Genomic DNA, 461,373 nt, shown 5'->3' on the forward strand with positions numbered 1-461,373 from the left:
GGTGTGATCCAATCCGCGACTTCAGCACCGTTTTTTGGTGGTATCGCCGTGCTTAGCGTCGGTGACTTTTCCGTGTGGGTGCAATACATCGGAATGTTCTTTTATGCGTGCCTTGCTCTGAGTCTGCCAGTGCTGACGGCGCTTGGGGTCGGATTTGTTCGGGCATTCCCGGAAAGCCCTGCCGGGCGTGGTTTTGAGTGGATGCGCAATCATGGAGATGCCGTCAACAATGGTGCCGGATATGTCGTTTCCGTCATCTTGATCGTCTTGGGCTTGGCGCACCTTTAGCCGGGATGCATGCTTTCCTACGCCTGCGTGACTGCTGCGTGGAAACGTCAAGGCCACCGGCAAGTCTGAAACCTATGCGGCGTCGGAAAGCGCACTCAGCGCTGACAGTGCCCTATTGCTGGGTGCATAGACCTTGGTTGTGCAAGATGGTGAGGTAGTCCTGCTCTAGAGCCTTGCCCTTGCCCATGTTGTGAGCCACCTGATTGCTGAAAGAATCCACGCGATTATTGGCATCGCGCAGATCGTAATACTCTTGGACGGTTTCGTCATAGGCGGCCAGAGCCTTTAGGCTCTCCTCGGACTCGAGATCGGGGTACCGGTTGGTGCCAATGGTCAACTCCCGGGGCAGGCGTGGCTTGTATTGCGGATGTTGATCGGGGTACCCGACAAGCAGGCCGACCGCGGGGAAGGTGTACTTCGGAAGCTGGAGGGCGGCGATGACTCTTTCAATATCGTTGGAAATTGAGCCCAGGTATGTGGTGCCCAAGCCTAAGGATTCCGCCGCAGTCACCATGTTCTGTGCGGCGATCATCGTGTCTTGATAGCCCTGGAGGAATACCCCCATGCGCCCCATGGGTTCAAGGTCGGCTCCCGCGCGGCGACGGATTTCTGCGTTGCGATGCAGGTCGACGACAAACACAAAAAGATCGCCCTTTGTCCCGCCGACATAAGGCTGGCCTGAGCTGAGGAAGACCTGCTCGCGTACGTTTGCATCAGTGACGTGAATAATGGTGAACTGCTGCATAAAGGTAGAGGTCGCGCCGTGGCAGGCGACATCGAAAAGCGTGGTGAGGACCTCATTTGGTAGTGGCTTTTCTTGGTATCGACGGATGGTGCGGTGTGCCAACAGCGTATCGATGGCGGGGGTGGAAACTGCGGTAGTTGGGGCCTGGTTAAGGGCTTCGCTGGGGGCATGAGTGGCAGAAGTCAAAATAAGTTCTCCTTGGGTAATTGTCCTTGAAACATAGGTTAGCTTGCGTGGGCACTGTTGAAGGGCTGGGGATGAATTGTATCCGCGTGAAATTTGTTGAGAAATCTCCAGTAGGGTGGCGCGAGTCACAATGAGACGGTACGATAGGGCGCTAAATCGTACATGTTTGTTTTTCTGGAGGATAAGATGAAATCAGCCGAAGACGTAGTGATCGTTGGGGTGGCGCGTACCGCCTTTGGTAGGTTGTTAGGCTCGCTTTCTAGCCTGAGTGCACCGCAGCTTGGCGGGTATGCCATCAAGGCGGCGTGCGAGCGGGCAGGTGTATCGAGCGATGACATTGATGCGGTGATCTTCGGCCAGGTGCTACAGGCCGGGGTGGGGCAAAATCCCACCAAGCAGGCAGCGTTGGCCGCGGGTATTCGACAAGAAGCGCATACGCTGACCGTGAACAAAGTTTGCCTCTCGGGGCTGACTGCTGTTATCGACGCGGCACGGCTTCTGCGTACAGGGGAGGCCTCCATCGTAATCGCGGGTGGGATGGAATCGATGTCGAACGCACCGCATGTGGCCGGAATTCGCGCGGGAGTAAAATTCGGAAGCTCCACTCTTGCAGACCACATGGAACTGGATGGCTTAAGCTGCGCCTACGATGGGATTTCCATGGGGACGCTCACTGAGAATTTTGCGCAAGACTATCCGGTGAGCCGAGAAGAGCAAGATCGCCTTTCTGTGGCTTCGCATCAACGGGCTGCGGGTGCTACCAAAGGTGGAGTATTTGATTCGGAGATAGTGCCGGTGACCATTACCACTCGCAAGGGGGAAGTGGTGGTAGATACCGATGAAGGAGTGCGCCCTGATGTCACCGTCGAGTCCCTCTCCGCGCTGCGTCCGGCTTTTGCCAAGGACGGCACCATCACGGCCGGCAATTCCTCCCAGATTTCCGATGGTGCGGCGGCGTTGGTATTAACCAATCGTGCCTTGGCGGAGGAACGTGGATTACCCATCCTCGCGGTCGTGCGCGCACCTGGTCAGATTGCTGGGCCGAATCAATCACTCCAGGAAAAGCCCGCACAGGCACTCAAGGTTGCTTTGGATCGTCAGGGGTGGAGTGCAAGTGAGCTCGACCATGTGGAGATCAATGAGGCTTTTGCCGCGGTGGCGGTGCATTCCGCGCGTGTCCTTGGGCTCGCTGAAGAAATTGTGAATCCCAACGGGGGTGCCGTAGCACTCGGGCATCCCATCGGCGCTTCGGGCGCGCGGCTGGCGGCCCATGCGGCCCTGCGTCTAAGCCGAGGTGAGGCCACTCGAGCGGGAATCGCCTTGTGCGGTGGTGGTGGCCAGGGAGAGGCCTTATTGCTTGAGGCGGACCGAGACTAAAACCACGTGCAAAAGAGAACACGACGCGAAAACGCGCGGGATAACGCAAAGGAATGGAAATAATGACCCAGCAGAGCACGTCTCCAACAAATGAAACTATTCAAGACCGTGACGTTGTGGTTGAGCGCATCGGCAAGGCTGGCATCATCACGTTGAACCGGCCCAAGGCGCTGAATGCGTTGAATTACTCCATGTGTCTAGCGGTGAAAGAGGCATTGGAGGATTTTCGCGATGATGAAGCCGTGGAACTTGTCGTCTTGAAAGGCGCAGGTGAGCGTGCGCTGTGTGCCGGAGGTGATATCGCTGAGCTTTATCACGATGCGAAAAGCGGTGGCCGGGCAGGCGCGGCATTCTGGCGTGATGAATATCAGCTCAATCACGACATTGCCACCTACCCCAAGCCGTACGTGGCCATCATGCATGGTATCGTGCTCGGAGGGGGTATCGGGCTCTCGGCGCACGGTTCACATCGCGTGGTCACTGACTCCACGAGGGTTGGCATGCCGGACACGGGAATCGGTTTCAACCCTGATGTGGGTGGTTCTTATCTGTTGTCTCATGCGGCGCATAATCTCGGACTTCATCTTGGTCTAACGGGCATACACGTCGGCGCCGCCGAGGCCATTGCCGCGGGGCTTGCTGATATCTATGTGCCGGAATCGCATCTAGAGCGCTTGGTGGAGGCCTTGTCGGAGGAGGGGATCGCGGCCTGGGATCGTTTCGGCGAGCCGGCCGGGGAGGCCTTCGGTGGTGAAATTGCAGAAATTGAACAGGCCTACGCGGCGCCCACTGTTGAGGGGATTTTGCGCAACCTCGACAATTCCACTGCTGCCTTCGCGGCCGATGCAGCCAAGCGGATCCGGCGCAACTCGCCTGTTGCTGTGAAAGTGACGTTCGAGTACATCCGGAATGCGAAGGATTTGAGCTTGAAACAGGCGCTGGAAGAGGAATACATCGTCTCCAACAACATGCACGGCTACCCCGATTTTGTTGAGGGGGTTCGGGCTCAAATCATTGACAAAGACCGCAATCCTTCGTGGACGCCTCCCACCTTGGCTAACGTCGATAAGCAATTAGTCGATGAGCTGCTGGGCGCGCTACGAGCGGACGACATTGAGCCGCTGACTATTCGCACCTGAAAACGACGGGAGCTGCAGGGATGTGTCACAAGGCCGTGGGACATCCCAGAACCTGGGCAAGAAAACAGGGTAAAAACTTACCCAAGTAAAAACAAGCTACATCTTTGTTGGGTACAAAACCCAGCGCCGAATTTCAAATCTAAGGAGTGACCATGACGTACGAGAACATCCTCGTAGCAACCGAAGGCCGTGTTGCCACCATCACGCTTAATCGTCCGAAAGCGCTCAACGCGCTGAACGACGCCACCATGCGCGAAGTGGTTGCTGCTGGCCGTGAACTCGATGCCGATCCAGGCATTGGGTGCATTATCGTTACTGGCTCCGAAAAGGCTTTTGCAGCAGGTGCCGACATCAAGGAAATGGCCGAGAAGTCCGGCACTGAGATGTTCATGAGCAACTGGTTTGCAGGTTGGGAGGAATTCACCCGGCTGCGGACCCCTGTCATCGCGGCGGTCAATGGCTACGCGCTCGGCGGTGGCTGCGAGCTGGCGATGATGTGTGACTTTATCATCGCTGGTGAAAAGGCCAAGTTTGGTCAGCCGGAAATCAATCTCGGCGTGATCCCAGGAATGGGAGGATCGCAGCGGCTGACTAGGGCGATTGGGAAGGCGAAGGCGATGGAAATGTGCTTGACCGGGCGCATGATGGATGCCGCCGAAGCCGAACGATCCGGTTTGGTTGCGCGCGTTGTGCCGGTCGAACAGCTGCTGGATGAGGCAAAGAAGACGGCTTCGCTGATCGCATCGAAGTCGCTGGTGGCATCCCAGATGGCCAAGGAGGCCGTCAACGCGGCTTATGAAACTACTCTCGCCCAGGGAATTGTTTTCGAGCGCCGCCTTTTCCACTCGGCATTTTCTTCCCATGACCAGGCTGAAGGTATGGCGGCCTTCGTAGAAAAGAGGGAGCCGAACTTTACCCACGACTAAACCACGTTCGGGTTTCGCCACAGGTGCTGCGGCAAGCTTTTGCTCGCAAGCGGATTGCGAGGCTGGCACAGCCCCATGATCCCTGGCCGCCGACGCACCTTGGCCAGGCAACGTACGAATGCGCGCCGTGCAATCCCGCCGTGGCGCCCTTTACTGAGGCGCCACGGTGGGTTCGCGGCGCTTTCACCTTTTCGGGGTCAAGCGTTGAGGGTGCCGACGGTGTGTCGGTAACCTATGTCTCATGTACTTAGCGTGGCGTGAGATATGGTTTGCGCGGACGAGATTCCTTATGGTCGGAGGGGTGTTGGCGCTTATGTCCATCCTTATCGTGATCATCTCCGGATTGTCTGCAGGATTGGTCAACGACGGTGTTTCCTCCCTTAAGAAGATGGACGCGGACATCGTCGCGTTTGAAGAGGGCACGAAGTCTGATTCGGCGTTTACTCGCTCCGTCGTTGACCAAAGCTTGGTTCAGCGGTGGCGGGAATTGGATGGTATCGAGGACGCAGCGCCGCTGGGACTATCCATCGTGAATGCGAAAAACAGCGACGGCAGCCCGGTTGATCTGAGCCTGTTTGGAATTGTCCCTGGTTCCTTCATCGACCCCGTTCCTGCGGAAGGAAAGGCCATTCCGCAGCTTCAAGGTAACGCAAATCCAACGGCAACAAAGCACGAAATCGTTGTTTCTTCGACCCTGAAAGATGAAGGCGTGGAGCTTGGGGACGAACTGACCCTCGATCGCCTCGGCACGAAGCTAAAAGTCGTGGGTTTTGCCGAGGGGCAACGCACGTTTGGTCACGTGGACGTGGCCTTCCTGCCCATCGATGTATGGCAGGAAATTCATGCCGGCGCCCGCGCGGGCGAGGTGGTTCGCGACAACGCCTACCAAGAAGCGAGCGTCATCGTGGCGCGAGGCAACGTTGATCTAGACGCCGTCTCGCAGGAGTTGGGTATGGATGCGCGCACAATGCAAACAGCATTCGAATCCTCGCCGGGATATCTGGCTGAGTCCATGACCATGTCGTTGATTCAGTGGTTCCTTTACGCCATCGCGGCTTTGGTGACCGGAGCCTTCTTCCTTGTCTGGACTATTCAGCGCAGCGGCGACATTGCGGTCATGCGCGCGATGGGAGCCACGAAGGGCTTTTTGTTGCGTGATAGCCTCGGGCAAGCCGTGATCATCTTGGTATCCTCGCTGCTTATTGGTGTTGTGATCGCGCTTGCCATGGCCTCAGGCTTGGAGAAAACCGCAATGCCATTTGCGATAGAGACCGGCCCCGTTTCACTTGGTACGCTGCTGCTATTTCTTTTCGGCATGGCCGGCGCAGCGGTTGCAGTTTTCCAAGTCACCCGCACAGATCCATTAACCGCATTGGGGGAGAACCGATGAGCAATAATGACGTCGCAGCTGCCATTGTGCGCGATGTTTCCAAGTCCTATGGCGACGGTGAGTCGACAGTGAAAGCGCTTGACCGGGTAAATCTTCACGTCCGCAGGGGTGAGTTTATTGCTATCGTTGGGCCTTCGGGCAGCGGAAAGTCCTCATTGCTGGCCATCGCTGGTGCTTTGACTGTGCCGGATGAAGGCGAAGTCGTCATAGGTGGCGAAACCCTTGCCGGAAAACGCGAAAAGGAACTCACCGCGCTTCGCAGGCAGCACATCGGATTTGTGTTCCAGTCCGGCAACTTGCCTCCGGCTCTTACTGCTCGCGAGCAGCTCGAATTGGCGGCAAAGATTATTGGCCGCACAGGTAGCAAATCTCCACAGCAGCTCCTGGAGGCGGTGGGCATGGCGCACAAAGCCGGCAATCGCCCTGGCACTCTTTCCGGTGGCGAAAGGCAGCGCGTGGGTATCGCCCGTGCGCTCGTTGGTGATCCTGACCTGCTTCTTGTCGACGAGCCCACGGCGGCGCTCGATCAGCAACGTTCGTTAGAGATTGTGAAGTTGCTGGCTAGTCAGGCGCATGATCATGGCGTCGGTGCGGTGATGGTTACCCATGATCATGACATTTTGGGTCATTGTGACCATGTGTATGAAATGGTGGATGGGCGCTTGGGCGCGGTGCGCTAAAATCCCAGCCATGCCAAAGATCAGCGCCAGCACCGTTGCCGAACATCATGAAATTCAGCATCAGCAGGTCCTTGACGCTGCCCTGGCGTTGATCGAATCCTCCCGCGGTGCAGTGCCGGCGGTGGGGGAGGTGGCCAAGAAGGTGGGATTAGCTCGCAGTAGCGTGTATCAGTACATTTCCTCCAAGCAGGACTTGGTGGCGCAGCTGCTCACGCGCTTTCTTAAACAGTGGGCGGAAGAAGTTGCGGCTGCAATGGATGCTGCCGGTTCGGATCCGCGGGCACGACTTGATGCCTATATTGAATCAAACTTGGAGCTTTTCACGCAGTGGCAAGGTGATGCGCTGATGCTTGCGGCAGCCCAGACACCTGGAATTTTTCAGGTTGAGCAGGTTCACCAAGCCCACCTTGCTTTGAATCCTTCTCTTGTTCAGTCATTAACGGATGCCGGGATGGAAAAACAAGAAGCAACTGTTTATGCGAGCATATTGGATTCGGCAATTCACTCCGGAGCCAAGCTGATCCTCGAAGGTCGCGATCGGGCGGTGGTTCGCCACGCCCTGTCTAGGATGCTTGATTTCTAATATTTTTTAGCACAGGCCTGGGAACCAATGATTGCCACTGGATGGGGTTCCCGACCGGAGGATCCGTGTGGAAAAACGGCGTTGTCAGCGAGCTTTGAAAGGGCTTGGCAGTAGAACCACCTTTGCCTAAGAAAAGTTGGAGTTGTCTTAGAATATTATTTCTATCGATCAATAGTTATTGACGGTTCATGATCCCCACGTTAGTCTCACCTGCATGAAGCAATGACCGCTTCATCCATCACATAAGCCTGAGAGCTCACTTTCTTGGAGGGGGTAGACCATCATGGCGATCATTCAGCGGGTGCCTGGCCACCTGCAATCAGCACCACCACTTATTGCGCCGGGTGCGAGCACCCACAAGCCCGAAGACCTGCGGGCAGCGGTGAAGGCGGCCTTCATCGGTACCTTCATCGAGTGGTTCGATTATGCTTCTTACCTCTACATGTCAGCAATCGTGGCGTTGGTGTTCTTCCCAGAACTCGAAGGGCGAACCGCCTTGATTTACACCTTCGGCCTGTTTGCACTGTCTTTCCTCGTGCGACCAGTCGGCGCTGTGATTTGGGGACACATTGGGGATAGGTTGGGGCGCATCCACACGCTTTCGGCATCCATCCTGCTCATGAGCGGTGCCACCTTTGTTATCGGCGTCTTGCCCGGATATGCCTCGATCGGTGCCGCGGCACCGCTATTGTTATTGGTTTGCCGGTTTGTGCAAGCCTTTTCTGCCGCCGGTGAATACGCGGGTGCCTCCACTCACCTTGCGGAAGTCGCACCCGAAGGCAAGCGGGGCCTGTATTCCGCGATCGTGCCGGCTGCGACTGCAACTGGCCTACTCTTGGGGTCGTTGATCGCTACTTTCCTGACTGGATTCCTCGATGGCGGCGCCCTGCAGTCGTGGGGTTGGCGTATTCCATTTCTCCTTGCAGCCCCCTTGGGCATTTATGGCCTTATTGTTCGCCTCATACCAATGAGTCGGAGCGCTTTACTGAGGCCACCAGCGAACTTCCTGATGCTCAAGCTCCTCGTGGCCCGGTTCGAGAAGTGCTGCACTATCCGCGAGCGTTGCTCATCGGATTTGCCGGTTCCGTGCTCGGTGCCATCGGCTTCTACGTGATCCTGACCTACCTGCCAACGTATCTGTCCAAGGAACTTGGCATGTCGGCGACCATGGCGTTTATTTCTTCATCCATAGCCTCGGCCTGTTATGCGGCATTGACCCTGGTGACCGGCTATCTCTCCGACCGAATCGGAAGGCGTAGGGCGATGCTGGTTGCCACAGGCTCGATGCTTCTCGGTGCCGTTCCCGCTTTCGTGCTGCTGGAAACCGAAGTGTTCCTCATCGTGGTCGCAGTCCAGATCTTCCTCGGTGCCTTGTTGGCTCTCAACAACGGTGTGCTGCCAGCATTCTTGTCGGAGCAATTCCCTACGCGTACCCGCCTTACGGGCTTTGCCTTGACTTTCAATTTTGCCAACGCGATTTTCGGAGGCACCGCGCCGATGGTGGTCACCTGGCTGATCGGTTCCACGGGGTCGCTGCTGTCCCCAGCCTTCTACCTTGCTTTTGCCGCAGTGGTCACGGGTATCGCGGTGGTCTTTGCCGGAAAGCACAATAAGCTTGCCGACGAAACCGTGGTAACTGCCTCCTAGAAGAAAATTCGGAGACCTCCACAGCAGTCGCGGGATGATCAATGAATCCGTGTGAAGCCACATTCGAAAAGTAACCCACCCTTCCTGCTTGTGCCACCATGCAGGTTGGGTGTGTCCATTGGTCGTCCTTCTGCAGCCAAGTGCCGAAGGAGCCGGGAGGGATGCTCCTAGGGTTATTGCTTCTTGGCTTCCTCGACGACGTCACCGTGGCTTTGTCGTACTTTGTTGAGTAATGAGACAAGCTGCGACAGCTCTCCAGGTTCCAAACCGAGTTGACAAAAGTAGCGATTGAGCACGGGTGTTGCCGCACCTACCAATGCGATTCCTTGATCGGTGATTGATACCAAGGTGCCGCGCCCGTCATTGGGATCTGGTTGGCGCCTGACGAGGCCAGCTTTTTCTAACTGGGAGACCTGGTGGGTGACGGATGCTGCGGGAAGATGAAGTCGAACGCTGGCTTTAGTCATAGGCAATGCGCCCGTTCGCGAGAACATCAGCATCGCTAGAAGCTCATAACGAGGGAAGCTAATAGCGAAAGGCTTGAGAACCTCATCTGCTCGTTGACGCATGAGCTGTGCGCTTCGCATTACAGCCGTGAGCGCTTCCATACCTGGCGCCGCCTCGTTCCAACCATGAGCCTCCCAATTGCGTCGCGCGAGAGCGATCGAGTCTATCTGTGGGCGTGCGGCGGGCATGTGGTGTAGCTTTCTGTTTCGGGGATCGGCCGGTGGAAAACCCAAAGACCCACCTTATTCGACGCTTTGGGTGGGCCTTGGAGAGATACGAGCCTATATTAGGGCATCCGGAAAACTTTCAAGAATCCGATAAGTTGATTTGTCTTTATGCCTCACATTAGCCCTTCAGGGATGGGAAATCGGAATCGGTGAACTCCGAGCTCACCGAGGTTGCTCCATCGTCGTCTGCGTGAATCTCCTTTTCGCGCTTTCTCAGGTCCACGCGACGAATCTTGCCAGAGATCGTCTTCGGCAATTCGAAAAACTCCAGTCGGCGAATGCGCTTGTACGGAGCCAGCCCGTCACGACAGTGTTTGAGGATGGACTCGGCTACGTCGGCAGTGGGCTCGAAGCCTGGTGCAAGCATGATGTAGGCCTTGGGAACCGCCAAGCGAATGGGATCTGGGGAGGGAACCACGGCGACGTCGGCTACGGCCGGGTGTTCGATGACAACCGATTCCAACTCGAAGGGGGATAAACGATAATCGGAGGCCTTGAACACGTCATCGGCACGGCCAACGTAGAAAATGTAGCCGTCCTCATCCCGCTCAGCGGTGTCACCGGTGTGGTAAAAGCCATCCCGGAACACGTTTGCATTCTTATCTGGGTCACCGTAATAGCCTGGGGTAAGCCCCACTGGGCGTGGATCGATCCGTAGGCAAATCTCACCACTGTCACCGATTTCATTGGTGACTGGGTCGATCAGTACCACATCCATACCTGGCAGTGGGCGTCCCATCGAACCGGGCTTTACCTTCTGTCCCGGGGTGTTTGCTACCTGCAAGGTGGACTCGGTCTGGCCGAAGCCATCGCGGACGGAGGTATGCCAAGCGTTTTCAATCGTGGAGATAAGCTCTGGGTTCAATGGCTCACCAGCCGCGACCAGTTTCTTGGGAGGGTTTTTCATACGTCCCAAGTCGGCCTGCACAAGCATGCGCCACACAGTTGGCGGGGCGCAAAAGCTGGTGACGCCTTCCTCATCCATCTTGTCCATGAGCGCTGCTGCATCAAAGCGCGCATAGTTGTAGAGAAACACCGTAGCCCCGGCGATCCAAGGAGCAAAGAAGTTAGACCACGCGTGCTTTGCCCAACCTGGGGCTGCGACATTGAGGTGAACATCTCCTGGCTGCAACCCAATCCAGTACATCGTGGTCAAATGACCTACCGGATACGACGTGTGGGTGTGCTCCACAAGCTTGGCTTTAGAGGTGGTGCCAGAGGTGAAATACAGCAGCAAGGTCTCGTCCGCCAGAGTGTCCTGGGTGGGGGTGAACTCAACGGGCGCGGAATAGGAGTCGGAATAACGCAGGGTCGGGTGAGAGTCTTGTGCATCCGCCTCTTCGCCCACCTGGATCATGGTGAATTCCCCGGTGACGTTGTTGAATTTCTCGGCGTCTTCGGCGTTGGCAACCACCCAAGAGATGTCAGCGCGCTCGGTGCGATCCTGGAGATCCGCCGTGCCGAGCATCGCGGTGGCAGGGTTGAGGACGAAGCCGGCCTTGATGCAGGCGAGCATACACTCCCACAGTTCCACCTGGTTGTTGAGCATGAGCATGACTCGATCGCCGCGTTGGACACCTTGCTCGATGAGCCAGTTGGCCAGTTGGCTCGAACGTGCCGACAACTCTGCGAAGGTACGGCGGGTGCTGGGCCCATCCACCTCGCAGATCACCAGAGCCTCGCGATCGGCAGAGGTGGGATCAGCGGCCAGCTTGTCGAACCAATCGAGCGCGAAATTGAACTTTTCGAAACGTGGCCACTCGAATCCAGCTCGGGCGGCCTCGTAGTCGGTCTGATGGCTAACGAGGAAATCGCGGGCCTTAGCAAACTGTTCGGTGACAGTCAGAGTAGTGGTCATGGTTCCTCCAAAAAGGTCGAAAGGTGTGGGGTGGATCAATGTTTCACGATTGATGTGACCTATGTCCCACCTAGAATACTTGCAAGTTGAAGTAAATGCGACTTTTTTGAAGAAAAACTGTGACCCACGTCATTGACTAGCGGTTTTGTTCCTAAAACTGATGGCTGATCCCACCGAGAATGAGTCGTCCAAGTTCTCGGTAAGCCACATGGGCGCTAGCGATTGGCTCGTAGTCTCCACGCTGAATGTGTTCTAGGCTATGGCCGATAAATGCCGCGACGAGGCGCGAATCGAGCGACCGAAATTCCCCTTCGGAGATGCCCCTTTCGATGAGTGTCTTGATGGTCTCGGCTGCGGCCTGGGTGTTTGTTTCGAAAACCTGCCTACCAATAGGGGTTGTTGCAAGGTCGTTCATAAATGCGGGTGAGGCGGGTTCTAGGGTGGTTGTAATGGCCTCGAAATAGTCCTTGATGCATGCCTGGGGAGACTTAGAATCCGAGATTGTTAATGCAGTTCTGCGGGAAACCTCCTTAAAGAAGCTGATCAGAATTCTCCTGAGGATTGCATCCTTGCTCTCGCCGAGGGCGTAAAGGGTGGACTTGGAGCAGTGATAGTCGCGGGTGGCCTTATCGATGGTGAAATCTGCAAAGCCGTGGGCGAGGAAGTCGGACAGGATCTGGTTAAAAAGGATGCGCTGGCGGGGGCTTAGTGAGCTTGTGGTCATGGTGGCCTTAAGAGTTGGTGGCGCTGTGTGGTTAATGAGTCTGGAAGGTTCGAATGGGGAAGTTGTTGGGGGAAATTTCCCAAAATTAGTGACGGTGGTCATAGCGTACTGTACGATAGCTATTTAATTCGTACAGTTTCGATGCTGTACTGAGGATGACCGAACCAGATACAAGCCTCTGAGGAGTAACAAATCATGCCACCGATTCTAGAGTCCAGCCGCGAACTGCTTTCGACTGTCCCCTTCCCGCACGCAGATATTTTGGGTGTAGCGGATCGTTTACCCCACCAGGAACAAGCCAAATTGCAAGAGGTCCACACCTTCCTTCAGGAGGAAGTACGCCCGTTCGCAGGCCAGTACTGGGACCGGGAAGAGTTTCCCTTCGAGCTCCTCCCGAAGTTGGCGGCCCACGGCCTCGGTGAACTTGAGTTCTCCGGGTTCTCGCGCCTGTATCGTGGTCTTGTCTATGCCGAGGTTACCCGCGCAGACGTATCGCTTTCCGCGCTCGTGGGTATCCACAACGAGCTCGTGCTACAGCTCATCAATGACCTTGGATCCGAGCAGCAGCGTGAGCAGTGGCTAGATGGCCTGCGCAACTTCACCAAGGTTGGGTGCTTCGCGCTCACAGAGCCTGACCATGGCTCGGACATTGCGGGAGGACTCGCCACCACGGCCACCAAGACTGACGATGGATGGATCATCAATGGAACCAAGCGCTGGATCGGCGCCGGAACCTTTGCGGACTTCGCCATCGTCTTTGCCCGTGATGTGGCAGACAATGAGGTGAAGGGATTTATCGTGGAACTCGATCGCGAGGGAGTAACCCGCTCAAAGATCGATCGCAAAATGGGGCTTCGCATCATGCAAAATGCGGATCTCGGCTTTGACAATGTCCTCATCCCCGAAGCCAATCTCATTCCGGGTGCTGCCAGCTTCAAGGCCACCAACATCTACCTGAAGAACTCCCGCGCGTGGGTGGGATGGCAAGGCGCGGGCATTCAGCTTGGCATCTTTGATAAGGCTCGCGAGTACGCGATTACCCGCGAGCAGTTCGGCAAGCCGATCGCAAAGTTTCAGCTCATCCAGGAGTCTCTTTCTCGAATCTTGGGCAACGCATCGGCCTCACTGGCGATGATGGCTCAGGTTGCATGGATCCAGGAACAAGGCAAACTCGAGATGCCCTTTGCAGCGCTGGCCAAGGCTACCACGACCCGACTCGCCCGTGAATCCGCTGCCGCCGGCCGCAACATCGCCGGTGGAAACGGCATCCTCACACAGCACGACCTGTCCAAGCTTATGAATGATACCGAAATCATTTACACCTATGAGGGCACCTACGAGATTAACTCGCTCATCGTCGGGCGCGCGATCACCGGGCAGTCCGCATTCGCTTAAGAGTCCTAATCGTCGGCAAGCAAAAAACTAGCAAGAGGCAAAGGAAAACCATGAAACTAGATTCCAGCATTTCTGCCATCGTCACCGGCGGTGCCTCCGGACTAGGTGCTGCCACCTGCGCGCACCTGGCGGAATTAGGGGTCAACGTCTTTGCATGTGATCTCGCAGAACCGGTAGAGGTAATCCCTGGGGTAACCTATCTCAACGTCGATGTCACCGACTATTCCCAGGTTGAGGCCGCGGTGGCGCAGGCCAACGCCACCGCGGCGCTGCGTCTCGTGGTCAACTGTGCAGGTATTTGCCCCTCCCAACGCATTGTGGGGCGTAAGGGCCCGCACGACCCAGCGCTTTTCGCCAAGACCATCAATATCAATCTCAACGGTACTTTTAACGTTCTCACCGCGGGGGCGGCCGCCATCGCCACCCACGATCCAGTCGACGAGGATGGCCAGCGCGGAGTCATCATTAACACTGCTTCCGTTGCCGCTTTCGAAGGGCAAATCGGTCAGGCTGCCTACGCGGCCTCCAAGGGCGGGGTGTACGCGCTGGCTATCACTGCCGCGCGCGATCTCGCAGGTCTTGGGATCCGGGTCAACGCGATTGCCCCGGGTATCGTAGAGACCCCGATGATGGCCTCCATCTCGGATGAGTATCGCTCGGAATTGGAAAGCCTCGTGCAGTTCCCGAATCGCATGGCTAAACCTCAAGAATATGCGCAGTTGGTCGAGGCCATCGCAACCAACAACTACCTCAACGGCGAAACCATCCGTATCGACGGTGCGCTGCGCATGCCACCGCGCTAGCGAAGCAGGAAGCGATTGAAACAAAAAAGTCCGGGTAACCCCGGCCTTTTCGCATCGTGGGGCAAAACAGCCGAAGCGTGCAGACCCCGGATGTGACGCCCGCGTTATTACCGCAGCTCAAATCTGTGATCAACACCCCCGGAGAACACCGCTCGCCGCTAAGGCGGCCACTGCAAACTTAAGGTTTTGAAGCTGCCTAACTAAAAGGCCTCAGCCCCCAGTATGGAAAGATCGCCCGCGAGGTCGCAATCATGGGGGCACAGGCGCGCACCTCGACGAGGCGCTCAGGATGGAAGTCAAGCTCACCTACTCCATCACCTAATGTCCGTGCGCCCGCCATGCGTACCCGCTCATCCCAACGATCGGGCATGGGCAAGTGGTGATCCAGGGTTACATCGGCTACGGTGGCTGCCAATTGGGTCCATGCGCGCGCGACCGAGTCGCGGTTGTAGCCGCCGCCGCCGATGGCCACCCATTTTCCGTTGGCGTACTTATCGGCCCAACTTCCCACCGTGCGGTAGGCCTCGGTCATGGCCTCAATGCTTAAGTTGAGATCGGCCAGTGGGTCGCCGCGGTGGGGGTCGGCGCCGTGTTGGGACACAATGATTTCTGGCTTGAACTTTCGCAAAAGTGGCGCAACGATGGCATGCAAGGCCTGGAGCCACGCGCCGTCCTCGCAATAGCGATCCACAGCGATGTTGACGGCGGTTCCCAAGGCGTTGGGGCCGCCGATGTCTTTAGCAAAGCCGGTATAAGGGAAAAGGTAGAGCCCAGACTCGTGAATGGAGATGGTCAATACACGTGGATCGTCCCAGAATTGCGCCTCCACGCCGTCGCCGTGGTGGGCATCCAAGTCAAGATAGACGACCCTGCTTGCCCCCTGCTCCAGCAGCCAGTCGATGGCGATTGCTGCATCGTTGAAGGTGCAAAAGCCGCTTTGGCGGTGCGAGAGTGCATGGTGGAGTCCGCCCGCCAGGTTCAGCGCCCGGTTGGCTTGACCGGTCCACACCGCCTGCACTGCGGCGGTGGTCGTCGTTGCGATTCGGGCGGCCACCTTTGCCGCGGAAGGTGCCAGCGGATGGTCGTTGTCGCCGATGCCGAAGTCGAGATCGGGCTCGTTGCGCGTGAGTGCCTCAATATAGGAATCCCCGTGAACGCGCCGAATGAGATCCATATCGCTAGGCGGGGGCTCAACGATGTCGAAGGCGTCCAAGACACCAAAGTGATCTGATAGCTCCAGGGCCAACCGCACGCGATCCGGCCCCATGGGGTGATCCTCCCCAAAGCTGTATTCAAGCAGCTCGGCGGTGTGAAATAGCAGTGGTCGTGCTGGGTTTGCACCGCCAGTACCCACACCATGTGCACTGGTTGCGGTCACAGGGGCTCCAGCCGAGGAAGAAACTGTCATTACAGTCTCCTCGCCAGGCGATCCCTCGAGGAATCGAGCGGGGCGATGGTGATTCTCGCGCCAACTACCGCGGTGGAATGAGCGCCGGCGATGACCGGGGTGAGCTCGACCTCGGAGAGCTGGGGAAACTCATCTTTGAGGCGTCCTAACCGCATGAGCACTTCCTCGAGACTGGCAGTATGAGCGGGAGCCGTTCCTTTGTACCCGTGGAGAATCGGGGCGGCGCCGAGTGACTCGAGCATGGAACGAGCATCGATGCGGCGAAGTGGGGGAGTGCGCCAGGAGGCGTCGTGAAGCAAATCGGTGGCGACGCCGCTGACACCGCAAGAAACGATGGGGCCCAAAACGGCGTCTTCGATACCCCGAACCACAAGTGTCGCGCCGGGGTCGACGGTTCGTTGCACCACCGGCAGCAATGCCAGCATCGGATCGCTAGATTCGGGATTCCCATCGCCGCGGCTTGCTTCCTGATCCGCGTTGTCCTCAGCGGAACCGGCGTCTACCTGCAAGATCTCAGCCAAGCGGCGAAGTGCTTCCCAGGCTTGCTGCATCATTGAGGCGTCGGCGATATGCCTGATGACGGCGTTGAGTTCGGGCCGGCCACGCACCACGGGATGGGTGAATTTCAGCACCACGTTCCACCCGAATTCCTCCGCGGCGGCGACTGCCTGTTCAAAAGAGCGCACAGGCTTCCATGGCACCAGGTTGATTCCGCAGGTTGCCAGCAGTGCGGCGGTTTCCTCATCGGTGGCAGTGCGTCCCTGTGGCGCTTGAGCCAAGATACCCTCGATCAGTGTTCTTGCTTTTACGATGTCTACAGCAGCGACTTCATCATCGGGGTGTGGGCGCACGCGCTTCCTGCGCACCTCATTGCTCAAGATGAGCGAGTATGCCTCGAGTGCATCGGCGTAGGTGTCAAAGACCGGTAGGGAAGACGTGGTCAGCGATGCCGAACCCGCGGCACCGGCAAGAGGCGAATCCTCAAAGATACTGACCAGCGTGGCTAACATCGGGGTGGCTGAACCGGCCCCTGATTCCGAGCCTTCGGTTCGCGCAGCTAGTTCATCCAAAGCCGAAATTACCGTGCGCCCGATGGGGTCATTGATCTCCACGACGCCGGAGAATACGAGATCAAAGTCGGAGCTTTGTCTCGCCTGAGTGGTCTTTTCGATAATCCCGCTGACTGGGTCACCTTCGACACCAATGATGGTTGGCTCAAACCCAAAGCGGACGGCAGACTGCGCCATCTGGCCAGATAATCCGGCCGAATTAGAGATAATGGCTACCCGCTTCCCCCGGGGCACTGGCTGCATCGAAAGCAGCGTGGCGATGTCATACATGGTGTCGCGGCGATTGACCACTATTGCGCCGGCTTGGCGGATGACCTCATCGATTGCCGAAGAAGGCGCGGTGGGCAAGGACTCCAGCTCGTAGTGTCGCGCCGAGCGTAGCGCGCGAGAGGGTAGAAAGACCACAACGTGCTTTTCCAAGGCCAGTCGGCGCAGAACGCGGAAGAATTTGCGTGGATTGCCGATGGTGTCCAAGGAAAGCAAGCACACCTGCGTGGACTCATCTTGTGCCCAAAACTGGATGACATCGTTGCCGGTGACATCGGCATACGAGCCCGAGGCGATGAAGTTCGAGATGCCGCAGCCACGCCTGAGCGCGTGTGACAACACAAGTGTTGCGATGCCTGCAGTTTGGGTATACACCCCCACAGTGCCTGGTTTGGGCATTTTAGCTGGTGAGGCGTTGAGCCTCACTTTGGGGTTGGTGTTGATAAGCCCGAGCGCGGCCGGCCCTAAGACGCGCATGCCCATGGAACGAGCATGTTCAAGGAAGCGTTGCGCATCCTCTGGTGGAAGGAATGGATTGTTTCCTTGCGCGAGGACTAGGATACCGCTTGCTTTCTTATCGGCGGCGATGTGCACGAGGTCGTCGAAAGTATCCGGATCATGATCGACGACCACCAAGTCCACAGTGCCTGGGACCTCGGCGAGCAGCTCAGGCGCGCGGGCGCTGCCATCGTGAGTAAGTGCATGCAGCTGCCCCTCGAATCCACCGGTGACGATGGAGGAGATAATCCGCGATACGGAATCAACCTCGCCGATGACGGCGACGGTGCGCGGACTCAAAAGGCGCCGAATGGAGGAGGCTTCGGCCTGAAGCTCGCGACGCTCCATGACCTCGCGGGATTCATGGGTGGGGTCGAGAGAGAAGTCGACGACGATGAAGCCGTCCTCTAACTCGGGCTTGATCTCATATCCTGCGCGGACGAAAACCTGCACCATGGGTCGGTTTTCGGTCAAGATCTCGGCGAAGAAGCGCTCGATGCCGCACTCGCGACCGATCTGGGCGAGATGCTCCAATAAGATATTGCCCACGCCTCGGCCGTGGTGCGAATCCTGAACGAGGAAGGAGACGTCTGCCACCCGCGCAGGCGCCCATTGCTGCGCCACAGCAAAGCGCGCGGTGGCGACGATGTCATCGCGCTCGACGAGTACGAGGGTGACGGTGTCCTTTTCGTCGGAGTAAGTCCAGTTGTCGAGTTCTTCCTCGCTTAAATCTGGGTGCGCGTTGAAAAACCTCAAATACTTGGACTTTGGTGAGACGCGGTCGTAAAAATCGACCATTGCCTCGCGGTCTTCCGCGCGCACCTGGCGTAGTGTGGCGATCCCACCGTCGTTAAGCACGACGTCGGCTTCCCACTTTGTTAGCTGGTGCATCAGGTCCCCTATCTGTGGAATGGAATGCTCCCCATCCTAATTGAGACCTCGATCACGCGAGAAGGTTTTCCGTCACGAGCAACCCGCTACCCCCGTACAAGATCGGTGATGTGGGCGATGCTGGCGCCTGGCCGCCTTCGCGGGCGTGACGGCATGCTAGTCCGCGACCATGGGGAAGAGCTCGAATTCGGGGTGTTCTTTCTCAATGAAAGCAAGCTTCCACTTATCCCCGAAGAGGGCAACGAGTTCGCCGTCGGTGCGGGTGAAGATCTCCACGCCACGCTGCTTGGCCAACTCGGGTGCGGTGTCGGGCGTGGTACGGCGTGCCACCGAGTAGGGGATCGGATCGGCAGTGGTTTCCACGTTGTATTCGTTTTCCATGCGAGCCATCATGACCTCGAACTGCATGGGGCCAACGGCCGCCATGACCGGGGCGGCATCGCCGCGCGCGTCGTTGCGCAGGATTTGCACCACGCCTTCGGCCGCCAGTTGGTCGAGTGCCTTGCGGAACTGCTTGTACTTACCCAGACTCTTTGCGCGCAGGGTGCGGAAGTGTTCCGGGGCGAACTGGGGCATTGGTGGATACTGCACCTTGCGACCGGCGTAGATGGTGTCGCCCGGCGCGAGGGACCCGGCGTTGACGAGACCTACGATGTCGCCGGGGAAGGCGGTTTCCACGGTGGAACGGGTGCGGCCGAACACCGTGAGTGCGTATTTGGTGGAGAAGCTACGGCCCGACTGGGCATGAGTGACCTGCATGCCGCGATCGAATTCACCAGAGACGATGCGCATGAAGGCCAGGGAGTCGCGGTGGTTTTTGTCCATTCCCGCCTGTACCTTGAAAACCACGCCGGAGAAGTCATCGCCGACTTCGCGGACTTCGTCCATCGCGCTTGTCGACGTAGCCAGTGCCTTCTTATCCGAGCGTCTGCTTGCCGGTGCGGGAGCCAGCGCGCACAGGGTATCAAGGATTTGGTGTACGCCGAAGTTGAGCATTGCGGAGGCAAAGATCAGTGGGGAGGTGGTGCACTCGAGGAACAATTCCTGATCGTGCAGCGCACCATCGGCCGCCAGCAGCTCGACCTCTTCCGCCGCGGTCTCCCAGGCCGCACCTTCCTTGGCCCCAGCTGCCTCGGGATCGTAGTGTTCCTCCGGGGCGATGGTGGAGCCGCCGGCGGTGCGCAGGAAGTGGATGTACTCCTCGGCCTCGCCGTCATTGTTGATACGGGCCAGCCCACGGAAGTCGCCCGCATCGCCGACAGGCCAAAACAGGGGCGTCGGCTGCAATCCGATTTCGTTGACGATTTCGTCGACCAATTCCAACGGGGTGCGGCCTGGGCGGTCCCACTTGTTGATCACCGTAATGATCGGTAGGCCGCGGGCTTTGCATACCCGAAATAGCTTGAGGGTCTGTGGCTCGAGGCCCTTGGCGGCGTCGATAAGCATGACGGCAGCGTCGACTGCTGTCAGCACACGGTAGGTGTCCTCCGAGAAGTCGGCGTGGCCTGGGGTGTCAACGAGGTTGATCATGAACGGCTCGCCGGTGTGTCCCTCCGGTGCGTATTCAAACTGCAGCGCCGAGGAAGCAATCGAAATGCCACGGTCTTTTTCCATTTCCATCCAGTCGGACACGGTAGCCTTGCGGCCGGCCTTGCCGTGAACCGCGCCAGCCTCAGAAATGACGTGCGCATGCAGTGCCAACGCCTCGGTCAAGGTGGACTTACCGGCATCCGGGTGGGCGATGACGGCAAAGGTGCGACGACGGGCGGCTTCGGCGATGGTGGCTGCAGAACTCATAGGGTTCAACCTTAGTGGCTGCGCAGCTTAAGGGCATAATTTGTGATTACCACTCGAGCCCAAGCACCTTATTGGTTTCCTCCCAATGGCGGACCTGCTTTCCGCGGGCCTGTGGATTGATGAAACCGAGGCGGCGCTTGTCGTTATAATAACGGCCCCGCTCCCAGGCGATGCCTGGGGTGCCATCGATGAAGTAGGCCAAGTTGGCACCTCCGGCATCGGCCTTAATCCCGAATACCGAACCGGCCAGAGGCGAGGAATAGAACCGGTGCATGAGCCCGCCGGCTTCGGCCGAGAAGTTGGTGGCGACCACGCCGGGATGGTAGGCAACAGGGGAAAGCTGGGGATAGCGGGCGGCGAGCTCTTGGATAAACAAGATGTTGGCGAGCTTGGCGGTGCCGTAGGCGCGGTTGCGTTCGAAGTCCTTGGACTGGCCAAAATTCTCGAAGTCCAGCCGTCCGTAGAGCCAGTTGGCTATGGATGAGGTTGCAACGACTTTTGCTTGAGAGGCCGTGAGGACGTCGATAAGCGCGTGCGTGAGCACGGTTGGGGCGAGGTGATTGACCTGGAAGGTTTTTTCATGACCGTCCACGGTGGTGACGGGGCCGTCGAAGATGCCTCCTGCGTTGTTGGCCAGGACGTCGATGCGATCGGTTGTGGAGCGGATCCACTCTGCCAAGGCGCGAACCTGATCCAAGTGGGCGAAGTCCGCGAGGAAGTAGTCTGCGCCAACCTCGCGCGCGACCCGCCTTGTCTTTTCTTCATTGCGACCATGGATGAGGATGCGCCACGAGGGATGCGCCGAGCGCACAATATGTGCCGCTGCGGCGCCGATGCCGTCTGAGGCACCCGTGATAACGATGGTGTACGGCGAAGAGGTGCTCATGGCATCCGATTGTAATCGCAGAGTTCACAGGGTCGTACTTCCTACAACAACGCAATCGAGGTGGGCGCTCGGAGAATTAGCGGGAATGGATGGTATTTTGCGCCTTGGTAAGGCCATCGGTGACTATCAGCAGCGCTGCCTTAGCGGCCAAGGCGATCATGGCGGTGAGGTCTTCTTCCGGTTGACCCAGGACGTAATCGGGGACCGCGGTGCCCTTGGGCGGTCGCCCGATTCCCATTCGCACGCGCACATAGTCTCGCGTGCCGAGGTGTTCGCTGATGGATTTCAAGCCATTGTGTCCGTTTTCGTTGCCACCCTTCTTGAGCCGTACCGTGCCTGCAGGTAGATCGAGCTCGTCGTGCAAGACGATGATCCGCTCGGCGGGAACATTCCACTTGCTCGCCACCGCGCCCACTGCCTCACCGGAAAGATTCATGAAGGTGGTCGAGCGCAGCACCATGATGGCCCCCTTCAAAGACGGGTCATTTCCGCCGTGGCCTTCCGCGCTTACCGGCAGGTCCATCCTTGCGCCCAGCGCGGGCATGCCGGATAGCTTTTCTAGGGTTTTTCCTGCCAGAAGCCTATCGACGCCTCGGTAGCCGACGTTGTGCCGCGTGAGGGCATACCTGCCTCCGGGGTTGCCTAATCCCACAATGAGCCATTCCACTGGCTGGTTTTTGACAAGGTCGGGGGCGAAGAGCTTTTTCACGGCGTCGAACACACTCATGGCTTCCATCCTAAGATGGCGGACATGATCATTGCAGCACCCATGGCCGGCGGCCCCAGCACGCCCGCTCTTGTCCGCGCTATTGCGCTTGAGGGGGCACACAAGGGATGCTTCGGCTTCTTGGCATCCGGAAACATCACCGCGGCCCAGTTGGCTTGCGACATTGCCGAAGTTGGCGATGTCGTTTTCGGGATCAACTTCTTTATGCCCCAGCACTTTGTGCCTAGCGCTGCGCAATTGGCGCAGGCTGCGGAGGCTGTCTTGCCCATAGTGAGTCAGTGCGCGCCTGCAGGCCAGCAGGTGGCTGTGTCTTCCGACTTTGCATTTCAACCAGCGGATTTAAGCAACCAATTTGAGGAAAAGTTCGCCGTGGCTGTGGACTCGCAGGCCACGGTGCTTTCGGCCAGCTTCGGGTGCTTCGACAAAGAACACCTCGATCGCATTCATGAGCATGGCAAGCAAGCATGGGTCAATGTGACCTGTGTGTCCGAGGCTCTTGCCGCAATGAGGCACAGCGAGGGAAGCATCGACGCCCTCATCGTCCAAGGTCATGAGGCCGGAGGGCATCGGCTTTCGTGGGAGGTCGAGCAGTGCCCCAACAATACGCCAACTGCTCAGCTACTGGTAGAGGTTGCGGAGGCGTTGGCCGATGCCGGATTCGCTGGAACGAAGCTGGTCGCAGCAGGCGGGGTGCGCAACGGGCGCGGAATCCGCGCGCTCATTGATGCTGGTGCCAGTGCGGTGATGTGCGGCAGCGCGTTTTTGCTTGCCGACGAAGCCGGGACGAATCCGGCCAATCGCCAGCTGCTGCGCGAGCACCGCAGTGCCGGGCTGTCCTCCGTATCTAGCCGCGGCTTTTCCGGGCGTGTTGCCAGAGGGCTTGCCACACCCGTCACCGAGCTGGCCAACCATGGGATGGACCATGTGAGCAAGGATGAGGACGACTTTGCGCCCGTGTATCCGTATTTGTCCCAGCTTACGAAGCTCATCCCCGGCGGCTATTGCCTCAGTGGCGATCCCGAAGGCATCTCGGCTGGCCCCGCTGGCTCCATCGTTGCCTCATTGATCGATGAAAGTGGTATTTGAGATCGCGCCGAGGCCATCGATTGCACAGGTCACAGTTTCCCCGTTGCGGATATAGCGGGCGGGAGTGCGGGCGTGGCCTACCCCCTCTGGGGTGCCGGTAGCGATCACATCACCGGGTGAGAGGGGATAGATTTGCGAAATGAAGCTGATCAAGGTCTCGCAGTCGAAGATGAGATCGTCGGTTGTCCCGTCTTGGAATATTTCCTCTCCCCACCTAGCGGTGATACGGGGTCCTGGCTGCCACTGCTCAGCGGTGGTGATCCAAGGACCAAAGCCTGCGGTCTGGTAGTAGCTTTTGCCCTGGTGAAACTGCAGGGTGCGGGTCTGCCAGTCGCGTAGCGTGTAGTCGTTGATGACGCTGTATCCAAAGATGTGCTCGGCGGCCTGGTCGCGGCTGATGCGATGGGCGCGTTTGCCCACGATCACCGCCAATTCTGATTCTGCATCCAGGGCGCCCGCAGCCTCAAGCGGAATGTGGACATCGTCGTATGGCCCGGTAAGGGCCTCCGGATATTTGATGAACAGTGTAGGGACCTCGGGTAGCTTGCGCCCCATCTCCAGGATGTGGCGGGCATAATTGAGACCTACGCAGATGATCTTTCCTGGTCGCGGGATGACTGGGCCAAGATCGGACAGGCGAAAGCTCACCTCCTTACCCAGCTGAAGACTGTCGTGGCCGCCGACGCTGGCACAGAAGGAAATGACCTCGCCTGCATCCGAGTGTTCAAGTAATCGGCCTCGCAGCTCTAATTCGGCCAGGTTGCCTCCTTTCCGCGAAAGGGCAGCGAGTTCCTCTGCGCGAGGGTCGGTGACTGCGAGGGCGCGAAGGCCTTCGGGGGTGCGTAGGGTGGCGATCTGCATTAGGGTCTCCTCATTTTAGGTTAGCGTGTGCTAAGTTTACTACCCGTGGGTAAAAAGCATCGTCGCATTGATTCGTGGGCATACGCCCGGGGTGAAATCACCTGGGAGCAGTTGTGTGCTCAGTGTCTTGATAACGAGTGCGAGGAGCCCATTGGGGCGCCTACCCCGACACCTGCCAACTGGGGCCACAAGTCCCGGTCCGCTTCCGGCGACAAGAAGCTGAATAAAGTTCGCCGGGCGATTGAATGCGGTCCGAAGAAGGGAAAGTGTTGCCAGGATCGACCGCGCTGCACAACTTGTCCCACCGTGGTGCACCGGCTCAAGAAGCAAGATGCGCTCGCACTCGATGATCAAGCCTTAAGGGTGGCTTTGGTCAACGCTCGAAAGTGGTAACGAAACGTTCCACCTCGTCGGCCATGTCGGCGCAGATGATAGGCAATTCCTGGGCCTCTGACTTGCTAAACGGCTTCAAGACGAAGCTGGAAACGTCCATCCGTCCCGGTGGCCTGCCGATACCAATGCTTGCCCGGACGTAGTCTTTGGCTCCCAACGACTTCGTAATGGAGCGCAACCCATTGTGACCGTGATCGCCGCCCGTGGTGGCGATTTTTATCTTTCCAAAGTCCAACTCGAGGTCGTCGAAAAGCACAATGACCTTAGTGGGTGGGATCTTGAAGAAATCTGCCAGCTGGCGCACCGGGGCGCCGGAAAGGTTCATATAACAACGAAGCTGGGCCATGACTACCTTGGCATCGCCCAGTCGGGTCTCGGCGATCAGGGTATTGGACTTTTTGTGCGCGCTGAGGCTTGCGGGCATCGGTCGGGCATGAGAAAGCAGTTCGTGCAGCGCCATGACTCCCGCATTGTGGCGGGTTCGTTCGTAATTGGGGCCCGGGTTTCCGAGACCGACGATAAGGAAAGGTTCTTGGCTCACGTCGAACATTGTAGTTGGAGGTGAGAACCGACCACTTGTCCAGCGGTAGCGCGCAGGTGCTGACGGTGGAAACGAGAAAACCTCGGGCACACAACGGGTGCCCGAGGTTTAATTCAAGACGAGTGTCTTCCTAGCGCAGGTTGCGCGCTAAGGAGAGGTTGTTACTCGGCAGCGCCCTCGGCGTCGCTGGCCTCCTCGGAAGCCTCTTCTTCCTCGGCCTCGATACGCTCGATGGAGGCGATGACGGTCTCGCCATCGGTGACCAGGGTAACGCCCTCTGGCAGGACCAGCTCAGAAGCGTACACGCGAGCCTCTTCCTCCAGACCCTCAACGGAGTGGGTGATGCGCTCAGGGATGTTGAGGACGTCAGCCTCAACCAGGACGTGGTCGATGTCCTGAACCAGCATGCCGGAAACCGGGGCGCCCTCGAGAGTGACCGGAACCTCGACCTCAACCTTCTCGCCACGCTTGATGGCGAGCAGGTCGACGTGGTCGGCGTTGAGGGTGAGCACATTCTGGTCGACGTGCTTGACCATGGTCAGGTGCTTGTCGCCCTCAATGTCGAGCTCGAGAACAGCGTTGGAACCGTGAGCGCGCAGCAGCGCGTGCAGCTCGAGGATGGAAACGGTGAAGTGGATCGGCGCCTCAACGTCCAGGCCATAGATGACACCCGGAACCTGGCCGGCGCGACGTGCGCGGCGGGCAGCGCCCTTACCGAACTCGGTACGTGGGGAAGCGGCGATAGTTGGGTAGGAAGCCATAAGCTTGGTACTCCTTGTTGTAGAAATTGTTGTTTTCGGCCGCAGAAAACAACAAAGCCTGCGACCGACTCGAGTGTCTTGGTCGAGTCTTCGCAGGCATGAAAGCTTGAGAGATCACATCGCGTCGATAACGGCTCTAGAAAACCAAGTTTCCTATTGCCCTCGCCGAGACCCAACCACGATAGCACGGGCCGGGCGAGCGAACAAAACTCTGAAAAGCGCATGAATGGGCCCTGCGCACTATGGCTTTAAGACGAGGCGATGGCGCTGATGATGACGAACCCAGCATAGGAGGAAATTGTGCCGTCGGGGTTAGTGTTTTCCTCCAAATGCTGGCGCAGCGCATCCTTGAGGGCTTGTCTGCGCACCGCATCCGAACGATTGAAGGAAAAAGTATGAATCGGGGAACCGTGGAGGTAGAAGTTCATTCCTGCCGCGACTGATTCGAACTCCCATGGAATCTCGTGTTCGGTGATTTCAATATTGCGAAACCTCGATCCTAGGCGCGCCTGCGCTACGCCGGGTTGTGCCCAGCGCATGTGTGGCGGAAGTATGGGAACGTCCCGAAAGCACGCCTCCATGCGCAGGGTCATTTCCGCAAAGAATCCGCGGTGGTCCCACGCGGTCATCACTAGGGGAGCCCCCGGGCGTAGCAGCCGTGCCCATTCGTCGCCGACCGCGTCATTGGTGCAGATAAAGGAGCCAAAGTTGCTGGCGATGGCATCGAAGCTCTCGTCGGCCAAGCCGGTGTCTTCCGCAAAAGCTCTCATCCACGTAGCCTTCGGGCAGAATCTTTGTCCGACGTCAATCATCGCTTGGACGGGCTCCAGTGCGGTGACATCGTAGCCGTTGGCGATCAACTGGCGTGTTAGGTGCCCATGTCCGGCGCCGATGTCGAGGACTGTGGCACCCACTCGTCCCTTCAGGCTCTCCTGCAGCGAAGTGATCAGTGGTGCAATGGCGGGAGAGACCCGTTCGGCTAGGGGTGCGTAGTCACTGCTAGCCCAGATTTGTTCTGTGATCGTGGTGACCATGGTCTCATTCTAAAGTGAAATGCTTTGTCGCTTCGCGGATTGACAGATGTGATAATTCATCGCGGTGTAACAGTATGAAACGGCGTACCCAATCCTCATTGCTGCGTGCGTAATCTCGCAACGCCCAGCCGATGGCTTTGTTGAGGAAAAACTCACTGGTGCCTGTGGCCGACAGAATCAGTTCCGCCAAGAGTGCTTCGTCAGTCTTGTCCTTGAAGCCGAGCTGGTGGATGATGCTGACGCGACGCAACCATAGGTTGTCGGTGGCTGCCCAGGCGCGCATATCGTTGGCCTTGGCCCGGGCGCCCACGGGCCTAGCCAGGCTGTCGACGCTATCCCACCACGAGTGGGTGGTCACCAGTTGAGCCAGCCACATCAGATCCAGGTCGCCTTTGAATGCGCGCAGCAGATCGCAGGCAACGTAGTGAAACTCCCGCTCCTGTTGCTCCCACAGCTCATCGACTATCTCATAAATCGTCGAGCTGGGTTGGGTCTTCCATGCCATGATGAGCTCTTTGGTGGCCGCGCGGCGTTCGGAAGTTTTGACTCCAAGAAAGGAAAACTGCTCCCTCATATAGGCCCGCATCCCTATTGCATTGTCTTGGTTTGCATAAGGGGCCAAGACCTCCCGCACACGTTGCGCATACATGATGTGATGCTAACACCGCGAAAAGATCTGCAGTTTTCCTTAATTTGTGTGCCACTGTGTGGCTGTGAGACCGTAATTGTGTAGTCGTTCACCGTCTAGCCAACGAGCAGAGCCTACGCGTTAGTGGAGCTTGCTCGTCCCGTGGCACAGCGTCTTGTGCCCATGGTCCCCAATCGAAGGGATGCGGCCATGGTTGATGGAGGGAAGGCGGCAGCTGGTAGTGCCTAGAAATGAGTAAGGGCAGGACCCAAGGTGATGAGGGTTTCCGGCGCACCAACATTCAACCCTGTGCCGCCGGTGGGGCTGTCAAAAGAACACGGAACGGGTGTGCGCACCGCTGCGGTTGCCCACACCCGATCGAGTGCTTGACGCTTAGTGCTGGATGGCCTTGGCCACACCCACACCGGTCAGGGAACGGACCTCCATCTCTGCGGCAAGACCATCCAGGTTGTCTGGCTTGCCGAGTTTGCTACCGATAATTCCTAGCAGGAACCCGGCAGGGACGGAGATTAACGCGGGGTTGGTCAATGGGAACCATGCGAAATCGACACCTGGCAGCATAGAGGTGGGGCTACCGGAGACTGCCGGGGAGAAGATGATCAAGACGATGGCGCTGATGAGGCCGCCGTACATGGAAAACAGTGCACCGGTGGTGTTGAATCCACGCCAATAAAGCGAATAGATGATGGTAGGGAGGTTAGCCGAGGCGGCAATGGCCAGCGCCAAAGTCACCAGGAAGGCAATGTTTTGTCCCATCGCGCCAATGCCCAAGAAGATCGAGGCGATGCCGATGACGACAACGGTGATGCGAGAGACGCGAACCTGCTCCTCCTCAGTAGCTTTGCCGTGCTTGATGACCGAATTGTACAAATCGTGCGCAACCGACGCAGAAGCGGAGATTGTCAGGCCGGAAACCACTGCCAAGATGGTGGCGAATCCGATGGCGGAGATGATGGCCATGAAGAAGGACCCACCAACCTTCGCGGCGAGAAGGAGCACCGCGGAGTTGCTGCCACCTGGGGCGGCGGCGATGGTGTCAACGCCCACGAGGGCTGCGGCGCCGTAGCCCATGACAACGGTGAGGAGGAAGAATACGGCGACGATGGCAATCGTCCACGTCATGGAGCGGCGTGCCACGCGAGCGGAGGGCACTGTGTAGAAACGCATCAGTACGTGAGGAAGGCCAGCCGTACCCATCACACAGGCGATAGCAAGCGACATGAAGTCGAGCTTGGTTAAGATGCTTGCACCAATTTTCAGACCCGGCCCTAAGATCTCGTGGCCCTGCGGGTGCTGCGCGGTGGCTGCTTCCAGTACTGCATGGAAGCCACCCTTGAGCGCGATGAAGGTGAGCACGGTGATGACGATCGAACCACCGACGAGCAGCACGGCCTTGATCATTTGGACGTAGGTGGTGCCCTTCATGCCGCCGATGAGCACGTAGGCGATCATCAACACGCCGACGATGGCAACCACGATGGACTGCGCGGTCTTGCCTTCGAGACCCAAAAGCAATGCGACGAGTCCACCGGCACCGGCCATCTGGGCTATGAGGTAGAAAATCGACACAGCCAAGGTAGTTACCGCCGCGGCGGTGCGAACGGGGCGCTGCTTGGGTCGGAAAGAAAGGACATCGGCCATGGTGAAACGGCCTGTGTTACGAAGCGGTTCGGCCACGAGCACGAGTGCCACAAGCAAGGCGATGAGGAATCCGATTGAGTAGATAAAGCCGTCGTAGCCGTACATCGCAATTGCCCCGGTGACCCCGAGGAATGCTGCCGCGGAAAGGTAGTCGCCAGCAATTGCTAGACCGTTTTGCCAGCCGGTGAATTCGCCACCGCCTGTGTAGAAATCGGAACCCTTTTGGGAGGTCTTTCTCGTGGAGCGGATGACGACCGTGAGGGTCACCACGATGAAGATGATGAAGATGGAGATGTTGAGGACCGGGTTTCCGGTGTCGACTGAATTGCTCATGTGGAGCCTTCCATGCGGTTGCGGATTACTTCGGTGGCTGGGTCGATCTTGGTGTCGGCAAAGCGGACATATGCCCACGTCACCAAACCAGCGGTGGCAAACTGTGCCAGTCCAAGGATCATGCCAAGATTGATGACCCCGTAGACCGGGATTTCGACGAAGTCCTGAGCAAAGGTTGCGGTCACGATGTAGAAGAAATACCAGGCTAGGAACGCAATCGTGGTAGGGAAGGCGAAGCCGCGGAAAGATTTTCGCAGGGCTTGAAATTCGTGGCTTCCTCGCTCGGCAAGGAAGGTTTCGGTCTTGAGCATCAGCTCGAACTCCTTTCAAGTGGTTGGAATCACTTTCTAGGAATTCAACATGCTGGATCACAAAAGTGGGGGGGTTCACAAAGTTATTTTTGGCTAAAAAACTTCAAGATCAAAGTATCGTCACTTTATAGGCGAAACCATGAATAGAAATTAGGTTGTCCACACAAGAAAAATGCCCCCAAGTGGGGGCATTTTGGTGTTGAGGGTAGTCGTTTAGGCCTGACCCTCGAAGAGATCGGTAACCGAACCGTTTTCGAAGATCTCATGGATCGTCTTGGCAAGCAGCGGTGCGATTGGCAAGACCGTGAGGTTTTCCCAGCCCTCGGTGGACTGCGGCAGGGTATCGGTGGTGATGACCTCCTTGGCACCACACTGGGACAGGCGCTCGCGAGCGGGATCGGAGAATACGCCGTGGGTGCAGCCGATAATGACATCCTCGGCGCCCGCGTCACGTAGCACGCCGACGGCGCCGGCGATGGTGCCACCGGTATCGATCATGTCATCGAGCAAGATGGCGGTCTTGCCGCGGACATCACCAACCACGCGGTTGGCAACAACCTGGTTGGCAACGTCGACCGAACGAGTCTTGTGAACGAAAGCCATCGGCGCGTCGCCGAGAACGTTGGCCCACTTCTCAGCCACCTTCACGCGGCCAGCGTCCGGGGAAACGACCACGATGTTGTCGAGGGAGTAGTTCTGCTTGATGTAGTCAGTCAGGATCGGCATGGCGTGCATGTGATCGACCGGGCCGTCGAAGAAGCCCTGAATCTGGTCAGTGTGCAAGTCCACGGACACAATGCGGTCCGCGCCGGCAGCCTTGAGCAGGTCGGCTACAAGACGGGCAGAAATCGGCTCACGGCCGCGGTGCTTCTTGTCCTGGCGGGCATACGGGTAGAACGGCAAAATTGCGGTGATGCGCTTAGCGGAACCACGCTTGAGGGCATCGATCATGATCAGCTGCTCCATCAACCACTTGTTCAAGGGCTGGGTATGGGACTGAATCACGAAAGCATCGGAGCCGCGCACGGACTCCTCGAAGCGGACGAAGATTTCACCATTGGCGAAGTCACGCGCGGTCATTGGGGTCAGTTCGACCCCAAGTTCACGTGCAACGGCTTCACCGAGCTCTGGGTGAGCACGACCCGAGAACAGCATGAGGTTCTTGTGGCTCTCGGTCAGGTGTCTGGAGGTCATAGGTGGGGCATACCTTCCTGGGGTGAGTCTTTAAAGTTAACTCGGCATGAATGGAAAACAAACCAGCCTCCAGCTTAATAGCCGGGGGCAACCAGGGGAAAAACCGGGCAGGTTAAGCCCGATCTTGCCCATTTTTAGTCTTGAGACTCGCGCAGACGCGCCTCCTTGGCGGCCTCGGCGGCTGGGGTTCCGGGGCGCTTGGCCTCTGTCCAGCCCTCGATGATGCGTTGTTTACCAGCGGAAACGGTCAAAGCACCCGCGGGGACATCCTCGCGAATGACGGTACCCGCGCCGGAGTAGGCGCCGTCGCCCACCGACACCGGTGCGATAAACATCGTGTCCGAACCGGTGCGCACGTGGGAACCGATGGTGGTGCGGTGTTTGTTCACGCCGTCGTAGTTGACAAACACCGAGCTTGCGCCAATGTTGGATTCCTCGCCAACGGTGGCATCGCCGATGTAGGTCAGGTGCGGCACCTTCGAGCCACGACCAATCTGCGCGTTCTTCGCCTCTACGAAGCCGCCGAGCTTGCCCTTTTCACCAAGGACGGTGCCCGGGCGGATGTAGGTGAACGGGCCAACCGTTGCACGAGCACCGATGCTGGAATCGAAGCCGTGGGTGCGCACCACGCTCGCTGCTTCGCCGACGGTCATGTTGGTCAGCGTCGTATCGGGACCAATCTCAGCCCCGTCGGCGATAGAGGTGGTGCCTAAAAGTTGGGTACCGGGGTAGATGGTGACATCCGAGCCAATGGAAACGGTGACGTCAATCCAGGTGGTTGCGGGGTCGATGATGGTGGCGCCGCCCCGCATGGCGGCTTCGACCGTGCGTCGGTTGAGCTCGCGCCCAGCCTCCGCCAGCTGCACTCGGTCATTGACCCCTGCGAGCTCGCGGGGATCCTCGGCGCGGTAGGCGCGCACGGGGTGACCCTCAGCGCGGGCGATGCCAAGAACGTCGGTGAGATACAGCTCGCCCTGGGCGTTGTCGGCACGCAATTGGCCAAGCGCGCTGCGCAGGATGGCCGCGTCGAAGGCGAAGACGCCGGAGTTGACCTCTGTGATGGAAAGCGTTTCCTCGTCAGCATCTTTTTGCTCGACGATGGCGGTGACCTCGCCATCCTCGGTGCGCACGATGCGCCCGTAGCCAGTGGGGTCAGCAAGGCTCATGGTCAACACGGTCACCGCGGTAGGCATCTCCGTGTGCGCGGCCACCAGCTCGCTGAGGGTCTCCGGGCGCAGCAGGGGAACGTCACCGTTGGTGACCACGATGGTGCCATCGAAACCCTCGAGCTGGTCCATGGCGCACTGCACCGCGTGCCCGGTTCCGTTTTGCTCCTCCTGGATGGCGATGCGGGTGGTGGTAGGAAGCTCAGCCGCGATGGCTTCCACCGCAGGGCCAACTTGGTCGCGGCGATGACCGATGACAGCAACGATGAATTCTGGGTTGACACCGGCTGCCGCGTGCAGGGAATGGGACAAAAGGCTGCGTCCGCCGATGGCGTGCAGGGTCTTTTGTTTGGCGGACTTCATGCGGGTGCCGGCACCGGCTGCAAGGACAACGACGGCGCAGGGAGAAGGGCTAGACACGAGTTTGAACGCTCCTGGGAATTAGGCTCACAGTTTCTTTTCACAGTCTAGCGGGGTGCTGAAACCTCTTCGAGCCGCAGCGCACCGAGGAAGCCGAAAATCCCTAACGCAGCCAGAAATCCCAAGGCCATTTGAGTCCCACAGGCCGCCATCGCGCCGGATATCGCGCCAACGACAAGCAAGACAACGCCCATGATCGTATTGGCCGCGCCGACTATGAACGTCCGTTCATCGCCTTCTGACATGTCGACCACGTAGGTTTTTCTGGCCACGCGAATGCCTGCGTGCACGAGGCTCACAATAAAGAACGCGAGGGGTGACAGCGCGGGAAAAGCGATGGCGAGGGCGATGGTGATCGAGGCGATGAGGCTCCCCCAAGCCATTACTAGTCGTGAGGAAAGGTCGGACAGTTTGCCCGAAATGTGTCCGCCGACGATGGCGGCAAGTCCTGCGGCCAGCACAAAGACCCCTACGCCGAGTTCGTGAGAACCCACCACGAGAAACGACGTTGACAACGCGGTCACCAGCAGCAGGCAACGAACACCCACGAACCGTCGGAAAGCAGCATTATCACGAAGCAAACCCCACGCGCTCGGTGGTTTCTTCGTGGCAGTGGCAACCGGCCGCACAGAAGCAGACTGCCCCTCCGCCGGTACCTGTGAAGCGGCGCCAGTACCGTCCGGAACGCCTTTGTGCTTGCCGACGTCGGCAGCGCCCGAAGTGGTTTCAGGCTTCTTTCCCGTTTCTGCCGCATTTTGCGAATCGGGCCTAGTCGTAGCCTCCGCTGTCGTTGGTGCAAACGTGGTCGACGCCTCGGCTGCTGGCTGTGGTTCACGGATTTGTGAGAAAACCGCAGCCGCCAGAAACCAGCAGCCGCCTGAGGCGATGATGAGCCAGGTGAGTATGGTCGCGGAGTCAATCACCAATAGGATCGCGCCAACGAACAGGGCAGCGATTCCGCCCAAGCGGGCCGCGCGACCGGTGATAACACCCCGCTGCCCCTTGGGGATGATGCGCCCTTGGACATCCTTGGAGGTAATTGAGCAGAGGCTGCGCCCCAAGGACAAGATGCTCAACCAGGCGAGTACAGCAATGCCTAACACCCATCCGTGAAGCGTAAAAAAGCTTGCCCCGATTGCTGTAGCGCTGAATCCTTGAACGATGGAACCTGCGACCCAGATCTTCTTACGCGAGGGGTGCTGGACCACCCATGGAGAGAGAAACTGTTGCGGCAGCATGGATCCAGATTCGCGAATGGGAACGAGCATGGCGGTGACAAATGCGGGCGCGCCGCCTGCGGCCAGCAGCCAGGGGAGCACCGTCTTGGCTGCGGTAATGGAATCGCCCACATTTTGCAGGCCGTTGGCGATAACGAATCGGCGTGCAGCGTCATCGACCTCCGCCTTCGCTGGCGCGGCTTGCTTCTTTGGCAATCCGGGAGCTGTCGACATGCGTGGTTCGCGGGAGCGATCGGGTTGCTTGGAAGATGTGGTCGTTTTCGACCAACGCGGTGACGAAGTACTCACAAAATCACACCAAGATCGGTTGCAGCTTCCCACAAAAAGGCGGGGTGCTGCCGGTTGTTGTTCGGGGCGCAGCCATTGTGGCTATGCAAGGAAAAATCGGCAAAGCTTAGGCTTGAACCCTTGGGCCTTGGCTTCGTCGTCAAGCACGAAGGCAGCAAGCTTTACTACCTTCAAGCCTACTGCCACGCTAAGAAACTCGCTGCAGAAAAAACGAAAGCCTCACGGCGAAGATCGTCAACCTTTGAAGAAACGACCACCGATGCGGGAAGCTGGAGGACAGAGTCTGCCTCGAGACGCCGGCCGTCGGGTACGCAAGCACAAGCCGCGTTTGAGTGTGAAGGTAGAGCCACGTTTAAATGTGAAGGTAAAGCCACGTAGGGGCATGGATTTCAAGCCAAATTCGTGGTGAAGGCGCAAGCCTACCGAAGGACTTGGATGGAAAGGGAAAGCGGTAGGGGACAGGGAAATAGGTAAAACCGGGGGGATTGTTGTAGTATCTTTTTCGTCGCTTTTCCCTGTGGTGTAATTGGCAACACTACGGTTTTTGGTACCGTCATTCAAGGTTCGAGTCCTTGCAGGGAAGCCACGTTTAACCAGCGGAAACACTCCATACAGTGGCTTGTTTCCTCATCCTATGCATGTGTGGCGACATTCTCATGCGAATAGGAACCCGTGATTGTCCGTGATTGTCAAGGCCACGAACAACTTCATGAGGAAAAATACAACGTACGGTGCGATGCCGGAATCCGCACGGCGCCGTAAGTCAACTGCGCCCAGCCCAAAGCACTTTTGGGGCTGGGCTTTTTGCATTGGGTAGGTTGGAAATCATGGTTCGAACCAGAATGACAGGCAAGCAGCGCCGGGAGCAATTGGTCAGCATCGGCCGCGAGGTCTTTGCCGAGCGCGGTTTCGAAGGCACCAGCATCGAAGAAATCGCCGCGCGAGCAGGCGTTTCCAAGCCGGTGGTCTACGAACACTTTGGTGGCAAAGAAGGGCTTTATGCGGTAGTCGTCGACCGTGAAATGCTGCGCCTGGAAAAAGTGGTCACCGAATCGCTGGCGACGGGACGCTCCCGCGCCCGAATCGAGCAGGCCGTGCTGGCACTGTTGACCTACGTCGAAGATGACACCGATGGCTTTCAAATCCTCGTCCGTGACATGCAACCCGGACAGGATCGCACCTACTCAACGCTGCTGAACGACGCAGTGGCGCAGGTTTCCCACATCCTTGCCAAGGCGTTCGTTCGCTCGGGGCTCAACCCCGACAATGCCGTCCTCTACGGGCAGGCCTTGGTCGGAATGGTATCCATGACCGCCCAGTGGTGGCTCGACGAACGCTTGGAAAATGATGGCCCGAGCAAAGAACAGGTGGCCGCGCACATCGTGAATCTGTGTTGGAACGGACTCGCGGGAATGGAGGCCGACCCACAGTTAAGAACTGACCTCAACAATGAACCCGCCCACCTTGGGAGTGAAGGGGAGAGCGAATAATGATGCTGGCAGGACTGGCAAAAGTTGCCGCCCAAGATCCTAAGATCAAGGGCGTCCTTGAGCATGTCGGCGAAGACAAACTTCACATCACGGCCATCGACCAGGCCCGACCATGGGTGCTCGCAGCCCTCGCGCAGCGCACCAAGGTTCTCGTGGTGACCGCCACCGGACGCGAGGCAGAAGACCTCACCGCCGAACTCAAGGCAGTTTTAGGGCAGAAGGTGGCATGGTTCCCGGCGTGGGAAACCCTTCCCCACGAACGGCTCAGCCCAGCGGCCGATATCGTCGGACACCGCAAGATGGTGCTCGACCATCTCGAATCGACCACCGTGGTGGTCACTGCGGCCCGTGGCATCGCCCAGCCCATTATCGATATCCCGGCACCTGCGCTCGTGCTGGAGCAAGGGGTGGAATGGGACTTTAAGGAGCTTTCTGCCCACCTCGTGCATCTGGCCTACCAGCACGTCGATCTCGTGGCCAAGCGCGGTGAATTCGCCACCCGCGGCGGCATCATCGATATCTTTCCCACCACCGCGGATTACCCAGTACGCGTGGAATTCTGGGGCGACGAGGTCACCGAATTGCGAGCCTTTTCCGTCGCCGACCAGCGCGCGATCAACGACCTCGAGATCACAAGGCTAGAGGTCTACCCGGCGCGCGAGCTGCTGATCACCGATGAGGTTGCCGCCCGCGCCGCAGAATTGGCGGTACAGCACGCAAGCCACCCCACACTGCAGGAGCTGCTGGGTAAGATCGCCGAGAAGATCCCCACCGATGGAATGGAAGCGCTCATCCCAGCGCTGGTTGACGCCCCCTATAAGACCCTGCCGGAAATCATGGGCGAAGGTACCCACGTTGTGGCCGTTGGCCCAGAAAAGATCCGCACCCGCATCGCCGACCTGCAAGCAACCGACGAAGAGTTCCTGCTTGCTGGATGGGAGGCGGCGGCGATGGGCGCCCAGGGTCCGGTGGCGAGCAAAGACCTCGATCTGTCCGCCTCCAGCTACCGCTCCTACGAATCCCTGGAGATCGGGACGATCAAGGTCGGTGCGCGGTGGTGGACGTTTGCCCCGCCCGGCATGTTCGAAGGCGACGAGGCAGACACCCTTCCCCTGGAATTCGACACGGCACCTGCCCCGCGGGGTGATCTGAAAAAGATCGACGAGCTCATGGCACTTTTGCTGGCGCACACCACCTCCGGCGGAAAAGCGGCGTTTATCGCCCCCGCCCAGGGAGCCATCAAACGCATGGTTGCCCGCTTTAAAGAGAAAGGTATCCCGGCCAAAGTGGCCACCCCGGCCTGGGAGCCCAGCCCCGGTGAGGTCACCCTCTACCAGGCCTTCAGTCACGCTGGCCTGATTTTCAAGACCACGAATGCCCCGCTGGTGGTCATCACCGAAACTGACCTGACCGGCAACCGGGTGGGCGATATCGCGGGGGCGAAACGGCGTCCGGCCAAACGGCGCAACCGCGTTGATCCACTCGCGTTGAAGACCGGCGATTTCGTGGTTCACGAAACGCACGGCATCGGCCGATTCCTCAAAATGACAGAGCGCACGATCACCACCGGCGACGAGACCTCGCGCCGGGAATACATCGTGCTCGAATACGCACCGAGCAAGCGCGGCCAGCCGGCCGACCAATTGTATGTTCCGATGGACTCCCTCGACATGCTTTCGCGCTATGTTGGCGGCGAGAAGCCCACCTTGTCCAAGATGGGCGGCTCCGATTGGAAGAACACCAAGAAGAAAGCGCGCGCCGCCGTCCGGGAGATCGCCGGTGAGCTGGTGGAACTCTACGCCAAGCGGCAGGCAGCCCCAGGGCACGCCTTCGCCCCGGATAGCCCGTGGCAAAAGGAGATGGAAGACAACTTCCCTTACGTTGAAACCGAAGATCAGATGCTTGCCATCGAGGCGGTCAAGGCTGACATGGAAAAGCCCGCCCCGATGGATCGTGTGGTCGTAGGCGATGTCGGCTACGGCAAGACCGAGGTGGCCGTGCGCGCTGCTTTCAAGGCCGTCCAGGATGGCAAACAGGTGGCCGTCTTGGTGCCAACCACACTGCTCGCGCAGCAACACCTCGCCACCTTTGAGGAACGCATGGCAGGTTTCCCGGTCACCATCAAGGGGCTGTCGCGCTTTACCTCGCCGGCAGAGTCCAAAGAAATTCTCAAAGGTCTGGCCGACGGCACCGTTGACATCGTCATCGGCACGCACCGCCTGTTGCAGACCGGCGTCCAATGGAAAAACCTCGGCCTCGTGGTGGTCGATGAGGAGCAGCGCTTTGGCGTGGAGCACAAAGAGCACATCAAGGCCATGCGTACCCATGTCGACGTCCTTACCATGTCCGCGACGCCGATTCCGCGCACCCTGGAGATGTCCATGGCGGGTATCCGCGAAATGTCGACCATCCTTACCCCACCCCAGGATCGCCACCCGATCCTTACCTATGTGGGACCACAGGAAGAAAAGCAGATCGCGGCGGCGATTCGCCGTGAGTTGCTCCGCGACGGCCAGGTCTTCTACGTCCACAACAAGGTCTCCGACATTGAGAAGAAGGCTCGGGAACTGCGCGAATTGGTGCCCGAGGCTCGAATCGTGGTCGCGCACGGTCAGATGAGCGAGGAGGTTCTTGAGCGCACGGTGCAAGGATTCTGGGATCGCGAATTCGACGTCCTTGTGTGCACCACCATCGTGGAAACTGGCCTCGATATCGCCAATGCGAACACCCTCATCGTCGAAAATGCCCATCACATGGGACTTAGCCAGCTGCACCAGCTGCGAGGGCGCGTCGGACGCTCCCGCGAGCGAGGCTACGCCTACTTCCTCTATCCCAAGGGGCAAACGCTCACGGAAGCGTCCTACGACAGGCTGGCCACCATTGCCCAGAACAACGATCTCGGCGCAGGCATGGCCGTGGCGATGAAGGACTTGGAGATGCGTGGCGCGGGTAACGTGCTCGGTGCCCAGCAATCCGGCCACATCGCAGGAGTCGGTTTTGACCTCTATGTCCGGCTGGTGGGGGAGGCCGTGGAAGCCTACCGCGCGCTCGCCGACGGCAAGCTCGTGGATGTCTCGGATAAGGGACCGAAGGAAATTAGAATCGACCTCCCCGTCGACGCACACATCCCAGAGTCCTACATCGCCGCCGAGCGATTGCGCTTGGAGGTCTACCGCAAGCTGGCCGCAGCCACGAATGAGACGGATCTCAGGCTTGCGGTGGAGGAGATGGAAGACCGCTACGGCCCAGTGCCCGTCGAGGTCTCCCGCCTGCTTTCCGTCGCCCGGCTGCGCCTCCAGGCCCGCCGCGCAGGGGTAGAAGACATCGGCGTTCAAGGCACCCGCATTAAGGTCCACCCAGTGGAACTGCCCGACTCGAAGCAGGTGCGTCTCAGGCGCATGTTCCCCGGGGCGAACTACCGCGCCGCTGCCAAGGCGGTGCAGCTTCCGTTTCCCAAAGCCGGACGAAATATTACGGATCCAAAGCTGCGCGACGTGGAGCTTATTCAGTGGGCGGCCGACTTCCTTTCCACCATGTTTGACCTCGAGAGCGTCGATGTCACGGGTGGGGATAGCCGCGATGCTGGGAAACCCCGAAAGGTTATTTCCGCGCGGGAGGCTTAGGCAACTTGGGAGCAAAACATTATTATTGTCGGCATGATTGTTCTGCTCCTTGATCCTCGGTGGCCCACCATGATTCCGTTCACGTTGCTTTCCCAGCTTCGTGGGCGGGTGGACTTCACGGATGAGGTTCCGGTTCAAGTGCGGTGGAACTTAGGCGATGTTATCGGCTCGGCTGGCAACCATGCCCAGCCGCTTCTCGTGAGCACCAACCGCTTCGATCCCAAAGTTGTGGCAGCCCTCGATGCGGGAGCAGAGCTGTTGGAGGTGCCCAGCCGCAGCGAGGGGATTGCCCAAGCGCAGGCGGTGATGCATCGGGCATTAAAGGTGGGCGAGTGGGAGCAATCCCAAACCCATGCCTCGCTTCTGGAGTACCTGCATGAAGAGGTGGCAGAGTTCGAGGAGGCGGTATCATCCGGTAACCCCGCAGAGATGAAAGATGAGCTGGGGGATCTGCTGTTGCAAGTGCTTTTCCACGCGGAGCTTGCCGCGCGCCGGGGTGAGTTTGACTTCAACGATGTGGCGGCCAGCTTCGTGGCGAAGCTGGCCAAGCGTGCCCCCTATCTGTTCGATGGCACCAACGACATCGTGCCGCTCGAGGAACAGGAGCGTCTGTGGGAGTTGGGCAAGAAGTAGCCCCACTCCTTTCGCGGGATGGCACGAGGCTCACCACGTTCGGCACTGCCGTTTGATTTTGAGTACGTGAGGTATGCCGCTTTTGCATTTAGTAGCAGGTCTTTGGGCCGTTTATTGAGGGGTTCTTGCAGTCTTTATGACCAATCGTTTTGTGGGTAGCATCGTCGGCATTGTTGCGGCGTTTGTCGTAGTCGTCGCGCTCGTCGGCTGGGCTTTGTCCTTCATGGAAGGCCCCATTCGCTCTTTGCAGCCGGTGCCTACCGACGTTCCCCCGGCCCGCGGGACAGCCGTGCTGCCCATCGATATTCACGCTGCGGGCAGGACCGCAGATCAGCTCACCGAATGGGCCGCCCCAATTGCCGAGGAGACGGGGATTCCGGCGGCTGCGCTGCGTGCCTATGCCAACGCTGAACTCATCGCTGCCGAGAGCTGGCCGGAGTGCCACATTTATTGGAACACCTTGGCCGGGATTGGCTATGTGGAGACTCACCACGGCACCTATTCGGGTGAGCTGTTTTCTACTCGTTCGATCGATGCGGACGGGTATGTGCTTCCGGCGATTATCGGTCCGCAGCTCAACGGCACCGGTGGTTTTGCGGAGATTAGGGATACCGACGGTGGACGTCTCGACGGGGATACCGAGTTCGACCGGGCGGTAGGTCCGATGCAGTTTATCCCGGAGTCGTGGGCTCGCTTTGGCCGCGACGCGAACGGCGATAGTGTTGCCGATCCCAATCAGATTGATGATGCAGCAATTTCCGCCGCCAACTTGCTGTGCTCGGGCGGACGCGATTTAGCCACCCCCGAGGGATGGGCGAGCGCGATTCGCTCCTACAACATGTCCGATAAGTACCTCACCGACGTTCGCGACACCGCCGCAAGCTATGCTCTGAGCCAACCGACGACTCAATAGGATTTCCCCGTTGTCGCTTTCCGACGTTGGCAAGGTGGCCGTCGGCAAGCGTTGCTTTCGCTATCGCCTGTTTTTGCCTGCTATCCCGCCGGCTAGCGCCTTCTATCACCGTTGTGCCTATGTTGACGGCAATCTGACCGCGAATCCCCCGTTTTTATCGCAAGGCATGCGATTTCTTGCCCGATGCGCCAGAATTGTTGTGAGTGGCTTGGCGAGCCCAAAACTGCACCGTGTGCCCCAGTTTAGCGTGTCGAGACAAGGAGCTGGGTGCCCATTGTGCAATAGAACACGTCCGTCCGGGAAGAAAATTTTTGAATTTGTTGGCATAATTGGGTTTTGAACGCGAAATTCGGACAGTCCTTTTTGTTTTTGGCGGACGTTCAGAAAAGCGTACGAGTTTCAAACTTTCCGAGTTCATTCACAGTAGGCTTGAGACTTGGAATATTCCTTCGGATCCACATAGGAGACCAACAGTGGCTGACATTCTGCACGTATTTGCACGCGAAATCATGGATTCCCGCGGTAACCCCACCGTCGAGGCTGAGGTTTTCCTCGATGATGGAGCTCACGGTGTTGCTGGCGTGCCTTCCGGCGCCTCCACCGGTGTCCACGAGGCTCACGAGCTGCGTGACGGCGGAGATCGCTACCTGGGCAAGGGCGTTTTGAACGCGGTTGCCAATGTCAACGAAGAGATCGCCGACGCCATCGCTGGCTTCGAGGCTGACGATCAGCGCCTGATCGACAACGCCATGATCGCTCTCGACGGCACCGAGAACAAGTCCCGTCTCGGCGCTAACGCCATCCTCGGCGTTTCCATCGCTGCAGCAAAGGCTGCCGCTGAGTCCGCTGGCCTGCCGCTGTACCGCTACGTTGGTGGCCCGAACGCCCACATCCTGCCTGTTCCGATGATGAACATCGTCAACGGTGGCGCACACGCTGACTCCGGCGTTGACGTCCAGGAGTTCATGATCGCTCCTATCGGTGCCGAGTCTTTCTCCGAGGCACTGCGCATGGGCGCTGAGGTTTACCACTCCCTGAAGTCCGTCATTAAGTCCAAGGGCCTGTCCACCGGCCTGGGTGACGAGGGTGGCTTCGCTCCTTCCGTTGAGTCCACCAAGGCAGCTCTCGATCTCATCGTCGAGGCCATCGAGAAGGCTGGCCTGAAGCCTGGCCAGGACGTTGCCCTTGCTCTCGACGTTGCTTCCTCCGAGTTCTACAAGGATGGCAAGTACCACTTCGAGGGTGGCGAGCACACCGCTGAGGAAATGGCTAAGGTCTACGAGCAGCTCATCGTTGAGTACCCGATCGTCTCCATCGAGGATCCGCTGCAGGAAGATGACTGGGAGGGCTACACCGCTCTGACCGCCGCCATCGGCGACAAGGTTCAGATCGTCGGCGACGACTTCTTCGTCACCAACCCGGCTCGTCTGAAGGAAGGTATCGCTAAGAAGGCTGCTAACGCCCTGCTCGTTAAGGTCAACCAGATTGGTACCCTGACCGAGACCTTCGACGCCGTGGATCTGGCTCACCGCAACGGCTACCGCACCATGATGTCCCACCGTTCCGGTGAGACCGAGGACACCACCATCGCTGACCTCGCAGTTGCCCTCGGTTGCGGCCAGATCAAGACCGGCGCGCCTGCACGTTCCGAGCGTGTTGCCAAGTACAACCAGCTGCTGCGCATCGAGCAGGAGCTCGGCGAAGCTGCAGTCTACGCAGGTCGTTCCGCATTCCCACGTTTCCAGGCTTAATGCGCATGCTTGGTTGCAGCCTCGGCGTTGTAGCCAGATGAGCTAATCAATTGGAAAAGAAAGGCTTCCCACCCTCGTCAATGAGGGTGGGAAGCCTTTTTCTGGGTGTAGAGTAAGAAGCCTATGGCAAAGAAATCCGTACCTGTTGCTAACCGCACGCTTGCGCAGTCAAGCATGCGTGTTGCCGTTCCTCGCGTGCGCATGGACGCCCGCGAGCTGTTAGTGGTGGTCGTCGTTTTGGCCGTGGTCATTGCCATCGTGGGTACCCCTTTGCGTAACTATCTTCAGCAGCGATCCGAAATCGAACGCCTGAGCGCCTCCATTGCCGCAAAGCAAGAGGAGAAGCAAAGGCTCCAAACTGAGATCGAGAAGTACTCGTCTGAAGATTACATTCGGGAGCAGGCGCGTCAGCGTCTCGGCGTCATCGCCCAGGGCGAGGTTGCCTACCGTGTCATGGGGGAGGGGATTGATCCCGCGGGCGCGGACGATCAGGCTGGCGCCGATTCCTCCTCGCGCCCCTGGTATGAGTTGCTCTGGGACTCAGTATCTGTAGAACCAAAACAAGAAGTAGAAATGCCGGGTGCGGACTCGGGGGAGAACCTGCCCATTGTGCCCACCGAAGCGGCGGAGCAGCCCGCTCAGTAATCGCCTCAGTTTTAGAAGCGAACCAGGCGTGACGAATTCTCGTGGGTCATCTCCAACCCGGCCAGCCAATCTGAGCTGCTCTCGATCGTGATCTGCTGGGTAGACAACCGGGGGAAAGCAACCCGATTGGCCTTTCGTGAGACAATGGTCAGCATGAGTGTTTCGCAAGCAGACTTGGATGCCGTAGCGGCACAGTTGGGGCGAATGCCCCGGGGTGTCTTAGAAATTTCCTATCGCTGCCCAGATGGGGCCCCAGGTGCGGTCATGACCGCCCCCAAACTGGAGGACGGGACCCCATTCCCTACGCTGTACTACCTGACGGATCCTCGTCTGACGGCGGAGGCCTCCCGGCTTGAGGTGGCCCACGTCATGAAGTGGATGACCGCCCGCCTAGAAGAAGATCAAGAGCTTGCCGCCGATTATCGCAAGGCCCACGAGTACTACCTAGCCAAGCGAAACGCCATTTTTGATCTGGGTACCGAGTTCTCTGGTGGCGGTATGCCGGATCGTGTCAAGTGTTTGCACGTTCTTATTGGATATGCGCTGTCGGAGGGGCCGCAGCATTTCCGTCTTGGTACCGAGGCGGTGGCGATGGCCGCGGAACACGCCGGCCTACGGGGGACTGCCATCCCTCAAGACTGGCCCACGTGTGCTGAACTAGGGATCGACTTGAATGAGTTTGACTTCAGCCACGCCGAGGTGCCGGGAGGGGCCAAGTGACGAGGCTGGCGGCTGTCGATTGCGGCACCAATTCCATCCGACTGCTCATCGTGGAAGTCAGTGGACAAGAAATCCGTGAGATCGTGCGCACCATGAAGATCATTCGCCTAGGGCAGGGCGTGGATGCCACCGGACAGCTTGACCCGGCGGCTATTGAGCGCGCCCGCGTCGCGCTGCGCGAGTACGTGGACAAGATGAAGCGCGAGTACGTTCAGGCCGTGCGGATGGTGGCAACCTCTGCCACTCGCGACGCCGAGAACAAGGATGACTTCTTTAATATGACCGCGGAGCTATTGGGGGAGATCACCCCTGGCGCTCGGGCGGAGGTCATCTCCGGCGAGGAGGAGGCCGCACTTTCTTTCCAAGGAGCAGTCGCGGATCTGCCTGCGGCTGCCGGGCCATTTTGCGTCATCGATCTTGGCGGCGGCTCCACAGAGTTTGTTGTTGGCGAGTCTGATGGCACCCTCTTGGGGGCGCATTCGGCGCAGATGGGGTGCGTTCGCCTGACGGAGAGAATCATGCGCTCTGATCCGCCGACGCAGTCGGAGATTGAGATCGCCCAGGACTATGTCCGGGAGCGAATCGGGGAAGTCGTCAAGATTGTTCCGGTGGAAAAGACACACACCTTTGTCGGCTGTGCTGGAACCTTTACCACCCTGGCGGCACTCGCCTTGGGCCTTGAGGCCTATGATGCACGCGCGATTCATGACTCCCGTTTGCGTTTTGAGGCCCTGAAGGTGCTGACCAATCAGCTCATTTCGGAGACCTCGACCCAGCGCGCGGCGCACCCAGTGATGCACCCTGGACGTGCCGATGTGATCGCCGGGGGCTCCGTCGTGGTCAATGGCATTATTGAGATGATTCAGCGGCACACGGATGCCACCGATATCGTCATTTCCGAGAAGGACATTTTGGACGGAATTATCGCCGGTTTGGCCAAAGAGCTGGCCGCTTAGGTTTTCCAGGCGCCCATATACTAAAATGGTGCGTCGGGCCCCTATAGCCCAATTGGCAGAGGCAGCGGACTTAAAATCCGCCAAGTGTGGGTTCGAGTCCCACTGGGGGCACCAAAAGGCCAGGTAGGAGAGGTTTCAAACCTCGCTGCCTGGCCTATTTTTGGCCCAGGTGTCCAAAAAGTGTCCACTTATGACGGAAGCGGGCTAAGTAGCACGATCTAAATTATTGGGGCTATTGGACCACATGTGCGCTTTGGTTGACCGTCCGACTGGACATAGAAATGGGTTCCTAGCTCAGTCGATTGTCGATTCGTCTCATCCTTGGAAAGGCGCGCAAACTACAGCGTCCTCGCCTGGGTTCTCCTTTCTTCAATCCTCATTCTCAGGTTGGGGCGGGGAAACATTGGGCATGCCCCCGTGGCGGGCGGCGATGCGATACCGGCAAGGCCGTGCACACTGGGGAAACCGCACGGGGCGGGAGCCTTGGGCGTCGGTAAGCAAAACCAGTGCAAGTTCACAGGCTATTTCCAGCAAAGGGCGATGTAGCTTGCAGCGTGCGCTTTTAGTATCGGTTCCTAGAAACCTGTTCCATGAGAATCACTTTCTAGCAGACCTAGAAGATCTAGAAGAAGGGAAATGCGCATGATCACAACCTCAAAACGCACCACCGACAACGTGTACGAACTCCTTCCGCTTGACCCATATAGCGCAGCAACTTACACCTATGCCCGTCAGCCCTCCGATGGTGTGCTTCCGGCGGGCGTTACCAACCTCAAGCCCTTCGGGGATCCTGTCCCGATCCATATCGGTACTAGGGGGCACAAGAGGTCTTTTTAACTAATGGGTACGAAGCGCAGATGTGTGGCGGCGATAGGAGTAGTCGTAATTGCCGCCGCTTCGGCATGCGTGGGCTGGGCTTTCAATCAGCCCTCGGCTGACTCCAGTGTCGAGGACCTCCTGCAGGACCGGATTACCTACTTTGACGTCGACGATATTGACGGAATCTGGTCGGTCGGGAGCGGGTCTTTTGCAGGTTATGCGGTTGATGAAACGCTGCGCGGGCTCAACGCCACCGTGCGTGGGCGTACCGATTCGGTCAGTGGCCAGATCGACATCACCGATGCGCACCTCGTAAGTGCGACGATCGAGTGCAATCTTGCCGACGTCCATTCCAACCTGAAGGTTCGAGATGACTACTTTAGCCACGACGTCATCGACACTGAGGCATATCCCACCGCGACATTCCGGACGAATGAACCCGTCGATCTCGGTGAATTGCTCGAAGACACGTCTGCTGAAATGGATCAAAATGCCTTGGAAGTGGTCATCCCCGGCGAAGTTGAGCTCAATGGCAAGGTCGTAGCGGCAGAGGCGAATGCGGAAACAGTGGTGACCCCTCACGGTATTCAGGTCAACGGCAGTGTTCCTTTGGTGTGGAGTGACTTCGGCGTGACCCCTCCAGAAACCGACATCGTATCCGTTGCCGATAGCGGCACATTGGAGTTCCTGCTTCTTTTGAACCGCTAGGTTTTGCTATATTAGGCAACATTAGTGTTGTTTAAATAGATTGAGCTGTGTGAAGCCGGAGGAATTTCCATGACCGCAACCCTGCTGTGGTGCTACGAATCAACAGCCACCATCAATGCCCCGGATCGCGTCATCAGCGTCTTGGAAGGTGATCTCGTCATCGCCCCCAACGGCGCTTTTTGCATGGGGGAGGGCACGGTCTGTGTCATGGAATATCCGAGCTTTCCGAAAACGGTGGGAGCTGCCACCCGCCGTATCCACCTAGGGTCCGAATGGAACGAGCGAATGCTCGAGGAGTTTTCCCGAAACCGGTTAGGTGCTACCACCCCCAGCGAGGAAATTCTTGCTGTCATCGACGCCCCTGTCACCGCGCCGGTGATGCCGCGTTCCGCCGCGGCGCATGCGGTTGCCCAACAGCTGGTCGCACACCCGGCTAACCCCACGGAGCTCAAAGAACTCGCGCTCATGCAAGGGGTGAGTTCGCGCACCATTCAGCGCCAGTTCCAGTCCGAGACCGGGTTGGTGTTTAGCGAGTGGCGCGCCGGCCACCGCGTATTCGTGGCCAACGGGCTGCTCGCAGGCGGGATGACTATTGCCGAGGCCGCTGAGTTGGTGGGCTTCGGCGCGGCAAGTTCGCTGACGCGCGCCTTCAAGCGCCATACCGGTACCACGCCACGAGGCCGCGTGCAGCTTCATGGTGTGCCACAGTTGGCAGGGCTTACCACCTTCGCCCGCACCGATACCGACCTCGTCCTGTGGATGGCGAAGGGCACCGCAACGGTGACCACGTCCGGCTTCTGTCGCTTCGTTGGCGCTGGGGAAACAATTACCTTGCCCGCTCAAACCACCATGCGCGTGGATGTGGCCGCGGATTCGCTCGCACTTCCCATTCCACTGGCGGAGGCAACGAATATTACTAGCGTTTCTGACGCTGTTCGCAAAGCGGCGGGAACTAATGCCACCATGACTGCGTTGGTAGGGGTGTAATACGCAGTGATACTAAAGGTGCGAAAGGAAAGTTCACCTTCATGCGCAGTAGCAATCCAGTTCTCAGCTCGCTGACGGATGCCCGTCGGACCCGGGGTATGGCGTCCGACCCATACGCTGGTTACTACAATCAGGCACCGGCTCAAACCTATGAGCGTCCGATGACCGTGGATGATGTGGTGACCAAGACCGGCATCACCTTGGGCGTCATCATCGCCTTCGCCGTCGCCAACTTTGGCATCTCCCTTGTCAGCCCTGGTCTTGCCATGATGCTGACCATGGTCGGCGCCATCGGTGGCCTCATTACCGTTTTGATCTCTTCCTTTGGTAAGAAATTCGGTTCCAAGGCGGTCACCTTGGCTTATGCCGCATTTGAGGGACTGTTCGTCGGCGGCATTTCCCTCGTGCTCTCGGGCGCTATCGTCGGCAATGTCAACGCCGGTGCGCTGATCGGCCAGGCGGTGCTTGGTACGGTGGGTGTGTTCATCGGCATGCTGTACGTGTACAAGACGGGCGCCGTGAAGGTGACCCCGAAATTCAACCGCATCATGACCGCCTCCATGGTGGGTGTGCTGGTCTTGGTTCTGGGCAACTTGTTGCTCTCACTGTTCGGTGTGAACACCGGCCTTTACGGTGGCGGACCCATAGCCATCATCTTCTCGCTGGTCTGCATCGGCCTGGCAGCGATGAGCTTCCTGCAAGACTTTGACGTCGCAGACCGCCTCATCCGCCAGGGTGCGCCGGCAAACATGGCATGGGGCGTGGCCTTGGGGCTTGCCGTTACCCTGGTTTGGCTCTACACCGAGATCCTGCGCCTGCTGAGCTACTTCCAGCAGCGCTAACTCCCACCTCATTCCCGGACTGCACCTCCACCGGGAAAAGGGTAGAACAAACGCCGAGCACGTGGTCTTCTTGGAAAACCAAGGATCACGTGCCCGGCGTTTTTGGTGTCCGCAGGAAAATACTAGAGGGGCTTGAGACCCCTATCTTTCGACCTATGTCCGTACCGGAACCCCGTCGAGGAGCAGGTCGCTAAATACCATGCCACCAGCGGCGAATTGAACAGGGTCGGTCAGCGTGACCTTGACCTGCTTACCGTCCTTCTCACCAATACCTTCGGCCTTGTCACTATCCCAAGACTCCCACTCAATAGATGTCACTTTGTCGGACAGCTTGATGCAATCGGTGGTGATAGAACGAGGCTTGATCGTCGCCTCGTCCGCCGCGCAGTCCACCCACCCCGTCTGTTCCTGTTTGCCAGCCGTCGTGGTTGCCGAGGCTGCTTCTGAAGCCTGAGGCGCTGCGGTGGGCTCGAGGCTGGTAGCGGTGACAGAGGATGTAGCAGCAAGCGCTGAAGCCTCGCTCGCTTGCGTCGAGCTCGTCGGAGAAACGATTGAGGAAGCTCCCGAGGAGGCCAACGCACTCGAAGAGGCCGTAGCCGTGGCGGCGGCGGCCGAGGAGGACGTTTCCGTCGTTGTGGCGGTGCTTGTGGCGGGTGCGCTTTCTGCATCCCCGCAGGCACTGGTGGCAGAGGCGATAACGAATGCGATCGCCACGATGATGCCAAGGCCTCGGCCTCGGCGCGTGGGTAGTGCACGCATGGCTGTTCTCATTTCGTGATTGCAGGGCAAAAGCCAGCGCCCCGATGAAAGGCACTGGCTTTGAGAATATTCGAAGGGGTATTTAACCCTGACGCATGGTGGCAGCCTTGAGGGAGTCATAAGGCTCGGCGCTCACAACCGTCACGGAGATAACGTTGCCGTTCGGTGCGGTGTACTCGCGAGTCTCACCCTCTTGGGCGCCGACGATCGCGGCACCGAGCGGAGACTGCTCCGAGTAGGTCTCCAGATCCTTGTTGTCGGAAGCCGCAGCGCGGGTACCGATGAGGAAGGTTTCCTTGTTGTCCTTGTCGCCGTTGTAGTAGACGTGAACCACGGAACCCACGTGAGCCACGCCCTCGACGATGCCGGCGCGCTCGGTGGTGGAGTTGGCCAGAATCTCGGAGATTTGCTTGATGCGGGCTTCTTCCTGATCCTGCATCTCGCGAGCTGCGTCGTAGCCAGCGTTTTCCTTCAGGTCGCCTTCCTCGCGGCGCTCGTTAATCTCGGCGGCAACGACAGGACGGTGGGCGATCAGGGCATTGAGCTCTTCTTCGAGCTTGGCCTTGGTTTCCGGCGTGATGTACTGCTTCTGATTGTCAGCCATAGTCTTTCCTGTCCTTGGGAGTGGGCATGATCTCGCTCCTTCTTCCACGGGTACGAACCAACTTGTAGACCTTGGTGCACCGTGAGTACACGACACCGTGGCTCATAGTTGGCCATCAAGGCGGTTGTACAAGTTGTCGTAGCGGTTGAATACGAGATTAATACGTTGGAACAAAAACCTCGCCCCGCACTTTCTAGGTCGCGGGGCGTGAGAGATTAATGCCGTACATGTTAGCACAACCTGCGCGGATGCTTGTCCAAGGCGCGGATTTCATGGGGCGCGGTTTTTCGGGGTAGCGGCGCCCATGTGGAATGTCCAGCCAGCACGGTGACACGCGAACCAGTTCTCATGGGTTACCTTGGGTCAGAACATAGCCCTCAAGTGTGACATGGCGGCGCTGAATTACTAATTAAACCATCCCCGCTGTTCGGGGCGTATTGCTTGCCGACGCTGATAGGTTGCCGGTGCTTGAGGCAGCCTTTCGAGTATTCGGCCTAGCTTGGGACCTTGAGATAAAACGGCAGATCCTCGGAGCAGCCGTAGACATCTGCGGAGGCGGCCGCGCTCGTGGTGGTGATGTCGACCTCGATGCGCTGTACCTTTTCGCCGCCGGCGGGGATGACTACCTCACGACGTCCAACCTCACCGCGGTCATAATCGACGGCCGTGACGATGCAGTAGGACGGATTATCCGTAGACTTGCGGGTCACATCGAACCACAGGCGCATCGTAGAGTCATTGACCTGCTCCACCGTCGCAGTCTTGCCGGAGATGGTGTTGTTTTTTTGAGAGTTATAAAGCTTGATCCCGGCGTAGCCAATGCCTAAGAGAATAACGATGACAACGACAACGATCAGTTTGCCGGACAAGGTTCCTCGAGTAGTTTCTGATTCCTGTTCATAGCGCTGCCGTGGCGTCGAAGCCGTCATAAGTTGGAAGTCCCTACCTCAATCAATGTGCGACGCCGTCACGAGGCGCCCAGGCGCAGCCAAGTAAAGCTGCAATGTCAACGACACATTCTAGCCTATGAGGGCCGCGGGTTAAGATGGAAGAAATCCACGGTTCGGTGATGAGTGCGTGGTAAAAGACGCGGTGAAAAGGACTGCCTTCCACCGATCTTCGGCCTCGACTTTGAATAGGTGTGTTCAAAGACACCTGTTCTCATGGATCCTCCGTCTCATGGGGGAGGGTACCCACAGGCACCAACCTAGTGAAGTGGCCCGCACCAGGGCTGGAAAACATTGCGAAAGGCTAAGGAAAAACAATGGCGGGACTGCGGTTGCTGGCTATCCATGCGCACCCTGACGATGAATCGAGCAAAGCTGCGGCAACGATGGCGCGCTATGTCGACGAGGGAAACCGAGTGAAGGTCCTGACGTGTACGGGCGGGGAGCGCGGGGATGTCCTTAATCCGGCCATGGATCGTCCGGTTGTGAAAGAAAACATAGGTGCGATCCGTCGCGAAGAGATGGCCAATGCGATCAAGGCGCTTGGTGTGGAACACGAGTGGCTCGGCTACGTCGACTCAGGCCTGCCCGAAGGCGATCCGCTGCCGCCATTACCAGAGGGGTCATTCGCGCTTGCAGACACCGAGGAAGTGGTGCAAAAGGTGGTCAAGGTCATTCGGGAATTTCGCCCGCACGTGATCATCACCTACGACGAAAACGGTGGCTATCCGCACCCCGATCACCTCAAGGTGCATGAGGTTTCGATGATCGCCTGGGAAAAGTCCGGGGAGCAGGATTACCACCCCGAACTGGGGCAGGCGTGGACCCCATTGAAGCTGTACTACACCCATGGATTCATCCGCCAGCGCATGCAAATGTTCCATGATCTGCTCGTCGAGCAGGGCAAGGAAAGCCCCTACGCAGAAATCCTGGATCGATGGAAGGCCAACCAGGCTGACACCATGGCTCGCGTGACCACCCAGGTCAATGTGGAGCGTTGGTTCGACCGGCGCGATGCGGCTCTGAAGGCGCACGCAACCCAGATCGACCCGGCGGGAACTTTCTTCGCCACTCCGGTCGAGGTGCAGCGTCGATTGTGGCCCACGGAGGAGTTCGAACTGGCCAAGACTCGCGTTTCTACCTCCTTGCCGGAGGATGACCTTTTTGCAGGGATTGAAAAAGCGTTAGACTAATCCGGACAACTTACACATTTGGAGGACGCAATGCAGGTTTCCACCTTGGCTTACGACACGGTGATGTTCCTAGCCCAGCAAGATGTCGGGCCTGAAGGCTCGGAGTTCGGCAAGGCATCGCCGATCGGCTGGCTGGTCATCGTGGCTCTGCTCGCAGTGGTATTAGTCCTAGGTTGGGCGTTTCACCGCCGCTATAGCCGTATGAATCGACGCACGATGTTTGCCGAGGCGCATGGCATCGATCCTTTCGATGAGAAGACACTGGATGCGGCGATGGAGGAAGCCGGAGTCTCGGATAAGCGCAAAAAGCTGTGGATCTAGGTTTGGATCTGCCAAGGGGAATGGATCGAAAAATGGTTGGCGAGACTGGACGCAGGGCGAAAAACCTGGTCAAGGGGCTCATCAAGGAGGCGCTGTATCCCTTTTATGAGCGCCGACTGCTCAAGGAAATCGCCCACGTGCGTCAGCCAAAGCACGTGGCCGTCATGTGTGACGGCAACCGTCGTTGGGCTCGTGAGGCCGGGTTTGCCGATGTCACGCATGGGCATCGCGTTGGCGCCCAAAAGATTGGGGAGCTAGTTCGCTGGAGCGAGCCCACAGATGTTGAGCTGATCACCGTCTACCTTTTGTCCACCGAAAACCTCGGTCGCTCCGATGACGAGCTTCAACTCCTGTTCGACATCATCGCCGACGTAGTCGACGAGCTTTCCACAGCCGAGGTCAACTGCAGGCTCCGGCTCGTGGGCCACCTCGATTTGCTTCCCGACGATTTCCGCAGGCGCCTCGAACAGGCCGCCGCCCACACCAATGGGCACACCGGCAAATCGGTCAACATTGCCGTCGGTTATGGCGGGCGCCAAGAAATCGTGGACGCGGTGCGCGAGCTGGTTTCCCAAGAGGCGAAAAAGGGGACCTCCATGGACGAGCTGGGGACGAAGATCACCGTCGACTCGATCAGCAGCCACCTGTACACCTCGGGTCAGCCGGATCCCGATTTGGTCATCCGCACCTCTGGTGAGCAGCGCCTGTCCGGTTTCCTACTCTGGCAGTCCGCCTACTCGGAGATCTGGTTTACTGATACTTATTGGCCCGCCTTCCGCCGCTTGGACTTCCTGCGCGCCATGCGCGATTATTCCAAGCGAAATCGGCGCTTTGGCAAATAGCGCGCACCCAGCCAGTGACGCCTTTTCACCCACGAGGCGAGCGCCTAGCGCTTGCACCAAGAAGGTAAGAATGCACATTCGTTTCCGCTCCGAGTATGGCTCCACCGAGCGATATGCACAAGAACTGGCCCGGATGCTTGGTACCTCGGCCCACGACCTTGATGTTCCCGTGCCTGACGACGGTCGCCCGGTCATCTATTTGTCCTATGTGCACGGCCCCGTCATTCCGGCCGCCAAGAAGGCGTCGGAAAGCCTGCACAATCAGGGCGAGCAGAACGCACCGCACCGAGCAGTGGCAGTGGTAACGGTGGGCATGACCCCGATTGATGCCGCTATTTCGGCCAATCGCACTCAATCGCAAGTCCCTGATGGTGTTACCTGCTTTTATTTAAGTGGGCACCTCGATTATGCGCGTCTAAGCCACGCGCACCGAGCCACGATGACGACAATCGTATCCGCGCTCAAGCTCAAACCAGTGAAATCTGCGGTAGACCGCAATCTGATCGACACCTTCGGCCTTGATACCGACCGTGTGGATTTTGCCGAGCTTGGCCCGATCGTCGACTGGGCCACAGCCCGCGTTCGCGCCTAGATCTTGCGCATGCGCACGCGGTTGACCGAATGATCCGACCCCTTGACCAGCACTAATGATGCCCGCACGCGCGTTGGAAGGATGTTTTCCATCAGGTTAGGCAGGTTGATGGTTTGCCAGATCTTGCGGGCTTCATCGACCGCGTCATCGTCGGGAAGCTCAGCATAGTGGGAAAAGTGCGCGTTCGGGGCGCGGAACGCTGACGTGCGCAATTCTAGGAAGCGCTCGATATACCAACGCTCGATGTCAGCGGTTTTGGCGTCGACGTAGACGGAGAAATCGAAGAGATCGGAGATGACGAGGGTTGGTCCGGTCTGCAGGACGTTGAGCCCTTCGACAATGAGAATGTCTGGCCGATTGACCGTGATGACCTGATCCGGCACGCGGTCATACAGCGTATGCGAATACACCGGCGCCGTCACATTGGCTTTGCCGGATTTCACGTCGGTGACGAAGCGTAAAAGTGCGCGCTGGTCATAGCTTTCCGGATACCCCTTCCGGCTCATGATCCCCTTGGCGTTTAATTCGGCGGCGGGTAGCAGGAAGCCGTCGGTGGTCACCAGATCAACGCGCGGATGGGAGTCCCAGCGCTGCAGTAGAACTTGCAAAAGGCGAGCGGTGGTGGATTTTCCTACCGCAACCGAGCCAGCTACACCGATGACAAACGGGATGTGCTGGAATTGGTCGCCGAGAAAGATTTCGGTGGCGGCAGTTAATTCCTGGCGAGCCTGAACCTGCAAATGAATCAGACGAGACAGGGGCAGGTACACCTCGGCGACTTCCTCAAGGTCAATGTTTTCACCTATGCCTCGCAGCTCCACGACCTCTTCTTCGGTAAGAACCTGAGGCATGGACTGTCGGAGTTGACGCCAGCTTTTTCTATCGAAATCGAGATAAGGGCTGGAATCTTTGGGGCGAGCCATACCATCTATTGTGCATGGCGTGTGATGAGGAAACCAAACTACCCCGTTAGTAGGTAGGCTCGGAAGGCGCGTCCGCTAAGCTAAGTGCGAGACCTCACCGTGGGCGATGTCTTTGAGTAATACCTTGTGTTAACCCCTGCGTAGAACCCAAGCACGACGACCGTGAGTGACGATCATAAATGTGACCGCGAGGAATGACTAGGAAAGGTGCATTTGCTCCGCCATGACAGATGATATTCGCAACCAGCCCCTGGCAGAAGTAGACCCAGAGGTGGCAGCAGCGATCGCAGGCGAGCTGAATCGTCAGCGTTCGACCCTGGAAATGATTGCTTCCGAAAACTTCGTCCCGCGCGCTGTGCTGCAGGCTCAGGGCTCGGTCTTTACCAACAAGTACGCTGAGGGTTACCCTGGCCGCCGCTACTACGGTGGTTGCGAGAATGCCGATATTGTTGAGGATCTCGCCCGCAACCGCGCCAAGGAGCTCTTCGGTGCCGAGTTCGCCAACGTGCAGCCGCACGCAGGCGCGCAGGCCAATGCCGCCGTGCTGATGGCACTGGCTAACCCTGGTGAGAAGATCATGGGTCTGTCTCTGGCTCACGGTGGCCACCTGACCCACGGCATGCACCTGAACTTCTCCGGCAAGCTCTATGAAGTTGCCGCCTATGAGGTGGATCCGCAGACCTTCCGCGTGGATATGGACAAGCTGCGTGAGCAGGCCTTGGCCGAGCGCCCGCAGGTGCTCATCGCCGGTTGGTCCGCCTACCCGCGCCAGCAGGACTTCGAGGCTTTCCGTTCCATCGCCGATGAGGTCGGTGCCAAGCTGTGGGTGGATATGGCTCACTTTGCAGGACTGGTTGCCGCTGGCCTGCACCCAACGCCTGTGCCGCACGCTGACGTGGTCTCCACCACCGTTCACAAGACCCTGGGTGGTCCTCGTTCCGGCATGATCCTGGCTAAGCAGGAGTGGGCAAAGAAGCTCAACTCCGCAGTGTTCCCGGGACAGCAGGGCGGCCCGCTCATGCACGCTATCGCTGGCAAGGCCGTTGCGCTGAAGATTGCCGGTACTCCCGAGTTCAAGGAGCGTCAGGAGCGCACCTTGGAGGGCGCGAAGATCATCGCTGAACGACTGACCGCCGTCGATGCGAAGGCCGCCGGCGTCGATGTGCTCACCGGTGGCACCGACGTCCACTTGGTGCTGGCCGACCTGCGCAACTCCGACATGGATGGTCAGCAGGCCGAGGATCTGTTGCACGAGGTTGGCATCACCGTCAACCGCAACGCTGTGCCTTTCGATCCGCGCCCGCCGATGGTGACCTCCGGCCTGCGTATCGGTACCCCGGCCCTGGCTACCCGCGGCTTCGATGCCCCAGCCTTCACTGAGGTCGCCGACATCATCGCTACCGCGCTGATCAACGGCCAAAACACAGACGTCGAGGCTCTGCGCGCCCGCGTCACCAAGCTTGCTGAGCAGTACCCGCTCTACGAAGGCTTGGAGGAGTGGAAGCTGGCCTAAGGTCAGTGCGCCCCAAACACTTAAGCCTGAAGCATCGTCCAACCGATGATGCTTCAGGCTTTTTCATAGGCTTTTTCGAGGAAGGCGGAATCGAACGGTGTCGCCTGGGGCTAGCTGGGCGATGCGATCGCAGCTGCGTTGCGTCAATACCGCAATGACGGGATAGCCGCCAGTTGTCGGGTGATCCGGGCCAAAGACGACTGGGTGCCCGCTGGGCGGAACCTGAATTCCACCGCGCACCATGCCTTCGCTTTGCAGCTCACCCGTTTTGCTTCGCTCGAGCGGAATTGCACCTTCCAGCCGAATACCCACCCGATTGGACTGAGCTGTCAATTGATAGGGCTGGTGTAGGAAGGCGGACAAGGCCTTGCTGCTAAACCAGTCAGTGCGAGGACCTAGGATCACGGTGAGTTGTTCTGGCGAGCTCGGCTTCCACAACGAAGGCAGCCTTCTGATTGTCGGCCACCATGACGGATCCGTGAGGAAAGCACCAGTTTCTAGTTCATCCCCAACCTGCACCGGGTGAGGCCCGATTCCAGATAGCACGTCAAAGCTTGCAGAACCCAACACCGGTTCGCACACCAATCCGCCCCGTACCGCGAGGTAGGCCCGCAGACCTAGGTCGGCTGGCGCAAGACGCACCCGATCGCCGGGGCATACGTCTAGCACACAGTTGGTCTGATGAAGGTTGATCTTTCCATCAGGGGAGGTGATCGTCACTTCGGCCTGCGTGCCGGTAAAAATCATCATCGACGGCCGAAGCACCTCCACTTCGAATCCTCCGACGAGGATCTCTAAGACTGGTGCATCGGCGAGGTTTCCCACTGCATGATTGGCTCGCGCTGCGCTGTGCCTGTCGAAGGCGCCGGAGGTTGCCACGCCTTGGCTTGCGAGGCCGAAACGACCGCGGTCTTGAAATAGCACCTGCGGACCTGTCGATATGACCTTAAAGGTTGGCTCCATTAAGCCCTCACCTGCCTAAAACGGACGCGGTCGCCGGGGGTGATCAAGGAAGGTTGCGTGCGGGTGAGATCCCACATCCTAGCGGTGGTGGTTCCCAGAAGTTGCCAACCGCCGGGGGAGGACTTGGGATAGACTGCGGAAAATGTGCCCGCCAGCGCCACCGATCCCGCAGGGATCTCCGTACGCGGGGAGCTTCGGCGGGCGATATCGATGGCATCTTCGGCATTGACGGGGGAAAGATACATAAAGCCTGGGGCAAAACCGCCGAATGACGCCCGCCATTGCGTTGACGTGTGCCATTCGATCAGCTCCGCGACTCGGACATTGTTGCTGGCCGCCAACTCCTCAAGGTCCGCACCATCATAGTGCACCGGAATTTCGACCGTGCGTCCAGCCGAAGCTGACTCGGCAGCATCGACATCCAGCTCCTCGATCATGGCGTAGGCCGCCTCGATGCTTAATGTGTGGGTATCTAAGGTCACTAACACCGTGCTCGCGGCAGGAACCACGTCAACAAAGCCGGGATGATGCAACTTCTCAAGCGCCGTGGAAACAGCGGCGACCTGAGCGCCGGAGTCTAGTTCAATGAGGAGGGCTTGTTCGCCGCAGGAGAGGATGTGCATGTTCGTCCTTGTGAATTGCTTTGTTCTCGAAGTGTAGTGGTGAGCTACGCTGTCACGTCGATTCCTTGCTCCTGCAGGGTTGCGCGGATGCGGGTGGCCAGAGCTACTGCGTGCGGGTTGTCGCCGTGGACGCACAAGGAGTCCGCCTCGATGGTGATCGATGATCCATCGATGGTGGGGATGGGGTCTCCGGTGGCAATGGCCACAGCCTGTGCAGTGGCGATGCTTGGGTCTAGATGTACCGCGCCGGGGAGCGAACGCGCTGCAAGCTGGCCATTTTCCGTGTACGCGCGGTCGGCGAATGCCTCCCGGATGACCGCGAGACCGCCGTCAACTGCCCAGTCCACGATCGGGGCGCCTGCCAGACACATCAGTTTGAGGGCAGGGTTGATATCGCGAACGGCACTGATGACCGCCTCGGCAAGGGGCTTGTCCGTTGCGATGGTGTTGTACATCGCGCCATGCGGCTTGACATAACTGATCTCGGTCCCGTTGGCCGCGGCTGCTGCTGTGATGGCGCCGATCTGGTAGATGACCTCGGCGTAGAGGTCGTCCGGATTATAGGCGATGTTTCTTCGCCCAAAGCCTGCTAGATCCCGGTAGCCAGGATGGGCCCCCACGCGAATGCCGCGCTGCGCAGCCTTGGCGACTGTGTCAAAGAGCACCTTGGGATCGCCCGCGTGAAAACCACAGGCTATGTTGGCGCTGGTGACGATGCCAAGCATGTGCTCGTCGGCGCCCAGGCTATACGCCCCATAGGATTCACCGAGGTCGGCGTTGAGATCAATGCTCAGGGAAGGTCTTGGTCGGGACATGTACGTATTGATTCCTTTCCAGATTGAAGCACCACAAAGGTGACAAAAGGCGAGTTTGACTCAGACAACATGTTCTTCATATGACGGCTAGCAACGTGCCACCACGACTACTTGACCCCGAGCAAGTCAAAGACTCCGCCGAAGCTGCGCCAGGCGAGGTACCAAGCGATGACAACCGCGACGATGCCGATGGCGATGAGCCACTTGGGGTAGGCGTAGCCGCCGAGTAAATCCTTCGAGCGTGCGATAGCTACGTAGATAATGAGGCTAAAACCGATGGGCAAGACGAGGCCATTGAAGGCCCCAGCGAAAACGAGCAGGGCGGCCGGCGCCGTGCCCAGTACGAGGAACAAGGTGCAAGAAAGGACGATGAAGCCGATGGTGACCCAGTTTTGTAGCTGTTTCTTGTCAGGCGAGTTGGGGACCAGGAATGAAGCGGAAGTATAGCTTGCCCCGATAACGGAGCTGAGCGCCGCTGCCCAAAGCACCGCGCCGAAGAAGCGCAGGCCGACCTCGCCGGCGGCGGCCTCGAAGGCCTGCGCGGCAGGGTTTGCCTTGGTATCGAGGACAACGCCTGAGGTCACAACACCTAAGACCGCGAGGAAGAGAGCGACGCGCATAATGCCGGTTAAGAGGATGCCTGTGACTGAGGAGCGCGAAACCTCGCGGACATGGCTTGCGCCAGCGAGCCCGGAATCAAGCATGCGGTGGGCACCGGCGTAGGTGATATATCCGCCGACGGTACCTCCGACCAAGGTGGTGATGATCAGCCAATCCACCTTTTCGGGCAGTACGGTATTGCGAAGTGCCGAGCCAATCGGTGGGTCGGACACGATAGCAACGTACATTGTGAGAACCATCATGATGATGCCCAAGACCACGAGGATCTTGTCTAGCGCGGCGCCGAGGTGCTTGAACAAGAAGATGGCGACGGCGATGACTGCAGTAATCAAGCCACCGACCTTGGTATCGAGTCCCAGCATGGCGTTAAGGCCAAGGCCTCCGCCGGCGATGTTGCCGATGTTGAACACCACGCCGCCGATGGCGATTAACGCCGCAAGAACCCAACCGAGGCCGGGGACCACGCGATTGCCGAGCTCTTGGGCGCGCAGACCTGAAATTCCGATAACGCGCCACACATTGAGCTGGACGGCGATGTCAATGAGGATCGAAATCAGGATGGCGAAAGCAAACGCCGCGCCGAGTGAGCTGGTGAAGGTTGCTGTCTGGGTAAGGAAACCGGGGCCGATCGCCGAGGTTGCCATAAGGAAGATGGCGCCCATCAATGTGGTGCGAGTCGATGCGGCTGCGGCTGCCTGCTTGAGTGACGGTGATGCAGTGGCTGCCGGTTCGGGGGAGGCGTTCGCGGACATTGTCCCTCCTAACGTCTGACTATAGAGGCTGAGGTAAGGCCAGTTGTTCAACAAATTTGTTCAACAACTTGACCTGAATTCTATGGCTTTCGTGGTCTGCGGCACAATACCTATCAATCGATAAATTTGAGGCTTACCCCCGCAACGGGAATTCAGGAAGGGAAAATCGGGAAGAAAGAGGTGGTGAAATAGACTGAGTGGAATGAAAGTAACAGTGGACACTGTGGTTGAGCGCCTCACTCGCAAAATTCTCGCTGGCCAGCTTCGACCTGGCCAACAATTGCAGGAACTGACGATGGCTTCGGCGCTTGGGGTGAGCCGTAACACGCTTCGGGAAGCATTTAGGATTCTCGCCTACGAGGGGCTTTTGGAGTATTACCCCCATCGGGGCGTTTTCGTGAAGACGATGCGGGTGGCCGACGTGGGCGATCTTTACCGCTTTCGACTGCTTGTTCAGGGTGCCGTCTTAGAATCCATGGCCCTAGGGGAGGTGGACCAAGACGCACTCGATGAGGCACTCTTTTCGATGCGCCACTCGGTCGATGCTGCCAATCAGGCTCTTTCCGCCAATGATTGGCAAACGGTGGGCAATGCCAACTATGCATTCCATCAGGCACTCGTCGATGCGGCGGGTTCGCCCCGCCTGAGCGCCTCAACGCGGGCCATCTTGGCACAGACCCGCCTCGCTTTTCTCAGCGCACGGTCGTTGGAGAATCTGCACAAGCCCTACGTCGAGGAAAATGCGCACTTGTTGCGCCTGATTGAAGATCGCAATTACGAACAGGCCACGGTGCTATTGCGCGAGTACCTCGCCTCCGCGAAGCAGCGACTCATCGACGAGCTTGCGTGATCTTGCTCCTCACGTCGCGCGTTCTTTGGCAACAGTGACTACCGATGGGGTCAAACGCCCGGCCAATCGGAGGGGTGAGATTGTCGCATAACCCCCACAACGATGATCATCGCCACGGAGGCAAGGGCGCCGGTAGGCGTCGGAAAGCAAAAATACCCCAGCCGTGAGCATCACCGGTGGGGTGGGTAAAATGCGGTGCTTATCGTGCTTCAAGAAACAGATTCGCAAGATGCGTTGTTGGATGGCTGGCCACAGCGTGACCTAGCATGACCTAGCAAGTGTCAAGATGGCACCGAACAACTATCAGGCAATCGCCGCAAGGGCCTCCCATAGGAGACGACCCGCAAAATGCGGGCCTCAGGCGCCTTAATGATGAGGGCTTTTCCAAAAAAGAATCCAAGCCACGACCTGGTCATTGAACCACGTCACATGCGCTTGGATTCTGTTTCGTTGTTTGAGATTGCTGTCGAAGGTGACCTGCGTCGGGCTAGAACTCGCCCTGAGATACGATCGTGGTCTTGCGCTCACGCGGGGCATTGTCTGCGCCAGCTGGATGTGCGCTTTCTTCGGCAATCCCGTGGGAGCTCACGGTGCTGGAATCGGTAGCAGGGTCCGTGGCGGTGCTCCGTGAGGCGGCTTCGCCACCTTCTGCCTCACCCTCAGTCTGCTTGTGCAACTCCATCTCAAGAGAGGTTTCGCGCAGCTTCTCGTGCTTGATGGCGGACACCAAGATGAGGGCAACGATCACGGCCGGAACCAGAATGATGAAGACCGGGGTGAGGGCGTCGTTGTAGGATACGGCGATGGCATCGCGCAACGCTTGTGGCAACTGATGAACCAGTGCCGGGGTCAAATCGTTGGAGTCCATCGTCGCGGCTGCCTGAGCCTGCTCCGGGGAAAGTTGGGACATGGCCGCCGGAAGGTTGGCCGCCATCTCGTCCTTGAGGTTGCCCACAAAGATGCCGCCGACGAGCGCAGAGCCTAAGGAGGAACCGATCTGGCGGAAGAAGTTATTGACTGCGGTTGCAGATCCAACAACCTCCATTGGCATGGTGTTTTGGACCACGAGGACGAGCACCTGCATGGCAAGGCCCAAGCCCATGCCCAGGATGAATAGCATCGCGCCGATTTGCCACAGCGGCATGTCCACGCTGAGCTGGTGGAACAAGAACAGCGAGATGAGGGTGATGATCATGCCCACGATCGGGTAGGAACGGTAGGTGCCAACCTTGGAGATACGCGCACCGGACCAGATGGAAAAGCCCATCATGCCCACCATCATTGGAATCATCATGTAGCCAGCCTCGGTGGCCGAGATGCCCTTGACCATCTGCATGTAGGTGGGCAGGTAACCCAGGATGCCGAACATGGTAATGCCGAGGACGAGGCCTGCTGCGGTCGTTACCGCGAAGTTGCGGTTTTTGAAGAAGCTCATCGGGATGAGCGGGTTCGACACCTTCAGCTCGACGATGACCAAAACGATGGCTGCGACGATGGTGGTGATGATCAAACCGATGATGATCGGGTCGGACCATTCGTACTGCGAACCGCCCCAGGTGGTGAACAGGATAAGCGAGACGGTGGCGACGATCATGAAGAAGGTGCCGAGGTAGTCCCACTTAAACGGCGGGTACTCGCGCTTCGGGATCTGCAGGACGATGGCGGCAATCGCGATCGCGATGAGGCCAAGTGGGATGTTCATCCAGAAGGCCCAACGCCAGTCGGCATGCTCGGTGAAGAAGCCGCCAAGCAGCGGGCCGAGCACGGCGGACAGGCCGAAGATGCCACCCATCATTCCCATGTAACGGCCACGCTCGCGCGCGGGAATGATGTCCGCGATGATCGCCTGGGACAAAATCATAAGGCCGCCTGCGCCGATGCCCTGGATTGCGCGGGAGGCGATGAGCACGGTCATGGACTGCGCCAGACCGCCGACGACGGAGCCTGCCAAAAAGACCGTCAGCGCACCGATGAACAAGGACTTGCGTCCCATGAGGTCGCCTGCCTTGCCGTAGATCGGGAGCATAACGGTCTCGCCGACCATGTAGGCGGTGATAACCCACATCATGTGGTCCACGCCACCGAGCTCGCCGACGATGGTGGGAAGCGCGGTACTAAAGATCATCTGGTCGAGTGATGCCAACAGCATCGAGACCATCAGTGCGGCTAAGACCCACCAGGCGCGCTTTTGCTGCTCTGGCGTCATCGACGATTGCCGCTTTTCCTTCTTGGGTTTTGCTTTCTTGTGCGACTCAGTGCGTGTAGTCATGGAATGGAGCCATTTCCTTGTGTGATTTAGATGTAAAAGTATTTTTCAATTCTTATTGGGTTGTGGCGCCAGCTGCCAGCACCCTTCGCATTTCTTCGCGAACCTCAAAGCCAAACTCGATGAGGGAATCGGCGCTGCCGTCGCCTTCTGCCTCCCAGCGCCGACCGGCGTTGGCAAGGCACATGATGGCGATTCCGGTGACGAGTCCAGCTTCTTCCTCGGCGGTGTGGTGTCCTACTACTTGTTGCGGGAATGCGGTGTAGTACTGGATGAGCAGCTGCTCCACTTGGTGGCGGGCCACGTGGAAGTTAGCGAACTGGTGCGCGCCGAGTTCCGGCTCGCGCTGCTTAATTTCGTGGCGGCGCTTGAGCGTGTCCCAGTCGAAGATATGCGAGTCATGGAAGATCAACGAGTGGAAAAACCGCATTGTCGACCCGAGGATGTCGTCGTGGGGCTTAGCAATAAACGCTTGTACCTCGTCATCGGTGGGGATCCTCGGGCCTGCGCCGATGATGGCTTCTTCTTTGGAGGAGAAGTAGTTGAAGAACGTGCGTTTGGAAATTCCAACCGGCTCGCAAATGTCCTCGATGGTCACGTTTGCGGAGCCGCGGGCGAGTACCTGCTTGGTTGCCTCTGATTCGAGGGCGGCGCGGGTACGGCGCTTTTTGGCTTCGCGGTGAGATAGGGGTGAATCGGACACGAATGGAACAATACTCCGGAAAATTCACGCCGTGCAAAATTTCCTTTGGTGAGATGCTTCATGCACTTTTGCGCCTGTGGTGTACATCTCAACAATGCTTGGTCGGGAATAAACCGGCAGTGTCTTTGAGAATGAGTTTGCCTAGGTCAACCCCTGATTGTCCGTGCTCGGGCGGCCGTTAGACCTTCTAGGTGGAAAGATCCTTTCATCATCGGCATGCGTGCTTTCCGACGGCCACAGGCCGCAACCCTCGGCGTGGCAGGTGTGTGCAAAAAACAAACGCCCTGCCTTAGGGCAGGGCGTTTGACCGCGCACGAAACGGCGCTGGAATTGGTTGTGCTGTGGCGGAGTCGGGTTATGCGCCGCGGCCTTCGGCTAAGGCGGTGCGTGCGGCGCGAAGCCACTCCGGCTGGTCACCCAAAAGCGCCTTGATCTCCTCGGTGGTCATGGGGCGATCCATGTCATTGCGCTTCAAGGCTGCGATGGTGATACCGAGCTTCTGAGCGACGACGGGGCGCGGGTGCGGGCCAACACGACGAAGAGTGGACAGCCACTCCGGCGGATTCTTTTGCAGCTCGACGAACTGTTGGTGGGTGAGCGCGGTGGCCTGGAACTCCTCTGGCGTGGCGGGGAGATAGATTCCCAGCTTCTTTGCCGCCGTCTGTGGCTTCATGGCGGTGCCCGACGGCTGGATTACAGATTCTTCATTCACGCCATTAACGGTAGCATTAAATAAATGTTGAGCTTAAGTTTTGTCACCGGCACCGAACCTGGCAAGTGGTTCGACCGTTACCGGGACCGCACCAATCACGGAGGCTTGCACGAAGATCCATCCGACGATCCATTCACCCAGCCGACGCAACTCAAGCTCATGCGGCTTCCTGATGCAAGGGTCGATCCGGAGCGTTTTCACATTGTTCGACTCTATGAGGAGGCAAGTGGCATCGCGGTACCAGTCGATCACACGCTCACGCTTGTGGATGAGATCTCCGAGGACGACGTCGCGGAGGAAAAGATCCTCTACCGCTATGAGGGCGGGGAAGTAGATATTCAGGCGGTGCGCGATAACTTGCAGGTAGTTGCGGCGAACGTGGGCGTGGTCATCGCCCCACGTCCACTGCTGAAGGTGCTTGCCGGCAAGAAGATCGAGACCCGCAACTTTCGCAGCACCACCACCGGGGTGCCGGCGACCACCATCGCCCTAGTGTGGGAAAAAGACGCCGATTCCGAAGCGATCCAGGATTTCGTCGGCATTGCCAAAGGCCGAACGCTCAACTCTTCTCGCCAAGCCGGTGGGGAAACTGCGAAGTCTTCCAAAAAACCCACTGCACAATCCAAGCCCTCAGCCAAGGCAAGGGGTAGCGCGACCAGGAAGCACGGCGCACAGGCTAACCAGCGCGCACACGGTCGAGGTAGCTCGAAGCAGGGGCGCGGTGGCCGTAGGCGTCGTTAAGCGAATACCCGAAGCCACAGCCGACGTTCTTTTGGGGCAACGGCCTTGTAGGAAAGCCAACGCTTCGTAGAGATACGTGATCGACCTCGCGGGGATCGGCGGACGCCGCCCAGGGCACGCCAATCTGGGCTTCATGGAGACTGCGGTCTTTTAAGGACGCGTGTCAAGTTCGATTGCATGGCATAGATAATTCCGGAACAATCGGGAGGTATGTCTTCTAAAGATTTTCTCATCCGGCCGCTTCGCCGCCAGGACTTCGGCCAAGTTCAGGGCATCTACCTGCAGGGCCTATCCACAGGGCACGCCACCTATGAAGGGGAGGCACCGAGCTGGGAGAAGTTCAGCAGCGTGAAACTAGAAGGAACCATGTTCGTGGCCGTCGAGGCCGATGACGACTCCACGGTGCTCGGATGGGTTGCGGCGGCACCAGCCTCCTCGCGCAGCGTCTTTCACGGCGTCGTGGAAGATTCCATCTACATTCACCGGGACGCGCAAGGACGTGGGGTAGCGGGCGCGTTGCTCGACAAGCTCATCGAGACCTGCCAGTCTATGGGTAAGTGGGCCATCCACTCGTGGATCTTCCCGGAAAATGAAGGCAGCGCAAAGCTGCACGAATCCCGCGGCTTTGAAAAGGTGGGAACCTTCAGCCACCTGGCAAAAATGACCTACGGGGAGATGGCCGGGCAGTGGCGCGACACGGACGTGTGGGAAAAGCTTCTTCCCAAACCCGAAATCGACGACACCACGGCGTTGGGATTTGAGAAATAGCTTCCTCAGCCGACCAAAAAGAGATTCTGTAATCCTCAAGACCCCGGGATCTTTTGAGAAGAAAGCCACTGATAAGGCGCAATGTGCAAACCCCCGTCACACCCTTGATCTTTGTGAGGTAACAAGGTGTGACGGGGTTTAGTGTGATTTGATTGTGCAGCGGCGCGGCCTAGCGCGTGGTGCGCAGGGCGTGCTCCTTGATGAAGAACAAGATAATCATCGCGATGGCGGCCAGCGGCGCGAGGTATAAGAACACCGGAGTAAGGGCGTCGTTATAGGCCACCCCGATCGCATCGCGAACCGGTTCCGGAAGGCTGGATACCAGTGCAGGGGTCAGGCTAGAGGTTCCCGAGGCCTGCTGTAGGGCGCTGACGTCGGTGCCCTGGGCTGCTGCCTGAGCGATGGCGGCCGGCATCGCGTCAGCCAGATTGGACTTCAAGCCGGACAGGAAGATAGAACCCACCAGTGCAGAGCCCAACGCGCCACCAACCTGGCGGAAGAAGTTATTCGAGCCCGTCGCCGCACCCACCTGCTCCAAGGGGAAGGAGTTTTGCACGATCAGCACCAGCACCTGCATCGTGCAGCCCAAACCGACACCGAAGACGGCAAGGTAGACGCCAACTAAAACCAGCGAATCATGCGCTTCGAGGGTGGACAGCAATACCATCGCGACGGTGATAATGGCCTGGCCGACGATGGGGTAACGCTTGTATTTACCAAAGCGGGTAATCAGATTGCCCGTCATGATCGAGGTAATGATCATGCCGCCCATCATCGGAATCATCATCAGGCCTGCCTTGGTGGGGGTGAGGTGATGGACCATCTGCAGGTAGGTAGGCAGGTAGCCAAGGGAGCCGAACATGAGCACACCAACGGCAAGGCCAGCAAGGGTGGCCAGCACGAAGTTCGAATTGCGGAAAAGCGCCAGGGAAATCAGTGGCTCTTTGGCCTTGGATTCGATCACAACAAACAGTGCCGCAAACACGATCGAGGTGACAATCAGACCAATGATCGTCGTGCTGCCCCACTCGTAGTCACGGCCGCCCCAGGTGACAAAGAGAATCAGCGCTGCGGTGGCGATGGTCATCGTCACAGTTCCCAGCCAGTCAATCCGGAAGCTGTTGTGTTTAGGAGGCAGGTGAAGCAAGGCCACGATGGCGATAATGGCCACTACGCCGAGCGGGACATTCAGCCACATGCCCCAACGCCAGCCGGGCCCATCGGTGAACCACCCGCCGACCAGCGGGCCCAAGACGGAGGCGACGCCGAACACGGAACCCATGATGCCCATGTACTTTCCTCGCTCACGCGGAGTTGTCACCTCGGCGGTAATGGCCTGCGACAAGATCATCATCGCGCCACCGGCAAAGCCCTGGATAGCACGGCCGGCGATGAGAACGCCCATCGACGAAGCTGTAGCGCCGACGATGGAGCCAACGAGGAACAGTGCGTTGGCACCGATAAAGAGTGGCTTACGGCCGAGCTGATCACCGAGCTTGCCAAACAGCGGCATCGCCACCGTCTGGCCAAGGAGAAAAGCGGTAATCACCCAGGACATGTGCTCCACGCCACCGAGATCGCCGACGATGGTGGGCAGTGCGGTGGTAAAGATCATTTGGCCCAGCGAACTCATGAGCATGCTCAGCATGAGCGCGCCGATAATGAGCCCAGTACGTTGATGCTTGGGCGAAGTAGCTTCTGCGGTCATAAACGTTATGTGTTTCCTTGATGTGGATAAATCAGTCAAAGCACCCCCGTGTTAAGGGGGTGAGAAAAATGCTCGTGTGTGAGCGTGTGCCAGGTAAAAAGGAAGAAAGTGCCAACGTGCTGTACACAGGCACAGCGACGGGCACGTGTGGGACTTTCTTTCCTATCAGGTGTCTTCGGGCGGGGTGGCTAAGGTGCGCAGCATGGCCAAGGACTCGCGGCAGCGAGGGGCAAGCTGGTCGTAGCTTTCACCTTGAGTGTCCACCCAGCGCGAAAACCCCAGACGGATTGCCCCAGTCACCAGCAGCGCTAAATGTGCTGCCTCCATTTCGGGTGCGACGTTGGCGATGCGGCGGTTATGGGGGTAGGTGTCAAAATACTCCACGATTTCTGCCAGCAGGTAGTGGAAAACCACTATCATACGGTTGGAATTGACGTGGTCAAGGGCGGGATCCGTACGGCGGATGTGCTTGCGTCGGCGAAGCAAAATCGCGCGCTGTTCCGGGGTGGACGTCTGTCCGGAAATGACATTTTCCAAAGACATTTCCAACAGCGTGGCCACGAGGTCATCGTGCTGGGAACATAGCAGCCGACGGCGCTGATCCGCGGTGAATTCGCGAGGTGGTCCTCCGAGAACGGCGGTCTCTTTGGAATCGACGTAATTAAAAAATGTCCGCTTGGAAATCCTGGCCTCGTGGCAAATATTATCAACCGTGACATTGGCGAATCCACGCTCGGCAACGAGCCGCGACGCGGCATCTTCGATGTCCGCCAGTGTCTGTCGGCGCTTGCGCTCACGCAGGGAAATCTCGGGAGTAGTGGACACGAAAAGTAAACCTAGTGCAAAAATAAACCAGGTGCAAGATTATGAAAGAATCCGTTTTCAGTAATGCCCGCTACATGGAAGAGTGTTCCAGTCAAGCTTTGCACTGCGAAGGGAGTACAGGAAAGCGAATAAGCGCATTTGGTATCTACCGTTTTCTAGCGTGGTGAGTTTGATAACTGACATGGTCATGCGAGGTGTTGTAACCGGGCGACAATATCATCGAGGCGGAGTTCGCTCACCATTTCTTCGTATCGCGCAACATGCTGCGCAAGGCCTTCTGCGTCCTGATTCGAGGTGGGCTCGTTTGCTTCATCAACCGTGACGCTGAAGTAAAAACCTTTCATAGCGCCGAGGTGGAAGATCTATATGAATTTCGCCGCTATGCCGAGATTGGTTGCTTGTATGCCTTCGAATCAAACGAACGGTGCGCAAACCTTGCCCAGGAGCTCTTAGCTTTCACAATTGAATCCGGTGGGGTGGAAGCGTGTGAGGATTGGGAAAAGGCTGCACTGCTTAACATGAAGTTTCATCAAGGTATTTTCGAAACTCCCAATAACTCCCATATTGCTAACCTGTGTAAACACATTAACGTGCCAATGCGCATGATCATGCTGGCGAATGGCGACAGCCCAGAGGTCTATAAGTCCACCGTGATCCGAAACGCGGCAATCGCCAATGCACCCCTCGAAGGGAATTAGATCCAGGCCAGTGAGCTGCTGGATAAATATCTCACTGATTCCTATGAGGCCATCGAGCGGCTGGATTCCACAGGGGAATAGCGCCCGCAAGTGAAATTCATCTGTGCTCCTTGCAAGTTGGCGATTGTTCAATCACAAAAAGTGGCCACCATCCCTGCAAAAAGGGAAGGTGGCCACTGTACAAGTAGCGGCTGATTCAAACCAAGCCGAATTCAGGCGCCTTACTTGTCGCGGTCGGTGTTGGCCATAGCCAAGACGTCGAGGCGCTTATCCAGCTCTTCCTCGGTCAGCTTCTCACCATCGACAAAGCCCATGTCGATCACGGTCTGGCGGATGGTCTTGCCTTCCTTTAGGGCGGTCTTGGCAACCTTGGCGGCGTTCTCGTAGCCGATAGCGGAGTTCAGCGGGGTCACGATGGACGGGGAGGACTCGGCCAGCGTGCGCATGCGCTCCTCGTTGGGCTCGATGCCGTCTACCAAGCGCTCCGCGAAGACGCGGGCGGTGTTGGCCAGCAGGCGAGCGGACTCGAGCACGTTGCGAGCCATAACCGGGATGAACACGTTGAGCTCGAAAGCTCCCTGGGAGCCTGCGAAGCCAACAGCTGCGTCATTGCCGATGACCTGCGCGGCAACCTGGGTTGCAGTTTCGCACAGAACCGGGTTGACCTTGCCCGGCATGATGGAAGAACCAGGCTGCAGGTCTGGCAGGTGAATCTCTCCGAGGCCGGTCAGTGGGCCGGAGCCCATCCAGCGGATGTCGTTGGCGATCTTGGTCAGGGAAACAGCGACGGTGCGCATCGCGCCGGAGAACTCAACCAAGCCGTCACGGTTAGCCTGAGCCTCGAAGTGGTTAACGCACTCGCGCAGCTCGGAAACGCCGGTGAGCTTGACCAGCTCAGCGGTGACCTTCTCGCCGAAGTCGGCAGGGGTGTTCAGGCCAGTGCCTACTGCGGTGCCGCCGATGGGCAGCTCGCCCAGACGAGGCAGGGTAGCCTCGATGCGCTCGATGCCGGCCTCGATCTGGCGAGCGTAGCCGGAGAACTCCTGACCCAGGGTGACCGGGACGGCGTCCATCAGGTGGGTACGGCCGGACTTAACCACGGTCTCCCATTCCTTAGCCTTTGCAGCAAGGGAAGCCTGGAGAACCTTCAGGCCTGGGATGAGCTCCTTCACAGCAGCCTCGGTGGCTGCCACGTGGGTTGCGGTTGGGAAGGTGTCGTTGGAGGACTGACCCATGTTGACGTGGTCATTCGGGTGAACCTCGACGCCGGCCTTCTGGGCCAGGGAGGCGATGACCTCGTTGGTGTTCATGTTGGAAGAGGTACCAGAACCGGTCTGGAACACGTCGATCGGGAACTCAGCGTCGTGCTTGCCCTCAGCAATTTCCTTCGCTGCGGCGATGATCGCATCAGCCTGCTCAGCGGAAAGCAGGCCACGGTCCTTGTTGACCTGTGCGCAGGCGGCCTTGAGCAGGCCCATTGCACGGATCTGTGCAGACTCGAGTCCACGACCCGAAATGGGGAAGTTCTCAACAGCGCGCTGGGTCTGTGCACGCCACAGGGCGTCAACGGGAACCTTTACTTCGCCCATGGTGTCGTGTTCGATGCGGTACTCAGTCATGTGATGGAATCCACCTTCGTGTTTGAAGTGTCAATGTTTATCTGATGACGCCAATGGTTTCGAGCACCTCCACCGAGTTGTGCTGCGCGTAGTCACTCGAGAGGGCGATTTTCCCGGCTGGAAGCATCAAAAACGTCAACGTCACAAGTATGAACCAATTGTGCCAGATTTGTGGGTGTGATTGTGAGAAAGGGGGACAAGTGACGCTAATCACTATCCTGACCTTTAGTTTTGTAAAGCGGTTCGAGGCTGCTTCCCCCTCATAGGGAACCCAATCACATACAACAGTCCCGCGCCGCGCACCTTCTTTTAAAGGACTGCGGGAACGGGACTGCTGAAAGGGGAGCTCTCATTCTCGTCGAACTTCGCCGAGCGTGGCTTTGGCCGGGTAGGCTACTAGTCTTGGCGGGTGTAGTCGACTACCGAGTATTCCTGCAGCTTGGACAGCTTGTGGACGGACTCGATGAAACGCACCGTGCCGGACTTGGAACGCATGACCAGCGAGCGGGTGGTGGCGCCGTTCTTGCGGTAGGACACGCCACGCAGCATGTCGCCGTTGGTCACACCAGTTGCCACGAAGAAGCAGTTGTCGGAGGTAACCAGGTCGTTGGTGGTGAGCACGCGGGACAGGTCATGGCCGGCGGCACGTGCCTTGTCGGCCTCGGCCTCGTCCTTCGGCGCGAGCATGCCTTGGATCGCGCCACCCATGCACTTCATCGCGCAGGCGGTAATGATACCCTCGGGGGTGCCGCCGGTGCCCATCATGAGGTCAACGGAGTTCGTGTCTTGGGCGGCTGCTACTGCACCTGCGACGTCACCATCGCGGATGAGGCGCACCTTGGCGCCGGCCTCTCGGATCTCCTTGATGAGCTCGACGTGGCGCGGGCGGTCGAGGACGACGACGGTGACATCGGACTTGGAAATGCCCTTGGCCTTTGCTACTGCCTCGATGTTGTAGGCGGTCGGTGCGGTGATGTCGATGACGTCTGCAGCCTCGGGACCGGTGGCGATCTTGCGCATGTAGAACACTGCGGACGGGTCGTACATGGAGCCGCGCTCGGAAGCAGCAAGAACGGAAATGGCATTCGGGCGGCCTTCGGCCATCAAGGTGGTGCCGTCGATCGGGTCAACGGCGATGTCTACCTCCGCGCCGGTGCCGGTGCCGACATGCTCGCCGTTGAACAGCATCGGAGCCTCGTCCTTTTCGCCTTCGCCGATGACGACAACGCCATTCATTTCGACGGAGTTGATCAGCTTACGCATGGCGTCCACTGCGGCACCATCGCCTTCATTCTTCATGCCACGGCCTACCCAACGGCCCGATGCCAACGCTGCGGCCTCAGTGACTCGCACGAGCTCGAGTGCCAGGTTACGGTCCGGAATCTCTGGGTGAAGTGCGTTCATAGAACAATGCCTCCTGTGGCATAAAAGTAATCACGACATTTATCAGGTGCTCGCGCGGAAACGTTTGCGCGGCCTGATATTCATTGTTCCACTTATGCAGGCGATAGTGGGGACTTTTATCACCCGAAAGAGGGCAACAAAACCCAGATTGTGTTCTGTTAGCTACATTCGTGGGGACGTGGGGGAGGCCACGTGTCATCACCCGTGCCTGCTCGAATGCGACATCAATCGATTGCGCAGCGGGGTAAACAAGTACCTACATTCGGATTTTCCTGGGGTGGAACCGGACATTTCCCATACCTCTGCCATTTTCCCGCCTAGACAAGGCATGACTGTGGCATTCTGAAGCCACGCCATTTTGCCCTTCCCTGGTTACCCTTATTAGATGCGTCGGTCACGTGCGCCGGCGACAAATACTTGGTTAGCTGCATATCTAGGCGCAGGAAAGGGTTCGGTGGCGGCGAGGCTGGCAAGTCGTGGAATACTGTTGTGCGTGGCTGAAGAAAAACCGAAGATCTTTGAAGACGGTCGCGACATGTTCTACTCGGTCGCGGTGATTGTTCTGGTGATGGTCGCCGTGGTGGCATTCACCGGTCTATGCAGTTTCGACCGGGGCGAGCCGGATAATATGCCGGTCAATCAGGTCGATGAAAAGGCTTTCCTTGACATTGAATCTCGTGCGGAGGCTTTCCCGGTTCGTAGTCCGCAGGTGCCCGAGGGGTGGACCGCTAATTCGGCCCGTCGTTCCAGCGTTGCCGGTGAAACGGCGCCGACCGTGGGCTGGGTCATCGGTTCCGACGGATACCTGCAGTTGACCCAGACCGGTGTCGAGGAAGCAGCCGCCGTGGAAGGCTTCGATGAGCACGTGCGTACCGAGGAATCGAGTTATCAGCTTGGTTCGAATGAGGTCACCATTTACGGTTCTGATGAGAAAGATGTCCGGGACCTGAGGGTTATGGATCTGGGAGATGTGCGTTTGCTGGTCACCGGTGCCGCCACGGACGAGGATTTCAATGCCTTGTTCGAAGCAACCGTCGCCGCCGAGCCTTAGCCGAAGGGCTAGTAAAGCCAGCTGGTCAAAGTGTGTGAAATGCGAAGGGCGCTCCCGCAAAAGGGGGGTGCCCTTCGTCGCGTGTGAAGCCTTGCCGGCGCTGCGCGCTTGAAGCGAGCTCGCTTTCGTTTTGCCAGGCCGCGTTATTCCCAAAGGCATTGCTTTCCGACGTTAACAGGTCCGCATCGTGGGACCTTTCCAGCTAGGTCACCGTCGGTTGTGTGGTCGCTAATGCGTGTCCCAAGGCCTTCGTCGCTCCAGCGAGAAGAGGCCTTCTTTTTTCTCTCGGTGCCTACTTTTCCCGACCGGGTTCCGTGATTGGGCGACGTGACAGAAGCCTGTGTAATCCAGGACCGAGGGTAATGAGGAGATGGCTCAGAAGGGGGCGTCGTCGCCACTGCCCACGGCCTTGTCGATGCGTTCCCGGGCGCCGGCGAGATGCTGCTCGCAGCGCTTTGCGAGTGCCTCGCCACGCTCCCAATACTTCAGGGACTCATCGAGCGGCATCTGCCCAAGCTCCAGGATGCGCACGATCTCGGTGAGCTCATCGCGTGCTTGTTCGTAGCTGAGTGTTTCGACCGGCTCGAAGGCGTACGCGCCGTTTCCGGAGCCGATGACATCTGGATTGGATGGGTTCATGGTGTAGTCCTTTGTGGATGGAAAAGGTGATGGGAAATGCGGAAAGAGGTGTAAATTTCGCAACGCTGTGGACGTGCCGGGGTCCGCACTGCCTGCCCTTCAGGTTAAGGCGCCCAATGCTTCCTCCTGGCACGCACATTGTTGCGATAGGCGACTGGGGTACTCGCTGACGTTGTCGCGGCATTCCTTGTGTCCTGAACTAGTCGGCAGGATGTGTCTGCATCGCTGCGGCCACGATAGATCCATCGGCCACACGAATGCGCAGTTGGCTGCCGGGCGGGGACTGCTCGATGCTCATCACCACTTCGGGCGGGGTTCCATCGCGGGGTACGACCTGGACGACCGAGTATCCTCGCGCCAGGGTCGCGGAAGGACCCAGGGCCGAGACCTGTGCACGCAGGGCGCCCACTGCCGCAGTTTCGGCATCGACGAGGCGAGTGATGGCGCGGCGCATAGAAGCACTGTCGCGTTCGAGGTCTTGTTCGTATCGTTCCACGGTCGTAAAAGGATTGGCCAGCACCGGGCGCGAACGCAATGCCGCGATGGTGTTGACCTCCCTGTTCAGCCAGGTACGCAGCGCTGCTGTGGTGCGATCCCTTAATTCTTTGATGCGGGTGCGTTCCAAGGCTACGTCGGGAACAACGCGTTTGGCAGCGTCGGTCGGGGTGGCTGCGCGCAGGTCAGCGGTGTTATCGAGGATTGGGGTATCCGGCTCATGGCCGATGGCGCTGACCACCGGTGTGTGAGCGGCTGCGACCGCGCGCTGCAGGGCCTCCTCGGAGAAGGGGAGGAGATCTTCGACCGAGCCACCGCCGCGGGCGATGATGATGACATCAACTTCCGGCATTGCGTCCAATTCCTGGAGGGCATTGATGATCTCAGGAACTGCGCGGGCTCCTTGCACGGCGGTGTTGCGAATCTCGAAACTGACCTCCGGCCACCGCGATTGGGAAACTGATAGCACATCGCGTTCGGCGGCGGAACCGCGTCCCGTGATCAATCCAATGCGATTTGGTAGGAACGGGATCGGCTTCTTGCGCTCTGGGGCGAATAAGCCCTCGGCGGCCAGCTGGTGGCGCAGTTTTTCGATCCTTGCCAGCAACTCGCCCACGCCCACCGGGCGAATTTCATGAACCGCAAGCGAAAAGGAGCCACGGTTGGTGTAGAAGTCCGGCTTAGCAAAAACGACGATGCGGTCGCCATCACCTAAGGGAAAGTCAAGCCCTCGGATGAGGTTTGTCGGGCAGGTCAGTTGTACGGAGGCTTCGACCTCCGGATCGCGCAGGGTGATATAGCTGTTCTTCCAGCTCGGTTTGACGTTGAGCTGGGTAATCTGGCCCTCAACCCAAATAAACCCGAGGCGGTCGATCCAGCTTTTGACCTTGGAATTGACCTCCCGTACCGGCCAGGGTTGTTCCGCGGAATTAACCAAAGAAACTCTCACCCCTTAACTCGTCAACTATCAACTCAGTACCTCTCAAATCAGCGTGAACGACCTAGTCGTTCACGCAGCTACAGCCATGAAAAATAGCACGGCCACAGCGTCAAACACGTCCTCGGGAACATGGTGGTAAACGCGTCCCCGAACACGGCCATCAGCACCGCCACAATGGTCACCCCACAACGATCACAGCCACCTCGTCTGGCGCTTTGCGAGCACAGCGAAAAGCTGCCGCCATAGACGGCGACGAGACCATGTGGACAACGTACTCATACGAGCTTATCTGGCTTGCTCACATCCAGTCGCCAACCGGATATGCTTTGCCTCGTTGTGCTTCAAAGCGCCGCAGGATCGACCATGGCTTGTAGCCGCAATGGTTTAGTACAAACGTCTCCGGGTTTAGCTCGTGGGTAGCAATCGACCCCTCGCTAAGAAGGCGGGCGATAAACGTGCGTAGCTGTTGACGTCGTAAAGCAACCAGACACACGCGAATCACATGGATGTACAAACGGCGCACCCGCGAAGCGAACGAGAACGCGCGACACGATCCGCACGCGAGGAGAAACGGGTAGCGATGCACATGGACACTCAGGATGCGCGGAATTCGAGCAGCAAACAAAGGAAGACAGGAATTCTGAAAACAGGAGGACTAATGAAGTCTAAGGAGAAGAAACTTACGGCGCAAAAGGAAAAACGCAAAAAGGAATAGGGACGCCAAGAACACTAGGAAGATAGGAGCGAGAGGAAGAAACCCGGCGCAGATCCGCCTAGCCTTCGCTTCGCCATCAGGGGCCAGTAATTGGAAAGGGTTTCGGGTTTACGCAGCATTTTGGCAAGTAGTTTAAGCTGGTGTGCATGAGCGCTGACGTTGAGACAGTTGAAAAAACCAAGAAAGTTCTGCTTGCGGCCCCACGCGGCTACTGCGCCGGCGTCGATCGCGCCGTGGAGACCGTCGAGAAGGCACTAGAAAAGCACGGCACCCCGGTGTACGTACGCAAAGAGATCGTCCACAACCGCTACGTGGTCGACACCCTGGCCAAGCGTGGCGCCATCTTCGTTAACGAAACCGACGAGGTGCCGGCGGGCTCCCACCTGGTGTTTTCCGCACACGGCGTAAGCCCGGCGGTTCATGAGGAGGCACGCAGCCTCGAGCTGAAGACCCTCGATGCCACCTGCCCGCTGGTGACCAAGGTGCACAATGAGGTCAAGCGTTTTGCCCGCGATGGCTACCACATTCTGCTCGTTGGCCACGAAGGCCACGAGGAGGTGGAGGGTACCGCCGGCGAGGCCCCTGAGGTCACCCATCTCGTTGATGGCGTAGAGTCCGTGGCCACGCTTCCGGAGTGGCTGCACAACGAGAAGCTCGTCTGGCTGTCCCAGACCACGTTGTCGGTGGACGAGACCATGGTTATCGTCAAGGAGCTGCATGCCCGATTCGATAACCTTCAAGACCCTCCAAGCGATGACATCTGCTATGCGACGCAGAACCGCCAGGTTGCGGTCAAGGCTATCGCCGAAAAGTCCCAGCTTGTTATCGTTGTCGGCTCGCAAAACTCCTCAAACTCCAAGCGGCTGGTCGAGGTTGCCCTCCAGGCGGGTGCGAATGCCTCCTACCTGGTCGATTATGCCCACCAAATCGACCCCGCATGGTTAGAAGGTGTGACGACAGTCGGCGTGACCTCCGGCGCATCCGTACCGGAAATCCTCGTCCGCGAGGTCATCGAGTTCCTCAACGATCATGGCTTTGGTGAGGTAGAAGAAGTCCTCACCGCCGCGGAGAAGATCACCTTCTCCCTGCCGCGCGATCTGCGCCCATCGAGGACCTAGAACCAGCAGAACGTGTATAGGGACTCTATGCCCACGCATACTTAACGGTGCATGCCGGTAAGAGGTTTTCCTAAAAGCAACATTGCTACGCACCTGAGGTGTTTTAGCTGCAGTGCCGATTTAGCGAGCAATAAACGCCCGGTGGCCCTCACACGAACGAAGGCCGCCGGGTATATTCTTTGCCTACCTCGGCCGGTGCTGAACGAGCTTGGGCAAAAATTTGTGGCATGCGTGTCTGCGATATGCCGCGCAGCCACGTAGCGAGCTATTTCATCCCAGAGAAACAAGGCACGTCGGGGGATTGATAACAAAAGACCCGCAGGATGCGGGTCAAGAATAAGGCGTTGCCTTATTTGTAGAGATCGTCGTTGAAAGACTTCCGCGGCCGCGCCGGCTGCTCAGGGCGGGCTTGTTGTGCCGGTCGGGCCGGTTGCGCAGCCTGAGTTGCGCCACGGCGCCCCGATTCAGTGGCGGACCTGACTGCCGAATCTGCCCCGGGAAGTCTTTGCTCGCCCGCACTGCGGCTGGGCCGCTGTGCCTTGGCCGCGGCGCGTTCCTGCCGGCGACGCATGAGCTCCTCGACGGTGACCTGCGTGCCAGGTTGCGACGAGGAGTGCGACCTGCGCGCCCGCTGTGACTGACTGCGGGCCTTGCGGGCGGCGGTGGTGTTACGCAGCTGCGCCTCCGATTGCTGCCGGCGCCGCTGCTGCGCGGTGGCCGTGCTAATGCGATCGCTGCGGCGCAGCAACGCGAGGCGGAGATAAGCCACGATGCCGGCTGCGACCGTCGTTAAGGCAAGCACCGGAAAGTGCTGGATGAAAGGGTACAGCGACGTCACGATTTGGGTCTTGGAAACAGGCGTGCCCGCAGGTGCGGCACCCTTGACAAGCAAGTAGCTGGTCAATACCGCAAACAACATGAACGCCATGGGCATGCTTGCGACGATAAGAAATAGCCCGCGCGGTTCAGTGAGAACCGCGACGACAAGTGCTGCCACCACGAAAATCGTGAGGAAGGGAATACCAAGCTGGCCTGCGCTCAAGGTGACTATCGTGCCCACCGCCAATGCGGCGCACAGGATCAGCAAGGAAACCCACAACGGGAAGCCGTAGGACCGACGGGATCTCGGTCGTGCTTGCGTAGCCTTGCGCCTTGAGTCTTGATGGATAGTCACAAACCGTTATGTTACCGAGACATGCAGCTGGAACGGACATTCACCCGTTGTTGACTGCTCGTGTCGGAGCGAATCTGCCAGGCAAGCGCCCGGGAAGTGATGCCAGCCACCTATAGGTAGCACGCGCGGCAGCACTAGCGGCGGCGGCGAAACAGGGTTGGTAACCGGGTCAAGGCCTTTGTGAGGCGTGAACCCCACAGGCGCGCGATACGCAACGTGCGTGGGGGAGCATCCTGAAGGTTAGCCTCCTGCGACCCTCCAGGAGTGGTGATGTCCGATGCCTTGGATGACTCGGATGAATCAGAAGACGATGCCGCGCCTGGAGATTGGGCGACGGCGTTGTCCGCACCCTGTTCCGGCCGAGCATGGCCCGACTCCAGCGACGGTTCGGCCTGGGGACCGTGGTGCTCGCCCGGGCGCAGGAATTGCAGATTGATGCGCTCACGCAGCTTGCGGCCAACCTCTTCGCCATACTGCCCTGACAAGGAACCCGCGACGGTGACGAAGTGGATCTCGCTGGCGGTCTTTTCGCCAGCGCGCAGGGCGGTCATGTCATCCAAGTAGCGAAGCAACACGGCGACCATCGCCGCGAAAGGCACAGCCAAGAAGGCGCCGACGATACCGAACAGGCTCGAGCCTAAGGTCACCGCCATCAAAACGATCACCGGGTGCAGGTTCATCGCCCGCGACTGCAGCAGCGGCGACAAGATGTTGCCCTCGAGCTGTTGGACGGCCAGCACGATCAGCAAGACGATGATCGCCTTCGTCATTCCCAGTGACACTAAGGCGACCACCACGGCTAAGGTACCAGCAACGAAGGCGCCGACGATCGGGATGAAACCGCCGAGAAAGGTTAACACCGCCAAGGCCAAGGCCATTGGCACCTTCAAGATGATCAGTCCCAAGCCGATGAAGACCGCGTCAACCAAGGACACGAAAGCTTGGGCGCGGATGAAGCCACTCAAGGTCACCCAGGAACGGGTGAGCAGCTCCGTCAAATGCCAACCGGCCCGCTGGCCAACGATGCTACGAACCCAGGGGAGGAATCGCTCGCCGTCTTTGAGGAAGAAGAAGGTCAATACCAAGACAACGCCCAAGGTGACGAGGACGGAGGTGGCGACGCCGATGCCGGAGAAGATTTCGCCGGCGATGTTTCCGGACTCGCGCTGAAGCCACTGCACGGCGCTGTTGATACGGTCGTTCATCGTGTCGTCGTCAAGGCTCAGCGGCGGGCCTTGAAGCCACAATTGGAAACGCTGCACGGCTTCGATGGACTGGTAAAACAGTGCCTGCGATTGGCGCCCGACGCTGGGGGCGATGAGCCAAAACACTGAGCCTATGAGCCCGATCGAGGCGACAATGACCAAAAAGACCGCCCCCGCCATGGGTATGCCGCGCGAGCGCAGGTAGCGCACCGGCGGCCACAATACGGTGCATACGATCAGCGCCAGAGCGACGGGGAGCACGCCGCGCCAGAGTTGTTTGAGGATGAACCAGCCCACATAGGCCGCGGCGCTGATGATTAAGAGGCGCAGGCACCATTCGGCCAGCGACTTGATTCCCTGGCCGATGATGACGGAGCGGTCGATGCTGTCGCGGGCTGCCTTCGGTTCAAGATCCTTGAATACCGGCAAGGCCCCACCGCGCCGGAGGCGACCGCGGCGGGAGTTGTGGGGCGAGTTGTCGGAGTTCACCTTTCCAATTGTGCCCCATCACGGTCGTCGAAGGGTTACTGCCTTGCGCTTTGGGGCATAAAAAATCCCCAACTCTTGCTCAGTGAAGTAAGCGAGTCGGGGATCGATGAGATTGCTTAGGCGCGTGGGGCGTGGTGCTCCTGGGCGATCAGCACGTCATCGGTAGCGTGCTTGGAATCGCCCAATAGGCCGGAGGTCTCATCCGGGTGGCGCTGCAGGTGGATCACCGTGAGGGCGAGTCCGCCCCAGATGACGACGATGAACAGCAGCATCATCACGATGGCGGTGCCGGACATGTTTGGCTCCTTATCAGTTTATGTGGGCTCAACGCCGAGGCTGTGTGGTCTGGGCAGGTGCCTTGAAGCCGGTTCGGGCGCGTGCCCGCTTATCTGGCTTCCGCATCTGCCCACTCAACCTCGTGTTTGTGGTCTTCTAGTTGTACTGTTCGGCGGCAAAACCCGGGATGCGGGGCTTGTTCGGATCGTACTTGCTGGGCTTGAGAACCGGGCGAGCATGGTGCGGATCTACACCGAAGTCGGAGCCTGGAGGGCCATCGACGGGCAGCCCGGCAGGCCACGGCATCGCGGAGAGGACGAAGGCCAGAACCAGGATGATGGCAAGAACTGCCCAGCCGAACAGGCCGATCTGGAGCTGGGAGTAGCCGCCGTACGGTTCGGTGATCAGCGAGATGAGCTCCTGAATAAGGGTAAAGCCCAGGACCAGGGTGGTCACGTTGACCACGCAGATGCGCCAGATGGTGCCCACACGGAAGGAGGAAACCTGGTTGATGTGTGCCTGGATCTCGTCGATGCGGCGGGAGATCCAATCGACGCACACGATGATGATCAAGGCGATGGCCACGATACCGATGTTGTTGGTGAACTTGTCCATGATGTCCAGCGTTGCCAGGCCGGAGGTGGTGGAGAACAAGATGATAGACAGCAAGGCCATAAAGGTTCCAACGGCGATGGCGGTCTGCTTGCGTGGCAGGTTGAACTTGTCAATGAAGGCGGAGATCACCGGCTCGAGCAAGGAGAACAGGGAGGTAAAACCTGCGATGGTCAGGGAGCCGAAGAACAGGACGCCGAAGGCGCCACCGAGTGGCATCTCATTGATGATGGTCGGGAAGGCCACGAACGCCAAGCCAATACCGGAGGTTGCCACGTCTTCGACACCAACGCCCTGGTTGAGCGCCATGAAGCCCAAGGTTGCGAACACGCCGATGCCGGCGAGAACCTCGAAGGAGGAGTTGGCGAAAGCGGTGACCAGGCCCGTGCCGGTGAGGTTGGAGCGCGGCTTGAGGTAGGAGGCGTAGGTCATCATGATGCCGAAGGAGACCGACAGTGAGAAGAAGATCTGGCCATAGGCGGCCACCCACACCGTCGGGTCCTTCAGCGCCTCCCAGTTTGGGGTGAAGAAGGCGTTGAGGCCTTCGGAAGCACCGGGCAAGAACAGGGCGCGGATAACCACGATGATAAACAGCACCGTCAGGATCGGCATGAAGATCTTGGCGGTGCGTCCGATACCCTCGTCCACGCCCATCACCATGACGATGACCGCGGCAATCCACACGACAGCCATGCCGAGTAGGATCTGCGGCACGAAGTCGAAAGAGACCTTGGCGGTCTCATCAAACTGCAGGAAGTCTGCGAAGAAGTAGGTGTTCGGATCATCGCCCCAGGCGCGGTTGAAGGACTTGACGGTATAGAGCAATGCCCAACCGATAATTGCCGCGTAGTAGATGGTGATGAAGAAACAGATGCCCACCTGGATCCAGCCGACCGGCTCGGTCCATTTGGCAAAGCGACGGAAGATGAGTGGATCGGATCCGCGGTAGCGGTGTCCCATCGCGTAGTCCAAGAACAAAAGCGGAATACCTGCGGTTAGCAGTGCGATGAGGTAGGGGATGAGGAATGCGCCGCCGCCGTTTTCGTAGGCGACATAGGGGAAACGCCAAATATTACCCAGGCCCACTGCGGAGCCGATGGCCGCGAGGAGGAACACCCAGCGACTGGAGAATGTTTCGCGGCGCTGACCCTGCTCAACTGGTGCAGACATGAAGAGTCAACCTTTCATTGCGGGCTCAGTGTGACTGTGCGCTCGCCGAGAAATAGACGAAAACTCCATGGGGGAGCTCGGAGGGGGCGCAAGACAATCTTCGACTTAAGCCAAGACAAGGAATGAGCCATAGATGAAAAAGCGCGTTTCCCGATGGTGGTGGGACCAGCGTTTGTCCAAGGCCGCGTTGCGCGTGGTGGCGTACGTGACCACGAAGGCTCAAGTGATAGTTCAGTTATAGGTTGAGCTATCTTAAACTTTCGGGCTATAGAAATAGCTCTACGCGGATTTTAAACGCCTGTTCGCTCTCAGCGAAACCGCAGGGGGAATATTCTTTCAAAGTTCCCTGCCCCTCGCGCTCGCTTGAGCGCGCCGCGTGAGCCTTAGCCGAGGGCTTCTTTTTGCTTGACGACGGCCACAGGTGGGCAAACTTTACGCAGAATGAGCCTTTGCCGTTGGTGCCGGCAAGTGGTGGGAGGCTTGGTCTATTACGTGCTCGCAGGACCGGTGCCACGGGTAGTCACGATGTCTCATTTTCGGTGCTAATTGCTACTATGAGGGATCGTGAGCCTTACTCTTGGAATCGTCGGACTGCCCAACGTTGGCAAGTCCACCCTTTTTAATGCCCTGACCCGTAACGATGTGCTGGCCGCGAACTACCCGTTCGCCACCATCGAGCCTAATGTCGGCTTGGTGGAGCTGCCGGATCGCCGCCTCAACCGTCTGGCGGAGATCTTTAGCTCCGAGCGCATCCTGCCCGCCACCGTCTCCTTCGTGGACATCGCCGGCATCGTCAAGGGCGCTTCCGAGGGCGAAGGCATGGGCAATGCCTTCCTCGCGAACATCCGTGAGGCGGATGCGATCTGCCAGGTGGTGCGCGCCTTCGCCGACGATAACGTCATCCACGTCGACGGCAAGGTGGACCCCATTCACGACATCTCCGTGATTAACACCGAGCTGATCCTCGCGGATTTGCAGACCATTGAGAAGGCCCTTCCGCGCCTGGAGAAGGAGGCTCGCAAGAACAAGGAGCTCGCCGACACCGTCGCCGCCACCAAGAAGGCGCAGGAAATCCTCGAGGATGACCGCACATTGTTCTCCGCTTCGAAAAATGGCGAGATCGACCTAGCCCTCGTGCGCGACCTGCACCTGATGACGGCCAAGCCATTTTTGTACGTGTTCAACTCCGACGAGGCCGTGCTTACCGACGACGCCCGCAAGGCAGAGCTCGCCGCCCTCGTCGCCCCTGCCGACTGCGTCTTCCTCGACGCGAAGACAGAGACCGAGCTGCTAGAACTCGACGAGGACGAGGCCCTGGAGCTGCTGGAGTCCGTGGGGCAGACCGAGCCTGGCCTGGCGACCCTAGCCCGTGCTGGTTTCCACACCCTCGGCCTGCAGACCTACCTGACCGCAGGGCCGAAGGAATCGCGTGCCTGGACGATCAAGCAGGGCTGGCACGCCCCGCAGGCCGCGGGCGTGATCCACACCGACTTTGAGAAGAAGTTCATTAAGGCCGAGATCATCTCCTTCGACGACCTCGACGCCGCAGGCTCTGTGGCCGAGGCCCGCGCGCAGGGCAAGATGCGCATGGAGGGCAAGGACTACGTTATGCAAGACGGCGACGTCTGCGACTTCAAGATCGGCGGATAATTCCTCGCGGTCAACAATCAAGCCCTTCAGCACAGGCACACTTTCGTGAAAGATCTGTGGTGGAGGGCTTTTCCTCACTCATGGCGCCTGGTCGATGCAGTTGCATCAACCTAACCGAATCGGTCCGAAACTATCGGGCGCCTCAGTCATGGCTGAACGTACCATCTTCGTATGCAAGGAAGCGGCATGAACATGATGCAGACATTGAATGGACTCGTCCACGCCATTGAGGACGTCATCGCTCAAGGGTGGGGTGAAGAACTCGACATTGATGCTTTCGCTGCTTCCCACGCCACGACGGGGTACCACCTGCGGCGGATGTTTTCCTCGCTGGCGGGGATTTCCATCTCTGAATATGTGCGGCGTCGCCGGATGACGCTCGCAGCCACCGATCTCCTAGGTCCTGAGGATTTGCTGAGCATCGCTACCCGTTACGGGTACGGATCGGTGGAGGCATTCGGACGCGCATTTCGGCTCGTGCACGGTGTCAGCCATGGCGAGGTGCGCCGTCAAAGCGGTAGCTTGCGTAACCAACCAATTGTGAAGTTTCGCCTCACTGTAGAAGGAGCAATGTCCATGGACACCCGCATCATCGAAAGGCCAGCGTTTGCGCTGATTGGACACGCCGCGCGTGTGCCACTTATCCATCGCGGAATCAATGAGCATATTCAGCGCCACATCGCCTCGATCCCGCAGCAAGAGCATCAACGGCTCAAGATGCTCGGCAATACCACGCCGACTGGGATCCTGCAGGTAAGCGTGGATGTCGATCCCGATTACGAGGAAGGCAGTGAGCTGACCTATCTGCACGCAGTCGCCGTCGAAGAGGCAACGCAGGTGCCGAATGACCTCGATCGGGTCACTGTCCAGGCTGGGTGGTGGGTCGTATTTCGTACGTCCGGTGCCTATCCCTCGGTGGTGCACGATGCCTATGCTGCCTCGGCCACCGAGTGGTTTCCGTCGAATCCGTGGCGGCTTCGCAACGGGCCATCGATGGTCTCGATTGTGGAGCGCGCCGAGGACTTCAGCACTGCGACCTGTGAGCTCTGGCTGCCGATTGAACGAGGATAGTGTCCCGGGAAGTCCGTACCTCCTTTCGCTTTGGCGAACCGTTGGGGGCTGCATCCTGAGTAAACGGAATGACTCGTGTGGGTCGTAGGCTGCGTTGACCAGCTCTGATATACCTCCGGTACTGTGCATGAGGATAATTGGAGCTGCTGGCCTATTGCGAAGAGAGTCTGATCGATTACATGCGACCGGCGTTGGACGCGAAGCGGTCTTCGCCCGACGAGTGCGTTGGCTTGGAAGGGAAACTATCACCCACAGAAGTAGTTGACCGGTGCGACATTCTCACAACGGTTGGCTGTGTGACGACCTCACCGCGGGTACCGACGATCGTGGCCTATTGTTAGGGTCTATCTCTGGTGTTGTTGGGCCTCTGCCTGGGTCCGGAATCTAGACGATGCTCGATTGGCAATCGATCCGGACAATCGCTGGGTTGGCAATCATTGCTCGCTCGACTATATGCCCTTGGCCTGCGGACATACGTGGACCCTGTAGCTGATTGGACGATCTTGCAGGGCTCCCGCGTCCCGCAGGACGCCGGGGACCGCGCCGACTTTGACAATGAGTGCATCGGTGTGGGGTTTGGTTTATTGGTGCTCTCAATGCCGCAGGCTCCCAATCGGGGTCCGTGCGCAGGGCAGGAAATGTAAGCATGGCAAGGGCGACGGCATGCGTTACGGCGAATCCTGGGACTTTCGTGTGGAAGGCTGTAAGCCATGGCCCTGGGGGTTCTAAGACCTACGAATCTCGTACTGTCAGCCACCTGAGGCTACGCAGTGAGGTGCGTGCCGAAGATTGTGTGGGCAACGGCTAATCCGCTTGCCTTTTCTGTCTTCCATGCCGGGCGTTTCAAAGGGCTTCAAAACTTATGCCCGCATCATCACCTCCCAAAGCGGGTGGTGGATGACGGGGATTGTGAATTCCTTTTCCGAAACCCTTGTGAGTTTATACCCCTAGGGGTATAAAGGTGGGTAGTGGCAGGTTTTCGGAAGGAGCGCGGAATTGTCAGACATTGTCATTCTCGGTGCGGGCGTCGCCGGACACACAGCAGCATTGCACTTGAGCAGACTATTGCCACCCGGGCACACGGTTACGGTGGTTTCACCAAACTCGGAGTGGAATTGGATCCCCAGCAATATCTGGGTGGGCGTGGGCAGGATGGAAAAGAAGAAGGTCATCTTCCCACTGAAGCCGGTGTACGACAAGATTGGCGTGGTATTCAAGCAGGCAAAGGCAACAGTGCTTTGGCCGGAAGGCGATTCCCAATCGGATCGGGGCGCGGTTGATATCGAATACACCGGGATGGGGCGTGCGGGCGAGACTGAGCGCCTGCGCTATGACTTCCTCATCAACGCTACTGGCCCACAGTTACGCTTCGATATGACTGCGGGTTTAGGCCCAGAGGGACATTCTTTATCGGTCTGTACGGCTGACCATGCAGACGAAACCGCCCGAGAATTGAAAGAGATAATCGAACAGCTGCGAAAGGGCGAACACAAGACCCTCGTTGTGGGCATGGGGCACGGCACCTGCACCTGCGAAGGGGCAGCCTTCGAGTACGTTTTCAATGTTGAGCACGAGCTACGCCAAGCGGGAGTGCGCGATCGAGCCCGCGTCATGTACCTGACCAACGAGGCGGAACTCGGCGATTTCGGCGTGGGAGGGATGACCTTCCGACAAGAAGGCTACGAGACTACGTCCAAGATCTGGACGGAGTCGCTATTTAGGGAGCGCGGTGTGGAGCCGATCCTCGGTGCTCACGTGGAGAAGGTCGAGGAAGGCACCGTCTACTTCGAACAGCTAGACGGTAGCCACCACAAGCTCGACTTCGACTTTGCCATGTTGTTGCCACCTTTCGGTGGGGTTGCGCTGAAGGCGTTCGACCGTGCGGGTAAGGACATCACCTCCGAGGTATTCGCGCCCAATGGTTTCATGCTTGTGGATGCCGATTACTCAGGCAAGCCCTACGAGGAGTGGAAGGCCAGCGACTGGCCTCGCACCTGCCAATCGGCGAAGTTTGACAACATGTGGGCGGCAGGAATTGCGTTCGCCCCACCGCACCAGATTTCCCGGCCACGCACATCCCCGAATGGCACCGTGATTACTCCCTCGCCACCTCGAACTGGCCAGCCTTCTGGTGAGATGGGCAAGGCTGCCGCGCTGTCGATTGTTGACCGAATCAAGCACGGCCCGTCTGCCAAGGCGCACGAGGCATCGATGGCAGAACTTACCGCAGCATGCGTGGCCTCGGCCGGTACGGGGCTTCGCAAGGGGTCGGCAGCCTCAATGGTGATGTCGCCGATTGTGCCGGATAGGGAGAAGTTCCGGACCGGCCGGGACTTGCGATTTACTACCGGCGAGATCGGTCTGGGTGGGCACTGGACCAAGCTTGTGCTGCACTACATGTTTATCTACAAAGCAAAGGCCCTTCCGGGCTGGCACCTGATTCCGGAATAAGGAGGAATTGGTCATGTCTAAGACACAGGGGTCGGAGAGTTTCATCGCTCAGCTCGACCATGCACCACTGCCCACCGAGGCAACACTTCGTCGGCGCACTAGCGTGTGCTTCCAGTTTTTCCGGTTCGTGCTCAACAACCTCAAGCTTGGCTACCTCACGCTTTTCGCGAAGCACTAACCAGCACAAACGGCGGGCCACAACCGGTATTTTTCCGATTGGTGCCCGCCGTTTATCACCCTTTGGTGAAGTGACAAGGTACTGGAAAGCCGATGAAGGGAGCTTGCCCGCCTAGATCACGCAGTCGATGACGGCGAGTGAGCCCGGGAAAGGGCAAAGCATTGCCGAAGTCACCAGCGCGGACACGGGTGCCCTGATGGGCGCCAGCCACTTTCCTCGCACAGACTCATTGCCAGGGTGGCCGAGGATGGATGGTCCATGGTCAGCATCCCCCGGCAGCGGCTCACTCATTGCCGCTCCTGCATTCGTCATTCAACCTCGGTGAACTTGCGATCCCAGGCGGAACGGACCGGATTGGCGTCGGCAAGCAACAAATCAAAGCGGTCGCCCGCGATCTCCACGATCTCAGTGAGCGCGACGCGGTGCTCCTGCTCCGGGGAGTTGGCCAGGCGGCGCCGTCCGGCGTCGATGACGCGATCTACGGTGTCGTTGGTGTCGAGGAAGGCCACGAACGGCATGCCGAAACGCTCCTGGTAGGCGGCCGAAAGTTCAGTGATCTTCTCGGCCTGGACATCGTCGAGCTCGCTTAAGCCAACGGAGCCGCGCACTGCACTGATCGCGCTGGACTCCTCATCGCTTGCCAGAAGCAGGCGGTCCATCGCCGGGTAGTCGTGGATGAGCGCCTCCCGCCGAACCTCCGGGGCGGTGAGCACGGCGACCTGAATCGCCTCGCGCAGCTCGTTGACGTCGGCGAACGGGCGGGCTTCCCAAGCGGTCGCTAGCGGCCAGGTCTCGTTGTTAAACAGCGGGCGCAGCGTGGCCACGAACTGCTCTTGGTTCATGGCGTTGAGCTCGTCGAGGGAGACACCCTCGCCCTGATTGCGGGCGACATCGCCGCCGGACTGCTTACCGAGGTGGAAGAACACCAGGTTCAACACGATGGCGGTGATCGCGCCGATGCTCATGCCCGAGGACACAAAGGAGCGCACCCACTCCGGGAAGGCTTGGGCGATATCCGGCTTGAAGGTCACCAGCATGGCAAGTCCCAGCGCGGAGGTGACGATCACGGCGTTGCGGCCGTCGTTGAGGTCGGTCTTGGCGATGGTCTGCAGTCCCACCCAGGCGACGTTGGCGAAAAGTGCCAGCGAGGCGCCGCCGAGGACGGGCGCGGGGATGGAGGCGACGATGGCTCCGGCCTTGGGCAACAGGCCTAAGATGATCATGAAGCCCGCGGCAGACGCCGCCACCCAGCGCGACTTCACGCCGGTTAGCCGCACGAGGCCAACATTTTGCGCGAAGCAGGTGTAGGGGAAGGAATTCATGATGCCGCCGATGAGCGTGGACAGTCCGTCGGCGCGGATGGCTCGCTCGACATCCTCGCGGCGGATACGCTTCTTGACGATCTCGCCCGTGGCGAAGACGTCACCGGTGGTCTCCACCATCGTGATGATCATGACGATGATCATGGAGAAGATCGCGATCACATCAAAGCTCGGGACCCCGAAATAAAACGGGGTAGTGATGCCAAACGCGCTGGCTTGGCCCACCTCATCGAAGGAGGTATCGCCCAAGATCAAGGCGATGGTGGTGCCTAGGACCAGGCCGATGAGGATCGACAAGGTGCCGAGGAAGCCATGGAAGAAGCGCTGCACCAAGATGATGACCGCCAGAGTGCCGAAGGCGTAGAGCAGGTCGCGGCTCGCTGGGGTGCTCTCGGCGTAGTTGGTGAAGTCGTTGGCCGACACCGCCAGCAGGGAGGTGCCCATCACCAAAAGCACGGAGCCGGTCACCACCGGCGGGAAGAACTTCAGGAAGCGCCCGAATAGTGGCGCGACGAAGAAGGTAAACAGACCCGCGACGATGATGGAGCCGTAGATGGTGGGCAGGGAACCGAGTCCGCCCGCCCCGTCGGTGGCACCGAGGCCGATCGCGATGATGGGGGCTACTGAGGTGGTGGTCACGCCCTGGATGATAGGAAGGCGCACGCCGACGTGGCGGCCGATGCCCACCGACTGGATGAGCGTGGCGATGCCGCAAGTCAACAGGTCGGCGTTGATGAGGTGGATGGTGGTCGCCGTATCAAGATTGAGCGAGCCTGCGATGAGCAGGGGCACGATCACGGCGCCGGCGTAGAACGCCAACACATGTTGTAGACCAAGGACCGCTAGTTTTGGTGCGGCGGGGACCTGGTCCACAGGGTGCTTGGGCTGGGTAAGCGTGGAAACAGCCACGAAGTCCTCCTGGTGGGGCGGCGAAGCCAAAAAATTCGAGTGGTGAGTTGATTGTTGAGAATCATCTGACAACTAGAAACTGTAGGCGCGGACTGTCGCAACTGTGAACTCGAAAAAAGAGGATATTTCTCCTCCAGTTCCATTAAGCTTCCCCGGGAGACCTTCTTGAGAATTAATCAATCGTGAAAATTCAGAGGAGGACGTGTTCAAAGCACTAGTTTCGCTCATCGGAGCAGTCGCAGTAGGGGCAGTGGCGTACTCGGTCGTGAATGATGAATCCATCACTGTGACCAGGATCATTGATGGCGACACGATTGAGGTCAGCGCTGACGGAGGTGAAAAGCGCGTGCGGTTATTGAATATCAATACTCCCGAACTAGCCCATGACGGTAACCAGGCTGACTGCCTTGCCACCGAAGCGAAACAATTCCTTGAAGGGCGCCTTCCCAAAGGTACAAAGGTCGATTTGGAATACGACATTGAAACGACTGACAAATACGGAAGGGACCTTGCTGGAGTGTTTGTCGACGGTACGTTTATTAATGAAGAAATTGTCGCTGCAGGCTTTGCAGTTGCGATAAAGGTTGAGCCAAATACGAAGTTTTATTCGCAGCTAAAGTCTGCCGAGCAACGTTCGCGAGAAAGCCGGATTGGCGTTTTCGGCGTTGGTGAACAATGCATGGTCACCGATGATGCGACGGCGCAATTCGAGGATACGGTGGCCGAGGACATCGCTCAGCTTTCCCTTAGCGCCGTAGATTCGAATGAAGATGCCGACGTCAAACGAGCCGAAATCAAGCGTCTGCGTGGGCAGGTGAATGCGTTTAGAAGTGCTTCCTCACAAAGGAGCGAATTCGAAACCCAAGCCTATGATGATCCACGCGAAGCAATAGCGAGACGGGCGGATACTCGTTTGAATTTCGCGGAGGCCACACTGGAAAAGGCAGTTCAACAATTCGAGATGCAACGCCTGGAAGCACAACGCCTTGAGGCTCAACGTGTGGAAGCGCAACGCCTCCTTGCCGAACGGCAATCCCAACAGCAAGAAACCGTCCAACCGGCTCCTGCTGCGGGAGCCGGGTCACTCGCCGACAATTACACCGGTTGCCGTGCCTATGGCGGGAACTACGCCTTGACCTCGATTGATAAGCAAGGTCGCCGTTACGCCAAAATCGACTGCAGGACAAAGGCTCAAATCGGATAGGGCGGTTGGCAGGATGCCATCGTCACGGCACGCGCTTGGTCCACGCCTCCTGGGAGTACTTGGAATCCACCAGCTCCTTAGCCGCCGCCAGATCGGTCTCGCTCAAGGCGGTCTCGGTGGCGTGGTAGCGAGTGGTGAATTCGTCGATAAGCGTGCCGATGATCTCCTCGCGGGTAGCACCCGTCTGGCGGCGCAGCGGATCGACGCGCTTCTTCGCGCTGGCGATGCCCTTCGAGGCGATCTTGACCTTTCCGATGCGTAAGACCTCCATCATCTTGTCCGCGTCGATGTCATAGCTCATGGTCACGTGGTGCAAGATCGCGCCCCCGCGGCGCTTCTGCGAGGCGCCGCCGATCTTGCCACCGTCAGAGGTGATGTCGTTGATTGGAACGTACCAGGCGTTAACCCCCTGACGGGCCAGCGCTGCGAGCACCCACTGGTCGAGATAGGCGTAGGCCTCTTCGTAGGAGTATCCCGCAACCAGCGACTCCGGGGCATAGAGCGAGTAGGTGATGCAGTTGCCGCCTTCCATAAACATCGCCCCGCCGCCGGACATGCGGCGCACCACGGTAATGCCGTGCTTATCCACGCCCTCCTGGTCAATCTCGTTGACATAAGACTGGAAAGAGCCCATGACCACGGCCTTGTCCTCCCAGTCCCAGATGCGCATGAGCGGGCCGCGCTTGCCCGTGGCCACCTGGTCGAGCAGCAACTCATCGAGGGCGACGTTCATTGGGGTGGATAGCACACCAGGCCGCAGCACCTCCCAGGGATGGTCGGTGAAGTCGGTGGCGCCGGTAATGGCGCGACGTACAGCTACCGCGATGTCATGGGTGCTAAAGCCATGGATGGCAACGCCGTCGACCTTCGACAGCGTCTGGTCGAGGCGATGGGTGAGCTCCTTGGCATCCTCGTTGATAGAAGCGCCTTGAAGGGCCGGACCCAGCGCCATGAAGGCCTCGTCTGGCTCGATGAAGAAATCCCCGGAAACGGAGACCTCATTGATGACCCCGCCTTCCTCCGGGGTGGAAAAGTCGACGTCCACGGCGACGAGCTTGCCGCCGGGGACCTTGATCTCAAAGTGGTTGTTCATACCCACCCAGCATAGTCAGAAATTAAGCCCAGCCTAACTACGCCTGGGGCTTGGCCCACTCCCCGCAGAATTCGGAAAAGCGTACACGGGACTCTGCCTTAAACGAATGGCCGCGAATACGCCTTGCCGTCGGGACTGTCCGGTGGTGGAAATAACAAATCGCCCCGCGGATCAAAGGAATAGTCCTTGGACAACCGCGAGGCGAAGAGGGATTGTGCCACGCACACGCGCGTGCGGCCCTTAGTGCTTCTTCTTGCCGATGGGAAGGAAGTGAACGATCGTGGCCACGATGGCGCCGATGACTAGGCCGAACACCAGCGAGCACAAGGTCTCCACGGTCCAGGTGGCGGCACCGCCATAGGATTCAACGTGGTGAGAGAGATTGTGGACAAGCTCGTACGGCAGGTGGAAGCCCAGCTCGTCAAGGCCGACCAATAGGATGTGGCCACCGACCCAGAGCATGGCGAACATACCGATGAAGGAGATGGTGTTGAGCACCTTCGGCATTCCGGCAACGAGGCCGCGGCCAAGTTTCTGGCTTGCGCCCTTCTCCCGCTTGATGAATGCCAGACCCACGTCATCCATCTTGACCAGCAGCGCAACCGCACCGTAGACCAAGGCCGTGATGCCAAGCGCCACCATGATGAGCACGCCCGCCTCGATCCAGATGGTCTCGTGGGCAACCTCATTGAGCGAGATCACCATGATCTCTGCCGAGAGGATGAGATCCGTGGTGATCGCACCGCGCACGAGGGCGTTCTCATCCTTCGCTCCCGCTTCCTCCTCACTTTCCTTTTGGTGGCCGGAGATCATCTCCCACACCTTTTCGGCTCCCTCGAAGGAAAGGTAGGTGCCGCCCACCATGAGGATCGGTGTCAGTGCCCACGGCGCGATGGCGTTGAGTAGCAAGGCGATCGGCAGAATAATGATCAGCTTGTTGACAAGCGAACCCTTGGTGATGCGCCAGATGATGGGCAGCTCACGCGCCGGGGTTACACCTTCAACGAAACGGGGGGTTACCGCGGCATCGTCGACGACGACGCCTGCAGCCTTTGCGCTGGTCTTTGCCGCCTGTGCTGCAACATCGTCGATGTTGGCGGCGGCGTTTCGAGCGATGAGTGCTACGTCATCGAGGAGCGCTGCTAGGCCTCCGGCCATGTGTTTTACCTTGAACTTTCCATTTTTGGGGTACTGCAAACGATAGGGATTGCACCTACCGAGACTTATTCCTTGTATTATTCCCGAACAGTGGCTGTTGTGCATTCCTTGCCCTGCGCTAGTCCTCAAAAATTGCGAGGAATCCCATGAATGCGCGCCCAGTTTTGGCCACGCCACGAGGTGAAAAGCAACAGGAAAGGGGGAGTATCGATGAGTGCCTTTCTGGTTGCGTTTGGCCTGACATTGCTTGCAGGCTTGTCGACGGGCATAGGCGGTGCCATCGCGGTAGCCAAGGCCCGTCCCGGTGAGCGCTTCCTCGCCGGATCCCTGGGGTTTTCCGCGGGCGTGATGATTTATGTGTCCTTCGTGGAGCTTCTGCCCGAGGGGCAGCAACAGCTTGCCGAATCCTACGGGGATGGGAAGGCGCAGTGGCTGGGCGTGCTGGCCTTTTTCGCCGGCATCGCCGTGATCGCCATCATTGACCGGCTTGTGCCCGATACCGTCAATCCACATGAGCCGGGTTCGACGGATTCCTCGAAACGCCGCAAAATGATGATGCAGATGGGTGTGGTCACCAGCATTGCCATCGCGGTTCACAACTTCCCGGAAGGCTTTGCCACGTTCATCGCAGCTCTCGCCGACCCCACCGTTGCCGTGCCCGTGGCGATAGCCATAGCCATCCACAACATTCCGGAAGGAATCGCGGTTGCCGTACCTCTGCGTGAAGCAACCGGTTCCCGCGCCAAGGCCTTTGGTTGGTCGCTGGTTTCAGGACTAGCCGAACCTGCCGGCGCGCTCATCGGCTATCTCCTGCTTTTGCCGTGGATTGGGCCCGCGACGATGGGTATCTCTTTCGCCATGATCGCAGGTGTCATGGTTTTCATCAGCCTCGACGAGCTTCTGCCCACCGCCGTCAAAACCGGCCGTCACCACACCGCCATCTATGGTCTGGTTGCGGGCATGGCGGTGATGGCCATCAGCCTGCTGATCCTCTAGTCACCGGCGGATACGTCATCATTGCCCCCCGTAGCCGCAGGCGGAGAACTGACAGCGATGCATAGTAGCGGGCTGTAGACGGCCGGATCAACGAGGACAGCGTGCGGCACCTGGCGCCGCTAGGCCTGCTTATCGAGGAATTCCAGCCACGAGTCCCACTCCCGCTGGGTCTGTGCCATTCCTAGCTGATAGGCGTTTTCTAACTTCGCGGTGCTCAGTTCGCGGGAATGAATGGGCATAGTCTCTGGGAAAAACAGCTTCGCCTTACCCTGTTTCTCCAGTTCGAGAAGCTTGCGCTTGGTGTCGTTATAGTGGGCCGGGCGGTTAATGATGGCCTCGGCCACCTTCGGGAAACGTCGGAAAGCACGACGCAGCACAGCCGGACGCGATACCGGCTTTTTCCAATAGTCCCGCGGGCGGGTGAGCAAGACGAGGAAATTATCAAAGCCATCGGCTTGGGCGGCGTCAAGAGCCACACCACCTGAGGTGCCCAAGGCTCCATCGACAAAAGGCCGTCCGTCAATATAGGTGATAGGCATGAACACCGGCATGGTGGAGCTCGCACGCACCTGCTTCATCAGCGTTACCAGATCGGTGTTGTCCTCGCGGCCGAAATAGACCGTCTCGCCGGTATCCGCCCGGGTGGCACCGATACGATACGGCGTCTCGTTGGCCACGAAGCTGCCGTAGTCGAACGGATGCTCCGTGCCCGGCATCGGGGCGTCTTCATAGATGTAACGCGAATCAAAATATCCGCGTCCACGCAGAAACGACCCCCAGCCGCCAAGGCGGGGATCCTGACTCATCCCCACAAACGCCTCCTTCGTGCGGTAAGGGTCGTGGGATAAAAAGTTCACGGTGTGCGAGCTACCAGCGGAAATACCGCCCACCCAGCCGAAGTTGAGGTCTTCGACCAACAGCTTGGACACGGCTGCAGCGGTGTAGGCATTGCGCATACCGCCACCTTCAAGAATGAGTGCGGTAGTAGGAAAAAGCATGTCCAACATCGTAGACCTTTGCGGCGCCAAGTGTGAGCTAAGCCTCTTTGGTGCCAAGGGTGGCCTATGCTTTAGCTCATGCATATCGTCATCATTGGCGCCGGGGCCGTGGGTGGCTACTTCGGCGCGCTGCTGCAGGAAACCGGAACCCGCGTCACCTTTGTCGCCCGCGGGGCAACACTCGAGGCGCTTCGCACGCGCGGTCTTTACGTGCATTCGCCGCAGGGTAGTTCCACCGTGGCAGTCAACGTGGTCGAAAGCATCGAAGAGGTAGCCGAGGCGGATGCCGTGTTCCTCGCCACCAAGACCATTGACGGACATAACCTCCCCGAACGCCTGCCACACGGCGCGGTGCTGGTCACTACCCAAAATTCCGTGGAAATGCCCGCGATCGCCATCGAAAAATACGGCCCTTCCAAGGTAGTGCCTGGTGTCGTGCGCAGTTTCCTCGTCCACGATGGTCCAGGCGAGGTCCGCTTTTCCGGCGGAGTCCTCAGCTTCACCTTCGGAAGCGTTGATCCGGGAACGAAAGATATCGTCGCCGCACTCAGCCACGCGCTCGGGGCGGCAGGCATCAAGCCTTATGTGCTGGATGACATTTTGGTTGATGTGTGGGCCAAAGCCATGTTCGTCACCACCTTCGGCGCGCTCGGTGCGCTGGTGAATAAGCCGATGCAGGATGTACGCACCACCTACAGGCGGGATCTCGAGGCGCTCATGCGCGAAGTAGAGTTAGCCGGGCGGGCCAACGGCATCGCATTGCCAGCTGATGTGGTCGAAGAAAGCCTCACCTTTGCCGACCAACAGCCGGCTCAGGCGACGAGTTCCATGCAGCGCGACATTCTTGCAGGCCTTCCCAATGAGCTCGATGCCCAAGTGGGCGCCGTCATGCGCATGGCGGCGCGCGCCGGGGTTGCGGTGCCCTTGCACACGCTCATCTATGACACCCTGGCTCACCGCGGGGATTAAGGCGGGCTACTATTTGTTAAGAGCGTCGGGGTAACAACCCTCACGCCGGCCGGCGGTTGAAGCTGGCAGCACAAGTAAAAACCGTTTACACGGGTGCCTTTTACGGCTGAGATGCGCAAAGCGTTTGCGCAAACCGTCGAACCTGATCCGGGTAATACCGGCGATAGGAAGGAATTAAGGTCATGAGCAGTCATGCCTCTGTCACACCACTGACCCCGACCACGGCCACGAACAGGTCCTGGCGGGTCATCGATATCGTCATCGCCTCCGTCTTGGGTGTGGCCTGCGGCCTCATCTTTTGGGTGTGGAACTCCGTGGGTTATGCCTGGTACGAGGCAGCAGATGCCCTCACACCTGGACTTGGCGGAGTTGCCGTCGGCATCTGGCTGCTCGGTGGCGTCATCGGGGGGCTTGTGATCCGCAAGCCGGGCGCGGCCTTGTACGTGGAAGTGCTTGCCGCGTTGGTCTCGGCCGGAATCGGTAACCAGTGGGGTATTACCACCTTGTACTCCGGGATCGCGCAAGGTCTTGGCGCGGAGCTGATTTTCGCCCTGTTTTTGTACAAACGCTTCAACCTCTCGGTGGCCATGATCGCCGGTGCCGGTGCTGGCTTAGGCGCCATCATCAATGAGCTGTTTACCAGCGGTAACCTGGCGAAGTCGTTGGCCTTTAACCTGACGTATCTGGGAACCACCGTGGTCTCCGGTGCCATCCTGGCAGGAGTGGTCGGCTCCCTGCTTGTCAAGGCCCTAGCCGCGACTGGTGCGCTGGATCGCTTCGCCGTGGGGCGTGAGGCCCGCTCGCTGGTATAGCTAGCGGATGCGCCTTGTCATGGCGTAAACCCCGAGCCCCACCGCGAGGGTGGGAAGGATTAACTCAATAGGTGCGTGGATGAGCTCGAGGCCGAAGGCAATGGCAAAAAACGGGGCCCGTTGCGTGATCGCAAGCACGCCGACGGCTCCTATGGCCGCCGCCGCGGGGAAGGTCATCGCCGCCACACCGATCAAAAGATGGGGCTGCAGGGCCTGTGCTCCGAGCGCAAGCAGTGCGCCAATGAGCCCGCCGATGGCAAGCGAGGGGGTGAGCACCCCGCCAGTCGCGCCGGAGGATAACGCAAGCCAGGTCATCGCCATCTTGGCAGCAAGCAAGGCCACCAACACCTGCCACGTGGCGGGTTCATGGAATAGGCCCTCCAAAATTGCCTGGCCGTTGCCGGAGATATCGCCCAGCCACAGATCCACCAGTACTGTTGCCACGAGGACAGCGGGAATGCTCACCGTGAGGGCGCGGTTGGGGATGTGCGGGCGGTGTAAGAGCAAGCGCCGGAAGCCCACGCCAACTACCGCGCAGACGAGCCCTAATGCCAGAAGAAACACCAGCAGGCCTGCCACCTGGGCAAGCCCCTGCCTTGTCGCAAGCGTGGAAAGGGTGCCCCGGCTCATGGCACCGGCTAGTCCGTGGCCGAGGGCAAGGGTTAGTTTTTCGGGTGGGACAAGGTAGAAGGCTTCTGCTCCGGTGATGGGGCGGGCGATGAAGGTAGCGATGAAACTCATAACGGTAGCGATGGCGATGAAGGACTTATCGCGCTTGAGCGGCAGGGTCTCCAGCGCGAATATTGCGCCGGCGCAGGGAGTGTTATACACCGCCGCCAAGCCCGCGCCCGCGGCCCCGGCGACGATGCGGGCGCGCATGTCTGGGTGCAGGCGTGCTGCGATTTTGTCGCCGACGGCGGCCGCCACCTGGCGCGGGGCCTGCTCGCGGCCGAGGGAGGCTCCGGCGCCGACGAAAAGAATCTGGGCGAGTGCGTCGAGGACTGTGCGTCCCAGCGGCAGCGGGGTACCCAAACTCAGGGCGGTGTTGACGGCTGGAAGTGGGCGTAGCCACCACCAGGCGAGGGCGCATGCCACGCCGGCCCCGGCGGCGATCCACAGCCTGGCGGCAGGGTCTAGGTCGGCGATTTCCGCAAGCGCCTCAATGATGAGGTTCAATCCCGCGCCGACCAGCCCCGTTGCCACCGCGGCGAGGAAGATTGCGGCGCCAACTAGCGCCGCGTCACCGAGCTTCGTGGCCATCGATGCGCGAGGTTGCTTGGCGTCCTGTTTGGTCAGGCTGGGGTCTTGCGGGCTGGATGACACGCGAATAATGATAGCGAGTTCGCCTTGGCGCGCACCCCTTTGCAAAGATGAGGCAGGAGAGGGAGGTAACGCACCGGCCCTGCCCAGTGGGATCTTTCAGGCGCTGACAGGCACCGACAGGCACCGGCAGGCACCGGCAACTCCGACAGCACCGACAGCACCGACAGTCACCCTCAGACACCGAAAGGTGCCATAAGCACCGACAGGCACCGAAAAAACTAAAAGATCAACAAGCACCGATGAGAACTAACGAGGGCGCATGAGTCCCGACAAGCAGCGATGCACACTGTCGAGGTCCAACGAGCAACAGCCAAGTACAGACACCCCTAGCTCCCCCTGGTCATTAACCCTGTACAACGCGATGTGATCGGCTGAGGCTGCAAACGTTGGTCCAGGAAACCGGGACGGCGAAGCCCCGCCTATGAGCCCACTGACTGAATACACCCATTTTCCTCACAACGAGTTCTTGCGACATCGTTGTCGAACCAAGGAGGTTCCGCCTGGCATGGATGCCATCACCGCCGTCGACTTTGGCTTTCGGCACGCCTCGCGTCGCTTGCCGGCCCTTGCAGGGGTCAACTTTGCCATACCCGCCGGGCAGCGCGTCATGTTGCTGGGGGAGTCGGGGGCCGGCAAGTCCACCCTGCTTATGGCCATTGCCGGTTTGCTTGCCGACGACCAAGGCGCCAACGTAGGCAGCCTGCAGATAAACGGCACGGTGGGCATGGTGCTGCAGGACCCCGACTCGCAGGTCATCGCTTCCCGCGTGGGCGATGATGTGGCTTTTGGGTGCGAAAACCTCAACGTCGAGCGCGAGGAGATCTGGCGGCGGGTGCCTTGGGCCTTGGAGATGGTGGGTTTGGATGTGCCGCGTGAGCATCCCACCGTGGCGTTGTCCGGTGGCCAAAAGCAGCGCCTGGCGCTGGCGGGTGTCATCGCCATGGGCGCCGACATCATCTTGCTCGATGAGCCGACCGCCAACTTGGATCCGGCAGGTGTCCGCGAGGTGGTGGAGGCCGTCACGGCTGTCGCCGATCGCACCGGTGCCACCGTCATCGTGGTCGAGCACCGAGTAGGTGTCTGGTCGGACTTCGCACAGCGTGCCATCGTGCTTGGGCACAACGGGGTCCTTGCCGACGGCGATTGTGATACCGTCATCGCCACGAAGGGCGCCACCTTGGCGGCCGAGGGGGTGTGGGTGCCCGGCATCGAGCCGGTTTTCGCACCCCGTGCGACGGTTGGGCGTCGGAAAGCAATAGCCGAGGCAGGTGGGGGCGCAAGAGGGGAAGAAGCCGCCATCGAATACCACGACCTCGTGTGCGGTTGGGAGGACGGTAGGGCTGTTGCCCCCGCCGCCAGCGGGCGCATTCTTCGCGGTGCTTCCACCGTTGTCACCGGGCGCAACGGCGCCGGAAAATCCACCTTCATGCTCACCCTGGCGGGTCTGTTGGAACCCCTGTCCGGCGAAATTTCCTACGCCAGTTCCATCGCAGCCGGCCTCGATCCGCATCCTTTCCGCTGGGGCTCGAAGCAGCTTGCCAGCCGCATCGGCTACGTCTTCCAAGACCCGGAGCACCAATTCGTATCTACCACGGTTGCCAAGGAATTAGAGGTGGGGCCCAGGCACGCGGGTGCGCGAGCAAACCGAAAACACAGGCGCCGCGAGGCGCCCCTGGCCGCAGAGGATCAGGCGCGCATCGATGACCTGGTGGCACGTCTTGGGCTGCAAGGGCTTGAGGAAGCAAACCCCTTTGAACTCTCCGGTGGGCAAAAACGACGCCTGTCGGTGGCAACGGTGTTGGTCACCGCCCCGAAGGTGGTGTTCTTGGACGAGCCGACCTTCGGGCAAGACCGCCGCACTTTCATCGAATTGGTCAACCTCGTGCGTGAACTCAACGATTCCGGAGTAACCGTCATTTCGGTCACCCACGACGAAACCTACGTCAAGGCGCTAGGCGATGAGGTGATTACGCTATGATCCGTTCGCTTAACCCGGTGACCCGGGTGCTTGCCCTGCTGGTGCTGGGAACCCCATTGCTGCTGAGCATCGATGTGGTCTCCGCCGGGGTGTCGCTGGCTTTCACCGTGGCGCTCGCCCCCGCATGCGGGGTGGGCCTTGCTCAACTTGCGCGACGAAGCTGGCCGATCCTGCTGGCGACCCCAATCGCGGGCATGTCCATGGCGCTGTATGGCAGGCCCGAGGGGCACGAGTACTTTTCCTTCTTCTTTGCCCACGTCACCGACAATTCACTGCAGCTCGCCCTGGCAATCATGGTGCGTGTGCTCGCGCTCGGCCTGCCTGCGGTCATCTTGTTGGCCGGGATCGATCCCACCGATCTGGGCGACGGACTTTCGCAGATCCTGAAGCTGCCACCTCGCTTCGTCATCGGGGCCGTGGCGGCAAGCAGGCTGGTTTCGTTGATGCACAGCGATTGGCGCTCGCTGCATCGCTCGCGGCGGGTGCGCGGGCTCGACGGGAAAAACAAGCTGGCCACAGCGGCGACGATGACCTTTGGGCTGCTGGTGCTCGCCCTGCGACGGGGCACGAAGCTGGCGACGGCGATGGAGGCCCGTGGCTTCGGTCGCTACACCACCCGCACGTTTGCGCGTCCGTCGCAGATGTTCGCCCGCGACTGGTGGTTTTTGTTCTCCTGCGCGCTGATCGCCGCCGTGGCCGTGGGGATTGCGGTTTTCACCGGCGAGTTTAGGTTTCTGGGCGCATGATCGTCATCATTGATGGCCGTTCCGGCGCGGGAAAAACAACGTTCGCGGCCGCGCTGGCGCGCGCGCTTTCGGCACAGGTTATTCACCTCGATGATTTCTACCCCGGTTGGTCTGGGCTTGCCGCGGCATCGGCCATGGTAGCCGCCGACGTGTTCCATCCCGTGCGCCCCGGATATTGGCGTTGGGATTGGGACAACGACCGCCGCGGTCACTGGCATTCGGTCGACTTCTCGGGCGGCGATCACCTCATCGTCGAAGGATGCGGTGCGCTCTCTAATGAAAGCCTTGCCGGGGCACGGCTGTGGGCACGAAGGCTGTGCCCACAATCGACCGGCCAGGCGGTGGTGAGCCTGTACGTGGACGCCGATCCTGAGTTTCGAAAGACCCGCGCGCTTGCCAGGGATCCGTTTTTCGAACCCTACTGGCAGATGTGGGCCCGTCAGGAAGAAGAGCACGCGCGGCACATGCCGCCCGCTGACTTCGTCGTGGACGGGGCACTGCTTGACGACGTCACCACCGCCGCGCTCACAAGGCGCATCATCCGTTACGGTGGCCGCGAACGAGGGGTATGCCCCGGCGAATACCAACCAGAAATGAAAGCCGTGGCCGGCAAGGAAACCGGAATGGACGCCGGCCTGTAGGCGTCGGCAAGCAAGAAAAACAACCGGGAGAAAACCGATCAGGGACGGGAAACGAGGGCGTCAAGCGCCGATTATCAAAAGGCGCTGTGGTGGCCCAGGCGCCAATTATCAAAAGGCGCTGTGGTGGCATACGGCGCGGTGTAGGAGGCCTGAGAGTGTGAAAATCTCATCACGAGCTGGAAGGGCGAGGTTGATACGAGGTATCCCTGGGCGCGGCTTGGCGAACGAAGCCACAGGCGGCAGCGACCTACAATGGGCCGCGAATAGAAGACAATATGACTAGATCACCATGGCCCCATGGCTTTTTTGAGGGGAGCGGGTCGAAACACGGGCGCCGGTGTTGCACGAGCAAGGCTGAACAGCGCTGATCACCACCGTACGACCTCGTTAGCTAGTGGCATGCTCAAACCGTGGGGGTTTAAAGAAGGAGACGACAGCGCGGTGCGCAAGAATCAACAACCAATGCAGGCAGGAGGAGACCAAAAGGCTTCCGGGCGATCGTCTGGGCTTTGTTGTGGACCCTCCGTTGGGACATCGCTATACGGCCCTGAGAAACGCGATGATGATCCGGGATTGGATGAGGATGGCAAGACAATCCGCATCGCGGCTGTCATCATCCGCAATCGGGACGGATACATTTTGAGTGTGCGGAAGAAGGCAACCAGTGCCTTTATGCTTCCGGGAGGAAAACTCGAGGCGGGGGAGCGTGGCATTGAGGCGGCGCGTCGGGAAATCGCCGAAGAACTGCACATGGAACTGGAGGCCTCGGATCTCTTGCCCCTGGGAACCATGCGGGCACCGGCAGCCAATGAGCCCGGATTTACGGTGGTGTGCGATGTCTTCGAGTGGAACCAGTCGCTCGATGATGCAGGAGATGCCGCGGACACAGCCGCACGTGGCGCGGTGAAGGTCGGGGACGATCGCTTGGCAGAAGACGGTGTTCCGGCCGCCGTCCGGGTGTTTGAAGAGATTGTCGAGGCACGCTGGTTTGCCCCACATTCGACGTCAGATGTCCTCGCGCCTCTATCGCGCGACGTGGTGTTTCCCGCCCTGCGGAATCGGGGGTAACTTATGTGTGCCCCCAAAGGGTAACAAAATGGCAACAGGCAAAATAGATTCTTTAGAGAAAGCATCTAAAGGTTTGCAGGTAGTGCGCTACTTATTCGCAAAAATAACTATTACACAACCGATATTGTGACTTACCGGCCGTGGAACGCTTCATTCATGACTTAGGCCACAGGTTAAGATGTTGGCACAAGCAATGGTTCGTACCGTTCCCCCAGCGGCGAATCATTGGATGTCCACTTAAACAATGGAGGTCTTTACATGAAATTCAAAAAGACTCTTGCTGTGACCACGGCGGCCGTCTTGGCCGTGAGCGTTGCGGCCTGCTCTTCGGATTCATCCTCATCTTCCTCGTCTGACGGTGGTTCTTCCTCCGGCGGCGACCTGATCACCGCTGGTGGTGGCCTCACTGAGCCGCAGAACCCACTGATCCCGGCCAACACCAACGAGGTTGGTGGCGGCACGATCGTCGACAACATCTTCTCCGGCCTCGTCTACTACGACGGCGAGGGCAAGATCCACAACGAAATGGCCGAGTCCATCGAGCTGGAAAACGAGACCACCTACAAGGTCACCCTCAAGGACGGCATTCAGTTCTCTGACGGTTCCCCGGTAAAGGCGGAGAACTTCGTCAAGGCGTGGAACCTTGCAGTCGAGCAGGCCATGCTCAACGCGTACTTCTTCGAGCCCATCAAGGGCTACGCAGAAGAGGGAGTTTCCGAGATGGAAGGCCTCAAGGTCATCGATGATAAGACCTTCACCATCGAGCTCAACCAGCCGGAGTCTGACTTCCCGACCCGCCTCGGCTACTCCGCGTTCTTCCCGCTGCATGACTCCGCCTTCGAGGACCTGGCCGCCTATGGTGAAAACCCCATCGGCAACGGCCCCTACAACCTGGAGGAGTGGGCACATAACGAGTCCGCAACCCTGGTTCCAAATGAGAACTACAGCGGCGAGCACCCAGCGAAGAACGACGGCCTGAAGTTCGTCTTCTACGCATCCCAGGATGCCGCCTACGCTGACCTTTTGGCAGGCAACCTTGACGTCCTCGACGCTGTTCCGGACTCCGCTTTCGGCACTTACGAGTCCGAGCTCGGCGACCGCGCTGTCAACCAGCCAGCAGCCATCTTCCAGTCCTTCACCATCCCGCAAAAGCTTGAGCACTTCTCCGGCGAAGAGGGCAAGCTGCGTCGCCAGGCAATCTCCATGGCCATCAACCGTGAAGAGGTCACCGAGACGATCTTCCAGGGCACCCGTACCCCGGCTACCGACTTCACCTCCCCGGTCATCGATGGACACAGCGACACCCTCGCTGGCGAAGAGGTCTTGGAGTTCAACCCTGACAAGGCCAAGGAGCTATGGGCGCAGGCAGACGCCATCTCCCCATTCACTGGCCAGTTCACCATCGCCTACAACTCCGACGGCGGACACCAGGCATGGGTTGACGCTGTGGCCAACCAGATCAAGAACAACCTGGGCATCGACGCGCTGGGCAAGCCCTACCCGGACTTCAAGTCCCTGCGCGATGAGGTCACCAACCGCACCATCGCGGGTGCCTTCCGCACCGGCTGGCAGGCAGACTACCCGTCGCTGGCGAACTTCCTCGGCCCGATCTACGGCACCGGCGCAGGCTCCAACGACGGTGACTACTCCTCGGCCGAGTTCGATGATCTGCTCAAGCAGGGTGCAGCCGCTACCTCTATCGAAGAAGGCAACAAGTTCTACAACCAGGCTCAGGAGCTGCTGCTGACCGACCTGCCGGCCATCCCACTGTGGTACTCCAACGTTGTTGGTGGCTACGGTGAGAACGTGGACAACGTGGTCTTCTCTTGGAAGTCCGTCCCGGTCTACTACGACATCACCCGCAAGTAACTTTCTTCCCGGGTAACTTCCATGAGAATCGGTCATTCCTTTCTGCAGCGAGTGTTTCAACGACTCGCGCGCAGGGCAGTGGCTGAGTTCTAATACCTTCACACCCCGCGAGCGCCCAGCCCGCGGGGTGTGAAGTCTGAAATGACAAGGAACAATCCAATGCTGCGTTATATCGGACGCCGCTTGCTCCAGATGATTCCGGTCTTCTTCGGCGCAACGTTGCTGCTGTACGCGCTCGTCTTCCTCATGCCTGGCGATCCCGTCGAAGCCTTAGGTGGCGACCGTGGACTCACGGAGGCCGCGCGAGCTCGCATCATGGCTGAATACAATCTGGACAAGCCCTTCCTGGTGCAATACCTGCTGTACCTGAAGGGAATCTTCACCCTGGACTTCGGAACCACCTTCTCCGGACGCCCAGTCACAGAGGCGATGGCTTCTGCTTTCCCCGTGACCATCAAGCTCGCGTTCATGGCGCTGATCTTTGAGGCCGTCTTCGGCATCATCTTCGGCGTCATCGCAGGCATGCGCCGCGGCGGCATCTTCGACTCCACCGTTTTGGTGGCGTCCTTGATCGTGATCGCCGTGCCTTCTTTCGTCGTGGGCTTCGTTTTCCAATACTTCATCGGTGTGAAGTGGGGCCTGCTGCCGGTGACGGTGGGCGCGAACGAATCATTTGAGTCTTTGCTCATGCCGGCCATCGTGTTGGGTGCGCTGTCATTTGCCTATGTGGTGCGCCTTACAAGGCAGTCAGTGAGCGAAAACATGCGGGCGGACTACGTTCGCACAGCTCGGGCCAAGGGCCTCAACGAGACTGAGGTGACTATGCGCCACGTGTTGCGCAATTCGCTCATCCCAGTGGTGACCTTCTTGGGCTCTGACCTCGGCGCGTTGATGGGTGGCGCGATTATCACCGAGGGTATCTTCGGCATCAACGGTGTCGGTGGCGCAATCTACCACGCGATCCTCAAGGGCGAGCCGACGACCGTGGTGTCATTTACCACGGTGCTCGTGATCGTCTACATCATCGCCAACCTGCTCGTCGACTTGCTCTATGCAGTCCTGGACCCGAGGATTCGCTATGCCTAATAACGATATTTATAGGCCAATGCCTGGCCAAGAGCACTTCGTGTCACCGGTCGACGAGACCGGACTCGGCGCGGTCGATGCGGTGGCCGATGAGTCCGCCCCCACCAGCGTGTGGGGCGAGGCCTGGCGCTATTTGCGGCGCCGACCAATGTTTTGGGTCTCCGGCCTGCTCATCCTGGCGGCGATCGCGCTCGCGCTCGTGCCATCGGTGTTTACTTCGACCGACCCCCGTTTTTGTGAGCTGTCGAACTCGCTTGCACAACCAACCAGCGGCCACCCCTTCGGCTTTGACCGCCAGGGCTGTGACATCTACGCCCGCACGATTTACGGCGCGCGCGCCTCTGTGCTGGTGGGCCTTTTGACCACCATCGCCGTGGTGCTGCTGGGCACGATCGTGGGCGCATTGGCAGGCTACTTCGGGGGCTTCCTCGATTCGCTGCTGTCGCGAATCACCGACATCTTCTACGCCGTGCCCTTGGTCCTGGCCGCGATCGTGGTCATGCAGGTGTTCAAGGATCATCGAACGATTCTCACCGTGGTCACCGTGCTTGCGGTCTTCGGCTGGACCAACATCGCCCGCATCACCCGTGGCGCCGTGTTGAGCGTGAAGAACGAGGAGTTCGTCACCGCCGCCCGCGCGGTAGGCGCGTCGCAGTGGAAGATTTTGACCGGTCACATCCTGCCGAACGCGGCAGCGCCGATTATCGTCTACGCCACCGTTGCGCTCGGCACGTTCATCGTCGCGGAGGCAACCTTGTCCTTCCTGGGTATCGGCCTGCCGCCGACCACGGTTTCCTGGGGTGCGGACATCGCCAAGGCGCAGGCTTCGCTGCGTACCCAGCCGATGGTCTTGTTCTACCCGGCATTGTTCCTGGGCTTGACGGTGCTGAGCTTCATCATGATGGGTGACGTCGTGCGCGATGCGCTCGATCCAAAGGCTCGAAAGAAGTAAAGGAGAAAACTCATGACTGAGCAAGAAAAGTCTCCGCTTCTGGAGCTGAAGGACGTCCACATCTCTTTTACCTCCTCTACCGGCGTGGTTGAGGCGGTTCGTGGCGTTAACCTGACCATCTACCCTGGACAGTCCGTGGCCATCGTGGGCGAGTCCGGTTCGGGTAAGTCGACCACCGCGATGGCGATCATCGGCCTGCTTCCTGGCACCGGCAAAGTGACCGGGGGACAGGTGATCTTCGACGGAACCGACATCACCAACTTCACCGAGAAGCAAATGGTGGCCTACCGTGGTTCCATGATCGGGCTGGTGCCGCAGGATCCGATGAGCAACCTCAACCCGGTGTGGCGGATCGGGACCCAGATCAAGGAATCCCTGCGCGCCAACCACGTGGTGCCGAAGCCACAGATGGACACCCGTGTCGTCGAATTGCTCGAGGAGGCAGGTCTTCCCGATGCCGAACGCCGCGCCAAGCAGTACCCGCACGAGTTCTCCGGTGGCATGCGCCAACGCGCTCTTATCGCCATGGGATTAGCCGCGCGCCCACAGCTTCTCATCGCCGATGAGCCCACCTCGGCGCTCGACGTGACGGTGCAAAAGCGCATCCTCGACCACTTGGGCGGGCTCACCGAGGAATTGGGCACTGCCGTGTTGTTCATCACGCATGACCTGGGTCTTGCCGCCGAGCGCGCGGAACACCTGGTGGTGATGCACCGTGGCCGCATCGTGGAGCAAGGCCCGTCCCTAGAGATCCTGCGCAACCCGCAGCATCCCTACACCCAGCGGCTGGTCAAGGCGGCGCCTTCTTTGGCCTCGGCTCGAATCCAGGCCGCTAAGGAAAAGGGCGTGGAGTCCGCCGAGCGCCTCGTGGGTGAAAACCGCAGCACCGGCGAAGAGGTCATTCGGGTGGAAAACCTCACCAAGGTCTTCAACGTGCGCGGGCAGCGCGGGGAAAAGTCGCAGTTGCGCGCCGTCGATGATGTGTCCTTTGCCTTAAAGCAGGGAACCACGCTGGCGATCGTGGGTGAGTCCGGATCGGGTAAGTCCACCGTAGCCAACATGATCCTGAACCTGCTGGATCCAACCAGCGGCAAGGTCTATTACAAGGGCACTGACCTTTCGACGCTGAACAAGAAGCAGCTTTTCGACATGCGCCGCAAGCTGCAGGTGGTGTTCCAGAACCCTTACGGCTCATTGGATCCGATGTATTCGATCTATCGATGCATTGAGGAACCACTCTTGGTGCACAAGGTGGGCTCGCGAAAGGAACGCGAGCAGCGCGTGGCCGAGCTTTTGGACATGGTGGCCATGCCGCGATCTGCTATGCGGCGTTTCCCCAACGAGCTCTCCGGTGGCCAGCGCCAGCGCATCGCCGTGGCCCGCGCGCTCGCGCTCAAGCCGGAGGTGATTGTCCTCGATGAGGCCGTGTCCGCCCTCGACGTGCTCGTGCAAAATCAGATCCTGCAGCTCCTTGCGGACCTGCAGACCGAGCTCAACTTGAGCTATCTGTTTATCACCCATGACCTAGCGGTGGTCCGCCAAACCGCCGACGAGGTCGTGGTGATGGAAAAGGGGAAGCTGGTTGAGCATGGCTTAACGGATGAGCTATTCCTTAATCCACAGAAGGAATACACACGCAACCTCATCAATTCGGTGCCGGGCCTCGGCATTGAGTTGGGTGCCGGAATCGGCGAGTAGGCTGAAGCGAGAAGGGAGAACACCGTGAGGTGTTCTCCCTTTTTTTAATTTCTTTGCGCTTGCCGACGGTCGGTTGCGACCGTAGCCACGATTCCCAAGCAGATAAGCAGGACGGTAGGCCCTGCCGCCATCCACCCGGCGCGCTCGAGGTAGCGCACGGATTCGTTGAGGATCACGCCCCACTCCGGCGAACCGACGGTGGAGCCAACCCCAAGGTAGCCGAGAGAGGCGAGTGCGATCGCATTGTGGGCCACCCGGCCGACGGCGTGGCGAATGATGGCCGGGACGGTCGCCGGCAGCAGGTGATAGCGCAACAAGTGCCACCGGGTGGCGCCGAGGGTGGCTGCGTATTTATAGTGAGCCGATGCCGCAGCTTCCTGCGCCACCGCCGCCCCGTGGGAGGCGAGTGGAATCCAGCCCACCAACAACACCGCGATGAAAGCGGTGAGAGTGGAGCCGCCGAAGACGCCAGCCAAGATGAGGCCGATGAGCACCGCCGGGAGGGCGTTGAGGGCATCGCCCACCCGTAGCACCCAATCACCGGCATGAGCTGCGGTGATGCCGATGATGGTGCAGGCTGCGGTCACGAGAATTGCCAGGCCAATGGAGTAGAGGGCGCCGTCGGCAAGCCTTGCCCAGATGTCGCGGCCGAGATTGTCGGTACCCAATGGGTGGGCGGCGGACATGGGCATGAGGCGTTGCGTCGGCGAAAGGCCGCCGTCGCGTGGCAGTCCGGCAACTACTCCGAGAAGCGGGATCCCGAAGATGACCAGCCACCAGCGTGACGGTGCAGGGGCCGTGGCGGAGGAATCCGCTACCGCCAATCCGGAGGAGACCCCGGCTGACAAGGGGGCGAGCAAGGTGGCGCGCAGCCAGTGCGCCACAACACCTGCCATCACCCCGAAAACCAAGATTATGAGCACCGCTGCTTGAATGACCGGGATGTCTTGGCTGCGCGCGGCATCGACGACCGTTCGCCCAAAGCCGTGAATGTCGAAGGTGACCTCCACCGCCGACGTGGCCGTCATCGTGCCGACAGCATACAGACTCAATACCGGCAGGGTGGGGACGAACGCCCGCCACAGGGCCATGCGCATGATCTTCGTGGCGGGGATGCCGCCTACCCTTAATACCTCGATCCATTCTTCTTGGCAGGCTTTGTCGGCAGATACCAGAAGCAACCTGCCGTACGTTCCTGCGGTGGAGATCGCCAGAGCGGCGACTGGGAGAACCATGTGCGCGGGAGACTTCCAGCCCGAGACCGGGAGAATCTGTAGGTGCACCGCGAAAACAGACAGGAACACCACGGCCAGGACGAAGTCTGGGGTAGCAGCCCACAGCGCAAGCAGCGTGGCAGTCCAGCCACCGGGTGTGCGACCTTGCACCCTTACGCGCACTCGCGGGATGACAATGGCGAAGGAAAGCCCGAGCGCGAGCACGAGAGAACACAAGGTCAAGGCGGCGGTGACTCCAAGGCCCGCTGTTGCGACTTCAAGCGCCGAGGCATCGGGGCTGATCCACGAGGAGCCGAAATCGCCACGCAAGGTGCGGCTAGCCCACAGCTGGATGGACTCCCAGGGGCTTGCAGGAAGGCGGAACTCCTGCCTGATGGACTCCAGGAGGTCGGCGTCTGGTTCGCGTTCTGGCTCGCGGGCGCGCAGGACGGAAAGCGCAGGTTCGCGCCCTGTGAACCAGGGAAGCAGCGTGGTCACAAGCGAACCCACAAGGATCATGACTACCGGGAGCCCCACCACATTCATGACGCGGAACCGGGAAGGTTGGCGAGGTTTGCTCATGGAGGGCTACTTCGCCTCGAGGTGAGACCCGAGGAGGAAGATCTCCCGAGGGTCGAGGGTAAGTCCGTTGTACCCGCGGGTGGCTAGATGGGCCTGGTCCACGATGATGGGGACGACGACGGCGTCGTCGACAAGCTTGGCGGAAGCCTGCGCTGCTGCTTGGTTGCGCTCGGCGGTATCACCCAGACCGAGGACGAGTGCGACCGTTTCGTCGAAGCCTGGGTCGCAGTAGTGGGCCAGGTTATAGGATCCCTCGCAGCTAAAGTCGGAGGACAGAATCGTCGCTGGGTCGGCGGCACCGAGCATGAAGTTGCGGGATCCGAGAACGAGGTCGAAGGCGCCGGCCTGAAGCTCGGGTTCGAGGGAAGCGTAATCGGAGACTTTCAAGGTGACCTCGAAACCCACCTTGCGGAGCTGATCGGCGAGGATCTCTGCGGATTCCGGTAACTCGGCTCGGTCGTTCCATGTGGCGAGGGTGAGCTTTTTGCCCTTCCCAACATCGGGTGTGGGGTCTCCAAAATCTGGGTGCGGAGTGTTTTTCGCCCAGTCGAGTTCGCGACCAAACAAGGAGCCATCCGGGTATGCGGCGTAACCCTCGTAGACCGAGTCGACGATGACGGAGGGGTCTATGGCGGCGGCGGTGGCTTTTCGCAGTTCGGGGTCGCTAAACAGTGAAGAAGTGGTGTTGAAGTACAGGAGCGAGACCCTGGGGAGGGCGACCGTTTCTACGTCCACGTAAGAGTCCTTCTCGAGCTCGCCGATCGAGGCGATGGGGACCCCTTTGATGATGTCAATGTCGCCGGAGCGGAAGGCGTTGATGCGTGCGGTGGAGTCAGAAATGAAGGTCACGTTTAGCTCCGCAACCTGTGGCGCGATACCCCAGTAATCATCGAAGGCTTTCAGCGTCACGGATTGTTCCTGTACGTCGCTGGCGCTATAGGAGCCGGTGCCAAAGCCGACCGGGTTGGGGTCGGTTCCGCTAAATGCCCCAGGTGCCAAGATGACGGTTCCCGGATCGGTAAAACGCTGCAGGAGGATCGGATCGGGTTCGCTCGTGGTTACTGCGACGGTGTGCTCGCCAATGGCTTCAACCCGCATGTCTTTCTTTCCTAGGCCCTTGGGGCGGGTGGCGGCGTCGAGCGCGTGTTGCAGGGAATTGACCACTGATTGCGCGTCTAGCTCAGTGCCGTCATGGAAGTGCACCCCCTCGCGCAGATGAAATTCCACCTTGGTGTTGTCGTCGCTCTCGGTCCACGATGTGGCCAAAAGTGGCGCGGGGATTCCGTTCTCGTCCGTCCTAATCAGGGTCTCGGCGATGTTGAGGCGGGTGTTGATGGTCGCGTCCTCGGAATAGGGGGAAAGCCCAGCTACCGGCTGAAACTCCATGCCTACGGTGACAATTCCTGCGTCTGAATCAGCAGGGGCGTCGTTGAAACAACCTGTCAGGGTCACGCTGGCTGCGGTCAGCGTGGCAACCAATGCGAAGGAAAAACGGCGGGGAAGGGCGGACAAACTCAAAACTCCTTGTTATTAGCTCGTGGAATGGGGGTTATTAGCTCGTGGTGTTAGCTAGTGGGTAGGGGGTTATTAGCTCGTGGGCATGGGGGAAGACACATCGGCGGTTTGCTTTCGTGCCGAGATGCTGCGGGCCTGTGCGGATAGCCCCCAAGCGGAAATGGCCAAGATGATGGTCATGAAAAGCCAGGGCCAGATTGCGGTGAGGCCGGGCTGCTCCGCCCCGCCGAGCAGTGTGCCGACGACCAAGGACGCGATGAGCACCATGAGGCCGCCGAAACTATTAAGGAATCCAAAATAGGAACCCAGATGGCGGTTTCCGGCGATGTGCCCCACGAGATCCCGTGCGATCGGGACCGCGATCATGATGCCCAGATGCAAGAGCAGGGTGAAGATCACCGCCGGGATATAGCGCGCCCATCCGTTGAAGCTGAAGGGGGCGCAGGCGGCGACGGCACCAAACGAGGCGGCCATGAGCCCAAAGCCCACCCTCAACGCCCGTGTTGAGCTCCACGCGCTGGTCATGCGGTGGACCCACCCTTGGCACAGCACGACATAAAAACCTGCGATGGCAAAGAACGTGCCCAGCGCCTGATCGGAGCCGGTGGCTCGGCGCAGCTCAACGGGCAAGGCCAAATACTGTTGGTTGTAGGCCGCAAGGTAGGTCGAATACAGCAGTGCGAAGCCGAGGAAGGTGCGGTTGTGCAACACGATAGACCAGGTTGCCACCAAGCCCGCAGAATCAGCAGGCTGATCTTCTTGCACACTGGAACTGTCGGGGCGGGTGGAAGGCGCTATCACCGCGTGTGCTACCCACACGGCGGCAAAAATCGCCGCGCCGACGCTGCACACCAGCGGGAAACCTACGGGGATGAGCACGGCACCTAGGACCGGGCCGCTGAGTGATCCGATGCGCGACCAGGCTGCGTCGAGGGCAAAAATGCGCGTGCGCGTGACAACGCCGGCGGCCTCGAGCCGGGCTCCCTCTGCTGCGAGGGTGGCCTCCACGGCCGGGGAGAACAGGGCCGCGGCGAAACCGATAAGGATGACACCTATGGTAAGCACCGCCACCGAGGTTGCGAAACCTGCGATGAGGAATCCCAACACGCGGATGGCTACCCCAGTAAGCAACACGGGTTTGGCTCCGAAGCGATCGGTCAGCCCGCCGCCGAGGAAGAACATTCCCTGTTGGCTGAATGTGCGGATGCCTAGTACAAGGCCGACGATGGTGCTTGTTGCCCCCAGCTCGTGAGTGAGCTGGACGGCCAAGAAAGGCACCACCAAGTAGAAGCCGACGTTGAACAGCATCTGGGTGATCAGCAGCGCCTGAATGTTGCGGGGCAGACCCTTGATGCTCATAGCGTCAACTCCTTGGCTGCGTGCAGAAATGTGGAAAGTTCAGCGGAGGTCGTGTTATCGAGCTCGTCAACCGAGCAGGCGGCCACCACATGGCCGTCGGAAAGCATGATGACCTCGGTGCATAGGCGGGTGATGGTGGGAATATCGTGCGAAACGAATACCACCATTGCACCGCTGCCGATTATCGCCTGCTCCATGAGGAGCCGGGTCGCGCCATCGAGGGCAGAAAATGCCTCGTCGGCGATGATGAGATCGGGCTTGGTGATGAGCGCGCGTGCAATGGCCACCCGCTGGCGCTGACCGCCCGACAATTGGGATGGACGTCGCCCCATAAGACTGAGGGACAAGCCAGCCGTTTCACAAAGAGCGGGCAGGTCCTTTTTGGCCTGGTTAATGTCCCTGCCCATGATCCGAAGTGGTTCGAGTACCGATTCAGATACCGGAAGGTGAGGCAGGAGGGAGGCCCCCGGATCCTGTGGAATGAAGGAAACGGAATCAAAAGTCGAGCAGACCTCGCCCGAGGTTGGATGTACCATTCCGGTCATCAGCGAAACAAGCGTGGTTTTCCCGCTACCCGAGCGGCCAATAATGCCGATGCGCGTGGGTGCGCCGGTATCGGAGGTCGCGTCTAGGCGTAGATCGATGGGGCCAAGGCGTCCTGCTACCTGGACATGGTTGAAAGCAATGAACTTCTCTTTCACACCAGTGCCCTTAACTCGGTGGCAGCGATCTCTTCGACCCGTCCGTTCGAAATGTGCAGGTGGCGCTCGCAGAGCCGGGCGGCTAGACCGAGCTCGTGGGTACTCACCACCAACGCAGTTGATGGTGGGGCAAGGGAAAGGGAACGGGCGACCTCGGCGATGGCTAGGGGGTCAAGCGCCGAGGTGGGCTCGTCGGCAAGCAATAATTCAGGTCCTGCGGCAATCGCTGCGGCGATGGCTACGCGCTGGCGCTGGCCGCCGGAGAGTTGTTGCGGAAAGCGCGCGTGGAGTGGTTCTGCTAGCCCGCAGGAGCGAAGATAGTCTGCTGCTTTGTCACGTTCGCAAAATAAAGACACGGTCTGAATGCTGGTGAGCAAAGGATTCAGCGCGCCGAGGCAGTCCTGCATGACGATGCTCGTATGGTTCGGGAGCGAAAGGCGATTGCCGGCAACCCGCAGTGGGGAACTTTTTTCGGTGATAAGCCCTGCGAGCACCCGGAGCAGTGTGGACTTTCCGGAGCCGGAAAAGCCGGTGATCGATACCTTCTCGCCGGGGTATATGGCAAGCTCCGGGATCTCGAGCACTCGCGTGGAATTCTTGCCGTGAACAGCGATGACGGAAAGCTCTGAAAGCTCAACGATGGGAGCTGCCATTGTTTATTCCCTCCTTATCTACGAGCAAAGACTTTAATGTATCGACCATTCTTTAACAAAAAGGGTTTTCATGGAGGGGGTGTTTTTTATAATTGCGAAAATGCTCAACCGCGAATCAAGCGTGGATATCGCATGCCGCACAGGCTCAAGGGCTGCCCAAGGGCGGGGGGAGCGGCTGTCGAGGGGTTGAACCGAGCTGAAGCGATGCGGCAATAATCGTGGTGCTGCTTGACAATGCAAGAGCAGTGGGGTGGAAGCCGAAGGCATCCGCACCGCCCACCCACGTGGAGGCAGGCTGACGACCCTGGTGTGCAGGGGGTGAAACACACTCAAAGGAACGAGCCGGCCGGGGTGAGGAGGCAAAGCACTGCAAGCGACCACATGAATCCTTCTTGCAGCCGGATCGCGGCCATGCATGAGACAACGCGATGAGACAACGCGATGAGTCAACGCGATGAGTCAACTCACCAAGCTCAACACCTGCCGGCGAAGAATGCTGTCAACCCAGCACCACTTACCTCGCACCGGTTCCCCCGACGATCATTGCCGAACGAGGAGCCCGCTCGAAAATAGGAGACAACTCTTCCTTCGTCACGGGGCTGGGCTTGCCTGTAACGTGACGTTTCCATGAAAAAAGGGCAGGCTTGCCGACGCCTAGGAAAGCATGTCCTTCTTGTACCTCTAGGAGCTGGAATTAGCCGAGCTCAACGAACTGAGTGATCCAAGGCCGTTATTAAAAATTCCTTCGATCTCGGAGATGCCGAGGGCGGGGGCAGTGGGGTTGGGATACTGCGTGGGATACTCGGTGGCGTCAATAAGTGGCAAGGCGGTGCCGATCGCGGAGGGAACCGGGATGCCTGCGGTGGTGGCGATCCACTGCAGGTTCTCGGCCACGGGAATGAAAAAGGCTCCCGTGCCGGTGTCGGTCGTCATAGACAGCACGCCGGCGAGCTGACCGCCGACCATGAGCGGACCGCCGGAATCACCTTGGTGCCCGCGTCCGTGTGACACGAGAGCTTCCAGCATGACCGCGCCGCGGTCGGGGCTGGGAACGTTGACCACGCGGCGGTTGACCCGCACTGCGGCGTTGAGTGCGTAGTCGGTGGTAAGGATCTGCGTGCCCGCTGCACCATAGCCACTCATCTCGCCCACGGTGGACTCGCCGAGGTTGGTGGGATTGAGCGCTATCGGGGCGACGGAGGCAGGACGGTCGAGGTGCAAGACGGCGAGGTCGACGTCGGGGTGGGCGTTGGCGCGGGTCACGGCGAAGGTTTGCCCGCCGACGCCAACGGCAATGGTGCCTTGATATGCCAGACAGTGCTTGGCGGTGAGCACCGCCTGCGATGCGATAAGCGTCCCAGTGCACAGGGTGTTTCCTACCACCACGATTGCGACGCTGGGCTCCTTGTTGGGCGAACCGCCAATGACGGCATCGGCCGCCGGGGCCAAGATGACGCTACCGAATGCGACAGCAAGTGCCACCGCCGGGGCGGCGAGGGCGCGCATGAGCTTGGTACGAAGCATTAGAGGATCTCCTCCACAGCGTCGGTTGGGCGGGCAATGCGCGCACCCTTGTCGGTGACAACGATGGGACGTTCGATCAGCCGCGGATGGGCGACCATGGCTTCGATGAGCTCCTCATCGGAGGAATACTTGGAAAGCCCCAGTTCTCTAAAATCTGGTTCCTTGGTGCGCACTGCCTCAATAACAGGGATCCCCATGGCCGCGATGAGTTCCTTCAGCTGATCGGCAGTCGGTGGGGTATCGAGATAACGAATGACCTCGACCTTTCGATCGGGTGCGACTTCTTCCAAATACGCCAGCACGCCGCGCGATTTCGAGCACCGGGGGTTGTGGTAGACCACCACCTCGTGGTCGAGCTCAGGTAGGAAGGAAACCGGGAAACCACTCATAAACGATGCTCCAAACGAAAAGGGGGCAAAAACGAGAAATGCAAGATAGAAAGCAAGAACGATGAAGTCGCAAGCTAAAAGGTTGTTGACGAATTCGCGTTAGCAGAAATAATAGACGGCCTTTCTGTGAAGAAAGGCCGCAGAAGTCGAGATGGGGCAGCGACGCTGTACGAAATCCCGGCGGAATGCCGGAAGATGCGTGGTGGGGGGACTATTGAGCTGGAACCATGCTTACGTGGGTGGCCCAATCGAGGCTGATTCCCTTGGACTTGAGCCACTCCATGGGGCTGTCACCAAAACGGGTGATGCCTTCTACCGCAACCAAGGTGGCATCGATGGCGCGTTCTGCTTCCTCGGCGGAGATGAGGCCTGCGGAGGTTGCGGCGGCAAGCTCGTCGATGTCGACGACCTCCACTGCTTCGCCATCGTTCCACAGGAGGTCCACATACAGATCGCGGGTGGTCCAGACGCCATCCTCGTCGACGTTGATGTCGGCAACATCGAAGTAGATGTCTTCGCGGTTTTCCACACCGTCACGGTAGTGGAAGACATTGGCGCGCAGCCCGAGCTCAGGAAGCAGCCAGGATTCTAGATATCCGAAATTGGGGTGGTTAGCACCGCGAGCCATGTACAAGCCGAAGTCGGTCTCGCGGAAGGAGTCAACCTCGCGCAAAAAGCCCTTGGGGTCGATGTTGATTAGGGACTTTGGATTAAAAGTCTCTTGCTTCACCGGGTGGAGCTCAGTCATTATTTCACCTCGACAATTGCGGCGGTGGGGAAGAAGGCACAACGCGCGTCGGTGGTGGACACCTGTCCACTCACTACGGCGATGACGCGGCCGGTGCCGGTTGCTGCGGTGCCGGACAGCGTCGCAGGGCCTTCGGGATTGATGCCATGGTCGCCCAAGGCGGTCGTTCCCCACTGCAAAGAATCAATGTTGAACCACTGCACGTTCATGGACTGCTCACCGGCCAAGGCGGTGGTGCCCAGTGCAGTAAAGACGAATGCGGTTTCCCCAGCGCCTGCGCCCGGGGCAGGAATCGTAGTCGGACCCGGGACAGCTACTGCTGAACCCACTGCGTTGGAGGAGCCACCGATGCACGCACCGGCGACGGTCGGCCACAAAAACTGTGTGATCGCCGGAGCGTTGTCCGGGACCTGAACGTCACTGTCACCCGAGCCCTCGAAGTAGGCAACGGCTGCCAGCACTGCTGCCTGCAGCTGCGGTGGCAGGGTAGCTGCCAGGGCCTTTGCCTGCTCAAGGACGGTAGCGTTAGGACGTCCCAGTGCATCGATAGGAAGATTTGCTGTCTGGGACAGGCCGTGAGCCGATGAAAGAGCCTGATCGAAGGGCTCGCTCAGCGTGGATGCCTGACCGGTCGCTGGCAGGAGACCACTGATGGTCATTGCGGCGACAAATGCGAGAGCAGTCTTGCGATGCACGAACGGTTTCTTCCTTAATGCTTTGAGGGCGAAGTGCCGGTTGCGTCCTTGGGGTAGCGGCGACAACCGTGTGATCGATACGGGGTAAAAGCAACGGAACGTGAAAAAATCACAGTTTCTTTGCGGCGTGTCGCTCACCATTAGCCACATTGATTAACTTAAGTAACAGTAGTTACCTACATCATTCAATCGACTCAACGGCCTCAAGTCAATAAAATTGGCCCCATTTTCCAGATGTTGGACTGGGGTTCATCTACGGTTAAGGGTCAGTTCTTGACTGCTCCGAAACTGAAGATGAAGAGAATCCCCTGTTGTGGGCACTCTCACAGGCTAGGTCGCGAGTTGAGACCTTTTCGTTACATGTTTGTTAGCAACTTTCTTTAAAGGTGGGGCGGCTCACAATCTCGGAGGTGCGACAACCACTTTTATGAGGTGGCAGTCACCGTCTGAACTATGTTTCAGTTTTGTCGGCAGGCCTCGCCGGAGGTGGGGTGATTAAGGTGCACGCTTCAAGCATCTCTTTCGTCACGGGCTTCCGCTGTGCTGAAAGCGTGAAGCCTGACCGTTTGTGCGCTTCTAGCTTTGGGAATGGAAGGCGGCATAGTTACTGATCTGGGCACTGTCTAGTGCACATGGTTGGACAAAGATCGCATGATGAGGGGGATGCGATGGTCGCTCCTGCAAGTCGCACGGGTAGGCCGTGCGGGAGGGGTGTGTCGGGAATGTTTGAACCTGGATTGTTGTGGTTTTGGTCTAGTTTTTGCAGATTTCTTTCGGCTTTGGCAGCGAGAAGGTGCAATAGCCGCCGACGTGGAGTAACGTAAAAGCGCTGTACTGAGCTGATCATTGCCGATTAGTGTCGATCGTGGCACATTGAGGTCGACTTAAGCCGTCGAAGGCGGCTGGAGGCTTATGCCAAGGCCCGGCCCGCTGGCGCAAGCACACCGTTCGGAACCATCCGGGAACCGCCGGTAAGCCGTTGGATGGGGTGCTTGGCTTAGTGTTTTCGTCCATGTTGACCACCGTGCAAGCAACCGTTATCACCGAGCTTGAGAGATGCGGGTGTCCCGGGGGTTTCGCGCCGCGGTGTGGACATGGTCATGCTTTTCGCTATTTATCCAGGAGATTCCTTTGACTCATCCAGAGTTTCGTAATGTCGCCATCGTCGCACACGTCGACCATGGCAAGACCACCCTCGTCAACGCCATGCTTGAGCAGTCCGGCGCCTTCGGCGACCACGGCGAAGTCACCGATCGTGTGATGGACTCGGGTGACCTGGAAAAGGAGAAGGGTATTACCATCCTGGCCAAGAACACCTCCATCCGCCGCAAGGGCGCGGGCAAGGACGGTGCGGACCTGGTCATCAACGTCATCGACACCCCCGGTCACGCCGACTTCGGTGGCGAGGTTGAGCGCGGTCTGTCCATGGTCGACGGCGTGGTCTTGCTCATCGACGCCTCCGAGGGCCCGCTGCCGCAGACCCGCTTCGTGCTTGGCAAGGCGCTGGCCGCCAAGATGCCGGTGATCATCGTGGTCAATAAGACCGACCGCCCGGACGCCCGCATCGACGAGGTCGTCGAGGAGGCGCAGGATCTCCTCCTCGAGCTTGCCTCCTCCTTGGAGGATCCCGAGGCCGCCGAGGCCGCGGAGCGCCTGCTCGACCTACCGGTGCTTTACGCCTCCGGCCGCGAGGGCAAGGCGTCCACCGAGAACCCAGGCGATGGCAACGTGCCGGATGCGAAGGATCTGCAGGCTTTGTTCGACGTCATCTACGATGTCCTGCCGGAGCCATCGGCGACCATCGATGCGCCGCTGCAGGCACACGTCACCAACCTGGACGCTTCCTCCTTCCTGGGGCGAATCGCCCTGGTCCGCATCTTCGCTGGTCATCTGAAGAAGGGGCAGCAGGTCGCTTGGATTCACTATGACGAAGAGGGAAACCAACACGTCAAGAACGTCAAGATCGCCGAGCTCCTGCGCACCGTCGGCGTCAAGCGCGAGTCCACCGACGAGGAAATAGTCGCAGGCGACATCGCGGCAATCTCCGGCATCGACAACATTATGATCGGCGACACCATCGCCGACATCGAGCATCCGGTTGCGCTGCCGCGCATCACGGTTGACGAGCCGGCCATCTCCATGACCATCGGCGTGAACACCTCCCCGCTGGCTGGCCGTGGCGGCGGCGACAAGCTCACCGCGCGTGTGGTCAAGGCCCGCCTGGATCAGGAGCTGATCGGTAACGTCTCCATCCGCGTCCTGCCCACCGAGCGCCCGGACGCCTGGGAGGTCCAGGGTCGAGGCGAGATGGCCCTGTCCGTGCTGGTGGAGACCATGCGCCGCGAGGGCTTCGAGCTGACCGTCGGCAAGCCGCAGGTGGTTACCCACCTGGTCGACGGTAAGGTATTCGAGCCTTATGAGCACATGGTCATTGACACCCCGTCCGAATACCAGGGCGCTGTGACCCAGTTGCTGGCCAACCGCAAGGGCATCATGACCGCGATGGCCAACCTCTCCGGCGACTGGGTGCGCATGGAGTTCGACGTCCCGGCACGTGGCCTGATCGGCTTCCGCACCACCTTCCTCACGGAGACCCGCGGTGCCGGTATCGCGAACTCCTATTCCATCGACGCCCGCGAGTGGGCCGGTGAGATCAAGGATCGCGCCTCCGGCTCGTTGGTGGCAGACCGTTCCGGTCAGATCACCGCCTATGCCCTGACCCAGCTGGCAGACCGCGGCAACTTCTTCGTCGAGCCCGGCATGGAGGCCTACGAGGGCATGGTTGTTGGCGCGAACAACCGCGAAGAGGACATGGACGTCAACATCACCAAGGAAAAGAAGCTGACCAACATGCGTTCGGCCACCGCCGACGCCACGGTCACCCTTGCCAAGGCGCACGTCCTCTCCCTCGACGAGGCCATGGAGTTCTGTGGCCAGGACGAGTGCGTGGAGGTCACCCCGAACGCGCTTCGCGTGCGCAAGGTGATCCTGGACGCCACCGAGCGTGGCCGTGCCCGCGCCCGTGAGAAGGCCCGCAATAAGTAAGACCCTGCGCAGCTCGGCATCACGCGAGCGCATGAGCGCCCCGTACGACAGGTTGTTTCCTGTGCACGGGGCGTTTTTTCGTCTAGTTTGTGCTTAACGACGCCTACCGGCGGGCCCGCTTGATCGAACGCTCACCCACATGACGGGGTCGTCCATGCCCGATGTGGGTGCCGAGGACAAGACGTGGTTGCGACTAAGCTTGGTGGACATGCGTGTGCGTTCTCAGTCCGTCCTCATGGCAGCTACCACTGTCTTTGTGGTGGCGCTAGTGGGCTGTTCGGCAAACCCTGGTCCAGCCCCAGTAGAGGAAGCGGATCCTTCCGCCGAACCGACGACTTCTGCGGCTTCCGAGCCCAAGCAGGAGGAGAAGCTGTCGGAGATCAACATCGGCATCGATCCTTTGGGGCCAGGGCTGAACCCCCACCTCATCAGCGATGATTCCGCATTCACCCGCACCATCGCTGACTTGGTTTTTCCCAGCGCCTTTCAGGCTGGTGCGGTCAACACGGACCTTGTGACTTCCGCTTTGGTAGTGGCGACGAATGGGCAAACGAGCGCCTCCAGCCCGGCATCCGCGGAAGACTCACCAGGGCCAACGATCACAACTGCTCCAGCCGAGGCTACGCCAAGCACCACCACCGAAGCCGGCGGGGATGCTGCAACGGGGGCGGGGGCACCTGCGATGACCATCCGCTACACGATCCGGCCGGAGGCGCAGTGGAGCGATGGCACACCGATCACCGTCTCCGACTTTGAATATCTTGCACAACAGATCGTGGCCACCCCCGGGGCCCTCGATGTAGCCCTGTACCGAGAGATCTCGGACATCCGTTCCGCCGACGGCGGCAAGACTGTGGAAGTCGATCTCGCAACCCCCGTTGCCAATTGGCACGACCTATTTCGTCACCTTCTGCCCGCGCACCTATTGCGGGGAAACAGTTTTTCTTCGACGATGGCCTCGAGCGTGCCGGCGTCGGCGGGGCGTTATTCCGTCGCCCGCATCGACCGCCAGCGGGGCGTGGTCGAGCTCAACCGCAACGACCGATTCTGGGGCGAGGATCCCGCAAGCGTGGAGGTCATCAACTTCCACGAGGTGCGGTCGGTGTCTCAGGGCGTGGAGATGCTGTCCTCAGGCCAGGTGGGATTCGTCGATCTCACCCCAACCCAAACCTCCCACGTAGCCTTCGATTTGCTGCCGGGGGTGCAATCGCGCCTGCAGTCACACAGCCGCGAGCTTGCGGTAACCGCCAATGCCAGGCTCTCGCTGGAGCAGCGGCGCGCGCTCTTGCAGGCCATCGACATTCCCCTGCTCGCGAAGCTCGCCACCGAGCGCGAGGCTGAGCTGGAGGTGGGGGAGGGGTTGCCCGCAACCGAACAGCCGGGGTTGAGCGAGCTATTCCCCCAGGGCGTGCGCATCGGCGTTGACCCGAGCGATCCTGCGGCCGCGCGGGCGGCGACGAGCCTGAAAAACCTCTATGAGCGCGCCGGGGTGGCGGTGACTGAGGTGGAAACAGACACGGAGAGTCTGCTGCGCGACTACGTGTCCACGGGGAAAGTAGACCTCGTCATCGCGTGGGAGCGCAGCTTTGACCTCTCGAGATATCAGTGCGGGATAGGCGAAGCCGACACAGCAGTTCAGCCGACTGCATCGAACTCGCAGGCCGCCACACCAACGAGTGCAGGCCCCGACAGGGTCCCATCAACCGATGCTGCGACGGCAACCGCAGTTGTGGGAACCAACTTCTCAGGGTGGTGTCGCCCGGACACAGACGCCTTCATTGCGCAGGCCATCAGCGACCAGCACTCCGCCGACGAGGCCACAGCGTGGGCGCAGGCGCTGGATCGCGATGAAGCGATTCGAGTATGGATAACCAGGGATACTCGGCTGGAGGTACTAGGCACGAGTATCGTAGGACCGTCCCCGGAACTACAGACGTGGCCCGAGGGCATGAGCTCAGTGTTGACATGGAGGAAGAATGGCTGATTTCACCGCCGAGGAAACGAACGCGCCAAGCACCAAGGATCGCCGTCGCCGCGATCTTGTGGGAGCTTCCGTGCTTGCCGTCCACGCCCATCCCGATGACGAGGCCATCTGGACCGGGGGTTTGCTCGCCCAGCTGGCCAGGCGTGGCGCGGACGTCACCGTTGTCACCTGCACTCTCGGCGAGCAGGGCGAGACCTTCGGCACCAAATATCAGGGATTGGTGGCAGACGCGGCCGACCAGCTCGGTGGGTTCCGCCACGCGGAGCTGCAGGGATCTCTCGCGGTGCTGGGTGCACGTGGCATCTACCTCGGCGGTGCCGGTCGTTTCCGGGACTCCGGCATGGTCGGCGATTCCGCCAACCAGCACCCGCGGGCCTTCATCCACTCTGGGCAAGCGGCGGTGGATGCGCTGGTCGAGATCTACCGCGACATCCAGCCGGACCTCGTGATCACCTACGGTCCAGACGGTGGCTACGGGCACCCGGACCATATCCGAGCCCACGAGATCGCGCATGCGGCGGCGGAGATCGTCCCGGTCAAGCGCATCGTCTGGGCGGTAAATTATAGGCCGGAGGTCGATCGGGGACTGTCCGTGATCACCGCCCCTGCGGGATGGCGCAAGCCTCACCCGGGTGAGAACGCGACCGTGGAGGTCGCTGACTTCGAGGTTGAACTCAGCGATGTGGACGTTGCCTCAAAGATTGAAGCCATGGCGTGCCATGCCACCCAGCTTCAGCTTGCCGACGGCCGCGTCAGCGACGTCTACCCCGTTCCCGCTCGCGCCGTGGTCACCGACCCCGAGGCCACCATGGGAGTGTTCGCACTGACCAATCTCATCGCCTTGCCTATCACCCGCAGGGAGCACTATCAGCTCGGCGCGGGAGTGCTTGCCGACGCCCACCGCATTGCAGGCACCGACATGGCCACCTGCGTCATGGCCGGCATTTTCTAAAACCAGGAGTTGACGAGCATGGCTACAGCGCGCAAGCGAAAGCAAGCATCACAACGAAAGAAAACCGCGGAAAAGTCGGCGCGGACAACGTCGGAAAGCACGCCAGAAGATGCGGCGGAAGGCGCATCGATTCGGGTACAGCACTCCCGACAAGAGTTCGCGCCATCGCCTGCGAGCCCGCACGTAACCGAAAGGCACACCTATACCGGTTTCAGCCGTACTGAGCAGGTCACCGGCCTATTCTGGCTCAGCCTTGGTGCGCTGGTATCGGTCCTCTTGGAGGTCGTGTACCTGGGCACCTGGATCGGTGGGGTGCCCATTCCTTATACCATCGTGATCGCCTTTTTATTCAACATGGTGCTCACCAAGACCGGTTTGTTGTGGTCGAAGAATAAAGCCGTGGCGCTCATCCCGGCGTACGTGTGGACTGCGGGTTATCTCATCCTCATGATGGCCGAGGGCATCACGGGGGATCAGTTGCTGGGCAATAGCTTGCGTTCCATAGCACTGCTTATCGCCGGAATCATAGGTGCAAGTTGGCCACTCATGCACCGGAGGTGACATAATAGTTAAGCCCGCCACCGCCCATTGAATGGACGTGGCTGTCGAAAAGACCGAATCGTTGATTGCGATCAACATCCATTGGAACTGGAGAACTGACCACCGATGACGTACACAATCGCACAGCCCTGCGTTGATGTCATGGATAAGGCCTGCGTCGAAGAATGCCCCGTCGACTGCATCTACGAAGGCAAGCGCTCCCTCTACATCCACCCCGATGAGTGCGTGGACTGCGGCGCCTGCGAGCCCGCCTGCCCGGTTGAGGCTATCTTCTACGAAGACGATGTCCCAGACGAGTGGCTCGATTACAACGACGCGAACGCGGCTTTCTTTGATGACCTTGGTTCCCCAGGTGGCGCCGCAAAGCTAGGCCCGCAGGACTTCGACGCCCCGCTCGTGGCAGCCTTGCCGCCGCAGGCCTAAAGGCTCACCACCGTCGTTTTTCATTGTGCATCGCTAGGTTTTCGCCGCTAACAAAAAGCCCTGAGGCTTAAGGCGAAAGACCTAGCTGATGTGTTTCTACCACCGCTTCTTCGTTTAAGGACTCTCACGATGGCTCGCATCGGACTTGGATCGACACTGCCGGACTTCCCCTGGAACCAGCTCGAGCCGGCGAAGGCTCGCGCCTGCGCCCACCCGGAGGGAATTATCAACCTCTCCGTCGGCTCGCCCGTGGATGAGGTCGCACCCGGCATCCAGCTCGCCTTGGCCGAGTCCGGTGCCGCCCCCGGCTATCCGCAGACGATCGGCACCCCGGCCCTGCGCGCGGCGATCGTGGATAGCTTGAGCCGGCGCTATCACTGCACCGATGTCGAAGGGGTGCTGCCGGTGGTGGGCACCAAGGAAGCAATCGCCTTGCTGCCCATGCTGCTGGGTATCAAGGGGACTGTCCTGATTCCAGAGGTGGCCTACCCGACCTACGAGGTAGCGGCCCTCTTGGCAGGGGCAAAGCCGGTGCGCTGCGATGATCCTCGGACGCTGAGCGCCGAGGAGGCGGCTGAGGTCGACCTTATCTTCATCAACTACCCGTCGAACCCCACCGGTGCAGTCGCGGACATCGACACCCTGGTGGCCATCATCGACTGGGCGCGCGCCAATGATGTGATTGTCGCCTCCGACGAGTGCTACCTCGGGCTTGCCTGGGAAGCCGAGGCCTTCTCCGTGCTGGACAAACGCGTCAGTGCGGGTGATCACAGCAACCTGCTGGCCATTCACTCCCTGTCCAAGACCTCCAACCTCGCCTCCTACCGCTGCGGCTTCTTCGCCGGCGATAAGGAGCTCATCGCCGAGCTGACCGAGGTGCGCAAGCATGCGGGATTGATGATGCCGGGCCCGATCCAACAAGCGATGGTGGCTGCGCTGGAGGACGATGAGCAAGAGCTCATACAGAAGCTGCGCTACCAGAAGCGCCGCGAGCTGCTCAAGCAGGCGCTTTCCGAGGCCGGTTTTAGGATCGTCCACTCCGAGGCGGGCCTGTATCTGTGGATTACCCGCGACGAGGACTGCTGGGAGACCGTCGATTGGTTCGCCGAGCGCGGCGTGCTGGTGGCACCGGGCGCCTTCTACGGCCCAAGCTCTGAGAAGTATGTGCGCGTGGCCATGACTACCACCGACGAGCTGGCAGCCGCCGTCGCCGGACGCCTGGCCTAAGCTTTCGCCGTGGCTGGGTTCGTTCCTCCTCCTCGGGAGGGAATTAGCTGGCGCAAATGCGTGCTTGATCGAGAGGTCCCGGAAGGGGAGTACCTGGCTGCGCAGGCAGGCGATAGCCCCTTTTTTCCAGGTGAGGTTCTTTACCCCGGCACGCGCTTGCACAAGCCCGTGCCAGCGTGGCGGTGGACCGCCCCGGCCGAGGAAAAGCCGATCCCCTTTGACTATCGGGTTCTTGCACGCACCCCGCAGCTGCTGGTGGTGGACAAGCCCCATTTTCTGCCGGTGAGCTCCAACGGCAGGCTCGTGACCGAGACCGTCCAGACCCGCGCCCGGGTTCGGGAGAATAATCCTTTCATCACCCCGCTGCACCGCCTCGACAGGCTCACCGCAGGAGTGGTGTTGCTGTCGACCAATCCAGCAACCCGGGCGGCGTATCACGGGCTGTTTTCTGGCCACGCGATCCGCAAGACCTATCAGGCAGAAGTAATAGGCACACCGGCCTGGGCTGGCCCCATCGGCGGGCAGTGGCGCGAATTGAGCCTATTCATGCTCAAGCGGTCGCGCACCGTGGCCGTCGTCAAGCAAGAAACCCCTGGGGCGAAAAAGACCGTCACGCGCGTGCGGCGGGTAGGAGACAGCGGCGTCGAATTGCAGCCGATGACTGGACACACGCACCAATTGCGAGTGCTGTGCGCCCACTTTGGCACCCCGATTCAAGGCGACGACCTTTATCCTCATGCCCGGCCTTTAGATCTTTATGACTTTTCCACCCCGCTGCGACTATATGCCAACCGCCTAGAATTTGAGGATCCGGTCACGAAAATGCCCGTGGCTTATCAGCGCGAGGAAATCGGCGCGTAGAATTTACTAAGTTTTCTATTTTCGTCGAAGGGACATACGTGGCCGAATCGAAGCGGGCTCGGGCAGGGCGCAATCTACGCCAATTCATCCAGTTCGGAATCGTGGGTGGGTCCGGGACCATCGTTAACATCATCGCCGCAGCTATCGCGATGAAACTAGGCGCCGCTCTGTTTGACGTCTTGCCCAACGATCCTTTTGTCAACCTCTTCGGCTCCCAATTTCACATCCGCTGGTTCAACATCTTTTCCACCATTGCCTTCCTCGTGGCCAACACGTGGAATTACCAGATGAACCGCATGTGGACCTTCAAATCCGCCAAGATGGTGTCGTGGTGGCGGGGCTTTTTCCCCTTCCTGCTCACCGGACTATCCGCGCTCGTGGTGTCTTTGATCGTACAAAACCTCCTGATGAACCCGACCTCGCCGATTCACCTCTCGCCCGAGATTTTCGACAACTCCTCTGGATTGCGCACGCAGTACTACTGGGCAAACGCTATCTCCATCATCGTGGCCATGCCGATTAACTTCGTGGTCAACAAGCTGTGGACCTTCCGCAAGCGCAAGCCGGAGCAGGTTGTGATCGTCGCTGAACAAGAGCCGATGATCAGCAAGGCAAGCTAGTTGTTTCCAACGCCACGGTGTCGCCGTGGCGTTTTTGCTTGCCGATGCCCACCGCGCCGCAATAAATAAGGTTTGCCTTGGATGTGTATCCAACTTTCGTATGGCACGATGTGAGAGAAAGTTTGATTTTCTCGCTAACGCATCCCGCAACGGAGGGTTCACATGGCCGAGGCTGTCACCCAGCACGTCCCACAGGCACAACATCTTCATCTCGAGCGTCATAGGGAACACCCCGACGTGCGCAAGGTGCGCCATGATCTTGGTGAGAAGCCCTTCCTGGCGATCTGGGAGGTCACTCGCGCCTGTCAGCTGGTGTGTAAGCACTGCCGCGCCGACTCCCAGCACCATGCGGCGCCGGGGCAGCTGACCACCGAGGAGGGAAAGCGCCTGCTCGACCAGCTCGCTAGCTACGACCTGCCGCGGCCAATCGTGGTCTTTTCTGGTGGCGATCCCTTCGAGCGCACCGACCTTGAGGAGCTCACGGAATATGGCACTTCGCTGGGCCTGCACATCGGGCTTTCCCCCTCAGCCACGCCCAAGGTCACCCTCGAACGGCTGCAACGCCTGCATGAACTCGGGGCGACGGCGCTAAGTCTCTCTCTCGACGGCGCGGTGGCCGAAACCCACGATGCCTTCCGCGGCTTCCCGGGCACATTTGACGCGACTTTGGAAAAGGCCAGATTTGCCACCGACACGGGCTTTAGGCTGCAGGTCAATTCCACTCTCTGTGCCGAAAACATCCGCGAGGCGCCGGCGTTGCTCAAGCGGGTAATGGGAATGAACGCGCACCTGTGGAGTGTTTTCTTCCTCGTTCCCACCGGCCGAGGTACCGCGCTGACCCCGCTCACCGCCGTTCAACGCGAGGATGTCTACCACTGGATGGACGACATCTCCTCCTACATTGCGGTCAAGACCACCGAGGCGCCCGCCTATCGCCGCGTGGTCATTCAGGCCCACCGGGACCGCGATCAGGGAAAGCCACCCTACAAGGGCGGGGAGCTGTATAGGTTCCTTACCGAGGAGACTGCGCGCGTATTAGGTGACGGCCCCAAGCCGCAGCGTCGGCCGCGCCCGCCGCTGGCTATCAACTCCGGGCGTGGATTCGTGTTCATCGATCACATCGGCGATGTCTATCCTTCGGGCTTTTTCCCCATGCATCTGGGAAACGTGAAGGACACCCCACTGCCGGTGATCTACTCCGAGTCCGAGGTGTTTAAGAGTCTGCGGGAGCCTGCCAAGTGGAAGGGCAAGTGCTCGGTATGTGAGTTCAACGATGTCTGCGGCGGATCCCGCTCCACGGCCTATGCTATGACCGGGGACCCGTTTGCCTCGGACCCCACCTGTGGTTACGTTCCTGCATCGTTGCGAGACTAAGTGGTTTGCTAGCTCCCCGCACAAGGATCTGTGCGGGGGGTTGTGCTATCTGGTGGTAAAGCGGCGTTAGCTAGAACACTATTGAGGTGAACTCTTGGTTAACTTCATATGGTTTTTGGCTAAAATGCTGCACTTTTAGCTTGGTTAATGAAGGAACGAGGCAAAGAGCACCCTTAAAACCGCTGTTTATTCGGTATTTGCGGGGATTTTCTTGAGTCGGTGTGGAAGGGTCTACGATTAGCAGTGTTAACTGGGCAAGTATGCAACGGGTGTAGATATAGGATCGATTTCTACCCCTAGCGCCCGCCCTGGCCACCTGATTATGGCTTCCGAAAGGTCATTTTTTTCATGACAGCAACATTGCTCATCCTGGCAATTGTGGTGATCACTGCACTAGCCTTCGACTTTACGAATGGCTTCCATGACACGGCGAATGCGATGGCAACCTCCATTGCCACCGGGGCTTTAATGAGGCGGCCTGAAGTGATCGGAGACTAGGTTTTACCCTAGGAGGACGATCAGCATCATGGCACGACCCAGTCAGTACGACGCAGCTACGCAGGACCGCGCGGTGCGCATGTACTTCGAGCGCCTCGAGGAAGGCGACATCTCCAAGGCCGGCGCCCGCCGGGAGATCGGCGAGTTGCTCGGCGTGAAGGAATCGACGCTGCGCAACTGGATCCGCAGGCACGAGCAGCAGTCGCAGGCCCCGGAGCCCGGTTCCCTGTCCTACGAGCAACTCCAGGCCGCTTACGACGAGCAGGCCAAGGAAGTGGCCAAGCTGCGTCGGGCCAATGAGATCTTGAAGACGGCGTCGGCTTTTTTCGCCCAGGCGGAGCTCGACCGCAAACTTCGGTAATCGTGGACTTCATCCGCACCTACCGCCACCGCTTCGGAGTCGAGCCAATCTGCGAAACACTCACCGCCCATGGCATCGCGATTGCCCCAAGCACCTTTTACGCCCACCAGGCCCGCGGGTTCGGCCCTTCGGACGCCGAGTTGGATCAGGCCTATGCCGCTCACCGCATCTACCGGCTATGGGAGGCCAACCGCAAGGTCTACGGCCGCCGTAAACTCTGGAAGGCCGCTGTCCGCGACGGCATGAGCATCGGTCGTGACCAGGTCGAACGGCTGATGAAGATCACCGGCATCCGCGGTGTCTCACGCGGGATGCACCGTAAGAAAACGACGGTGGCCAACCCCGCTCACCGCCGGCACCCGGACCGGATCAACCGCAGATGGACGTACCCGTCGCACCCGGATCAGTGGTGGATCGCGGACTTCACCTACGTGTGGACCCGCCAGGGCTTTTGTTACGTCGCCTTCATCGTCGACGCCTATTCGCGGATGATCCTCGGCTGGGTGGTCACCACGGTCATGGACACCCGGATGGTGCTCATGGCCCTGGAACACGCCCTGTTTTCCCGCCGGCGCACCCGCATGGACTTCACCTCCACCGGCATCGTCCACCACTCGGACGCGGGAGCCCAGTACACCTCGCTGGCGTTCACGGACGCGCTGACAGAGGCCGGGTTGCAGGGCTCGATCGGCTCGGCCGGTGACGCCTTGGATAACGCGATGATGGAGTCGACGATCGGGCTCTACAAGACTGAGCTCATCGACTTCGACCCTGCACGGACATGGAGGGATGCCCAGGAGGTCGAAACGGAAACGGCCTCGTGGGTCTACTGGTATAATCACCAGCGTCTGCATTCGTCGATCGGTGACGTTCCCCCGATCGAATACGAGCAGGACTACGAGGAATTCAACATCATCAGAAGAGCCCAGTAAGGCTTTTACCCGTAGTCTCCGAAAAACTCAGGCCGATTCATTAAAGCCCAAGGTGGCCGTGGCGATCTCCGCCATCCTCAACCTGGTCGGTGCCTTCATTTCCGTCAACGTCGCCGCGACGGTGGCAAAGGGCATTGTGAACCTGGATTCCTATGACCTCAGCGCCAACGGCGGGGTGCCTACCGATGGCCACGCGCTGCTGGTCGTGGTGTTTACCGGTCTGATCGGCGGCATCATTTGGAACCTGTTTACCTGGTTGCTTGGGATGCCTTCGAGTTCCTCTCATGCTCTGTTCGGCGGCCTCATCGGCGCCGCGCTGGCCGCGATGGGAACCAGCGGTGTTGCCTGGTCGTCCATCGTGGGCAAGATTATCGTCCCCGCGATCGCCTCCCCAATCATTGCGGCCTTGGTCTCTGCCTGTGGCACCTTCCTCGTCTATTGGGTTACCAACACCATTCCGGCGAAGGTGAAAAACGAGCACTTCCGCCACGGTCAGATCGTCACCGCCTGCCTGGTTTCCTTGGCTCACGGCTCCGGCGATGCTCAAAAGACCATGGGGGTCATCTTCCTGGCGCTGGTTGCCGCCGGCGAGGCGGACGCCTCCCAGCACCTGCCCGGCTGGGTTGTGATCTCCTGCGCCCTCGCGATCGCGCTGGGTACGTTGTCCGGCGGCTGGCGCGTTATCCGTACGCTGGGCAAGGGCCTGGTTGAGATCGAATCCCCGCAGGGCATGGCCGCTGAGGCGACTTCTGCGGCCATCATCCTTACCTCCTCTGTCGGCGGCATGGCGCTGTCGACCACCCACGTGTCCACCGGCTCGATCTTGGGCACTGGCCTTGGCCGTAAGGGCGCCACGGTGCGCTGGGGTGTGGCCATGCGCATGGTCGCCGCTTGGCTGATTACGCTGCCGTGTGCTGCCGCTGTGGGCTTTGCCTCTTGGTGGGTCGCTACCGGCGTTGGCAACTTCTCCAACGAGAGCGTGGGTGTGATCGTGGACTTCATCCTACTCATCGCCATGGCCTTGCTGATCGTCATCCGCTCCAAGATGAACCCAGTGGACGCCAACAATGTCAACGACGACTGGGATGCGGATGCCGAGTCTGTCGATTCGTCCATGAAGCGCGAGGCTGCTGCACCGCGCCCGGCCGTTGCTGAAGGAAAGTAGGACCCATCATGACTGCTTCTGCCATCGTCATCGCTATCTCGCGGGTGGCCGCACTGGCGCTCGCGTTCGGCGCCGGAATCCCATTCCTGTTCGCACTGGGCATGCGGTGCATGACCGGCGATCCCATCCGCAACGCCGAGGGGGTGATCATCGGCGATACCGAAGCTTCCCCGCAGATGAAGGTTCTGGGTTGGACGGTGTACGCGGTATTGGCCGCGATCATCGTGCTGGCTATCACCTGGATTGCCAAGGATTCGCTCAATCACTACCTGGGATGGAACCTCTTCCCGGGCCTGTCGAGCAAGCACTAGGGAAGTGACCTCAGTTACCCAATAGGTTAATTTGAGGTTAACTAATCATTAAGCAATGGTTGCCTTTCAGGGCGGCCGGTGTTATTGTGGTCAAATCCACTTCACCGGCCGCCCTTTCTTGCGGTCCGGGAAGGGTCCTACAGATCGAGAAACGGACACTACTGGAAAGGAGAGCATCCATGACAGTCATCAATGACTTCTTTGGCAAGGTTTCTGCCACGTTCGCGGGCTCCACCACCATGACCGGGCTCGACGTCCTCGAATGCGCCTCACAGCCTGCCCGCGTCGCCGAGCAGCTTCTTGCTTGCGACCTCGTACCGGCCACCCCGGCGGAGATCACCGCAACCTATTGCGATCTCTACGGCGCCGAACCCAGCCAGGAACAGTACCTAGAGCTAGAACAGTTCCTCATTACCTTCGATTGGCTCGCCTAGCCTCGTTAAAGTAACAAGCTCCCGCATGGATCCCGTGATGGAATCGATGGGGAGCTTGCGGCATTTCTACTCGAAGATCGGCCCTGATGCCAGCCGTACCTGGGAATCGCCCAACCACTCAAGCTCGGCGGTGGCCCGGCGGAAAGGCGCCGCCGCTGAGGAATCAGCAGGTGCTTCAATCCCGAAGTCGATGTGCAAGAGCCCATCACGTATCTCGAGTTTTTCTAGCGAGTCGCCACTTAGCTCGCCCTCGGTGTGCAAGGTCGCGGGAAGAACCCGGGCATCAACATAGCCCAGGAGATTGGCCGCCTGATCGTAGATGGCGATATCCTGCCACACGCGGGAACCGCCGGGGTAGACGATAATGGGCACAGCGGCCTCCGATAAGCCATCGCCATTGAGGTCCCCGACCGCAGGTGCAACCCCCACGGGGCCACGGAAGTTGTCTGGTTCATCCTTGCTGTAGGCGCCGTAGACTTTCCTAAAGGACCGCCCCACTGTTCCCAACGCCGCCTGCAGCTGCTGGCCGTCCGTCATGAATGTGGGCGCAAATTCCTCGGTGCCGGCAAGTTCAGCGTTCATGAGATTTCGTGCAAAAGCCGCGACGTCGAAGCCCCCGTTGGGCTCAAGCGAAGGCGCCGGCGTCAAGCTCAGCGGATCGGCGACATGGGAAGGCTGCGTGCTCGTGGTGGCATCCATTGGTAAATGAGGCTCGTAAGAACCTGCGCCGGTATGTGCCGGGCTCGTAGCAATCGCAGCGCTGTGCTCCAGCTGGGTATGGGCCGAAAGGGGCGGAGGCGTGGCGATGGCGGTGGCAGCGGGCTGGATGGGGTGCTGCGTTGACGCGCTCGGTTGAGGGCCTTCCTGACAGGCGCTCAGCGGGGCAATCGCCAGCGCTGCCAGCGTGGCCAACGCAAGAAATCTCCTGCGTGCAGCGTCCATAAAGGTGTCCTTTCATCCTTGGGGTAGCGGAATGCAGGCACGGGAAATATCGGTGGTGGGGATTAAACGCTTATCTCTCGCGAGTATAGGCCGCACCACCCCATAAGGGGAAGTGTTTTCAGGAGATTAACAACAAAAGATCCCCGGGGCACACAGGCCCCGGGGATCGCTGACAGGTGGGTCTCCTAGTTCGCGTGCAGCGCCTCGTTGAGGGCAACTGCCTCGGACTTCCAGGCGGTGGCCTCGATGGCACCGCTTAGCGAGTTGCGGCGGAAGAGCACGTTGTTGGCGCCGGCCAGCTGAAGCGCCTTGACGGAGTCGCCGTCGGCAAGCCCCAAGGCCTCGGCCACAGCGGCGCGCACGATGACCTTGGAACCGGCGGTGACGTACAGGCCAGCCTCGATCACGCAGTCATCGCCAAGTGGGATGCCACAGCCGGCGTTGGCGCCCAACAGGCAGCGCTTGCCCAGGGAGATGACCTGCTTGCCGCCACCGGACAGGGTGCCCATGATGGAGGCGCCGCCACCGACGTCGGAACCATCATCGACGACCACACCTGCGGAGATGCGGCCCTCGACCATGGAGTTGCCCAGGGTGCCCGCGTTGAAATTGACGAAGCCCTCGTGCATGACGGTGGTTCCCTCAGCCAGGTGGGCGCCCAGGCGCACGCGGTCGGCGTCGCCGATGCGCACGCCGGTGGGAAGGACGTAGTCCACCATGCGTGGGAACTTGTCCACCGAGTAGACCACGACCGGGCCGCGTGCCTGCAGCTTTGCGCGGGTGAGCTCGAAGCCCGCTGGCAGGCACGGGCCAAAGTTGGTCCACACCACGTTGGTCAGCAGGCCGAAGATGCCGTCGAGGTTCTGGCCGTGCGGCTTGACCAAGCGGTGGGAGAGCAGGTGCAGGCGCAGGTAGGCGTCGTAGGCATCGATGGGGGCCTCGGCCAAGTCGCCGATCCGCGTACGGATGGCGATGCGGGAGACGCCACGGTCGGCGTCCTCGCCGACGAGTGCGGCTAGTTCCGCAGGAACCTCGGATCCCTCGAGGACGGTGGTGCCGGTGACGGAGGATTCCTCGGAAAGCTCGGGTGCCGGGAACCACGCGTCGAGCACGATGCCGTCGGGGGAAACAGTAGCTAAACCAGTTGCGTATGCAGAAGTCATGCCGACTACTTTACAAGTCTCCGAGGAAGTGGGGGCAATCCTAGGCGGGTGTCGTGTCCGCGGCGGCGATGTGCTTCGCCCGGGAGCGCGTGGTCAGCGACAAGGCGACAATGACGCCATAGATGATGGCCACGCTCCAGACCTGCGGCCGCGAGGAAGCGTCGGAAAGCATCAGGACAACCAATCCGGCGATCAGAACCAGGGATGCTATGGGCAACCACGGGTGACACCACATGCGAAGGTTGGTTAGCTCGCCGGCGCGCTCCATCTCACCGTGCAACTTGAGGTAGCTGAGCGCAATCATGGCCCACACCACGATCAGGCACCCGCCCACGGCGTTGAGCAGGAATGCCAGCAGCCCCGGCGGGTTCCAATACTGCAGGCCGACGGAGACGAAGGCGAAGAACATACTCAGCAAGACTGCGTTGGTGGGCACGAGGTGGCGAGAGACCTTCGCAAAGACCTTCGGGGCGTCCCCGCGAACCGCGAGTGAATGCACCAGGCGGGAGGTGCCATAGATCTGGGCGTTAAAGGCCGACAACAAGGCGAGGACGATCACGGCCTCCATGAAGCCGACCACGCCCGGGATATTGGCCATGGCCAAGATGATGGTAAACGGCGATTCCGCCGCGCTATTGGCACCCTGAATGGTGTCGTAGGGCATCAGGAAGGTGATGATCACGACGCTGCCGAGGTAGAACAGCGAAATGCGCCAGATGACGCTGCGCACCGCCACCCCGATGGCGTGGCGCGGATTTTCCGACTCGGCGGCGGCGATGGTGATGATTTCGATGCCGCCGAAGGCAAACGCCACGGCGAGCAGGCCGGTGGCCACGCCGGACAGGCCATTGGGCATGAAGCCGTGGCCGAGGAAGTTGCTGGTGCCCACGGCCTCATGGCCAGGAAGGAGTCCGAAGATAAGCAACACACCGATGATCAGGAAGGCAATAATCACGCCCACCTTGACGAAGGCGAACCAAAACTCGAACTCGCCGAAGCCGCGCACCTGCGCCAGGTTGACCACGGCGAAGAAGACCACGCAGACCAGCGCCGGGATCCAGGGGTCCACGCCGAACCAGTTGCCCATCATTGCCGCGGCGCCGGTCATCTCCGCGCCCATGACCATGGTGAGCATGAACCAGTACAGCCAGCCCAGGGAGAATCCGGCCCAGTGGCCGAAGGCCTGCTCGGCGTAGACGGAAAAAGAGCCGGAGGCGGGCCGTGCCGCGGCCATTTCGCCGAGCATTTGCATGACCAGTACGACGATGCCGCCGGCGATCATGTAGGCGATGAGTACTGCGGGGCCGGCGGCGTGGATGCCTACGCCGGTGCCAAGAAACAGGCCAGCGCCGATGGCCGAGCCCAGCCCCATCATGGTCAGGTGTCGGGTTTTTAGACCGTGACCGAGCACGGTCGTGCCCGGGTCGTCAGATTCGAGGGTGGTGGTGCGAGCGGCATGAGCCCGCTCGCCGTGGTTCGGGGAACTCATGCCATTCAACACTACTGCCACGACTTTTAGGATCAAGCAGCGGGTTGCACATTCGCTTGCCGACGCCCACAGGGCCGACCGTGGGCGCGGCGACGTTCCTGTGACCGTTTCTAGGTTCCCACAACCGGTTCGATTTTGCGCGCGACCGGCTCCGGGTGTCCAGCCTCCATCCGGATCGACCAGTTGGACTGGCCCTCAATACGGGTGGCCGGTGCGGTCTCATCGGTGTCGGCGAAGTAGAGGTAGGTGTCTGGGTCGATGACCACGTTATTACCGATATGCACATTATCGCCCAGGTTGATAAACAGCACGGCGGAGCTGACCCCTAAGGTGCAATTATCGCCCGCGCGTAACGTGCGCCCACGCTTCGGGGACACTAGCGAGGAGGAAATTCCCATGTCCATGTTCGCTCCCACGACGGTGCCCGAGCTCAGGCGGCCCTCGATGCGGCCGGGGCCTAGGGTTCCGGCGTTGAAGGAGACAAAGCCCTCGCGCAGCACCCAGGTGCCTGGCGCGAGGTAGGCGCCCAGGCGCACGCGCTCGGCCTCGGTGATGTGGACCCCGGTGGGCACGACGTAGTCCACCATGCGCGGCAGCCGGTCGATGCCGTAGACGTGGATGAGGCCGCGAGAACGCAGCAAGGTGCGCACGTTTTCGAAGTTTTCGGGCAGGCAGGGGCCCTTGTTGGTCCACACGACGGTGGCGAGCTTGGACAGGGCATCATCCATGTTGAGCTCGTGCGGCTTGACCAAGCGGTGGGACAGGAGGTGCAGGCGCAGGTACACGTCGTGCGCGTCGATGGGAGGGGATTGTAGATCGGTGATGGTGGTGCGAACAGCGATCTGTTCGACCATGCGATCTTCATCGATGCGTACGAGGCTCAACAACTTCGGTGGAAGGTCATGAGCGCCGAGGCGGGAGGTACCGGCCGGGTGCGTGATATGGGTGGTCAGCTCCGGTGTCGGGTACCACGTGTCGAGGACGGTTCCGTCCATGGCGATGTTCGCGATTCCTAATGCGTGTGCGCCAAGCAAAGTCATATACAAAAGATAACCCGAAATGCCAAGATTTCCCTAAGTGCAGTCTTAGGTAAGCGTGGAGGAATGATCCGGGGGAGTAAAGACGGGTAGAGTATTCAGTCATGCTTGATCTCACCACCTGCCCGATTGATCTGACAGCGGCGCTTGTCGACATCGAAAGCCCATCCCATTTCGAGAACGCCATCGCAGATGAGGTGGAGCAGGCGTTGAGCACCCTGCGCGATCGGCTTGCCGGTACCTGTCCGATCACCGTCGACCGCCACGGCAATACCATCGTCGCGCGCACCCACCGCGGCATTGGCTCCCGCGTCATCTTGGCCGGGCACATCGATACCGTTCCCATCGCGGACAACGTACCTTCCTCTCGCGGGCTCGACTCCCAAGGCCGGGACACTCTTTTCGGCTGCGGCACCGTGGACATGAAGTCCGGCATGGCCGTGTATCTGCACGCCTTTGCCACCCTGGTCGCGGACCCAGCACTCGCCCACGATCTCACCGTCGTCGCCTATGAGGGAGAGGAGGTCGCCTCGGTCTACAACGGCCTGCGCATGGTTGCCGAGGCCCACCCCGACTGGCTCGAGGGCGATGTCGCGCTTCTCGGCGAGCCATCCGGGGCCATGATCGAGGCCGGCTGCCAGGGCACCATCCGCCTGAAGGTCACCGCCCATGGGCTGCGCGCACATTCGGCGCGCAGCTGGCTTGGGGACAACGCCGCCCACAAGCTGGCGCCCGTGATGATGCGGATCGCCGGTTACCAGGCTCAGGAAATCGAGGTCGATGGCTGCCTTTATCACGAAGGCCTCAACATTGTGCATCTCGAGGCTGGGGTCGCCACCAACACCATCCCCGACGAGGCCTGGATGTTTGTCAACTACCGTTTCGCCCCGCACCGCAGCGTCGACGAGGCACTTGCCCACATGCTTGAGGTCATGGACCTGCCCGACGGTGTGGACTATGTCATCGACGACGCCTGCCCCGGCGCGCGTCCGGGCCTTGACCGCCCGGTGGTCGCCACCCTCATCGAGGCAACAGGCGGGCAGTTCCGTGCCAAGTACGGCTGGACGGACGTGGCCCGTTTTTCCGAGCTGGGCATCCCCGCCGTCAACTTCGGCCCTGGTGATCCGGCCTTTTGTCACAAGAAGGACGAGCAGTGCCCAGTGGAGATGATCACGGAGGTTTCCCACGTTCTGCGCGCCTATCTGTGCGCCGGGGCTTAAGGAACGCGAGACGTCGGCAAGCGAAAACCGCCGCGCCGTAGAAGACTAGAAGCGTAAGAGATCACACGAAGCAAAAGGAACCATCGACGTGGCCCCACGCATAACCCCCAACGAACACGCTAAGCGCATGCTGCGCGGACCGGTACTGATCCGCAAGAGCGAGCAGCAGCAAGAATCCACCTATGACCAGCGCCTGCTCGAGCTCACCGCCGATCATGACTGGATGCATGCCGACCCCTGGCGCGTACTGCGGATCCAAAGCGAGTTCGTCACCGGCTTCGACGCGCTGGCGGGAATCCCACCCGCGGTCACCGTCTTCGGCTCCGCGCGTATCGCGGAAGGTCAGCCCTACTACGAGCTGGGCTGCGAGGTAGGACGCAAGCTTGCCGACGCCGACTACGCCGTTATCACCGGCGGCGGGCCAGGGCTCATGGAGGCCGCCAACCGCGGCGCCTTCGAGGCCGGGGGCCTGTCGATCGGCCTCGGCATCGAACTGCCGCACGAGCAAGGCCTCAACGACTACGTCGACCTAGGCCTGAACTTCCGCTATTTCTTTGCCCGCAAAACCATGTTCTTGAAGTACTCGCAGGCCTTTGTGTGTCTGCCAGGCGGGATGGGCACCCTCGACGAGCTATTTGAGATTTTGTGCATGGTGCAAACCGGCAAGGTCACCAACTTCCCGATCGTGCTCATGGGCACCGAGTTTTGGGCGGGCATGGCCGAATGGCTGCGTGAACGGCTGGTGGCCGAGGGCATGGTCGACGCGAAGGACATGGGGCTTTTCTTGTGCACGGATTCCGTCGACGAGGCGGTGGCACACATCAAGGAAGCACACCGGGAAATCACCAAGACCCTCCAAGAAAAGCAAGCGGTGGCGCACCTGCGTCCGAGCCGCTGGGCAAAGAAGTAGCAAATGGTTCATTCCCAATTCCTTGGCCCCGACGGGCTGGCCGTGGTCATGGCCATTATCAACACCACCCCGGACTCCTTCTACGACCAAGGAGCCACCAGGAACTTCGATGACGCCTTGGCACGCGCAGAGTCGGTGATCGCCCAAGGGGCGCGGATCGTGGACATCGGCGGGGTCAAGGCCGGGCCGGGCGAATACGTCTCGCCCCAAGCGGAGCGCGACCGGGTGGTACCGCTGATCGCCGCGGTCCACCAGCGTTTTCCAGACATAACGATCTCGGTGGACACCTGGCGCAGCTCGGTAGCAGATGAAGCGATCGCCGCGGGTGCCACGCTCGTCAACGACACCTGGGCCGGGCACGATCCGGAGCTGTCGGCGGTGGCCGGCCAGCACGGCGTGGGGTACGTGTGCTCGCACACCGGCGGGGTGATCCCGCGCACCAGGCCGTATCGGGTGCATTTTGACGACGTGGTCGCGGACGTGATTAGGGAAACCACCGAGCAAGCCGAGCGTGCGGTCAGCCGCGGGGTACCTGAGGACATGATCTTCATCGATCCCACCCATGACTTCGGGAAAAATACCTTCCACGGATTGGAGCTGCTGCGCCGCATCGACGAGATCGTGGCCACCGGCTGGCCGGTGCTCATGGCGCTGTCGAACAAGGATTTCGTGGGCGAGACCCTCAACCGGGAAGTCAAGCAGCGCGTGGCCGGAACCCTCGCCGCCACCGCCTGGTCTGCCCAGCACGGGGTGGCTGCCTTCCGGGCGCATGAGGTGGCCGAGACCGTCGACGTCATCCGCATGACCGCTGCGATCAAGGGTGAGGTGGCTCCGCTGGTGACCACGAGGGGACTGGCATGACCCCGACGGTGTCAGTGATCATCCCGGCACTTAATGAGCAGGACACGGTGGCCTCCGTCGTCGACAGCGTGCTGGCGGGTCCGCGGCCGGTAGAGGAGATCCTCGTCATCGATGCTGACTCCCGCGACGACACCGCCGCGCGCGCGAGATCTGCTGGCGCGCGAGTGCTGAACTGGCGTGAGATCCTTCCCGCGCTGGGCCCAATCCCCGGCAAGGGGGAGTCACTGTGGCGGGGTGTGGCGGCCGCTCGAGGCGAGCTCGTGGTTTTCATGGACGCCGATCTCGTCGACCCGGACCCGAGCATCGTGTCCCGCTTGGTCGCCCCCTTTGAGGAGGGGCCGGGCACCAAGCTGGTGAAGGCCAGCTACCGCCGCGGCTTCCACGGGGCTGCGACCGGCGGGGGTCGAGTCACGGAGTTGGCGGCCAAGCCTTTGCTGCGTGCCTTCTTCCCCGAGCTGGGCTTCGTGGATCAACCCCTGGCAGGCGAGTATGCCATCCGCCGCGAGCAGGCCGTGCGCGTGCCCTTCGTCGCCGGCTACGGCGTTGAAATGGGATTGCTTATCGACGTCTATAGCGAGCACGGCGCCCAGGCGATCACGCAGGTGCCACTGCCGGATCGAGTACACCGTAACCGACCGCTGAGCGAGTTGGGGCCCATGGCCGAGGTAGTGGCGGCCACCGTCTTCGATCGCGCCGGGGTGACAACCGAACTTAGTATCACCCAGCGTCCGTCGCTGCGCAGCCTCGGCTATGGTTAATAAGGACAAGTTGAGAAAGGTTGAAGTGGGGTTATGGCTTCGTGGATTTTGCTGATCGTGGTCTTGGTAGTGCTGATCGTGCTTCTGACGGCTGTGTTCTCCACCGCCTTCGGCCGTGGAGAAGCAACCGAGCCGCTTCCACCCACCGCACAGCTAAACGAGGAAAACCTAGCAGCAATTGAGGAAGGTAACCTCTGGGACGTCTCCTTTGACGTGGTGCCTCGCGGCTACAACCAAGCCCAGGTTGATGCTGTCGTCGAGTACCTCTACGACCAGCTGCAGCTGGCTCGACGGGCGCTCGAGGAAACCGGCGCCCCGGCTCAAGAACGCACGCTCCATGAGTGACCAACTTGGCGAAGTTCGCCGGCTACCTCGGGGGTGAGATGAGGGTACACTGGGGTTAATTGGTTGCGTTTTATGCGATCAAGCTGGTTTTCGCCAGCGTTTACTTCTCACTTTTTAGGAACATGGTGATCTCGCATGGCAGCAATGAAGCCCCGCACAGGAAATGGTCCAATGGAGGCGGTCATCGAGTCCCGCAAGATCGTTATGAGGATCCCTACCGACGGTGGCGGACGCCTCGTGATCGAGCTCAATAAGGAAGAGGCCGCTGAGCTTGGGGCCTTGTTGACCGAGGTTTCCCAATAGGGGATTGCCCACCCATGCTGCGCCCGCTCGTGCGGGCGTTTTGCGCTTTTAGGCACTAGTATTTTATTCGTTCATCACCATGCACTGTAAAGGAATACGCCCACGCATGTTGTCTCACGTCGTTGATCTTCTCGCCGACCCCATCGATCTCAGCCCGCTGCACGGGGAAGATGATTTCACCCGTTTAGTTTCTGAGTCCGGTCACAGCTATGATGTGGCCCGCCAAGGCTACGTCACCCTCGCAGGTGGCGCGGGGCTTCGTTATGGTGGCGATGATTCGGACATGATCAATGATCGCGAGACCTTCCTGAGCCGGGGGCACTACGCGCCTTTTGTTGAGGCCGTCACCCATGCCGTATCCCAGGTCATGGACGAGGGTGGGGTGCCCGATGACGCCGAACCTGCGATCTGCGAGGTCGGCGCCGGTACCGGCTACTACCTGTCCCACATGCTCGACTCCATCGATGGCTCCCGCGGCATCGGGCTGGATGTGTCCATCCCGGCTGCAAAGAAGCTGGCTCGCTGCCACCCGCGTGTGGGTGCCGTGGTTGCCGATGCGTGGGCTAAACTGCCCATCCGCGATGCGTCATTGGACGCCATCGCCGTGGTCTTTGCACCGCGAAACGCCAGCGAGTTTGCCCGGGTATTGGCACCGGGTGGTCAGGTTGTCGTCCTTACCGCAGACACTGGCCACCTGGACGAGCTGCGCGAGCCGCTTGGCATCATCGGGGTAGAAAAGGGCAAGGTGACGCGCATGATCGAGCAGGCGCGCGATCATCTCGTGCCCGTGGGGCCCTCGGAGCCGGTGCAGTTTACAATGCAGCTGGACCAGGACTCGATTGCCACGCAGATCGGCATGAGCCCTTCGGCGCGACACATCCATCCCGATGTGCTCGCCGAGCGCATCGCCACCCTGCCTTCGACCATGGAGGTCACCGCGCGGGCGATGATCACCCGCTTTCAGAAGGCCTAGCGCACCCGCGGCTCGGGCTCCCCGAAGCGGGCGGCATCGGGGAAGAGGCTGTCCTCGCGGATGAGGGTAGTTCCGGCCGATGCAGTGACGGCGAATTGCTCGCACTGCCCTTGGAAGTAGACGCGACTGGCCATGGCCACCTGGCCGCCATCGGCAAACACCTCCACTGTGGAGCCGTCGACAATGATGGTTACGGCATCGGTATCGGCCTCATTCAAGGGGGCAGTGGCAACCTTGTCACCTGCGTGATGGAGGTTCATCGAGCGGTCCAGCTCCAGCTGATCCCCACGGTGGGTGATGGTTGCTGCGACCTGGCCGGTGGAATCAACAAGCTCGATTTGCAGGGACTCGCCCGTGGGCACTTCACCCATGCCCACCCACATGCAGGCGGCATCCGAATGCGCGATGGCCGTGGGGATGCCTGCGACCGGGGTCTGATACAGCAGGCCACCCTCCAAAGTCACACGCCGCGGCAGTGAGAGGCAGTTGGCCCAATCTTCTGCACGGAAGGACTCGTGGTTGGTTTCCTCATCCAAGCGTCCAATACCATTGAGCAGGCCAAATATGGTGGCCGCATCGTAGCGGTGGGTTGGATCGATGGCGTGGTCGGGGCGGTTAGTGTTGCGCGGGCGGGTGAAGTCGTGGCCGTAGTCGACTCGCGTAAACGGGGTGCGCACCTGAAACTCAGTGCCCACCAACGACCCGACCAGATATCCAGTGACGTCAATATCCTCGCGCTCAAGGGTGATGAACAAGATGTCGTAGATCTCGCCATCGACCTGGTCGCGCAGGCGGATGATGCGCGGTGCCACCAGGCGGCGATCCTCAATCCCGGTTTCCCCGCTGATGACTAGCTCGCCGAGAACCGACCACTGGCGCCCGTCGTGGGACTGTGCGATGACAAGCTGTGGGGAGGCCGAATCGCCGGTGACCGCGAGCATGATCCAGCCCTCGTGCCCATCGTCGCGGGCCTCGTCGATCTTCCAATCCGGCACCACACACGGCGAGCGGAAACGCCGGAAAGCTGTGCCGTTAGGGTCTACCGCACCGTCGGCGAGCAAAGCGCCTAGCCGGTGGACGTGCGGGTCGAGGCTGGCTCCTTCGTCGTTGACCTCCTCCGTGGTGGCATCGAGATCGTCGATGATGGCCATGTGGATTTCGGCGGTGTCCGGCTTCACCGAGGTGAAGTACAAAGTGACGTCGTTGCCAACCGCGGTGACTGCACCCGCCCGCAACTTAGTCTCATCGCCTTCCGGTGCAAGGACGTCATCGCAGACCTCCCAATGAAACGGAGTGCCGTGTGAGACCTGGTGAGCCCAGCGCGCGCCCGCATGGGGTGTGGGGCGAAATTGGTGGAAGATATGCCAGCTATAACCGTCATACAGGGCTCCTGCAGGGGCATCGAGGATGCCTTTTTCGGGGGTGACGTGGAGTTCCGGGCGCAAAGTCATGGAATGTTCTACCTCAAGTTTTCAACCGTGTGCGGGGCGTTAGCTTTTCACTTCGGTGGCATGGATCTGCCGGTCAAGATCCTCGGGGGCGAGCTGAGCGCGGGAGAAATCATGGCTCAACGGCAGCCGCAGCGCGAGGTCGGTGCCAGGACAGACCTCGACCGTACCCTCGGTGAGCACGAAATCGAGCACATGCCCGCCGCTGGTGCGCGAGTCGTCGATGAAATGAACGTGGCAGCCGGGCACCCCGATGCCCTTTTCGTACACCGGGGTACGAAAACCGGCGATGACGCCTGTGACTTCGTGGAAATGTAACTCCGCGTCGTCACCGGTGGCTTCCATCATGGGACGGTAGGGGCGCTGCTGCTTGGTGACGGTGCGTACCGTGATCTCCTCGAAGGAACCCGTGATACGCACCGCGTACATGTAGTTTTCACTCGGCAGCAGGCTGGAAATGAACTCCGACAGCTCCGAGCGACGCAGGTTATGCGGAGCGGCGGCTACTATGCGGGGTACGAAATTGGTGGCCACGGCAAAAGGGGAGCGCTGATCCAGCTGGGCGACACTCGCGGTCCCGTCGCCGCGGACTTGGTAGGCCACGCCGTCGATGATGATCATCTCACCATCAAGTGCATCGAAGGTGCCGATGCCGAAATTGCCGTGTCCTAGAATCTCGCCGACGGAGATCTCCCCGTCATAAATGCCGTCCAGCAAGGCGGTCATGAGAGAGCTTTGAAAAATGGTGTGTCTTTCGATTGCTAAAACATGATCCTCGTTCATGTTCGCCCAGAATAGTCGCGGATGAACTTTCCTGCTTGAAGACCCCGCCTTAGGTGGGAAATCCCAACCCCGCCTTAATCGTCTGCGGGATTGGGAGGTTTTCATTAAGTCGTGGGACTAGCCCTCGATGAGCGAGCGGTAGATGTCGACCGTCTGCTGGGCGATGGTGGCCCAGGAGAAGTCGTTGACGGCGCGCTCGCGTCCGGCCAAGCCGAACTTCTTGGCACGCTCGCGGTCAGCGACCATGGCGTTGACGGCGGCAGCAATGTCGCGTTCGAAGGATTGCGCATCGGCCTCGTCGTAATGCACCAGCGTGCCGGTGGTGCCGTCAACGACGACCTCCGGGATGCCACCGACGTCGGAGGCGACAACCGCGGTGCCGCAGGCCATGGCCTCCAAGTTGACGATGCCAAGCGGCTCGTAAATCGACGGGCACACAAAGGTGTCTGCGGCGGTGAGGATCTCTTGAATCTTGGGCTTATCCAGCATCTCCTGAACCCACACGATGCCATCTCGCTCGGCCTGGAGCTCGTTGACCAGAGCCTCGGTGCGTGCGGCGATCTCCGGGGTGTCCGGGGCGCCTGCGCACAGCACCAGCTGCACGCCCTCGTCGAAGTGGCGCGCGGCCTTGACGAGGTGCTCCACGCCCTTCTGGCGGGTAATGCGTCCAACGAAGGCGACGATGGGGCGATCCGGGTCAATACCCAGCTTCTTGAGCACCGAGTCCTCGGCCTCGTCGAAGGTGGGGCGTGGCTGCCAAAGCTGAGTGTCGATGCCGTTGAGGACAACGTGGACGCGGTCGGCGTCGATGCGCGGGTAGGCCTCCAGCACTGCGTCCTTCATCTTCGAGGACACGGCGATCACGGCGTCGGCATACTCCATGGCGTTTCGCTCCGACCACGAGGAGATGTCGTAGCCACCGCCGAGCTGCTCGCGCTTCCACGGGCGATCCGGTTCGAGAGAGTGCGCGGTGGCAACGTGCGGAATGCCGTGCAGGCGTGCGGCGAGGTGCCCGCCCAGACCCGCGTACCAGGTGTGGGAATGCACCACGTCTACCCCCGTTGCAGCCTCGGCCATGCGAAGCCCTGTGGACAAGGTCTTGATCGCAGGATTCGCGTTAGCCAATTCCGGGTCGACCCCGTGAACATATACGTTGGCCTCATTACGCGGTGCGCCCATGCAGTGAACATCCACGGGGATGATTTCGCGCATGTAGCGGGTCAATTCGGTCACATGAACACCGGCGCCACCGTAGATCTCCGGCGGGTATTCCTTCGTCATCATCGCAACTCTCATAGATCAAACCTTAACGCGAATACGTCCAGCATGTGCGGGTGTTGTACGTCGCAATCATCACCAATACTCGCCAATGCCAAGCGAAGGTTGCCGGAACGATATAAATTGGGCGGGGTGAGGAGTCAAAGTAATGTTTTAGCAATCGTGCTCGCCGGTGGTGAAGGAAAGCGGCTGTTCCCGCTGACCGAGGACCGCGCGAAGCCGGCCGTCCCGTTCGGGGGTACCTACCGCCTGATCGACTTTGTGCTGTCGAATCTCGTCAACGCCGGATACATGAAGATCTGTGTGCTGACCCAGTACAAGTCCCACTCCCTGGACCGACACATCTCCCAGGCGTGGAATTTCAGCGGACCCACCAGCCAATACATCGCATCGGTACCCGCCCAGCAGCGCTTGGGCAAGCGTTGGTACATGGGCTCCGCCGACGCCATCTTACAGTCGCTGAATCTGATCTATGACGAAAACCCGGACTACGTTATCGTCTTTGGCGCCGACCACGTCTACCGCATGGATCCCTACCAGATGGTGGAGGAGCACATCCGCTCCGGTGCCGCGGTCTCCGTGGCTGGTATTCGCGTCCCGCGCTCGGAGGCCAGCGCGTTTGGTTGCATCCATTCCGACGAGGACGGCAACATTACTGAATTCCTGGAAAAGCCGGCCGACCCACCGGGGACCCCGGATGATCCGGAGATGACCTACGCCTCGATGGGCAACTACGTCTTTACCACGAAGGACCTGATCCAGGCCCTCAAGGAGGACGAGGTCAACGAGAATTCCACCCACGACATGGGCGGGGACATTATCCCCTACTTTGTCGCGAAGGGGCAGGCTCACGTCTATGACTTCAACGACAACCAGGTTCCGGGTTCCACCGACCGCGACCGTGGCTACTGGCGTGACGTAGGTACCATCGACGCCTTCTACGAGGCTCACATGGATCTCATCTCGGTGCACCCAATCTTCAACCTCTACAACCAGCAGTGGCCGATTCGTTCCACCGATTTGGCTGAGCTGCCCCCGGCGAAGTTCGTCCAGGGTGGTATTGCGCAGTCGTCGATGGTTGCCCAGGGGTCGATCATCTCGGCAGCTACCGTGCGCAACTCAGTGCTCTCCACTGATGTTGTTGTGGAGGAGGGCGCGACCGTTGAAGGATCGGTGCTTATGCCGGGCGTGCGCATCGGCAAGGGTGCGGTCGTCCGCCACGCGATCTTGGATAAGAACGTCGTGATCTCCGACGGCACGCTCATCGGCGTCGATCGTGAGCGCGACGCCAAGCGCTTCGCCATCAGCGCGGGCGGCGTCGTGGTCGTGGGCAAGAACACCGTGGTGTAGCGAGCTAGCGATGAGCCTTCAATGGGGTCGCTTCGGCGGCCCCTTTGCCATGTGCGGGGAAAGATGCGAGGCCTACGACCGGAAGGCGACCTTAGGGTGCGTCAGTGTAGGCTGCATGAGACCTTATTGACGCTAGAGCTGTCGTGGACCCGCGGGCTTATCGTCTGCCGCAACGAAGTAGGCAAGTTGGGCAGGGCGCGCAAGCAACAGGGGTGGCTTAGCGCTTCAACGTGATAATGGTCATGCCAGCGCCGAGAGGAAGCCTCGTGACGTGCACGCCCTCGAGGGAACGGAAGTATTCGTCGGCCTCGCGGGCGGCGACGGTGTCGCGGTCTTTGCGCGAGGAATCGGCGATGGTGCCATCTAGAAGCGCGTCCGCGAGGATCAGGACCCCTCCTGGGGCAAGAAGTCGCAGGGCGGCGTCGACGAAAGACTTGAGGATCAGCGGGGCAACCTCGCCGTATACGAGCTGATAGGAGCCGTCGGCAAGCCTTGACATGACATCCAGCGGCCGTGACGGAAGGAAACGGATGCGGGAGGGGGAGTAGCCCGCCTCGCGGAACGTGATCTTGGCGCGGCGTTGGTGCTCCGGCTCGGGGTCGATGCAGGACAAAATGGCAGACTCCGGCAGGCCCTCAAGCAAGTAGAGCCCGACAGCGCCGGCGGCGGGGGTGACGGCGATAGCGTTGTGCGCCCCGGTGGTAGCCGCGAGCGTGCTCAACAACTGGCCGGTCATCGCATCGGGGATGGGAAGGCCGAACTCGGCGGCATCCTCGATAGCTGTGGCTAAAGCGGGGGACACAGGGGAGGTCCCTTCCACGTAGGAACGGAGGGCATCAATAACAGAATCGGTCACAAGTGGCAATGATAGGCGACGAACCTTCCACAGCAACCGTGGCCCCGCCGTGTCGCGCAAGCTAGTGACTGAAGTGATGAATGAGTTTGCCGGATCGGAAAGATCCCCTTTTCGTGGGAAAACTCGAACCGCCTACCATGGGGAGATTGATTTCTTGCACCGCGAAGTAACAGCGCCTCGCCACCAAAATTCGCTTTGAGTGCAAGGAAGACATGTTCCGTCCGAGCCGGGTCCGATCTCACTCAAAGTCGACGCGTACAGCCACATGTGGCCTCTTTTGTCAGTGAGGGCCATCATTGTCCGGCCATGCGTCAGCAGCTTGCTGGCAAGTAAGGCGTGAGCTCAACACATTCCTCTCTATGCAGTGCTAGTTCTGAGCGCCCAGCAAAGCAATGGATGGAATCATGGGGGTGGAAAAATTCGATAGGAGGATCAATCGTGGCCTCTAAAGGAACGCTTGCGTCGAACTGACCTGTGGCATACCTGGCATGCGTCAAGGTCCGCGAAGGGGAATCGGGTCGGTCTAGGTGTAGATGGCGCCACCGGCCACGGAGTAGAACCAGGTGATGTGTTCACGTACGGCATTGGCAGCGGCATCGGGCTGGCGATCGATGACCGCAGCGAGAATGCGCTTGTGTTGCTCCTGGAGGTGGACCACGATGTCACGCCAGTCGTCGCGGTTGGCCACGGCCTCACGCACATAGCTCATCGTGGCCTCGCGCAGCGACTCCATGATGGTGTCGACCACGATATTTCCTGCCAGGGACGTGATCACCAGGTGGAATTCGGTGTCGATCCGGTGGTATTCATCCTTGGGAAGTCCAGGATCGTCCATGACCTCGATAAGCTCCTGGGCACGTGCCAAGGCGGCGTCGCGCTCGGGGGAGTTCTGGCTCAAGGCCGCGTCCGCGGCAGCCTGAGACTCGATCATGACGCGCGTTCCGACGATATCGGCCACAGGCAAGGCCTTGGTGTAGACGTGCATGCGCAGCGCCCACTTCAATGCGGCCGAAGGCTCGGCGATGACGATCGCACCAGCGTTGGGGCCGGAGCCGGTGGCGGAGCGGACAAGCCCCATCGCATCGGCGACCTTTATGGCCTCGCGGACAGAGGAGCGTGATATCTCGAATTGCTCGGCGAGGGCACGTTCGCCGGGGAGTTTGTCTCCCACTCCGATCGTCCCCTGCCGAAGCTGGTCCTCGAGCCAATCGAGAACCATGGTGTATGTCCGGGCTGCGGTGGCGGGCATGGGGACGTGCTCCTTAAATGAATCGGTACGTCATCGATCAGGTGACCATGCCTGTGATGGGATTGGTCAAATAATCATATGACTATTGTGGCGATAGATGGAGAGAATATCGTCCTTATTATTTCATGGGAACAAAGATCCTGTTAATGAAGGAATTGAGGGGTACACACGTGCTATCCAAGTGCGATTCCACCTGGGATAATTGTTAAAAACCCGGAGAATGACAAACGGAATGATTGACAGGATTCTTTCAGGAAGCTCGCTGGCAATCCCAACCAATATCGGGCACAATGGGGCGCATGACACGTTCAGCCGACGACCACACCCAGTCCAGCCCGCAGGAGGCTACGCATCTCACTGGCACTGCAGCATTTGACGCAGGAACCGGTGAGATGCCTTCATGGGCGCAGTTGGTTGAGGAGCACGCAGATAGCGTCTATCGCCTGGCCTACCGCCTGTCCGGTAACCAGCATGACGCGGAGGACCTTACTCAGGAAACCTTCATGCGCGTGTTCCGTTCACTGAAGAACTACCAGCCCGGCACCTTTGAGGGATGGCTACACCGCATTACCACCAACCTCTTTTTGGATATGGTTCGCCACCGCAGCAAGATCCGAATGGAGGCGCTGCCGGAGGATTATGAGCGGGTTCCTGGAACGGATATGACCCCGGAGCAGGCCTATACCGTGGCCAACTTGGACCCGGCACTTCAGGACGCGCTCGATGGCCTTAGCCCCGATTTCCGCGTGGCGGTGGTTTTGTGTGACGTGGTGGGCATGAGCTATGACGAAATCGCAGACACCCTGGGGGTGAAGATGGGTACGGTGCGTTCCCGCATCCACCGCGGGCGTTCCCAGCTGCGCGCGGCGTTGGAACTGGCTGCCGAAACCGATGAAGGCGCCTCCCTGCTGATCCCGAATCAGAGCTAGCGGAACCTGCTCTCACAGACCCTCACCGCGCGTGGCTAGGTCCCGCACCGGCGAGGGTTCGTGTGATTGCGGAGCTTTTCAAAGCACTCACCTTCGTGTTGAGGGAACTTGGCTGTCGTATCAAGCGTTAGGCTAATGACAGTGGTTACAACGGTGTGTGCTGTAGTTTTGCCCCCAGGTTCCCAAGTCATACCGCGAAACTCCGTCAACGTTAATTTCCGTGTTCATTTCCACCACACTCGTTCGAGGAAGGAGGCCAGATATGCAAAGCCCCAAGGCCTTCCACTCTGATGATGGGTCTCACCATGCCCGCTTTGATCGCGAATACCTGCGCGCGGAGGCAGTTCGGATCAAGCACCTCACCATCAAGCGCCGCGTCACGATCCATGAGTTTGCCTCTGTCGAGCATCTCAATCCCGAGGCCGTGGCCGCGTATGTGGACAATGAGCTCAGCCAGGCCGCGGTGCACCGCGCCAGGGTGCACCTGGTGCATTGCGAGGAGTGCCGCCAGGAGGTCCATCGCCAACGCTCCGCCGCCGAGCGCCTGCGTCAAGCAACGAGCGATTCGGTGCATGCATCGTCGGATTTGGTGGCCAAGCTGACCCAAATCGCACAATCGTGCCCGGCCGGCCCTACCGCCGAGGAGCTGGAGGCCAAGAGCAAGTCGTTTCTGGCCAAGCTGGATGCGATGACTCGGCAAAAGCGCAACAAGAAATAGTAGCTGGCGTTGGTGGCGCCTGCGTGCGTCGGCAAGCGCGGTGATGAGGGTAAAGTAGACACCTGTGTTTGACTCGATAGGTTGGCCAGAGATCCTTACCGTGGTGGTAATCGGCATTATCATCGTTGGCCCGGAGAAGCTTCCTCGCGTGATCGAGGATGTCCGCGCGGCCATCTATGCTGCCCGCAAGGCAATCAATAACGCCAAGGCGGAGCTCAACGGCGAGTTCGGCGAAGACCTCGAGGAGTTTCAGAAGCCCTTGTCGCAGATCGCCTCGATTCAGCGCATGGGGCCGCGCGGTGTGATCACCAAGGCCTTGTTCGATGACGATGAAGAATTCATGGAATCCTTCAACCCGAAGAAGCTCATCGAGGAGGACCCACGACCGTCGACACGGCCTTCGCCTCGCAAGCAACGGCGTCAAGCCAAGCAAGAGGCAGCGCGCTCAGACTCGCACGCAGCGCCTTCGGCACAGCCGACCCAGCCCGCGCGTCCGACGTTTAACTACGCGGAGATCTACGCAAAAAAGAACCAGCAGCAGGCAACACCCACCCCGCAGAATCCGCAGCCGAAACCGCAGCAGGGCACCGAGGGGCCAAGCAGCGTCTACGGTGATGTGATTTAGCCACCCATGAAACCCCGTATCCCGGATTGGCTATTTTTTGTTGTGGAGGTCACGGGTTGAGATCGCGGTGACGAGGTGGGTTTTCTCGGTGGTTAGTGGGGTATCTGCGTGATTGGTTTTTGTGCTTTGTGGTCAGTCTGAGGCTGCGGTTTTTCGACGCCCGGCGGAGCATTTGACGCTTAGCCGTGTTGTTTTTCCTTTATGTGGCTGATGGTGGGAGTAGCCATGGCGTTGTTGGGGCGTGGGTTGGTGGAGTCTTCGGTGTGGGTGGAGGTAGGGTTTCAATGGAATTGAACTTTGGGTTTGGCTGGTTGATGGGAGCATGCGCGAGGTCAGCGACTATCTGATCATTTCCGTTGGGGCTGCTTTGGGTTCTTAGCGTTGGTGGCAGGCATTACTGCGGTCGCAATGGAAGTCAGTTTTGTGGGAAGAATCGTTTGTGGGTTGTCTTTCGAATGCTCAACGGCAGGTTGTGGGTTGGGGTGATTTCAATCGTGATCCACTGTGGGCTGGTCACCGTTGATGATGCGTGTGGCTTCGGCTTTCAACTGATCAGGTTTCGTGCACATTGTTCCGTCGGGCTGGTTGCCGAAAGGGGACTTGCCTCCGGGATTCCTTGGGCTTGTTAAGTTGGGGTCAGCTGTTGCGACCTGCCCCTTGCGGCCGGTGCCGGATCCACCAATGTATCAGTGTCACTGAGAGTACCGGTGCCCTTGCACTCAACGATTTACTCGTTTATGCGAGGCTTTACTGCCGGGTCAAAGGGTGTGGAGCAATCGGCGGTGAAAAGAAAATGATGCCAGTTGAGCGCGTGAGGGTGTCACAGGAAGTAGGGAAACGCCCCTGCGTCTTTTCTATGGTCTCAACGGATTCAAGCCAGAAATGGTCATGGATTCGGTTGTTGGTTTCGAAAAGGTGGTGGCCAGCGGGTTTCGATTTCACTAAGGTGGTGGGTGTTATTGATCAACGCTGCACCTCTTGCGCTGCCTGTCCCTTAAAGGAGTGACCATTGACCCTTGACATCGCCGCACTGACCTGGATGGTATCCACGCTCTTGGTTGGCTGGATCTTGGCTGCGGCGAGGCCGTCAGGGATTCGGGACGACGGGATTTTGGGGGTCAATGTCCAAGCGTCGCAACACGGCGACAAAACTATCCGGCAGGTGGTGCGCTCCTATCGGATCGCCATAGTTGCCACGGCCGTCGCTTTGGGGGTCGCGCAGCTTCTGTGGCGCATGCCTTGGGTTACCTTGGCCCAGCTGCTGCTGGCGCTGCTTACCTATTCCAACGCTCGCAGGCAGGTGGTGCGGGTGATCGGCGAAGGGTCGAGCCAGCCGCAGGCGTCGTCACGCATGGCCAAGCGGACGCCAGCAGTGCGAATGCCGTGGACACAGGCTTTGATTGCGCTGGTGTCGGTGGGTGCGTCGGTGGTGATAATGGCTAGCCAGTACTCGCAACTCCCGGAGACCATCCCGACGCATTGGGGCAATGGTTTTGAGCCTGACGCGTGGAGTGAAAAGTCAATCGCGTCAGTCTTCGCCTTGAGTTTCGTTGCCCTGGGACTGGTGGCGCTCATGTTGCTGATCTCTGCGCTCGTGGTTGCAAGTGCGCGCTCATTCGGCGCCGATAGTGCTGCTTCAAACGGAGAGGGCAGGCTACATAACTATGCAATGATGGCCGCGACGAACGTCGGCCTCGGCTGGCTCATGGCCACCCTAGCCGCGTCCTTCGGCATGATGCAGGTCGTCCTTTATCATCCCGAATTTCACGGGCAGGCGCCGATGACGATGGCTTTGGTGCTCGTGGTTTCGCTTGTCGGCGGACTCGGGCTGGTCGGCTACCTTGCTACTGTGCAGAATTCGCTCGAGGACGACCTCCGGCGCACCGGTGTTCGGGACACCAGAGTAGGCTCGGACGATGGTCACGCCTATAAATGGGGGGCCTTCTATTACAACCCCGCGGATCCATCCGTCATCGTTGAGAAACGGTATGGCATCGGCATCGATTTTAACTATGCAACGTGGCAGGGCAAGGCCTTCGCGGCCTTTGTCCTAGTGACCCTGGCTGCGTGCCTTGCCTTGCCCTTTATCATCTAGCCCACGAATCCAGACCGTTGCCGCTTTCGCTCTCGCCTGTGATTACCCTCGAGTTGTGGACACACAATTAGTACGGATCGTGTGTCCGTAGGAGCAGATGTTCATCATGAGTCAGCAACGCAAGAAGTTCACCCCTCAAATACCGGGCGGAGGCGGCTAGGCTTGTCATCTGGTCCGGTCGACCGATTGCCCGTGTGGGGTGACGAGATCGGTGTCAGCGCCGGACTTCTTGGCAAGTGGGTGAAAAACGAACGAGAACGCCAAGGCACCGTTGACGCAATGAGCTAGGCTGATCTACGCGCTGAGACGGGCTGAAAGGCCTGCCGGAAGCAGTGGAAGCAGCCCTGGCTAGGGCCAAAGGTTCAGAACTGCGTTGTCCATCTTATTCGTGCTGCTCACCGGCGGGTGGCATACGCAGACCGCAAGGCTGTATCAGCGGCACTGAAGAAGGTCTACACCGCCCCCGATGAGCCTAGTGCCGCAGCGGCCACCGCCCTGCCCCCATTACTGCTGGCCCCATCAATCGCCCCATCGGTGCGGAAAACACCCATCCCTCATGCTAAAACCGCATGTCTACTTGTCAACAGTCAAGTTGAGCACACCTCAAACAGCCAAGTCAGGCACCGCCACCGAAACCTCAGCAGTGCACCGAAAGTCCAAGCAGCGTCTACGGTGATGCGATTGAGCCACGCATGAAACCCCGTAACCGTAAAGCATGTGCGGTTACGGGGTTGAGTGTCTGTGACCTAGTGGCGGGTCACACCCAGGCCGAGGGACTTGCCTGCCAGGGACTCGCGACGCACGACGAGCTGGTCAGCGATCGCGTGGATAGCCTTGCCGGTGGGGGACTCGGGTGCCGACAGGGCAATCGGGGTGCCAGCGTCGCCGCCCTCGCGCAGCCGGGGGTCGAGCGGGACGCTACCCAAGAGTTTGACGGGGGTGCCGGTCAGCGCCTTGAGGCGTTCGGTGACGGCCTCGCCACCGCCGGAGCCAAAGACGTCGACGGTGGTGCCGTCGGGAAGCACCATGGCGCCCATGTTCTCGATGACGCCGGCAATCTTCTGGTGCGTTTGCATGGAGATGGTGCCGGCGCGTTCGGCGACCTCGGCGGCCGCTGCCTGCGGGGTGGTGACGATGAGCAGCTCGGCGTTGGGGACGAGCTGGGCCACGGAGATGGCGATGTCGCCGGTTCCCGGCGGTAGGTCGAGCAGGAGGATATCGAGGTCGCCCCAGAAGACGTCGGCAAGGAACTGCTGGATGGCGCGGTGGAGCATCGGGCCGCGCCAGACGACGGGCGCGTTGCCTTCGACGAAGTGAGCGATCGAAATCAGCTTCACGCCGTGTGCCTGCGGGGGCATGATCATGTCGTCGACGGCATGGGGGCGCTCGGTGGCGCCGAGCATGCCGGGGACGGAGTGGCCGTAGATATCGGCGTCCAGGACACCGACCTTGAGCCCGCGGGCGGCAAGGGCGGTTGCCAAATTGACGGTCATGGAGGACTTGCCCACACCACCCTTGCCGGAGGCCACGGCGAAGACGCGGGTGGTGGAATCTGGCTGCGCGAAGGGAATGACGGGCTCGTCGGCGGTGCCGCGCAGGCTTTGGCGCAGCTCGCGGCGCTGCTCGTCGCTCATGACGTCGGTGGCCACGGTGACCATGCCCACCCCGTCGATGTCTTCAATGGCGGCCTTGGAGTTATCCACCAGGGTGTTTTTCATGGGACAGCCGGCGATAGTCAGGTATATCTCAACGTTGACGTCCGGGCCGTCGACGGAGATGGACTTGACCATGCCGAGTTCGGTGATGGGGCGGCCGATCTCCGGGTCCTCGACGCGCGCGAGAGCTGCGCGCACCTGGGCTTCGCTAATGCCGACAGCGTCGGCGGAGGGGGTGTGTTGATTCATGTCAGTATTCATTGCCTAACCACAATACGCTGTCGCCTCTGGCGACTTCCACCCAGGGATCTGAGCGGATTGTTGCAGGCAGCGGTGGTTATTGGAGTCGGTTGTCGGAAGGGGAGTCGTCGTGATGTTCTTCGATGACATCGCCTTGGGTTGGGTCGGTGAGTTGTTCGATGGCCGAGCTGTCGAGCATGTGCCGGGTGGCGATGCGCGCCGCAGCTTCGTCGTCCAGCTTTGCCTCGATGCGTTCGAGCATCGAGTGCACGTCCTCGAGCTCGCGGCGTAAGTAGTCGCGCGAGACCATGTCGCCCAAGCTGAGGCGCAGGCCTGCGAGCTCGCGGGTGATGAACTCGGTGTCGGCCTTGGTCTCGAAGGCGCGGCGGCGGTCCTCGTTGAGCGAGATGCGGTCGCGGTCTTCTTGACGATTCTGGGCCAGGAGGATGAGCGGGGCGGCGTAGGCGGCCTGGGTGGAAAACGCGAGGTTGAGCAGGATGAAGGGGTACTCGTCCCAGCTAAACCACCAGCCGCCCACGTTGAGCAGGATCCAGACGGCAACGAAGACGGTCTGCCACATGAGGTAGCGGCCGGTGCCGAAGAAGCGGGCGATGCGCTCGGCGTAGGCGCCGACGGTGTCGTCGTCGAGCTTGAGCCAGCTTCGGCGCTGCGGCAGGAAGGGAGTGTCTAGCTGGGAACGGTTGTAGTCGGCCATGGGCTAGGACTCCTTTCCTGGTGCGTGGTGGGCGTGGTGATGCGGGCGGATGCCGGTATCGCGCCAATCGTCGGGAAGCAGGTGATCGAGCAGGTCGTCGACGGCGACGGCGCCCAGCAGGTGGCCATCGTTGTCGAGCACCGGCCCGCACACAAGGTTGTAGGTGGCGAAGAAACGCGCCGCGGTTTCCTGGGAATCATTGGCGTACAAGGGCGGCAGGTCCGGATCGAGGATGCCCGAGACGAGCGTGCTCGGCGGTTCGCGCAGCATCTTCTGTAGGTGCACGCAGCCCAAATACTTGCCTGTCGGGGTCGAGGTGGGCGGGCGCACGACGAACACCATGGACGCCAGGGAGGTGGGAAGATCAGGGTTACGCGCCAGCGCCAGGGCCTCGGCGACGGTGGTCTGTGGGGAAAGGATAAGCGGCTCAGGGGTCATGAGCGCGCCCACGGTGTCGGGGCTAAAGCTCATGAGGCGGCGCACCGGGGCGGACTCCTCGGGATCCATCAGTTCCAGCAGGACGTCGGCTTTGGCTTCGTCGAGCTCGCCGAGCAGGTCTGCGGCGTCGTCGGGGTCCATTTCCTCCAGCACGTCGGCTGCGCGCTCGATGTCGAGGGTTTCCAAAAGCTCTGCCTGCCGATCCTCGCTCATCTCCTGAAGGACGTCGGCGAGGCGCTCGTCGTCAAGCTCACTGGCTACGGACACGCGCTGGGCCTCGGGCAGGTTGTACAAGACGGTGGCTACGTCGGCTGGCCGCATGTCCTCGAACTCCGCCAGCAGTTCGGCGGCTTCGTCGGGAAGCCCGGAGCCGGCGGCGTAAAGGCCGTGGATGTGATTCCACGGCACGGTGTGCAGGTCGGGGCGGCGGCCGAACTTGGGGCGCTCGCCGATGACCGCGACGCGGGAAATCGCCCAGTCCCGGGTGCGGGTTCTTTCAATTTCGATGTCGGCGATCTCTAACGCTCGGGAATGCAGGTGCTCAAGCTCCGGGTCATCGACGTGGACTTTTGAGCCGATAATATCGCCGATGACAGACACCTCGCCTGTGCGGGGCTTGAACCCGCGCAGCGACACCGAGCCGGAGACGAGGGTAATTTCTTGCGGTTCGATCGAAGCGATGCGCAGCATGGGCAGGAAGATGCGCCGTTTGTTGGTCATCTCAACAACCACGCCGAGCACGCGGGAGGTGTGCGGGGCGGGGCGGACATTGACGATGACATCGCGCACGCGCCCGATGACATCGGTGTCTGGTCCGCGAACGACCATTCCGGCTAGGCGGCCTGCGTAAACCCGGGTAACTTCGCTCATGAAATACGAGTGTAGTTCACGAATCGATTTCGTTTTCTTCGGCCACGTGGCTGGGTCACTCAGCCACGCTTTCCCGCATTCGTGCGTGAGCGGCTGCGCGGGCGGTGCCTTGCTTGCCGACGCCCACCGCGTCACACCGCACAGACACCGCGCACAGACACCTACGGCGAAGTCATTGACGCTCAAAGCAGTGTGACAGACATGAGTGGAAACTTTTGCCCCGATACAGGCGTTGCATAAAGTGGATAACACCTTAGATTTCGCAATTGTCCCCTAGGAGGGATCCCCCGTGAGCTTTGCTTTCAATTCCCCGCAGCAAACACCCGCCACACAGGGCCGGTCGGCGGGCATGCGTACCAAGCCGGAGGGCTGGCCGGTAGGCAGCTTTGAAACCTACGCGGAGGCCCAGGCCGCGGTCGACATGCTTTCCGACGCACAATTCCCGGTGGAGGATCTCACCATTGTCGGCGTGGACCTCATGGAGGTTGAAAAGGTCACCGGGCGTTTGACCTGGGGGCGTGTCTTGCTTGGTGGGGCGGCCTCGGGCGCGTGGCTGGGCATGTTCTTCGGCCTCGTGTTGGGTCTGTTCGTCGGCGACTGGACCTCCGCGCTGGCGATCGGCGTGGCGATGGGCGTGGTCTTCGGACTGGTTACCGCTGCCATCTCCTACGCCATGACCGGTGGGCGGCGGGACTTTATCTCCCAGACCCAGGTCGTAGCCGGGCGCTACGACGTATTGTGTCTGCCGCCGCGCGCACGCGAGGCGCGTGACAAGATCGCCGAGTATATCCGGCACACCCCGCGCCCGGGTGCCACGGAAAGCGGCCAGCCCGGCCAGGGCCTGGGGCCAGGCTTTAGCCGGTAGGCTAGAATCTAATCGGCACGATATTCGGCCTGGCCGGCGCCTGGAGGGGGCCTGGAGGGCACAGCTTTTCCATTGTGGAAACAAGCGTTTATCTGCCGCACCCGTCCTGACTGCCAAAGGAGAATCGCCCCCATGTTCCACCCTGCGCGTCCGAGACTACGCCGAGGCCTGGCCGTGGGGGCTGTCGTTCTCAGCACCTGTCTAGTGGCCTCGTGCGCCAGCCAGGAACCGGCACCGCCTAGCGATCCCGAGCGTCACGGGCTGCTGACCATTGCGATCAGCCCGAATTCCTATGAGCAGGTCATCTTGGGCGAGATCTACAAGCAGGTGATGCAAAAAAGCGATCGGGACACCACGATGATCATGGTCGACCCCAAGCAAGGCCCCATGGTGGACACACTCATCCATACCAACGCGGACGTGATCATCGGCTGCGCCGGCTCCATCCTCGAAGAGCTCAACCCGACCCGCGCCGAGGAATTGCGCGCGCACTACGCGGATAAGGATCGCACCGCGCCCACCGTGCAGGCAGAGCTGCGCGAGGATACCTATAAGTCCATGGTGGGAAGCTTGAGCAATGGCCTCGATGCCGCCGATCCCTCCAATGGATCCGGCTGTGCCGAGGACTCGACGGACCTGGCACAGAACTTTGTGCCCGTCTTCCTCAGCGACCATGCCACTCGCGAGACACGGCTTTCGCTGAACATCGCCTCCGGCGCGTTGCGCACCGACGAGATCAAGGAGTTGGTCCAGCGCGCCCAAGGCGGCGAGTCGGCCCGCAAGTTGGCAGCAGACTACATCAGCAGCAAGGGCATCGAGTAGCCCAATTCATCAGGTGGGGCAGCGTTACCCCACCTAGAAACTTTGCTGGCTCCCCTTCGGGGGAGCTTTTTTATGCGCAGTTGGGTAGGGTCGGCAAGCAAGAAACGAAAGAAGGCGGTACAGGCCAATTAACCTGTACCGCCTTGTTGCTGTGCCGCCTAGCTAGCCGGCCGCGAGGGAAGCGGGCCTATTCGGCGAAAGCATCGTCGAGAAGCTGAGCCTGCTCCACGGCGTGGACCTTGGAAAGGCCGGTCGCGGTGGAAGCCTGTGCGCGGCGAGAAACGCGCTTGAACGGCAGCAGACCCGGGATGAGCTCGCGCAGGTGCTCGTTGAAAAACGGCCACGGCCCCTGGTTCGCCGGTTCGTCCTGGCAGAAACGGATCTCCTCGGCGTTGGTGTAGAGGTCGAAGGTTTCCTTCAGGCGGTTGAACGGAATCGGGTGCAGCATCTCCACGCGCACGATGGCGACATCGTCGCGCTTGTCCTTCTCGGCGCGCTTAGCCAGCTCGTAGTAGAGTTTGCCGGACACCAGCAGGATCTTCTTCACGCCGGCGCGATCCTTGCCACCGGAAACGAAACGTGGATCGTCGATGACGGACTGGAACTTGTCGACCACGGTGAAGTCCTCGACCGAGGAGGTCGCAGCCTTCATACGCAGCATGGACTTCGGGGTGAACACGACCAGCGGACGCTTCAGGTTGCCGAGAGCGTGGCGGCGCAACAGGTGGAAGTAGTTGGCCGGGGTCGACGGCTGGGCGACGGTCATCGTGCCCTCAGCACACAGCTGCAGGTAACGCTCGATGCGGGCGGAGGAGTGGTCCGGCCCCTGGCCCTCGTAGCCGTGCGGCAGCAGCAAGATGACCGAGGAGGTCTGGCCCCACTTGGCCTCACCGGAGGACACGTACTCGTCGATGATGGTCTGTGCACCATTGGCGAAGTCGCCGAACTGCGCCTCCCAGGCGACCACGGCATCCGGGTTACCCACGGAGTAACCGTACTCGAAGCCCATGCCCGCGTACTCGGTCAGAGCGGAGTTGTAAACCAGGAACTTGCCGCCGTTGCCCTTGCGCTCAGCCAGCTCGTTGATGCCGTTGAACTCGGCGCCGGTCTCCGGATCGTAGACCACGGCGTGGCGCTGGGTGAAGGTACCGCGGCGGGAATCCTCACCGGCCAGGCGCACCAGCTTGCCGGAGTTTGCCAGCGAGCCGAAGGCGATTAGCTCGCCCCAGCCCCAGTCGATGCCGCCCTCGAGCACAGACTCCATGCGCTTCTTGGCAACAGGGGCCACACGGGGGTGGAAGTTGAAGCCTTCTGGCGCGGTGGAGTAGGCCTGACTAATCTCGACCAGCTCTTCGCGGGTGATGTTGGTCTTGAGGCCATGCGGAACCTGCTGTGCTGCAGTGATGCCTTCCTGCAGCTCGAACGGTGCCTTCTCGGTCTCCTTGACCTCGTTGAACACGGCCTCCATCTGGTCGTGGAAGTCGCGCTCGGCTGCCTCAGCCTCTGCGCTGGTCAGCTCGCCACGGCCGATGAGGTCGGCGGTGTACTGCTCACGAACCGTCTTGCGGCCGTCGATGAGCTTATACATCTTCGGCTGGGTCATCGAAGGATCGTCGGCCTCGTTGTGGCCGCGCTTGCGGTAGGAGATCATGTCGATGAACACGTCCTTGCCGAAGCGGCGGCGGTACTCGGTGGCCAGCTGGCCCACCCACACCACAGCTTCCGGATCCTCGCCATTGACGTGGAAGACCGGGCAGCCGTAAGCCTTTGCCAGGTCGGTGGCGTAGTGGCTGGAGCGGCCGGAGTCCGGGGTGGTGGTGAAGCCGATCTGGTTGTTGACCACGATGTGGACGGTGCCGCCCACGGTGTAGCCGCGCAGGTTAGCCAGGTTGATGGTCTCCGGGACGATGCCCAGGCCGGCGAATGCAGCGTCGCCGTGCAGGAGCAGCGGCATGACGGAGTAGCCGTCCTTGCCCTTGTCCAAGATGTCCTGCTTAGCGCGGGCGATGCCCTCCATGACCGGGTTAACGGCCTCGAGGTGAGACGGGTTAGCGGTCAGCGACACCTTGATCTCGCCGTCGCCGAACATCTGCAGGTGGGTACCCTCGGCGCCCAGGTGATACTTCACGTCACCGGAACCACCGGCCGCCTTCGGGGTGATGTGACCCTCGAACTCGGTGAAGATGGTCGCCAGCGGCTTGTTGACGATGTTGAACAGCACGTTGAGGCGACCGCGGTGCGGCATGCCGATGACAACCTCGTCCAAGCCCTGGCCGGCGGCGGTATCGATGGCGGAGTCCATCAGCGGGATCAGCGCCTCTGCACCCTCCAGAGAGAAGCGCTTCTGGCCGACGTACTTGGTCTGCAGGAACATCTCGAAAGCCTCGGCGGCGTTGAGCTGCTGCAGGATGTACTTCTGCTCAGCGTTCGTCGGCTTGGGCATTCCTGCCTCGAGGCGATCCTGCAACCAGAGGCGCTCGTCGCGGTCGAGGATGTGGGTGTACTCGGAGCCCACCTTGAGGGTGTAAGCGGCGCGCAGGCGAGAGAGCACCTCGCGCAGGGTCATGGTCTCCTTGCCACCGAAGCCACCGACGTGGAAGCTGCGGTCGAGATCCCACAGGGTCAGGCCGTGGGTCTCGATCTCCAGGTCGCGGTGATCCGGAACCGGCATGCCCGGCTGAACCCACTTCAGCGGGTTGGTGTCGGCGATGAGGTGGCCGCGGGAGCGGTAGGCCTCGATCAGCTGCATGACACGGGTGTTCTTGTCTAGGCCAGTGTTCGGCAGATCCTGGGCCCAACGCATCGGGGAGTAAGGAATCTGCATGGCCTCGAAGATGTCGTCCCAGAAGGCGTCATCGACGAACAGCTGGCTCATGGTGCGCAGGAACTCGCCGGACTCTGCGCCCTGGATGATGCGGTGATCGTAGGTGGAGGTGATGGTAACCAGCTTGCCCACGCCCAGCTCGGCAAGGCGGTCGACGGAGGCACCAGCAAACTCGGCCGGGTAATCCATGGAACCCACGCCGATGATGGCGCCCTGGCCCTTGGTCAGGCGCGGGACGGAGTGCCGGGTACCGATGCCACCCGGGTTGGTCAGGGAGATGGTCACGCCGGAGTAATCGTCCATGGTCAGCTTGTTGTCGCGACCACGCTTGACGATGTCCTCGTACTTCTCGACGAACTCGGCGAAGTTGAGCTTCTCGGTCTCCTTGATGGCGGCAACAACCAGCGCGCGGGAGCCGTCCTTCTGGGTGAGGTCGATGGCGAGGCCGAGGTTGATGTGCTCCGGGGTGTGCACGGTGGGCTTGCCGTCAACAACGGAGTAGTTGTTGTTCATGGTCGGGTGGGCCATGACGGCCTTGACCAAGGCGTAGCCGATGATGTGGGTGAAGGAAACCTTGCCACCGTGGGTGCGAGCCATATGCTCGTTGATGATGGCGCGGTTTTCGAACATAAGCTTGACCGGCATATCGCGAACAGAGGTCGCCGTGGGGATTTCCAGGGACTCATCCATGTTCTTGGCGATGGCCTTAAAGATGCCCTTGAGGGTCTTGTCGCTGGCCTCAGGCAGCTCGACAGCGCGCTCCATGGGGGAGGCTGGCTTCTTCTTTGGCTTAGGCGCAGGCTCAGCGGGTGCGGCAGCGGCGGCCTGGACCGGAGCGGCCTGTGGCGCTGCGGGGGTCTGGGTGGCCTTAGCCTGGGCGACCGGCTGCGAAGGAGTGGCAGCGGCAGTTGGTGCGCCTTGCTTCTCAAACAGTTCACGCCACTCTGGGTCAACAGACTGCGGATCCTTCTGGAACTGCTGGAACATTTCGTCCACCAGCCACTGATTCTGACCAAAGGTACTAGCGCTGCTCACGGCAGGTGCTCGCCTCATTTCTTTGTGAGATGTCTAACTTCTATAAACAACGTATTTCACATCGTAATAGCTCTATACAGGCTAACCGTTCAAACGGGTTCTTTGTAATCTTTCTTTCCCCTAAATGGCGTATTTAACGCTCCTTCGTGGAACCTTCCTGAACCAAGGTTAATACGCTGCGAAAATAGGATTATTGTCCGCCCCAGAGTGTGGCGTATCTACCCCCAAAAGTAAGTAGCTGCTCATGGGTTCCATCCTCGACGATAGTGCCCTCGTCCACAACAAGGATTCGGTCGGCGCGGGCGGCGGTGGCCAAGCGGTGCGCAACTACCACCGAGGTGCGTGATTGGGTCACCCTTTCCGAGGCCTTGAGAATCGTCGCCTCGGTTGCGGGATCCAGTGTGGCCGTGGCTTCGTCAAGCAGCATGATCGCAGGTTGACACATCTCGGCGCGCGCGAGTGCGACCAGCTGGCGTTGCCCGGAGGAAAGCCCTAGGCCGCGCTCGCCGATGCGGGCGTGGAAACCACCGGGGATCGCGGCGATGGCCGATAACGCACCCACGCGACGTGCGGCGTCGGTTATTTCTTCCCGGGTCGCCTCGGGGCGCCCGTAGGCAATGTTGTCGGCTATGGTGCCGGAAAATAGGTGTGCCTCCTGAGGCACGAATCCGATACGCGAGCGCCACCCGTGCACCGGGAACTCCTTGAGGTCGGTATCGCCCGCGGTGACCACGCCATGCACCGGATCGTAGAAGCGCTCGATGAGCTTGATGAAGGTGGACTTTCCTGCTCCTGTGGGGCCGACGACGGCAACCGTCGAACCGGCCTGAATCGTGACGCTGAGGTGCTCGGTGACCAGCGGAAGCTGCTGCCCGTAGGAGAATGCGACATCCTTGAATGCCACATCCTTGGTGGCACGGTTGGCAACCACGTGCGGGGGATAGCTGGTTGCGGCATCGTGCTTATCGACGATCGAGGGTGCGGTTGCCAAGAGGTCGCTGATGCGGCGGAATCCCACCTGCGCTTGTTGATAGTTATCGAAAACCTGGGATAGGTGCTGGATCGGGGTGTAGAGCCGATCGAGATAGAGCAGGAAAGCCACCAAGACACCGGTTCCCAAGCGACCATCGGCAACGAGGCCGACACCCACGGCCAGGGTTGCCGCCTGTGCCAGCTCGCTGACCGCATTGATGCCGGGGAAGTAGATGGCGACCGCGGCCTGGGTGCGGATGCGGGTGTCGCGAAAGCGCTTGGCCTTGGAGCCGAACTCCTGGAGACGGAAGCTTTCCATGCCGTGCAACTGCATGGCTCGAAGTCCCGCGATGGATTCGTGGAAGTAGGCGTTGACCGAGGAAACTTCTTCCCTTGCGCGGGTGTACATCGTGGTGGAGTAGCGCCGGAAATAGACCGTGGCTACGGCGATGATGGGAATGCCCACCAAGGCGATGAGCGCAAGCAGCGGGGAGGTGATGGCCAGCAGCACCATGATCCCCACCAACGTGGTCAGGGCGACGACCGTGTTGGCAAGCCCGGTTTGTAGGAAGGTGTTGAGAGCGTCGATGTCCGTGGTCATCCGGGTGAGGATGGTGCCGGACATCGTGCGCTCGTAATAGTCCATTCCCAGTCGCTGCAGGTGCGAATAGCTCCTGATGCGCAGCTCGAACAGCAGCCGTTCCCCGGTAGTAGTGGTAAGGATCGTGGTGGCCACATTGATAGCCCAGGCGAGCAAAACGATGCCCGCACCTAGCGCGGTGACCTTCCACAGCACCTGCTCGTCGGCCATCTGCACGCCCTTGTCGATGGCCACACGGATCAGGCTGGGCACGGCAAGTCCCGCGGCGACACCCACCACATACAACACGATGACGCCGAGGATCAGCCAACGCACATGCGAGAACAAGGCATGAGCGCTGACCTTGCCCAAGGAGGCACGGAAGCGTGCCGCATCCCCTGGCGGGACAGCTGTGGCCGGCGGCAGCTTTGCCACCCGTTCTAGGAGCTCCTGGGTCGCCGGAGTAGCCGCAGCCGTTGCCATGCCACCGCGCCCGCCGCGGGCTGGCACCCCGCCGGACATCGGGTTGGCGCCTGCCGCCCGCGAGCTCATCCGGGCAGCGCTCGAGGACATCGCGGGCATCGCCCCGGCTGCATTCGCCCCCCGTGGCCACAGCGCATCCAAAGGTGGCTCTGATCCCTCCTGGTCGAGCAGGATGACCGGGTCTTTGCCTGCCCGATGTGGGGCGGGCTGATAGTCCATGAGCTGGGAAAATGCATGGATTTCTTGCATTTCAGGCAGTGTGCCGGCGGCCAACAGGCGGCCGTGGTCAACCATGGCCACGGTGTCGGCTAGCTCCAGGGTGGAGTGCCGGTGCGCGATGGCGACGATGGTGGTGTCCGCAAAGTGCTCTTTGAGATGCGCGTAGATGCGGCGTTCCGTCTCGGCGTCGATGGCCGAGGTGGCATCGTCGAGAAGCAAGATGCGCGGGTTGTGTATGAGCACGCGCGCCAGGGCAATGCGTTGGCGCTGGCCGCCGGAGAGCGTGAGGCCGCGTTCGCCGATGACCTGGTCATAGCCTTCTTCCAGCGCCGAGATGAACTCATGGGCTTGGGCACCCTTCGCGGCGGCGATGATCTCTTCCTCACTGAAATCCCGACCCATGGTGATGTTTTCGCGGATGCTCGCGGAAAACAGAAATGGTTCGTCGCTGCAATAGCCGATGGCCTGGCGGACATCCGCACGCGCCAAGGAGGCGAGGTCTACGGTGTCGCCAGCCGTATTGAAGAAGCAGATCCTGCCCGCACGGGGCCGGTAGAATCCTGCGATGACGTTCATGGCAATGGACTTGCCGGAACCCGCAGGTCCAACGATCGCCAGGGTCGCGCCCGGGTCGACTCTGAAGCTGAGTTCGTCCAAGATGCGGTGGTCGGTTCCTGCCGGAGTAGTCATGGAAAACGTCACCCCGGAAAGCTCAAGCCCCAGTTGCCCGTCGATCATCGTCGCAGGGTGCGCGGGATCGGGGACCTCCGGGGCGAGGTCGATGACATCGAAGACGCGGGCAGCCGAGGCGTAGCCCAGCTGCATCTGCACGATCATGCCCGCGACCATCGAGGCCACCGCCGTCAGCGAGGAAAGGTAGACGCTAAAGGCCAGGAAGGTGCCTACGGTGATGTGCCCGTGCAAGGCCAAGTAGCCGCCCACCCCGATGCCGGCGATATTGGCAAAGGCCGGCAGTTGTTGCACGGCTGGCTGGAAGCGGGCCTGCATCCTGCCCTGGCGGATCATCTTGGCGTAAATGTCGCGGGCGATGCGCTCTAGCTTGGTGATCTCGCGCTCTTCCTGGGCGAAGGCCTTGACCACCCGCACGCCGGTGGTGGTTTCCTCCACATGGGTAGCTAGGTCAGCCACTGCTTGTTGGGCGGACCAGGTTGCGGCAAAAAGGGTGCGTCGAGACAAAAAGGTGAGCGCGATCAATACCGGCATCACCGCCAACGCGATGAGAGACAGTACCGGAGAAATCCACACCAGCACCGCGATGGTGCCCACCACCTTGAGCAGGTGGCCGATGGTCATCGGAAGCATGGCCACCATTGCTTGGGTGAGGTTGAGGTCGGAGATCGATCTGGACACCAGCTGCCCGGAACGCAGCTTGTCTTGGGCTGGACCGTCAAGACGCAGGAGCGATTCCATGATCTGGAGACGCAGTGTGTGCTGCAGGCTGTTCGAGAGCAGGCCTGCGGTAAAGCGCCTGCCGAATTGGAAGACGTAGCGTGCCAGGGCGACGATGACCAAAATGGTGACAACCGTGGCCAGCGGGGTGTCCGACTGGCCGGTTGCCACATCGACGGCCGATCCTGACAGCATGGGGATGATGATGTCGAACGCGGTCACCATGAAGGTGGATACCAGCGCCGCGATAAAGGCGCCCTTGGTCAGCCACATGGTAGAAACCAGCCGGCGAAGCGGTCGTACCCCCAGCTTCTGCTTTTTCATCCCGGAAGACGTACCCGCTGTGCCCATTCCTATTCCCATGCCACCGGTACCAGCGCCCATCCTCGCACCCATCGCGGGTGAGGGCATTTTGCCCATAGCGTCCGAGTTGGCACCGATTGGGGATGAAGCGTCGCGCACGCGGATCTCCTTTGATTTCGACGGTTTCGCAAAGACCTGCACCATACAGGCCACGGTAAACCTGCAGGCAGACTACCTTCGCTCTTGCCCCATGGCGGCAAAAGAATCTGCGCCTATTTTCGCCTGGCCGCATGATAAGCGCCGTGGCCAGGCGAAGCCTTGAGGGGCAGCCAATGCAAGGTCGTTATTCTTCCACCTTAGAGTGTGGGCTAGACACGAAGAATTCTTGCGGACATTAATTCGAAAACCAGCAAGTAAAGCCCAAGAAGCATGCGAAGTAAAAAAGGTGTGGCTAACGCGCCACACCTGGAAGTTACGAGGGCAAGTGATCAGCCGCGGGTTCCGGGGCCGACTTGTGCTGCGGGTTCCTCCACGTAGTCCGGGGCGGGGGAGGAGAAGGTTTGGGGCAGCGAACCCAGCGAGGTGTGTACGTGTTCGGCAACGCGCTCGGCGATGCGTCGATTCGCAAGCGAGCCGACCACGACGCCCACGCCCAGCGGCAGCAGCTTACCCAGCCACGCTAGGCGAACGGACTTCGAGACCTTCTTGATCGCCATCTTTAGCAGGCGATTGTTGACCTCGGTGACGTTTTTGAGCGAGAGTCGTGAAATTAGCGCGGCTGGCGAGCCGCCGCCGATGGAGGCGTCCACGAGCGCGGTGCCGGAGGAACCGAGCAACGCGATGAGGATGAGGGCCTTGCGCCGTTCCGGCTCCTTGATGTCCGCGCCGCGCACGTGCGAGGAGGCCAGGGCGTAGACGGTGGCAGCATCGAGGAAGACGAGGCTTTCCGCACCCACGGCCAGCGCGCCGGTGACAAATCCGATGCCGGGGATCGCCGAGGTGGCGCCGGCACTTGCACCAGATCCGGTGACGATGGTGAGGAAGTGCTTGTCCAGCAGCCTTTGGATATCGGCCGGTGTCGCATCGGGGTTGCGTGAACGCAGCCAGTCGACGTACTTGACGATCACGGAGGACTGCATGTGTGCAGCCTTATCCAAGGCGACGATCAACGCCTTGCCCACCGGGCCGGATTCCTCGGCCAGCCGTGCGTGGTCGGAGCCTTCGATGTCGAGGAATACCTCTGGGTAGTCCTGCTCGATGGTGCCGTTGCCGTTGCTGACATCGTGCGCTTTGCGCGCGGGGAAGCGGTCAAATAGACCCATGTTCCTCACAAACCCTTCTTGTACGTGTGCTTTGGGGCACGGGATGCGCGCGTGGTGCTGCGCGCATTGAACCAACGCCCCGGTGGTGGCCAAGATTCCCGGCGGGATGGGAATTTTTGGCTTTGAGTCGGCTTTGCAATGAAATCGTATCCGCCCCGTGACCAACCGCCCGTCTCATTTATCCGCCCCGCGTGTCGCCCACTGATACCTACCAGCTAGCGTGCGCGCCCTTGGACGCCCGGTCGTGATCCTGTGCCGCCTGAAGGGCCCTGTGCCGCCTGAGGTGTGGTTGTCGGGGGCAAGGACACGGCGACAGGGAGGTGCCATCCCCTATTGTTATCGTGGAATAACGTACCGCGTTGTGCAGCCTTTACTACCACCTTGATTTGCACCCAAATTGATTTGCGCCCACCTAGATTCTCGCCGCGCGGATGATCGCCATAAGGACTATCGCCTTGAGCACCTTGTCATGGGGTATATCGCCTGGAGGTCATGGGGATTATCGCCGCGAGCATGGCAAAAGAACAGGTCAGTGGTGGCCTGCCACGCCGCCTTCGCCGATGGCGTAGCTTGTGCTTTGCGACGCTTACCTGCGCCGTTTTTCGTTGCTGCAACCGAGACATGGCAGGCAGAATAGCTGCAGCCGGTGACCCACCGACGTAGGAGAAGGTGGTATCACCGGCGTGACAGTAGTGATGAGGACGCAACCAGCCTCGACTAACGGTGCTAGCTTTGCGCGTATTCCTCGGCGGCGGCGACGTCCTCGCTGCTGGGACGGACGCCGGTGTAAAGCTCGAACTGCTCTGCCGCCTGCAATGCCACAACCTCGCCGCCGTTGATAGTGGGCTTGCCGGCCTTCTTGGCCGCCTTGATCAAAGGGGTTTCCACGGGAAAGGCGACGACATCGAAGACGCAGGCAGCGCGGCTGATTTCTTCGTCGCTAAAGGACTGGACGTCAGCGGCGTCGCCGTTCATGCCCAACGGGGTGACATTGACCAACATCGTGGCGTCGGCGGGAACGTCAGTGGCGTAGTCCCAGCCATAGCGCTTGGCCAGTGCAGAGCCGGTGGAGGCGTTGCGGGCAACCACGGTGCCCTGCAGGCCGTAGTCGGCGAGGGCGGCCACCACAGCGTTGGCCATGCCGCCGGAGCCGCGCACGGCCACCTTCAGCGCAGGATCGACGTTGTGGGACTGCAAAAGCGAGGCGACAGCCACGTAGTCGGTGTTGTATCCGACCAGCTCGCCGTCGGTGTTGACAATGGTATTGACCGCGTTGATGCGCTCCGCGGAGGGATCGAGCTTGTCGATGAGCGGGATGACGTCTTGCTTATACGGCATGGACACGCCCGCGCCGCGGATGCCGAGCCCGCGGATGCCGGCAACGGCCTGGGTGATATCGGTGGGAGCGATCGCCTTGTAGAGGTAGTTCAACCCCAGCTTGTCATAGAGCCAATTGTGGAAGCGCACACCGTGGTTGGACGGGCGGGCGGCCAAGGAGACGCACAATACAGTTTCACGGTCGACGATGTTCACCATGCTTACTACTCTAGGGGATAGAAAGGGGGTGTAGGAAGGCTTCGGACAGAAAATCCCACCCAAACGGATATTCAAACGGGCGAAATCGCACAAAACTACACATTCCGGCTCACACATCGTGTGTGCATGACCGGGCTGATGTGATTCAGGCCGGCCGACACTCACCGCGTGGTCGTGGCGGAGATGGGATCGCGGGAAGAAACCGGCCGAGACATGCACGAAGCCGCGATGGTAGCGGCGCGGTGGACGTCGGCAAGCATGAATGGCGGCGGCCCGGCACGCAGACTACGGGCGGGACAATGGATCCACGAAGTGTTACCTCATGGCAGATAAAAACAAAGGCACCAGCCCCCAGAAGCGCCAGAAGGCGGGCACACAGGTGGCGGCACCAGCGGGCGGAAGACGCCACGCCACCTCCAATCAGGCACCCGACACGCGCGCACAAGCACGCAAGCCCAAGCGGGTAAGACCCACCCGCATCTTCGGCACCACCAGCGCCAAGGCGAAGGTGGACGAGACCGCCCGCGAAGCCGCCTTCGCCGTGGACAACCGGGGAATCGTCACAGCGAACCCCGCCAACACAGAAGCGTCCGCGGCCACTTCCCAAGGTGCGGACGCAATCAAGCAGCCCGCAAGCCAGCGCCAGGCACAGCGGGTGGAAAAGAAGCGCAAGAAAGCGGACAAGCGCGAAAGAAAGCACGCCAGAAAGCTGGAGAAGAAACAAAGAAAGCAGCTCACCAAAGACCAAGACAAGCAGGCCCGCCAGGCGCCGATCATCACCGAACCCGGCGCGGTGCGAAAGCCCCACGATTCAGGCGGGGCGGCGGTACCGGATGCGGCTACTGCCTTATCGCGGACATCTCTGCCCTTGGCCGCTGACGTGGTTGCAGAGGCATCCGGTGCCGGCAGGCACGATCTTTCTGGCCACCGTAGTGACCGCGGTCCCGGAGCTGGTACCGCGCCGAAGCCGAAAGGACCTGTGGTAGCGACCACCCAGGGGCGCGTCGAGGGCATTATCGCGCTCGGCGTGCGCACCTGGCGGGGGATCCCGTTCGGGCGTGATACCAGTGGCAGTGGCCGTTTCCGGGCCCCGCACCCGGCCAATGAATGGTCGGGGGTGCGCCCGGCCGGAAACTACGGCCCGGTTGCCTTGCAGCCGACCTATGGGCCTGCGGATCGCCTGCGCGGCAGCGAGGACTGTCTCAATCTGGACATCGTGCGTCCTGATACCGACGAGGTGCTGCCGGTGGTGGTGTACTTCCACGGTGGATCGTTTATCTACGGTTCCTCCCATGAGCAGCTCCTGCGCGGGCACTACCTGGCGGAGTCGATGAAAGTTGTCTACGTCGCGATTAATTTCCGCCTCGGCGCGCTCGGTTATCTGGACATGCGCACCTTCGGCGATGACTGTGTTGCCAACCCCGCGGTCTACGACCAGTTGTTGGCCTTGCGCTGGATCAGGGAAAACATTGCGGCCTTCGGCGGAGATCCGGGAAACGTCACCGTCATGGGGGAATCGGCCGGCGGGGCGGCGGTGCTGACGCTGATGTGCGTGCCGTCGGCCAAGGGGCTTTTCCACAAGGCCATCGCGCAATCCCCGCCGATCGCGACCATCCATTCGCAGGCCCAATCCACCATGTGGGCCCACGCCATCAACAACCGGTTGGGGCTGGGGCCAGAGACCACCTTGTCGGATCTGCGCCGCCTGCCAGCCGGGGACCTTGTGCGCGCCGGGCAGTCGATGTTGTGGCGAACGCGCGAGATTTTCCAATTGAATTCCTGCTATGCGCCGACGGTGGATCACCGCATCATCCACGATCATCCCCTGGATGTTTTTGCCAAGGGCGAACAACACAAGATCCCGCTGTTGGTCGGCACCAACGGGGATGAGGCTTCCTTTGCCAAGGGGTTTTACCTGCGGCAGACCGCGCGCGGGCGGGCCGCCGAACGCATGCTCGCGGCCTTCGACCCAGCAGGCGCGCCCGGGGTGCTGGCTGCCTATTCTGGCGCAGAGCGGCGCAGCGATTTCGCCGAGCTACTGACCGACGCTGTGTTTTGGGCGCCTGCGATGCGGGTGGCAAATGCGCACGCCTTGGCTGCTGATACCTGGATGTACCGCTTCGATTTCGCCCCGGCGATCCTGCGCTGGATGGGCCTCGGCGCGATGCATTCCACGGAACTGACCCCCGTATTTGGGGACATGACCGCCTCGAGAATGTCCTCGCTCAACCGCTTCAGCGGGCGGGAGGCGCTGTTGGCGCTGCGCGATGAAATGCAGTACCACTGGTCGCAGTTCATTCACCACTCGGCACCCGGTTCGGCACACGCGTGGCCACGGTATGTGCGCCCGACGGATACGGATCCGGGCAGGGCCACGAAGGTCTTCGATGCCACCAGCCGCATCGTCTATGATCCCAATCGTTATCGTCGCCGCGCGTGGCGCAACTACGACATGCGCGAGTGGGGTACCGGCCGCCCCGACCTGCTCGTCCAGCTCGGCCTTGCCGACGACACCTATGCCGATCGCGGCCCGGTTGCGCTCCCGCCCGGCCGGTAGCCTGGCGTGCGAGGTAGGCGGTGGGGGAGTAGGTCGTGGCAATGAAGCCCCGAATAGGGTCTAAGGAGGGTAGGTTTTTCACTGTGAACACCAGCATCGACCACGCCCTCGCCCGCCTTATCGCCCAGCATCCGCGCTTTGCCCCCTCGCTAACGCCTACCTCGGCGGTGCTTTCCGACGTTTCCTGGGCCGAGCTAACCCTTAAGGCTATTGCCGCGGGCAAGCAGCAGTTCTTCCTCGATAACGACAAACATGCCGCCCAACTGTGGCTTTATACCCTGCTCGGCGATGTGGTAGCCCCCTCCATGGTACTCATGGTGCAAGAGGGGATCTTCGCCGATCTATCGGTTGCTGGCGCTTCGGGCTTCGACGGTGCCCGGGAATCGGGCGGGAACGGGCACTTTTTCCAGCGCGACGACGCCGGTTTCTGGTTTGGCTTTGCCCCGAGCAACCAGGTGGAATCCGCCTTCGAGGTAGGCGAGAGCCTTGGAACTTTCCTCCCCGACCTCATCGAAGACATTGCAGCCTGCGCTAAGATGCGCTCCGCACCGTTGTGGGCGGTGGCGGTAGACGGTTTCATCCAGCCGCTCATGGGGGCTGGCAACGAAGAGTTGGAGACCGCCGCAGCGCTCGCCTATGCCCAGTCCGTGTGGGAAGGGCTTGCCCACAGCACAGGAGTGGCGCTGCCGCGGCCACGGTTTGCACAGGTCATCGATGAGCAGGTGGCTGACATCTCGCCCGAGGCGATCGCTGGTGGCCAGGTGGCCGAGGACGAGGAGCCGGAATTTGTCTTCTCCCACCGCGTGAGCTGCTGCATGATTTATCACTCTCCGAAGGCCGGGCTGTGCACGTCGTGCCCGCACCAGGACAAGCAGCAGCGCCTCGCCGGAATTATCAGCGCCGCAGCAGGGTTCTAGGCGGGAATATTTCAGCGAATTGCTCGGGTGTTTCATGCCCATGGGGCCGAAAGTTTTTATGTTTTCGTACGGCAACAGATAGCGGATGTGGCTAGGCTAGTGCCTAGGCTGCACCCATGGCGGCCGTGTTTTTCCTTCACAAACGCCCGGAAGGCAGCGTGTACGTAAATCATGAGCTTTTTTGAAGACCTTGCTGCAGCACTCGATGAATCAGGAATTGAGTCCCGCGTCAATGATGACGTGATGTTCGTGCCGATCACCTCGGATCTGGAGATTCAGTTCGTGGAGATCGATCCGCACCTGCCCGCCGCCAATGTGTATATTGCCGCCGCCGACGTGGACGAGGACGATGAGGCCTTTGAGTCCGCGTTGGTGTCTGTGGTGTTCTCCGTCGACGATGCCGTCGCTGCCGTCCTTGAGCATATCGCCACCGATCAGGTGGTTACCGTATTGCGCGACCTGCTCGAGGGTACCGATGAACGCATCGCCGATCTCGAGTTTTTCCAGGATCCCACCCACGCCAACGTGGTTCATGCCGAGGTCACCGAGACCTCAGAGATTCAGGTGGAAATAGAAGCCCACGAAGGAGTGCCTACCGCCAAGGTCACCTTCGTCGCCTACGGGGAGACCTTCGACGAAATCGTCGATCAGGTCCTCGAGGAAATCTGGGACGATGAGGCCACGCTCACCGAGGAAGACCGCGAGCGGTTGTTTTATGACGTAGCCAGCGAGGTGGGGGAGTACACCGACGAGATCCTCGAGCTCGGCTCCTTCACCGACTTTGATCGACTCTTCGATGTCTTATCGCTTGCCGCCGATCAGGCCGAGGATTGGGAGGCCCAGCTCGTCCCTCTCGAAGACGACCTCGGCGACGAGCCGGACGTGTATGACATCTTCGGCGATGATGATATCGAAATCTCTCACGCGTCCCCCGACGAAGAGGACGAGGGCGCCGATAATGGTGAAGACCTCTCCGACGATGACCTCGAGGAAGACCTCGATGATGACGAGGATGATGACGACGACGAAGACCTAGCTCTGTTCGACTTCGAGGATGAAGACGATGACGAGGAAGACGACGATGACCTAGAAGATGACGCCCGGGACCAAGACTCCGCGGACTAAGAGCGCATCCAGCAAAGCCCACCCTCCCTTGAAGCCACCAGCACCGGCAGGCGGCGGTGGGCTACCATTTTTCCTGTGAACTCCCGCGATTTCTCCCCCGTACCCGTCGTCCTCGACTGCGACACCGGCATCGACGATGCTATTGCCCTGGTCTACCTTGCGGCCTTGCACAAGCAAGGCCAGATTAATCTTTTGGCGGTCACGACGACCGCGGGCAACGTCGATGTCACAACCACCGCGCGCAACTCCCGCTTCCTGCTCGACGCGTGCGGGCTGGAGTCGATTCCTGTGGCGGCAGGGGAGCCCGTACCGCTGGTCGTACCGTTGGTGACCACACCAGAAACGCACGGCCCACACGGTCTGGGGTACTGGGAAGCACCCGCAGACGTCGATGCCAGAGTCGAGGATGATTGGCAGCGTGTGTGGGACCCCGAAGCACACCTCATCGTCACGGGCCCCGCCACAAACCTGGCGCACTACGCCCGCGGGCACCGTTTCCCGCAGCAGGTCACACTCATGGGCGGGGCCTACCATTATCCCGGAAACACCACGCCGACGGCTGAGTGGAATTCCTGGGTCGACCCGCACGCAGCGTCCGAGGTCTTTGCACACACCCCGACCCCGATCACCATTTGTTCGCTCGGGGTAACCGAACAAATGCTCATCGGGCCCGGTGAGCTGCACGAGCTTACCGGGATCCTGGGTGCGCACCCGTTGGCTGCGGTGTTGACGGAAGCGTTAAGGTTCTACTTCGAATTCCACCAGGCGCAGGGTGAGGGGTATCAGGCTCAGATCCATGACCTTCTCACGTGCATGATCGCGCTGGGGCGGATCCCGTTTGAGGCAACGCAAACGGTCGTCGACATTGAATGCGATTCCCCGCTCATGCGCGGCACCACCGTCGCTGATTTCAAAGGGCATTGGCAGCGCAGGCCGAATGCCCGGCTAGTTACTGACGCCGACATCGACGCCGCCCATGATGAGTTGCGCCGCGCCTTTGCATCCTTGGTCAACAAGGGCCTGTGATTGCCGGGGAATGCCGGATTGTCGGGCGTGCTAAGATACCCACCGTTCGGAGGCTGTGCCCTCATTCACTGCGAGTCTTTTTGTTGATGTCGCGGTGGTGGAAGGTGCGGTGCGTCCTCCCGAGGTGACATAGGGGTGGCGCGGACGCGTTTGACTCATGCGTATATCAAGGGTCAAGCGTTGATTTTTGTTCTTTCTTTCCTGAATTCTTGACTCATTAAGCGGAGAGCCCTCGTGTCACAGTCAACTTTGACAACCAACAACGAACCCACCTCAAACGGACCCGCAACCTATCGCCGTGGCCTGATTGCCGCAGGCGTGCTGATTATCGCGGCAACCTGGCTGTTCCTCGTCATCGCGCGCCCCACCGAATGGGACTCCGTCGGCGCCAGCGCACCCGCACTCATCACGCTTGTCGGCTACGTCGCCGGTGCCGCGTGCTTGCTGATCGCCAGCTTGCCGACGCTGCCAACGCGCACCATCGCCCTGATTCCCATGGCGCTCGTGCTCAACATCGTAGTCGGCCAGATCGTGGGCTCTTTCGGCATCCCGCTGTACCTCGACTCCGTGGGCACCGTCCTCGTTGCCGCGCTCACGGGTCCGGTCGGCGGACTGGTCACCGGCGCGCTCAGCTCCGTGGTCTGGGGGCTTTTTAACCCTGCCGCCTTGCCCTTCGCCGCGGTCAGCGCCGCAACGGGTGCCCTGGCTGGTTGGGCCGTCAAGCGCGGAGCCTTCCGTAACCTGCTCACCGCGATCGTCTCCGGCGCCGTCATCGGCATCGTCTGCGGCATGCTGGCCGCCCCGTCGCGGCCTTCGTCTACGGCGGCACGGCAGGCGTTGGCACCGGCGCGATTGTGTCCGCCTTCCGCGAGATGGGCAATTCCCTGCTTCAGTCGGTGACCATGCAGTCGTTTATCTCCGATCCGCTCGACAAGGCGCTGGTCATGGCATTGGTGTGGGCAACGGTCAAGGCCTTGCCCAAGCGCACGCTTGCTCAGCTGTCCCCACGGGGTGAATCCGGGGACGAAGACTAGTCGGCTCAAGGCTGGAGAGAAAACAAGACTGAGACGAAGAAAAACAAGCCCACCACACTTTCACCGCAACAATGAGCATCCCCACTCAGGAATCACGAACCATTAACCCGCTGACGGCACTGGTCACCGGGTTTTCTGCCTGGCTTGTGGTACTCGGGCTCAACAATCCCTGGGTTTCCCTGCTTGTGGTCATTGCCTCCTTCATCGTGGGGTTCGTGGGCTCGGGCGGATTCGGCGTCGCGTGGACTTCGCTCGCGCTTTCTGTTCCCGTCACCTTGTCGATGGTGATCGTGCACGCGCCCTTTGGGGACAACCACCTCGCCCGATTCATTACCACTGACGGCCTGCTCCTGGCAGGTGAACTGGGGCTGCGTTTTCTCGCGCTGATGGCGGCGATCTTGGCAGCCATGACGTTTGCGCCGATTCCGCAGCTAGTGAAGGCACTCCAGGCGACCCGCTTGCATCCCTCGATTTCCTACATCGCTGGCGCAGCCTTGCAGTTTCTACCCCAGGCGAAGCGGGCGATTGTGACCGTTCATGAGGCGCACTTTCTGCTGGGAAACACCTCCCGCAATCCATTGAAAAAAGCCGCCCAGGTGGCGATACCAGTCATGGTGCAGGCCCTTTTCACTGGCGCCGATCGTGCGCTCGCAGTCGAGGTGGCAGGGGTTGGCTTGCCGGGCCGACGAACCGTGCTGCGCCCGGTAGCTGACTCGCGGTTCCAAAAGGCGCTGCGCTGGATCGTGCCAGCCTGTGCCATCGTGCTCGTCCTCTACAAGTCAGGCGGTTGGCTATGACCCAGATGCCAGACGAGATCAAGGTGGTCACGCAGGCAGCATTCCACACCGCCCGCCGAAGCCTCATCCTTGGGGCTTCGGGATCCGGCCTGAGCCGCTTGGGGGAGAGCCTGTACCGCGGAAAAGACGATGCCACGATGATCACCCAGGATGCGATAAGCCACATCACATTCTTGCGGGAGACCGTGATCGAAGAAATTGCCTTCGGCCTCGAGCAGCGCGGTGTTGACCCGGCGTCGATGCAGCAACGAGTGGGCGCAGTGATGCAAGCCTTGGAGCTTGAGGATTTGGCGGAAAACCATCCCACTGCCTTATCGGGTGGGCAAACGAAGCGGGTTGCCATAGCGTGTGTTGCCGTGCTGGGCGCAAAGCTTGTGATCGCCGACGATCCCTTCGCCGGGCTGGACACGCATTCGCGGGGATTGCTTGCCGCCTACTTCGATTCCTATCCCGGTACCGTGGTCATCCTGGCACACGAACGCCCCAGCGAGCTCAGCGAAAGCTTCCAATGCTTCGAGCTTAACGCCCAGGGTTTGATTCCCCGGCGCACCTGGCGCCCAGCAAAAGTACGGGTGCCGAGCCCGGTCACGCCGCCGCAGCTAGATCACCAGGCTGAGGTCATCGACCTGGGTGTGATCAGCGGTACGAGGGGGCACAAGCGCAGGCGCTGGTGGAACTTGCGCGCCCAAGAAACCCCGGGCTTTTCCACCCAGCCGGTCCACCTTCGGCTTCGAAAAGGGGCCGTCGTGTGGCTCAAGGGGGAAAACGGTGCCGGAAAAACAACCCTGCTTCGCACGCTCGCGGGGCTCGGTCCTCGCCGGGACATGAGCTACAGCGTCAGCCTGCAAACTCAGCGGGCCGTGGATCAGGTCGTGTGTTCTTCCGTGCGCCTGTTCCTGCCCGATGCCGCCTGGCGTGACCGGCTCGGCATCGATCCGGATGCGCATCCCCTTGATTTGCCGCAATCCAAACTGCGCCTGGCGCAGGTTGCAGCGGTGGTGGGACAGCGCCGGGACATCGTTGCCCTCGACGAACCCGACGTGGGGGTTGACCGGGCCGACCGGGTGTATCTCCACCAGATGATCGCCGACGCACTGCAGGCAGGTCAGGCTGTCATCATGACCTGCCACGACGAGCAGATCATGGCTGAAGTATCGCAGTATGCGGAGGTGTCGGAAGCCGTACTCGACAACCCCACATCGACTGCCTAAAGGAGAAGGGCATCCTCCCTACAACGGGGAGCCTGTGTACACACCACGCCCTGTTTACCCCTGCGCCCCCAGGAGAACCTGGGTTCCTTTTTGCATGAAGGCACGAGGATCACCGGCGCCAGCGGCGAGGCGAGGTGTTAAGCGCCTAGGCCGCGGCGCGTAATCCGCTGAACAGGGCGGCAGGCGAGCGTAGCGGGCGGAAGCTTCCGTCAACGACCCAGACGAAGGTCGGTGTGGTAGCAGATTCAAACTCGTGTACGCATTCTTTGAATTCCTTGCCAACGATGGCCATCGCCCAGCCTTCGGCAACCTGTGGCGGGATATCCATCCCCGAGGGCGAGGTCATGCGGGCTGTGATGAGGTAGGCGGCGGGACGGTGCTCACCAAATCCCTGCAGGCGAGCTTGCACACGAGGCCCGATCCGGTGCCTGGTGATAGTGGCCGTGATGGCATCGTGACCGAGGACGGCTGGCAGGGAATGTGACGGTGGGCGCCAATGCGGTTGCGGCCGGGCGAGTGAACGTGGATGGGCAATGATCGAACGGACCGCATCCAGACTCCCGCCGTGCGAGGCGGCGATCGATTGGGCGATGGCAGCAGCATTCAAGGCTGCGGAATGAGCCTGCATAGATTGAGATTCACGGGACTGCTTGCGACTGTTAAACAGCGATACCTTCTTCATGGGGACGACCTTAGAGTGGGTGCGCGACATCATCATGGTCCTAGCATAGAACAACTGTTCGAAATTGGGAAGGGTGGCATCTATTTGTGAACGGACGATGTGGGGTTTTCTGCGCGCACGTGCGAATGCCCATTCCCGTCTGTCGCGGACGCTTCGGTGGCTTTCATTAATGGGAAAGGTAATCGACAACTACCGCCATAAGTGGGAGCGGGGCTAGTCTTTTCTAAGTGACATCCACACAAACTCCCCTTGCGGGGCGCACACCGGCCCCGCAGAAAATACCGCATGAAGTCTGGGTTCTTGTCGCCGCGGCGTTCATTATCGCCCTAGGTTATGGCCTGGTTGCCCCCGTCATCCCGCAGTTTGCCACCAGTTTTGGCGTTGGAATGGCGGCCGCGGGGGCGGTGGTGAGTGTTTTCGCAGGCACGCGCCTTCTCTTCGCCCCGGCATCTGGTTCACTCATCGATGCACTTGGATCCCGGTGGGTATATCTGACCGGACTGATCCTGGTGGCGCTATCCACGGGATTGGTGGCCTGTGCCCAGGAGTATTGGCACATGCTGGCCCTTCGCGCGCTGGCCGGTTGTGGTTCGACGATGTTTACCGTCTCAGCGACGGGGCTTATTATCTCCTTGTCACCGCCGGAGATCCGGGGCCGCTGTTCCTCGGCGTATGCGTCCGGGTTTTTGTTCGGAAATATCGGCGGTCCCATCATCGGTGCAGCACTGTCTGTGCTGGGTATGCGCTGGCCGTTTATCATCTACGGGGTGATGGTGGCGCTGGCTGCGTTCGTGGTGTGGTGGCGCATGCCACGTGCCATTGGCGCCCGCGCAACCAGTGGTGCAGCACTTCCTGTGGTTCCGGTGCGCGGAGTTTTGCACGATCGCGCCTTCCTTGCCGCCCTCGTAGGCGCGTTTGCCAATGGTTGGTCCAACTTTGGTGTCCGCGTGGCCACCGTGCCGCTTTTTGCCGCAGCGGTGTTCGACAATGGTGCGGCCATCGCCGGACTGGCCATGACCGCCTTCGCCGCGGGAAATGCCGTCGCGTTGCAGTTTTCGGGGCGTCTTTCGGATCGCATCGGGAGAAGGCCCTTGATCATCGCAGGCCTCGTTGTCAACGCGGCCTTTACCGCCACGTTCGGTTTCTCCCACCAATTTGCCACCTTGTTGGCCGTCTCGGCCGGTGCGGGTTTTGGCGCGGGCCTGCTCAATCCCTCGCAGCAGGCGGTCATCGCTGACATCGTGGGGCCTGAGCGCTCGGGCGGAAAGGTTGTCGCGGCATACCAAATGACCCAAGACCTGGGAACGATCGTGGGTCCGATTCTGATTGGTAGCCTCGCCCACACCGTGGGCTTTGGCTCGGCATTTATTATTTGCGCTGCCATTTCCACCATCGCCGCGATTGCGTGGCTGTTTGGTAGGGAAACCCGCACCGCACGGGTCTAGGTGAGCTGAGCAGACAGCTCGCGATTCAGGCGCCCGAAGTTGTAGTAGGCCGCGCAGGCGCCTTCGGGGGAAACCATGCAGGTGCCGATCGGGGTATCGGGCGTGCAGGCGGTGCCGAACACCTTGCACTGCCAGGGCTTGATGTGGCCGGTGAGCACCGAACCGCATTCGCAGGCCACGGGGTCGGCGACGCGTTTGCCGGGGACTTCAAACAGGCGCTCGGCATCGAACTCGGCGAACTCCTCGCTAATGCCCATGCCGGAATTGTCCAGCCAGCCGAGACCGCGCCACTCGAAGGTGTCGCGGATGGTAAATACCCGATCGAGTAGCGCCCGGGCGGCTGGGTTGCCCTCGGGGCGCACCACGCGGGCGTACTGGTTTTCCACCTTGGCGTTGCCCTTGGCCACCTCGCCAGAGACGAACTGCTCGATGAGCATCGCGGTGCCCTGCAAGATGTCGAGCGGCTCGAAGCCACAGACGGCCACCGGAAGGTTGAACTCCTGAGGGAGGAACTCAAAGGCCTCGGTGCCAACGACGGTGGCGACGTGGCCTGGGCCGATGAACCCGTCGACCTGAGTCTCGCCACCGTCGGCAATCGCGCGTAGCGGGGGTTCGATGGTGACGTGGTTGGAAAAGACGCTGAAGTTGGACAGCTTCCTCTCCTTGGCGTATTTCAGGGTCACCGCCGTCGAGGGGGCGGTGGTTTCGAAGCCGACGGCAAAGAAGACGACCTTCTTGTCCGGGTTTTCCTCGGCGATCTTAAGCGAGTCGAGCGGGGAGTAGACGAAGCGAATGTCGCACCCCTGAGCACGGGCTTGCATGAGCGAGTAGTCGGAGCCGGGCACGCGCATCATGTCGCCGAAGGTGGTCAAAATGACGTCGGGCTGGCTGGCCAGCCACAGGGCATCGTCGACTCGGCCCATCGGGATCACACACACCGGGCAGCCGGGGCCGTGGACGAAATCGATGTTGTCGGGGAGGAGGTTTTCCAAGCCGTAGCGGTAGATGGTGTGGGTGTGGCCACCACAGATCTCCATTAGCTTGATGGGGTGATCGAGCTTGGTGGACATCTCCTGGATGCGCTCGATGAGCTGGCGGGCGGCCTTGGGGTCGCGGAACTCGTCAACGAATTTCATGGGTGAACTACCTTGTGAGACAAAGCGGTGGTGGGGAAAGAAGAAGGATCAGAATGTGGTGGTTATTCGATCTTGGACTCGCTAAAGGAGGCGAACTCATCTTCGAAGGTGTCGCCACCGAGTTGTTTGATTTGCTGGAGAGTGAGCTTGGCTTCCTCCTCGTCGATGACGCTGAGCGCGAAACCGACGTGAACCAGCACCCAGTCGCCGACGGTGAGTCCGTCGGCAAGCAACAAATCGGTAGACACCTTGCGGTTGACGCCATCGATGCTCACGGTGGCGCGGGTGGGGTCTTGGACCTCAACGACTTGGGCCGGAACGCCTAGGCACACGTTTTGCTCCTTGCTCGGTTGATATGACATGTGACGCTTCCCCAAACTCTACTCCCACCAAGCCACAGCTGTGTCTTTGCTCGCACTGAGGCTTGATTCTGCGACAGCTCATACCCTTATTCCGGCGGCGCCGCTGGACCCACAGTGCGCAATCACCGCGGTGGCAGGCGGTGTGGGCGTGGCCTTCTTCCCCAGACAAGCCCCTTTAATCAACAGCGGTGACCTGCGCGTTGTGCCGCCTTCTTCGGCAATGCTCGCCGCACAGTTCGTGTTGGATAGCCAATGCCCGAAGCACTGAAGCCGCGGGCACTAACATGGCAAGAGACGCCCCACGTCGGTGACTAAGATTGCCGAAGGTGCGATGTGGGGAAAGGGTAATGAACGAATAAGAAAAGCCGAAAAAGCGAGGTTGCGGTGGAACCGAAGAACCGACTGAATGAGGACGTGGATCAGGTCAATGAGACGATCGCCAGGGTGCGTCGCCGAGGCGGGCGATTGAAGGACGAGCATGTCACCTTGGCCCACGGCGCCGGTGGCAAGGCCTCAGCCAGCCTGTTGCAGCACGTGTTCTTCGATGAGTACGGCAACGAACTGCTCGCCCAAGGCGGCGATTCCACGGTCATGGATCTTGACCTCACCGGCGGCAAACTGGCGTTTTCCACCGACTCCTACGTGGTCAACCCGATCGAGTTCCCGGGCGGCTCCATCGGAGAACTCGCCATCAACGGCACGGTCAACGATCTTGCGGTCGCCGGCGCGCAACCAAAATACATCTCCGTTGCCTTCATCTTGGAAGAGGGGCTGCCAATCGAAACCCTGCGCCGGGTCGTTCTCAAGCTCAAGGCTGCCGCCGATGCCGCGGGCGTGGCGATTGCCACCGGTGACACCAAGGTCGTGCCCAAGGGCAAAGGCGACAAGCTGTACATCACCACTGCGGGCGTGGGAGTCATCCCGGCCGAGCGGGTGCCGGGCTTCGACAAGGTGACCGTGGGCGACAAGATCTTGATTTCCGGCCCGATTGCCGATCATGGCATGTCGGTGATGATGGCGCGTGGCGATCTGGCCATCGATGCCCCCATCGAGTCCGATACCCGCGAGGTGGCCTCCTTGGTGGCGGCATTGCTCGCGGCGGTGCCCGAAACAAGGTGGATGCGCGATGCCACCCGCGGGGGCGTGGCCACCGTGATGAATGAGCTGGCCGAAACCACAGGCCTAGGCGTGGTGATCGAGGATGAGGCCATCCCGGTGCGTCCGATGACCCGCGCCGCCTGCGACATGCTTGGCATCGATCCCTTATACGTGGCCAACGAGGGAACCTTCGTGGCTGTGGTTCCGGCCGAGCGTGCCGACGCCGCACTGGCCGCAGTCAAAGACGCCGGCGCGCCCGAGGCCAGGCTCGTCGGTCGCATCGTTGACAAGCCGGAGGCCTGTGTGGTGCTGGTTACCGCCTTCGGCGGCACCCGCATGGTGGATAAGTTGGTCGGTGACCCGCTGCCACGCATCTGCTAAGGCTTGCGGGTTCCCAGCAAAAAGGGCGTGGCCGGAAACCCGCAGCTGCGGCCGCGGCGCGGGGTTTCACCCCTAGAGTTTTGCTGCCCGCGCGAGCACGGCCTGCCCCAGGCTCAGGCCGCCGTCGCCTGGCGGGATGAGCTCGTGGCGCAGCAGGCAATAGCCGTGCGCGTCGAGATAGTCCGCGAGGTCGCCAACCAGGATCCGGTTGAGCGCGCAGCCGCCGGTGATCGCGATGACGTTCGTATCCACCTGTGTGGCAGCCCGCACCGCCTCCTGCCCCAAAATCTGGGCGATGTGGCGGTGGAATTGGCGTGCCGCGTCCGGGAGGTTCCCTTTGACCACGCCTCGGGCCAGCGCGACGAAGGCATGCTCGATGCTGGTTGTGTCATCTGGGGAGGCTGTCCCTGTGCGCGCTAGGTGTTCGAATTCCATCGCGGCCTGCGCCTCATAGGAGACCGCCTGCCCCTTATCGGCGCAGCCGGCGAGTGCGGCCGCGGCGTCGAAGATCCTTCCCAGCGAGCTGGTGGCGATAGTGCCGAATCCACTGGTGAGTTGGGATTGAACCAAGGCGAGCTCGGCTGGATTTACCCTGTCGGCCACCCGCGCAAACGCAGCGGTGGTGTGCTCGTCGTCAAGCCCATAGGCCGCTTGGATCCCCGCGGCGATGCGCCAGGGGTGGGTCACGGCCCGGTCGCCGCCGATGAGCGGAAACTCTGGGACATGCCACGCCCGGGTGAAGGTGAGGTTTTCATCGACGCCAAAGATTTCCCCACCCCAGATATGCCCGTCGGTGCCGTAGCCGGTGCCGTCGGCGGCGATGACCACCGCGGGGGTGCCCACGAGGCGGTGTTCGGCAAGGACGCTAGCCGCGTGCGCGTGATGGTGCTGGACCTGGATCAATTCCACGTCGAGGCGCTCAGCAAGCCGCTGCGCCCAACTGGTGGTGGAGTATCCGGGGTGTAAATCGCACACGATGGCTTCGGGGCGCACCGCGCGCATGGAGGTCATCTGCGCAAAGGTGCGCTCGAGGACCTCCTGGGCGCGTAAGGATCTCATGTCGCCTATATGGCTGGATAGATGCCCCAGGTTTCCACTGGTCAGACACATGGTGTTCTTCAGCTCGCCGCCGACGGCAAAGACCTCGGCGACCTCGCCTGTGGGGTCGGGGATCGGTACGGGCAACGGGGCTAACCCGCGCGAGCGGCGCACCGGGGTCGTGCCCATAAACACCGAGTCTTCGACCGGCACCACGATGTCGCGATCGTGGAGGAGGAATCCATCGCAGAAATCGCCAAGCAAGGCCCGCGCATCGGGAATGGATGCCACCAGCGGTTCGCCACTGGGGTTGCCGCTGGTGGCAACTACCGGGCGGCCGAATTCCTCCAGCAACAGGTGGTGCAGCGGCGAATAGGGCAGCACGACCCCCACCTCGCCTAGCCCCGGCGCGATCTCTTCGGGCAGATACCCGGTTGCGGCCGCGATGACGATGGGTCGGGCGGGGGAGACCAGAAGGTGCTGCTCGGCGGGGGTGAGGGTGACGGCCTTGTGGGCGTCGGCAAGCGTGGGAACCATGACCGCAAAGGGCTTGTGGGGTCGGTGCTTGCGCTCGCGCAAACGGGCGATGGCCAAAGGATTGGTGGCATCGACAAGCAGGTGAAATCCGCCGATGCCGCGCATGGCCACCACCTTGCCCGCGCGCAGCGTCTCGCAGGCAGCAGCAATCGCCGCCGCGGCTTGTTGCGTACGGTTTCTTTCCACCGGCGCTGCACCTGTTTGCGGGGCACCTGCGCGTTCGAACCACAGGTGTGGCCCACAGTCGGGGCAAGAAATTGGCTGTGCGTGGTAGCGGCGGTCGTTTGGATCGCTGTATTCCTTCGCACAAGCCGGACACATGTCGAAGACCTTCAGCGTGGTGGCTGGCCGATCGTAGGGCAGTTGTTCGATGATGGATAGCCGCGGCCCGCAGTTGGTGCAGGTGATAAAGGGATAGTGGTAGCGGCGGTTGGTAGGGTCATGAAATTCTCGCAGGCAGTCCTCGCACGGGGCCACGTCCGGCGGGATGAGCGTGCGCGCGCCGGGGATGTGTGTGGAGGCCACAATCGTGAATCCGGTTTCCTCCCGGACAGGTATGTTCTGCTTGACGACGTCGACCACCTGCGCCAGGGGCGGCAGCGTGGCCATAAGCGTTGCTAGGAAGTGATCGAGGACCTCGCGCGGTGCTTGGGCCTCGATGAAGACCTCGATGTCATTGTTGCCGCACCAGCCGGTGACCTGACATTCCCTGGCCACCTTGGCCACATGCGGGCGCATCCCGACACCTTGGACGACCCCGGTGAGCGTGAGCGCGTAGCGAGTAAGGCCCTTATCCATCTGAATCCCCTTGCGCCCGTAAAGGGTTGGCAGCACAACTCATGTTCTCAAGCTTAAACCGACACAACCTTAGTCCCGTGCGTGGCTTGGTCGGGCGTTCGAAGCGAACTAGGAATTCAACCGCGCTGAACCTAGCCGTCAGAAGGCCCGGCGCTGCGGGCACTGTGCCGGAGCAGCGCCGGAACAGCGCCGGAACAGAGCGGGCGTTGCGCGGACATAGCGCGGCAACGGTGCGAGTGCAGTGCAGACACTGCGCGAGTACTGCGCGAGTACTGCGCGAGTACTGCGCGGACACGGCGCGATCACAATGCTGGTCGAGGACCCACAAGGAATAACCACGGCGCCAAGAAATAAGATTGCACCTTAGTTCAGGTGCCAGCGCACCCTAACTGAGGTCTCAGCGCACCTTAACTCAGGTGCCAGCACTGCAGGAGTCTGCGTGGCAATTTAGGCAACGCAGTGATCCCTTTCCGCGCTAGTGCGAGCTGGGTGACCGGCGGCGGGGTAAAAGGGAGGCGGGGGCGTTGGGTGGCGAAGTGGTGAAGGCTTCATGTGGGATGGAGTAGTTTGGGAATCGTGCACGAAGTGGCTTTGAGTACGCAGTTAGCTGGTGTGGTCACCAGGGCTGCACAGGGCAGGAAAGTGCGGGTGATTAACCTTCGCATCGGCGCGTTGCGCCAGGTGGTTCCCACCTCGATGGAATATGCGTGGGGATTTGTCACCGCCGGCACCGCCCTCGAGGGCGCCCGCCTTGCCATTGACTGGCGTCCCGGTGTCATCGAGTGCGCGGCGGGGCATCGCACAACGCTGGATCCGCATGCCTACCTCGACCTAGGCTGCCCCTTGTGTGAGCAGCCCACCACGGTCATCCAGGGCGAAGAATTCCAGGTAGTTGACTTGGAGGTGGATGCGGTGGCTGCAGCAGCTAGCGAAAATCCGCCACGAGCCGAAGATGATGAACGGGTAGGAAAAGCACGAGACTAACAAGCACCCAGCACCCAGCACCCAGCACCCAAGCTCCCAGCACCCTCCGGTGCGCCCGCGCCGCCGGTATTCACACGGCGCCTATGACCGCCTAAAGAAAGCGCCGCTATGTCGCGCTTTAACTCGAAGAAGAAAGTGAGTTTTTTTTATCATGGGACGTTTTCATCGCCACGACGACGGGACTGTTCACTCTCACGAGCACGACCATGACGGCCACGGCCACGTCCACAGCCACAGTCACGCCCATGATCATCATGATCATGTGCACGATCATGAGCACCCGCATGCACATGACCATGAGCACGAGCATTACGATGTCGGCGACCACTCCGGTTATGAGACCGGCCGCGAGCGCATTGAGGTACTCGAGGATATCTTCTCCGAAAACGATCGCAGGGCGGCAAGCAACCAGGCGGCATTCGAGGAGCACGGGGTGACCTCGATTAACGTCATGAGTTCGCCGGGGGCCGGCAAGACGACGCTGTTGGAGAAGACCCTGCAGGAGCTGGGGGAAAAGGTGCGCTTTGGCGTGGTCGAAGGCGATATTGAAACCGCGCTCGATGCCGATCGTTTGCGCGGGTTCGGCGCGCAGGTGTCCCTGCTCAACACCGGCAATGGCTTCGGCGGTGAATGCCACCTCGACGCGCCGATGGTGGCCCATGCCTTGGAAGGGCTCGACCTTTCCACCCTCGATGTGGTGCTGATTGAAAACGTGGGTAATCTCGTGTGCCCGGCGGAGTTTGAGGTCGGCGCGCAGAAGAAGGCGATGGTGGCCTCCGTGACCGAGGGCGAGGACAAACCGCTGAAATACCCGGTGATGTTCCGCAGCGTGGAGGTTGTGGTCATCAACAAGATTGACCTGTTGCCGTACCTCGATTTTGATATGGATCTTTTTAAGAAAAACATCCGACAGGTTAATCCGAATGCCGAGATCATCGAAGTCTCCACCAAGACGGGTGAGGGCTTGGATCGCTGGTATGCCTGGTTGCAGGAAGTATCCGCCTAGCGGGGGTAATAGGGGGTTGGTCTGACCACTTTCCTGTCATGGCCACGAAAGCATATGTGGCGCCACGGGGAGTAACCTTGGCAGGTGACGGGGAAGCGTCAGGTGACACGTGGGCTAAACGTGGAGCCACTAGGTTTCCAACACCGAAAAACGATGCAGCGTTGGCGATCGGGCGGGTGTAGCGCCGGGGTTGACCCCCGTCGCCCGCCCGATGCGCAAACGTTTGCCGTTTGTGGGCAGTAACCGGGCCACAACATGAGCCATCAGTTCGCTTCCTTGGAATAGGAACGTTGGTGGAGTCTCTCCCAAATGGGGCCTCCACACAAACCATGCCATAACCGGCCACAGCCTTTGGGGCTGGCTGGTTGTGGGTGATGAACGTGGAAAGCGAAGTGTAATGGACATTCCTGGATCCTGGCGCAACGAGACATTAATGGAGTCTTTGGCGCGCAAGGGCGTTTCCCGCCGTGACTTTTTGAAGATGTGCTCCGGCCTGGCAGCCATCTATGCCGTCGGCGCACCGCTGGCGTCGAAGGCACAGGCCGAAGAAGCAGAAAAGATCGCCGACGCGCTCGGCGCGGTGACCAAGCCCAACGTGGCGTGGCTGCAGCTGCAAGAATGCACCGGCTGCATGGAGTCGGTGCTGCGTTCCGGCGGCAACACCATTGAGGATCTTGTCCTCAATCAGCTCTCCGTCAACTACAACGAGCTGGTGATGGCAGCCTCCGGCGAGGCCGCCGAGCAGGCCCTGCACGAGCTAAATGAACAACCCCACATGCTCGTGGTCAACGGCTCGGTCTCGCTGGCCGAAAATGGCGTCTACTGCACCATCGGTGGCAAGACCTCCCGTCAGGTGCTCGAGGAGGCCGCCAAGAACGCCACCGTCATCCTTGCCGTCGGCGCGTGTGCGGTCTACGGTTCGGTCCAGGCGGCGCGGCCGAACCCCACCCACGCGGTCGGTGTGGACGAGATCATCAAGGACAAGCCGGTCATCAACGTCTCCGGCTGCCCGCCGATCGGTGAGGTCATCACCGCGACGATCTCCTATATCCTCACCCACGGTCACGCCCCGGAGGTGGATCCGGAAGGCCGTCCGCTATTCGCCTACGACCAGCGCATTCACGATTCCTGTCCGCGCCGCGCCCACTTCGATGCCGGCCAGTTCGTCCGCTCCTTCGATGATGAGGGTGCGCGCAACGGCTGGTGCCTCTACGAGGTTGGCTGCAAGGGCCCCTCGACGTTTAGCCCGTGCCCGATCATCCAGTGGAACCTCAAGTCCGGCTGGCCGATCGGCGCCGGTCACCCGTGCATCGGATGCACGGAAAAGGACTTCTTTGATCGGTTTACCCCCTTCTACACCGAGCTGCCCAACGTGCGCGGCTTTGGCGTGGAATCCAGCGTGGAAAAGGTCGGCTGGGGCTTGGTCGGCGTGGCGGCTGCCGGCGTGGCCGTCCACGGTGGTTTGACTATGGTTCACGAGATCAAGGTGCGCAAGGCCAACGGCGACTTGGAGACCTTGGAGACCTATGGCGGGCCAACCGATGCCACGGGAGCGGTCACCACCGCCGCGGGCGATCACCCGACCCCGCCGTCGAAGGCAACGGAACAGTAATCAAGGATCGGCGACCGTAGGCGTCGGAAAGCAAAGCAAAAAAGGACCACTGAACTATGGCTGAAAGAATTGTCGTCGATCCCTTGACCCGCATCGAGGGCCACTTGCGTATTGAGATGGAAGTCGACGGGGGAGAGATCAAGGAGGCCTGGAGCGAGGCCACCCAGTTCCGCGGCATCGAAACCATCGTCCAAGACCGCGACCCGCGCGACGTGTGGGCATTCGTCGGACGCATCTGCGGCGTGTGCACCGCCACCCACTCGGTGGCTTCGGTCATCGCCGTGGAAAACGCGATCGGCACCCAGATCCCCAAGCAGGCCCAGCTCATCCGCGACCTGTTGCTGGCGGCCCAGGAAGTCCACGACCACGTCGTTCACTTCTATCACCTGCATGCCCTCGACTGGGTCAATGTGGTCTCCGCAGCGCAGGCGGACCCGCAAAAGACCGCGGAGTTTGCCCGCTCCATCGGCTCGACATGGAAGGGCAATACCCCGGAACAGTTCGCCAAGGTCAAAGAGACCGTCCAGGGCATTCTCGATTCTGGGCAGCTGTCCATCTTCACCGGCGGCTATTGGGATCACCCGGACTACCGCCTGCCGGCCGAGGCCAACCTCATGGCCGTGAGCCACTACCTCGACGCGCTGCAGTTCCAGCGCTCGATCATCCGCATCACCACGGTCTTCGGCGGCAAGAACCCACACCCGAACTTCCTGGTCGGCGGCATGGCCTGTTCGATCGACCCGGACAAGTCCGAGACCGTCAACCAGGTCTCCATCGATCAGATCCAGACCTGGACCGAGGAGATCGAAAACTTCGTCACCGGCTGCTACCTCCCGGACGCGCTGGCGATCATGGGCGTGTACAAGGACTACTTCGACATCGGAAAGTCGGCCGATACCTTTCTGGCAGTGGGCATGGCCGGCGCCGCCATCCGCGGCGACCAGCTCGAGCGCTCGCTCTCGCACGGACACCCCGAGATCACCCCGGGTGTGATCCTCGACGGCGACTACACCACGGTCCACCCGCTTGACCCGGCCAAGATTAAGGAATACGTGGCCTCCGCGTGGCTGGAATACTCCGTGGGCAACGAAGAAGGCCTCGAGCCGAGCGAGGGTGAGACCACACCTGCCTACACCGGGCCGCAGCCACCCTATGAGTGGCTGGCTGACAACCAGGAGTACACCTGGTCGAAGGCGCCGCGTTACGACGGTCGCCCCACCCAGATGGGACCGGTTGCCCGCGTGCTTTTGGCCTACCTGCAAAACGAGCCGGAGACCAAGAAGCTTGTCGACGACGCGATGGCCACCTTAGGGATCACGGTGGACAAGTTCAACTCCACCGGTGGCCGCACCTTGGCGCGCGCGGTGGAGGCCGTGACCACCTCGACCAATATGCTCAACTACTTGCTGCCGGAGTTCATCAAGGGAATCAAGGAAGGCGACTACGACGTCTTCAACCCGAAGAAGTGGGAGCCCAGCTCCTGGCCCGAGGAATCAAGCGGCTTCGCCATGCTCGAGGTCGCCCGCGGCACCTTGTCGCACTACGTGACCATCAAGGACCAGAAGGTCGCCCGCTACCAGGCCGTGGTTCCCTCCACCTGGCTGTCCGGCGGCCGCGACGCCGAGGCCCAGCGCGGCCCCTACGAGGAGGCGCTCGCCGGCGGCGGGCACCCGCTCGAAGATCCGAAGCAGCCCCTCGAGGTGCTGCGTACCATCCACTCCTTCGACCCGTGTATGTCCTGCGCGGTCCACCTGGTGGACGCGGAAGGCGAGGAGATCGTCAAGGTGATGACACAATGACCACTCACGTTCCCGCCCAAGGGGCCAACCCCACCCCGGAAAACCCGGCGATTGACGCGGGCAACCCGGTTTTTAGGAAAAACGAGCCCAAGCCCGAGCTCTCGGTCATCTCGAGTTTCCCCGTGGACAAGTACGGCCAGGAAACGCTCATCCGCATGGCCGCGGTGGCCCCGGAAGGCTCCGATGACCCCATCGACGTGGCACTGTGGCGTGCGACCGACGAGACCTACGACGCCGTCGACTTCGTCCCCGGCACCCCGGAGCGCCCCTATTCCACCGTGACCGTCAACAATATCTGGGCACGCGCGTCTCGCCGCAATGTCTCCGTCATGCGCGGCGATGTCTCGGCGGTCCTCGCCGCCTCGAATGCGACCCGCGAGCAGAGGGTATTGGCGAAAAAGCACGTCAACGCCATGCAAAAGGTGGGACGGCGCTGCATGGCCATCGCGGTGGCGGAGCTGGATTCGGAGGATCCTGATTCCTACCAGCTAGCCGGTGTCATGAGCTTTGGCGTGTGCGAGCGCCGCACCCGCCTAGCCCCAACCCGCCCGGGCTATACCCGCGTGCAGATGTGGCCGCTGGCGTTGCGCTTCCAGCACTGGTTCAACGTCTTTTTCATCGTCGCGCTGTCGGTGACGGGCTACTACATCATGGACCCGTTCTTCGGTCCGGGTGCTACGAGCGACACCGGCTACTTCATGGGTACGGTGCGCTTTATCCACATCGCCTCCGGCGTGGGCTGGATCGCGCTGGCGATCTGGCGCCTGTCGCTGACGGTGTTCGCCAAGGAACGACAGATGCGTTGGCGCGCGCTATGGCCGATCTATAACAAGCAAGACGCCAAAAACATGTGGGGCACCGTCCAGTTCTACCTGTTCCTCAAGAAGGAAGGCCCGCAGTATGTCGGCCACAACGGCCTGCAGCAGCTGACCTATACCGGCATTTACGTCATGTGCGCGATCCAGATGGTCACCGGCTTGGCCCTGTATGGCATCTACGACCAGTCGAACATCTTCCACGTGATCTTGGCCTACCCGGTCCACTGGTTCGGCGTGCCTGCCCTGCGCCTGTTCCACACGGCGGTCATGTTCATCATCATGAGCTTCGTGGTGGTCCACGTCTACCTGGCCTTCCGCGCCGATAACCTGGAAGATCATGGCGGCGTGTCCTCCATGATCAACGGTGCCGTGTGGCTGCCCACCGGCTCCACCCCAGTCGATGCCCCGGAGATCGAGTAAGTGGGCACGAAGACGACCGTTTTAGGCATTGGTAACCCCATCATGAGCGATGATGGGGTGGGCATTGCCGTGTTTTCTTTGCTTTCCGACGCCAAGGTGCGCGGTGTCGATTACGTCGAAGGCGGCACGCTCGGCATGGAGATCCTCCCGGAAATCCAAGACGCGAAGCGCCTGCTGGTGGTTGATGGGATCAACGACCCCGACGAACACCCCGGCACCGTGCTGGTCTTGGAGGGCGACCAGCTCCCGCGCCTGCGCAAGAATGCGTTATCCCCGCATCAGGTGGGCCTGCTCGACCTGCTCTCGGTGGCCCGCCTGCTGGGGCAGGAGCCTGAGGAGGTGGTCGTCGTCGGCGTGGTGGCCAAGGATGCGCGACTGCATGTAGGTCTCAGCGATGCGGTGGCGGTGGCGGTTCCGGCCGCCACCCGTGCCGCGCAAGACATCCTTGACCGCTGGGCCGAAGCGATCTAAGGCTTGCCGCTAACCGACATCGACCCAATCGATGAGAAACTCCTGCCCCCGCCGCAGATCAGCGGTGGGGGTTTGGCATACCGGACACACCAAGGCGAAGAACTCATCGATTTCTTGCTCGCACCCGCACGTTGGGCACCATACGGTGGCCGCAACGGGGGTGATCTCAAGCCGCGCGTTCTCGCACACGGTGCCTGCAATCGCCAGCGGCCAGGAAGATTCGAGGGCGTCGATCAACGCCCCGGATCGCGCCCCGACAGTCAGCCCCACGGCCACGACGGGCTTTCCCTCGGCCACCTTGTCGGCGGTAACCTCGGTAACGGTGGCGACAACGCCTGTAAGCAAGGACAACTCGTGCATGAGACTTAAGTCTAGAACGAACCCGCACGAGACCAACAAGCCCCGCAAAGGCCACAGTAAGAAAGGCCAAGGCTTAAAGCCTCAAGACATCCTGCACGAACTCTACCGAGTAAAGGCACGAAAACCCCATGACAAAAACCAAGCTAATGGTCAATGAGATCGTCGATCCCTTGTCCGCGCGCGTGATCATCGACCCGGCGGCCGCATCCGCCGACCGGGTGGCAACCTTCGACGTGGCCGGGGTACCCCGCGTGGACACATTCCTCGAAGGCAAGCCCGCTTGGCAGGTGCCCACGATGGTCACGCGGCTGTGCGGGCTGTGCCCGGTAACCCACCACCTCGCGGGGATGCGGGCACTGGACCAGCTATGCCCCACGCAACCTGATGAGGCGGCCCGGGCGTTGCGCCTGTTGCTGCATCACGGCAGCGTGCTCGACGTGATGGGCCCGCGCTTGGCGTTGAAACAGTCGCGGGCGGCGGCGGTGGCGGTGCGCACCATGGGCAAGAAGGCCCAGGCCCTAGCCGGCGCGCCGGGGCACTTTCCGGATGTGGCCACTCCCGGCGGGGTCAAACCCAGCGCGCTCCCGCTCAAGGAGCAGGCAACGCAGCTGCGGGCACAGATCCTTGACCTGTATGAGCAGACACGGCCGATCATAGACGGGCTCATCGCCGAGTGCCCGCCGCAGCAACCCCTGGAGCAGTACCGGGGTGCGGATATTATCGTCACCGATGCCAGCGGCGCCTGGGACCCGCTGGGGGACTTCCTCTTGATCCGCCTGAATGAGCCTGGCTTAGCCCCAAGCGATGGGCACGCCACGTTGAAAAGAAGCGAACTCATCCCGGCCGCCGAGGTTGCCCACCGTTTGCGCGAGACCGCCCCCGGGGCGATTACGCCGCGCCCGGAGGTGCTCATCGACGGTGCCTGGCATCCCTATCGCGTAGGACCCGCCGCGCGCTACCCGCAGTATGGCGCCGCCCGCGCGCAGGCGCAGTCGCTGGCTGACTCGGCAGCAGCGATCGCCCAGCTGAGTGCGGGCTTAGGTGACGACATCTTCGCGGATGCCGAAGAGGCATCGGGGCACCAGGCGCCGGTACTAGCCGATGGCGTGGGCACCGGCTTGGTCGACGGGCCGCGGGGGCTGCTCATCCACCACTATGAGGTCAAAGATGGGGTGCTCGCACGGTGCCAGATTCTAAGCCCCACCGCGCAAAATGAGCCCTGGCTTGCGGAAATGCTCTCGCGCGCATGGGTGGAATTTGGGCCGGTGCCGCAGCTGAAGCCGGTGATGGAACAGGCGGTGCGCGCGGCCGATCCTTGCCTGCCGTGTACCCAGGCCCCGGAGGGCATGATGAATCTGGCCGTGGTGGATGAGGACGGAAACACCCTTGTCTGATGGGGTGGGCGTATCCTTTTTACTCATACGAGTGCTTTTTTGAAAGGACGATTGCACCATGTGTCTTGGTATCCCGGCCCGGGTGATTGACCCGGGCAGTAGCCTGGATCCATTTCCGATGGGAGAGATCGATGTCGCAGGCGAGCGGCGGCCGTGCTGTTTTGCCTATGTTCCGGAGGCCGTGGCGGGGGACTGGGTCTTGGTACAAAACAGCTTTGCCATGACCATCGTGGACGAAGAAGCCGCGCGGGAGTCCATGCAGACCATTGAGGAGTTTGATCTCATCCCGGCAGCAAACGGGGATACCCCGCGGGCCAGCGCACGCCCCTAGCGCGTTGCTTGGGGGAGCAGGCCCTTTAGCAGGATGCATGCTTCCTAGCAGGGGTTTTCGGCGGGATTACCGCGAGAAAGGCGTGGGGTTGAAGAAGTGGGGGATACTTTCTTACCCCCCGAAAATGGGGACTAGTGAAGAGGTAAAAAGACCGCAGAATTTGAGCCTTGTCTCACTGGGGCTGCGGTCTTTTGCTATGTCTCACGGGGGTTGGGATGGGTGCTCGTTTCACCGTGAGGGGTGGTTGTGTGAATCGGCTGTGAACGTTCACAATCAAATACTGTGGTCAGTCCGAGTTTTTCTCCATGCGGTGACGTGAGTCTCTTTCGTTGGATGTAAGAAGGTGGCGGAAGAAAATGTCAAGCCCGCCCGAATTATGACGCCGAGTTGGCATCGATCGTCATCGAAACCCTTTGATTGTGTCTCGAATTCTTCCTAGACTTGGGGATGCAATCGATTGATATACGTTCACATTTCTCAGCACAGTAAAGGGGTGACAAGGATGGCTTCCACCACCGGAACCATGTCGGACACCTGGGTCGAACCGCAGGGCAGTGGGATTCCCGCGCCGGCGGCAACTCGCTACTACACCATTGAGAACGATCACTACCGTGCCGTGATCAGCACCCTCGGCGCGGGATTGCAGGCACTGACCTTCGACGGGCGCGCACTCGTGGAAACCTACCCGCAAGGCGAGGTCGCACCGCTGACAGCCGGGCTCGTGCTCGCGCCGTGGCCCAATCGCCTCGACGAAGGAACGTTCACGGTGGACGGGACCGAGTACCGCATGCCGCTAAATGAGCAAGACCGCTCCAACGCCTTGCATGGGTTGGTCTTCGATCGGCAGTGGCACCTTCAGGAGCACACCTCCCAGTCGGTCACCCTCGGCATCCAGATCGGTCCTGAAAATCACTGGCCGTGGTCGACTGAGGTGACCGCCACCTATGGGCTTGGCGAAGACGGCCTTCATGCCCGCTTCGTTGCCCAGGCCAAAGATGAAAAAGTCGCGCCGACAGGCGCCATCCCCTTCGTGTTCGGCTGGCACACCTACCTCCAGGCCCAGGGCGCACCTACCGATAGCTGCACGCTTCGAGTAGATGTGGATACCCAACTGGACTTGGACCCGCAACGCAAGCTGCCCGTGGGCACAGCCCATGAGTCCACGCTTGCACAGGAACTGGCCCAGGGCCTGCCCCTTCGGGGACACAGCCTCGATGACTGCTTCCACTCCAGCGCGGACGGGTTCGTCACCACCACCTTCACCGACGAATCCGGACGCGGCGTGGAGATGACCTGCAGCAGCGAGCTGTCCTGGTACCAGATCTTTACCCCGGGTGAGGACATTGAGATTCCCTACCCAGGGGCACCACGCGGGCGTGCGGTCGCGGTCGAACCTATGACGGGACCGCCCAACGCATTGACCAGCGGGATCGATGTCCATGATCTAGCCCGTGGCCCGCAGCGCCTCAGCGTTCGGATGACAGCGATCAATCCTTAAAAAGACGAGGAAGGCTTTCTTCCGCGAAGTCTTTCCTACACCACACTTTCCTCACAACTTCACATTCATCCCATTTAGGGGCTCGTGCCACCGGCGCCGAGCCCGACTTTTCCAAGACCAAAGGATGCCCCATGAATTCGGCACTGAGACTCGACGCCTCCTGGGTGGACTACACCCTCGTGGCCTTGTACTTCGTATTTGTCCTCGGCATTGGCTGGGCGGCGAAGGCAAAGGTCTCCTCTTCGATTGACTTCTTCCTTTCCGGCCGCGGCCTTCCTGCCTGGGTGACGGGCCTGGCCTTCATCTCCGCCAACTTGGGTGCCGTTGAGATCATCGGCATGTCCGCTAATGGCGCGCAGTACGGATTCCAGACGATGCATTACTTCTGGATCGGCGCCGTGCCGGCCATGGTCTTCCTCGGCATCGTCATGATGCCCTTCTACTATGGCTCGAAGGTGCGCTCGGTTCCTGAGTTCATGCGCAAGCGCTTCGGCGCGGGCGCGCACCTGGTCAACGCCATCTCCTTCGCGCTGGCTCAGCTGCTCATCGCCGGCGTGAACCTGCTGCTGCTGGCCAAGATCGTCAACGCCCTGTTGGGCTGGCCGCTTTGGCTGACGCTGATCATCGCTGCCGTCATCGTACTTTCCTACATCACCCTCGGCGGCCTGTCTGCCGCCATCTACAACGAGGTGCTGCAGTTCTTCGTCATCGTCGCAGCGCTGTTGCCGCTGACCATCATTGGCATGAACCGTGTGGGCGGCTGGTCTGGCCTGAAGGATGCCGTGGCCAACGAATCGCACTTCCACACCTGGCCGGGCATGGATCTGTCGGGCTTTAGCTCCCCGGTGCTTTCGGTCATCGGTATTACCTTCGGCCTGGGGTTTGTGCTCTCCTTCGGTTATTGGACCACCAACTTCGTGGAGGTCCAGCGCGCAATGGCTTCCGAGTCCATCTCGGCTGCCCGCAAGACCCCGATCATCGGCGCTTTCCCGAAGATGTTCATTCCTTTCCTCGTGGTGCTGCCGGGCATGGTCGCCAGCGTGACCGTTGCTGAGCTCATGGGCCCGGAGGCCACCGCCAAGCCGAATGACGCCATCTTGCTGCTCATGCGCGACCTGTTGCCCAACGGCCTGCTGGGCGTTGCCATCGCCGGTTTGCTTGCCTCCTTCATGGCTGGCATGGCTGCCAACATTTCCGCCTTTAACACCGTGATCAGCTACGACATCTGGCAGCAGTATGTGGTCAAGGACCGCGAGGATGACTACTACCTGAAGTTCGGCCGTATCGCCACCGTCGTGGCCACCCTCATCGCCGTGTTCACCGCGCTGTTGGCTCGCAACTTCGGCAACGTGATGGACTACCTGCAGACGCTGTTCGGCTTCTTTAACGCCCCGCTTTTTGCCACCTTCATCCTGGGCATGTTCTGGAAGCGCATGACTCCGCACGCTGGCTGGTCGGGCCTGGTTTCCGGCACCGCCGCCGCCGTGATTTTCTGGGCACTGTCGCTGGGGGAGAACCCGGTGGTCAACCTGCCGGGTCAGGGTACCGCTTTCGTCGCCGCCACCCTTGCCTTTATCACGGACATCATCGTCTCGGTCATCGTGAGCACCTTTACCACGCCGAAGCCGGACGAGGATCTGGTGGGCTTTGTGAAGTCGGTGACCCCGAAGTCCCACTTCGCCGATGACACCGAGGCTGCGCTGCCGTGGTACCGCCGCACCGTGCCGCTGGGCATGCTGTGCCTGGCGATGGTCGTGACCCTCAACATCATCTTCCTCTAAGCGGATGCGGCTTGCAGGCACAGCAGCACTGACTCTCACGCGGCGTGCCTTGCGCCAGAATCCGCCACCATCTCGTCCTTCTTATTTCACTTAAGGAACTTTTCACCATGAGCACCCATCAACCGAAGGCCAGCAGCCAGCACTTCGCGGGCGCCTTCGACATCCGCAACGTCATCGGCGCGCTGATCGGCATCTATGGCCTCGTCCTTGTCATCTGCAGTTTCGCGCTGGATCCCGGCATCAACCCCGAGACCGGCGTGGAGAAGAGCTCCGCCGACAACCTCTGGGCTGGCATCGCCATGCTGGCCGTGGGCATCGTCTTCGCACTGTGGGCGAAGCTGCGCCCAATCGCAGTCGACGAGGCAAACTAGGCAGGCAAACTAGGCAGGCAAACTAGGCCTTTTCCCCCTCCCGCACGCCGCTAAAGCTGCAACCCCACAAAAGTTTCCAACCAGGCGAGACCACGAGCACCATGAGCACTAACAAACAACCCATCCACGCTTCCGCTACCAGCCCAGCTACCACCTCCGCAGCGCCTAGCCCGGCCACCACTTCCACCGGGCACGAGGCCGCCATGCCGCAGACCCTCGCCGCCGGGGTAAGTGTGACCGCAGCCCGGCTGGCCGACGGCCGGGAGATCCTCTACTTCGATGACACCCCGAAGTCGAAAGGGGAGCGGGTGCTCGACGATCCCCGCGACCTGCCCCAGGCGCACACGACCTCGGAGATGCGCCGCGATCCGCTGACCGGCGCCTGGGTGGCCTATGCCGCCCACCGCATGAACCGCACGTTCATGCCCCCGGCCAACGAAAACCCGCTTGCGCCCAGCAAGCCGGGCCAGCTGCCCACGGAGATTCCTTCGCCGACCTATGACGTGGTCGTCTTCGAAAACCGCTTTCCGAGCTTTTCCATGAACATCGACGATTCCGGCTGGGAGTACCTGGTCGACGGCATCGAGGCCTACCCGCGCAAGCCCGCGAAGGCCCGCTGCGAGGTGGTCTGCTTTACCGAAGATGTCAGCAAGTCCTTCAAGGATCTCGAGCCTAGGCGCATCCGCACGGTCATTGAAGCCTGGGCGCATCGCACGGCTGCCCTGTCGGCCATCGAGGGTATCCAGCAGGTATTCCCCTTCGAGAATCGCGGCGAGGAGATCGGCGTGACCCTGCAGCACCCGCACGGCCAGATCTACTCCTACCCGTTCCTTTCGCCGCGACTTGCCTCGATCGTCGAGTCCAGCAAGGCCTTTGCTGCTGCGCATCCGGGCAAGGAGCTGTTTGCACAATTGCTTGCCGACGAACGCAGCGCCGGCACTCGCATCATCGAAGAGACCGAGTTTTTCACCGTGTTCGTTCCGGCCGCAGCCAAGTGGCCGGTGGAGGTCATGGTCTGGCCCAACCGTCACGTGGCCGACTTCACCGAGCTTTCCGACGCCGAGCGCGAGGACCTAGCCCACCTGCTCAAGCGCCTGTACACGGCGGTGGACCGCTTCTTCCCAGGCGTGGAGAAGACCCCGTACATCGCGGGCTGGAACCAGGCCCCGGTCGATCCGAGCTTGCGTCGCTATTCCCGACTTCACCTACAACTGTTTTCGCTCATGCGCTCCCCGAACCGCATGAAGTTCCTCGCTGGCAGCGAGTCCTCCCAGTCCGTGTGGATCAACGACACCACCCCGGAGGCCATCGCCGCCCGATTCAAGGAGGTATGGCCCTAATGCCACGCTGGATTTCCACCCGCCAACCCCAACACCTCGCCGAAGACGCGGCCCGCCTGTTCAAGGAGGCTTTCGGCCGCGACCCAAAGGGTGTCTGGGGTGCCCCTGGCCGCGTGAACGTGATCGGCGATCACGTGGACTACGCTGCGGGCGTGTCCATTCCCTTCGCCCTTGAGCAACTTACTGCCGTGGCCGCCGCACCGAATGAGGATGGCGTCTACCGGGTGGTCTCGATCGCCCCGGACGGCACCAAGATGGAAACGACCATCCCGGTCGATGAGGTGGGCCCGCTGCACCCTGCCGATTGGTCTGGCTACGTGGTGGGCACCATTTGGGCTGCCACCCAGTCGCAGGTCATCCCCACCGTGCAGGGCTATAACCTGGCGATTGTCTCCGATGTCCCGCTTGGCTCAGGTCTTAGTTCCTCTGCCGCCCTCGAGTGTGCTACCGCCGTCGCCGCCTTTGAGCTGGCCAATCACAAGGCGCCAACTCGCAATGACCTTCCCGGCTTGGTCGATGCCTGCATCCGCGCTGAGAACGAGGTGGTCGGCGCCTCCACCGGCGGGTTGGATCAGCGCTCCAGCCTCTATGGTGAGCACGGCAAGGCCCTTGTCATCGACTTCCATGAAGGCACAACCACCCCGGTTCCTTTCGACCTGGCCGCCAAGGGGTTGGCCTTGCTCATCGCCGATACGAATGCCCCGCATGCCCTTAACGACGGCCAATACGCTTCGCGCCGCGGCGTCATCGACGCCTTTACCCAGGCCCAGCCGGAGGCGACCTTCCGCGACATCGACGACGCCGTAGAAAAGGCATCCGCCTGGGCAGAGGAGAACAACCTCGATGTAGCGGAGGCCACCAAACGAGTCAAGCACGTGGTGGAGGAGACCGCCCGCACGATCGAAGCCGCCCACGCGCTTGAAGCCGATGACATGGCTACCTTCCGCCAGCTCATGCAGGACTCCCACGAGTCCCTGCGTGACCAGTATGAGGTGGTCACTCAGGAGCTGGAGTCCGCGTTCCACGCGGCGGGCGAGTACGGCGCCCGCATGACCGGCGGTGGCTTCGGCGGTTCCGTCATTGCGCTGGTGAACGCCCAGGATGTCGAGGCCACCGCGGCAAAGATCGAGCAGGCTGCCCTCGACCGCGGCTTCCCGGCCCCCACCTTCTTGGTGGCGCGCCCGGGTGATGGGGCACGGCGCCTGGCTTAATCAAGGAGCAGAATCTTCCAACTTCTCGACAATTACACCCAGACAAAGGTACGGCAGGCCTTAAGGTTCGCCGTTTCTTGTATCCTTTCATCGAAAGGGGTTGTAATGTCGATTAGCTATTTCGGTAACCGCGAGCCTATGCCGCTGGTGGATATTTGCAGCTTCGATCTCATTTCTGAGGTCATCAAGCACCTGACCAATCCGGAGATCTTTGCGATTTTGAATGCTCTCGCAGGCGCCGGTAAGTGGGATGCAGCAATGTGGGCGATGTATAACTGGGTGCGCAATGACTCGGAGTCACGCATGCTGATACCACAGCCAGGAGATGTACACCCAGCGCTGACCGCGGAGTGCCCAGCCGAAAACCTCAGTTTCTCCATTGAAGCGCCCTACGCCGAGCTGGAGACGATTTCAGGTTTTTACGAGATCGTCGGCGAAGAGTCGACCTTCATGCGCCTTGGGGAATCTGTGCAGTTGAAGGTTTCCTAAAAACCCGGCTTCCCTTGGCAGGGTCGTTCCGAGGAGCACCGTTACGTGGCCTGTTGCCATTCTTGTGACTTTCGAGAATGGATGCTGCCGGCGCTAATGGCGATTAATACAGTCGCCAAAGGGAGACCCAATGTCTTTTTTTTACAGCCCGATTTTTCCCGCAATGGATCTCCTTGACACTTTTGGCGAGGAGTTTCTGAGGGAGAGCATCGCCTTCTTCACAACAGTAGAAATCGTCGAAATCTTGGATGCGTTTGAGCGCGCAAGGCGATACCAAGGAACTCTCCACGGTCAGGTATTGCTGGGCGTCCTATGACAGCGATACCCATGGAACCGTTAATTCGCGCGCAGACAATTCCTCCACAATCACCATTGCATGTCCCGCAGAGGGGTTCGAGTAGTCGCTGACTATAGGGAATCACCTGCATTTTCACCGATGACTGAAGTTCAATGACGAGGAACTTACCGGCCAGTAGATAACCAAAGCATTCTTGCCCTTGCAGTTCCCAGTAGCAACCAATAATTTCCGAAGAGTTTCCCTACACAATGACTCTTCTTAACTGAGCCAGAGTTCCATTCCATAGGTAAACCTTAGTAAGAAACCTATGGAGGATTCATGTTCCAACGTCGTCTCACCGGTGTATTGCTGGCGGTAGTCGCCTCAGGCGGAGTCTTGGCCGCTTGTGCGGAGCCTACAGAGAATTCCAACGCCGCGGAGGACAACACGGCCGCTGCGCAAGAAAAGACGACACTCACGGTCTATACATCTGAGCCGGAGGAAAAGGTTGATGCTATTAACGCACTGTTCAGCGAGCAGTACCCTGACATTGAGGTTGAAGTTTACCGAGCGGGTACTGGTGATTTGAACGCTCGAATTGCAGCCGAAAAGGAATCCGGAAAGATTGAGGCAGACGTTCTGTGGGCTGCAGATGCAGCAACCTTCGAAAAGTACGCAGCGAGCAATGACCTTTCTGAATTAGAAGGGGTTGACACCGAGCAGGTGATTGAAGAGGCTCGTGACCCAGAGAATTACTACGTTGGAACTCGCATCATTCCCACTGTCATCGCATACAACACCTCTGTGATCAGCGAAGACGAAGCCCCGAAGTCCTGGCAGGACTTGGTAGATCCCAAGTACTCGGAAAAAATCGTCCTCCCGAATCCGGCGGTTTCCGGCGCAGCCGCGTTCAATGCTTCTGTGTGGAAGAATGATCCGGCGCTGGGCGAAGCGTGGATCAAGGCTCTTGGACAGAACACTCCAATGATTGCTGAATCAAATGGACCGACGTCCCAGGAGATCGCTTCCGGATCCCGTCCTGTAGGTATCGTGGTTGATTACCTCGTGCGTGATCTTGCCGCGAAGGGTTCGCCAATTGCAATTTCCTATCCCACTGAAGGCGTCCCCTACATCACGGAGCCCGCAGGGGTGTTCGAGGCATCCGAAAATAAAGAGGCGGCTCAGACCTATATCAATTTCCTCCTCTCTAAGGAGGCACAGTCATTGGCGGTGGAGCAGTCTTACCTCCCCGTCCGTAATGATGTAAAGACCCCGGAGGGGGTTCCCGCTCTCGAAGACATCACTTTGATGAAGCAGGACCTGGAGAAGATCACTGCAGATAAGGAAGCTGCGGTGAAGGTCTTCCAGGATTCCGTTGCCTAAAGTAATGCGGGGCCGATCATGTGCCGGTCCCGCTTTATCCCTGACAGTTGCAGGGGCCTGGCTGATTGCCGTGGGACTGTTCGTTGTCCCTCTATCCCTGGTTATCTCAATCGCACTCGGTGGAAACCAAATCCCACTTTTGATAGAGCATGGTGTGGTGGACGCGCTGAGGAACTCGCTCGCCACCACCTTGTTGTCCGCCTGCCTTGCGGTGTTCGCAGGCCTTCTTGTTGCATTGCTGCTGGACCGTACGGACATCGTGGGTGGGCGTGCACTGCGCCTGTTGCTGTTGTCACCGCTTCTCGTCCCGCCTTTTATCGGTGCCATCGCGTGGATGCAGTTATTCGGTCCGAGTCAGGGAATAAATAGAATCCTTGGTCGAGAAGTGTGGAACATCTACGGGGCCGACGGCGTAACGTTTCTACTCGCCGTCCACTCATTCCCGATGGCGTACGTGATCATTGTTTCGGCATTGCGATCGATTCCACCTGAATTAGAACTAGCTGCGAGAATCGCCGGGGCAAGCCCTGGGCAAGTGTTTTTCTCCGTGACCATCCCATTGCTTCGACCTGCGCTTATCGCATCTTTCACCCTGGCAGCAATCGCCAATCTTGCTGATTTTGGTATCCCAGCAATACTCGGATCGCCTGCACGATTCGAAACGCTGGCAACGATGATTTATCGATTCATGGATTCGGGGACGGTCGACAACCCTCTGCAAGTGGTATCGACGCTTGGGGTTGGTTTGCTAGGTCTTGGTTGCCTTGCCGTGATAGCCGACATAATGGTGTCGCGAGGTGCGACTACGTCAGCACATGAAATCCGCGCGGGAAGTCAATTGCCATTGGGAAAGTTGCGGTTGCCAATTTCTATTGCTGCATGGATCGTCGGCCTAGGGATATCTATAGGCCCGTTGATGGGCTTGACGTATCGCGCCCTCCTACCAGCACCGGGTCTTCCATTTTCCTTGGAAACAGTCACTATGGACAATTTCTCTAGTGCCTTGTCGAATCCCCGGGTGGTTGAAGGATTTGCTAACTCACTCGTTCTTGGCGTATCTGCCGCGGTAATTTGTGGGTTCCTAGGTTGGGGGATCGGTCTCATCATCACTCGTACCCGTCTAGCTGGTAGAACCTTACTTTCCGCGATCGTTTTACTCCCAATGGTCTTACCTGGTCTAATCATTGGCGTAGCATGGCTTATCTTCGGAAGGTACACCGGGATGTACAACACGCTCTGGGTCATTTTGGCAGCGTACGTGTGCGCCTTTTCCGGGCTGGTTTTGCAGTCAGTGCGTGCCCCTCTCCAATCCATGCCCCAATCCTTTGAGGAAGCGGCGCTAATATCTGGTGCACCGCCTATGCGCGCATTGATTTCTACTTCTGGTGCATTAGTTATCCCCGCGGCGATTTCAGGAGGGGTACTGGTCGCGGTGACTGCAATGCGTGAGTTGACGGTCTCCGTCCTGCTCATTGCGCCAGGCACGACAACCTTGGGTGTGCAAGTATTCAACCTGCAACAAGCGGGAAATTACAACCAGGCCTCTGCACTTTCGCTGCTCTTCTTGCTGGTGGGAGTGGCAGCACTTGCCGCAACTATTCGTCCAGCGAGAAATGGAGTTTAGATCCATGGCAGCGATTGATGTAAACGAAGTTACCGTTGAATTTCCCAATGGAAATAAAGGCCTTGATGAGGCCTCATTATCCGTTGGAGACGGTGAATTCGTCGCACTCGTCGGGGCCTCGGGCTCGGGGAAAACCACCCTTCTGCGAACAATTGCCGGATTTGGCCACCCAACTTCCGGAGCAGTGAAACTAGACGGTGAAGATGTTTCACTTGTTCCTCCGGAACGGCGAGGGATCGGTATGGTGTTTCAGCAGCACGCGGTTTGGCCGCACATGTCCGTTGCCGCAAACATTGGGTTTCCGCTCAAAATGGCCAAGGTATCGAAGCAGAGGCGTCGCATTCTAGTCGACCAGGTATTAGAACTTGTCGGACTGCCGGGATTTGGTGGTCGCAAGCCTGCCAGTCTTTCAGGGGGTCAACGGCAACGTGTCGCATTGGCTCGCGCGATTGTGGCTGAGCCGTCAGTTTTGCTTCTGGATGAAGCGCTATCCGCGTTGGATGAGCCTTTACGAGATACGTTGAGGCGTGAGTTGGTCTCGTTGACCAGAAAAGCAGGGCTCACGGCCGTGCATGTCACCCATGATCGCTCTGAAGCACTCGCCATTGCCGATCGGGTTGCTGTGATGTCGCGCGGCAATATCCTCCAATGTGCAACGCCACAGGAGATCATTTCTCGCCCGAAGACACCCGAGGTGGCAGCCTTCCTACTGGATGCAACTCTACTTAAGGCAGTGCATTCCGACGCCAAGGTGATTTGCCGGGAACTCGGACTTGCTTGGCCAGCGGAGGAATTTGATCCGGTCCCGACCATACCGAAGAAATCGGATCTCACTCTGGCGGTCCTATCCCGCCACGTAAGCATCCAACCGAACACAGTACGGGGGGACAACATAATAAGTGCGGAAGTGACGAGCGTGTTATTCAATGGCGGCAGCTATTCCGTTACTGCGATGAGCCGAGGCCAGTCGTTTCGGGTAGATTGCAGCCACCGCCCGGAAATCGGAGAAGCAGTTCAGCTGAAGGTCGACAACCCACTCGTATACTCTCACGCTTCTACTTCCTGCGATTGAGTGCCTGATTGAATGGACCAATGGGGATGTCACCGCATTAGTAGAGGCCGATTGCGGTGACGTACTGTGCTTTTCTTTCGAAGGGACCCTTACGAACCTCGGGCAAGGCTGCAGTGGGCTTTCCGGATTAATATTTCTCATGATGGCAATCATTAAGCCACGGTACGACCTTCCAAGAACAGCCTTTGCGGCATTTCCCTGTGAAGTCTCAACTCGAATTGAATGGGTTTTTCATTCTTGTGCGAAACATATTCTGCTTGCCCGAGGAGCGTGAATGCTTCGGCTAGTCCAAGTGAGTTATTGTTCGAGCTTCGGACAGCTAACAACAACGAGTGGCTGAGTTCTTTGTGATGGATATATCGTTGTGCGGTCTTCGACTTGAGAGAAGTCTGTGACTGAGATTCCCAGTGGAATAGGTCGGGAGAAATTGGATAATCCTTGTAGGAGGTGGTCTCGGTAAAGTGCCTCTCGTCCTTGTTGAGGGTGACCAAGAAGAGGTCTGTGCCTTGGTCCGGGAGATAACACACTCCCTCCCTCGGCAGACTTGCCAGCTTCTTTAACTCGTCATCCTTGAGTGCTCCCATGAGTTCAGCTAGGGAGTAACGTGCGTGGCTCCGCAAAGGTGAGTTGGCCAAAGGACCGGTCAATCCTTTGGGGTTTGCTTTACTCTCTTCGACCTGAATCTTGAGAAGCTCGGTGAGTTCAGTACAGAAGTTCGTATTTCTCCGGACCTGATCCAAGGCATTTTCGAAAGAATCCGGAACCGATGCCAGCGGGCGGTTTCCCCAAATGTTCAGCAAGAACATTCGAGCGTAGGCTTTCTCAGATTGGGAAAGATTACCAAAAGACGGACCATCCGGATTGAGGAGCCGCGTGTACTCGCGTGCACGCTCAAGATCATTGACGTGGACAAAGGCTCGCACCCGATTGACGAGGGGATCCTTTTTCGCTTCATAACGATCGATCAGATTCGCCTCGCTTAGGTAATAGGTCCAGCTAGCGTTGGTTGGCCGGTAGATTTCAAAAACGGACAGTCCCGTGTCACCCAAGAAATCGGTAAGCGAGGTGGTCCGGGTGATTCGTGCCAGTTCGACGATTCGTTTAGACGTGGCCTTGGTGACTTGCTTGAGGTTTTGCAGTACTTGTTCTTTGGTTAGCTTGTCTAATGAAATGCTGCTTCCTGCGGGGAGAAGTGGAAAATCTGCTTCGGCTTGCTGGACCAATCGGCGACCACCGAGACCTGTGAGGGCTCGGAAACGCCGCTCCATATCGAATTCGGAATTGTGAAGACCGACGAAGTCGAGAATGAGGCAGGATTCTTTTCCAGGGGATAGGCGAAGTCCACGACCAATTTGCTGAAGGAAAAGGACCGGGCTTTGAGTTGGTCGCAGCAGTAGAACTGTGTTGATCTCGGGGATATCGAGTCCCTCATTGAAAAGGTCTACGGAAAAGACTACTTTTATGGCACCACTTCGAAGTTCGGTAAGTGTGCGATTTCTCTCGTCTGCGGTGCTTTGTCCCGTGAGCACCGCAGATGGCACGCCCATCTCGTTGAAGTAAGCGTTCATGAATGTGGCGTGTTCGATGGAAACACAAAACGCAAGGGCCTTGATGCTGCTCAAATCGAAGGCATACTTTTCGAGATTTTGCAGGATGATTTTTGCGCGCTGGTTTCCGCGCGCGACATAGAGGTCATTCAACGCGGCTGTGGAATACTCGCGCTTTCGCTTGTCCCACTCCACCTGTTGCAGATCGGTTCCGTCGTTGACTCCGAAATACTGCATTGGTGCGAGAAGTTGGAGTGACAGTGCATCCCAAATGCGAAGTTCGTGAGCAACCCGGTAGTCGAAGAACTCCATGACATTAGCGCCGTCACCGAGTTCTGGTGTGGCAGTGAGACCCAGTAGTTCTTTTGGAGTGAAGTAGTTGAGGACCCGGCGGTAAGTGCTGGCCTCGGCATGGTGAAACTCGTCGATGATAATGAACTCGAAGTGGTCCTTTGCCAGCTTTTCCAAGCGACTGCTATTCAGTGATTGGATGCTCGCAAAGACGTGGGTCCATTGTTTAGGTTCCATACCGTCAACAAGTAGTTCGCCGAAACTTCCGTCTTTGAGCACTTCTCGGAAGGATCGAAGAGCTTGGCTGAGGATCTCTTTTCGGTGGGCGACAAAAAGAAGCTTAGGACGGCGCGAAAGCTTGTCGCACATGTTTCGGTAATCGAGGGCAGCGACGATGGTTTTACCGGTACCGGTCGCTGCGACGAGAAGATTCTTATGTCGATCGTGTTGTTCCCGTTCCGCTTGCAAGTCTTCCAGCATTTCCTGCTGGTAGGGGAATGGCGTGACGGTCAAACCTGCAATGGTAATTTCCGACGCAGTTGGGTCACCAGCGAAACGTTCCCTTTGGAGGGCTTTGCGGAGTTGTTCTCCATCGGTTTTGGGATTGTAGCTAAGGAAATGTTTGTCGGCCCAGTAAGTGTCGAATGTGGCAATGAACTTGTTGACGATCTCGGGTGACTTTCCGCTTGAAGTGCGGACATTCCACTCCATGCCACTGACGAGTGCGGAATTCGACAGATTTGAGCTTCCGATGTAGGCGGTGTCGAATCCAGAGTTTCGTCGAAAAAGCCACGCCTTTGCATGGAGGCGGGTCATGCTTGACTCGTAGGAGACCTTTACCTCGGCACCGTACTCGTTCACTAGTCGATCGATTGCAGCCTTATCGGAGGCACCGCAATAGGTCGTTGTTATGACGCGGAAGGGGATTCCGCGATCTCTCAACTTCGCGAGTGGATCGTGGAGGACTCGCAGACCGCTGGTCTTAATGAACGCGAGCAGTAAGTCCACGGAATCTGCTGTTTCGAGCTCTCTACGAAGTTCAATGTGGAGATTCGATTCGTTTCTCGCGTTTGTCAGAAGCGCCAGGGAAGATAGTGGAAGTTCAGGAGGCCGGGGAGCTGCTTCTAAAGCTGATTGACGAATCGAAGTTAGCAATTGTTCGGAATCAACAACCGAATCCTCATCAAGCAAAGATGCCAACGTGTTAATCAGATGAATGCGGTCACTCTGATCCTTGAGCTCTGAAAGTCGCGCCTCAAGACGGATGGAAAACTCACGGGCGATGGCATCGTTGAAACGGGGGCGGAGATCATCGTCGGGCTTGGATAACGCATGGACTTCCTCGGCATAGAAGGGATGCTGCTCATGAGTCGCTTCAAGACGTTCTTTGATTCGCTTAGTTACTGGGGTTTCATAGATACCGAGGGCGAGTGCAGAGTCCCTGCTTGCCTTGGAATCCCTTGATGCCATTTTGCTTGCTACCTTTCTTGCAACGAGCTTGATGAATAGTTTCCAGACTGAAGGATTTCCACTGTCGGGATGTCCGCCGGCGCCCAATCGAGGGTGGCCAGCTCCTCGGGTTTCATCCAACGAATTTCTTGATGCTCGGTAAGGCGAGGGGCATTGCCAAGGAGCGTACAAAAATAAGTCGACAAGACAATTGTGGCGTGTTCGTATGTGTGTTCGGAAGTAGTGATTAGGTCACCAATCTTGGCGTCACAAAGTAGCTCTTCTTTTAGTTCTCGGGCAAGGCTCTGTTCTGGTGTTTCGCCTGGTTCTACCTTGCCGCCTGGAAACTCCCATAGACCGCCTTGGGATTTAGTAAGGCTTCGTTGAGCAGCAAGGATGAGTCCATCTTTTACAAGAACAGCGCCTGTGACCTGGATTTTCTGTCGAGTCATCTTCGGTATCTTTTCGGTAAGCATGAGAAGTTCTTGGAACAAGTAAAACAAAAGGGGGCGACTATTGTCCTCACCGAGTGGTTTACAAGCTTTAGCCGTCGGCAAGCATGCAAAGTTGCGTCCGTGACCGCGATCGCATGTTTGTGAACTGTGTGGGGTGGTCACCTTTATCGCAATAACTAGGAAAAATGGGGTGTTATAGCGTAAGTTTGAGTGGCAATGAGTATTACCGATGACGCCACCAGCGGCGAGAACGAGCTGGACGTGAATAATGTGTCGGAATCTCAGGAAAATTCGCAGGTAGACAATGGTCCAATGTCCGTTGAGGACGTTTTGGGCGATGTAGACGACTCCAGGGTTGCGAACACTTCTGAGGCCACCGGCTCCGCTGAAGACGCGGACAATGATGTTGAAAATGTAGAGATGGGTGACTCAGAAAGTGACTCCTCAAACGAGGAGGCCCAGGGCGAGTCGACAAATGAGAATCAGGGACCAAGTTTCGATAACTTGGGGTTGCCCGCAGAGGTTCTGAAGGCCGTTGCGAAGGTGGGGTTTGAAACCCCGTCGCCGATTCAGGCGCAGACCATCCCCGTGCTGATGGAAGGCCATGACGTATTGGGTCTGGCCCAGACCGGTACCGGTAAGACGGCTGCGTTTGCGCTGCCGATCCTGTCGCGGATTGACCGCTCCGTGCGTCACCCGCAGGCACTGGTGCTGGCACCGACCCGTGAGCTGGCACTGCAGGTTGCAGACTCCTTCCAGTCCTTCGCCGATCACCTCGGCGACATTCACATTCTGCCGATCTACGGCGGTCAGGCATACGGCATCCAGCTGTCCGGCTTGCGCCGCGGCGCGCAGATCATCGTGGGCACCCCAGGTCGCGTCATCGACCACCTGGAAAAGGGCTCGCTGGACATCTCCGAGCTGCGCTTCCTCGTGCTTGACGAGGCTGACGAGATGCTCAACATGGGCTTCCAAGAAGATGTCGAGCGCATCCTCGAGGACACCCCAGAAGACAAGCAGGTTGCGCTGTTCTCCGCGACAATGCCGAACGGCATTCGCCGCATCTCTCGTGACTACATGAAGGATCCGCACGAGATCCAGGTCAAGAGTGAGACCCGCACCAACACGAACATCACCCAGCGCTACCTCAACGTTGCTCACCGCAACAAGCTCGATGCGCTGACCCGAATCCTCGAAGTCACCGAGTTCGAGGCAATGATCATGTTCGTGCGCACCAAGCACGAGACCGAGGAGCTGGCCGAAAAGCTGCGCGCCCGTGGCTTCTCCGCCGCTGCCATCAACGGCGATATCGCCCAGGCGCAGCGCGAGCGCACCGTGGATCAGCTCAAGGACGGTCGCTTGGACATCCTGGTTGCCACCGACGTCGCGGCCCGCGGCCTCGACGTTGAGCGCATCACCCACGTGTTCAACTACGACATCCCGAACGACACCGAGTCCTACGTCCACCGCATTGGTCGCACCGGCCGCGCCGGACGTTCGGGTGAGGCGATTTTGTTCGTGACCCCGCGCGAGCGTCGCATGCTGCGCTCCATCGAGCGGGCTACCAACGCCACGCTGGTGGAGATGGACCTGCCTACCGTGGACGAGGTCAATGAGTCCCGCAAGGCCAAGTTCGCGGACTCCATCACGGAGTCGCTGGAGGATTCGCAGATCGACGTCTTCCGCTCGCTGGTCAAGCAGTACTCCGAGGAGCACGACGTGCCGCTCGAGGACATCGCAGCTGCGCTGGCTACCCAGGCTCGCGCCGGCGACGAGTTCCTCATGAAGGAGCCGCCGCCAGAGAAGCGTCGCGAGCGCCGTGAACGCTTCGATCGCGATGACCGCCGTGGTGGTCGCGATCGCGGGGACCGCTCCGATCGTGGTGATCGCTTCGACCGTGGCGATCGTGGCGGACGCTTTGAGCGTTCCGACAAGGACATGACCACCTACCGCCTGGCAGTGGGCAAGCGTCAGCACGTGCGCCCAGGTGCCATCGTCGGTGCGTTGGCTAATGAGGGCGGGCTCAACCACAAGGACTTCGGCCGCATCACCATCGCCGTGGATCACACCCTGGTGGAGCTGCCTTCTGACTTGCCGAAGTCCGTCTTCGACAACCTGCGCGATACCCGCATTTCCGGACAGCTCATCCACCTGGAAAAGGACTCCGGCGCACCGCGCGGAGGCCGTGGTGGCTACCGCGACCGTGAAGACCGCGGCGCCCGCGGTTACCGTGGTGGCGATCGCGAGGAGCGTCGTGGCGGTTACCGCGACCGTGACGATCGCCGCGGTGGCCGTGGTGGCTACCGCGACCGCGATGATCGCCGCGGCCGCGCCGATCGTGAACGTGGCGAGCGTGGCTGGCGCGACTAGGCCGACGACCGAGTCCGAGCTTGTGTGGCTCAGGCTCAAAGCCTAGGGCAGCTGGCTCATCCTTGAGAGAAAAAATGCTCCCCTCCCGAAAATGAACACGGGAGGGGAGCATTCTTGCATTCTGGAGGTCGCTGACCTGCGAGGCTAGGCCCCACATCTTCGCTGATTTGCCCCTCATGTCCGGCACAGCGTGGCGGGGCTGGCTGTGCCAACTACTCCTGCGGCGTCGGTAATGAGAAAGTCGCGGGCGAAGGTGGATCACCCCGGCAGCGATACCGGCGGCGATGATGACAGCAAGGAGGGTAATAAGACCAAGCGCTACGCGTAGCCACCGGGAGGGGCGAGGCGATGGTCTTTCGCCTGCAAGGGGAGGGTTAGCTGGTTTCAACGTCGTAGCCGTCGGTGCCTTCCCACTCGGTCCAGGAACCGTCGAAGATGGCGACCTCCTCGATTCCTGCCAGGTGTGCGCCCAAGCCAATGATGGCTGCGGTGACACCAGAGCCGCAGGAGGTAACGATGGACTTGCTCTTGCCGGCAAGTCCTTCGAAGATTTCTTGAAGCTCTTCCTTGGACTTGTAGAGTCCATGTTCGTTGAGGACCTCGGTGAACGGGAGGTTCTTTGCACCCGGCATGTGTCCGGAGCGAACGCCCTTGCGGGGCTCGGGTTCGGTGCCTGCGAACCTGCCTGCGGAGCGTGCATCCAGCACCGGCTTCTCCTTGGTATCCAGCAGGCGCTTGACCTCAGCAATGGGCAGGATGAACCAGCGCGGGTTGAAGTGCGCAACGAAATTGCCCTCCGCGGTAGGCTGTTCGCGGTGATCGACGGTTTCGAATCCGGCGGCCTTCCAGGCGCGCATGCCACCGTCGAGCACGTAGGTCTCGGCATGGCCCATCGAGCGCAGCAGCCACCAAGCGCGGGGGCTGGCGAACACGCCCTTGGACTCGTAGACGACGATGATCGAGTCATCGTTAAGCCCCAATTTGCGGGCTTGGGCCTGGAATTCCTCGGGGCTTTGAAGCCCATGCGGGAAGCGGTTGGAGTGATCGGAGAAGTCACCGTCGATGTCGAAGTAGCGGGCTCCCGGCAAGAACTCGGTGGCCTCGGCGGCTTTGGCCATCGATGCGTCGAGAATGACCAGCCTGGGGTTGTCCAGAATCTCGTGCAGTTGTACAGCGGAGATAATCGGCTTGGAGAAGGTGGTGCTTGGAGTAGTCATGGCGCCATCGTAACCCGATTCGAGGGCACAGCTGGTCGGTTTGAACCATCGCGTAAGTTATAAGGGCCGAAACGGGCACGGGGAGCGGAACGCAAAACGACCGCGGCGGCGTCGGCATGCAAGAATACGGCCCGAAGTAAGCGATTTTTTCGCCCCCGATTTCGGGGAGCAGGTGACTTTCCTGTTCTGGTGTGTTAGTTGCAGAAATGCGCGAAAAAGGGAAAGAATTTTGCACAACAAGAGCAAAATTGCAGGGGAAATGCAATGTGCTTTCATGGGTGAAGGTTTCGGCTGGTAACGGCCGAAATATGGTCGGACAACCAACGGAGTGTATGGCCTGGGTTACTTCCTGTGGTGAGCCTGAAAAGCGGGCGTAACCTCGGTGTTGTCCACGAGGAAGAGCACACAATTTCGCTCGTAACTGGACTGCAACCCGTCACTTTTTGGAGGCTTGAAATGAGCATCTACCAGCGCACATACCCCACCGACAAGTACGGCAACCGCTTCGTCGGCAACGACATGGGCAAGTACACAGAAAACCTTCCCATGAAGCCAAAGGACATCGACAACCGCAAGGCATATTTCGTCGGTGGCGGCATCGGCAACCTCATCGCAGCCGGCTATCTCCTGCGCGACGCCCAGATGCCCGGAGCAAACATCACAATCTTCGAAAAGTCCTCCGTTACCGGCGGCGCCTTCGACGGCTCTGGCAACAACGAGATCGGCTTCCTCACCCGCGGCGGGCGTGAGATGGGGCAGCACTTCGAATGCTTCTGGGACATCATGAAAGACGTCCCCGCCCGCGACATGCCAGCACCCTACAGCGTGCTCGACGAATACCGCGAGCTCAACGAGTCCGACCCGGTCAGCTCCAACTGTCGTATCATCCGCGATCAGGGATTCACGCGGTTGAAGCAACCGGACTTTGGCCTGTCGAAGAAGGCTCAGCGCGAGTTCATCAAGCTGCTCATGGCCAAGGAGGAGCACACCTACGGCAAGACGATTGATGACTGGTTCGGCGAGGACTTCCTCGGCTCCACCTTCTACACCCTGTGGAAGTCCATGTTCGCCTTCCAAGACTACTAGTCGCTGACAGAGATGAAGCGCTACATGCACCGCTTCCTGCAGTACCTGCCGGGGCTGTCTGACTTCTCTTGCTTGCGCTTTAGCCGCTATAACCAGTACACCAGCTTCATCGAGCCGCTGGAGAAGTTCCTCGTGTCCAAGGGTGTCGCATTCGTCCACGAGACCGTCATCGAGGATCTCGAAATCATGACCCAGGGCAAGACCTATACCGTCACCGCGCTCAAGGGCACGCAGGGAGGTGCGCCGTTTACCCTCGAGGTGGAGCCCACCGACCTTGTCATCGTCACCAACGGCTCGCTGGTCGAAGGCAGCACCTACGGCGATATGGATCACCCGGCACCGCTCAAGGAGGAGGTCGGTCCCGCCTTTACCCTGTGGCAAAACATCGCCGCCAAGGTCCCCAATTGTGGCCGCCCGGAGGTGTTTTGCTCCACCCCGGAAAAGACCGCGTGGGAGTCGGTGTCCTTCAACTTCTACGGCGGCTATGCCAACCCGTTCAACGCCAAGCTGCGTGAGCTAAGCGGGCGCGACGTATTCAGCGGCAAGACCGTCACGGGAGGAATCATCACCGTGGATGATTCCCCGTGGCTGGCCTCGCTCACCGTCAACCGTCAGCCCCACTTCCCAGGCCAGGAAGACGGCCTGTGCGTGGCCTGGGCCTATGGCTTGGAGTGGTGGAACAACGGCACCGTCACCGGCAAGCCGATGATCGAATGCACCGGCGAGGAAATCCTGCGCGAGTACTGCTATCACTTCGGCATCGATGACGTGGAGACCGTCATCTCCATGACCAAGGTTCGCCTGTGCACCATGCCGTTTATCACCTCCCAGTTCATGCCGCGCACCGCGGGCGACCGGCCTGAACCGGTCCCGGACGGCTCGGTGAACTTGGGCTTTACCGGCCAGTTCGTGGAAACCCCCGACGACTGCGTGTTCACCGTCGAAGGCTCGGCGCGCACCGGCCAGATGGTGGTCTACCAGCTGCTCGACCTGCACCGCGACATCCCGCCGATCTTCCCCGTGCAATACGACATCCGCGCGCTCGTGCACTCCGCCGCGGCCCTCAACGATGGCAAGCTCCCCGGCGAGGCCGTGCTGCGCAGGAAGCTGCGCGGAACCTACTTCGAGGACATCCTGCCCAAGGGGAAGTAAGCCCCTATAGGACACGGAGCCCGAAAGCGAGCCGCAGCGGTCACCCCACGGATTCATTCGTGAGCGTGACCCCTGCGGCTTTTCTTGCTTGGCTGTGCCATCCTGCGGACAGGTGCGCACGGCGATCGTGTGGACGGAACGTCTCTTTAAGAACGTGCCCCTACATCATGGTGCCATGCCAGCGGGCGAGGCGATCAAGCAGTACTACCTGTGACTGGCGATAAGCCTGGGCGGCACCGGCAGCTGTGCCGCCGAACATTATCTCCCAGCCGGTGCCCACGGATGCGATATCCTCGGCAAACAGGTGTCCGGCGCCGGGATAGGTAAACACCTCGAAGGTATCGCTGACTCCTGCCAACGTGGTCGCGGCGATCTCCGATTGCCACATCGCGTCCGCTTCACCGGCGAAAAACAGGGCGTGGCCTCGAAAACCCGAGAGATCGATGGCTGCTGCGGGATCACTTCGCCGGGCGGCCGCGAGGTAACTCTCCCGGTATCTCGGCGGCCGGCTGATGATGAGATCCCACATCATAGGCACAAAGGTTGCGGCGCCGACGTTGCGGAATGAAGCAAAGGGGACGGGCGAACCGCGATGGCTAAAAGAGGGCTTTTCCTCGCGGGAGCTAAAGTCCAGGCCGGGGTAGGAGTGGTCGGCTGGCGCGTAATTGGCAATGTTGTCGACGGCGTAGCCGTTCGCGGCCAGTTCGGCGGTAAACTCCGCGCCCTTGGAGGTGCCAATAACAGTGATCGGCGTGGGGTGGTCGATGGTCGTGTGGATGTATGCCTCAATTTCATCGAACTGGTCCAAAGGGACACGAGCCAGCCTGGCAACCTGGTTGGGTTGGCCGAAAAAGAACAAGGACAACACCTCATAGCCCTGGGCACATAGCGCCCGTGCCTGCTCATAGGCGGGAGATCCCTCCGAGCCACCGAAGACGACGACGGTGCCCGGGTGCCGGCGGGGTTGAGGGATGAAGCGGAACCCGTTGAGATACTTGCCTTCGATGGCCACTATGTGATCGTTGGTCTCGTAGCGCGATTTATCCGACAGTTCGGCCGCTCGTTGCATGATCGTGTAAGCGTTCTTGTTGTGCCTGCGCACGAGCTGCAAGCACAATCCCCCAAGACCCGCCGCGAGAGCAGTGCCGCCAAGGGTGGGAAGTGCCTTTGTCATCGCCCGGCCTGCCTTCGATTATCGGGATGTGTGTTCAGCTTCAGTGTAGGCAGCAACGGGTGGGAATTTCGACAGATGTGGCAAGGAGATCACCTTGCTTTCTCTCTCGGTCGAAGGCTTGGAAGGCATGGAGGGCGGAGGTGAACAAATCAATCAGCAACCGGTGGGCGTCGGAAAGCAAAAAAACCGGCCCCCTCCAGGGACCGGTTCCAGCCGTGCGCGGTGTTCGCGCCTAGGTCTTGATTAGAGCAGCATGAGGATCGCGATGATGACCCACAGCAGGGAGAAGATGCCGCCGAACATGGACAGTTGGCTCTTGGCCTTGTCCCAGTCCGCTACCTCGAAGGAACCCTCGGCCTGCTCGTCGGCCTCTAGGAGGCCGAGTGCACCCATCATCTTCTTTTGGCGGGGGTAGATGAGGAAGTACAAGATGACCCAGGCAACCACCGACAAGGCGATGGAGGCGTGGAAGCGGCCATCGGACCAGTAGTCATCGCCGGTGAACATGACGGCGAAGCCGATCAGCGGCACCAGCAGGGAGAGGTTGCCGTAGGTCTGAGTGACCTTGTAGAGCGTGGTGGCGCCGCCCTTGGCCTGCTCATCGCCGTTGTGTGCAGCAACGGCACGGGTGTGGAAAGAAGAAACGGCCACGGTGACCGGGCCCAGGAACAAGATTGCCGCCAGAACGTGCAAGAGGATAAGGATCGTACCCACGAAGTGACCTTCCTAAAAGGAGACGAAGAAAACAAGAACGCAAAATTAATGGCAACCCACGTATTTACCTGCCAGCGCCACAAGTGACGCAGTAGTCAAAAAGTTGGTTGTCAACAACGAACAATCGTATCCCACCGCGGGCAGGTGGGCGAATGCAGTCGCCTATGGGCGTGATACCTCGGATACCTCAGGGCACAGGCGGGGTCTTTTAGAGGGCCGTGTGCTGTAAGAAAACCGTGGCTGCGGTGGCACCTGGTGCTAGAAAGGCAGGCACTGTCGTTTCATCACCCGGATGTCGTCCTGGGGAAGTGGTAGCCCGTATTTGAGAGCTACCTGCGCCAACCTTCCCACGTACCAGCAGCGGTTGCTGCGCTCCGGTGGCAGCCAGGCGGCGGGCAGCTGATCCGACTTGGCCTGGTTGTTGCTGCGGGAGACCGCGATGAGGTTCAACGGATCATTGGCGAAGACCTGGCGCATCTCCTGTGACCAGGCGGCCGCGCCCATATCCCAGGCGGCGGCCAGCGGATAGATATGGTCTATTTCCACCTGCGCGCGCCGGTCGGGATCGAAGTCGATGTCTTGCCCGGAGTAGGGGTCATATAGTTGGCCGGCGTGGAGGTCGCACGCCGGAATAGCGCCGGCGCCGCGTTCGGTGGCCGGGAGGTTGTCCGCCGAGGGCGCTGTGGGCGGGGCATCGTTGCCAAGTGCCAAGGCGTGCTTGTGGTGGTTGCTGCTGGTTGCCAAGGCGTGGGCGATGACGATGGCGCGCATATCGCAGCCCGATCCCGCCGGGGTGAGCCAGCCGGTGCCGAAGGCGGCGCGCTCATAACCAGGGATCTTCACGCGATTAGCGGCCACGGCCACGGAATCCACCGCGGGGTCGGCGCGCTCGCTGGGGAGGAAACGTGCCGCATACAACACGGTGCACATGATGAGAAGGAAATACACTCGCCGCACGTCCAAAGTAGACGAGGTTGAAGCCATCTTGGTTCCCTGGCAGAACACAGAAGTCTCATTCGCCCGCCAGGCGCGGGTCGCTGCCTATCGCTGTTAGTTCGGCAACGGCTAGCTAGGCCTGAACAAGAGTTTCCGCGAGGGGCACGGGGCAGGCAGCGGCTGCGGGGCAGGTGGGGCGTCGGCAAGCAAGAAAAAAGAAAGCCACCGCTGCAAGGAAATCGTCCCTGCAACGGTGGCAGAAAAAGGGTCATACGGCGTGCGACCTTGCGGTCACGCGAGCCTTTAATGAAGCCCTTGCCCCAGGCAGTGCTTAGGATTCCTGGTAGGCCTTGTCGAAGTCCAGGTCCGGGCGGGCCGCGGCCTCGCTGGCGCGGGTCTTCGCCGTATCGAAGGTGTCCGTGATCGTCGCAGACGGCTGCTTGGTCAGCAACGTGACCACCACGGTAACAATGGTGGCCGAAAGGAAGCCCGGAACCATCTCATACAGCGAATCCGACAGCGCGGACTGGCCCCACACGAAGGCGACCACCGCGCCGGTGACCATGCCCGCCACCGCGCCGGGAACGTTGAGGCGACGCCAGTACAGCATGAACAACACGAGCGGGCCAAACGCCGAGCCGAAGCCAGCCCACGCGAAGGAGACCAGGCCGAGGATGGAGTCCGAGGGGTTGACGGCCAAGACACCAGCAATCACGGCGACGGCCACCACCGCGGTGCGCGAGAGGTTGATCATGATGTTCTCGCTGGGCAGATCCTTCTTCATCAGCTTGAACAGGTCCTCGATGAGGGAGGTGGAGGTCACCAGCAGCTGCGAGGAGATCGTCGACATGATCGCCGCCAGCACGGCGGTGAGGATAAGACCTGCGATCAGCGGGTGGAAGAGCACGCGGCCCATGTCCAAGAAGATCGTCTCGAAGGAGGTCTGATCCACGATGGCGATGTCGGGGTTTTGCCCGAAGAAGGCGGTGCCCACGATCGCCACGAAGGTGGCGCCGGCGATGGAAAACAGCATCCACCCCACGCCGATGAGCCGGCCGCGCTTGGCGTCGGCAGGCGAGCGCAGCGCCATAAAGCGGACGATAATGTGCGGCTGGCCGAAGTAGCCCAGGCCCCAGGCGAGGTTGCCGATGATCGCCGCGGCGGAGACGCCCTTGATCATGGAGAAATACGAGGGATTGCCCACCCCGTCAGTGTAGGGGCCGTAGTCGTGGCTGGTGGCCCAGGTCCAAATGTCGCCCGGGTTGTCCAGGTACAACAGCGCTGCCACCGGCACGATGATCAAGGAGACGAACATCAAGGTGCCCTGGACGGCGTCGGTGTAGCTCACGGCGAGGAAGCCGCCGATGAAGGTATAGGTCACGGTGATCACCGCGACGATCAACATGCCGTCGATATAGGCCGAGCCAAAGGTCGACTCGAAGTAGCGCCCACCGGAGACCATGCCGGAGGAGACGTAGAAGGTAAAGAACACGATGATGATAATCGAGCTGACCACGCGCAACAGGTGCGAGTTGTCTACGAGGCGGTTTTCGAAAAAGCTCGGCAGGGTAATCGAATCATCGGCGACCTCCGTGTAGGCGCGCAGTCGTGGTGCCACCCACTTCCAGTTCGCCCACGCGCCGATCAGCAAGCCGATGGCGATCCAGAGCTCCGACATGCCGGTGACAAACAATGCGCCTGGAAGGCCAAGCAGCAGCCAGCCGGACATGTCCGATGCTCCCGCCGACAGTGCGGCCACAAAGGGGTTCAGGCCTCGGCCAGCGAGCACGTAATCGTCATACTCATTGGTTTGACGGTAGCTCCAGTAGCCAATCGCAAGCATCACCGCCATATAAATAATGATGGCGATGATGAACCAGGTGTTCTGGGTCATGGCCTCATCCTTTCTTCGCACGCACGCCGGGGCCTTGTCGTTGGGAAAGGCCCCCTCTCGTTGCGCTGGGTTCGTGGTATCTGTTTGCCTGCTTTCCGACGCTCACCTGCGGCCAGCGCACCGCACCTCCTTCGCCGTTCCGCGGCCACGTTGGAGGGTGTGCACCCGGGAAAACGAGCTGGGGCGGTACAAGCAGGAGCAGGGATCCGCCGTCAATGAGCATGGATAGCAGCGTGGGCGCAGGTGCCTACAAACAATTATCCGGATTGTTCAACGATGTGGAACTCTTAAGACTCTAGTAGGGACCACCTATAAACCAATAGGTAGCCCCCTGAAGAGTTGCCCACGATTCTATTGCATGGTTTGCATGTATGTGAAGCTAATAATCAATTACGTTCACAGATTCGCAAGAGCGTCGCAGGCATATGCCTTGCACTGTTGCCTGTGTATCCCGGTCGTGCGCCTTGCTGGGGCTGCGATCGAAGGTCTGTGTCGCCAGGGGTTTTGAAGGCAAAGACAATGGAGGAGTGCAGGCGGAGAGTAGTCGAGCGCGCGGGGGCGCGAGACAGCGGGCTGCGGATTGTTGACCGCGGACTGTTGCCACACTGTTTGGCCGCGGCCGTGGGCTTGCCGACCTTGGCGTCGGAAAGCAGCGCGGCGAGGCGGCTATGGCAGGAATGGTCCAAGCGAACTCAGGGGAACGCGGCAATGGGGGACCGCTGCAATGGGGGAATGCAGCAACAGGGGAAATATGGCGCTGGGGGGCGCAGCAACGGGGAAGCGTAGCTTTGGGAAAACGGCATGGCGCGACACGCGGCAGGTGGTGTGCGCGACCGACTGTGCAAGAGGCGACGCAAGAAACTGTGCAGGAGGGGCGCACCTAGCTGCACCAATGACGGGGCACGAACAAGGGCAAGGAACCTTTCGCATGGCTGCACACACGGACTCTGGGGGTGTGTGGGTCTAGCAACAATGACAACCGAACGTGCCAGTTAAGGATTCTTTTCAATGGGTGCTGTGTTCTGACATTTTCTCGCGGGGTGCAGTGGGGTGGTCGTGTCCTTTAGTGTGGTGGGCGTCGGATAGCCTCAAAGGGGTGGGAAAAGGGGCGCTTGGGGCGGAAGTCAGACGTGGCTGTGCAACAGGTGTTCGAAAAAAGGTGGCTCGTGGCTGAAGCGGTGGTAGAAATATAAGAATGACTTCGCATCTTATTCACGGGCTCTGGCACAAAGATAGTGGCCTGCACCTGTGGATCGAGCAAGTCGAAGGACACCGCATCGTGACTCCTAAGGACGTCCCGGAAGGGGTCTTTCCTTCCGTCATCGAGGCCGTGATCCGTGGCAAGCAGTTCCGGCCACGGCTACGCGCCACGCTGCTGACGCCCAAGGGGCGCAAAGTGCAACTCCCCATGCCCACGGTGGCATTCGCCCCGGCGCAAGCGGTGGAAATCCTAGCGCAGATTCACCAGATCTCCCCGGTGACCGCGAGCAAGGAACAACGTGAGACCTTAGCGCAGGACCTCATGTGGCTGGCGCACATGGAGGCGGGGCTGGAGCAATTCGTGCGCGCCGGGCGCGTGACCATCAAACTGGGCTTCTACGACCACCAATGGTGGCCTTCCTGGCAACTGGCAAGCGGGCTATCGGAACGCGGCTGGGTTGCGCAGATGACGGCGGCAGCGCCCGGGGTGCTCATCGCCAACGGCGGGGCCGCGGTGGCTGAAGACATTGCCGCGGAGCTGCCGCATTGGATCGCCACCCGCATCCTCAGCGAGCTCGCCGAGACCCCGCGGCCGAGCCCCTGGCACGACTTTTCCAAAGCCCTCCTGGACACAAAGCCGCTGCGCCGTGGCTCCGCGCAGCTGGTCACCGCCCTCGGTGCATGGAAGGACTCCATCAAGTCCGCCGACCTGCAGCTGGTGTTTATCGTCGAGGAACCGCCCCGAGACATCGAAGAATTTGACGTCGACGATGTCACGAACATGGTCTGGCCGGTGCGCGTGCAGGTGCGCTCCGGGGTGGATTCGCCGATCCCCATCCACCCAGGCCAGCTCGACCGCTCCTCCATGCAGCGCCTGGAGGTGCTGCACCGGGAGGCGCTGCTTTATGCCCCCGTGCTTGACCCGAATCGGGAGCTGGCCTTCGGCCACCCCGCCAACGGCACCGCCATGCGCTGGGGGCTCGAGGCCGAGGATAACGCAGGCAAGTGGGACGCCTACCTTTCCACCGACGAGTTGGTCGAGTTCATCCGAACCGGCGTGCCCGCGCTGCGTAAGCAGCGTTTCACCGTCCTGCTGCCGCGCGCCTGGAACACTCAGGAAACCGTGGCCCGGATCAACATCGGGGAGAAGGCAGACGGCCCCACCCAGTCGATGGTGGGGATGAACCAGATCGTCGACTACAACTGGCGCGTGTCGGTGGGCGATGTGGAACTTTCCGATACCGAAATGCGGGAGCTCATCAACTCCAAGTCCGGTCTCATCCGCCTGCGCGGGGACTGGGTCATGGCCGACACCAACGCGGTCAAAAGGGTCGGCGAGTACATGGAACAGCTCGCGCAGATGCAAAAGAAGAAGCGCGAAGCGGAGGTCAACGCCGCCCTCATGAAGGCGGAGATGGCACGCCAGCTCGAGCAGCCAGGCTGGCAGCTGCTTGCGATCAAGGCCGAGAAATTAGCGAAGGAATTCGAGGACTCCTTCGCAGTCGACGGCTCGGTGACCATCGCCGACCTGCGCAAGCTTGCCCTCGAACACCTCAAAGACGAGCCGATCGAATATACCGGCAACAACTGGCAGGCAGCGCTTGCCGGCGGGGTGCCCGACTTCGACTCTCCCGCGCCGGTGCGCGTGGACATTCCCGATACCGTCCATGCACAGCTGCGCGACTATCAGCGCCGTGGCGTGGACTGGATCCACTGGATGGCACGAAACCACTTAGGCGCCGTGCTTGCCGACGACATGGGTCTTGGCAAAACCCTGCAATTGCTCACGGTCGAGGCAGCGGAGCGCGCGGAGGCGGCAGCAGAGGCAGACCACGCTGGGGAGCGCGGCGGACTTGGGCCCTCGTTGGTCGTGGCTCCGACGTCGGTGGTGGGCAACTGGGCGCGGGAGGTGGCCAAGTTTGTGCCCAGTTTTAAGGTGCTCGTCCACCACGGGACTGGGCGCGCCAAAGACGAGGATTTCATCGAGCACGTCGGGGACTACGACCTGGTGATCACCAGCTACGGAACCATGTCTCGCGACCACAAGACCTTGGCGCAGGTGCGCTGGCACCGGGTGACCTTGGACGAGGCTCAGCAGATCAAAAACTCCGGCACTAAGGTCTCCAAGGCCGTGCGTTCTTTGGTCTCCGCTCAGCGCGTGGCGCTGACCGGAACGCCGGTGGAAAACCGGCTGTCTGAGCTGCGCAACATCATGGACTTTTGCAACCCGGGAATTTTGGGCGATGCCTCCACTTTCCGCAATCACTTCGCCTCCGCTATCGAAAAGAGCAAGGACGAGCAGCAAACCGAGCGCCTGCGTGCCCTGACCGCGCCTTTTATCCTGCGCCGGTTGAAGACGGATCCCGCGATCATCGACGATCTGCCGGAGAAGACGGAGGTCGTAATCACAGTAGACATGACCACCGAGCAGGCAGCGCTGTACCAGGCCTTCGTGGAATCGCTTGAGCAGGCGCTCAGCTCCGCGGTGGGCATGGCGCGCCGCGGATTGGTGTTGGCATCGTTGACGAAGATCAAGCAGATCTGCAATCATCCGGCGCACTTCCTCGGGGATGGCTCGTCCATGCTGATCAAGGGCAAGCACCGCTCCGGCAAGGTCGCGGAGTTGATGAACCTCATCGAGGAGGCGCAGCAGTCCGGGCAGCGCATGCTCATCTTCACCCAGTACAAGGTCTTCGGTGAGATGCTTGCCGAGTACCTCTCGGATTTTTTTGGGCGAAGCATCCCCTTCCTGCACGGCGGGGTTTCCAAAACTGGGCGTGACACGATGGTGGAAGAATTCCAATCGCCCGACGGGCCGCCGGTGATGGTGTTGTCGCTCAAGGCGGGCGGCACCGGCTTGAATCTCACGGCCGCCTCCATCGTGGTTCACATGGATCGCTGGTGGAACCCCGCGGTGGAAAACCAAGCCACCGACCGGGCCTTCCGCATCGGGCAGATGAAAAATGTCACCGTCTACAAGATGATTACCGCCGGTACCCTCGAGCAATCCATCCAGGATCTGCTCGACGGAAAGACCAAACTGGCTAACGCCGTTGTGAGTGAGGGCGAAGGATGGCTTACTGAGCTTTCTACTGAGGAGCTGTCCTTGCTCATGAGCTACAAGGGAGGATCGACCGTATGACCACCGAGAAACCGGGCACCGGCGGGCGCAAGAAGGCCATCGTGGAAGACAACGTCATCCACGTCAACTTCGGGGCGCGCCGCGCCAAGCCCGAGCGCGGAAGCGTCAAGGGCACGGGCGACGGTGAGCACAAGCTGGCTACCACCACCTCGATCGCGAAAAACCGCAGGAAGCAGGTTGTTTTTCACCTCGGCCCCGATGATGACGTCGAGGACGAAACGATCGATGAGAAAAAGCCTCTGCGAAAGTCCCCGGGTGTCGACACACTCAGCGAGCACATTCGCCAGGCCGACGAGGCTGAGCATGCCCAGAAAGAAGCAGAAGGCGAGGAATCGGACCCCGAACCAGCTGGATCCACCGGTGCAGAAACCGGAGGGTCGGACACGGGTTCGGATACCGAGCGCGACGTTGACCTCTCCGAATTTGGCGAGTCTGACAAGCCGGGGTCCTTCTTCATCGAGGCCGTCCGTCTCAACACGGATCCGGGCAGATTTCGGCGCGGGAAGTCCTATGCCGGTGAGGGGCATGTCTTGAACCTCGCGTTCAAAGATGGCGTGATCAGCGCCGATGTGGCAGGATCCCAGCCGATGCCGTTCCACACCAGCTTCGTACTCGGCTACCGATCAGCCGATGACCTTGTGTCCGTGGAGAAATACCTGGGCGAGCACCCCCACGCCTTCAACGACATCCGCCAGGGCAGGCTGCCCTGGGCACTCCAGCAGGTGCTGTTCGCCGACGCGCCGGGCACCGTGCGTGTGCGCTGCAGCTGCCCAGACCCGCACCCGTGCTGCAAACACGGCGTGGCGCTCGCGTTTGCTGTTAGCGACGCCCTCGATAAGGACCTTCGCCTAGCCTTTAGGCTGCGCGGGATTGAGCTTGATGAGGTAGAGCAGCGGGTCGTCGCGCGAACGAAGCAGCTCGCCCAGGACAAGGCGGCGCTGTCACAGGAGAATTTCTGGGACGGCCCAGGCCTGCCGGATCTACCGAACCCGAAAACCGCCCCGGTCATCGACGACTCGGAGATGCCGCTGCTGCACAAGGCGATGCGCTTGATCAGCTACACCTCCATCGACGAGCTGCGGGCGGTGTCCGACATAGAAGATATGTACGAATTCCTCACCCGCGAGCCCTAAGAAACCGGAGGCGATTGTGCAGCTTGAGGAAAAAGGGCGGAGTCGGCGCCAGTTGAAGGTATCCGGGAGGCGCACAGGCACAGGGGTAGGGCGCGTTTTGTCGAAAACTCGTGTCGTAGGTGCATGCTAAACATGTGAGCATGCACGTGAAATTCCTCCATTCCTCTGATCTTCAGATCGGCATGCGGCGCAGCTTCCTAGGCGAGGAAGCGCAGCCGCGTTTTGACGCCGCCCGGATTGACGCGATAGCGAAACTCGGTGAGATTGCAGTTGCACAGGGCTGCTCCTTTATCGTCATCGCCGGGGATGTCTTTGAGCACAACGCGTTGAAAGACCGCACCATCTTGCGCGCGCTGGAGCAACTGAAAAGCTTGGCCGTGCCGGTATACCTCTTGTCCGGTAACCACGACCCGCTGACCGCGGACTCCTATTTCTATAAGGCCCAAGAACTAGAAGGAGTCACTGTCTTCTTTGATTCCGAGCCGATCGAAGTGGAGGTACCTGGCGGAACCATTGAGCTCATCGGTGCGCCTTTGAAGAGTAAATACGCCTCGCACGATCTGGTGGGTCAGGCGATTAAGGACCTTCAGCCCTCGAATCGCATCCGGATCGTGGTGGGGCATGGGCAGGTTGATTCCTATGGCACCGAAAACACCGCCGCCCTGGTGGATTTGGCGTTGGTGGAATCGAAGCTAAAGGATGGGAGTATCGACTATGTGGCCATGGGTGATACACACTCCGCGCAGCCGATTGGAACCAGCGCCAAGGTGTGGTTTTCGGGGGCGCCGGAAGTCACCGATTTCCACGAGATCCCAGGAGGCGGCGGTGAGAACAACTCCGGCCACGCGTTGGTAGTGGAGATCACGAAAAAAGAAAGCGCGGCGGGCGAGGGCGCTCAAGGGGTGTCGTCGGCCGTTGCCGTCACCGAGGTCCCAGTGGGCAGCTGGCGATTTGATGCAATCACCAAGGAGATCAATTCCATGGCCGAGGCTGAGGAATTCATCGCCGAGCTCGACGCCTATCCGAGCAAAGATCGAACGGTTATCAAATACGCGCTCATCGGCACCGTCGATATCGCCACCTATCGCTTCCTTGAGAATGAACTAGGCATCCGTTCCCAGGTCTTTGCGGCACTGTATGAACGCACCCGCCTGATGGATCTGCACCTAGAGCCCAGCGAGGAAGACCTCGAAGCCCTAGGCGAGGGCGGATTTATCGCCCGCACGCTCGAGGAGCTGCTTGCCCTTGCCCGCATCGACGATGCAAGTGACCAAGCAACTGCCCGCGACGCGCTGAACCTGCTTTTTCGGCTGAGCAAGGAGAACTAACATGCGGATTATTTCCCTCGAGATCACCAACTACCGTTCCCTGAAAAAGCTCACGCTTAGCGAGCTCGATGACCATGGCGTGATCCTCATTAGCGGTGAGAATGAGCAGGGTAAGTCCACCGTGGTCGAGGCACTCAACAACGTGTTGTGGACAAAGTACTCCTCCAAGAACGCTTCGGTGCGCGCGGCTAAAACCATCAACGGTACGGAACCGCCGGAGGTGCGCCTGCACGCGCGCATGGGATCCACGGAATTTGTGATCTACAAGCGATTTATCAATCGACCAGCAGCAACGTTGGAGATTATCAGCCCACGCAAGGCAAACTACTCGGACAATGAGGCAGACGATAAGCTGCGCGAGTTGCTCGCCGACAACCTGGATGTGGACTTAGCCAAGGCGATGTTCATCACCCCAGACAACGCTGGCCTGTCCTTCCAACCGGCCGCCCTAGGCGCGCTGACCAGCGCGCTAGACAAGCAATCCGGTGGGGACTCGGGCACGGATGCCACGGGCATCATAGCCGCGGCCCAGCAGGAGTTCGAACGTTACTACACCGCCAAGGGAAAGCCTCGCGCGGAACTGCTTGCGGCCCAAGAGGCTTTGGACAAGGCGCAGGCGCGCACGGCCGAGGCGCAGGCGCGCGTCGATGCCCTGACCCATGATGTCGCCGAGGTAGAAGCGCACACCATGCATAAGGCCAAGGCGGAGGCAGAGCTTCCAGGGGCAAGGGACGTACTCCGGAAGGCCACCGAGGAACTCGAGGCGGCCGTGGCAGCCAGCGAGGTTGCCGACGGCGCCCGCAAACAGTGGGACCTTGCCCGAACGAATCTCGAGCTGGTCACCGAAAGGCTCACCGCGCGCCGGGAGTTGGTTGCCACGGTGCAAGCGCACGCCGCCGAGCTCACGGCGCTCGAGGCACAGCTCGAGGAAATCACCGAGGCAGCCCAGGCGGAAGCCGCGCGCGTCGAGGAAGCAAACAAGGCCCACCTTGAGGCGGTAGAAAAGCGTAATGTGGCCCGCGAGCGTCGAGGGGAAGCCCAGGATATCGTGCGGCTGGCGAAGATCAAGAAGCAATCAGACGAGGACGCTGCGCTGCTAGAAGAGCTTTCCGCCTTGGAGGTTCCAGAGGTCCCCACTACGAAGGTCACCAAGGACGCACTCGAGCAGATTGCCGCGGCCGCCGAGGATCTGCGGGTGGCAGCCCGCGCGGTGGAGATGGCGGCGCCGAAAGTGGAAGTTTCCGCAGCCGAGCCCACCACCATTTCCCGCGACGATGAGGACCTCACCGTCGATTCGACTCCCCAGCAATTTGTTGCGGCTGCCGCTACTACCTTGCGCATCGGCGGGGTCAGCGTACGCATCGACCCAGGCGATGTGGTCGATTCCCGCCACGTGGAACTGGCCCAGGCGCACCTTGATGGGTTGCTGGCCAGGGTCGGTTGCCTAAGCCTCGAGGCCGCCCGGCTGGAGCTTGAGCAGGTTGAAGCCGCCACGGCCCAGGCTGATGAAGTGCGCAAGCGTCGCAACGTATTGCTCAAAGACCGCAGCATCGACTCCCTCAGGGAATCGGTTGAAGCTGCCCGTACAATGCTTGCCGACGCTGAAGTGCCAGAAGTTGGTGAGGCGGAAAAGGCTCTTGAGCAGGCGGAGGTCGCCGTTGACGCAGCCCAGCAGGAAGCAGATGCCGCCCAAGCACGAGTCCACGGCTTAAGCGAGCGGCCGGCAGCGGCGAAGCTGGAGCGGTTCAGCGGCGGGCTCGAGCGGGTGAAGCAACAGCTTGAGGCTCAGCGCGCCTGTTTGGACGAGCTGGAGAAGACGCAGTCGCTAGAGGATCTGGAGTCGAGCTTTGACTCGGCACAGCGTGCCGAAGCAGAAAAGAAGGTGGTCTTTGAGCAGGCTGCGGCGGAGGCCTGCAAGATTGACGTCGATATTGCCAAGCGCACCGTGCAGGCTGCAGCCGCGAAAGAAGAAAAGGTTGCCGCGCGCATTCTCGAATCCGACTACGCCTTGGCGCGGCTGGAAGGTGCAATCGCCCAGGCGGCAGGTAGCGCCGAGGAGCTTGACCTCGCCCGCAGCGAGGAGGAAATTGCAGCGCGGCACCATGAGCGGGTCGCGCGCAGGGCGCAGGCTGCCAGGCTGTTGCTGGAGACGTTGCTCAAGCACCGGGACGAGGCGAGGCGTAAATATGAGGCGCCGTTTATCGCGGAGCTAGAGAAGCTGGCGCGCCCGGTGTTTGGGACAGAGGTCAGCTTCACCCTCAACGACAATCTGGACGTGGTCTCCCGGACCATCGAGGGGGTGACGGTGGAGGTTGATCAACTCTCCGAGGGGGCCAAGGAGCAACTCAGCCTGCTTACCCGGTTCGCGGTGGCACGCTTGGTCTCTTCCGAGGGGGTACCCATCATCATCGACGATCAGCTGGGGTCCACCGACGATGTGCGTTTGATGCATATGGGTACGGTCGTGCAGATGCTGGGGGATACCGAACAGGTCATTATCTTGACCGCCGCACCGGCGCGCTTTGACTACATCTCGGGCGCGGATGTGCGGGAGATGCGTTCCATCGCTGTCCCGGTTTAGATGCGTAAAAGCCGTGGGGCCTCGACCGGTCTTGGTCGAGGCTCCACGGGTGCAAGAGAAGCAAAAGATGAGGCAATGCCACAATCATCTTTTCCACGTTTCCCGGGCTAGGCAGCTGGAGGAAGGATGTCTGCCTAGCCCCAACACTCAGGCCCCAAAAGCCTGAGGTGGTCGTACACAGTAGCTCTAGAGAAAGCGAGCCATTAGGCCTGCTTGGTAGCGGAGCCGACGATCTCGATCTTGATTTCCTCGGACAGTAGGACGCCACCGGTCTTCATCGGGGCGTTGAAGTCAACACCGAAGTCCTTGCGGTTGATCTTGGTCTTGGCCTCGAAGCCCAGGCGGGTAACACCGAACGGATCCTCGGCGATGCCGTCGATCTCGACGTCCAAGGTGACCTCCTTAGTAACACCCTTGATGGTCAGGTCGCCGGTGACGGTGCCCTCGTCGCCCTTGATGTCGAACTTGGTGGCGTTGAAGGTCAGGGTCGGGAACTGCTCGACGGAGAAGAAGTCATCGCCCTTGACGTGTGCGTCGCGGTCATCGTTGCCGGTGTTAATGGAAGCGGACTGGATGGTGGCGGTAGCGGTGGAAGCTGCCTGATCCTCTTCGTTGAAGGTGAAGGAAGCCTCGAACTCGTCGAACTTGCCACGAACCTTGGTGACCATTGCGTGGCGGGTAATGAAGGAGATGGTGGAGTGTACCGGATCCAGGGTGAAGGTGCCGTTGAAGTTGCTCATGATGAAGCCTCTTTCTTAATGAAGTGTATTTTTATAAAGATATTTGTGCTGTGACCGCCAGTTTTCATCCTTGGCGTGAGTCATGGTGTGGTCACGGTTACCTGCCCCACAAGCCCATCCCGAAGGGGTGCTCCGTGGCGCTGGGGATAACTATACACCTTGTTGGTGATGTGTCAACAACAATGGGAAAATTCCGAGAAAGTTTCTTTATCACCGCAGGTGGAGGTGGCATTTTGCCATTGCGAAACAGACCGCTACTGTGTATGGCATGGAAGCTGAGCTGAATAAGAACGCCAGTTTTGGCGCTGCTGAAACTACACCTACTTCGGAGACAAGCTCCGAGCCCACCAACGCTGAAGGAAAGACCCCGCGTTGGTTAAACGAGCAGGAGCAGGAGTTCTGGCGCCTGCTGCTTGCCGCAAACCGCAAGATCGATCGCACCATCGACATTGCCCTCCAACAGGCCAACGGACTCACCTCGTCCGAGTTCGCCGTGTTGGTGACCTTATCCGAGGCCCCGTCGCGCGAGATGCGCTTGCGCGATCTGTGTGCTGAGCTGGACTGGGATCGCAGCCGCGCCTCCCACCAAATCACCCGCATGGAACGACGGGGTTTGGTGAACAAGTTTAAATGCGAGGCCGACGGCCGCGGCGTGATCATTACGCTGACCGCGGATGGCATGGAGCGCCTCAAAGAGGCCGCCCCCAGCCATGTGGAGACGGTTCGCCGCCTGGTGATCGATGACCTCAACCACGAGGACATTCCGGTACTCAACCGCTTCTATCGTGGCATCCTGGCCGAGGACGTCCTCGGCGCGGGTCTATACAGCACCTATTTCGAAAAAAAGTAAACACCAAGCGGGCTGCCTTATGAGCCTGTGTGCTTGAAAGTGGGTTCCTTAGCTTTCTTTTGGGGCAGACGCTTTCGCCTTTTCCTAAGTTCACGCTTCCGGCTTCTTTTGTCCAATGCAAGCACAAGCTAACACCACCTCGACTAAGTCCGCCAGGGCTTCAGCGGGGTGGTCTTTCTTTTCCCATCGCCTTCTCACGATCAGCGGTGTGAGGCCAGAAATGGAGCAGACGAAGGACGGTGATATTCAGCGGGTGACGTTTCCTGCGGTTACAAGCTCGCGGTGACCCTTAGGGGTAGAAAATCAGGGAATTTCTAGGTGGGATTCCCGATGCGCGCTATAGCCGTCGGCAAGCACAATGGAAACCGTAAGACAAAGCAAGCCGCACACGTTCGTGCGCACATGCCAGGCGCGGTGCCCTGTATACGTCTCAAGGTGCGGGGAAACGACGCTGCTGCGTCGCGGACCTGCTGCTATGCCGCTCGGGAACCGGGCAGTCGCTCACGAAGTTGCATCATCCATAACATTTCAAGGAGCTCCACCATGAATTCCGCCTATCCATTTGGCCAGCCCACCGACAACGCCAACGCCTATGCTGCAGGCTCATCCGGGGACTACTCTGGCGCATCGAGTGACGACACTTTTGCCAACGGCTTAACCGGTGGCACGACGGCGTCCGTGGGATCGGGCACGGGACTGCTGCAGCGCAGGCTGCGCCGATCGAGCACACAAAACCTCGTCGGCGGGGTGCTTTCCGGCATCGGTGAGACCTACAACATCAACACCACCTTGTTGCGGGTGGGGTTCATCGCCTCCATGCTGCTGCCTGGCCCGCAACTCCTGGCGTACGCGGCCGCATGGCTGATCATGCCCAGTGACACCACAACACGCCTGGTGTGATGAGATCGTTGCAGGCAAGGATGGATTTTTCTCCGCCGGTGCCGTGCGATGAGCTGGAGTGCCAAGTTGCGCAGATAAATGAAAATGCTTAAGCTAATGTCTCTTGAAGGGGAGTAGTTTACGCAGGCGATGTCCTTGCGTGGCTGGTCGACATACTGGCGGGTCCGTGCCTGCCCGGCCATCCAGCTTCGACGGGCGCGAGCACGTGTCGAAAGACACGCTCATTGCTTGGCGCGCTGTGTAGGAGTGAACGAGACCTTCGGATCGACCCAGTGGTGTCGGCCGAGGTCTCGATTTTTTATGCCCTCGACGCCGGTTCACCCTGCCTTGAGCTTCGTTTAAGGAAGGTGCCAATCCGTGGCCACACTTCAATCCGAGCAGCGCATTCTCGAGCTGTTTATGAAACTGTCCATCGCCACCGCCGTCGCCACCATCGCCTTGAAGGTGTGGGCCGCCGTTGCCACCGGCTCCGTGGGCTTTTTGTCCGATGCCATGGAGTCCGGCGTCAACCTTGCCGCCGCGGTGGTGGGCTTTATCGCGCTGAAGGTCTCTAGCAAACCAGCTGACGCCAACCATCACTTCGGCCACGGCAAGGCTGAGTACGTCTCCGCGCTCGTCGAGGGCGCGATGATCTTCGTGGCCTCCGGGGCGATTATTTACACCGCCATCGAGCGCCTCATGGCGCCGCAGCCCCTTGAGCAGCCCGGCATCGGCCTGCTGTTATCGACCGCCGCCTCCGTCCTTAACCTCATTGTCGGCGTGGCCTTGCTGCGCGCCGGCAAGAAGTACCGTTCGGCCACCCTTGAGGCCGACGGGCATCATTTGCTTACCGACGTCTGGACGTCCGTTGGCGTCCTTGTTGGCATTGCCGCGGTGGCTGTGACGGGCTGGCTGTGGCTCGACCCGGTTATCGCCTTGGCCGTCGGCGTCAACATCTTATATACCGGCTTTAAACTGTTGCGCCAGTCGCTGTCCGGGCTGCTGTCGGAGTCGCTGCCGAAGGAGGAAAACGATCACATTCGCGCCTACATCACACAATTCGGCAAAGACAACGACGTAGTGTTTACCTCCATGCGCTCGATCGCCTCGGGTCGCCAGCGTTTCGTCTACCTCATCATGGAGGTTGCCGGGGACATGTCGGTGGGGCGCAGCCATGAGATCTCCGATGCGATCGAGGAGGGGATCGACGAGCTTCTTGGCGGCGCCGAGACCTTTGTGCACATCGAGCCCAAGGGGCACTCGCGTCCTGAACGGGTGACCGTCCGCCACTCGCGTTAACGCCTGCTCGCGGCACGGTCGCCGCGTGATTGAGAGGCATGTGATTGATTGGCACGGCCTAATTAACTCAACTTGTTGTTAGGCTTACCGTTCTGGCAGCCCGCGCCAGCAAGGTGGTAAGTTGATGAGAGTGAATAGGCCACGTACAAACAAGCCCCAGCCTCGGCGCAATGCCGGGGTGGGGCTTGTCGGCTTATTGGGGCCGGCTTTCGTAGCCTCGGTCGCCTATGTTGACCCCGGCAACGTGGCAGCCAACATTACCGCGGGCGCGCGCTATGGCTACCTATTGGTTTGGGTGCTGGTCTTGTCCAACCTCATGGCCGTGTTCATCCAGTACCAATCCGCGAAGCTGGGAATCGTTACGGGCAAATCCCTACCCGCAATGATGGGGGATAGACTCCCCCGCGGCACCCGCATCGTGATGTGGGCTCAGGCCGAGTTCGTTGCCATCGCTACTGACCTCGCTGAGGTCGTTGGTGGCGCAATCGCGCTCAACCTGCTCTTCGACCTGCCACTGCTGTGGGGTGCCGTTATCACCGGTGCCGTCTCCTTTGCCTTGCTCTTGTTCCAAGGTCGAAAGCAGCGCGTATTAGAACGCGTGGTCATCGGCCTGCTCGTCATCATCGCCTTTGGCTTTCTGGCCGGAATACTCATTGACCCGCCAGCCCCGGCGGCGGTGGCCACTGGGCTTATCCCTCGCTTCGCAGGCGCGGATTCGGTGTTGCTTTCAGCCTCGATGCTGGGTGCCACCGTGATGCCGCACGCGATCTACCTGCACTCCGCCTTGGTAAACGATCGATTCGGGTCAGGATCGACGGCTGACGGAAGCCGGATCGCGCGTCTGCTGCAAGCAACGAAGGTCGATGTGGTGTGGGCCTTGGCGATTGCCGGCGCGGTCAATATTGGCCTGCTCGTACTCGCCGCCAATGCCTTCTACGGCATGACGGGCACAGACTCCATCGAGGGGGCGCATGCCGCGATCGTCGCAACGCTTGGCGATGCGGTAGGTGTCATCTTTGCGGTTGGCCTTCTGGCATCCGGACTCGCGTCGACGAGCGTTGGCGCCTACGCTGGCGCGGAAATCATCAGGGGCATGCTCAAAGTCAGCGTTCCCATGTGGGTGCTGCGCCTTATCTCACTGATTCCGGCACTGGTGGTCCTCGCCTTCAAGGTTTCCCCCACGACCGCGCTGGTGTGGAGTCAGGCCATTTTGTCGCTGGGTATCCCCTTTGCCATCGTGCCACTGTTTCTCGCAACCGGTTCGAGGCGTGTCATGGGAAAGTACGCCGACAAGTTGGGAACCAAACTGATCGCCTGGATCCTTGCCGGATTGATCATCGCGCTCAATGTTGCACTCGTGATTTACTCCGTTGACGGCTAGGCGGCAGTGAGCCCAGGAACTCACAGGAGCACTGAGCAAGCTGGGGTCGCGATGTGAGAATACTTCAGGCTACGCGGAGAAGTTTCGCGCGAATGGGGAGACAGGAATCCGAAAAACCGCACTTATCGACGAACAGCCCCCGCCTTCATGGTGAAGACGGGGGGGGGCTAGAAGAAAGTGTCCCCGACAGGATTCGAACCTGCGACCTTTGGTACCGGAAACCAATGCTCTATCCACTGAGCTACGGAGACATTGCGTACAGGTGCTTTTCAGGCTGGCGAAGCCGCCGAAACGAGGAACATCCCCGTCGCTTGCACGCCTTAGCGATACTACCACTCCTGTATCGGGGGTTAGAAATTCCGGTCGCCTTGGAGTGTTTTGTACCGACATTATCCATCGCTTATGGCGCTTGCTTGGCGATGAAACTTGATCAATCAGGGCTTGCTGGAACTAGTTGGAGGCGATCCGTGGCGATCGGAGGATCCTGCAATTTCTGGGCCGCCGAACGCGCCGCTAGGCCATCATCCACCGTGAGGTTTCCGAGGGGCTAGCCACCGGCGGCCTCTGGATTCCCAGCATCGGCGGAGAACGGAGAACTGAGAACGCAGAATAGAGGCATTCTTCTTGGGCTGGCATTCGATACCTCATCACTTTCCACCGCTGCTTGAACAGCGGTGAACGGATCGCAAATACTCCTGAAATACCTCTACAGATACCTCTTGGCCGTCTTGGTTGGATGCGGATGCAGGGGCGTGACCAGTGGACTCTAGACCTGCGGCGGTCTTTGATGGAAAGTCCGCGGTTGCTTAGGTGCGTGATGCTTTAGCTGGGGTCGCACTAGTAGTCGAATCAGTTGAACTGGAATCATTCGTGCAGCCGACAAGCAGCGGGGCCGCAACGATGGCAATAGCGGTAATGGCCGGGCCGTATCGCAGGTAGGAGGTGCATTTTTTCTCATTATTCAAGGCAGCAGGAGGGTGCGGCTGTGGCAGCCATTGCATGCATCACCTAGCGCACTGGACTTTGTCATGGCGCATCGTGGCTTTTTGACGCAGCCTGAGTCGTTGCAGCCCGCTATGCGGATGTCCCAACCGCCCTTGTCTGTGTTAAGCGTTGTGCTTGGACAGAAGAAGACCCCAGCCGTGCAGTGATGCACGCTGGGGTCTTCAGTGGCTCGTGCTTAGTCGACGACCACGCAAATCAGGGTGCGCGGGCCATGCACGCCCTCAACGCGATTGAGCTCGATGTCGGAGGTTGCCGACGGACCCGAGATCATCGTGTTGGGTAGGGAGGGGTTGAGGCGAGCAACCATCTCTGGCACACCGTAGACGACGTTTTCCATACGCACGATGCAGACGTGGCAATCGGGAACCAACGTCAGCGCGCGACGGCCACAGTCTGGACCGGACTCCAGACAGATGGTGCCCGTCTGGGCGGAAGCCACGTGGGAGTCGGTGACCACGGCATCAACGTCGTTGAGCAAACGCGGATCCGAATCGGCGCTGTCCGCGGTAGCGGAACCTTCGAACGCCTCGAACAGGGACGCATCCAGGCCAGGTGCGTAGCGAACGTCCTTGGCGCCACGATCGTCCAGGATCTGGGCGATGTCGAGGGCGAGGGTGTCCTTGGTGGAGCGAACAACCTGTGCTTTGTAGTCAATGAGGCGGTCGATCAAAAGATCGCGCAGCTCATCGTGGGGCAGCTCGGTGGACTGGATGTAGTCGCGGGAGGTGGGGTAGGCACCCTCCGGAACCTTGGCCAGCTTGTTGGCATTGCGGATGCGGGTGAGGATCTCAGTTTTTGCGTCCATCTCGCATTACTCCTTTACGCTTCGTCAGCGTCGGTCGAAGGAACGCCCTCGCGGCGTGCGTCAGCAAGCAACTTCTGGGCTTCGTCGGTGTCGAACCACTGGCGGAAGGACTTCTTCGGCGGCACGGCGGTGTCGCGGACATCTGTCCAGCCGGCCAAGAAGCTCGGCAGGTGGGTGATCTTTCCGTTCGTGCCACCCAGCACGCGACCTAGGAAGACCATCTTGGTGACGGTGTTCCACAGGTTCTTGTTGCCCCATGCCAGCTGCATGGCACCCATGATGCCGGCCTCGATCTTCGGCTTGTCCGTCTCAATCTTCTGGTGGCGCAGCTCCAGGAGGATGTCGGTGAACGGAATCTTCACAGGGCAAACCTCGTTGCAGCGGCCGCACAGGGAGGAAGCATACGGCAGGTAAGCCGAAGGATCGTGCTTGTCCTTGATGCCCGTCAACTGCGGAGTCAAGATGGCGCCGATCGGGCCGGGGTAGGTAGAGCCGTAGGCGTGGCCACCAGCGCGCTCATAAACCGGGCAGACATTCAGGCAGGCGGAGCAACGGATGCACTTGAGGGCCTCACGGCCTTGCTCGTCGGCAAGCACGGCGGTACGACCGTTATCGACAAGGACGATGTGGAAGTTCTTCGGCCCATCGCCGTCGGTGACACCCGACCACGTGGAAACATACGGTGCCTGGCGCTCGCCGGTGGAGGAACGCGGCAGCAGCTGCAAGAAGACCTCGAGGTCGCGGAAGGTCGGCAAGATCTTCTCAATGCCCATGACCGAGATCAGGGTCTCCGGCAGGGTCAGGCACATACGGCCGTTACCCTCGGATTCCATGATGGTGACGGTGCCGGTCTCGGCGATGCCGAAGTTGGCGCCGGAGATGGCGACCTTGGCCTTCATGAACTGCTCGCGTAGGAAGGTACGCGAGGCCTCGGCCAGGTCGGCGGGTTCAGTGGTCAAAGACTCATCGGTGTGCGGCATCTCGCGGATGAAGATGTCACGGATCTCGGCGCGGTTGCGGTGGATAGCCGGAACCAGGATGTGGGACGGGCGATCCTTACCCAGCTGCACAATGAGCTCGGCGAGGTCGGTCTCACGAGCGCCGATGCCTTCCTTCTTGAGGTGCTCGTTGAGGCCTATCTCCATGGTGGCCATGGACTTGATCTTGACCACGTTCTTCTCGCCGGTTTCCTTGACCAGGCCGGTGATGATCCGGCAGGCCTCTTCCGCATCGCGAGCCCAGTGGACGTGGCCGCCGCGGGCGGTGACAGCCTCTTCGAACTGCACGAGCAGCTCGTCCAAGCGGGCTCCCACGTCGCGTTTGATGTCCGAACCAGCCTGGCGCAGCGCCTCCCAGTCGGAGATCTCGCTGGTGACGCGCATACGCTTGTCACGAATGGTGGTGGTGGCCTTGGTCAGGTTGCGGCGCTGAGTGGCATTGTTCAGGCCCTCATTGGCGGCCTTAACGAAGTTGTCGCCGAGGCGCAGCTCCGAGGACTCAGAGGCGCGCGGGGGCAGGGTCGGGGTGCCGAGAAAGACGCTCACAGCATGAACTCCTTCGAGTAGACAGCCGAGGTGGGGGTCCACGGGTGCTCCTTGGTGGAGGCGAGGATCTCGGCGAGGTGGATAGCGCGGATGCCCACGTGCTGGCGAGAAAGAGCGCCGGCGATGTTCATCAGGCAAGAGGAATCGCCGCCGGTGACGTACTCGACGCCGGTGGACTCGATGTTGCGGGCTTTGTCAGAGACCATGGCCGCAGAGGTAGCGGCATTTTTCAGCGAGAAGGTGCCGCCGAAGCCACAGCATTCTTCCTTATTGGGCAGGTCGATAAGCTGCAGGCCCTCGACGTTCTCCAACAGACGGTATGGGCGATCGCCAAGCCCAATGAAACGCAGGCCGTGGCAGGAGGGGTGGTAGGTGACCTTGTGCGGGAAGAAGGCACCGACGTTATCAACGCCAGCGACATCGATGAGGAATTCCGGCAGGTCCAGGGACTTCTTGGCGGCGGTCTTGGCGCCGTCCTGCAAAGCCTTGGAACCATAACGGTGAGCAATGTGCTCGTGCTGTTCGCGCACGGCGCCGATGCAGGAACCGGAAGGGGCTACGACGTAATCGATCGAAGGATCGGAGAAAGCGTCGACGTAGTTCTCGATCAGCGGGATGGCTTCCTTCTGGTAGCCGGTATTGACGTGCATCTGGCCGCAGCAAGTCTGCTCCGGTGGGAACACGACCTCATAACCCAGGCGGGAAAGGATAACAGCGGTTGCCTTGGAAGCATCGGGGAACATGGCATCGCCGATGCAGGTAGAAAAGAGCGCAACTCTCACGGTTTCAAGCTCCTTTGAGTTGGGGGCTGATTTTATTGCCGGAATGCACGTTTATTCATACGTACGGGCGGCATTTAACGGACGTCTTTCATCCTAGCGAATTTTTAGAAATGATGAATCCAAAAAAAGGTGGCTAAGCAGGAATTATTTACGCAACGTTAGTGTTTCTAAAAGGCGTTCAAAGCTCAAAAACCCCATGCCATGGTTGGTGATGCCAGTTACTTTTCTGGATGGAAAGTGGCCGTTACGGTGCATGAAACCGGGCATGATGGGCAGTCGCTGGGGTGCATTGGTGGGGGTGCTTTCGGCGTAAGGCCGGGGTGCGATTGGTCTGACCAGAATGGCTTAGCTGCGAAAACATGTGGCGAATCTTGTAGAAAAACGTGTGGTGACGGTTCTCACATACAGTAAGCCAGTGTTAAGTGCTCACAGGATTGGCGTGATGTGGGGTGGTGCATAGTACAGTTGTCGGCAGAGGCGCATGGCCCAAGCTGTGGTGAGAACTGTCATTTAAATTTATGTTTAAATGTGTTTTCCTTGGGGAAAGCGCTTAGTTGAGAACTGAATATAGAAGCAAAATATAGTGCTAATAGTTGGACTATTTTCCGGTCGCATGGCGTTGTTATTTTTTTTAAAAGGCGAATTTTCGGCTTTTAAAAATTTTGTTTCTGAGGCACTTTAAATCGGCAGCAATTTGCCGTGGTCGGGACACTACGGTCTGACCATTGCGTCCGTGACCTTGATTGGTCAAGGTCTTCTGGAGTGGTGGCGGGGCGGTAATACCGCGCTGACCAGTGGTTGTTCGAGTTCACCTCACCGCGTGGAGGGCTGCTGAAAGAGGCATTTGGGGACTACCGAAAACAATGAGAAATGCTCGAAATGACGGGGAATTGGTTGCTAATGGCGCGAAAAATCCGGCAAGATACGGGCACATTCAGTGTTGTATCTTTTTGGTTTTGCTATTTTTTGCTTCAAAAATCAATCGGGCAAAGCAGTGCAAACGATTTTTCGGACGTAAAAACGTTTGAATTTTGTGCGGTAAGTGCACTTGTGGCAGCCGACACGCCGGATTAAAGGTTATAACCATCGAGGTCGAAACGGTTTTTTCTGGATGGAATGGCTCAGCCTGTGGGATGGAATCGCCTCGAGTGACAAAGTCCAGTTCAGGCTGGCTTGGTTGGGCAATGCTTGCACCAGCTTATGAATGGGCTTTCACTGTGCTTGCCGGTAACAACCAGTGGGCACTCGCGCCCCATGTGCTTTCCGGCTGGCGATGGAGTGCCCCAGCGTCACCCCGGTTGATCCCCCAATTCGGGGCTAGAGGCTTTTTTCTTGGTCTTGCCGACCGACTGCCAGCATCCCCTATCCGCTGCCAGCCGTTCCCCATGATCTTCTTGGCTCAGACGGACCACAGAATTAAGGACAACTTCATACTGAATCACTTAAAAGATTGCTCAAGGTACTCGCGTGAGTCCCCCCAGCATGGCTGGCTTGCCGCCCGATGCGTTCGGACGCAGGCCTTATCCTCCGCAGCCCGGAGGAAATCGACATGGAAAGGGTCATTCCTTATAAATAGTGAAGCTTGGTGCAGCAGCCAAAGGTGCTTTCAATCACCGGCTTGCGCGCATGCAGGTTGCTGAGGGGAATGACGTGGGGGAGTAGCCCAGCTGCGGCTGGCAGATGGGCAATCAATCGACTTCATCACTTCGACGCTGAAATGAGGCACCGAAAACATGTTTACATCCTCGACGAACGCGGTGGGAGGCAGCCTAGGGTTGTCCGCGCTGTGTGCCATCGTGCCCCTTTTCGCCTTCTTCATCTTCCTTATGGTTTTGAAATGGAAGGCACACTGGTCAGCGCTGGCATCGGTCGCGGTGGCGCTGCTGGTGGGCATTGTGGCCTTCAAGATGCCCGCCGGGCTTGCCGTGTTGTCGTTTACACAAGGCGCGGCGTTTGGCCTGTTCCCAATCGTGTACATCATCTGGATGGCCGTGTGGATCTACGATCTCACGGTGAAAACGGGCCGCTTTGAGGATATGCGCACGATCTTCTCCAAGATCGGCCGCGGTGACATGCGCGTCCAGGCGATGCTGATCGGCTTCGCCTTTGGTGGCCTCCTCGAGGCCCTGGCCGGCTTCGGCGCGCCGATTGCCATCGTGGCGGCCATGCTGCTGGCCATCGGCCTGAAGCCCATGAAGGCCGTTCTTGTCACCTTCGTCGCCAACTGTGCGCCGGTGGCCTTCGGCGCGATGGGCATTCCGGTGGCAACCGGTGGCTTGCTTACCGGCATCCCCGGTGAAGACGTCGCCGCCATGGCCGGACGCCAGCTGTCCCTCGTCGCACTGATCGTGCCGTTTATTCTGGCCTTCATCATGGATGGCAAGCGCGGCATGCGCCAGACCTGGCCGATGGCCCTGTTGCTGGGCATCACATTCGGCGGCGGCCAGTTCCTGGCCTCCAACTACTTCAGCTTCGTGCTTACCGACGTCGTAGCGTGCCTGTTGTCACTGATTGCAGGCGTGGTCTTCCTTCGCTTCTGGAAGCCAGTCACCCCCGAGGATCAGGCCTCGGCCATCGACGCGGATTCCATTCACCTGACCACCGAGCGCACCGTGCTCGCACTGTTCCCATACCTGCTCATCGTCGTGGTCTTCTCCTTCACCAGCCTCTGGAAGCTCGGAGTGGATGTGCCCGGCGCACTGAAGTCCACGGACATCCGCTTCGGATGGCCAGGACTCAACGGCCACGTCCTCGACGCGGCCGGCGAACCAGTTGCCAACACCATGTTCAACTTCAACTGGCTGTCCACGCCAGGCACCATCTTGTTCCTGTGTGGCGTGATCACCGTGTTGGTTTACACCTTTAATAACGGGCAGGGCAAGTACCCGCTGGGTATCGGCGCGGGCTTTGCCGAGCTCGGTCGCGGCGGCTATAAGATGCGCTACTCGGCGCTGACGATCGCCTCTGTGATGGGCCTGGCTTATGTCATGAACATGTCTGGGCAGACCGCCTCCATCGGCGCCTTCCTCGCAGGTGCTGGCAGCATCTTCCCGTTGATCTCCCCGGTCCTGGGCTGGATCGGCACCTGGGTGACCGGCTCCGCAACCTCCGCCAACGCACTGTTTGCTCAGATGCAGGCCACCACCGCAAGCCAGGTGGGTGTCAGCCCGACCCTGCTCGTAGGCGCGAACACGGCCGGTGCCACGCTGGGCAAGATGATGAGCCCGCAGACGCTGACCATCGCCGCGACCGCCGTGAACATGGAAAACGGCGAAGCCAAGATCATGGGCCAGGCGTGGAAGTACTCCCTCGGCCTGCTGGTTTATGTCTGCATCCTCGTGTTCCTGCAGTCTACAGTTCTTGGTTTCATGGTTGTGGGCTAAACTGCCTATTCATGACACCAGCGGATCTTTCATCTCTCATCAAGGACACAGCAATCGCCGTTCTCCAGGAGCGTGACCTGGACACCACCGCACTGCCGGAGAAGGTAGTGGTGGAGCGTCCACGCAACCCGGAGCACGGCGATTACGCCACTAACGTGGCACTGCAGGTAGCCAAGAAGGTGGGAATGAACCCGCGCGAGTTGGGCCAGCTTTTGGCTGATGCCCTGGCAGGTTCGGATGCCGTGGATACCGCCGAGATCGCGGGCCCGGGCTTTATCAATATTCGCCTTGCCGCCGCGGCTCAGGGCGCGATCGTCGGGCAGATCATCGCGGCGGGCGCGGCGTATGGCCACTCGGATCTCTACGCAGGCAAGCGCATCAACCTGGAGTTCGTCTCCGCTAACCCCACCGGCCCCATCCACCTAGGTGGTACCCGCTGGGCCGCGGTGGGTGATTCTTTGGGGCGCGTGCTCGCCGCCTCCGGCGCGCAGGTTACCCGCGAGTACTACTTCAATGACCACGGTCGCCAGATTGACCGCTTCTCCAATTCCCTGATGGCCGCCGCCAAGGGCGAGCCCACCCCAGAGGACGGTTACGGCGGAGAATACATCAAGGACATCGCAGCCCGCGTCGTCGAAAAGCAACCGGACGTGCTGACGCAGCAGCCGGAGCAGATGCAAGAAACCTTCCGTGAACTCGGCGTGGACATGATGTTTAGCCATATCAAGGAGTCCCTGCACGAATTCGGCACCGACTTCGACGTCTACTTCCACGAGAACTCCCTGTTTGAGTCCGGGGCGGTGGACCGCGCGGTGGCCAAGCTCAAAGACAACGGCAACCTGTATGAAAAGGACGGCGCTTGGTGGCTGCGCTCCTCCAACTACGGTGATGATAAGGACCGCGTGGTCATCAAGTCTGACGGTGATGCAGCCTACATCGCCGGCGACATCGCCTACGTTGCCGACAAGTTTGACCGCGGTCACGACCTGTGCATCTACATGCTCGGCGCCGATCACCACGGATACATCTCCCGCCTGCGTGCCGCGGCCGCGGCCATGGGCTATGACCCGGAGGCAGTCGAGGTGCTGATCGGCCAGATGGTCAACCTCGTGCGCGACGGCAAGGCCGTGCGTATGTCCAAGCGTGCCGGTACCGTGATCACCCTCGATGACCTCGTCGAGGCAATCGGCGTGGATGCTGCCCGCTACTCGATGATCCGCTCCTCGGTGGACTCCTCCCTCGATATCGACCTTGCGCTGTGGGCTTCCCAGTCCTCCGACAACCCGGTCTACTACGTTCAGTACGGCCATGCCCGCCTGTGTTCGATCGCACGCAAGGCTGCTGACCTCGGCGTTTCCGCCGAGGGGGCGGACTACTCCTTGCTCACCCACGAGCGCGAGGGCGATCTCATCCGTACCCTGGGTGAATTCCCAGCCGTGGTCAAGGCCGCCGCCGAGCTGCGCGAGCCTCACCGCGTGGCCCGCTACGCCGAGGAATTGGCCGGTACCTTCCACCGCTTCTACGATGCCTGCCAGATTCTGCCCAAGCAGGACGAGGAGGCAACGCCGCTGCACACCGCGCGCTTGGCACTGGCCAAGGCCACCCGCCAGGTGCTGGCCAATGCACTCGGATTGGTTGGCGTGGGCGCACCGGAGCGGATGTAACGTGAGCTTCGATCAGATCCCAGCCCACGTGTGGCCGCGCACCGCGAAGCGACGGGCCGACGGCACTGTTGAGATCGCAGGCGTCAGCCTCGTCGATCTCGCGCGGGAGTACGGCACCCCGCTCATGGTGATGGACAAGCAGGACTTTGTTTCGCGCTGCCGTGACATGGCCCAGGCCTTCGGCGGCGGACACAATGTCCACTACGCTTCCAAGGCCTTCCTGACCTCGGAAATCGCCCGCTGGGTCGCGGCCGAAGGGTTGCACTTGGACGTGGCCTCAGCCGGTGAATTGGCTGTCGCACTGCGCGCCGACTTCCCGCCCGCGGATATCACGGCCCACGGCAATAACAAGTCCCTGGAGTTTCTGCGCACCTGCGTGGTCCGCGGGGTGGGTACGGTAGTGCTGGATTCCTTCCAGGAATTGGAACGGCTGAACACGGTAGCTGCTGGGGCCGGCGTGGTTCAAGAGGTGCTTGTCCGCGTAAAGCCCGGCGTGGAGGCTCACACCCATGAGTTCATTGCCACCAGCCACGAGGATCAGAAGTTCGGTTTCTCGCTCGCATCGGGGCGCGCCTATGAAGCAGCCGTTGCAGCCCACGAGGCCCCCAACCTCAAGCTGAAGGGATTGCACTGCCACGTAGGCAGCCAGGTCTTCGATGCCGAAGGCTTCAAGCTTGCCGCCGAGCGCATCCTCGAGCTGTACAAGCAGTTGGTCGATGTCGTCGGCGCAGACGATCTCACCGTGCTCGACCTTGGCGGCGGCTACGGCATTGCCTACACCGAAGATGAGGAACCCCTGGACGTTGACGCCGTGGCGCACGACCTCATCACGGCCGTGGACAAGACCGCCGCCGAGCTGGGTATCGAGGCGCCGCAGGTGATGGTGGAGCCCGGGCGCGCGATCGCGGGACCATCCACGGTGACCATTTACGAGGTAGGTACGGTCAAGGACGTCCACATCGATGCCGACACCACCCGCCGCTATCTCGCGGTTGACGGCGGAATGAGCGATAACATCCGTCCCGCGCTCTACGATGCCGCCTATGACGTGCGCGTGGTCGACGGCACCGTTTCCGGCGCGCTGATTGCCACCCGCATCGTCGGTTCCCACTGCGAGTCCGGTGATATTTTGCTTTCCGACGCCCAGCTGCCCGACGATATCACCGCCGGCCGTCTGGTAGGTTTCGCGGCCACCGGGGCCTACTGCTACGCCATGAGCTCGCGCTATAACATGGCTCTGCGCCCGGCAGTCGTGGTTGTTGAGGGCGGCCGAGCATCGTTGATGCTGCGGCGCGAGACCATGGACGACTACTTCGCGCTCGAGGTCTAAGAAGCACTCCCCGCTGGGTTCCACGGTGGTGTGGAACCCAGCGGTTAATTTATGAAGTCTGGTGGGGCTTTAAGGGAAGTAGCATTGGCAACAGCGAAGCTGCTTCTTAAGCCCAGTCTTTTCCGCGTCTCCTGCGTAAGCGGTGCCGGTTGCTGGGCAGGGGGGTAGGTGGGGGAAGTTTTCTTCCTGCCAACCTGCTATTTCCTTGCGCGTGGAATAGAATCGGGCAGTTGTAGTCTACTTCGCACACCCTTGAAATTGTTCTTCCCACCGCTGCTTTGCAGGCCTGAGCATAGGTGGCTGATCAGGTAAAAGGCGGTGTGCAGGTACAGACACATCAATGAACTTTGTACCTTCAACCCTCGACGTTCAATGATCCACCGCGCGAGGGCATGCGCCCTTGTGAGGTAGTGACTTGCCAATTGCAGCCTTGCGCGGGACACGTGCTCGACAAGCAGGGCGGGACCGTCTACTAGACTGGAGCACCATGACGAACGCAACGACCACACCAGCCCAGACCTTCAACCCCGGCAAGGGAGCTGGCGAGCCCGTGGGTATCGCCATCCTCGGCTACGGCACTGTCGGCAGCCAGGTGCTTCGTCTGATGACGGAGAACGCGGATGCCTTCGAGCACCGCTCTGGTGGCCCTCTTGAGGTCAAGGGCGTAGCCGTGAGCAACGTCGACAAGCACAAGGGTTCTCTGGCCGATCAGATGGGTCTGCTGACCACGGATGCCCGCTCGCTGATCGCGCGCGACGACGTGGACATCGTCGTCGAGGTCATCGGTGGCATCGACTACCCGCGCGAGCTGGTCTTGAACGCCCTGCGCAACGGCAAGTCCGTGGTCACAGCCAACAAGGCCTTGGTTGCTGCACACTCCGCCGAGCTGGGCGAGGCAGCCGACGCTGCGGGCGTGGACCTGTACTTCGAGGCAGCCGTGGCCGCAGCCATCCCAGTCGTGGGCCCGCTGCGCCGCTCTTTGGCTGGTGATCAGGTGCAGTCTGTTGCCGGTATTGTCAACGGCACCACCAACTTCATCCTCGATGCGATGGACTCCACCGGCGCCTCCTACGATGACATGCTCGCCGAGGCCACCCGTTTGGGCTATGCCGAGGCCGACCCGACGGCCGACGTTGAGGGCTATGACGCAGCCTCCAAGGCCGCGATCCTTGCCTCGCTTGCCTTCCACACCCGCGTGACCGCAGACGATGTCTACCGCGAGGGCATTTCCGCGATCACCTCCAAGGACATCGAGGCCGCCAAGCAGGCCGGCAACACCATCAAGCTTCTGGCCATCTGCGAGCGCCTGGTCGACGAGAACGGCAACGAGTCCATCTCCGCGCGCGTGCACCCCACCCTCATCCCGCGTTCCCACCCGCTGGCCAGCGTGGATAAGTCCTTCAACGCCGTGTTCGTTGAGGCCGAGGCCGCCGGCCGGCTCATGTTCTACGGCAACGGCGCTGGCGGTAACCCCACCGCCTCGGCTGTTCTCGGCGATATCGTCGGTGCCGCCCGCAACAAGGTCTTCGGCGGCCGTGCACCAGGCGAGTCCACCTACGCCAACCTGCCGATCGCAGACTTTGGCGAGGTTCCGACCCGCTACCACATTGACATGGAGGTCGAAGACCGCATCGGTGTGCTCGCTGAGCTGACCCAGATGTTCGCCCAGCACCAGATCTCCCTACGCACCGTGCGCCAAGAAGAAAAAGACGGCTCCGCGCGCCTCATCTTGGTCACGCACACCGCCAAGGAACGCGACCTGGCCAAGGTTGTCGAGGAGGTCAAGGCGCTGCCGAGCGTCAAGGACGTCAACTCGGTCATCCGCATGGCAGGCGAGTAACCCTCTTAAGAAGCTCTGCCCGATAAACCAGCCTGCCTAGGGCATCGGTCATAATGGTGACAGGCCGATGCCCCTTTGTGGTTTTCTGGGGGCGAAAAAACTTGTCTGGCTGGGCTGGCGGATGCCGGTTCGGCAAATGGAACGAAAACGAAAGGCTTGCATTCACGATGGCGATTGAGATTCCGGTCGGCGCAAAGGTAACCGTCACGGTACCTGCTTCTTCGGCCAACCTTGGTCCGGGCTTCGACACGCTGGGCATGGCGCTGTCTTTGTATGACACGGTTGAGGTTGAGGTCATCGCCTCGGGGCTGCAGGTTGAGGTTTTCGGCGAGGGGCAAGGCGAGTTGCCGCTCGACGGCTCCCATCTGGTGGTCAAGGCCATCCGCTCTGGGCTCAAGGCCGCTGACGTGGACGTGCCGGGTCTGCGCGTGGTCTGCCACAATAACATTCCGCAGGCCCGTGGCCTGGGATCGTCGGCGGCCGCCGCGGTGGCTGGCGTCAGCGCCGCCAACGGCCTTGCCGGTTTCCCGCTTACCGACGATCAGGTAGTCCAGCTCTCCTCAGCCTTTGAGGGGCACCCCGACAATGCTGCGGCCTCGGTGTTGGGCAACGCTGTGGTCTCCTGGACAGAGATCCCGGTCGATGGGCGCACCGAACCGCAGTACCGCGCGGTGTCGATCCCGGTTCACGAGTCGATCAAGGCCACCGCCTTGGTGCCGAGCTTCCACGCCTCTACCGAGGCCGTGCGTCGGGTGCTGCCCAGCGACGTGACCCACGTGGATGCCCGGTTTAACGTCTCCCGCGTGGCGGTGATGACCGTGGCCCTGCAGCAGCACCCTGAATTGCTGTGGGAGGGAACCCGTGATCGCCTGCACCAGCCCTACCGTGCCGATGTTCTTCCGGTCACCGCGGAATGGGTCAATCGTCTTCGTAACCGTGGCTATGCCGCCTACCTTTCCGGTGCCGGGCCCACCATCATGGTGCTGTCCACAAAGCCGGTGGAGGAGAAGATTCTCAACCAGGCCCGCGATGAAGGCCTGCGGGTTCTCCCTCTTGACGTCGCAGGACCCGTCAGGGTGGAGCGCAACGCCTAAGAAGAAAGACAAGGGCGCGGGGACGACGATCGTCCTCGCGCCTTTGTCAGTTCTAGCCCGGGTTCACATCCTCTCGGTCAATTCGGTCCCACTTGTGAAGTCGGCCCCGAGATTCTCTTTTGTCGGCCCTAGTGGAGACCAAGACGGCGAGCGAGCCATTAAGGCACATGGCGCACCCGACCAGAAAAGGTGGGTGCGCCATGTGCTGCGAGCCTGTCAGCCCAGGCCTTGTCGATAAGGAAAGGGCAATTGCCTTAAACACCTGCGTTGTTCAAGGTGTGCGATACCTCCAAGGAGGAGCCCAGGCAGGAAGCCGGTCCCTGGCATTGTGCGAACGGGTTATCCAGCGTCAGGGTGCACGGGCCGGATGAGGTAAACGGCTCGAGATTGGCTTCTGCGGAGGTGGTCTTGAGCATCTCATCGAGCACACCTCGGTGAATGGCACACATGATAGGAGATGGGGTAGTGCCTTGGGCCATGAATGGGCAGGAGTTGAGATGCATGGTCAGTGAATTCTCTGAAGCGTCCTCTGACCGCTGGTTTTCTACTTTCGGATCGAATCCCATCTGAGTATGATGCGACTTGATGGCTTTTAGCGCGGTGGGGGTGTCTTGGGAGAATAGGCCATCCTCGCGAAGCCGGCTGCCCCAGCGACGTCCGATTTCCCGCGCGGCCTTGTGAGCTTCCTCCGAGTCGGACTCCTCAAGGTAGCTGGTCAAGATGCCGATGAGGCTTACGTATTCGTTGGCCACGGTGCGATTATCGGGAACCCGAATTGAGTAGAGCAATGAAGGCCGTCCCCGACCTGGGCTGCGGGTGGGGACGGCCACCACCGCGTTACGGTCAAGCAGTTCATCCAGATGTCCGCGCGCGGTATTGACATGAACTCCCATTGCCTCGGCGATTTCACCTACCTTTGCGCCCTGAGGGAAGCGCTTGAGTACCTCGAGGACGCTGCGCTGCTTAGGGCTGAGGTTCAAGGACTCCGGGAATAACTCCAAGGCGGGGCGTGGAGCAGGATGTACGGCGAGGTTCATACGTTCTTCCTGTCAAATGTTGGTGCACTGCTCTTTGGGAATGGATTGGTACATGCTGGTGCCTTCGACGACAAGACGTGAAAGCCTTCATCGCCCCAATGCGTCCTGGTTCGGAAACCTTCCCACTTCGCAAGGTCGACGGAATTTCAGCGTTGCGGAAGATCTTATTAGCTGGGAAAGTGAATTAGAAATCCCTGTTGGGGTCATCTGTGGGATCTATCCAACGGGGCTCAGTTTCTAAATATGAAAAAGCGGCTATAGACTGTGCAAGCGTGAAACTATGGCCTCCGTCATATCTATTTCTAATAAAAGCATAAGAACCTGCACATCCCACATTTCTGGGGGTGAACGATGGTCGTATCGGGCAAGTAGAGCCGAGACTGTCTCCGTCTTGAGGGTGATTGCGGGCGATTGCTCAATGGCTATTAACCTTTTTGGTGTACGGTTTTTCCGGCGTTTCGCATCCTAGAAGCTCCTCTTTATTGAAACGAAAAATGGCTGGTAAAATGGCTGCGTTGGCTCGGCTGGGGAAGTGGTGTATGTGTGCTTCGTCGATGTTTTATGAGTTGCTGAGGTCTTGTGGGTCTTTTTGAGGGACTTGGTTCAATTCGGGACATGTGCAATTGTCAACAAATGCAGGGATGCGAGCGGAAAAGTTTGCTTGTGGGCAATGATGAGAGGCGAGAGTTGTCGGTTTCCGGGCAGGAGAATCCCATTTCTCTCAGTTTAAGCTCAGGAATAAGACCGGGAAAAGCCGGTGAAAAACAAGGCCGTGGCGCGCTTGGAATCGGCCCGCCACTGCCGATGCGGGGCCCATCCCTCAACAACTCGTGGGGTGTGGGTCGGTGGCACCTTGCCCTCGGCGGAGTTGCCGGGGTGTGGGCGCTGACGGGCTTTGCACTTTCGCTGGCTTTTTCTCAAGGCGTTGCGGTGAGCTGGTGGGCGAGCGTGCATGCCTTTACGTTGGGGGCCGTGGTCACCGCCATTATGGTCTACACCCAGCATTTCGCTGGCGCGCTGACCCGAATGAAGCAGGACCCTGCCACCGTCGTCCGCGGGGTCGGGATCCGTATCGCCATGGTACAGATTGGCCTGGCCTGCCTTGTGCTGGGGCGTGCCGGATACGAATGGTCGGGGCTTGCTGACTTCGGCGCCATCCTCGTTTTGGTGGCATTGACCATCCATTTTGGTGGGATCCTAGACTCCTGCCTGGAAGGGATGGGCGGGCAGTATTCCTTCCTGGCGCGATTTTATGTAGCGGCAGGTGGTTGTGCCGTTGGTGCCATCATGCTCGCGATTGCGGCGGCCCATTCCGCAGGAGATTATGACCTGCTTATTTCCGCGCATGCTCGGGCCATGGTGTGGGGCTTTGTTTTCCCCATCGTGCTGATAACCGTGCTTACCTTGTTGCCCACGATGAAAGGCCAGAGGGTAGCGCCAGGAGTGAAAAGACTTTCCCGCACGCTGTTGACCGTGTATTTCACCAGTATCGGGATTGCGGTTGGTGCTGTGTGTATCAAGGCGGCGCCGTTAGCCGGGAATGCACATCTCGATTGGTTGCTCGCCGTGGCCGGTGCCGCGGAGATTCTCGCAGGTAGTGCGGGTCTGGCACTGCTTGTAGTGGCATCTTCGCCTCGCCGGGCGCGCCTTGATGATGCAGGCACGAAGGCTGCGGGCGCATCCCCACCTCCTGCGCCCGCAGGCTCGCGTGCTCGCCTTGCCGTCTACGCCGGTGTGGTCTGGCTCGCGGTGTGTTTGCTTGCCGACGGCCTGGGCGTGGCCAGCGCCATGACGGGAGAAATAAGCCCCCGGGATCTTTTTGCCGCACTTGCTCCGGTGGTGGTGGGCGCGGGGCTGCTCCCCATGATTGTCCAGGTGCTGGGCTTTCTGCTTCCCGTGGTCGCCGGAGGCGGCCCAGATGTCATCAAGCATCGCCGAATCGCGGCAACGCGCGGGCTGCGAACCCGCCTGGTTATCACCGGGTGCGGAGCTATGCTTACCATCGTGGGGAAGGTGCCGGTGGGAGAGCATGTGCCGCAGATAGCCGTGGTGTCCATGGGCATCGCACTCATGGCCGTGAGCTTCCTATGGGCGGCGGCGGCAGTGGTGCGCGCATTTCTACCGCATCACTGGTGGGGGTGTGGCGGCAGGCCGAGGCAAGCTCCGGCGAGCTAGGCTAGTCGTCTTCGGCAGGTGCCACCGGGTCTTCGAGGGGGCTTGCGGCCTGGTTGATGATGGGGCTCGACGAACGGTTGGTGCTGCGGTGGCCTGGCCCTTGCAGGGCGATGACCTCGAAATCGCCATTCTTGACGTGTTCGCGCAGGTCAATCTTGTCGAACTTGCCCACCGAGGTCTTGTCGATGGAGTCGACGAAGGCCCAGTATTCGGGAAGCATCCAGCCGGGAAACTTCTCTCGCAATTTGTCGCGCAGGCGCTCGGCGGTATCGCGATCGCGGGCAATGCCGGCCGCCAGAACGGTGACCGCCAGCGGCCGCTCGCCCCACTTTTTATCTGGGTAGCCGATCACGGCGCATTCGACGACCACGGCGGCAGCCATGATCTCATTTTCCAGCAAGGCGGAGTAGATCCACTCACCACCCGATCGGATGACGTCGCGGGCGCGATCGTGGATGGTCAAGAAGCCATCGGAGGTTACCGACCCCACGTCGCCGGTACGCAGCCAACCATCGGCGGTGAACTGCTCTGGTGCGTCATCGACCTCCTTGTTGCGGAAGGTGTGCGCAACCCCGGAGTCTTCCTCGGTGGGGGAATGGTAGTACTGGGAGGTCACCCAATTGCCTCGCACCTGGATCTCGCCTTGATTGCGGTCGGTAGAGGCGACGACCTCGCCGTCGTTGACCACACGGTATTCCAGGGAAGCCGGGAACCGTCCCTGGGATTCGCGGTAGCTTTGTCGCGTCTCACCGGAGGCTCCCGAAGGCGGGCGCGCCACGGTGCCGATGGATAAGGTCTCTGTCATGCCCCACACGTGGACGATGTCCACGCCGTAGCGCTCCTCCCACAGGTGAATCAGCGCCGGGGGCACGGCGGACCCACCGACGAAGATTTCCTGCAGGCTCATGCGCTCGGGCGGATTGTGGATGTAGTGGACCATGAGCTGAATCCACAAGGTCGGGACGCCATGAGCCACGCGCGGATGTGAGTTGGCGATGATGGTGGCCAGAGCCTGCGGCGACATGTCCGAACCAGGAAAGACTAATGGGGTGCCCGACATGAAGGCGGCAACGGGCACGCACCACGACAAGATGTGATAAATCGGCACGCAACACAAAAAGGTCTGTCCGTGTGTGATGGCCAATGAGTCTGTGGTCCGCAGGTTCATGCACTGCAAATAGATGGAGCGATGGGAATACAACACGCCTTTGGGTGCGCCGGTGGTTCCGGTGGAATAACACAGCGCCGCGGCGTGGGTTTCGGGCACGACCGGCCATGGGTAGTCGGTGCTGCGGCCGTCGAGAAGCCTCTCATAAGAGTGGCAATTGATCGTCGAGGGGATAAAGCTGGCTGGCTCGGTGATGTCGTGAATGCCAATGAAAACTACCGCGCGCACGCTGGGGCAGCCGCCGTCCAAGATGGCTCCGAGCTGTTTAGCAAAGCGCGGGTCGGCGATGATGACCTCATCTTCGGCGTGGTTGATGATGTGCCGAATTTGGTCATTCATGAGCTGCCTATTGAGCGGATTGAACACGGCACCCATGCAGGCAACGGCGAAGAGGGTCTCAAGATGCTCGGCGCAGTTGTTCATGAAACTGGCCACGCGCTTGTCACCGGTGATGCCAAGCTCATCGCGCAAACCGTGGGCGAGCGCCGCCGCCCGTGCAGCGACCTCGTGGTAGGTGGTTTCGGCGTGCTGAGGCCCGTCCCAGGTGGTGATCTTGGTGTTGGCATGAATCGTCGATCCGTAGGTGAGGATGCGTGAGAGATTCAGTGGCAAGTCCTGCATCGTTGAGTGCATAGATGAAGCTTAACGCAGCCGGTGAAGCGGGGGAGCTATTACTTCGAACGCTGCGGGGCGTGCTTTCCGACGCCCGCAGGTTCCGGATGCGCGAAGTCACTGCGCCGGCGCGGCGATGTATAAAAAATGGCGTCAAACTTCTCCATGATTACGTCTGTGGGCTACACTTGAGCGTGAACCTTCGTTTTACGCGTTCGTGCGCGCCCAGTCGTGGTTCGGTTTTTGGTGGTCAGCCCCTAAAACTGCGCTAATACACACTTTTTAGTGCTCCACCTTGGGTGCCATGAAAATAAACGCGCTTGCCTGAACCCCGTTGCTTGTTTGCCTGGGTTAGGCCTTCCCATTTCACCCTGAAAATTGTCGGGCTGCGGTTGCCACGAAGGGCAGGACGAAGGTTCCGGTCATGTCACCTTTAACGCCATGTGCATGGCTGCCAACAAAATCTGTCGATCATCGCGTATCGATCATCGACCAACTTCCATAAGGATGCTGCCAAGCTTGACGGAATAATCCCACAAGTACCATGCGCAAGCACTGTTATTGCAATTGCGCGTTGATCCTCGTACGCCTCGTTCATCGTCGCGTACCCACTATTCACGGTGGCAAGGATTAGTGGTGGGATGTCGCTTTGGTACAAGCACACGAAAGGACATCTGTGACTGATACAGATACCGGCGCACAGCGTAATCTCGCTGCCATGCGTCTTCCCGAGCTGCGCAAGATCGCTGCCGAGATGGGCCTGAAGGGGACCTCGGCGCTGCGCAAGGGTGACCTCATTGCGGCCATTAATGGCGCTGGCGCCGCCAAGAGCGCGCCGAAGTCCGACAAGGCCAGCAAGGCCGAGAAAGTAGAACAGGCTGAGATCACCGCAGATTCAGCTGCCACGGATGTCGCGGAGAAGCCGACTTCCGCACGCAAGACCACTCGCCGTGCCACGAAGGCTGCAACCGCCTCGGCGCAGACTGAAACGGCACAGGAGTCCGCTCCTGCTGCTGAAGACAAGCCGGCCACCACGCGCCGCCGTCGCGCAACTAAGGCTTCCGGCGCGGCCACCGCCACCGCCACCGCCGCAGTCGACAACGCCCAGGGTGAGTCCACAGGCATGGGTGCCGAGACCACTGTCGAGACCCAGGCTGTGGTGCAGGCTGATGCAAACACTGAGGCGCGCACCGAAGCCGCCGAAGCCCCCACCGCCGGCCGTCGCCGTCGCGCCGTGCGCCACGACAGCAAGGAACTTGCCGCGGGTGCCGAGCATGCCACAGCAGGAGCCACCGAGCATGCCGCAGCCAATGATGCACAGGTGAGCGCTGAAGGCGCAGCAGAGGGCGAGGGGACTGCCGCCGGTGTGGATGAGCAGCACTTCGAGTCCCGCTCCGCTGCACGTCGCGCCCGCCGCAACCGTGCTCGTCGTGAGCAGCGCGAAGGACGTGAGCAGCGTTCGCGCCGTGGCAACGAGGACCAGGACACAGCCCCAGCCCACGAGTCGGCCGCCGCATCCGAGGCCTCCGCGCCAACGGGCGTCGATAAGCAAACTGGGGAGGCAACGGACAACGCCGCTGGTGCAGACCAGGTCGAGCGCGGTGAGCGCAGTGACCGCGGCGAGCGCGCAGAACGCAATAGCCGTGAGGACCGCAATGAGCGCGGGGACCGCAACGAGCGCAATGAACGAAATGAACGCGGCGAGCGAGGCGAGCGCGGGGACCGAAACGAACGCAACAACCGCGAGGACCGCAACAACCGCCGAAACCGCCGGAACCGCCGTGGTCGTGACCGCGATGGACAGGGGGACAACTACAACGAGCCGCGTGAAGACGAGGTGCTGCAAAACATCGCGGGCATCGTGGACGTGGTAGATAACAACGTGGCCTTTGTGCGCACCACCGGCTACCACGCAGGCCCTGCCGATGTGTACGTCAGCTCCCAGATGCTGCGCCGTTTTGGCCTGCGTCCAGGCGATGCCATCACCGGACAGGTGCGCATGCAGGGCGAGCAGCACAGCTCTGGCCGCGGACGCAATCGCCAGAAGTACAACCCGCTGGTGCGTGTGGAGTCCGTCAACGGCATGACCGTGGAAGAAGCCAAGGCGCGCCCCGAGTTCGCCAAGCTGACCCCGCTGTACCCGAACCAGCGCCTGCACCTGGAGACGGATCCGAAGATCTTGACCACGCGCGTCATCGACCTCATCATGCCCATCGGCAAGGGTCAGCGCGCGCTGATCGTCTCCCCGCCGAAGGCCGGTAAGACCACGATCCTGCAAAACATCGCCAACGCGATCGCCACCAATAACCCTGAGTGCTACCTCATGGTCGTGCTTGTCGATGAGCGCCCCGAAGAGGTCACCGACATGCAGCGCAGCGTCAAGGGCGAGGTCATCGCCTCCACCTTCGACCGCCCGCCGGCAGAGCACACCGCCGTGGCAGAACTTGCCATCGAGCGCGCCAAGCGCCTGGTGGAGCAGGGCCAGGACGTGGTTATCCTCCTGGACTCTATCACCCGCCTGGGCCGTGCCTACAACAACTCCTCCCCGGCATCCGGACGCATCCTGTCCGGTGGTGTGGACTCCAACGCCCTCTACCCACCCAAGCGCTTCTTGGGTGCTGCCCGCAACATCGAAAACGGCGGCTCGCTCACGATCATCGCCACTGCGATGGTCGAAACCGGCTCGGCCGGTGACACCGTCATCTTCGAGGAGTTCAAGGGCACCGGCAACGCCGAGCTCAAGCTGGATCGCAAGATTGCTGAGCGTCGCGTGTTCCCGGCGGTGGATGTCAACCCGTCGGGCACCCGTAAGGACGAGCTGCTGCTGCCGCCGGATGAGGCAAAGATCATGCACAAGCTGCGTCGCATCCTCTCTGCGCTTGACCCGCAGCAGGCCATCGACCTGCTCATCAAGCAGCTGAAGAAGACCAAGTCCAACGGCGAGTTCCTCATGCAGATCGCATCGTCTGCTCCGATGGCCGGCCTGTCCGAGGAGGACTAATGGCAGGGGCAACAAACCAGGTTTCCGCCGTCGACGACATCGTTTCCGAATATCAGGGCATCGAGATGCAGATGGCCGATCCGGAGACGATGGGGGATCAGACGCTTTTCCGCAAGCTGTCGAAGCGCTACTCGGAACTCCAGCCGATCATCAACGTCAATAACGCGCTGGTGCAGGCCCGCGAGGATCTCGAGGTTGCCCGCGAGATGGCCCATGAAGACCACGATTTCCAGGCCGAGGTCACCCGCCTCGAGCAGGAGGTCGTGGACAACGAGGAAAAACTGGCCGACCTGTTGGCGCCGCGCGATCCGCATGACGGCGACGACATCGTCATGGAGGTCAAGGCCGGTGCAGGCGGCGAGGAGGCCGCGCTGTTTGCCGGCGAGCTGGTGCGCATGTACCAGCGCTACGCCGACAAGCACGGCTTTTCCACCGAGGTCCTCGACGTCTCCGAGTCCGATCTCGGCGGTGTCAAGGACATGACCTTGTCGATTCGCTCGAAGCAGCCGTCGCGTGACGGAGCCTGGAGCGTGTTCAAGTTCGAGGGCGGTGTCCACCGCGTGCAGCGCGTCCCGGTGACCGAGTCCCAGGGGCGCATCCAAACCTCGGCCGCCGGCGTGCTGGTCTACCCCGAGCCGGACGAGGTCGGCGAGGTGGAGATCGATGACAAGGACCTGCGCATCGATGTCTACCGTTCCTCCGGCAAGGGCGGCCAGGGTGTGAACACGACCGACTCAGCCGTGCGCATCACCCACCTGCCCACCGGCATCGTGGTGACCTGTCAGAAGGAACGCTCACAGATCCAGAACAAGGCGCGCGCCATGCAGGTGCTCGCCGCCCGCCTCCAGGCTCTCGCCGAGGAGGCCGCGGATGCCGAGGCCGCCGAGGGGCGCGCCGCACAGATCCGTACCCTGGATCGCTCCGAGCGCATCCGCACCTACAACTTCCCGGAAAACCGCATCACCGATCACCGCATCGGATTCAAGGCCAACAACCTTGACTCCGTCCTCGGCGGCGACCTCGATGATCTGTTCACCGCGCTGCGCGCCGCCGAGCGTGCCGAGCGCCTGGAAGCTGAATAATCCGCCCGCGCGACACGGACGTCAAAGAAAACGAAGGGGCCTTGCCTGTGGCGAGGTCCCTTCGATGTATTCCTTCCTCAAGCAGAACAGTAGGAGAAAGCAGGAAAGCAGGAGCCCATGAACCCCCTCGACCGGACCGAAGTAACCGTCCACCAGGCATTGTTGGAGGCTACCGCCACGCTTGAGCAGGCCGGAGTGGATACCCCTGCGGTCGATGCCCGGGCGCTGGTGGCGCATGTCTTGGGCATCGAGCCGCTGGAAGTGGGGCTGCGACGCCGGGACGTGCTCGCCGCCCCCGATTACGATCGCCTCGTACATCTGGTTGCTTCCCGACGCCTTCGGCATCCACTCCAACACCTCATCGGCACTGCCTGGTTCGGCCCGCTCGAACTCAAGGTGGGCCCAGGGGTATTCATTCCGCGCCCGGAAACTGAAGTACTAGCCGACTGGGCTGCGCGGCGTCTGCGCAATGCTCGCAACCCCAAGGTACTGGATCTGTGTACCGGTTCCGGTGCCCTAGCCGGCTATCTCGCCCACGAGCTGCCCCAGGCTCAGGTTAGTGCGGTAGAACTTTCCGAGCAGGCCTATTCCTATGCGCAGCTCAATATCGGACAACACGTGCGCTTGGTGCGCGCCGACGCTGTGGATCCCGCCCTTTTCTACGGCGAGCTCTTCGACGCGGTGGTCTCCAATCCGCCATACGTCCCGGAGACACCTGATCTTGCGCCGGAGGTGTACTTCGACCCCCACGAGGCCGTATTCTCCGGCGCCGATGGCATGGAATTCATAAGGAAGCTGGTGCCCCAGATGGCCCGGCTGGCGGCACCGGGCGCAATCATCGGTATCGAACACGATGACTCCACCAGCCAGCAGGTCCACCACCTGGTTGCTGAAAGCGGCTATTTCGACGACGTCGCGGTCCTTGTGGACCTCACCGGAAGGGCTCGCTTCGTGACCGCAACCCGCAACGCGCGCGACTATGAAGTCAATAAACCAAAGGATCAATAGGTCTTTCAACCCACAGGCCGCATCCCGGCCGATGCCCAGAGGCTCTCAGTGGGCATTCGTGTACGAGATAGACGCATCCACAGACGGCGCCCCGGGACACGTGCCCTAAAAGGGTGCCGGTTTACTCCTTGCGAATGAGACTAGTGACCTGTAATCGAGCAGCCGGCATGGGAATTGTGGCGGCCGGGTAGGCGTCGGCAAGCTCGGGCAAATGCAGACCCACCGCGAGCTTGGCGGGCGGTGAGGGGTAGAATGCTTGGGAGTGTGTGGCGCTGCTGCGTCGCGTTCAAACCCCGCCAAGGTTGCGGCAACGTGGGTAGAAGACGGTGCTGAACGTGAGAATAGGCGGGCGGGGGAAGTGAAAGCTACTAGGGAAGAGACGATGAGCAGAATCTACAACTGTGCCGATGCCGATACTCGAGCAACCGCCATCACCGCTGCGGTGAGTGCGGTTAAATCCGGGCGCCTCGTCGTACTGCCGACGGACACTCTTTATGGCCTTGGCTGCGATGCCTTCGATAATGAAGCCGTGGCAAAGCTGTTGGCCACCAAGCACCGTGGGCCCGACATGCCGGTGCCCGTGCTCGTGGGAAGCTGGGATACAGCCCGCGGGCTCGTGGCCAACTATACCGACCAGATGCGCACGCTGATCGAGGCATTCTGGCCAGGCGGGCTGTCGCTGGTGGTACCACAGGCGCCAAGCCTGCCGTGGAATCTCGGCGACACCCGTGGCACCGTCATGCTGCGTATGCCCTTGCACCCAGTTGCCATCGAGCTCCTACGCGAGACCGGCCCGATGGCCGTGTCCAGCGCCAACATCTCCGGTCAGGCGCCTGCAACGACCGCCCAGGCAGCCAAGGAACAACTGGGGGCAGCGGTCAACGTCTATCTCGATGGCGGTGAAACTCCAGTGGGTGTTGCCTCCACGATCATTGACCTTTCGGGCAACACCCCGAAGATTCTTCGTGAGGGCGCCATCAGTGCCGAGCGCGTGGCAGAGGTGCTCGAGCTGGATGTAGAGGCAATCCGCTAAATGGGAACCGGCGTAGCGGGCGTGCCGATGCGAGAACTGGCCTTGGTCATACTCGTCGCGGCGGCTTTTACGTACCTGCTCACCGGAATCGTCCGGCACTACATGGTCAAGACGGGACGGGTGGGGGAGATTCGCGAACGCGACGCCCACACCCAACCCAAGCCGCGCCTAGGCGGTATCGCCATGTTCGCCGGGTTTCTCGCGGCGATTTTCCTCGCCAATCAATTGCCGGCGCTGACCCGAGGCTTTCAGCCGATCACCCCGGAGATGTCCGCCGTGGTATCGGGCGCAGTGGTCATTGTGGTGGTCGGTGTGATCGATGATCTGTGGGATCTCGATGCGCTCACCAAGCTTATCGGCCAGATTCTCGGGGCCGCCGTGATGAGCTTCATGGGGCTTACCTGGACCTTGCTGTATGTTCCCTTCGGGGATGGCACGACATTATTGCTGGATCAAACGGTGTCCACTATTGTCACAGTGATTTTTACCGTCACCGTGATTAATGCGATCAACTTCGTCGACGGCCTCGACGGTTTGGCCGCGGGCCTCGGTATGATCGCCGCGGCCTCCATCCTCATCTTTTCGATGACGGTGCTCCATGATCAAGGCGGAATGGTCTCGGCCTATCCACCGGCCATCATCGCTGCGGCCCTAGTGGGTATGTGCGCCGGATTTCTCCCGCACAATTTCGAGCCCGCTCGCATTTTTATGGGGGACTCAGGGGCAATGCTGATCGGCTTTTTGTTGGCGGCGGCGTCGACCTCGGCCAGTGGCAAGATCAACATGTCCTTGTATGGAACCGCCGACATGGTGGCACTCTTGTCGCCCATTATCGTCGTGGCCGCTGCGATCTCCGTGCCCATGCTCGACCTTGTCATGGCGGTGGTGCGCCGCGTGAGCAAGGGGCAATCGCCTTTCGCCGCCGACAAGATGCACCTGCATCACCGACTACTTTCTTTGGGGCACACGCACCGCCGCGTGGCCTTGGTGCTATACCTATGGGTCTCGGCCGTGGCCTTCGGCGCGGTGGCCTTCTCGGTGGTGCCGGCCAAGGTAGCCGTCGCAGGCACGGTCGTGGCCTTTATTCTCGCGGCACTTGCCACCCGGGGTCCCGCCAGGCGTGCGCGGGCGCAATCGGGGGCGCACAAGTCAACTGTGATAGAACAGGCCCCGCCCGAATAACGATAGCCGTGGATAGGAGTAGTACCATGCGCTTGCTGAAATTTGTTGCGTAGCTTCGGCGCGGGCGCCGTGGGGGAAGAGACTTCGCGCCACGAACATCGGCACGGTAGTATGTCCCCTCGTGAACGAAGAAACCACCGCGGACAACACCTCAGGAAACATGGCAGTACAATCCACGGCCACGCCGGCCTCGGAATATGACGACCACCGCCGTCCATTGCAGCGTGCCTTGCGCATTGGCTCCATGTCGCTAGTTGTGATCACCATTGTTTCCCTGGCCGCCTGGGGCGCCGCCCGCGACCTGCCCGGAATTTGGGGAGTACTCATCGGCGCGGCCATCGGCGGAGGGTTTGTTTTGCTGACCGCCCTCAGTGTGTTGCTGACATCGAATACGAGCGTCTCTACAACCGGTGCGGTTGTCCTTGGGGGATGGTTGGTCAAGATCGTGGTCTTGATTATTATCCTAGTACTCATTAGGAACCTAGAGTTTTATGATCACGTGGCGTTCTTTGTTACTGTCGTGCTCGCACTGGTGGCCACACTCGCCGCCGAAGTGTGGGCCGTAATCACGAGTAAGGTCACCTACATTGGGTAGAATCCGGGGGTAAGGCATCGACCCTAGGATTTAACACGTACAAGCCGGGCTTCCCTGTTTGAGGGGAGCCCGGCTTGGCTTCTATTAATCGCGGAATTGTGTTTTTTTATGTCTGGATGTTTCTGTGAGCTGGCATAAGTGAAAACAATCACTGTGTGCGCGTTGCGAAATATTGGGGATCCTGCAAACATTTCACGGGGTCAAACGGTGGGGAAAGGTGGGGAACTAGGGTGTTGATTTTTGAAATGTAACGGGAATAAGGGGGTAAAATTGGGGGTATTTTGTCATGCCTCATTGGTTTGTGACAGAGCTTACAAATCTCCGTTTTCCCCGCTAGATGGGCATACTTCGAAGTGGAAAGTTGCGAGTGGGATTAGCCCTGTTTAGCCGGACAGATTTTCCCAAAATGGACTGATAATCTAAGCAACGGGTTGGCTGAGATGGGACTCGTGTGAGCGAGTCTTGTTTCGTGCTCTAGGTCCCCTGCGATCGCCGTGCTGATGTGCGACGGAATCCACGGTCTTCGCAGAGAGTTTTTAGACGTCCATCGCACCGCTAAGTCTCCGAAAGAGTCTTACGGCCCGAACACGGGAGAGAACGCTGAGCGTTACAACACTGTCCATGAAGGGTGAATTCCACTCACCTTCACTGGGACACGAATTTTTCCCGGAGCCCTTGTGGTTCGCCGATGTGGCGAACGGCTGGTTCACAATCGACCGTCTGATGTTCGTCCGTCTCTTGATGGCACTGGTCCTGATCATCTTCTTTGCAGTGGCAATGCGCAGCCCGAAGCTCATTCCTTCCGGCCTGCAAAATGCTGCAGAGTACCTTCTGGACTTCGTCCGAATCCACATTGCAGAAGACATCCTGGGCAAGAAGGAAGGCAAGCGATTCCTGCCGGTTATCGCCACCATCTTCTTCGTCGTGCTGTTCTGCAACTTGCCTTCGGTCATTCCATTCCTGAACATTTCGCCTAACGCACGCATTGGTATGCCTTTGGTGCTGGCACTGTTCGGATACATTGCCTTCATCTACGCAGGTGCAAAGCAAAGTGGAGGCTTCTTCAAGTTTCTGAAGTCCTCGGTGGTTATCCCTAACCTGCCGCCAGCACTTCACATTCTTGTGGTTCCACTGGAGTTCCTCTCCACCTTCATTCTGCGGCCGGCCACGCTGACTATCCGTCTCATGGCCAACATGCTCGCAGGTCACCTGATTCTGGTTTTGCTCTTCTCTGCTACTAACTTCTTCTTCTGGCAGATGAGCGGCTGGACCGCACTTTCTGCAGTGACTCTGGTCGCCGCAGTTGCGTTCACTCTGTTCGAAATGTTGGTCATCTTCCTGCAGGCGTACATCTTCGCCCTGCTGTCGGCCGTCTACATCGAACTGTCGCTGCACGCAGACGAACACTGACACCCCGCATCCCCACGGATCACAAGTCTCTACAACTTTTCAAATCTATAAAGCCCACGAAGGTCGTGGGCATCTAGAAAGGGAACGACACTCTCATGAACGAAGTCATCCTGGCTCAGGACGCTGCTGGCATCACCGGCTCCATCGCAACCGTTGGCTACGGCCTTGCAACCATCGGCCCAGGCCTGGGCATCGGCATCCTCGTTGGTAAGGCTCTCGAGGGCATGGCACGCCAGCCTGAGATGGCTGGCCAGCTGCGTACCACCATGTTCCTGGGTATCGCCTTCGTTGAGGCCCTGGCCCTCATCGGCCTGGTTGCAGGCTTCATTCTTTAATTTCCAACGACTACGAAAGTTCGAGACCCATGACCAACGTCATTAACGTTTTGGCAGCTGGAGGTGAAGAGGCCCTGCCGCTGGAGGACCAGCCGTCGGTGCTTCTGCCCGCTGCTTATGACATCACCTGGTCGCTCGTCGTGCTCGTTGTCATTGGAATTCTCTTCTGGAAGCTCGTTCTTCCGAAGTTCCAGGAAGTCCTTTCCGAGCGTGAGGACCGCATCAAGGGTGGCATCCAGCGCGCCGAAGCCGCACAGGCCGAGGCCAAGGCTGCCCTTGAGAAGTACAATGCTCAGCTCGCTGAGGCTCGCGCCGAGGCAGCCGAAATCCGCGAAGAGGCCCGCGCTAAGGGCAAGCAGATCGAGGCTGAGCTGAAGGCAAAGGCAACCGAGGAGAGCAACCGCATCATCGAGTCCGGTGAGAAGCAGCTGGCCGCTCAGCGTGAGCAGGTCGTCGCTGAGCTTCGCCGCGAGATGGGCCAGAACTCCATCAACCTGGCTGAGCGCCTGCTCGGAGACCAGCTCTCCGACGATGTCAAGCGCTCCGGCACCATTGATAAGTTCCTGGCTGACCTCGACACCGTCACTCCCGCAGGAAAGTAGGCACCATGCACGCAGCAAGCCGCGACGCACTAGCGAATGTTTCGACTCAGCTTGATACCGCGCTATCAGCGAGCGACAACGCAGTAGCCGTAGCTGCACAGACCGGCACTGAGCTCTTCGATGTTGTAGACGTCCTCGATGGCGACCGCCAGCTGCGCGTCGCTGTTGCCGATGCCTCCGCATCTGCTGATCAGCGCGCTGGTCTGGTGTCTGCTGTGTTTGCCAACAAGGTGTCCCAGTCCACGCTGGAGGTCTTGATCTCCGCTGCACGCCTGGTGTGGTCCACCCCGCGCGAATTCCGCGCAGGCTTGGTCCAGCTTGGCCGTCGTGCCCTGTTGCGCTCTGCCGAGAAGCAGGGCCAGCTCGCACAGGTTGAAGATGAGCTTTTCCGCTTGTCCCGCATCCTGGAGCGCGAGTCTGGTCTTACTTTGCTCCTCGACGATCGCTCGGCCGACGCAAACCGCAAGCGTGAACTGCTGGCAAAGGTGCTCTACGGCAAGGTCACCTCTGTGACCGAGGCCTTGGCACTCCAGGTCATCGGACGTCGCGAAAGCAACGCGATTGACGACATCAACTCTCTTTCCAAGGAGGCCGCTGCATTGCAGGGGCGCGAGGTTGCAAACGTTGTGTCTGCAGCACCGCTAAATGATGGGCAGAATCAGGCACTGGCACAAAAGCTAGAGCGTATTTATGGTCGTGCGATGAACATCCACGCTGAGGTTGATCCCAGCCTCCTCGGTGGACTGATCATCCGTGTTGGCGACGAAGTGATCGACGGATCGACCTCGGGCAAACTCGAGCGTCTCCGCGCAAACCTCGCCTAACGCGACAACAAAAGTTAAAGAATAGAAATTGCTGGAAGAAACAACCGAGAGCAGGAAGAACATGGCGGAGCTTACGATCTCCTCCGATGAGATCCGTAGCGCGATTGCGAACTACACCTCGAGCTACTCCGCGGAGGCCTCCCGTGAGGAGGTCGGCGTGGTCATTTCGGCGGCTGACGGTATTGCCCAGGTATCTGGACTGCCATCAGTCATGGCGAATGAGCTCCTTGAGTTCCCAGGTGGCGTTATTGGCGTCGCACAGAACCTTGACACCGACCGCGTCGGCGTCGTGGTTTTGGGTAACTACGAGTCCCTCAAGGAGGGCGACGAAGTCAAGCGGACCGGTGAGGTCCTCTCCATTCCGGTCGGAGATAAGTTCCTCGGCCGCGTTATCAACCCACTGGGCCAGCCGATTGACGGCCTGGGGGCAATCGAGGCAGAGGAAAACCGCGTCCTCGAGCTGCAGGCACCATCCGTGCTGCAGCGTCAGCCAGTCGAGGAGCCGATGCAGACCGGCATCAAGGCTATCGACGCAATGACCCCAATCGGTCGCGGTCAGCGTCAGCTGATCATTGGTGACCGCAAGACCGGCAAGACTGCCGTCTGTATCGACACCATCCTTAACCAGAAGGCTAACTGGGAGTCCGGCGACAAGAAGAAGCAGGTTCGCTGCATCTACGTCGCTATCGGTCAGAAGGGCTCGACCATCGCAGCCGTTCGTAAGACCCTCGAGGAGCACGGCGCTCTCGAGTACACCACCATCGTCGCAGCTCCTGCATCCGACTCCGCAGGCTTCAAGTGGCTTGCTCCTTTCGCCGGTGCAGCCCTGGGTCAGCACTGGATGTACCAGGGCGACCACGTGCTGGTGATCTACGATGATCTGACCAAGCAGGCTGAGGCCTACCGCGCTATCTCCCTGCTGCTGCGTCGTCCGCCGGGACGCGAGGCTTACCCAGGTGACGTCTTCTACCTCCACTCCCGTTTGCTGGAGCGTGCTGCAAAGCTTTCCGACGACATGGGTGCAGGCTCCCTGACCGCTCTGCCGATCATTGAGACCAAGGCTAACGACGTCTCCGCCTTCATTCCGACCAACGTCATCTCCATTACCGATGGCCAGGTATTCCTCGAGTCCGACCTCTTCAACAAGGGTGTTCGCCCGGCTATTAACGTCGGTGTGTCCGTCTCCCGTGTTGGTGGTGCCGCTCAGACCAAGGGTATGAAGAAGGTTTCTGGCTCCCTGCGTCTGGACCTGGCTTCCTACCGCGACTTGGAGGCGTTTGCCGCCTTCGCGTCCGATCTGGATGCCGCTTCCAAGGCACAGCTCGAGCGTGGCGCTCGCCTCGTTGAGCTGCTGAAGCAGGCCGAGAACTCTCCGCAGTCCGTTGAGCACCAGATCATCTCCATCTGGCTTGCCGGCGAAGGCCACTTCGACTCCGTTCCCGTCGAAGACATCCGTCGCTTCGAGGCAGAGCTCATCGAGACCCTGCGCTCCAACAACCCTGAGGTCTTTGAGCAGATCGCCGGCGGAACCCCGCTGTCCGAGGAGTCTCAGGCCACCTTGGTTGCCGCTACCGAAAACTTCAAGCGTGGTTTCCAGACCACCGATGGCACCCCAGTCATCAATGAGCCTGAGGTTGAGGCGCTGGCAGCCGAAGAGGTTAAGAAGAACCAGCTGAAGGTCAAGAAGTAAAGCCAATTAGCTTTACTCGTACCACCATCAAAAGGAAAAGAAGGGAGGCGAAAGATCCATGGCAAATCTTCGCGAATTGCGCGACCGCATCAAATCGGTCAACTCAACCAAGAAGATCACCAAGGCCCAAGAGCTGATTGCGACGTCTCGCATCACCAAGGCCCAGGCCCGGGTCGAGGCTGCACAGCCTTACGCCACCGAGATCCATAACGTGATGGAGCGTCTGGCCTCAGCTAGTTCCCTGGATCACCCGATGCTCCGCGAGCGTGAGGGCGCCAAGCGCGCCGCCTTGCTCGTGGTCACGAGTGACCGAGGCATGGCCGGTGGTTACAACTACAACGTCTTCAAGAAGGCTGCCGAGCTGCAGAAGCTTCTTGAGGAATCCGGCTATGAGGTTGTCCGCTACGTCACTGGTAATAAGGGCGTGGCCTACTACAAGTTCCGTGGCGAAGAGGTCGCGGGATCGTGGACTGGCTTCTCCCAGGATCCGACGTGGACTGAAACCCATGACGTTCGTCGTCACTTGATTGACGGCTTCAACGCCAGCTCCGACGGCACTGCAAAGTGGCGTAATGGACTCAATGTTGAGGAGGGCACTGAGGTTCAGGGCTTCGACCAGGTACACGTTGTGTACACCGAGTTCGAGTCCATGCTGACCCAGACCCCTCGTGCTTTCCAATTGCTCCCGATCGAGCCGGTGATCGAAAACATCGAGATCGAGCAGGGCAAGGATATCCTCGACAAGTCCGGTGACCCTGAGCCGGATGTGGAGTTCGAACCGGACGCTGACACCCTGCTGGCAGCATTGCTCCCGCAGTACGTGTCGCGTTCCCTGTACTCCATGTTCCTCGAGGCGTCGGCTTCTGAGTCGGCATCGCGTCGAAATGCGATGAAGTCTGCAACTGATAACGCCACCGCACTCGTGAAGGATCTTTCACGTGTTGCTAACCAGGCACGTCAGGCACAGATTACCCAGGAAATCACAGAGATCGTCGGTGGCGCTGGCGCGCTCGCCGAAAGCGCAGAAAGTGACTAGATTATGACCACAGCTCTTGAAGAGCAGAACACGCAGGCCGGCACCGCTGGTCGCGTTGTGCGCGTCATCGGTCCGGTCGTCGACGTGGAGTTTCCGCGCGGCGAGCTGCCGGCACTGTTTAACGCGCTGACTGTCGAGGTCACCCTCGAGGCAGTCGCAAAGACCATCACGCTTGAGGTCGCCCAGCACTTGGGTGACAACCTCGTGCGTGCCGTTTCGATGGCACCGACCGACGGCCTCGTCCGCGGTGCTGTTGTTACCAACACTGGCAAGCCAATCTCCGTCCCAGTTGGCGATGTTGTCAAGGGCCACGTCTTCAACGCCCTCGGTGACTGCCTAGACGAGCCAGGCCTTGGCCGCGACGGTGAGCAGTGGGGCATCCACCGCGATCCGCCACCATTCGACCAGCTCGAGGGTAAGACCGAGATCCTGGAGACCGGCATCAAGGTTATCGACCTGCTGACCCCTTACGTGAAGGGTGGCAAGATCGGCCTGTTCGGTGGCGCTGGTGTGGGTAAGACCGTGCTTATCCAGGAGATGATCACCCGTATCGCGCGTGAGTTCTCCGGTACCTCCGTCTTCGCAGGTGTTGGCGAGCGTACCCGTGAGGGTACGGACCTCTTCCTGGAAATGGAAGAGATGGGCGTGCTGCAGGACACCGCCCTGGTGTTCGGCCAGATGGACGAGCCGCCAGGAGTTCGTATGCGTGTGGCTCTGTCCGGCCTGACCATGGCGGAGTACTTCCGCGATGTTCAGCACCAGGACGTGCTGTTGTTCATCGACAACATCTTCCGTTTCACCCAGGCCGGTTCTGAGGTTTCGACCCTGCTGGGTCGTATGCCTTCCGCCGTGGGTTACCAGCCGACCCTGGCTGACGAGATGGGTGTTCTCCAGGAGCGCATTACCTCCACCAAGGGTAAGTCGATTACCTCGCTGCAGGCCGTTTACGTCCCTGCTGACGACTACACCGACCCGGCTCCGGCTACCACCTTCGCCCACCTGGACGCCACTACAGAGCTTGACCGTGGTATCGCTTCCAAGGGTATCTACCCTGCAGTGAACCCGCTGACCTCTACTTCTCGTATCCTCGAGCCTGGCATCGTCGGCGAGCGTCACTACAACGTGGCGCAGCGCGTGATCAACATTCTGCAGAAGAACAAGGAACTCCAGGACATCATCGCCATCCTCGGTATGGACGAGCTGTCTGAAGAGGACAAGATCACCGTTCAGCGCGCACGTCGTCTGGAGCGCTTCCTGGGCCAGAACTTCTTCGTCGCAGAGAAGTTCACCGGTATCCCAGGCTCCTACGTGCCGCTGTCCCACACCATCGACGCTTTCGAGCGCATCTGCAACGGCGACTTCGACCACTACCCAGAGCAGGCCTTCAACGGCCTGGGTGGCTTGGACGATGTCGAGGCTGCTTACAAGAAGTTGACCGGAAAGTAGGGGAGGCACGAGCATGGCTGACATCACCGTAGAACTCGTCTCCGTAGATCGCATGCTGTGGACCGGACAGGCCAGCATTGTCACTGCGCAGACCACCGAAGGTGAGATCGGCGTGCTGCCCGGCCACGAGCCGATGCTCGGCCAGTTGGTCGACAACGGTGTCGTGACCATCTGTCCGATCGGCGACGACAAGCTGGTCGCCGCTGTCCAGGGTGGCTTCCTCTCCGTCTCTAAGGAGAAGGTCTCCATCCTTGCAGAGTATGCAGTCTGGTCGACCGAGGTTAATACCTCCGAGGCCGAGGCTTCCTTGCAGGCAGATGATGAAGTGTCGAAGGCACGTGCCGAGGCTGAGCTGAAGGCCGTGCGTCGTAGCGCGGAGAAGTAATCCCACGATCGCTTTTCCACGGTAGCTACTGCACAATTTCAGTCGACAAAGCGCCACTTGATCCAAGTGATCGAGTGGCGCTTTCGCCATTGTGAAGGTAGAGACGAAACAACATCCTCCCCGCCAAAGTGCCCCCATGTGCTCACAAAACCCCGCTTGATGGGGAAAAACTTGCGCTTTTTTGCGGAAGCCTTTGTTCGGACAACAACGGCAGTGCGGTGTTTTTCTTAGTTCTGGCTTGGCGAGTAGTATCTTTAATCATTAAGCACAGGTTTTCCCTTGCTTGATCGGAGTTGGGGAAACTGCCTTTTACTTGGTTACTTGATCTGTCACTTTGGCGAAAAGGACGTTGTTTACGGTGGAGTACGTTTTCATTACTTGCGGCGTCGTCATCGCGCTCGCCATCGTCTTGGCAGCTTGGCGCTTCTTTACTCTCAGGTCCAACGGCACCCCTGTCATCTTGCGCCGTCTACCCGCCGAGGGTGGCCATGGTTGGCGCCACGGGGTGTTTCGCTATCATGGGGACGAGATTAAGTACTACATGCTTCGTTCGCTTGCGCCTACCGCGGACGTTGTGTTTAACCGTACCCAGGTAAGTATTCGGGGCCCACGTGAGCTTACGGCTCATGAGGGCTCTTTTTTGTCGGCTCAGCGCGCCTTGCGTTTTGACTACAAGGACGTCCATTACGAGATGGTGTGTAGCGCGCACGCGGAGATGGCGTTTACCGCCTGGGTGGAAGCCGCCCCGGATTCCCGCATGGCTCGACTAGACCCAAAGGAATTGCGCCGTCGCATGCGCAATGACAAAAACTAACTGCTAACAAGGCTCATCCGACCTCATTTGCATGGCATGAGAAACTGACGGTATGTGAGGGTATGGCCACCGATTCCCGGACATGGTGATCTGGCAATTCATAAGTAGGACGTTGCGCCGCTGTACCTGTTTCCGGGGTCGGCCGATTTCTTTTTGCTTATTCAACGATTCTGACGCGTTCTTGCCTGATGCGGACGTAACGTGAGCACTAGGCGCCTGGCATCGAGGCGCGCTCGCCTTTGGGATGTGCGGCCTGTCACGGATACACACATAGCGGGGTGGGGTCGAGGCCTCTATTGTGGCCGTGGTGAGTTAATGTGGAGCACATGCGTCTTGTCATTGCCCGCTGTAGCGTTGATTATGTTGGTCGTCTTGAGGCACACCTGCCCTTGGCCGACCGCCTGCTGATGATCAAGGCGGATGGTTCGGTATCCATCCACGCCGATGATCGGGCCTATAAGCCGCTAAACTGGATGACTCCGCCCTGTACGCTTACCGAAGAAGAGCTCAAAGGGGAGTCCGGAGATCCGGTTGCACTGTGGACGGTGGAAAACAAGAAGGGCGAGCAGCTCCGCATCACCCTCGAGGCTATCCACAGTGACCTCAGCTATGAGCTCGGGGAGGATCCCGGTCTTGTCAAGGATGGTGTCGAGGCACACCTGCAGGAGCTGTTGGCCGAACACATCGATGTGTTGGGCGAAGGGCATGAGCTCATTCGCCGCGAGTATCCCACACCCATCGGCCCAGTGGATATTTTGTGCAAGACCCAGGATGGAACCACCATCGCCGTGGAGGTCAAGCGCCGTGGCGGAATCGACGGCGTCGAGCAACTGACCCGCTATCTTGATCTGCTTAACCGAGACTTGTTGCTTGCCCCGGTGGAGGGCGTATTCGCGGCGCAGGAGATTAAACCGCAGGCGCGCACGCTGGCTGAGGACCGTGGCATCCGCTGCGTGACCCTCGATTATGATGCCCTGCGCGGGGTGGAGTCCACCGAGCTGCGCCTTTTCTAGGGGGGCGACGTTCATGGGACGCAAGAATCGGAGGCACAGCCCGGATGTGCGGGCGCTGCCCAAGGACGGCGCCGTCTTCTACGGGACCCAGGCAGTCGAGGGGCCGTCGTGGACCAACGGCGAAATCTACCTCATGCGGCACATGGGTTCGCACGCGGCGGTCAAATATTATATTTGCCCAGGCTGTAATCAAAATATCCCTCCGGGGATCGCCCACATCGTTGCGTGGCCGAGGGATTATGGACACGGTGCCGAGGACAGACGGCATTGGCACCGTGCGTGCTGGGAACGTCGTTAAGCGCACAAGGCACAAACAAAGGCCACCGCAACGATTGCGATGGCCTTGCGCTGTGGCTACCTTAGGCGACTGGCTGGGTCAGCTCGAGCAAAACGCCGCCGGCATCCTTCGGGTGAACGAAGTTGATCTTGGCTCCACCGGTGCCCACCTTCGGGGCGGGGTACAGCAGGCGAATGCCCTGGTCGGTCAGGTGCTTGGACAGCGCCTCAATGTCGGAGGTGCGCAGGCACATCTGCTGCAGGCCGGGGCCCTTCTTGTCGATGAACTTAGCGATGGTGGAGTTCTCGTTCAAAGGAGCCAGCAACTGGATCATGCCGTCGGTTTCCTTGAGACCCTTCGGGCCGATCATGGCCTCGGTCACGCCTTGCTCCTCGTTGACCTCTGTGTGGTGGTTGACCCAGCCGAAGGCGGAGCGGTAGAACTCAACTGCGGCGTCCAGATCTGGGACGGCGATGCCTACGTGGTCGAGGCAGATGACGAGCTCGTGCGGGATATCAATAGAAGAGATGTCATTACTCATAACTCCAAAGTGTAGTCCCGCCGCACACATCGCGCAGTCAAATGTGACCGAACGAATGCAAATCACACGCCCGAACAAAACAAAACACACATTCGCATTGCTTTCCGACGCCTACCGCACGCAATCAACCACCGGCTTTCACCCAAAATATTCGTCCCACACGGCCTACAATGGGCCTCATGATTATTGCTTTTTCCGTCGCCCCCACCGAGACCCCCAACGCGGAAGCCGAAATGGCCGATGCGGTCACCGAGGCCGTGCGGGTGGTACGCGAATCCGGCCTGCCCAATGAAACCAATGCCATGTTTACGCTGATCGAGGGCGAATGGGATGAGGTGATGGACGTGGTCAAGCGCGCAACCGAGGCGGTGGTGGCCGTCTCCCCGCGCGTGAGCCTTGTGCTCAAGGCGGATATCCGCCCTGGGCACATAGGCCAGATCACCTCTAAGGTGGAAGCCGTCGAGCGTCGTTTGGCAAGAAACGATTAGCAGCTGCAGCCAGCAGGAACGCTGATCGAGCCTCGCGAAGGAATAGCACTGCAGTGCGCCCCTTCCTTGCCAGCTCTGGCCGCAACCGGGCAGCTGCATCCACAAGCAGTCGGGATTGCGCAGGAGTAGCCGGGGAGGGCAATAACTGCGGTGCCTGATGCCTGCCGTCGAGTCGGGGCAGGGAAAGCGGTGTCCGGGCAACGCAGCGCACGGGGGCCGGCCGCATAAGGCCTGAGATTACAGTCTTAGCTCTCGCACTCTTACGCTCTTACGCTAAGGCCTCAGGCCAAAGACGCGCTCAGAAGCCTCCTCCACAAGGCTTCTTCAAAAGCCCCAGGCAAGGCGCTGAGTAGGCTTTTGAACTCGATGGTCCCAGACGCTCGCACATCAGTGCCCGGCCACAGGCAAGGAACCCTCCTCATTGCTAGGCTCGGGGCTGCCGGGAACAAAATCCTTGCCGACAAACGTTGAAACTAGGCGAAAAAAATCAGCGAAAGAGGCAACGACGATTTCTGCGAAATGCTCAGCGGGCTCGACGACATGCACTTACGCCCGCCTCGGCGCGGGACTGGAAAGCTCGTTGAGGCTGCGTCGGCGTGCCCGTTGGAATCCCCGTTTTACTCTGAATAAAGAAAGAGACCACATAAGCCGTGACTACTCCACATCGCTACGTATCCGGTGCCATCGATCTCAGTGAAGTCAAGGCCCGTGCAGAGGCCAAGGCGCAGGCTCAGGCGGCTGCTGCCCAGGCCGGGGGTACCGGAGGTGAGACTCCGGGCGTGCAGCTGGCCCTCCAGCTGACGATGGACAACGTCGAGGCCGAGCTCATCAAGCGTTCCGCACAGGTTCCGGTCATCGTGCTCATCGGTACCCAACGCAGCCCGGAGTCGGAGCAACTTCTCTCGGATTTCACGAACCTGGCGTTGTCAGGTGCGGGCAAGTGGGTGTTTCGTTATATCGACGCCGACACCGACCCACAGGTGGCGCAGATGTTTGGTATCCAGGGCCTTCCGACCACGGTGGCGCTGGCATCCGGTCAGCCGATAGCCAACTTCGAGGGCGGCCAGCCGGCCGATGCCATTGAAGGATGGATCGGGGCGATTATTAACGCGGTAGGCGACCAACTTCCCGGCATTCCGGCCGAGGAACTCTCCGGTGCCGGTGAGGTAGCCCCTGCTGAGGATCCCCGATTCGAACCGGCTACCGAGGCGCTTAACCGTGGTGATTTTGAGGCCGCAATCGCCGTGTACGAAGATATCTTGCGCAGCGAGCCAGCCAACAAGGAAGCCAAGGCTGCTCGCGATAATGCCCGCCTGTTGGGGCGCCTGCAGGAGCTCGGCGGGGATCATTCGGCAGTCATTGCCACGGCAAAGGACAACCCCGGTGATCTAGACGCCGTGGAAAAGGCCGCCGATGCCTTCATCGCCCTCGGTCAGCCGGAAGAGGCATTCGACATGCTCATTGCGCTGATCGCCGCGGCCACCGATGCGAAGCTCAAGACGAACGCACGCACGCGCCTGCTGGAGCTCTTTGAGATTTTTGAACCCACCGACGCCCGAGTGATCGCCGCCCGCACCAAGCTGGCTTCGGCACTGTACTAGGTCCTATCCACAGTCTTGGTATGAGGCTGGCAGAAGCTGGTCACCAATGCGAAAAGCGCCTGCCCCCGGTCAACGGAGGCAGGCGCTTGAGCGCATGAGGATTAACCCACCCAGCGGTAGAACTGCGCGCTCATTGCCGGGATGTGCAAGGTGATGGAGTGTGGATAACCGTCCCAGCCGGTATCCCACGCGGTCACGGATTCCTCCAGCGGGTTGTTCGCACCCTCGTACACACCGGCGTCGGTGTTGAAGATGCACTCCCAGTTGCCGCCTTCTGGCACGCCCAGCTTGTAAGAGGGCTGGCTGGTTCCGCCTAAGTTGAAGGCGCAGAGGATCTTCTCACCGTCGGTGCCATAACGGACGAAGGAGAGGATGTTGTTGGCAGCGTCATCGGACTTTGTCCAGCTAAAGCCAGCCGGGTCGTTATCTTGAGTGAAAAGGGCGGGGGACTTTTTGTACAAGGCATTGAGGTCTTTGATCATCGTGGCGATCGCCTCGTGATACTCGCCCTCCCAGCCGACGGTGTCATCCCAATCGAGGGAGCGGCCTTCGCTCCACTCCATGACCTGGCCGAACTCCTGCCCTTGGAACAGGAGCTTCTTGCCTGGATGCGCGTACATGAAGGCATAGAGCGTGCGCAGGCCGGCGGCCTTGTTCCACGCATCACCCGGCATCCGGTTCCACAGGGAGCCCTTGCCGTGGACCACTTCGTCGTGGCTAAACGGCAGGATGTAGTGCTCGGAGTAGGCGTAGACCATCGAGAAGGTGATCTCGTTGTGGTGATAGGAACGGTGCACCGGGTCGAGGGAGAAGTATTCGAGGGTATCGTTCATCCAACCCATGTTCCACTTCATGTTGAACCCTAGGCCGCCGTCGGAGGTCATCGCGGTCACGCCCGGCCACGAGGTGGACTCCTCGGCGATGGTGAGGATTCCAGGATGGTTGCGGTGAACCGTGGCGTTCATTTCCTGCAGGAACTGCACGGCCTCGAGGTTCTCGCGGCCACCATAGATGTTGGGCTCCCACTCGCCGTCATTGCGGGAATAATCGAGGTAGAGCATGGAGGCCACAGCATCGACGCGCAGGCCGTCGACATGGAACTCCTCGAGCCAGTACAAGGCGTTGGCCACGAGGAAGTTGCGTACCTCATTGCGTCCGAAGTCGAAGACGTAGGTGCCCCAGTCCTTTTGTTCGCCGCGGCGCCAGTCGGGGTGCTCGTAGACAGCTTGGCCGTCGAAACGACCCAATGCGAAGTCATCCTTCGGGAAGTGAGCCGGCACCCAGTCGACGATAACGCCGATGCCGGCGTTGTGGAAGGCATCGATGAGCGCGCGAAGCTCGTCCGGAGTGCCCCAGCGAGCGGTCGGCGCGTAGTAGCCGGAAACCTGGTAGCCCCAGGAACCACCGAAGGGGTGCTCGGCCACGGGCATGAACTCGACGTGGGTGTAGCCCAAAGCCTTCACGTAGTCGACGAGTTCGGTGGCCAGCTCTTTGTAACCCAAGCCCATGCGCCAGGAGCCGAGGTGAACCTCGTACACACTTATGGCGGCGTTGGCGTGGTCGGTGTCTGCGCGCTGGGCAAGCCACGCGTCATCCTTCCACTTGTAGGTGGAGGCGGTGATGACCGATCCGGTTGCTGGCGGCGCCTCCGTCGCGCGCGCCAGCGGATCGGCCTTGTCGAGGCGGTAGCCTTCCTTCGTGTGGATGGCGAACTTATACACATCGCCTTCGCCGATGTTCGGTACGAACAGCTCCCACACTCCGGAAGATCCCAGGGAGCGCATGGGGAACTGGTTCGGATTCCAACCACAGAAATCGCCGATGACGGCGACACCACGGGCATTGGGGGCCCACACGGCGAACGTGGTGCCGCGTACCTCACCTAGCTCGGTCTCCAGGGTGACCACATGCGCGCCGAGGACATCCCAGAGGCGCTCGTGGCGGCCCTCGCGGATGAGATGGATGTCCAGCTCACCTAGGGTGGGGAGGAAGTGATAAGGATCCGCGGTCTCGGTGGTCACACCGTTGGGCCAAGTGACCTCAAGGCGGTAGTCGATCGGGGCGCCGGTATCAAGGACCACGCCGAAGATGTCATCGGTGAGCGCTTCCAGCGCGACGCTGCCGTCGGCGGTCTTGAGTGTTACTGCTTCGGCACCGAGCTGGCGGGTGCGGACGATACTGTGGCCATCGTCGATCTTGTGCCAGCCGTAGAAGGCGTGCGGATCGTGATGCTGACATTGGGTAAGGCGAGTGAGATCATCACTCGGAATGGTCAGCGGGCCGAAGTTCTCAGACATGGGCATCCTTTGATTGATCTGGGTTTCACCCCGCCACCTTTTGTGACACCGAATCGGATTGTGTTGACCTCTGGCAGTTCAGCCTTGTACTGGGCTTTTCGTGCTACAAGTCGCTGTGCGAAGCCTTGCGGCCCTGCACAGAAAAAGCCGGTGTTTGCGCCAGAAAATGGGTGAGACCCATGGGCAGTGGGCAACAGGTTGCGACACATGATGACTCAAGGCGGTGGGATTGAAGTTATGCTCTCGTTCGACGCTACCTGAGGTTGGGCACTATGGCAGGGCAAATAGACAGTGAACTTAAGTACAGCGCTGAAAAGGTGCCCATTTTTGGGAAAATGCACCCGTGCTTTGCAGCAAAAACTTCACGCAGGCTAGGTTGTGTCCCAAACCTCCAAAAAGGGGTGCCCTGCCCCGATTATCTCTTTCTACAGGCGCTTATATTGCCCGCTTGGCGTCTTCGTTGATCGGCGCGAGCCTTGCTTTCTTACGCAAGCTACGGGGTATTGGGCTCATGCCCGCCCCAAAGCACAAGTCCATAAGCGCGTGCGTTCCCGAGGCAGGTCTTGAACGTGCATACGGCCGAAGGCGCGAGTCGGAAAAAGATAAGGCCCAGCCCCACGTGGTGCGCTGGGGCTGGGCCTAGGTGTCAGAGCTGTGTCTGCTGCACCTAGTGCAGGCTGTGGCTGAACAATCCCTAGTTGTGGTAATCGACTTCCGTGCGCTGGTGAAGGCCTGCACGCAGTTGCTCAGGCACCGTCGGCAGGATGAGGATGTGGGCAACATCGCGGTGTGGATCCAGGCGCACGAAGTTGCGCTTGGACCAGTTAAAGTCCGCGCCGGTGACCTCATCGTGAACCACGAATTCGGAGTCCTCGCGCAGGCCGAGTACTCGCATGTCCAGGGTCACAGTTGTTTCCTGGGCATACTCGGGATCGAGGTTGACGATGCTCAAGACGGTGTTGCCGGTAATGGGATCGGACTTGGAGTAGGCCACGATCTTGTCGTTGCCGGCGTCATGGAAGTGGATATTGCGCAGCTGCTGCAGCGCAGGGTTGTCGCGGCGGATCTTGTTGAGTAGGGCGATGAAAGGCTCGAGGGAATCGCCGGATGCGAGGGCCCCGGCGAAGTCGCGGGGGCGCAACTCGTATTTTTCGGAGTTGAGGTATTCCTCGCTGCCTGGCTTGACTGCCTCGTGCTCGTAGAGCTCATAGCCGGAGTACACGCCCCAGAGCGGAGACATGGTAGCCGCGAGCGCCGCGCGGATGGCGAACATGGCTCGACCGCCGTACTGGAGCGAGGCATGAAGGATATCCGGGGTGTTGACGAACAGGTTCGGACGGAAGACATCGGCCATGGAGGCGATCTCAAGGGCGAACTCGGTCAGCTCGCTCTTCGAGGTCTTCCACGTGAAGTAGGTGTAGGACTGGGTAAAGCCCACCTTTGCCAGTCCATACAGGCGAGCCGGGCGGGTAAAGGCCTCGGCGAGGAACAAAACCTCAGGGTGAGTCTTATGAACCTCGGCGATGAGCCACTCCCAGAAATTGGCGGGCTTGGTGTGCGGGTTGTCCACTCGGAAAGTGGTGATCCCGCGATCGACCCAGAACAGCACCACGCGCAGCAATTCCTTATAGATAGCGCGTGGGTTGTTATCGAAGTTCAGGGGGTAGATGTCTTGGTACTTCTTCGGCGGGTTTTCGGCGTAGGCGATGGTACCGTCGGCCAGCACCGTGAAGAACTCCTCGTGGGTGGTTGCCCACGGGTGATCCGGGGCGGCCTGAAGCGCGAGGTCGAGCGCGATTTCGAGTCCTAGCGACTGGGCCTTGGCCACCAGTGAGTCGAAGTCCTCGAGGGTGCCCAAGCGCGGGTGAACCGCGTCATGACCACCGTCTTTGGAACCAATGGCCCACGGGGAGCCGACGTCGGTGGGCTCCGGGGTCAAGGTGTTGTTGCGCCCCTTGCGGTTGACCTCTCCGATCGGGTGGATCGGTGGGAAGTAGACGGTGTCAAACCCCATTGCGGCCACGCGGTCGAGTGCATCGGCGGTGGTGGCGAAGGTACCGTGAATGGGCTGGCCATTTTCATCCCAGCCGCCGGTGGAGCGTGGGAAAAGCTCGTACCAGGAGCTAAACAGTGCCTTGGTGCGGTCGACCCGCACGGTGTGCTCGCGCCCGCGAGTCAGCAGCTCGCGCAGCGGGTGTGCCACCATGATGGCGCTTATCTCCGCAGACAGTGCGGGAGCGACTCGGGTGCGCAAGGGATCGTCGGTACGCAATGCCTCCGCAACGGTCAGCAACGCCTCGCGCTCGTTGGCGCCGGGAACCCCACCTGCGGCCTTCTCGAAAAGCTGCGCGCCATGTTCAAGATCATTGGCGAGCTCCTCGGCGGACTGCCCGGCCTCGATCTTGGTTGTCACGGCGTGCTTCCAGGTGGCCAAAGGATCCGACCACGCATCGACCTGGAAGGTCCAATCACCGGGCACATCCGGCACGAAGGCCCCATGCATCTTGTCCTGATCCATCAGATCGCGGGTCATGGTGATGCGGACCCCAGATTCGAAGGTCGACCCCTTCGGGCCTTGGACGTTCAATGTCGCGTTAATGGCATCGTGTCCCTCGCGCCAGACGAGGGCGCTAATCGGAAGGTATTCGCCAACAACTGCTTTGGAAGGATAACCTCCCCCCGCGATCAAGGGGCGGACATCTTCGATGGCAAGTCTTCCGGTCACAGTTTTACTCCTGGTGCTTGAGGCTCAAGCGGATGGGGAATCGGCAGCTTCTGGCTGTATTTCACTACCTGTCCGCCGTATCGCTTGGGGGTTTACATGGGCACAGTCTTACCCCACAAAGCCTAGTCAAGCTGTGTCACTTCCACAGCTTGAGTGAGAAATCCGTCATGATGGTTCTATGACTGCTCTAGCAAGTGGCATTGCCCCAGAAACGCGCGACCCAGACCTGCTCGTCGACTTTGAGGACGTCAGTTTTATCCGCGATGGAAAGACCCTGCTCGGTCCGATTACCTGGCAGGTTGAATTGGACGAGCGGTGGGTGATCGTCGGACCCAACGGCGCCGGAAAGACCACCCTCATTCGCCTTGCTGCGGCCGAGGAGTTTCCTTCCTCCGGCAAGGCGTGGATCATGGGCGAACGGGTCGGCAAGACCGATATGCGCGATCTCCGCACGATGATCGGCGTGTCCTCTTCCGCGCTTGGCAACCGCATACCTCCGAATGAAAAGGTCGCTGACCTCGTAGTTTCTGCAGGCTATGCCATCTTGGGTCGCTGGCGGGAGGAATATGAGGAATTGGATCTGGATCAGGCCACGGAGATCCTCGAGCAGGTCGGCGCCTTGCACCTTGCTGAGCGCACGTGGGGCACCTTAAGTGAGGGTGAGCGCAAGCGCGTGCTGGTTGCCCGCGCCTTGATGACCAACCCTGAGCTGCTGCTTCTCGACGAACCCAGCGCGGGCATGGATCTCGGCGGCCGCGAGGATCTCGTTGGATACCTAGGCGAGCTTGCGATGGACGCGGATGCCCCGGCGATTGTCATGATTACCCACCACGTGGAAGAAATCCCCGATGGTTTCACCCACGCCTTGCTGCTGGATGAAGGGTCCGTCGTGGCGCAGGGGCTCATCGATGACGTGTTGACCAGTGAGAACCTCTCGCGCGCCTTCCATCAATCCATCAGCATCGATAAGATCGACGGTCGCTATTTTGCCCGCCGTTCCCGCGCCTCTCGCGGCGCCCACCGCGCCTAGCCCGCTAAAAAGGCGGCGCCCCCGCGTGCCCGTGCCGCCTTATCCATTTCCCGCTCGGGCCAAACTGGGGGTGAAACCGGTGGGCTGCAGGCTCATACACGTGGGTTGTGGGGGTACTCAAAACTGGCTTGCCCTTGCTTTCCGACGTTCACAGGTTCCCTTTTCCCAACGCCGTGACCTGCTAAGACGAGCTTTGTGGTTGGGGGAGGTGGCGGCCGGCGTTGTGGCTGTATTGCCGAGGCTTCAGCGCCAAAAGGTACACTTGTTAAGGAAAGTGACCCACGGTACCGAAACGAGGCGGCTCCACGAATCGGCGCCCGGGTCGCGCAGTGGTTAGAACAGCTCGTACGACAGTTCTTTAAAAAGGTGGTGAATGGCGGTGTCGTCATTCGTGGAAGGCATGGGAGGCCGCAAGCTCGCGGTGACGGTCTTGATGATTAGGGACACCGCCGCCGGTCTTGAGGTCTACGTGCAAGAGCGCGTGTCCTCCATGCCCACCTATCCCAACGCCACGGTTTTTCCCGGAGGTGGCGTTGACCCCCGGGATTTGGAGCCGCCCGCCGATCAAACCGCTGAGACGATGGCCGGCCCCGATCTTGCCACCTGGTCGCATCGCCTCCAAGTGCCTGAATCCACGGCCCGCGGCTTGCTTTTCGGCGCCGGAAGGGAACTGTTTGAGGAAACGGGGACGCTGCTGGCCAGCCACAAGAATGGTGCCCTTGTTCGCGATGCCTCCCCATTCCACAGCCAACGGCTGGCGCTGGAAAGCCACAGGCTCTCGCTCTCTCAGGTTCTTGCGCGCAATGAGCTAGTTCTACGAACGGATCTTTTGCGTCCATTCGTTCGCTGGGTCTCCGACCCCAGCGAAGATCACCAGTTTGATGTGTTTAGCTTCATCGCCATCGCCCCGCGTGGCCAAGAGCCGGACGGCAACACGCGGGAGGCGGCATCTACCGGATGGTTCCCGCCCGGATTGATCCTCGACGGGTGGCGCGCTGGGCTCTTGCGCCTGGTCGTACCTACGTGGGTGCAGCTGTGGCATCTGTCCAGATACACCTGTGTGGAAGATGTACTCGAGTCCGTGCGCGGCAAGATCCTCTCACCGCAGCTTGGTGATCCGGTCGACGATCCACGATACGAGGAGCTATTTTCTTTTATTCCGCCCAAGCGCTTTTAGCGCCTTACATGCGGACGACCTTCAGACAAACCGGACGACCTCCAGTCGATGGGCTCAACCACGGATCTCGACGATTGCGTCAGCGGCGAACCCGGGATTGTTGAGAATGCATGCTCGAGTGAGTGCACATACACAAAGGCGAATTCGTGGGCATTGGTCGGATACAGTAACAAGTTTTAGTGCCCGTCTAAGTTTTCTTCGTCTTGCTTGGAAGGAGCACGAGGACTGCACGACAATGGGCAACGAGTAATAAGGACAACGAACGCAGTGAGCTATACCCGTGATGAGCTGAACTTCTTTGGCTGCAACAAAGAAGAAATCGACAGCGTCTGCGCACAGCTGGGTCTTCGCAAGTCGTCGGCTGTGGCAGACGGGGCGCTCGTCCGCGAGGCCTTCGGTTCCTACGGCCGTGCCGTCATCGAGCTTGCCACCGCGCGTTCGTCCACCACCGGAAAGCTTCCGCAACAGTGGTGGATGTGCCATGATTCCGCGCAGCAGGCGACCCCGCTGGCCGTGGCCTACCAGCGTGCCCTGCGCATCGGGAAGCTGCTGGGAGCAGGGGAAGCACCGGCGGTGGCGGGCAGTGGCGGGGTCGGCCTCGTCTACGATGCCACCTGTTCGATCGGTACCGAAGGCTATGCTTTGCAGGCAGCGGGCGTGGGCTATGTGGGCGGCGACCTGGATGATTCGCGCCTGCGGATGGCCCGCCACAATCTTGGCGACGATGCCAGGCTCGTGCGCGCGGATGCGGTGAACCCTGCGATCACAGATGCCGCGGTGGTTGTCGCGGATCCCGGCCGGCGGGCCGGCGGGCGTCGCATTATCAAGCCCGAAGACCTGATTCCACCGCTGCCCGCCGTGATCGAGACCTGGGGACGATCGGCGGAGCTTGCCATCAAGTGCGCCCCGGGGCTGGACTTTAGTGCTTGGGAAGGGCTGGTCAGTGTGGCCAGCGTGGACGGCGGGGTAAAAGAGGCATGCCTGTATTCCGAGGGATTATCCGCCGGTAGGCGTCGGGAAGCGATCATGCTCAAGGCCCACGCGCACGGTGAGGTCGTGCCCGGGCTAAGCCAGCGCTATGCCTGCGACAGGGTCGATGACTCGATGCCCGATGACGCAGGAGTCGGGGAGGTAGGCACCTACATCCTCGACCCGGACGGGGCGGTGGTGCGCGCCGGGCTGGTGCGCCACTACGCCTGCCGGGAGGGGCTCTGGATGCTCGACGAGCACATCGCCTACCTCACCGGGGACCACCTGCCGGAGGGGACAAGTGGATTTAGATTCATCGAGATGGTTCCTGTGAAAAAGCTCAAACAAGCCCTGCGGGCGCACGATGCCGGCTCGGTGGAAATACTGGTTCGCGGGGTGGATGTGGATCCCGATCAGCTACGCAAGAAACTGAGCCTAAAGGGGAAAGCCCAGCTAGCGGTGGTCATTGCCCGCATCGGCAGTCAGGCGCAGGCCTATATCTGCCACAAGCGCGAGTTCGCCACTGCACGCCAGGGGTACTAAGACACCCAGCTCAATGTCGTCAGCGGGACGCGGTGTCGGCGAAGCTTCGGGCGCTGGTGCTTCCCGGTGCGTGAGGTGACATCCCAGCTCAGGCCGTGTGTTCTGGCTTGAGCCAATCGGCGGGAGCTCCCAGGCGCTCGGGCACCGGCAAATAGGGGGATACGGGTTGGTGCATTAAGCTAGTGGCCATGCGTGCATGCCGCACTTGCACATCCGACCCATTCCCATCCCGCAAGTTGGTTGCGAGGATTTCTGGTTGCTTGTGCAGCGAGACGGCAATTTATGCACGGAGTAAGGTGAGGGTAACCCCCCAGGGACGTGCGTGCCATCGCCGTGCCCGCTACGTCGTCGAAGAAAACTCTTCGTGGAACTTATTGGAAAGGTAAACGTTAAGCAGATGCCTGCAATCGTTGTGCTGGTCAAGAACGTGCCAGATACGTGGTCGACCCGAACGCTGAACCCGGACTTCACGCTCAACCGTGAAGGCGTCGATGAGGTCATCGACGAAGTAAACGAATTTGCCGTCGAGCAGGCACTGCGCTTGCGCGATGAGAACCCGGATGCGGGCTACAGCGTCGTAGCTTTAAGCGCTGGCCCAGAATCCGCCGAGGAGGCGCTGCGCAAGGCGCTGGCTATGGGCGCAGATTCCGCCGTGTTGCTCCATGATGCAGCCCTGTCCGGATCCGACATCCTGGGAACTGCATGGGCGCTGACCAATGCGCTAAACACCATCCCGGACGTGGCCTTGGTTGTGGCCGGTTCGGCTTCCTCGGACGGTGCGATGGGCGCGCTGCCAGGTATCTTGAGCGAGTACCGTCAGCAGCCGGCCCTGACCAACCTCAAGAAGGTTGCCCTCGAAGGGGGAATTGTCAAGGCTGTGCGTGAGACTAACGATGGCGACTACGAGATCGAGGCACCGCTGCCTGCCATCATTTCCGTTACAGACAAGGCCGACAAGCCACGCTTCCCGAACTTCAAGGGAATCATGGCTGCGAAGAAGGCGGAAATTACTCGCCTGGATCTTGCCTCCATCGGTGTCGCAGCCGAACAGGTTGGCTTGGCTCACGCGGCAACCGCTGTTACCGCTGCATCTCCGCGCCCGGCCCGCGCCGGTGGCGAGGTCATCCGTGGTACCGCATCCGATGTCGCCGCCAAGATCGCGGACTTCATCGCGGCCGAAAAGCTCATCTAAGACTCGAAGGTTAAAAGGAAAAGAAATTGACTAACAGCTATGTTTTGGTTGAGCACGCTGACGGCAAGCTCCTTCCTGCAACCGGGGAACTGATCACCGCCGCACGCGTTTTCGGTGAGGTCACCGCCGTGGTTGTTGGCACCCCTGGTGTCGAGGCTGCCCTGGCTCCTGCCCTCGGTGAGCTCGGTGCCTCCGTGGTCTACGCCGCCTACAGCGCTGATGCCAACGAGCGCATCGTATTGCCAGCTACCGACGCCTTGCACATGCTAGCCGCATCCAACCCGGCTCCCATCCTCATCGATGCCGGCGCTCACGGCAATGAGATTGCCGGGCGCCTGGCTGCCCGCTTGGCCTCAGGTGTCTTGTGCGACGTGGTCGGTGTCAATGCCGACCGCACCGCGAACATGTCCATCTTCGGCGACACCATCGAGGTCACCGCCGCGGTGGGCGGCAACAGCCCCATCTACACCCTGCGCCCCGGCGCAGTCGATGCGGTGCCGGCGCCCACGACCCCTGCCGTGCAGGCCTTCGAGCTGCCTGCAGCCGGCGTCAAGGATGTTAAGGTTACCTCCTTTACTCCTTCCGCCAAGGGGGATCGCCCCGACTTGGCACAGGCCAAGGTGGTCATCGCCGGTGGCCGTGGCGTGGAGTCCGCTGAGAACTTCGGTTCCCTCGTCGAGTCGCTTGCCGACGCGCTGGGCGGTGCCGTGGGCGCTACCCGTGACGCGGTGGATCTGGGCTACTACCCGCCGCAATTCCAGGTAGGTCAGACCGGCGTTACCATCTCCCCGGATCTCTACATCGGTCTGGGCATCTCCGGTGCCATCCAGCATGTCTCCGGCATGCAGACCTCCAAGAAGATCATCGTCATCAACAACGATGAGGACGCGCCTTTCTTTCAGATTGCAGACCTCGGTGTTGTCGGCGACCTCCACGAGATCGCCCCACTGCTGGTGGAAGAAATCAACAAGCGCAAATAGGACCCGCCACTCCGATGTGTGGCACGGGGATGACCGAGTCCGTAAGTCCCGGTGGTGCTCGCCCACGCATCGTGGCATCCCATCATGATGGCGGCTAACCTGTAGCCCACGCGAATAATCGTGTGGGCTACAGGTTTGTTCAGGTGCGGGTGCTCAGCGTGGAGCACAGGGGTGGCAATGGTGATAGGGCAACGGACTATACTTGGCGGGTTGAGTCGGCCGGGGAGTGCGTCGGCAAGCAATGCCTGAGAGGCGCAAGGAGCAGATCTTATTGCATGACCGCGCCAAACAAAGCCACAACCGTGGCTAACATGCTGAGAAGAAAGCGAGTAAAACGTGGCAATCTACCTCGATCATGCGGCAACATCGCCGATGCGGGAGGTGGCAAAACAAGCATGGCTTGAGGCCGCGAGTGCCACCAACCCGGCAAGCCAATACGCCTCGGGGCGAAGGTCGCGCTCCTTGCTCGATCAGGCTCGCGAGAAGGTGGCGGAGCTTTTGGGTTGTGAGCCCATTGAGGTCATCTTTACCGCCTCCGGCACCGAAGCCGACAACATTGGCATCATAGGGCAGTGGCGTGCCCGCAGCGGTGGCCAGGGCGGGCGCGTGGTCGTCAGCGCGGTCGAACACCCTGCGGTGCTGGAGGCTGCGAAGTTCACCGGCAGCTATGGGGCTGCGCTGGACTACCTTCCGGTAGGCCCGGACGGGATCGTTTGTGACCTGACAGCGCTGGATACTCCTGCCAGCGTGGCCTCGTGCATGTGGGCCAACAATGAAACCGGTGCTTTCCAACCCGTAGAAGAGGTCATCGCGGCAGCCCAGGCCACCGGGACACCCGTTCATATCGATGCCGTCCAGGTAGTCGGAAAGATCCCGATTGACTTCCACACCCTGGGTGCTACCACGCTCGCAGCCAGCGCCCACAAGTTCGGCGGGCCGCGGGGAGTGGGGCTATTGCTGGCTCAGCGCTCACCGGCGCCCGCGCCCGTCATCGTCGGCGGTGGGCAAGAACGCGGGATCCGGTCTGGCACAGTCGACACCGCCGGCGCCTATGCGCTGGCGGCGGCCCTCGAGCAGGCCTGCGCCGACATGTCCGAGGAAAACGCAAGGCTCAAGGAATTCAAGCGCCTGCTTCTGGGCGGAATCCGCAGCAAGATCGACGACGTTGTGGTTCACACCCCGGAGCAGTCCCTGCCCAGCCACCTCTACGTCTCCTTTCCCGGCGCGGAATCCGACAGTCTCATCATGCTCCTGGATGCGCAAGGAATCGAGGCTTCGGCGGGCTCTGCCTGCCACAACGGAGTCAACCGGGCCAGCGAAACGCTGTTGGCCGCAGGCGTGGATGAGGCCACGGCACGCTCGACCGTGCGCTTTAGTTTGGGGCCTACCACCACCCGCGCCGACGTTGAGACAGTCCTAGCGGCGCTGCCGGAGGTTGTACGCCGTGCCCGGCTCGCGGGAATGGCTTAGGTCCTTAACCGTTAGCTTCCTCGTACGCGGGTGGAGTGTTTTTCCATAAGCGTGTGAGAGGCCAGCATAGATACCCAACCATCGTGTGGCCTGTTCACAGGCAGCACACAGGTTTGCGGTTTAGCGTTGAACAACGTGAATGTCATTCGTGATATCCCGCTCGTTGGCACAGCTCCGGTGGCGGTGATGGTGGCCATTCTCGTGGTAGCTACTGCGGCGGCCTTATTCATGGGTGCGATCAGGCGGATCGTCATCGCAGCAATAGCTGCGGCGATAACTACCGGAATCGTCTGGGTCGTGCTGTCCAAGGTGTGGAAACCATTTCCCGATGCGATCCCCGCTTACCTGTACATAGCAGGGTGGGTAGCGGTGTTTATCCTTGTGCGCGCGCTCATCGTTCGCGGCCATCGCGTGGTGTGGATGGCGGTGTTCGTTGTGGCGGCCTTGTGCGCCAGCGGACTGGTGAATAACCAATTCAATGTGTATCGCGCTATTGGAGATTTTGATCCCAAGCCGGTAACGGCCACTGTGAGCTACGAACAGTTTCAAGCAATGACCGCGCCCGCCCAATTGGACGGGCGCGACGTCGGTGTGGAGCTTAACGTTGCGCTGGAGGCCACCGTCAGCGGTTTCCATCCCCGCGACGCTGTGGCCTATGTCCCACCTGCGTATTGGACACATGCGGCGGAGAAATTCCCGGTCATCGTTTTAATGGCTGGCAATCCTGGAAACCCGAATGATTGGTTCAAGACGGGGATCGTCCAGAAGATCGCCGACGAATTTCAAAAAAGTCATGATGGGCAAAGTCCGATTGTCATCAGCGTCGACGGCACAGGGGGCTACGCTGATAACCCGGCTTGCGTCGACGGTGCGCGCGGAAACGTTCAAACCTACCTTGCAACCGATGTGCCTGCGGCAATCAAGGCTAGATTCCGGGTGACCGACGACCAAAAAACGTGGACCATAGGCGGGCTTAGCTACGGCGGCACCTGCTCGTTGCAGGTTATGAGCAACGCCCCGAGCGCCTACGGCAGTTTCCTTGATTTCAGTGGTCAGGCCGAACCGACCCTCGGTAATCACGGAGACACGGTCAATAAGCTTTTCGCTGGCAACGAGGCTTCCTTCGAAGCCGTCGATCCCGCGCACATACTCCAGACGGCCGCCGCCAACGGAGGTACCCAGTTTGAGGGGATCGAAGGCAAATTTGTGGCAGGCACCCGCGATCAAGAATCGCAAAGGGCACTTTCAACTCTCAATGACCTTGCCACGAAAGCGGGGATGACCACCGAGTACACCACTGTGTACGGCGGGCATGATTTCGGCACGTGGCGCACGGCATTGGATGAGAACTTCGCCTGGGCAGCAGCCCGCGGCGGGCTGACCTAGCGCCGAAGGCACCATTGCGTGGGGCTGGACCACCGGACTGCTTGCAGACCAGGTCAAGCTGCCTGTTTCAGAAAGGCTGTGAACCCCCGTCGCGGGACAGCTGCTTTAAACAAGATGGTGGTACACCTTTCTTCTCATTCCGGCCCCTATTTTCCTCCTTTTCACATTTCTTCATCTCCCAATTCATAAGGTGGCGAGCGTCCTTGAGTACAGATTCCCCCGAGAAGCCCACGATGGCGGATCAACAGGCGGGTACAGGGCAGCACGAGGTGGTAGCGCAGGCGGCCGCCAACGAGACCCCCGCGGCCAGGGTAGGAGTGCGGAAGACCGTGGCCAGTTATCTGTCAAGCATCACGGGCTGGCTCGAACCGATGTGGCAGGTGACCCGGCATGGACCGGTGAGTTTTGGGCTCCTCGCGTTGATGTGGATTCTATTTTTCGCAGGAGGCAATAGCGCCGAGGGACGCCGGGCTGCATTCGGGATTGAGCAGCACGGGCACCTGCTGAGCCACCGGCTCGTGACCTGTGGATTAACTGTCGGTACTTTTAGCGGTTTGATTATCGCCACCATTGCCGTGATCTTCTTGGCGCTACCGGCCGAAAAGCTGTTGGGCAGCGTCCGCTTTGTCATCGTGGCTGTGGTCGCGCAGGTGATCACAGTTCCCTTGGTGTTTGGCCTCGCCAAGCTGATGGTGGCGTTGCCCATCGATCAGTGGACCGACGAGCTGGCTATGGAACGCTTCTTAAGCCCCGTGGTCTGGATGAGCGCCACCCTTGCGTTTGCTTCCTCCTACGCGCCGATCCTGTGGCAACGACGAATCCGCATCTTCCTGCTTAGTTTGTCGGTGACGTTGGTGTTGTACTCCGGATCCATCAGCGATGTCGCCTTCCTCGTGGCTACCTTGTTAGCGATGCTGGCGGGGGCGGTTGTTCACCACCGAGGGGGAATGCGCTACAGCCAGGGTCTTTCGCAGCGTGAGTCGCGCGTGATCGTGGCCATTTGTATTTCTGCGGTGGCGCTGGGTCCGGTGTTGGCCTTTTTTAATCAGCACGCTGCCGGGCCACTGTCGGGGCTGGCGCGGCTGATGTGGGAGCCGACGCTGTCGGCTCAGGAGTATTCCTATTTGTGCCATGTGGATGCCGATTCCGAAAGCTGTCGGGAGGCGATTGCTGCCACCCGCCGCGGGGTTGGGCCGATGGTAGCCAATCTCGTACCATTGGCACTCCAGCTCGTGCTCATGGCAGGACTGGTTCGTGGGCGCCGTTTCGCCTGGTGGGCAACGCTGTTCGTGCAGATTCTCAGCGCGATGGGCATATGGTTGGAAACCCACATCGTGCAATTGGAATTTGGTTCTTCCATCACGGGGCATCTGTCGTCGACCACCGCGATGCTTCCATGGATCTTTAGCATTGGCGTGCTTGTATGGAACCGCCGCCGATTTCAGGTGCGGACAACGGCCAATAAGATTGCGCGTTTCTGGGCGGTCACCGCCATTGCTTGGGTCTCCTCGGCAGTAGCGTGGCTCCTGGGTGGCTATCTGCTTCGCAATAGTTTCGTATCGGCCTTGAGCTGGGGTACCTTGCTCGGGGAGCTTCCGCTGCGCTACCTGCCCCCGCCGTTGGCGGTGGCGATGGGCATTGAGTTTATCCCGCAGACGTCCGTGGCCTGGTTTGTGTTTGAATGGGTCAGCGAATTGTTCTGGTTCCCGCTCTTGTGGGCGCTGTGGACGGTGCTGATGACCACCCCCGATGCGCGGGTCGAGGCCGACCGAACTCGTGCCCACTCGATCCTTATTGGTGGCACGGGCGACCACCTGTCGTGGATGACCTTGTGGAATGGCAACCGATATTGGTTTGATGAGCCTTCTGGGGGAAGCTACGTAGCCTACCGGGTGCGCAATGGCATAGCGCTGACCCTAGGTGGGCCGGTCTTATCAGCGCAGGCCTCCCCGAATGAGCTTGGGGAGGTTGCCAATCGCTTTGAGGCCTTCGCCGACTCCCAAGGATTGATTACCGCCTGGTATTCGGTCGGTGAGGAGTTTGCGTGCACGCGCACCCACCGTGGCTGGCACAAGCAGCACGTCGCCGAGGAATCCGTGCTGGATTCTTCCCTGCATGAATTCCGTGGCAAAAAGTTCCAAAACGTGCGCACCGCCCGTAATCATGCTCGAAAGGAAGGCATCACGGCGGTATGGACCACGTGGGAGCATGCTAGTCCCATGCTGCGTCAGAAGATGATGATGCTGTCTGAACAATGGCTTTCAGACAAGGCGCTTCCGGAAATGGGCTTTACCCTCGGCACGCTCTCCGAGCTCAATGACCCCGATACACAGATCTTGCTTGCGGTGGATGGCGATGGGCGAGTCCATGGTATGACAAGCTGGTTGCCCGCGTATCACGGTGGGCGCATCGCAGGCATCGTCTTGGACGTGATGCGCCGAGACGCAAGCGGGTTTCGGCCGGTGATCGAGTACTTGATTTCAGAGGCGATGATCGAGGCACACCAACGTGGGTGGGACTGGATCTCTTTGTCCGGCGCGCCGTTGGCCCGCAGCGAGATGGGTGAGCCAACGATCCTGGATACTGCGCTGGACAAGGTCGGCGAGCACATGGAGCCGCTCTATGGCTTCCGCGCCTTGGCTGCCTCGAAGAACAAGTTCCAACCGGTTCATCACCCGTGGTATCTGTGCTTCAAAGACGAACTCAGCCTTCCAAGTATCGGGCTTGCAGTCGCCGGTGCCTACCTTCCACAGCTAGGCGCTGCCGACGCCGCTGCCGTTGTGCGCGCCTGGGCCAAAGCACAACAAGCAGCCTAGCTACTCCACACACCGATCCACCCCCGTTCCCTCCAGCGCCGTGGCCCTGAATGCGGACTGTTCGCACATTCGCGGTGTTGCTTTCCGACGCTTACCGCGCCGAGGCGTTCAACCAGGGCAACCCCACGATTTCCCATGGCTTCAAACACAAAAAGAATGAGCCCCCTCGTACAGCGTCAACAACGTCGACACCGTACAGGGGGGCTCACGCTCAATTTAGAGAGACTTTAAGAAATCTCGAGTCCGCGGGAAATGGTTGGCCAAGAGTCGATGAGATCCTGATTCCAGTAGGTCCAGGTGTGAACACCGGTGGGGCGGAAGTTGAAGTCCGCCGCGATGCCCTCACGATCCAGCTTGGCCTTGAGGTTGTGGGTGCACACGTTCGTCGCGCCCTCGATGAGGCCACCCTCGACGGTGATGACAGCGGAGTTCAAGAACGCATCGCTGGCGTTCAGGTTGTACTGACGTGCCAGGTAGGAGGAGGTCTCACGGTCGGAGGACAGGCCGGATGCGTTGGAAACGTAAATAGCCTTGCCGCGCAGGCCCTCGGAGTTGAGGAGGGCGTCATTGTAGCGGTTGACTTCGCCGCCGAGCGGGCCCCACATGGTCTCCGGCTGCTGATCACCGCGGTTGACGGTCACACGCAAAAATTCCCACGTGATCGGGTCGGAGGTGGATGCACAACCGGAGAAAGATCCCACGGCGTGGTACAGGTCGCCGGAGTGCTCAGCCAAAAGCAGGGAGGAGGTCGCGGACATCGACATACCCAAAACCGCGCGACGGCCGCTGGCGCCGAGGTAATCTTCGACCGGTCCTGGCAGCTCCTTGGTCAGGAAGGTCTCCCACTTCTGCGGGCCCTTAAGGTAGTAGCTCGGGGCCGGATCGTTGACCCAGTCGGTGTAGTAGGAGAAGGCGCCGCGCATCGGGATAACCACGTTGACGTTCTTATCTAGGTAGAACTGGATGGCGTCGGTCTGCTGGATCCAGTTCTGGCGCTGCTCGCCACCGCCTGCACCATTGAGCAGGTAGATGGTGGGGCGCGGTCCTGCGGACTGATCAGCCTTGATGAGGACGACAGGGATATCGCGGTTCATCGACGGGGAGTAGGCAGTGATCTCGGTGACGCGATCGTTGTTGAAGCCAGCAATCTTGGCGCGCCATTCCTTGTCGTAGTACTCGGCAGGGACGAGCGAATCCTTGATGGTGGCCTGGTTCACGCCTGCCTCGACCGCTACTGCAGGGGCTGCAGTAACGACTGGAGCGACGGCTGTTGTGGCACCGATCGCTGCTGCGAGCGCGATCCCCGCTGTGAACTTGCGCATGTAATCCTCCGAATCGGGAAAGTTTTCAACCGAAGCTCATGGCCGAGCATTATCCGCCCGCGGATGATGAAGCACCGGTGAGTCAGAATCAAGCCCAAACTTTATCAAAAGTTTCTGAGCCTCGTATGTGTGATCGCTGGATTCCTATGAAAGCGTTACACATCAAATAGGGAAAGCTTGTGAATGCGCAGGACAGGCCGGTGAAAATAACTTTCCCATTCAGACCCGCGCCGAGAGCCGGGCCGATAGCGCATCACCTATGTTGCTTCCGGCGCAGGCTATGCCGATTCAGGATCGATTGCGTTGGATAAAGGACGGGGCCAGCCGACTGCAACGCGTTAAACGTCGGAAAGCAGTCTGCTGGAGGCAGATGCTCTTCCCTCCCACCATTTCTTGCGACTTCATCCTCAACGGACATTGCGCGGTCGTGGCTGAGTGCGCCGTGTCATCTTTTGGCACTAACTTTTGAGGTGATGTCTCAACTTCTGAGCTGATGTTTCGTCGCAGAATCTGGGAAGGAGAATCTTGCGGCGAAGACGGCGCGGCGGGGATCAGGGGACCTGGGTTTGGCGACTATTGCTTCGCGTTTGTTGCTTGCCGACGCCCACCCGCGCGCATTTCGCGAGGTGGAATGCAGCAGTTACTCTTGGCTGTCGTGCATGCCGTGACCCGACGAAGCCCACTTCCTCGTCCATTCCAGGCCATGGTACTGGGCCGGCACCCCACCGCCAAGCAATGACCTGCCCAACTGTGCCACGGAATCGGTGCCGAATGGCTCCACATCACAACCCAACAAAATGATGTTGCCGTAGCGCCGGCCCTTCAACATCGGCGGATCCGCAATGACCGCAACATGAGCAAACACCTCCTGCATCCCGGCGAGCTCATTGCGGGCGAGGCGCAGCTCCTTATGATCGCCACAATTGGCGATGTAGAGCCCCTGCGGGGACAAAGCCTTGTGGCATTGGGCATAAAACTCGACAGTGGTGAGTGAATCCGGGGTGATGCTACCTGCAAAAACATCTCGAATGATCACATCCCTGCTACCCGGGACGAAAGTATCCGTCACCTTCCTGGCATCGCCGGCACGGATCTTCAATGCCGGCGCCTTGGGCAAATCTAACCAGGTGCGGGCAAGGGTTGCCAGCGTGTCATCGATTTCCACCACCGTATTTCGCGAACGCGGGAACCGCGCCACCATATACCGGGGAAGCGAACACGCACCCCCTCCTAGATGGGTAATCCGCAGCGTCGTTGGATCCAGATGATCGTCGACATACAGGCTCACGGCCTGTGCAATCCAGCGCATGTATTCATAACTGAGCTCGAGGGGGTCGACATTGATGTGGCTCGACGGCACGCCGTTGACATACACCTCAAACGCGCCGGGTGTATACGGGTCAATCCGTAATTCAACCTCGCCGCTGGCGGTAGGATACATTCCCGGTACTGGCCCGAGTCCTGAATCAGGCGCGTTGCCAGCTTTCTTGTTCGATGCTATGCCCGCGCCCTGCACGCGATCGCGCGTGTGGTGCCTCGACCTTTTTCTTCCCATATGAGTTAAACCTAGCGCGTCCGGGCCCACCTCCAAGCCTGCGCCCGGCAAAGTCCCACAATGGATGGGATAGAGGTGCCCCACGCACCACTCCTCGATGGTTGCGCCGATAGTGGGGAATAGGCGCAGGTATCGCGCGCGTTGTAGTCTTGGCACGACAAACGTTTAAGAAGCAACAACTGAAGCTGGCCGGGTGAATCCTCAGGCGGGCACGCAGCCTCAACTTTGGTGAAGGTGTCCGCTTCGTTGGGGTTCGCTCTTCCACGTGGTGCGTTCCCGCGAACCTAGGGGGAGAGCGAAAAACGCCAGCGCTTTTGTTGGTCTGTATTAATAGTCGCTAAAAGTCCTCATTTTCTTATCGTAGGTAGTTGAAGGAGCTCAGAAACAACATGCGCGTTCTTGCGGCAATGAGTGGCGGCGTGGACTCAGCGGTAGCGGCGGCGCGCGCCGTCGCCGCCGGGCACGACGTAGTCGGCGTACACCTGGCCTTATCCCAGGATCCGCAGGCGGTGCGTGAATCCTCCCGGGGCTGCTGTTCTTTGGAGGACTCCGCCGATGCCCGTCGAGTGTGCGACAAGTTGGGCATTCCCTTCTACGTGTGGGACTTTTCCGACCGCTTCAAAGAAGACGTCATCGACGACTTCGTGGATTCCTATGCCCGCGGCGAGACCCCCAATCCGTGCCTGCGATGTAATGAAAAGATCAAGTTCGCGGCACTGCTCGAGCGCGGCATCGCCTTGGGCTTCGATGCGGTAGTCACCGGTCATTATGCCCGCCTGGTCCAGCCCAGCGAGGGCGGCGACGGCTACCTGCGCCGAGGAGTAGACCCCAACAAGGATCAGTCCTACGTTCTTGGCGTGCTCGGTGCACACGAGATCGCCCACTGCATGTTCCCGGTGGGGGACACGATCAAGCCGAAGATCCGCGAAGAGGCAGCCGAGCAGGGCTTCTCCGTGGCTAAGAAGCCCGACTCCTACGACATCTGCTTTATTCCGGACGGCAACACCCAGGCGTTTTTGGGCAAGCGCATCGGCCTGCGTCCGGGGATGATCGTGGACACCGAAGGCCATGAACTCAAAGAGCACGACGGCGCCTGGAACTATACCGTTGGTCAACGCAAAGGGCTTGACATCAAGCAGCCTGCGGCCGACGGCGCCCCCCGATACGTCACCGACATCGACGCCAGCACTGGTACCGTGACCGTAGGATCGCGTGCTGACCTGGAAGTGCGCACAATCACGGCCGATCGGCTGAAGTTCCTGCACCCGCGCATGGACGGCACCTTTGAAGCAGAAGTTCAGGTGCGCGCGCACGGTTCCGTGGTGCCGTGCACCGTCACCGTCGACAGGGGCGCCGACCGCATGGAGCTCAATCTCCACAAGCCACTGTCCGGTGTTGCTCGCGGCCAGGCGGCCGTCATCTACCTGCCCGATGCCGCAGGCGACATCGTTGCAGGCTCCGGCACCATCATCGGCACCTCCAGCCACTCACCGCGATGAAACCTGGCTTAGCTGCTGCTCGTAGCCGCTGATGGCATAAGCTTCGAATACCACAGCTTCAGTCATAACCGGCGTTCCTGCTCCGCTGGTGTGCCTTATCATCGACGCAGGAAGGTTGTGCTCTAGCGATCGAGCGATAAAGAGATGGAGGCATGGAGGCATAGTGCGACACAGCAGCACGTGCTTTTTTGCTTGCCGACGAAAGGAAACCGCACTCTCGTGAATGGGACCAGCTACAACCTGGGGGATCTGCCAGGTCAAAGCCTGCAAGAGGCCGCCGATGTGATCGCCAGCGAAACGCCCCTGCGCACCATCCCACGCCTACCAGGCCGCGGCCTCGGCAGCGACGCGATCGCTACTACCTTGTCCATGATCCCCGAATTGCCAATTGAAAAGGGACCCCGCTCCTGGCGGCTCACGCCGCGCCCGCAGATCCTTTCGCGACGGGTCTGGGATCGTCGCACGCGTGACCTTGACACGATCGAAGAACTCTGGGGCCAATCACCACAGGTGCAATTCGTTGCGGTTGGGCCTTTCAGCCTTGCCACCCGGATCGAGCTGTCCGGCGGTCACCTTGCTGTCACTGACCCCGGCGCCCTCCGAGACCTGTGCGAGGCCTATATCGAGGGGCTTGTTACCCATGCCACCGACATCCAACGACGGCTGGGCGCAGACGTTGCGCTCATCCTCGAAGAGCCGGATCTCAATTCCCTGGCACAAGGAACTATCAAGGGCACCAGTGACTTTGACGTGATCCCGAAGATTTTCCCCACCACCCTCGGCGAAAGGCTGCACGGCGTGATTGCGGCCTTGCATGAAGGCGGGATGGGAATAATCCGACTCAACCAGCTGGGTTCCACACCCCGGGTCGATATTGCCCGCATCGCGGTTCCGGATGTGATCTTGCTTAGCCGCGCAGCCATTCGCGGAACGGGTCTGCTTGATGACGTTGGCCAAGCTATCAGCGAGGGAATCGGTGTGGGGATTGGCAGTATCGGAAGCAGAGACTTCCTGGATGAACAGCGCGAGAATCCCCGGCGCCACGCGGTAGCGGCTGCGCGGTTATTCGATGAACTCGCCATCAGCCGCGAAGACCTGAGCAAAGCGGAGATCATCCCCGGCGCCCCTTTGACAGACACTAGTTTGCTCGCTGCCGCGCGCGCATTGGCCTGCGCCCGCGTGGCCAATGAGATGCTTGCCAAAGATGCGGGGGATCTCTAGTTTCCTCAACCTTCCGAACCCCGCCACAGCGGTGGCCCCCTTAACCGCGCGCGCTTTGCAAAGGCCACGAGGTATTGACTGAGGAGGCATCCCGCCCCTGCCCCTCAAGGTAGCTCTTCAGGCTCGTTTGGGACTTGAAGTACTCCACCGCTTGGTACTCCATGAGTTCATTGAGGGACTTTTCCTCGATGTCGGTGACGTAGTGTTTCTTAGCTTGGACCCAGGCGATGCGCGCGGCTGCGAGGGCATCCGAGGTGGCCTCGTGCGCATTATCAATACGCACGCCATAGTGCTGGCACTGATCACTCAGGGTGCGCTTGCCGCGGCGATAAGGGTCAAGAGCCTTGTCGATGACGTAGGGATCAAAGACTGGTCCGGTGACAAGGAAGTCACCGGAGAGCTCGCGCACAACGGTGAGATCATAGGCTGCGTTAAAGACAATAAGTGTCAGCCCGTCTTCCCAGGCCTTTCTAATGATGCTGACCGTTTCTGCCAAGACTTCATCATGGGGGCGGCCGTGCGCGCGGGCATACTCGGTGGTGATGCCATGAACCCTGGTTGCCTCCTCGGGGATGTCCACTCCTGGATCGGCGAGCATCTCATAAGGGTGGACGCCCGAGGCATCGATGCGCACGAGTGCAGAGGTAACGATGCGGGCGCGGAACGGATCACTGTGCGTGGTCTCCAAATCGAAGCTCAGCACGGCCTGAGGATTAAAGCGAGCGGTTGCTGGATCAACGGAAGTCATGCCTTCAACACTAAACAACGCCCCCGACGTCGCGCGGCTCGACCATGTTTTGTATTCGAAAATGCCTGTTCATGGCCAATTGTTGGTGCTTCTTCGCCAGGGGATGGGGCAGTTGTCGGTCGTGTGGGCACGAAGTGTGGCGACGACAGTGCGCGTGAATACCCACGATGCACGATGCAGGTGCGGCACGAACGTGTGAACAGCGAATGAATCTAGCGGTAAGAAGACCTAGTCTTTGGTTGCGTTCCACCCGCCTTCTTCTCCGAGCGAGGCAGGATGAAAGATGATGAAAAATAGTGGTGTGAACTGGCTTGTTCGAAGCAGCCGGGCAGCGTGGGAAGTATTGCCCGTAAGATGACTTGATGTGAGCAAGGCCCAAGAAACCCAAGAAAATGAGTCGGTCGTCGTCGACGATACGAAGACCCCAGCAGATGTGCCCGCGGTCGCGGCGACGGCTGCCACAGGTGGATCAGAAGATGCCAGCAGTGAGGAGGCGATGCTGCCAGAGGACGCAGTCATCGCCCAGGAGGGGGCAAAAAATGCGAAGGTAAGCGAGCAAGGCCTCACCCAGTTGCGCCGCACATGGGATGACCTTGCCGAACAGGTGCGTTATCACCGAGATCTCTACTACAACAAGACTCCTGAGATCTCCGATGCGGAGTTCGACGAACTGTTCCAGCAATTGCAGGAGCTTGAGGCGCAGCATCCGGAGCTCGCCGTGCCGGATAGCCCCACGATGGAGGTGGGCGCACCCACGCAGTCCAGCTTCAATAATGTCGAGCACCTCGAGCGCATGCTCAGCCTCGATAATGTGTTCAGCCCCGAGGAACTTGGAGAATGGCTAGCGCGTACGCCGGCACACACCTATCTCACTGAGCTCAAGATCGACGGCCTTTCCCTCGACGTCATCTATCGCGAAGGAAGGCTGGATCGAGCAGCCACCCGTGGTGATGGTCGCATCGGCGAGGATGTGACAGAAAACGCCCGCGTGATCACCGACCTGCCACATATGCTCACCGCGCACCCTGATTTTCCGATCCCTGCCGTGCTGGAAATCCGAGGTGAGGTTTTTATCGCCGTGGAGGACTTCGCCGCGGTCAATGAGCAGCGCCAGTTGGAAGGCGGTAAGCCGTTTGCCAACCCGCGCAACGCGGCTGCCGGTTCATTGCGCCAAAAGGATGTCGAGGCGGTGCGCAAACGCAAACTGCGCATGATTTGTCACGGCATCGGCTACACGGAAGGCTTTACCCCGGAGTCCCAGTACCACGCCTACGAGGCTCTGGCGGCCTGGGGCCTGCCCGTTTCGCAGTACACCGAGCGTGTACATACCGCCGAGGAGGTCCAAGCAAAGGTAGCGTACTGGGCGAATCACCGACACGACGCACTCCATGAGATGGACGGGCTTGTGGTCAAGGTGGACGATATTGCGGCGCAGCGCAACATGGGTGCTACTGCGCGCGCTCCGCGTTGGGCGATTGCCTACAAGTATCCGCCGGAAGAAGTCACCACTACGCTGCTTGACATCCAGGTCGGCGTAGGGCGCACTGGGCGTGTGACCCCCTTTGCCGTGATGACCCCGGTATTTGTTGCCGGTTCTACGGTGGCGATGGCCACCTTGCACAATCAGACCGAGGTCAAACGCAAGGGCGTGCTCATCGGGGACACCGTGGTCATCCGTAAAGCAGGGGAGGTCATCCCCGAGGTTCTAGGCCCCGTGGTCGAAAAGCGGGACGGAACCGAGCGCGAGTTCGTTTTCCCCACCAACTGCCCCTCCTGCGGAGCCGTCCTCGCACCGCAAAAGGAAGACGATGCGGATTGGCGCTGCCCCAACACCAAGTCCTGCCCCGCGCAGCTGTCGGCGCGCCTGACCTACCTCGCTGGCCGTGGCGCCTTTGACATTGAGGCGCTGGGGGAGAAGGCAGCAGAGGACCTTATTACGTCTGGGGCCTTGGAAAACGAGGCGGGGCTTTTTGATCTCACCGAAGACGATCTGCTCAAGACCAGCGTCTATACCACGAAGAAGGGCACTCTTAACGCCACGGGCAGAAAGCTGCTTAAGAACTTGGAGACGTCGAAGGACACCGACCTGTGGCGGGTATTGGTGGCGCTGTCGATTCGACACGTCGGTCCGACGGCCGCGCGCGCCTTGGCTCAGAAGTTCCGCAGCCTAGAGGCAGCTCGTCACGCCAGCATCGAGGATCTAGCGCAGACCGAAGGAGTCGGCGAGATTATCGCCGAAAGCTTCAAGAGCTGGTTCGACGTCGACTGGCATCGAGAGATCATCGATGCGTGGGCTCGCGCCGGGGTTCGCATGGAAGACGATGTCAAGGATGCACCCGAGCAAGTCCTCGAGGGCCTTACCATCGTGGTCACCGGCACGCTGGAAAACTTCAGCCGCGATTCTGCCAAGGAAGCGATCGTGATCCGAGGCGGCAAGGCCGCGGGGTCGGTGTCGAAGAAGACGAGCTTTGTTGTGGTCGGGGCAAACGCCGGTTCCAAGGAAACGAAGGCACGAGAACTTGGCCTGCCCATCCTCAACGAGGAGGAATTCGTCACGTTGCTCGAAGGCGGGCCGGAGGCCGTGTAAGAAGTTCAGCACCCTCGGGGAAGGCGGATTTGTGGTGCCTTAGCCCGAGGGGTGTCGCTGTGCTTTCGGCTTAGCTATCCATGAGCTTGCCAAGGATGGTTGCGAGATTGCCGAAGTGCTCGACCTCGCTGGGCTGGTAATCGGGGCCACCGACACGGCCTAGGATAAGCAGCTCGTTGCGATTATGCAGTGGGGCGGCGGTCAGCGCGGTGTCCAGCAGCGCCCACGACTCCGGGATCCATTTCTCGGTGTCGGGGCGAAGGACTCGCGCGGTGTCGATCTCGGGTACGTCCGGGGTGGTGCCATCGTCCTCAGGGGCAGCCGGGGAAGCGGTAACCCGGTGCAACTTGCCGTCTCCTGTGGCCAACAGGATCGCCCAGGTTGAGGTCAACACTCGGGGAATATTGTCGATGAGGTGCGCAAGCGAGTTTGCTTGGTTGCGGGCGCTGGCGACGTCGGCAAGCATGCGAATCTGGCCGCGCCGATCAACCGTCCCGCTGAAGGGCCGGATGGAATCAACCTCCACACCTTCCACATCATGCGCGGCGGTGATCAGCGCATCTGCCATGACTCCGTTGGGAAGGCTGACGACCATATCATCCATGACGGTGCCGTCGGGGAAGGCTTCGACCACGTCCACCGATTGGATATCGCCGCCGGTGCTGCCGATCGCCTCTGCTAAATGTCCCAAGCTACCGGGGCGATCGGGCAAAAGGATGCGGATCAAGTACGACATGGGGATACCTCTGTAATTCTTCTATATCTATCGGGGACGTAAATCTGCTAAAGCTATGCCCGGACGTGGGAAAAGGATGGTTTTCCCAGGCGTGGACGTGGATAGAGATTTTCTTTTGTGGAACCCATCTTAGGAGCCGGGGCTGGTTATTTCGAGAGTGCAACACTCATGAGTGGCCGCCTTCGCTGGTTCTTTTGTTGAAACGTTCGGGGTCTGCAAAAGTTTCCCACCCCACCCCCGGCGCAGAATATATTCGGACCGGGCGCGAGTAAAAAATTCACTTAAAGCGAGAAACTGTGGCGCGGTCATGGTGCCCCCACACCGGCCTGGGGGAAGTGCTCCGGCGCGCATTTTTTATGCTTAACGACGTTGACCGCGCCGAATGTGACAGGTTCCACTGCGTGGCACGTCTTTTTGTGAATGCAATTGGTGCCAGAAGGAAAAGTCCATAAGCTAGGACATTCTATGTACCCGGCGGCAACTATGTCCAAGCGTTAGGCAGCGAGAAAGTTCATCCCCGGCGACAAGGCGGGGACAAGGCGACCACGGCGATGGTTGCAAGGACAGCAGCGCAAGGCTGGGTGTCAAAAAAGAATAGGAAACAGGAAGTTATTGAGAAGTTGCAGAAATGCCAGATGCAAGAGATTGTGGGGTGGGTGTTAAAGCCTTTGCCTGCCCTGTGAAGTACTATTGCCACTAGCACCCTGCCATAAAGCACCCATCTGCTTTTTAGCCGGGGAGTATGCGCGCGAGGGCGCGCACCAATAAACGTTGCAAAACACGTGTAAAGGATCTTTTCAGTGCCTGAGATTTCGCGCGATGAAGTCGCACACCTGGCCAAGTTGGCTCGTTTGGCCTTAACCGATGAGGAGCTCGATCGTTTCGCAGAACAGATCGACGGCATCATTGGCAACGTCAGCGCAGTTCAAAAAGTTGCCGCTGAAGGTGTCGAACCGATGAGCCACCCACACTCCATCAAGACCACCATGCGTGAGGACGTGGTCGAACAGTTGCTGACCCCGGAGCAGGCACTCGACCAGGCGCCGGCCGTCGAAGAGCAGCGATTCGTCGTTCCCCAGATCCTCGGGGAGGCAAGCGAATAATGAGCAACTACCTGGTTCCGGAATCCGGACTGACCTCGCTGACTGCCGCCGAGCTGGCAGAAAAGATCCACTCCCGCGAAGTCTCCTCCCGTGAGGTCACCCAGGCGCACCTCGACCGCATCGCTGAGGTCGATGGGGATCTGCATGCTTTCTTGCACGTCGGCGCCGATAAGGCCCTGGCCGCCGCCGACGCTGTGGACAAGGCTCTGGATGCCGGCGAGGCTCCTGCCTCCGCGCTCGCTGGTGTTCCGCTGGCGCTCAAGGACGTCTTCGTGACCACCGACGCGCCCACCACTTGCGCGTCGAAGATCCTGGAGGGCTACCGCTCTCCTTATGATGCGACCGTAACCAAGCGCATCCGCGAGGCAGGCATCCCGATCTTGGGTAAGACCAACATGGACGAGTTTGCCATGGGTTCTTCCACGGAAAACTCCGCCTATGGTCCCACCCTGAACCCGTGGGATGTCGAGCGCACCCCGGGCGGGTCTGGCGGCGGCACCTCAGCCGCGCTGGCTTCCGGCGAGGCTCCGCTGGGTATCGGCACGGACACGGGCGGATCGATCCGCCAGCCAGCTGCTTTGACCAACACCGTGGGCGTGAAGCCGACCTATGGTACCGTGTCGCGCTATGGCCTCGTTGCCTGCGCTTCCTCCCTCGACCAGGGCGGCCCCACCGCCCGCACGGTGCTTGACACCGCGCTGCTGCACGAGGTCATCGCAGGATATGACAAGTACGATGCCACCAGCGTCAACCGTCCGGTTGCACCGGTGGTCGAGGCTGCCCGCGAGGGCGCCAACGGAGATCTCAAGGGCATGCGCATCGGCGTGGTCAAGCAGTTCGACCGTGAGGGCTACCAGCCTGGCGTGCTCGGGCAGTTCCACAAGGCCGTTGACCAGCTCACTGAGCAGGGCGCGGAAATCGTCGAGGTCGACTGCCCGCACTTCGATGATGCGCTGGCTGCTTACTATCTCATCCTCCCGTGTGAGGTGTCCTCCAACCTCGCGCGCTTCGACGGCATGCGCTACGGCCTTCGCGTCGGCGACGATGGCACCCACTCAGCCGAGGAAGTTATGGCGCTCACGCGTGCTGCGGGCTTTGGCCCGGAGGTCAAGCGCCGCATCATCTTGGGCACGTATGCTTTGTCTGTGGGCTACTACGACGCCTACTACCTGCAGGCGCAGCGTGTGCGCACGCTCATCGCGCAGGACTTCGCCAAGGCATATGAGTCCGCGGATGTGCTGATTTCTCCCACCACCCCGACCACAGCGTTCAAGCTGGGGGAGAAGGTTTCCGACCCGCTGGCGATGTACAACTTCGACCTGTGCACCCTGCCGCTGAACCTTGCTGGGTTGTGTGGCATGTCGCTGCCTGCAGGACTTGCACCGGATACGCAGCTGCCTACCGGCTTGCAGATCATGGCGCCGGCCTTCCAGGACGACCGCCTCTACAAGGTGGGTGCCGCCTTCGAGGCAGGTCGGAAGTAGGGCAGACCGCCTAGTTTGAAAAATTTGTACGAAACCGCTTGAGAAGGCGAGGCCTAAGCCCGCGTGCTCGGGCGGTTTCCTGCTTTTTTCAACGACCATCGCGGCAGCGCCATTGGACTGCAAAAGGGGCTGTTGGGGAGTGGAATAGCAGGCTGCCGCCTTGACGTTGGTAGATGCATCTACAATCGTCCACGCAAAGCTACGCCGCGCACACGCCGCCCACCTAGAGCGGTGGCGACGGTGGACGTCGGAAAGCACAATCTTGAATAAGGAGCGAAGTCGAATGGCCGGGCTGTTTACACGGCGCGAAAAAGTACACGCAACACAGCTGCCCCTGCCTGAATCGCAGGCGTGGCCAGCGCTGATCGCCCTGTGCGTGGGCTTTTTCATGATCTTGCTGGACCAGACCATCGTCTCGGTCGCGACACCGGCCCTGCGCGAAAACCTCAACGCGAGCTACAATGACGTCATCTGGGTAACCTCGGCCTACCTGCTCACCTTTGCGGTGCCGTTGCTGGTGACCGGGCGCTTGGGGGATCGCTTCGGGCCTCGCACCTTGTACATGTCCGGTATGGCAGTATTCACGCTGAGCTCTCTGGCGTGTGGCCTGTCGACGTCGATGGCCGCCCTCATCATCTCTCGCGCCGTGCAAGGCTTGGGGGCTTCCATGCTCGTGCCGCAAACGATGAGTGTGATCAACCGAATCTTTGCCAAAGAACGTCGCGGTGCCGCCCTCGGCGTGTGGGGCATGACGGCCGGGCTTGCGGGGCTGACCGGGCCCATCCTCGGTGGCGTGATCACGCAGACAATCGGGTGGGAGTGGATCTTCTTCATCAACGTTCCCTTCGGGATCCTTTCGCTGCTCATGGTGTGGCGCTACGTGCCGGTGTTCCCGCGCACCCAACGCAAGGTGGATCCGGCCTCCATCGTTTTGTCTGTCATCGCGGTGTTCTTGCTGGTCTTTGGGCTGCAGCAGGGGGAGACCGTCGGCTGGGCCTGGTGGATCTGGGTGACCATCGCCTTCGGATTGGCCTTTGCGGCCGCCTTCGTCGCCCAGCAAAATCGGGCTGAGCGCAAGGGCAATGACCCGCTCATGCCCTTGGAGCTTTTCGGCTTTCACAACTTCTCGATGGGCAACATCGGCATCTTCGCAATGGGATTCGTCGTGGCAGGCACCCCGCTGCCCATCATGCTGTACCTGCAAAATGTCCACGGCCTTTCGCCGCTGGCCGCGGGTTCGATGATGATCCCGCAGGCGATCACCGCACTCGTGCTTTCCCCCTTCGTGGGCAGGCTTGCCGACCGCTACTCGGCCAACCGGCTCGCCGCCGGTGGATTCGCCACCACTGCAGTGTCCTATTTCCTCTTTTTCGCCATCATGCAGTGGGATCTTCCCCTCTGGTTGGTGCTAGTGGCCATGTTCATCAACGGCCTCGGTTCGTCTTTTGTGTGGGCACCGAACTCCACCTCCACCATGCACGACCTTTCCCCGCAGCTGATGGGTGTGGGCTCGGGCGTGTACAACACCACCCGACAGCTAGGTTCGGTCTTGGGCTCCGCCGCCATTGGCGCCGTGTTGCAATGGCGGGTGGGAGCAACCGGTTTGGGCCAAGCCTACGGTCAGGCCGTCATCGCTGCTGCAATTGTCCTAGGACTTGGTGTGTGGGCTGCGCTGAGCGCCCATCAACGCTCCGCACGACAGTCTAGTCGTTAAGCGGCTTAATAACGGTGGATCGGCGTCGCCACTGAATACCGATTAAGGGACGATTGATGAGTGCGAGAGCAGTGTCACCAAGCCTTAGCACGTGAAAACAGGCCTCAAGCCTAGATTTTCGCCAAGGGCCAATGTATTGAAAATGAGCACGTTAATCAATCTGCGGGAGACGTCCAAAAAGGGGTAGATTCGTGGACATGACTATTACTGTAAAGGCTTTGCAAAAGAAGTCCCCAGATTCCCCATTCGAGGTCGTTGAAATCGAGCGCCGCGATCCACGAGCCGATGACGTGGTCATCGACATCAAGGCCGCGGGCATCTGCCACTCGGATATCCACACCATCCGTAACGAGTGGGGCCAAGCACACTTCCCGTTGACCGTTGGCCACGAAATCGCCGGAGTGGTCTCTGCGGTAGGCTCCGCCGTGACCAAGTTCAAGGTGGGCGACCGCGTAGGCGTGGGTTGCCTGGTCAATTCCTGCGGCGAGTGTGAACAGTGCCGCGCCGGCAATGAACAGGACTGTCTCAACGGTGCGGTGGGCACATACGACTCGAAGGATGTCGACGGTACCATTACCCAGGGCGGATACTCCCAAAAGGTGGTGGTCAACGAGCGCTTCGTGTGCACCATCCCTGATGCTTTGGACTTTGATGTGGCCGCTCCATTGTTGTGCGCTGGAATTACCACCTACTCGCCACTGGCGCGCTGGAATGTGAAACCCGGTGACAAGGTAGCCATCGTCGGCCTCGGCGGCCTGGGGCACATGGGCGTCCAGATCGCGGCCGCACGTGGCGCCGAGGTGACCGTGCTTTCGCGTTCGTTGAAGAAGGCTGAGGCAGCCGCCGAGTTAGGTGCGCACCGTACCTTGGCCACCAGCGAAGATGGCTTCTTCAGGAAGTACAAGGGCGAGTTCGACTTCATCTTGTCTACTATTTCCGCACCGTATTCCCTGCGTGACTACCTACGTCTTTTGAAGCCCCACGGCATCATGTCTGTGGTGGGACTGCCTCCGGAGGAGATGAGTCTGCCTCTAGGATCCCTCATCGGAGGCGGCAAAGTGCTGACTGGATCCAATATCGGTGGTATCCGCGAGACTCAAGAGATGCTCGATTTCTGTGCTGAGCATGGGCTCGGTGCCGTCATTGAAAAGATCGGCGTTGACCAGGTCGACGAGGCCTATGACAGGGTTGTCGCCGGCGATGTGAAATTCCGCTTCGTCATCGATACGGCAACCTTCGAATAATCCCTCGGCTGCCTCAAGGCGGTTGTCACTGCGAGAGTGTGCTCGCGGCGGCAGCCGCCTTTTGCGTACGCGCTTACCGTGCGGCGGCGACTTTATTAGTGGTAACCATGAGCACATCACCGGCCAACATTGATAAAGCGCCGGTGGTGTGGTCTATACACAGCGGTCGCAGGAGAGTGACGCGATTTTGGGAAGGTGGGACCAGTCGCGCAGAGATAAAGTTCTGTTAATCTTTGTGGTTTTTCTTGTGAATGTGTTTCCACCTTTCTATCAGGGCTTTTACCCCGAGATCGCCAATATTCGCGCCGACGTTGTTAGTCCGTTTTGACCTATTTTTTCAACAGTTGCCGAGCGGGTTCGATATAACTCTTTTACAATGGAACGACTTTCCGGAAAGAAGTGACTTAGCTTACATGTTTTGGCAGTGGTTCGAAAGCAAAGGGATTCGTTTTTTCGACTCGTTGTCGCCCCGGCGGCCCCGGGAGTAGAGCGCGGGGTTGGACGGGGGATTGCGAGAAGAGGAGTGGGGACAGTGTTGAATGTGCGAGATTATCGTTCGCTGCGGGTTGTTCTTGCCGTAGTGGCTGTATTGTGTTTTGTTCTCGTTGGGACGCCGCGGGTTGTGGCTCAGGCGTAGACTGCGCCTCGGGAAGAGGTTCCGTCGACCACTACCGCGAGCTCAGCGTCTGCGGCGAAGTCGATGCTGATCGTGGACTTGTCTGGTTCTATGTTGGCTGAAGACGTGGGGGGTGGTTCCCGCCTCGATGCCGCGAAGGCTGCGGCGAGCGAATTGGTGGATTCGGTGCCCGATGACGCCCAACTCGGTTTGATGGTCTACGGACAGCAGGAGTCGAGTGCGCCGGAGAATCAAGAAGCGGGATGTAAGGACATCCAGGTGATCTCGCCGGTGGGCAAAGGTGATAAGTCGAAAATGAAGCAAGATATTGCTGGTTTTGCTGCTTCTGGCTATACCCCGATTGGAAACTCCTTGCGTTCGGCTGCCGACGAGCTGGGCAAGGAGGGGGAGCGATCCATCATCCTAGTCTCCGATGGCATTGATACCTGCGCCCCGCCGCCGGTGTGTGAGGTGGCGAAGGAGCTTGGCGGCGCGGGCTATGGCCTGACCATTCACACCGTTGGATTCAAGGTGGACGAAGCTGCCCGTGCTGAATTGGAGTGTGTTGCCCAGGCTACTGGCGGTGAATTCCGCACCGCCGGCGATGCTCGCGAACTGGCGGATTCAATGACCTTTTTGGCAACCCGCAGCCTCGTCGGGCACGAGGCTGTTGGAACGGAGTTTGAGTTCGCCGACGATCCGGCGGATGCCAAATGGCTGGGCGAGGGTCGTTATCGAACAACGGTTGTGCCAGAAATTGCCAACGATGCAGATGGTGCGAATCCGCTGTACTACCGGATTGCAATTCCAAAAGATCACAATGCAATCGTGATCCTTAAGGCGATTCCGAATCGGAACGAAGAGGGTGAAGGGGAACAAGACCTCACCTTTGCAATTGAGGCGGACAATGATTCCAGTGAGAAGTGTCAGGATACGCGGTCAAATGAATCAATTTCTACCACGGTACCTGCCAACAACTACGAGCCGAGTTCGGGATTCTACACGGTGATTACCACTGATCCTGAGGATGGAATGGATCCGGCGTGTGATCAAACTCAGTGGAACATTGGTAATAAGGTGTTCGTCGATGGATCTGATGTCAAGGCCGAATTTAGGGATAACCCCGTGGTTGTCGAGGTGGAGGTGCAATTTGAACCTCAGGTAATGAAGCGGGATCGGGGACAACTGCATCAGGGATGGCACCGCATGGAGAAAGAGTCAGTCCCCGAGGTCTCCTTCGGTGATGCAAGCCGAATTACCGGTGGGGCCAGCACGGCGAAGGCTATTGAGCTCAGCAGTGGCGAGACCCATGCCGATAGCATCGTCAAAGGCGAGATGAAGTATTACAAGGTTCCCGTTGAGTGGGGTCAGCGGCCGGTGGTGGCCATCCGCACCAAGGAAAACCAGTTGGATGACGCTGTAAGACCCTCAGTGTTGTTGCTCAATCCGTTTTATGGGAAAGACTATGTGGTCGGTCGTGAGCTCCGGGAAGAAAATATTCGCACCATTGCTGTCAACCGTCCGATTGAATTTATGAATAGATCGAGCGACAGAGGTGGCGGGGATGTTGCCTATGCGGGTTACTATATACATTGTTGTCGGAGTGTTGGAGACTGATGCGGAAAAGCTGCAAGGTACGGAGCAGGAATATGAGTTGTCCGTGCTGTTGGATGGGAAACCGACCAAGGGGCCTGACTGGCGTCCCGTAGAGGTCAACGGCCCGAAGCCTTCGGACAAGCCGATTCTGTCGGACAAGGAAACTGCAAGTGCTACGGCAAAGCCGACCGAGTCTGCGTCGGGGGAAGCGACGACGTCCCAGGCGTCGGAAAGCGTTGAGGCGATGAATACCTCTGCGTCCGAGGACAAGCGCTCAAATCTTCCGATGAAGATTCTGGCAGCGGTCGCCGGATTCCTCATCTTGCTACTCGTGCTTGCGTTCGTGATACTGCGAATCGTAAAGGAATTGAAGAAGTAGTGCGGCATGGGCCATTACGGATACGGTTGGTAAATTGGCCTCGCTGCCTCGCCGCCTTCTACTAATGGTTGTAGAGCAGTTCTAACAAAAAGGACTCGTCTTGTGACGGGTCCTTCGTTGATTTCGGTGGGGGTCCTACGTGCCCAACCCCGGCCAATTGTGATAGCCTAGCCTAACCTAAAGGAGGGTGAAGGAATGGTAGTTGATACCCGGAAAACCGATCGCGCACACGACAAGCAAGAGGCCAGGGAGGCCGCTGCGCCGGATCGCCGACGGAAGATGGTAGCCAAGGGGGCCACGGTTGCTGGGCGCAGTCGGGTGGCCGCGAACATGGTGCGGCTGAGCTTTCGTACGGATGCTGACCTTAGTGTCGTGGACACCACGGATGCATACGTCAAGCTGCTTTTCGTGCCGGAGGAGGCCGATTATGCGTGGCCTTTCACTATGCAGGACGTGATGACGCAGCAGCCGGGCCATCTGCGTCCCATCCGGCGCACCTATACGCTGCGCAACATCGACGCCACCGCGGGAACCTTTGATATCGACTTCCTTTACCATGGCGAGAGCGGGCTTGCGGGGCGCTGGGCCGGAACTGTCGAGCCCGGCACTCACATCGGGTTCCTCGGCCCGAGAGGTGGCTGGCGTCCAGAAGCGGAATTTTCGCACTTTGTCTTAGCCGGTGACGAGGCGGCCGCCCCGGCGATCGGCGAGGCCCTAGCGGCGTTGCCCGAGGGCGCGAGCGCGCAGGTATTCGTGGAAGTGGAATCGAGCCAGCATCGCTTCGAGCTGCTCATCGGTGAGGAGCTAGAGAAGAAACTGGGGGACAGGGTAGCGCTTTATTGGGTTGAGCGTGATGGGACAACGCCGGGCGTGAAGCTGGTGGAAGCACTGCGGACGGCACAGTATCCAGACAAAGAAACCTCCTGGTTTGTCCACGGCGTTGCGGAAATGGTTAAGGATGTCCGTCGCTTCCTTTTCGTCGATAAGCAGGTAGCGAAAGAACGGGCCTCCATTTCCGGTTATTGGCGGTTGGGGGAAACGGAAGACGTGTGGCAGGCAACCAAGCGTACGTTGCTCGAGGAATGGGAAGCCCAAGAAAGCGCGGAAGAAAACTAGTCGAAAATGGCCATTCACAAATCCTGTGCGGCCCGCTTTATCCGACACAGGTATCAAGGCGCAGATGAAAGGGCCACCCGCTGAGTGCGGGTTGGCCCTGTCCTTGTGATGTGTCCTTGTGGAGTCGGGCAGCAACGAACCGCTGCCCGGAGGGGCTTTCTTACTTCTTCTTGAGATCGGAAAGCAGGCAAGCAGCCCCTGACACCACGGTGGTGACGGCCAAAACGGAAGGCCAAGCGCCGATCTTCTTTGCCAGCGGGTGGGAGGCGCCGAACGCGCCGAGGTAGAGTGCGCCGAGGGCGGCGGTGGTGGCGGGATTGGTCTTCTTCAGCCACGAACGCCCAGCCCACAGGCCGGCCGCACCGAGGACGGCACCACCGAGCGGACGGATCCCGGTCTCCCGGGCGGTGAGCCAGCCACCGATAAGTCCGAGGCATACAAGGGAGGCAGTGTTTACTTCGCGAGGGTCTTTGATTGTGATGGTTTTTGAACTCATGCCGACGATGGTAGTCCCAAATTCACGGCTTGGAACGTGGTTTATCAAGAAGATGGGTGCAGGTGTCGCTCGTCGTATCAATGGCGTCGGTTTGGCGGGTTTTAGGGAGTGGGCGAACTGTCGTGCTGGTCGTGCCTAGTCGGGTGCAAAAACCGGTAGGAGTTTCCTCAATGGTTGCGCATTCGTCGGTGTTTGTAGTGATTGAGGGGTGTTTTTGCAGGTTAGGGCTTTACTGGAAGGAGCCCGTGCAATCTCACACTGTCCGAACGGGCATAGATGAAACTGGAGCGCTAAACTTGTCCTCATGCGACTTGCAACTTTGACCTCCGGTGGTGACTGCCCGGGCCTAAACGCTGTGATCCGTGGCATCGTTCGTACGTGTTCTGAATATGGATCGACCGTCGTCGGATATGAAGACGGCTGGGTTGGTCTGATGGAAGACAAGCGAATCCAACTGTACGACGATGAGAATATCGACCGCATCCTGCTGCGCGGTGGCACGATCCTCGGTACTGGTCGTCTGCATCCGGACAAGTTCAAGAACGGTCTCGATCAGATCAAGGCCAATCTTGAGGACGCGGGTATCGATGCCCTCATCCCGATCGGCGGCGAGGGCACTCTCAAGGGCGCCAAGTGGCTGTCGGACAATGGTATTCCGGTCGTGGGCGTGCCAAAGACCATTGACAATGACGTCAACGGCACCGACTACACCTTCGGCTTCGATACCGCGGTGTCCGTTGCTACCGACGCCATCGATCGCCTCCACACCACCGCCGAGTCCCACAATCGCGTCATGATCGTGGAGGTCATGGGTCGCCACGTGGGTTGGATCGCCCTGCATGCGGGCATGGCTGGTGGCGCTCACTACATCGTCATCCCTGAGCAGCCCTTTGACATTGCAGAGATTTGCAAGAAGATGGAGCGGCGCTTCCAGATGGGTGAGAAGTACGGCATCATCGTCGTCGCCGAGGGCGCGCTGCCTAAGGAAGGCACGATGGAATTCGACGAGGGTGGCGTGGATCAGTTCGGCCACCAGACCTTCAACGGCATCGGTCAGGTCATCGGCGATGAGATCAAGAAGCGCCTCGGCCACGACGTGCGTACCTCGGTGCTTGGTCACATCCAGCGTGGTGGTACCCCCACCGCCTTCGACCGCGTGCTGGCAACCCGCTATGGTGTCCATGCTGCACGCGCCTGCCACAACGGTGACTTCGGAAAGATGGTTGCGCTCCACGGCGAGCACATCGAGCTCATCTCCCTCGAGGAGGCAGTCGGCTCGCTGAAGGTCGTTCCGGAAGGACGCTACGCAACCGCGCGCGCTCTGTTTGGTTAAACCATCCAGTTGGCCTTTGTTTTCAGGCTTCCTCCTTGCAACCCCGTGCTCTCTTACATTCTTGAGGGGTTGTAAGGAGGATTTTGTTTTACCCGCCCCGGGTGGGGCAGCGCCCACGACTGGGACTTCGGGTCCGGCGGGGTCTGGGGTGAGGGGTAGCTGGACGCATAGTAGTATTGTCCGCATGACTAGCGCTATGTACGACCTGATGGACTACGACGAGGTCCTTGAGAAGTATGACCCGGTAATGGGTCTTGAGGTTCACGTCGAATTGGCAACCGAGACCAAGATGTTTTCCGCGCCCTCGGCGCATTTCGGTGCCGAGCCCAACAGCAACGTCGACCCGGTCTCCCTGGGCCTGCCGGGCGCGCTCCCGGTGGTCAACGCCAAGGGTGTGGAGTGGGCCATTAAGATCGGCCTGGCTCTCAACTGCACGATCGCGGAGTCCTCGCGTTTCGCGCGCAAGAACTACTTCTACCCGGACCAGCCGAAGAACTACCAGATTTCCCAGTACGACGAGCCGATTGCGTATGACGGCTACCTGGACGTTGTGCTTGACGACGGCACCACGTGGCGGGTGGAGATCGAGCGTGCCCACATGGAGGAGGACACCGGCAAGCTCACCCACCTCGGTGGTGCGGACGGGCGCATCCACGGTGCCACCGCCTCGCTCGTGGACTGCAACCGCGCAGGCATCCCGCTCATCGAGATCGTGACCAAGCCCATCGAGGGCGCTGGGGAGCGCGCCCCTGAGGTTGCCCGGGCTTATGTTGCTGCGCTGCGCGACCTAGTCAAGGCCCTGGGCGTCTCCGATGCACGCATGGACCAGGGTTCCATGCGCTGCGATGCCAACCTCTCCCTGCGCCCGATCGGCCAGAAGGAATTTGGCACCCGCACCGAGACTAAGAACATTAACTCGCTCAAGTCCGTTGAGCAGGCCGTGCGCTTCGAAATGCAGCGCCAGGCACAGGTGCTCGAGGACGGCGGCGAGATCGTCCAGGAGACCCGCCACTACCAGGAGACCGATGGCACTACCTCCAAGGGGCGCCCCAAGGAGACCGCCGAGGATTATCGTTACTTCAACGACCCGGACTTGCCGCCGGTGATCGCCCCGCGCGAGTGGGTCGAAGAGATCCGTGCCACCCTGCCGGAGCTGCCGTGGGTGCGCCGCGCGCGCATCCAGTCCGAGTGGGGGCTCAAGGACGAGGAGATGCGCGACCTGGTCAACGCCGGTGCGCTCGACCTCATCGTCGAGACTGTCGAGGCGGGCGCGGAGCCCTCCGAGGCACGCTCCTGGTGGGTGGCCTATCTTTCCCAGAAGGCCAATGAGGCCGGCGTCGAGCTCGATGCTTTGTCGATCACCCCGGCCCAGGTCGCTCGCGTGGCCGCCCTGGTCAAGGAGGGCAAGCTGACCAACAAGCTGGCCCGCCAGGCCGTCGACGGCGTGCTGGCCGGCGAGGGCGACGTGGATGAGGTCGTCAAGGCTCGTGGCCTGGAGGTCGTCCGCGACGACGGTGCGATTGAGAAGGCCGTGGATGAGGCACTCGCCGCCAACCCGGACATTGTGGAGAAGTACAAGGCCGGTAACACCAAGGTCACCGGCGCCATCGTGGGTGCGGTCATGAAGGCCACCCGCGGCAAGGCCGACCCGGCGCAGGTAAACAAGCTCATTGCTGAGAAGCTGAAGTAGGTTCACCTTCTAGGGCGCCCCTTCGTCATCGCTCCCGCCACACCTTGGTGTCGACAACAAGCACCAGGTGTGGCGGGTTTACTCATAGATAGTTGGCAATATCTGTTCCTTCGGCGCACACTGGAGGACATGAGTTATTCACGAAGCGCTGAACCCGTGTGGGTTCCACGTCCTGACCGATATGAGTCCATGCCCTATCGTCGCCTTGGCCATTCCGGCCTGATGCTGCCCGCGATTTCGCTTGGTTTCTGGCACAATTTCGGCGACGATAAGCCGATGATGACCCAGCGAGCGATCGTTCGCTACGCCTTCGACCACGGCATCACCCACTTCGATCTGGCCAACAACTATGGCCCGCCCGCCGGGTCGGCGGAGATCAACTTCGGCCGGATCTTCAAAGAGGACCTCGCCCGCCACCGCGATGAGATCGTGATTTCCTCCAAGGCGGGCTGGAACATGGGCGCGGGTCCATACAGCTTCGGCGGCAGCCGCAAGTACCTTTTCGACTCCCTCGATGCCTCGCTGGAACGCATGGGGCTGGACCACGTGGACATCTTCTATCACCACCGCCCGGATCCGGATACCCCGCTGGAGGAGACGATGTACGCGCTGCGCGACATCGTGGCCTCCGGCAGGGCCCGCTACGTCGGCATTTCCTCCTACGGGCCAGATCTCACGGCCGAGGCTGCCACGTTGATGGCGGAGGAAGGCTGCCCGCTGCTCATCCACCAGCCGAGCTACTCCATCCTCAACCGCTGGGTGGAGGAGCCCGGCGACGCGGGTGAGTCTCTGCTGCACAGCTGCGCGAATAACGGCCTGGGCGTCATTGCCTTCTCGCCTTTGGCACAGGGCCTGCTCACCGATCGCTACCTCGACGGCGTGCCCGCTGATTCCCGTGCGGCTGCGGGCAAGTCGCTGAGCCAGTCGATGCTCAACGAGAAGAATTTGGCGATGGTGCGGGCGCTAAACGAGATTGCCGCCCGTCGCGGTCAGTCGCTGGCACAGATGGCCATTAGCTGGGTGCTGCGTGAGCAGGGCGATTATGGTGCAGATACGGTCACCTCGGCACTCATCGGTGCCTCCAGCGTTGAACAGCTCGAGCATAACCTCGGAGCACTAGACAATCTAGAGTTTTCCATCGAGGAACTCAATGAGATCGATCGCGTCGCAAGCGATGGCGGCATCAACATCTGGGCCGCGGCTACCGAGTCGAAAAAGCACGAGGAGTCCTTGCGCTAGCATCTGAACCAAGCATTGATATCGGGCAACGTTTTTGGGCCTGAGCTCGATGATGCAGGCCTTGCGGGCTTGAGGAGCCCGCTTATGCGTGTGCTTCCCCTAGGATGGGAAAAACCCCGCACCTTCGCTGTGCATTGCTTATTACATGGCAATGCGCATCGGGTGCGGGGTTTGCCTTTTTTTGCTTTCCGACGCCTAGGTGCGGATCGCTCCCACAAGCGCGGGTCAACCCGTAGAAAGCTGGCATCGGCCACACCAGGACAGCAGGGAGCGTCGGGGCTCTTACTGGAGGATCAACCGGATGCACATCGTTACCATGACGCAGCCGATGGCGAAGTTGATGATCTTCCAGGCAGTAGGCTTGGCCAGCACGCTGGAGAAACGTTGCGCGCCGAATCCGAGGGAGGGGAACCACAGCATGGAGGCCATGAGGGCGCCGGAGGCGAAGTACCAGCGTCCAGGGTCACCATGCTGGTTAGCGAGTCCGCCGAGCAGGACGAGGACGTCGATCCAAGCGGCCGGGTTGAGCCAGGTAAAGGCGAGCGCCAACATGACAGGTTTGACCCAGCTGGCAGAGGTCGCTTTCGGGTTTTTGGTTGCAATAGGGTTGCGAACCTTGGTCGAGCCCGTCGGCTGGGGTGAGAATTCGTCATTGCCGGAGGCCGCGTGGCTGGCATTATTCGCTCCCACGGCAACGGCAGTGCTGACCGGCTCTTGTTCCTCGACGACGAGCGCGTTGCTGTTGGAAAAGGCATCGCGGAAACATGTAAACCCGAACCATGCGAGGTAGGCAACGCCGAGCCATTTGAGGATCACCAGCGCGATGGGGGCCTGGGTGATGAGCATGCCCACACCGGCGGTGCCACCGAAGATGAGCAAGACATCGGAAATCATGCAGACGGCTAGGATGGGGACGATTCCCTCTCGCTTGATTCCCTGCTTGATAATCAAAGCATTTTGCGGACCGATCGCCATGATGATCGATAATCCAAGTAGAAAACCAGAGAACATGAGGTGCATAGGATTAGTGTGCGCCCAGAGCGTGATTAAGTAAAATGAAATTTTGTGAACGTGGTTTAAAATTGCTTCATGAACCCACTTCACCTGCAGACCTTGCTCACGATCGTCGATGAGGGCAGCTTTGAAATGGCCGCCTACGCCCTAGGGATCAGCCCCTCGGCGGTCAGCCAGCGTATCAAGGCTTTGGAAAAGTCGGCCGGTAGGGTACTGCTGCGCAGGCAGACCCCGGTGACCGTCACCGAGGCCGGGGAGGTCCTTGTCCAAGCGGCCCGTCGCATGGCGTTGTTGGAGGCCGAGACTCGGGTGCAGTTGCGGCGTAGCCTTGAGCACATCCCGCTGGCCGTTGGGGTCAACGCGGACTCCTTGTCCACCTGGTTTCGCTCGGTGCTGGCCAGCGTGTCGGCCTGGGGTGATACCACGCTAACCATACGTATCGAGGACGAGTCGCACACCCTTGATTTGCTGCGCAAGGGGGATGTGCTGGGAGCTGTTACCCGTGAGGACGAGGCTGTCTCTGGATGCGAGGTGATCCCGCTCGGGGTAATGCGGTACTTTCCGGTGGCAACCGCCTCGCTGCTCGATCGCTTCACCGTGGATGGGGAGATCGATTGGGTCAACCTGCCGGTGCTGCGTTTTGGTCCGCGCGACGGTCTGCAAGACCAAGACCTGGTGGCTCGAGTTGGCCACCAGATCCGCCAGCGCCGAGTTTCACAGGTCCCTTCGGCGGAGGCGTTTATGGAGGCCTCACGCGTCGGCCTGGGCTGGGCCTTGTTGCCGGAATCTCAGGCCCGTGTCTTGCTTGATGGCGGCGAAGTCGTGCTTGTCGACGACCATGTGCTCGAAGTTCCCCTGTTCTGGCAACGCTGGCGGCTGGAGTCGCCCGCGCTGGAGAAACTCACCGCCGCCGTGGTAGATGCAGCGGGGGTGCTCCATTCCTAACCCCAGCTGAGAAAAGGCAGGACAACCCGGTTTTTCGCATAGGATCTGAATGTCTATCTTCTTCGGGGAAAGGGGTTGTACTGAGTATGAAGCTGGGCTTTATCTCCTCCGGATGGCGCATCGTAGGTGCTGTGCTCCTGCTCGTTGTGGGTGTGGGTGCGGGGTGGCTGATTAGTTCTTCGCCCATATTCGGCCTTGGGGCTGTGAGCGAGGTTCACACGGAGACATCCACGCAGAAGGTGATAAACGCGGTGGAAGGCGAGGAGCAAGTTGTGCTGCTAAGCCTGGGTATATCGGGTATGAGCATGCAAGAAAAGTACAGGGACATTCTCGGCCACAACCTGCCTGGTAGCAAGCGCGTCCTCTATCTTCAGTACACCTACAAGGCCAAGCTCGGCATTGAGGGGGCTGATGTCACCATCAAGGAGACAGACCCAAATAAGTTCCTCATCAGCATCCCCGAGTTCATCTTTATCGGGCATTCAGATGAGAAATTCGAGACCGTATTTGAAGACAACGGTGTTCTTAGCATGGGTACGCCTGAGATCGACGAAGCGGAGCTCATCACCGACGTTCTCAATCAAGACGAGGAACAAAAGGATCTCCTCGACAACCGCGACCTACTGCAGGCGCAGGCGAAGCAGTTCTATTCCAGCATCGTCCAGGGCGTTGATCCGCAGGCGCAGGTGGAATTTGAATTCCGGTAGAGCCCGGCCTTGCTAGCTCATGCTTTCGCCCCATCCTTGAACCTTGTGCGGGAAACAGGAATGGGGCGTTTTTTTATGGGTAAACTAACGCTGCTGTGGCAGCGGATTCTTCACGCGCTCGCTTTCACGGATCTCGCCTGGCAGCGTGACTCCTTCGGCGAAGGGCGAACCGCCAAGGGCCTCGCGACCATGCGGGGTAAACAATCCTGAAAGGTCGGGGCCTACTGGGACAACCTGATTGGGGTTAATGTCGGAATGCACGATGTAGTAGTGCTGCTTGATTTCGGTGAAATCGCAGGTGTCGCCAAAGCCAGGGGTCTGGAACAAGTCGCGCAGGTAACCCCAGAGATTGGGCATCTCGGATATCTTATTGCGGTTGCACTTGAAGTGGCCGTGGTAGACCGCATCAAAGCGAATGAGCGTGGTGAAAAGGTAGATATCTACTAAGGTGATGTGCTCACCCATGAGATAGCGCCGCGTGGACAGGCGCTCTTCTAGCCGGTCGAGGGCATTGAAAAGGCGCTCGTAGGCCAGGGCGTAGGCCTCTTGGTCGCCGGTGAGCCCGCAACGGTACACACCGTTGTTCACCTCGGTGAAGATGTACTTGATGAGTGGATCCATCTCCTCACGGAGGTTTTCGGGGTACAAGTCTGGGGCGCCGGGGCGCTCGTATTGCTTCCACTGATCGTTAAAGTCGCGCACCATGCTGGGGTAGTCATTGGTGATGACCTTCCCGCTGGATTCTTCGACCATGGCCGGAACCGTGATGCCACGCGGATAATCCCGGAAGCGGGCGAAATAAGCCTCTTGGAGGCGTTCGATTCCAAGGACGGGATCGACCTTGCCGGGGTCAAGGTCGAAAGTCCATGAACGTACGTCGTGGGTAGGTCCGGTCAGTCCAAGCGAAATGACGTCCTCAAGACCCTTGAGGCGTCGTACGATCACTGCGCGATGTGCCCAGGGGCAAGCACGCGCGGCGACGAGTCGATAAGTATGTGGCTTAGCTGGCCACAACCACGTGCCATCTTCTTGTGGGGTGGGGGTGTCAACTCCGGCGACGATGCGGTCGGCGATGTAGTTGGTATCGCGGATGAATTCGCCGTCGGGGTTGGCGTTTCGTGCGTCGCCCGCCCAGTCGGTAGGGTTCATGGAAGTTGTCATGGCACACAGCCTAACAGATAGAAGGTTGATATATCAACTAATTTACTTTCCCCTTTTCTATACCTGGTGGATGTGGGGAGGAGAGCATGGGTAGGGGAAATGGGGCTAAATAACGGATTGTAGCCCCGGTTCGAATGGATATTCGATAAATGTCGCAGGTTCCATTACTATGTTGAGCACTATGACACCGCGCCTTTCATCCAACGCCTTTGCTAGATCCGTTTCTGCTTGTTTGCCCTCATTCCGGGCTTCGAGCCCCCGGGTTCACCGTGGTAAGCAAGGCGGTGGCGGGTTGAATGCCGCACCAAGTGCTGTGGAAAAGGCGCTCGGCCTTGCGTTGTCCACCGCAGTACTTGCCGGGTGTGCGGCTGCGGGGATGCCGGGAATTGATCCCTCTGGACTGGGTGAGGGCAGTGTCGTGCAGGGTGATGCCAACCAGAGTGCGGCCGATCCTGCGCTTACCGCTGGCACCGCGCTCGAAGGGATAGACCCCATTGTGAGCCCGCAATTGCAAGAGCTTGCGCAGCTGGCGGTGCGTACCGATGAGCTGGGCGTACCGGATTACAACCGTGATGCCTTCGGTCAGGCCTGGAGCGATGATGTCGAGGTGGAATTAGGGCACAACGGCTGTGATACCCGCAATGACATCCTCCAGCGGGACCTTAATAACGTGACCTTCAAGCCGAAAACCCGTGACTGCGTGGTGGCAACCGGTCACCTCACCGACGCATACTCGGGCGTTCAACTCGACTTCGTCCGTGGGCAGGGAACCAGTGAGCTCGTTCAGATCGACCATGTTGTGCCCTTGGCTGATGCCTGGGAATCCGGCGCTTGGGCTTGGGATGAAGAGTTGCGAAAACAAATCGCCAATGATCCCGCCAACCTGCAGGCCACAACAAGAGAAGAAAACCAAGACAAGAAAGCGAAGACGGCCGACCGTTGGATGCCCAGCGATGCCAGCTATCACTGCACCTATGCCACCCGCATCGTCCACATCAAGGCCACGTATGGCTTAAGCGTCACCGCAGCAGAGTACAAGTCCTTGGCCACCACCTTGTCCGGCTGTGCTAATCCTGCTCAATAATCGCCAATAACCGCCGTTTGGGTGCCGAGCCGTTGGATCCGGCACAATCTGTGCCCTGCCAATCCGGTGGTTTTTGTCGGCGCGCCGAGCAAGCCAACCCCACCTCAACCTCAACTTGACCTACCCTTAGAGATATGAGCGAGAAAAACCTGCCCGATCGCGCCAGCGAATTCGATGACGAGATCCCAACCTATTCACCGAGCAAGGCCACAACGTCCAAGGACTCGGCAACGGCCAACGCCTATCAGCGCGCCGGGCGTGTAGCTCCCCAATCTATCGCCCCCGATTCCACGAAGTCGAAAAAGTCCGGCTTTGCTGGCAAGTCCGCGGCCAGCGATGCTGCCAAGCTTGAGGAGTCCGCCAAGGCAAAGGAAGCGGCGGCAAAGGCTGAGGTGGCAAAGGGGACCGCGAATTTGCCAGCCGGCGAAGCTGCGGCGCAGACGACTGCTTTCGCGGCAGCCAGGGATCATAGCGCGCCTCTGGCATCGGATGCACCCACCACGAGCTATGATCCGCCCCGTGCGCAGCGCACCGTCACCCCGGAGCAGGGCTATGCCGACGATGACTTTGCGCCATCGCTGGAAAGTGAGCCGACCACCGTGCTGCCGGCGGCGGCTGTGCAGGCGGCTGAACCGACCCAGGTTCTCGATCCGAGTGTTTCACCGGCGCCGGTAGCTGCCTCAGCCGTGGCGCCGGGGTCGTCCGAGGTCGCCCCGGTTGTCCAGACCAAGCGTGGCACCATGGATTTTGGTCTATTGCTGCTGCGCATCGCGATGTCCGCCTACCTTTTGTTGGATTCCCTTCGGGTGTTTTTCAACCTGGGGGCCGGTGGTGGGCTCAATCAGCTCGAGCAGGACTTTTCCTCATACAATGCGCCAAACATGCTAGCTATTGGCATCCCAGCGCTCGAGCTGGCCGCGGGTGTGTTCTTGCTTTTTGGTTTGCTCACCCCCGTCGCCACGGCGGTAGGTACCGGCGCTATGACGTTCATGCTGGGGCATTTCATCTTCACGGCCGAATCCCTCGCTATTTTTGATATGCCGGAGAAGGTCTGGCTCGGCATCATGCTGGTTGCGGGAACGTTGACCCTGCAATTTACCGGTCCGGGCGTGATTTCCTTCGATATCAGTCGCAGCTGGGCTAAGCGGCCGCTGTATAGCTCCTGGATCTTCGCCGCACTGAGCATCCTCGGCGCGGTAGCTCTCTGGTGGTTTGGTGCCGGAGTGAATCCGCTCGCCTAGGATCGCGTGTTCTTTAGCTCCTCGTCCCGAAAGGGGACGGGGAGCTTTCTTTATTAGGGAGGGTGTCGGGTCAAGAAGGAGGCAGGGCTGCGAAGGTATGGACGGTCGCATGGCAGTGCGTGTGGGTGTGAATTATGTATGTGATGTATGAAAAGTATGATTTGGCGGAAACTAATGAAATTGCAGAGTATGCTGGGTGGCATCGACGGCAAGACATGCCGCTGCCGCCACACAGGGCGGCAGTTGCGAAAGAGGAGATCATGGTTCATCCACATGCAGGACGATCAGAGCATTGGGCACGCAAGCGCGAAAGCTACCGCAAGCGTCGCCCAAGTATGAACTTCCTAGGAACCACCACGGTTGGGGAGCGCGGTCAGATCGTCATTCCCGCCGAGGCCCGTCAGGAGCTCGGCATCGAGCCGGGGCAGAAATTTGTCGTCATGGCAGGCCACGGTGGTTCGCTCACCTTGATGAAGGCAGATACCTTGTCCCGCTTCGCCGAGGCATTCCTCCAGCACTCGGAGAAGGTAGAGGCCGTGATGCGCGATATTCTCGACGAAACCGACGGTGCTGATGTGGACGCGGAAGCTGTACCCGCGGACGATCAAGCACCCGTGAGTGACCCGGCACCCGCAACTGACCAGGCCGAGGATACCTCGTCGGGGAAGAATACCACCGGAAAGCCCGACTAGATGGCCAGGGCCAACTTGTACGATGCCCGCTACCGTGCGATCGTTGCCGCTTTTGGCGCAATGGGGGCAAAGGTCTGGGCATTCGAGAAGACCTTCAAGCTGCAGCCACAGTCCGAGCGTGAGAAAAGGCGTGAGCAGCTGTGGTCCGGAATCGGGCGGGACTTTCGTGAGCTGGCGATGGATAAGGGCGGGCTGATCGTCAAACTGGGTCAACACTTGAGCACCCACGTCGAGGTGATCCCGCCCGCGATGATCGCGCAGATACAGGACTTGCAAGACGTCGTCGCCCCTGTGCCGACCGAGGAGATCATTACCGTCGTTGAGCAGCAGCTAGGTGCACCGATCGGGGGATCCTTCCGCGACTTTTCCCACCACTGTCTTGGCGCTGCCTCTTTGGCGCTGCCTCTTTGGCGCAGGTTCACGCGGCCACCTTGCACGACGGTAGGTCGGTGGCGGTCAAGGTGTTGCGACCTGGTATCGACGAACTCATCGAGTGCGATTTGGCGGCGATCAAGACCAGTCTGAAGATGCTCGAAAGGGGCATGAAGCTGGGCGATTTCATGGACACGGATGCGTTCATGGCTGAATTCGAGGAAACTAGCCGCAACGAGCTCGATCTAGGAATGGAACTTGCCAACGCGCGTCTTTTTAAGGACAACCTTCACGAGATCGAGAGAGTCTACGTGCCGGAGGTCTACCCAGACTACTCCGCCCAAAGGGTGTTGACCCTGGAATACGTGGAGGGAATCAAGGTCAACGACCTTAAGGGGCTGGATGCGGCGGGTGTAGATCGGGAAAAGGTCGCCAAGACTCTCATCGATATCTACGCACGCATGGTGCTCATCGATGCCTTCTTCCATGCGGATCCGCATCCCGGAAATGTGTGGGTGCGACCAGATTCCACGGTCATTCTGTTGGACTTTGGCATGGTCGGCCGAGTCACCGAGCCGATTCGCGATGGCTTTGTTCGCTTCGCCATCGGCATGATGCTGCGCGACGGGGAAGCGATGACCGATTCGCTTCAGGAAATGGGATTCCTGCGCGCGGGTGCTAAAACCAAGCTACTCGGGCGCGCGCTTGTGGCCTTTGCCGATGTCACCGCGGCAGGATCTAGGCAGGCGGCGATGGGAAAGGCCATGAGCTTTTCCGACGGCCTGCGTAACAACATCATCGAGCTGATGCGCTCTCAGCCATTCCAGCTTCCCGATAACGTCACCTATTTGCTTCAGGCGCTGATGACGGTCACGGAGGCCTGCTAGCAGCTGTACCCTGAGATCGACTTGGTGGCAGAAGTGGAGCCCTATGCGCGTGATCTCGCCGACGTGCTCGGCATCGATGCTGGTGGGTGGGGCTTTTATGAGCTTATCGACGCCCTGCGCGCGCAGGGACCACACTATCTTTCTCTGTTGCGGCAATTGCCCACAGTGGTGGAGCAGGCTGCGCACGGGGGGACCGTCGTGCACCTGACCAGCGTGCAGGAGCGGCATCTGTTGCGCAGTAAGGCCAAGCAAACAACGCGGATTACCCGTAGCATCGCCGGTGCCACGCTTACGCTGGGTGGGATGGTGCTGATAGGAGGCAATTACCCGAACGTCAATAAAAGCATAGCAAAGGTAACCTCGGCGATTGGCGCCGCGTTGATGCTGGCACAGACCTCGGGCAAGTATCGCGGGATCACCCCGCACGAACGCAGGCATACCAACTAAGTTGCTCTCTGGATGATCAAGGCTCATCGCTGGCAGACATCATTCGTCGGAAAGCAAAAGGCCGGGACCCACTGCCACTTTCCGTGACGGGTAGATCCCGGCCTATCTCATTGGGCCTGCGTGAGCGATCCTTAGTCGACCTGACGCACGGCGCCCTTGTCGGCGGAGGTCGCCATCTTGGCGTAGGCGCGCAGCGCTTTGGACACCACGCGGTTACGATTCGGGGTCCATGGGTTTTCGGACTCCTCCATCGCCTTACGGCGCGCGGCAATTTCTTCCTCCGGCACATCCAAGGTCAAGGTGCGCTTGGACACGGAGATGGAGATCGGGTCCCCGTTTCGGATCAGGCCGATCAGTCCGCCGTGAGCGGCCTCGGGGGAGATGTGGCCGATCGACAAGCCGGAGGTGCCGCCGGAGAAGCGGCCGTCGGTGATGAGGGCGCACTTCTTGCCTAGGCCAGCGCCCTTGAGGAAGGAGGTCGGGTGCAGCATCTCCTGCATGCCGGGGCCGCCGGCGGGACCCTCGTAGCGGATGACCACGACCTCGCCCGGCTGTACCTCGCGCTTCAAGATGATGGACACGGCCTCTTCCTGGGAATCAACCACACGGGCGGGGCCGGTGAACTCCCACAGCTCCTCCTCGACACCGGCAGTCTTGAGGACAGATCCGTCAGGGGAGAGGTTGCCGCGCAGGATCACCAGGCCACCATCTGAGGAGTACGGGTGCATAACGTCGTGGATGCAGCCGTGCTCGGCGTCGGTGTCCAGGGAATCCCAGCGGGTGGACTGGGAGAAGGCCTCGGTGGTGCGCTTGCCGCCGGGGGCGGCGTGGAAGAGCTCGATGGCCTGGTCGATGGCCTTGCCACCGCGGATATCCCAGTCGTTGAGCCAGCCGTCGACGGTGTCATAGGCGACGGTGTGGACGGACTCGTCCAACAAGCCGGCGCGGCGCAGCTCGCCCAGAATTGCCGGGATGCCGCCTGCGCGGTGGACGTCCTCGACGTGGTAGGTGCCGTTCGGGGCGACCTTGGACAGACACGGGATGCGGTGGGAAAGCTCGTCGATATCTGCCAGGGTAAAGTCGACCTCACCCTCCTGGGCGGCGGCAAGCGTGTGCAGGATGGTGTTCGTGGATCCGCCCATGGCCATATCCAGCGCCATGGCATTCATGAAGGCGTTCTTGGTGGCCACGCTGCGCGGCAGGACGGACTCGTCCTCCTCGCCGTAGTAGCGCTGGCACAGATCCACGATCATCTCGCCAGCCTTGACAAACAGCTCGCGGCGGGCGGTGTGGGTGGCAAGGGTCGTGCCGTTGCCCGGCAAAGACAACCCCAGTGCCTCGGTCAGGCAGTTCATGGAGTTGGCGGTGAACATGCCGGAGCAGGAACCACAGGTCGGGCAGGCGGATTCCTCGATGAGCTTCAAGTTGTCATCGGAGACAGCATCGTTGGCGGAGGCTGTGATCGCGGTGATCAGGTCGGTGGGGGCGTGGGCAACACCGTCGACGGCGACGACCTTGCCGGCCTCCATCGGACCGCCGGAGACGAAGATGGTGGGGATGTTCAGGCGCATGGCGGCGTTGAGCATGCCCGGGGTGATCTTGTCACAGTTGGAGATGCACACCATGGCGTCGGCGGTGTGCGCGTTGACCATGTACTCCACCGAGTCGGCGATGATCTCGCGAGACGGCAGCGAGTACAGCATGCCGGAATGTCCCATGGCGATGCCATCGTCGACGGCGATGGTGTTGAACTCCTTTGGCACGCCGCCGGCGGCGCGGACGGCGTCGGCGACGATGTCACCGACGTTCTTCAAGTGAACGTGGCCCGGGACGAACTGCGTATACGAGTTGACGATCGCCACGATGGGCTTGCCGAACTCGTGCTCTTGGGTGCCAGTGGCACGCCACAGGGCGCGAGCACCCGAGGCATTGCGTCCGACGGTGGTGACTTTGGAACGGAGCGGGAACATGGACTGGTCCGTCTTTCTATTTTCTATGAAATTCGAATTCGGTGGGGTGTAAACGAGCCCTATGGGTAGGGCACAAGAATGAATCTGCAGCCAAAGGGTGGAGCCAAAAATCACAAAAGGGGTAGTGCTAAAAAGTTACGCCCCTTTTGTGTGTTACTGCAAGAAACGAAGGTGAGTTCTACTTGGCGCTGTGCTCTGGCGCGGAGCCCTCTGCGACCGCCTGACCATCGACGCCGTGCTGATTGTCTCCTGCATCGGCGATAGCTGACTTGTGCGCCTGAGCTTCCTGAGCTTCCTGAGCTTCCTGAGCGGCCTTGTGTGCCTGAAGCTTGTCGTACTCTTCCTTAGAAATGAGCACCTCGTGGCCGTCCTTGTAAACGATGCGTACCTTGTCGTCGGCGGCGGCAAGTCCCTGGCTCAAGGCATCGGGAATGCGGCCGCGGGAGGCTTCCTCCAAGGCGGGAAGCGAGTTGAAGCTCACCCCTGGTAGGGAAAAAGTCTTCTTCTCCTTGGTTTGGACGAAGGCGCGGGCGCGACGGAAACCAATGCCGGCTACCTCTTGCCAAGGAAGGGAAACGTTTTTTCCGAAAGCGTAGTCGATATCAATGCCTTTTTCATTGACGACGGTGCGTGAGCGCAAGACCCAGACCACGAACACAATCGGGAAGGCGAGAACCCAAAACAGGTACTGCGGTGCGGCGCCGATGGCAATCAGCAAGATGCCGAACATGATGGCGGCGCCGAGCAGGTGAGTACGATCGGGCCGAAACTCCGCAGCATTTTCTGGAGAAGATCCCTCGGATTTTCCTGCAGGGTTGGTCTTTGATGAGGACGTGGCCGTGTCTTTGCTCATGAAGCACCATAGTAGTAGAAGAATCTGAGCAAGCCGACACAGGGTGATGGGGGAAGGACCACCCACGCTAAGCGGCGCGTGCCGAAAGCCGCGCTGCGCATTGAGCAACACTAGGCTGCCGGCGAATGATTGCGGATTAGCCGATGTCGTGACCACCTTCCTGCCCTTAGCCTGTAGCTGTTTTCGAACCAGCGCCTAGGGCGTTGAGGCCACGCTTGCCCCGGAGTTTCCTGAATTATTAGTCTCTCCGCTTTGTCCCGCGGTGCCGCCGGCGCCCGCCTCAGGGGTTGGCGCGCCAGTAGGAGTTGCCTGCGCCGGCGTTGGCGTGTTGGTGTTGAAGTAGTCAGAATCGTCGGTGTTTCGATCCTCCCGGCCGGAGTTGCCCGTGCCGTTTCCGTTGTCGTTGGTTGCGGGGGTGTTTGTGCTTTCCGACGCCTCCGGTGCCTGTTGCCCGGGGGTGGCTTTCCCAGAGCTGGCGGTGGTAGGGGCAACCGCCTGCGTGGGGCTCGGCGTGGCCTCGGGACGCGCGGTCCCGGTGCCTGCGGGTTGCGGCGAGGAGGTAGTGGTGCGCGCCGGGGCGAGAACGCCATCCTTGCCGTCGTAGGACTCTGAGGTCTGCAGCGTGAGGCCTTTAAGAACCAGTAAGAGGATGAAGACAATCATCAAGATCGTCGTGGACACGCGGGTCCTGCCACCGACGGTGAGGATGCGAACCAAGCCACGGCGTACACGCCCGCCGGTGGCAGCAGCGGGTGCGTTCTCGTCTTCGTCGAGGGGGGCATCCTCCTTGTCGGGGGAATCAGCTTGCGGTGCTCCCGCTTCGGGAACCGATGCCGCGGCCGCGGTCTCCGGGAACGGTTGACTGGAGTCCTCGGGCAGTAGCGCGGGGGTGGGTTCGTTCCCGTCTGAAGGCACAGGCTTTGCCGTCGATGCTGCAAGGTGCGCATCGCTTTCGTCCTGTGGACGCACGATGTCTTTTCGTGCCGCGGAGTTGATACCGCCCTCATCGGCCGCGGGGTCTTGGACGTGCTCGGTTGTCACTTCATTCTTTTGGTCCTTGGGGGAGGCCGAAGCGGAGTGGGTTGCGGAAGCGAAGCCATCAGGGTCTTGGCTGCGGGGCGCGGACGCCGGGGATGGCTCGGCGGGGGCTGCAGCGGCGCGGAAAACGGTGGTGGCGACGTCGGCAAGCGACGACGCGGAACCCTGGGAAACCGCCACGGTGCCATCGGGATTGAGCGGAAGGACTACCGGTTGGGCGGCGCCAGTCGCCAGTGTGGGTGCGGATGCGGCCGTGGGGGTGGCGGACACGGAATGCAAGGTGTCAGCAACCGCGCCGTTTTGCGTCGGTGCGGAACCGTATTCGGCCCAGAATTCGTCGATGAGGCTCGTGCGGATGGCGCGTTCGACCATCCATTGGCTTCCCGGCTTGACCTGGCACAAAAAACGCATGGACACAGTCCACGGGGAGCCAACGGTGGCCGGGGGATTGACCCCCACCGAATCGTGGACGGTGAGCTCGCCGAGCACCTCCTGCGCGATCTCGGGCCGGGCCAAAGCCTTGCGCGCCGCGCGCCCGCCACGGTCGATGGCTTCCTGGATGGAATGCGAACCCAGCAAAGGGATCGGCATGACGACAACGGCGCGTGACCAATAATTCGAGTTATTAATGGACACGCCCGCCTTGGAATTGGGGATGATGACCGTCTCCTCGGCCAAGGTCCTGATGCGTGTGGCGCGCATCGTAATTTGGATAACGGTGCCCTCGACGGTGGTGGTGCCACCCTCAAAGCGCACCCAGTCGCCCACACCGTATTGTTTCTCGCTCAACACGAAGAAGCCGGCGAGGAAGTCGGCGATGATGGACTGTGCGCCAAGACCGATGGCGGCAGAGGCCGCGGTGGCTGGGATGGCCGCCCCGGCGAGGGAGAAGCCAAGCTGTTGTAGGGCGAAGACGAAAATGATGAAGTAGGCGATCACCTGCGCCACGTAGACTGCAACGCCCGCGAACGCGAGGTGAGTTTTCGACTCATCGACGCTTTCGTCAGCGACCTGGCGCTCCACGATGCGCATGGCAATGCGTCCGAAACGCGGCACCAGAAACGCCAACACGATGAGTAGGGCGAGAGTGAAACCGGTGTCGATGAACCAATTCCACAAGCTGTGCAGAATATACGGAAGTGGCATGCCACCCAAGGGTAGCCACTTTTGCCAACCGGCTGGCATGGCTGAGGCCTATCCCTGATCGTTGGTCTCGCTGCGTGGCCTCGAGAGCATGCTCGGCAGGAATGATAGATGGATCGGATCAGCCAAGATTCCCCATCCAACTTGTGTCGCCTTGTAAGTTTGTTGTCGATGCCGCCGCGCTTTCGACCGTGGGTGTTTCCTTTTCCCTTAATTTCTTCATTCTCTTTGTCTTTTGGTTTAGTGCCTTCTTGGTCGGTTTATTTTCTTACTCGTCGTGCTCGTAGTGCTCTTAGTGCTTGTTGCGCTGGTCGAGTCCGTGGTGCTCGTTGTGCTCGTCTAGTCCGTCTGGGACGGCTGGCGTGTTTTGTTCGTTCAGCTTGCTTCGCGGTTGCTTGGCTTGCTTTTTGCCTCGTGTGCCCGGATGTCTGTGTGTGCTTGCCGACGGTGACAGGTCCGAAAAGGTCATCGTGGCAGGAGAGGGCAGGGAATCATGCGGTGCGGATCCCAGGCGAGGCGAGGTGTCGATGGGTGAGTGGGGGGTAAAAACCTGGCGGTTGGGGGTGAAATATAACCCCAAAGAAACACAGATAGGGGGTGGATGTGGATTTGCCCACATGAGCGTGTACGATAAGGAGCCATGAACATTATTCGACTTGTGGTACTACCTGCGCGGCGCCTGCCGTAACGGCTCACCATAAGTCGTGTCGTCAAGCGCCCTCGTCAGCACCACAAGTGCCTGAACGAGGGTTTTTGTCGTCATGGATCATCCAGGTTTGTGAATCGATCGTCGGCCAGTCGGCAACCCCGGGGACGCAGGCGTTCGATACCGCTTACTTTTCACACCCCTCAATCTCACCGTGGTTGTAAGGGCAGAAGGCACTGCGCGCGCGATATCGGATAACAACCGCCGGGATCTATCACGTCTCCCAAGCGCCGTGGTCCGCCGAGCCCTAGCAAACACCTGGGGGAGAGGGATTCTAGAATTCTCTTTTCAACCAAGGAGCACTGAAGTCGTGGCAGCTTCTCATCAGCCCACCCCCGCGACGGTTGCACAGCGCGCTCGTCAGGCGCAGCCAGAACGCATCACCGGCGCACAGGCTATCGTTCGCACTCTTGAGGAACTGGGCACCGATCTCGTATTCGGCCTCCCCGGTGGTGCCGTCCTTCCTCTCTATGACGCACTGTATGCCTCTACCAAGCTTCGCCATGTGCTCGTACGCCATGAGCAGGGTGCAGGCCATGCAGCAACGGGCTACGCGCAGGCAACCGGACGCGTAGGCGTGTGTATTGCAACCTCCGGACCCGGCGCAACCAACCTGGTCACCCCGATCGCTGACGCCATGCTTGACTCCGTGCCAATGGTGGCCATCACTGGTCAGGTGGGACGCAGCCTGCTGGGTACCGACGCCTTCCAGGAGGCCGACATCCGTGGTATCACCATGCCCGTGACCAAGCACAACTTCATGGTGACCAGCCCTGAGCAGATCCCGCAGGCCATCGCCGAGGCATTCCACCTGGCATCGACTGGTCGCCCTGGTCCGGTTCTGGTTGACGTTCCCAAGGACATCCAAAACGCTGAGTTGGATTTCGTGTGGCCGCCGAAGATCGACCTGCCAGGCTATCGTCCGGTCACCACGCCGCACAATCGCCCCATCGAGCAGGCCATCAAGCTCATCGCCGAAGCCAAGCGCCCAGTGCTTTACATCGGCGGTGGCGTTATCAAGGCGAATGCTTCCGAGCAGCTGATGAAGTTTGCCGAGACCGCCGGGATTCCAGTGGTGACCACCTTGATGGCCTTGGGTGCCTTCCCGGATTCCCACCCGCTGCACATGGGCATGCCAGGCATGCACGGCTCCGTCCCCGCTGTGGGCGCCCTGCAGAAGTCTGACCTGCTGATCACCATTGGCGCTCGTTTCGACGACCGCGTCACCGGCGACACGGAGTCCTTTGCCCCCGATGCCAAGGTCATTCACGCTGACATTGACCCCGCCGAGATCGGCAAGATCCGTGCCGTCGACGTCCCGATCGTCGGCGATGCCGGCGAGGTCCTCACCGCCTTGTATGAGGTATTCACCCAGAAGCTGCCGCACGGCATCGATATCAGTTCCTGGAAGGACTACCTGCGCGATCTGCAGGAGCGCTTCCCGCGCGGCTATGAGGAAAGCGATGATGGCATGCTCGAGCCGCAGCACGTCATCCGTGTTTTGGCCGAGCAGGTTGGCCCTGACGCCATCTATTGTGCAGGTGTGGGCCAGCACCAGATGTGGGCCGCACAGTTCCTTGACTTTGAAAAGCCCCGCACCTGGCTCAACTCCGGTGGCGCCGGCACGATGGGTTATGCCATCCCCGCCGCCATGGGCGCCAAGGCTGGCTGCCCGGAGAAAGAAGTCTGGGCCATCGACGGCGACGGCTGCTTCCAGATGACCAACCAGGAGCTGACCACCTGCACGGTGGAAGGCTTCCCGATTAAGGTCGCCTTGATTAACAACGGCAACCTGGGCATGGTGCGCCAGTGGCAGACCCTGTTCTACGACGGTCACTACTCCAACACCAAGCTGCGCGAGCACGATGAGTACATGCCGGACTTCCTCAAGCTGTCGGAGGCCCAGGGCTGCGTGGCGATTCGCGTGACCAAGGAAGAAGAGATCATCCCGGCTATCGAAAAGGCCCGCGAGATCAACGACCGTCCGGTGGTCATCGACTTTATCGTCGGTGAGGACGCTCAGGTCTGGCCGATGGTTGCTGCTGGCAATTCCAACTCCGAAATCCAGTACGCGCGTGGTCTGCGCCCGTTCTTCGAGTCTGATCAGTCAGCCGGCGAAGAGCCGGACACGATCGACGAGGTCATGGAGAAGGCCACCGAGACCTCCCTGGAAAACAACGCTGCATCTCAGGCAACGAACTAGAAAGGACGAGCAAGAATGAGTCAGCAAGAAATCTCTCGCCACATCTTGAGCGTGCTCGTCGAAGACATCGACGGCATCATCTCCCGCGTGTCGGCTATGTTTACCCGCCGCAGTTTCAACTTGGTCTCCTTGGTCTCCGGCAAGACTGAGATCAAGGGAATCAACCGCATCACCATCGTTGTCGATGCCGATGAGGTCAACATCGAGCAGATCACCAAGCAGCTCAACAAGCTGATTCCGGTCCTCAAGGTGGTGCGCTTGGAGGAGGAGACCACCATCGCCCGCGCCCTTATGCTGGTGAAGGTCTCCGCGGATGCGTCCAACCGCCCGCAGGTGGTGGACGCGGCTAACATCTTCCGTGCCCGCGTCGTGGACGTTGCACCGGACTCGGTTGTCATCGAGGCCACCGGTACCAAGGGCAAGCTCAACGCCCTGCTGGAGGTGCTGGAGCCGTTCGGAATCCGTGAGCTGATTTCGTCCGGTCAGATCGCCTTGAACCGCGGTCCGAAGACGATGGCTCCCAATAATCGCTAAGTAAATCTCACAAAATGAGACAATATGTCTCAAATTCGACCAGACTGTGCTAAAAATAGAAGTACACAGTTGTCTAGGAAAGGCTAAAAATTCATGGCTATTGACGTCTACTACGACGCAGATGCTGACCTGTCCATCGTCCAGGGCCGTAAGGTTGCCATCATCGGTTACGGTTCTCAGGGCCACGCCCACGCAATGAACCTGCGTGACTCCGGCGTTGAGGTCGTCATCGGCCTGCGCGAGGGCTCCAAGTCTGCAGAAAAGGCCAAGGAGGCCGGCTTCGAGGTCAAGAGCAATGCTGAGGCTGCCAAGTGGGCAGACCTGATCATGATCCTGGCTCCTGATACCTCTCAGGCCCAGATCTTCACCGAGGAGATCGAGCCGAACCTGAACCCGGGCGATGCCCTGTTCTTCTCCCACGGACTCAACATCCACTTCGGTCTGATCAAGCCTGCTGCGGACATCACCGTTGCCATGGTTGCTCCGAAGGGCCCGGGCCACCTGGTTCGTCGCCAGTTCGTCGACGGCAAGGGCGTTCCTGCTTTGATCGCTGTGGCACAGGATCCGCAGGGCAACGGCCATGACCTGGCGCTGTCCTACGCTGCCGCCATCGGTGGTGCACGCGCAGGCGTTATCGCCACCACCTTCCGCGAGGAGACCGAGACCGACCTGTTCGGCGAGCAGGTTGTCCTCTGCGGTGGCCTGGAGCACCTGATGATGAAGGGCTTCGAGGTTCTGACCGAGGCTGGCTACGCACCCGAGATGGCCTACTTCGAGGTTCTGCACGAGATGAAGCTGATCGTCGACCTCATCTGGGAGGGCGGCATCTCCAACATGAACTACTCCATCTCTGAGACCGCTGAGCTGGGTGGCTACGTTGCCGGCCCGCGCATCATCACCCCTGAGGTCAAGGAGAACATGAAGGCTGTTCTCGCGGACATCCAGTCCGGCAAGTTCGTCCAGGACATGGTCAACGACGTCAAGGCTGGCCAGCCGGAGCTCAAGCGCTACCGCGAGGAGATCGCTGCTCACCCAATCGAGTCCACCGGCGCCAAGCTGCGCGACATGATGAGCTGGGTCAAGCACGAAATCACCGAAACGGCATAAAGTTCGCCGGTCACCGCGTATGGCCAACCGCTCGTAGATGTGGTGATCCCGCAAGGGTCCCGCACTTACGGTCGCATTAGCCGCGCCGATCACCAGTCCCGTGTTCCCTCGAAGCGTGTAACCGCTTCGATTTGAGGGAACACGGGGCTTTTGCGTCCTCGGCCGTCAATACCGTGTTTCAATGTGCCTTCGGGCACAGCTGCGCTGAGACCTCGTGGCGAGGGGTAGGTTACCCCTGTGATTGGGGGGGGGCGAATGGCGCTGACCTTTGGCTTTAGGTAGTAAATGGATGGGGATTTTTCAATAACGGCTGTTAGTTGAAAAATGAGTTAGGATAATACAATGTCCCAGCCTCAATCAGGTGCCCCCGGCGCGCAGGAACACGGCGGTTCCTCGCATGACCATGCCCATTCCCACGGGCATACTCATTCGCATGGGCACGATCATGATCATGTGCCTCAGGGGATGCGGGCGCTGTTGACCGTGCTCGTGTTCACTAGCGTGATTTTCGTGGTCGAGGTCGTCGGTGGCCTTCTTTCGGGCTCGTTGGCGCTGCTGTCCGACGCCATGCACATGCTGGGGGATTCCACTGGGTTGATCGTGGCGGCGGTGGCGATTGCCTTGGGACGACGCAAGCGCAGCACGGTGGCAACCTACGGGCACAAGCGTTTCGAGATCCTTGCGACAGTGCTCAACGCCGCGGCAGTCAGCGCGATTTCGGTGTGGATTGTGGTGGAGGCTATCTCGCGGCTTCGCAGCGGAGACGTGGTGGATACCACGATGATGCTCATAGTCGGCGCGGTGGGGCTTGTTGCCAATATTTTCGGGGCGCTCGTTTTGCACGGGCACCGCGACGAGGGGCTCAACATCGAGGGCGCTTTCCTCCACGTGCTCGTTGACCTGTGTGGTTCGATCGCGGTGATCGCCGCAGCCCTGGTCATGCGCTATACGGGCGTGGTGTGGGCAGATACGGTCGCCTCATTGATTATCGCCGCGCTGATTTTGCCGCGATCGCTGAAGCTGTTGGGCAAGTCCGTCAACGTGTTACTGGAGCGGGTTCCAGAAGGAGTGGACATCACTGCGATTGAGGCGGAACTGCGGCAGATCCCCGGGGTGGTTTCCGTGCATGACATGCACGTGTGGTCTTTGGACGGCCAAGAGCTGTTGGCCACCTGCCACGTGGTGGTCGATCAGTTGGCGCGCGATATTCATGGTTGCGGCGTGCTAGACATTGCCCAGCATGTCCTTTCCGAAAATGGCATTGCTCATTCCACGATTCAGATGGAATCGGTAGCCCACGGCGGGCACGAGGTCTGTTGTGAGGACGTCACCGGCCAGACCGGCTAGCCAGATTGGCGCAGGCGTGATGGTTCGAGTCCACATAAGAGGCCTGATGGCGTTAGTATCGGGTACATGGCTTTTTCAACCCCTAGCTACGATCTCATCGACTTGTTCAATCGCATCGATCGAGGCGATCTGCAGCTTCCGGACTTTCAGCGAAGCTTTCGGTGGGACGTGGATCGGATTCGCTCCCTGCTGGTGACTGTGCTGCGTGGCTACCCCATGGGTTCCTTCATGGCGTTGGACGTGCGCAATGAGCCGCCACGGTTCAAGTCACGACCGATTGCAGGCGCACCGGATACCGGTGAGCAACCCGGCCTTTTGCTTCTCGACGGGCAGCAGCGCCTGACCACCTTGTACCAGTGCCTGCGCGGCGATGGCATCGTGGAAAGCACCGATTTCCGCAACAAGAAGGTCCGTCGCAAGTTCTATGTCGACGTCAACAAGGCTGTCTCCGCCGATGTGCTTCCCGACGAGGCGGTTATCGCCACCGACGCTGACGGCTATATCATGACCCATTTCGGTCCGGAACTACCCGGCGGCCTGCTCAACCGCGCGGCCGAGCTCGCAGCAGGGTTGCTCCCGGTCTCGGAGCTGCTGTCGGACTCCGGCACCGATCTTCTCTTTGATCTCGCCGATGGTGCCGAGGAGGGGCAGCGCGAGCGCACCAAGCGCTTCAATAACGCCGTGCTCAAGCCTTTGGTGCGTTATTCCGTACCCATGATTCGCCTTGATCGTGGCACCGCGCAAGAGGGCATCGGCTCGATTTTTGCCCAGGCCAATAGCCACGGCCTCCAGATGGATGTCTTCGATTTGCTCACCGCGGTGTTCAAGCTTGAGGATGAGAACTTCTCCTTGAAGAAGGATTGGGAAGACATTGAGGATCAGCTGCGCTTGTTCCCAGCACTCAACGGTATTGGGCAAACGGAGTTCCTCACGGCTGTTGCCTTGCACGTGACGGCCAAGAAGGGGCATGCCGACGCCCACCGTGAGGCAATCGTCAACCTCAAGCTTGCCGAATATCAGCAAGCGCGGCGTATCATGCTCGCTGCATTCAAGGAGACCGCGGAGTTTCTCAGTGAGCGCTGCATGCACACCACCTCCCAGGTGCCTTACACCGCCCAGTTGATTCCTTTGGCGGTGATCATCGCGCTGTTGACGCAAGATCCATCGATTTTGGCGCGACAATCGGCGTGGGATCGCCTCAACCGATGGTTCTGGTGCGGAGTCTTCGGCGAGCTTTACGGCGCCCCCACTGCTACTGTGCGCGCGGCCACCGATGTGGAGGAGGTTACCGCGTGGGTCGCAGCGAGCGTAACCGGGGCAGAAGCTCAGGTGCCACGCTCGGTGCGCGACGCGCGATTTATCGAGTCGCGCCTGCTCAGCGCCGGGCCAAACTCCGGGCTGTACAAGGGCATTTATGCCCTGCTCATGGGGCGTGGGGCGCGCGATTGGCGTACCGGGTCGGTGTTTGATCGCGGCACCTTCTTCGACCTTGGTGTCCACTTCCGTCAGATATTCCCGGCGCGGTGGTGTGCGGACAACGGTATCGACCCAGTGCTTGCAGAATCGGTTCTCAACCGGACGCCAATGGGGCGGCGCACCTACGTCATGGTGGAGGATTCCTCACCGGCGCGTTATCTTTATCGCCTGCAGTCAAAGGCGCTCATGGACGACGCCGAGTTCGATGCCGTGTTGGGCAGTCACCTGTGTGACGCGAACCTGCTGCTGGCGGCACGCGCGGAGGAGTTCTTCCGCGACCGGCGACGCCGTTTCGTTGAGATGATCGAGCAGGCGATGGATTCCAAGGCCGTGCGTGACGTTAACGAGCACGACCTTCGCGCCGGTGAGGAAGGCCCGGCGGCCTTCGTCGCGGAGGTGGAAAGCTAGGCCCACGGCCACGGCCGTCCCGGGCGAGTTCTGCGGTTTTGAGCGTCGGCAAGCAAGAAATACCTCGCTTGTTGCAGGCCGCCAGGCAAGCGGATTGACCGTGCGGGCAATGAAGCGTTTAAGGTGCGAAGGCAGACAAATCGTGGCCCCACGGGTAAGCTCTGTGCCCGCGGCAACGAAAAGCGTCACGAGGCGGGAGGAGAGGAGATGACAATCAGAACTTTCCTCACTACCTGCCAACCGTTACAACGCACGCGCGTGATTGCGCTGCTGGGAAGCATCGTTCTCGGGGCATCGCTTGCCGGCTGTGCCCGCGAGGAAACCCCTTTCGCCCAGGCGCGCTCGGACAATCTCGGGCGGCATGTTGCCAGCGGCTTCGACTCCACTGCGGAGGTACTGGCTGATAAGGACGCAAGCGGGCTCGACGTGGTTCGGCGCCTTTTTGATAGTTCAGCCACCTTGGTCATCGCCGGGCAGGAGGTCGGCGACCAGCTGCGCGCAGCAAGCCTCGCGGTGTTTTCCCACGCCCCGATGCTGGTCATGAACCCGAACAATCGAGATGCGGTGCTCGCCGAGATCGACCGTCTAGGTGTTCGCACCGTCCTCGCCGTTGGCAAGGTGGATCTGGCCGATGCCAGCGGGGACCTCAAAGTGATCAAGGATCCTGGGACCTATGTCGCCTTGGGCGAGATGACCGCCTTCCAATTCGACAAGCATCCGGTGACCTACCGGGAGCTGGTGATCGACGCCGTCGCCGACTTAGAAGACGCCGATCCCCAGTATCTTTACCCAGGATGGATCGGTGCGGCTCCGACCCAGCTCGATGATTGGGCCAGCGCACAAGGACTAGGCCGGAAGCGTACCGCCGCCTTCCCAGCACAGTCGAAGCGTGACGGAGGTCTGTCGCCGGTGGTGATCGCGAGCAGGGACACCTCGATCGCGGCGGTTGCCAGCGCGCGCTCCTTTGGCGCGGAGGTGCGCGTTTTTCCGGTCGCCGACCCACGTTTTAGCGAGCAGACCTTCGGATTCGTCGCTGGCCTTGCCGATCAACCGCTGCTGGTGTTGGGCACCGACTTTGGCACGGCCGGGCAGCTGCGCGAGAAGATCCTGCTGGGCGAATCCCAGTGGGAGCGTGCCAGTGGCGGCGACTATTCTGGGCTCCTGCCTTCCCAAGGCAGCGGCGCCTACGGGCTTTCTAGCCTCAGCGGTTCTACGACCTCAGAAAGCATCATCGACACCGGAATCATGTTCCCGCAGCGCACCCTCATCGGACCGCTACCCGTTGCGCTGACAGAGCTTGCCGACGAGTCCGCCGTCGATCGTTTGCTTGCCGACGCCGAGCAGCGTCAATCCAACTACTTCCGCGGACATGACGGCCGCAGCGTTCCCACCGTCGTGGTCACCCTTCCACCGGCCTTTGATGCGGAGCACGACCAACAATCGGTTGACCCGAGCATCCCCATCGCTGCCGCCGATGGCCTGACAGCTTCAGAACTTGATCACCTTGACTACCTCATCCGCACCGCGGGCGATAAACACACTCAGGTCATCATCGGGGTTTTGGCGACCGACCTCGACGAGCTAGCGCAACAACCCGTGGACGCCTGGCCGGAGCATCTAGTCGATGCCTTGGACAACGGGTATGTCTCCTTGGCGGTATTTTCCGCACGTGCCGGCCAGGCTGAAGAAGCGGTCATGCAGGCCAACCAGGTTAACATCGTGGCCCACCACCTCAATGACTTTGCCAAGCAACGCGGGCTTGCGGCCAAGGGGTTGTTCCTCGTCGAAAGGCGGGCCGGGAGGATTGCCAACCCCGAGATCTTGCGCGGAGACTTCCCGCTGGTTCAGGTCATGGTGGTCGCCGATACCGTTCCCAGGGACGAAGAGGCGCTAGCGGGCGTGGAGGCCGCTAGCGAAACGGCGGGGGAGTCGTCGGCAAGCGACCAGGCGGTAACCGAGCTTAGCCTGCGCCAACGCACCGCTTATGAGGACATTATGGTCGCTGACGTCGGTGCGCGGCTGCCGCGTGGTTATTCCGGAGTACGCGGGATTTTCAGTGGCTGGATGCGGGGCACGCGGGAAGTGGCGGCCCTCGAAGGTGGGCACGAATCGGCGGTGCTGGAGGCCGCGAAATACGATTACACGCAACTGTCCCCCCGTCCGTGGTTAGTTCTCGGGCCGTAGGACAATAATATTCACACTTTGCGCGGGATTTACACCTCCGCCACTGTGCCTGAGAAGTGATTGGTCTACACTAAGTCCCAGTCGCACGCCGATGAGCTGGTGTGGACCCCTGAATGTCGACGCGGTCGTGCCGGCATTTTGTGGACATCTCGAATTCCCAGGAGATTAAACGTGAGCCAGAATGGCCTTCCTGTCGTTCTCATTGCCGATAAGCTAGCGCAGTCCACCGTGGACGCGCTCGGAGACAAGGTGGAGGTGCGCTGGGTCGACGGTCCGAACCGTCCCGAGCTGCTCGCCGCCGTTCCAGAGGCAGACGCACTGCTCGTGCGTTCCGCAACCACTGTTGACGAGGAAGTCCTCGCCGCAGCCACCAACCTCAAGATCGTCGGCCGTGCAGGCGTCGGTCTGGACAACGTTGACATCGCTGCCGCTACCGAGCGCGGCGTCATGGTCGTCAACGCTCCTACCTCGAACATCCACTCTGCTTGTGAGCATGCCATCTCTTTGCTGCTGGCTACTGCGCGCCAGATTCCGGCCGCCGACAAGACCTTGCGCGACGGCGAGTGGAAGCGTTCCGCTTTCAAGGGTGTTGAGATCCTGGGCAAGACCGTCGGCATCGTCGGCTTCGGCCACATCGGACAGCTGTTCGCACAGCGCCTGGCCGCCTTCGAGACCGAGATCATCGCATACGATCCCTACGCCAATCCTGCCCGCGCAGCACAGCTGGGCGTGAAGCTGGTTGAGCTGGAGGAACTGGTGGCACAGGCTGACTTCGTCACCATCCACCTGCCCAAGACCAAGGAAACCGCCGGCATGTTCGATGCCGAGCTGCTGGCGAAGGCCAAGAAGGGCCAGATCATCATCAACGCCGCCCGCGGCGGCTTGGTCGATGAGCAGGCGTTGGCCGATGCCATCAAGTCTGGCCACATCCGTGGCGCAGGCTTCGACGTTTTCGCCACCGAGCCGTGCACGGACTCCCCGCTGTTCGACCTTCCTGAGGTCGTCGTCACCCCGCACCTGGGCGCATCCACCGAGGAGGCACAGGACCGCGCCGGCACCGATGTTGCCGCTTCCGTGCTCAAGGCTCTGGCAGGAGAGTTCGTCGCAGACGCCGTGAACGTCTCCGGCGGTCGCGTTGGGGAAGAGGTTGCTGGCTGGCTGGATCTGGCCCGCAAGCTGGGTCTGGTTGCAGGCCACTTGCTCGACGGCTTCCCGGTTGCCCTCGAGGTCGAGGCCCGCGGCGAGCTGTCCACCGAGCAGGTTGACGTGCTGGGTCTGTCCGCATTGCGCGGACTGTTCTCCGGCATCATCGAGGAGCAGGTTACCTTCGTTAACGCACCTCGCATCGCCGAGGAGCGCGGTGTTGAGGTCAAGGTGACCACCGCTTCTGAGTCCGTATCCCACCGCAGCGTCCTCGAAGTCAAGGCCATCGGCGCGGACGGGAAGACCGCCTCCGTCATCGGTGCGCTGACCGCACTCGGCCAGGTGGAGAAGATCGTTCGCATCAACGGCCGCGGCGTCGACCTGCGTGCGGAGGGTCGCAACCTGTTCTTCTCCTACACCGATGCCCCAGGCGCTCTGGGCAAGGTCGGTACCCGCCTAGGTGCAGCCAACATCAACATCGAGGCTGCTGCCTTGACCCAGGAGGCCGAAGGCGATGGCGCCATCCTCGTCCTGCGTGTCAACCAGGAAGTTCCTGAGGCACTGGTCAAGGAGATCGCTGACGAGCTGGGTGCAACCGCGCTTCAGATCGACCTGGATTCCTAAGGCCCGAGCAGCCGTTTCACCACGGATGTAGATCGACCCGAGTCCCCTCACCTTCTGAGCAAGGAGGGGGCTCGGGTCTTTTGTCATGTCTCTCTTGAGCGTACGGCGCGCTCCAGCTCGTCGACGAAGGCTTCCAACTGGGGGACCTCCAGGGTAGACATGACGGTCACCCGGAGGATCGCTTCCCCTCGGGCGACAGTGGGATAGCGAATGGCAGGTACATGAAACCCTGCCGTGTGAAGCCGCTGCGCTACGTGCAGTGCATGGTTCTCGTCGCCAATGTGGATAGGGACGATGGGGGTGAGGAATCCGCCGTCGGGGGCGGGGAATCCCGCCGCGCTCAGGAGATGTCCCACCGTTGCGATGTTGTGATGCAGGCGCGCCACCCGCTGCGGCTGAGCGTCAATCAGGCCCAGGGCGCAAGAGACCGCTGCGCAATTGGCAGCCGAGGTGACGGTGGAAAAGATGTAGGAGCGGGCGTGATTGCGCAGGTAGGTGGCGAGCTCGCCGTTGGTGCACACCGCGGCACCTTCGGCGCCTAAGGCCTTACTTGCGGTGGCTACGAGGATATCCGCCTGTACGCCGAAATGCTCCTGGGTTCCGTGACCGTGTTCGCCCATGGTTCCCGTACCGTGGGCATCATCGATGTAGAGCCACGCACCGAAGGCGTCGGCAAGCTCACGCAACCGCGTAAGCGGTGCGAGCGTGCCGTCCATGGAGAAGACGCCGTCGCTTAAGATCAGTTTGTGCGCGGCGCTGGATTTCTCCAGCGCGCGACGGAGGGCAGCTACGTCGCGGTGCGGGTACACGGTGGTGGCCAGGCGCCCAATCCGACAGCCGTCGATGAGGCTTGCATGATTAAGTTGGTCCGAAAACACTTCGATGTCCCCGCCGGTGAGCCTGCCCAGTGCCTGGAGGGCGGAGAGGTTCGCCTGGTATCCGGTGGCGAAGAAGACAGCATCTTCCATTGCACAAAAGGCGGCGAAGTCCCGTTCCACCTGCGTGTGCCACACCGTAGTGCCCGTGGTCAGGCGGGAGCCTCCAGAGCCGGTGCCGAAACGGGTAAGCGCCTTCTGGGCGGCCTTGATCATTGTCGGATCGTGGGCAAGGCCAAGGTAATTGGAGGAACTCAACAGGACACGGGATTCTGCGTCGATGGTGGAGACGGGCAGCTGGGCGGTGGAAAATACCTTCTGAGTGCGTTCCAATCCCGCCGCCCGCCAGTCGGCGTTGCGCTGTCGCGCCAGCGAGTCGAGTGACACCATTGGTGCATTTTTCGCGGGGCTTTCACCCGGGGGCGTCAAACAGGCATCGTCGGCAACAAGCACGGGCTGATTCTCGAGGTAGTCGATGAGCTCGCCCAGCATGGCGTCGGGTTGGGGGCCGCAATCGCACAGGAATACCCTGGTCCCCTGGGGAGAGCCTGCCTCCTTGATGGCGGGGATACGGTAGTAGACACCACCGGTTGCGAGGTATCCAGTGGTGTAGTCGGGATCGTCGCTGATACAGATCTCGGCGAGGATGGCTGGGTGATGGGCCACCTTGCTGGCCAGTACCATTGCCTCGTGAAGATGGTGCTTGCCCGTGGCACCGGGTAGCGCGCCGCCGAGCCTGCCTGCAGCATCGAGGTTGGATACCCGTACCCCACGCTCTGGATCGGGGTCGATACGAGTGCCCGAGGAAACATCGAGCAGGATCGCGCCGCGAAGGTCGCGAACGCTACGTGCCAGAGTGCAGGCGCGGCTGATGACCGGCTCCGGAATTTCCTCACGGCGCAATCGCTTCACGATGAATGACCATGCCTCGTTGGTGCACGTGGCAGGTACTTCTTCGATCGAAAGCGCGGGAATGTAGATGACCTGCTCGGCATTGACCCGAGTAATGGTCAACCTGATTTCATCGGGACCTGGCTGGTGGGATGCGCCTTCGGCCGGTGTGAGTTGGGTCTTGGGGTGATGCAGTGCCCGGTTTGTGAGCTGCTTTGCCATGTCCGGAAGCTCGGCAGGTGAAAGAATTCTTTCAGCCCCAGAGACGTGGCGCTGCTGGCTAGTTGCGCGCATTTTGATGGAGTAGAGCTGATCCTGCGCGGTCGAAGCGGCAGCGGGGGAGGCAGGCGGGAGATCTCTCATGTTCTCCCACATTAACCAATACGAGGCGAAAAACGGCTATAAACAGGCTATACTGCGTTCAATTTTAGGAACTTGGCCGCACGATGGACCGGAGCCGGCTGGTCGGGGGTGGCAGCACAGCAACAACTCTCCGTGTGGTATCACGCGATCACTAAAAACGGTATGACTCCCATCGATCGCGATGTGCAGCGTATCGGCCGCTTTCTTTCGCGCACGGGCGGTCGCCTTCCCCGTGGGGAAGCCCACTTATTCTTTGGCTCGCACGACCTATCTATCTGGGGTCTGTGAAGGAGGACCGGTGTGGTGGCCTAGCTCGCTCCGGGAGGAATGTGCGATGAGTGTGGGTGTACGACTTGTCCTCGGTTTGTCCTACCGGTCGTGGGGGAACGTGATAGGCTGGAGAAAAATGTTCACACTGTGAGAAAGGAATTCCATACCGTGAAACTGGCTGTTATTGGTGGAGATGGAATTGGCCCTGAAGTCACCGCTGAGGCCATCAAGGTCCTCAAGGCTGTCCGCGATGACATTGAGACCACCGAATATGACCTCGGCGCCCGTCGCTACCTGAAAAACGGCGAGTTGCTTACCGACGCGGACCTGGCGTCCTTGCGCGAGCACGATGCCATCCTGCTCGGCGCTATCGGTGCCCCAGGTTCCGTCCCGCCGGGTGTGCTGGAACGCGGCCTGCTGCTGAAGATGCGTTTTGCTCTCGATCATCATGTCAACCTGCGCCCCTCCAAGCTGTATCCGACCTCGAAGTCTCCGCTGGCGAACCCCGGCGAGATCGACTTCGTTGTCGTGCGCGAGGGTACCGAGGGTCTGTACTGCGGCGTCGGTGGCGCGCTGCGCGAGGGAACCGAGCATGAGGTCGCCTCTGAGACCTCTCAAAACACCCGCTACGGTGTGGAGCGCGTGGTGCGTGACGCCTTCGAGCGTGCAATGACCCGCCGCAAGCACGTCACCCTCGTACACAAGACCAACGTGTTGGTCTACGCCGGTGGCCTGTGGCAGCGTACCGTCGATGAGGTTGCCAAGGAATACCCTGAGGTCACCGTTGATTACAACCACATCGACGCCGCCACCATCTACATGGTGACCGACCCTTCCCGATATGACGTCATCGTCACCGACAACCTGTTCGGCGACATCCTCACCGACCTGGCGGGAGCTATCACCGGCGGTATCGGCTTGGCCGCCTCCGGCAACATTGACGCCACCCGCACCAACCCCTCCATGTTTGAGCCGGTTCACGGCTCCGCACCGGATATCGCCGGCAAGGGGATCGCGGATCCCACCGCTGCCATTCTCTCGGCGGCAATGATGCTGCGCCACCTCGGCGACGAGGAAAACGCTGCCCGCATCGAGGCCGCCGTTGCCGATGACGTAGCCACCCGCGGCACCAACCCGATCGCGACCGTCGAGGTTGGCGATCGCATCGCCGCAGCTCTGAGCGCCTAACCGGCACGAGCTTCGCTACCCAAACACTCCACCACGATCTTCACGTTTACTATGCGGAAAAGACGCGGTGGGGTGTTTTTTAAGTTGTGTGGCTCCGCTTTGGTGCTCGCGGGCGGAGGGGCTATGCATCACTAAAACCCCAAAGTGAAACCGACAACAAAAGAATGGCGCAAGGTTTCGTCTGTGAGGCGTGGTCAGGAAAAGCAAGTACAGCGCGTGTGGCTCCATGCAACCGGGTACGGGATTGCATCACGCGACGGGGAGGACACCTTGTGTGAAGGCGAAGCTGTCAGTGTCGGAAAGCGAAAGCGTGAACCATGCTTGCGAGCCAGCCCCGCGGTGTAGGCCCCCGCTTGTCAGTAATAAGCCAGGGGCTCGGGGGGCTTGCCCGACGCGATTGCGGCACTTAGCTCCCGTCGCCCTCGAGTGTGGTACCCGGCCTATTGTTCCCACGGGTGCGATACCGTGCCCATCGTTTTCCCACTGGTCGGACGCTAGGGTGGGCCAGCGCTACACAAGGATGCCGTGGGGGAGCGCCAAGGGGGTGAGTTGGGTGATAAAACCATTCTTATGTGACAAAAAGCATGCCCCGATTGGGGTTGATTGCTAGGCTTCGCTTATGTCCGTCGAGCTTGAAGAAGTCCAGGGTTTCCTTTCCCAACACGCGCCGTTTTCAACGCTGCCCGTAGAAGATCTCGCAGCGTTGCCAGCTACCATGACCATGCGTTATGTGCGCCGCGGGGAAATCATCCTCGACGTGGGGCAGCCCAACGATTTCTGCTTCATGATCCGCAGTGGCGCTGTCGATGTCAGCGACGAAAATGACGTGCTCCTAGACCGCCGCGAGGCAGGGCGCTGTTGTGGATACTCCACCATCATGGGGGACAACTCTTCCCGTTATCGCATGCAAGCGGTCGAAGACAGCCTCCTCATGCTTATCCCGCGCGAACCCTTCCTCGCCCTGTGTGACAAGCACCCCGACCTCGCCCGCTTCTTTTCCTCGCAATCCAAACGCATGCGCGCCGCCGCTGAGGCCCTGCGCACCGAATCCTCCGATATCTTGCGCATGAAGCTCGTCGACTTCATGATCACCGCTCCCGTGACCGTGCCAGCCGATTCCACCATCCAAGATGCGGCAGCGTTTATGCAGAAAAACAACGTATCGTCGCTGCTTATCATGGATGAGTCGAGTCCACGCAAGGTCAAAGGAATCGTTACCGACCGGGATCTGCGCGCCAAAGTCGTTGCCATCGCCCGTGATGTCAGCGAACCCATCCATGCGATCATGACTGCTGACCCGCGCACCTTGCCCTCGGACGCGCAGGCATTCGAGGCGATGATGCTCATGACCGAGCTGGGGATTCACCACCTGCCCGTCGTCGACGCCGAGGAACTGGTGGGAATCGTATCTACCCCCGACATCATGCGCCTGCTGCGCAACGATCCCATCTATGTCACCGCAGACCTAGGACGGGCGACCACGAACGAAGAGATGGCCAAGACCTATGCTTCCGTCAGCGATGTCGCCGCCCGCTTCATCGATCGCGGCGCCTCGGCCGAGGACGTGGCGGCCTTAGTTACCGTCTCGGCTGATTCTATGGCCCGGCGCCTTTTGACGCTCGGCGAACAAAAGCTGGGACCGGCACCTGTGGAATACGCCTTTGTGGTGCTTGGATCCCAGGGGCGCAGGGAAATGGGTCTGGCCTCCGACCAGGACAACGCACTCGTGCTGTCTAATGATTATGACGAAGCCGCCCACGGCGCCTACTTTGCTGAGTTGTCCGAGTTCGTCTGCCGCGGGCTTGATGTCGCGGGCCAAGTACTGTGCCCGGGGGAAATGATGGCCATGAACCCCCAGTGGCGGATGACCCAAGATCAGTGGTTGTCCACCTTTCGTACCTGGGTGCAAGCACCCGAACCGGATGCCTTGCTGCACGCCCAGACCTTTTTCGACATGCGCGGGATCCATGGCGCGACGCATTTGGCCAGCGCCATGCACGTCGCGGCGATCGACTCCGCCAAGGATGCCGGGCGGATGCATGCCCATCTTGCCACGCTCGCTGCGCGCCGGGAGCCACCGTTGGGCTTTTTCCGGGGATTCGTGCTCGACCGTTCGGGTGAATATGCCAACACCCTCGACATCAAGAAGGGCGGCACCGCCGCGATCGTGCAGATGGCCAGGCTGTACGCGCTCAGCTCGGGGATTACCGCGGTGGGTACCCGACAGCGGCTCATCGAAGCCCCGGCCGGTGGCAAGGTCTCCGCGAAAGGCGCCCAAGATCTGCTCGATGCCTTCGACTTCCTAAACTCGGTTGCGCTTCGGCAGCAGGCAGTGGCTATCCATAAGAAGGAAAAGCCCACGTACCACATCGATCCCAATGCTTTGGGCAAGCTCGACCGGGAGCATCTTCGGGATGCCTTCCAGATCATCAAGAGCATGCAAAACGCCTTGGCCACCAAATACCCAATCAGGAATATCTAATGTTCAAGGCATTATTTGGTGGCGGTGGCAAGAAAGGCCACGGGGCTTTGGCGCACTTTCAGAAGGTGGCCCAACCCACCAAAAACACCGCCCTTGCGGAACTTCCGCTTCTGGCCGTTGACATGGAAACCACAGGGCTCAAGGCGGATAGGGACCGGATCCTTTCCATCGGTTGGGTGCCGGTCAATGGTGTCGAAATCGACCTGTCTGGCGCGGGCTATGTGGTGGTGCGCCACGAGGGTGTTGAGGTAGGTGACTCCGCCACGATTCACCGACTCACCGACGATGAGGTCTCTTTGGGCATCCCGGAAAAAGAGGCCATCACTATAGTCCTTGAGGCCTTAGCGGGACGGGTCCTTCTCGCACACTTTGCCGCCTTAGAGAATAACTTCCTCGACGCGGCGTGCCGCCGGCATTTCGGGGGCGGGTTCAAGGCACCGGTTGTAGATACCTTTTCCATCGAGCGGCGCCACATGGAACGCATGGGCACCTACCCGCGCGGCGAGGACCTGCGCTTAGCGCGGGTGCGCACGCGTTATGGATTGCCAAGGTACGGCAATCACAATGCGCTAAGCGATGCGCTCGCGTGCGCTGAGCTGTATTTGGCGCAGCGCGCCCATACGAAAGGCGACACCCTTAAAGCATTTCAATGAAAGCGACCTGCACGCGGCGGGAGTGAGCACTCGTGAGGGCACGAAACGCGCAAAAAGGGGTACCCTTCATCATTTTTGTTAATGAATCGCAGGTTTTTTGTGAAGAGTTATCTCGAGATTTTTCGGGCATAGTAGTATGGCCGTTATGCGTTTTGGACGAATTGCTACCCCTGAGGGAATGTGCTTCTGCACCGTGGATGGTGCTGAGGGGGAGGAGATCTGCCGCGAGATCTCTGGAACCCCATTTACCACGCCGGAATACACCGGCCGCGAGTGGAAGCTTGCCGATGTGCGCGTTCTTGCGCCGATGCTGCCCAGCAAGATTGTGGCCATCGGGCGCAACTACGCTGACCACGTCAAGGAGGTGTTCCAAAAGTCCGCTGAGCACCTTCCGCCGACGCTGTTTTTGAAGCCGCCGACGGCGGTGGTGGGCCCAGGCGCTGCCATCAAGATCCCGGAGTTTGCAACCAAGGTGGAATTCGAGGGCGAGCTGGCGCTCGTCATCGGCCAGGCTTGCAAGAATGTCAAGGCTGAGAACTGGAAAGATGTCGTTCTTGGCTTCACCATCATCAACGATGTCTCTTCACGCGACCTGCAGTTTGCCGATGGCCAGTGGGCGCGCGCCAAGGGCATTGACACCTTCGCACCGCTGGGCCCATGGATCGTCACCGACCTTGACTCCATTGACACCACCAACCTGCCGATCAAGGCTCACCTGACCCACGATGGCGTTACTGAGACCAAGCAGGACTCCAACTCGAACCAGATGATCATGAACCTCGGTGAGATCATCGAGTTCATCACCGCCTCCATGACCCTGCTGCCAGGCGATGTCATCTGCACGGGCTCCCCGGCGGGAACAGCCGCGATGTTCCCTGGTGACTTCATTGAAATTGAAATCCCAGGCGTGGGCAAGCTCGGTAACCCGGTCGAGCGCGCTTAGTCAGTAGCCCAGTTCTTTATGCTCTCGGTTTCCTTTTGGGGAACCGGGAGCTTCTTTTTTGAGCAGTTTCGGGGGTCTTTGCGCCGGCGGGATCTCCTCGCTGCGGGTGAGGGGAAACCTCCGGTGAGGTGGGTCTTTTCGCTATTTCCGCAAACTGAAACATACCCCCTAGGGTATAAAGGTGTTAGCCGGACTGGAAAACAGGTAGCTTAGGGGGCTATGACATTCGAACATGAACCACAGCGTCATGACGGCCACCACGACCTCCACCGCGATGACCACCACGCCGGCGCCCACCATCAGGGCGCGCACGGCATGGCCGCCATGCGTCCCGAAGACGAGGTCTACACCGAGGGTGAGACCCGCTGGTCAGGGGAACCCAATGGGGCTCTCATTGATCTCATTTCCGAGTTTGACCTCGCCGATAATCCGGGTCGCGTCGTGGATTTTGGCTGCGGTGAGGGCGCGGATGTGATCTGGCTTTCCCAGCAGGGCTTCGATGCGATCGGCGTGGATTCCTCGGCGATTGCCATCGCGCACGCACGCGCGGTTGCCGCAGAAAAAGGGGCTTCGGCCACGTTTATTGAGGGGGCGGCACCGGAGGCATTACCCGAACACACCGATGTATTGATTGGCATGTACGCGCCGGTGCATTCCGACGAGGCCAAGCTGGCGCGGTTGTTGGGTACCGTTGCTTCCGGCGGGTACCTCATCGTGGTCCACCATTACTTGACCGATGACTTCTTTGCGGACGTTACCTGGCGTGATGATTACCTCTTCCCGCACGAGTTGGCGCAGCGGCTCGATCCGGACGGGTGGGACATCCTCGTCGATGAGGTGCGTGCGCGTCGGGTGGTTCCGGGGGTCTCTGCCCACCACACCGCCGATGAGATTGTGGTTGCGCGCAAGAAGAACTAAGGCCATGCAGGATGAAGTTCTGGGAGACTTCCCCGAAGTGTCGTGCCGTTTTCACTGATGGTGCTAGTCGATGCTGATCCCCAGGGCGCGGGCGATGGTACGCAACTTCGCGGTGGTCTCGGTGACCTCCTCATCGGCGTCGGATTCGGCGACGATGCCGCCGCCGGCCCATGCCCGGGCCCGGAGCCCATCGCCGGAGACCTCCGCACAGCGAATGGCCACCATGTATTCGCCATCACCACTGTTATCGCACCAGCCCACCGCGCCGGCGTAGAAGCGGCGATCGGATTCGGCGAAGGAGATCAGTTCTTCGGCCGCGTCCGTCGGCGTCCCGCAGATCGCCGGGGTGGGGTGGACGATGGTGGCAAGCTCGAGGGCGGTGAGCGTGGGACCCTTCAAGGTGGCGCTGATCGGGGTGGCGAGATGCCACATCTCGTTGGTGTGCATGAGGATCGGATTGGCTGGGATATCCACGCTGCTGCACAGCGGCTGCAGAAGTCGGCGCAGGTGGTCTACCACGTAGGCGTGCTCGGCATGGTCTTTCGCGCTCTCGGCGAGGTGGCGACGCTGGTATTCGTCCGCTGCCTTATCTTTCTTCCGTGGGGCGGATCCTGCCAGCGGGAATGCGGTGACGGTGGATCCTTGCTTCTTGATGAGCACCTCGGGTGAGGATCCCACGAGCATCGCGCCGTGGAAATCCTCGCCGGCGGGGGTGAGGTCGGCGATGAATCCATCGCGGGCATAGGAAAGATCGATCAGCCGGGCGGCCAGGAGACGGGGATCGACCGGCTCCTCGAAAGCCACGTCCACCGCGCGGGCCAGGACGACCTTTTTGAGCATGGTCTCCTTGATGGTGGAGATCGCGGAGGCCACTCGCAGCCGGTGCTCCTCAAGGGAAGGGTCGAGCCCTACAAGGCGCGCGCGAAGCCGGGCCCCTTCGCCTTGCCGATAGTAAGAGTGTGGCTCGAGCGGGCCGTCCTCGCGGATCACTGAGCGCGGGACCGTCAGTGCCGCCTTGTGATCGCGACGAAACGGCAGCGCCCCTACGACAAGATCCGCGGTTCCATCAGATAACGCCTTGATGGCGTCGTCGGCATTGTCAAAGGTTTCCACCGCTCCTTGCGTACGTATGGATCCGTGCGCTCGTGAAAGCAAGAAATCTGGTGCGGTTGCTGGGCGATGGGCAGACATGGTGAATTAGTTTAGCCCCAAGTGCACGCCAGCCTATAAAGTCGGGAAACTAGGCGCGGGGAGAAGCTCTCGGACACCACGGTCGTGGCAAACGAGGCCGATGGCACCCACCGGCGGCAGCGAGTGTGCCCGCACCTTTGAAAAACTCACCAAGGAATTTCTTTCCTGCCTAAGCCTGACCAAAAGGGCTTCGAACGGCGTCCTGCCAGAAGAAAATGAAGCCTGCCAGAAGATAATCCCCCAGAAGATAATCCCTCTGCTTCAGGCGCATACGACCGCGCATTCTTGGTGCAACAAGTCCTTAAATAAGCCACTCAGGCGAGCGTACACCAGTTTTTCCCGGCAAACGCGAAAGAGTGAAGAAGTGATGAAGTATCGGCAACCTATCTAAGTGGACTGGTGAAATGCCGAGTCGATAGTAATAGGCCTTGAGTCATCCAGGATGCGAGGTGTAGCCAGGGACTGGGCAACCTGCTGGCTGAAGTCCCTTGAGGGTGGGGCGTGGTTTACCATGGAGGGCATGTCTGAAGTACGCGTTCGATTCTGTCCTTCGCCCACCGGCACCCCGCATGTCGGCATGGTGCGCACCGCCTTGTTTAACTGGGCTCAGGCCCGCCACACCGGCGGCAAGCTGGTTTTCCGCATCGAGGATACCGATGCCGCCCGTGACTCCGAGGAGTCCTACCAGGCGATCATTGACTCCCTGCAGTGGCTGGGCATGGACTGGGACGAAGGTGTGGTCAAGGGCGGGCCGCACGAGCCGTACCGCCAGTCCCAGCGCATGGACATCTACGCGGACGTCCTGGAAAAGCTCAAGGACGCGGGCTTCGTCTACCCGGCATACTCCACTGCGGAGGAGGTCGAGGAACGGCACAAGGCCAAGGGCGAGGACCCGAAGCTGGGCTATGACAACTACGACCGCGACCTGACGCCTGAGCAGATCGCCGCCTTCGAGGCCGAGGGCCGCCAGCCGGTCTGGCGCCTGCGTATGCCGGACAAGGACTGGAAGTGGAACGACCTCGTCCGTGGTGAGATCGAGTTCAAGTCTTCTACCCAGCCGGACTATGTGGTGGCCCGCTCCAATGGCGCCCCGTTGTACACCCTGGTCAACCCGGTCGATGACGCGCTCATGGGCATCACCCACGTCCTGCGCGGCGAGGACCTGCTGCCTTCCACCCCGCGTCAGCTGGCGCTGTACGAGGCCCTGATCGCCATCGGCGTAGCCAAGCAGACCCCGGAGTTTGGCCACCTGCCCTTCGTAATGGGTGAGGGCAACAAGAAGCTGTCCAAGCGCGACCCGCAGTCGAACCTGTTCAACCACCGCGACAACGGCATTATCCCAGAAGGCATGCTCAACTACCTCGCACTTCTGGGCTGGTCGCTGTCGTCGGACAAGGACATCTTCACCGTCGACGAGCTCGTGGCAAACTTCGACGTCAAGGACGTGTTGGCCAACCCGGCCCGCTTCGACCAGAAGAAGCTGGAGGCCATCAACGCCGACCACATCCGTCTGCTCGAGCTGGGAGACTTCACCGCGCGCCTGCGCGCCTACTTGACCGAGTACTTCGACTTCCCGGCGGATTATCCGGAGAATAAGTTCGCCTTGGCCGCCGAGCTGGTTCAGACCCGCATCAAGACCCTGTCCGAGGCCTGGGGACTGCTCAGCTTCCTCGTGACCAAGGACGAGGATCTGGTCCTCGATGAGAAGTCCGCGAAGAAGAACCTGAAGGAAGCGGCCGTGGCCCCGCTGGAGGCGGGCATTGCTGCCCTGGAGGCCGTCCAGGAGTGGACCACCGAGAAGATTGAGGCCGCGCTGCAGAAGGCGCTCATCGAGGACCTTGAGCTCAAGCCGCGTGTTGCCTACGGTGCGCTGCGCGTGGGCATCTCCGGCCAGGCCGTCTCCCCGCCACTGTTTGAGTCCATGGAGTTGCTGGGCAAGGAGTCCACGCTTGCGCGCCTGAAGACTGCGCGTGCGGTCACCCCTTACGTAGCCGCCGAATAGGGTCACGGCAAAAGCGCGTGCCGACGCCCTCCGTCGCCGGCACGTGGCCTGTCTTTTGCCGTGCCATGTCCCAGGAAACAAGGCCCGATACCACCTGGTGAGCGAAGTTCTCGCCCCGGTATCGGGCCTGTGGGCTTTTTAATAGGGGGAGGTGATACCAGGACATCTAATGAAAATAGTTATCACGTACGGCATGGCTTACACACCTATACCTGTCACTGTCTTGTCCGGCTTCCTCGGAAGCGGCAAGACCACCTTGCTTAACCACCTGCTCAACAACCGTGCCGGCCGCAAGCTCGCCGTCATCGTCAATGATTTCTCCGAGGTCAACATCGATGCCGCCCTCATCGAGGGGGAGGGTGAACTCGTACGCGGCGAGGATCGCTTCGTCGAGCTGTCCAATGGCTGCATCTGCTGCACCCTGCGCGAGGACCTTGTGGATTCGGTCAAAAAGCTTGCCGAGTCGGGAAAGTATGACCAGATCGTCATTGAATCCACTGGCATCTCCGAACCCATGCCCGTGGCCGCGACCTTTGAGTGGGAATTCGAGGATGGCTTCCGCCTGCGTGATATCGCGCCGATCGATACCATGGTCACCCTCGTCGACGCCTCCACCTTCCTTAACTACATGCGAACCTCCCGCACGCTTGCCGACGCCTCCTTGCGGGCAACCAACGAGGACGAGCGTACCGTGGCCGACCTGCTTGTCGACCAAGTGGAATTTGCTGACCTCATCCTGGTGACCAAGACCGACCTTGCCGGTGGGGACCTCAGCGACCAGGTCACCCGCATGATCTCCGCGATGAACCCACGCGCCCGCATCGTCCCGGTCCTTCATGGTGACATAGCCCCGGCGCTCGTCCTCGACGCACACCTCTACGACCTTGCAACCGCAGCCACCTACAACGGCTATGTCGAAGAGCTTGCCAACCCACACACCCCGGAGACCGACGAATATGGCATCTCCTCCGTCGTGTTCCGTGCCGACCGTCCCTTCGATAAGCAACGCCTGCTTGAGGTCCTGCGCGCCACCACGGGGCTCGTGCGCTCCAAGGGGTACTGCTGGCTAGGAAGCGACCTCACCATCGCTCACGCCTGGCAGCAGGCTGGTCCTAATCTGCAAATCATCCCCGCCAACTGCTGGGCCAGACTGGATATCACCCCGGGCAGTGAGATCGTCCTCATTGGTATCGGCTTCGATGCACCGGCCCTGCTGGCTGGGCTCGAACAGGCCCTGCTTTCCGACGACGAGGCTACCGCAGCACTCGCTACCGTGCGGGCACGCGCGCAGGTCTAAACCCCGGCGTAGGTAGAGCTTCCAAAACTTACAACATTGAAACTTTAGAAATAGGGCGCTGACCTGCCAATTTGTGTTGTATGGGATGTCATGGTTATATTAATCCCCGTTGCACAGCGAGCTTCCGAAAAGGGAAGCAAGCAGAACGACGATGGCCTATGGTGTAATTGGCAACACTACGGTTTCTGGTACCGTCATTCTAGGTTCGAGTCCTGGTAGGCCAGCAGCGGATGCTTTAAATCCGCAGTCCTTATGCCCCGTTCGTCTAGCGGCCTAGGACGTCGGCCTCTCACGCCGGTAACACGGGTTCAAATCCCGTACGGGGTACAAATAAAAACCTCCGCGAATTGCTTCGGTTGTTCGCGGAGGTTTTTGCGTATCGGTGCTTCGCATAGAGGAGGTAGGGGCGAGGCGATTGGGTTATGGTGTCACCTTCGCGAATTGATTGTCTCTGAAGGAATTCACGCATTGCCCTCTTGTGTGGCTGTTCGGGTCTGATCGTCGGGCATTTCACTGCAGTCAATTGCAGCGGTGGTCATTTCTTCGGGAAGGCAACGAAAGCCACAGCCCCCTCCGAAGCGATGATGATTTTCTTAGGATAGCCTACCCCCGTTGTTGATAAAAAAGTCCATCATCTGCATGTTTATGTTTCCGACGGGTGTAGTAATTGTGAAGAATCTGTGAAAATTTGTCAAAAGCTAGCGAAATGTGATTCGTTCTCCTATGCTCAAAGGCAACGACAACAAAATAGTTCCTATCCGGAAGGAACTACTCCTGATCAGGGTCGTTACCGTCCACGCTAGTCGAGCAGAAAAGGAGGTTGTGTGGCAGCAAGTGAACTATCGGAACATCACCTACATCGCACGGCCACTTTGAAGGCAGCCGGGCAGACCATAATCCGGAGTTCCAACCGCTATGAATGCGTGAACTCGGAGCTACCCTTCGAAGACCTTGCGGATGTTCCACGGAAGCAATTGAAGTAGCACTTGGGAACCGACACCCAACCTTTGAACAGGAAAGCGGACGCAGGGGCGAGATGCCACCTGACGATACTTCCGAGTAGACGTCGAGAGTTTCAAGAAAACTTCGATTGCCCCGTGGTGGGTATCATCGCAAACCATCGAGGCCCCTTCGGCGAATGCTGTGGGGGTCACACCTATGCCCGCGTCCTTGCCAATCGGTTAAGAATGGTACTGGGCTGCTAAAGGGGTGGCGGGCATTGAGCCGGCTAGGCCGTTTGATGAGGTGGCTCTCTTCTTCTTTCCGAGGACTAAGCCGCCTTCCGCTGGGTAGGGAAAACCCTTAACTCTCGTATGTACAAAATTGCAGGCATGTGGAAAGTGCTACCGGGGAGTCTAGAGGACTGTGCCGGTATCAAAGCGGTAATGATTGTGTTCAAGATATTGCATATTTCGCCAGGCGGGATCCGGCTCGCATGAGACGCTAGCTACGACTGTGTGTGGCCTTTTTTCGACCGAGCATTCGTCAAAGGTAAACGACTTCAAAAATTGCTTTGAGTTGACGCTATTTCGGGCTTTGACCAGTGGATTTGTGAATTTCTATTGCCCTCGTTTACTATTCATCAAGACCGCTTCGGAAGCGCAAAGCTCAAAGAAACGAACTTGAGAGGAAAGTATTTACTTTCAACTCGCATGCCCCGTTCGTCTAGCGGCCTAGGACGTCGGCCTCTCACGCCGGTAACACGGGTTCAAATCCCGTACGGGGTACCATTGTGTTCTTACACATACGAGTTAGTGATTTAACAGAGGTAGCCAGGTCTTCGGACCTGGCTTTTTCTGTTTCTGGGGTTAAATCCACCTCTGTGACCAGGTTCTCGGCTTAAGTAGCATAATGTGTGTCCGGTCGGCGTGTCGTCGGCCGGACACTTTTGCGTTTATCTGATGGGGCTTAAGTAGCAAAATGTGTGTCCGGTCGGCGTGTCGTCGGTCGGACACTTGTGCGTTTATCTGATGGTGCCCTTTTGTATGCCGATGTTGTGTTGGTAGTCGGTTGGGATAGCGTTGTCGTAGAGAGCTGGTCGGCCTGTTTCCTGGTTTGCTTGGTTCTCGTTTGGTTGGGTCAAGACTGTGACTTTGGCGAGTGCGTCTTGGCCGAAGCGTTGCTGCCTGGCGATTTCTAGTGGATCGTCAGGCAGTTGCGTTTTTGAGTGCAGCCACCATTCGATCATTCTTCGTTGGCGTTCCCCGCCCCTGCCTCGGTGTATGCGCGCCAGGAGTTTTAGCTGCGCGTTAATACCGCCTTCGAGGCTGTTGGTCGTGGCTTTCCATGTTGTGGGCTGTAGTGCGGTTTTTGGGGGTTGGAGGAAAGTAAAGAGCCATTTCTTGCGGTGTAAGTGCATGAGTGAGTTGTAGGCTTTGCGCACGCGGATGTGGGTGTATTCCCATGCTGTGCCGCTTGGGTTTCGTTCCTTGGGCAGGATGGTCTTTTCGTTGAGGAAGTGAAGTGTCCCAGGTTTTGTTCCGCTTGAGTAGATGGGAAAATCTGGAACATGCCGAGAAAATTTGACCAGGATGCAAAGGACCGTGTGGGCCGTCTCGTGGAAGACCGCATCTTGGCGGAAAATATGTCGATGCAGGCCGCGTGCCAGGCAGTAGCTCCAAAGCTGGGGGTTTCATGGCACACAGCTCGTCAATGGACCCAGCAGGCCCGCCGTGCAGGAAACACCCCAGAACCTGTACCTGAAGATTTGGCCGCCGAAAACGCGAGGCTACGCCGTGAAAATCAAGAGCTCCGCGACACTAATGAGCTACTGAAAGCCGCGTCAGCTTTTTTCGCGTCGGAACTCGACCCCAAACGTCGGAAATGATCCGGTTCATCGATGAAAACCGGAATCGTTTCTCTGTCGAGTTCATCTGTAAGACGTTGAAAAATAACCGGGCTGGCGGGTTAAGTGCTCGTCGACTTCGTGACGGCGTGCTGGTTGAACGCATTAGTGCTGTTCATAGAGATAATTATGGTGTCCACGGTGTGCGGAAAATGTGGCATGCTCTTCGCCGTGAAGGAATCGATATCGGGCGTGAACATTATAACGGACGAGGCCTCTGAACGCATTAGCCACAATATTTTTTATACGGCTATCACTAGAACGAAACGTAATCTTAAAATATTTTGGTCTCCGGAAGTTCAAAGATCAGTACTAGAGGAATTTTCGAGTAACAGGTCTAAAAAAGACGCTGGAATCCTCTCTGCACGATATCCTTAATTAAGAAAATAAGTAATGCTTGATCAGCTGAATTAGGTATTTTCCGAAAGTTAACGGTTAATCGAAGGTCTGGAATAAAGAACTGGACTAGATTCTGATCGGCTCTCTTAGGTCCTTCAAGACTAACGATCTAAAACTACCTAGAGGTGGCGTTGTGGCTAAACCCAAAACAGAGCAAGATGTGAAGAAAGCAATGGGTATCGACTCATTCCGGAATCTCTCCAAAGACGGAGTGATGCAGTTCGTCAATCTAATGAACGATCTGACTCCTGAAGTTCGTTTGGCTATCATCGAGCAGTTTCCGAATTTTAAGGAACTCGCTCTTGATGTGGTAGACGTCTATGAAGAGGCGCAGCAAGAAGTCGCGGGAGCTGTCAGAGACAGCACTCAAGAGGTTCATAATGCGTGGGCTGACGTCCGCAGGATTCTGGAAAAAGAGCTCGATAGCAATATTGCCTTGACCAAAGAAGAACGTTTGACATACCTTCAGATGATTGTTGATACTGCTGAAAAACAGGGACTTATTCATGCCAATGATCAAAATTTCTGGGATGATTATCTTCTTAAGGCTGGTCAAATTGTCTTAGGCGGCATGGCACTAGGATTAGTTGCGGTTGCGGGTATAGCGCTTAAAACAAAAAATTAAAACCTAAGATTAGCGTAGGAATTATAAATCTTTAGCTAGGGGCTCCCTCTGAACTTCAGATCAGGAGAACACCTACCGAAAAGTGCTATGGCGTGGAATTCAAGTAGGTCTTGACGTATTTCTCCTTACTCTTTAGTGAATTAGTGACAGTTATATGAAAACTGTTTAATAAGAAATCTAGGAACGGAAGCAGCGGTGACCAATAAGCGATATGGGTTGACCGAGCTTCAGATTGAGGTCTTGGAGTGGATTAAGGCTGGGCAGCCTGCTGACACGTTCGCTGATGATGATCTGCGATACCGAGGGCATGCTCGCCGTCTGGAGCGATTAGGTCTGGTTGAGATCTCGGGTAGCGGAGATACATGGAAAGTAAAGATCACTAGCTCGGGGGAGCAGTGGCCCAATATTCCTGAGTTTGGCAAACCTGAACCGCGCAAACCAGGTAGAGCGACACGGCGGCCCGGCTCACCCAGTGCGAAGGGCTGCAGTGTGCCACCTGATCGTGACTCTCCTGCCCCTCCTGCCGATGCGGCGGTTCGCCACTCACGCCGAGTGCGTAATGCAGCCCAGAGGCGTAGCAACAAGCCGGTAAAGGTCAAACAGGTTCAAACCAAGGAGACATTTATGCGTTACCGAGTTCAGGTCACAAGAGTCCAAGTAGCGGAGCGCTGGGTCAGGGCTGCAGATGAAGAGGATGCAGCTAGAAAAGTCCAGGAGGAGTTCAACAAACCGTATGGGTACTACGGTTCTTGGAAGACCACTACTTCAGAGGTTGAAGTAATTGAGGCCGAGCAGACCACCGTGATCAAGCCAAGCAGTCTGGCGGATAATGGTCCCCTGTTGTTAAGCCTCAAACAAGCCGGTGAGGCCTTGGGGCTGTCGTATTCGATGGTTTATGAACTGGTCAACCAGGGAGAACTCGAGCATGTTCAGGTGTCTTCGAGAAAGTATGTTTCGCGTGAGACTTTGAAGGAGTTTATTAAAGAAAATACGCACCGGGGATACCACTACCGACGGTAGATAGCAGTGGCGCTGATCTATCCCTAGAATGGTCAGAGACTAAAGCCTGGGCGGGAGAATGCTAGTAGTTGAGGAGAATAGGAAAAACCAGCGACGGGATCTTCGAAAACTAGCTAAGTGTCTAGAGCGCGAATGTGCTTTGATGGCGCTGATCCCTCAAGCGGTGCGATGCGAGCTTGAGCCTAGTTTACTTTGTATATATATTGCTTATGTCTTATATTGGGGGCATAGATAATATTTATAAATTGATAGAGAAAACTAAATAGATAAATGAATAGAACAATATTCGATACAAGCGAAAAAATCCAAGGGGCTGGGGCTAAAATCGGTCGCCGGAGCGGTTTTACGATAGTAGAGTTGCTGATTGTCATTGTAGTAATAGGTATTTTGGCTGCTATCTCCATAGTTGCGTATAACGGAATACAGAACAGGGCAAATGATACGGCCGTCAAGAACGACTTAGCCAATATGGCTAAGAAAATTCATCTAGCATCAGCGGATACAGGAGTGTTTCTTAAGGGTGGCGGAACTGCTGGAGTAGGAGACAGCACTTCACTCCCGGGTTTTACTTTTTCGCCCTCAAAAAGTAGTTATTATACTGGAGAAAGTAATTTATTCTATTCCACCGGAAATAATAGCTCCGGCAAGAACGAGTTTGCTATTATGGCTCGAAGTAAGTCTGGTGAAACCTATCGTTACACTTCAAGTTCCAGAACCAACAGCCTAGGGAAGATGGCAATGACCTGGTCTGCAGTATGTTCAGGGATAACCAACTACACCTACTCTTATGCGTACTATAAAATTGGAAATAGGTCGTGGGACTGGGCTAATAATTAATATGACAGCTCATCCTCCGAACTCTAAAAATGCGTATGTGTAATGTCCGCTAGGTTCTGCTGAAGCTTCTTTAGTGATCAATTAGTGTCAATCACGCCCGACGCCTACCTATTTATCTATTCAGTCTTACACTGCAGATCTATAGTGGTAGGGGACTGACCCCCGTTTGGTGGACACCTTGAAACCAGCATGATGCTGGGAAAGGTAATCTGCCACCATGCCACGCAAGACCTACACAGAGGAATTCAAGCGCGACGCCGTCACGCTCTACGAGAACTCCCCGGGCACCTCGATTCAGACCATTGCCACTGATCTCGGGATTAACCGCGCTACCCTGCATAATTGGTTGAAGAAGTACGGGACAGGCGCCCGCGCTAAGAGCAGTACCGCAGTTTCGTCCTCGTCGGCCTCGATAACAGAAGCCGAGCGGATCAGACAGCTGGAACGGGAAGTCAGCCGCTTACGCGAAGAGCGCGATATCCTGCGGAAAGCAGCAAAATATTTCGCGGAAGAGACGAGCTGGTGATCCGCTTCCAGTTCGTTGACGACGCCCAGAAAAACCACTCGGTTAAGCGGTTATGTGACGTGTTGAAACTCAACAGGTCCTCGTATTACAAATGGAAAAGCACCGCTCCCACACGTAAGAAACGCCTGCTCAACGACGCTATTCTTGGCGCCCGGGTCAAGACTGTCTTCACCGCCGAAGGTGGCTGTTATGGTGTCAAGCGGATTACCGCTGAACTCAAAGACCAGGCCGATCAGGCCCCCGTAAACCACAAGCGGGTTGCTCGGGTGATGCGTTCGTTGAAGCTGTTCGGATACACCAAGAAGCGCAAGGTCACCACCACTGTGTGCGATCAGAAGAAACCAGTGTTCCCTGATCTGGTGGGTCGTAAATTCACCGCTGAGAAGCCAAACCAGCTCTACGTTGGGGATATTACGTACCTGCCGATCGCGGACGGGTCGAATATGTACCTGGCCACGGTCATTGACTGTTATTCCCGCAGGTTGGTGGGTTTTCTATCCCAGATCACATGCGCACCTCCCTGGTCCAAGACGCGCTACTCATGGCCAAGGGCCAGCGTGGAGACTTGAAGGGGGCGATCTTTCATTCGGATCACGGGAGCGTGTATGCCTCTTATGCATTCCAGGGCGCCTGTAAAGACCTGGGGATCAGGCAGTCGATGGGATCAATTGGAACCAGTGCGGATAATGCTTTGGCCGAGTCCTTCAATGCGGCCCTGAAGCGGGAAGTCCTCCAGGATGCCAAGACCTTTGAGAATCAATTGCGCTGCCGGAGGGACGTTTTCCGCTGGTGTACCCGTTACAGCACGGTGCGCCGGCATTCCTGGTGTAATTATCTTGCTCCTGCGGTGTTTGAGGAGCGCGGTCCTGCTATCCTGAAATCTGATTCTTGATTAAATCCTTCGTGCCCACTTTCCGGGGGTCGGGCCCTAGTTATCCCTTTCCAGGCATCCCCCGCCCGCTTGACAACACCTCGTATATGTTGCGTGATGTCTGGCGTACCAATACAACCTCCGAGAATTACTTTGGTAGTTCACGGAGGTTTTTCGTGCGCATACATGAGTTGGGGCCGAACTGTCGAGCTGTGGCGCTTGCCCGGGTTAAGGTAGGTCTCCGTCTGGAAATGGAAGTCATTAAAGCTGCTATTTGTCGTGACACGGTGCGTCATTGCGACGAACGTTTTCTAAGGGCCTTCGGCAGCTTCGAGACTTCGCCTTGGGCGTATTCGCTGCCACGGTCTTTCCAACTCTGGGCTGCCTTTTGTCCACCCCTGCGCCCCCTCATTGCCAGAGCCTTGCGCTCGCGCTACTAACGCTTCCAGTGTTACCAGAGGAACAAAGACGAACCAGTCCTCCGATTGCGGGACAGTACATGGCCGCGCATCGTGGCAGGTTCGACGCGGTAGAGCCGCGGACGGTGTTGCCGTTTTTGTCCTTGTGCCACGCCCATTAAACAAGTTCCTCAAGCAAGAATCCCAGATCAACTGTCTTGGTATGACGACACTCAGTGCTATAGTTCTCGCCGCTCTTAGCGGCAGCAATATGATGATTTCTGCATTGAAGCTGAGGTAGAATTTTAATCTTCATCTAAGTAAGCTACTCAACTCCAATGGCCCCAGCGCCCAATCTACTTAGTAGACACTCCTACGCGCGTTCTACCCAAGAAAAATCGTCATTATAGTGTCTTTGCTTCGCCGGCCCTCCACAGACTGGCAGGAAAGTCGATTTCTACTCATACGCTGAAGACAAACGCGTCTACCACTATGTACCGAAAATCAGTGGATTTAAGGCCCTGTGGATGGAACAAGCAATGCCGGAAGGGAAACGGCGGTATCCGCACACGTCCAACGTTAAAAAGACTTTCCCCAGACACACTTTTTGCCACTTGACCCCGAGCTAGTGGGCAACATGTTTGCCTACACATTGCATTTTGCTTGCTTGCCGACGCCAGTCGGTTTGCTGCCTTAAGGCGAGATCTGTGGTGTCCGTATTCAAGATCAAAAACTTATGGATGTGTCCACCACCTCCGAATGGGGTGGGGTGGCATCGATATTCTTGCTGTTCATAGGTATCTTTTAGTGGAATGCAGGCCGGTGTGGAACGGGGTGCTCGCATTGCCGGTTGCCAAGGACAGAAAAGAAATCATAGATGTCCTAAGACGAAAGGCAGTGATCCCCATGAGCAAGAAACTTGAATTCGGACTCGATACCTTCGGTGATATCCCTACTCGTGTGGATGGCACCAAGGTTAGTTATGCGGAGGCGATCCGGCAGGTAGTGAAGGAGGCTCAGCTTGCCGACACGCTGGGCATTGACGTCATCGCCGTCGGTGAGCATCACCGTGATGACTTTGCTATCTCCTCCCCAGAGACGGTCCTTGCGGCCATCGCCAGTATGACCGACAACATCAAGTTGGGAACGGGCGTAACGGTGCTGAGCTCCGACGACCCGGTGCGCGTATTCGAGCGCTTCGCCACCGTCGACGCCGTGTCCAACGGTAGGGCATCGGTGATGCTGGGTCGCGGATCTTTTACCGAGTCTTTCCCGTTGTTCGGTTATGACCTGCGCGATTATGACGTGCTCTTTGAAGAGAAGGTGGGGCTATTTGCCGAACTACTCAAGGAGAAGCCGGTATCGTGGTCCGGCACGACCCGCGCCAGCTTGCAGGAGGCCGACGTCTTCCCCAAGACCGAGGGCGGGCGGCTCGATACCTGGGTCGGTGTTGGCGGGTCGCCCGAGTCTGTAGTGCGCACCGCCCGCTATGGCTTCAACCTCATGTTGGCCATCATCGGTGGCAGTGCGCGCCGTTTCGCCCCATACGTGGACTTGTATAAGCGCGCAGCGCAGCAACTGGGTACAACGGCCGGGCTGGTCGGAGTGCACTCACCGGGGTTTATCGCCGATACCGACCAAGAGGCACGAGAGCGCCTGTTCGCCCCCTTCAAGCGCAACCGCGACCGCATCGGCGCCGAGCGTGGGTGGGGCGAGTTCACCAGGGAGAAGTTCGACTTTGAAATCGAACACGGCGCCCTCTATGTCGGCTCCCCAGAGACCGTGGCCCGCAAGATTGCCAAGACGGCGACGCTGCTCGAGATCGACCGCTTCGACCTCATCTACGGGCACGGCGAGCAGTCGACGGCCGATCGCGAACATTCCATCGAGCTTTACGGCAGCCAGGTCATCCCGCGGGTGCGCGAGCTCATCGCCGAACAGAAGACCACCCCAAGCGAGGTGCTTGCCTAATGCGCATCGGAATTCTTGGGGCAGGAAAGCTTGGCGTGGTGCTCGCCCAGCTCGCCGTGGCCGCAGGACATGAGGTACGGATTGCCGGATCGGGCGACCCCGGCAAGATTGAGCTGACCGTCTCAGTGTTAGCCCCAGGCGCAACAGCTGGTGCGACAGCCGAGGTGATTGCGGCTTCGGAGGTAGTCATCCTGGCTCTTCCCTTGGGCAAGTTCCACACTCTGCCAGCGAAGCTGCTGGGTGACAGGCTGGTCGTGGATGCGATGAACTACTGGCGGGAGGTCGACGGGCGCAGCCTCGACCCGAAGGAGCTCGTGCCCAGCTCCAGCGAGTTTGTCCGCGAGAAACTGGGCGCGCGCCACCTAGTCAAGGCCTTCAACCACATGGGCTACCACGACCTTGCCGATTACGCGCAGCCTGCGGGCGCTCCAGGGCGTCTGGCGATGGCTTTGGCAGGCGACGATGCGGAGGATGTAGCTGTTGTTGCTCAGCTTGTCGATGCCTTCGGCTTTGGCCCGCTTCCACTGGAGTCCCTACACGCAGGAATTGCGCTCGAGCCCGGCCAGCCCGGGTTCGGGGCTGCAGCCCCCAGGGGCAAGCTAGGTGAGATCATCAGCTCCGAGGGGACACGGCGCGAACCGTAGGCGTCGGAAAGCGAGAAAAGCTAGTACATATACACCGTCGCATTATTACCACCCGTACACGTGATCAGGTTGTTGGCGTCGTTGCTGCAGCTCATCGTGTAGGACTGGCCGGTGACGGGGCTGGTGGCCGTCACGGTGCGCGGGAGAAGAGACCTGGTCAGCGCGTGCGATACCTCCCGGGCGAAGTCGCAGCTGGTGTTCGCACCGGCGGTGATGACGTTGAGTCCATAGCCGTCACCATAGGTGCATAGCGTGGTGGGAGTCCCGTTGGTAGTGAAGGTGCCGCCGATCTCGTGGTGGACAAGCATTTCCTCGTACATGCGCTGCTGGAACTCGGTAACCGTGACGGCGCCGGGCGATTGATCATTAGTCACCGCCGGGGCCACAGCATCGGTAGACGCCGGCGGGGCAAGGCTCGACGGCTGCTCAGGGTCAGTCGCAGGGCTCGTCGAACCTTCGGTGGCGCTGTGGGCGAGGGTTGCGCTGCTGGCAGTGGCAAAATTGGCCGTGGCGGAGCTGACCGTGGCGGAGCTGGGCGCGGTGCCGACGGAGGACGGGAAGCTCGAACGATGGGGACCTGCCTTTGCCGGTCTTGCGCCAGGTGTGGCCTTAGACGAAATCGAGCTTATAATATTCAGCTTTGGTCCAGCCCAATACCTTTTCAAACAGATAGTTAAACGCGATGGACAACGCCAGCGGAGCTAGGACGAAGATGATGAGGATCAAGGTGATGTTGCCGGCGGTCCAGCCCCAGCCCTCGTAGTTCAATGCGGCCAGCGGTCCCACCAAACCGGAGATGCCGAAACCGGCGGAGATCGGTGTGCCTGAGATCCCGAAGGCCCCGCCGATACCGCCGAGGACCGCCGCGGTGGAAAGGATCGGCAGGAAAGTCACCGGGCGGGAGAACATGTTCGCCATCTGGACCTTGGGCGAGCCTAAGACGTGAAGGATGGAGGTGGCAAAGCCGTTGACCCGCCATCCGGCGACTAGTAGGCCGAAGCCGGCGGCGACCACACCCAGGTTGGCCGTGCCTGCTGAGATGCCCTCCATGAAGATCGCCGTTGCCAAGCCGACGGTGGACACCGGCGAGACGATCATGAACGCAAAGAGCATCGCCAGCACGATTCCCATGACGATGGGCTGCAGGTTGGTTGCGCCGTTGACCAGTTCGCCTATCCAGATGGTAAACGCCTTGACCACGGGGTAGGTGACAACCCAGCCAATGCCGCCGGCGATCAACGTGACCAGTGTGGACAACAGCAAAATGGTGTAGTTTTTCAGCTTATCGCCGATGAGGAGAATCAGTCCGACAGCCAATGCTGCGGTGATGCCCGTATTGATCACCAGTCCAGTTCCTTGTAGGTGGAAACCACCTTCGGCCATGGGCTGGGCGACGCCCGAGCCGCACACCGCTGCGATGCCCACCGCGGCCGTCTGAATCGGGGTGAGCTTGAACTGCATGGCCACGAGAACGCCGATCATCACTGGCAGCAGCGACGATGCCAGCCCGGTGAGCTGCAAGATGGTAGCAGCCCCCGACCAGTGTGGGGCGATGGCCTTCGCCAGTTCGCCAAGCAGCGCATGGGGCACAAGCGATACCACGACGGCGATGGAGATGCCGTTGAGGACCTTCATGGTAAATGCGCCCGCGCCCATGCGCTCGTGGGGTCCTTCAGGCACCTTGATGGTGGAGCCGGGTTTTTCAGCTGTTGTCGATTCAGTCACGCATTCAACTTTAGAGATAACCTATTGTTTTATTGAAATTGCAGTACACTTTTCGTTTCCGCCTACCGCCGGCTCCTTTTTGCTTGCCGACGCTTACCTGGTGACGTGAGGAAAGGAGACCTGTAAACGTCGGCACGCATGTGTGATCCCTTGCACCTGGTAGTACCTAAACGGCCCTGCTTCGAGCTAGATGAACACGATCTGTGCACCCTCGGAAAGCTCGATGAAATCGGTGGCCGAGATAACTCCGTCGAGCTCGGGAATAAAGTTTGCCTCCTTGATCTTCATCATTTCCACGGTGAGCTTGCAGCCCCATAGCTTGCCTCCCATGTCATGGATCTGGGTCAGCATCTCACGCACGGGTGGGATCTCGAGCTCGGCCATCTGCTTTTTCATCATCTTCGTGGCAAAGCCGGTGACACCGGGAATCTGCGCCATTGCCTGCGGGAAGGAGGCCGAGCCTAATCCTCCGCGCAAGCGCTCGAGCTCGGGCATGTGCATGGCGGTGTTGCCCGCAAAGGTGAACTTGAGGTTGTCATTGGTGCGAAGGTCGACCATGTCGAGACCCCAGAAAGTAAAGAAGATATCAACGTCAATTCCCTCGCCCAGTGCGGCATTGGCCATGATCAGCGCAGGATAGGCCATATCTAGGTTTCCTTTTGAGCAAATGAAGGCCATTTTCCGCGGACCAGCATAGCCGCCAGTACCCGATGAGCCGGAGGTCTCGTGTGGGGTTGAGGCCGTGAGGTTATCGCCAAAGTCGGGGATGATGTTGCCGTGGGCGTCGATGGGCATAATGTGCCTCTTTCTCCTTGCTTGATAAACGGGTGGTGCCGTGAATTGAGCTGTGCTGCTAGACGCAGGCGACAGGTTTGGTCGCCCCTGCGATGTAGGCGAGCTTCTTGGCTGGCTTGCCGGGGAACAGTTCGAAGATGCGCGGGATGTCGAAGCCGCCTACCTTGTTCATGCGGCGCAGCGTCGGCGCGGCATTGAGCTCGAGGAAATCCTTTCGGACGAAGCGAATGAGCTTCCAGTGCTCGTCGGAAAGCTCATTGATGCCGGCGATGCGGGCAAGCTCGACGGCAAGTTCTTCGTCCCATTCGCTGGGGACGGTGAGAAAACCCTCGTCGTTGACGGTAATGGGGCGGCCAAGGAAAGTATTGGTGGGCATGAGTGCTCCTGATGTCTACTATTGCTGGTCTGTCTTGTCTGGGTGGCTTATCTGACTAGTTTTCGTGACCGTTTTTCGGGCCTAGCGGGTGGCATCAGTTTTTATGTTCTTGCCCGCGGTGGACATATGCGCGCTCACGGGTAGGGGGAGGCCTCGGATGAGCAGGTTCCAATAGACATGTTCAAATGCGAGCTTGGACAGGTGGTTGAGTTTGGACGGCGCCAGGAGCTTGAGCGGGCCCACCTTGGCAAGCGGAAACGTGCCAGTCACCGGTTCTTGCTCGTAGTTGAAATCCAACAGCATGGCCTCACCGCGGCCGGATTCGATGAAACAGTTGGCGTGGCCATCGAAGGATTCCGGTAGATCCCTGCCTGCGATATCGGCGAGGAGGTTCGGAACGAGCGTGTCGGCCTGGAAGTGAACCACCGACCCTGCCTTGGAAGTGGGCACGTCTGTTGCATCACCGATACCCCAGATGTCAGGAGAGGCAAGCGATTGCAAGGTGTGCGGGTTGACCGGGAGGAATCCGGCATCATTGCAGAGGTGGGAATCGGCGATGACTGTCGCCCCACGGTTGGGGGGAACGGTAACCAAAAGGTCGAAATCAACCACCCGGCCGTCGAAGGATGTCAGTTGCCGTCCTGGGCCATCAACCTCGGCGACGTGGAAGTCGGTGACCACCTTAATGCCGCGGGTGGCGAGGAAGGTGCCGAGCTCTTTTGATGCCACGGGTTTTGTAAACGCACCATCTAATGGGGTGACGAAGGTGATGTCTACGTCGAAGCCGCGGCCACGCTTGCGCATGTAGTCCTGAGCTAGCAGTGCAAATTCCATGGGTGCGACTGGGCATTTGATCGGCATCTCGGAGATATGAACCACGAGGTTGCCCTTCTCGAGCTTCTTGAGAGCAGGCTTGAGCCTCGATGCGCCCTCGAGCGAGTAAAACTCGTGGACTGAGTCTGTGTTGGCCAATGCTTCAGCCATTCCAGCAACTTCCTCGGGGGCGGAGTGCGTACCGGTGGCGACGATGAGCTTGTCAAAGCCGATCACCTGTCCGGATGCGAGTGTGATCGTATTGGAATCCTTGTCGATCGCGGTGGCTTCATCGATGAGGAATTTGACGCCTGGAAGGTAGCGGTCCCGCGGCTTGACTACCTGCTTGGGGCGGTATGTGCCGAACGGGATAAAGAGGTAGCCGGGCTGGTAGTGGTGGGCATTGTTTCGGTCGATGACCGTGATCGACCAGTCGCTTGGTAGGGCCTTGCGAAGCTTGTTCGCAAGCAATGTGCCACCGGTACCTGCGCCGAGAATGATGAGGCTAGACATTGGTGTGCCTTAACGGATAGAACGTAAGTGAACATCCTCCACTATACCCAGTGGGGTATGGCAATGGTGTGTGGTCTCTGGCTCAAGGAACGGGGAACGCGTGGATATCTTATTTGTAGCTCATATTTTCTAAATGTGCGCTGGAAATATGGCGGCACTTTTCATCTATACAGCGTTATAGGGTAAGTCAAGCCTTCTTTGTCAATGTCAATTGACAGACATTCAGAACGTGTATTCGAATGATCCATTACGCTCGTGTTGAGCGGCGAAACCGCCGTGGAAATGGCCACTGTGGCTGTTGTAATGCACGCGCCCGAGGGCCACTACAGATGCCTATGTGATCTCCATTGATTTTGACCAAGAAGCCTGGGGAATGTCGCAAGGTTTCGCGGGGTCACTCGTCGGTGGCAATGAAGTGGCCAGGTAGGGCCTGTGCGTCATTGGAAAACGATAAACATGCTGGAAGGAGAATTGAAAATGGCAAGGCGGATCGACGATGTCAAGGCCAAGGTAAAAAAGCTGCTGGAGCTAGCTGCCGACCAAGAAGGAAAGCCGGAGGCGGATCGTGCCATGGAAAAAGCCTTTGACCTCATGGCGCGATACGGAGTAGATGAAAGAGATCTCACCGCTCCCAATGCTGATGATGAAGTGATCAACCGACGATTTGACATTAAGGGGCCGTATGGCCGCGTGCAGGCGACCTTGTTGGCAACCATCGCCCGGGCGCTGCATTGTGAGGCAATTCGCCACGTGTGCAAGCGCCCGACCGTAATTTGGGTGATGGTATTTGGGCTCAGGCGTCATGTCGAGCGGGTGGAGATGTTGTACTCGCTTTTGAATCCGCGCATGGCGATATTGGCGCAAAAGGTGAGCAGTGATCCCGTGTATGGTTCGTCGCAGCAAACGGCGAGGTTGCGGCGCTCGTTTATGAACGGATTCATCGCAGAGATGGGACGCAGGCTCACAGTCGCTGAAGAAGCGGTGACTGGCGCCGATGAACGCTTTGCGGTTGCGGTGATCAATGATGAGGATCGGGCCAAGATTGCAAGGAACGAATTCTATGGCTGTGGGGACTCGGGCTTTTCTTCGGTGAAATCCACAGCTCGGTTTGATCCAGATGCCTATGGCATGGGTGCCTTGGCAGCCCGAAGCCAAGATATTGGTCACGATCGCCTGCCTCAGCGCCCGGCCTTAAGCGGCTAGGGGAGGGGATGGCTGGATTTCTATGCTGCAGGGCTTGTGGCTCGAGGTTGTCAAAGGCCATTGACTTTCTAAGCGGCAAGGTCTAGCGTCTACTTAAAGTCAAATTGACTATAAGTAGTTTTGAGGGCTGAGGAGACTCAAGGTGGCCAATTGGACCAGGCTCAATGTCGCCGAAAGGCGCACAAAGCCACCCACGGTGGCGGTTTCCACCATCGCTTTTAGCCTGTCAGTGCCCGCCTTCGCGCTGGTGGGTGACAGTGAAGGGCGCACCTTGCCCATGCCAAACGATGCCCGCTGCGCGCCGGGTGCCGCATCCGATGTGTGGATCCCACTCGTGCGCCGTATCCGAGCGCCCTTTAAGGGAGCGTGGGCACTACCTGGCGGGCCTATTCAGTGGAACCAAACACTGACGGAGACCGCGATGCAAACGCTGGTGTCAGCAACCGACATCGAACCTAACTATCTAGAACAGTTGTATTCCTTCGGCTCCGTTGAACGTTCCGCGCAGGCTGAGCGCCTGGTAACAATTGCCTATTGGGCACAGTACAGCCACGACGACATCACCGCCTGGGGTGAGCGGCAGGCCCCACAAAGCCGTGGTGAGCACGGCGATGGCAATGTGGCCTGGTTTAGCGTGGATCAACTCCCGGCACTTGCCTTCGACCACGGCGAGATTATCCGTGTAGGCCTCGAGCGCCTGCGCGCGAAAACCACCTACTCCGTCGTCGCGCACCGTTTCTTAGGCCCCGAGTTCACCCTCGCCCAGCTTCGCGCCGTCTATGAGGTCATTCTTGAACGCCGCATAGACCCGGCCAATTTCCGCCGCCAAATCCTGGCAAGCAAGACGGTCGAAGAAACTGGGAACCGTCAAACCGGCTCCAAACACCGGCCCGCCAAGCTGTACAGATTTGCCCCACGAAGTGACGGTTTTGGCTAAGCCCAACGCCGTCACACCTCAGCCATCCCCACTCCCTATCCTGCCTTCCAAGGAGACCGTCGTGACCAGCGTCCAAGAACTCATCAATGCCGCAGCACACAAAGAACAGGCCACAGCTGCATCGCACAGCGCTCACCAGACTCGTGCCGGTATTAGCTTGCCCATCTTCACTGCTACCTTTCCCTCTGGTTTATCTACCTGTGACAACGAACTGGCAAAGGACCCGTGGCAGGTTGATCAGGACCATTCCTACGGTCCTGGCGCATCCATCCACGACCCATTCCCAGCGCAGGCGCCACACCAGGGGCAACTGCCTTCACGCTACACCGAGGCAAGTGTCGAGGAGCTTGAGGAGATGATCCGGGAGGCCAAGGCACACCTTGGCCAGCGGGTAAAGATCCTCGGACATTTCTACCAACGCGATGAAATCATCCAGTTCGCTGACTTCGTCGGAGATTCCTTCAATCTCGCACAGGCAGCAAAACAACACCCAGAAACAGAAGCCTTTGTCTTCTGTGGGGTGCATTTCATGGCGGAGACCGCCGATATTCTTTCCACCCCGGATCAGGCAGTCATCCTTCCCAACCTCTCGGCAGGCTGCTCCATGGCCGACATGGCCACCATCAGCCAAGTCGAACGCTGTTGGACCGAGCTTTCCAGCTGCCTTTCCTCCGTCGAGTCGAAGTCGGAGAAGGCGCCGCTGGTTCCGGTCACCTATATGAATTCCTCGGCGGCAATCAAGGCATTTTGTGGACGAAACGGCGGCATTGTCTGCACCTCTTCCAACGCGCGAACGGTGCTGGAGTGGGTATTCGAGCGCGGGGAGCGAGTGGTCTTCTTGCCGGACCAACACCTGGGGCGCAACACCGCAAAGGCGATGGGGATTGCTGAGGAAAACATCATCACGTGGAACCCCCACCTGCCTCTGGGGGGAAACACCCCTGAAGCCATCGAGCAGGCCAAGGTGATTGTATGGAATGGATTCTGCTCCGTTCACAAGCGCTTCACCGTTGCCCAGATTGACCACGCCCGGGCGCAGTTTCCGAACGTGCGCGTGATCGTTCATCCGGAATGCCCGGCACCTGTCGTTGAGGCCGCAGATGTGGCAGGCTCCACCGAGCTCATCCGCAGGGAGGTAGAGGCCTCCCAACCAGGCGACGTGCTCGCCATCGGCACCGAAATTAACCTCGTCAACCGCCTTGCTGATCAATATCCGGATCGCACCATCTTCTGCCTCGACCCAGTAGTGTGCCCATGTTCGACGATGTATCGCATTCACCCCGCCTACCTAGCGTGGACCCTGGAATCACTCGTAGAGGGGAAAACCCCCAATCGGATCACTGTGGACGACGGTGTCGCCACCGATGCCCGCATCGCGCTGGAACGCATGCTCGCCGCTCGCCCCTAGAACCTAAAGAATCGCAGCAACTTTTCCATGACGAAATTAACCTCGCAGACAAGCATCATTGTCGTCGGCGCCGGCGTGGCAGGACTGAGCGCAGCATTAACGGCCGCCAACGCGGGCGCCCACGTGGCGCTTGTATACCCGGGGCCTTCGATTGTTGACTCCGAAGGAAGCACCCAACTTGCCCAAGGCGGCATCGCCGCGGCCATTGACAAGCAGGACTCATTCACCTCGCACCTGCATGACACTCTCGGCGCCGGCGCGGGACTTGTGGACCCACAGGCTGCCTTGATCCTTACCAAGCAAGGAGGAAAACTTGTCCGCAAGTTGATCAAGGCCGGTTTTCCCGCTGATCGACACGGCGACGGGACACTCGACCAAGGGCTCGAAGCAGCACACAACTTCGCCCGCATTGTCCACGCCGCGGGCGACCAAACCGGGCTCATGCTGCACCGCTTCCTCATCGGCGAAGTAACCAAACACCCCGGCATCGCCCATTACCCAGGTCGCTCACTTATTGAACTCATCGTCGCCGACGGCACCGTGGCCGGCATTACCGTTGCAGCAGCGGGCGCGGAACATCCCATGCTTGCCGACGCGGTCATTCTTGCCACCGGTGGCTATTGCGGGGTGTATTCACGATCCACGGGCGCGCCGGGGGCGGATGGCTGTGGAATACTCGCTGCGGCACGAGCAGGGGCTGTCATTGCGGATATGGAATTTGTGCAGTTTCACCCCACCGTGCTGGAGGGCACGCGACAGTTGATTTCGGAAGCCGTTCGAGGTGCTGGCGGGGTGCTGCGTGATGATGCCGGACGGCGCTTCATGTTCGATTACGACCCGCGTGGCGAATTAGCACCCAGAGATGTCGTGGCTACTGCCGTATTCACAACCCGACGCAAGACTGGTGCCAGCGTATTCCTCGATGTCAGTGACATCATCAAGCGGAAGGGGGCCACGGGATTAAACCAAGAATTCCCCGGCATTTCCGCCATGCTCGCCGCCGAAGGATATGACTGGGCGCATCAATTCATCCCGATCACCCCGGCGGCGCACTACAGCATGGGTGGCATCGCAACCGATACCCAGGCGCGCAGCAGCATGCCAGGACTATTTGCCGCCGGTGAAGTGGCAAATACCGGAGTGCACGGTGCTAACCGGCTCGCCTCGAACTCGCTGCTCGAAGGCCTCGTCTTTGGAGCACGCGCAGCCGAAGGCGCTATCGATTTCGCACACACCAACCGATGGGCGGTCGAACTTGAAAGGCTCGCGCCAGCCCTCACCGTCCCCCTGCCGGTGGCGAAGGAGCTTTCTGTCGAAGGATCGAGAAAGCAACAAATTCACGACACCATCGACGCCCACGTAGGAATGGAAAGAAACGCCAGCGGACTCGCCCAGGCAATTCGCGACCTTAATGAATACGCCACTGATGAAGAATCCGGGCACCTCGCAGAAATCGGCCTGATGATCGCAACCGCTGCGCTGGCTCGGGAAGAATCCAGGGGCGCCCACCGTCGCAGCGATTTCCCGCAGACCAGTCCCTACCTGGCACGTTCCCAAGCACTGACAGTAATTCCAGCGCCTGCGACACAACATAAAAACTCCACAATCACCATTGCAACAAAGGCCTAACACTGATGCTTACCCGAGACACGATCACTGATGCCGTCGCCGCAGCCCTACGCGAGGACGCCCCCTGGGGGGATATCACCGTCGAAGCTGCCATCCCGGAGCAGGCCACGATCACAACCGCCCTTGTCGCCCGTGAGCCTGGCGTGTTTGCCGGTGGGGAAGTCGTCCGTTCGGCCTTTACTCTCTCTGATCCCCGGATCACGGTAACGGAGCTTGCCACAGAAGGCGCTCGCTTTGTCGCCGGCCAACGCCTCGCAGTAATCGACGGGCCTGCCCGTGGCGTGCTCACCGCCGAGCGCATCGCCTTGAATTTCTCGCAGCGTATGAGCGCGATTGCCACCCTTACCTCTCGTTATGTCGACGCCATTGCTGGAACTGGTGCGCGCATCGTGGACACCCGGAAGACAACGCCAGGACTGCGCGCATTCGAAAAGCATGCGGTCCGCGTTGGCGGTGGCTATAACCACCGATACAGCCTTTCCGACGCCGTGATGATCAAAGACAACCACCTGGCAGCCCTAGGGGTATCAAACCCGAGCACGGATGGGCAGGCCGTGACCACCGCTTTGCGCACCATTCGAGAAAGAGTCGGGCACACCACCTCAATCATCGTCGAAGTCGATCGCATCGAACAGATCCCACCGGTACTTGCCGCAGGGGTCAATAGCATTCTCCTCGACAACTTCAGCCTCGACGAGTTACGTGAGGCGGTCGCACTCATCGACCACCGGGTAGTCGTGGAAGCATCCGGCAACGTCAGCCTCGAGACGGTAGCCGATATCGCCGCAACGGGAGTGGATGTGATCTCGGTAGGAAAGCTCACCCACAGCTACGGATCCCTCGATCTTGGCCTTGACGAGCTCACACTCGATCTCTAAACGCTTGGCTTCACAAGCGACAGCAGAAATTCGCCAACACATCACCGCAGGCAAGGAAAATAATGGTCGACATAACCGGGGGGTACCTCGATGCCTCGGCAACCGCGCCGCTTCGTCGCGAAGCACTCGCAGCGGTGAACCGAGTATGGGCACACGGGCAAGCAAACGCATCCAGCGTTCACTCCGCCGGGCATCTGGCCAAATCTGAACTCGACCGTGCGCGCTCCATCGTCGCCCACGCCTTTGGAATCCACGAAGACGCCGTGGTCTTTACCTCCGGAGGAACAGAAGCCAACAACCTCGGTATTATCGGACAAGCATTAGCAACACCGCGCGGCAAACACCTTGTGACCACCAGGATCGAGCATTCCTCGGTGCTGGAATCCTGCCGCTTCCTTCACCGAGTACACGGCTTTGACATCTCCTATATTGACGTTGACCACCATGGGCGCCTCATCGAAGCATCCCTCGAAAAGGTCATCCGGCCCGACACCACCCTCATAGCAGTCGGTCTGGCAAACAGCGAGGTTGGCACCGTGCAAGATTGCAGCATGCTTGCCGACGTCGCCAGCGCCCAACACCTACCGCTGCACATCGACGCCGTCCAAGCAGCACCAGCTTTGCCCATAAACCTCACAGAAGGCGGATGGCCAGGATCGGCGGTTTCCTCAATGGCCATCGCCTCCCACAAATTTGGCGGACCCCAAGGAATGGGCGCACTGTTGCTGCCACAAGACCTGCCACTTGAGCCGATCATTCATGGCGGAAACCACGAAGGCGGCCGACGCGCGGGGACAGAAAACGTCGCCGGAGCGGCAGGGTTTGCAGCAGCAGTTCACACAGCAACCGAGTCCATCGGAAGCAATGCGTTAAGCCTCATCCGCAGCCGCGACAGCCTCATCAACGCTATTTTGGCCGCCATCCCATCCGCAGAGCTCACAGGGCATCCCAGCGAACGCCTCCCCGGTCACGCAAGCTTCATCTTCAACGGACTCAGCGGCGAATCCCTGCTCGTTGCGCTCGACACCGCAGGATTTGCCGTCTCCACCGGATCGGCCTGCAAGGCCGGAAGTGCTGAAGCATCCCCAGTGCTCATCGCCATGGGATACACAAACGACCAAGCCAAATCCGGCCTGAGATTCAGCCTGCCCGCACCACTGGGCGAGCGCACGCAAAAACGCATCGTCGACATCCTCAAGGAGGAAACCGAAAGAAGAACGAAAGGCTAGTCAAAACGGCATCGTATGGGCACAACATAGGATTTCGCCGCATTCCGTGCACTGCTCAACAACGCTTCCCGCTGTGCTTTCGGTACCAAACTCCCACCCGTCAGCCACACCAGATGCGTTGCCTGCCTAACCGAATCAACCTGCCAAGCCGCCGTTAATCCCGCCGTAGCCGAAGGCTCAACAAAGACACCCTCGGACTCCCAGAACCAATCCACCGCAGCCAGCAAGGTCTGGTCATCAACGGTATGAAAAGAATCAACCATCCCAGATACGGCATCAACGACAAGCTGGGAAGGACGCTGCACCGCCAAGCCGTCGGCAAGCGTACGCCCCGACAACCCATAGTCATAACACGAAGCCCCATGACCCTTGCCCGTGGCCACCCCGATCAACATGCACGGGCTTGCGACCGGCTCCACAAAATGACAGTGCACGTGCTCACCGAACACATACCTTAAGCCAAAGCTCACCCCACCCGGCCCACCGCCGACCCCACACGGTAGATACACATGCAAGGGGTGGTACTCATCGACAACAACGGAGGCTGCGGCAAGCTGCCCCCGCAACCGAAGCGCGGCCACGGCGTAGCCCGCAAGCAAACCCAAAGAATACTCATCATCGACGAAATAGGCGTGGGCATCACTTGCGGTTTCCTCCCGCGCCGCGGCGATGGCCTCACTAAACAGCCCCTCGTGCTCAATCACACAAGCGCCCTTGTCCCGCAATAACTGCTTTTTCCATGCCTTCGCATCCACCGACATATGCACCCGGGTAGGAAAACCCAACTCAGGCCCAACCGTCCCGATGGACAGCCCCAAATTCCCTGTAGAACCAACCGCAATCATCGTGCGAGCTGCGCGCGACCGAAACGCTGCATCGTCAAAGACGGAGGTCAGGTCCTTCGCGCCGGGTGCGATCTCATCGGCGATGGACATCGCGAGCTGCAATACTTCGTGGATACCGCCGCGAGCCTTGATGGACCCGGATATGGGAAGGGCGTCATCGCGCTTGAGCCACAGGTCGCCCTTGAGGCGATGACCCACGATGGAGTCGACATGCTCGCGAAGCTTCGGTGCCCTTTGGATGGGGGATTCGATAATGCCGTGTGTCGCGGCGGTGTCGGGGAAGTGTTTGGCCAGCCACGGGGCACACCGATCTAGTCTGGAGGCCGCCTCATCCACTAGGTCGAAGCTCAAGTCGATGGCATTCGGGCGGGTTCCGCGCAGCCAATCCACCGGAACGCTAGACGAGACCGTGTCGAGCAATCGGGCAAGCGACATATGGGAAACCTCCTCGGTGTAGGCGGGCGCGTGATAAAGCGGCAGGCCGTGCACCTTAGTCTGCGTCGACATTGGTTGCACTTTAGGGTAGCGCAGACGACTAAGCGCTTGGCATGCTTAAAGGTAAATCTCTATTGACCTTTTAACAAGGAGGCTTGCTTGTCAGCGTCTGTTTTCGCATCTCATCGCACAGTTGCATCCCCGCGCCTGCTGCAGGCGATGAATTTTGTGGCCGTGGCTCACGATGGTCATTATCGCAAGAAGACCAATATTCCCTACATCAGTCACCTATATGCGGTGATGTATCTGCTATCCATGGTCACCGACGATGAGGACATCCTGATCGCGGGGCTGTGCCACGATGTGCTTGAGGACGTCCCGGAAAAAGTCACGCCCGACTTGTTGCTGGAAACTTTCGGTAGCCGGGTGTTGGCAATCGTGCAAGGTGTGACCAAGGATGACACGCTTTCGGAATGGCAGGCGCGCAGCGATGCCTACTTGGCTCATCTGGCCCAGGCTGCGTCGAAGGAGTCCGTGTTGGTCAGCGTTGCCGACAAGCTTCACAATCTCATGAGCATTCTCGCAGACTACGAGGTGGAAGGCGAGAAATTGTGGGATCGGTTTAACGCCGGAAAGCAGAAGCAGCAGTGGTGGTATCGCAGCGTGTTAGAGGTGGCCGAGGCGCGCCTTGAGCCTAATGTCTTGCTCGTCGAACTGCGCCGTCACGTGACTGTGTTCGACTCTTTGTAAGAGCAGGAAAATGACGAAAGCTAGAGCGCTTGGCTCAATTCGGCGGCAGCGGCGCATAGCGTGTCTGCCCACAGCTGCCCTGGGCTGGGCTTGAGTCTCTCGGTGGGGCCTGAGATGGAAATGACGGCCGTAAACAGTCCGTCGGCGTCGAATACGGGGGCAGAAATGGAGGCAAGACCTACCTCGCGTTCGGAAACGGACTCGGCCCAGCCGCGGCGCCGGGTTGCCTCCAGATCCTCTGCATTGATCTTTTCTGTCTGGGCGAGAATCGATTCGCGAAGAGCGGGGGAGGCGTAGGCTAGAAAAACCTTGGCCGCGGAGCCTGCGGTCAGGGGTAGGCGGGTGCCTACTGGGACAGTGTTGTGGAGGCCATGACCCGGTTCGCGCGCGGCGATGCACACGCGGGTGTTTCCGGCAAGCTGGTATAGCTGAACAGATTCGTGGGACTCGTCCATCAGCGCTGTCATGATGGGACCTGCGACGTCGATAAGCTTGGTAGACGAGCTTGCCCCCAGCGATGTCAGCACGGCGCCGATGGTCCAGCGGCCGTCGGACGTGCGTGTCAAGATATGGTGCACCTCGAGGGCGGTGGCCAGCCGGTGCGCGGTGGCGCGGGGCAGGCCGGTGGCCTCAGAAAGTTCGGATAGTGAGCGCGGGTGCTCGGCCACGGTCAGCATGATGAGCACTGCGCGGTCGAGAACCTTAATTCCACTTGTTGTTGCGGAATCTGTGTTAATCTGTCCCATGAGACGATATTAACATTCCAAAGTGTGAGATACACCCCGATTGGGGAAGCACACAGAAGACAGAGGTGAATTGATCCATGACCAGCCCCGTGGATTCGGCAAAGCAAAAGCTGACCCTCGCCGAGAAGGTATGGCGCGACCACGTCGTGTCCAAAGGTGAAAACGGCGAACCCGACCTCATCTTCATTGACCTCCAGCTGCTGCACGAGGTCACCAGCCCTCAGGCCTTCGACGGCCTGCGCATGGCAGGCCGCAAGCTCCGCCACCCCGAGCTGCACCTGGCCACCGAGGACCACAACGTGCCCACCGAGGGCATTGTCAAGGGTAGCCTCCTGGAAATCAAGGACCAGACCTCCCGTACGCAGGTGGAAACCCTGCGCAAGAACTGCGAGGAGTTCGGCGTGCGCCTGCACCCGATGGGTGACATCAATCAGGGCATCGTTCACCAGGTCGGCCCGCAGCTGGGTGCAACCCAGCCGGGCATGACCATCGTCTGCGGCGATTCCCACACCTCCACCCACGGCGCCTTCGGCGCGATGGCCTTTGGTATCGGCACCTCCGAGGTCGAGCACGTCATGGCCACTCAGACCCTGTCCCTGAAGCCATTTAAGACGATGGCCATCAACGTCACCGGCGAACTGCAGCCGGGTGTGTCCGCCAAGGATCTTATTCTCGCCATCATTGCCAAGATCGGCACCGGCGGCGGCCAGGGACATGTTATCGAATATCGCGGCGAGGCCATCGAGAAGCTGTCAATGGAAGCCCGCATGACCATCTGCAACATGTCCATCGAGGCAGGCGCCCGCGCCGGCATGATCGCGCCCGACGAGACCACCTTTGAATACATCAAGGGACGCGAGCTCGCACCGAAGGGCCAGGACTGGGACGATGCCGTGGCCTACTGGAAGACACTGCCCACTGACGAGGGTGCCGAATTTGACACCGTTGTGGAGATCGACGGCTCCGCGTTGACCCCGTTTGTCACCTGGGGCACCAACCCCGGCCAGGGTCTGCCGCTGTCCGCGAACGTTCCTTCGCCGGAGGACTTCACCAATGACAACGACAAGGCCGCCTGCGAGAAGGCCTTAAAGTACATGGATCTGACCCCAGGCACCCCGTTGCGTGAGGTCAAGATCGACACAGTCTTCCTGGGTTCGTGCACGAATGCCCGCATCGAAGACCTGCGCCGCGCCGCCGAGGTTATCAAGGGACGCAAGGTTGCCGACTCGGTGCGCATGATGGTGGTGCCTTCCACTGCGCTGGTCAAGCAGATGGCGGAGGAGGAAGGCCTGGACAAGGTGTTCATAGAGGCGGGTGCCGAGTGGCGCACCGCAGGCTGCTCCATGTGCCTGGGCATGAACCCGGATCAGCTTGCCCCCGGCGAGCGCTCCGCATCGACCTCCAATCGTAACTTTGAAGGCCGTCAAGGGCCGGGCGGCCGCACCCACCTGGTCTCCCCGGAGGTTGCCGCAGCCACCGCCGTGGTGGGAACCTTGGCCTCCCCGGCAGACCTGCAGGCCGTCTAGACCGTCACCATCACCATTGCACCATCCTGCGTTAAAACAAGGAAGAAACTCATGGAAAAGTTTGAAACCCACACCGGTGTTGGCGTGCCTTTGACCCGGTCTAACGTCGACACAGACCAGATTATCCCGGCAGTGTTTCTCAAGCGCGTGACCCGCACCGGCTTCGAGGACGGCCTGTTTAATAACTGGCGCACCAACGAGCCCGACTTCGTTCTCAATCAGGACGCATACAAAAACGGTTCCGTGCTTGTCGCTGGCCCCGATTTCGGCACCGGCTCATCCCGCGAGCACGCCGTGTGGGCATTGATGGATTACGGCTTCAAGGCCGTGTTCTCCTCCCGTTTCGCTGACATCTTCCGCGGCAACTCCGGCAAGGCCGGCCTGCTGACCGGCCTGATGGAACAGTCCGACATCGAGCTTTTGCAAAAGCAGCTCATCGAGGAACCGGGCAAGGAGGTCACCGTCAACCTGGAGGCGCGCACCGTGACCTGCGGTGAAAACGTTTACCCCTTCGACGTCGATGACTACACCCGCTGGCGCCTCATGGAAGGTCTCGACGATATCGGGCTGACCCTGCGCAAGGAGGAAGAGATCGCCTCCTTCGAGGCCAAGCGCCCCGCTTTCAAGCCACGAGTTCAATAACTGACCCGCTTTCGCGCCCGTCCCCTGTCACCTGCTGTGGGGCGGGCGTTTGCGCTTTCCGACGTTGTCCTGCTCCAGCATCCACGCGCGTTTCATCCCGCAGCGGTATTGATCGTCATTTAGACTTCTTGCATGGGTGAAAGGCCGAGGAGGGCGAGCGCGCTCGAACGCACCGGAATGCGCGTGCTCGAACCGTTGCCGTGGGGCCGCCTTATTTTTGTATGGGTGGTATTTGGTATCTCAGTTGTGGTTAGCTGGCGCGGCTACGATGTCCTGCCGCAGCGATTTCCCATGCACTGGACGCTGCTGGAAGGGCCGGATCGTTTTTCCGTGAAGAGCCCGGGTGCGGTGTTTACCATGGGGTGCCTCGTTCCCTTGCTCCTGGCGATTGCATCAACGGTGGTTGTGGGCCAGGCCAGATATTCAGTTCACCAGCCTGGCGGCGAACCTGATCACGGCGATGCGTTGAAATTCAACCTGCGGGTTGCTCGGGCTAATCGCCGGCAAGGGCTCTACGGCAGCTATTTTGCAAGCCTCAGCGCCGGGGTTAGTAGCGTGCTCATGTTGCGCATGTTCGACGGGTGGCATCCCGGTCCGCTGGGCATCATTCTTGTGGCGGCGATTGCGGTGCCCACCACCTGGCTCGTGTTTTGCCTCATTAAGTGGAACGCCCGGCGGATCCGGCCGCGGCCTGGTGAAAAGGCCCAGCGGGTAGTGGCGGGAATGCTCTATTACAATCGCGCCGACCCCCGGGCACTCGCTGCACTGGGCGACGATACTACCGCCGTCAATCTCGCACGGCCGGGAGGGTGGGGCATCCTTGTCGGACTCGCTGTGCCCATTGTCGTGGCCGTGGTTGTGCTGGTGAGCGCCTAGCGCTTACTTCACCGGCAGCGGAGACTCGAGGTAGTCGGCGCCGGTGAGCTCGCCTTCGTGGAAGGACAAGACCCACACGCTGGACTTTTTTGCGCTGGTGTCGGCAAGTGGGAGGCGTCCCTTCGCCGACAGCGCTGCGATCATGTCGGGGATGATCAGGCCTTGGCCGCACACCACCGAGGTTCCACCCTGGGCGATGATGTCTTCAAAGGCGAGCTGTGCCTTTGCCATGTTGTTCGTCCACCCCTCGTCGCCGTAAAGCTTGTCTACAACCACGTCGATTCCCAGCGTCTGCGCGAGGGGAGCCACCGTTGTTTGGCAGCGGTCGGGGAAAGCCGAGTAAATGGCGGTGGGCCTAAACGGTGCCAACATGGGTACCAGCATCTCAGCCTGGCGGCGCCCCTTGCGGTCGAGCGGACGCAGGTTGTCATCGCCGGCCCACGTGGCGCGCTTGTGCGCGTGAGCATGACGCACATAAAGAACCCGGGAGGTGGCAGGAAGCCGGAAGCGTTTTTCGGCCTTGTCCAGCACGTTGCGATCCACCTCATAGGACAGCAGCGGGCGGGCCTTCGCGATTGGCAGCCAGCGGATCTCATCGACCTCATCATTGGGGACAAACTGCCCACCTAGGACCTCTCCGGTCCAGTAGTAGACCACCTTCATTCGGTCGAGCACCGGGTAGGACACTTTTCCTAGTAACTTGCCCAGACGAACCTCATAGCCGGTTTCCTCGAAGATCTCGCGGGCGGCGGTGGTGGGCAGAGATTCGCCTGGATCCACCTTGCCCTTGGCCAAAGACCAGTCGTCGTAGTGGGGACGATGAATAATGGCGACCTCAATGGAATCGAAGTCGGAGAGATCTCCACGCCATAACACCGCACCGGCAGCAAGCGTGCAGCGCTTGTATTCCTTGGCCGGCTCGGCGACGATAACTTGGTGACGGCCGACTAATTCAAGTTCAGAACCTTGATCTTTGTTGTTCTCGTGAGGCTTTTTGGCCATGGTTGACGCCCTTTCTTTTCAAACATGTCGGCCTGGAAGCAAATTTCGCGAGCGCATCGGACTCGCGGGGAGCTTTTTTCATGCTACGACCTAGGCGGGGTTTCGGCGAACCCAACACTGCTTCGCATTCGCCGAAAACGCGTTGGGCAACAATTCTGGGCTGTGGTCACTATGATGGATACCTATTGCGTGTGGCGCACGCGCTAATAGATGGGGATTCAATAAATAAGGAGTGCGTGGTGAAGGTTGCTGTGATGGGTGCAGGTTCGTGGGGTACCACCTTGGCCAAGGTTTTCGCTGACGCCGGATGCCGGGTCCGCCTCTGGGCGCGCCGGCAGCAGGTCGCCGATGCAATCAACGACGAACACCATAATCCCGAATATCTGCCGGACATCGTGCTTCCTGAGCAGCTGGAGGCGACCCATGATCCGGCCTTTGCGCTTTCCGACGCCGACATCGTGGTCTTGGCCGTACCTTCGCAGACCCTGCGCGGCAACCTTGCTCAGTGGACCGATCTGCTCCCGCAGAATGCCACCTTGGTCAGCCTCGCCAAGGGTATCGAGAAGGGCTCCTTCCTGCGCATGAGCCAGGTCATCACTGACGTCACCGGAGTCGATTCCGACCGGGTCGCCGTGCTTTCGGGCCCCAACCTTGCCCGCGAGATCGCGAAGGAGCAACCCGCGGCCACCGTGATCGCCTGCGAGGACGAAAACCGCGCCAAGCTGGTCCAAGCCGCCCTGGCCTCCTCTTACTTCCGTCCATACACCAACACAGACGTCGCAGGCTGCGAGATCGGTGGCGCCTGCAAGAACGTCATCGCGCTTGCCTGCGGCATGGCCGCCGGGCGCGGGCTTGGTGAAAACACCCTGGCCACTGTCATCACCCGCGGCCTCGCGGAGATCACCAGGCTCGGCGTGGCTATGGGTGCGGACCAGCGTACCTTCGCAGGCCTGGCCGGCCTCGGCGACCTCGTGGCCACGTGTTCTTCGCCACTATCGCGCAACCGCTCCTTCGGCGCGCGACTTGGCCAAGGTGGCACCCTTGACGAGGCCAAGGCTGCCACCAACGGTCAGGTTGCCGAAGGGGTAATGAGCTCGCAGTCCATCTTCCAACTCGCCAACAAGCTCGGCGTTGACATGCCTATTACCCAGGCTGTCTACGGGGTCTGCCACCAGGGCGCCGATGTCGGCGCGATGGTGTCGGCGCTTATGGGTAGGTCGAAGAAGGCCGAATAGCCGCGCGGGCACGTGCCGCCTGTAGGCGTCGGAAAGCAAAACTTCCACGCTGATTGGGTAAAGTAGGCAACCGTGACTGCTACACCGAACGCCAACAAGATCAAGGTCGCCGTAGTCTACGGCGGCCGCAGCTCCGAACACAATGTGTCGTGCGTATCCGCAGGTGCCATCATGGCCCACCTCGACCCGGATCGTTATGAGGTCTACCCCGTGGGTATTACCAAGGACGGCTGCTGGACGGTGGGCGAGTCGGATCCCACCAAACTCAAGTTCGTTGACCGCACGATGCCGGAGGTGGCCATGGTGCGCGAGGTCGCGCTGTCGGTCAACCCCGGGTCCAAGGGTGAATTCAGTTTCACCGACGGCACTTTGTATGCCAAGGTCGATGTCATTTTCCCCGTGCTGCACGGGCGCTTCGGCGAGGACGGCACCATCCAGGGCATGTTCGAGCTCTCCGGCGTGCCCTATGTCGGAACCGGCGTGCTGAGCTCCGCGTGTGGCATGGATAAGGAATACACCAAGAAGCTGCTGGCGGCCGAAGGCCTTCCGGTGGGCCGGGAAGTGATCCTGCGCGGCAGAGAGTCCTTAAGTGATGCGGACAAGAAGCTGCTGGGATTGCCCGTATTCGTCAAGCCAGCCCGCGGCGGTTCCTCGATCGGCATTTCCCGCGTGAGCAGTTGGGATGATCTCGATGCCGCCATCGCGCTTGCGCGTGAGCATGACACCAAGGTCATCGTGGAAGCGGAGATCGTTGGCGCTGAGGTCGAGTGCGGTGTGCTCGACCAGCCAGGCGTGGGGTTGGTAGCCTCCCTGCCTGCACAGCTTGTGGACACCGACCACGGCGACGAGGGCTTCTACGGTTTCGACACCAAGTACCTCGACAACGTGGTCACCGCCGCCATCCCGGCCCCCCAATCGGACGAGACCATCAAGCTCATCCGTTCGCTGTCGCTGGAGGCCTTCCATGCGCTCAACTGCGAGGGACTAGCCCGCGTGGACTTCTTCGTCACCGCGGACGGCCCCGTCATCAACGAGATCAACACGATGCCGGGCTTTACGCCTATCTCGATGTATCCCCAGGTTTTTGCCGCAACCGGCATCGCCTATGAGCAGCTGCTCGACGCCCTTGTCACCAACGCGCTCCAGCGTCAATAAGGAATCGGCCTCACTTCGGTAGGGCTTCCCGACGTCCCAGGCCGCGGCCAGCTCATTGCCTGTTTTCGTACCAGACTGAGGACTAGGCTGGGTGGGGAAGGCCAGATCGGTCCCCAAGGCAAAGAAGGTGCAGGCGATGAGCGCAATAGCGGAGCACGGGCACGTGTACGACACAATCATCGTAGGCGGCGGGCAAGCCGGCCTCGCCACCGCCTATTACCTGCGTAAACACACCGACAACTACCTCATCCTCGATGACCAAACCGCCCCCGGTGGGGCCTGGCGGCACGTGTGGCCGTCAATGACGCTTTTTTCGACCGCCGCCTTCTCCAACCTGCCCGGTTTTCCCATGCCCGCCTACGACGGTTTTCCCGGGCCCGGGCATGTGATCGACTACCTCAACGCATACGAGCGACGCTACGGGCTGCCGATCCGGCGCCCGCTCACAGTCGAGGCCGTCGACCGCGCAGGCGAGCTTTTCACGGTGACTGCCTTTGCCCCCGAAACCTTCGGGCCTGGCGAGGTGTTCTATGCCCGCAGCGTCATAGCTGCCACCGGCACATGGTCGGCCCCCTTCGTCCCGCGGATCAGGGGTACCTACCACGGGAGGCAGTGGCATTCGGCACACTACCCCGGGGTCGAGCCATTCGTCGGCGCCACCGTGGCCGTGGTGGGCGCGGCTAATTCCGGAGCGCAGATCGCAGCGGAGCTGCTCAACGACCCGCGGGTGGGGGAGGTGACCTGGTACACGCGACACGCGCCGCGCTACATGCCCGACGAGATCGATGGCCGTGCCCTCTTCCACCGCAATCGGGTCCGCGCCCTTGCCATCGCGCGCGGTGAGCCCGACCCAGGCGCAGACTCCAACCTCGGCGATATCGTCGTCCTGCCAGGGGTCAAGGCTGCCCGCGATGCAGGCAGGCTCGTGCCAACGCCGATGTTTAGTGACGTGGGCCAGGTCACGGCCGAGCACCTCATCTGGTGCACCGGTTTTCGCCCCGCGCTGGGGCCGTTTCGCAGGTTGATTCGCCACCGCGAGGCAACCTGCGAGGGACTGTATTTCGTCGGATACGGCGACTGGGTGGGTCCCGGGGCGGCCACGATCACCGGGGTTGGGCCGTATGCAAAAAGGGCCGCCACCGCTGTCGCGACCCTCCTCGGCCTGTCCTAATCGGTGGCAGCCAGAGTCTCCTCGATGGCCTTCGAAAACTCCACCAGGGCGGCGTTGCCGCTGGCCTGAGGCACGGAGACCGCCACCACGGTCTCGCGTCCGAGGGCAAACCACGTGGAGGCGGTAGTGCCGTTGCCCACGGTGGTGTCTTCAAACCAGGTCACGTCGTTGATTTGCTGCAGCTGTGCGCCAGCGGCGTAGCTTGCGGGGAAGTCCACTCCGCAGCGGATCTCGATGGATTCGTAGCCATCCGCAGTCCACACGGCGGTGAGATCGCCTGCCGCATCGCCCTCGTAACGGGCATAGGCTGGGTTCTCGCCGATGGTGGCGGGCAGGGCGTCGGCAAGCGCCTGGCAACTATCTGGGGCCGGTTGGGTCGCTGCCACCTGTTCCAGGGGCAACGGATACGGGGTGGCTTCCTGTTCCTTGAGCGCGCTCAACGCCCCGGAAAGCGCAGCGCTGCTGAACTCTTGATCGCCCAACCCTAGCGCATCGGTGGAAATGGCGACAACGGGGAAACGGTTGACCGTGTACCACGACTGCATCGTCGACTGTGGGGTGGTGTCGACAACCCGCAGCCACTCAACCCCATCGACGTGGGTGGTAGGAGACAAGGCAGTGTACTGCAAAGGCAGATCCACCCCGCAGCGCAACGTGATCCGCTCCTGGCTGTTGGATTGCCAAGCCGCAGCGCCCGACGGCTTGGGTTCTACCAATTCCGCTCGCTGGTGGCCAAGGAATTCCTCCGGCAGTGAGTCAATGAGATCGGCGCACTCGGCGGAGTCGGCATACGGGGAGTTGAGCACCGACATGCTCACCGGCTGAGTGGCAGCGCTGTTGTAGACCATCTTCGCGCCGATGAGCACGCCGACGACGAGTAGCAGCGATAACACGAGCGCGATCACGATCGGGGCCTTAAGGAATGAACCTTCGGTTGTGCCAGCCGTTTTTGCATCCATAGTGGTCAAGCCTACAAGCATCCCGTGCGGCCGCACGCATTCGGCTATTTTTTGCTTGCCGACGCCCACCCGGCCGACCTCATAATTGTTCAAACTTTTTTGGTGGCGCTAGTGTCGGTGGGTAGTATGAAGGCTCCAAAAAACCCCACGCTTGCAGAGGTCGGCGAGCAGGCAGCGATCAACGTCATCATTGCCCATGCCCCCAGCTCCCGCAACGGCGACGATGCCGCCGTGCTCGGGCATGCCGCCCCCAATTCCAGGACCGTGGTGACCACAGACCTGCTGGTGGAAAACCGGCACTTTTCCCTCGACTGGTCCACCCCCGCCGAGATCGGGCGCAAGGCGATCACGCAGAATTTCGCCGATGTGGAGGCTATGGGGGCTCGCCCGGTGGCGGCCCTGCTTGGCCTGAGCGTGCCGAGCTATACCAGGCTGGGCTTCGTCTCCGACCTCGCCCGCGGCATCGCCCAGCGGGTAGGCGACTATGGGGCAGAGCTCGTCGGCGGCGACATCACCGACGGCGAGGCGATCGTCATCTCCGTGACCGCCATCGGCCAGCTCGGGGGCTCCATCCCAGCACTGACGCTCAACGCCGCCCGCCCGGGCCAGATTCTGATTGCTTCCGGCGAGATTGGGGCCTCGGCCGCGGGGCTGGCACTGCTGCAGCGCTTCGGGCGCCACGGGGTGCCCAAGGAATTCATGCCACTGGTGCAGTCGCACTGCGCCACCAAGATCCCCCCAGGCCGCGGCTTCGTTGCGCGCACCGCCGGGGTCACCGCAATGACCGACAACTCCGATGGCCTCATCCACGATCTTCAGACCATGGCGCGCCGCTCCGGGGTCACCATCGACGTGCGTTCGGAGTCGATCACCCCCACCCCGCTGATGCGCAAGGCGGCGGAGCTCCTGGCCGCCGACCCCTGGGAGTGGGTCCTTTCCGGCGGCGAGGATCATACGCTTGTGGCCACCACCAACGGCGCCCCGCCGGTGGGTTTCAGGCGCATCGGCATGATCTATAAACAACACCGCCACCAACTGGTCACCGTTGACCACAAGACCCCGGACTACTCAGCCGGATGGAATAGCTTTTAGATGAATCTGCACCGCGACCAACCACTTCCCGTCCACCCCTCCTGGCTCCAGCCGCTTGCTCCCGTGGCCGACACCATCCACCAGATGGGGGACTTCCTGCGCGCCGAAAATGCCGCCGGCCGCGGCTACCTTCCCGCGGGCAGCGATGTCCTGCGCGCGTTTTCCTACCCCTTCGACGAGGTCAAAGTGCTCATCGTCGGCCAGGATCCCTATCCCACGCCAGGTCATGCCATGGGCTTGAGTTTTTCCACCCAGCCTGGCGTGCGCCCGCTGCCACGAAGCCTAGCCAATATCTTTACCGAGCTTTCCGACGACCTCGGCATCCCCGCGCCCACCGACGGCGACCTTACCGCCTGGTCTCGCCAGGGGGTCGCCCTCTTCAACAGGGTATTGAGCGTCAGCCCCGGCCAGGCGGGCAGCCACCGCGGTAAGGGGTGGGAGAAGGTGACCGAAACCGCGATCCGGGCATTGGCCGGCCGCAATCAGCCCTTGGTGGCCATCTTGTGGGGAAGAGACGCCCAAGCAACCCGCGCCTTCTTGGGCACGACCCCGTGTATTACCTCCCCGCACCCCTCGCCGCTGTCGGCGCACCGCGGCTTTTTCGGCTCACGACCGTTTAGCCGCGCAAACCAACTGTTGATTGACCTCGGCGCGCAGCCGGTGGACTGGCGGCTGTAGAATTGGTGACCATGCCAGCCACCGGAACCCTCGAAGTCCTAGACGGTGACGGCCTGCTTGCCTGGGCCAAGCTCGCCGTCGCCGAGCTTGTGGCACGACGCGCGGAAATCAACGCGCTCAACGTGTTCCCCGTTCCGGACTCCGATACCGGCTCCAACATGGCTCACACGATGGAATCCGCGCTGGCCAAGGCGCAGGAGCTGGCCACCGACAAACCAGAGGCGCGCACCGACGCGGCCGCCATCGCTGCAGCTCTGGCCACGGGCGCGGTGCGTGGGGCTCGGGGCAACTCCGGGGTGGTGCTCAGCCAAGTGCTGCGCGGCATCGCCCAGGCCGCCGACGGGGGAGTCCTCACCGGGGCCTCCATCACCACGTCGCTTTCCCTCGCGCTGAGCTTTGTCAACCGCGCAATCACGGATCCGGTCGAGGGCACGGTAATTACCGTGTTGCGCGCGGCCAGCATCGCCGCCGCACAAACGGAGTCTGAGGATCTGTCTACCGTGGTCGAAGCCGCAGCTAGTGCCGCCCAGACTGCGTTGGCCAACACGCCCTCCCAGCTTGCCGCCCTCCGCGAGGCGGGGGTCGTCGACGCCGGGGGAAAAGGCTTCGTGATCTTGCTAGAGGCGTTGCGGCAGGTGACCAGCGGAGACGAAAAGGCAGACGAGGTACGCCCGGTGCGGCAGGCGTCGGAAAGCACAGCGACCGATGGTGGCGCGGGGCACGGCCACGGCGGATACCTCGAGGTGATGTTTTCCATCGACGGCGTAGCGCTGGATGCCGTGCGCGACGCACTGGCCCCCCTGGGAGATAGCCTCGTCATCGCGCACATGGATAACACCTCGGGCACCGTCCACATTCACAGCCACGACGCCGGCGCCGTCATCGAGACCGCCTACCGCCTCGGCGCGGTCTCCGGCCTACGCATCGAGGTGCTTCCCGACGCCAAGGCAGCCGACGTCCTCAACCCCAAGCGCGTTGTCGTGGCGATCACCCCGCCGGGCACGCTCGCCCAGCTCTACGGGCAGGCCGGCGCGCTCGTGGTAACCCGTGGCCCGCATCCAGCACGGGACACCGACATTGTCTACGAGGTGGTCTCCCAAGCCCGCTCGAGCGGCGCCAGCGAGGTGATCCTCTTGCCCAACGGGCTTGTCGATCGCGTCGAATTGGCCTCCATCGAACGGTCCAGCCTCGCATTCGAACAGTCCATCACCATCGTCCCCGCAGGCATGCTCGTCTGCGGGCTCGCAGCCTTGTCCGTGCATGACCCGATGCAACCGCTCGCCTTGGACACCCTGGCGATGGTTGAGGCCACCACCAACATGCGGACCGCCGTCCTCCAGCGCGCCGAGAAAGCACGCCTGACGCAGGCTGGCGCCTGCGCCAAAAACGACATTCTGGCGAAGTCGAATGGCGAGATCATCGCCGTAGCCGACAACGAGCTCGAGGCGCTGGCCGCGGCCTGCACACGCATGCTGGATGTGGGTGGGGAACAGATCACCTTGCTCATCCGCGACGAGCTCGCCGACTCCATCACCTACGACGCGGTGGAAGACGCCTTGCACAAGCGCGGACTCAACCGCCACCGCCAGGTCGACGTGGCCATCTATCCCGCAGACAACCTCGAAAGCCTGGTAGAGATCGGAGTGGAATAACCCATGTTGGGCTGGCACGATACCCGTTCCCTGGCATCCCTGCTGCCGAAGAAGGAGGCAACTGCCTTCAAGAAGCACTTCGGATACACCACCGCCGAGCACCTCCTGCTGCACTTCCCGCGCACCTGGGCCCCGCACGGCGGATCTTTGGGTACCGGCACCTTCGAAGAGGGCGACATCATCACCCTCATCGGAACCATCACCGCCGCCCGAAGTAGCGTGACCCGCAACGGCCAACACCTCTACCAGATCACCATCGAAGATCAGCCCTATCAGGCACAAGCCGTCTTTTTCCGCGCCAGCCCGTGGTTGACTAACACGCTGAGCGTGGGCACTCGGGCCATGTTTTTCGGTAAATACAAGCACTCCAACTTCGGGGACGTGCTCCAACACCCCGACTACCTCGTCTTGCCACGCATCGGTGAAAAACGCCGGACGAAGGGAACGCTGGGCACGCTCACTACCTACGGCGACGTCGCGGAGATCACTGCGATCTTAAACTCGCTGGACTACATGCCGATCTATCCGGCCAAAGCCAAGGTTGCCACCTGGTCGATCTTTGCGGCGATACACCACATACTCGAAAACACTCAACCGATCAAAGATCCGCTGGGGCCGTTTGCCCCCAAGGACCTCCCCAGCTTCGACGCCGCGCTGCGCAGCATCCATGAGCCGGGGGCGCAGGGACCGACCGCGGGCCTGGACCGCATGCGCTACAACGAGGCAATGGAGATCGCCTTGGTGATGGCGCTGCGTCGCGCCACCAACGCCCAGCGCGCCGCCGCCAGCCTGCCACCGCTTGCCGACGGCCAGCGCGCCCGCATGCTTGCCAGCCTGCCCTTCCCCCTCACCGACGGCCAGCGCACGGTCATTGAGGAAATCAGCAGTGAACTGGCCAAGCCACGGCCCATGCAGCGCCTCTTGGAAGGCGAGGTGGGCTCCGGTAAGACGATCGTCTCGGTGATCGCGATGCTCCAGGCAGTCGATCAGGGCATGCAATGTGCCCTGCTCGCCCCGACGGAAGTCTTGGCCACCCAGCATGCCCGCAGCATCCAGGCAGCGCTGGCGGCCGCCGGGCTGACCACCAAGGTGGTCACGCTAATCGGCTCGCTCAACACTAAGCAGCGCAGGCAGGCGCTGCTAGATATCATCTCAGGCGATGCCGATATCGTGGTGGGCACGCATGCGATCATCCAAGAGGGTGTTGATTTCTTCAACCTCGGCCTTGTGGTCATCGACGAGCAGCATCGCTTCGGCGTCGAACAGCGCGACCATCTGCGCTCCAAGGGACCGAAAGGGCTGACCCCCCACGTGCTGGTGATGACGGCAACTCCCATCCCGCGCACCGTGGCCATGACCGCCTTCGGCGACTTGAGCCTTTCTGTCCTGCGCGAGCTTCCGGGAGAGAGGAAACCCATCAGCTCCTTCGTCGTCGCCGAATCCAATAAGGCCTGGCTGCATCGCGCATTCGAGCGGATGCGCGAAGAAGTACAAGCCGGCAGGCAGGTCTATGTGGTCGCCCCGCGCATCCAGGGCGACGGCGGCGTCGAGGACGTCTTCGACCGCTTCCGCGACCGTATCTTCCCTGAGCTTCGGGTGGGAATCCTCCACGGCCGGATGCCCGCGGATGCGAAGGAAGAAGTGATGCTGGCCTTTTCGCGGGGCGAACTCGACGTCCTTGTGGCCACCACCGTCATCGAGGTGGGCGTGGATGTGCCCAACGCGACGGTAATGATGATCCTTGAATCCGAACGCTTCGGTGTGTCCCAGCTCCACCAGCTCCGTGGCCGCGTAGGGCGAGGCGGGAATGCCTCCATCTGCTTCTTCCACGTCTCCGCCGGGGTCAGCGAGGAGGCCTTGGCCAGAGTCAGTTCGGTTGCCACCACCACCAACGGTTTTGAGCTGGCCGAAATCGATCTCGAGTACCGGCAGGAAGGCGAGGTGCTAGGCACCAGACAATCTGGCGCGTCCACGCTGAAGCTGCTGAGCTTGGTCCGCGATCGCGATGTGATCGAGCGGGCCAACAGGGACGCTGCCTACCTCGTTTCCCGCGACCCGGAGCTTGCCACGGAGTTGATCAAGGATGTGAGCTTTGAGCGGCAGGAGTACATCGAAAAGTCCTAGCGGAAAAGTCCGTTCCACAGCGATGCGATAAGGTAAGGGTCATGAAAATCTGCGCACCCTTTGCCGGCATCGTCCACTTTAAGGTGGCTGTTGGCGATACCGTCACCACAGGCCAGGAACTGGCAAGCGTTGAGGCCGTCAAACTGGAGTCTCCGGTTTTTGCCCCTGGCCCGGGTGTGGTCACCGCGCTGCTGCTCGATGATTTTGCCGACTGTGTGGGCGGCGATGCGCTCATTGATCTAGGGGAGGCTGGTTAATCGCATGGGCATGACTCGCATTATCTCCGGTGAGGCTCGGGGGCGAAAGATTAAGGTTCCGCCAACCGGTACCCGGCCAACCTCCGATCGTGCCCGCGAGGGCCTGTTCTCCTCCTTGCAAGTACGCTTTGGCTTTGCCGACGCCAACGTGTTGGATCTATTCGCCGGTTCTGGTGCCCTCGGCTTGGAAGCTGCCTCTCGTGGTGCGGCTCACGTGGTGCTGGTGGAGTCCAACCCGCAGGCTGCGGCGATCATTCGTCACAATGCCGGGATCGTCGGCCACCCCAGCGTGGTGGTGGAGGAGATGAAGGCTTCTACCTATGTCGCCAGCGCGCCGCGCGAGTTCTTCGACATGGTGCTCGCCGACCCGCCGTATGAGCTTGCCGACGAAGCCGTGGTCGAGATGCTCGAGGCGCTCAAGCCCGCCCTGGTCGACGGTGCCGCCGTCGTCGTAGAGCGTCACGTCGATTCCCCACAGACGGCGTGGCCGCGTGGCTACGAGCCCACCACCCAAAAGCTCAAGAAGCGTACCTTTGGTATTGCCCGCATGGACATGGCCGTGTTCGACCGCGAACTTGCCGAGTCCGAAGAATAGAATTTCCCCTCACAAGGAACGCACCCAAAATGACCATCACCGCAGTTTGCCCAGGCTCCTTTGACCCCATCACCATGGGGCATATGGACATCATCACTCGTGCCGCCTCCCAATTCGATGAGGTCACCGTCCTCGTGACAGGTAATCCTCATAAGAGCTCCGGAATGTTTAGCATCGACGAGCGCAAGGAGCTTATTCGGGAGGCCGTCTCGCATTTGACCAACGTCAGGGTCGACCACTGGGCAGGTCTATTGGTGGACTACACCACCGCGAATAACGTCAATGTCTTGGTCAAGGGCTTGCGTACCTCATTAGATTATGAGTACGAGCTGCCGATGGCACAGATGAATCGTCGGCTGACAGGCATCGACACGATGTTTTTGATGACCGACCCCAAGTACGGCTACATCAGTTCGACGCTGTGCAAGGAGGTCACCACCTACGGTGGCGATGTCTCAGAGATGCTGCCTGCCAACGTGAACCTGGCGATGCAAAAGAAGATGACGCAGCTGCATTCCCAACAGGACTAAGCTCTCAATGCTTTTCCCGCCCGAAGGTTTGGGCGGGTTTTTGCATTGCTCTATATACAAGGAGAACCCACCATGACACTCGCTGTTGTCATCTTTGTGACCGTAGCGCTCGGTGCCAGCCTGCAACGCATTTCGGGGATGGGCATGGGGCTTATTGGAGGACCGATCCTAAGCCTGTTCCTCGGGCCGGTCGAAGGAATCATGGTGGTAAACGTTTTGGCTTTCATAAACGCCATCATGAGCACGTATTCGGTGCGTCGCGATGTGGACTGGAAGAAGTTCGCGATCATCGCCGCCCCTATGGTCATTGGCGCCATACCTGGCGCATTTCTCATCAAGGCCATCAGCGGATCTCTGCTCCAGGTCATCGTCGGCTCCTTGCTCCTCATCGCTTTGGCTGTCGTAACACTGGGACAGCGTTACGTCCCGGTGGTTCGAGGCACGGGACCCGCCGTGACCGCGGGTATCGTCGGCGGATTCATGAATACCCTGGCTGGCATCGCCGGTCCGGCGATTACGGTGTACGCACAGGCCAGCCGATGGGAGCAGCGCGCCTACGCTTCAACCCTGCAGCCAATTTTTATTGTTTCTGCGTTCGTCTCGATAGTGGTGAAGTCGGCGACGGGGGCAGGCTCCATCGAGCACATCAGTGCGCTTGCGTGGGCCGGTGGGGTGGTTGCCATGTTCATCGGCATCTTCCTAGGCTCCAAGGTGGCAAACAAAGTGCCCCGGGACAAGGCCCGCGCCCTCGCCCTGGGGCTGGCAACACTCGGTGGCATTAGCGTCCTTGCCCGTGGTGCAATCGGCCTGATTCAATAAGGCATGCTTCGCAGGCCCGCGTGGGGCCTGCTTTCCGACGTTGCGGGGCTCTTACCCGCCCGAGTGCTTGGGGTGCCAGGGTGGGTAGGTCCAGGTGGGGTGGCCGTTGGTGCGTTGGATGCGCCCGTGTTTGGGTGTGCTGGGGTCATCGTCGTTTCTTCCGTTGTGGAAGGCGCATAGCATGGTGAGGTTTTTACTTGCGGTGGTCCCGCCACGATTCCACGCATGGATATGGTGGACCTGGCACTCATCGGCTGGTTTATTGCAGTCCGGGTGGGCACAGCTTAAGGATTCGAGGGTGGCTAGGTCGCGTTGCTTTTTGTTGGCAAACCTGGAGGAGCGCACGAGGTCGACGGGTCCGTCGACGGGGTGGATAAGCCCGAACCCCCACTGGTCATCAAGGATGGAGGCAACGATCTGGGTGCTGGTGCGTGTGACCCCATCGGAGCAGGTGAAGGTGGTTTCGTCTCCTGTGGCATCCAGGACGGTGGTGAGTTTGTCTAGGGGGATGGCCACGATGGGGCGAAGTGTTTTGGTGATGGTGCCGGCGTGGGGGAAGTTTTTGGCTGGGTCGGGCAGGTCTTTGAGTGTTTCGTAAAGTGTGTCGATATCGGCTGGTTCGCCGTTGATTTTCAGTTGCCAGAGGTTGTTGCGGTTGCGGTTGATGCTCACGCCTTTGACCAACCTTGCCGGTGGGGTTGCGTAGTCGTTGGTGATTGCGCGTGCGCGGGTGGCGAACTGTCCGGTGGGCAGGTTGCCGAGGTTGATGAGGTCGCGGCGTAGTTGCCATGTGGTTTTTTCGCCTGTGACTCTGCGGGTGCAGGTTTCGATGATTTCCAGGTGGGCGAGGGTAAGCCCGAGGGAGTCTATGGTTTCCCGGCAGGTGGCTTGCATCCTGGTGTAGGAGGTGGTGCCGTAGTACACCGTGGCGAGGGTTTTCAGGTCGGTGGCTGTGTTTTCGGGTAGTCCGCGTTCGACAAGCGCAGCAATTGTGCACCCGGCGGCGTCCTGGATGAGGGCGAGCGGGTTGGAAAGTACTGCTGCAAGCTGGTCGACGGGGTTCATGCCCACCAGACTAGGTAGCGGTAGCCGCAGTGCCAACCGTGTGGCGGGATGCCTGTGGATAACTCGGGCGACCTGCGGTTTTCAACCTGTGGATAACTTTGCCCACGTATGCCCGGAAATCCCCCACGACCAGTGTTAATCGATGGCAATGGAGAAAAGGCGCGAACCCCGAAGGGATCCGCGCCTTTTCTTAAGCGTCCTTGCAACCAATGCACTCTAAAGCAGGCTCGACAGGAAAGCCTGGGTGCGCTGGTGCTGCGGGTGCTCGATGACCTGGCGGGCGGGCCCGCGCTCGACGATGTAGCCGTCGGCCATGAACACGACCTCGTCGGCAACCTCGCGGGCAAAGCCCATCTCGTGGGTCACCACCATCATGGTCATGCCGTCGTCGGCGAGTTTGCGCATCACGTTCAAGACCTCACCGACGAGCTCCGGGTCGAGAGCGGAGGTGGGTTCGTCGAAAAGCATCAGCTTTGGCTTCATGGCCACCGCGCGGGCGATGGCGACGCGCTGCTGCTGACCGCCGGAAAGCTGCGCGGGGTAGGCATCGGCCTTGTGCGCCAAGCCAACCTGCTCGAGCAGGCGCATGCCCTCCTCGCGGGCCTGTTGAGGCTTCAGGCCCTTGACATGCACGGGCGCCTCCATGATGTTCTCGATCGCGGTGCGGTGTGGGAACAGGTTGAAGGACTGGAACACCATTCCGATGTCGGAGCGCTGGCGGGCTGCTTCCTTCTCCGAGATTTCGTAGAGCACGCCGTTTTTCTCGCGGTAGCCGATCAAATCGCCATCCACGTACAGGCGACCCGCGGTGATCTTTTCCAGGTGGTTCACGCAGCGCAGGAAGGTGGACTTGCCCGAACCGGACGGGCCGATGAGGCAGGTTACCTGTCCCTTTTTCACCTGGATGTCGATGCCCTTGAGCACCTCGATGCTGCCGTAGGACTTGCAGACCTGCTGGGCATCGATCATCAAGTTCTGTGTATCAGACACGATCGTATTCTCCTTGGGGCATCTAGTGTGCGGTGGGGCGGTGAGCCTCGTCGATGATCTCAACGTTCTTGGGCAGCGCGCCCTCGGCGTCGGCAAGCGCGGCAAGCTGACGTGCGGTTAGTTCGCGACGCGCGCCCTTGGCGAAGTAGCGCTCGAGGTAATACTGGCCCACCATCAGCACGGAGGTGACCACGAGGTACCAGGTGGCCGCAACCAATAGCATGGGTACCGGCTCGAACAGGGCGTTGGCGATGTCCATGCTGCGGCCGTAAAGCTCTTCCGAGTAGGGGATGGCCACGACCAGCGAGGTGGTCTTGAGCAGCGAGATGAATTCATTGCCCGTCGGCGGAATGATGATGCGCATCGCCTGCGGCAAGATGGTGCGGCGGATGGTCATCCACCAGCTCATGCCCAGCGCCTTCGATGCCTCCGTCTGGCCTTCAGGCACGGCTTCGATGCCGGAACGCACGATCTCGGCCATGTAGGCGGCCTCGTTGAGGCCAAGTCCGATGACGGCCAACACGAATGTGTTTTTGAGGACCTCTTGCAGCGAAATTTCGGTGAAACCAACATTAATGCTGGAAAAGATCGTGCCCGCCAGACCCCAGAACACCAACTGAACGTAGACCGGGGTGCCGCGGAAGATCCACAGGTAAACCCAAGCCACGGAGGACAACACCTTGTTCGGCGACATGCGCAGCACCGCGATGATCGCGCCCAAGACCACGCCGATGAGCATGGCTAGCACGGTCAATAAGATGGTGCGCCAGGTGGCGGCGGCGATGCGGGTGTCGAACAGGTACTGCCAGTAGGTGTCCCAGCGGAAGGCCTCATTTTGGCTGGCGGAGATAAGGAACCAGGCCAAGAGCGCGAGGAGAATGATGGCAGTGATCCATCGGCCCGGATGAGGCAGGGATTTTGCCTCGATGGGCTTTGGCGTGGGAGTAGGGGTCGTACTCATAACGGGTTTCTTTCAAAATTCCAAAGAGCTTTCCCTGGCAGGGTGTAAACAGCTGTCACACCTTTTCGCAGGGAAAGCTCTAATTCTGCGTGCGAGGACTTACTTTACAGGCTCGCCATTAATAAGGGCGGCTTCGATGGCACCGTCCTCGACACCCCACTGCTCGAGGATCTTCATGTAATCACCGGAGTCCATGATGTACTGCAGTGCCGCGGCGACGGCGGGAGCGAGCTCAGAGCCCTTCTTGACCGGCCAGCCGTAGTGTGCTGCGTCGAAGATGTCGCCGGTCAGCTCCAAGCGTCCTCCCGAACGCTCGACGGCCCAAGCGGAGACCGGGGAGTCGGCGGAGAATGCGTCTGCGCGACCAAGGATGGCGGCGTTGGCGGCTGCGTCGGAGGTGTCGAAGGAGAGCACGTTGATCGGCTCCTTGCCTTCCTCTTCACACTTTTGGGAGCGACCTGCAACGTCATCAGTTTCGGAGACGGTGGTGCGCTGAACCGCAACGGTCAATCCGCAGGCGTTGTCTGGGTCGACGTCGGTGTCTGGGGAGTCAGCCCACTGGATGCCGGCGTTGAAGTAGTTGACGAAGTCGAAGTTCTTCCGGCGCTCCTCGTTATCCGTGAAGCCGGATACGCCCATGTCATTGGTGCCACCCTCGACATTGGGGAGGATAAGGGAGAAGTCCTGGTCGTTGATCTTGAGCTCCAGGCCCATGACTGAGGCCACGGCACGGGCGAGATCGATGTCAAAACCGATGATGTTGCCCTGTGGGTCCTTGAATTCGGCTGGTGCGAATGGCGGGTTGGATCCAACAGTCAGCTCGCCCTTGGCGGCGATGTCGGCGGGGACGAGGGCTGCGATTTCGTCGACCTTGGCTGGCTTGATTTCGGTCCAGCCGTCGGGCAGGCCGCCTTCCTCGCTGGCCAGCGCGGAGTCCTCGGCGGAGGCGGAAGAGGAGGAATCGGAGGAGGTGGAGGAGCCGCCTTCGGAGTTGGTCACGCAACCGGTGAGCAAGGTTGCGCTGGCTAGTACGGCGACGAACCCGGCAACCGGGCGCTTGGAGAACAACTTTGGAAGCATCATGTGCATAAACCTAACATAATTTCCGCCGCCTGTACGCCCTTGTACAGGCGGCTCCCAGCCTTCTTTCACGGCACCGTGGTAGAACTCCGACATCGCCGGTGCTCCAGTTCGGCTGCATTCACGCAGCGTGAGGGCCGTTAATACCTGTATAGCGACAGAAATGTGGGCATAGTATGTGGGCTTTCTCATGCTTGCCGACGTCTACAGCAAGTGGCCAAAATCAAAGCGCCACCGCAGGCGGTGGCGCAGGCACACGTGACTGATTTTGCTACTTTGTTGGCTGGTGCGTCTCGTTGAAGCGCTCCAGGAGCATGATCGCCCCCGCGATGACACCGCCGATGGCGAACACGGCGATGATCCAGCCCAGGTTATCTCCGGGGGCGAGCATGGTGGCCTGGGAGTCCTGCCACGGCCAGAGGGCGCGCAGCGAGCCGAGCATGAAACCAGCCATCGTGATCATCGTCAACGTGTGGTGCTCGGTCACGAGGTAGTCGAGGGTTTTGATGAATAGCGCCAATCCGGTGATCGCCCCGAGGATGAATACCGACATGATCTTGAGGTCTCGGTCGGCAACCGCACCCATGATCGGTGCGTACAGGCCCATGGCAAGCAGCATGAAAGAACCGGAAACGCCGGGCAAAACAAGTGCGCACACGGCGATCGCGGCCGCGCCGAATACCACGATAAGCGAAGGATTGGGTTTTTCCGCCGCGGTGAGACCGGTGAGGAAAAAGACGAACACTGCGGCAGTGATGAAAAGGGCGATCGCTGGTGCGCGCCGCTTGGCAAAGTCGGCCTTGTCGATCATCTTGATCGGGACGATCAGGGATACCGCCACCATGCCGAGGAACAGTGCCCGGGAGGTCTCTGGCGAATTTTCCACGAAATCGTGCATGACCGAGGACAAGGTCAATACGGTGGCGACCATGCCGACGCCAACGGTGAGGATGAAACCCCATTCGACTTTGGCCTTTTCATCTCCTGCAACCTTCTTGCGGGTGAGAACGTCCTTGACCAGGTGCAGCAGTGCGTGGCCGTTGCGGACTGCGCGGCCGTAAATACCGGTCACAAGGGCAACCGTGCCGCCGGAGACGCCGGGGACCATCTCGGCCATGCCGATGAGTCCACCGATGATGAGGTTGACGAGAAAAGACGCGGGAGTGGACTTCGTGGCCACGTTTGCGGGCGGGGTCATAGAAAAGGAGAAAGTCTTTCTTTGTTCGCGGCAAGAGGAATCAAGCGCGGGTAAACAATGGTCATCGAAAGCTTACCCGACCTTGGTCCTAAACCCATGGTGCAGTGCGCGGCCCGGTGCGCACCTAGTGGTCGTCGGAAAGCAAAAAGCTAGCCATCCGATGGCCGTGAACAGGCGATTATCGCTTTGGGGAAAAGTGGGTTAATATCTTTTTACGCGCCCCAGTAGCCCAATTGGCAGAGGCAACGGATTCAAAACCCGTCCAGTGTGAGTTCGAGTCTCACCTGGGGCACCACAAGGCCAGGTAGGAGAGGTTTTAAGCCTCGCTTCCTGGCCTATTTTTGACTAAAGTGTCCAAAAAGTGTCCCAAAAATCGGGGATGTGACGCAAATGTGACGGCATGTGGGTCTCGTAGGGCAAACATGGGTTAGACTTGTCGGGAGTAACAGGCCGAAACGTGGAAATTGTAAGGGACAAGGTACCAATGATTCTGTGATCTTTCGCTCCAGCTTGGGGCGCACGCTGCTCAAAGCTCACTTCGCGGCTTCGGTACGGATGATGCATTCGTGTCGCGGTCGCCCGTATCGAAAGATCACAGCGCTACTATGCCTTCAATCACATTTTCCAACGTCACCTTTTCCTATTCGTCTCGCCCCCTTCTTGAAAAGCTCAGCCTCCACATCGGCAGCGGCGAGCGGGCCTTCCTCGTCGGACCGAATGGCTGCGGGAAATCAACTTTGCTTCGCCTCGCACTAGGGGAGCTGTCTCCGGACTCCGGCACAATCAAGGTTGACGGTAACATCGATCCCGTTCCCGCCACCCAGGACTTTCCCGGGACGGTGGCTGACTACCTCGATGTTGCCATTGCCGGCTTGCGGGCATTGTCGTCGCGCTTCGACGAGCTCACCGCTTTGCTTTCCGACGACCACGGTGGGCAATCTGAATGGCGAAGCCTCAGCGCAGAATATGACCACGTGCTTGCGCGCATGAGCGCCCGTGATGTGTGGTCGTTAGATGCGCGCACCGATGAGGTACTGGCGGGCTTGGGGCTCGGATTCCTCCACGGCGACGGTCGCGGCCGTCCGCTGGAAACTCTGTCACCGGGACAGCGCGGACGCCTTCAGCTGGGTGCGACCTTGATTATTCGGCCGGAGATTCTCGTGCTCGACGAGCCGACGAATCACCTCGATGAAATGGCGATCGAGTATCTTTCCCGTCAGCTGAGCCAATGGGAAGGGCCTGTGGTGATGACCAGCCACGATCGCGCCTTCATCGAAGATACCGCCACGGTGATTTTTGACCTCGATACCGTCGTGTGGCGCGAGCTTGCCAAGGTGGAGCCAACAATCGAGGTTCCAGGAATCTATAGCTGCAGTGGCGGGTATTCCGACTTCCTCGATGCGAAGCACAAAGCCCACGCCCGGCACGCGCAAGTGCACGAGGCACAGCAACAGCACAAGCGGGAGCTGCTTCATCATCGCCATGAGTCGGGAAGAATCGCCAAGGGCGGGGTGCGCGTCGCTGAGGCGCAAGGCATTCAAAAGAAGTTCTTCGCCGACCGAGCCGCCGCTACCGCCGTTCGCAGGACGCGCAACGACGACCGACGGCTAGAAGACCTCGCCGAGGTCGAGGTGCGCAAGCCCCGCGAATACGCGCTCGCTTTCCGATTCCCGGAGGTTGCGACGCGGCCCGGCGTGGCGGTTTCTGCACGCGCCGCGGGTATAAGCAACCGCCTTTCAACCATCAGTTTTGATCTTGCGCGCGGCGAGCACCTGTTGGTTACCGGCCCCAATGGCGCCGGTAAGTCCACGCTTTTGACTTGGATTGCCCAAGGCCACCCACCCGCAGGGTCAGCTGCCAGCGGAAGCATCGAGGCTGACTCACCCGTGGGGCTGGTTCCACAACGACTTCCCCGACTGGGCGATCCCGGATTTGACGAGCGGGTGTGGCACAACGGCATCGGCGAAGGAGGAAAGGGGATCGTGCACCCTTCACTGTGGGCGACTGCGATCGCTGACTTGTCAGCAGGTAATCAACGCCGCGCGCAGATCGCTCTCGCGCTCAGCGCTTCGCCAGAGATGCTGATCATCGACGAGCCCACCAACTACCTCGACCTCGAATCCATGGAGGCATTCGAGCAGGCGATACCGACGTGGGGCGGCACCCTCATCATCGCAAGTCATGACCGGTGGCTGATTGATCGTTGGCAGGGGCGTCGGGTGCAATTGGGGCCGCCGACGTCTGGATAGAAACGAACCTAATAACGGGAAACCTGTGTGCGTCGGAAAGCAAGGCGCACCACGCACTGAGCTTAATCACGATGCGCGCCCGCGCCGCCAGTACCCCATAAACGACACCTGTGAGCGCGGGACGTTGTAGCTTGTGACCAGCACCCGCCTGATGCCAGTTACCATGCCGGATTCGCCAGCGATCCAGAAATAGTGGTCCGAGTGATTCGTAGGGTGGTTGGAGATGTGGTCGCCGCCAGAGGAATAGGTTGGGGTTTCCCACATGAGAATGTCTGTTTCTTCGGCAAAGTCGAGGGCGGTGGGGATCGCAGGTGTGGCGGGATCGAAGGAACGCAGCACCGCCGATGCCACAAGCTCGCCATGTGCGCGCCCGTTGCGCGGCAGCCACTGGACCTCAAAACCGGGATGGGTCACCTCAGCGAGGATGTCATCGTTGGTTGGCACCTCGATAAAGGCACTGCCCTTGAATTCCGGGCCAAGTCCTTCCAAGATGCTGGCAATCGCGGGCAACGCCGTCTCATCGCCGGCAAGCACGATGCGCTGCGCGTCGCCGGGCAGAAAGTCCACACCCCATTGTCCGGCAACGGTGGGGCCGACGAGAATAACGGTATCGCCAACCTTGGCGGCCGCGGCCCATTCAGAGGCCGGACCCGAGGCGCCAGGGTGGAGGACGAAATCGACGGCGATGCGCAATTCGCCGTCGAGGCGGCGCGCCCAGCGAACCGTATAGGTCCGCATGACCGCACCCGGGATGTGCTGAGAATTCCCGTACCAATCCTCACCCAGATCAACATCGGGTAAGACACCAAAGATGAGCTTGATCCGCTGATCGTATACCGGATCGGCGGGGACGCATCGTTGAAGGTCAGCGCCACCGAAAACCACGCGCAATAGATGCGGGGAAAGCCTCGTCAGGGATCGGACCTTAGCGGACATGGGAACAAACATGATGCCTCCCGTAGGGGTGAACCACCGGCTTGCCGGTGGTGGGGTCAATCTCGACGCGACAACCGATGCCAAACACTTCGCCCATAACCTGCTCGGTGACGACCTGGAGTGGGCTACCCTCGGCGACGATCTGCCCCTGTTTCATCGCGATAATGTGCTGCGAGTAGCGGGCTGCGAGATTCATATCGTGCACGACCATCGCCACGGTTGTTTTCTCACGAATATTGAGGTCAACCAGCAAGTCGAGCACTTCGAGCTGGTTGGCAACATCAAGATAGGTGGTGGGCTCATCGAGTAAAAGCGTTTCGGTTTCCTGGGCCAACGCCATCGCAATCCATACACGCTGTCGTTGACCACCAGAAAGCTCATCGACGCTGCGGTCGGAGAACTCGACTAGTTGTGTCGCCTCCAATGCGGTCTGAACCGCATCAAAGTCGGCCTGGGACCAGCGTCCAAACAGTCCTTGGTGCGGATGTCGACCGCGACCGACCAAATCCGCCACGGTGATCCCCAGCGGGGCGATGGGTGTTTGCGGGAGCAAACCGACCTTGCGGGCAAACTCCTTGCGCGAGTAGTCCTGCAGGCGAGTGCCTGCGTAGGTGACCTCCCCCTCGCTGGGCTTGAGTAATCCCGCCAAAGACCGAAGCAACGTTGACTTGCCGCAGCCATTGGGGCCAATGATGGAAGTTATAACCCCGGCGGGGATCCTCACGCTTAGACCGCGAGCGATCACCCGTTGCTCGTAGGCCAAAGTCACGTTGTTCGCAGCCAACTCGTCGCGCACGCAAGGCGTCATCGTTGGACTCCTTTCTGAGATCGAATGAGGAGATAAAGCAGGAATGGGGCGCCCAACAAACCTGTGACCACTCCCACTGGATACCGAGTACCCATCACGTGCTGGCCCAAAAGATCTGCCACCAGCACGATGAACGCGCCGACAAAACCCGCAGTGGCCAAGGGCACCCCCCGATGGCGAGCTAGGCGCACCGCGATGGGGCCGGCCATGAAGGCAACGAAGCTTACTGGTCCACAGGCAGCAGTGGCCGCTGCGACCAAGGCCACCGAGCAGACAATGAGCACGATGCGGCACAGTCCCGTGCGCACGCCGAGTGCTGCGGCGGCGTCGTCACCGAGCTGCATGATCCGCAATTGCTGGCTAGCTACCATAAGTGGTGGCACGATGACGATCCATGCCACCACAAGCGGTACCACTCGATCCCAGGAGGCGGCGTTGATGGAGCCATTGAGCCAGCGAGTTGCGGAGGCAAGATCCCAGGCCGCCGCACGCGAGAGCGTGTAGGTAACGATGCTCATGAGCATCGACGACACGCCGATTCCGATGAGGATCAATCGAGTTCCCGAGAACCCGTCCCGGATGGCTAGGAAATAGATAAGCCCCGCTGTCAGCAGTGCCCCGCCGAGTGCGGCAAGAGAGGTCATAGTCTGCCCCCAGCCCAATGCCACAATCGCAATCACCCCAAAGGCGCTGGCGCCGGAGGAGATGCCCACGATGTCGGGTGAGGCAAGCTGGTTGCGCAGGAGAGTTTGAAATGTCAGCCCAGCGATTCCAAAGCAGCTTCCGCCCACCACGGCAAGCGTTGCGCGGGGGAGTCGAAGTTCACCGACGGCGTAGCTTGCACCTTTGACCTGTTCACCGAACAAGACCCTGAGCACGTCGATAAGACTGTAGCTTCGCTCGCCATACATAAGCGAGACGAAAAATACGACGATGACAAGGAAAAGGAGAATTCCAGTGCGCATGCGGTTCACGCGTCTTGCATGTGCCTGTTGTTGCTTTAATAACGTCATAGCTCACGAACCTTTTGCTGGCGCACGATCCATATGAATACCGGAGCGCCGAGAAGAGGCAAGAGCACACCCACCGCAACTTCTTCGGGGCGCGCAATTACTCTTCCAACGATGTCAGCGGTGACCAAAAGCCCTGCGCCGTAGATGGCGCAGCCGGGTACCAACCAGCGATGATCGGTACCCATGACTAGCCGCAGGGCATGCGGGATAATAAGCCCCACAAATCCCACGGGCCCTGCCATACTCGTCGCAGCGCCGGCGAGGATCACGGAAGCCACTGCGATGAGGCCTCGCTGCACACCGACATGGGCGCCTAGCCCCGAGGCAAGCTCATCGCCGAGCGCTAGGGCATTCATTCCCATCGCCGTGGCAGCCGCCAGGAAAAGGCCCACGCCGATTGCGGGGCCGACCCACGCGATTTGTTCCCACGTTGCACCGCCCACGCTTCCGATCTGCCAAAAACGGAACTCATCCATGACCTGGACTCGTGGCAGAAGCACCGCACTGACTAGAGAACTAAGCGCCGCGGCGGTTGCCGCGCCTGCGAGCGCAAGCTTCAAAGGCGCAGCGCCGCCTGGGCCGATGGAGCCAATCCCGTAAACAAACAAGGCAGCAAGCGTGGATCCGGCGATGGCGCCCGTCATGGTGGCTAACGTTCCAGAAAGATCGAAAAACGCGATGCCGGTGACAACGAAAAGGCTTGCGCCGGAGAGCACGCCGAATATGCCGGGCTCGGCCAGAGGGTTTCTGGTGACCGCTTGCATTCCCAGCCCGGATACCGCCAGGGCCGCGCCCACCACTACTGCGGCTACGGTGCGTGGGAGGCGAACGCTAGCCGCAGCCTGGTCGGTCGAATCCTGGATGCCTCGCACAGCATCGACAACTGCCTGGAATGGGATAACTCGGGCGCCGAACATCAACGAGGCCACCACTGCAACCACGAGGAGCAGCACGCCGCCGGTCAAGACGGCGGCATTTGTTTTCGAAGGCCTCATGATTCCTTAGGAGTCAAGGGCGGAGGCAAGGAGATCAAAGTACTCGCCCAACTTAGCGGGGATCGACAAAGGAGTCGGGTTCGTGCTCGCTGCCAGCGGGCCGTTGCCGAGGAAAGCGACGTGGCCTTCGGCAATTGCTGGGATCATGCTCCACAGCGGATCGGCTTGCAGCTTGTCCAGCGTCGCTTGGTTTTCCGCGGGATCGTCGGATCCATAGGTGACGATCAGGTCGACGTCATCAAAAAGCTCCGGTTGTTCGGCCGAGATCTCTTCCCAGAAGTTGCTGGAGGACTCACTGTATTCGGCCACCGTCTTTGGAACGCCGAAGCCTGCCTGCTCGAGGAATCCCATGCGGGGGTCGGTGGTGGTGTAGAAGCCAACTGTGGAAAGGTCCGTGTCGCTGCCGAAGGCAGTGAACAGAACATTCGTGCCGGCGAACTCCGGATGTGCCGCGAAGGCATCCGCAATCTGTGTGTTGAGATCGTCGACGAGTTGTTCGCCCTCGGCTTCCATCCCTAAGCCTGTGGCGATGATCGTGATGTTTTCGTCAAGCGGGGTGCCCCATGCCTGCTCCGGGTAGGCGACGGTGGGCGCAATCTTGGAAAGCTGATCGTAGTCCTCCTGAGTGATTCCGGAGTAGGAGGCGAAGATGACATCTGGCTCAGAGGCGGCAACTGCTTCGAAGTCGATGGAGTCCGTCTCGTCGAAGAGGGCAATGTCAGCTGGATCGGCTCCCAGCTCCTCGATCTTGTCGGACACCCACGGCAAGATGCCATCGGAATCATCATCACCCCAGGTTGTCTTGGCCATTCCCACCGGCACGATTCCGAGAGCGAGCGGCACCTCATGATTGGCCCACGCCACGGTTGCCACCCGCTCCGGCTTTTCGGAAATGGTTGTTTCGCCGAATGCGTGCTTGATGGTCACTGGTTGGAAGTCGCTGCTGCTGACTGAGGAGGACTGTGCGCTGTTGTTAGCTGCCGATGTAGTAGTTGAGGCGCTGTCAGAAGAACATGCGACAAGTCCTAGACTTAAGAGGAGACCAATGCTGGCGACTGTGGCGCGACGATAGTTTTTTGGCATGAATGATCCTTTCCAATTGGCGATGTTCTCCACGAGTCAGGTCCCCTTTAACTCTGGTGGGCTGAGATCATAGGTGGGAGATTAAACTAAGGTGGCAAGGCTACCCTTACCGCCCAATGTGAGATAACCCTAGCCTAACTAAGGGTATCCTCAAAACTTGGTGCATCTACGTGGACAAAGGGCCACGCTTTGTGCGTGAGCGTGCAGAACTGACATGTGGAGCTTGTGTGAAGGTGCTGTATGCGCGTCGAAACATCTGCCCTTGAGGGATTGGGGCTATTCGGGCCAGGCAACTATGTCCAACGCTGCTGACACTGTCGGTGTACCGGGTGGATTATTGGATGTGGGGGATACTCGCCATTTGTACAGTCCTTGCATTGGGATGCATTTGATTGTGGAGCTGTACTGGCTGCATGTGGCGGGAATCGCATTGAGCTGATCATTTAGACGTGCATACAATTCAATTGTGCTTGAATCAAGAAATCTTGAATTAAGGCCACGCCCGCGCGAGAGAAGTGATTGGGCGGCCGATGCTGCCCTTTTGTCTGCCGTTGCAGATCCCGTGCGCCTAGAGCTTATCTTTCAGCTGGCAGCTGTCGATGAGGCGTGCGTTTGCACGCTTACTACAACGCCGCCAGTTGCAGATAACTTGCTGAGCTATCACCTCAAGGTGCTAAGGGGGGCGGGGGTGGTTCGCAGCGAGCGCCGTGGCCGCTGGGTGCATTACCAACTCGTACCAGGCGTGCTGGAACGGTTGCATTCAGTATTACCGCCACCGCAGCTTCAGGCTTGATAGTGAAAGAAGTGACTGATGATGAGTAGCCAAGCGCACGTCCGTGAAAGGGTGCGAATGAGCGCGGGTCGCATTCCAATTGGGGTTCGCCTCTTGGTGGGAGTTGCTGTGTGGATTGGCGCGTATGCTGCCAATCGTCCTTGGTGGGATTGGTTCTTTGGGCAAGTGTGGGGACTTGATCTCGACTCTCGCTTGGGGTCGTCGGTGCACTTCTTCTTCTACGACACCACAAAGATCTTGCTGTTGCTGTCTGGCTTGGTGTTTACCATCGGTCTCGCGCGAGCAAGCCTCAATCTTGAAAAGGCACGGGCCTATTTGGAACGCCGTGGCCTTGGGGTTGGATTGATACTGGCGGTCGTTTTGGGGGTAGTGACCCCATTTTGTTCGTGTTCTTCCATCCCGCTCTTTATCGGATTCGTGGCCGCAGGCGTTCCGATCGCCATCACCCTCACGTTTCTCATCGCCTCACCGTTGGTAAGTGAAACCGCTGCCATCCTCATCGGAACGCAATTCGGCTGGCATATTGCCGCGGCATATGTGGCAGCTGGCAGTGTGATCGCGGTGGCGATCGGCTTCATTTTTGCCATGATCGACCGGCGCTTTGATCTTTCTCGCTGGGTTGAGCCGTTTGTCCTGCAAACCAAGTCGCCCATTGCTGCCCTTCAGGATGGTGACAAGCCAACATTGGAGCAGCGAGTGCGGGCGGGTATTGACGAGTCATCGGACATCTTCAAACGGGTGTGGAAGTGGGTGATCCTCGGAGTCGCGATTGGTGCGGGTATCCACGGTTGGATTCCGGAGGACTTCTTTGCTCGATTTGCGGGCGCCGACAACCCATTTGCCGTACCCATCGCCACCTTGGCAGGGATTCCTCTATATGCAAACGGGGGAGGCGTGGTCCCCATCGGCGAGGCGCTGTGGGCCAAGGGGCTGCCACTGGGAACCGTCATGAGTTTGATGATGGGGGCGATAGCCCTGTCCGTCCCTGAGGCTGTCATGTTGCGACAGGTACTCAAACCGAAACTCTTAGCGATGTTTTTCTTAAGTGTTGCAGTGGGGATCATCATCGTCGGCTATCTCTTCAATTTCATCTATGTCTAGAAGGGCGTGATGCGGGAGTATACAGGGGCTGAAGGCAACTTTCGACGTCGGAAAGCAAAAGAAGCAAAAGAGAGGAAAATACGTCATGACCACCATAAAGATTCTGGGTCCGGGCTGTGCCAACTGCAAGAATCTGGAGAAACAGGCCAGAAAGGCACTAGATGAGTTGGGATTGGACGCGGAGATTGTCAAGGTAACAGACTTTCCTACTATCGCAAGCTACGGAATCATGAAGACTCCGGGTCTTGTCATCGATGAGGATGTCGTCCTTTCGGGACGCGTGGCCAAGTCTGATGAGATCGCTGCAATTGTGAAGGAACGCATCTAGCAAAGGCGGCCGGAGGCTCTTGCGTTGATTCGGGGATGCACTGCTTATCAACGCACATGGGGCAGGGAGCGTCGAAGGTATGAAATGTCGTGTCGTAAGCCTCGGCTAGACTGGCCAACGTGACTGAAGCTAATCCGAATAAGCGTCTCATGTTGGTTGACGGGCACTCGATGGCGTTTCGCGCCTTCTACGCCCTGCCGGCCGAAAATTTCGCCACCTCCGGTGGCCAGGCTACCAATGCCGTTTACGGTTTTTTGTCGATGCTGTCCACATTGCTTGTCGACGAACAACCGTCCCACGTAGCAGTGGCCTTCGACGTCGGGCGGACCACCTTCCGAACGGAGATGTTCCCGGATTACAAAGCTCAACGTGAAGCGGCACCACCTGAGTTCAAGGGGCAAATTCCTCTAATTAAAGAGGTGCTGGAGACCTTGGGTATCACCACCATTGAAAAGGAAAACTACGAGGCAGATGACATCATCGCCACGTTGGCTACAGCCGCCAAGCCACTGGGATTCGACACGCTGATCGTAACCGGTGACCGCGACTCCTTCCAGTTGGTCAACGATTCGACCACGGTTTTATACCCCATGAAGGGCGTGTCGGTGCTGCACCGCTTCACGCCGGAGACGGTCGAAGAAAAGTATGGTCTAACCCCAGCTCAGTACCCGGACTTTGCGGCGCTGCGCGGGGATCCCTCCGACAATCTTCCTTCGATCCCCAAGGTGGGGGAAAAGACCGCGACCAAGTGGATCCTCGAGTGGGGTAGCCTCGACAACCTGCTGGAGAATGCAGACAAGGTCAAAGGCAAGGTGGGTGAGTCGCTGAGGGAACGCCTCGAGCAGGTGCGGATGAACCGTACCCTGACCGAAATGGTGAAAGATCTGGAACTACCGGTTTCCCCCGAGCAATTGGTGATTCGACAGGCAGACGTCTCGGCTGTCAGCGCACGATTTGATGCACTCGAATTCGGAACCACTTTGCGTGAGAAGGTGCTCAGTGCGATTCATGCCGAGGCGATAGCTGCAGTAGATGACCGCGAGGAAATCGCCATCATTACCGACTCTTTAGTGAGCTTCTTGGGCACACATATGTCTAATACCCCACACGAGGGCATGGCCTTGTTTGTGGAGGGAACTGCCCGTCCGCACGGCGGCGACGCTACGCGTTTGGCTATCGTGAATCAGCACCGCGAAGCCCTTGCCGTGGACCTTGCTGATATCTCCCCCGAGGAAGAAAAGGTGCTCGTGTCATGGCTGGAGGGCGCCTATCCAAAGTACCTCCATGAAGGTAAGGCTGCCTACCACATGCTCAAGGGTCGGGGAATCGAACTGTCGGGAATCACTCACGATACGGCAATCGCGGCCTACTTGTTGCGGCCTGGCCAGCGCACCTATGACCTGAAGGATGTCTATCAGCGCCACCTGCAACGTCAATTGGATGTTGAAGAAGTAGGCCAGATGACGCTGTTGGACATGGCGGATTCCTCCGCGTTGATCAATCAGGCCGTGGCTATCCTCGAACTGGTGGAAGTTCTCATCGCGCAGCTGCAAGAAATCGCCGCCTACGAGCTCTACACAGACCTAGAAATTCCGCTGTTGTCCATTCTGGCACGCATGGAAGACGCAGGCATCGCGGTCAATACTGCCACATTGCAAGAACAACTCGACACCTTCGTCGAGCAAGTTCGTCAAGAAGAAGCCCAGGCACGGGAGTTAGCGGGAGATCCCTCGCTGAACCTTTCGAGTCCCAAACAATTGCAGACGGTGCTGTTTGATACCTTGGGCCTACCAAAGACGAAGAAGACCAAGACGGGCTACTCCACGGCGGCCAAGGAGATCGAGGCGCTGGCGGTCAACCATCCACATCCATTCCTCGATCACCTACTCGCGCACCGCGAGTATCAAAAGCTCAAGTCCACGTTGGAGGGGTTGATCAAATCGGTCGGCGCCGATGGTCGCATCCATACCACCTTTAATCAGACGGTTGCCTCGACGGGACGATTGTCTTCAACGGAACCAAACCTGCAAAACATTCCGGTTCGCACGCCCGCCGGGCGCAAGATTCGCTCCGCGTTCGAGGTGGGACAAGGCTATGAAACCTTGCTGACGGCAGACTACTCGCAAATCGAAATGCGAGTGATGGCACACCTGTCGGAGGATCCAGGGCTCATTGAGGCCTACCGCGAGGGTGAGGACTTGCACAACTATGTTGGCTCCAAGGTCTTCGATGTACCGGTAGATCAGGTGACCCCAGAGCTGCGCCGGCGAGTCAAAGCCATGTCCTATGGTCTAGTCTATGGCCTTTCCGCCTTCGGTCTTTCGCAGCAGCTTAGTATTCCAGCCGGTGAGGCGAAACAGATTATGGAGAATTATTTTGAGCGCTTCGGTGGGGTTAAGAACTATCTCGATAGGGTCGTTGAACAGGCTCGCAAGGATGGATTCACCTCGACGCTGTTCGGGCGTAGGCGCTATCTACCGGAGCTCAACTCTGACAACCGGGTGGCCCGTGAAAACGCCGAGCGTGCCGCGTTGAACGCCCCAATCCAGGGCACCGCCGCCGATATCATCAAGGTTGCGATGATTCGGGTGGATCGCGAGCTTGCGAAGGCCAAACTAGCATCCCGGGTGCTGCTGCAGGTTCACGATGAACTCGTGGTTGAGGTAGCCGCCGGTGAACTCGATGAGGTCAAGCGGATTCTTGAAACAGAGATGGATTCCGCCATCCACCTCAGGGTGCCACTAGAAGTCTCGGCGGGCGAGGGTCCGAACTGGGACGAGGCTGCGCACTAAAACTATCACGGACACGGCTTGGGCCCTCTGTGATGCTCAACGGGCCCCGCGTCTACAGCGCGGTGGCCTGAAAGATGATCGTTCCGGGGAAGATTCTTCCCCGCAGCGGCGACCACTGCCCCCAGTTTTCCTCAAGTCCTTCGGGCCATTCGGGTTCGAGAACCTTGGTGATGTGGAATTGGTTGTTGGCCAATGCGGCGACATGATCGCCGATGGTGTGCTGAAACTCGGCGTAGCTGACCTCACCTGAGGCATCGACCTCTTCGTAGCGGCGTTCGAAATAAGGGATTTCGGCAACCAGACCGGCCTCGCCTGGATCATCGGGAAAGACCCATCGCATGGGATGATTGCAGGAATACGTCAGGCGGCCACCCGGTGTCAATACGCGCCGGATTTCCGCGAACAGTAGAGTGAGGTCCTCAATGAAGGGGATCGCTCCGAAGGCCGAGAAGACCTGATCAAAACTCTCGTTGCAAAAAGGAAGCCTCAAGGCATCGGCCTGGACTAGGGGCACCTTTTTCGCGCTTTGTGACAACATACCCATGGATAGATCTATTCCAGTAACCAAGCGCGCGGCGGGCGCCTTTTCTGTCAGCCAGGTCGCGCACGGCGCACTTCCACAACCGATCTCCAGTACGGATTGCCCGGACACATCGCCGAGGAGCTGGGCGTGCTCCTCGCTGAGCATCTCCGGCGACCAATAGAAGCCATCGAGGTAATTTTTGTGGCGAGCGTGATAACTTTCGGCGTCATCGTCCCAGAAAGCTCTGTTAGCTCGAGACGATGCGGGGCTTTGCAGATTCACGTGTTGGTAGCCGCCCCGCCTAGCCCTCGCAGATGGCAGTGGTGGCGAGGCTACTTCCGGTCGACCCATCTCGTTGGTGTTGTCACTAATGCTCATGGTGTAGCCCATCTTAGTGAGGGACTCGCGGTAACGGGCGGCCGTGGAAGCGGTAGTGGATCGCACTGTTCCTTAGGGAGATTCGGCGGGCTGAGAAACTCTGTGTAGTGAGAATTCACAACTTTGGAGTGCGCAGCCAAGAAGTTCGGCTCAACGGGCGTTATTTTCATGGTTGTCCTATTTTTCTTCGCTTGCTTTTGGATCGGTGGGCATCAGGAGTGTCGATTGACGATCTCGCTGTGGTCCGAGTGGTACGTGTAAACAACTGAGAAACCCGCACTGGGCGTTTGGTTTAAGGATGCCCATGCGAAGAACGGGGCAGAAGCGCATTCTATTCGGTGCGTCGTGTTCCTTCTGGGGGGACGCGGGTGCTTGGGTAAAGGAAATTCGACAAACCTAAAAAGAGAGAATGCTCAAAATAGATTGCTTTAGCTGTGTGTTTGTACTAGCCTATAACGAGCGTGTCTATGTTTCCGGCGCATTACTCCTCATGTAGGAGGGGAGAAGTGGCAGGAAGCGGGATCTTTTCCACGCACCGTGGTGTAAAGAGAGACACAATCTCTGTCCATTTACTATTCCTACGTATTCGGAGCATTTAATGCCAACCAACAACGTGCCTCAGGTAGCCGTCAATGACTTCGGCTCCACTGAGGAATTCCTCGCAGCCGTCGACGCCACCATCAAGTACTTCAACGATGGTGACATCGTCGAGGGTACCGTGGTGAAGGTTGACCACGACGAGGTTCTGCTCGACATCGGGTACAAGACCGAAGGTGTCATCCCGTCCCGCGAGCTCTCCATCAAGCACGACGTCGACCCAGATGAGGTTGTCGAGGTCGGCGATCAGATTGATGCACTTGTCCTTACCAAGGAGGACAAGGAAGGTCGTCTGATCCTCTCCAAGAAGCGTGCTCAGTACGAGCGTGCATGGGGCGCCATCGAGGAGCTTCAACGCAACGAGGAGCCAGTCACCGGTACCGTCATCGAGGTCGTCAAGGGCGGCCTGATCCTGGATATCGGCCTGCGTGGCTTCCTGCCTGCTTCTCTCGTTGAGATGCGTCGCGTTCGCGACCTCGAGCCTTACATCGGTCAGCAGATCGAGGCTAAGATCATCGAGCTCGACAAGCAGCGCAACAACGTTGTTCTGTCCCGCCGCGCTTGGCTCGAGCAGACCCAGTCTGAGGTTCGCTCCGAGTTCCTGCACCAGCTGCAGAAGGGCCAGGTCCGCAAGGGTGTCGTTTCCTCCATCGTCAACTTCGGCGCATTCGTCGATCTCGGCGGTGTTGACGGCCTGGTTCACGTTTCCGAGCTGTCCTGGAAGCACATCGACCACCCGTCTGAGGTCGTTTCCGTCGGCGACGAGGTCACCGTTGAGGTGCTCTCCGTCGAGCTCGACCGTGAGCGTGTGTCCCTGTCTCTGAAGGCTACCCAGGAAGATCCTTGGCGCGTCTTCGCCCGCACCCACGCTGTTGGCCAGATCGTTCCTGGTAAGGTCACCAAGCTGGTTCCGTTCGGCGCATTCGTTCGCGTCGAGGAGGGCATCGAGGGCCTCGTCCACATCTCCGAGCTGGCTCAGCGCCACATCGAGGTTCCGGACCAGGTCGTCACCGTCGGCGAAGCGGCTATGGTCAAGGTCATCGACATCGACCTCGAGCGTCGTCGCATCTCCCTGTCCCTGAAGCAGGCTGATGAGGACTACACCGAGGAGTTCGATCCTTCGAAGTACGGCATGGCCGACTCCTACGACGAGCAGGGCAACTACATCTTCCCAGAAGGCTTCGACCCAGAGACCAACGAATGGCTCGAGGGCTTCGAGGAGCAGCGTGCAGAGTGGGAGGCTCGTTACGCCGAGTCCGAGCGTCGCTTCAACCTGCACACCGCCCAGATCGAGCGCAACCGTGCTGCTGCAGCTTCCGCTGCAGAGGCCGGCGAAGAAGCCACCAACTACTCCTCCGAGTCCGCTGAGGCAGCTCCGGCCGCAGCGAACGAGGTTGAGGGCGGTTCCCTGGCTTCCGACGAGCAGCTTGCTGCTCTGCGCGAGAAGCTGGCTGGCAACTAAGCCACCATCACGCTGGGCCTTATTCAACCTAAAGACCTCGCGTGAATTTCAGTCCCCCTTGGGTTATTACCTGAGGGGGACTTTTTATGTGCTTCGCCCACCTGAGGTCAATGGCCGCATAGTCAAAGGCTACTAGTTCCCTGATGGCGGAAGGCGGTAGCCCACAGTAGCCAATGGAGCTACAGAGGTACTTCGACGTGTTGCGGGGGCGCGTCAGGCGAGGTCTCACATCGAGCGTGGCTGTGACGTCCAAGACGAGCGAGTCGTGGTACGGAACTCCTGCGCGAGCTATTGGCGCCTAGTCTGTGTTGGGTTGGAGGGATCTGACCCCCTGTACGGCATGCACTCGCTAGGCGGGGGCTTGCCAAGCGTGCGAAGAGGTAGTCCGTTGATGAGCCGATAGTCTCGGTGGCAACAACCTTGACTCCAGTCTTTATAGACGTCCTTTCTTGGGCGGTTCACGCGCCCTCGCTTTCGTGCCTGCGGAGTAGCTACCCAGAAGGTTTGAACAGGCAGGATGGGTTTCGAGATGGTCCATCTGTCAACGCACATAGGGTGATAGCGGGGATGTTGCGGGCCGTGATTTCCGAAATGCTACTAAGGTGTGCAAAAGCAAGAAGTAGCTCGGAAGTTCGGGTTTGAATATTTTGCAAAGTGAGATAAAACGCAATTTTTGTTTGCTTTGTTTTTGGCTTGGATTTCTATTCAAATGCACATAAGATTGTGACAGGCTGCCGAGTGGAATTTGAGTGTGACTGCATCCACAAAGGCGGAATGTAAAGTATTACAAACTAGAAAGGTCGACTCATGGCGACATCCGTCGCGCAAACATCTGAGTTCATCTTGGATAAGGTCGGTGGCGCAGACAACGTTGCGTCGCTTACCCACTGCGCAACTCGACTTCGTTTTCAACTGAACGATCAGTCCAAGGCTGATCAGACTGCACTCGATTCCAACACGGACGTTCTTGGCGTTGTTCCGCAGGGTTCCACCGGCCTTCAGGTCGTGATGGGCGGCGGCGTCGCCAACTACTACCAGGAAATCATCAAGCTTCCGGGCATGGGGGACAAGTCCGGCAGCGATGACAAGGCCCCGAAGTCCAACAAGAAGGACTACGGCGGAGTGCGCGGCAAGTACTCCTGGGTGGACTACTGCTTCGAGTTCCTGTCTGATACCTTCCGCCCGATCCTGTGGGCCCTGCTCGGTGCCTCCTTGATCATCACCATGTTGGTTCTGGCCGACACCTTCGGTTGGCAGGACTTCCGTGCGCCGATGGAAGAGCAGCCGGCAACGTACCAGCTGCTGCACGCCATGTGGCGTTCGGTGTTCTACTTCCTGCCGGTCATGATCGGTGCAACCGCAGCTCGTAAATTGGGTGCGAACGAATGGGTCGGCGCTGCAATCCCTGCGGCCCTGTTGACGCCTGAGTTCTTGTCGATGGGTGAGGCTGGCGACGTTGTCAACGCCTTTGGTCTGCCACTGGTCCTCAACAGCTACGGCGGACAGGTTTTCCCACCGCTGCTGTCGGCCATCGGCCTGTACTGGGTTGAGAAGGGGCTAAAGAAGATCATCCCTGAAGCAGTGCAGATGGTGTTCGTGCCATTCTTCTCGCTGCTGGTCATGATTCCGCTGACCGCATTCCTGCTGGGCCCATTCGGTATCGGAATCGGTAACGGTATCTCCGCCTTCCTTGAGGCTGTGAACAACTTCAGCCCGTTTATTCTGGCAATCATCATCCCGATGCTGTACCCATTCCTGGTGCCGCTGGGTCTGCACTGGCCGCTGAACGCCATCATGGTTCAAAACCTCGCCACCTTGGGCTACGACTTCATCCAGGGCCCCATGGGTGCATGGAACTTCGCCTGCTTCGGCGTCGTCGGCGGCGTCATGTTTGTCTCTATGCGCGAGGGCAATACCCAGATGCGTCAGGTCTCCCTCGGTGGTCTGCTCGCTGGTCTGCTCGGCGGTATCTCCGAGCCTTCCCTCTACGGCGTCTTGCTGCGCTTTAAGAAGACCTACATGCGCCTGCTGCCAGGCTGTTTCCTCGGCGGTGTCGTGATGGGCATTTTCGACGTCAAGGCCAACGCCTTCGTCTTCACCTCGTTGCTGACCATTCCTGCCATGGATCCGATGGGCGGCTACGCCATCGGTATCGCTGTCGCCTTCTTCACCTCCTTCTTCTTGGTTGTCTTCTTCGACTACCGCGGTAAGGAAGAAAAGGCCGAGGTTTTGGCTAACCTCGCTGCTGCCCGCCAGACTGAGGAAGAGGTTTCCCCGGTTGTGTCGGCTCCCGCAGCTGCTGCTCCTGCCGCTGCTTCTGGTGTCGCCACTGCCGTCGCAGCTCCGGCTAAGACCGCCCTTGAAGCCGGTGCCGTCACCACGTTGACGAGCCCGCTGGAGGGCGAGGCCGTCGCACTCGCCGATGTTCCGGATCCCATCTTCGCTGGTGCCAAGCTGGGCCAGGGTGTGGCCATCCAACCGACCGGCACCACCGTCGTAGCACCGGCCCCTGCCACCATCCTTACGGTCCAAAAGTCCGGCCACGCCGTCGGCCTGCGCTTGGATAATGGCATCGAGTTGCTCATCCACATCGGCATCGATACCGTCCAGCTCGGCGGTGAGGGATTCGAGGTTCATGTTGCAAAGAAGCAGCATGTTGAGGCCGGAGAGAAGCTGATTACTTTCGATCCGAAGTTCATCCGCTCGAAGGGCTACAACCTCATCACCCCGGTTCTGGTGACCAATACTTCTAAGTTCGCCAGCGTCGAAGGCCACCCGGCTGCCGTCGCAGGGTTCGACACCGAGGTCATCACCACCACCGCGCCAAGCGCCTAAAGGCACCCGCAAGCAAAGTGAATTCACACTCCCGCGCTGACACCCAGAAGCGCGGGAAGGCATAGGCAGTCACCCAGCTTGCTTGTCACTTGGCCAACGCCCCCCATGTAGTACAACGTTGCTACGAGGAGGGCGTTTTTGCGTGCCGACGAAATGAGGTCCGCTCTTCGACGGACTGCTTGTCGGCCCAAGGCGGCAGGGCGAGCTGGCGCAGTGCGCGCAAGGATTGCATGGAAAGGGGACACGCAGACATCAAGGGTGATGGATAACGCGAGGGATACCTGTTTGAAGGAGGGGAGGCAGGGGGACAATCTCCCACCGCGACGGCGAGGTGGTTGCTAGCATCGGTAGCTATGAAGCGTGTTGGACTTACAGGCGGAATCGGCAGCGGCAAGTCAACGGTGGCCCGCATGTTGGCCAAAAAGGGCGCGCCCGTCATTGATGCGGACCAGATCGCTCGAGAGATCGTTGCACCGGGGCAGCCTGCGCTTGAGGAGCTCGCGAAGGAATTTGGCACGGAGATTCTGCAGCCGGATGGCACCCTCAATCGCGCCGCCTTGGCGGAACGGGCCTTTGCCACCCCAGAAGCCACCGCACGCCTGAATGCGATCACGCACCCGCGCATCGAACAGCGTACGGCCCAGCTCTTCGATGGGGCACAAGCCCAAGGCTATCCCTTCGCGGTGTGGGATATGCCGTTGCTGGTGGATAACGGTTATCACGAGAACATGGACTTTGTCATCGTGGTGGATGTGGATCCGGAAACGCGTGTGCGTCGGCTCGTTAAGTTCCGCGGGCTCGACGAGGCCGATGCCCGCCGACGCATCGCGGCCCAGGTGCCCGACCACGTACGGATTGCTGCGGCCGACTTCGTCGTCGATAACAACGCCGATGAGCAGGCTCTGACACCACAGGTCGATCGCCTGTGGAAGCTGCTCGAAGAACTATAGACGGCGCCTGCGCACTCCTTGAAACTTGATTGCCTGCGGTCGGGTGAACGTCGGCAAGCAAAAGGGCCCGACCCCCGGATAGTAGACACAGAGGATTTAATCAGGAAGCAGATTTCAGGATAGCAGGGCCGCGTTCCTCAAACACTGCAGGAGTGAGATATTTACACCAGGAATGCCGGCGAGTGGTGTTATACCTGGTGCACCAGCGGAAGACATCCCGGCGGCAGATCAACTGGTTGGCAAAGGTCCTGGAATCTTGAAGGACTTCTCTCTTCAGGGCCGCGTTGAAGGACTCCGCCAACGCGTTATCTGCACTGGTACCAACTGATCCCATCGACTGCCTGATCCCCAACTTTTTGCAGGTGTCCTGGAACGCGTTCGACGTATAAACACTGCCGTGGTCCGAGTGGAAAATCGAACCCGCAAGGCTCCCGCGCTGGCCCTTAGCCATGGTCAGCGCATCCTGGACCAAGCTCGTGCGCATGTGGTCCGCGATAGAAAACCCCACCAGCCTGCGGGAATAGCAGTCAATGACCGTGGCCAGGTACATATTCGACCCATCCGCGATCGGCAGATAGGTAATGTCGCCGACATAGAGCTGGTTAGGCTTGTCGGCGGTGAATTTCCGGCCCACCAGGTCAGGAAACACCGGGGTCTTTTGATTCGAGACGGTGGTGGTGACCTTGCGTTTCTTCGTGTATCCGAAAAGCTTCAAGGACTTCATGATCCGTGCGATCCGCTTGTGGTTCACAGGAGTCTGATCATCCTGGTCTTTGAGTTCAGCCGTGATCCGTTTCGCACCATAACAACCGCGTTCGGCGGTGAAGACCGTCTTGACCCGAGCACCGAGGATCGCATCGGACATGAGACGTTTTCTACGAGTTGAACTGCTGTTTTTCCATTTGTAATACGAGGACCTGTTGAGCTCCAGGACCTCACATAACCGCTTGACCGAATGGTTTTTCTGGGCGTCATCAACGAACCGGAAGCGGATCACCAGTTCGTCTCTTCCGCGAAATATGTCGCAGCTTTCCGCAGGATGTCACGTTCTTCTTGCAAGCGTTTAACTTGGCGTTCCAGCTGTCTGATCCGTTCGGCTTCGGTCACCGACATCGACATGGATGCCTTCGTGGTGGCTTTGCTCCGGACTCCCGTCCCGTACTTCTTCAGCCAGTTATGTAGGGTAGCGCGGTTGATCCCGAGATCTGCGGCGATGGTTTGAATCGAGGCGCCCGGGGAGTTCTCGTAGAGCGCGACGGCGTCGCGTTTGAACTCCTCTGTGTAGGTCTTGCTTGGCATGGTGTGGAGATTACCTTTCAGTCCCAGATTGTTGGGATGTTAGGTGTCTACCAAACGGGGGTCAGGTCCAAAAAACGAGCAGGCGGATGAAGAACGCGCCGAGATCCGCGCCGCAAGCGTACGAAGTGTGCACTCATAGCATGGCTGATTCGCATGCCGGCGTGTTGTGGTGTGGTCGGTAGGATGGAGTCATGGCTTTTGCTGCAGAACACCCTGAACTTCCAGTATCCGAGTTTCGCCCAGTCTCTGAGATCGAACGCACCGAGGGGCGATTCGAGGTCATCTCCGAATACGAGCCTGCCGGAGACCAGCCGCAGGCGATCAAGGAGCTGGATGAACGGCTCAATAGGGGAGAACAGGACATCGTCTTGCTTGGTGCCACAGGCACAGGAAAGTCCGCGACGGCGGCATGGCTGATCGAAAAGCAGCAACGCCCTACACTGGTCATGGCGCCAAACAAGACGCTGGCTGCGCAGTTGGCCAATGAGCTGCGCCAGCTGCTGCCCAACAATGCGGTGGAATACTTCGTTTCCTACTACGACTACTACCAGCCGGAAGCCTACATCGCACAGACGGATACCTACATTGAGAAGGACTCCTCCATCAACGATGATGTGGAGCGTTTGCGGCACCGGGCAACGAGCTCGCTGCTCTCGCGGCGGGACGTGGTTGTGGTGAGCTCCGTGTCATGCATCTACGGCCTGGGCACCCCGCAGTCCTACCTCGACCGTTCGGTGGTCTTGCGGGTCGGCGAGGAGATCGAACGCGACCGCTTCCTGCGACTGCTGGTCGATATCCAGTATGACCGAAACGATATCGGCTTTACCCGTGGTGCCTTCCGGGTGAAAGGGGACACGGTGGATATCATCCCGGCCTACGAGGAGTTGGCCGTTCGGGTGGAGTTCTTCGGTGATGAGGTCGATTCCCTCTACTACATTCACCCGCTGACCGGGGACGTGGTGCGTAGGGTCGATGAGATCCGGATCTTCCCGGCGACCCACTACGTGGCAGGACCCGAGCGCATGGCAAAGGCCGTGGAGGACATCAAGGCCGAACTCGCCGAGCGCTTGGCCGATCTGGAAAACCGAGGCAAGCTGCTCGAGGCGCAGCGCCTTCGGATGCGTACCGAATACGATCTGGAGATGATCGAGCAGGTGGGCTTTTGTTCGGGCATCGAGAACTACTCGCGCCACCTCGACGGGCGCCCGGCGGGCAGCGCACCTGCGACGCTGCTGGATTATTTCCCCGAGGACTTTCTCACCATTATCGACGAGTCCCACGTGACGGTGCCCCAGATCGGTGGCATGTTCGAGGGCGATATGTCACGCAAGCGCAACCTGGTGGAATTCGGCTTCCGCCTTCCCTCTGCATTGGATAACCGCCCGCTGACCTGGGAAGAATTCGAGCAGCGGGTCGGCCAGACCGTCTATTTGTCGGCCACACCCGGCAACTATGAGCTTGCCGCCTCCGGCGGTGAATTCGTCGAACAGGTCATTCGCCCGACTGGGCTGGTGGACCCGAAGGTCACGGTCAAGCCCACCAAGGGGCAGATCGATGACCTCATCCACGAGATCCGCGAGCGCACGGCGAAGCAGGAGCGAGTCCTGGTTACCACCTTGACCAAGAAGATGGCCGAGGATCTCACCGACTACCTGCTCGACAATGGCATCAGGGTGCGATACCTCCACTCGGACATCGACACCCTCCAACGAGTGGAGCTGCTTCGCCAATTGCGGTTGGGCGAGTATGACGTGCTGGTGGGCATCAACCTCCTGCGCGAGGGCCTCGACTTGCCGGAGGTCTCCCTGGTGGCGATCCTCGATGCCGACAAGGAGGGCTTCCTGCGCTCGACAACCTCGCTCATCCAGACAATCGGTCGAGCGGCCCGTAACGTCTCGGGTGAGGTGATTATGTACGCGGACAAGATCACCGATTCCATGGCCTATGCCATCGATGAGACCGAGCGTCGCCGCGAGAAGCAGATCGCCTATAACAAGGAGCACGGGATTGACCCGCAGCCGCTGCGCAAGAAGATCGCGGACATTCTCGATCAGGTCAACGAGGAACATGGGGAATTGGCAGGAGCTACGCACTCCGGTGCAGGTTCGTCGGCTCGAAGCGATACCGCGGTTGTCGATCGCCCTGATACGGCTGGCATGCCAGTCAAGGAGCTTGAAAAGCTTATCGACGACCTAACGTCGCAGATGGGCGAGGCCGCACGAGAACTCAAGTTTGAGCTTGCGGGCCGGCTTCGTGATGAAATTATCGATCTCAAGAAGGAACTGCGTGCGATGAAAGAAGTGGGTGCAAACTAATATTGCTCGGGCAAGTTCCGGGCTTAGCTCCGAATAAGTTTCCGCTGATGCCATGGGCAATGACCTGCATGTTTTCGGGTTTCTGTGACCCAGCTAAAACTCAATTGTCTTTCGTTACAATCACACAGTCGTTATTTAGTGAACAAGGCCGGGGAAGTTGTTAGACTGGCCAGTAATGCTGAGAACGCGCAAGCCTAAGCCCGCGTTCACAACGCCTATACATTCATCTCGGTTTGTCACCATTATTTCCCCACGGAAGGTTCAGAAGGTACATATGAGCGACTACGCAACCATCGTCGTCGGCACCGACGGCTCCAAGTCTTCTCTGCTCGCAGTTGATCGTGCAGCTCGGATCGCTGCGGCTTTTGACGCAACCTTGGTGGTTGGGTGTGCCTATTACGAGAACAAGGAGGACGCCTCCAAGACTTTGCGCCAGGATTCCATCACCGTGCTTGGCACCGATCCGGCTCAGCAGAATCTGGACAAGGCTGCCGAGCATGCCCGTAACCTTGGTGCAACCAAGATCGAGACTCAGATTCGCCCAGGCACCCCGGTTGAGGCTTTGATGTCCATCGTTAACGATTACAACGCTGACCTCTTGGTTGTCGGCAATCGTGGTATCAACTCGCTGACCGGGCGCCTGCTGGGCTCCGTGCCGGCAGATGTCGCCCGCCAGTCGGACTGCGACGTGATGATCGTTCACACAGTGAATTAAGGCATACCAGCTCATCTGCTCCCCAGGCCGCCGCGTGACGGTGGCCATGGGGAGTTTTTGCTGCCCAAAGCCGTGCCGTCCCTTCTGGCTAGCCGAGCTCGACATTCCCCGCGAACTGTTCCGTTGATGGGTGGAACCTGCGGTGTTCGTCCGCGCTGGTGGTGGCCTCCGCGATGCCGCAGGATGCTGTTCCCGCCACCTCTCGGGCGGCCTCTCAGGTACGCAGTGACATGATGATAAGCCTCGCTAGTGCAGGGTATGCCTCGTCGCGGCATTCAGCTTGCCCGCGATGGCCGCATTTTCTGTCCTGCCGCAGTTGGTGGCGCTCATGGTCGTGTGACCGCACCGCTCCTCGGTTGGCTAGGCCACCCGCGGCGCAAGCCGGACATAAACGACATCCGCTGGTTGCCCTTTCTGTGGAATTGCGTGCGATTGAACTCAAAATAGGGTACCGTGAATAAAAATCACAAGGCTCTGACCTGCGTGAAGATGTGGTCAAACCATAATGATGTGGTCATGTCAACTAGCAGTGGCGTGGTGGGGGAATTTCGGCGTACCGTGCAGGTTAGAAGCAAGTGAGAGATACCTACTTCCCACGCTGTGAGGAAAAGCTACACAAGCCCTATCTGTGCATTTGAGGGGCATTTTGTGCAAGTAATGAAACCTGAGAAAGCGGGCGGAAGTCCCTAAGTAAGGAGGATTGAAATGGCACGCGAATTTAACACCGTAACCGTTTTGGGTACTGGTGTGTTGGGCTCCCAAATCGCCATGCAAGCGGCTTGGAACGGCAAGAAGGTCTTTGCCTATGACGCATTCCAGGAGGCGGTGGATAGCCTTCCCAAGCGCTGGGAGTTCATCCGCCAGGGCTATCTGCAGGATCTGCCTGACTTCAACGATGAGCTCTTCAACGAGGCAATCGCGCGGGTCATCCCCACCACCGATCTTGCCGAGGCCGTCGGGGATACGGACATCGTCATCGAGGCAGTGCCGGAGAATCTGGATCTGAAGAAGCAGACCTGGGAGAAGGTCGGTGCCCTGGTTGCCGATCGGGCATTGCTGGCTACCAACACCTCGTCGCTGCTGCCGAGTAGCTTCGCTGAATCGACCGGCCACCCCGAGCGTTTCTTGGCCATCCACTATGCCAACCGCGTGTGGCTGCAAAACACCGCTGAGATCATGGGTACGGCGAAGACTGCACCGGAAGCGCTTGATGATGCCGTGCGCTATGCCGAAGAGACCGGAATGGTTCCTTTGCGGGTACGCAAGGAGGTTCCTGGCTATTTCCTCAATTCCCTGCTCATCCCATGGCTGCATGCGGCCTCGGAGCTATTCATCAACGGCGTCGGCACGCCGGGCGAGATCGACAAGGCATGGCAAATTGCCACCAATTCTGATCTGGCTCCCTTCGCGGTCTATGACACCGTCGGATTCAACGTGGCCTCGAATATTGCTATGAACAGCGGGCAGGAAAGCCAGGCAAAGTTCGCTCAGTGGCTCAAGGATTCGATGGCCAAGGGCTTCTCGGGTCGCGCAGACGGTCGGGGTTTCTACTACTATGACGCCGAGGGCAAGCGGCTAGGCCCCGTTGAGGACTGGAACAACCTCATCTAGCAGCGCTGCTCGGCACGAGGAGACGATTTTTGATCATCGGCGCGGGGCGGCTTCAGCGCCGTACCCGTGTCTCGCGCCCCCATCATTCAGCATCGGCGCTGCGACCTCAACGTCCGTAGCAGCTTCCCCGTCGAGGTCCCCATGAAGGGGGCATGCTTGCCGACGTGTCATGGGCCGCGCCCTCCCGTGCGTTTTCCGCATCAATCGCGCACCGCCACCTACTGTTGGTTGCAGCAGGTGGCAATTTTTCCGAACGACCCTTCGCCACACCTGATGTTTTAAAGGGCGTTAAGCAAGTGTTGGGATGTAGCTGAACCCGATGGCAAAGAGCAAGGCCGGCAAGAGATTGGCCACCTTGATTGTACTGGGCCACAACAAATTCACACCCACGCAGGCGATGAGCACATTTCCTACCAGCGAGATGTTATCGACAACGGTGGCGGTCATGATGGGCTCAACCAGCCTGGCCAGCAGGGTCACGCTTCCTTGTAAAAGAAGGACGGGGATGGCGGCGAAACCTGCGCCGCGCCCCAGAGAGGCCGCCATCATCACGATGATGAAGAAGTCGAGCAGAGATTTCGCGGCCAGAACGGAGATGTCGCCACGAAGCCCGTCCTCAAGTGCGCCGATGATGGCCATTGCGCCAACGCAAACGGTCAGGGATGCGGTGACGAAGGCGTCGACAAAGTGCGGGTCCTTGGAGCTGCCGGTTTTTCGCTTAAGCCAAACGCCGAAATGCACAAAGCCTTTGTCAATGTCGACAATCTCGCCGACGAGAGCGCCAAGGATCAGCGACAAGATCATCAAGAGCGCACCAGTTACTTCCAGAGCGGTGCCCGAAGCATTAAGGGTAAGCATCTTTGATAAGGTCCCTGCCGCGCCCAAGAAGATCACGCTCACGCCGGAAGCTTTAATTATCGAATCCTGATACTGAGGCTTCAAAATGCGCCGAAACAATACTCCCAAGACCCCCGCCACGGCTATGGCACAGGCGTTGAGAAGCGTGCCCATACCAGGCATGCAATCCTCCCCGAATAGCTATCAGCGGCACTGCCACGGTGGGGCAAACGCATTGATAGCAATAACGAACTCGTCCAACACCACTGTCTGCACGGAGACATCCAAGCGATCCTCGATCTCATCGATCAGTTCACCGAGTAAGACCCCGGTGGGGACGGCAGCCCATGAGTATCCAGCCGACTCGGGCGCTCCAAGTGATTGAAACTTTCAAGGCCTCGTTGCCGCAAGCTGTCAAAGCCTGGAAGCAAGCCCCGCTTGCCAAAGCGTGCGGGTTATCCCACCTTCTGTTGCGCACGAGTCGAGGCTCAATAGATCGGAAACAGCCGCTTTCGCCGAATTCGGTCCTGGTGCAACCGTGCATTAAACATCTTGCCTGAACCACGTGGCGGTGATGGTAATTGCGGGGTGGTTTTACTCGGTTCGGGTGTCGATTTGAATTTTTCCCATTGACATAAAAGCGCTTCGGAAACCCTCGTCCTGCAGCAGCGAACCTAGGTTGTCGGGAAGGATTTGCCAAGATACGCCCCACCGATCCTTGCGCCATCCACAGCGCTCGGCCTCGGGATAAGCGGAAAGCTCAGCCCGGTGGTGATCGATCAATGTTTGAACCGGTACCGAAAGGATTAACGAAACGCCGAGGGAGAAGGTGAAGTCATGGAAGACCCCGGAGGCCATTGCGGCGAACCACCGACCACCCAGAACGAAATTGGTGAACTCAACCGATCCCTTTTCCAACATGCCGTCTTCTTCATAGACTCGCAGTAGCGGCCGGTGGCCGTCGAAAAGCGAAATATAAGCCTCGGTGGCAGGAAGGCAGTTGCCGTGGTTGGGCCGCCAAACATGAGTGCTGGAATGAAAAAGGGCGCCGGTTCCCCGGCTGGATCGGTGAGCATGAGCTGCCAGGTGAATCCATAGCGGTCACGCACCCACGCGTAGTACTTGCTGAAGGGGATACTCGCCAAGTGGCATGAGCTCACCACCTTCAGCGAGCAGATCGTGGCAGTGCTCAAGGTAGGCGCGGGCAGCCTCCTCGCCGCCAAAGGCGAGCGGATCGAAGTTGAGCAATCCGCTGATGGCGGGATTAGGGGAGTAGGTGTCGTCCGCGCCTAAGACAACGAGCCTGCCACCGTGGATAGTGACCTCTGCGGTAACGCCGTTGTAAACGAAGCTTGCATCCCGAAATATGTCGGCATATTACTTGGCCGCTTCGGCGGCCTTGCCTGCAATCCATAGGCAGGGCACCGGCGCGAAAGTGGGCGCGTGATCGTGGCCATGTGACTAATCATTCATAGGCCCCAAGTGTACTTATCAATCGTGGCTTCTTGTTTTTCCCGAGGACGCGCTAGCTCCTCGAGGCTGAACTGATGGCATCACGAGTTGAGGTGTCCGGATTGATGTCCGCAAGACGCCTGCCCTTAGTCCTTAGGAACAGGATATTTTCATTCAAGCCCCTTGAGTCCTCGACAAAGTGTTGAACCTGTGAGCAATTGTCCACTCTCTGCCCACAAACAATGGCTGCAGTTAGGGGCAATTGAATGAAAGTGTGTGGTGCAATCCACATAGTTTTCGGCCCCTGAAGGAGAGGGGAAAGCCCACGCCCCTGGGTATTAACCCCGCGACCCCGTCGACCATGTTGTCCTGAATACAGAAAACCCACGCCCCTAGGTATTAACTTTTCACGTCGAATGAGGCTATCAAGGTCGCAGGCAACGACAAGAACTCTGCTGGAAAGGCAGAAGAGTTCCCCAAGAGCGCCCCGCCGTCGCGCGATCGCCTCTAGTGATGGTGAGCATCCAGTGGTGATGCCGGTGTGCTGCCGCGACGGGATCTGGTGTTCTAGCTTGGGAGGTATTAAGTTTTACAGCCCCTTTTTTATGTGCATGCGCGGACGGACGAGGGTGTGAGAATTTCGCGTCTGTGGGAGGGCTTGAAAAATGAATATGGCCACAGCAGACAACAGTTGGTGGCAATATGCACAATTTTCACACCAGTATTGGGGTAAACCTTCAATACTGGGATGACAAATAGGTTCCTCCTGGGAAGAATAAATTGGCAACTGGTAGTTTCGCAGGAGGAACTATCTCTGACCTCATCCCTCATAGACAAGGAAAACCATGAAACTTGACTTCAGTTTCCTCGAGCAGATTCCAGGACTGTCCCAAGGCCTCGGCGCCCTGTTCGGTGTCGTTCTCGCCATTCTCGCGGCAGTTGGCTTAGGTAACACCTCTTCCACGGAAAACGGTGGTTTTGACCTGTCAGGTTCCTCAGCGATCGTCGGTCAGGCTTTCGGCGAGGACGTCCAAGCCAAGGAATTCCCCTTCACTGGTGGTGACGTGGAGGACGGACTGTACTACAAGGTCATTCCAACGGGGCTCGATAGCTGCACCGTGGCACTGGCTAACTGGAAGGAAGGACAGCCGGTAGTGGGTACCGTATGGTCGGTATCCATCGATGGCGCCGAAGTTGCGAGCGAGAGTGTCGATGAGGTTGCCGCTGGCGTACCTGTATCGCAGCTGCCGGGCCTTCCAGTCGGTGCTGACAAGTACGCAGGTCTGTACTTCGCCAAGGTTGGCAAGGGCACCCACACGATTACCGGTACCTTTACAGACGGCCCAAACCTTAGCCTGAAGAACTTTGCTTTCACCAGCCCGACGTGCAGCACCCTGCTATAAGAGCGCGCGGTCGTAGCGCGTGCGCGTCCGCTCTTCAGACCTAAAGCCCCAGGAAGAGGATAGAAATCCGCCCCTTCCTGGGGCTTCGTCCATGCTTTTGTTGCTCGCTGGATAAAAGAGTTATTTACCCAACAAGCCTGTAGCTGCAACGATCTGCGCCTTGGTGGCGGCCCGGCAGGTTGGTTCAATGGCCGGGGCATACTGGGGGGAGTGGTTGCCGGGAAAGGCTGTGCCTGCTTTGGTTCCTGCCTCGAATTCGGCAGGATCAACCGAGCCGATGAAGGCGTACAGATAGCCAACCCCGAAAGCGTCGGGAATGACTGAGAAATCCTCGCTGGCTTGGCCGATGGGAGCAAGGTGGAAATTCTCACCGAAGGCCGCTTCGAAACTGGGGCGCAAAGATTGTGCCAAGGTGGCATCGTTGCTCGTGAGCGGGAATTGATCGTAATACTCGAAAGTCGGTGGGACCGGGCTGCCGGCGATCTCGCACTCATTGAGCACCGTCTTTTCCACTGCTTGGATGACTCTTTCGCGCACGCCTTCGTCATAGTGGAGCAGGTTCAGCAGCAGCTCGGCCCTATCGGGGATCACATTGGACTTACTGCCCGCGTGGATCGCACCAACGGTGACCACCGAGAAGTCCTGGGGCGAGACTTGACGCGAGACGATGGACTGCAACCGCACGGCGATGTGCGCCGCCAGCACGACGGGATCGACAGCCAAGTGTGGGGTTGAGGCATGGGATCCCGCACCAAAAACCGTGACCTTAATAGAGTCGCCGGCCGACAACGTTGGTCTCTCGCGGAAGGCAACCACGTTTGCTGGGCCGGGTCCGATGTGCTGGGCATAGGCCGCATCCGGGGTGGGAATGAGGCGCTTCAGACCCGCATCGATGAGTGCGCGCGCCCCGGCCGCGGTTTCCTCACCTGGTTGGAACAACGCGATGTAGGTACCCGTCCACGCATCACCGTGGCTATTGAGCAAGCACACCGCACCGAGCAGCGCGGTAACGTGCATGTCATGACCGCAGGCATGCATCACCCCGGCAGTCTCGGAGGAATATTCGAGTCCGGTATCTTCCGTCACCGGCAACCCATCGAAGTCGGCGCGGGCGAGCAGAGTTTTCCCAGCGCCATTTTCAACAACCACCGCGACGCCCATCTCGCCGATGAGAATCGGCTGGAGCCCGAGAGCTCGAATCTCATCAGCAATTCTTCCTGAGTCCAGCTTTCCTGCATGGATAATTCGGGGTGGCGGTGCAGATCCTAGTTGAGGTTATGCAACCACTGGCTGTGCTCGTCATAGTCAGCAAGGATTGCGTCCCATGCTTTCGAATCACTCATCGTGGAGCTTCTTTCATGCACTCCGGCCCACGCTGTGGGCTCATAGACAATTTATGTACGTGCGTGCGGTAGCTCGCCCACCACCGTCAGGGTTTGGGTGGCCCGGGTAAGTGCCACAAAGAGGTCCTGCCAGCCCTGCGGGGAATCCTCGATAATCGCCAGCGGCTCGACCACGATGACGTGGTCAAACTCGAGGCCCTTGATCTCGTTGACGCCCTTGACCCCCGGGAGGTTGTGTAGGAGGCTGGCTTGGGTCTCGGAGGCGATGATCGCACACAGCCGGTCCGGATGCTCGGACTGAAGCTTGGCAAAAGCATCCGCCACAAGCTGCTTCAATGCTTCGGGATCGCGCACCTTGGCGTCGGAAAGCAAAGAAACCGGAACCCCGGATGTGCGCATCGACGTCGAAGGGGTTACCTGAGGGGCAAAAAGGGCCTGCACCCTATTGGCCACCTCCATGACCTCCTCCGGCGTGCGGTAGTTGATCGTTAGTTGATGGGTGCGGAAGCGCTTGCCGACGAACGGCTCGAGCGTTTCCTCCCAGGAATCCACCCCGGCGGGCGACGAGGTTTGGGAGGTATCGCCCACGATCGTCATCCAGCGCGAGGGGCACCGACGCATGACCATCCGCCATTCCATAGGCGTAAGCTCCTGGGCCTCGTCGATGATGACGTGGCCATATGCCCAGGTGTAGTCCTCGCGGGCGCGCTGCGCGGTGGAACGAATGTCGCGTTCCTGCTGTCGCTGGGCCAGCTGCTCGGCGTCAATGACGTCAAAGGCAGAAAGGATTTCCGCGTCGGATTCGTCATCCAGGTCGGTGTTTCCTGAACTCGACAGCACATCGAGCGCGTCCTGGGCCTCATCGATTTGGCGCCGCCATCGCTGGCGCTCGGCCCACGCTTCCGCCTCTGGATCATCGAGCCCAATGAGCACAGCTAGCTCGTCAAGCAGCGCGGCGTCGGCGGCCGAAAACTCGTAGGAGTCCGGGTCGAGTGAGGCCACGTTCTCCTCATCTCGCAGCAGCGCCGCCTGGGTCTCCTCGTCATAATCGAAGGCAACATCGGCGATGGCCGCTGGGTTTGTCACAAGATCGTGAAGCACGATGCGAGGATCAAGCAGGGGCCAGAATTCCTCCACGAGCTCATCGATGATGGGATCCTCGGCCACATCATCGTGCAGCTGCGCCACATCACCGGCCGAAAGCAGGTTTTGTCCCCCCAGGGGATCGGTGCCAATAATCGTGGCCATCTGCTTAGCCAACTGGTCGACGAGGGATTCCCGAAACAGCGACTGCGCGTGGTTGTGCGGGCGGTGCGCGCGTCGGGCACGGGTGCGGGCAGTCTTGATCGTGCGGGGATCGACGCGCAGTCGAATCGAATCCACTACGATTTCGCGTTCCTCCTCCGGTAGGCACTGGTAGGAAGCCACGGCGCGCGCCAGGATGGTAACCATTTCCTCTGAGCCCTTAATCTCCCTTGTCAGAAGAGAATCGTTCAGGGTGGCGGAAACGCCCGGGAAGAGGTCGCCGACGGTGGAAAGCACGACCCCGGTTTCGCCCAATTCGGGCAAGACGTGGGAGATGTACTCGAGGAAGGTGCGGTTGGGCCCCAAGATGAGGACACCGGTCTTAGCTAGTTTCTCGCGCCAGGTGTAGAGAAGATAGGCGATGCGGTGCAGTGCGACCGCGGTCTTGCCGGTGCCCGGACCGCCTTCGACTACCATGACCCCGCGGGTTTCGTCGCGGATAATCTCATCCTGCTCGCGCTGGATGGTCTCCACGATGGATCCCATGTGTCCCGTGCGAGCTGCGTTGAGCGCAGTGAGCAGGGCCCCTTCGCTTGCCACCCCGACGGCGCTTGGCGCCAGCTCGGCATTGGCTGGAGTCCCTGAGCGGTCTTGAAGTACCTCGTCGTCGATGCCGGTGACTTTTCTTCCGGTGGTACGGATGTGGCGGCGCACGACCACGTCTTCCGGCTGGGCGGTGGTTGCCAAATAGAAGGGGCGAGCCATCGGTGCGCGCCAGTCCAGAAGGAGAGTCCGGTAGTTGTCCTCGCGATCATCGAGACCCATGCGTCCGATGTAGCGGCGATCAAGGCCGCTTCGTCCGGGAACTGGATTGTCAATCAAGCCAGGTTCGTTGACTTCCACGTCGATGCGGCCGAAAACGAGACCGAGCTGGGCGAGGTTGAGGCGGTCGATCTTCTCGTTGAGTCCGTGGTACTCCGTCTCGCGTTCCACCAGGGCCTCGGCGTCGGGGTTCGCCGGATCGACGCGCAGCATGACGTGGCGCAGCCGCTCATTGGCCGCGGTGACCTCGTCGTCGAGCTTATCGAAAAGCATGTCAACATAGGATTGCTCGGCCTGAATCTGCCGCGCGTTGGCCGATTCACCATCCCCTGTGTCGGGTCGAGCGATTGACTCCTGCAGCGCACGTTGCGTTTGTGAAGACATAACCCGTGGCGGTCCCTTTCTCATGAAGTCAACGTAGTCAGGCGGTGCGAAACACAGACCTCTCACCCCGCCGTGGCGGCAGTGAGGCAACGCAGGCGACTGATAGCACACAGTTGTTGCTACCTTGCGGTTTCCCAGAATCTTGGCGTCGTGGGTGCCCGACATCACCAAGCAGTGCATACCGCAACCGGCATGCGGGATCAGCAGTGTGCAGCCGCGTTCGCAAACCAAGATTGCCAATTGTACCCCCGCCGTCAAGGCAGGGGCGAGGGAGATTTACGCGCACCCAAGCATTGTTTGTACCGCGCGGAATCGGCGAAGTCGCCTTTCTGCGCACTGACGCCGCCCGGCGGCGTGGGTGCGCAGGTGCTTATTGCCCGCTTGCTCGAGGCATGGGTAGCAAAAAGCGCTGGGTCATGCACCGTTGTGGTTCACAACCCAGCGCTTCATTGTGGAGTTGGCGCTGCGCAAGCGGTTTAGAGGTACTGGGCCAACTTCTTGTCGACCTTCTTCTTTGCCTTCTTCAACGCCTTTTCGGCGCGTGCTTCCAGCTTGCTGGCCTTCTTGGCTGCCTTGTGGGCTTTGCGCCCGGTGGCCACCTCAGCTGCGGCAAGCGCGCTGGCTGCCTTTGCCTGGGTCTTCACTGCAGTCTTGACGGCCTTCTTGCGGCCGGTCTTAGAGTTGTCCTTGGCTGCCTCCAGCCATTCGAGGCCAGTGTCGACGAGAGCGGAGGTTGCGGAATCAGCAACCTTGGCCAGGGTTGATCGAGCGGACCGCGCCTGGTCTGCAACGTCGTCCTTGTTGTCCTCGTAGTACTCGGCCACGCGGTCAGCGTAGGCGGCCACCTTTTCGCCGGCGTCCTCGAACCAGTCCTTGGCGTCCGAGGCAAAGGAGCTGGCCGATGCCGCGGCAGCACCAACGAGCTTTTCCTGCTCGTTTGCGGTGGGCAGAGCTTGCTGAAGCTGCTTGTTGGCCTTCTTCGCGGCCTTCTTTGCGCGCCACGACACGCTCGGCTTGCCATTAGTGTCCACACTGGTGATGGCTAGGCCACCCAGCAGGGCAACGCTGGTGAGGAAGCCCTGCTTGCGGGCAACCTTTTCTTCCTTGTCCTGGGTCTCCCAGAATGCGTGGCGGGCGAGCATGGTCGGTACCGCAAGAAGCGCAAGCGCCGACGCGGAGGTGCGCGGTGCCTTGCCAAGTGCCAGCATCGAGCCGGCGCCGATCTTTGCAGCACCGACCGCGCGAGTGACCTGCTCGGCATCCTTCGGGAGGTTCTTTGCATATTTGCGGGGCAAAATGGTGCGGACCTTCTTGAGCACCGCCTGGGTGCCTTCGACATGGGCCTGCGAATTGATAACGGTGTCTGCGCCGTCGGCGATGTAAACCGAGGCGAGCATCGGGCGTGCCACCTTGCGAATCATTGAAATCACTCCTTGTGAGTTTGGTGCTGTGCGGATCACTGGACACAACGTCGCCCCGCTGGATGCGTGGCCCAAAGGCCGCGCCGACGAGCAGATCAGTGCATCCGACTCCATTGCTCGTGGTGGTGCGGTACACACGCGACGTGGCAGTGCGCCTATTTCTCAATGGTACCTACGTTTTAAAGACAGGCTCCGGGGATCAACCTCTTTTCACCCCATGCGGGCGGGCGGGGTGCAAGGCTGCGAAGGCGCGGGCATGTGATGCGGTTCCCACACTGAGCAGTGGATGTTCCCTCGTTTCTTATTACCACTTGCGATCCCACCATTCCCGCAGGTGGGGGCGTTCCGCGCCGAGCGTGGTGGGCTTTCCATGCCCGGGCCATACGATGGTTTCATCCGGGAATTCGTCGAAGACGAAATGCGTGACATCGTTAAAGAGCCGTTCAAAGTCTCCTTCAGTATTGGTTTTCCCCAATCCGCCGGGGAACAGGCTGTCGCCGACAAAGAGGTTGGTGACCCCGTCGATGTCCGCAACGAGGCAGGCTCCTCCGGGCGTGTGTCCACGCAGGATGATCACCGGCAGCGTATGTCCGGCGAAAGAAATCGAATCTTCGTAGTGCAGTTCCACATCCACTGGCGCAGGTAGCGCGGGGGAGTCCAGGAAGGGCGCGTAGTGGGTGGCACCGGTGTGGTGCAAGACCTCTTTGAGTGCCCGCACGTGATCATGGTGACGGTGCGTGGTCAGCACGGCCGTAATCTTCACGCCCTCGTCTTCTGCGAGCTTGAGCAACCCGAGCGCGTCGTCGGCTGCATCCACCAGCAAGCCCTCGTTGCCGCAACAAAGCAGGTAACAGTTGTTGTCAAAGCTCGAGACCGAGGTGTGTACCATCCGCAGCGGTGTCTGCGCACCAGCCGCCGGTGTGGATTCACTTTGCATGTTTTCTTCAGTACTCATCGCGTGCAGCTCCTTGAGAAAAGTGATTCGGAACATGATGTGCCAACAAGGATCGAGGGATAGGGCCTAGGGTCGGCACAATCAGTGATACACCGGTGGCGTGTTCGCGATCGATGCGTGCCCGATTCGTCCCATCGCTCCATCGTTGTGAGGGCGTTTGCTCCGAGAGTAACCGTTTCTGTGCCAGCGGGTGGATCGAAGCGTGCTTAAGGGGCAATAGGTAAAACGTGCTCGAGGGGTGTAAGAAAATTAGTGAAATACAGTGCATCTATGTATCGCTGTATGCATGTATCGCTTGCATGCGTCTGTGTTGCCTTGTTTCATTGAGTTTCGCGTTGTTTTTTGTGCACGCCTTTCGTTTTGCTGTTCGTGCCCGCCCATGTGAAATCGCTGCGCGTAGGGGCTCTCACTTGAGTCACCGTCGTCTTTCCTTTGCTTTCCGACGGCACCAGCACCGTAGGTGCCCAGTGTTGCTTATGCCGGGCACGCAAGGCAGGAATTCTTCCCTCTTCGTGAAGTTTCCATGCTCAAGGCAGCGCTGCAGGGTAGGTGCAGTGAAGTTTAAGTGAAACTGGGCGGTGAAGGCTGCTTGTTGATGACTGCGTGACTATTCGATGGTATGTTCGAGTCTTGGAACGGTGACCCTGGTTCCGCCGGCCTAGGTCGTGCGCGCAGTCGACAATGACGGTGAGGAAGCGGAAAACGCGGGCCCATACCGGGCTGTGACCGTCGGCAAGCATCCAGGAACGGTTGGGTTTTGGCGTGTTCTAGACAGCGTGCGTCACTGTTGGTGGCTTTTCCTGAAGGCGGTGCCGGGTGGGTGTCGGTAGCTGTCGATGCCTGTCATCGTGACAGGTGTTTGTGGGCTGATGACTGCAATCGGGGAATTCTCCGTGAGGCCGGTTTTCGGGGTCGAATCCACTAAGCTGGGTAAGTTCCTTATTTAGTTTTAAAGTTTTCCATTTGACAGAAATGAGTCTCGGTGGCTGATCGTTTGGTGGTCCGCGGTGCCAGGGAGCACAACCTCAAAGGGGTAGATATTGATCTGCCCCGCGATGCGATGGTGGTGTTTACCGGCCTGTCCGGATCAGGTAAGTCCTCGCTCGCTTTCGACACAATCTTTGCCGAAGGGCAGCGCCGCTACGTGGAGTCCTTAAGCTCCTACGCGCGTATGTTCTTGGGGCAGATGGATAAGCCGGACGTTGATTTCATCGACGGGCTTTCGCCAGCGGTGTCCATCGACCAGAAATCAACCAATCGCAATCCGCGATCCACCGTCGGCACGATCACCGAAGTGTACGACTACCTGCGTCTGCTTTTCTCCCGCGCGGGCACGGCACACTGCCCGGTATGTGATGCCAAGATCGAGCGACAGACTCCGCAACAAATCGTCGACCAGGTGATGGCGATGCAGGAGGGACTGAAGTTTCAGGTGCTGGCCCCCGTGGTGCGCACGCGCAAGGGCGAATTCGTGGATCTCTTCGCCGACCTTGCGGCGCAGGGCTATTCCCGCGTGCAGGTCGATGGGGAGGTGTACTCGCTCAGTGAGCCACCTTCGCTGAAGAAGCAGGTCAAGCACGACATTGACGTGGTGGTTGACCGTTTGCAGGTCAAGGAGAGTCAGAAACAGCGCCTGACGGACTCGGTGGAAACCGCGCTCACACTCGCCGATGGCGTCGTGGCGCTGGAGTTTGTCAGCCTGGACAAGGATGACCCGCAGCGGGTGCGTCGCTTCTCCGAGAAGCTGTCTTGCCCCAACGGGCACACGCTGGCGGTCGACGAGCTAGAGCCGCGCGCTTTCTCCTTCAACTCGCCCTACGGTGCTTGTCCGGCCTGTGATGGACTGGGCACCAAGACGGAGCCAGATGTTGACCTGCTCATTCCCGATGTCGACGCGCCGATTAACAACGCGGTGCAGCCGTGGACCTCGAGCCCGAATCACGGCTACTTTGAAAAGCTTGTCGACGGCTTCGCGCAGTCCCAGGGGATCGACCCCACCACGTCATTCGCGCAATTGACCAAGAAGCAGCGCGAGGCCTTCCTCTATGGCAGCAGCGACGTGGTTACGGTGCGTTATAAGAATCGCTACGGTCGCATCCGCAGCTGGAGCGCGCCCTTCGAAGGCGTGATGGGCTATCTCAAGCGCAAGCTGGAGGCCACCGACTCGGACTGGTCAAAAGAGCGCCTGCTGGCCTACACCCGCGAGGTTGCCTGCCCCACCTGTAACGGCACCCGCCTGCGCCCGGAAATCTTGGCCGTGCGCTTGGCCTCCTCCTCTCAAGGCGAACTTTCCATCGCCGGGCTTTCGGAGCTGTCTGTGGAGGATGCGGCTGAGTTCCTTAACTCCTTAACGCTGGGCAAGCGTGAGGAAATGATCGCGGGTGCGGTGCTCAAGGAGATCCAGGCACGCCTGAAATTCCTGCTCGACGTGGGACTCAACTACCTCACGCTCAACCGTGCCGCAGGCACTCTTTCCGGCGGCGAGGCGCAGCGCATCCGCCTTGCTACGCAGATTGGTTCGGGCCTAGCCGGTGTGCTGTACGTGCTCGACGAGCCTTCCATTGGCCTCCACCAGCGTGACAATCAGCGCCTGATTGCCACCCTCGAGCGGCTGTGCGACATTGGCAACACGCTCATCGTTGTCGAACACGATGAGGACACCATCCGCGCGGCCGACTGGCTCATTGACATCGGCCCTGGTGCCGGCGAATACGGCGGCGAGGTGGTCTACCAGGGCAAACCACAAGGCATCCTCGAGTGCGAAAACTCCGAGACCGGCGCGTATCTCTCTGGGCGCAAAGTGCTGGGTATCCCGGAGACACGGCGCCCGGTGGATAAGGACCGCCAGCTTAAGATTGTCGGGGCCAAGGAAAATAACCTGCAAGACATCGACGTCACCATTCCGCTTGGCGTGCTGTGCTGCGTGACCGGTGTGTCAGGTTCCGGCAAATCCACCGTGGTCAACCAGATCCTGGCTAAGACCTTGGCCAACAAACTCAACCGGGCGCGCCAAGTGCCAGGGCGTGCCAAGCGTGTCGAGGGCACCGAGCATCTCGACAAGCTAGTGCAGGTGGATCAGTCGCCGATTGGTCGCACTCCGCGCTCAAACCCGGCTACGTACACGGGCGTTTTCGACAAGATTCGCACCCTGTTCGCGGAGACCACCGAGGCGAAGGTCCGCGGCTACAGGCCAGGCCGCTTCTCCTTCAACGTCAAGGGCGGACGCTGCGAGGCCTGCCAGGGTGATGGCACGTTGAAGATCGAGATGAACTTCCTGCCGGACGTCTATGTGCCGTGTGAGGTCTGCCACGGCGCGCGCTATAACCGCGAGACCCTCGAGGTGCGCTACAAGGGCAAGAATATCGCCGAAGTATTGGACATGCCCATCTCTGAGGCCGCCGAGTTCTTCGAGCCGATCACCTCGATCCACCGCTACCTCAAGACACTGACCGAGGTCGGTTTGGGTTACGTCCGTTTGGGGCAGTCGGCCACCACGCTGTCCGGTGGTGAGGCCCAACGCGTGAAGCTCGCCTCCGAGCTGCAGAAGCGCTCCAACGGTCGCACCATCTATATCCTCGACGAACCGACCACGGGCCTGCATTTCGAGGACATCCGCAAGCTCATGCTGGTGATCCAGGGTCTGGTGGACAAGGGGAACTCGGTGCTGGTCATCGAGCACAACCTGGACGTGATCAAGGCTGCCGACTGGATCGTAGACATGGGTCCGGAGGGCGGCTCGGGCGGCGGCACGGTAGTTGCCGAGGGCACCCCGGAGCAGGTGGCCAAGGTGGAAGGCTCGTATACGGGCCAATTCCTCGCGGAGATCCTGAAAAAGGAGAAGGCCGGGAAATAGGCCTGGCACCACCCGTTTCGATCGTTGGTACCGTTGCCGAATGTCAGATTTGCTTTGCGAGTGTTTCATGCGATAGAGTCGTGAGCACTACCGCCTGTAGGCGCTTCACGCGCCCTCAGGTCGCAAGTGGAGATCTTCCCACCCGAAGCCGCCCTCGCTGGTTGGACAAGGGTCTATGAAAAGGTATTGCAAAAACTCTTTGTCGAGTTTGGTTGCAGTATGGTTTAAGAGGTCTCCCGTCGTTCCCAATCCGGAAGGACGGGATTTTTCTTATGCCTAATCTATCAGGGGAATCAAGCTTTCGATTTACGGTACGTCACATTTTCCATCCGCTACTTGAGGAGTCCCCATCAGCGCTGAAGCTCGCATCAATGAGCGCATCCGAGTTCCCGAGGTTCGCCTAGTTGGCCCCAACGGGGAACAGGTAGGCATCGTGCGCATTGAAGATGCACGAAAGCTCGCGTACGACGCTGACCTCGACCTGGTTGAGGTTGCGCCGAACGCAAAGCCGCCAGTCTGCAAGATCATGGACTACGGAAAGTTCAAGTACGAGCAGGCCCAGAAGGCTCGCGAAGCTCGGAAGAACCAGCAGCAGACTGTGGTCAAGGAGCAGAAGTTCCGTCCCAAGATCGATGATCACGATTACGAGACGAAGAAGAATAATGTGATCCGGTTCCTCGAAAAGGGATCCAAGGTCAAGGTCACCATCATGTTCCGCGGCCGCGAGCAGTCGCGCCCGGAGCTGGGTTTCCGCCTCTTGGAGCGCTTGGCTGAGGATGTTGCCGAGTATGGCGTCGTTGAGGCGAAGCCAAAGCAAGATGGTCGCAATATGACCATGGTGTTCGGCCCGGCTCGCAAGTCTAAGAAGTAACCACTGAAGAGAAGTCAAAGGACGTACATTTCATGAAGCAGAAGACCCACAAGGGCACCGCTAAGCGAATCAAGGTCACCGGCTCCGGCAAGCTGCGTCGTGAGCAGACCAACCGTCGCCACCTGTTGGAAGGCAAGCCTTCTACCCGCACCCGCCGCCTGAAGGGCACCGAGGACGTCGACAAGGCTGACGTCAAGCGCGTGAAGCGTCTGCTGGGCAAGGCCTAAGGAAACCGCCGTCATTTTCGGCTCAAGGTCTTCATACCCATATTTCAACCACGAGAGTTTTTCAAAAAGTTAAGGAAGTATCACAGTGGCACGTGTCAAGCGCTCCCTGAATGCCAAGAAGAAGCGTCGCGCTATCCTCAATTCCGCCAAGGGTTACCGTGGCCAGCGCTCCCGGCTGTACCGTAAGGCCAAGGAGCAGTGGCTGCACTCCATGACCTACTCGTACCGCGACCGTCGCGCTCGCAAGTCCGAGTTCCGTAAGCTGTGGATCACCCGCATCAACGCTGCTGCCCGCATGAACGACATCACCTACAACCGTCTCATCCAGGGTCTGCGCCTGGCCGAGATCGAGGTTGACCGCAAGATCCTTGCCGAGCTGGCCGTGAACGACTTTGCCGCCTTCTCCGCAATCTGCGAGGCTGCCAAGGCTGCCCTGCCGGAGGACGTTAACGCTCCTAAGGCTGCCTAATCTTTTAAGGCATACCTGCCCGGATCCCATCAGTGGGGTCCGGGTTTTTGCATTTTTGCTTGCCGACGACGGGTGGTGCGCACCTGTAATGTTGATCGGGCTAGGGAAGAAGCAAAAATCGGGGAAACAAATGTTCGGAAGATTTCCTCGGAATATCAAGTTGGGTCGCAATCAAGTGTTAGAAACTTCGTATGTCTCGAAAACCAACCAGCGTTGAAAAAGGTTATCTCTTTCGTCGTTATGAACTGCAGGGATTGACGTCCCTAGCGCCCATCATTGAATCAAGACGATGCGGTGTTTACATCCTTGAATTTGCCAACGGTGAGCGATATGTCGGGCAAAGCGTTGATCTGAGGCAACGCTTTGCCCAACATGTGCATGGTTCCGGGCATGAACCATGGAATGATGTCGTGGCGTTTTCCTTCGTGGATGTCCCTGTAACGGACTTAAACCAAGTCGAAGCTGAAATGATTGAAAACCAACTGTCGGAAGGTAGGCGTTTGCGGAACCGGCGGCTGAATTTTGATTATCAGGGCAGCGCGGTAATTGATGGCGTAATCAGTGTTGAGGATCAAAACCATTGGGCTTGTGGTAAGTGGGCTCTCGACTGTGAGGCTTTTGAAAGGGCAGCACAACGACCGGTGCTAGGTTCAATCAAACTTCAGCAGTCAAAGGTTGGAAATACTGTGCATCCAATCTTGAAACGAAATGATGATGGTGACGTAACGTTTGCTGATGCGGTCATTTATGACTTGGTGCATGTCTTGACGGCAATCCCTGCTGCTGTTGATTTGGAGCGTCGATATTGGACGGTCTCGGATTATCCCTCGACCGCGGCGCGCGGTTGACAACTTTTAATGTTGGCGAACTTGAAGTTTATGCCTGTTCAAGAAGATTAGAAGAGTATACGTTCGTTGATGGTGATTCTTTTCAGGATGTGACTGCTTTCATTAATCTTCCCCCTTGCAGTATCTTTGAGCATCCCAATGGAGATTTGGGCTCGAAAACACTTCCGGAGGCGAAAGAGCAATGGTTGGAATTGGCAGAAGAGCTTCCGGTGCTATTCGAGAAGCACTCGTATTCACTTACCCTGACCGATGTCATCGCATTTCCTGTTGGTTGTCTTGCTAGCCTCCTTGAAGTGCAGTTCGTCCGGGAGGCGTTTCAGAATCTGATTCTCAAGCTTCTCCGCCGTGGTGAGTGCGGGCTATTTCGCCGTTGGCACAGCGAGGACCTGGCAACCTTGATGTACAAAGAAGTGTGGTGTTTCATCGAGTCAGGAGAGTTGAGTGGTCTGTGATGTTTGTTCAAAAGCTCCCCATTGTTGTCAATAGGTCGATCTCGAGAATCCACAGGTAGTGTTGAAAGACATGAAGCTGGATTTTGAAAACGCCTTTACCGAGCGCACGCCACGCATTGTCAAGGCTGCCAAATTGCATCGCGCCTCGGAGCGTCGCAAGGCCAAGGCTTTCATAGTCGAGGGGGAGAACTCGGTCGAAGCTGCGGTGGCAACGGGGGCTGCCACAGACGTGTTTGTCACCGAGAAAGCAGCGGAGCGCTTCGAGCCCATTGTTCGGATGGCAGGGCACATGAACGTCTACGTCCACGCCATCAGTGACAAGGCGGCAAAACACCTGTCTGATACCACGGCCACCACTGGAATCTTCGCCGTCTGCGAGCCGGTGCTGTGGACCACTGGCAAGGCGCTGGCAGGTCGGCCGAATTTGGTGAGCGTGCCGGTGCTCACCAATGACCCCGGCAACGCAGGTACGCTCATCCGGGTCGCGGACGCGATGGGAGCTGATGCTGTGATTTTCGCCGGCGAGACTGTTGACCCGTTGTCGTCGAAGGTGGTGCGCTCCTCAGCCGGATCCATCTTCCACCTGCCCGTCGCACGTGACACCAACATCAAAGACGTCCTCGGGCAGCTTCGGTCCAAGGGACTGCAAATCTTGGCCACCACCGCTGACGGCGAGGTCAACCTCGATGAGGCGGAGGAGCTGCTGGCCCAGCCGACGGCGTGGCTATTCGGCAACGAGGCCCACGGATTGGGTCAAGAGCTGCTCGAGCTTGCCGATCACCGCGTGCGCATCCCCATCCGCGGCCGAGCCGAGTCACTGAACCTGGCCACCGCCGCCTCGATCTGCCTGTACGAGTCCGCGAAGGTGCAGGTAACCCGCATCGTCGACTCCCAATAATCGCGCCCCGTCGCGGTCTTTAGCCCCCGCTGGGAAAACACCGGGGGAGAGTGGGCGTGGCCGGTTGCTGGGCGCTAATATAATAGTTTGCCTTGCGCTGTACGCAGTTCGCTGCCAACGACCTGCTAAACGACCTACTTGAAAAGTCAATTGAAATAGAAAGTCACCACGTGTCTGAGAATCCAGCAATTGAACTGACCGAAGAAAGCCTCAACGCCGCAGCTCAAGCTGCCGTTGACGCTTTTGAGGCCGCCGCCAACTTGGAAGAGCTCGCCGTCGCACGCCGCGATCACCTCGGTGATAACGCGCCGATCCCGTCGGCACGCAAGTCGCTGGGCTCGCTGCCCAAGGAAGACCGCAAGGAGGCTGGGCGCCTGGTCAACATCGCACGTGGCCGCGTCGAGAAGCGATTTGCAGAGGTCAAGCAGGAGCTCGAAGAAAAACGCAACCTCGAGGTGCTCAAGGCTGAGCGCGTGGATGTTACCGTGCCCTCCACGCGTACGCAGGTCGGCGCCCTGCACCCCATTACTACCTTGAGCGAAAACATCACGGATATTTTCGTGGCCATGGGCTACGAGGTGGCAGATGGCCCCGAGGTCGAGGCCGAGTACTTCAACTTCGACTCGCTGAACTTCATCCCGGACCACCCGGCACGTACCCTGCAGGACACCTTCCACGTTTCCGAAGCCGGATCCAAGCAGGTCCTACGCACGCACACCTCGCCGGTGCAGATGCGCACCATGCTCTCCCGCGAGGTGCCGATCTACGTTGTCTGCCCGGGACGAGTGTTCCGCACCGATGAGCTCGACGCTACCCACACCCCGGTCTTCCACCAGATCGAGGGCCTTGCGGTAGATAAGGGCCTGTCGATGGCCCACCTGAAGGGAACCCTAGATCACTTGGCCAAGACGCTATTTGGCCCGGAGACCAAGACCCGCATGCGTACCAACTACTTCCCGTTCACCGAGCCTTCGGCCGAGGTGGACGTGTGGTTCCCGAATAAGAAGGGCGGCGCGGGCTGGATCGAGTGGGGTGGCTGCGGCATGGTCAACCCCAACGTGCTGCGCGCGGCCGGCATCGACCCGGAGGTCTACACCGGTTTCGCCTTCGGCATGGGTCTGGAGCGCACCCTGCAGTTCCGCAACGGGCTCAACGACATGCGCGACATGGTAGAGGGCGACGTGCGCTTCACCCAGCCCTTCGGCATTCGCGCCTAACTCTGAACGACACGGCGCGGCGCCTTTACGCAGAGATGGCCAGCGCGCCGAACACACAAGAATTTCTAGACTTTTCAACGAGGAGAAAATTTCATGCTGATCGCTCAGAGCTGGGTGACAAGGCTGCTCGGACACGCGAATCCCGGCTGGGAAGTAAGCGCAGAAGAGCTCGACTCCGGATTCGTTCGCGTAGGATTCGAGACCGAAGGCTACGAGACCATTGCTGAGACGACCGGCCCACTGGTCATCGGCTGCGTGGAGTCCATCGAGGAGCTCACCGGCTTCAAGAAGCCGATCCGCCACTGCATGGTCAATGTCGGCGACGCCAACGGCACCGGTGAGCTGCAGTCCATCGTCTGTGGTGCCCGCAACTTCGTGGAAGGATCCACCGTTGTGGTCTCCCTGCCTGGTGCCGTGCTGCCGGGCAACTTCGTCATTTCGGCACGCGAGACCTATGGTCGTATGTCCGCGGGCATGATCTGCTCCGCCGCAGAGCTGGGCTTGGCAGACAAGCAAAACTCCGGCATCATCACGCTGGATCCGTCCGTAGGGGAGCCGGGCACGGACGCCCGCCCGATCCTGGGCCTTGCTGACACCGTCTTCGACGTCAACATCACCCCGGACCGCGGTTATGCCCTGTCCGCACGCGGCCTCACCCGCGAGCTGGCCTCCGCCTTCAACCTGACCTTCACCGATCCGGCGCTCGACCCGGCCGTTGCTGGCATTGATACCTCCGGTGTCCCGGCAGCCGAGGGTTTACTCATTGACGTCACCCTTGAGCCCGCCACCAAGGCACGCCGCTTCGGCCTGCGCAAGGTCTCAGGCATCGATCCCAAGGCGGAATCACCCTTCTGGATGCAGCGCGAGCTCATGCTGTGCGGCCAGCGCCCGGTCAATGCCGCGACCGACGTCACCAACTACGTCATGATGTTGCTCGGCCAGCCGATGCACGCCTTCGACGCCGACAAGGTGGCAGGATCCCTGGTTGTGCGCAATGCGGTGGCGGGGGAGAAGTTCGAGACCCTCGACCACGTCGTGCGCGAGCTTTCCGACGAGGACGTGGTCATCTGCGACGACAACGGCATCTCCTCGCTCGCTGGTGTCATGGGCGGCACCGTCTCCGAGATTTCTGAGGAGACCACCAACGTTTACTTCGAGGCGGCAACCTGGGATCAGATCACCACTGCGCGCACCTCGCGGCGCCACAAGCTCAGCTCTGAGGCCTCCCGCCGCTTCGAGCGTGGCGTCGACCCGGCCATCGTCGAGGTCGCCCTCGATGTCGCCTGCGCGCTGCTGACCCAGATTGCAGGAGGGACGATCGAGTCCGGTCGCACCCTCGTCGGTGAGGTCGAGGCCATGCCCACCATCGCGATGAAGGCCTCTCGCCCGAGCCAGCTGGCCGGCGTGGAATATTCCACGGAGACGGTCATCTCCCGTCTGCAGGAGGTCGGTTGCGACGTAACCGCCACTGGTGACGTGCTGGAGGTCGTCCCGCCGACCTGGCGTCCGGATCTTGGCGAGTCCGCTGACCTCGTCGAGGAGGTGCTGCGCCTGGAGGGGCTGGAGGCCATCCCGTCCATCGTGCCGAACGCGCCGGTAGGAACCGGATTGACGCCGGCACAGAAGCGCCGTCGCGCCATCGGCCACGCGCTGGCCTACAACGGATACCTGGAGATCCTGCCGACCCCGTTCATCCGCCAGGACACCTTTGACACCTGGGGGCTCGAGGCCGATGATCCGCGCCGCAACGTGGTGACGGTTCAGAACCCGCTGGACGCCGACTACGCCGTCCTGGGCACCACCTTGCTGCCTAGCATGCTGGAGGCGCTCGCGCGCAATATTGCCCGCGGCCAGACCAGCCTGAGCCTATTCGGCCTGCAGCAGGTCGTCATCAAGCGCGGCAGCGGATTCTCGCCGATGCCTTCCGTCAAAAAGCGCCCGACCCAGGACGAGGTGCAGGAGGTTTTGGATTCCCTGCCGCTGCAGCCGCTGTACGTTGCCACAGTAGGCACCGGCAATATCGAATTCGAGGGTCCGTGGGGAACGGGTCGCGAGTACACCTACGCCGATGCCATCGAATCCGCCCGCGTGGTCGCCCGCGCCGCCGGGGTGGAGCTCGAGCTCGCCAACACCGGCGAGGAGGGATACCTGCCGTGGCATCCGGGTCGCTGCGCGCAGCTGCTCGTCGACGGCGAGGTCGTCGGCCACGCCGGTGAGCTGCACCCGCAGGTCATCGAGCGTCTGGGTCTGCCCAAGCGCACCTGTGCAATGGAACTCAACATCACCGCACCGGCGCTCACCGAGCCGGCTCCGGCGCCGGTGCTGTCGGCCTTCCCGACGCTGAAGCAGGATCTAGCCTTGGTTGTCGACGAGGCCACCCCGGCGGAGTCCGTGCGCAAGGTCATCGCCGAGGCGGCAGGTCAGTTGTTGGAAAAGGTCGAGCTTTTCGACGTCTACCGTTCCGAGAGCCTGGGCGAAGGCAAGAAGTCGTTGGCCTTCGCGCTGACCTTCCGCGCCAAGGATCGGACATTGACCGACGACGAATGCTCCGAGGGCAGACTTGCCGCAGCACAGGCGGCGGCCGAGAAATTCGGCGCAACGATGCGTGCCTAATGTTTCCCATGTGGGGATTAAAACCCCGGTCCTTTCACCGAAAAGCGTTATAAGCCCAGCTTATGACCCTACGGATGGAGGGGCCGGGTTTTATTAGTCGTGCATATTCCGCAGCTTATTCTGCATAAAATGAGAGAACTTGCAAAATATACATTCCGGTGTAGTATGTCAAGGTATGTCTATTAAGGTTGCCATCGCCGGAGCAAGCGGCTACGCAGGAGGGGAGATCCTGCGTCTACTGCTTGGTCATCCCGCATTCTTGAGCGGTGATTTGGAGATCGGAGCGTTAACCGCCAATTCCACCGTGGGAACGCCGGTGGTCGAGCTCATGCCGCATCTGCCGCAGCTTGCCGATCGAGTTATTGAGCCCACCGATGCCAAGACTCTATCCGGACATGACGTGGTCTTTCTGGGGCTGCCGCACGGGCATTCTGCTGAAATTGCTCGCCAGCTAGGGCCAGATGTCCTCGTGATCGACTGTGCGGCAGACTTCCGACTGCGTGACGCGCAGGCGTGGGAAAAGTACTACGGTAGCGAGCATGCGGGCTTTTGGCCTTATGGCATCCCTGAGATGCCCGGCCACCGAGAACAACTGAAAAACACCAAGCGGGTAGCCGTGCCAGGTTGTTTTCCCACGGGCGCTACCTTGGCCTTATGGCCGGCCGTTAATGCCGGCCTGATTGAACCAAAGGTGTCCGTTGTGTCAGTAACCGGCGTTTCGGGCGCAGGCAAAAAGGCTTCCGTGGCCATGCTCGGGTCGGAGACGATGGGCTCACTCAAGGCCTATAACACCGCAGGTCGCCACCGTCACACCCCGGAAATAGCCCAAAACCTCGGCGAATTCACCGACGAGGATGTCGTCGTTTCCTTTACCCCGGTTCTGGCTCCGCTTCCGCGAGGAATTCTTACCACCGCAACCGCGGATCTTCGTGCAGGCATCGACGCTGCAACTGCACGCAAGGTCTACGAGCAGGCCTATGGCAACGAAACCTTCGTCTATCTCCTGCCGGAGGGCATCCAGCCACAAACCCAAAACGTGGTCGGTTCCAATATGTGCCACCTTCAGGTCGAAGTGGATGAGCATGCCGGGAAGCTGTTGGTTACCTCGGCGATCGACAACCTGACGAAGGGCACCGGTGGAGCTGCGGTTCAGTGCATGAACCTTGCTCTAGGCCTCGAGGAGACGGCCGGACTTCCGCAGGGCGGCGTAGCCCCTTAAAGGCTTTCAATATCACACGCGGTGATGGTGGAATCTTCGCCCTCGGGTCTGTCATCCTTGAAGCAGACCTAGACTTCTCGCAGGCGCTGCCTGCCCTGTGCTGGCAAGCGTTGCACGTGGCCTTGAGTAGTCAGCATTGTAACGCCAGTTATGAGCGAGCAGGGCCAGGAAGAAATAGAGACTTAAAGTTTTTTGGGTATAACCCCGTATAAAGAAAGTAGTAAAGACATGAGCGACAGTGGTGTAACAGCCCCTAGCGGATTTAAAGCCGCGGGGCTTGTGGCCGGAATCAAGGCCTCGGGCAACAAAGACATGGCACTCGTTGTCAACGAGGGGCCTGAGTTCACTGCTACCGGCGTTTTTACCCGCAACCGCATCGTTGCCTCCCCGGTGAAGCTCAGCCGCAAGGCCATAGCTGACGGCACGCTCAAGGCCGTGGTGTATAACTCGGGAAATGCCAATGCGTGCAACGGTGCGCAGGGCGATGCCGATGCCGCGACCGTCGTCAGCCATGTCGCCAACAAACTGGGCCTAGATTTCGATGAAGTCGCAGCGTGCTCGACGGGCATCATCGGCGAGCCTCTGCCGGTGGACATTGTGCTCAAGGGGATAGATGGCCTCGTAGACAGCCTTGGCGACAATGGTCATGATGCAGCAGTTGCCATCATGACCACCGACACCGTCTCCAAGGAGGCCGTCGTCGAGAAGGATGGTTGGACGATCGGCGCCATGGGCAAGGGTGTGGGCATGATGGCTCCGTCTTTGGCAACGATGTTGGTGTGCTTGACCACCGATGCGTCGGTAAGCGCGGAGGTGGCTCACGCGGCCTTGGAAAAGGCCTGCGCGGTGACCTTCAACACGCTTGATATTGACGGTTCGACCTCCACCAATGACACCGTATTGTTGCTGGCCAACGGCGCCTCCGGTATCAGTCCCTCGGTGGCCGAATTCGAAGCGGCCGTGCTCCAGGCCTGTGCCTCCATCGCCGATCAATTGCAGGCCGATGCCGAGGGGGTCACCAAGCGCGTGCGCATCACGGTCACCGGGACCACGACCGATGAGCAGGCCTTGAACGCGGCGCGCACGCTCGGGCGCGACAATTTGTTTAAATGCGCGATGTTTGGTTCCGATCCGAACTGGGGTCGCGTCTTAGCGGCCGTGGGCATGGCAGATGCCGACATGGATCCGGAAAATATCAGCGTGTACTTCAACGACCACGCCGTGTGCCTGAAATCCGGGGGCACCCCGGATGCCCGAGAGGTTGATCTATCGGGTGCTGACATCGACGTCCGCGTGGATCTGGGTACCGGCGGCCCCGGGGAGGCGTTCGTGCGAACCACTGATTTGTCGTACGCCTACGTGGAGATCAACTCCGCCTACTCGACCTAGTATGCGCCCGGACTCCGCCAGGTGACCACCGGTCGAGGCTGGCGAAGTCCCTCACGCGCCTTTTCGTGGGCGCATGCTTTCCGACGCCTCACGGTGGGCAGTCCCGAATCAATCGCAACCGCACCAATCCCAAGGATACGACCGATGACTCAAGTCTTCGATGAACTCACAGCCCAGGAGCGGGCAACCGTTCTCGCCGAGGCATTGCCCTGGCTGCAGCACTTCCGCGACAAGATTGTCGTGGTGAAGTACGGCGGAAACGCCATGGTCGACGACGAGCTCAAGCGAGCCTTCGCTGCCGATATGGTTTTCCTGCGGACGGTCGGTGCGAAGCCGGTCGTCGTTCATGGTGGTGGCCCGCAGATCTCCACGATGCTGTCACGGCTAGGACTGGAAGGGGAATTCCTCGGTGGCTTCCGTGTGACCACCCCAGAAGTGATGGACGTGGTGCGCATGGTGTTGTTCGGACAGGTCGGCCGCGACTTGGTTGGCCTCATCAACTCGCACGGTCCTTACGCCGTGGGAACCTCTGGTGAGGATGCCGGTTTGTTCCTGGCCGAAAAGCGCTTAGTCGATGTGGAGGGTGAGCTCACAGACATCGGGTTGGTGGGCGACATCGTGCACGTGGATGCTTCCAGCCTCATGGATATCATCGATGCGGGCAGGATCCCGGTGGTGTCCACGATCGCCCCAGATGCTGAGGGCACGGTGTACAACATCAACGCTGATACCGCAGCAGGTGCGCTGGCAGCCGCGATTGGCGCGGAGCGTCTGCTCATCCTGACCAACGTCGAAGGCATGTACACGGACTGGCCGAATCGTGACTCCCTCGTCTCCCGCATCAACATCCGGGAACTCGCCGAAATCATGTCGAAGCTTGACTCCGGCATGATCCCGAAGATGGAATCGTGCCTGCGCGCTGTGGAAGCCGGTGTCAAGGCTGCGCACGTGATCGACGGTCGAGTGGCGCACTCGGTGCTACTAGAGCTTCTTACCTCTGGGGGTATCGGCACCATGGTCACCCCGGAGGATGGTGCCGACGATGTCACCGAAGAAACGACATACCGGAAAGGCGAAGGAAAATAATGACCCACTCCACTGACCCAAACGCTCCTGTGGATAACGCTTCGAGCCTTGTTTCTGGGACCAGCGCCCAACAGCTGTGGCCACAGGTACTGATGAACAACTACGGCACCCCAGCGTTGGAACTTGTCTCGGGCAAGGGGGCGATTGTTACCGATGCGCAGGGACACGAACACATTGATTTGCTCGGCGGCATCGCCGTCAATTCACTGGGTTATGCCCACCCAGCAATCATCGATGCAGTGACCAAGCAGGTGTCCACACTCGGACACGTGTCCAATCTGTTCGCTTCGGCGCCAGTGGTCAATGCCGCTCAAAAGATCGTCGATCGCTTCGCCCAAGGTGATGTCGAGGTCGCAGCCCAGACGCGTGTGTTCTTCTGCAACTCCGGTACCGAGGCAAACGAGGCCGCTTTCAAGCTTGCTCGCTTGACTGGTAAGCGCCGTATCCTCGCTGCCGAGCACGGGTTCCACGGCCGCACGATGGGTGCGTTGGCAATGACCGGGCAGCCGGACAAGCGGGCGGCCTTCGAGCCGATGCCGCAAGGGGTGGAGTTTTACCCTTACGGAGACATCGACTTCCTTCGCAAACAGGTACTGATTAACCCCAGCGATACTGCCGCCATCATTCTCGAACCTATCCAGGGCGAAACTGGCGTTATTCCGGCACCCGATGGCTTCCTTTCTGCAGTTCGCGCGCTGTGCGATGAGTTCGACATTCTCTTCATCGTCGATGAAGTGCAGACCGGAATCGGTCGTACCGGTGATTTCTATGCCTTCCAACACGAGGGGGTGCGCCCGGATGTCGTCACGATGGCCAAGGGGCTCGGCGGCGGTCTTCCCATCGGCGCCACGCTTGGTTTTGGCAGGGCGGCGCAACTGTTTACCCCAGGCAAGCATGGCACCACCTTCGGAGGAAACCCGGTCGCCTGCGCTGCCGCTAATGCTGTCTTAGACACCATCGACGACGCCTTCATCGCGGAGGTGGCCGCGAAGGGGCAGCTGTTTAGCGACCTGGTCGGCACTATTGATGGCGTGGATTCAGTCCGCGGCCGCGGCCTCATGCTTGGTGTTGTTCTCAGCAAGCCGGTGGCTAAGGAGGCCGTGGCACAGGCAGCTGAGTATGGGCTCATCCTCAATGCCCCGAGCGAGTCCGTCATCCGGATCACCCCGCCGCTGGTGATCACCGACGACGAGATCCGCGAGGCGGTCTCGCGCCTTGAAAAGCTGCTTGCCAGCCTGTAATCGTCTGGCATAGTACGCAGAAATTCTCTTTGGCGGCCACGATGATTATGCAGCCGCAGCCGGTGGCGATTCCGGTAGGTTGAGGCAGTGGCTTCAACCGCAACGCTCATTTTTCAACACCCTCTTCGCATGAGGATACAAACACAAGGAGCCCGCGTGAACATTTCTCACAAGCCCGTACGTCACTTCTTGGCAGACGATGACCTGTCCCCGGCCGAGCAGGCCGAGGTGTTGGAGCTGGCTATCGAACTCAAGAAGGCGCCTTATTCGAAGAAGACCTTCGAGGGACCACAGTCGGTTGCCGTTTTGTTCGACAAGACGTCGACCCGCACCCGCTTTTCCTTCGACGCGGGCATCAACGCCCTTGGCGGAAACGCTATCGTCGCTGAGACAGGCAAGACGCAGATGGGCAAGGGCGAGACCTACCAGGACACCGGGGCTGTCTTGTCCCGCTTCGTCTCCGCTATCGTCTGGCGCACCTACGCCCACACTAACTTCCTAGAGATGGCGGAGACCGCCACTGTTCCGATCATCAACGCGCTTTCCGACGACCTGCACCCATGCCAAATCTTGGCTGATTTGCAGACCTGCGTTGAGCACCTGTGCCCCGAGCAGGGGCCGCAGGGGTTGAAGGGCAAAAAGGCCGTCTACCTCGGCGATGGTGACAACAACATGGCCAATTCCTACATGTTGGGCTTTGCCACCGCCGGCATGGACATCGCCATCTGCGCCCCCGAGGGTTTCCAGCCAAAGGCACAGTTCGTCGAACGCGCGCAGGCGCGAGCGGCCGAAACCGGTGCGACGGTGACAGTTGGCGCGGACCTGTCCCTGGTGGACGGTGCGGACGTGGTGATCACCGACACGTGGGTATCGATGGGGATGGAAAACGACGGCATCGACCGTCGGACCCCCTTCTTGCCCTACCAGGTCAACGATGCCGTCATGGCTCGTGCTGGCAAGGAAGCGATCTTCTTGCACTGCCTTCCGGCCTATCGTGATAGCGAGGTGACTGCTTCCGTCATCGACGGTCCGCAGTCGGTGGTCTTCGATGAGGCTGAAAACAGGCTGCATGCGCAGAAGGCGTTGCTGGTCTGGCTCATGGAGCACCAGCCACAGGACTAATAATTCATAGGTCGGATCGCTGTGAGTGTGGCCGATGCCATGAAAATCTATGCGAAAAGTGCCTGCTAGCACTTTAGATATTCGGAATATAATTAGGTAGACTAATTTTCGTTGCATAGTTTCACGGATTTTTTCCGGTTGAGGCGAGAACCTCACGCGGGAATGCGGCGCCAAGGCGGTGGGGCCGGAAGGCGTCGTCAAGCAAGAACTACTGCTCAAGTGCTGGCACACCGCACAGGCTCTGCCATCGCCAGCCACCTTCTGACCTAGTCGGGAAAAGGTGTCAACGCGACGGTTCCAGCACGTGGGCGCAACCTGCATCGCATCCACACGGTTCATTCATAGATTTCTACATAAGGGAAGGTTTCATGAGCACAAGCCCGATTACGCGCACAGTCCGTCAGGCGCTAATCCTCGATCTTCTCGAACAAAACCAGGTCTATAGTCAGATGCAGCTTTCCGAGCTGCTCAAGGACAAGGGTGTGGAAATCACGCAAGGAACGCTTTCCCGCGATCTCGACGAGCTAGGGGCCAAGAAGGTTCGTCCAGATGGAGGCCGTGCGTATTATGCGGTCGGCCCGGTTGACGATGCCACGGTCAACGCTGGTGTGGGCACCCGCGAGAAGCTGCGAAAGATGCTTGACGATCTGCTCGTCTCCACCGACTATTCTGGCAACATCGCCGTGCTACGCACCCCGCCGGGGGCGGCGCCGTTTTTGGCAAGCTTCATCGACCGGGTGGGGATGGACGAGGTGGTGGGCACCATAGCCGGCGACGATACCGTGTTCGCCTTGGCCCGCGATCCACTCACCGGCAAAGAACTGGCCGCGTTGCTCGGCCAGCGCAAGGTGGGGTAGCAGCCACACCGTTGAGGGAGTCGATGCTTCTCGCGTCTGCAACCTCCTGCTAGAAATAAATAAGACTTGTTGGCCGACGTCATACCCAGCGTCCACAAGCCGGGGCAGCCTGGCCAACACAAGAAAACTTCACTTCAAGGAGAAAAGATGACTAACCGCGTCGTGCTCGCTTATTCGGGCGGCCTCGATACTTCCGTGGCGATTCCTTACCTGGCCAAGATGACCGGCGGCGAGGTCGTCGCCGTGTCCCTCGACCTGGGCCAAGGCGGCGAGGACATGGAATCCGTCCGCCAGCGCGCGCTTGATTGTGGTGCCGTCGAGGCCGTGGTCATTGACGCCAAGGACGAGTTCGCCAACGAATACTGCCTGCCCACTATCAAGGCCAACGGCATGTACATGAAGCAGTACCCGCTGCTTTCCGCCATTTCTCGCCCTTTGATCGTCAAGCACCTCGTCCAGGCAGCGAAGGAACACGGCGGCACGCACGTCTCCCACGGCTGCACCGGCAAGGGAAACGACCAGGTCCGCTTCGAGGTCGGCTTCCGCTCCCTTGCTCCTGAGCTGGAGATCATCGCTCCTGCCCGCGACTACGCATGGACCCGCGACAAGGCCATCGCCTTCGCTGAGGAGATCAACCTGCCGATCGAGCAGTCCAAGAAGTCCCCGTTCTCCATCGACCAGAACGTCTGGGGTCGCGCGATCGAGACCGGCTTCCTGGAGGACCTGTGGAACCCGCCGACGAAGGACCTGTACTCCTACACCGAGGACCCCAATCTGGGCAACGCGCCGGATGAGGTCATCATCTCCTTCGAGGCCGGCGTACCGGTTGCCATCGACGGCCGAAAGGTCACCGTCTTGGAGGCCATCGAGGAGCTCAACCGCCGCGCCGGTGCGCAGGGCGTGGGCCGCCTCGACATGGTCGAGGATCGCCTGGTGGGCATCAAGTCCCGCGAGGTCTATGAGGCGCCAGGTGCGATCGCGTTGATCACCGCCCACGAGGCGCTCGAGGACGTCACCGTCGAGCGCGAGCTCGCTCGCTACAAGCGCCTCATCGACGCCCGCTGGTCCGAGGAGGTCTACGACGGCCTGTGGTACGGCCCGCTCAAGCGCTCCCTGGACGCCTTTATCGAGTCCACCCAAGAGCACGTCACCGGCGACATCCGCATGGTCATGCACGCGGGCTCCTGCGTGGTTAACGGCCGCCGCTCCAGCCACTCGCTCTATGACTTCAACTTGGCCACTTACGATACCGGCGATACCTTCGACCAGACCTTGGCCAAGGGCTTCGTCGAGCTGCACGGCCTATCCTCCAAGATCGCGAACCGCCGCGACCGCGAGGCCTAAGCTTTAGACCCGTACCGCCATCGGGGCTCACCTGTGTATTTGAGGTGAGCCCCGACGTGCATGCCTAAGGCCTGCGTTGGTGCAGCTGCGCACCGTGCTTGCCGACGATGGCGACGCGCCTTCCCCAAGGCTCGATCATGCAGTTTGCACGTGGGCGCGGATAGGTTACTAATAGACTCGAACGCGAGTGTTGATTCGATGACCAAGCCCAGGGCTTGCTGCTTGGGGCGCGAATTCCTACTAACGAATAAAAGAAGAGGCGATTGAGATGACTGTGCACAAGCACGGAACGAACCAGGGTGCGCTGTGGGGTGGCCGGTTTGCAGGCGGACCGAGCGAAGCGATGTTCGCGCTGAGCGTTTCCACCCATTTCGACTGGGTCCTAGCCCCCTATGACGTGCTTGCCTCCAAGGCGCATGCCAAGGTGCTGCACGCCGCGGGGTTGCTTTCCGACGAAGACCTCGCCACCATGCTTGCCGGCCTCGATTCGCTCGGCGCGGACGTGGCCTCGGGCGCCTTCCTGCCCGAGCCGACCGACGAGGACGTCCACGGCGCCATGGAGCGCGGACTTATCGACCGCGTCGGCGCCGAGGTCGGCGGACGCCTGCGCGCTGGCCGTTCCCGCAATGACCAGGTGGCAACCTTGTTCCGCATGTGGGTCCGCGACGCCATCCGCGACATCGCAGCCCAGGTCACCGAGCTGGTGGGCGCGCTGAGCACGCAGGCCGCGAATCACCCGGGCGTGATCATGCCCGGTAAGACGCACTCGCAGGCCGCGCAGCCAATCCTCCTGGCCCACCAGTTGCTGGCGCACGCCCACCCGCTGCTGCGCGACATCCAGCGCCTCCAGGATCTGGATAAGCGCCTGGCCGTGAGCCCCTACGGCTCCGGAGCGCTGGCGGGTTCCACCCTCAAGCTTGACCCCGAGGCGATTGCCGCGGAGCTGGGCTTCGACTCGGCCTGCGACAACTCCCTCGACGGCACCTCCTCGCGCGACTTCGCCTCCGAGACCGCCTTCGTGCTCGCCCAGATCGCGGTGGACATGTCCCGACTTGCCGAGGAAATCATCTATTGGTGTACGCCGGAGTACGGCTACGTAACCTTGGACGATGCGTGGTCGACCGGCTCGTCCATCATGCCGCAGAAGAAGAATCCCGATGTTGCTGAGCTCACCCGTGGCAAGACGGGCCGGCTTATCGGCAACCTCGCGGGGCTCATGGCCACCTTGAAGGCCATGCCGCTGGCGTATAACCGCGACCTTCAGGAGGACAAGGAGCCGATCGTCGATTCGGTGGCGCAGCTTAACCTGCTGCTGCCAGCCATGACCGGTCTAGTCTCTACTCTTGTCTTCCACCCAGAACGCCTGGAGGAGCTCGCGCCGGCGGGCTACACCCTGGCCACGGACCTGGCGGAGTGGATGGTCCGGGAGGGGGTTCCTTTCCGCGAGGCCCACGAAGCCTCCGGCGCCTGCGTGCGCCTTGCCGAGGCCCGCGGCGTGGGCCTGGACGAGCTCACCGACGAGGAACTGGCCAGCGTCGACGACCGCCTGACCGCGGATGTGCGCCAGTACCTGACCATCCAGGGGGCGGTGGCATCTCGCGCCACCCGAGGTGGTACCGCCCAGGTTCGGGTCGACGAGCAGCGGGCGCGCGTCGATGAGCAAAACGCCACCTATCTCTCCTGGGCACAGACCCCGGTGCGGGGATAGAATTCCCACGGGCGGCTCCTGAGGGGAAGTACCGCACCGTAGGCGTCGTTAAGCGAAAAACGCAAGCGATGCCGACGGTGCGTTTTCGTTCGTGGCAAGCGCGCAAGCAGCCTGCCAAAATAGCACCGTGGGGCAGTGACTGCACACCGTATGCGGTAGGGTAGTGCGTTATGAGTATCGATCCGACATTGCTTGAGGTTTTGGCCTGCCCGCAGGACAAAGGCCCCCTGGTTTATCTGGAAGACCAGCAGGTTCTGGTCAACGAGCGCCTCGGCATCGCCTATCGCATCGACGACGGAATCCCGGTCATGCTTGCCGACGAAGCCCTCACCTGGCCACCAGCACAATAAACCGAAGCGGAAGAAAGAATCTCAACCACGATGAACATTATCGACGAACTCACCTGGCGTGGGCTCATCAATCAATCTACCGACCTTGACGAACTCCGCGAGGCCTGCGAGCAGCCCATCACCTTGTACTGTGGCTTCGATCCCACGGGGGCCTCTTTGCACGCGGGTCACTTGGTTCCCTTGGTCATGCTTAAGCGCTTCCAGGAGGCCGGGCACCGCGTGATCACCCTCGCCGGTGGCGGCACCGGCATGATCGGCGACCCCCGCGACATCGGCGAGCGCTCCATGCTCACCCTGGAGCAGGTCGAGGCCAACGTGGAGTCGATCAAGAACCAGATCCGTAGCTTCATCGATTACACCGATGACCGCGCGATCATGGTCAATAACGTCGACTGGCTGGGCAAGATGAGCCTCATCGAATTCCTGCGCGACCTGGGCAAGAACTTCTCGCTGAACACCATGCTCGATCGCGAGACGGTCAAGCGTCGCCTCGAAAACGATGGCATTTCTTACACCGAGTTCTCCTACATGCTGCTGCAGTCCTTCGACTACGTGCAGCTTCATCGCGAGTATGACTGCGTGCTGCAAATCGGCGGTGGCGATCAGTGGGGCAACATCGTCTCCGGCGTTGACCTCAACCGCCGCATGAATCAGGCCAAGGTGCACGCCCTGACTGTGCCGTTGGTGACGGACGCGCAAGGTCAGAAGTTCGGCAAGTCCACCGGCGGCGGCAAGCTGTGGCTCGACCCGGAACTGACCAGCCCGTACTCCTGGTACCAGTACTTCCTCAACGCCGGCGACTCCGTGGTCATCGACTACCTGCGGTGGTTTACTTTCCTTAACCAAGAAGAGATTGCGGAGCTGGAGACCGCAACCCGGGAAGAACCGCACAAGCGGGCGGCGCAGCGTCGCCTCGCTCAGGAAATGACCACGCTGGTCCACGGTCAAGCCGCCACCGACGCTGTGGAGCTAGCCGCCCAAGCGCTGTTCGGCCGCGCCGAGCTGGACTCCTTAGACGAGGACACCCTGGCCGGTGCCTTGTCTGAGACCACCATCGCTGAGCTGGAAGCCGACGCCCCGAAGACCATCGTCGACCTGCTCATCGCGACGGGCTTGGCCGATTCCAAGGGTGCGGCGCGCCGCACCGTGAAGGAAGGCGGAGCCTATGTCAATAACCAGCGCATCGACTCCGAGGATTGGGAGCCTTCCGCGGACACCTTCCTTCACGGCCACTGGCTCGTGCTGCGCAAGGGTAAGAAGAACTTTGCCGGTGTGAAGCTGGTCTAGTTCTCTCCGTGCGTGGTGTTCATCCAGGCGCTCGACGTTGATCAACCGAACGGTTGATGGGTCGAGCGCCTGTTTTGGTCATGGGGTCGGAGGCGGAATGGGGCACAATGAGGATTATGAACAAGATCTTCAATGCAGCCGCCATCTATACAGCGCTCGGTTTGGTCGCCGGTGTCTACTACCGCGAGTTCACTCGCTTCAATGACTTCCCGCTGACCGAACCCACTTCGCTCGGTACTGTGCACACGCACATCTTGGTTCTGGGCACTATCGTGCACCTGGTCCTCTTAGCCCTTGCGGCAAGCCTGAAGATCCACAAGGTCAAGCTTTTCGACACCTTTTTCATCGTCTACAACCTTGGCCTGATCTGGACCGTAGGATTCATGGTGGTCAAGGGATCCTTGCAGGTGACACAGCCGGGATTCGAATTCAGTGCTGGTCTAGCAGGTGCCTCCGGCCTAGGGCATGTCGTCTTGACCATCGCCTTCATTCAACTGTTCATGGTGATCAAGCGTGCGATGAATCGTATGCATGCCGAATAAGAGGTGGAGCGCCGAGTGGCTCTTTCACTCGGCGCCTTTTTGCTTTCCGACGTTGAGGGGTTGTTTGTGCGTGAGGCAGTCGTTGCTGTGGCGGCTGTCTTTCTTATTGTGCGGGTTACGGGGTGTGAGCTGGGGGTTTGCGAAGTTTCGTGGTGGTGTGTAACTTAGTGCGAGTCGCTACGGCAGCCGGGAAGGCGCTGGTAGGGATGGATGACCGTAAGGTCGAGGAAAGTTCCTTAACACAGTGTTTGACAGTGTGAAGCTGTTTTGTGTAAGGTTTTTTCTTACCGCGTTCAAACGGGTTTCAATGAGTTTTTGTTTCGTGTTTGTCGTGTGTTCATGTTGTTTGAGAACTCAATAGTGTACCAATGCACTGGTGAATCGCATTTTTTTGTGGTTTGCTTTGTTTGGGGAGCAGGGATTGTTTCTTGTGGTGTGTGTTGTTGGTTGGTGTTGGTGTGGCCGGCGAGTAGTTGCTTGCTTGTGAAATATTAATGCTGGTTGATGATGCATGTTGGGGAATGGTTTTTGTTTCTTTGACGTGTTTGTGTGTCGTGTTTTTCCTCGTCGGATGGCGGCACACATGTTTTTTCATCTATTTTTTTGGACAATCATTTTTGCGACACATTTTGTTGTGTTGTGGGCTGGTTGTTTGTTTTTTGTCTGGTTTCAGGCTTTCCTGACCTTTTTTGAATGAGAATGTTTTTTCTTGTTTTTTTGTGGAGAGTTTGATCCTGGCTCAGGACGAACGCTGGCGGCGTGCTTAACACATGCAAGTCGAACGGAAAGGCCCAGCTTGCTGGGTGCTCGAGTGGCGAACGGGTGAGTAACACGTGGGTGATCTGCCCCTAACTTCGGGATAAGCTTGGGAAACTGGGTCTAATACCGGATAGGACAATCGTTTAGTGTCGGTTGTGGAAAGTTTTTTCGGTTAGGGATGAGCCCGCGGCCTATCAGCTTGTTGGTGGGGTAATGGCCTACCAAGGCGTCGACGGGTAGCCGGCCTGAGAGGGTGGACGGCCACATTGGGACTGAGATACGGCCCAGACTCCTACGGGAGGCAGCAGTGGGGAATATTGCACAATGGGCGCAAGCCTGATGCAGCGACGCCGCGTGGGGGATGACGGCCTTCGGGTTGTAAACCTCTTTCGACAGGGACGAAGCTTTGGTGACGGTACCTGTATAAGAAGCACCGGCTAACTACGTGCCAGCAGCCGCGGTAATACGTAGGGTGCGAGCGTTGTCCGGAATTACTGGGCGTAAAGAGCTCGTAGGTGGTTTGTCGCGTCGTCTGTGAAATTCCGGGGCTTAACTTCGGGCGTGCAGGCGATACGGGCATAACTTGAGTGCTGTAGGGGAGACTGGAATTCCTGGTGTAGCGGTGGAATGCGCAGATATCAGGAGGAACACCGATGGCGAAGGCAGGTCTCTGGGCAGTAACTGACGCTGAGGAGCGAAAGCATGGGGAGCGAACAGGATTAGATACCCTGGTAGTCCATGCCGTAAACGGTGGGCGCTAGGTGTAGGGGTCTTCCACGACTTCTGTGCCGTAGCTAACGCATTAAGCGCCCCGCCTGGGGAGTACGGCCGCAAGGCTAAAACTCAAAGGAATTGACGGGGGCCCGCACAAGCGGCGGAGCATGTGGATTAATTCGATGCAACGCGAAGAACCTTACCTGGGCTTGACATATACAGGACTGGGCCAGAGATGGTCTTTCCCTTTGTGGCTTGTATACAGGTGGTGCATGGTTGTCGTCAGCTCGTGTCGTGAGATGTTGGGTTAAGTCCCGCAACGAGCGCAACCCTTGTCTTATGTTGCCAGCGGTTCGGCCGGGGACTCATGAGAGACTGCCGGGGTTAACTCGGAGGAAGGTGGGGATGACGTCAAATCATCATGCCCCTTATGTCCAGGGCTTCACACATGCTACAATGGTCGGTACAACGCGCTGCGAGCCTGTGAGGGTGAGCGAATCGCTGAAAGCCGGCCTCAGTTCGGATTGGGGTCTGCAACTCGACCCCATGAAGTCGGAGTCGCTAGTAATCGCAGATCAGCAACGCTGCGGTGAATACGTTCCCGGGCCTTGTACACACCGCCCGTCACGTCATGAAAGTTGGTAACACCCGAAGCCCATGGCCTAACCCCTTTGTGGGGAGGGAGTGGTCGAAGGTGGGATCGGCGATTGGGACGAAGTCGTAACAAGGTAGCCGTACCGGAAGGTGCGGCTGGATCACCTCCTTTCTAAGGAGCATATATTTTTTTTGTGTTGGTGACTGGTTAGTCACCATTTGTTTTTTCTAATCCGGGTGGAGCATGCCACCCCGACACGAATGTGTGCCACACGGTGGGTGTGGCTGGTGTTGGGGTTTGTGGCATCGACTGGATGATGCGCACCACGTTGTGTGTTGCGATTTGTGTTTCTCAAACTGTGTGTGTTGGTGTGCTGTTGGGTGTCTGGAACATGCATGTGTGTGTTTCTGGTGGCCTTGCTGCTACTGCTGCCTTTTTTTGTGCCTCTTTTTTTGTGGGGTGTGGGTGGTTGGTGGTGGTGGGGTGTGTTGTGTGAGAACTGTATAGTGGACGCGATGTAATTTCATTGTGCCTGCATGACTGTGTGTTGTGTGGGTGGGGTGAGAATTAATTTTTTTTCTTGTTCTTTGTTTTTAGTATTTTTTGTCTTTGGCAATTTTTTGTGTGTGTGTTGTTTGGTTAAGGGCACACGGTGGATGCCTTGGCAGCTTGAGCTGATGAAGGACGTGTAAGGCTGCGTTAAGCCTCGGGGAGTTGCCAATAAAGCGTTGATCCGAGGATGTCCGAATGGGGAAACCTGGCCGTGGTTATGTGCGGTTACCCACTGGTGAATTCATAGCTGGTGTGGGGGTTACGCGGGGAAGTGAAACATCTCAGTACCCGTAGGAGAAGAAAACAATTGTGATTCTGCTAGTAGTGGCGAGCGAACGTGGATGAGGCTAAACCATGTGCATGTGATACCTGGCAGGGGTTGTGTGTGTGGTGTTGTGGGGTTCAACTGTTCCTGGTCTGCCAGCTGGGTGCGCAATGTCAATGCTGTTAGCGGAAGTGGTTTGGGATGACCTGCCGTAGAGGGTGAGAGTCCCGTACGTGAAGGTGGTGTTGGTTGTGTTGTTGGTGTCCCCGAGTAGCAGCGGGCTCGTGGAATCTGCTGTGAATCTGCCGGGACCACCCGGTAAGCCTAAATACTCAAGTTGACCGATAGCGGAATAGTACCGTGAGGGAATGGTGAAAAGTACCCCGGGAGGGGAGTGAAATAGTACCTGAAACCGTGTGCTTACAATCCGTCAGAGCCTCTTTTGTGGGGTGATGGCGTGCCTTTTGAAGAATGAGCCTGCGAGTCAGCGGCATGTCGCGAGGTTAACCCGTGTGGGGTAGTCGTAGCGAAAGCGAATCCTAACGAGGGTGTTTTTAGTGGCATGTTCTGGACCCGAAGCGGGGTGATCTACCCATGGCCAGTGTGAAGCAGCAGTAAGATGCTGTGGAGGCGCGAACCCACTTAGGTTGAAAACTGAGGGGATGAGCTGTGGGTAGGGGTGAAAGGCCAATCAAACTCCGTGATAGCTGGTTCTCCCCGAAATGCATTTAGGTGCAGCGTCGTGTGTTTCTTCCTGGAGGTAGAGCTACTGGTTGGTTGAGCGGGACCACAATCTTAGCAATGTCAGCCAAACTCCGAATGCCAGTGAAGTCAGAATACGGCAGTGAGACTGCGGGGGATAAGCTCCGTTGGTCGAGAGGGAAACAGCCCAGATCGCCGGTTAAGGCCCCTAAGCGTGTACTAAGTGGGAAAGGATGTGGGATCGCGAAGACAGCCAGGAGGTTGGCTTAGAAGCAGCCATCCTTGAAAGAGTGCGTAATAGCTCACTGGTCGAGTGGTTCTGCGCCGACAATGTAGTGGGGCTCAAGTACACCGCCGAAACCGCGGCAATCAACATTTGTTTGTTGGTTGGGTAGGGGAGCGTCGTGCACGACGATGAAGCACCTGGGTAACTTGATGGTGTGGAGTGTGTGCGAGTGAGAATGCAGGCATGAGTAACGAATGATATGTGGAAAACATATCCGCCGGATGACTAAGGGTTCCTGGGTTAAGCTAATCTTCCCAGGGTGAGTCGGGACCTAAGGCGAGGCCGACAGGCGTAGTCGATGGACAACCAGTTGATATTCTGGTACCCGTGTATACGCGCCCAATGGTGAATCGGGGATACTAACCACCCACAAGCATCACAATATGCAACTTGTTGTATCTGTGGTGGGCGTGCGTGGGACCTGATCTGGTAGTAGCCAAGTGATGGGGTGACACAGGTTGGTAGCCAAGCCACTTATTGGATTGTGGTGTAAGCGTGTGGCCCGTGATATAGGTAAATCCGTATCACATATAAGGGTAAGGCGTGATGCGTACCCATTGTTGGGGATGTTGGTGATCCTATACTGTCGAGAAAAGCCTCTAGCGAGTGTGTACATGGCCCGTACCCATAACCGACACAGGTGGTCAGGTAGAGAATACTAAGGCGTTCGGGTGAACTGTGGTTAAGGAACTCGGCAAAATGCCCCCGTAACTTCGGGAGAAGGGGGACCACTGCTGGTGACAGACTGATTGAGCTGGTGGTGGTCGCAGAGAATAGAGGGAAGCGACTGTTTATTAAAAACACAGGTCCGTGCGAAAACGTGGAAGTTGATGTATACGGACTGACGCCTGCCCGGTGCTGGAAGGTTAAGAGGACCTGTTAGCACACCCTTGCGGTGCGCGAAGCGGAGAATTTAAGCCCCAGTAAACGGCGGTGGTAACTATAACCATCCTAAGGTAGCGAAATTCCTTGTCGGGTAAGTTCCGACCTGCACGAATGGCGTAACGACTTCCCTGCTGTC

Annotated in this window: 367 protein-coding genes, 7 tRNA genes, 2 rRNA genes, 11 pseudogenes, 1 riboswitch and 1 other annotated feature (2 of these 389 cut by a window edge); of the genes and pseudogenes, 254 read left to right on the forward strand and 133 right to left on the reverse strand. The window is 59.8% G+C overall.

What is annotated here, in order from left to right; all coding sequences use genetic code 11:
* Nucleotides 1-288: the 3' portion of a hypothetical protein gene (locus PAB09_RS04650; RefSeq protein ID WP_271034873.1), read on the forward strand. The gene continues 366 nt to the left of window position 1, outside the view; the window shows 288 of its 654 coding nt (coding positions 367-654); the start codon falls outside the window, past its left edge; the stop codon is at nt 286-288.
* Between the two features lie 112 nt (nt 289-400).
* Here the strand turns inward: PAB09_RS04650 and PAB09_RS04655 are convergent, their stop codons facing one another.
* On the reverse strand, nt 401-1,219 hold the full coding sequence (locus PAB09_RS04655; RefSeq protein WP_271034874.1) for an NADPH-dependent oxidoreductase: 819 nt from the start codon (nt 1,217-1,219) through the stop codon (nt 401-403).
* Between the two features lie 186 nt (nt 1,220-1,405).
* Here PAB09_RS04655 and PAB09_RS04660 point away from each other — a divergent pair, with 186 nt between their 5' ends.
* From PAB09_RS04660 to PAB09_RS04695, 8 genes are all read left to right on the forward strand, one after another.
* Nucleotides 1,406-2,596, forward strand: coding sequence for an acetyl-CoA C-acyltransferase (locus tag PAB09_RS04660; protein WP_271034875.1), 1,191 nt, complete (start codon nt 1,406-1,408; stop codon nt 2,594-2,596).
* Nucleotides 2,597-2,658: 62 nt separating this feature from the next.
* Nucleotides 2,659-3,735: an enoyl-CoA hydratase/isomerase family protein gene (locus PAB09_RS04665; protein ID WP_271034876.1), complete on the forward strand. Its 1,077-nt coding sequence runs from the start codon at nt 2,659-2,661 to the stop codon at nt 3,733-3,735.
* 152 nt (nt 3,736-3,887) lie between these two features.
* Entirely contained in the window at nt 3,888-4,661 is a 774-nt protein-coding gene (locus PAB09_RS04670) for an enoyl-CoA hydratase (protein ID WP_271034877.1), read from the forward strand.
* 241 nt (nt 4,662-4,902) lie between these two features.
* Nucleotides 4,903-6,051 carry an ABC transporter permease gene (locus PAB09_RS04675; RefSeq protein WP_271034878.1) on the forward strand — a complete coding sequence of 383 codons (1,149 nt, stop codon included), beginning with the start codon at nt 4,903-4,905 and terminating at the stop codon, nt 6,049-6,051.
* Nucleotides 6,048-6,731 carry an ABC transporter ATP-binding protein gene (locus PAB09_RS04680; protein WP_271034879.1) on the forward strand — a complete coding sequence of 228 codons (684 nt, stop codon included), beginning with the start codon at nt 6,048-6,050 and terminating at the stop codon, nt 6,729-6,731. The genes PAB09_RS04675 and PAB09_RS04680 overlap by 4 nt, the downstream gene beginning before the upstream one ends.
* A gap of 10 nt (nt 6,732-6,741) precedes the next feature.
* On the forward strand, nt 6,742-7,314 hold the full coding sequence (locus PAB09_RS04685; RefSeq protein ID WP_271034880.1) for a TetR/AcrR family transcriptional regulator: 573 nt from the start codon (nt 6,742-6,744) through the stop codon (nt 7,312-7,314).
* 283 nt (nt 7,315-7,597) lie between these two features.
* Entirely contained in the window at nt 7,598-8,428 is an 831-nt protein-coding gene (locus tag PAB09_RS13235) for an MFS transporter (RefSeq protein WP_333780181.1), read from the forward strand.
* Nucleotides 8,356-8,961: an MFS transporter gene (locus PAB09_RS04695; protein WP_333780182.1), complete on the forward strand. Its 606-nt coding sequence runs from the start codon at nt 8,356-8,358 to the stop codon at nt 8,959-8,961. Before PAB09_RS13235 ends, PAB09_RS04695 begins: the two co-directional genes overlap by 73 nt.
* A gap of 173 nt (nt 8,962-9,134) precedes the next feature.
* On the opposite strand, the gene PAB09_RS04700 is transcribed toward PAB09_RS04695, so the two are convergent.
* The 3 genes from PAB09_RS04700 to PAB09_RS04710 form a co-directional block, all read right to left on the reverse strand.
* Nucleotides 9,135-9,656: a MarR family winged helix-turn-helix transcriptional regulator gene (locus PAB09_RS04700; RefSeq protein ID WP_271034882.1), complete on the reverse strand. Its 522-nt coding sequence runs from the start codon at nt 9,654-9,656 to the stop codon at nt 9,135-9,137.
* Nucleotides 9,657-9,813: 157 nt separating this feature from the next.
* Entirely contained in the window at nt 9,814-11,553 is a 1,740-nt protein-coding gene (locus PAB09_RS04705; RefSeq protein ID WP_271034883.1) for an AMP-binding protein, read from the reverse strand.
* 151 nt (nt 11,554-11,704) lie between these two features.
* Entirely contained in the window at nt 11,705-12,277 is a 573-nt protein-coding gene (locus PAB09_RS04710) for a TetR/AcrR family transcriptional regulator (protein ID WP_271034884.1), read from the reverse strand.
* Nucleotides 12,278-12,472: 195 nt separating this feature from the next.
* Here PAB09_RS04710 and PAB09_RS04715 point away from each other — a divergent pair, with 195 nt between their 5' ends.
* Nucleotides 12,473-13,672, forward strand: a complete 1,200-nt coding sequence (locus PAB09_RS04715) for an acyl-CoA dehydrogenase family protein (protein ID WP_271034885.1) — start codon at nt 12,473-12,475, stop codon at nt 13,670-13,672.
* Nucleotides 13,673-13,722: 50 nt separating this feature from the next.
* On the forward strand, nt 13,723-14,475 hold the full coding sequence (locus PAB09_RS04720; protein ID WP_271034886.1) for an SDR family NAD(P)-dependent oxidoreductase: 753 nt from the start codon (nt 13,723-13,725) through the stop codon (nt 14,473-14,475).
* Nucleotides 14,476-14,671: 196 nt separating this feature from the next.
* Here PAB09_RS04720 and PAB09_RS04725 read toward each other — a convergent pair whose 3' ends face one another.
* The 5 genes from PAB09_RS04725 to pth (PAB09_RS04745) all read right to left on the reverse strand — a co-directional run bounded on the left by PAB09_RS04725 (nt 14,672) and on the right by pth (PAB09_RS04745) (nt 22,019).
* Entirely contained in the window at nt 14,672-15,883 is a 1,212-nt protein-coding gene (locus tag PAB09_RS04725) for an acetoin utilization protein AcuC (RefSeq protein WP_271034887.1), read from the reverse strand.
* Nucleotides 15,883-18,609, reverse strand: a complete 2,727-nt coding sequence (locus PAB09_RS04730; RefSeq protein WP_271034888.1) for a GNAT family N-acetyltransferase — start codon at nt 18,607-18,609, stop codon at nt 15,883-15,885. Before PAB09_RS04730 ends, PAB09_RS04725 begins: the two co-directional genes overlap by 1 nt.
* 156 nt (nt 18,610-18,765) lie before the next feature.
* Nucleotides 18,766-20,406: a peptide chain release factor 3 gene (locus PAB09_RS04735; RefSeq protein ID WP_271034889.1), complete on the reverse strand. Its 1,641-nt coding sequence runs from the start codon at nt 20,404-20,406 to the stop codon at nt 18,766-18,768.
* A gap of 46 nt (nt 20,407-20,452) precedes the next feature.
* The gene (locus PAB09_RS04740) at nt 20,453-21,292 is read right to left on the reverse strand and encodes an SDR family NAD(P)-dependent oxidoreductase (RefSeq protein WP_271034890.1); all 840 of its coding nucleotides are present in this window, start codon (nt 21,290-21,292) and stop codon (nt 20,453-20,455) included.
* Between the two features lie 76 nt (nt 21,293-21,368).
* Nucleotides 21,369-22,019 carry an aminoacyl-tRNA hydrolase gene (pth, locus tag PAB09_RS04745; RefSeq protein WP_271034891.1) on the reverse strand — a complete coding sequence of 217 codons (651 nt, stop codon included), beginning with the start codon at nt 22,017-22,019 and terminating at the stop codon, nt 21,369-21,371.
* 24 nt (nt 22,020-22,043) lie between these two features.
* Here pth (PAB09_RS04745) and PAB09_RS04750 point away from each other — a divergent pair, with 24 nt between their 5' ends.
* Nucleotides 22,044-23,105: a nitronate monooxygenase gene (locus PAB09_RS04750; RefSeq protein WP_271034892.1), complete on the forward strand. Its 1,062-nt coding sequence runs from the start codon at nt 22,044-22,046 to the stop codon at nt 23,103-23,105.
* Here the strand turns inward: PAB09_RS04750 and PAB09_RS04755 are convergent.
* From PAB09_RS04755 to PAB09_RS04800, 10 genes are all read right to left on the reverse strand, one after another.
* Nucleotides 23,079-23,966, reverse strand: a complete 888-nt coding sequence (locus tag PAB09_RS04755) for a fumarylacetoacetate hydrolase family protein (protein WP_271034893.1) — start codon at nt 23,964-23,966, stop codon at nt 23,079-23,081. The two genes, PAB09_RS04750 and PAB09_RS04755, sit on opposite strands and share 27 nt — an antisense overlap.
* 373 nt (nt 23,967-24,339) lie before the next feature.
* Nucleotides 24,340-24,909 carry an aminoacyl-tRNA hydrolase gene (gene pth / locus PAB09_RS04760; RefSeq protein WP_271034894.1) on the reverse strand — a complete coding sequence of 190 codons (570 nt, stop codon included), beginning with the start codon at nt 24,907-24,909 and terminating at the stop codon, nt 24,340-24,342.
* 152 nt (nt 24,910-25,061) lie between these two features.
* On the reverse strand, nt 25,062-25,661 hold the full coding sequence (locus PAB09_RS04765; RefSeq protein WP_271034895.1) for a 50S ribosomal protein L25/general stress protein Ctc: 600 nt from the start codon (nt 25,659-25,661) through the stop codon (nt 25,062-25,064).
* A 248-nt stretch (nt 25,662-25,909) separates the two neighbouring features.
* Nucleotides 25,910-26,695, reverse strand: coding sequence for a class I SAM-dependent methyltransferase (locus tag PAB09_RS04770; RefSeq protein ID WP_271034896.1), 786 nt, complete (start codon nt 26,693-26,695; stop codon nt 25,910-25,912).
* Between the two features lie 4 nt (nt 26,696-26,699).
* Nucleotides 26,700-27,344, reverse strand: a complete 645-nt coding sequence (locus PAB09_RS04775; RefSeq protein ID WP_271034897.1) for a DNA alkylation repair protein — start codon at nt 27,342-27,344, stop codon at nt 26,700-26,702.
* Between the two features lie 372 nt (nt 27,345-27,716).
* Entirely contained in the window at nt 27,717-29,318 is a 1,602-nt protein-coding gene (locus PAB09_RS04780; RefSeq protein WP_271034898.1) for a solute symporter family protein, read from the reverse strand.
* Nucleotides 29,315-29,629, reverse strand: coding sequence for a DUF485 domain-containing protein (locus tag PAB09_RS04785; protein WP_271034899.1), 315 nt, complete (start codon nt 29,627-29,629; stop codon nt 29,315-29,317). The genes PAB09_RS04780 and PAB09_RS04785 overlap by 4 nt, the downstream gene beginning before the upstream one ends.
* Before the next feature lie 213 nt (nt 29,630-29,842).
* Nucleotides 29,843-30,823 (reverse strand): ribose-phosphate diphosphokinase, encoded by a 981-nt coding sequence (locus PAB09_RS04790; RefSeq protein ID WP_271034900.1) that lies wholly within the window; start codon nt 30,821-30,823, stop codon nt 29,843-29,845.
* A 134-nt stretch (nt 30,824-30,957) separates the two neighbouring features.
* On the reverse strand, nt 30,958-32,352 hold the full coding sequence (gene glmU, locus PAB09_RS04795; RefSeq protein ID WP_271035270.1) for a bifunctional UDP-N-acetylglucosamine diphosphorylase/glucosamine-1-phosphate N-acetyltransferase GlmU: 1,395 nt from the start codon (nt 32,350-32,352) through the stop codon (nt 30,958-30,960).
* A gap of 104 nt (nt 32,353-32,456) precedes the next feature.
* Nucleotides 32,457-33,935 carry an MFS transporter gene (locus PAB09_RS04800; RefSeq protein ID WP_271034901.1) on the reverse strand — a complete coding sequence of 493 codons (1,479 nt, stop codon included), beginning with the start codon at nt 33,933-33,935 and terminating at the stop codon, nt 32,457-32,459.
* 511 nt (nt 33,936-34,446) lie between these two features.
* On the opposite strand from PAB09_RS04800, the gene PAB09_RS04805 reads away from it, so the two are divergent.
* From PAB09_RS04805 to PAB09_RS04870, 14 genes are all read left to right on the forward strand, one after another.
* Nucleotides 34,447-34,521 (forward strand) — tRNA-Gln (locus PAB09_RS04805).
* 241 nt (nt 34,522-34,762) lie between these two features.
* The gene (locus PAB09_RS04810) at nt 34,763-35,425 is read left to right on the forward strand and encodes a TetR/AcrR family transcriptional regulator (protein WP_271034902.1); all 663 of its coding nucleotides are present in this window, start codon (nt 34,763-34,765) and stop codon (nt 35,423-35,425) included.
* A gap of 2 nt (nt 35,426-35,427) precedes the next feature.
* The gene (mfd, locus tag PAB09_RS04815) at nt 35,428-39,048 is read left to right on the forward strand and encodes a transcription-repair coupling factor (protein ID WP_271035271.1); all 3,621 of its coding nucleotides are present in this window, start codon (nt 35,428-35,430) and stop codon (nt 39,046-39,048) included.
* A 33-nt stretch (nt 39,049-39,081) separates the two neighbouring features.
* On the forward strand, nt 39,082-39,681 hold the full coding sequence (locus tag PAB09_RS04820; RefSeq protein ID WP_271034903.1) for a MazG nucleotide pyrophosphohydrolase domain-containing protein: 600 nt from the start codon (nt 39,082-39,084) through the stop codon (nt 39,679-39,681).
* Nucleotides 39,682-39,817: 136 nt separating this feature from the next.
* Complete coding sequence (locus PAB09_RS04825; RefSeq protein WP_271034904.1) at nt 39,818-40,594, forward strand: lytic transglycosylase domain-containing protein; 777 nt, start codon at nt 39,818-39,820, stop codon at nt 40,592-40,594.
* A gap of 473 nt (nt 40,595-41,067) precedes the next feature.
* Nucleotides 41,068-42,345: a phosphopyruvate hydratase gene (gene eno, locus PAB09_RS04830; protein ID WP_271034905.1), complete on the forward strand. Its 1,278-nt coding sequence runs from the start codon at nt 41,068-41,070 to the stop codon at nt 42,343-42,345.
* A 123-nt stretch (nt 42,346-42,468) separates the two neighbouring features.
* The gene (locus PAB09_RS04835; protein ID WP_271034906.1) at nt 42,469-42,990 is read left to right on the forward strand and encodes a septum formation initiator family protein; all 522 of its coding nucleotides are present in this window, start codon (nt 42,469-42,471) and stop codon (nt 42,988-42,990) included.
* Nucleotides 42,991-43,143: 153 nt separating this feature from the next.
* On the forward strand, nt 43,144-43,710 hold the full coding sequence (locus PAB09_RS04840; protein ID WP_271034907.1) for a DUF501 domain-containing protein: 567 nt from the start codon (nt 43,144-43,146) through the stop codon (nt 43,708-43,710).
* Nucleotides 43,707-44,666: a Ppx/GppA phosphatase family protein gene (locus PAB09_RS04845; RefSeq protein WP_271034908.1), complete on the forward strand. Its 960-nt coding sequence runs from the start codon at nt 43,707-43,709 to the stop codon at nt 44,664-44,666. Before PAB09_RS04840 ends, PAB09_RS04845 begins: the two co-directional genes overlap by 4 nt.
* Before the next feature lie 37 nt (nt 44,667-44,703).
* Nucleotides 44,704-44,780, forward strand: a tRNA-Leu gene (locus PAB09_RS04850).
* 528 nt (nt 44,781-45,308) lie between these two features.
* Nucleotides 45,309-45,503 (forward strand): hypothetical protein, encoded by a 195-nt coding sequence (locus PAB09_RS04855; protein ID WP_271034909.1) that lies wholly within the window; start codon nt 45,309-45,311, stop codon nt 45,501-45,503.
* 3 nt (nt 45,504-45,506) lie between these two features.
* Complete coding sequence (locus PAB09_RS04860) at nt 45,507-46,193, forward strand: YceI family protein (RefSeq protein ID WP_271034910.1); 687 nt, start codon at nt 45,507-45,509, stop codon at nt 46,191-46,193.
* Between the two features lie 69 nt (nt 46,194-46,262).
* Nucleotides 46,263-47,180 (forward strand): helix-turn-helix domain-containing protein, encoded by a 918-nt coding sequence (locus tag PAB09_RS04865; RefSeq protein WP_271034911.1) that lies wholly within the window; start codon nt 46,263-46,265, stop codon nt 47,178-47,180.
* A gap of 41 nt (nt 47,181-47,221) precedes the next feature.
* A complete protein-coding gene (locus tag PAB09_RS04870; protein WP_271034912.1) occupies nt 47,222-48,022 on the forward strand; it encodes a Bax inhibitor-1/YccA family protein in 801 nt (266 codons plus the stop codon).
* A 153-nt stretch (nt 48,023-48,175) separates the two neighbouring features.
* On the opposite strand, the gene PAB09_RS04875 is transcribed toward PAB09_RS04870, so the two are convergent.
* From PAB09_RS04875 to PAB09_RS04885, 3 genes are all read right to left on the reverse strand, one after another.
* Nucleotides 48,176-48,781 carry a hypothetical protein gene (locus PAB09_RS04875; RefSeq protein ID WP_271034913.1) on the reverse strand — a complete coding sequence of 202 codons (606 nt, stop codon included), beginning with the start codon at nt 48,779-48,781 and terminating at the stop codon, nt 48,176-48,178.
* Nucleotides 48,782-48,863: 82 nt separating this feature from the next.
* A complete protein-coding gene (gene greA / locus PAB09_RS04880; protein WP_271034914.1) occupies nt 48,864-49,385 on the reverse strand; it encodes a transcription elongation factor GreA in 522 nt (173 codons plus the stop codon).
* A 494-nt stretch (nt 49,386-49,879) separates the two neighbouring features.
* Entirely contained in the window at nt 49,880-50,314 is a 435-nt protein-coding gene (locus PAB09_RS04885) for a DUF4307 domain-containing protein (protein WP_271034915.1), read from the reverse strand.
* Nucleotides 50,315-50,649: 335 nt separating this feature from the next.
* On the opposite strand from PAB09_RS04885, the gene mca reads away from it, so the two are divergent.
* The 4 genes from mca to PAB09_RS04905 all read left to right on the forward strand — a co-directional run bounded on the left by mca (nt 50,650) and on the right by PAB09_RS04905 (nt 53,280).
* Nucleotides 50,650-51,525, forward strand: coding sequence for a mycothiol conjugate amidase Mca (gene mca / locus PAB09_RS04890; protein WP_271034916.1), 876 nt, complete (start codon nt 50,650-50,652; stop codon nt 51,523-51,525).
* Between the two features lie 30 nt (nt 51,526-51,555).
* Complete coding sequence (locus tag PAB09_RS04895; RefSeq protein ID WP_271034917.1) at nt 51,556-51,846, forward strand: hypothetical protein; 291 nt, start codon at nt 51,556-51,558, stop codon at nt 51,844-51,846.
* Between the two features lie 32 nt (nt 51,847-51,878).
* Nucleotides 51,879-52,688: an isoprenyl transferase gene (locus tag PAB09_RS04900; protein WP_271034918.1), complete on the forward strand. Its 810-nt coding sequence runs from the start codon at nt 51,879-51,881 to the stop codon at nt 52,686-52,688.
* 70 nt (nt 52,689-52,758) lie between these two features.
* Nucleotides 52,759-53,280, forward strand: coding sequence for a flavodoxin domain-containing protein (locus tag PAB09_RS04905; RefSeq protein WP_271034919.1), 522 nt, complete (start codon nt 52,759-52,761; stop codon nt 53,278-53,280).
* Here the strand turns inward: PAB09_RS04905 and coaA are convergent.
* The gene (coaA, locus tag PAB09_RS04910) at nt 53,277-54,203 is read right to left on the reverse strand and encodes a type I pantothenate kinase (protein WP_271034920.1); all 927 of its coding nucleotides are present in this window, start codon (nt 54,201-54,203) and stop codon (nt 53,277-53,279) included. The two genes, PAB09_RS04905 and coaA, sit on opposite strands and share 4 nt — an antisense overlap.
* A 223-nt stretch (nt 54,204-54,426) precedes the next feature.
* On the opposite strand from coaA, the gene glyA reads away from it, so the two are divergent.
* Complete coding sequence (glyA, locus tag PAB09_RS04915; protein WP_271034921.1) at nt 54,427-55,716, forward strand: serine hydroxymethyltransferase; 1,290 nt, start codon at nt 54,427-54,429, stop codon at nt 55,714-55,716.
* Nucleotides 55,717-55,779: 63 nt separating this feature from the next.
* Here glyA and PAB09_RS04920 read toward each other — a convergent pair whose 3' ends face one another.
* The 4 genes from PAB09_RS04920 to PAB09_RS04935 all read right to left on the reverse strand — a co-directional run bounded on the left by PAB09_RS04920 (nt 55,780) and on the right by PAB09_RS04935 (nt 59,490).
* Nucleotides 55,780-56,679, reverse strand: a complete 900-nt coding sequence (locus PAB09_RS04920) for a biotin-dependent carboxyltransferase family protein (protein WP_271034922.1) — start codon at nt 56,677-56,679, stop codon at nt 55,780-55,782.
* Nucleotides 56,679-57,302: a 5-oxoprolinase subunit B family protein gene (locus PAB09_RS04925; RefSeq protein ID WP_271034923.1), complete on the reverse strand. Its 624-nt coding sequence runs from the start codon at nt 57,300-57,302 to the stop codon at nt 56,679-56,681. Before PAB09_RS04925 ends, PAB09_RS04920 begins: the two co-directional genes overlap by 1 nt.
* 44 nt (nt 57,303-57,346) lie before the next feature.
* Nucleotides 57,347-58,117, reverse strand: coding sequence for a LamB/YcsF family protein (locus PAB09_RS04930; RefSeq protein ID WP_271034924.1), 771 nt, complete (start codon nt 58,115-58,117; stop codon nt 57,347-57,349).
* A gap of 107 nt (nt 58,118-58,224) precedes the next feature.
* On the reverse strand, nt 58,225-59,490 hold the full coding sequence (locus tag PAB09_RS04935) for an NRAMP family divalent metal transporter (RefSeq protein ID WP_271034925.1): 1,266 nt from the start codon (nt 59,488-59,490) through the stop codon (nt 58,225-58,227).
* A gap of 202 nt (nt 59,491-59,692) precedes the next feature.
* On the opposite strand from PAB09_RS04935, the gene PAB09_RS04940 reads away from it, so the two are divergent.
* Entirely contained in the window at nt 59,693-60,340 is a 648-nt protein-coding gene (locus tag PAB09_RS04940) for a GntR family transcriptional regulator (protein ID WP_271034926.1), read from the forward strand.
* A 607-nt stretch (nt 60,341-60,947) separates the two neighbouring features.
* Here PAB09_RS04940 and PAB09_RS04945 read toward each other — a convergent pair.
* From PAB09_RS04945 to PAB09_RS04955, 3 genes and pseudogenes are all read right to left on the reverse strand, one after another.
* A pseudogene (locus PAB09_RS04945) lies at nt 60,948-62,609 on the reverse strand (MDR family MFS transporter); the annotation flags it as partial.
* A 52-nt stretch (nt 62,610-62,661) separates the two neighbouring features.
* Complete coding sequence (locus tag PAB09_RS04950; protein WP_271034927.1) at nt 62,662-63,309, reverse strand: TetR/AcrR family transcriptional regulator; 648 nt, start codon at nt 63,307-63,309, stop codon at nt 62,662-62,664.
* A gap of 355 nt (nt 63,310-63,664) precedes the next feature.
* A complete protein-coding gene (locus tag PAB09_RS04955) occupies nt 63,665-63,982 on the reverse strand; it encodes a DUF5997 family protein (protein ID WP_271035272.1) in 318 nt (105 codons plus the stop codon).
* A 63-nt stretch (nt 63,983-64,045) separates the two neighbouring features.
* On the opposite strand from PAB09_RS04955, the gene PAB09_RS04960 reads away from it, so the two are divergent.
* On the forward strand, nt 64,046-64,762 hold the full coding sequence (locus PAB09_RS04960) for a LysR family transcriptional regulator (RefSeq protein WP_271034928.1): 717 nt from the start codon (nt 64,046-64,048) through the stop codon (nt 64,760-64,762).
* A 210-nt stretch (nt 64,763-64,972) separates the two neighbouring features.
* Nucleotides 64,973-65,530, forward strand: a complete 558-nt coding sequence (locus PAB09_RS04965; protein WP_271034929.1) for a GNAT family N-acetyltransferase — start codon at nt 64,973-64,975, stop codon at nt 65,528-65,530.
* Nucleotides 65,531-65,699: 169 nt separating this feature from the next.
* Here the strand turns inward: PAB09_RS04965 and PAB09_RS04970 are convergent, their stop codons facing one another.
* Both PAB09_RS04970 and PAB09_RS04975 read right to left on the reverse strand, forming a co-directional pair.
* On the reverse strand, nt 65,700-67,238 hold the full coding sequence (locus PAB09_RS04970) for an MDR family MFS transporter (RefSeq protein WP_271034930.1): 1,539 nt from the start codon (nt 67,236-67,238) through the stop codon (nt 65,700-65,702).
* A gap of 165 nt (nt 67,239-67,403) precedes the next feature.
* A complete protein-coding gene (locus PAB09_RS04975; RefSeq protein ID WP_271034931.1) occupies nt 67,404-68,063 on the reverse strand; it encodes a TetR family transcriptional regulator in 660 nt (219 codons plus the stop codon).
* Nucleotides 68,064-68,323: 260 nt separating this feature from the next.
* Here PAB09_RS04975 and PAB09_RS04980 point away from each other — a divergent pair, with 260 nt between their 5' ends.
* Nucleotides 68,324-68,761, forward strand: coding sequence for a hypothetical protein (locus PAB09_RS04980; protein WP_271034932.1), 438 nt, complete (start codon nt 68,324-68,326; stop codon nt 68,759-68,761).
* 221 nt (nt 68,762-68,982) lie between these two features.
* On the opposite strand, the gene PAB09_RS04985 is transcribed toward PAB09_RS04980, so the two are convergent.
* On the reverse strand, nt 68,983-70,380 hold the full coding sequence (locus PAB09_RS04985) for a class II fumarate hydratase (RefSeq protein ID WP_271034933.1): 1,398 nt from the start codon (nt 70,378-70,380) through the stop codon (nt 68,983-68,985).
* Nucleotides 70,381-70,776: 396 nt separating this feature from the next.
* Nucleotides 70,777-71,784: a class II fructose-bisphosphatase gene (gene glpX / locus PAB09_RS04990; protein WP_271034934.1), complete on the reverse strand. Its 1,008-nt coding sequence runs from the start codon at nt 71,782-71,784 to the stop codon at nt 70,777-70,779.
* A 493-nt stretch (nt 71,785-72,277) separates the two neighbouring features.
* On the opposite strand from glpX, the gene PAB09_RS04995 reads away from it, so the two are divergent.
* A complete protein-coding gene (locus PAB09_RS04995; protein ID WP_271034935.1) occupies nt 72,278-72,835 on the forward strand; it encodes a DUF4245 domain-containing protein in 558 nt (185 codons plus the stop codon).
* Nucleotides 72,836-73,210: 375 nt separating this feature from the next.
* Here the strand turns inward: PAB09_RS04995 and PAB09_RS05000 are convergent, their stop codons facing one another.
* Both PAB09_RS05000 and xseA read right to left on the reverse strand, forming a co-directional pair.
* A complete protein-coding gene (locus PAB09_RS05000; protein WP_271034936.1) occupies nt 73,211-73,474 on the reverse strand; it encodes an exodeoxyribonuclease VII small subunit in 264 nt (87 codons plus the stop codon).
* A 199-nt stretch (nt 73,475-73,673) separates the two neighbouring features.
* Nucleotides 73,674-74,918 carry an exodeoxyribonuclease VII large subunit gene (gene xseA, locus PAB09_RS05005; RefSeq protein WP_442873713.1) on the reverse strand — a complete coding sequence of 415 codons (1,245 nt, stop codon included), beginning with the start codon at nt 74,916-74,918 and terminating at the stop codon, nt 73,674-73,676.
* An 852-nt stretch (nt 74,919-75,770) separates the two neighbouring features.
* Here xseA and PAB09_RS05010 point away from each other — a divergent pair.
* Nucleotides 75,771-76,742 (forward strand): 4-hydroxy-3-methylbut-2-enyl diphosphate reductase, encoded by a 972-nt coding sequence (locus tag PAB09_RS05010; protein WP_271034938.1) that lies wholly within the window; start codon nt 75,771-75,773, stop codon nt 76,740-76,742.
* A gap of 349 nt (nt 76,743-77,091) precedes the next feature.
* On the opposite strand, the gene PAB09_RS05015 is transcribed toward PAB09_RS05010, so the two are convergent.
* The 4 genes and pseudogenes from PAB09_RS05015 to PAB09_RS05030 all read right to left on the reverse strand — a co-directional run bounded on the left by PAB09_RS05015 (nt 77,092) and on the right by PAB09_RS05030 (nt 81,668).
* Nucleotides 77,092-77,916 (reverse strand): DUF6542 domain-containing protein, encoded by an 825-nt coding sequence (locus tag PAB09_RS05015; RefSeq protein WP_271034939.1) that lies wholly within the window; start codon nt 77,914-77,916, stop codon nt 77,092-77,094.
* A 446-nt stretch (nt 77,917-78,362) separates the two neighbouring features.
* Nucleotides 78,363-79,610: pseudogene (locus tag PAB09_RS05020) on the reverse strand (AI-2E family transporter); the annotation flags it as partial.
* 116 nt (nt 79,611-79,726) lie between these two features.
* On the reverse strand, nt 79,727-79,906 hold the full coding sequence (metS, locus tag PAB09_RS05025; protein ID WP_271034940.1) for a methionine/alanine import NSS transporter subunit MetS: 180 nt from the start codon (nt 79,904-79,906) through the stop codon (nt 79,727-79,729).
* A 136-nt stretch (nt 79,907-80,042) separates the two neighbouring features.
* On the reverse strand, nt 80,043-81,668 hold the full coding sequence (locus PAB09_RS05030; protein ID WP_271034941.1) for a sodium-dependent transporter: 1,626 nt from the start codon (nt 81,666-81,668) through the stop codon (nt 80,043-80,045).
* 564 nt (nt 81,669-82,232) lie between these two features.
* On the opposite strand from PAB09_RS05030, the gene ychF reads away from it, so the two are divergent.
* From ychF to PAB09_RS05050, 4 genes are all read left to right on the forward strand, one after another.
* Nucleotides 82,233-83,318 carry a redox-regulated ATPase YchF gene (gene ychF, locus PAB09_RS05035; RefSeq protein ID WP_271034942.1) on the forward strand — a complete coding sequence of 362 codons (1,086 nt, stop codon included), beginning with the start codon at nt 82,233-82,235 and terminating at the stop codon, nt 83,316-83,318.
* A gap of 192 nt (nt 83,319-83,510) precedes the next feature.
* Nucleotides 83,511-84,389, forward strand: a complete 879-nt coding sequence (locus tag PAB09_RS05040) for an AraC family transcriptional regulator (RefSeq protein WP_271034943.1) — start codon at nt 83,511-83,513, stop codon at nt 84,387-84,389.
* 996 nt (nt 84,390-85,385) lie between these two features.
* Nucleotides 85,386-86,840, forward strand: a complete 1,455-nt coding sequence (locus PAB09_RS05045) for an NAD(P)/FAD-dependent oxidoreductase (protein ID WP_271034944.1) — start codon at nt 85,386-85,388, stop codon at nt 86,838-86,840.
* 13 nt (nt 86,841-86,853) lie between these two features.
* The gene (locus PAB09_RS05050) at nt 86,854-87,018 is read left to right on the forward strand and encodes a hypothetical protein (RefSeq protein ID WP_271034945.1); all 165 of its coding nucleotides are present in this window, start codon (nt 86,854-86,856) and stop codon (nt 87,016-87,018) included.
* A 111-nt stretch (nt 87,019-87,129) separates the two neighbouring features.
* Here the strand turns inward: PAB09_RS05050 and PAB09_RS05055 are convergent, their stop codons facing one another.
* On the reverse strand, nt 87,130-87,330 hold the full coding sequence (locus PAB09_RS05055) for a hypothetical protein (protein WP_271034946.1): 201 nt from the start codon (nt 87,328-87,330) through the stop codon (nt 87,130-87,132).
* Nucleotides 87,327-89,249 (reverse strand): solute carrier family 23 protein, encoded by a 1,923-nt coding sequence (locus PAB09_RS05060; RefSeq protein ID WP_271034947.1) that lies wholly within the window; start codon nt 89,247-89,249, stop codon nt 87,327-87,329. Before PAB09_RS05060 ends, PAB09_RS05055 begins: the two co-directional genes overlap by 4 nt.
* A gap of 265 nt (nt 89,250-89,514) precedes the next feature.
* Between PAB09_RS05060 and PAB09_RS05065 the strand changes: the two genes are divergently transcribed.
* Nucleotides 89,515-90,453, forward strand: a complete 939-nt coding sequence (locus PAB09_RS05065; RefSeq protein ID WP_271034948.1) for a thermonuclease family protein — start codon at nt 89,515-89,517, stop codon at nt 90,451-90,453.
* A gap of 22 nt (nt 90,454-90,475) precedes the next feature.
* On the opposite strand, the gene PAB09_RS05070 is transcribed toward PAB09_RS05065, so the two are convergent.
* The gene (locus PAB09_RS05070; protein ID WP_271034949.1) at nt 90,476-91,546 is read right to left on the reverse strand and encodes a lipoate--protein ligase family protein; all 1,071 of its coding nucleotides are present in this window, start codon (nt 91,544-91,546) and stop codon (nt 90,476-90,478) included.
* A gap of 240 nt (nt 91,547-91,786) precedes the next feature.
* Nucleotides 91,787-92,704: a DUF808 domain-containing protein gene (locus PAB09_RS05075; RefSeq protein ID WP_271034950.1), complete on the reverse strand. Its 918-nt coding sequence runs from the start codon at nt 92,702-92,704 to the stop codon at nt 91,787-91,789.
* Between the two features lie 210 nt (nt 92,705-92,914).
* Here PAB09_RS05075 and zupT point away from each other — a divergent pair, with 210 nt between their 5' ends.
* Entirely contained in the window at nt 92,915-93,700 is a 786-nt protein-coding gene (gene zupT / locus PAB09_RS05080; RefSeq protein WP_271034951.1) for a zinc transporter ZupT, read from the forward strand.
* Between the two features lie 119 nt (nt 93,701-93,819).
* On the opposite strand, the gene PAB09_RS05085 is transcribed toward zupT, so the two are convergent.
* Nucleotides 93,820-94,698: a patatin-like phospholipase family protein gene (locus PAB09_RS05085; protein WP_271034952.1), complete on the reverse strand. Its 879-nt coding sequence runs from the start codon at nt 94,696-94,698 to the stop codon at nt 93,820-93,822.
* Nucleotides 94,699-94,776: 78 nt separating this feature from the next.
* On the opposite strand from PAB09_RS05085, the gene PAB09_RS05090 reads away from it, so the two are divergent.
* Together PAB09_RS05090 and PAB09_RS05095 are read left to right on the forward strand one after the other, a co-directional pair.
* Nucleotides 94,777-95,667 carry a 2-dehydropantoate 2-reductase gene (locus PAB09_RS05090; RefSeq protein WP_271034953.1) on the forward strand — a complete coding sequence of 297 codons (891 nt, stop codon included), beginning with the start codon at nt 94,777-94,779 and terminating at the stop codon, nt 95,665-95,667.
* 79 nt (nt 95,668-95,746) lie between these two features.
* Nucleotides 95,747-95,854, forward strand: a riboswitch (TPP riboswitch).
* The gene (locus tag PAB09_RS05095) at nt 95,850-96,479 is read left to right on the forward strand and encodes an ECF transporter S component (protein WP_271034954.1); all 630 of its coding nucleotides are present in this window, start codon (nt 95,850-95,852) and stop codon (nt 96,477-96,479) included. Its footprint overlaps the riboswitch before it by 5 nt.
* Here PAB09_RS05095 and PAB09_RS05100 read toward each other — a convergent pair whose 3' ends face one another.
* Complete coding sequence (locus PAB09_RS05100) at nt 96,480-97,802, reverse strand: chloride channel protein (RefSeq protein WP_271034955.1); 1,323 nt, start codon at nt 97,800-97,802, stop codon at nt 96,480-96,482.
* A gap of 505 nt (nt 97,803-98,307) precedes the next feature.
* Here PAB09_RS05100 and PAB09_RS05105 point away from each other — a divergent pair.
* The 8 genes from PAB09_RS05105 to PAB09_RS05140 all read left to right on the forward strand — a co-directional run bounded on the left by PAB09_RS05105 (nt 98,308) and on the right by PAB09_RS05140 (nt 107,840).
* Nucleotides 98,308-99,780, forward strand: coding sequence for an ABC transporter ATP-binding protein (locus tag PAB09_RS05105; protein WP_271034956.1), 1,473 nt, complete (start codon nt 98,308-98,310; stop codon nt 99,778-99,780).
* Nucleotides 99,777-100,526, forward strand: coding sequence for an energy-coupling factor transporter transmembrane component T family protein (locus PAB09_RS05110; protein ID WP_271034957.1), 750 nt, complete (start codon nt 99,777-99,779; stop codon nt 100,524-100,526). The genes PAB09_RS05105 and PAB09_RS05110 overlap by 4 nt, the downstream gene beginning before the upstream one ends.
* Nucleotides 100,523-101,167 (forward strand): hypothetical protein, encoded by a 645-nt coding sequence (locus tag PAB09_RS05115; protein ID WP_333780184.1) that lies wholly within the window; start codon nt 100,523-100,525, stop codon nt 101,165-101,167. Before PAB09_RS05110 ends, PAB09_RS05115 begins: the two co-directional genes overlap by 4 nt.
* Nucleotides 101,168-101,608: 441 nt before the next feature.
* Entirely contained in the window at nt 101,609-102,235 is a 627-nt protein-coding gene (locus tag PAB09_RS05120; protein WP_271034958.1) for an NUDIX hydrolase, read from the forward strand.
* Between the two features lie 258 nt (nt 102,236-102,493).
* Entirely contained in the window at nt 102,494-104,104 is a 1,611-nt protein-coding gene (locus PAB09_RS05125) for a peptide ABC transporter substrate-binding protein (RefSeq protein WP_271034959.1), read from the forward strand.
* Between the two features lie 159 nt (nt 104,105-104,263).
* Nucleotides 104,264-105,190: an ABC transporter permease gene (locus tag PAB09_RS05130; RefSeq protein WP_271034960.1), complete on the forward strand. Its 927-nt coding sequence runs from the start codon at nt 104,264-104,266 to the stop codon at nt 105,188-105,190.
* Nucleotides 105,183-106,142, forward strand: coding sequence for an ABC transporter permease (locus PAB09_RS05135; RefSeq protein WP_271034961.1), 960 nt, complete (start codon nt 105,183-105,185; stop codon nt 106,140-106,142). The genes PAB09_RS05130 and PAB09_RS05135 overlap by 8 nt, the downstream gene beginning before the upstream one ends.
* A 12-nt stretch (nt 106,143-106,154) precedes the next feature.
* Nucleotides 106,155-107,840, forward strand: coding sequence for a dipeptide ABC transporter ATP-binding protein (locus tag PAB09_RS05140; protein ID WP_271034962.1), 1,686 nt, complete (start codon nt 106,155-106,157; stop codon nt 107,838-107,840).
* A gap of 44 nt (nt 107,841-107,884) precedes the next feature.
* Here PAB09_RS05140 and PAB09_RS05145 read toward each other — a convergent pair whose 3' ends face one another.
* From PAB09_RS05145 to PAB09_RS05185, 9 genes and pseudogenes are all read right to left on the reverse strand, one after another.
* Nucleotides 107,885-109,636 (reverse strand): ABC transporter permease subunit, encoded by a 1,752-nt coding sequence (locus PAB09_RS05145; protein ID WP_271034963.1) that lies wholly within the window; start codon nt 109,634-109,636, stop codon nt 107,885-107,887.
* Nucleotides 109,637-109,642: 6 nt separating this feature from the next.
* A complete protein-coding gene (locus PAB09_RS05150; protein ID WP_271034964.1) occupies nt 109,643-111,148 on the reverse strand; it encodes an ABC transporter substrate-binding protein in 1,506 nt (501 codons plus the stop codon).
* A gap of 75 nt (nt 111,149-111,223) precedes the next feature.
* Nucleotides 111,224-112,510: an MFS transporter gene (locus PAB09_RS05155; protein ID WP_271034965.1), complete on the reverse strand. Its 1,287-nt coding sequence runs from the start codon at nt 112,508-112,510 to the stop codon at nt 111,224-111,226.
* Nucleotides 112,507-113,211 (reverse strand): ABC transporter ATP-binding protein, encoded by a 705-nt coding sequence (locus PAB09_RS05160; protein ID WP_271034966.1) that lies wholly within the window; start codon nt 113,209-113,211, stop codon nt 112,507-112,509. The genes PAB09_RS05155 and PAB09_RS05160 overlap by 4 nt, the downstream gene beginning before the upstream one ends.
* 160 nt (nt 113,212-113,371) lie before the next feature.
* Nucleotides 113,372-113,864, reverse strand: a pseudogene (locus PAB09_RS05165) (ATP-binding cassette domain-containing protein); the annotation flags it as partial.
* Between the two features lie 681 nt (nt 113,865-114,545).
* Entirely contained in the window at nt 114,546-115,388 is an 843-nt protein-coding gene (locus PAB09_RS05170; RefSeq protein WP_271034968.1) for a S1 family peptidase, read from the reverse strand.
* Nucleotides 115,388-115,777, reverse strand: a complete 390-nt coding sequence (gene arsC, locus PAB09_RS05175; RefSeq protein ID WP_271034969.1) for an arsenate reductase (glutaredoxin) — start codon at nt 115,775-115,777, stop codon at nt 115,388-115,390. Before arsC ends, PAB09_RS05170 begins: the two co-directional genes overlap by 1 nt.
* 211 nt (nt 115,778-115,988) lie before the next feature.
* A complete protein-coding gene (locus PAB09_RS05180; RefSeq protein ID WP_271034970.1) occupies nt 115,989-116,525 on the reverse strand; it encodes a DUF402 domain-containing protein in 537 nt (178 codons plus the stop codon).
* On the reverse strand, nt 116,525-117,220 hold the full coding sequence (locus tag PAB09_RS05185) for an Rv1157c family protein (RefSeq protein WP_271034971.1): 696 nt from the start codon (nt 117,218-117,220) through the stop codon (nt 116,525-116,527). Before PAB09_RS05185 ends, PAB09_RS05180 begins: the two co-directional genes overlap by 1 nt.
* Nucleotides 117,221-118,351: 1,131 nt before the next feature.
* On the opposite strand from PAB09_RS05185, the gene typA reads away from it, so the two are divergent.
* The 14 genes and pseudogenes from typA to PAB09_RS05255 all read left to right on the forward strand — a co-directional run bounded on the left by typA (nt 118,352) and on the right by PAB09_RS05255 (nt 131,968).
* The gene (gene typA, locus PAB09_RS05190) at nt 118,352-120,265 is read left to right on the forward strand and encodes a translational GTPase TypA (RefSeq protein ID WP_271034972.1); all 1,914 of its coding nucleotides are present in this window, start codon (nt 118,352-118,354) and stop codon (nt 120,263-120,265) included.
* A gap of 139 nt (nt 120,266-120,404) precedes the next feature.
* A complete protein-coding gene (locus tag PAB09_RS05195) occupies nt 120,405-122,249 on the forward strand; it encodes an ABC transporter family substrate-binding protein (RefSeq protein WP_271034973.1) in 1,845 nt (614 codons plus the stop codon).
* Complete coding sequence (locus PAB09_RS05200; protein WP_271034974.1) at nt 122,242-123,201, forward strand: PIG-L family deacetylase; 960 nt, start codon at nt 122,242-122,244, stop codon at nt 123,199-123,201. The genes PAB09_RS05195 and PAB09_RS05200 overlap by 8 nt, the downstream gene beginning before the upstream one ends.
* 201 nt (nt 123,202-123,402) lie before the next feature.
* Nucleotides 123,403-123,762: pseudogene (locus tag PAB09_RS05205) on the forward strand (hypothetical protein); the annotation flags it as partial.
* Between the two features lie 105 nt (nt 123,763-123,867).
* Nucleotides 123,868-124,185, forward strand: coding sequence for a ferredoxin (fdxA, locus tag PAB09_RS05210; protein ID WP_271034975.1), 318 nt, complete (start codon nt 123,868-123,870; stop codon nt 124,183-124,185).
* Nucleotides 124,186-124,314: 129 nt separating this feature from the next.
* Nucleotides 124,315-125,412: a succinyldiaminopimelate transaminase gene (dapC, locus tag PAB09_RS05215; RefSeq protein ID WP_271034976.1), complete on the forward strand. Its 1,098-nt coding sequence runs from the start codon at nt 124,315-124,317 to the stop codon at nt 125,410-125,412.
* 93 nt (nt 125,413-125,505) lie between these two features.
* The gene (locus tag PAB09_RS05220; protein ID WP_271035274.1) at nt 125,506-126,273 is read left to right on the forward strand and encodes a pseudouridine synthase; all 768 of its coding nucleotides are present in this window, start codon (nt 125,506-125,508) and stop codon (nt 126,271-126,273) included.
* Between the two features lie 38 nt (nt 126,274-126,311).
* Complete coding sequence (locus PAB09_RS05225) at nt 126,312-126,893, forward strand: GtrA family protein (protein WP_271034977.1); 582 nt, start codon at nt 126,312-126,314, stop codon at nt 126,891-126,893.
* 162 nt (nt 126,894-127,055) lie between these two features.
* Nucleotides 127,056-128,267, forward strand: coding sequence for a TIGR04053 family radical SAM/SPASM domain-containing protein (locus PAB09_RS05230; RefSeq protein WP_271034978.1), 1,212 nt, complete (start codon nt 127,056-127,058; stop codon nt 128,265-128,267).
* A gap of 348 nt (nt 128,268-128,615) precedes the next feature.
* A pseudogene (locus PAB09_RS05235) lies at nt 128,616-128,753 on the forward strand (inorganic phosphate transporter); the annotation flags it as partial.
* A 40-nt stretch (nt 128,754-128,793) separates the two neighbouring features.
* Nucleotides 128,794-130,058, forward strand: a protein-coding gene (locus PAB09_RS05240) for an IS3 family transposase (protein ID WP_271034280.1) whose coding sequence is annotated in 2 segments (ribosomal slippage) — nt 128,794-129,085 and nt 129,085-130,058 — 1,266 coding nt in all. Because the reading frame shifts where the segments join, the coding sequence is not laid out codon by codon here.
* Nucleotides 129,084-129,215, forward strand: a sequence feature (AL1L pseudoknot). It overlaps the preceding gene by 132 nt.
* Complete coding sequence (locus PAB09_RS05245) at nt 129,991-131,223, forward strand: inorganic phosphate transporter (protein ID WP_442873716.1); 1,233 nt, start codon at nt 129,991-129,993, stop codon at nt 131,221-131,223. Before PAB09_RS05240 ends, PAB09_RS05245 begins: the two co-directional genes overlap by 68 nt.
* Nucleotides 131,224-131,231: 8 nt before the next feature.
* Entirely contained in the window at nt 131,232-131,534 is a 303-nt protein-coding gene (locus PAB09_RS05250; protein ID WP_271034979.1) for a hypothetical protein, read from the forward strand.
* A 179-nt stretch (nt 131,535-131,713) separates the two neighbouring features.
* The gene (locus tag PAB09_RS05255) at nt 131,714-131,968 is read left to right on the forward strand and encodes a hypothetical protein (protein WP_271034980.1); all 255 of its coding nucleotides are present in this window, start codon (nt 131,714-131,716) and stop codon (nt 131,966-131,968) included.
* A gap of 66 nt (nt 131,969-132,034) precedes the next feature.
* Here the strand turns inward: PAB09_RS05255 and PAB09_RS05260 are convergent, their stop codons facing one another.
* The 4 genes from PAB09_RS05260 to PAB09_RS05275 all read right to left on the reverse strand — a co-directional run bounded on the left by PAB09_RS05260 (nt 132,035) and on the right by PAB09_RS05275 (nt 136,602).
* A complete protein-coding gene (locus PAB09_RS05260; RefSeq protein ID WP_271034981.1) occupies nt 132,035-132,910 on the reverse strand; it encodes a hypothetical protein in 876 nt (291 codons plus the stop codon).
* A gap of 185 nt (nt 132,911-133,095) precedes the next feature.
* A complete protein-coding gene (gene dapD, locus PAB09_RS05265; protein ID WP_271034982.1) occupies nt 133,096-134,073 on the reverse strand; it encodes a 2,3,4,5-tetrahydropyridine-2,6-dicarboxylate N-succinyltransferase in 978 nt (325 codons plus the stop codon).
* Nucleotides 134,074-134,113: 40 nt separating this feature from the next.
* Complete coding sequence (locus PAB09_RS05270; protein ID WP_271035275.1) at nt 134,114-135,448, reverse strand: amino acid permease; 1,335 nt, start codon at nt 135,446-135,448, stop codon at nt 134,114-134,116.
* Nucleotides 135,449-135,672: 224 nt separating this feature from the next.
* Nucleotides 135,673-136,602, reverse strand: a complete 930-nt coding sequence (locus PAB09_RS05275) for a DapH/DapD/GlmU-related protein (protein WP_271034983.1) — start codon at nt 136,600-136,602, stop codon at nt 135,673-135,675.
* Between the two features lie 101 nt (nt 136,603-136,703).
* Between PAB09_RS05275 and dapE the strand changes: the two genes are divergently transcribed.
* The 7 genes from dapE (at nt 136,704) to PAB09_RS05310 (ending at nt 141,969) form a co-directional block, all read left to right on the forward strand.
* Nucleotides 136,704-137,819: a succinyl-diaminopimelate desuccinylase gene (gene dapE / locus PAB09_RS05280; RefSeq protein WP_271034984.1), complete on the forward strand. Its 1,116-nt coding sequence runs from the start codon at nt 136,704-136,706 to the stop codon at nt 137,817-137,819.
* 127 nt (nt 137,820-137,946) lie between these two features.
* Nucleotides 137,947-138,729, forward strand: a complete 783-nt coding sequence (locus tag PAB09_RS05285) for a TIGR00730 family Rossman fold protein (RefSeq protein WP_271035276.1) — start codon at nt 137,947-137,949, stop codon at nt 138,727-138,729.
* A gap of 3 nt (nt 138,730-138,732) precedes the next feature.
* Complete coding sequence (gene folP / locus PAB09_RS05290) at nt 138,733-139,590, forward strand: dihydropteroate synthase (RefSeq protein WP_271034985.1); 858 nt, start codon at nt 138,733-138,735, stop codon at nt 139,588-139,590.
* Nucleotides 139,587-140,348, forward strand: coding sequence for a glucosyl-3-phosphoglycerate synthase (locus PAB09_RS05295; RefSeq protein WP_271034986.1), 762 nt, complete (start codon nt 139,587-139,589; stop codon nt 140,346-140,348). Before folP ends, PAB09_RS05295 begins: the two co-directional genes overlap by 4 nt.
* Nucleotides 140,349-140,381: 33 nt before the next feature.
* A complete protein-coding gene (locus tag PAB09_RS05300; protein ID WP_271034987.1) occupies nt 140,382-140,693 on the forward strand; it encodes a hypothetical protein in 312 nt (103 codons plus the stop codon).
* Between the two features lie 135 nt (nt 140,694-140,828).
* Complete coding sequence (locus PAB09_RS05305; protein ID WP_081751501.1) at nt 140,829-140,996, forward strand: DUF3117 domain-containing protein; 168 nt, start codon at nt 140,829-140,831, stop codon at nt 140,994-140,996.
* Nucleotides 140,997-141,102: 106 nt separating this feature from the next.
* A complete protein-coding gene (locus PAB09_RS05310; protein ID WP_271034988.1) occupies nt 141,103-141,969 on the forward strand; it encodes a methyltransferase domain-containing protein in 867 nt (288 codons plus the stop codon).
* On the opposite strand, the gene PAB09_RS05315 is transcribed toward PAB09_RS05310, so the two are convergent.
* The 3 genes from PAB09_RS05315 to glgA form a co-directional block, all read right to left on the reverse strand.
* The gene (locus PAB09_RS05315; RefSeq protein ID WP_271034989.1) at nt 141,966-143,420 is read right to left on the reverse strand and encodes a GH32 C-terminal domain-containing protein; all 1,455 of its coding nucleotides are present in this window, start codon (nt 143,418-143,420) and stop codon (nt 141,966-141,968) included. The two genes, PAB09_RS05310 and PAB09_RS05315, sit on opposite strands and share 4 nt — an antisense overlap.
* 39 nt (nt 143,421-143,459) lie before the next feature.
* The gene (gene budA, locus PAB09_RS05320) at nt 143,460-144,200 is read right to left on the reverse strand and encodes an acetolactate decarboxylase (RefSeq protein ID WP_271034990.1); all 741 of its coding nucleotides are present in this window, start codon (nt 144,198-144,200) and stop codon (nt 143,460-143,462) included.
* 117 nt (nt 144,201-144,317) lie between these two features.
* Nucleotides 144,318-145,496, reverse strand: coding sequence for a glycogen synthase (glgA, locus tag PAB09_RS05325; protein WP_271034991.1), 1,179 nt, complete (start codon nt 145,494-145,496; stop codon nt 144,318-144,320).
* A gap of 105 nt (nt 145,497-145,601) precedes the next feature.
* On the opposite strand from glgA, the gene glgC reads away from it, so the two are divergent.
* Nucleotides 145,602-146,828 (forward strand): glucose-1-phosphate adenylyltransferase, encoded by a 1,227-nt coding sequence (gene glgC, locus PAB09_RS05330; RefSeq protein WP_271035277.1) that lies wholly within the window; start codon nt 145,602-145,604, stop codon nt 146,826-146,828.
* 217 nt (nt 146,829-147,045) lie between these two features.
* On the opposite strand, the gene PAB09_RS05335 is transcribed toward glgC, so the two are convergent.
* Together PAB09_RS05335 and PAB09_RS05340 are read right to left on the reverse strand one after the other, a co-directional pair.
* On the reverse strand, nt 147,046-147,684 hold the full coding sequence (locus PAB09_RS05335; RefSeq protein WP_271034992.1) for an O-methyltransferase: 639 nt from the start codon (nt 147,682-147,684) through the stop codon (nt 147,046-147,048).
* 523 nt (nt 147,685-148,207) lie between these two features.
* Nucleotides 148,208-148,933 carry a FadR/GntR family transcriptional regulator gene (locus PAB09_RS05340; protein ID WP_271034993.1) on the reverse strand — a complete coding sequence of 242 codons (726 nt, stop codon included), beginning with the start codon at nt 148,931-148,933 and terminating at the stop codon, nt 148,208-148,210.
* 299 nt (nt 148,934-149,232) lie between these two features.
* On the opposite strand from PAB09_RS05340, the gene sigE reads away from it, so the two are divergent.
* From sigE to PAB09_RS05365, 5 genes and pseudogenes are all read left to right on the forward strand, one after another.
* Nucleotides 149,233-149,862: an RNA polymerase sigma factor SigE gene (sigE, locus tag PAB09_RS05345; RefSeq protein ID WP_271034994.1), complete on the forward strand. Its 630-nt coding sequence runs from the start codon at nt 149,233-149,235 to the stop codon at nt 149,860-149,862.
* A gap of 262 nt (nt 149,863-150,124) precedes the next feature.
* Entirely contained in the window at nt 150,125-150,580 is a 456-nt protein-coding gene (locus tag PAB09_RS05350; RefSeq protein WP_271034995.1) for an anti-sigma factor family protein, read from the forward strand.
* A gap of 64 nt (nt 150,581-150,644) precedes the next feature.
* Complete coding sequence (locus tag PAB09_RS05355; protein WP_271034996.1) at nt 150,645-151,205, forward strand: Sec-independent protein translocase TatB; 561 nt, start codon at nt 150,645-150,647, stop codon at nt 151,203-151,205.
* A 1,009-nt stretch (nt 151,206-152,214) separates the two neighbouring features.
* Complete coding sequence (locus PAB09_RS05360) at nt 152,215-153,300, forward strand: DUF1648 domain-containing protein (RefSeq protein WP_271034997.1); 1,086 nt, start codon at nt 152,215-152,217, stop codon at nt 153,298-153,300.
* 305 nt (nt 153,301-153,605) lie between these two features.
* Nucleotides 153,606-153,789 (forward strand): annotated as a pseudogene (locus PAB09_RS05365) (transposase); the annotation flags it as partial.
* 257 nt (nt 153,790-154,046) lie between these two features.
* Here the strand turns inward: PAB09_RS05365 and PAB09_RS05370 are convergent.
* The 3 genes from PAB09_RS05370 to PAB09_RS05380 all read right to left on the reverse strand — a co-directional run bounded on the left by PAB09_RS05370 (nt 154,047) and on the right by PAB09_RS05380 (nt 157,218).
* On the reverse strand, nt 154,047-155,204 hold the full coding sequence (locus PAB09_RS05370; RefSeq protein WP_271034998.1) for an Mrp/NBP35 family ATP-binding protein: 1,158 nt from the start codon (nt 155,202-155,204) through the stop codon (nt 154,047-154,049).
* 88 nt (nt 155,205-155,292) lie between these two features.
* Nucleotides 155,293-155,910, reverse strand: coding sequence for a DUF1003 domain-containing protein (locus PAB09_RS05375; protein WP_271034999.1), 618 nt, complete (start codon nt 155,908-155,910; stop codon nt 155,293-155,295).
* A gap of 3 nt (nt 155,911-155,913) precedes the next feature.
* Entirely contained in the window at nt 155,914-157,218 is a 1,305-nt protein-coding gene (locus tag PAB09_RS05380; RefSeq protein WP_271035000.1) for a magnesium transporter MgtE N-terminal domain-containing protein, read from the reverse strand.
* Nucleotides 157,219-157,567: 349 nt separating this feature from the next.
* Here PAB09_RS05380 and PAB09_RS05385 point away from each other — a divergent pair, with 349 nt between their 5' ends.
* Complete coding sequence (locus PAB09_RS05385) at nt 157,568-158,083, forward strand: general stress protein (RefSeq protein WP_271035278.1); 516 nt, start codon at nt 157,568-157,570, stop codon at nt 158,081-158,083.
* A gap of 132 nt (nt 158,084-158,215) precedes the next feature.
* Nucleotides 158,216-158,905: a hypothetical protein gene (locus tag PAB09_RS05390; protein ID WP_271035001.1), complete on the forward strand. Its 690-nt coding sequence runs from the start codon at nt 158,216-158,218 to the stop codon at nt 158,903-158,905.
* A 187-nt stretch (nt 158,906-159,092) separates the two neighbouring features.
* On the opposite strand, the gene PAB09_RS05395 is transcribed toward PAB09_RS05390, so the two are convergent.
* The 4 genes from PAB09_RS05395 to PAB09_RS05410 form a co-directional block, all read right to left on the reverse strand.
* Nucleotides 159,093-162,764: a multifunctional oxoglutarate decarboxylase/oxoglutarate dehydrogenase thiamine pyrophosphate-binding subunit/dihydrolipoyllysine-residue succinyltransferase subunit gene (locus PAB09_RS05395; protein WP_271035002.1), complete on the reverse strand. Its 3,672-nt coding sequence runs from the start codon at nt 162,762-162,764 to the stop codon at nt 159,093-159,095.
* A 190-nt stretch (nt 162,765-162,954) separates the two neighbouring features.
* Complete coding sequence (locus tag PAB09_RS05400) at nt 162,955-166,752, reverse strand: ABC transporter ATP-binding protein (RefSeq protein WP_442873738.1); 3,798 nt, start codon at nt 166,750-166,752, stop codon at nt 162,955-162,957.
* Between the two features lie 467 nt (nt 166,753-167,219).
* A complete protein-coding gene (locus tag PAB09_RS05405) occupies nt 167,220-168,053 on the reverse strand; it encodes a hypothetical protein (protein ID WP_271035003.1) in 834 nt (277 codons plus the stop codon).
* A 726-nt stretch (nt 168,054-168,779) separates the two neighbouring features.
* Complete coding sequence (locus PAB09_RS05410; RefSeq protein WP_271035004.1) at nt 168,780-169,589, reverse strand: shikimate 5-dehydrogenase; 810 nt, start codon at nt 169,587-169,589, stop codon at nt 168,780-168,782.
* A 979-nt stretch (nt 169,590-170,568) separates the two neighbouring features.
* Between PAB09_RS05410 and PAB09_RS05415 the strand changes: the two genes are divergently transcribed.
* The 7 genes and pseudogenes from PAB09_RS05415 (at nt 170,569) to PAB09_RS05445 (ending at nt 178,256) form a co-directional block, all read left to right on the forward strand.
* Nucleotides 170,569-172,146, forward strand: a complete 1,578-nt coding sequence (locus PAB09_RS05415; protein WP_271035280.1) for a carboxylesterase/lipase family protein — start codon at nt 170,569-170,571, stop codon at nt 172,144-172,146.
* Nucleotides 172,147-172,229: 83 nt separating this feature from the next.
* A complete protein-coding gene (locus PAB09_RS05420; RefSeq protein WP_271035005.1) occupies nt 172,230-173,063 on the forward strand; it encodes a (2Fe-2S)-binding protein in 834 nt (277 codons plus the stop codon).
* A gap of 171 nt (nt 173,064-173,234) precedes the next feature.
* Entirely contained in the window at nt 173,235-174,188 is a 954-nt protein-coding gene (locus PAB09_RS05425; protein WP_271035006.1) for a hypothetical protein, read from the forward strand.
* A gap of 75 nt (nt 174,189-174,263) precedes the next feature.
* Nucleotides 174,264-175,214, forward strand: coding sequence for a nucleoside hydrolase (locus tag PAB09_RS05430; protein WP_271035007.1), 951 nt, complete (start codon nt 174,264-174,266; stop codon nt 175,212-175,214).
* Nucleotides 175,215-175,517: 303 nt separating this feature from the next.
* Nucleotides 175,518-176,248 (forward strand): annotated as a pseudogene (locus PAB09_RS05435) (ECF transporter S component).
* Between the two features lie 71 nt (nt 176,249-176,319).
* Nucleotides 176,320-177,045, forward strand: a complete 726-nt coding sequence (locus tag PAB09_RS05440; protein ID WP_271035008.1) for an energy-coupling factor transporter transmembrane component T — start codon at nt 176,320-176,322, stop codon at nt 177,043-177,045.
* On the forward strand, nt 177,042-178,256 hold the full coding sequence (locus PAB09_RS05445; RefSeq protein WP_271035009.1) for an ATP-binding cassette domain-containing protein: 1,215 nt from the start codon (nt 177,042-177,044) through the stop codon (nt 178,254-178,256). Before PAB09_RS05440 ends, PAB09_RS05445 begins: the two co-directional genes overlap by 4 nt.
* A gap of 145 nt (nt 178,257-178,401) precedes the next feature.
* Here PAB09_RS05445 and PAB09_RS05450 read toward each other — a convergent pair whose 3' ends face one another.
* Nucleotides 178,402-178,938, reverse strand: coding sequence for a hypothetical protein (locus PAB09_RS05450; RefSeq protein WP_271035010.1), 537 nt, complete (start codon nt 178,936-178,938; stop codon nt 178,402-178,404).
* Between the two features lie 227 nt (nt 178,939-179,165).
* Between PAB09_RS05450 and PAB09_RS05455 the strand changes: the two genes are divergently transcribed.
* On the forward strand, nt 179,166-180,383 hold the full coding sequence (locus PAB09_RS05455) for an MFS transporter (RefSeq protein WP_271035011.1): 1,218 nt from the start codon (nt 179,166-179,168) through the stop codon (nt 180,381-180,383).
* Here PAB09_RS05455 and hypD read toward each other — a convergent pair.
* Both hypD and PAB09_RS05465 read right to left on the reverse strand, forming a co-directional pair.
* Nucleotides 180,380-181,519: a hydrogenase formation protein HypD gene (hypD, locus tag PAB09_RS05460; RefSeq protein WP_271035012.1), complete on the reverse strand. Its 1,140-nt coding sequence runs from the start codon at nt 181,517-181,519 to the stop codon at nt 180,380-180,382. The genes PAB09_RS05455 and hypD overlap by 4 nt on opposite strands.
* Nucleotides 181,520-181,581: 62 nt before the next feature.
* Complete coding sequence (locus tag PAB09_RS05465) at nt 181,582-181,851, reverse strand: HypC/HybG/HupF family hydrogenase formation chaperone (RefSeq protein WP_271035281.1); 270 nt, start codon at nt 181,849-181,851, stop codon at nt 181,582-181,584.
* A gap of 414 nt (nt 181,852-182,265) precedes the next feature.
* Between PAB09_RS05465 and hypE the strand changes: the two genes are divergently transcribed.
* A complete protein-coding gene (gene hypE / locus PAB09_RS05470) occupies nt 182,266-183,360 on the forward strand; it encodes a hydrogenase expression/formation protein HypE (RefSeq protein WP_271035013.1) in 1,095 nt (364 codons plus the stop codon).
* A 72-nt stretch (nt 183,361-183,432) separates the two neighbouring features.
* Here hypE and hypF read toward each other — a convergent pair whose 3' ends face one another.
* Nucleotides 183,433-185,769, reverse strand: a complete 2,337-nt coding sequence (hypF, locus tag PAB09_RS05475) for a carbamoyltransferase HypF (protein WP_271035014.1) — start codon at nt 185,767-185,769, stop codon at nt 183,433-183,435.
* A gap of 576 nt (nt 185,770-186,345) precedes the next feature.
* Between hypF and PAB09_RS05480 the strand changes: the two genes are divergently transcribed.
* The 6 genes from PAB09_RS05480 (at nt 186,346) to PAB09_RS05505 (ending at nt 192,843) form a co-directional block, all read left to right on the forward strand.
* On the forward strand, nt 186,346-186,717 hold the full coding sequence (locus PAB09_RS05480) for a hydrogenase maturation nickel metallochaperone HypA/HybF (protein ID WP_271035282.1): 372 nt from the start codon (nt 186,346-186,348) through the stop codon (nt 186,715-186,717).
* 151 nt (nt 186,718-186,868) lie between these two features.
* Entirely contained in the window at nt 186,869-187,723 is an 855-nt protein-coding gene (gene hypB, locus PAB09_RS05485) for a hydrogenase nickel incorporation protein HypB (protein ID WP_271035015.1), read from the forward strand.
* A gap of 397 nt (nt 187,724-188,120) precedes the next feature.
* Nucleotides 188,121-189,335 carry a hydrogenase small subunit gene (locus PAB09_RS05490; RefSeq protein WP_271035016.1) on the forward strand — a complete coding sequence of 405 codons (1,215 nt, stop codon included), beginning with the start codon at nt 188,121-188,123 and terminating at the stop codon, nt 189,333-189,335.
* A 56-nt stretch (nt 189,336-189,391) separates the two neighbouring features.
* Nucleotides 189,392-191,134, forward strand: coding sequence for a nickel-dependent hydrogenase large subunit (locus tag PAB09_RS05495; protein WP_271035017.1), 1,743 nt, complete (start codon nt 189,392-189,394; stop codon nt 191,132-191,134).
* Nucleotides 191,131-192,372: a Ni/Fe-hydrogenase, b-type cytochrome subunit gene (cybH, locus tag PAB09_RS05500; RefSeq protein ID WP_271035018.1), complete on the forward strand. Its 1,242-nt coding sequence runs from the start codon at nt 191,131-191,133 to the stop codon at nt 192,370-192,372. Before PAB09_RS05495 ends, cybH begins: the two co-directional genes overlap by 4 nt.
* A complete protein-coding gene (locus PAB09_RS05505) occupies nt 192,373-192,843 on the forward strand; it encodes a hydrogenase maturation protease (protein WP_271035019.1) in 471 nt (156 codons plus the stop codon).
* Between the two features lie 9 nt (nt 192,844-192,852).
* Here the strand turns inward: PAB09_RS05505 and PAB09_RS05510 are convergent, their stop codons facing one another.
* On the reverse strand, nt 192,853-193,203 hold the full coding sequence (locus tag PAB09_RS05510) for a hydrogenase maturation nickel metallochaperone HypA/HybF (protein ID WP_271035020.1): 351 nt from the start codon (nt 193,201-193,203) through the stop codon (nt 192,853-192,855).
* Nucleotides 193,204-193,331: 128 nt separating this feature from the next.
* On the opposite strand from PAB09_RS05510, the gene PAB09_RS05515 reads away from it, so the two are divergent.
* From PAB09_RS05515 to PAB09_RS05565, 11 genes are all read left to right on the forward strand, one after another.
* Nucleotides 193,332-194,597 carry a nickel-dependent hydrogenase large subunit gene (locus PAB09_RS05515; RefSeq protein WP_271035021.1) on the forward strand — a complete coding sequence of 422 codons (1,266 nt, stop codon included), beginning with the start codon at nt 193,332-193,334 and terminating at the stop codon, nt 194,595-194,597.
* Between the two features lie 58 nt (nt 194,598-194,655).
* Complete coding sequence (locus PAB09_RS05520) at nt 194,656-194,928, forward strand: HypC/HybG/HupF family hydrogenase formation chaperone (RefSeq protein WP_271035022.1); 273 nt, start codon at nt 194,656-194,658, stop codon at nt 194,926-194,928.
* 502 nt (nt 194,929-195,430) lie between these two features.
* The gene (locus tag PAB09_RS05525; protein ID WP_271035023.1) at nt 195,431-196,426 is read left to right on the forward strand and encodes an aldose epimerase family protein; all 996 of its coding nucleotides are present in this window, start codon (nt 195,431-195,433) and stop codon (nt 196,424-196,426) included.
* Nucleotides 196,427-196,557: 131 nt separating this feature from the next.
* On the forward strand, nt 196,558-198,207 hold the full coding sequence (locus PAB09_RS05530) for a sodium:solute symporter family protein (RefSeq protein ID WP_271035024.1): 1,650 nt from the start codon (nt 196,558-196,560) through the stop codon (nt 198,205-198,207).
* A gap of 107 nt (nt 198,208-198,314) precedes the next feature.
* Complete coding sequence (locus tag PAB09_RS05535; protein ID WP_271035025.1) at nt 198,315-198,578, forward strand: LPXTG cell wall anchor domain-containing protein; 264 nt, start codon at nt 198,315-198,317, stop codon at nt 198,576-198,578.
* A 203-nt stretch (nt 198,579-198,781) separates the two neighbouring features.
* Nucleotides 198,782-199,918 carry a galactose-1-phosphate uridylyltransferase gene (galT, locus tag PAB09_RS05540; RefSeq protein WP_271035283.1) on the forward strand — a complete coding sequence of 379 codons (1,137 nt, stop codon included), beginning with the start codon at nt 198,782-198,784 and terminating at the stop codon, nt 199,916-199,918.
* Nucleotides 199,918-201,129 (forward strand): galactokinase, encoded by a 1,212-nt coding sequence (galK, locus tag PAB09_RS05545; protein WP_271035026.1) that lies wholly within the window; start codon nt 199,918-199,920, stop codon nt 201,127-201,129. The genes galT and galK overlap by 1 nt, the downstream gene beginning before the upstream one ends.
* A 105-nt stretch (nt 201,130-201,234) precedes the next feature.
* Nucleotides 201,235-201,618 (forward strand): hypothetical protein, encoded by a 384-nt coding sequence (locus tag PAB09_RS05550; protein ID WP_271035027.1) that lies wholly within the window; start codon nt 201,235-201,237, stop codon nt 201,616-201,618.
* 616 nt (nt 201,619-202,234) lie between these two features.
* Nucleotides 202,235-203,278: an ABC transporter substrate-binding protein gene (locus PAB09_RS05555; protein ID WP_271035028.1), complete on the forward strand. Its 1,044-nt coding sequence runs from the start codon at nt 202,235-202,237 to the stop codon at nt 203,276-203,278.
* A 4-nt stretch (nt 203,279-203,282) separates the two neighbouring features.
* Nucleotides 203,283-204,902 (forward strand): ABC transporter permease, encoded by a 1,620-nt coding sequence (locus tag PAB09_RS05560; protein ID WP_271035284.1) that lies wholly within the window; start codon nt 203,283-203,285, stop codon nt 204,900-204,902.
* 4 nt (nt 204,903-204,906) lie between these two features.
* Entirely contained in the window at nt 204,907-205,974 is a 1,068-nt protein-coding gene (locus tag PAB09_RS05565) for an ABC transporter ATP-binding protein (protein ID WP_271035029.1), read from the forward strand.
* A 152-nt stretch (nt 205,975-206,126) separates the two neighbouring features.
* On the opposite strand, the gene PAB09_RS05570 is transcribed toward PAB09_RS05565, so the two are convergent.
* Together PAB09_RS05570 and PAB09_RS05575 are read right to left on the reverse strand one after the other, a co-directional pair.
* Complete coding sequence (locus tag PAB09_RS05570; RefSeq protein WP_271035030.1) at nt 206,127-209,282, reverse strand: DUF3427 domain-containing protein; 3,156 nt, start codon at nt 209,280-209,282, stop codon at nt 206,127-206,129.
* Between the two features lie 8 nt (nt 209,283-209,290).
* Nucleotides 209,291-209,737 (reverse strand): (deoxy)nucleoside triphosphate pyrophosphohydrolase, encoded by a 447-nt coding sequence (locus tag PAB09_RS05575; protein ID WP_271035031.1) that lies wholly within the window; start codon nt 209,735-209,737, stop codon nt 209,291-209,293.
* A gap of 195 nt (nt 209,738-209,932) precedes the next feature.
* Between PAB09_RS05575 and PAB09_RS05580 the strand changes: the two genes are divergently transcribed.
* Both PAB09_RS05580 and PAB09_RS05585 read left to right on the forward strand, forming a co-directional pair.
* Nucleotides 209,933-212,086 carry a DEAD/DEAH box helicase gene (locus PAB09_RS05580; protein ID WP_271035032.1) on the forward strand — a complete coding sequence of 718 codons (2,154 nt, stop codon included), beginning with the start codon at nt 209,933-209,935 and terminating at the stop codon, nt 212,084-212,086.
* A gap of 205 nt (nt 212,087-212,291) precedes the next feature.
* Complete coding sequence (locus tag PAB09_RS05585; RefSeq protein WP_271035033.1) at nt 212,292-212,414, forward strand: hypothetical protein; 123 nt, start codon at nt 212,292-212,294, stop codon at nt 212,412-212,414.
* Between the two features lie 46 nt (nt 212,415-212,460).
* Here the strand turns inward: PAB09_RS05585 and PAB09_RS05590 are convergent, their stop codons facing one another.
* Nucleotides 212,461-213,303: a sulfurtransferase gene (locus PAB09_RS05590; protein WP_271035034.1), complete on the reverse strand. Its 843-nt coding sequence runs from the start codon at nt 213,301-213,303 to the stop codon at nt 212,461-212,463.
* Between the two features lie 546 nt (nt 213,304-213,849).
* On the opposite strand from PAB09_RS05590, the pseudogene PAB09_RS05595 reads away from it, so the two are divergent.
* A pseudogene (locus tag PAB09_RS05595) lies at nt 213,850-215,541 on the forward strand (oleate hydratase).
* 160 nt (nt 215,542-215,701) lie between these two features.
* On the opposite strand, the gene PAB09_RS05600 reads toward PAB09_RS05595, so the two are convergent.
* The 4 genes from PAB09_RS05600 to putP all read right to left on the reverse strand — a co-directional run bounded on the left by PAB09_RS05600 (nt 215,702) and on the right by putP (nt 220,259).
* The gene (locus tag PAB09_RS05600; protein WP_271035035.1) at nt 215,702-216,715 is read right to left on the reverse strand and encodes an acyl-CoA thioester hydrolase; all 1,014 of its coding nucleotides are present in this window, start codon (nt 216,713-216,715) and stop codon (nt 215,702-215,704) included.
* 243 nt (nt 216,716-216,958) lie between these two features.
* Nucleotides 216,959-217,429, reverse strand: a complete 471-nt coding sequence (locus PAB09_RS05605; RefSeq protein WP_271035036.1) for a DUF2269 domain-containing protein — start codon at nt 217,427-217,429, stop codon at nt 216,959-216,961.
* Nucleotides 217,430-217,687: 258 nt separating this feature from the next.
* Nucleotides 217,688-218,413: an HNH endonuclease family protein gene (locus tag PAB09_RS05610; protein ID WP_271035037.1), complete on the reverse strand. Its 726-nt coding sequence runs from the start codon at nt 218,411-218,413 to the stop codon at nt 217,688-217,690.
* Nucleotides 218,414-218,696: 283 nt separating this feature from the next.
* On the reverse strand, nt 218,697-220,259 hold the full coding sequence (gene putP, locus PAB09_RS05615; RefSeq protein ID WP_271035038.1) for a sodium/proline symporter PutP: 1,563 nt from the start codon (nt 220,257-220,259) through the stop codon (nt 218,697-218,699).
* 1,195 nt (nt 220,260-221,454) lie between these two features.
* Here putP and PAB09_RS05620 point away from each other — a divergent pair.
* The 4 genes from PAB09_RS05620 (at nt 221,455) to PAB09_RS05635 (ending at nt 229,643) form a co-directional block, all read left to right on the forward strand.
* The gene (locus PAB09_RS05620) at nt 221,455-224,601 is read left to right on the forward strand and encodes a DEAD/DEAH box helicase (RefSeq protein ID WP_271035039.1); all 3,147 of its coding nucleotides are present in this window, start codon (nt 221,455-221,457) and stop codon (nt 224,599-224,601) included.
* Entirely contained in the window at nt 224,598-225,734 is a 1,137-nt protein-coding gene (locus PAB09_RS05625) for an SWIM zinc finger family protein (RefSeq protein WP_271035040.1), read from the forward strand. The genes PAB09_RS05620 and PAB09_RS05625 overlap by 4 nt, the downstream gene beginning before the upstream one ends.
* 140 nt (nt 225,735-225,874) lie before the next feature.
* Nucleotides 225,875-227,062: a metallophosphoesterase family protein gene (locus PAB09_RS05630; RefSeq protein WP_271035041.1), complete on the forward strand. Its 1,188-nt coding sequence runs from the start codon at nt 225,875-225,877 to the stop codon at nt 227,060-227,062.
* Between the two features lies 1 nt (nt 227,063).
* Complete coding sequence (locus PAB09_RS05635; protein WP_271035042.1) at nt 227,064-229,643, forward strand: AAA family ATPase; 2,580 nt, start codon at nt 227,064-227,066, stop codon at nt 229,641-229,643.
* Nucleotides 229,644-229,846: 203 nt separating this feature from the next.
* On the opposite strand, the gene PAB09_RS05640 is transcribed toward PAB09_RS05635, so the two are convergent.
* Entirely contained in the window at nt 229,847-230,383 is a 537-nt protein-coding gene (locus PAB09_RS05640) for a YceI family protein (RefSeq protein ID WP_271035043.1), read from the reverse strand.
* Nucleotides 230,384-230,651: 268 nt separating this feature from the next.
* Between PAB09_RS05640 and PAB09_RS05645 the strand changes: the two genes are divergently transcribed.
* The 4 genes from PAB09_RS05645 (at nt 230,652) to PAB09_RS05660 (ending at nt 234,792) form a co-directional block, all read left to right on the forward strand.
* A complete protein-coding gene (locus PAB09_RS05645) occupies nt 230,652-231,233 on the forward strand; it encodes a MarR family winged helix-turn-helix transcriptional regulator (protein WP_271035044.1) in 582 nt (193 codons plus the stop codon).
* A gap of 696 nt (nt 231,234-231,929) precedes the next feature.
* On the forward strand, nt 231,930-232,133 hold the full coding sequence (locus tag PAB09_RS05650) for a PspC domain-containing protein (RefSeq protein WP_271035285.1): 204 nt from the start codon (nt 231,930-231,932) through the stop codon (nt 232,131-232,133).
* A 399-nt stretch (nt 232,134-232,532) separates the two neighbouring features.
* Nucleotides 232,533-233,411: a cation diffusion facilitator family transporter gene (locus tag PAB09_RS05655; RefSeq protein ID WP_271035286.1), complete on the forward strand. Its 879-nt coding sequence runs from the start codon at nt 232,533-232,535 to the stop codon at nt 233,409-233,411.
* A 124-nt stretch (nt 233,412-233,535) separates the two neighbouring features.
* Nucleotides 233,536-234,792, forward strand: a complete 1,257-nt coding sequence (locus tag PAB09_RS05660) for an Nramp family divalent metal transporter (protein WP_271035045.1) — start codon at nt 233,536-233,538, stop codon at nt 234,790-234,792.
* 178 nt (nt 234,793-234,970) lie between these two features.
* Here PAB09_RS05660 and PAB09_RS05665 read toward each other — a convergent pair.
* From PAB09_RS05665 to PAB09_RS05680, 4 genes are all read right to left on the reverse strand, one after another.
* Nucleotides 234,971-235,043: transfer RNA gene (locus PAB09_RS05665), tRNA-Arg, on the reverse strand.
* A gap of 929 nt (nt 235,044-235,972) precedes the next feature.
* Nucleotides 235,973-236,602 (reverse strand): LutC/YkgG family protein, encoded by a 630-nt coding sequence (locus PAB09_RS05670; protein ID WP_271035046.1) that lies wholly within the window; start codon nt 236,600-236,602, stop codon nt 235,973-235,975.
* A 14-nt stretch (nt 236,603-236,616) separates the two neighbouring features.
* On the reverse strand, nt 236,617-238,146 hold the full coding sequence (locus PAB09_RS05675) for a LutB/LldF family L-lactate oxidation iron-sulfur protein (RefSeq protein WP_271035047.1): 1,530 nt from the start codon (nt 238,144-238,146) through the stop codon (nt 236,617-236,619).
* Nucleotides 238,143-238,928 carry a (Fe-S)-binding protein gene (locus tag PAB09_RS05680; protein ID WP_271035048.1) on the reverse strand — a complete coding sequence of 262 codons (786 nt, stop codon included), beginning with the start codon at nt 238,926-238,928 and terminating at the stop codon, nt 238,143-238,145. Before PAB09_RS05680 ends, PAB09_RS05675 begins: the two co-directional genes overlap by 4 nt.
* A gap of 1,733 nt (nt 238,929-240,661) precedes the next feature.
* Here PAB09_RS05680 and PAB09_RS05685 point away from each other — a divergent pair.
* The 5 genes from PAB09_RS05685 to thrB all read left to right on the forward strand — a co-directional run bounded on the left by PAB09_RS05685 (nt 240,662) and on the right by thrB (nt 248,239).
* Nucleotides 240,662-242,311, forward strand: a complete 1,650-nt coding sequence (locus PAB09_RS05685; protein ID WP_271035049.1) for an L-lactate permease — start codon at nt 240,662-240,664, stop codon at nt 242,309-242,311.
* Between the two features lie 11 nt (nt 242,312-242,322).
* Nucleotides 242,323-243,975 (forward strand): arginine--tRNA ligase, encoded by a 1,653-nt coding sequence (argS, locus tag PAB09_RS05690; RefSeq protein ID WP_271035050.1) that lies wholly within the window; start codon nt 242,323-242,325, stop codon nt 243,973-243,975.
* Entirely contained in the window at nt 243,932-245,305 is a 1,374-nt protein-coding gene (lysA, locus tag PAB09_RS05695; protein ID WP_442873719.1) for a diaminopimelate decarboxylase, read from the forward strand. Before argS ends, lysA begins: the two co-directional genes overlap by 44 nt.
* A 487-nt stretch (nt 245,306-245,792) precedes the next feature.
* On the forward strand, nt 245,793-247,145 hold the full coding sequence (locus PAB09_RS05700) for a homoserine dehydrogenase (protein WP_271035052.1): 1,353 nt from the start codon (nt 245,793-245,795) through the stop codon (nt 247,143-247,145).
* A 167-nt stretch (nt 247,146-247,312) separates the two neighbouring features.
* Nucleotides 247,313-248,239 carry a homoserine kinase gene (gene thrB, locus PAB09_RS05705; RefSeq protein ID WP_271035053.1) on the forward strand — a complete coding sequence of 309 codons (927 nt, stop codon included), beginning with the start codon at nt 247,313-247,315 and terminating at the stop codon, nt 248,237-248,239.
* Nucleotides 248,240-248,493: 254 nt separating this feature from the next.
* Here the strand turns inward: thrB and PAB09_RS05710 are convergent, their stop codons facing one another.
* A complete protein-coding gene (locus PAB09_RS05710) occupies nt 248,494-249,276 on the reverse strand; it encodes a helix-turn-helix transcriptional regulator (protein WP_271035054.1) in 783 nt (260 codons plus the stop codon).
* 804 nt (nt 249,277-250,080) lie between these two features.
* Between PAB09_RS05710 and PAB09_RS05715 the strand changes: the two genes are divergently transcribed.
* The gene (locus PAB09_RS05715; protein WP_271035055.1) at nt 250,081-251,451 is read left to right on the forward strand and encodes a hypothetical protein; all 1,371 of its coding nucleotides are present in this window, start codon (nt 250,081-250,083) and stop codon (nt 251,449-251,451) included.
* A 1-nt stretch (nt 251,452) separates the two neighbouring features.
* On the opposite strand, the gene PAB09_RS05720 is transcribed toward PAB09_RS05715, so the two are convergent.
* Nucleotides 251,453-253,252 carry a long-chain fatty-acid--CoA ligase gene (locus PAB09_RS05720; protein WP_271035056.1) on the reverse strand — a complete coding sequence of 600 codons (1,800 nt, stop codon included), beginning with the start codon at nt 253,250-253,252 and terminating at the stop codon, nt 251,453-251,455.
* A gap of 697 nt (nt 253,253-253,949) precedes the next feature.
* On the opposite strand from PAB09_RS05720, the gene rho reads away from it, so the two are divergent.
* The 17 genes from rho to PAB09_RS05805 all read left to right on the forward strand — a co-directional run bounded on the left by rho (nt 253,950) and on the right by PAB09_RS05805 (nt 270,985).
* Nucleotides 253,950-256,232 (forward strand): transcription termination factor Rho, encoded by a 2,283-nt coding sequence (gene rho, locus PAB09_RS05725; RefSeq protein WP_442873740.1) that lies wholly within the window; start codon nt 253,950-253,952, stop codon nt 256,230-256,232.
* Nucleotides 256,232-257,314: a peptide chain release factor 1 gene (gene prfA / locus PAB09_RS05730; RefSeq protein ID WP_271035058.1), complete on the forward strand. Its 1,083-nt coding sequence runs from the start codon at nt 256,232-256,234 to the stop codon at nt 257,312-257,314. Before rho ends, prfA begins: the two co-directional genes overlap by 1 nt.
* 117 nt (nt 257,315-257,431) lie before the next feature.
* The gene (gene prmC, locus PAB09_RS05735) at nt 257,432-258,322 is read left to right on the forward strand and encodes a peptide chain release factor N(5)-glutamine methyltransferase (RefSeq protein ID WP_271035059.1); all 891 of its coding nucleotides are present in this window, start codon (nt 257,432-257,434) and stop codon (nt 258,320-258,322) included.
* A gap of 382 nt (nt 258,323-258,704) precedes the next feature.
* Nucleotides 258,705-259,355: an L-threonylcarbamoyladenylate synthase gene (locus PAB09_RS05740; RefSeq protein ID WP_271035060.1), complete on the forward strand. Its 651-nt coding sequence runs from the start codon at nt 258,705-258,707 to the stop codon at nt 259,353-259,355.
* On the forward strand, nt 259,356-260,537 hold the full coding sequence (locus tag PAB09_RS05745; protein ID WP_271035061.1) for an MraY family glycosyltransferase: 1,182 nt from the start codon (nt 259,356-259,358) through the stop codon (nt 260,535-260,537).
* 160 nt (nt 260,538-260,697) lie between these two features.
* Nucleotides 260,698-261,132, forward strand: a complete 435-nt coding sequence (locus tag PAB09_RS05750) for a hypothetical protein (protein ID WP_271035287.1) — start codon at nt 260,698-260,700, stop codon at nt 261,130-261,132.
* A 621-nt stretch (nt 261,133-261,753) separates the two neighbouring features.
* Nucleotides 261,754-262,542, forward strand: coding sequence for a F0F1 ATP synthase subunit A (gene atpB / locus PAB09_RS05755; protein ID WP_271035062.1), 789 nt, complete (start codon nt 261,754-261,756; stop codon nt 262,540-262,542).
* Between the two features lie 95 nt (nt 262,543-262,637).
* On the forward strand, nt 262,638-262,877 hold the full coding sequence (locus tag PAB09_RS05760) for an ATP synthase F0 subunit C (RefSeq protein WP_271035063.1): 240 nt from the start codon (nt 262,638-262,640) through the stop codon (nt 262,875-262,877).
* 29 nt (nt 262,878-262,906) lie between these two features.
* Nucleotides 262,907-263,479, forward strand: coding sequence for a F0F1 ATP synthase subunit B (locus PAB09_RS05765; RefSeq protein WP_271035064.1), 573 nt, complete (start codon nt 262,907-262,909; stop codon nt 263,477-263,479).
* A gap of 5 nt (nt 263,480-263,484) precedes the next feature.
* Nucleotides 263,485-264,303: a F0F1 ATP synthase subunit delta gene (locus PAB09_RS05770; RefSeq protein ID WP_271035065.1), complete on the forward strand. Its 819-nt coding sequence runs from the start codon at nt 263,485-263,487 to the stop codon at nt 264,301-264,303.
* Between the two features lie 61 nt (nt 264,304-264,364).
* On the forward strand, nt 264,365-265,993 hold the full coding sequence (gene atpA, locus PAB09_RS05775) for a F0F1 ATP synthase subunit alpha (RefSeq protein WP_271035066.1): 1,629 nt from the start codon (nt 264,365-264,367) through the stop codon (nt 265,991-265,993).
* 58 nt (nt 265,994-266,051) lie between these two features.
* Nucleotides 266,052-267,029 (forward strand): F0F1 ATP synthase subunit gamma, encoded by a 978-nt coding sequence (locus tag PAB09_RS05780; RefSeq protein ID WP_271035067.1) that lies wholly within the window; start codon nt 266,052-266,054, stop codon nt 267,027-267,029.
* 3 nt (nt 267,030-267,032) lie between these two features.
* Nucleotides 267,033-268,475: a F0F1 ATP synthase subunit beta gene (atpD, locus tag PAB09_RS05785; RefSeq protein ID WP_271035068.1), complete on the forward strand. Its 1,443-nt coding sequence runs from the start codon at nt 267,033-267,035 to the stop codon at nt 268,473-268,475.
* 13 nt (nt 268,476-268,488) lie between these two features.
* Nucleotides 268,489-268,860 carry a F0F1 ATP synthase subunit epsilon gene (locus PAB09_RS05790; RefSeq protein ID WP_271035069.1) on the forward strand — a complete coding sequence of 124 codons (372 nt, stop codon included), beginning with the start codon at nt 268,489-268,491 and terminating at the stop codon, nt 268,858-268,860.
* Nucleotides 268,861-269,218: 358 nt separating this feature from the next.
* On the forward strand, nt 269,219-269,674 hold the full coding sequence (locus PAB09_RS05795; protein WP_271035070.1) for a DUF2550 domain-containing protein: 456 nt from the start codon (nt 269,219-269,221) through the stop codon (nt 269,672-269,674).
* A gap of 326 nt (nt 269,675-270,000) precedes the next feature.
* Complete coding sequence (gene nucS / locus PAB09_RS05800; protein WP_271035071.1) at nt 270,001-270,687, forward strand: endonuclease NucS; 687 nt, start codon at nt 270,001-270,003, stop codon at nt 270,685-270,687.
* Between the two features lie 13 nt (nt 270,688-270,700).
* A complete protein-coding gene (locus PAB09_RS05805) occupies nt 270,701-270,985 on the forward strand; it encodes a hypothetical protein (protein WP_271035072.1) in 285 nt (94 codons plus the stop codon).
* 61 nt (nt 270,986-271,046) lie between these two features.
* Here PAB09_RS05805 and mce read toward each other — a convergent pair whose 3' ends face one another.
* Nucleotides 271,047-271,505, reverse strand: a complete 459-nt coding sequence (mce, locus tag PAB09_RS05810) for a methylmalonyl-CoA epimerase (protein ID WP_271035073.1) — start codon at nt 271,503-271,505, stop codon at nt 271,047-271,049.
* Nucleotides 271,506-271,684: 179 nt separating this feature from the next.
* Between mce and PAB09_RS05815 the strand changes: the two genes are divergently transcribed.
* Both PAB09_RS05815 and PAB09_RS05820 read left to right on the forward strand, forming a co-directional pair.
* Nucleotides 271,685-271,993 (forward strand): thiamine-binding protein, encoded by a 309-nt coding sequence (locus tag PAB09_RS05815; RefSeq protein ID WP_271035074.1) that lies wholly within the window; start codon nt 271,685-271,687, stop codon nt 271,991-271,993.
* Between the two features lie 650 nt (nt 271,994-272,643).
* On the forward strand, nt 272,644-273,594 hold the full coding sequence (locus PAB09_RS05820; protein ID WP_271035075.1) for a tetratricopeptide repeat protein: 951 nt from the start codon (nt 272,644-272,646) through the stop codon (nt 273,592-273,594).
* Nucleotides 273,595-273,695: 101 nt separating this feature from the next.
* Here the strand turns inward: PAB09_RS05820 and glgB are convergent, their stop codons facing one another.
* Both glgB and PAB09_RS05830 read right to left on the reverse strand, forming a co-directional pair.
* Nucleotides 273,696-275,897, reverse strand: a complete 2,202-nt coding sequence (glgB, locus tag PAB09_RS05825; RefSeq protein WP_442873720.1) for a 1,4-alpha-glucan branching protein GlgB — start codon at nt 275,895-275,897, stop codon at nt 273,696-273,698.
* Nucleotides 275,898-276,585: 688 nt separating this feature from the next.
* Entirely contained in the window at nt 276,586-278,616 is a 2,031-nt protein-coding gene (locus tag PAB09_RS05830; RefSeq protein ID WP_271035077.1) for an alpha-1,4-glucan--maltose-1-phosphate maltosyltransferase, read from the reverse strand.
* Between the two features lie 178 nt (nt 278,617-278,794).
* On the opposite strand from PAB09_RS05830, the gene PAB09_RS05835 reads away from it, so the two are divergent.
* From PAB09_RS05835 to PAB09_RS05870, 8 genes are all read left to right on the forward strand, one after another.
* Nucleotides 278,795-279,646, forward strand: coding sequence for an ABC transporter ATP-binding protein (locus tag PAB09_RS05835; protein WP_271035078.1), 852 nt, complete (start codon nt 278,795-278,797; stop codon nt 279,644-279,646).
* A gap of 373 nt (nt 279,647-280,019) precedes the next feature.
* Nucleotides 280,020-280,823 (forward strand): NUDIX hydrolase, encoded by an 804-nt coding sequence (locus PAB09_RS05840; protein ID WP_271035079.1) that lies wholly within the window; start codon nt 280,020-280,022, stop codon nt 280,821-280,823.
* Between the two features lie 267 nt (nt 280,824-281,090).
* Nucleotides 281,091-282,335: a THUMP-like domain-containing protein gene (locus PAB09_RS05845; protein ID WP_271035080.1), complete on the forward strand. Its 1,245-nt coding sequence runs from the start codon at nt 281,091-281,093 to the stop codon at nt 282,333-282,335.
* Nucleotides 282,336-282,732: 397 nt separating this feature from the next.
* The gene (locus PAB09_RS05850) at nt 282,733-283,527 is read left to right on the forward strand and encodes an electron transfer flavoprotein subunit beta/FixA family protein (protein ID WP_271035081.1); all 795 of its coding nucleotides are present in this window, start codon (nt 282,733-282,735) and stop codon (nt 283,525-283,527) included.
* A gap of 26 nt (nt 283,528-283,553) precedes the next feature.
* Complete coding sequence (locus PAB09_RS05855) at nt 283,554-284,507, forward strand: electron transfer flavoprotein subunit alpha/FixB family protein (protein WP_271035082.1); 954 nt, start codon at nt 283,554-283,556, stop codon at nt 284,505-284,507.
* A 372-nt stretch (nt 284,508-284,879) separates the two neighbouring features.
* Nucleotides 284,880-285,977, forward strand: a complete 1,098-nt coding sequence (locus PAB09_RS05860) for a cysteine desulfurase family protein (protein ID WP_271035288.1) — start codon at nt 284,880-284,882, stop codon at nt 285,975-285,977.
* A gap of 135 nt (nt 285,978-286,112) precedes the next feature.
* Nucleotides 286,113-287,363, forward strand: a complete 1,251-nt coding sequence (locus PAB09_RS05865; RefSeq protein WP_271035083.1) for an alpha/beta hydrolase — start codon at nt 286,113-286,115, stop codon at nt 287,361-287,363.
* A 203-nt stretch (nt 287,364-287,566) separates the two neighbouring features.
* Nucleotides 287,567-290,179: a bifunctional lysylphosphatidylglycerol flippase/synthetase MprF gene (locus PAB09_RS05870; protein ID WP_271035084.1), complete on the forward strand. Its 2,613-nt coding sequence runs from the start codon at nt 287,567-287,569 to the stop codon at nt 290,177-290,179.
* A gap of 227 nt (nt 290,180-290,406) precedes the next feature.
* Here PAB09_RS05870 and PAB09_RS05875 read toward each other — a convergent pair whose 3' ends face one another.
* Nucleotides 290,407-291,501 (reverse strand): alpha/beta hydrolase, encoded by a 1,095-nt coding sequence (locus PAB09_RS05875; protein WP_271035085.1) that lies wholly within the window; start codon nt 291,499-291,501, stop codon nt 290,407-290,409.
* Between the two features lie 640 nt (nt 291,502-292,141).
* A complete protein-coding gene (locus tag PAB09_RS05880) occupies nt 292,142-292,942 on the reverse strand; it encodes a spermidine synthase (RefSeq protein WP_271035086.1) in 801 nt (266 codons plus the stop codon).
* Nucleotides 292,943-293,445: 503 nt separating this feature from the next.
* Here PAB09_RS05880 and mnmA point away from each other — a divergent pair.
* Nucleotides 293,446-294,555, forward strand: a complete 1,110-nt coding sequence (mnmA, locus tag PAB09_RS05885; protein WP_271035087.1) for a tRNA 2-thiouridine(34) synthase MnmA — start codon at nt 293,446-293,448, stop codon at nt 294,553-294,555.
* 219 nt (nt 294,556-294,774) lie between these two features.
* Nucleotides 294,775-295,776 carry a hypothetical protein gene (locus PAB09_RS05890; protein ID WP_271035088.1) on the forward strand — a complete coding sequence of 334 codons (1,002 nt, stop codon included), beginning with the start codon at nt 294,775-294,777 and terminating at the stop codon, nt 295,774-295,776.
* A 40-nt stretch (nt 295,777-295,816) separates the two neighbouring features.
* Here the strand turns inward: PAB09_RS05890 and PAB09_RS05895 are convergent, their stop codons facing one another.
* Entirely contained in the window at nt 295,817-296,524 is a 708-nt protein-coding gene (locus tag PAB09_RS05895) for a 3'-5' exonuclease (protein WP_271035089.1), read from the reverse strand.
* A gap of 496 nt (nt 296,525-297,020) precedes the next feature.
* Here PAB09_RS05895 and ligA point away from each other — a divergent pair, with 496 nt between their 5' ends.
* Nucleotides 297,021-299,111 carry an NAD-dependent DNA ligase LigA gene (gene ligA, locus PAB09_RS05900; protein ID WP_271035289.1) on the forward strand — a complete coding sequence of 697 codons (2,091 nt, stop codon included), beginning with the start codon at nt 297,021-297,023 and terminating at the stop codon, nt 299,109-299,111.
* A gap of 70 nt (nt 299,112-299,181) precedes the next feature.
* Here ligA and PAB09_RS05905 read toward each other — a convergent pair whose 3' ends face one another.
* Nucleotides 299,182-299,847: an amino acid-binding ACT domain protein gene (locus PAB09_RS05905; RefSeq protein ID WP_271035090.1), complete on the reverse strand. Its 666-nt coding sequence runs from the start codon at nt 299,845-299,847 to the stop codon at nt 299,182-299,184.
* Between the two features lie 800 nt (nt 299,848-300,647).
* On the opposite strand from PAB09_RS05905, the gene gatC reads away from it, so the two are divergent.
* The 7 genes from gatC (at nt 300,648) to PAB09_RS05940 (ending at nt 309,099) form a co-directional block, all read left to right on the forward strand.
* Complete coding sequence (gene gatC, locus PAB09_RS05910) at nt 300,648-300,950, forward strand: Asp-tRNA(Asn)/Glu-tRNA(Gln) amidotransferase subunit GatC (protein WP_271035091.1); 303 nt, start codon at nt 300,648-300,650, stop codon at nt 300,948-300,950.
* Nucleotides 300,950-302,434: an Asp-tRNA(Asn)/Glu-tRNA(Gln) amidotransferase subunit GatA gene (gene gatA / locus PAB09_RS05915; RefSeq protein WP_271035092.1), complete on the forward strand. Its 1,485-nt coding sequence runs from the start codon at nt 300,950-300,952 to the stop codon at nt 302,432-302,434. Before gatC ends, gatA begins: the two co-directional genes overlap by 1 nt.
* A gap of 283 nt (nt 302,435-302,717) precedes the next feature.
* The gene (locus PAB09_RS05920) at nt 302,718-304,148 is read left to right on the forward strand and encodes a DHA2 family efflux MFS transporter permease subunit (RefSeq protein WP_271035093.1); all 1,431 of its coding nucleotides are present in this window, start codon (nt 302,718-302,720) and stop codon (nt 304,146-304,148) included.
* 197 nt (nt 304,149-304,345) lie between these two features.
* Nucleotides 304,346-305,392 carry an NAD(P)-dependent alcohol dehydrogenase gene (locus PAB09_RS05925; RefSeq protein ID WP_271035094.1) on the forward strand — a complete coding sequence of 349 codons (1,047 nt, stop codon included), beginning with the start codon at nt 304,346-304,348 and terminating at the stop codon, nt 305,390-305,392.
* Nucleotides 305,393-306,092: 700 nt separating this feature from the next.
* Complete coding sequence (locus tag PAB09_RS05930) at nt 306,093-307,625, forward strand: vWA domain-containing protein (protein WP_271035095.1); 1,533 nt, start codon at nt 306,093-306,095, stop codon at nt 307,623-307,625.
* Nucleotides 307,612-307,983, forward strand: coding sequence for a hypothetical protein (locus PAB09_RS05935; RefSeq protein ID WP_271035096.1), 372 nt, complete (start codon nt 307,612-307,614; stop codon nt 307,981-307,983). Before PAB09_RS05930 ends, PAB09_RS05935 begins: the two co-directional genes overlap by 14 nt.
* A gap of 279 nt (nt 307,984-308,262) precedes the next feature.
* Entirely contained in the window at nt 308,263-309,099 is an 837-nt protein-coding gene (locus tag PAB09_RS05940; protein WP_271035290.1) for a siderophore-interacting protein, read from the forward strand.
* Between the two features lie 160 nt (nt 309,100-309,259).
* On the opposite strand, the gene PAB09_RS05945 is transcribed toward PAB09_RS05940, so the two are convergent.
* Complete coding sequence (locus tag PAB09_RS05945; RefSeq protein ID WP_271035097.1) at nt 309,260-309,595, reverse strand: hypothetical protein; 336 nt, start codon at nt 309,593-309,595, stop codon at nt 309,260-309,262.
* A 304-nt stretch (nt 309,596-309,899) separates the two neighbouring features.
* On the opposite strand from PAB09_RS05945, the gene PAB09_RS05950 reads away from it, so the two are divergent.
* The 3 genes from PAB09_RS05950 to mgrA all read left to right on the forward strand — a co-directional run bounded on the left by PAB09_RS05950 (nt 309,900) and on the right by mgrA (nt 313,857).
* Complete coding sequence (locus tag PAB09_RS05950; RefSeq protein ID WP_271035098.1) at nt 309,900-310,928, forward strand: 6-phosphofructokinase; 1,029 nt, start codon at nt 309,900-309,902, stop codon at nt 310,926-310,928.
* Nucleotides 310,929-311,112: 184 nt separating this feature from the next.
* Nucleotides 311,113-312,618, forward strand: coding sequence for an Asp-tRNA(Asn)/Glu-tRNA(Gln) amidotransferase subunit GatB (gene gatB / locus PAB09_RS05955; RefSeq protein ID WP_271035099.1), 1,506 nt, complete (start codon nt 311,113-311,115; stop codon nt 312,616-312,618).
* 129 nt (nt 312,619-312,747) lie between these two features.
* The gene (gene mgrA, locus PAB09_RS05960) at nt 312,748-313,857 is read left to right on the forward strand and encodes an L-glyceraldehyde 3-phosphate reductase (RefSeq protein WP_271035100.1); all 1,110 of its coding nucleotides are present in this window, start codon (nt 312,748-312,750) and stop codon (nt 313,855-313,857) included.
* A 282-nt stretch (nt 313,858-314,139) separates the two neighbouring features.
* On the opposite strand, the gene PAB09_RS05965 is transcribed toward mgrA, so the two are convergent.
* Complete coding sequence (locus PAB09_RS05965) at nt 314,140-314,877, reverse strand: LysE/ArgO family amino acid transporter (RefSeq protein WP_271035101.1); 738 nt, start codon at nt 314,875-314,877, stop codon at nt 314,140-314,142.
* A gap of 69 nt (nt 314,878-314,946) precedes the next feature.
* On the opposite strand from PAB09_RS05965, the gene PAB09_RS05970 reads away from it, so the two are divergent.
* Together PAB09_RS05970 and PAB09_RS05975 are read left to right on the forward strand one after the other, a co-directional pair.
* Nucleotides 314,947-315,816 carry a LysR family transcriptional regulator ArgP gene (locus PAB09_RS05970; RefSeq protein ID WP_271035102.1) on the forward strand — a complete coding sequence of 290 codons (870 nt, stop codon included), beginning with the start codon at nt 314,947-314,949 and terminating at the stop codon, nt 315,814-315,816.
* Between the two features lie 86 nt (nt 315,817-315,902).
* Nucleotides 315,903-316,523: a hypothetical protein gene (locus tag PAB09_RS05975; protein WP_271035103.1), complete on the forward strand. Its 621-nt coding sequence runs from the start codon at nt 315,903-315,905 to the stop codon at nt 316,521-316,523.
* A gap of 84 nt (nt 316,524-316,607) precedes the next feature.
* On the opposite strand, the gene PAB09_RS05980 is transcribed toward PAB09_RS05975, so the two are convergent.
* The gene (locus tag PAB09_RS05980; RefSeq protein WP_271035104.1) at nt 316,608-317,684 is read right to left on the reverse strand and encodes a glutathione S-transferase family protein; all 1,077 of its coding nucleotides are present in this window, start codon (nt 317,682-317,684) and stop codon (nt 316,608-316,610) included.
* 292 nt (nt 317,685-317,976) lie between these two features.
* Here PAB09_RS05980 and PAB09_RS05985 point away from each other — a divergent pair, with 292 nt between their 5' ends.
* The 6 genes from PAB09_RS05985 to PAB09_RS06010 all read left to right on the forward strand — a co-directional run bounded on the left by PAB09_RS05985 (nt 317,977) and on the right by PAB09_RS06010 (nt 322,407).
* Nucleotides 317,977-318,768 (forward strand): HNH endonuclease family protein, encoded by a 792-nt coding sequence (locus tag PAB09_RS05985; protein WP_271035105.1) that lies wholly within the window; start codon nt 317,977-317,979, stop codon nt 318,766-318,768.
* A 134-nt stretch (nt 318,769-318,902) separates the two neighbouring features.
* Nucleotides 318,903-320,009 carry a DoxX family protein gene (locus PAB09_RS05990; protein WP_271035106.1) on the forward strand — a complete coding sequence of 369 codons (1,107 nt, stop codon included), beginning with the start codon at nt 318,903-318,905 and terminating at the stop codon, nt 320,007-320,009.
* A 260-nt stretch (nt 320,010-320,269) separates the two neighbouring features.
* Complete coding sequence (locus tag PAB09_RS05995; protein ID WP_271035107.1) at nt 320,270-320,701, forward strand: AbrB/MazE/SpoVT family DNA-binding domain-containing protein; 432 nt, start codon at nt 320,270-320,272, stop codon at nt 320,699-320,701.
* Entirely contained in the window at nt 320,702-321,226 is a 525-nt protein-coding gene (locus tag PAB09_RS06000) for an AarF/UbiB family protein (protein WP_271035108.1), read from the forward strand.
* Complete coding sequence (locus PAB09_RS06005) at nt 321,151-321,960, forward strand: ABC1 kinase family protein (RefSeq protein ID WP_271035109.1); 810 nt, start codon at nt 321,151-321,153, stop codon at nt 321,958-321,960. The genes PAB09_RS06000 and PAB09_RS06005 overlap by 76 nt, the downstream gene beginning before the upstream one ends.
* A gap of 24 nt (nt 321,961-321,984) precedes the next feature.
* Nucleotides 321,985-322,407 (forward strand): hypothetical protein, encoded by a 423-nt coding sequence (locus PAB09_RS06010; RefSeq protein WP_271035110.1) that lies wholly within the window; start codon nt 321,985-321,987, stop codon nt 322,405-322,407.
* Nucleotides 322,408-322,538: 131 nt separating this feature from the next.
* On the opposite strand, the gene ilvD is transcribed toward PAB09_RS06010, so the two are convergent.
* From ilvD to PAB09_RS06025, 3 genes are all read right to left on the reverse strand, one after another.
* The gene (gene ilvD / locus PAB09_RS06015; RefSeq protein WP_271035111.1) at nt 322,539-324,377 is read right to left on the reverse strand and encodes a dihydroxy-acid dehydratase; all 1,839 of its coding nucleotides are present in this window, start codon (nt 324,375-324,377) and stop codon (nt 322,539-322,541) included.
* Nucleotides 324,378-324,555: 178 nt separating this feature from the next.
* Nucleotides 324,556-325,230 carry a PH domain-containing protein gene (locus PAB09_RS06020; RefSeq protein WP_271035112.1) on the reverse strand — a complete coding sequence of 225 codons (675 nt, stop codon included), beginning with the start codon at nt 325,228-325,230 and terminating at the stop codon, nt 324,556-324,558.
* A 195-nt stretch (nt 325,231-325,425) separates the two neighbouring features.
* On the reverse strand, nt 325,426-327,414 hold the full coding sequence (locus tag PAB09_RS06025; RefSeq protein WP_271035113.1) for a mechanosensitive ion channel domain-containing protein: 1,989 nt from the start codon (nt 327,412-327,414) through the stop codon (nt 325,426-325,428).
* Between the two features lie 1,013 nt (nt 327,415-328,427).
* Here PAB09_RS06025 and PAB09_RS06030 point away from each other — a divergent pair.
* From PAB09_RS06030 to serA, 7 genes are all read left to right on the forward strand, one after another.
* Complete coding sequence (locus tag PAB09_RS06030; RefSeq protein WP_271035114.1) at nt 328,428-330,320, forward strand: acetolactate synthase large subunit; 1,893 nt, start codon at nt 328,428-328,430, stop codon at nt 330,318-330,320.
* A gap of 15 nt (nt 330,321-330,335) precedes the next feature.
* Nucleotides 330,336-330,854, forward strand: a complete 519-nt coding sequence (gene ilvN / locus PAB09_RS06035; protein ID WP_271035115.1) for an acetolactate synthase small subunit — start codon at nt 330,336-330,338, stop codon at nt 330,852-330,854.
* A gap of 93 nt (nt 330,855-330,947) precedes the next feature.
* Nucleotides 330,948-331,961, forward strand: a complete 1,014-nt coding sequence (ilvC, locus tag PAB09_RS06040; protein WP_271035116.1) for a ketol-acid reductoisomerase — start codon at nt 330,948-330,950, stop codon at nt 331,959-331,961.
* A gap of 342 nt (nt 331,962-332,303) precedes the next feature.
* Nucleotides 332,304-333,308 (forward strand): cation diffusion facilitator family transporter, encoded by a 1,005-nt coding sequence (locus PAB09_RS06045; protein WP_271035117.1) that lies wholly within the window; start codon nt 332,304-332,306, stop codon nt 333,306-333,308.
* A gap of 66 nt (nt 333,309-333,374) precedes the next feature.
* Nucleotides 333,375-335,192: a GmrSD restriction endonuclease domain-containing protein gene (locus tag PAB09_RS06050; protein WP_271035118.1), complete on the forward strand. Its 1,818-nt coding sequence runs from the start codon at nt 333,375-333,377 to the stop codon at nt 335,190-335,192.
* Nucleotides 335,193-335,399: 207 nt separating this feature from the next.
* Nucleotides 335,400-337,376, forward strand: a complete 1,977-nt coding sequence (locus PAB09_RS06055) for a hypothetical protein (RefSeq protein ID WP_271035119.1) — start codon at nt 335,400-335,402, stop codon at nt 337,374-337,376.
* Nucleotides 337,377-337,547: 171 nt separating this feature from the next.
* The gene (serA, locus tag PAB09_RS06060; protein ID WP_271035120.1) at nt 337,548-339,143 is read left to right on the forward strand and encodes a phosphoglycerate dehydrogenase; all 1,596 of its coding nucleotides are present in this window, start codon (nt 337,548-337,550) and stop codon (nt 339,141-339,143) included.
* 83 nt (nt 339,144-339,226) lie between these two features.
* On the opposite strand, the gene PAB09_RS06065 is transcribed toward serA, so the two are convergent.
* Nucleotides 339,227-341,272 carry a 6-carboxyhexanoate--CoA ligase gene (locus PAB09_RS06065; RefSeq protein ID WP_271035121.1) on the reverse strand — a complete coding sequence of 682 codons (2,046 nt, stop codon included), beginning with the start codon at nt 341,270-341,272 and terminating at the stop codon, nt 339,227-339,229.
* A gap of 438 nt (nt 341,273-341,710) precedes the next feature.
* Between PAB09_RS06065 and PAB09_RS06070 the strand changes: the two genes are divergently transcribed.
* The 5 genes from PAB09_RS06070 (at nt 341,711) to PAB09_RS06090 (ending at nt 347,726) form a co-directional block, all read left to right on the forward strand.
* The gene (locus PAB09_RS06070) at nt 341,711-342,730 is read left to right on the forward strand and encodes a 3-isopropylmalate dehydrogenase (RefSeq protein ID WP_271035122.1); all 1,020 of its coding nucleotides are present in this window, start codon (nt 341,711-341,713) and stop codon (nt 342,728-342,730) included.
* A 619-nt stretch (nt 342,731-343,349) separates the two neighbouring features.
* Nucleotides 343,350-345,212, forward strand: a complete 1,863-nt coding sequence (locus PAB09_RS06075) for a putative nucleotidyltransferase substrate binding domain-containing protein (RefSeq protein ID WP_271035123.1) — start codon at nt 343,350-343,352, stop codon at nt 345,210-345,212.
* Entirely contained in the window at nt 345,212-345,865 is a 654-nt protein-coding gene (locus tag PAB09_RS06080; protein ID WP_271035124.1) for an exonuclease domain-containing protein, read from the forward strand. The genes PAB09_RS06075 and PAB09_RS06080 overlap by 1 nt, the downstream gene beginning before the upstream one ends.
* Before the next feature lie 145 nt (nt 345,866-346,010).
* A complete protein-coding gene (locus tag PAB09_RS06085; protein ID WP_271035125.1) occupies nt 346,011-346,808 on the forward strand; it encodes a fumarylacetoacetate hydrolase family protein in 798 nt (265 codons plus the stop codon).
* 219 nt (nt 346,809-347,027) lie between these two features.
* Entirely contained in the window at nt 347,028-347,726 is a 699-nt protein-coding gene (locus PAB09_RS06090) for a class I SAM-dependent methyltransferase (RefSeq protein WP_271035126.1), read from the forward strand.
* 63 nt (nt 347,727-347,789) lie between these two features.
* On the opposite strand, the gene PAB09_RS06095 is transcribed toward PAB09_RS06090, so the two are convergent.
* A complete protein-coding gene (locus tag PAB09_RS06095; RefSeq protein ID WP_271035127.1) occupies nt 347,790-348,917 on the reverse strand; it encodes an isochorismate synthase in 1,128 nt (375 codons plus the stop codon).
* 511 nt (nt 348,918-349,428) lie between these two features.
* Here PAB09_RS06095 and gltX point away from each other — a divergent pair.
* The 5 genes from gltX to PAB09_RS06120 all read left to right on the forward strand — a co-directional run bounded on the left by gltX (nt 349,429) and on the right by PAB09_RS06120 (nt 353,946).
* A complete protein-coding gene (gltX, locus tag PAB09_RS06100; RefSeq protein WP_271035128.1) occupies nt 349,429-350,919 on the forward strand; it encodes a glutamate--tRNA ligase in 1,491 nt (496 codons plus the stop codon).
* A gap of 193 nt (nt 350,920-351,112) precedes the next feature.
* Nucleotides 351,113-352,216: a GTP-binding protein gene (locus PAB09_RS06105; protein WP_271035129.1), complete on the forward strand. Its 1,104-nt coding sequence runs from the start codon at nt 351,113-351,115 to the stop codon at nt 352,214-352,216.
* Nucleotides 352,217-352,368: 152 nt separating this feature from the next.
* Nucleotides 352,369-352,440: transfer RNA gene (locus PAB09_RS06110), tRNA-Gln, on the forward strand.
* A gap of 30 nt (nt 352,441-352,470) precedes the next feature.
* Nucleotides 352,471-352,543, forward strand: a tRNA-Glu gene (locus PAB09_RS06115).
* Between the two features lie 1,327 nt (nt 352,544-353,870).
* Nucleotides 353,871-353,946 (forward strand) — tRNA-Glu (locus PAB09_RS06120).
* 233 nt (nt 353,947-354,179) lie between these two features.
* Here the strand turns inward: PAB09_RS06120 and PAB09_RS06125 are convergent.
* Nucleotides 354,180-354,674, reverse strand: a pseudogene (locus tag PAB09_RS06125) (IS1249 family transposase); the annotation flags it as partial.
* 26 nt (nt 354,675-354,700) lie between these two features.
* On the opposite strand from PAB09_RS06125, the pseudogene PAB09_RS06130 reads away from it, so the two are divergent.
* The 8 genes and pseudogenes from PAB09_RS06130 (at nt 354,701) to PAB09_RS06160 (ending at nt 362,352) form a co-directional block, all read left to right on the forward strand.
* Nucleotides 354,701-355,043: pseudogene (locus PAB09_RS06130) on the forward strand (transposase).
* The gene (locus tag PAB09_RS13345) at nt 355,040-355,282 is read left to right on the forward strand and encodes an IS3 family transposase (protein ID WP_442873721.1); all 243 of its coding nucleotides are present in this window, start codon (nt 355,040-355,042) and stop codon (nt 355,280-355,282) included. The pseudogene PAB09_RS06130 and the gene PAB09_RS13345 overlap by 4 nt, the downstream one beginning before the upstream one ends.
* A 311-nt stretch (nt 355,283-355,593) precedes the next feature.
* Nucleotides 355,594-356,085: a hypothetical protein gene (locus PAB09_RS06135; protein WP_271035131.1), complete on the forward strand. Its 492-nt coding sequence runs from the start codon at nt 355,594-355,596 to the stop codon at nt 356,083-356,085.
* Nucleotides 356,086-356,280: 195 nt separating this feature from the next.
* Nucleotides 356,281-357,105: a helix-turn-helix domain-containing protein gene (locus tag PAB09_RS06140; protein ID WP_271035132.1), complete on the forward strand. Its 825-nt coding sequence runs from the start codon at nt 356,281-356,283 to the stop codon at nt 357,103-357,105.
* A 270-nt stretch (nt 357,106-357,375) separates the two neighbouring features.
* Nucleotides 357,376-357,942: a type IV pilin protein gene (locus tag PAB09_RS06145; RefSeq protein ID WP_271035133.1), complete on the forward strand. Its 567-nt coding sequence runs from the start codon at nt 357,376-357,378 to the stop codon at nt 357,940-357,942.
* 217 nt (nt 357,943-358,159) lie between these two features.
* Nucleotides 358,160-359,360 (forward strand): annotated as a pseudogene (locus PAB09_RS06150) (IS3 family transposase).
* A gap of 1,283 nt (nt 359,361-360,643) precedes the next feature.
* Nucleotides 360,644-361,708 (forward strand): LLM class flavin-dependent oxidoreductase, encoded by a 1,065-nt coding sequence (locus PAB09_RS06155; protein WP_271035134.1) that lies wholly within the window; start codon nt 360,644-360,646, stop codon nt 361,706-361,708.
* Nucleotides 361,708-362,352, forward strand: coding sequence for an NADPH-dependent F420 reductase (locus tag PAB09_RS06160; protein ID WP_271035135.1), 645 nt, complete (start codon nt 361,708-361,710; stop codon nt 362,350-362,352). Before PAB09_RS06155 ends, PAB09_RS06160 begins: the two co-directional genes overlap by 1 nt.
* A gap of 20 nt (nt 362,353-362,372) precedes the next feature.
* Here PAB09_RS06160 and PAB09_RS06165 read toward each other — a convergent pair whose 3' ends face one another.
* The 5 genes from PAB09_RS06165 to sqr all read right to left on the reverse strand — a co-directional run bounded on the left by PAB09_RS06165 (nt 362,373) and on the right by sqr (nt 366,574).
* Nucleotides 362,373-362,726: a hypothetical protein gene (locus PAB09_RS06165; RefSeq protein WP_271035136.1), complete on the reverse strand. Its 354-nt coding sequence runs from the start codon at nt 362,724-362,726 to the stop codon at nt 362,373-362,375.
* 235 nt (nt 362,727-362,961) lie between these two features.
* Nucleotides 362,962-364,008 carry a PTS transporter subunit IIC gene (locus PAB09_RS06170; protein ID WP_271035291.1) on the reverse strand — a complete coding sequence of 349 codons (1,047 nt, stop codon included), beginning with the start codon at nt 364,006-364,008 and terminating at the stop codon, nt 362,962-362,964.
* A gap of 255 nt (nt 364,009-364,263) precedes the next feature.
* Nucleotides 364,264-364,872 (reverse strand): DsrE/DsrF/DrsH-like family protein, encoded by a 609-nt coding sequence (locus tag PAB09_RS06175; protein ID WP_271035137.1) that lies wholly within the window; start codon nt 364,870-364,872, stop codon nt 364,264-364,266.
* A gap of 58 nt (nt 364,873-364,930) precedes the next feature.
* Nucleotides 364,931-365,248, reverse strand: coding sequence for a TusE/DsrC/DsvC family sulfur relay protein (locus PAB09_RS06180; protein ID WP_271035138.1), 318 nt, complete (start codon nt 365,246-365,248; stop codon nt 364,931-364,933).
* Between the two features lie 81 nt (nt 365,249-365,329).
* The gene (gene sqr / locus PAB09_RS06185) at nt 365,330-366,574 is read right to left on the reverse strand and encodes a type III sulfide quinone reductase, selenoprotein subtype (RefSeq protein WP_271035139.1); all 1,245 of its coding nucleotides are present in this window, start codon (nt 366,572-366,574) and stop codon (nt 365,330-365,332) included.
* 456 nt (nt 366,575-367,030) lie between these two features.
* On the opposite strand from sqr, the gene PAB09_RS06190 reads away from it, so the two are divergent.
* The 6 genes from PAB09_RS06190 to PAB09_RS06215 all read left to right on the forward strand — a co-directional run bounded on the left by PAB09_RS06190 (nt 367,031) and on the right by PAB09_RS06215 (nt 373,858).
* Complete coding sequence (locus PAB09_RS06190; protein ID WP_271035140.1) at nt 367,031-367,777, forward strand: DUF2786 domain-containing protein; 747 nt, start codon at nt 367,031-367,033, stop codon at nt 367,775-367,777.
* A 142-nt stretch (nt 367,778-367,919) separates the two neighbouring features.
* A complete protein-coding gene (locus PAB09_RS06195; protein WP_271035141.1) occupies nt 367,920-368,714 on the forward strand; it encodes an NUDIX hydrolase in 795 nt (264 codons plus the stop codon).
* Nucleotides 368,715-368,865: 151 nt separating this feature from the next.
* The gene (gene nadA, locus PAB09_RS06200; RefSeq protein WP_271035292.1) at nt 368,866-370,122 is read left to right on the forward strand and encodes a quinolinate synthase NadA; all 1,257 of its coding nucleotides are present in this window, start codon (nt 368,866-368,868) and stop codon (nt 370,120-370,122) included.
* Nucleotides 370,123-370,149: 27 nt separating this feature from the next.
* Nucleotides 370,150-371,751: an L-aspartate oxidase gene (locus tag PAB09_RS06205; RefSeq protein WP_271035142.1), complete on the forward strand. Its 1,602-nt coding sequence runs from the start codon at nt 370,150-370,152 to the stop codon at nt 371,749-371,751.
* A gap of 5 nt (nt 371,752-371,756) precedes the next feature.
* Nucleotides 371,757-372,629: a carboxylating nicotinate-nucleotide diphosphorylase gene (gene nadC, locus PAB09_RS06210; RefSeq protein ID WP_271035143.1), complete on the forward strand. Its 873-nt coding sequence runs from the start codon at nt 371,757-371,759 to the stop codon at nt 372,627-372,629.
* A gap of 62 nt (nt 372,630-372,691) precedes the next feature.
* Nucleotides 372,692-373,858 (forward strand): cysteine desulfurase family protein, encoded by a 1,167-nt coding sequence (locus tag PAB09_RS06215; protein ID WP_271035144.1) that lies wholly within the window; start codon nt 372,692-372,694, stop codon nt 373,856-373,858.
* Here PAB09_RS06215 and PAB09_RS06220 read toward each other — a convergent pair.
* Nucleotides 373,855-375,210 (reverse strand): D-serine ammonia-lyase, encoded by a 1,356-nt coding sequence (locus PAB09_RS06220; RefSeq protein WP_271035145.1) that lies wholly within the window; start codon nt 375,208-375,210, stop codon nt 373,855-373,857. The genes PAB09_RS06215 and PAB09_RS06220 overlap by 4 nt on opposite strands.
* Before the next feature lie 147 nt (nt 375,211-375,357).
* Here PAB09_RS06220 and PAB09_RS06225 point away from each other — a divergent pair, with 147 nt between their 5' ends.
* Nucleotides 375,358-375,888 carry an HD domain-containing protein gene (locus PAB09_RS06225; protein ID WP_271035293.1) on the forward strand — a complete coding sequence of 177 codons (531 nt, stop codon included), beginning with the start codon at nt 375,358-375,360 and terminating at the stop codon, nt 375,886-375,888.
* 20 nt (nt 375,889-375,908) lie between these two features.
* On the opposite strand, the gene PAB09_RS06230 is transcribed toward PAB09_RS06225, so the two are convergent.
* Nucleotides 375,909-376,634, reverse strand: coding sequence for an IclR family transcriptional regulator (locus tag PAB09_RS06230; RefSeq protein WP_271035146.1), 726 nt, complete (start codon nt 376,632-376,634; stop codon nt 375,909-375,911).
* Between the two features lie 77 nt (nt 376,635-376,711).
* Between PAB09_RS06230 and leuC the strand changes: the two genes are divergently transcribed.
* From leuC to PAB09_RS06245, 3 genes are all read left to right on the forward strand, one after another.
* Nucleotides 376,712-378,160 carry a 3-isopropylmalate dehydratase large subunit gene (gene leuC / locus PAB09_RS06235; RefSeq protein ID WP_271035147.1) on the forward strand — a complete coding sequence of 483 codons (1,449 nt, stop codon included), beginning with the start codon at nt 376,712-376,714 and terminating at the stop codon, nt 378,158-378,160.
* Nucleotides 378,161-378,211: 51 nt separating this feature from the next.
* Nucleotides 378,212-378,802 carry a 3-isopropylmalate dehydratase small subunit gene (leuD, locus tag PAB09_RS06240; protein WP_271035148.1) on the forward strand — a complete coding sequence of 197 codons (591 nt, stop codon included), beginning with the start codon at nt 378,212-378,214 and terminating at the stop codon, nt 378,800-378,802.
* A 246-nt stretch (nt 378,803-379,048) separates the two neighbouring features.
* A complete protein-coding gene (locus tag PAB09_RS06245) occupies nt 379,049-379,678 on the forward strand; it encodes a hypothetical protein (protein WP_271035149.1) in 630 nt (209 codons plus the stop codon).
* A gap of 3 nt (nt 379,679-379,681) precedes the next feature.
* Here the strand turns inward: PAB09_RS06245 and PAB09_RS06250 are convergent, their stop codons facing one another.
* Nucleotides 379,682-380,680 (reverse strand): NUDIX hydrolase, encoded by a 999-nt coding sequence (locus PAB09_RS06250; RefSeq protein ID WP_271035150.1) that lies wholly within the window; start codon nt 380,678-380,680, stop codon nt 379,682-379,684.
* 236 nt (nt 380,681-380,916) lie between these two features.
* On the opposite strand from PAB09_RS06250, the gene PAB09_RS06255 reads away from it, so the two are divergent.
* The 3 genes from PAB09_RS06255 to PAB09_RS06265 all read left to right on the forward strand — a co-directional run bounded on the left by PAB09_RS06255 (nt 380,917) and on the right by PAB09_RS06265 (nt 384,241).
* The gene (locus PAB09_RS06255; RefSeq protein WP_271035151.1) at nt 380,917-381,915 is read left to right on the forward strand and encodes an NAD(P)H-dependent glycerol-3-phosphate dehydrogenase; all 999 of its coding nucleotides are present in this window, start codon (nt 380,917-380,919) and stop codon (nt 381,913-381,915) included.
* A 72-nt stretch (nt 381,916-381,987) separates the two neighbouring features.
* The gene (locus PAB09_RS06260; RefSeq protein ID WP_271035152.1) at nt 381,988-383,070 is read left to right on the forward strand and encodes a D-alanine--D-alanine ligase family protein; all 1,083 of its coding nucleotides are present in this window, start codon (nt 381,988-381,990) and stop codon (nt 383,068-383,070) included.
* A gap of 136 nt (nt 383,071-383,206) precedes the next feature.
* Nucleotides 383,207-384,241 carry an NAD(P)-binding domain-containing protein gene (locus PAB09_RS06265; protein WP_271035153.1) on the forward strand — a complete coding sequence of 345 codons (1,035 nt, stop codon included), beginning with the start codon at nt 383,207-383,209 and terminating at the stop codon, nt 384,239-384,241.
* On the opposite strand, the gene PAB09_RS06270 is transcribed toward PAB09_RS06265, so the two are convergent.
* Nucleotides 384,238-385,200, reverse strand: coding sequence for a DUF3515 domain-containing protein (locus PAB09_RS06270; RefSeq protein WP_271035154.1), 963 nt, complete (start codon nt 385,198-385,200; stop codon nt 384,238-384,240). The genes PAB09_RS06265 and PAB09_RS06270 overlap by 4 nt on opposite strands.
* A gap of 126 nt (nt 385,201-385,326) precedes the next feature.
* Between PAB09_RS06270 and PAB09_RS06275 the strand changes: the two genes are divergently transcribed.
* The 8 genes from PAB09_RS06275 (at nt 385,327) to PAB09_RS06310 (ending at nt 392,947) form a co-directional block, all read left to right on the forward strand.
* Complete coding sequence (locus tag PAB09_RS06275) at nt 385,327-386,292, forward strand: thiamine-phosphate kinase (RefSeq protein ID WP_271035155.1); 966 nt, start codon at nt 385,327-385,329, stop codon at nt 386,290-386,292.
* A complete protein-coding gene (locus tag PAB09_RS06280) occupies nt 386,293-386,970 on the forward strand; it encodes a uracil-DNA glycosylase (protein WP_271035156.1) in 678 nt (225 codons plus the stop codon).
* Between the two features lie 11 nt (nt 386,971-386,981).
* Nucleotides 386,982-388,622, forward strand: a complete 1,641-nt coding sequence (locus PAB09_RS06285) for a DAK2 domain-containing protein (RefSeq protein ID WP_271035157.1) — start codon at nt 386,982-386,984, stop codon at nt 388,620-388,622.
* 3 nt (nt 388,623-388,625) lie between these two features.
* Nucleotides 388,626-390,746 (forward strand): ATP-dependent DNA helicase RecG, encoded by a 2,121-nt coding sequence (locus PAB09_RS06290; RefSeq protein ID WP_271035158.1) that lies wholly within the window; start codon nt 388,626-388,628, stop codon nt 390,744-390,746.
* A 41-nt stretch (nt 390,747-390,787) separates the two neighbouring features.
* Nucleotides 390,788-391,003 (forward strand): acetyl-CoA carboxylase biotin carboxyl carrier protein subunit, encoded by a 216-nt coding sequence (locus PAB09_RS06295; protein WP_271035159.1) that lies wholly within the window; start codon nt 390,788-390,790, stop codon nt 391,001-391,003.
* Between the two features lie 10 nt (nt 391,004-391,013).
* Entirely contained in the window at nt 391,014-391,598 is a 585-nt protein-coding gene (gene rsmD, locus PAB09_RS06300) for a 16S rRNA (guanine(966)-N(2))-methyltransferase RsmD (protein ID WP_271035160.1), read from the forward strand.
* Between the two features lie 35 nt (nt 391,599-391,633).
* Nucleotides 391,634-392,128, forward strand: coding sequence for a pantetheine-phosphate adenylyltransferase (coaD, locus tag PAB09_RS06305; protein WP_271035294.1), 495 nt, complete (start codon nt 391,634-391,636; stop codon nt 392,126-392,128).
* Between the two features lie 72 nt (nt 392,129-392,200).
* On the forward strand, nt 392,201-392,947 hold the full coding sequence (locus tag PAB09_RS06310; RefSeq protein ID WP_271035161.1) for a sulfite exporter TauE/SafE family protein: 747 nt from the start codon (nt 392,201-392,203) through the stop codon (nt 392,945-392,947).
* A gap of 51 nt (nt 392,948-392,998) precedes the next feature.
* Here the strand turns inward: PAB09_RS06310 and PAB09_RS06315 are convergent, their stop codons facing one another.
* The 5 genes from PAB09_RS06315 to PAB09_RS06335 form a co-directional block, all read right to left on the reverse strand.
* Nucleotides 392,999-394,012: an HNH endonuclease signature motif containing protein gene (locus PAB09_RS06315; RefSeq protein WP_271035162.1), complete on the reverse strand. Its 1,014-nt coding sequence runs from the start codon at nt 394,010-394,012 to the stop codon at nt 392,999-393,001.
* A 216-nt stretch (nt 394,013-394,228) separates the two neighbouring features.
* Complete coding sequence (locus tag PAB09_RS06320) at nt 394,229-394,981, reverse strand: amino acid ABC transporter ATP-binding protein (RefSeq protein WP_271035295.1); 753 nt, start codon at nt 394,979-394,981, stop codon at nt 394,229-394,231.
* Between the two features lie 43 nt (nt 394,982-395,024).
* Nucleotides 395,025-395,963, reverse strand: a complete 939-nt coding sequence (locus PAB09_RS06325) for an amino acid ABC transporter permease (RefSeq protein WP_271035163.1) — start codon at nt 395,961-395,963, stop codon at nt 395,025-395,027.
* Nucleotides 395,964-396,062: 99 nt separating this feature from the next.
* The gene (locus PAB09_RS06330) at nt 396,063-397,046 is read right to left on the reverse strand and encodes an ABC transporter substrate-binding protein (RefSeq protein ID WP_271035164.1); all 984 of its coding nucleotides are present in this window, start codon (nt 397,044-397,046) and stop codon (nt 396,063-396,065) included.
* 268 nt (nt 397,047-397,314) lie between these two features.
* Nucleotides 397,315-398,241 (reverse strand): DUF368 domain-containing protein, encoded by a 927-nt coding sequence (locus PAB09_RS06335; RefSeq protein ID WP_271035165.1) that lies wholly within the window; start codon nt 398,239-398,241, stop codon nt 397,315-397,317.
* Nucleotides 398,242-398,459: 218 nt separating this feature from the next.
* On the opposite strand from PAB09_RS06335, the gene PAB09_RS06340 reads away from it, so the two are divergent.
* A tRNA-Leu gene (locus tag PAB09_RS06340) sits at nt 398,460-398,536 on the forward strand.
* A 310-nt stretch (nt 398,537-398,846) separates the two neighbouring features.
* Nucleotides 398,847-400,490 (forward strand): ABC-F family ATP-binding cassette domain-containing protein, encoded by a 1,644-nt coding sequence (locus PAB09_RS06345; RefSeq protein ID WP_271035166.1) that lies wholly within the window; start codon nt 398,847-398,849, stop codon nt 400,488-400,490.
* A gap of 66 nt (nt 400,491-400,556) precedes the next feature.
* On the opposite strand, the gene PAB09_RS06350 is transcribed toward PAB09_RS06345, so the two are convergent.
* From PAB09_RS06350 to PAB09_RS06370, 5 genes are read right to left on the reverse strand one after another with little or no spacing between them, the layout of a single operon-like run.
* Nucleotides 400,557-401,426, reverse strand: coding sequence for a siderophore-interacting protein (locus PAB09_RS06350; protein WP_271035167.1), 870 nt, complete (start codon nt 401,424-401,426; stop codon nt 400,557-400,559).
* Nucleotides 401,416-402,234: an ABC transporter ATP-binding protein gene (locus PAB09_RS06355; RefSeq protein ID WP_271035168.1), complete on the reverse strand. Its 819-nt coding sequence runs from the start codon at nt 402,232-402,234 to the stop codon at nt 401,416-401,418. The genes PAB09_RS06350 and PAB09_RS06355 overlap by 11 nt, the downstream gene beginning before the upstream one ends.
* Nucleotides 402,231-403,199: a FecCD family ABC transporter permease gene (locus PAB09_RS06360; protein ID WP_271035169.1), complete on the reverse strand. Its 969-nt coding sequence runs from the start codon at nt 403,197-403,199 to the stop codon at nt 402,231-402,233. The genes PAB09_RS06355 and PAB09_RS06360 overlap by 4 nt, the downstream gene beginning before the upstream one ends.
* A gap of 44 nt (nt 403,200-403,243) precedes the next feature.
* Nucleotides 403,244-404,242 carry a FecCD family ABC transporter permease gene (locus tag PAB09_RS06365; RefSeq protein ID WP_271035170.1) on the reverse strand — a complete coding sequence of 333 codons (999 nt, stop codon included), beginning with the start codon at nt 404,240-404,242 and terminating at the stop codon, nt 403,244-403,246.
* Nucleotides 404,243-404,248: 6 nt separating this feature from the next.
* Nucleotides 404,249-405,325 (reverse strand): iron-siderophore ABC transporter substrate-binding protein, encoded by a 1,077-nt coding sequence (locus PAB09_RS06370; RefSeq protein WP_271035171.1) that lies wholly within the window; start codon nt 405,323-405,325, stop codon nt 404,249-404,251.
* Between the two features lie 562 nt (nt 405,326-405,887).
* Here PAB09_RS06370 and PAB09_RS13350 point away from each other — a divergent pair.
* From PAB09_RS13350 to polA, 4 genes are all read left to right on the forward strand, one after another.
* Complete coding sequence (locus tag PAB09_RS13350) at nt 405,888-406,118, forward strand: ArsR/SmtB family transcription factor (protein WP_442873741.1); 231 nt, start codon at nt 405,888-405,890, stop codon at nt 406,116-406,118.
* Between the two features lie 57 nt (nt 406,119-406,175).
* Nucleotides 406,176-407,219 carry a permease gene (locus tag PAB09_RS06375; protein WP_333780194.1) on the forward strand — a complete coding sequence of 348 codons (1,044 nt, stop codon included), beginning with the start codon at nt 406,176-406,178 and terminating at the stop codon, nt 407,217-407,219.
* An 85-nt stretch (nt 407,220-407,304) separates the two neighbouring features.
* Nucleotides 407,305-407,547 carry a thioredoxin family protein gene (locus PAB09_RS06380; protein ID WP_271035173.1) on the forward strand — a complete coding sequence of 81 codons (243 nt, stop codon included), beginning with the start codon at nt 407,305-407,307 and terminating at the stop codon, nt 407,545-407,547.
* Between the two features lie 149 nt (nt 407,548-407,696).
* Nucleotides 407,697-410,339, forward strand: a complete 2,643-nt coding sequence (polA, locus tag PAB09_RS06385) for a DNA polymerase I (RefSeq protein ID WP_271035296.1) — start codon at nt 407,697-407,699, stop codon at nt 410,337-410,339.
* A 52-nt stretch (nt 410,340-410,391) separates the two neighbouring features.
* On the opposite strand, the gene PAB09_RS06390 is transcribed toward polA, so the two are convergent.
* Nucleotides 410,392-411,213, reverse strand: coding sequence for a class I SAM-dependent DNA methyltransferase (locus PAB09_RS06390; protein WP_442873742.1), 822 nt, complete (start codon nt 411,211-411,213; stop codon nt 410,392-410,394).
* A gap of 625 nt (nt 411,214-411,838) precedes the next feature.
* Between PAB09_RS06390 and rpsA the strand changes: the two genes are divergently transcribed.
* The 3 genes from rpsA (at nt 411,839) to coaE (ending at nt 417,084) form a co-directional block, all read left to right on the forward strand.
* Nucleotides 411,839-413,299 (forward strand): 30S ribosomal protein S1, encoded by a 1,461-nt coding sequence (rpsA, locus tag PAB09_RS06395; protein WP_271035175.1) that lies wholly within the window; start codon nt 411,839-411,841, stop codon nt 413,297-413,299.
* 807 nt (nt 413,300-414,106) lie between these two features.
* Nucleotides 414,107-416,134 carry a glucose PTS transporter subunit IIA gene (locus tag PAB09_RS06400; protein WP_271035176.1) on the forward strand — a complete coding sequence of 676 codons (2,028 nt, stop codon included), beginning with the start codon at nt 414,107-414,109 and terminating at the stop codon, nt 416,132-416,134.
* Nucleotides 416,135-416,487: 353 nt separating this feature from the next.
* The gene (coaE, locus tag PAB09_RS06405) at nt 416,488-417,084 is read left to right on the forward strand and encodes a dephospho-CoA kinase (RefSeq protein WP_271035177.1); all 597 of its coding nucleotides are present in this window, start codon (nt 416,488-416,490) and stop codon (nt 417,082-417,084) included.
* A 100-nt stretch (nt 417,085-417,184) separates the two neighbouring features.
* On the opposite strand, the gene PAB09_RS06410 is transcribed toward coaE, so the two are convergent.
* Nucleotides 417,185-418,383 (reverse strand): IS3 family transposase gene (locus PAB09_RS06410; protein WP_271035178.1). Its coding sequence is split into 2 segments (ribosomal slippage): nt 417,185-418,092 and nt 418,092-418,383, totalling 1,200 coding nucleotides; the frame shifts between segments, so codons are not numbered across the junction.
* Between the two features lie 191 nt (nt 418,384-418,574).
* Here PAB09_RS06410 and uvrB point away from each other — a divergent pair.
* The 3 genes from uvrB (at nt 418,575) to PAB09_RS06425 (ending at nt 423,024) form a co-directional block, all read left to right on the forward strand.
* Nucleotides 418,575-420,698 (forward strand): excinuclease ABC subunit UvrB, encoded by a 2,124-nt coding sequence (gene uvrB, locus PAB09_RS06415; protein WP_271035179.1) that lies wholly within the window; start codon nt 418,575-418,577, stop codon nt 420,696-420,698.
* A gap of 274 nt (nt 420,699-420,972) precedes the next feature.
* Nucleotides 420,973-421,413: a universal stress protein gene (locus PAB09_RS06420; RefSeq protein WP_271035180.1), complete on the forward strand. Its 441-nt coding sequence runs from the start codon at nt 420,973-420,975 to the stop codon at nt 421,411-421,413.
* Nucleotides 421,414-422,118: 705 nt separating this feature from the next.
* Nucleotides 422,119-423,024: a 3-hydroxyacyl-CoA dehydrogenase NAD-binding domain-containing protein gene (locus tag PAB09_RS06425; RefSeq protein WP_271035181.1), complete on the forward strand. Its 906-nt coding sequence runs from the start codon at nt 422,119-422,121 to the stop codon at nt 423,022-423,024.
* A gap of 288 nt (nt 423,025-423,312) precedes the next feature.
* Here PAB09_RS06425 and PAB09_RS06430 read toward each other — a convergent pair whose 3' ends face one another.
* Entirely contained in the window at nt 423,313-424,044 is a 732-nt protein-coding gene (locus tag PAB09_RS06430; protein WP_333780185.1) for a DUF554 domain-containing protein, read from the reverse strand.
* A 411-nt stretch (nt 424,045-424,455) separates the two neighbouring features.
* Nucleotides 424,456-424,953: a VOC family protein gene (locus PAB09_RS06435; RefSeq protein ID WP_333780195.1), complete on the reverse strand. Its 498-nt coding sequence runs from the start codon at nt 424,951-424,953 to the stop codon at nt 424,456-424,458.
* Between the two features lie 1,205 nt (nt 424,954-426,158).
* Between PAB09_RS06435 and PAB09_RS06440 the strand changes: the two genes are divergently transcribed.
* Complete coding sequence (locus PAB09_RS06440) at nt 426,159-426,716, forward strand: hypothetical protein (RefSeq protein WP_271035183.1); 558 nt, start codon at nt 426,159-426,161, stop codon at nt 426,714-426,716.
* Nucleotides 426,717-426,836: 120 nt separating this feature from the next.
* Here the strand turns inward: PAB09_RS06440 and PAB09_RS06445 are convergent, their stop codons facing one another.
* From PAB09_RS06445 to PAB09_RS06460, 4 genes are all read right to left on the reverse strand, one after another.
* Nucleotides 426,837-427,877: an amidohydrolase gene (locus tag PAB09_RS06445; RefSeq protein ID WP_271035184.1), complete on the reverse strand. Its 1,041-nt coding sequence runs from the start codon at nt 427,875-427,877 to the stop codon at nt 426,837-426,839.
* Between the two features lie 233 nt (nt 427,878-428,110).
* The gene (locus PAB09_RS06450; RefSeq protein WP_271035298.1) at nt 428,111-430,399 is read right to left on the reverse strand and encodes a HelD family protein; all 2,289 of its coding nucleotides are present in this window, start codon (nt 430,397-430,399) and stop codon (nt 428,111-428,113) included.
* Between the two features lie 587 nt (nt 430,400-430,986).
* The gene (locus tag PAB09_RS06455; RefSeq protein ID WP_271035185.1) at nt 430,987-431,931 is read right to left on the reverse strand and encodes a DoxX family membrane protein; all 945 of its coding nucleotides are present in this window, start codon (nt 431,929-431,931) and stop codon (nt 430,987-430,989) included.
* A 304-nt stretch (nt 431,932-432,235) separates the two neighbouring features.
* Nucleotides 432,236-432,868: an MBL fold metallo-hydrolase gene (locus PAB09_RS06460; protein ID WP_442873743.1), complete on the reverse strand. Its 633-nt coding sequence runs from the start codon at nt 432,866-432,868 to the stop codon at nt 432,236-432,238.
* Nucleotides 432,869-433,868: 1,000 nt separating this feature from the next.
* Between PAB09_RS06460 and uvrA the strand changes: the two genes are divergently transcribed.
* The 22 genes from uvrA to PAB09_RS06570 all read left to right on the forward strand — a co-directional run.
* The gene (gene uvrA, locus PAB09_RS06465; RefSeq protein ID WP_271035186.1) at nt 433,869-436,739 is read left to right on the forward strand and encodes an excinuclease ABC subunit UvrA; all 2,871 of its coding nucleotides are present in this window, start codon (nt 433,869-433,871) and stop codon (nt 436,737-436,739) included.
* A gap of 349 nt (nt 436,740-437,088) precedes the next feature.
* Nucleotides 437,089-437,610: a translation initiation factor IF-3 gene (infC, locus tag PAB09_RS06470; protein WP_271035300.1), complete on the forward strand. Its 522-nt coding sequence runs from the start codon at nt 437,089-437,091 to the stop codon at nt 437,608-437,610.
* 32 nt (nt 437,611-437,642) lie between these two features.
* Nucleotides 437,643-437,837 carry a 50S ribosomal protein L35 gene (gene rpmI / locus PAB09_RS06475; protein WP_271035187.1) on the forward strand — a complete coding sequence of 65 codons (195 nt, stop codon included), beginning with the start codon at nt 437,643-437,645 and terminating at the stop codon, nt 437,835-437,837.
* Between the two features lie 85 nt (nt 437,838-437,922).
* Entirely contained in the window at nt 437,923-438,306 is a 384-nt protein-coding gene (gene rplT / locus PAB09_RS06480) for a 50S ribosomal protein L20 (RefSeq protein WP_271035188.1), read from the forward strand.
* A gap of 191 nt (nt 438,307-438,497) precedes the next feature.
* The gene (locus PAB09_RS06485; protein ID WP_271035189.1) at nt 438,498-439,154 is read left to right on the forward strand and encodes a GIY-YIG nuclease family protein; all 657 of its coding nucleotides are present in this window, start codon (nt 438,498-438,500) and stop codon (nt 439,152-439,154) included.
* The gene (locus PAB09_RS06490) at nt 439,112-439,606 is read left to right on the forward strand and encodes a hypothetical protein (RefSeq protein ID WP_271035190.1); all 495 of its coding nucleotides are present in this window, start codon (nt 439,112-439,114) and stop codon (nt 439,604-439,606) included. The genes PAB09_RS06485 and PAB09_RS06490 overlap by 43 nt, the downstream gene beginning before the upstream one ends.
* A 70-nt stretch (nt 439,607-439,676) precedes the next feature.
* Nucleotides 439,677-440,504, forward strand: a complete 828-nt coding sequence (locus PAB09_RS06495; protein WP_271035191.1) for a TrmH family RNA methyltransferase — start codon at nt 439,677-439,679, stop codon at nt 440,502-440,504.
* A 170-nt stretch (nt 440,505-440,674) separates the two neighbouring features.
* A complete protein-coding gene (gene pheS / locus PAB09_RS06500; protein ID WP_271035192.1) occupies nt 440,675-441,721 on the forward strand; it encodes a phenylalanine--tRNA ligase subunit alpha in 1,047 nt (348 codons plus the stop codon).
* A gap of 93 nt (nt 441,722-441,814) precedes the next feature.
* Entirely contained in the window at nt 441,815-444,334 is a 2,520-nt protein-coding gene (gene pheT / locus PAB09_RS06505; RefSeq protein WP_271035193.1) for a phenylalanine--tRNA ligase subunit beta, read from the forward strand.
* Between the two features lie 175 nt (nt 444,335-444,509).
* Nucleotides 444,510-445,553, forward strand: a complete 1,044-nt coding sequence (gene argC, locus PAB09_RS06510) for an N-acetyl-gamma-glutamyl-phosphate reductase (RefSeq protein ID WP_271035194.1) — start codon at nt 444,510-444,512, stop codon at nt 445,551-445,553.
* A 228-nt stretch (nt 445,554-445,781) separates the two neighbouring features.
* On the forward strand, nt 445,782-446,942 hold the full coding sequence (gene argJ / locus PAB09_RS06515; RefSeq protein ID WP_271035195.1) for a bifunctional glutamate N-acetyltransferase/amino-acid acetyltransferase ArgJ: 1,161 nt from the start codon (nt 445,782-445,784) through the stop codon (nt 446,940-446,942).
* A gap of 144 nt (nt 446,943-447,086) precedes the next feature.
* Nucleotides 447,087-448,028 (forward strand): acetylglutamate kinase, encoded by a 942-nt coding sequence (gene argB, locus PAB09_RS06520; protein WP_271035196.1) that lies wholly within the window; start codon nt 447,087-447,089, stop codon nt 448,026-448,028.
* A gap of 92 nt (nt 448,029-448,120) precedes the next feature.
* Entirely contained in the window at nt 448,121-449,269 is a 1,149-nt protein-coding gene (locus PAB09_RS06525; RefSeq protein ID WP_271035301.1) for an acetylornithine transaminase, read from the forward strand.
* A 162-nt stretch (nt 449,270-449,431) separates the two neighbouring features.
* On the forward strand, nt 449,432-450,391 hold the full coding sequence (gene argF, locus PAB09_RS06530) for an ornithine carbamoyltransferase (RefSeq protein ID WP_271035302.1): 960 nt from the start codon (nt 449,432-449,434) through the stop codon (nt 450,389-450,391).
* 368 nt (nt 450,392-450,759) lie between these two features.
* Nucleotides 450,760-451,248 (forward strand): arginine repressor, encoded by a 489-nt coding sequence (locus tag PAB09_RS06535; RefSeq protein WP_271035197.1) that lies wholly within the window; start codon nt 450,760-450,762, stop codon nt 451,246-451,248.
* A 147-nt stretch (nt 451,249-451,395) separates the two neighbouring features.
* Complete coding sequence (locus PAB09_RS06540) at nt 451,396-452,592, forward strand: argininosuccinate synthase (RefSeq protein WP_271035198.1); 1,197 nt, start codon at nt 451,396-451,398, stop codon at nt 452,590-452,592.
* 274 nt (nt 452,593-452,866) lie between these two features.
* Complete coding sequence (gene argH / locus PAB09_RS06545) at nt 452,867-454,300, forward strand: argininosuccinate lyase (protein WP_271035303.1); 1,434 nt, start codon at nt 452,867-452,869, stop codon at nt 454,298-454,300.
* 170 nt (nt 454,301-454,470) lie between these two features.
* Complete coding sequence (locus tag PAB09_RS06550) at nt 454,471-454,650, forward strand: Trm112 family protein (RefSeq protein WP_271035199.1); 180 nt, start codon at nt 454,471-454,473, stop codon at nt 454,648-454,650.
* Between the two features lie 30 nt (nt 454,651-454,680).
* The gene (tyrS, locus tag PAB09_RS06555) at nt 454,681-455,937 is read left to right on the forward strand and encodes a tyrosine--tRNA ligase (RefSeq protein WP_271035200.1); all 1,257 of its coding nucleotides are present in this window, start codon (nt 454,681-454,683) and stop codon (nt 455,935-455,937) included.
* Nucleotides 455,938-456,053: 116 nt separating this feature from the next.
* Nucleotides 456,054-456,479, forward strand: a complete 426-nt coding sequence (locus PAB09_RS06560; protein WP_271035201.1) for a DUF2871 domain-containing protein — start codon at nt 456,054-456,056, stop codon at nt 456,477-456,479.
* Nucleotides 456,480-457,195: 716 nt separating this feature from the next.
* Nucleotides 457,196-458,718: ribosomal RNA gene (locus PAB09_RS06565) — 16S ribosomal RNA — on the forward strand.
* Between the two features lie 458 nt (nt 458,719-459,176).
* A 23S ribosomal RNA gene (locus tag PAB09_RS06570) occupies nt 459,177-461,373 on the forward strand; it runs 891 nt beyond the window's last position.
* The 16S and 23S rRNA genes sit together here, the layout of an rRNA operon.

Origin of the sequence: Corynebacterium sp. SCR221107 (assembly GCF_027886475.1) — a bacterium.
Classification (GTDB): Bacteria; Actinomycetota; Actinomycetes; order Mycobacteriales; family Mycobacteriaceae; genus Corynebacterium.

What these genes read in the sequence shown, in the direction of transcription:
- PAB09_RS04660 (WP_271034875.1), top strand. Translation starts at nt 1,406, where the DNA reads ATGAAATCAGCCGAAGACGTAGTGATCGTTGGGGTGGCGCGTACCGCC.
- PAB09_RS04665 (WP_271034876.1), top strand. Translation starts at nt 2,659, where the DNA reads ATGACCCAGCAGAGCACGTCTCCAACAAATGAAACTATTCAAGACCGT.
- PAB09_RS04670 (WP_271034877.1), top strand. Translation starts at nt 3,888, where the DNA reads ATGACGTACGAGAACATCCTCGTAGCAACCGAAGGCCGTGTTGCCACC.
- PAB09_RS04675 (WP_271034878.1), top strand. Translation starts at nt 4,903, where the DNA reads ATGTACTTAGCGTGGCGTGAGATATGGTTTGCGCGGACGAGATTCCTT.
- PAB09_RS04680 (WP_271034879.1), top strand. Translation starts at nt 6,048, where the DNA reads ATGAGCAATAATGACGTCGCAGCTGCCATTGTGCGCGATGTTTCCAAG.
- PAB09_RS04685 (WP_271034880.1), top strand. Translation starts at nt 6,742, where the DNA reads ATGCCAAAGATCAGCGCCAGCACCGTTGCCGAACATCATGAAATTCAG.
- PAB09_RS13235 (WP_333780181.1), top strand. Translation starts at nt 7,598, where the DNA reads ATGGCGATCATTCAGCGGGTGCCTGGCCACCTGCAATCAGCACCACCA.
- PAB09_RS04700 (WP_271034882.1), bottom strand. Translation starts at nt 9,656, where the DNA reads ATGCCCGCCGCACGCCCACAGATAGACTCGATCGCTCTCGCGCGACGC.
- PAB09_RS04705 (WP_271034883.1), bottom strand. Translation starts at nt 11,553, where the DNA reads ATGACCACTACTCTGACTGTCACCGAACAGTTTGCTAAGGCCCGCGAT.
- PAB09_RS04710 (WP_271034884.1), bottom strand. Translation starts at nt 12,277, where the DNA reads ATGACCACAAGCTCACTAAGCCCCCGCCAGCGCATCCTTTTTAACCAG.
- PAB09_RS04715 (WP_271034885.1), top strand. Translation starts at nt 12,473, where the DNA reads ATGCCACCGATTCTAGAGTCCAGCCGCGAACTGCTTTCGACTGTCCCC.
- PAB09_RS04720 (WP_271034886.1), top strand. Translation starts at nt 13,723, where the DNA reads ATGAAACTAGATTCCAGCATTTCTGCCATCGTCACCGGCGGTGCCTCC.
- PAB09_RS04725 (WP_271034887.1), bottom strand. Translation starts at nt 15,883, where the DNA reads ATGACAGTTTCTTCCTCGGCTGGAGCCCCTGTGACCGCAACCAGTGCA.
- PAB09_RS04730 (WP_271034888.1), bottom strand. Translation starts at nt 18,609, where the DNA reads ATGCACCAGCTAACAAAGTGGGAAGCCGACGTCGTGCTTAACGACGGT.
- PAB09_RS04735 (WP_271034889.1), bottom strand. Translation starts at nt 20,406, where the DNA reads ATGAGTTCTGCAGCCACCATCGCCGAAGCCGCCCGTCGTCGCACCTTT.
- PAB09_RS04740 (WP_271034890.1), bottom strand. Translation starts at nt 21,292, where the DNA reads ATGAGCACCTCTTCGCCGTACACCATCGTTATCACGGGTGCCTCAGAC.
- pth (WP_271034891.1), bottom strand. Translation starts at nt 22,019, where the DNA reads ATGAGTGTGTTCGACGCCGTGAAAAAGCTCTTCGCCCCCGACCTTGTC.
- PAB09_RS04750 (WP_271034892.1), top strand. Translation starts at nt 22,044, where the DNA reads ATGATCATTGCAGCACCCATGGCCGGCGGCCCCAGCACGCCCGCTCTT.
- PAB09_RS04755 (WP_271034893.1), bottom strand. Translation starts at nt 23,966, where the DNA reads ATGCAGATCGCCACCCTACGCACCCCCGAAGGCCTTCGCGCCCTCGCA.
- pth (WP_271034894.1), bottom strand. Translation starts at nt 24,909, where the DNA reads ATGTTCGACGTGAGCCAAGAACCTTTCCTTATCGTCGGTCTCGGAAAC.
- PAB09_RS04765 (WP_271034895.1), bottom strand. Translation starts at nt 25,661, where the DNA reads ATGGCTTCCTACCCAACTATCGCCGCTTCCCCACGTACCGAGTTCGGT.
- PAB09_RS04770 (WP_271034896.1), bottom strand. Translation starts at nt 26,695, where the DNA reads ATGGTCACCACGATCACAGAACAAATCTGGGCTAGCAGTGACTACGCA.
- PAB09_RS04775 (WP_271034897.1), bottom strand. Translation starts at nt 27,344, where the DNA reads ATGTATGCGCAACGTGTGCGGGAGGTCTTGGCCCCTTATGCAAACCAA.
- PAB09_RS04780 (WP_271034898.1), bottom strand. Translation starts at nt 29,318, where the DNA reads ATGAGCAATTCAGTCGACACCGGAAACCCGGTCCTCAACATCTCCATC.
- PAB09_RS04785 (WP_271034899.1), bottom strand. Translation starts at nt 29,629, where the DNA reads ATGCTCAAGACCGAAACCTTCCTTGCCGAGCGAGGAAGCCACGAATTT.
- PAB09_RS04790 (WP_271034900.1), bottom strand. Translation starts at nt 30,823, where the DNA reads ATGACCTCCAGACACCTGACCGAGAGCCACAAGAACCTCATGCTGTTC.
- glmU (WP_271035270.1), bottom strand. Translation starts at nt 32,352, where the DNA reads ATGAAGTCCGCCAAACAAAAGACCCTGCACGCCATCGGCGGACGCAGC.
- PAB09_RS04810 (WP_271034902.1), top strand. Translation starts at nt 34,763, where the DNA reads ATGGTTCGAACCAGAATGACAGGCAAGCAGCGCCGGGAGCAATTGGTC.
- mfd (WP_271035271.1), top strand. Translation starts at nt 35,428, where the DNA reads ATGCTGGCAGGACTGGCAAAAGTTGCCGCCCAAGATCCTAAGATCAAG.
- PAB09_RS04820 (WP_271034903.1), top strand. Translation starts at nt 39,082, where the DNA reads ATGATTGTTCTGCTCCTTGATCCTCGGTGGCCCACCATGATTCCGTTC.
- PAB09_RS04825 (WP_271034904.1), top strand. Translation starts at nt 39,818, where the DNA reads ATGACCAATCGTTTTGTGGGTAGCATCGTCGGCATTGTTGCGGCGTTT.
- PAB09_RS04835 (WP_271034906.1), top strand. Translation starts at nt 42,469, where the DNA reads ATGGCAAAGAAATCCGTACCTGTTGCTAACCGCACGCTTGCGCAGTCA.
- PAB09_RS04840 (WP_271034907.1), top strand. Translation starts at nt 43,144, where the DNA reads ATGAGTGTTTCGCAAGCAGACTTGGATGCCGTAGCGGCACAGTTGGGG.
- PAB09_RS04855 (WP_271034909.1), top strand. Translation starts at nt 45,309, where the DNA reads ATGATCACAACCTCAAAACGCACCACCGACAACGTGTACGAACTCCTT.
- PAB09_RS04860 (WP_271034910.1), top strand. Translation starts at nt 45,507, where the DNA reads ATGGGTACGAAGCGCAGATGTGTGGCGGCGATAGGAGTAGTCGTAATT.
- PAB09_RS04865 (WP_271034911.1), top strand. Translation starts at nt 46,263, where the DNA reads ATGACCGCAACCCTGCTGTGGTGCTACGAATCAACAGCCACCATCAAT.
- PAB09_RS04870 (WP_271034912.1), top strand. Translation starts at nt 47,222, where the DNA reads ATGCGCAGTAGCAATCCAGTTCTCAGCTCGCTGACGGATGCCCGTCGG.
- PAB09_RS04875 (WP_271034913.1), bottom strand. Translation starts at nt 48,781, where the DNA reads ATGCGTGCACTACCCACGCGCCGAGGCCGAGGCCTTGGCATCATCGTG.
- greA (WP_271034914.1), bottom strand. Translation starts at nt 49,385, where the DNA reads ATGGCTGACAATCAGAAGCAGTACATCACGCCGGAAACCAAGGCCAAG.
- PAB09_RS04885 (WP_271034915.1), bottom strand. Translation starts at nt 50,314, where the DNA reads ATGACGGCTTCGACGCCACGGCAGCGCTATGAACAGGAATCAGAAACT.
- mca (WP_271034916.1), top strand. Translation starts at nt 50,650, where the DNA reads ATGGCGGGACTGCGGTTGCTGGCTATCCATGCGCACCCTGACGATGAA.
- PAB09_RS04895 (WP_271034917.1), top strand. Translation starts at nt 51,556, where the DNA reads ATGCAGGTTTCCACCTTGGCTTACGACACGGTGATGTTCCTAGCCCAG.
- PAB09_RS04900 (WP_271034918.1), top strand. Translation starts at nt 51,879, where the DNA reads ATGGTTGGCGAGACTGGACGCAGGGCGAAAAACCTGGTCAAGGGGCTC.
- PAB09_RS04905 (WP_271034919.1), top strand. Translation starts at nt 52,759, where the DNA reads ATGCACATTCGTTTCCGCTCCGAGTATGGCTCCACCGAGCGATATGCA.
- coaA (WP_271034920.1), bottom strand. Translation starts at nt 54,203, where the DNA reads ATGGCTCGCCCCAAAGATTCCAGCCCTTATCTCGATTTCGATAGAAAA.
- glyA (WP_271034921.1), top strand. Translation starts at nt 54,427, where the DNA reads ATGACAGATGATATTCGCAACCAGCCCCTGGCAGAAGTAGACCCAGAG.
- PAB09_RS04920 (WP_271034922.1), bottom strand. Translation starts at nt 56,679, where the DNA reads ATGGAGCCAACCTTTAAGGTCATATCGACAGGTCCGCAGGTGCTATTT.
- PAB09_RS04925 (WP_271034923.1), bottom strand. Translation starts at nt 57,302, where the DNA reads ATGCACATCCTCTCCTGCGGCGAACAAGCCCTCCTCATTGAACTAGAC.
- PAB09_RS04930 (WP_271034924.1), bottom strand. Translation starts at nt 58,117, where the DNA reads ATGTCCCGACCAAGACCTTCCCTGAGCATTGATCTCAACGCCGACCTC.
- PAB09_RS04935 (WP_271034925.1), bottom strand. Translation starts at nt 59,490, where the DNA reads ATGTCCGCGAACGCCTCCCCCGAACCGGCAGCCACTGCATCACCGTCA.
- PAB09_RS04940 (WP_271034926.1), top strand. Translation starts at nt 59,693, where the DNA reads ATGAAAGTAACAGTGGACACTGTGGTTGAGCGCCTCACTCGCAAAATT.
- PAB09_RS04955 (WP_271035272.1), bottom strand. Translation starts at nt 63,982, where the DNA reads ATGAAGCCACAGACGGCGGCAAAGAAGCTGGGAATCTATCTCCCCGCC.
- PAB09_RS04960 (WP_271034928.1), top strand. Translation starts at nt 64,046, where the DNA reads ATGTTGAGCTTAAGTTTTGTCACCGGCACCGAACCTGGCAAGTGGTTC.
- PAB09_RS04965 (WP_271034929.1), top strand. Translation starts at nt 64,973, where the DNA reads ATGTCTTCTAAAGATTTTCTCATCCGGCCGCTTCGCCGCCAGGACTTC.
- PAB09_RS04970 (WP_271034930.1), bottom strand. Translation starts at nt 67,238, where the DNA reads ATGACCGCAGAAGCTACTTCGCCCAAGCATCAACGTACTGGGCTCATT.
- PAB09_RS04980 (WP_271034932.1), top strand. Translation starts at nt 68,324, where the DNA reads ATGCTGCGCAAGGCCTTCTGCGTCCTGATTCGAGGTGGGCTCGTTTGC.
- PAB09_RS04985 (WP_271034933.1), bottom strand. Translation starts at nt 70,380, where the DNA reads ATGACTGAGTACCGCATCGAACACGACACCATGGGCGAAGTAAAGGTT.
- glpX (WP_271034934.1), bottom strand. Translation starts at nt 71,784, where the DNA reads ATGAACGCACTTCACCCAGAGATTCCGGACCGTAACCTGGCACTCGAG.
- PAB09_RS05000 (WP_271034936.1), bottom strand. Translation starts at nt 73,474, where the DNA reads ATGAACCCATCCAATCCAGATGTCATCGGCTCCGGAAACGGCGCGTAC.
- PAB09_RS05010 (WP_271034938.1), top strand. Translation starts at nt 75,771, where the DNA reads ATGAGCGCTGACGTTGAGACAGTTGAAAAAACCAAGAAAGTTCTGCTT.
- metS (WP_271034940.1), bottom strand. Translation starts at nt 79,906, where the DNA reads ATGTCCGGCACCGCCATCGTGATGATGCTGCTGTTCATCGTCGTCATC.
- PAB09_RS05030 (WP_271034941.1), bottom strand. Translation starts at nt 81,668, where the DNA reads ATGTCTGCACCAGTTGAGCAGGGTCAGCGCCGCGAAACATTCTCCAGT.
- PAB09_RS05040 (WP_271034943.1), top strand. Translation starts at nt 83,511, where the DNA reads ATGATGCAGACATTGAATGGACTCGTCCACGCCATTGAGGACGTCATC.
- PAB09_RS05050 (WP_271034945.1), top strand. Translation starts at nt 86,854, where the DNA reads ATGTCTAAGACACAGGGGTCGGAGAGTTTCATCGCTCAGCTCGACCAT.
- PAB09_RS05055 (WP_271034946.1), bottom strand. Translation starts at nt 87,330, where the DNA reads ATGACGAATGCAGGAGCGGCAATGAGTGAGCCGCTGCCGGGGGATGCT.
- PAB09_RS05070 (WP_271034949.1), bottom strand. Translation starts at nt 91,546, where the DNA reads ATGAACAACCACTTTGAGATCAAGGTCCCCGGCGGCAAGCTCGTCGCC.
- PAB09_RS05075 (WP_271034950.1), bottom strand. Translation starts at nt 92,704, where the DNA reads ATGGCCGGAGGCCTAGCAGCGCTCCTCGATGACGTAGCACTCATCGCT.
- zupT (WP_271034951.1), top strand. Translation starts at nt 92,915, where the DNA reads ATGAGTGCCTTTCTGGTTGCGTTTGGCCTGACATTGCTTGCAGGCTTG.
- PAB09_RS05085 (WP_271034952.1), bottom strand. Translation starts at nt 94,698, where the DNA reads ATGCTTTTTCCTACTACCGCACTCATTCTTGAAGGTGGCGGTATGCGC.
- PAB09_RS05090 (WP_271034953.1), top strand. Translation starts at nt 94,777, where the DNA reads ATGCATATCGTCATCATTGGCGCCGGGGCCGTGGGTGGCTACTTCGGC.
- PAB09_RS05095 (WP_271034954.1), top strand. Translation starts at nt 95,850, where the DNA reads ATGAGCAGTCATGCCTCTGTCACACCACTGACCCCGACCACGGCCACG.
- PAB09_RS05105 (WP_271034956.1), top strand. Translation starts at nt 98,308, where the DNA reads ATGGATGCCATCACCGCCGTCGACTTTGGCTTTCGGCACGCCTCGCGT.
- PAB09_RS05110 (WP_271034957.1), top strand. Translation starts at nt 99,777, where the DNA reads ATGATCCGTTCGCTTAACCCGGTGACCCGGGTGCTTGCCCTGCTGGTG.
- PAB09_RS05115 (WP_333780184.1), top strand. Translation starts at nt 100,523, where the DNA reads ATGATCGTCATCATTGATGGCCGTTCCGGCGCGGGAAAAACAACGTTC.
- PAB09_RS05125 (WP_271034959.1), top strand. Translation starts at nt 102,494, where the DNA reads ATGAAATTCAAAAAGACTCTTGCTGTGACCACGGCGGCCGTCTTGGCC.
- PAB09_RS05130 (WP_271034960.1), top strand. Translation starts at nt 104,264, where the DNA reads ATGCTGCGTTATATCGGACGCCGCTTGCTCCAGATGATTCCGGTCTTC.
- PAB09_RS05135 (WP_271034961.1), top strand. Translation starts at nt 105,183, where the DNA reads ATGCCTAATAACGATATTTATAGGCCAATGCCTGGCCAAGAGCACTTC.
- PAB09_RS05140 (WP_271034962.1), top strand. Translation starts at nt 106,155, where the DNA reads ATGACTGAGCAAGAAAAGTCTCCGCTTCTGGAGCTGAAGGACGTCCAC.
- PAB09_RS05145 (WP_271034963.1), bottom strand. Translation starts at nt 109,636, where the DNA reads ATGAGCAAACCTCGCCAACCTTCCCGGTTCCGCGTCATGAATGTGGTG.
- PAB09_RS05155 (WP_271034965.1), bottom strand. Translation starts at nt 112,510, where the DNA reads ATGAGCATCAAGGGTCTGCCCCGCAACATTCAGGCGCTGCTGATCACC.
- PAB09_RS05170 (WP_271034968.1), bottom strand. Translation starts at nt 115,388, where the DNA reads ATGCTTCGTACCAAGCTCATGCGCGCCCTCGCCGCCCCGGCGGTGGCA.
- arsC (WP_271034969.1), bottom strand. Translation starts at nt 115,777, where the DNA reads ATGAGTGGTTTCCCGGTTTCCTTCCTACCTGAGCTCGACCACGAGGTG.
- PAB09_RS05180 (WP_271034970.1), bottom strand. Translation starts at nt 116,525, where the DNA reads ATGACTGAGCTCCACCCGGTGAAGCAAGAGACTTTTAATCCAAAGTCC.
- PAB09_RS05195 (WP_271034973.1), top strand. Translation starts at nt 120,405, where the DNA reads ATGACGGGGTCGTCCATGCCCGATGTGGGTGCCGAGGACAAGACGTGG.
- PAB09_RS05200 (WP_271034974.1), top strand. Translation starts at nt 122,242, where the DNA reads ATGGCTGATTTCACCGCCGAGGAAACGAACGCGCCAAGCACCAAGGAT.
- fdxA (WP_271034975.1), top strand. Translation starts at nt 123,868, where the DNA reads ATGACGTACACAATCGCACAGCCCTGCGTTGATGTCATGGATAAGGCC.
- dapC (WP_271034976.1), top strand. Translation starts at nt 124,315, where the DNA reads ATGGCTCGCATCGGACTTGGATCGACACTGCCGGACTTCCCCTGGAAC.
- PAB09_RS05230 (WP_271034978.1), top strand. Translation starts at nt 127,056, where the DNA reads ATGGCCGAGGCTGTCACCCAGCACGTCCCACAGGCACAACATCTTCAT.
- PAB09_RS05250 (WP_271034979.1), top strand. Translation starts at nt 131,232, where the DNA reads ATGACTGCTTCTGCCATCGTCATCGCTATCTCGCGGGTGGCCGCACTG.
- PAB09_RS05255 (WP_271034980.1), top strand. Translation starts at nt 131,714, where the DNA reads ATGACAGTCATCAATGACTTCTTTGGCAAGGTTTCTGCCACGTTCGCG.
- PAB09_RS05260 (WP_271034981.1), bottom strand. Translation starts at nt 132,910, where the DNA reads ATGGACGCTGCACGCAGGAGATTTCTTGCGTTGGCCACGCTGGCAGCG.
- dapD (WP_271034982.1), bottom strand. Translation starts at nt 134,073, where the DNA reads ATGACTTCTGCATACGCAACTGGTTTAGCTACTGTTTCCCCCGACGGC.
- PAB09_RS05270 (WP_271035275.1), bottom strand. Translation starts at nt 135,448, where the DNA reads ATGATGGGGCTGGGCTCGGCCATCGGCGCTGGCCTGTTTCTTGGCACC.
- PAB09_RS05275 (WP_271034983.1), bottom strand. Translation starts at nt 136,602, where the DNA reads ATGACTTTGCTTGGCGCACACGCATTAGGAATCGCGAACATCGCCATG.
- dapE (WP_271034984.1), top strand. Translation starts at nt 136,704, where the DNA reads ATGCTTGATCTCACCACCTGCCCGATTGATCTGACAGCGGCGCTTGTC.
- PAB09_RS05285 (WP_271035276.1), top strand. Translation starts at nt 137,947, where the DNA reads ATGCTGCGCGGACCGGTACTGATCCGCAAGAGCGAGCAGCAGCAAGAA.
- folP (WP_271034985.1), top strand. Translation starts at nt 138,733, where the DNA reads ATGGTTCATTCCCAATTCCTTGGCCCCGACGGGCTGGCCGTGGTCATG.
- PAB09_RS05295 (WP_271034986.1), top strand. Translation starts at nt 139,587, where the DNA reads ATGACCCCGACGGTGTCAGTGATCATCCCGGCACTTAATGAGCAGGAC.
- PAB09_RS05300 (WP_271034987.1), top strand. Translation starts at nt 140,382, where the DNA reads ATGGCTTCGTGGATTTTGCTGATCGTGGTCTTGGTAGTGCTGATCGTG.
- PAB09_RS05305 (WP_081751501.1), top strand. Translation starts at nt 140,829, where the DNA reads ATGGCAGCAATGAAGCCCCGCACAGGAAATGGTCCAATGGAGGCGGTC.
- PAB09_RS05310 (WP_271034988.1), top strand. Translation starts at nt 141,103, where the DNA reads ATGTTGTCTCACGTCGTTGATCTTCTCGCCGACCCCATCGATCTCAGC.
- PAB09_RS05315 (WP_271034989.1), bottom strand. Translation starts at nt 143,420, where the DNA reads ATGACTTTGCGCCCGGAACTCCACGTCACCCCCGAAAAAGGCATCCTC.
- budA (WP_271034990.1), bottom strand. Translation starts at nt 144,200, where the DNA reads ATGAACGAGGATCATGTTTTAGCAATCGAAAGACACACCATTTTTCAA.
- glgA (WP_271034991.1), bottom strand. Translation starts at nt 145,496, where the DNA reads ATGAGAGTTGCGATGATGACGAAGGAATACCCGCCGGAGATCTACGGT.
- PAB09_RS05340 (WP_271034993.1), bottom strand. Translation starts at nt 148,933, where the DNA reads ATGCCCGCCACCGCAGCCCGGACATACACCATGGTTCTCGATTGGCTC.
- sigE (WP_271034994.1), top strand. Translation starts at nt 149,233, where the DNA reads ATGACACGTTCAGCCGACGACCACACCCAGTCCAGCCCGCAGGAGGCT.
- PAB09_RS05350 (WP_271034995.1), top strand. Translation starts at nt 150,125, where the DNA reads ATGCAAAGCCCCAAGGCCTTCCACTCTGATGATGGGTCTCACCATGCC.
- PAB09_RS05370 (WP_271034998.1), bottom strand. Translation starts at nt 155,204, where the DNA reads ATGAATCAACACACCCCCTCCGCCGACGCTGTCGGCATTAGCGAAGCC.
- PAB09_RS05375 (WP_271034999.1), bottom strand. Translation starts at nt 155,910, where the DNA reads ATGGCCGACTACAACCGTTCCCAGCTAGACACTCCCTTCCTGCCGCAG.
- PAB09_RS05380 (WP_271035000.1), bottom strand. Translation starts at nt 157,218, where the DNA reads ATGAGCGAAGTTACCCGGGTTTACGCAGGCCGCCTAGCCGGAATGGTC.
- PAB09_RS05385 (WP_271035278.1), top strand. Translation starts at nt 157,568, where the DNA reads ATGCGTACCAAGCCGGAGGGCTGGCCGGTAGGCAGCTTTGAAACCTAC.
- PAB09_RS05390 (WP_271035001.1), top strand. Translation starts at nt 158,216, where the DNA reads ATGTTCCACCCTGCGCGTCCGAGACTACGCCGAGGCCTGGCCGTGGGG.
- PAB09_RS05400 (WP_442873738.1), bottom strand. Translation starts at nt 166,752, where the DNA reads ATGAAAAAGCAGAAGCTGGGGGTACGACCGCTTCGCCGGCTGGTTTCT.
- PAB09_RS05405 (WP_271035003.1), bottom strand. Translation starts at nt 168,053, where the DNA reads ATGGGTCTATTTGACCGCTTCCCCGCGCGCAAAGCGCACGATGTCAGC.
- PAB09_RS05410 (WP_271035004.1), bottom strand. Translation starts at nt 169,589, where the DNA reads ATGGTGAACATCGTCGACCGTGAAACTGTATTGTGCGTCTCCTTGGCC.
- PAB09_RS05425 (WP_271035006.1), top strand. Translation starts at nt 173,235, where the DNA reads ATGAGCTTTTTTGAAGACCTTGCTGCAGCACTCGATGAATCAGGAATT.
- PAB09_RS05440 (WP_271035008.1), top strand. Translation starts at nt 176,320, where the DNA reads ATGAGCATCCCCACTCAGGAATCACGAACCATTAACCCGCTGACGGCA.
- PAB09_RS05445 (WP_271035009.1), top strand. Translation starts at nt 177,042, where the DNA reads ATGACCCAGATGCCAGACGAGATCAAGGTGGTCACGCAGGCAGCATTC.
- PAB09_RS05450 (WP_271035010.1), bottom strand. Translation starts at nt 178,938, where the DNA reads ATGAAGAAGGTATCGCTGTTTAACAGTCGCAAGCAGTCCCGTGAATCT.
- hypD (WP_271035012.1), bottom strand. Translation starts at nt 181,519, where the DNA reads ATGAAATTCGTTGACGAGTTCCGCGACCCCAAGGCCGCCCGCCAGCTC.
- hypB (WP_271035015.1), top strand. Translation starts at nt 186,869, where the DNA reads ATGGGACGTTTTCATCGCCACGACGACGGGACTGTTCACTCTCACGAG.
- PAB09_RS05490 (WP_271035016.1), top strand. Translation starts at nt 188,121, where the DNA reads ATGGACATTCCTGGATCCTGGCGCAACGAGACATTAATGGAGTCTTTG.
- PAB09_RS05495 (WP_271035017.1), top strand. Translation starts at nt 189,392, where the DNA reads ATGGCTGAAAGAATTGTCGTCGATCCCTTGACCCGCATCGAGGGCCAC.
- cybH (WP_271035018.1), top strand. Translation starts at nt 191,131, where the DNA reads ATGACCACTCACGTTCCCGCCCAAGGGGCCAACCCCACCCCGGAAAAC.
- PAB09_RS05510 (WP_271035020.1), bottom strand. Translation starts at nt 193,203, where the DNA reads ATGCACGAGTTGTCCTTGCTTACAGGCGTTGTCGCCACCGTTACCGAG.
- PAB09_RS05515 (WP_271035021.1), top strand. Translation starts at nt 193,332, where the DNA reads ATGACAAAAACCAAGCTAATGGTCAATGAGATCGTCGATCCCTTGTCC.
- PAB09_RS05520 (WP_271035022.1), top strand. Translation starts at nt 194,656, where the DNA reads ATGTGTCTTGGTATCCCGGCCCGGGTGATTGACCCGGGCAGTAGCCTG.
- PAB09_RS05525 (WP_271035023.1), top strand. Translation starts at nt 195,431, where the DNA reads ATGGCTTCCACCACCGGAACCATGTCGGACACCTGGGTCGAACCGCAG.
- PAB09_RS05530 (WP_271035024.1), top strand. Translation starts at nt 196,558, where the DNA reads ATGAATTCGGCACTGAGACTCGACGCCTCCTGGGTGGACTACACCCTC.
- PAB09_RS05535 (WP_271035025.1), top strand. Translation starts at nt 198,315, where the DNA reads ATGAGCACCCATCAACCGAAGGCCAGCAGCCAGCACTTCGCGGGCGCC.
- galT (WP_271035283.1), top strand. Translation starts at nt 198,782, where the DNA reads ATGCCGCAGACCCTCGCCGCCGGGGTAAGTGTGACCGCAGCCCGGCTG.
- galK (WP_271035026.1), top strand. Translation starts at nt 199,918, where the DNA reads ATGCCACGCTGGATTTCCACCCGCCAACCCCAACACCTCGCCGAAGAC.
- PAB09_RS05550 (WP_271035027.1), top strand. Translation starts at nt 201,235, where the DNA reads ATGTCGATTAGCTATTTCGGTAACCGCGAGCCTATGCCGCTGGTGGAT.
- PAB09_RS05555 (WP_271035028.1), top strand. Translation starts at nt 202,235, where the DNA reads ATGTTCCAACGTCGTCTCACCGGTGTATTGCTGGCGGTAGTCGCCTCA.
- PAB09_RS05560 (WP_271035284.1), top strand. Translation starts at nt 203,283, where the DNA reads ATGCGGGGCCGATCATGTGCCGGTCCCGCTTTATCCCTGACAGTTGCA.
- PAB09_RS05565 (WP_271035029.1), top strand. Translation starts at nt 204,907, where the DNA reads ATGGCAGCGATTGATGTAAACGAAGTTACCGTTGAATTTCCCAATGGA.
- PAB09_RS05570 (WP_271035030.1), bottom strand. Translation starts at nt 209,282, where the DNA reads ATGGCATCAAGGGATTCCAAGGCAAGCAGGGACTCTGCACTCGCCCTC.
- PAB09_RS05575 (WP_271035031.1), bottom strand. Translation starts at nt 209,737, where the DNA reads ATGCTTACCGAAAAGATACCGAAGATGACTCGACAGAAAATCCAGGTC.
- PAB09_RS05580 (WP_271035032.1), top strand. Translation starts at nt 209,933, where the DNA reads ATGAGTATTACCGATGACGCCACCAGCGGCGAGAACGAGCTGGACGTG.
- PAB09_RS05590 (WP_271035034.1), bottom strand. Translation starts at nt 213,303, where the DNA reads ATGACTACTCCAAGCACCACCTTCTCCAAGCCGATTATCTCCGCTGTA.
- PAB09_RS05600 (WP_271035035.1), bottom strand. Translation starts at nt 216,715, where the DNA reads ATGACAAAGGCACTTCCCACCCTTGGCGGCACTGCTCTCGCGGCGGGT.
- PAB09_RS05610 (WP_271035037.1), bottom strand. Translation starts at nt 218,413, where the DNA reads ATGGCTTCAACCTCGTCTACTTTGGACGTGCGGCGAGTGTATTTCCTT.
- putP (WP_271035038.1), bottom strand. Translation starts at nt 220,259, where the DNA reads ATGACCCAGAACACCTGGTTCATCATCGCCATCATTATTTATATGGCG.
- PAB09_RS05620 (WP_271035039.1), top strand. Translation starts at nt 221,455, where the DNA reads ATGACTTCGCATCTTATTCACGGGCTCTGGCACAAAGATAGTGGCCTG.
- PAB09_RS05625 (WP_271035040.1), top strand. Translation starts at nt 224,598, where the DNA reads ATGACCACCGAGAAACCGGGCACCGGCGGGCGCAAGAAGGCCATCGTG.
- PAB09_RS05630 (WP_271035041.1), top strand. Translation starts at nt 225,875, where the DNA reads ATGCACGTGAAATTCCTCCATTCCTCTGATCTTCAGATCGGCATGCGG.
- PAB09_RS05635 (WP_271035042.1), top strand. Translation starts at nt 227,064, where the DNA reads ATGCGGATTATTTCCCTCGAGATCACCAACTACCGTTCCCTGAAAAAG.
- PAB09_RS05640 (WP_271035043.1), bottom strand. Translation starts at nt 230,383, where the DNA reads ATGAGCAACTTCAACGGCACCTTCACCCTGGATCCGGTACACTCCACC.
- PAB09_RS05645 (WP_271035044.1), top strand. Translation starts at nt 230,652, where the DNA reads ATGGAAGCTGAGCTGAATAAGAACGCCAGTTTTGGCGCTGCTGAAACT.
- PAB09_RS05655 (WP_271035286.1), top strand. Translation starts at nt 232,533, where the DNA reads ATGAAACTGTCCATCGCCACCGCCGTCGCCACCATCGCCTTGAAGGTG.
- PAB09_RS05660 (WP_271035045.1), top strand. Translation starts at nt 233,536, where the DNA reads ATGAGAGTGAATAGGCCACGTACAAACAAGCCCCAGCCTCGGCGCAAT.
- PAB09_RS05670 (WP_271035046.1), bottom strand. Translation starts at nt 236,602, where the DNA reads ATGGACGCAAAAACTGAGATCCTCACCCGCATCCGCAATGCCAACAAG.
- PAB09_RS05685 (WP_271035049.1), top strand. Translation starts at nt 240,662, where the DNA reads ATGTTTACATCCTCGACGAACGCGGTGGGAGGCAGCCTAGGGTTGTCC.
- argS (WP_271035050.1), top strand. Translation starts at nt 242,323, where the DNA reads ATGACACCAGCGGATCTTTCATCTCTCATCAAGGACACAGCAATCGCC.
- lysA (WP_442873719.1), top strand. Translation starts at nt 243,932, where the DNA reads ATGCACTCGGATTGGTTGGCGTGGGCGCACCGGAGCGGATGTAACGTG.
- PAB09_RS05700 (WP_271035052.1), top strand. Translation starts at nt 245,793, where the DNA reads ATGACGAACGCAACGACCACACCAGCCCAGACCTTCAACCCCGGCAAG.
- thrB (WP_271035053.1), top strand. Translation starts at nt 247,313, where the DNA reads ATGGCGATTGAGATTCCGGTCGGCGCAAAGGTAACCGTCACGGTACCT.
- PAB09_RS05710 (WP_271035054.1), bottom strand. Translation starts at nt 249,276, where the DNA reads ATGAACCTCGCCGTACATCCTGCTCCACGCCCCGCCTTGGAGTTATTC.
- PAB09_RS05715 (WP_271035055.1), top strand. Translation starts at nt 250,081, where the DNA reads ATGCGGGGCCCATCCCTCAACAACTCGTGGGGTGTGGGTCGGTGGCAC.
- PAB09_RS05720 (WP_271035056.1), bottom strand. Translation starts at nt 253,252, where the DNA reads ATGCACTCAACGATGCAGGACTTGCCACTGAATCTCTCACGCATCCTC.
- rho (WP_442873740.1), top strand. Translation starts at nt 253,950, where the DNA reads ATGCGTCTTCCCGAGCTGCGCAAGATCGCTGCCGAGATGGGCCTGAAG.
- prfA (WP_271035058.1), top strand. Translation starts at nt 256,232, where the DNA reads ATGGCAGGGGCAACAAACCAGGTTTCCGCCGTCGACGACATCGTTTCC.
- prmC (WP_271035059.1), top strand. Translation starts at nt 257,432, where the DNA reads ATGAACCCCCTCGACCGGACCGAAGTAACCGTCCACCAGGCATTGTTG.
- PAB09_RS05740 (WP_271035060.1), top strand. Translation starts at nt 258,705, where the DNA reads ATGAGCAGAATCTACAACTGTGCCGATGCCGATACTCGAGCAACCGCC.
- PAB09_RS05745 (WP_271035061.1), top strand. Translation starts at nt 259,356, where the DNA reads ATGGGAACCGGCGTAGCGGGCGTGCCGATGCGAGAACTGGCCTTGGTC.
- PAB09_RS05750 (WP_271035287.1), top strand. Translation starts at nt 260,698, where the DNA reads ATGGCAGTACAATCCACGGCCACGCCGGCCTCGGAATATGACGACCAC.
- atpB (WP_271035062.1), top strand. Translation starts at nt 261,754, where the DNA reads ATGAAGGGTGAATTCCACTCACCTTCACTGGGACACGAATTTTTCCCG.
- PAB09_RS05760 (WP_271035063.1), top strand. Translation starts at nt 262,638, where the DNA reads ATGAACGAAGTCATCCTGGCTCAGGACGCTGCTGGCATCACCGGCTCC.
- PAB09_RS05765 (WP_271035064.1), top strand. Translation starts at nt 262,907, where the DNA reads ATGACCAACGTCATTAACGTTTTGGCAGCTGGAGGTGAAGAGGCCCTG.
- PAB09_RS05770 (WP_271035065.1), top strand. Translation starts at nt 263,485, where the DNA reads ATGCACGCAGCAAGCCGCGACGCACTAGCGAATGTTTCGACTCAGCTT.
- atpA (WP_271035066.1), top strand. Translation starts at nt 264,365, where the DNA reads ATGGCGGAGCTTACGATCTCCTCCGATGAGATCCGTAGCGCGATTGCG.
- PAB09_RS05780 (WP_271035067.1), top strand. Translation starts at nt 266,052, where the DNA reads ATGGCAAATCTTCGCGAATTGCGCGACCGCATCAAATCGGTCAACTCA.
- atpD (WP_271035068.1), top strand. Translation starts at nt 267,033, where the DNA reads ATGACCACAGCTCTTGAAGAGCAGAACACGCAGGCCGGCACCGCTGGT.
- PAB09_RS05790 (WP_271035069.1), top strand. Translation starts at nt 268,489, where the DNA reads ATGGCTGACATCACCGTAGAACTCGTCTCCGTAGATCGCATGCTGTGG.
- nucS (WP_271035071.1), top strand. Translation starts at nt 270,001, where the DNA reads ATGCGTCTTGTCATTGCCCGCTGTAGCGTTGATTATGTTGGTCGTCTT.
- PAB09_RS05805 (WP_271035072.1), top strand. Translation starts at nt 270,701, where the DNA reads ATGGGACGCAAGAATCGGAGGCACAGCCCGGATGTGCGGGCGCTGCCC.
- mce (WP_271035073.1), bottom strand. Translation starts at nt 271,505, where the DNA reads ATGAGTAATGACATCTCTTCTATTGATATCCCGCACGAGCTCGTCATC.
- PAB09_RS05815 (WP_271035074.1), top strand. Translation starts at nt 271,685, where the DNA reads ATGATTATTGCTTTTTCCGTCGCCCCCACCGAGACCCCCAACGCGGAA.
- glgB (WP_442873720.1), bottom strand. Translation starts at nt 275,897, where the DNA reads ATGCCCATGTCTGAGAACTTCGGCCCGCTGACCATTCCGAGTGATGAT.
- PAB09_RS05835 (WP_271035078.1), top strand. Translation starts at nt 278,795, where the DNA reads ATGACTGCTCTAGCAAGTGGCATTGCCCCAGAAACGCGCGACCCAGAC.
- PAB09_RS05840 (WP_271035079.1), top strand. Translation starts at nt 280,020, where the DNA reads ATGGCGGTGTCGTCATTCGTGGAAGGCATGGGAGGCCGCAAGCTCGCG.
- PAB09_RS05850 (WP_271035081.1), top strand. Translation starts at nt 282,733, where the DNA reads ATGCCTGCAATCGTTGTGCTGGTCAAGAACGTGCCAGATACGTGGTCG.
- PAB09_RS05860 (WP_271035288.1), top strand. Translation starts at nt 284,880, where the DNA reads ATGCGGGAGGTGGCAAAACAAGCATGGCTTGAGGCCGCGAGTGCCACC.
- PAB09_RS05875 (WP_271035085.1), bottom strand. Translation starts at nt 291,501, where the DNA reads ATGCGCAAGTTCACAGCGGGGATCGCGCTCGCAGCAGCGATCGGTGCC.
- PAB09_RS05880 (WP_271035086.1), bottom strand. Translation starts at nt 292,942, where the DNA reads ATGTATCCTACCGCCAGCGGCGAGGTTGAATTACGGATTGACCCGTAT.
- mnmA (WP_271035087.1), top strand. Translation starts at nt 293,446, where the DNA reads ATGCGCGTTCTTGCGGCAATGAGTGGCGGCGTGGACTCAGCGGTAGCG.
- PAB09_RS05895 (WP_271035089.1), bottom strand. Translation starts at nt 296,524, where the DNA reads ATGACTTCCGTTGATCCAGCAACCGCTCGCTTTAATCCTCAGGCCGTG.
- ligA (WP_271035289.1), top strand. Translation starts at nt 297,021, where the DNA reads ATGCTGCCAGAGGACGCAGTCATCGCCCAGGAGGGGGCAAAAAATGCG.
- PAB09_RS05905 (WP_271035090.1), bottom strand. Translation starts at nt 299,847, where the DNA reads ATGTCGTACTTGATCCGCATCCTTTTGCCCGATCGCCCCGGTAGCTTG.
- gatA (WP_271035092.1), top strand. Translation starts at nt 300,950, where the DNA reads ATGAGCAACTACCTGGTTCCGGAATCCGGACTGACCTCGCTGACTGCC.
- PAB09_RS05920 (WP_271035093.1), top strand. Translation starts at nt 302,718, where the DNA reads ATGGCCGGGCTGTTTACACGGCGCGAAAAAGTACACGCAACACAGCTG.
- PAB09_RS05925 (WP_271035094.1), top strand. Translation starts at nt 304,346, where the DNA reads ATGACTATTACTGTAAAGGCTTTGCAAAAGAAGTCCCCAGATTCCCCA.
- PAB09_RS05930 (WP_271035095.1), top strand. Translation starts at nt 306,093, where the DNA reads ATGCTGATCGTGGACTTGTCTGGTTCTATGTTGGCTGAAGACGTGGGG.
- PAB09_RS05940 (WP_271035290.1), top strand. Translation starts at nt 308,263, where the DNA reads ATGGTAGCCAAGGGGGCCACGGTTGCTGGGCGCAGTCGGGTGGCCGCG.
- PAB09_RS05945 (WP_271035097.1), bottom strand. Translation starts at nt 309,595, where the DNA reads ATGAGTTCAAAAACCATCACAATCAAAGACCCTCGCGAAGTAAACACT.
- PAB09_RS05950 (WP_271035098.1), top strand. Translation starts at nt 309,900, where the DNA reads ATGCGACTTGCAACTTTGACCTCCGGTGGTGACTGCCCGGGCCTAAAC.
- gatB (WP_271035099.1), top strand. Translation starts at nt 311,113, where the DNA reads ATGACTAGCGCTATGTACGACCTGATGGACTACGACGAGGTCCTTGAG.
- mgrA (WP_271035100.1), top strand. Translation starts at nt 312,748, where the DNA reads ATGAGTTATTCACGAAGCGCTGAACCCGTGTGGGTTCCACGTCCTGAC.
- PAB09_RS05965 (WP_271035101.1), bottom strand. Translation starts at nt 314,877, where the DNA reads ATGCACCTCATGTTCTCTGGTTTTCTACTTGGATTATCGATCATCATG.
- PAB09_RS05970 (WP_271035102.1), top strand. Translation starts at nt 314,947, where the DNA reads ATGAACCCACTTCACCTGCAGACCTTGCTCACGATCGTCGATGAGGGC.
- PAB09_RS05975 (WP_271035103.1), top strand. Translation starts at nt 315,903, where the DNA reads ATGAAGCTGGGCTTTATCTCCTCCGGATGGCGCATCGTAGGTGCTGTG.
- PAB09_RS05980 (WP_271035104.1), bottom strand. Translation starts at nt 317,684, where the DNA reads ATGACAACTTCCATGAACCCTACCGACTGGGCGGGCGACGCACGAAAC.
- PAB09_RS05990 (WP_271035106.1), top strand. Translation starts at nt 318,903, where the DNA reads ATGAGCGAGAAAAACCTGCCCGATCGCGCCAGCGAATTCGATGACGAG.
- PAB09_RS05995 (WP_271035107.1), top strand. Translation starts at nt 320,270, where the DNA reads ATGGTTCATCCACATGCAGGACGATCAGAGCATTGGGCACGCAAGCGC.
- PAB09_RS06000 (WP_271035108.1), top strand. Translation starts at nt 320,702, where the DNA reads ATGGCCAGGGCCAACTTGTACGATGCCCGCTACCGTGCGATCGTTGCC.
- ilvD (WP_271035111.1), bottom strand. Translation starts at nt 324,377, where the DNA reads ATGTTCCCGCTCCGTTCCAAAGTCACCACCGTCGGACGCAATGCCTCG.
- PAB09_RS06020 (WP_271035112.1), bottom strand. Translation starts at nt 325,230, where the DNA reads ATGAGCAAAGACACGGCCACGTCCTCATCAAAGACCAACCCTGCAGGA.
- PAB09_RS06025 (WP_271035113.1), bottom strand. Translation starts at nt 327,414, where the DNA reads ATGCCACTTCCGTATATTCTGCACAGCTTGTGGAATTGGTTCATCGAC.
- ilvN (WP_271035115.1), top strand. Translation starts at nt 330,336, where the DNA reads ATGAGTCAGCAAGAAATCTCTCGCCACATCTTGAGCGTGCTCGTCGAA.
- ilvC (WP_271035116.1), top strand. Translation starts at nt 330,948, where the DNA reads ATGGCTATTGACGTCTACTACGACGCAGATGCTGACCTGTCCATCGTC.
- PAB09_RS06045 (WP_271035117.1), top strand. Translation starts at nt 332,304, where the DNA reads ATGTCCCAGCCTCAATCAGGTGCCCCCGGCGCGCAGGAACACGGCGGT.
- PAB09_RS06050 (WP_271035118.1), top strand. Translation starts at nt 333,375, where the DNA reads ATGGCTTTTTCAACCCCTAGCTACGATCTCATCGACTTGTTCAATCGC.
- PAB09_RS06055 (WP_271035119.1), top strand. Translation starts at nt 335,400, where the DNA reads ATGACAATCAGAACTTTCCTCACTACCTGCCAACCGTTACAACGCACG.
- PAB09_RS06065 (WP_271035121.1), bottom strand. Translation starts at nt 341,272, where the DNA reads ATGAGAGATCTCCCGCCTGCCTCCCCCGCTGCCGCTTCGACCGCGCAG.
- PAB09_RS06075 (WP_271035123.1), top strand. Translation starts at nt 343,350, where the DNA reads ATGTCCGTCGAGCTTGAAGAAGTCCAGGGTTTCCTTTCCCAACACGCG.
- PAB09_RS06080 (WP_271035124.1), top strand. Translation starts at nt 345,212, where the DNA reads ATGTTCAAGGCATTATTTGGTGGCGGTGGCAAGAAAGGCCACGGGGCT.
- PAB09_RS06085 (WP_271035125.1), top strand. Translation starts at nt 346,011, where the DNA reads ATGCGTTTTGGACGAATTGCTACCCCTGAGGGAATGTGCTTCTGCACC.
- PAB09_RS06090 (WP_271035126.1), top strand. Translation starts at nt 347,028, where the DNA reads ATGACATTCGAACATGAACCACAGCGTCATGACGGCCACCACGACCTC.
- PAB09_RS06095 (WP_271035127.1), bottom strand. Translation starts at nt 348,917, where the DNA reads ATGTCTGCCCATCGCCCAGCAACCGCACCAGATTTCTTGCTTTCACGA.
- gltX (WP_271035128.1), top strand. Translation starts at nt 349,429, where the DNA reads ATGGAGGGCATGTCTGAAGTACGCGTTCGATTCTGTCCTTCGCCCACC.
- PAB09_RS06105 (WP_271035129.1), top strand. Translation starts at nt 351,113, where the DNA reads ATGGCTTACACACCTATACCTGTCACTGTCTTGTCCGGCTTCCTCGGA.
- PAB09_RS13345 (WP_442873721.1), top strand. Translation starts at nt 355,040, where the DNA reads ATGATCCGGTTCATCGATGAAAACCGGAATCGTTTCTCTGTCGAGTTC.
- PAB09_RS06145 (WP_271035133.1), top strand. Translation starts at nt 357,376, where the DNA reads ATGAATAGAACAATATTCGATACAAGCGAAAAAATCCAAGGGGCTGGG.
- PAB09_RS06155 (WP_271035134.1), top strand. Translation starts at nt 360,644, where the DNA reads ATGAGCAAGAAACTTGAATTCGGACTCGATACCTTCGGTGATATCCCT.
- PAB09_RS06160 (WP_271035135.1), top strand. Translation starts at nt 361,708, where the DNA reads ATGCGCATCGGAATTCTTGGGGCAGGAAAGCTTGGCGTGGTGCTCGCC.
- PAB09_RS06170 (WP_271035291.1), bottom strand. Translation starts at nt 364,008, where the DNA reads ATGGGCGCGGGCGCATTTACCATGAAGGTCCTCAACGGCATCTCCATC.
- PAB09_RS06175 (WP_271035137.1), bottom strand. Translation starts at nt 364,872, where the DNA reads ATGCCCATCGACGCCCACGGCAACATCATCCCCGACTTTGGCGATAAC.
- PAB09_RS06180 (WP_271035138.1), bottom strand. Translation starts at nt 365,248, where the DNA reads ATGCCCACCAATACTTTCCTTGGCCGCCCCATTACCGTCAACGACGAG.
- sqr (WP_271035139.1), bottom strand. Translation starts at nt 366,574, where the DNA reads ATGTCTAGCCTCATCATTCTCGGCGCAGGTACCGGTGGCACATTGCTT.
- PAB09_RS06190 (WP_271035140.1), top strand. Translation starts at nt 367,031, where the DNA reads ATGCTGGAAGGAGAATTGAAAATGGCAAGGCGGATCGACGATGTCAAG.
- PAB09_RS06205 (WP_271035142.1), top strand. Translation starts at nt 370,150, where the DNA reads ATGACGAAATTAACCTCGCAGACAAGCATCATTGTCGTCGGCGCCGGC.
- nadC (WP_271035143.1), top strand. Translation starts at nt 371,757, where the DNA reads ATGCTTACCCGAGACACGATCACTGATGCCGTCGCCGCAGCCCTACGC.
- PAB09_RS06215 (WP_271035144.1), top strand. Translation starts at nt 372,692, where the DNA reads ATGGTCGACATAACCGGGGGGTACCTCGATGCCTCGGCAACCGCGCCG.
- PAB09_RS06220 (WP_271035145.1), bottom strand. Translation starts at nt 375,210, where the DNA reads ATGTCGACGCAGACTAAGGTGCACGGCCTGCCGCTTTATCACGCGCCC.
- PAB09_RS06225 (WP_271035293.1), top strand. Translation starts at nt 375,358, where the DNA reads ATGAATTTTGTGGCCGTGGCTCACGATGGTCATTATCGCAAGAAGACC.
- PAB09_RS06230 (WP_271035146.1), bottom strand. Translation starts at nt 376,634, where the DNA reads ATGGGACAGATTAACACAGATTCCGCAACAACAAGTGGAATTAAGGTT.
- leuC (WP_271035147.1), top strand. Translation starts at nt 376,712, where the DNA reads ATGACCAGCCCCGTGGATTCGGCAAAGCAAAAGCTGACCCTCGCCGAG.
- leuD (WP_271035148.1), top strand. Translation starts at nt 378,212, where the DNA reads ATGGAAAAGTTTGAAACCCACACCGGTGTTGGCGTGCCTTTGACCCGG.
- PAB09_RS06250 (WP_271035150.1), bottom strand. Translation starts at nt 380,680, where the DNA reads ATGGCCAAAAAGCCTCACGAGAACAACAAAGATCAAGGTTCTGAACTT.
- PAB09_RS06265 (WP_271035153.1), top strand. Translation starts at nt 383,207, where the DNA reads ATGAGCGCAATAGCGGAGCACGGGCACGTGTACGACACAATCATCGTA.
- PAB09_RS06270 (WP_271035154.1), bottom strand. Translation starts at nt 385,200, where the DNA reads ATGGATGCAAAAACGGCTGGCACAACCGAAGGTTCATTCCTTAAGGCC.
- PAB09_RS06275 (WP_271035155.1), top strand. Translation starts at nt 385,327, where the DNA reads ATGAAGGCTCCAAAAAACCCCACGCTTGCAGAGGTCGGCGAGCAGGCA.
- PAB09_RS06280 (WP_271035156.1), top strand. Translation starts at nt 386,293, where the DNA reads ATGAATCTGCACCGCGACCAACCACTTCCCGTCCACCCCTCCTGGCTC.
- PAB09_RS06285 (WP_271035157.1), top strand. Translation starts at nt 386,982, where the DNA reads ATGCCAGCCACCGGAACCCTCGAAGTCCTAGACGGTGACGGCCTGCTT.
- PAB09_RS06290 (WP_271035158.1), top strand. Translation starts at nt 388,626, where the DNA reads ATGTTGGGCTGGCACGATACCCGTTCCCTGGCATCCCTGCTGCCGAAG.
- PAB09_RS06295 (WP_271035159.1), top strand. Translation starts at nt 390,788, where the DNA reads ATGAAAATCTGCGCACCCTTTGCCGGCATCGTCCACTTTAAGGTGGCT.
- rsmD (WP_271035160.1), top strand. Translation starts at nt 391,014, where the DNA reads ATGACTCGCATTATCTCCGGTGAGGCTCGGGGGCGAAAGATTAAGGTT.
- PAB09_RS06310 (WP_271035161.1), top strand. Translation starts at nt 392,201, where the DNA reads ATGACACTCGCTGTTGTCATCTTTGTGACCGTAGCGCTCGGTGCCAGC.
- PAB09_RS06315 (WP_271035162.1), bottom strand. Translation starts at nt 394,012, where the DNA reads ATGAACCCCGTCGACCAGCTTGCAGCAGTACTTTCCAACCCGCTCGCC.
- PAB09_RS06320 (WP_271035295.1), bottom strand. Translation starts at nt 394,981, where the DNA reads ATGATCGATGCCCAGCAGGTCTGCAAGTCCTACGGCAGCATCGAGGTG.
- PAB09_RS06325 (WP_271035163.1), bottom strand. Translation starts at nt 395,963, where the DNA reads ATGAGTACGACCCCTACTCCCACGCCAAAGCCCATCGAGGCAAAATCC.
- PAB09_RS06330 (WP_271035164.1), bottom strand. Translation starts at nt 397,046, where the DNA reads ATGATGCTTCCAAAGTTGTTCTCCAAGCGCCCGGTTGCCGGGTTCGTC.
- PAB09_RS06335 (WP_271035165.1), bottom strand. Translation starts at nt 398,241, where the DNA reads ATGACCCCGCCCGCAAACGTGGCCACGAAGTCCACTCCCGCGTCTTTT.
- PAB09_RS06345 (WP_271035166.1), top strand. Translation starts at nt 398,847, where the DNA reads ATGCCTTCAATCACATTTTCCAACGTCACCTTTTCCTATTCGTCTCGC.
- PAB09_RS06350 (WP_271035167.1), bottom strand. Translation starts at nt 401,426, where the DNA reads ATGTCCGCTAAGGTCCGATCCCTGACGAGGCTTTCCCCGCATCTATTG.
- PAB09_RS06355 (WP_271035168.1), bottom strand. Translation starts at nt 402,234, where the DNA reads ATGACGCCTTGCGTGCGCGACGAGTTGGCTGCGAACAACGTGACTTTG.
- PAB09_RS06360 (WP_271035169.1), bottom strand. Translation starts at nt 403,199, where the DNA reads ATGCGCACTGGAATTCTCCTTTTCCTTGTCATCGTCGTATTTTTCGTC.
- PAB09_RS06365 (WP_271035170.1), bottom strand. Translation starts at nt 404,242, where the DNA reads ATGAGGCCTTCGAAAACAAATGCCGCCGTCTTGACCGGCGGCGTGCTG.
- PAB09_RS06370 (WP_271035171.1), bottom strand. Translation starts at nt 405,325, where the DNA reads ATGCCAAAAAACTATCGTCGCGCCACAGTCGCCAGCATTGGTCTCCTC.
- PAB09_RS06375 (WP_333780194.1), top strand. Translation starts at nt 406,176, where the DNA reads ATGAGCGCGGGTCGCATTCCAATTGGGGTTCGCCTCTTGGTGGGAGTT.
- PAB09_RS06380 (WP_271035173.1), top strand. Translation starts at nt 407,305, where the DNA reads ATGACCACCATAAAGATTCTGGGTCCGGGCTGTGCCAACTGCAAGAAT.
- polA (WP_271035296.1), top strand. Translation starts at nt 407,697, where the DNA reads ATGTTGGTTGACGGGCACTCGATGGCGTTTCGCGCCTTCTACGCCCTG.
- PAB09_RS06390 (WP_442873742.1), bottom strand. Translation starts at nt 411,213, where the DNA reads ATGGGTCGACCGGAAGTAGCCTCGCCACCACTGCCATCTGCGAGGGCT.
- rpsA (WP_271035175.1), top strand. Translation starts at nt 411,839, where the DNA reads ATGCCAACCAACAACGTGCCTCAGGTAGCCGTCAATGACTTCGGCTCC.
- PAB09_RS06400 (WP_271035176.1), top strand. Translation starts at nt 414,107, where the DNA reads ATGGCGACATCCGTCGCGCAAACATCTGAGTTCATCTTGGATAAGGTC.
- coaE (WP_271035177.1), top strand. Translation starts at nt 416,488, where the DNA reads ATGAAGCGTGTTGGACTTACAGGCGGAATCGGCAGCGGCAAGTCAACG.
- uvrB (WP_271035179.1), top strand. Translation starts at nt 418,575, where the DNA reads ATGGCTTTTGCTGCAGAACACCCTGAACTTCCAGTATCCGAGTTTCGC.
- PAB09_RS06420 (WP_271035180.1), top strand. Translation starts at nt 420,973, where the DNA reads ATGAGCGACTACGCAACCATCGTCGTCGGCACCGACGGCTCCAAGTCT.
- PAB09_RS06425 (WP_271035181.1), top strand. Translation starts at nt 422,119, where the DNA reads ATGGCACGCGAATTTAACACCGTAACCGTTTTGGGTACTGGTGTGTTG.
- PAB09_RS06430 (WP_333780185.1), bottom strand. Translation starts at nt 424,044, where the DNA reads ATGCCTGGTATGGGCACGCTTCTCAACGCCTGTGCCATAGCCGTGGCG.
- PAB09_RS06440 (WP_271035183.1), top strand. Translation starts at nt 426,159, where the DNA reads ATGAAACTTGACTTCAGTTTCCTCGAGCAGATTCCAGGACTGTCCCAA.
- PAB09_RS06445 (WP_271035184.1), bottom strand. Translation starts at nt 427,877, where the DNA reads ATGGGCGTCGCGGTGGTTGTTGAAAATGGCGCTGGGAAAACTCTGCTC.
- PAB09_RS06450 (WP_271035298.1), bottom strand. Translation starts at nt 430,399, where the DNA reads ATGCTTTTCGATAAGCTCGACGACGAGGTCACCGCGGCCAATGAGCGG.
- PAB09_RS06455 (WP_271035185.1), bottom strand. Translation starts at nt 431,931, where the DNA reads ATGATTCGCAAGGTGGCACGCCCGATGCTCGCCTCGGTTTACATCGCC.
- PAB09_RS06460 (WP_442873743.1), bottom strand. Translation starts at nt 432,868, where the DNA reads ATGCAAAGTGAATCCACACCGGCGGCTGGTGCGCAGACACCGCTGCGG.
- rpmI (WP_271035187.1), top strand. Translation starts at nt 437,643, where the DNA reads ATGAAGCAGAAGACCCACAAGGGCACCGCTAAGCGAATCAAGGTCACC.
- PAB09_RS06485 (WP_271035189.1), top strand. Translation starts at nt 438,498, where the DNA reads ATGTCTCGAAAACCAACCAGCGTTGAAAAAGGTTATCTCTTTCGTCGT.
- PAB09_RS06495 (WP_271035191.1), top strand. Translation starts at nt 439,677, where the DNA reads ATGAAGCTGGATTTTGAAAACGCCTTTACCGAGCGCACGCCACGCATT.
- pheT (WP_271035193.1), top strand. Translation starts at nt 441,815, where the DNA reads ATGCTGATCGCTCAGAGCTGGGTGACAAGGCTGCTCGGACACGCGAAT.
- argC (WP_271035194.1), top strand. Translation starts at nt 444,510, where the DNA reads ATGTCTATTAAGGTTGCCATCGCCGGAGCAAGCGGCTACGCAGGAGGG.
- argJ (WP_271035195.1), top strand. Translation starts at nt 445,782, where the DNA reads ATGAGCGACAGTGGTGTAACAGCCCCTAGCGGATTTAAAGCCGCGGGG.
- argB (WP_271035196.1), top strand. Translation starts at nt 447,087, where the DNA reads ATGACTCAAGTCTTCGATGAACTCACAGCCCAGGAGCGGGCAACCGTT.
- PAB09_RS06525 (WP_271035301.1), top strand. Translation starts at nt 448,121, where the DNA reads ATGAACAACTACGGCACCCCAGCGTTGGAACTTGTCTCGGGCAAGGGG.
- PAB09_RS06535 (WP_271035197.1), top strand. Translation starts at nt 450,760, where the DNA reads ATGAGCACAAGCCCGATTACGCGCACAGTCCGTCAGGCGCTAATCCTC.
- PAB09_RS06540 (WP_271035198.1), top strand. Translation starts at nt 451,396, where the DNA reads ATGACTAACCGCGTCGTGCTCGCTTATTCGGGCGGCCTCGATACTTCC.
- PAB09_RS06550 (WP_271035199.1), top strand. Translation starts at nt 454,471, where the DNA reads ATGAGTATCGATCCGACATTGCTTGAGGTTTTGGCCTGCCCGCAGGAC.
- tyrS (WP_271035200.1), top strand. Translation starts at nt 454,681, where the DNA reads ATGAACATTATCGACGAACTCACCTGGCGTGGGCTCATCAATCAATCT.
- PAB09_RS06560 (WP_271035201.1), top strand. Translation starts at nt 456,054, where the DNA reads ATGAACAAGATCTTCAATGCAGCCGCCATCTATACAGCGCTCGGTTTG.